Source organism: Microbacterium sp. CGR1, from assembly GCF_001266755.1.
Taxonomy (GTDB): Bacteria; Actinomycetota; Actinomycetes; order Actinomycetales; family Microbacteriaceae; genus Microbacterium.
Genome location: NZ_CP012299.1, coordinates 1,300,704 through 1,751,878, shown reverse-complemented (window position 1 = coordinate 1,751,878; position 451,175 = coordinate 1,300,704). Strand labels below are relative to the sequence as shown.

Below are 451,175 nucleotides of genomic sequence, written 5' to 3'. Positions count from 1 at the left end.
GCGAACCGTGTGATCCTCGCCCGTGGCGCGGAATCGAACTTCCAGCTCGTTCGCGGATACCGGCACACCACCTGCATCTCGGTGAACGAAGAGGTCGTCCACGGCATCCCGGGTGAGAGGGTCCTTCAGGCAGGGGACATCGTCTCGATCGACTGCGGCGCGCAGTACCAGGGCTGGAACGGCGACAGCGCCATCACCGTCGTCGTCCCTGATGAGACGCGCCGCGAGCTGGTCGCCCGGCGCGAGGAGCTCTCGCGGGTCACGGAGGGCTCGATGTGGTCGGGGATCGCCGCCATGGCGTCCGCGTCGCACCTCGGTGACATCGGAGCCGCGATCCAGGGTTACATCGAGGCGCAGGGCCCGTCAGCCGTCTCCGGCGAGACGTACGGCATCCTGCGCGAGTACGTCGGCCACGGCATCGGACGCAAGATGCACGAGGCGCCCAGCGTCTTCAACTACCGCACGCCCGACCCGGGCGCCGAGGTCAAGCCCGGTCTCGTGCTGGCGATCGAGCCCATGGTCACTGCCGGCAGCGACGAGACCTTCGTCGAGGACGACGACTGGACCGTCTCGACGGTCGACGGCACCGACGGCTCGCACTGGGAGCACAGCGTCGCACTGCACGCGGACGGGATCTGGGTGCTGACCGCGGCAGACGGGGGAGCGGCCGGTCTCGCCCCGTTCGGCGTGACGCCGACCCCGATCGCCTGAAGCCGGCGCTGTCGGTCACGACGCGATCGGCGATCCAGCGCTCGATCACAACGTGCGCATAGGTTTCTCCGGGCACAATGGGTGTATGGGTGCGCGTGCGCCCGAGGACTTCAAGCCGGGTCCGCCATCGGCGGACCGCGACAGAAACGGAAAGCAATGGCAGCCGCGAAGAGCAACACCAACTGGTTCGTGATCGGCGTCTCGGCGGCAGTGGTGGTCGTGCTGGCCGTTCTGGCCTTCGTCGTCGTGTTCCTGAACAACCAGGCGACCTCCCCGGGCACGGCCCCGCAGAGCTCGATCGTGAACGAGGAGACCGGCGCCATCTCGTTCGGGTCGGGCGAGGACGAGATCGACACCTACGTCGACTTCATGTGCCCCGTCTGCGGGCAGTTCGAGGACGTCTACGGCGAGCAGCTGCAGGCGGCAGCCGCCGACGACAAGATCACGCTGAACATCCACCCGGTGTCGATCCTCAACCGCTACTCGACGACGGGGGAGTACTCCTCGTTGTCGGCCGGCTCGATGTACTGCGTCGCCGCCGAGGCTCCCGACTCGACTCTCGACTACTTCAACCTGCTCTTCGCGAACCAGCCCGAGGAGAACTCGGCCGGTCTCAGCGTCGAGGAGCTGAGCGCGCTCGCCGAGCAGGCCGGGGCGGGCGCCGCGGCTGACTGCATCGCCGACGGCACCTACAACAAGTTCGCCGACTCGCAGACGAAGGCGCACGAGATCACCGGGACCCCGACCGTCGAGGTCAACGGGAACCGCATCGAGAACAGCGAGATCGAGGCGGAGTTCGCCAAGATCCTCGGCTGATCCCGTCTGGTCCGATCAACGGGAGTTCCGGCATTCTGCTCAGGTTGCCGGAACTCCCGTTGTCGGATAACATAGATCCTTGGTGCCTTGCGCCTTGATTCGGCGTGTCTGAATCGGCAGAGGTATCGCAATCCAATCACCCACCGCAGATCGACCGGTCTGCAGAAGCGTCAGCGAGGCTATGGCTAAGAAAGACGGTGTCATCGAGATCGAGGGCGTGATCTCCGAGGCTCTGCCCAACGCGATGTTCCGCGTTGAGCTCTCCAACGGACACAAGGTCCTTGCAACGATCTCAGGCAAGATGCGGCAGAACTACATCCGCATCATCCCCGAAGACCGTGTGGTCGTGGAGCTCAGCCCCTACGACCTGACCCGCGGACGAATCGTCTACCGCTACCGCTGATCGGTCGAGAAGTAACACCCCAGGCACTCAGCCTGCCCGGTGAAGACAGCGAATAGGACACATCATGAAGGTCAACCCCAGCGTCAAGCCCATGTGCGATCACTGCAAGGTGATCCGCCGTCACGGCCGCGTCATGGTCATCTGCAAGAGCAACCCGCGCCACAAGCAGCGCCAGGGCTGAGCGCCCGTCGGCGATGCCGACGGACTCTTCGGATCTGACTCACAACTCAATACACACAACGGCAGGATCAGATCCCACGCGAGTGGGGGACACCTCGGGGCGGAGGCCCGAGCACCGATCCTGCTCCACACCTCCACAACACTCAGGAGAACCGCATGGCACGTCTTGCCGGCGTTGACATCCCGCGCGATAAGCGCGTGGTGATCGCCCTTACCTACATCTACGGCGTCGGCCGTACCCGCTCGGTCGAGATCCTCAAGGCTACGGAGATCGACGAGAGCATCCGCGTGAAGGACCTCAGCGATGACCAGCTGATCGCCCTCCGCGACTACATCGAAGGCAACTACAAGGTGGAGGGTGACCTGCGCCGCGAGGTCGCCGCAGACATCCGCCGCAAGGTCGAGATCGGCTCCTACGAGGGCATCCGCCACCGTCGTGGCCTCCCGGTCCGTGGTCAGCGCACCAAGACCAACGCCCGTACCCGCAAGGGCCCGAAGCGCACCGTCGCAGGCAAGAAGAAGGCCCGCTAAGCGCGGCCCCAGGGACTAGGAGAACACTTTCATGGCTGCACCCAAGGCCGCCGCGCGCAAGCCGCGCCGCAAGGAAAAGAAGAACATCGCGCTGGGCCACGCCCACATCAAGTCGACGTTCAACAACACGATCGTCTCGATCACCGACCCGTCCGGCGCTGTCATCAGCTGGGCATCGTCGGGTGGCGTGGGCTTCAAGGGCTCGCGCAAGTCGACGCCCTACGCCGCTGGAATGGCTGCCGAGTCGGCCGCCCGCCAGGCGCAGGAGCACGGCGTCAAGAAGGTCGACGTCTTCGTCAAGGGACCGGGCTCGGGTCGCGAGACCGCGATCCGCTCGCTGACGGCCGCCGGCCTCGAGGTCGGCTCGATCCAGGACGTCACGCCGCAGGCGCACAACGGCTGCCGCCCGCCGAAGCGCCGCCGCGTCTGATCCGGCTTGTTGAGCCGCTCGGTCCTTCGGGTCCGAGCGGCTCGACGCCCGCCAGCGCGGGCATCGACTCCCAAAACTCAAGACCTCACCCCACCACATGTCATATAGCGGGCATGTGATCGAAAGGAACACAGAGTGCTTATTGCACAGCGTCCCACACTGACCGAGGAAAAGATCGTCGAGAACCGTAGCCGGTTCATCATCGAGCCTCTGGAGCCCGGCTTCGGATACACGATCGGCAACGCGCTTCGTCGCAGCCTGCTGTCGTCGATCCCCGGCGCCGCGGTCACCAGCGTTCGCATCGACGGCGTGCTGCACGAGTTCAGCACCATCCCCGGCGTGAAGGAGGATGTCACCGAGATCATCCTCAACATCAAGCAGCTCGTGGTCTCGTCGGAGCGCGACGAGCCCATCACCGCTTACCTGCGCAAGACCGGTTCGGGCGAAGTGACCGCCGCTGACATCTCGGCTCCGGCCGGTGTCGAGGTCCAGAACCCCGAGCTCGTCATCGCGACGCTCAACGAGACGGCGAAGTTCGAGCTCGAGCTCACGATCGAGCGTGGCCGCGGCTACGTCTCGGCGACGCAGAACCGCAACGAGTATGCCGAGGCCGGTCAGATCCCGATCGACTCGATCTACTCGCCGGTGCTCAAGGTCAGCTACCGCGTCGACGCCACCCGTGCGGGTGAGCGCACCGACTTCGACAAGCTCGTCCTCGACGTCGAGACCAAGTCCGCCATCAGCCCCCGCGACGCCGTCGCCTCGGCTGCGAAGACGCTCACCGAGCTGTTCGGTCTCGCCCGCGAGCTGAACGTCGAGGCTGAGGGCATCGAGATCGGCCCGGCACCGGTGGAGGCAGTGAACTCCAGCGAGCTGTCGATGCCGATCGAGGACCTCGACCTCTCCGTCCGCTCGTACAACTGCCTGAAGCGTGAGGGCATCAACACTGTTTCCGAGCTCGTCGCCCTGTCGGAGACACAGCTCATGAACATCCGCAATTTCGGCCAGAAGTCGGTCGACGAGGTGCGCGACAAGCTCATCTCGCTCGGTCTGTCGCTCAAGGATTCGGTGCCCGGTTTCGACGGCGCCCACTTCTACGGCGGCAGCGAAGACGAGTCCTTCTGATACCCGACCTTTCTGACCAGGAGTTAGACGATTATGCCCAAGCCCACTAAGGGTCCCCGCCTCGGAGGCGGCCCCGCACACGAGCGCCTGCTGCTTGCCAACCTCGCGGCGGCTCTGTACACCCACAAGTCGATCAAGACGACCGAGACCAAGGCCAAGCGCCTGCGTCCGCTCGCCGAGCGCCTGATCACCTTCGCCAAGCGCGGAGACCTGCACGCTCGTCGTCGCGTTCTCTCGGTCATCGGCGACAAGAGCGTCGTTCACACGCTCTTCGCCGAGATCGCCCCGCTGGTCGCAGACCGTGAGGGTGGCTACACCCGCATCACGAAGGTCGGCAACCGCAAGGGTGACAACGCCCCCATGGCAGTGATCGAGCTCGTTCTCGAGCCCGTCACCCCCAAGGCGAAGTCCACCAAGAAGGCTGCCAAGGCTGAGAAGCCGGCCGAGGTCGTCGAGGAGGCTCCCGCTGAGGAGGCTCCCGTCGAGGAGGCTCCGGCAGACGAGACCGTCGAGGCCGGCGCCGAGTCGCAGGCCGAGGGCGAAGCAGCCGAGGCTGCCGCCGAGGACGCTGTCGAGAAGAAGTCCGAGTAAGCACCTCGCTCACTCGAAGAAGCCCGCCGCCCCGTGAGGGACGGCGGGCTTCTTCGTGTATCCGGCGCCTGGACTCAGCGTGCGCGCAGATCCTTGCGCAGGATCTTGCCGGATGCCGACTTGGGAATGGCGTCGATGAACTCGACCTGCCTCACCTTCTCATGAGGCGCGACATGGGCGGCGACGTGCGCCATCACCGCATCCGCGTCGAGGTCTGCTCCCTGCTGCGCGACCACGAACGCCTTGGGTACCTCCTGTCCATCCGCGTCGGGCACGCCGATCACGGCCGCATCGGCGATGGCCGGATGCTCGAGCAGGACCGCCTCGAGCACGGCCGGCGCGACCTGGTAGCCCTTGTACTTGATGAGCTCCTTGAGACGGTCGACGATCCGGAAGATGCCGTCGTGCGTCACCGTCGCCACGTCGCCGGTGTGAAGCCAGCCGTCGCTGTCGAGCATCTCGGCCGTCGCATCCGGCCGGTTGAGGTATCCGGCCATCACCTGGGGACCGCGGATCAGGAGCTCGCCCGGTTCGCTGGCGCCCTCGGCCGGTGCAGTGACATCGGAGCCGTCCTCCGCGACGAGACGCGCCTCCGTGTTCGCGAGCAGCATCCCCACGGACGAGCGGTCGATGTCCGGGCGGTCGTACGGGATCGCGTGCGTGACCGGGCTCGTCTCCGTCATTCCGTAGCCCTGACAGACCGTGCACCCCAGGCGATCGGCCACTGCGGATGCGAGAGCGCCGTCGAGCGGAGCAGCCCCCGAGAAGATGACCTTGATCGCGGAGGTGTCGTACTGATCGATGAGCGGATGCTTCGCGAGCGCGACGGCGATCGGCGGCGCGATGAAGACCCAGCTCGTCCGGTGCTCCTGCACGACCCGGAGGAACTCCGTCAGGTCGAACTTCGGCATCGTGACCAGAGCCGCGCGCTGGCGCAGCGCGAAGTTCAGCAGCACCGTCATCCCGTAGATGTGGAAGAACGGCAGGACGGCGAGTACTCGGTCGTCGTCACGGAGAGAGATCGTCGAGCGGCACTGGCTGACGTTCGCGATCAGGTTGCGGTGGGTCAGCATGACGCCCTTGGGCCGGCCGGTCGTGCCCGAGGAGTAGGGGAGTACGGCGAGATGCGTCGCCGGGTCGAAGCTCACTTCGGGAGCGGGGCGACCCTCGCCGAGCAGGGCAGGCAGCGACGGATGCCCCTCGGCGCCGTCGAGGACGATCACGTGGTCGTCGGCGAGTCCGACGGCGTCCGCGGCGGCCTTCGCGCCCGGCAGCAGCGGCGAGACGGTGATCAGCCACGTCGCCTCGGCGTCGGTCAGCTGGTTCGCGATCTCCTCGGCCGTGTACAGGGAGTTGATCGTGGTCGCCGTCGCTCCTGCCCGCAGGATGCCGTGGAAGACCGTCGCGAAGGCCGGGATGTTGGGACAGAGGACCCCGACCTTCGTCCCGACGTCCACCCCTCGCGCTGCGAGCGCGCCCGCGAAGAGGTCGATCTGGGCGATCAGCTGACGGTAGGTCGTGGTGGCGCCGCTGACTCCGTCGACGAGGGCGACTGCGTCGAGACGGTCTTCCTCGACGTCTCCGAAGAGGAACTGGTGGATCGAGACCGCGGGGATCTCGACATCGGGATAGGAACTGCGCACCATGAGATCTCCTTCGATCCGGGTCATCGACGACGCCGTCTGATGCGATCCAGTGTCGCACAGGAGGAGACCCGGTCCCAGGGGTATGGAGGACACATGACCGAGGTGCCGACGCCGCGGAGAGTAGGCTGATCCGGTGAGCGATGCAGAGACCCTGAGCAGAGGGCCTCGCGCCTATACGGCATTCATCGGAATCGGCCTGATCGCAGGCCTCCTCTCCGGCCTCTTCGGCGTCGGCGGCGGCACGGTGATCGTTCCGCTGCTCGTGCTCTTCCTGCATTTCAATCAGCGTCTCGGCGCCGGCACGTCGCTCGCAGCGATCGTCCCGACGGCGACGGTGGGCGTGATCTCCTACGCGATCAACGGATCGGTGGCGTGGATCCCCGCTCTGATCCTGGCGGCAGGCGCCGTGGTGGGTGCGCAGATCGGCACGCGGCTGCTGCCGAAGATCTCGCAGACGGTGCTGCGCTGGTTCTTCGTCGGCTTCCTGGTGATCGTGATCGTGAGCCTGTTCCTGGTCGTCCCTTCGCGCGACGCCGAGTTCGAGCTGGAGCTGCTCAACGGGCTCGCGCTGCTCGCGGTCGGAGTCGGCACCGGAGTCCTCGCCGGTCTGATCGGTGTAGGCGGGGGCGTGATCGTGGTGCCCGTGCTGATGCTCGCATTCGGCACGAGCGACCTCGTGGCCAAGGGCACGTCGCTGCTCATGATGATCCCGACCGCGATCTCGGGCACCATCGGCAACCTGCGCAATCACAACGTCGATCTCGTCGCCGCGGCGATCGTCGGGGTCTCCGCCTGCACGACCACCGCGCTCGGAGCCTGGCTGGCCACTCTGATCGACCCCACGGTGGGCAACATGCTGTTCGCGGCATACCTCGTGGTGATCGCGGTGCAGATGGCGATGAAGGCGATCAAGGGGCGCAAGAAGAAGGACTGAACGCCCTTAGTTCCGGCTTACGGGCACCGTGTCCCATGACCAAGAAAGTAGGATCGAAGGGTGGCAGTCAACCAAGATCTGGTCGGCCGGGAGTTCCCGCCGACGTCCCCCTACCTCGTCGGCCGTGAGAAGGTGCGTGAGTTCGCGCGTGCCGTCTTCGCCGATGCACCGCAGCACACCGACGGCGGGGCGGCTCGCGCAGCCGGTTTCGCCGACGTCGTCGCGCCCCCGACGTTCGCGATGGTCATCCAGGACCACACTCTCCAGCAGCTCCTCGCCGAACCGGACTCCGGCATCGTCCTGGCGCGCACGATCCACGCCGAGCAGAAGTTCGCGTACTCGCGGCCCATCGTCGCGGGTGACGAGCTCACAGGTCGACTGCGCGTGACCGGCATCCGCATGATGGGCGGCAACGCCATGATCACCAGCGCGGCCGAGATCACGGATGCCGACGGCGAGCACGTCGTCACCGCCACCAGCGTGCTGCTGGTCGGCGCGGAAGAAGGAGCCGAGTGATGCCGTTCGCTGTCGGAGACGTCGTCGCGGAGCGCACCGTCCATCTCACCCGCGAATCGCTCGTGCGGTACGCAGGAGCATCGGGTGACTTCAATCCGATCCACTACCGGGACGACATCGCCGCCGAGGTGGGTCTGCCGGGAGTGCTCGCGCACGGCATGCTCACGATGGGCATCGCGTCGTCGGTGGTCGTCGTGGCTCTCGAACCGGGAACGCGGATCCTCGACTACGGCGTGCGCTTCACCAAGCCGGTCGTGGTGCACCCGACCGAGGGAGCGGACCTCCACGTCATCGCGACCGTCGGTGCCGTCGACGACGAGTCGACTCGGATCGATCTCAAGGTCACGTTCGCTGAGACGACGGTCCTCGTCAAGGCGCAGCTGCGCGTCGCCTCCTGATGGGTGGCGCTGTGCACGAGGTCGAGCCGCTGAGGCTCGCGACTCTCACGACCCTGCGCACGGGAGGCGCCCCGGAGCGCATGCTCGAGGCATCGACCACGGCGGAGCTGATCGACGCGCTCACCGATGTCTGGTCACGCGGCGACGAGTGGTTCGTGCTGGGCGGAGGATCCAACCTGTTCATCGGCGACGAGTCGTTCGAGGGGACGGTCATCCGCGTCCTCACCCGCGGCATCGAGGAGCTGCCCTCGCCGCACGCGGGACGCATCAGGCTGCGTGTGCAGGCGGGGCATGGCTGGGACGATCTCGTCGCCTATGCGGTCGAGCACGGTTACGCCGGTCTCGAGGCGATGAGCGGCATCCCGGGCACCGTCGGCGCCTCGCCCGTGCAGAACATCGGGGCGTACGGGCAGGAGATCCAGGAGACCCTGGTCGAGGTCGAGCTGATCGACGAGGCCACCGGCGAGGTGTCGGTGGTGCCGGCATCCGAACTGGGGCTCGGTTTCCGCACTTCCGTGCTCAAGCATCACTACGGCAGCGTGCCGCAGCGCCGTGCCGTCATCCTGTCGGTCACGGTCGACCTTCTCGTCGCTGACGAGCGGGTGGTGCGCGGCGAGCAGCTCAGGAGGGCGCTGGGTCTGGACTCCGACGCCCCGGTGCCGCTGACCTGGGTGCGCGAGCGGATCCTCGCCACCCGCGCCTCGAAGGGGATGCTGCTCGACGAGAACGATCCGGACACCCATGGCGTCGGCTCGTTCTTCCAGAACGCGATCGTGCCGGAGGTCGTGGCCCGTGCTCTGCCGCCCGAGTGCCCGCGGTGGCCGGTGACCCCGGATCTGGATACCGTCACGGTGATCCCGCTCGCCTCGTACGACGGGTATGTCCCTCCCGCCAAGCCGGAGGCCCCCGACGTCAAGGTGAGCGCAGCGTGGCTGATCGAGCAGGCCGGAATCCGCAAGGGGTTCAAGCTGCCGCGCTCGCGCGCCTCGGTCTCGACGAAGCACGCGCTCGCCCTCACCAACCGGGGCGGGGCGACAGCGGCCGAGGTCTCGGAGCTCGCACGATTCATCCAGAGCCGCGTCCATTCGGAGTTCGGTCTCGTGCTGCAGCCGGAGCCCGTGCTGCTCGGCGTCGAGCTCTGAGTCGCGACGCAGCGAGCCCGAGCCCGCGCCCGCCTGACAACGTCGCCCGTTCGCCGTACACTCGCGGCATGAGCGGACTGATCCCGTACCTGCTGTTTCCCGGAAACGCGGCCGAAGCGCTGGAGCACTACCGTGACGTCTTCGGAGGAGAGCTTCAGCTCGTCGACTATGCCAGTGCGGGTCGTGCAGACGGTCCGGCCGATGCGGTCGCCCACGGGCAGCTCTCAGGACCGGTCGAACTGGCGGGAGCGGATGCCGGTGCGGACGACGATGCCGTGCAGATGAGCGGGATGTTCCTCTCTCTGCTCGGCACCGCCGACGCGTCGACGCTGACGAGCTGGTTCGACCGGCTGTCAGAGCATGGCCGAGTGACCGACGCCCTGCAGAAGCGCGCGTGGGGCGACTACGACGGCACCGTCACCGACCGCTACGGCATCCGCTGGCTGATCGGCTTCCACGACGAGGACTGATCTCGTCGCAGACCGGCCTCAGGCGAACAGACGCTGCAGTCGCTGCACACCCTCGAGGAGCTGGTCGTCGCCGAGCGCGTACGACATGCGGATGTACCCGGAGGGACCGAATGCCTCGCCCGGGACGACGGCCACCTCGGCCTGCTCGAGGATGAGGTCGGCGAGCTCGAGCGAGGTCGTCGGCGTCTTGCCGCCCCACGTTCGTCCGAGCAGACCCTGCACGTCGGGGTAGACGTAGAAGGCGCCCAGCGGGTTCGGCACCACGAGTCCGTCGATCTTCGACAGTTCGGACACGATGAGGCGGCGGCGGCGGTCGAACGCCTCGCGGAACTGCTCGGCTTCGGTCTGGGGCCCGTTGAGGGCAGCGATCGCCGCCTTCTGCGCGACGTTGTTGACGTTGCTCGACAGGTGGGACTGCAGGTTCGCGGCGACCTTGATGGCATCCGCCGGTCCGACCATCCAGCCCACGCGCCAGCCGGTCATGGCGTAGGTCTTCGCGACGCCGTTGACGAGGATCGTCTGCCCCGCCACCGCGGGCACGGCCTCGACGATGGAGGTCGCCTTGACGCCTTCATAGGTGAGGTTCTGGTAGATCTCGTCGGAGATGACCCAGATGCCGTGCTCGAGTGCCCACTCGCCGATCGCCGCCGTCTCCTCGGCCGTGTACACCGATCCGGTGGGGTTGGAGGGCGACACGAACACGAGTGCGGTCGTACGCTCGGTGCGTGCGGCCTCGAGCTGGTCGACGGTGACCTTGTAGTCCTGATCGGCGCCCGCGAAGACCTCGACCGGCGTGCCGTCCGCAAGACGGATCGCCTCGGGGTAGGTCGTCCAGTACGGCGCCGGCAGAAGCACTTCGTCGCCCGGGTTCACCACGGCCTGGAACGCCTGGTAGACCGACTGCTTGCCGCCGTTGGTCACGATGACCTGGCTCGGCGAGACCTCGAGACCGGAGTCACGCAGCGTCTTCGCGGCGATCGCCTCGCGCAGCGCGGGCAGGCCCGGAGCTGGGGTGTACCGGTAGCTGGCGGGATCGGCGAGCGCCTCGGCGGCCGCGTCGACGATGAACTGCGGGGTCGCGAAATCGGGCTCGCCGGCGGCGTACGAGATGATCGGCTTGCCTTCGGCCTTGAGCGCCTTGGCCTTGGCGTCGACCTTGAGGGTCGCGGATTCGGCGATGGCGGAGAGCTTGCGGGAGAGAGGAGCGCGTTCGGTCACGACTACGAGCGTACCCGGGTCGACCCCGCCGATGACGGGTGAATGGTCGTCAAGAATCACGGTTCTTTCGTGCTGATGCTCCCCGCTCAGGCGGTGTGCATGCCGTGCGCGCGCGCGACGGCATCCAGGGTGATGCGGCCGCCCTGGACGTTGAGGCCCTGGGCCAGTGCGGCGTCGTCGGCTGCTGCACGCTCCCACCCCTTGCCGGCGATCGCCGAGACATAGGGGAGCGTGGCGTTGGTCAGTGCGCGCGTGGCCGTCTCGGGCACCGCGCCCGGCATGTTCGCGACGCAGTAGTAGATGGAGTCGTGCACTGCGAACGTCGGGTCGTCATGCGTCGTGGGGCGCGAGCCTTCGAAGCATCCGCCCTGGTCGATGGCGATGTCGACCAGCACGGATCCGGGCTTCATGGTCGCGACCATGTCGTCGGTCACGAGCTTCGGCGCCGCAGCCCCGGGGATGAGCACGGATCCGATGACCAGGTCGGCCGTCGCGAGCTCTTCGGCGATGTCGTACCGGCTCGACGCGCGAGTCTGCAGAGCACCGCCGTAGCGGTGCTCGAGCTCGCGGAGTCGCGGCAGCGAGATGTCGATGACGGTCACCTGTGATCCGAGCCCGAGCGCGTTCGCGGCCGCGTGCTCACCGGCGACACCGCCGCCGATCACGACGGTCTTGGCGCGCGGGGCGCCCGCGATGCCTCCCATGAGCACGCCCCGTCCTCCTGCGGATCGCATGAGGGAGTATGACCCCATCGTCACGGACAGGCGTCCCGCGATCTCGCTCATCGGCACGAGCAGAGGGAGGCTGCGGTCGGGCAGCTGCACCGTCTCGTAGGCGACGGCGGTGGTGCCCGCGTCGACGAGCGCCGTGGTCAGCGCCCGGTCGGCGGCGAGATGCAGGTAGGTGAAGAGGGTGAGATCCGAGCGCAGGAACCCGTACTCCTGGGCGATCGGCTCCTTGACCTTGATGAGCAGCTCCGCCTCGCCCCAGGTCTCCTCGGCGGTGTCGACGATCTCGGCACCGGCTATCCGGTAGGCCTCATCGGAGATGCCTGAACCGACGCCCGCTCCGGACTGCACGAGCACGCGGTGGCCCTCGTGCACCAGACGGTCTGCGCCTGCGGGGGTGAGCGCGGTGCGGTTCTCGTTGTTCTTGACCTCGGTCGGCACGCCGATCTTCATCGATCCTCCAAGTGACGGTTGCGTGAGTGCATTTCAGAATCGCAGAAACTTCGATCGTTCGACAGAATGCCTGAAGAAGATTCGCGCTTGGGGTGATTCCTGCATAATCGTTCGCATGGAGACGTCACCCGAAACCCCTCAGCCGAACACCCTTCGGGCACCGGCTCTCGACGCGATCGATGCGAGGATCGTACAGCTGCTGAGCGCGGACGGTCGGATGACGAACGCCGAGCTCGCGGGTCACCTCGGAGTCGCGCCGTCGACCGCGCACGCGCGTCTGCGCGCACTCGTCGAACGCGGAGTCATCAGCGGCTTCCATGCCAGCGTCGACGAGCGGAAGCTGGGCGCCGGCCTGCAGGCCATCATCGGAGTGAGCCTTCGACCGAGCGCTCGGCGCGAGAGCATCGTCGAGTTCGCCGACCGTGTGCGCGCTCTGCCTCAGGTGATCCAGGTCTTCTTCCTCGGCGGGGATGACGACTTCCTCCTGCACATCGCGGTGGCCGACTCATCGGAGATGCGCGAGTTCGTGCTCGAGCATCTCTCAGCCCAGAGCAGCGTCGCCTCGACCAGGACCAGCATCGTGTTCGACTACCACCGCAACTCGGTGGCTGCGTCGTTCCGCTGACCCGCAAGACGGCTGGCGGCGCGCCGCTGTCGTGGGCGCACGCAACGTATATTGCATGGCTCCTGGCGCGAACCTAGGGTGAGGGCGGGGACGGAGCAGCCGATGCGCACGCGGCGGGCTTCCGCTGGGGGTTGCGATGGGGCGAATGATCGACGACGCGGAGTTGGCCGGCTGGCTCGCCCGGCTCTCGGGCGGACTGTGGTCGTCATCGATCGGAGGCGCCGAGGCGTTCGCGTTTCCCACGTGGTTCTCCGAGCAGATCATTCGCCTCGACGGTCGAATCGGCATGCTGCAGCTGTCGAACTTCGGCGCGATGAAGGCCGACGATCCGGATGCGTTCGAGGCGGCGCTGCTTCGCAGGTCCATCGGCTCGACCATGCTCTACAGCACCCTCGAGACGGCGCACACCGTGAGCTACGAGCGAGCGATCGCCGAGGGCGAGGACATCATCATCGTCGGGATGGTGCAGCAGGGCGGGCAGCGCCTGAACACCGCGGCGGGGGTACAGGCCATGGGCGTCGGCCGCGTCGGCTTCATGTCGAGCCTGGGCCCATCGGCCGTCGAGCAGTTCGGGGTCACCAACTCGACCGGGGTCGTCGTTCCCGTGGCGGCCCTCCCCGGCTATCGGCACGTCCTCGCTCGAGGGGCCGACATGTTCCCGGACACCCCACTCACCCGGGCAGCGGGAGCCTCACTCGCGCGGATGCTGTTCGAGTGGGCGCAGGATCCGGATCAGGGTCAGGGGGCGCTCGCCGGCACCGAGGCGGCGCTGATCGCGCTCGTGCGAGGGCTCTTCCGACAGTTCCCCGGCGACGGCGAGACCAGCCGGACGAGTGAGTTCCGCGCGGAGGCGGGGCGCATCATCGAGCGGCGGCATCGTGATCCGGCATTCGGCATCGCAGAGCTCGCCGCCGACCTGCACGTCAGCCGTCGCCAGCTGTTCCGCCTGTATGAAGGTGCCGACGAGAGCCCCGCGAACCGCTTGCTGCGTCGGCGTCTCGTGACGGCGCGCGAAGAGCTGCTGTCGACACCCCCGCAGGACCTTGCGGCGGTCGCAGCCCGCTCCGGTTTCGCCGACGCGTCCGCGCTTCGGGCCCAGTTCTCCCGGCACGTGGGGCACAGTCCCAGTGCCTTCCGCCTCGCGGCCCGCACGCAGCCGCCGCGTCTCGCCGAGGCGATGCTGCTCAGCGACGAGCAGTCCGCCCCCACCGCCTGACCGAGGCCGGCCCATCGGGCCGACCCGGTCGGGGCTGTCCGTCGCGGACCGACGCGCGCGCCCGCGCGAGCCTGCCGTGTGCTGTCCGGCTGCTTCGCCGACCCCGACAGAGAGTGACACATGATCGCGAATCTGGTGCCAACGCGGGTTCTGCGTGCCGGGCCGAGCGCACCGGGTGACGCAACGTCCTGCGGCGCTTCCGGATCGTCGGAGCCGCTCCTAACCTGAACCTGCCCGTGTCCCCAGGCGGGCCATGACGGCAGATCGCGACGGAGCTCCGCTCCTGGCGCATCGGCCGTCACGGCTTCCGGACGCGGCGGGATCGCCCGTCCGGAAGTTCGGGGGACAGGCGCGAAAGCGTCGGGCATGACGGACCACCTGCGCGAGGGCGCGGGTGGACGTGCGGGTGCTTCGGTCAGGGGAGACCGGGGCACCCGCGAATCCCCCTCGGCGTCACGCGCCGAACGAGGAAGGCAGCGCGCAGTAGTCGGCGAAGCGCCGCGTCGGAGCCGCCGGGTCCGTGACGTCGACGATCGCGCCGGCGATCGAGTGCGGGGACTCATCATCGGCGAGCTGCCACACGATGAAGTTCCAGATGCCCCTCGCCGTCGGGCTGAGCAGCGCTGCCGGGCCCGAGACGATCAGGACCGTCGCCGGATCGGAGCCGGTGCGGAACGGAGCGATCACGTCGCCGCGCAACGCCGCTTCATCGGCATCCGCGCTGTGCGCACGCTCGACGTGCTGCCCGGCGGCGATCAGCGCCGTCGCGAGGTCGTCCGCCGCTCGACGCGAGCGCTCGGCATCCGCTCCGGCGACCGCGATCAGTCGGCGCCCTCGCGGGTAGAGGTGAAGGAACTCGGACGAGATGTCAGACCACACGTCGCTCATGTTCTCAGGCTACGCCCGCCGGCGACGGCGGGCTCCGGCGGTCCTCCGCATCACGCACGAGGAGCCCCTCGGCTGCCGATGGCGGCATCCGAGGGGCTCCTCGTCAGAGTCTCAGGCCTCCTCGACGAGGAACCTGCTGTAGGCGCCGAGCGTGAGGAACGCCGGGAACTCCTCGTGCAGGGCGACGTCGCGGAACACCGAGGCGGCATCGTCGAACCTGTCGCCGTCGTGCCGGTCGACCTCGCCGAGGATCTCCGCGATCAGGCTCTCGACGTAGTCGGCGGTGATCGCGGTGCCGTCCTCGGTGGAGCGGTCCTGGTGGATCCACTGCCACACCTGCGAACGGCTGATCTCCGCCGTCGCGGCATCCTCCATCAGGTTGTCGATCGACACGGCGCCGAGCCCTCGCAGCCATGCCTCGAGGTAGCGGATCGCCACCGACACGTTGTCGCGCACGCCCTGCGCGGTGATCGGCCGCCCGATGTGCAGGTCGAGCAGCTGCGACGCGGTCACCATGACCTCGGGGCGCTGGCGGCCGACCTGGTTCGGGTGGTCGCCGAGCACGGCGTCGAACTCCGCCAGCGCTGTGGGGATCAGATCGGGGTGCGCGACCCACGTGCCGTCGAAGCCGTCGCCGGCCTCGCGCTTCTTGTCGGCGGAGACCTTCTCGATCGCCCGCTCGGTCACCTCGGGGTCGCGGCGGTTCGGGATGAAGGCGCTCATGCCGCCGATCGCGTAGGCGCCCCGCTTGTGGCAGGTCTGCACGAGCAGCTCGGTGTACGCCCGCATGAACGGCACCGTCATCGTGACCTCACTGCGGTCGGGGAGCACGAAACGCGCGCCGCGGCCGCGGTAGTTCTTGATGATCGAGAAGATGTAGTCCCAGCGCCCGGCATTGAGACCCGCGCAGTGGTCGCGCAGCTCGTAGAGGATCTCGTCCATCTCGAAGGCCGCGGGCAGGGTCTCGATCAGCACGGTCGCGCGGACGGTGCCGTGCGGGATGCCGATGTACTCCTCGCTGAAGGAGAACACGTCGTCCCACAGCTTCGCCTCTTCGCTCGACTCGATCTTCGCGATGTAGAAGTAGGGGCCCCGACCGTTCGCGATGAGCTCCTGCGCGTTGTGGAAGAAGTACAGGCCGAAGTCGACGAGCGAGCCGGATGCCGCCGTGCGGCGCCCCGCGCGGTCGGTGAACTGCAGGTGCTTCTCCGGCAGGTGCCAGCCACGCGGACGCATCACGATCGTCGGTGTGCGCTCGGCGGTGACGTGGTACTCCTTGCCTTCGGGGGAGCGGAAGGACAGCTCGCCGCGGATCGCGTCGCGCAGCGACAGCTGCCCCTCGACGACGTTCTTCCAGGTCGGACTCGTGGCATCCTCCTGGTCGGCGAGCCACACGCGAGCACCCGAGTTCAGTGCGTTGATCGTCATCTTCGGGTCGGTCGGACCCGTGATCTCGACGCGGCGGTCCTCGAGACCCGGCCCCGCGCCTGCGACCCGCCAGTCGGCATCCGCGCGGATGTGCGCGGTGTCGTCGCGGAAGCGCGGGTCGTGGCCGTTGCCGATCTCGAACCGACGGCGCATCCGGTCGGCGAGCCGATCGTGGCGGCGCGAGGCGAACCGGTGGTGCAGCTCGGTGAGGAACGCGATCGCCTCGGGGGTGAGGATCTCGTCGTAGCGGTCGCGGAGCGGACCGGTGACCGCGATCGCCGGACCCTGCTGCGTGGTCTGGATCGGAGCCGTGGTCGGGCTGGTGGTCGGGGGAGCGGTGGGAGTGGTCATGATCGTGTGTCCTTCACAAGTGGCTCAGTGGAACTGCGCGGCTTCGGTGGAGCCGGCGAGGGCGAGGGTCGCGCTGTCGGGGTTGAGCGCGGTAGAGATGACGTCGAAGTAGCCGGTGCCCGCCTCGCGCTGGTGCTTGGTGGCGGTGTAGCCGTTCGCCTCCGCGGCGAACTCGGCCTCCTGCAGCTCGACGTACGCGCTCATGGCGCGATCGGCGTAGCCGCGGGCGAGGTCGAACATCGAGTGGTTCAGGGCGTGGAAGCCGGCGAGCGTGATGAACTGGAACTTGTAGCCCAGGTCAGCCAGCTCCTGCTGGAACGTCGCGATCTCGGCGTCCGACAGGTGGCGCTTCCAGTTGAAGCTCGGTGAGCAGTTGTAGGCGAGCAGCTTGCCCGGGAACTCGGCATGGATCGCGGCGGCGAACTCACGTGCCAGCTCGATGTCGGGTTCTCCCGTCTCGACCCACAGCAGATCGGCGTAGGGCGCGAATGCGAGGCCTCGGCTGATGACCGACTCGATGCCGGGGCGGATGCGGTAGAAACCCTCGGTCGTGCGCTCGCCGGTGGTGAACTGCTGGTCGCGCTCGTCGACATCGCTGGTGAGCAGGTCGGCCGCGAGAGCATCCGTCCTGGCGATGATCACCGTCGGGACTCCGGCCACGTCGGCGGCGAGACGCGCGGCGTTCAGGGTGCGGATGTGCTGCTGCGTCGGCACGAGCACCTTTCCGCCGAGGTGGCCGCACTTCTTCTCGCTCGCGAGCTGGTCCTCCCAGTGGATGGCTGCGGCACCGGCCTGGATCAGCGACTGCGCGAGCTCGTAGGCGTTGAGCGGTCCTCCGAAGCCCGCCTCGGCGTCGGCGACGATCGGCGCGAGCCAGTCCTGCGTGACGTCGCCCTCGGCGTGCTCGAGCTGGTCCTGACGGATCAGCGCGTTGTTGATGCGACGCACGACCGCCGGCACCGAGTTGGCGGGGTACAGCGACTGGTCGGGGTAGGTCTGACCGGCGAGGTTGCCGTCGGCCGCGACCTGCCAGCCCGAGAGGTAGATGGCCTTGAGGCCCGCCCGCACCTGCTGCACCGCCTGCCCGCCTGTGTAGGCGCCCAGTGCCCGGACGTAGTCCTCGGTGTGCAGCAGGTTCCACAGGTTCTCGGCTCCGCGGTGCGCGAGCGTCGCGTCCTCGCGGACCGAGCCGCGGACGCGGATGACGTCCTCTGCCGTGTACGTGCGCTCGACGCCGTCCCAGCGGGGATCCGTCTCCCAGATCTCCCGGAGCTCGGCGGCCGTCTGAACCTGGTCCCCGGCGCGCAGCCCTGCGGGGCGAGGGGTGTGGTTCTGGGCGGTGTTCGTCATGGTGTCTCCTCCGTTGGATGCCCGGACCGTGAAGCCGGGTGGCGTGTTTCCACTGTGTGTGAAGTTCGCACCCTTCGATGGCCGATCGGGGAGTGAAGATCAGCCGGAATTCTGTTTCTGTGACAGAATCGGCCGCATGAGCACTCCAGCGGTCGAAGAAGACGCCGACGCCCTCACGATCGGACGCCGCATCCGTCAGCTGCGCACGGCGCGCGGGATGACCCTCGACGACCTCGCGGCGGCGGTCGATCGAGCGCCCAGCCAGATGTCGATGATCGAGACGGGCAAGCGCGAGCCCAAGCTCACGCAGCTGCAGTCGATCGCGCGCGCTCTCGGCGTCACGATCGACGCGCTGCTCGAGGGCGAGCCGCTCGATGAACGCAGTGCGATCGAGATCGCCCTCGAACGGGCCATGAAGGGGCAGACGTTCCAGGCTCTCGGCATCGAGCCCTTCCGGATCGCGAAGAGCATGCCGACGGACGCGCTCAAGGCCCTGCTCGCACTGCACGGCGAGATCGACCGGCTCAAGGATGAGCGCGCGGCCACTCCCGAGGAGGCCAGGCGCGCGAACGTCGAGCTCCGCCACCTCATGCGGCGGCAGGACAACCACTTCGCCGATCTCGAGACGAAGGCGGCGGAGATCCTCGCGGCGGTCGGGCACCCCGGGGGACCCCTCACCCAGCGGACGGCCTCCGAGATCGCCGCCTACCTCGGATTCACCCTGCACTACGCCCCGGACCTGCCGCAGACCACCCGCAGCGTCGCCGACCTCGCGAACGGACGTCTGTACCTCTCGAGCAGCGTCCCGGCCAAGGGGGATGCCCGGACCGCGGTGCTGCAAGCGCTGTCCAGCCGCATCCTCGGTCACTCCGAGCCGCGCAGCTATGCCGAGTTCCTGCGCCAGCGCGTCGAGACGAACTACCTCACCGGGGCGCTGCTGGTGCCGGAGGCCCACGTCGTGCCGGCGCTGAAGGATGCGAAGACGCGCAGGGCGATCTCGATCGAGGATCTGCGCGACGCGTACTCGGTGTCGTACGAGACCGCCGCGCACCGATTCACGAACCTCGCGACGCGCCACCTCGACATCCCCGTGCACTTCCTCAAGGTGCACGAGTCGGGCACGATCACGAAGGCGTACGAGAACGATGACGTGAACTTCCCGACCGATCGCCTCGGATCGATCGAGGGGCAGATGTGCTGCCGCCGATGGACCAGCCGCGTGGTGTTCGACGAGGACGACCGCTTCAACCCGTACTACCAGTACACGGACACGGGCAACGGCACCTACTGGTGCACGGCCCGCGTCGAGGCGTCGAGTGAGGGACTGCACTCGGTCAGCGTCGGCGTGCGATTCGACGACACGAAGTGGTTCGTCGGGCGCGACACCCCGCATCGCGGAGTCTCGAAGCACTCGGTCGAGGTGTGCTGCCGGCGGGCGCCCGCCGACCTCGAAGGGCGGTGGCGTGAGAACTCCTGGCCGAACGTCAGGACCCCGCGCACTCTGCTCGCCACACTGCCGACCGGGGCCTTCCCGGGCGTCGACACGACGGATGTGTACGAATTCCTCGAGGCGCACGCGCCGCGCTGAGCGCCCGCACGCGCCGTCGATTCCGGTCGCCTTCCTGTCACGAGGAGGGGGTTGAGCGAACAACGAACACGTGTTAGGTTTTCGCAGGTCGGAGCGCCGCGCTCGGCGGCGCCGTTCTCGATGAGGAGACACGATGAAGCGATGGATGAGCACGCTGGCGACGATCGGACTCGTGACTGCGGGCCTGACGGTCGCCGGGCCCGCGACGGCCGGCGGTGGACGCCCCGGCACCGGTGACCTGAACCGCTGGGCGGTGGACACCTGGCACTCCCTCGACGCGATGACCGATGAGGAGACCGGCCTTCCCGCCGACAACGTGAGCGGCGACCTCGAGACGCCGAGCGCCTACACCTCGCCGACGAACATCGGCGGATACCTGTGGTCGACGGTCACGGCTCGCGACCTCGGAGTCATCAGCGACGAGGAGGCGCGCGATCGCATGTCGACGACGCTGGAGACGCTCGGAACCCTCGAGCGCAACGACGCCAGCGGCATGTTCTACAACTGGTACTCGCCGACGACCGGCGAGAAGCTCACGACATGGCCCGACTCGGGAGACCCGGTGCACCCGTTCCTCAGCACGGTCGACAACGGGTGGCTCGCCGCCGCACTGCGCATCGTCCGCGAAGCGGAGCCCGACCTCGCGCAGCAGGCGGACGCGCTGTACGACTCCATGGACTTCGCGGCGTTCTTCGACCCCGAAGGCGCGGCAGGACTCCCTGCAGGCACGAACCGCGGGGGCTTCTGGGATGCGGCTTCGCCGGAGTGCAGCGTCGAGGCGCCGATGTACAACGGCTCGGGGGACACCGCGTTCTACACGTGCCACCACTACGACACGACCGTGAGCGAGAGCCGCATCGCGACCTACCTCGGCATCGCGAACGGTCAGATCCCGGCCACGGCCCTGTACGGCACGCATCGCACGATGCCTCCCGGGTGCGACTGGGCGTGGCAGGAGCAGCTCCCTCAGGGCGAGTACCGCACCTATGACGGCGTCGAGGTGTGGGAGGGCGCCTACGCATATGACGGGATGTCGTTCGTGCCGAGCTGGGGCGGCAGCATGTTCGAGTCGCTGATGCCCGACCTGCTCGTGCCGGAGACCACGTGGGGTCCGCGTTCGTGGAAGCTCAACCACCCGATCACCGTCGCCGTGCAGAAGCAGCACGGGCTGGACGAGGCCGGATACGGCTATTGGGGCTTCTCGCCCGCGAGCGACCCGTTCGGCGGGTACGCGGAGTACGGGGTCGACGTAGCCGGGATGCGGGCAGACGGGTACACCTCGGACGCGGAGAAGACCGACGTCGACATCGACAGGCCCGGATGCACCACGGGGACCGATCCCGCTCCGGAGTTCGGTGACGGGGTCGTGACGCCGCACGCCGCGTTCCTGGCGCTTCCGTACGATCGCACGGGCGCGCTCGACAACCTGCGCGGCATCGAGACGGACCTCGGCGCCTACGGCCCCGGCGGGTTCTTCGACGCGGTGGCGGTGAAGAGCGGCACGATCGCCGAGCGCTACCTGTCGCTCGACCAGTCGATGATCATGGCCGCGATCGGCAACGAGCTCACGAAAGATACACTCAAGGACTACTTCGTGGATCGCGACATGGAGCAGCGCCTGCGGCCCGCCATGCGGCAGCAGGTGTTCGGCTCGTCGTGGGGAACGGGGAACGGCCACCACGGCTGAGGTCCGCGCGTTCGCGCCGAGAGACAGGACGGGCGCATGAGCACGGATGAGCAGCCGATGGCGGCGCGACGGCCTCGCGGTCCCTACGCCACCGGCCAGGCGCGCAGGCAGGCGATCGTCGACGAAGCGCTCGCGGTGTTCTCCCGCACGGGATTCCACGGTGGATCCCTACGGGAGATCGCGAAGCGCGTCGGCGTGACGCCGACCGGCCTGCTGCACCATTTCGCGGGCAAGGAGGAGCTCTTCGCCGAGGTGCTCCACCAGCGTGACGAGAAGGTGCGAGAGGCGGCGGGCGACCCTGCCGAGCACACCCTGATCGAACAGGCCACGCGCGTCGTCGCGCACAACCAGACCTCGCGGGGTCTCACCGCGCTCTACGCGATCGTCTCGGCGGAGGCCACAGACCCCGACCACCCGTCGCACGCCGACTTCGCCGCCCGATACCGCGAGCGCGCCGTGGCCGCAGAAGAGATCCTGCGGCGAGGTCAGGCCGACGGAGAGGTGCGCGAGGACATCGACCCCGCTCGGGCGGCCCGGCTGATCAGCGCGGTCATGGACGGCATCCAGCTCCAGTGGCTCCTCGACGATTCCGTCGACATGGTCCCGCTCTTCGAGGAATTCGTCGGACGCTACCTTCACCCCGCCGAACGACGGCCCGACTGAAGGGCGCGCGGATGGCGGAGGCCCGGCATCCGCCACCCCGCCGGGCGGTGATCGCCGGCCGTTCGGTCGAGGACCCCGGTTCAGTCCCGTGCGGTCTGCAGCAGCGTCCACAGCTCGGCGCGGGCGGGGAACGTCGACAGGTCGCTTCCCAGGAGCGCTCCGGCCTGGGCGATCCGCGACCGCAGCGTGTGGCGGTGCACACCGAGTGCCGCCGCGGCAGGATCCGCCTTCGCATCGTGCTCGAGCCAGGTGCGCAGCGACCGTTCGAGGTCGCCGCCGGATCGCGCGTCGTGGTCGCGGATCGGCGCGAGTCGCGATTCGGCGACCAGTCGGGCCTCATCCGTGGCCAGTGCGCTGAGGATGCTGGATCCGGCGGCATCGGCGAAGTGGAACACCCCGGCGCCGGACTGCTGACGGAGCGCCGCGAGCGCCTGTGCGTGGGCTCGGGAGAACGCGTCGTACGACTCGGAACCGGACGCGCCGATGCGGATGCCGAACCGGGTGGCGACCTCGTCGAGCAGTGCGTCATCGGCCATGGACAGGCAGAGCACCACGCCCTCGGATGATTCGGCGAGGAAGCTGGCGGTGCCGTGCTCGGCCCTGCGCCGATCCCACCAGTCGGCGAACGGTCCGGTCGGAGCATCCGCGGCGATCGCGACCACCACGGGTGCAGAGGGCATCGAGCCGAGGACCTTCCGCGCGAGGGACGGATCGTCGTCGAGCAGCGAGCTCAGCAGCTGCGAGTTCAGCCGACGCTTGCTGCGGGCGAGCTGGTCGCTCTGCTCGAGCGCGAGTCCGGCCATCGCGATCACCGACGTCACGACCGTGCGCGCCTCGGCGTCGAGCGCATCGACAGCCAACGCGATCACCCCGCGCAGGTGTCCGCCGCGCCCCACCGTGAAGAGCGTGAACGTCTGATCGTCGATCGTGAGCGACTGCCCGGCCTCGAGCCCACGGGTGAGGATCTCGGTGACCCGTTCGCCGAGCTCGGTGAGTCGTCCTGCAGTGACGGCCGATCGGGGGTGCGACAGCTGCAGGGCGCCGGACGCGTCGTACATTCCGGCCCAGACATCCAGACGGCGGCCGAGCTCTGCGACGGTCGCGTCGAGTCCGCGGGGGCGCAGCGCGGCCAGTGCGAGTGCGCGCTGGGTGTCGAGCGCCCACGACCTGCGGGCGTAGGCCTGCGCCGCGATCGCTTCGGAGTGTGCGCGGGCGACGGCGATGAAGGGCGTGCGATAGGGGACTTCGAAGAGGGGGATCCCGCGGCGTGCGCACTCGAGGATCAGCTCGTCGGGGATCGCGGCACGGTGCACGTCCGTGCCGAATCCGAGGCCGAGCACCCCGCGATCCGCCAGCCGCCCGACGTAGACGTCGAAATCGGTGCCGACGTCGAACTGGGTGCCCGTCGTCAGCAGTGCGAGGTCCTCGGCGAGGAACGGCGTCGGGTCGGCGAGGTCGGAGCTGTGCACCCACCGCAGGGGGCGATCGAGGGCGCCGTCCGGAAGGCCGTCCGCGTCCGAGATCAGCACGAGCCCGAGATCGCGGCGCCGGAAGAGAGCGCGCAGCGCGGGCTGTTCGGCGTCGTCCATGCGCTGCGGTCCTCTCGGCATCCGGATCAGCGCTTATACGGTCGGGCGATGATCTCTCCCAGATTGTACAGCCGGGCGAATGCGCCGACGTCGGATGCGGTCGTACGCTCACGGACATGGCTCTCCTCGACACCGCAGCTGTTGCAGTCCCGCTCGGCGGACCCGACCTCCCCCAGGAGCGTCGTCTCGTCACCGACCTTCCCGGCCCCCGCTCGGCCGAGATCCTCGCCCGCAAGGCCGATGCCGTCGCCGCCGGCGTCGGGCACACGGTTCCCGTCGCGGCCGTCGCCGCCGGCGGGGGAGTGGTCGTGGATGCCGACGGCAACTCGCTGATCGACCTCGGCTCCGGCATCGCTGTGACGACCGTCGGCAACGCGCACCCCAAGATCGCCGCAGCCGTGGCCGCGCAGGCCGCGCAGTTCACGCACACCTGCTTCATGATCTCGCCGTACGAGTCGTACATCGGTGTCGCCGAAGCGCTCAACCGCCTCACTCCCGGCGACTTCGCCAAGAAGAGCGCCCTGTTCAACTCCGGCGCCGAGGCCGTCGAGAACGCGATCAAGATCGCCCGTAAGCACACCGGTCGCCAGGCCGTCGTCGCCTTCGACCACGGCTACCACGGCCGCACCAACCTCACCATGGCGCTGACCGCGAAGTCGATGCCGTACAAGAGCGGCTTCGGCCCGTTCGCCCCTGAGGTGTACCGTGCGCCGATGTCGTACCCGTTCCGCGACGGTCTCGACGGCGCAGAGGCCGCCGCCCGCGTGATCCTGCAGCTCGAGAAGCAGATCGGCGCCGACAACCTCGCCGCCGTCATCATCGAGCCGATCCAGGGAGAGGGCGGCTTCATCGTCCCGGCGGAGGGCTTCCTCCCGGCGATCGCCTCGTGGTCCCGCGCGAACGGCGTCGTGTTCATCGCCGACGAGGTGCAGACCGGCTTCGCCCGCACCGGCCACATGTTCGCGAGCGAGATCTTCGGCATCGAGCCCGACCTCATCACGACCGCCAAGGGCATCGCGGGCGGTCTGCCCCTCGCCGCCGTCACGGGGCGCTCCGAGATCATGGACGCCTCGCACGCAGGCGGCCTCGGCGGCACCTACGGCGGAAACCCGATCGCCTGCGCTGCGGCGCTCGCCGCGATCGATGTGTTCGAGAACGACGGCGTGATCGAGCGCGCTCGCGAGATCGGCGAGATCCTGACGGCACGCCTCGGAGCCATGCAGGAGAAGGACACCCGCATCGGAGACATCCGCGGCCACGGCGCCATGATCGCCGCCGAGTTCGTCGACCCCGAGACCAACGCGCCCGACGCCGCCCTCACCTCCGCGGTCGCCAAGGCCTGCGTCGCGCAGGGCGTCATCGTCCTGACGTGCGGCACCTACGGCAACGTCATCCGGTTCCTCCCGCCGCTCTCGATCGGCGACGACCTCCTGAACGAGGGCCTCGACGTCGTCGCGGCCGCGCTCGCCGCCACCGCGGGCTGACAGACCAGCAGCCGCGGTTCGTCCGCGACTGCCACCACACGTCCGGCCGCGACGAGGATCGGGGGATTTCGAGTCGCGGCCGGCACAACCTTTCCAATGAAGGAGAAGCAGATGGCTGAGATCACTCGCGACGTGCTGATCGTCGGAGCCGGAGCCGCAGGGCTCACGGCGGCGAACGACCTGCGCAAGGCCGGCCTGTCGGTCGCCGTACTCGAGGCGCGTGACCGCGTCGGCGGACGACTGTGGACCGACGTCATCGACGGCGCCATGCTCGAGATCGGCGGCCAGTGGGTCTCGCCCGACCAGGACGCCCTGAAGGACACCATCGAGGAGCTGGGGCTCGAGACCTACAGCCGCTACCGCGAGGGCGACAGCGTCTACGTCGGTCCGGACGGGCAGACGCATCGCTTCACCGGCGAGATGTTCCCGGTGTCCGCTGAGACCGAGGCCGTCATCGCCGAGATCACCGAGCGCCTCGACGCCATGGTCGCCGAGATCGACCCCGACCGTCCGTGGGAGCACCCGCTCGCGAAGGAATGGGACTCGATCACCTGGGACGCCTGGCTGCGTGTGCAGACCGACGATGACGAGGCCGTGCGCAATCTCGCCTTCGCCACCGGCTCCGCGATGCTCACCAAGCCGACGCACTCTTTCTCGCTGCTGCAGTCGCTGCTCATGGCGGCATCCGCCGGGTCGTACTCCAACCTCGTCGACGCCGACTTCATCCTCGACAAGCGGGTGGTGGGCGGTCTGCAGAAGGTGCCGCTGCTGCTCGCCGAGCGCCTGGGCGACGACGTCATCCTCAACCAGCCGGTGCGCTCGCTCGAATGGGGCGTCGACGGTGTGACCGCCACGACCGACGACACCACCGTGCGCGCCCGCTTCGCGATCCTCGCGCATGCTCCCGTGCTCTACAGCCGTATCGCCTTCGTCCCGCCGCTTCCCCGGCGCCAGCACCAGATGCACCAGCACATCTCGATGGGCTTCGTCATCAAGGTGCACGCCGTCTACGACCGCCCGTTCTGGCGCGAGCAGGGCCTCAGCGGCACCGCGTTCAGCCCGTACGAGCTCGCGCACGAGGCGTACGACAACACGAACCACGGCGACGAGCGCGGCACCCTGGTCGGCTTCGTCAGCGACCAGAACGCCGACGACCTGTTCACGCTGTCGGCCGAGGAGCGCAAGGAGCGCATCCTCGAGTCCCTCTCGCACTACTACGGCGACGAGGCGAAGAACCCGGTCGTCTACTACGAGAGCGACTGGGGCACGGAGGAGTGGACCCGCGGAGCGTACGCGGCGAGCTTCGACATGGGCGGACTCCACCGCTACGGCGCCGACCTCCGCTCGGCCGTCGGCCCCATCCACTTCGCGTGCAGCGACATGGCGGGCGCCGGATATCAGCACGTCGACGGCGCGATCCGCATGGGGCACCTCGTCGCCTCGAACATCGTCGAAGCGACGCGCGCCGCCGGCGACACCGCCGAGGTCGGCTGATGACCGGCGCGGTCGTCGTCGGGTACACCGCGACGGATGCGGGAGCGGATGCCGCAGCGCTCGGCGCGCGGCTCGCCCGCAGCCTCGGCGCGGTGCTGCACCTCGTGATCGTGCTGCCGTCGGAGGGCACCCGCAGCGCGGCCGTTCCCCCCGAGCGGGCGTATGAGGACCACATCCGCCGCCAGGCGAAGGAATGGCTCGAGGACGCGGTCGTCCGACTGCCGCAGGAACTCACCCGCACGGGCCACGTGCGGTTCGGCGAGTCCTTCGCCGAAGGGCTGATCGCCGCCGGCGAGGAGTTCGGCGCCAGGCTGATCGTCATCGGCACGGCCGGCGGCAGCATCTTCGGCCGCCACCGCCTCGGCAGCGTCGCGTCGGAGCTGCTGCACTCGTCGACCATCCCCGTCGCGCTCGCCCCCGCCGGCACCGCGGACCAGGACGATCACGTGCTTCCTCGCGTGACGGCCGCGGTCGGCAACCGGGCGGGTGCCGACAACCTCCTCGACGAGGCCGCCGCGATCGCGACCGAGTCCCGTGTCGGCCTGCGCCTCGTCTCGCTCGTGCCCTTCGACGTGCCGCCCGGTCTCGACACCGGCGCGATCCGCGTGGTCGGCGACGCACACGCGAACGACGTGCTCGAGGTCGCCAAGAGCCTGCTGCCCGACGAGCTGAAGGCCGAGGTCGAAGAGGCCCCCGGCGACACCGTCGAAGATGCCGTCGCGAACCTCTCGTGGCTCCCCGGCGAGGTCGTCCTCGTCGGCTCCAGCCGCCTGGCGCAGCCGCGCCGCCTGTTCCTGGGCTCGACCGCAGCGAAGATGCTGCACGAACTGCCCGTTCCCATGATCGTCGTCCCGCGCACCCGCGCCGAAGCAGGAGTCCGCTGATGAGCAGCACGAACCGGGCGACGGAGCCCGCATCCGGTGTGACGACCGGCATCTCGCAGAAGGGGCTGAGCGCGGGTGCCGTCGGAGTGCTCGGAGCCGTCGTCATCGGCGTCTCGACCATCGCGCCGGCCTACACGCTCACCGCATCGCTCGGCCCGACGGTCGCCGTCGTCGGCACCCAGGTGCCCGCGATCATGCTCGTCGGCTTCATCCCGATGCTCCTGACCGCCTTCGGCTACCGCGAGCTCAACCGCATGATGCCGGACTCCGGCACCTCGTTCACGTGGGGAGTGCGGGCGTTCGGGCCGTGGATCGGCTGGATGACGGGCTGGGGCCTGATCGCCGCCACCGTCATCGTGCTGTCGAACCTCGCCGGCATCGCGGTCGAGTTCCTCTTCCTGCTGATCGCCCAGCTCAGCGGCAACCCCGAGATCGCCGACCTGGCGTTCAACCCGATCATCAACGTCGTCGTGTGCCTGCTCTTCATGCTCGGCGCGACGCTCGTGTCGTACCGCGACATGCAGACGACGCAGAAGTTCCAGTACATCCTCGTCGGCTTCCAGGTGCTCGTGCTCGTGGTCTTCGCCACGGTCGCGATCGTCAAGGCCGTCTCCGGAGACGCTCCCGAGCCGACCCCTTTCTCGTGGTCGTGGTTCAACCCGTTCGAGGTTCCGTCCTTCAGCGCCTTCGCCGCAGGGCTCTCGTTGTCGATCTTCATCTTCTGGGGCTGGGACGTCGTCCTCACCATGAACGAGGAGACGAAGGACCCGGCCAAGACGCCGGGGCGCGCCGCGATGGTCACGGTCGTCGTCGTCGTCGCCCTGTACCTGCTGCTGGCCATCGGCCTCATCATGTTCGCCGGCGTCGGCACGGGCGACTACGGGCTCGCGAACGAGGACATCTCGGCGAACGTGTTCTTCGCGCTCTCGGATCCGATCCTCGGACCGCTGGCGTTCCTGGTCTCGCTCGCGGTGCTGTCGAGCTCGGCGGCCTCGCTGCAGTCGACCGCAGTCGGACCCGCTCGCACGCTGCTGGCGATGGGGCACTACGGCGCCCTGCCCAAGAAGTTCGCACGGGTCAGCCCGCGGTTCTTCACCCCGGGCTACTCGACGATCGTGTCGGCCGTCGTCGCGTCCGTCTTCTACGCCGTGATGCGCCTCGTCAGCGAGAACGTCCTCACCGACACCATCCTGTCGCTCGGCATGATGATCTGCTTCTACTACGGCCTCACCGCGTTCGCGTGCGTCTGGTACTTCCGCAAGCAGTGGTTCGACTCCGCCAGGAGCTTCTTCTTCACGTTCCTGTTCCCGCTCGTCGGCGGTGCGATCCTCGCCGTCCTGTTCGTCACGACGCTCATCGACTCGATGGACCCCGCGTACGGCAGCGGATCGAACATCGGGGGCCTCGGACTCGTGTTCGTCCTCGGCGTCGGCATCATCGTGGTCGGCATCGTCATCATGATCTGGCAGTCCATCAAGCGCCCGGCGTTCTTCCGCGGCGAGACCCTCAGCATGGATGCTCCCGCGAGCAACCGCCGGCGCTGACGGAATCCCGCGGCACCGGCATCCCATCCTCCCCACAGAAAGAGATTCCATGAGCACTCAGACTGAGCAGGCGCTGCTCGACAGCATCCCCACCGGCCTCTTCATCGGGGGAGAGTGGATCGACGGCGAGACCGGGGGCACGTTCGACGTGAAGGACCCCGCGACCGGTGCGGTCATCCGCACGATCGCCGACGCGACCCCGGGTGACGGCATCCGCGCGCTGGATGCGGCAGTCGCCGCGCAGGACGCATGGGCCGCGACCGCACCTCGCACCCGCAGCGACATCCTGCGCCGGGCATTCGACCTCGTGCAGGAGCACAAGGAGGATCTCGCACTGCTGATGACCCTCGAGATGGGCAAGCCGCTCGCCGAGGCGCGCGGCGAGGTCGGCTACGGCGGCGAGTTCCTCCGCTGGTTCAGCGAGGAGGCCGTGCGCATCAGCGGTCGCTACGGCATCAACCCGGAGGGCACCGGCCACATGGTCGTCTCGCAGCGGCCCGTCGGCCCCTCGTTCTTCGTGACGCCGTGGAACTTCCCGTTCGCGATGGCCACCCGCAAGATCGCGCCGGCGCTCGCCGCCGGCTGCACCGTGGTGATCAAGCCCCCGGCACTCACGCCGCTGACGACGATGTTCTTCACGTCGCTGCTCGAGAAGGCCGGCCTCCCCGCCGGTGTCGTGAACGTGGTGCAGACGTCCAAGTCGTCGGCGCTCTCGGCCCCGATCATCGCCGACCCGCGCCTGCGCAAGCTGTCGTTCACCGGTTCGACGGAGGTGGGCCGCAAGCTCATCGCCCAGGCCGCGGAGGGCGTGCTGCGCGTGTCGATGGAGCTCGGCGGCAACGCGCCGTTCGTCGTCTTCGATGACGCCGACCTCGACAAGGCCGTCGACGGCGCACTGGCCGCGAAGTTCCGCAACATCGGCCAGGCGTGCACCGCTGCCAACCGCTTCATCGTGCACAAGGACGTCGCCGAGGAGTTCGGCCGCAAGGTCACCGAGCGCGTCAACGCGATGAAGATCGGCCGCGGCACCGAAGAGGGCGTGGCCATCGGCCCGCTGATCGACGAGGATGCCGTCGCGAAGGCCGGCGAGCTCGTCGACGACGCCGTCGAGCGCGGCGCGACCCTGCTCGCGGGTGGCAAGGCCGTCGAGGGCACGGGCACCTTCTACGAGCCGACAGTGCTCACCGACGTGGTGGCGGGCTCGGCGATCCTCCGCGAGGAGATCTTCGGCCCGGTGCTCGCGATCGCGACCTTCGAGGACGAGGACGAGGCCGTCCGTCTCGCCAACGACACCGAGTACGGACTGGTCTCGTACGTGTTCACCGAGAACCTGCAGCGCGGGCAGCGGATGATCGACAGGCTCGAGACCGGCATGATGGGTCTCAACGTGGGCGTGGTGTCGAACGCCGCCGCCCCCTTCGGCGGCGTCAAGCAGTCCGGCGTCGGCCGCGAGGGCGGTCTCGAGGGCATCCACGAGTACCTGTCCACCAAGTACACGCTGATCCCGGTCTCCTGACCGGTCGGCCAGAGGAGGAGAGAACATGACCGATTACGCCGTCATCAACCCCGCCACCGGAGAGACGCTGGCGTCCTTCGACACGTTCACGGATGCGCAGATCGAGGCGGCTGTCGCGGCCGCCGACGAGGCGCACCGCGAATGGTCCCGGTCCTCGACCGTGGCTGAGCGCGCAGCGCTCCTCCGTCGCGCCGCCGAGCTGCACCGCGAGCGCCGCGAGGAGCTCGCCGACGTCTTCGTGCGCGAGATGGGCAAGCCCCGCGAGGCCGCCCTCGGGGAGGTCGACTTCGCCGCCGACATCGCCGAGTACTACGCCGACCAGGCCGAGGCCATCATGGCCGACCAGCCGATCGCGATCCTCGGCGAGGGCTCGGCGATCGTGCGCCGGTCGTCGCTCGGACCGCTCGTCGGCATCATGCCGTGGAACTTCCCGGCCTATCAGATCGTCCGCTTCGCTGCGCCGAACCTGATCGTCGGCAACACGATCCTGCTGAAGCCTGCTCCGCAGTGCCCGGAGTCGTCGACCGCGATCGAGGCGATCTACCACGACGCCGGATTCCCGACGGGCGCGTACCAGAACGTCCTCGCGACCAACGAGCAGATCGCCGACATGATCGCCGACCCGCGCGTGCAGGGCGTCTCGCTCACCGGCTCGGAGCGCGCAGGCGCAGCGGTCGCCGAGATCGCCGGACGCAACCTCAAGAAGGTCGCGCTCGAGCTCGGCGGGTCCGACCCGTTCATCGTGCTCTCGACCGACGACCTCGACGCCACCGTGCAGGCGGGCGTCGACGCGCGTCTCGACAACAACGGCCAGGCGTGCAACGGCGCGAAGCGTTTCATCATCGTCGACGACCTGTACGACTCGTTCGTCGAGAAGTTCACGGCCGCGATGGCATCGGTGCAGGCGACCGACCCGACGCTCGACGACACCGTGCTCGGCCCGGTCTCGTCGGAGACGGCGGCGGAGAACCTGCAGAAGCAGATCGACCAGGCCGTCGAGCAGGGAGCGACGCTGCTGACCGGCGGCACCCGCAACGGGGCGTTCTTCGCCCCGACCGTGCTCGCCGACGTGACGCCCGACATGAACGTCTACCGCGAGGAGCTCTTCGGCCCCGCGGCGGTCGTCTACCGGGTCGCCGATGAGGATGCCGCTGTCGCCCTCGCGAACGACACGACCTTCGGGCTCGGCTCGTACGTCTTCACGACCGATGCCGAGCAGGCCGAGCGTGTCGCCGACAACATCGAGGCGGGCATGGTCTACGTCAACCTGGTGCTGGCCGACAGCCCCGAGCTGCCGTTCGGCGGCATCAAGCGCAGCGGCACGTCGCGTGAGCTGGGTCACCTCGCCGCCGACGAGTTCGTCAACAAGAAGCTGATCCGCATCGGCTGAGCGACTCTCCCTGATGGGGGCGGATGCCACGGCATCCGCCCCCATCATCGTCTCCGCAGTGCGGCATCCGGAGAGCGGATGTTCGACGGATGCCGGATCCCTCCGCGGCACCCGGGCGTAGGTTGGAAGCATGGCAACCGTCGCAGCGAACATCGTCAAGACCCTCCGCGCCAACGGGATCGACCGTGTCTACGGCCTCCCGGGCGACTCCCTCAACGGGTTCACCGACGCCCTCCGGAAGGACGGCGGCATCCGCTGGGTGCACGTGCGGCATGAGGAGTCCGCGGCATTCGCGGCGGCGGCCGATGCCTCGCTCACGGGTGAGCTCGCGGTGGTCGCCGGTTCGTGCGGTCCGGGCAACCTGCACCTGATCAACGGACTCTTCGACGCGAACCGCTCGCGGGTGCCGGTGCTGGCGATCGCCGCGCACATCCCCACCACCGAGATCGGCACGGGGTACTTCCAGGAGACCCACCCGCAGGAGCTCTTCCGCGAGTGCAGCGTCTACGTCGAGTACGTCGCCGACCCCAAGCAGATGCCGCGCCTGCTGGAGATCGCGATGCGCGCCGCCATCGAGCAGCGCGGGGTCGCGGTGCTCGTGATCCCGGGCGACGTCGCGCTCTCGGAGATCGCCGACGACCGAGCCGTGGTCATCGAACGCTCCCACCCCGTGATCGTGCCGAGCGGAGACGAGCTCGCGCGCGCCGCGACGCTGCTCAACGCCTCGAAGAAGACAACGATCCTCGCAGGCGCGGGTGTCGAGGGGGCTCACGACGAGGTCATCGCACTCGCCGACCGACTCGGTGCGCCGATCGTGCACGCGCTCCGGGGCAAGGAGTTCATCGAGTACGACAACCCGTTCGACGTCGGTATGACGGGGCTGCTCGGCTTCGCCTCCGGCTACCGGGCGATGGAAGCCGCCGACACGCTGCTGGTGCTGGGCAGCGACTTCCCCTACGAGCAGTTCTATCCCGAGCACGCCACGACGATCCAGGTCGACATCCGCGGCTCGCAGCTCGGCAGACGGCATCCGCTCGATCTGGGCCTGGTCGGCGACGTCGGCGCGACCGTCACGGCGCTGCTGCCGCGACTCGCCGAGACGAACGACCGCGGTCACCTCGACGACTCCACCGCGCACTATCGCAAGACCAGGGCCAAGCTCGACGACCTCGCGACGCCGACCAAGGCAGGCCGCCCCATCCATCCGCAGTACCTCGCCCGGCTGCTCGATGAGCAGGCCGCGGATGACGCGATCTTCACCGCCGACGTCGGCTCGCCCACCGTGTGGGCCGCCCGCTATCTGTCGATGACCGAGAACCGACGCCTGATCGGCTCGTTCACACACGGGTCGATGGCGAATGCGCTGCTGCACGGCATCGGCGCGCAGGTCTCGCATCCGGATCGTCAGGTCGTCGCGCTCGCCGGCGACGGAGGGCTCGCGATGATGCTGGGCGAACTGCTCACGCTCACGCAGAACAAGCTGCCCGTGAAGACCGTCGTCGTGAACAACTCGTCGCTGAACTTCGTCGAGCTCGAGATGAAGGCCGCGGGCTTCGTCAACTACGGCACCGCGCTCGACAACCCGAGCTTCGCGGCCATCGCCGAGGCCATGGGGATCTTCGCCCGTCGGGTCGAGAACAGCGAGGACCTGCCGGATGCCGTCCGCGAGGTGCTCGCGCATGACGGCCCTGCGCTGCTCGACGTCGTGACCGAGCGCCAGGAGCTGTCGATGCCCCCGGCGATCGAGGCCGAGCAGGTCAAGGGCTTCGCTCTGTACGCGATCCGCACGGTGATGTCGGGCAAGGGAGACGAGCTGCTCGACCTCGCGCGGGCCAACTGGCGTCAGTTCCTCTGAGTCAGCTGTCGAGGAGGGCCCGCACCTCGGTCGCCTCGCCGTGGCGTCCGAGCGCCTCGAGCACGTTGCCGAGTTCGAGCGCCGAGACCTGCTGCAGCGGCGGGTAGCCGGCGGAGTGCTCGAGGGCACTGCGGTAGATCGGCACGGAGTCCGCGGCCCGGTCGTCGCCGACCAGCAGACGGGCGGCGAACAGCTCGGAGCCGCCGGCCGAGCCCGCATCCCCGATCGCCGCGAATCCGTCGGCCGCGGTGAGCGCAGCGGCGACGGCCTCGTCGGTGCGGCCGAACTGGGCGAGCGCCCGGCCCCGCGAGTCGGTGACGTCGGCGAGCAGCCACGCCGCCTCGTGCTCGTGAGCGAGCGCGGCGACCTCGTCGAAGAGGGCGAAGGCGCGGTCGTCCTGCGTGGCCGCATAAGCCTGTCCGAGGTTGTGCAGCACGTCAGCGAGGGCGCCGACCGCCTCGGGGGCCCGGCGCACGATCTCGGATGCCGATTCGAGTGTCGCGATCGCCTCCGCGTGCTCGTCGAACCGGGCGAGGATCTTGGCGCGCTCGGTCAGCGCCATTGCCTGGTCGGCATGCTCCTCCGCCTCGCCGAACAACTCGCCCGCATACCCGAATGCGCCGACAGCCTGTCCGAACTCGCCGGCCGATCCGAGGGCGCGCGCGAGAAGAGACGCCGTCATCGCTCGGGAGGCCGCGGGCACCTCGGCCTGCTCTTCGCGCTCGAGCACCTGTCCGAACAGCTCGGCCGCCACCTCGGCGTCCCCGGCCGCGAGCATCGCGCGCGCGAGCCGGAAGTCCGCGCCCGCCTGGTCGCCGCCCTCCTGCGCGACGAGCCGCGAGGTGACCCGGTAGCGGGTGACGGCCTTCTCCGGGTCGCCCGCGTCCTCCCAGAGCGCCCCCGCGAGCAGGTGCGCGGCGGCCAGGGCCGTGGTCGCACCGAGCCCGGCGAGAAGACGGGTCGCCTCGTCGGCATCCGCAGCGCCCTCCGCGAACGACTCGCTTCCGCCGCGCACCTTCGCGCGCGTCTGCAGCGCCTGCGCGCGATGACCGATGCTGAGATCGTCCTGGGCCAAGAAGCGATCGAGCAGAGCGGATGCCGCTTCGATGTCGCCCTTCTGCAGCACGGCCGAGATGGCGACGAGCGTCGTCGTGTTCGAGAGGCGCGCGTCCTCGGCCTCGGCGAAGGCGCGAGCCGCGATCTCCGCCATGTCGAGGGCGGCGCCGGGTTCATCCGCGTGCAGGTGCAGCGACGCGCGGCTGATCGCCAGGTCTCCGCGCGACCATGCGGGCAGAGCGTCCGTGTTCGCGAGCTCGTCCTCGAGCGCCGCCGCAGCCTCGGGGGTGTTCAGGCCGAAGGTCGCGAGACCGAGGCGCAGTTCGAGATCGGCCTGTGCGTCGAGGCCTGCGGCGCGCAGGGCATCGATCCGCGCCGGCAGCAGGTCGGCAGCCTCTTCTGCTCGGTCGAGGGCGATCAGGATGCCGAGGCGCATCGACAGGAGCTCGGCGAGCTTCGAGGGGTCCTCGACGCTCAGCGCGTGCGGCAGGGCCCGCAACGTCTCGTGCTCCGCGCCGAACTGGGCGAGGTTCACGACCCGTTCGAACCACGCGTCGGGATCGTCGGGTGTCGCCGCGTCCGGAGCCGTGACGAAGGCATCCGACCGGACGGGTACGTCGTAGTGCTCGTCGGCGAGAGCGCGCAGGCGGGTGAGGCTGCGGGCGTGGCCCTCGGTGCCGTCCCGCAGATCGAAGTCCGAGCCGATGCGCTCGGCGGCAGCCCACGCGGTGGCGGCGAGTTCGGCGGCACCCCATGCTCCGTCGTGCTCGCCGAAGAACTCCTCGAGCGCGGGGGAGTCGGCACCGCGCACCGTGGCATCGCCGTGACCCGCCGCAGTCACACGATCGAGGGCGAAAGCGAACGCCGCCAGCGCGGCGAAGTGGGCATCGACGTTGAGTCCGTCGTGAGCGAGCCAGCCGATGTGACGCTCGACCTGCGCGAGCGCGCGTGCCTCGTTGCCGGTGAGGGCGGCGAACACGATGTTGTGGGCGACGATCCGCAGGTTGTCCGGGTTGTCCTTCGCGAGCCGGTAGCTGCGCAGGTGCGCGCTCCTCGCCTCGTCGAAGCGCCCGGCACGAAGGTAGGGCACGAGCACGCGCGACAGTGCGTGCTCGGGCTCCTCGCCGCACGAGAAGCCGCCTTCGAGCATCTCCTCGACGAGTCGGATGGCCTCGGCATCTCGATCGGTCTCGGTGAAGAAGCCGGCGAACTGGCTGCGTCCGCAGGCGTCACAGTGGCTGTGGTCGTCTCGGGGCGTGGCCTCCAGCTGCGCGCGCAGCGCCTCGGCGTCGTCGAGTCGACCGGCGTCCCAGGCGTCCTCGAATCGGGCCGTGAGCACTCCGCTCATGCCGAGTCCGGCCTTGCGATAGTGCGTCTCCATGTCGTCGAGGACCGCGGTGATCTGCTCGGTCGAGAACGCGGGCGACGAACGCAGAGAAGACGCCATCCATTTGAACTGCCACATCAGATCGGCGCCGCCGTAGTCGAGGTCGGCGGGGAAGCGCTGCGGGTCGGAGTCGTGTCGGGCGAGGCACCACGCGAACGAGTTCAGCATCACATCGGTCGCGCCGTTCATGTTCGCGGAGGCGGTCTGCCTCATCCGCGCCTCGTACTCGAGCCGCTCGTCGCCGAGCTCGACGGCGAGCGAGACGGCATCCGCCACCAGCGCCTGCTCCGCCGGACCCCAGGGCGTGCGGTCGATCTCTTCGATGAGCTGAGAGAAGCGCTTCTTCGGACTGGTCATGGGGGATCCTTCGAACGGAGCGAGCGGTCGGAGCGAGCGGTCGGAGCGAGATCAGGGGGCGTCGTCGAAGGGGATCGAATCCGCTTCGATGCCGGCGGACAGCGAGACGAGGTCCGAGAGCGCGGTCGACATGAGTGCGCGATCGGCGTCGGAGAGCGGATGGTGTCCCGCCAGCAGCGCCTGGATGTAGAGCAGCTGCACGGTGCGGGCGAACACCGCGTCGTCCTGCACGCGGACGAGCGCGCGCACGACGCGGTTCGACCAGTTCAGGCACAGGCGCGCGCTGAGATCGTCGTCGCGGGAGGCCGAGAGGGTCGAGTCGATGCGGTCGAGCACCCCGCCCCACAGCGATCCGGTGATGCCCTTCGTGCGGCCACGGTCGATCCTGCGCAGCACCTCGGGGTCGGCGACGTACAGCGCTGCGAGTTCGGGCTGGTCGATCGACCGCACGGTGACGGAGCAGCCGGATGCGGTCAGCACGCCGCCGGCGCGGGCCTCGAGGGCCAGCGCGGCGTCGCGGTCGTCCAGCGGCGGAGGGTCGAGACGATCGAGCTCCCCGGCCACGTCGACGAGTTCGATCGTCACGTGCGGGTAGAGCTCCGGCAGCATCCGCACGAGGTCCGCGTCGTACAGGTAGCCGCCGTTGACCAGCACCTCGGACCCGGGGGAGATCCCTGCGACCTGGCGGAACTCGTCGACCGACTGCGCGAATCGCACGTGCGGGTATCGTTCGACGAGGTCGCCGATGCGCATCGTTCCGTGGGTGGTCTCGAGGGTCAGCCAGCGCGTGATGAACTGCGCGAGCTCGTCGTCGTGCCGCACCAGCGATTTCAGACCGACCTCGTGGATCGCCACGAACTGGGCGAGTCTGTGCGGTTCGCGCAGGCCCAGCTCGAGCACCCAGCGGCGGATGCCGGCACCGAGCTGCTCGCGCACACGCTCGAGGGCCGCGTCGTCGACGAGCGATTCGCGGCTCGCCGTCGGAGCGAGGCCGGTCGAATCGACCACGGCGCGCACGAAGAACGCCCATTCGGGCAGCACGTCGTCGACCCGCTCGCCCAGGAGCATCCTGCCGAGATACATGCGCGTCGCCTGGCGGGCGCCCGGCGGGGGAGCGTAGGGCAGGACGTAGGCGAGTCCCCGTGTGCCGGTGGCCGGCTCGCTGAGCTCGATCACGTCGAGCGGGCTCGCACCGAGCAGGTCGCGCCCGTACTGCACGGCGCCGTCGATGTCGTCGGCGGGGTCGAGGAACGGCGTGCGCCGGGTGATGTCGACGTCGCCGCTCGCAGAGTCGAGGATCACCCGCACGGGGAGGAACTCGGCGAAGGTGGTGGCCAGCTCTCGCACGGCCGCGGGGCGCAGCAGCTCGTCGGCGTCGAAACGAGGGCGGAGATGCACACTCGTGCCGATCAGCAGATCGTCGTCGATCTCCACGACGCGGAAGGTCCCGTCCGCGCTGCCCGTCCACTCGACGGCCGGGCCGCCCCGGACGCTGCGCGAGCGGATGACGATCGAATCGGCGACCATGAAGCAGCTCAGCAGGCCGATGCCGAACTGACCGAGGTAGTCGCTGCGCGGGAGGTCGAAGATGTCGCGCTTCGAGCTGCGGCCGACCGTGGCGAGCAGGTCGCCCACCTCGGCTGCGGTCAGGCCGATCCCGTCGTCACGCAGGACGAACTCGCCCGTGGTGTCCGTCAGCGCGGTGATGCGGATGCTCCCGCCCTGCCCGTCGACCTCGCGCCGTGCGGTGATCGCATCGCGGGCGTTCTGCAGCAGTTCGCGCAGATACACGCGAGGACTCGAGTAGATGTGGCGGCTCAGGAGGTCGACGACACCGCGCAGGTCCACCTGGAACTGCTGCACGTCAGCGCTCACTGCGCCCCCTCCCGTTTCGTCCGCCCGCCGAGCCTAACAACAACGACGAGAGCGGGCCCGGTTCGGCGCTGACCGACGGATGCCGTATGCTTGACGAGCAGTTGTTGTCTGCATTCTTTCGCCGTGCCCCGGTCCTTGCGGTCGGGTAACGATGGCAGGATGGAGATGACACCCCGAGACCTCCCGGTCTCTAGGGCGGTAGCTCAATTGGCAGAGCAGCGGTCTCCAAAACCGCAGGTTGCAGGTTCGATTCCTGTCCGCCCTGCGCGTCAGCACACGCTGACACACGAAAGGTACATTCAGGATGGATCAGGACGAACCGCGCGGCGAGGTCGTCGCGGCCGGCGCCACCCGCGAGAAGAAGCGTGGCATCGTGGGCTTCTTCGGGGGCATCGCTCTATTCTTCCGTCAGGTCATCGCCGAGCTGCGCAAGGTCGTCACGCCGACCCGCAAGGAACTGGTCAAGTTCACCGCAGTGGTGCTCGTCTTCGTTCTCATCGTCATGGGCATCGTCTACGGACTCGACACCCTGTTCGCCTGGGTCACGCACATCGTCTTCGGGGTCCCGGGCGCCTGACGCCCTCGCGGCCCTGGCCGCAGTGATTGGAAAGAAACAACGTGTCTGAACGATATTCCGACGACGCCGACTGGGCGACTGCTGCTGAGCAGTCCAGCGAAGAGGACGAGGCCCAGGAGGGCAACGTGCTCGCTGCGGAAGAGCAGTCGGTCACCTCGGCCGAACATGTCGCCCTCCACATCGAGGACGTCGACGGAGACGCCGACGCCGATGTGCAGGACGACGACAACGACATCGAAATCGACGACCCGGAGGCGGACGCGATCGTGAACGACGCTCTCAACCTGGACGAAGCGGCCGAGTCTGAGGCTGCCGCTGAGGTCCTGAACGATTCTGTGGCGGAAGAGACCGCCGAGCTCGAGGCCGCTGAGGCCGACGAGGTCACCCCTTACGACGGACCCGACATCAACGGCGACGATGACGCCGCGACGGAGTCCGACGACGACGAGGCCGAAGAGGGCGACGACGCCGAGGAAGACCCGTATGAGGCGTTCCGCCTCGACCTGCGGATGCTTCCGGGCAAGTGGTACGTCATCCACTCCTACGCCGGATTCGAGCGCAAGGTCAAGGCCAACATCGAGCAGCGCAAGTCGACGCTCGAGGTCGAGGACGAGATCTATCAGATCGAGGTCCCGATGGAAGACGTGGTCGAGATCAAGAACGGCCAGCGCAAGATGGTCACCCGCGTGCGCATCCCCGGCTACGTTCTCGTGCGCATGGAGCTCACCGAGGACACCTGGTCGGTCGTGCGTCACACGCCGGGCGTCACCGGCTTCGTGGGCAACGCCCACAACCCGACGCCGCTGCGCTTCGAAGAGGCCTTCAACATGCTGAAGTCGCTCGTCGAGGTCAAGGACGTCCCGACCGCCAAGAACATCGCGTCGAAGGGCGGCCTCGCCGTCGCTCGTCCGCTTCCGGCCGAGGTCGACTTCGAGGTCGGCGAGACCATCACGATCAAGGAGGGCTCGTTCGCGGGTCTTCCCGGTTCGATCAGCGAGATCAAGCCCGAGAGCGGCAAGCTCACGGTGCTCGTGTCGCTCTTCGAGCGCGAGACCCCGGTCGAGCTGTCGTTCGACCAGGTCACGAAGATGGTCTGACCTACGCTTCTCCGAGAACGGCCGTCCCATTCGGGGCGGCCGTTCTCGCGTTCCCGGGCCCGCTCCGCATCAGGTAGACTTGTCTGGTTTGTGTGCCGCTTCGGCGTGCGCGCAGACGACCGCAGCCCGGAGATGCCGGGTTCGCGGGAGAGCGGATGCAACCGGCATCCGTTCGATGAAAGGAAGAGGATATGGCACCGAAGAAGAAGGTGACCGGCCTGATCAAGCTTCAGATCAACGCCGGTGCAGCCAACCCGGCGCCGCCGATCGGCCCCGCGCTCGGTCAGCATGGCGTCAACATCATGGAGTTCTGCAAGGCGTACAACGCCGCGACCGAGTCGCAGCGCGGCAACGTCATCCCCGTCGAGATCACCGTCTACGAGGACCGCAGCTTCACGTTCATCCTGAAGACCCCGCCGGCCGCGGAGCTCATCAAGAAGGCCGCCGGCGTGCCCAAGGGCTCGTCGACGCCGCACACGGTCAAGGTGGCGAAGATCACCAAGGACCAGGTCCGTCAGATCGCCGAGACCAAGCAGGCCGACCTGAACGCGAACGACATCGAGGCTGCCTCGAAGATCATCGCCGGCACCGCCCGTTCCATGGGCATCACGGTCGAGGGCTGAGGAGAATAATCATGGCTACGAAGTCCAAGGCTTACAAGGCTGCCGCCGAGAAGATCGAGGCAGACCGTTTCTACACTCCCACCGAGGCAGTCGCCCTCGCCAAGGAGACCGGCTCGTCGAAGTTCGACTCGACCGTCGAGGTCGCGCTGAAGCTCGCCGTCGACCCCCGCAAGGCAGACCAGATGGTGCGCGGCACCGTCATCCTGCCCCACGGCACCGGTAAGACCGCCCGCGTCATCGTCTTCGCCACCGGCCCCGCGGCCGAGGCAGCGATCGCCGCAGGTGCAGATGAGGTCGGCGGCGCCGAGCTCATCGAGAAGGTCGCCGCAGGCTGGACCGCGTTCGACGCGGCCGTCTCGACCCCGGAGCTCATGGGCCAGGTCGGTCGTCTCGGAAAGGTCCTGGGTCCGCGTGGACTCATGCCGAACCCGAAGACCGGCACCGTGACCCCCAACACGGCCAAGGCCGTCGAGGAGATCAAGGGCGGAAAGATCGAGTTCCGCGTCGACAAGCACGCCAACGTGCACTTCGTCGTGGGCAAGTCGTCGTTCTCGGCCGAGCAGCTCGACGAGAACATCGGCGCAGCGCTCGAGGAGATCGTCCGCCTCAAGCCGTCGAGCTCCAAGGGCCGTTACATCCAGAAGGGCGCCGTGTCGACCACGTTCGGCCCCGGCATCCCGCTGGACGTCAACGCCATCTGAGTGTGATTCCGGAAAGGCCCCCGCATTCTGCGGGGGCCTTTCTGCGTGCAGTACGACATCGGACGTCATCGGATGTTGGGATGCCGGTCCGATGCCGCGTACTGTGAATGAGTTCCGCGTCACAGCACTCGCGCCTCACCGCACCCCAGGAGGGTCACATGTCCCGTCGCATCATCGCCGTCACCGCACTGGTCGTCGCCGCAGCAGCACTCACCGCGTGCAGCGGAAGCACCACGCCTGCCGACAGCAGCTCGAGTGAGAGCGGATCCGGCCTCGGCCTCGTCACGGACGGCACGCTGACGGTCGCCACCGAGGGCACGTACCGTCCGTTCAGCTTCCACGATGACGGCGGAACCGGCGACCTGACCGGATTCGACGTCGAGATCATCCAGGCGGTCGCCGACAAGCTCGACCTCGAGGTCGAGTTCCAGGAGACCCAGTGGGATGCGATCTTCGCCGGTCTCGACGCGGGCCGTTTCGACGTGATCGCCAACCAGGTGAGCATCAACGAGGAGCGCCAGGAGAAGTACCTGTTCAGCACCCCGTACACCGTCTCGCCGGGAGTCATCGTCGTCGCCGAGGACGACGACTCGATCTCGTCGTTCGACGACCTCGAGGGCAAGACGACGGCGCAGTCTCTCACCAGCAACTGGTACGAGCTGGCCACCGAGTCCGGTGCCACCGTCGAAGGCGTCGAGGGGTGGGCGCAGGCCGTCGAGCTGCTGCGTCAGGGCCGCGTCGATGCGACCGTCAACGACAAGCTGACCTTCCTCGACTATGAGACCACCAACAGCCCGTCCGGCCTGAAGATCGCCGCCGAGACCGACGAGGCCGGTGAGCAGGCATTCGTCTTCACCAAGGACAAGACGGACCTCGTCGAGGCGATCGACGGCGCTCTGGAAGAGCTGCGTGCCGACGGCACCCTGGCCGAGATCAGCGACAAGTACTTCGGCGAAGACGTGACCCAGTAGCCCATGGAGAATCCCTGGCAGCTGTTCTTCGACTCGCTCGGACCGATCGCCCTCGCGGGGGTGACGGTGACGGTTCCGCTCGCGCTGATCTCTTTCGCGCTGGGTCTCGTGCTCGCCATCGGCGCAGCGCTGATGCGGATCTCGGTTAATCCCGTGCTGTCGGGCATCGCCAGATTCTACATCTCGGTCATCCGCGGCACGCCGATGATCGTGCAGCTGTTCGTGATCTTCTACGGGCTCGGATCGATCGGACTCAAGCTGGATCCCTGGACCAGCGCGATCATCGCACTGTCGCTGAACGTCGGCGGGTACGGAGCCGAAGTGGTGCGCGCCGCCATCCTCTCCGTCCCGAAGGGGCAGTGGGAGGCGGCGTACACGGTCGGCATGAATCGCACGCGCACACTCACGCGGGTGATCCTTCCCCAGGCAGCGCGGGTCTCGGTGCCTCCGCTGTCCAACACGTTCATCTCGCTGGTGAAGGACACGTCGCTGGCCTCGCTGATCCTCGTGACCGAGCTCTTCAAGGTGGCGCAGCAGATCGCGGCGGCGACCCTGGAGTTCATGGTCGTCTACCTGGCTGCCGCGCTCGTGTACTGGGTGATCTGCCTGGTGCTGTCGTTCGGCCAGAGCGCACTCGAGAGGAGACTCGATCGCAATGTCGCTCACTGATCCGGCGCACTCGCCCAGGTCCACAGCCGACGCCCTGCTCACCGCCCGCGGCCTTCACAAGCGCTTCGACGACAACGAGGTGCTCCGCGGCATCGACCTCACGCTGCACCGCGGAGAGGTCGTCGTGCTCATCGGTCCGAGCGGATCGGGCAAGACGACGGTGCTGCGTGCGCTCAACGGGCTCGAGACGCCGGATGCCGGGACCATCGTCGTGGCCGGGGGCCCCGACATCGACTTCGCCCCGTCGGATCCGGTGTCGAAGCGCACACGTGCGCAGAAGCGTCTCGCGCTGCGTGATCGGTCGGCGATGGTCTTCCAGCATCACAACCTCTTCCCGCACTTCTCGGTGCTCGAGAACGTGATCGAGGGACCATGGCGGGTGCAGGGCAGACCCAAGGCCGAGGTGGTCGCCGAGGCCCGCGTCCTGCTCGCCCGCGTGGGGCTCGCCGACAAGGCCGATGCTCGACCTCACGAGCTCTCCGGCGGTCAGCAGCAGCGGGTCGGCATCGTCCGCGCTCTCGCGCTGCGTCCCGACCTCCTGCTGTTCGACGAGCCGACGAGCGCACTCGACCCCGAGCTCGTGGGGGAGGTCCTGCTCGTGATCAAGGAGCTCGCCGACGAGGGGTGGAGCATGGTCGTGGTGACGCATGAGCTGAGCTTCGCGCGCGAGGCGGCGGATCATGTGCTCTTCATGGACGCGGGTGTGGTCGTCGAGCAGGGCGCGCCGGCCGATATCTTCGGCGCGCCGCAGCATGAGCGCACCCAGAGGTTCCTCACTCGCATCCTTCGGCCCCTCGACGGCGACTGACGGGCGTCCGCTCACGTCTGCGACGCAGGGTCAGCCGCCGAGCACCGGCAGCACCAGGCTGACAGCCAGGGTGATCATGACGACGGCGATCAGCGCGTCGAGGATGCGCCACGCTCGTTCCGTGCGCAACCAGCGGCCGAGATAGCGGGCGCCGAACCCCAGCGCGGTGAACCACAGGATGCTGGCGGCGATCGCTCCGGCGGCGAACAGCCAGCGCTCGTCGCCGTGCGTCGCGGCGATCGACCCGAGCATCAGGACGGTGTCGAGGTAGACGTGCGGGTTCAACCAGGTCAGGGCGAGAGCCGTCGCGATCACGGGAGCGAGCGCGGTGCGGGTCGCCGTCGTGGTTCCGCCGCCCGACCCGGGCGCCGAGCCCTCCGCACCGGTCCGGTCGGCTCGCAGCTCTTCGCCGCCACTCCAGGCGCGGCGGGCGGCGAGGATGCCGTAGGCCAGGAGGAACAGGGCCCCCGCCCAGCGCGCGACGACCACGAGCCACGGGGCTGCGGAGATGACGAAGCCGAGTCCCGCGACGCCGGCGGCGATGAGCAGGGCGTCGGACACGGCGCAGATGATGACGACGGGCAGGACGTGCTCTCTGCGGATGCCCTGACGGAGGACGAACACGTTCTGCGCGCCGATGGCGACGATCAGGGAGAGCCCGAGTCCGAGACCCGAGAAGACGGAGAGCATGAGTCCACGGTACGGATGCCGCAGACATGAGCACCAGCGATGATTCCTTGTGCACCATTAGCATGGCTAATGTGAAGATCGATCCGGAGCTTGCCGCCACTGTCGCCGCCGTGGCCGACGAGGGAACCCTCGACGCGGCGTCGCGGGTGCTGCGTGTGACTCCTTCCGCCGTGAGCCAGCGGCTCAAGACGCTCGAGGAGCAGCTCGGACGGGTCCTCGTCGTGCGCACCAAGCCTGCCCGTCTCACCGAGGCGGGCGAGGCTGTCGTGCGGCTCGCACGACAGCTGGCACTCCTCGAGCACGATGCCCTCGCAGAACTCGGCCTCGAGGGCGACGAGGCGCCCCGCACCCGCATACCGCTCGCCGTGAACGCGGACTCGATGGCGACGTGGTTCCTGCCTCCGCTCGCACGGCTCTCGGCAGCCCACGACCTCGACTTCGACCTGCACCGCGACGACCAGAACTTCACGGCTCGGCTGCTCGAGTCCGGCACGGTGATGGCGGCGGTCACGAGTGAGGCGGCGCCGGTCGCCGGGTGCTCCGTCGCACCGCTCGGCGTGCTGGAGTATCACGCGATGGCAGAACCGGCGTTCGCTGATCGCTGGTTCTCGTCCGGTGTCACCAGAGAGGCGTTGAGCGCGGCGCCCTTCGTCGACTTCGGCAGACGAGACACGCTTCAGCACGAATGGCTCGAGCGGATGGGGGTCGCGCACCACGGGGCCCCTCGGCACTACGTGCCCGCGTCGCACGACTACGCGCTCGCCGTGCGGCTCGGCCTCGGATGGGGGATGCTGCCGCTCCTGCAGAAGGAGCGCGAGCTCGTGCCGCTCGGCGGGCCGCCGCTGCGAGTCAGGCTGTACTGGCAGCAGTGGAACCTGCGCTCCGCGCTGCTCGACACCATCGCGGCCGAAGTCTCCGTCGAGGCGCAGCGTGTTCTCGCGAGCTGAGCTGCAGCTCTGGACGAACTGCAACCATCCGATCGGTCGCAGAAACCGATAGACGTTTCTGCGCAATTCGTGAGCCGGAATGCGCAATCGTGACACCGAAGGCCTTGAACAGGCGCAGGAAGTGGACAAAGCTGTCGGGAACGACACGAGTACCGGATGCGGGCCGCGAAGGGCGACCATCCCCAGCCATCTGCGTCTCGTGAGATTCCTGAGGGGGAATGTCATGGCTGAGAAGGACACGCAACGCAAGGTTCTGGCAGTGCTCGCCGGTGGGCTGGTGCTCGGCGTCGGAATCGGGGTGACGCTCGCGGCATGGAACGACTCCGAGTTCGCGACCGGCACCTTCACCGCAGGCTCGTTCAATCTGGAGGGATCCACGACGAGCGCGACCGACGGGTACGACGATCACAACGTCGATCTGGGGGACACTGCAGCGGCGCTCGTCTTCCAGCTGCCCGCCGTGGCGTCGTCGATGTCTCCGGGCGACGTCGTCTACGCACCGTTCTGGGTGCGTCTCGACAGCACGACCACCAACGGCGCCACGCTGGTGCCGTCGGGGATCACCGCGGGCACGGGGGGCAACGAGGCCAACCTGTCGTACACCGTGACGGCCATCGACGCGGGCGACGTGTGCGACGCCACGGCGGCAGGAACCGTCGTCGCGACGGGCACCACATTGAGCGCTCAGACCGGAGCCACGTCGGTTCCTCTCGCTGAGGGCGCACCGGCAGGGACGGCGGGAACGCCTGTGCAGCTGTGCTTCGCGGTGACCGCGGGCGCCGGTCTCACGCAGGGCGCCGCCGCGACCGCGACCTGGGAGTTCACGGCCACCTCGACTGCGGACTGATCATGGCCGACACCCGCAGACGCATGCGGGAGGGGAAGCGACTGCTCTCCCGTCGGATACGCGCTGTGCTCGCGGGCGGGCTGGTGTTCGGCGTCGGCGCGACGATGACCCTGGCCGCCTGGAACGATTCCGAATACGGCAATGCGACCTTCACCGCCGGGCGGTTCGACATCGTCGGGGCGACCGACGGTGCCACGTTCTCGAGCCACCCGGTGGGCACGCCGGCGGCGCTGTCGTTCAGCGCACCGTTCTCGGCCATGGCTCCCGGCAACACCACGTACGCGCTGTTCAGCGTGCGGACCGCGAATCCGTCAGTGGCCGGCACGCTGCAGCTCAGCGTGACGTCGACGGCGGGAACAGGGCTCGGCACCTACCTGCGATACGGGGTGAGGGCCATCGCGGGGACGGCCTGCAACAGCACGACCTACACGACCGGGACGGCTGTCGTTGCCGACAACTCGCTGCTGTCGGTCGGCGGCATCGGCACCCAGGCGGTCGCGGCCAACGGCGGAACGACCGTGAACTACTGCTTCGCAGTGACGTTGCCGGCAGCGACCGACAACGGCGCGCAAGGGCTGACGGCGATCCAGACATGGCAGATCGCCGGAGTGTCGAGCTGACCTGCGGGCAGAGCATCGGATGACGTGAGGAGGAGACATGAGTGCACCGACGAGGCGCAGCCTGCGTGAACAGGCGACGGTCGATGATGCGTCCGCGTCGCCGGCACCCGCCGCGGCGTCCTCGCGAGGCACTCTCGGGAGGGCGCTCGCCGATGTCCTCCTCTGGCTCGCCGCCGCCGCAGGGGTCATCTGCATCGTGCTCGTGATCGTCGCCTTCACGGCGAACATCACCCTCATCATGTTCCGCACGGGATCGATGGCGCCGACGATTCCCGCCGGTTCCGTGGCGGTGGTCCAGAGCGTCCCGGCATCCGAGGTGCAGGTCGGCGACGTCGTCACCGTCGATCGAGCAGGCGATCTGCCGGTCACGCACCGCATCACCTCGATCGCTCCCGGTGCGAGTGCGGACGAACGGGTGATCACGATGCGCGGAGACGCGAACGCGGCCGACGATCCGTATCCGTACACCGTGCAGACCGTTCGGATCGTGCTGTTCTCGATCCCCGGCATCGCGACCGTGATCGTCGCGATGGGCGATCCGTACGTGCTGGGCGGACTCACGATCGGCGCGACGGTCCTCGTCGTCTGGGCGTTCTGGCCGCGCTCCCGGAAGGAGAGTCGCGAGCAGGTCGATCCGGCGGGAGTCGACCGATGAACCGGCGGGTGGCGTGCGTCGCGGGTGCCTGTGCGGTCGTCTGCGCAGCGCTCGTCGCGGTGAGTCCCGCGTGGGCGGCACCCTCGACCGAGGTCGTGCAGGGGCAGGTGCTGCGGCTGGTCTCCGTCGCCGACTGGGATGCCGCGTCGAGCCTCCTGCCTGGCCAGCCCGTGCAGTGGGATGTGACGGTGAGCGCGGAGGCACCGGACCCCGGGACCGTGGCGGTCGGAGTCAGTGCGAGCGGCGGTGCGGCGCTGGTGATGGACGTGCTCCGCTGTGCGCAGGAGTGGGATGAGAGCGGATGCCGGGGAGGCGCGACCACACTCGAGTCCGGCTGGTCGATACCTCGTGACGGCCTCGAGGTACCGCTCGTCGAGATGGCCGACACAGAGGTGGCCCACCTCAGGCTCGTCATCGCGTTGGACGGCGCGGACGACGGCAGCACCCAGGTGCGCGTGCATGCACGCGGCGCCGGAGAGTCCGCGACGGTCGGACCGGACGGCGGGCTGGCGACGACGGGCGGTGCGCCCTTCGCTCCCTGGGCGATCGGCGGGGCGCTGGCCCTGGTGGCCGGTGGTGCCGCGCTGAGTGCGACCCGGCGCCGCCGCAGCACCGGAGCTCACCGAGGCGAGTCGTGATCGTGCGGCGGCAGCGCGTCCTGGCCGGAGTCGCCGGTGCGGCGCTGCTCTGCGGAGTGGCCCTCGCGCCGCCGGCGCAGATCACCGACGCGGCATTCACCGACCCGGAGTACGGTCGAGCCACGATCACGGCGTTCCGCGTTCCCCCCGCCACGATCATCGCCTGCACGGTGGCGAACAACGGTCTGGGCGTCTTCCAGAACGTCCGGCTCGTGTGGACGTCGGTGTATCCCGCCAGCGGGGTCAGGCTCACACTCACCCAGGGAGCGACGACAGCAGTGGTCCCGGCGGCGAACATCACCACGACAGGTCCTGCCGGCGGCCTCTACACCCACACCGCCGTCCTCACTCAGAGTCTGCTCGCCAGCCTCATCTCCAACCTTCTCGGCAGCACCACGACATTGACGGTGACCAACCTCCTGGCCGGTACGTCCTGGGTGTCGGCCGGGACCTCGCGCCAGCTGCCGATCGCGCTGCTCGGGCTCAACGCGTCCTGCACGTGAGTTCGTGCGGTGCGGACCGGCTCAGTCGGCGAGTGCGAGAGCGCGGAACGCATCGCGCTCTCGCAGGTGCTCGCGCCGACTGGCGGCGGCGGCCGCCGCGGCATCCGCGATGCGGGTCGGCACCTGCTGACCGGTGGTGCGCCGGTAGAGCTCGTCGATGAGATCTGTGGCGAGGCCGACGAGCTTAGCGATCTCGCGGTCGTCGCGGTCGATCCAGACGCAGCGGGGTTCGTCATGGATGGGGGAGAAGTCGACGTGCTCCTCCCAGACGAAGAGCGTGCGCTCGGCGCCCAGCACGTGCTGCTGCCACCACACCTGGCGCAGGTAGGTGCGGGGGATGCCGCGGAACGCCTTGTTCGTGGTCTTGATCTCCGCGAGCTTCACGCGACCGTCGGCGTCGACGGCGATACCGTCGGGAGTCGCGAGATGGCGGTGCTCGACCTCGGCGCGGAACAGGGCGGAGGAGGGGAGGATGCCGTGGGTCGCCGCCACCCAGGCGGCGATCTCGGGCTCGCGGCGGCGTCCGTGATCGGTGTAGGCGTTGCCTCCGAACCGGGGCCCGCCGCCGAGCTTGGAGTCGGCGGCGCGGGCGATGGACCGCTCGCTCGTGAGTCCGGCGACATCCGTGGCGGTGATCCCACGGGACCGTGCCCGCATCCAGGCGACGCGGTCGCGGGAATCCGCGACGATGCGAGCTTGGAGTTCGGGGGTCACCTATCGAGGGTAACCCCGGTCGCCGACTCTCCCTCCCGCACACGCCGCCCCGGGCGTTCCCTCGGGCGTTCGACCCCGGCAGAGACTCAGCTGCGCGTCGGCCACGCCTCCGGGCCGGCGGATCCGGCGACGTAGTCGTCGAGCGGCACATCGCCCCGCTGCCACGCCTCGAGGATGGGGGCGACGATCCGCCACGACTGCTCGGCGGCGTCTCCCCGCACGGCGAGCATCGGATCCCCGTCGAGGACGCCGGACAGCACCTCGGCGTACGCCTTGAGCGCGCCCTCGCCGAGCTCCGCGGACAGGATCGCGCGTTCCAGCTCGAGCGGGTCCTCCGATGCGTTCAGGTTCAGCTCGAGCGACATCCGGTCGGGACCGAGCGAGAAGCGCAGCACCGCTCCGTCGGACGTGCCGGTGAGCCCGCGGGGCAGATGGCGGACAGGACGGAAGCGCACGACGATCTCTCTGGCGGGCGTTCCGAGGGCCTTGCCGGAGCGGAGCCGGAACGGGATTCCCGCCCAGCGCGCGTTGCGGACCTCGAAGGTCGCCTCGGCGAGCGTCTCGGTCTCCCGACCCGGGTCGACGCCGGGTTCGTCGACGTACGAGGGCTTCGCGGTGCCGTCGATCTCTCCCGCGGTGTAGCGGGCGCGGCGAGACGACCCGGCGGCGTCGTCGCCCCACACGGCGGTCGCGCGGAGCACCGCGCCGGTCGCGGCGCGGAAGTCGACCTCATCGAGGGTGGCGGGCTCTTCCATCGCGAGCACCGCGAGCACCTGGAGCAGATGACTCTGGATCATGTCGACCAGTGCGCCGGCCTTGTCGTAGTAACCCGCACGCCCCTCGAGCGCCAGCGCTTCGTCGTAGACGATGTCGATGGACTCGATGCTCTCCGCAGACCAGAGCGGTTCGAGGATGCGGTTCGCGAACCGTGCGCCGAGGAGATTCAGCGTGGTCGAGCGACCCAGGAAGTGGTCGACGCGGAACACCTGGGTCTCGGGCACGAGGGCGGTGAGGATGCGATTCAGCTCGCGGGCGCTCGACTCGTCGGTGCCGAACGGCTTCTCCATCACGAGCATGGCGCCCGCGGGCAGCATGTCGGGCGTGAGTGCGGCGATGCACGCCGCCGCCACGGCCGGAGGCACTGCGAAGTAGAGGGCCACGCGGCCGGTGAGTCCGCCGAGCAGCGCACGCAGATCGTCGGCGCGCGTGATGTCGGTGCGCGCGTAGGTGACGTCGACACGGGCTGCCGCGTCCTCGGCGTCCATCGAGGCGAAGGCCGTGTCGACGACGGCCCGCAGCTCGGCATCCGTCCACTCCTCGCGATCGGCGCCGACGATCCGCACCGAACGCGCGGGTTCTCTCTTCAGCAGCTGGCCCAGAGCGGGCAGGAGGAGCCGAGAGGTGAGGTCGCCACCTGCACCGAGGATCACCAGCGTCGTCGCATCGGTCATGTTCTCACCGTAATCGCTCCGACCCTCGGGTGAACATGCCAGACTCGGTCGATGCCTGCTCCGATCGAGGACTACGCCCTGCTCAGTGACTGCCGCACCGGCGCGCTCGTCTCGCGAGAAGGCAGCATCGACTGGCTGTGCCTTCCGCGTTTCGATTCGTCCTCGGTGTTCGGCGCTCTCCTGGGCGACCCCGGTCACGGTCGCTGGACGCTGCGCCCGAGCGATGCCGGGGCGGCATCGACGCGGTACTACCTCTCGGACGCCTTCATCCTGGTCACCCGGTGGGAGACGGCGGAGGGCGTCGCGGAGGTGCACGAGTTCATGCCGATCCAGCCGACGCGCACCGAGGTCATCCGCAGGGTCGTTGGCGTCTCGGGCAGCGTCGAGTTCGACACCGAGCTGCGCCTGCACTTCGACTATTCCCGTCGGCTGCCGTGGGTGCGGCAGGTCGGCACTCCGGATCACCCGGCGCTGCATGCGACGGCCGGGCCCGAGTCGGTGATCGTGCGCGGTGTGCGATTCCACGCCGAGGACCATCGGCACCGGGCGACGGTGACGGTCGGCCCCGACGAGATCCGGGACCTCACGCTCAGCTGGTTCCTCTCATATGAGCACGCGCCGAAGCCGCTCGACGTCGAAGAGGCGATCGCCGGGACGCGGGCATGGTGGCAGGGATGGGCGAGCGGGATCCGCCACGACGGCCCGCATCGCGACGCCGTCGTCCGCTCTCTGCTGGTGCTGCGTGCGCTCACCAACAAGGACACCGGAGGCATCGTCGCCGCGGCCACGACCTCGCTGCCCGAGGACTTCGGCGGCTCGCGCAACTGGGACTACCGCTTCGTCTGGCTGCGGGATGCCGCGCTGACGCTCGAGGCGCTGATCGCTCATGGCTTCCTCGCCGAAGCGCATCAGTGGCGTCGCTGGCTGCTCCGGGCCGTCGCGGGGGAACCTCGGGAGGTGCAGATCATGTACGGGATCGCCGGGGAGCGCGATCTCCTCGAGCGCGAGCTGACCAGTCTCCCCGGTTATGACGGTTCAGCGCCGGTGCGCATCGGCAACGGGGCCGTCGACCAATACCAGGGTGATGTGATCGGCGAGGTCCTGGTCGCTCTCGAGGCGGCCAGGATCGCGGGTCTGGAAGAGGGGGACTTCTCCTGGCCCTTGCAGCGCGCGCTCGTCGAGCAGGTGATCACGTCGATCGATCGCCCCGACAACGGCATCTGGGAGATCCGGGGCGAGCCGCAGTGGTTCACGCACTCGCGGGTCATGATGTGGGCCGCGCTCGACCGGGGAGTCCGTGCCGTGCGGGAGCATGGTCTCGCCGGCGATGCCGAGCGGTGGGAGGGCGTGCGCGATCGCCTGCGTCGCGAGATCGACGACCGCGGTGTCGATGCGGAGGGCGGCCATTTCGTCCAGCACTACGGATCCGGCGACGTGGATGCCTCGCTGCTGCTGCTGCCGCAGGTCGGGTACTGCGCCGCCGACGATCCGCGCATGCTGCGCACCGTCGCCGAGATCGAGAGTCGCCTGCTCGTGAACGGATTCGTGCGGCGCTACCGCACCGAGTCCGGCGTCGACGGACTCGGTGGAGGGGAGCATCCCTTCATCGCCTGCAGCTTCTGGCTCGTCGAGCAGTATGCGGCGAGCGGGCGCACGGGCGACGCGCAGACCCTCATGGCCGGAGTGATGGCGATGGCGAACGATCTCGGCCTGCTCTCGGAGGAGTACGACGTCGGACGCCAACGGCAGGCCGGCAACACTCCGCAGGCGCTCTCGCACCTGAGTCTCATCCGGGCCGCCGACGCACTCGCCGGGCACCGGGGACGCGCGGCGCACCGGGACTGACGTCCGATTTGAGGGTCGGCGGTCGATGAGGTAGCCTGGGAACAACCGAAGACCGCTGGTCATCGTCGTGCGTGAGAACGCGAGGCGATCGAAGCTCTGCTCAGCAGGGGCCCGCGCAGGACACGAACTTTCAGAGCTCCGTGCGCTTGCGCCGGAGCTTTTCTGTTGCATGCGGTCAGGGGTCGGCGCCTCACCTCCGTGAGGCGCCTCGTACACACCAAGGAGTGACCATGGCGCAGAAGGACGCATCGGTTGCCGAGCTCACGAAGTCATTCGAGAACTCGACTGCCGTTCTGCTGACCGAGTACCGCGGTCTGACGGTTGCCCAGCTCAAGGAGCTGCGCAACAGCATCCGTCAGGACGCTGAGTACGCCGTGGTGAAGAACACGCTGACCAAGATCGCCGCCAACAAGGCTGGCATCACCGCGCTGGACGACGACCTCAAGGGTCCGTCGGCTGTCGCGTTCGTGCATGGCGACTTCGTCGCCACTGCCAAGGCTCTTCGTGACTTCGCCAAGGCCAACCCGCTTCTCGTGATCAAGTCCGGCATCTTCGAGGGCAACGCCCTCTCTGCCGACGAGGTCAACAAGTACGCCGCGCTCGAGAGCCGTGAGGTTCTGCTGGCGAAGGCTGCGGGCATGATGAAGGCGACGATGGGCAAGGCTGCTGCCACCATCGATGCTCTTCGCGAAAAGCTGGAGACCGCTGAGGCCGCGTGAGCGACCCACGATCTCGTTCAACAAACCCACCTATCTAGGAGATACATCATGGCTAAGCTCACCACTGAGGAGCTGCTCGAGCAGTTCGCAGGCCTGACCCTCGTCGAGCTCAACGACTTCGTCAAGGCGTTCGAGGAGAAGTTCGAGGTCACCGCTGCTGCCCCCGTCGCCGTTGCAGGCGCAGGCGGCGGCGCTGCTGAAGAGGTTGAGGAGAAGGACTCCTTCGACGTCATCCTCGAGGCTGCCGGCGACAAGAAGATCCAGGTCATCAAGACCGTCCGCGAGCTCACCTCGCTCGGTCTCGGCGAGGCCAAGGCCGTCGTCGACGGTGCTCCCAAGGCCGTGCTCGAGGGCGCGAACAAGGAAGCAGCCGAGAAGGCCAAGGCTGCCCTCGAAGAGGCAGGCGCCACGGTTACCCTCAAGTAATCCGTTCCAGGTCGCGGCGTGATGCCTCGCCCTGGAAGCGTCTGAACGCTTCACGAAAGCCCCGGGTCCGCCCGGGGCTTTCGTGCGTCCGGGGCGCAGATCCGCAGAGGAGCGGTCAGCGTCGTCCGGCGGTGGAGCTCCGGACGACCAGCGAGGATGTCGTCACGGTGCGCTCGCGCGGAGAATCCGGGTGGTCGATCTGCTGCCGCAGCAGGCGCACTGCCTCGTGGCCCTGTTCGCGCGGTGACTGCCTGATGGTCGTGAGCGCGAACATCTCGGCGTGCTGGTGGTCGTCGACTCCGACGATGCTGAGCTCGGTCGGCACGGCGATGCCGAGGCGACGTGCCGCGATCATCGCGCCGATCGCCGCCTCGTCGCAGACGCCGACGATCGCGGTGGGGCGTCCTCTGCGGTCACCGAGGAGCTCGACGGCTGCGGCGTAGCCGCCGGGCATGGTCGGGCGGCTGTCCGCGATCCTCGCGACCGCCTCGAGTCCCGCCGCGGCGAGAGCCTCGAGATATCCCTCCACGCGCTGGGCGTCGCCGAAGCTGAGATGGTCCGGATCCGTGGATCCGCCGACGAACGCGATATCGGTATGGCCGAGTTCGATCAGGTGCTCGGTGGCGATCCGGGCGGCGGCGATGTCGTCGATAGACACGGCGCTGGATCCCTCACTGTACGGACCGACGCTGACGAGCGGTCGCTCGGAGCGGTGCAGACGTTCGAGCTCCTGTGCGCTGGGCTGGATGCCGACGGCGATGATCCCGTCGAACCGTCGCCCGGGCAGCACGACGTCGAACAGGCGCTCGCGGGTCTCGCTGCCTTCGCGGATGCCGTAGAGCGCGAGCTCGTAGTCGAGGGCGAACAGCGACTCCTGGATGCCGGCGAGCAGCTCCGAGAAGAACCAGCGGTCGACTGGCGGCATGATGACTCCGACGGTCTGCGTGCGACCCGTGGCGAGACTCGTCGCGGAGGAGTGTGCGACATAGGCGAGTTCTCCGGCAGCATCGGCGACCCGCTTGCGGGTGTCTTCCGAGACGTAACCGCGTCCGCTGAGTGCTCGGCTCGCCGTCGCCTTCGACACGCCAGCGCGCGCCGCGACGTCGGCGATCGTGCTCATCCGGTCCTCCTCGACCATGACTGCGACGCGAGCCCCCACCCCTGCGCCGATGACAGCGTAACGGGTCGCAGCGACGAAAAGGAACCGGTTCCACAGGAATTGTGAGGGAGCGCTCCCATGGTTCGTGCCAGGGCGCTGCGAATGGTTGTCAGTCTGTGATCCTGGCTTATTGTGCCGCGGCGTCGGACCCCGATAGGTTGTCCTGGAATCGGTTCCCGATTCTGTGCCGAGGGGCGGCGCGGAATGTCGTGGGAGCCGGGAAACTCGAAGAGGAGAATTCACATGGGTCTGTCACAGCGTTCCCGGCGTTACGCGCCAATCGCACTGCTGGGAGTCGCGGGCATCGCGCTCGCCGGTTGTGGTGCTCCTGGCGGCACGGACGGCGGGGGAGAAGGCGGCGGCGGAGACAACACCGTCACGATCTACGGCACGATCGTCGAAGGAGAGGCAGAACTTCTCGCAGAGTCCTGGGCGGACTTCGAGAAGGAGAACGACATCACGATCAAGTACGAGGGCAGCCAGGACTTCGAGACTCAGCTCGGCACCCGTGCACAGGGCGGCAACCCGCCCGACATCGCGATCTTCCCGCAGCCGGGTCTGTTCGCGGACTATGCGGCTCGCGACTTCCTGAAGCCGGCCCCTGACGCCGTCGAGGCGAACGCCAAGGAGTACTGGACGCAGGGATGGGTCGACTTCGGCACCTACGAGGACGAGTTCTACGGCGCGCCGCTCATGGCGAGCGTCAAGGGTTGGGTCTGGTACTCGCCGACGAAGTTCGCCGAGTGGGGAGTCCAGGAGCCCACGAGCTGGGACGAGCTGCTCACACTGACCCAGACCATCCAGGAGAAGAGCGGCAAGGCACCCTGGTGCGCCGGCTTCGAGTCGGGTGTGGCGACCGGCTGGCCCGGCACCGACTGGATCGAGGACCTCGTGCTCCGCAACGCGGGCGCCGACGTCTACGACCAGTGGGTCAAGAACGAGATCCCCTTCACCGACCCGCAGATCAAGGAGGCGTTCGACGCCACCGGTGAGATCCTGCTCAACCCGGCCTACGTCAACGGCGGCTTCGGCGACGTGCGTTCGGTCAACTCCACGGCATTCGGCGACGTGGCCCCTGCGGTCGCGAGCGGCGAGTGCGCACTGACGCACCAGGCGTCGTTCCTGTCGGGCTTCTTCCCCGAGGGCACGAACATCGCCGAGGACGGCGACGTGTGGGCGTTCCTGCTTCCGAGCCAGAGCGAGGACGAGACGTTCATCACCGGTGGTGGCGAGATCGTCGGCGCGTTCAGCGACGACGAGGCGACGCAGAAGGTGCTCGAGTACCTCTCGAGCCCCGAGTGGGCCGACAGCCGTCTGGCGCTCGGTGGCGTGACGTCTGCGAACAAGGGCGTCGACATCGAGGCCGTCGAGAACCCGATCCTGCAGGAGTCGATCAAGCTGCTCCAGGACGACTCGGTCACGTTCCGCTTCGACGGATCCGACCAGATGCCCGGCGCCGTCGGCTCGGGAACCTTCTGGAAGGGCATGGTCGCCTGGATCAACGGCACCTCGACCGACGAGGTCCTGACCCAGATCGAGACCGGCTGGCCCTCCAGCTGATCGGATGAGGTGGGCCGCCCCGTCGGGCGGCCCACCTTCTCCCTCTCGGTCCGCGCATCGCCGCGCGGACCGCTGATCAGCTCCGTCTCATGAAGGGGAATCCATGAACGCGACTGTGTTCTTCCAATGGATCGGGTCTCTGCCCCCGATCGCCCAGGCTCTCGCCGTCGTCATCGCGTTCGCGGTGGTCGTCGTCGTCATCCTGCTTCTCGTCGACATCGCGCCCCGCAAGGGCGCGCTCTACACCGGCATCCGCCTGGCGATGTGCCTGCTCATCCCGTTCGCGGTGATGTGGTTCTTCAACTCCTATTACTGGGCGATGGGAGTAGCGGTCGCCGTCGGCGCCCTGTTCTTCTTCCTCGACTACCGTTCCCGCGACGGAGCCGGGTACCTGATCCAGCTCGTGGCATTCATGGCCCCGGCCATGCTGCTGCTGCTCGCGGGCCTGATCCTGCCGTCCATCCAGACGGTATACGCGTCGTTCTGGAACTCCACCGGCAGCGACTTCGTCGGCTTCTCGAACTACCTCTGGATCTTCACGCAGTCCGACGGCGTCACCTCGGTCGTGAACACGATCGTCTGGGTGCTCCTGGTCCCGACGCTCTCGACCATCGTCGGTCTGGCCTACGCGGTGTTCATCGACAAGACCCGCGGCGAGAAGATCTACAAGCTCCTCGTCTTCATGCCGATGGCGATCTCGTTCGTCGGCGCGAGCATCATCTGGCGCTTCGTCTACGCCTACCGCGGTCCGGAGTTCGAGCAGATCGGTCTGCTCAACCAGATCCTGGTCTGGTTCGGCGGAGAACCGCAGCAGTTCCTGCTCAACGGACCGTGGAACAACCTCGCCCTCATCGTCGTGCTGATCTGGGTGCAGACCGGTTTCGCGATGGTCGTCCTGTCGGCGTCGATCAAGGGAGTTCCCACAGAGCTCCTCGAAGCGGCCGAGCTCGACGGTGCGAACGCGTGGGAGCGATTCCGTTCGGTGACGATCCCGTCGATCCGCCCCGCGCTGATCGTCGTCCTCACCACCATCTCGATCGCCTCGCTGAAGGTCTTCGACATCGTCCGCACGATGACCGGTGGCAACTACGGCACCTCGGTGCTCGCGAACGAGATGTACACGCAGTTCTCCAAGTTCGAGGCGGGACGCAGCGCTGCGCTCTCCGTCATCCTGTTCATCCTGGTGCTCCCGATCGTGATCTACAACGCGCGCCAGATCAAGAAGCAGCGGGAGATCCGATGACCGACACCGTGAACTCAGACACCGGACAGAGCACGAGGGCGATCACCACCGCCGGACGCTTCGAAGCCTCGGCCGGCCGCGCGCGCAAGCGCCTGAGCCGTCCGTGGGCCACTGTCGCGTCGATCGTGATCGCCGTGGTGTGGACGATTCCGACGCTCGGCCTGTTCATCTCGTCGTTCCGTGAGAGGGACGCGATCGAGACGAGCGGCTGGTGGACGGTCTTCACCAACCCGCAGCTGACGCTCGACAACTATGTAGCCGTGCTGCAGTCCGGAACGACGCAGCTGACGATCCTGGAGTCGTTCTTCAACTCCATCGTGATCACGATCCCCGCCACGCTCATCCCGCTGATGATCGCGGCGATGGCGGCCTACGCGTTCTCCTGGATCGACTTCAAGGGACGCAACGCGCTGTTCATCTTCGTGTTCGCGCTGCAGATCGTGCCGATCCAGATGGCTCTCGTGCCGCTGCTGTCGTCGTTCTCGCGGGGCATCAACCTGTTCGGCGTCCAGGTGACGCAGGGACTGGACGCCTCGGGCGGCTACGCACAGGTGTGGATCGCGCACACGATGTTCGCGCTGCCGCTGGCGATCTACCTGCTGCACAACTTCATGTCGGAGATCCCGGGGGAGATCATCGAGGCGGCTCGCGTCGACGGCGCCTCCCGCGGACAGATCTTCTTCCGGATCGTGCTTCCGCTGACGATGCCGGCGATCGCGTCGGTGGCGATCTTCCAGTTCCTGTGGGTGTGGAACGACCTGCTCGTCGCCCTCGTGTTCGCCGACGGCGCCGCCTCGCCGATCACGAAGGTGCTCGCCGAGATCACCGGTCGCGGCGAGGGATGGTACCTGCTCACCGCAGGAGCCTTCGTGTCGATCATCGTCCCGCTGATCGTCTTCTTCTCGCTCCAGCGGTACTTCGTGCGAGGACTCCTGGCGGGGTCCACCAAGGGCTGATCGGCTCTCGGAGACAGGTCGAGCACACGATGCCGCGATCGGGCGCAACACAGCCCCGGTCGCGGCATCGTCGCACGTACGCTGTGAACATGAAGTACGCAGACTCCATCGTCGACCTCGTCGGCGACACGCCCCTCGTGAAGCTCCAGCACGTCACCGAGGGCGTGGAGTGCACGGTTCTCGTGAAGCTCGAGTACCTCAACCCCGGCGGCTCCGCGAAGGACCGCATCGCCTCGCGCATCATCGACGCGGCCGAGGCCTCGGGCGACCTGCGGCCGGGCGGCACGATCGTCGAGCCGACGAGCGGCAACACCGGCGTCGGACTCGCGCTGGTCGCCCAGCAGCGCGGGTACAAGTGCGTCTTCGTGCTGCCGGACAAGGTCGGCGAGGACAAGATCGACGTGCTGCGCGCCTATGGTGCCGAGGTGGTCGTCACGCCGACCTCGGTGGCGGCCGACAGCCCCGAGTCGTACTACAGCGTGAGCGACCGGCTCGCCCGCGAGATCCCCGGGGCGTTCAAGCCCAACCAGTACGAGAACCCCAACGGGCCGCGCAGCCACTACGAGACCACCGGCCCCGAGATCTGGCGAGACACCGACGGCCGCGTCACGCACTTCGTCGCCGGGGTCGGCACCGGGGGCACGATCACCGGAACCGGCCGGTATCTGCGGGAGGTGTCGGACGATCGGGTCCGCATCGTCGGAATCGACCCCGAGGGCAGCGTCTACAGCGGCGGCACCGGGCGCCCGTACCTGGTCGAGGGCGTCGGCGAGGACATCTGGCCCGGCGCCTACGACCCGAGCGTGCCGCACGAGATCGTCGCCGTCGACGACGCCGAGTCGTTCGCGATGACCCGGCGGCTCGCGCGAGAAGAGGGCATCCTCGTCGGAGGCTCCAGCGGCATGGCCGTGGTCGGCGCGCTGCGGGTGGCGCGTGACCTGCCGGCGGACGCCGTGATGGTGGTGCTGCTTCCGGATGGTGGGCGCGGGTATCTCGGCAAGATCTTCAACGACGGCTGGATGCGCTCGTACGGGTTCAGCGAGGTGGAGGAGGGCGAGACCGTCGGCGACGTGCTCGCCGCGCGCACGGACCGCCTGGGGGAGGGCATCCCCGATCTGGTGCACGCGCATCCGACCGACACCGTGCTCGAGGCCATCGGCATGATGACCGAGTACGACGTCTCTCAGCTGGTGGTGCTGAGCGCCGAGCCGCCGGTCATGATGGGCGAGGTGGTCGGCACGGTCGACGAGAAGGGGCTGCTGGACCTGCTGTTCCGAGGCGATGCGAAGCCCGCGGACGCCGTGGGCGATCATGTGGGGGACAGGCTGCCCCTCATCGGCATCCACGCGCCGATCGCGCAGGCACGTGCGGCGCTCGCCGACGTCGACGCGCTGCTCGTCACCCTCGACGGCAAGCCGCACACGGTGCTCACGCGACAGGACCTGCTGTCGTACATCTCCCGCTGATCCCGCACGGACGCCGGACGTAACAGGAGCGGATGCGGTCGCCGGAGCGGACGTAGGCTGAGGGACATGTCCGAGCATGCCTTCGCCACCAGAGCCATCCACGCAGGTCAGGCGCCTGACCCGACCACCGGGTCGATCATCCCGCCGATCTATCAGGCCTCGACCCATGTGCAGGACGGCATCGGCGGGTTCCGAGACGGGTACGAGTACAACCGAGCCGGCAACCCGACACGGTCATCGCTCGAGACGCAGCTCGCCGCACTCGAAGGCGGCGCGAACGCGCTGTCGTTCGCGTCGGGGCTCGCTGCGGAGGATGCGCTGCTGCGCGGCATCCTCCGACCCGGCGATCACATCGTGCTCGGAAACGACGTCTACGGCGGCACCTACCGCCTGCTCACCAAGGTGCTCGCGCCCTGGGGCATCGAGACCACGACGGTCGAGCTGTCGGACGTCGACGAGCTGCGCGCGGCGATCCGGCCCGAGACGAAGATCGTCTGGGTCGAGACGCCCAGCAACCCGCTGCTGAAGATCGTCGACATCGAGCTCATCGCCGAGATCGCCCACGCGGCCGGGGCGATCGCCGTCGTCGACAACACCTTCGCCTCACCGGCACTGCAGCAGCCGCTCTCGCTCGGCGCCGATCTCGTCGTGCACTCCACCACGAAGTACCTGGGCGGGCACTCCGACGTGCTGGGCGGTGCTGTCGTGTTCCGCGACGACCGTTTCTTCGAGCAGGTCAAGTTCCAGCAGTTCGCGGTGGGTGCGGTCTCCGCGCCTCTCGACGCCTGGCTCACGACTCGCGGCATCAAGACGCTCGCGGTGCGGGTGCGCCAGCACTCCGAGAACGCGCAGGCCATCGCCGAATGGGCAGCCGGCCGCCCGGAGTTCGCGACCGTGTACTACCCGGGGCTCGCCTCTCACCCGGGGCACGACGTCGCCACGCGGCAGATGAGCGGGTTCGGCGGGATGCTGTCACTCGGTCTCTCCGCCGGTGCCGATGCAGCCAAGTCGTTCGCGGAATCGACCGAGCTGTTCCAGCTCGCGGAGTCCCTCGGCGGTGTCGAGTCGCTGATCGGATACCCGCCGGACATGACCCACGCCTCGGTGCGGGGCACCGCGCTCGCCGTGCCCGAGAACGTCGTTCGGCTGTCCGTCGGCATCGAGGGCGTCGACGACCTGATCGCCGACCTCGAGCAGGGGCTCGCTCGCCTGGGCTGACCCCTCAGCGTCGATGGCGCACGCAGGTGGGCGCGAGCGGGCTGTAGCATGGAGACTTCGCCCGGATCGAATCGATTCGACTTCCGTCGCGGATTCGGCCGCTCTCGCGACGTGATCCCTCGCGACTCACCTGATCCCCTCCAACTCCGGAAGGACCGTCGTGCCCGACGCTCCACGCACTGACTCCATCCCGACCGCCCCCGCTCCCGAGCGGACCGCCACGGGCAGCATCCGCATCCCGTCGTCGACGGGCGCGATCCGCACGCTCGGCTCGAACCCGGCCACCGCGCCGATCATGCTGCACCCCGGCGACTCGATCTCGAACGGCCGCCGAGCCCTGTACATCGTGCTGCTCGGCGCGCTCACCGCGCTCGGCCCGTTCACGATCGACCTGTATCTGCCTGCCTTCCCGGTGCTGGAGCAGGACTTCGAGACCACGGCGGCAGCGATCCAGCTGACCCTGACGGGCACGATGATCGGCTTCGCGCTCGGCCAGCTCGTCGTGGGGCCGCTCAGTGACAAAGTGGGCCGCCGAATCCCGCTGATCGTCGTGACAGCGCTGCACGTGCTCGCCAGTGCGGCGGCGGCGTACGCGCCCACCCTTCCGCTGCTCAGCGGCGCGCGAGTCTTGATGGGCGTGGGAGCGGCCGCGGGCGGCGTCGTCGCCATGGCCATCGTCCGCGATCTGTTCGGCGGCCGCAGGCTCGTGGTGATGCTGTCGCGGCTCGCCCTCGTGTCGGGCGTCGCCCCGGTGATCGCCCCGCTGATCGGCTCATGGCTGCTCACGCTGATGCCGTGGCGCGGCATCTTCGTCGTGCTGGCCCTGTACGGCGTCGTCATGCTCGTGTCGGCCATCGTCTTCATCCCCGAGACGCTGCCGATCGCACGCCGCCAGGAGAAGGGCGGCGCGACAGTGATGCAGCGCTACCGCTCGGTGTTCTCCGATCGCGTCTTCATCGGCGTGCTGATCATCGGGGGCATGACCTTCTCGGGTCTGTTCTCGTACCTGTCTGCCTCGCCGTTCCTGTTCCAGCAGACGCACGGGCTCGACGCGCAGCAGTACGGTCTCCTGTTCGCGGTCAACTCGCTCGGTGTCGTCGCCGGCGTGCAGACGGCCTCGCGACTCGCCGCGCGCTTCGGACCGCAGTGGGTCATGGCCTACTCGACGGCGGTCCTGCTTCTCGCGGGCATCGCCATCATCGTGACCGATCAGCTCGGCCTCGGGCTGTGGGGCACGGTCATCCCGCTGTTCGTCTTCATGACGGCCTGTGGCTTCACCTTCCCGAACGTGCAGGTGCTCGCTCTCGACAGGCACGGCAAGGCCGCGGGCACCGCGGCGTCCGTGATCGGAGCCACGAACTTCGGCGTCGCAGGGCTGATCTCGCCGGTCGTCGGCTGGGTCTCTCAGGGTGCGGGGATCACCGCCACGACCATGGCCTCCGTGATGGTCGGATGCGCGGCCATCGGGGTCCTGTCACTGTGGCTGATCGTGCGTCCACGGACTGTCGGCATGCTGGCTCCCTGACTTTCAGCTTCCGACCGGCAGAATGGTTCGATGAGATCACGAACGCTGCTGTGGTGGGGAATAGGGATGCTCGTCGCGGCGACGCTCCTCGGAGCGGCGATCGTGTTCGGGTACACCGAGCCTCCCGGCTTCGACACCTGGTGGAACGAGACGATCAGCACGTACCGCACCGACGCGATGCTGTCGTTCGCGTTGGTGCTGAACAGCATCGGCGGCGGGTGGATAGCGATCCTGCTCGTTCCGCTGCTGCTGATCACCGCTCTTCTCGTGGCTCGGCGATGGCAGGCCGCCGTGTTCGCCGCTGTGGCGTTCCTCGCGAGCGCCGGCGCCGTGCAGCTGCTGAAGCACCTGTTCGGACGAGCGCGCCCGGAGGACATGATCGTCGTGAGCGACTACGGATCGTTCCCCTCGGGGCACGCCGCCAACGCGGCGACGATCGCGATGGTCCTGTGGCTGGTCTTCCCTCGCGTGTGGACCGCGATCCTCGGCATCCTCTGGGTGGTCGCGATGGCGCTCTCGCGTACTCTCCTGTCGGTGCACTGGGCCACCGACACGCTGGGCGGTGCGCTGGTCGGCGCCGGCGTCGTTCTCGTGCTGGGGGCCTGGCTGCTGCCGTGGGTGCAGTCGACGTCGCAGCGGGACGACCCCGCAGTCGCGCCGGTAGGCTGACACCGTCCACATCGCATCGAGGAGCAGCATTGTCGCGCATCCGTCCGTATCGTCCGTCCGACCGCGCCGCCCTCTACGACGTCTGCGTCAGGACTGCGGATGCCGGAGCCGACGCGACCGGGATCTTCTCGGACGACTCGCTCTGGGGTGACCTCTTCGCCGTGCCGTACGTCGAACGCCACCCCGACCTCGCCTGGGTCGTCGAGACCGACGACGAGCGCGTGATCGGCTACATCGTGGCGACGGACGACACGGATGCGTTCGCGACCTGGTTCCGCGACGAGTGGTGGCCTAGGCGACAGGAGCGGTACCCGAGGGTCGACGAGCCGAGCACCCGTGAGGATCGCATGATCGAATACGGCTATGCGCAGGCCCCGGGCCGGGACGCGAACGCGGAGGAGTACCCCGCGCACCTGCACATCGACCTCCTGCCCGAGACCCAGGGTCAGGGACTCGGGCGCCAGCTGATCGAGACGCTCTTCAGCGAACTGCGCCGTCGCGGAGTGCGGGGGCTGCATCTGGGCATGGACCCGAACAACACGGGCGCCGCCGCCTTCTACAAGCGGCTGGGCATGACACCGCTCCCTGCGGAGCCGGGCGGACAGAGCTTCGGCGTGACGTTCGACTGAGCTCTCGGCCGGGCGGCGGGACTCCGGTGCTCGCTCCTCCCCGAATCCCACGGTGCTCGATAAAAAGCATGAAGGGCCCCCGCTGGCGCGGAGACCCTTCATGCTTTTTGGCGGTGACGGCGGGATTCGAACCCGCGGTTGCTTGCACAACACACGCTTTCCAAGCGTGCTCCTTCGGCCGCTCGGACACGTCACCAAGGAACGACCTGAACAGTCTATCCGATCGGGTGGGCAGCCCATGACCAGCTCGTGTGAGGAGCCTCATCCGGCGGGATGCTGCTCCACCGGTATGCGATCTGTCCGAGCCTTGCGCCCGCAAAGCGATGCTCTCTAGCCTCGAACGTAGGCACTATGCAGTCATATAAGAGCGCACGGCCAGGGTGTGTGAGCCCGGCCGCGCAGCCGACACCGATCGGCGAACTCGTCTCGGAAGGACGTTCATGGCGACAGACCCTTTGCCCACCGTGGCCAGCACTCCTGTGCGCACCGCGTTGCGCCTGGCACACTCCCGCGCTCTCGCAGACCTCGGCCTCGATGCGATCGGCCGTTCACGCTTCGGATGGCGCGACCGGTCGATCGGCTCAGCCGTCGAACGGGCCGGCTCCTCATACTGGTTGCGAGTCGTCTGGGCTCGAAGCGAGTGGGCGAGGAGCTCGTGGCGGGTCGGCAACCAGGACGCGATGACCATCACCGGGGTCGAGAAGCCCCGACTGATCGACGCGCGGGCGTGGGAGGAAGGACCGCTGGTGTATCGGGCCGACCTCATGAGCCTGCTTCCCGGTCGGGTGTGCGCTCCGACATCCGTGCTCGAGCGGACGCCCGGGCTGGACGAGACGTGGTGGACCGCGCTCGAACGCAACCTCGACGCCGTCGCGGCGACGCCGACGGAGCGCACCGTGCTCGATTCCGAGATCATGCGCCGCAGGATCGGCGTGTTCTTCGGCATCGACCTCGACGTCGACCAGGACGACTGGGTGGCGAGTCACGGCGACCTGCACTGGAACAACCTTCACCGGGAGCCGTTCGCGATCGCCGACTGGGAGTCCTGGGGTCTGGCGCCGCGCGGCTACGACCCGGCGTTCCTGCTCGGACACTCCCTGGCCGTTCCGCACGTGGCAGATCAGATCGCGCGGCGATTCCGTCGGGACCTCGAGACCGAGAGCGGCATCGTCTCTCAGCTGTACGTGATGACGAAGCTGCTCACACGTGCGGACGCCGGAGAGCACGTCGGACTCGTGCCCGCGGTGCATCGTCACGTCGGGCGGCTTCTCGGCACTCGGGTGCCGCTGCGGCGTCGGGCTCCCGCTCGTGCGACGTAGGATCTCTGGGTGGCAACCCCCAAGATCGTCCTCTTCTACGTCTTCACCCCGCTCGCCGATCCGGATGCGATCCGGGTGTGGCAGCGCGACCTCGGCGAAGCGCTCGGGCTGCGCGGACGGCTCCTCATCTCGAAGGACGGAGTCAACGGCACGTTGGGCGGTGACCTTCTGGCGTTGAAGAAATGGGCGCGGTCATTCCGGTCTTATGCGCCCTTCAAGAACGCCGACATCAAGTGGAGCGAAGGCACCGGCGTCGACGCGGATGGTCGTAGCGTCGACTTTCCGAAGCTCAGCGTCAAGGTGCGCGACGAGATCGTGTCATTCGGAGCACCGGGCGAACTGCGGGTCGATGAGAACGGCGTCATCGGCGGCGGCACTCGGCTCACACCGGAAGAGCTGCACGACCTGATGGGGGAGCGAGGCGACGAGGTCGTGTTCTTCGACGGACGCAACGCGCTCGAAGCGCAGATCGGCCGCTTCCGGGGAGCGGTCGTGCCCGACACCGAGACGACTCGCGACTTCGTGCAGCTGCTCGACTCGGGTGCCTACGACGACCTCAAAGGCAAGCCGGTCGTCACCTACTGCACGGGCGGCATCCGCTGTGAGGTGCTCTCGAGCCTGATGACAGCCCGCGGGTTCGGCGAGGTGTACCAACTCGAGGGCGGCATCGTCCGCTATGGCGAGCAGTACGGTGACGACGGCCTCTGGGAGGGGTCGCTCTACGTGTTCGACAAGCGCGGCTCCGTCGACTTCTCCGATCACGCGGCCGTCATCGGCGAGTGCGTCGGCTGCGGTGTTCCCACCAAGCGCACCGCGAACTGCCCGGACCCCGCCTGCCGCACCCAGCTCGTCGTCTGCGAATCCTGCGACTCGGTGCGCTGCGAGCTGCACGCCGCCTGATCCCCTGGCCAGCACCTTCGGCAGTCGCGGTACTACTCAGACGAGCAGCGGCACGTCGGTGCGGCGGCTGACGAAGAGCGATCGCGGCAGCAGGAACGCGTGGACCCTCGTCCAGCGATCGACGCTGCGGCGCAGTTGAGCCGTCACATCGATCAGAGCGGCGTCGAGATCTCGAGCCGCGCTCGCCGAGGGGCGCGCATAGCTCGCCTGCTCGACTGCGGCGACGAGCACTCTGACGGCGTCGGCATTCACGCCGCTGTCTCTCACGAGGTCATCGCCGCGCATACGAGGGGTCTCGGCGTCCGACAGGGGTACGCGCAGATCCTGCATCGTCGCCCGCAGCTCGGCCCACGCGGCTCCGGCATCACCGTCCCGCGCGCGCCCGCGTCGCGCGAACCGCAGCGCGAGACGAGCGAATGCGGGAATCAGCAGCACCACCAGCACCCCGAGCGTCGTCAGTACGACGGGAGTGGGGTCGAGCTGACGACGCTCCCCGGTCGCGCCGGCGTTGTCGCCGGCATCTTCACGCTCGAGCTCCGGTCCCGAGGTCTGCTCGGTGCTGGGAGCCGCCGTCGGAGCGGGCGTCGCGGCGCCGCCCGTGCCCCCGCCCGTCGTCGCCGCGGCGCTGAAGGCCGTCGGAACCCCGAGAGACGCCGTCGGTTCGAACGGGACCCAGCCGACGCCGGGGAAGAGGACCTCGGGCCATGAGTGCAGCTGGTCGCTCGAGACCGAGTACACCGCCTCATCGCCGCGCGTCGTCTCGGTCAGCGCCCCGGGAAGGTAACCGACGACGATGCGCACCTCCATGTCGAGGCTCTCCGCCATGAGTGCGAACGCCCCGGCGAAGTGGATGCAGTATCCCGACCGCACCTCGAGGAACTCGGCGACCGCATCGGCTCCGGTGCCGTCGAAGCCCTCGTCGACCGGGGTCTCGAGAGAGTAGGCGAACTGGCTCCGGAACCACGACTGGAGCGCGACCAAGCGGTCGTAGTCGTTCGTGGCGTCCGCCGTGACCTCGGCCGCCGTCTCGCCGATCACGTCCGGCAGGTCGACCGGCTCGGCATCGGGGTCGACGATCGGCGAAGCGGCGGGAAGCGCGCGGATCTGCTCGAGAGTCGGTGAGACCTCGAGCGACCGCACCGTGTAGTCGTTGCCGACGGCATCCCCGTTGCGAGACGCGAGAGTGCGGTTCTCGGGGCTCACCCGCCAGGCGGCGGAAAGTCCCTGCACGCCGGTCGCGGGGTACGGCACGGGGAGCCATGAACTCGACATCCGGATCACGCGGATGGAGGTGTTCTGGTCGGTCGTCTCGATGTCGTCCGCCCACTCGTCGGGGCCGAATCCCTCGCTCTGCGCCTGCAGGTCACCGCGATCGGGCTCCCACACGCGCCCGTCGAACGACGACAGCGTCGTGAGTCGCAGGTAGGGCGCGGTGTCCGCCGTCGTCGCCAACGTGAGCACCTCGACAGGGTTCGGCTGTCGCAGGTCATCGCCGAGGCGCAGCGACGCATCGACGGTGACCCCCGTACCTGTACCCGTGAGAGTGGCCGAGACCGGCAGCACCGGTGCGACGATCACCGTCGCCGCGAGCGCAGCGACGCCGACGCCGGCGGCGACCGCCAGGGATGTCCGCCGCGGCGAATCGGGATTCTGCGCCGCCGTGTACCGCAGCAGCACGAGGATCAGGATGCCGAGCAGCACGAACCAGACGACGTTCACACCCCCGAGAGTGGCGATCATCGGCAGGGATCCGACGACGGCGGTGAGGAGGCTGGCGAGGATCGCGCCGCGCTGGGCGACGAGCTGGTCGAGCAGGATGGCGACGACACCGAACCCCAAGCCCATCACCGCCCGGAGCCCCGGTGATGCGGCCAGCGGGGCCGAACCGAACGCGATCTCCTCCCAGGCAGCGGCTGCGAGAGCCTGGAAGGTGTAGAACGTCGCTTCGGTGGGCACGACGCCGAACACCGCGGTGTCGCCCGCGACGAGCAGGATGACGGTGCCCATCACCACCAGGATCTGGACGGCGATCGTGACGAGGTCGCGTGCCCAGGCCGGACGGCCGCGCATCAGCGTGCGACACGTCATGCCCGTGAGCGCCGTGACGACGATCACGGCGAGGACCGCGAACGACCAGCTGCCGGGTTCGATGACCGAGGTGAACGGCCACATCGCGACGAGCCCCGCCGCCGCAGCCAGCACCGACGGCAGGACGGTGCCGACGGGCAGCTCGTGCTCGCGGTGCCACGACAGGCGGGATCCGCGTTCGGCCTGTCGTTCAGCTCGGGACATCGGTCGCTCCCCGGTGGTCCGCGGTGCCGCCGATGCGGTCGGGCAGCACGTCCTCCCACGCCTCTGCGATGTCGTCGCCGAGTCTCGCGAAGCGCCAGCCGTTCCGCTCGGCCGCCGCGACGACGCCGGTGCCCGGTGCGGTCGCGAACAGCATCGGCGCTGCCGCTCCGGACGGGCGCAGCAGGGCGGCATCCTCGTCGTCGATCTCGCCTGTGATGTAGACGAGCGGACCCGGAGGTGTGCCACCGACCAGAGTCGGGAGGTCGCGGGGCTCGCCGCGCGGGCCGACCAGCGCGAGGGCGACGAGAAGGCCGTCCCGATCGTCTTCGTGGCCGCGCAGCGTGCCCAGCAGAGTCCCGCCGCTGTCGATCACATCGACGCCGTATCCCTCCTGCACGAGGTGCACGGCGACGGAGGCGCACATCGACACCGCGGTCTCGAAAGCGGGGTCCTCGGCATCACCCGGGCGCGCCCAGCGTGCGGCGCTGCGGTCGAGGATCACGAGAGCGTCGGGGCTGGACTCCTCCTCTTCCTGCCGCACCATCAGCTGTCCGCGATGCGCGGTCGCCCGCCAATGGATGCGGCGCATCGAGTCGCCCGGGATGTAGCGGCGCGGCGAGAGATTGTCGCTGCCCTGCCCGAGCCGGCTCGAGGACGTGTGCGCGGTCCCGCCGGCGGCCCCGACCTTGACGGTCAGCGGCGCGAGCGTGAACACCTCAGGGACGACGGTGACCGTGCGCGTCTCGCCGAACGCCTGCTCGCGCTGCGCGAGACCGAACGGGTCGACGGTGCGCACCACCAGTGGGCCGATCGGCCACACGCCGCGACGGACGCCGGTGATCAGATAGGTCAGCTGGCCGGTCTCGGACGGGTACTCGCCCGCCGAGTCGCCGCTCACCGCGGGCGGTAGCACGTCGCGCCAGAGGCCGCGGGGCACGCGCAGGGCCCGCAGGGTGAAGCGCAGGGTCACTCGCGAGGTCTCCGACACGGTCAGCAGGTCGGTCGAGGCCTGCCGCGTGACGGTGCCCGTGCGCCGCGGCAGTCGCACGACGAGAACCGAGAAGACGGTGAGCACGAGAAGGAGGATGCCGATGTAGAGGAGGATCGGCGCGCCCAGCATGTTCGCCGCGATCAGGCAGCCGAGACCGGAGAGGAGCGCACCCGTTCCCCGCAGGGTGAGGGTTCGACGGCGAGGCATGGCGAGCGGCGGGTCAGGAGCGCGCGGTCACGGGCACCCGCACGCGCTCGACGATCTGCCGCAGGGCCGCCTCGACCGGCTGGGCTCCGGCGCGGTGCGCGCCGCGGGCGGGAAGGAGTCGGTGGGCGAAGACCGGGACGATCAGCGCGGTCACGTCGTCCGGGATCACGAAGTCGCGTCCGTCGAGTGCCGCCCACACCTTCGCGGCGCGGATCAGCTGAAGAGTCGCCCTCGGGCTCGCACCCAGGTGCAGGTTCGGGTCGGCTCGGGTGGCGTGCGCCAGAGCGACCGTGTACTCCTCGAGCGCCGGCGCGACATGCACGGAGCGCGCCCAGGCGATCAGTCCCGAGATCGACGCCGCATCGGCGACCGCTCGCACCGCGGCGAGCGGGTTCACGGTGTCTCGCTGTCGCAGCATGAGCGCCTCGGCCGCCGCATCCGGGTAGCCCATCGAGATGCGCATCATGAACCGGTCGCGCTGTGCTTCGGGCAGAGCATAGGTCCCCTCCATCTCGAGCGGATTCTGGGTCGCGACGACCAGGAACGGATCGGGCAGCATGTGGGTCGACCCGTCGACCGTCACCTGCCCCTCCTCCATGGCCTCGAGCAGCGCCGACTGCGTCTTGGGCGACGAGCGGTTGATCTCGTCGGCGATCACGATGTGCGCGAACACGGCGCCGCGTTTGAACTCGAACTCGCGATCGACGGGGTTGTAGACGCTCACGCCCGTCACATCGCCGGGGAGGAGGTCGGGAGTGAACTGGATGCGGCGGACGGTCGCATCCACGCTCGCGGCCAGCGCGCGTGCCAGCATCGTCTTGCCGACGCCTGGCACGTCCTCGATCAGCAGGTGTCCCTCGGCGAGCAGGCACACGAGCGCGCTCCGCACGGCATCCGGCTTGCCGTCGATCACCCGTCCGACGGACTCGACGATGGCAGACGTCTGCGCGGCGAACTGCTCGGCGTCGACGACGGCCGGGATCAGGGGCGGGTTCTCTGGCATGCGTTCCCTCTCGCGTGGGCGCTGCGGTGCGCGTGAACCGATCGTAACCCGGCTGCCTACGGTTGGGGTGAGAACCGGCGTCGGGCATCAGCCCCAGACACGAGCCCGGGGTTCTGCGGGGTCCACCCGGCGGTCGGCGCTGCGCGCGACACGCAGCAGGGCGAGTCCCTGCACCCCGCTCAGCTCGTGCAGTGAGCACGTGCCGATCAGGGCCCGCCAATGGTCGCAGAAGCGCTCGGCGTCTCCGCGCCGCCGGGCGATCAGGCGAGGCACAGCGAGAAGCGTGCGTCCGGGGGAGAGGCGGTCGGCGAGGCGTTCGAGCACCCGGACCCGCGGCAGCCCGGCCGCGTCGATGCGCAGCAGGAACCGGGGTGTGCGCACCGGTGCGAAGAGCTCCTCGACGGCATCGGCGATCACGCGTGCGTCCGAGACGGAGCCGCCGAGCTCGATGCGGATGCGGGTGGGGTCGGCGTCGTCCGGACGCGCAGTGATCGCTGACTCGTCGATCCGCCCGACGCGTCCTGCCTCCTCCAGCGTGCGGGCGACGGCGACCGCCGCGGCTCGGTAGATCTCGGCCGGCCGCGAGCGATCGCGCAGAGAGCGGACGAGCATGCGCACAGCGGATGCGGTCGCAGCGACAGCGCCCCCGATCAGCGCGAGCGCGACCCCGAAGGCAGGGGCGAAGGAGACCCCGAAGAGCGCGAGCACGGTGACGAGCACGCCTGTCGTCGCGGCGCCGGCGAGGAAGCCGCCGACCGCTCCCGCCCTCGCCGTCTGCGCGGCGCGAAGCAGTGGGGCGCGGGTCGTCCGACGGATCGACACCGTCTCCCGTTCGTGGGCACGGTACGGCTCGCCGATCCGCCACTCCTCCCTCGTCCGACTCCGAGAGGGCCACTGCGCGCGCACGAGGGCGCCGAGATCCGCGATCGTCGTCGACGGGTCCTTGTCGAGCACACGAGTCCACGCCTCGACGGCGGGTGGGGTGAGTGCATGACCCAGTCCGCTGACGATCCGGCCGTCGCCCTCGGCGCTCAGCCCCCACAGATGCGAATGCCGACGACGGAGTCGCAGGGACTCGGACGCATCGTCGAGGTCGACGTGCGACGGGATCAGGCAGACGACCGACCAGTTGTGCGCGACCTTCTCGGGCCATGCCGGATCGAGCCTCAGGGTGCGCCCCCGCAGCTGCTGGGTGCCGGATGAGGTGGCCACGGTCGTGAGATCGACGAGGGTGTTCACCGACGGGCAGTCCCAGCCTTCGCCGAGCAGCCCCCGGGTGCCGACGAGCAGGCGCACATCGCCTCGGCGGATCAGCTCGGACACGGCCGCGACGACTCGTCCGCTTCCGGCGGCGCGCACCTGCAGGTCGCGCACGGGACCGATGCCCTCCGCGATGCCGACCGGCTCGCCGAGCAGTTCGCCGAGCGCGACCGCGGTGTCGGCGGCGTCGTCGGCGCGGACACGCAGGTGCTGCGAGGTCAGCAGCACGGGGCGCAGTCGGGAGGTGACAGCGTCGACGGCGAGGAGGCCGAACGTGCGGAGCGCCCCGGCGGGTGCGTCACCGGCCAGACCGCGGCTGTTGCCGTGCTCGACGAAATCGGTCACGACGACCGCGCGGATCCGATCGCCGTCGGCGCCGGCGAGTTCTCGCTGGAGGATCTCGACGGCCGCGTGGTCCTTGGCGGCGGAGAACGCCAGAGTGGTCTCGATCGGGTTGCGGCCGCGTCGGATACCCCGGTCGGTCAGCGCGTACCCGAAGTCCGCGAGCGAGCGCCGCACGTACTCCCACTGGCGCACGGCAGAGGGATCCGAGAGCAGCCGTGCCTGGGCGAACCGTGACAGGACCGTCAGCAGGTCGTCGGTCGTGCATCGGTCGAGCAGGGCCGGCGGGATGGAGGCGATGAGCGGATGCTGCGGAGAGACCTCGCGCAGCACGAGAGTGCATGATCGGGTGAGGGCGAAGTCCGTCGCGAAGGCCCGGTCGAGGCGGGCGAGCGGAGTCTCGGCGAGAGAGGCGTCCTGCGAGTCTGCGGGTTGGAGGTGATGCTCGAGGTACGACAGCGCGTCGGGGGTCGACAGCACCTGCGTGATCAGGTCGTGCAGCAGCGATTCGTGCCGTCGGATGAACGCGGCCTCTTCGGGCAGGGGCTCGGTGAACATCACGTGATCGCGATACGGAGCCAGGTGGCCCTCCTTGACCACCGCCGGTGTCGGCACCTCGTAGTCGACCTCGCCGAGCAGGTGGCTGTAGTTCTCGTACTCGGTCTCGTCGTCGGGCGACGGCAGGGTCGCGGTGAGGCCGATCAGCGTCGGCTCCGCGCCGCTCTCTCGGATGCGGGCGACCAGATAGGCCACCACGATCGCCCAGTGGTCGAGCAGATGATGGCACTCGTCGAGCACGACCGTGCGCACCCCCGCCTCGACGAGTCGGTCGATGAGCGCGACGGCGTTCGGGTGCAGCACGCGAGCGAGCTCCGAAGGGCGCTGGCGGGTGAAACGCGAACGCAGTCGGCGCGCACGACTGCGGATACCGGAGCGGTGGCGGGCGGGGTTGTCGACCGCCAGCTCGGCGAGCCACGTCGCGGCATCCGCCTCGCTGCGGCCGCTCGCGACGAGTTCCTCCGTCCAGATCGCCCTGGCGAGGTCGTCGAAGGGTGAGCCGTCTCCCGTCACGCTGAGCAGCTGATAGGTGAGCACCGTCAGGTCGCCGAGACGCTCGGGATCATCCGAGACGGCCGCCGCGTCCGGCGCCAGCTCCGACGCGGTGCGCACCCACTGATGGCGGATGGTCACCGTCGGCGACAGCACGAGAGTGCGGTGACCTTCCCGTGCGGCGAGCAGCAGGCCCAGCAGCGTCTTCCCGGAGCCTGGCGGGGCGACGATGTGCAGCGGGGCTGCGCCTCCCGGAGGGATCCGGTCGAGGACCTCGGCCTGGTAGGTGCGCAGCGTTCCCGGAAAATGCCACGTCGACAGGGGAGGGGCGGCGACGGGATCCATGACCTGCCCAGTCTGTCAAAGAGCAGGGGCAGACATCGGCTAGACTTGTCGACGGCTCTCCGCGTGGCGGCATCCAGGCCAATTCCCCCAGGGCGGAAACGCAGCAAGGGTAACCGGGCTCTGCTGGGTGCGCGGAGGGTCACTTTCTTTTTGTCAGGGTCCTCCGGGGCAGTCCTGACAGGATCGTGACGTGACAAGGCCCGATGTGACCCGCACCGCCGACTCCCCGCGCTCCAGCGCTCTCGGCCGTTTCGCGGCGCCTCTGCTGCTCGTCGCCCTGATGTGGCTCGTGCAGCTCGTCGACGCGATCCTCCCCGGGTCCTTCACGGGCTTCGGTCTTCGGTCCTGGGACCTCTCGGGTCTCGGGGGCATCGTGGTCGGGCCTCTCCTGCACGCGGATTGGGCGCACCTGATCGGCAACACCGTGCCGCTTCTCGTGCTCGGCAGCCTCGTCGCTGTCGAAGGCGCCCGCAGGTTCTGGACCGTCACCGCATTCGCCGCCGTGGTCGGCGGCCTCGGCACCTGGCTCGTGAACGCGCCAGGAGCATTGACCGTCGGGGCATCAGGACTCGTCTTCGGATACTTCGGATACACCGTGATGCGGGTCTTCGCGCCGGGACGAGTCGCTCATCGCGTGCTCTATGCGATCGTCGCGCTCATCGTGATCGGACTCTACGGCGGCTCGATGCTCGCCGGCGTCGTCGGCGTTCGCGAGGGCATCTCGTGGCAGGCGCATCTGTTCGGTGCGATCGGGGGCGGCCTCGCCGCGTTCGTCGGCAGAGGCGGACGCGAGACCCGCAGCGTATGAGCTCTCGGGGCGTGATCACGAGGAAGACGCCGTCGACGAGGAAGACGGCGGCTCGCAGGAAGGCAGGCGCCCGCAAGGCGACGGACGGCAAGACGGCGAGTCGGCAGCGCGCACGCACGCACCGCGCGTCGCCGCGACGTCGAGCGCAGCGGCGGATGCGGCGGGCGAAGGTGCTGCGACGCGTCGCACTCTCTGCGGCGGCGGTGATCGTGGTCGCGCTCGCCGCGGTGCTGATCCCGCTGGGACTCGCCCACGAGAAGCCGCTGGCGATCTGCATCTCCGATCCGACCACGTTCCCGGAGGCGGGTGTCGCGGGCTGGCAGGGGGAGCAGCTCGAGAACGCCGCGACCATCATGCAGACGGCGACCGCGCACGGCTTCGGTCGAGACGGGCAGATCCTGGGCGTCATGACGGCGATGGGCGAGAGCAGCCTGAACAACATCGACTACGGCGACTGGGAGACGAGCGGGTTCACGAACCCCGACGGCAGCCGGACGACGAGCATCGGACTCTTCCAACAGCAGCACTGGTGGGGTTCGGCCGAGCAGCGCATGGACCCGGCGACCGCCGCGACGCTGTTCTACGAGCGCCTCGCGAGAGTCCCCGACTGGCAGTCGATGGATCCGTCGCTCGCGATCCACCGGGTGCAGATCAACCTCGACCCCACCTATTACACGCGCTACGCCTCGGACGCCGCAGCCGTGGTCGATGCGCTCTCGACGCCCTGCTGAGCTGTTTCGCACGGCTGTCAACCCAGCGAGATCATGAGGTCGTGCACCTAGGGTGGGACTGTGGCGCAGAGCATCTACATCACCTCGGCCGAAGGCCATACCGGTAAGTCGACCATCGCCCTCGGCGTGCTCGACGCGCTCATGCGCGTCACCCCGCGGGTCGGCGTCTTCCGCCCGATCGCCCGGTCGGTGACCGAGCGCGACGACGTGCTCGAGCTGCTGCTCGCACACGACGGGGTGCACCTCGACTACGAGGACTGCATCGGCGTGACCTACGACGATGTGCGAGACGACCCCGACCGGGCGCTGTCGACCATCGTCGCCCGGTTCAAGGCGGTCGAAGCCCAGTGCGACGCGGTCGTCATCATCGGCAGCGACTACACCGATGTCGCCAGCCCCGCAGAGCTGGGGTACAACGCCCGGATCGCCGCGAACCTGGCGGCGCCCGTGCTGCTCGTGCTCAGCGGTCGCGATCAGCAGCGGCAGGCCGAGCAGCTGGGCACGACCACCGCCCGCACTCCCGCGGCGGTCGGACAGATCGGGGCGCTCGCGCTCGCCGAACTCGAGGTCGAGCGTGCGGAGCTGTTCGCGATCATCGTGAACCGGGCCGACCCCGATCGGCTCGACGACATCGAACAGGCCGTCGCGGCGGTGCGCCCGCAGAAGACAACGCCGGTGTGGGCGATCCCCGAGGACCGCACCCTGGTGGCACCGTCGATCGACGGCATCCTCGCCGCGGTCGACGGCCGGCTCATCAAGGGTGACCGCGACCGTCTCGCACGCGAGGCGCTGACGATCGTCGTCGCGGGCATGTCGATGGTGAACGTGCTTCCCCGGCTCACGGAGGAGTCGGTCGTGGTGATCCCCGCCGACCGCACCGAGGTGCTGCTCGCGACGCTGCTCGCGGATGCGTCCGGCACGTTCCCCCGAGTCGCCGGCATCATCCTGAACGGCCCCTTCCCGCTTCCCGAGCCGATCGTCCAGCTGCTCGACGGCTTCACCTCGACCGTGCCGATCATCGCGACCGACCTCGGCACCTACGACACCGCGGTGCGCGTGATGGGGGCCCGTGGCCGCATCTCGCCCGAGTCGCGGGGCCGCTACGACCGGGCGCTGGGGCTCTTCCAGACCCACGTCGACATCGCCGAGCTCACCACTCAGCTGGGTCTCGCGGAGTCGCGCGTCGTCACTCCGCTGATGTTCGAGTACGGCCTCATCGAGCGAGCACGCTCCGACCGTCGACGCATCGTGCTGCCGGAGGGCGATGACGACCGCATCCTCCGAGCGGCGGCGACCCTGTTGGCCCGGGAGGTCGCGGATCTCACGATCCTCGGCGACGAGTCGGCGGTCAGGGCTCGGGCGGTCGAGCTGGGCGTCGACATCTCGGCGGCCCAGGTGATCAGCCCGAACGATCCCGAGATGGTCGAGCGCTTCGCGGCCGAGTACGCGCGGCTGCGGGCGCACAAGGGCATCACGCTGGCCCAGGCCGCCGACACGGTCACCGACGTGTCGTACTTCGGCACGATGATGGTCCACCTGGGCCTCGCGGACGGCATGGTCTCGGGTGCCGCGCACACGACGGCGCACACGATCCGCCCGTCGTTCGAGATCATCAAGACCAAGCCGGGCGTCACCGTCGTGTCGAGCGTCTTCCTCATGGCGCTCGCCGACCGGGTGCTCGTCTACGGCGACTGCGCGGTGATCCCGGATCCGACGAGCGAGCAGCTGGCCGACATCGCGATCTCGTCGGCAGCGACCGCACAGCAGTTCGGCATCGAGCCGCGCATCGCGATGCTGTCGTACTCGACGGGGGAGTCCGGCTCGGGTGCCGACGTCGACAAGGTCAGAGCCGCGACCGCACTCGTGCACGAGCGTGCACCCGAGCTGCTCGTCGAAGGCCCGATCCAGTACGACGCCGCGGCCGACGCGGCGGTGGCGAAGGCGAAGCTCCCCGACTCGGCGGTGGCAGGGCGGGCGACCGTCTTCGTCTTCCCCGACCTGAACACCGGCAACAACACGTACAAGGCGGTGCAGCGATCGGCGGGTGCCGTCGCGATCGGCCCCGTGCTGCAGGGTCTCAACAAGCCGATCAACGACCTCTCGCGCGGTGCCCTGGTCGACGACATCGTCAACACCGTCGCGATCACGGCGATCCAGGCGCAGTCCGAAGGAGAGACCGCATGAGTGCGATCCTCGTCATCAACAGCGGTTCCTCGTCGCTCAAGTACAGCCTGATCGACATCGAGAACGAGAACGAGCTCGCGACGGGACTCATCGACCGGATCGGACAGGACCTCAGCGCCGTCCGCCACACGGTGCGTCCGGAGGCCGGAGGGGATGCCGTCGTCACGATGCTCGACGCCTCGTACGACTCCGAGCAGCCCGTAGCCGATCACGATGCCGCGTTCACGGTGATGCTCGACCAGTTCGCCGAGCACGGTCCGCTGCTCGACGAGCATCCCCCCGTTGCAGTCGGACACCGGGTGGTGCACGGCGGGGCACGGTTCTACGCACCGACCCTCGTCACGCCGAACGTCGAGGAGCAGATCGAGGAGCTCTCGGTGCTCGCCCCCCTGCACAACCCCGCGAACCTCGCCGGGATCGTCGCGGCGAGGGCGGTGTTCTCCGGCGTCCCGCACGTCGCCGTGTTCGACACGGCGTTCCATCAGACACTGCCTCCGGCCGCCTACACCTATGCGATCGACGCAGAGCTGGCCGCGGAGCACCGGGTGCGCCGATACGGATTCCACGGCACCAGCCACCAGTTCGTGAGCGAGTCGGCCGCCGCGTTCCTCGGGCGCGACCTGGGCACACTCCGCCAGCTCGTCTTCCATCTCGGCAACGGCGCCTCGGTGACCGCGATCGAGGGCGGCCGATCGGTGGAGACCTCGATGGGGCTCACTCCGCTCGAGGGGCTCGTCATGGGGACCCGGTCCGGCGATCTCGATCCTGCGGCGCTCGTGCACCTCTCGCGTCGAGCCGGGTACTCGATCGACGATCTCGACGCGCTCCTCAACACGCGCAGTGGGCTCAAAGGCCTCGCAGGGCGCAGCGACATGCGCGACATCCTCGCGGGCAGGGAAGCGGGAGATGCGGCGGCGACGCTCGCGTTCGACGTCTACATCCACCGGCTCAGGGCGTATGCGGGGTCGTACATCGCGCAGCTCGGCGGAGTCGACGTGATCTCCTTCACCGCGGGGGTCGGTGAGAACGCCGCGGCCGTGCGCGCGGAGGCGATGGCGACGCTCGGATTCGCCGGCGTGGAGATCGATCCCGGGCGCAATGCCGCCCGCCAGCGCGGAGTCCGACGGATCTCGACGGACGCGTCCAGAGTCGCTGTGCTCGTGGTGCCCACGAACGAAGAGCTCGAGATCGCCCGGCAGACGTTCCGCCTGCTCTGACCGATACGCCCTCGGGGGTTACCGCCCGGTGCCGAGCCGCACTACGCTTGCACAGTGGCACGGAGAGGTGCCGGAACCCTCGTCCTTCTCCTGGAGGCTGCTGTGCCCGAAGCCCTGCCCGATCCGCTCCGCGCCGAAGGCGTCCTGTTCGATCTCGACGGCGTGCTGACGCCGACCGCCGAAGTGCACATGCGTGCGTGGAAGGTCGTCTTCGACGACGTGTTCGAGCGCTGGGGTATCACGCCTCCGTATTCGGATGCCGACTACTTCGACTACGTCGACGGCAAGAAGCGCTATGACGGCGTGGCCAGTCTGCTGCGCAGCCGCAACGTCGAGATCCCCTGGGGCGCGGTCGACGACCCGCCCGAGGCCGAGACGATCTGCGGCATCGGCAACCGCAAGAACGCCGCGTTCGCAGAGTCCCTGCGCGGCGAGGGCATCGCCCCGTTCCCCGGATCGCTCGCACTCGTCGAGAAGCTCTCCGCCGCCGGCATCCCGCTCGGTGTCGTCTCGAGCTCCAAGAACGCCGAAGAGGTGCTGGCTGCCGCCGGCATCCGCTCGTTCTTCCGCATCGTGGTCGACGGTGTCGTCGCAGAGCGCGAGAACCTCGCCTCCAAGCCCGCCGCCGACATGTTCAGCGCCGGCGCCGTGGCGCTGGGCGTCGACCCGGCCCGCAGCATCGCCGTCGAGGACGCGACCTCGGGCGCGGCCTCTGCCGCCGCAGCCGGATTCGCGACCGTCGTCGGCGTCGACCGCGGCACCGGGGCCGACGCGCTGCGCGCCGCCGGCGCGACGGTCGTCGTCGACGATCTCGACGTGTTCCTCGGCCCCGCGGCCGACGAGTCCGCGCCGTCCGACTCCGCCGCTCAGGCACCCCGCTCCGACAACGAGGAGACCGCATGATCGACCGCGACCGCTTCCCCGTAGACCCCTGGCGCCTCATCGAGACGCGTTACTCCGAAGACGGGGTCGCCGAGACCCTGTTCGCCGTCGGCAACGGCTACCTCGGACTCCGGGGCAACCACATCGAGGGGCGCGGCGCCCACGAGCACGGCACCTTCATCAACGGACTGCACGAGACGTGGCCGATCCGGCACGCCGAGCAGGCCTACGGCTTCGCCGAGGTGGGGCAGACGATCGTCAACGCCCCCGACGCCAAGGTCATGCGCGTCTATGTCGATGACGAGCCGATCTCGTTCGACGAGGCGGACGTGCGCGAGTACCGCCGCACGCTCGACATGCGCACCGGCGTGCTCGAGCGCACCGTGGTGTGGGAGACCCCGTCGGGCAAGCGCGTGCGGATGCGCGACGAGCGCATCGTCAGCTTCGAGGAGCGCCACCTCGCCGTGCTGCGACTCGAGGTCGTCGTCGAGAACGCCGACGCCCCGGTCACCGTCAGCTGCCAGATGATCAACCGCCAGGACGGTGCCGGCGTGTACGCCGGCACCCCGAACCAGGCCAAGGGCGGATTCGATCCGCGCAAGGCCGAGAAGATCGCCGAGCGTGTGCTCGAGCCCGGCGAGTACTGGCAGGACGGACTGCGCTCCGCGCTGTCCTACAGCGTCGCGGCATCAGGCATGACGGTCGCAGTGGTCGCCGACCACATCATCGAGACCGAGAACGACTACACCTCGCGCACTCTCATCGAGGCGGACATCTCGAAGAACGTGTTCCGGGTGCAGGCGAAGGCCGGCGTGCCCATCACGGTCACCAAGCTCGTCAGCTACCACACCTCCCGCGGTGTGCCGGCCCGTGAGCTCGTCGACCGCTGCCGTCGATCCCTCGACCGCGTCGCGGTCGAGGGCGTCCAGGCGCAGTTCGATCGACAGGCCGAGTGGCTCGCTGCCTTCTGGGCTCGCAGCGACGTGCAGATCGGCGGACAGGACGACATCCAGCAGGCGACCCGCTGGTGCCTCCTGCAGCTCGCACAGGCCTCGGCCCGCGCCGACGGAACCGGCGTGCCCGCGAAGGGCGTCTCGGGGTCGGGATACAGCGGACACTACTTCTGGGACACCGAGATCTACGTGCTCCCGTTCCTCACCTACACGTCGCCGCAGTGGGCGCGCAACGCGCTCCGGGCGCGAGTGCTCATGCTTCCGGCGGCTCGCCGACGGGCCGCGCAGCTCAACGAGGCGGGCGCGCTGTTCCCGTGGCGCACGATCAACGGCGAAGAGGCCTCCGCCTATTACGCGGCCGGCACGGCGCAGTACCACATCAACGCCGACGTCAGCTTCGCGCTCGGCAAGTACGTGCGCGCGACGGGCGACGACGACTTCCTGCGGCGTGAGGGCATCGACATCGCGATCGAGACGGCGCGACTGTGGGCGACACTCGGGTTCTGGCGCACCTCGCGCCTCGTCGCCGACACGAAGGACGACGACGGCATCGAGACCTTCCACATCCACGGTGTGACAGGTCCTGACGAGTACACCACCGTCGTCAACGACAACCTCTACACGAACGTCATGGCGCGCTACAACCTGCGCTACGCGGCGAAGGTCGTTCGTGAGGCGCAGGAGGCCAACGGCGAGGAGTTCGCCGGGGTCGTCGAGCGCACCGGACTCGCCGAGGGAGAGGCGGAAGGCTGGGAGCGCGCCGCCGACGCGATGTTCATCCCGTTCAGCGAACGGCTCGGCATCCACCCGCAGGACTCGCTGTTCCTCGAGCGCGAGGTCTGGGATCTGGCGCACACGCCGAAGGAGCAGCGACCGCTGCTGCTGCACTTCCACCCGCTCGTCATCTACCGGTTCCAGGTGCTCAAGCAGGCGGATGTCGTGCTCGCGCTGTTCCTGCAGGGCAACCACTTCACGCCCGAGGAGAAGAAGGCCGACTTCGACTACTACGACCCGCTGACCACGGGCGATTCGACGCTGTCGGCCGTCGTGCAGTCGATCCTCGCCGCCGAGGTGGGCTACCAGGATCTCGCTCTGCAGTACTTCCGGCAGTCACTGTTCGTCGACCTGCACGACCTGCACCACAACGCGGCGGACGGTGTGCACGTCGCGTCGGCCGGAGGCGTGTGGACCGCTCTCGTCTGCGGTTTCGGCGGTATGCGCGACTATGCCGGCGAGCTCAGCTTCGACCCGCGGCTGCCCGCCGACTGGCCGTCGCTGTCGTACCCGCTGCAGTGGCAGGGGGCCTCTCTGCAGGTCACGCTCACGACGGGTGAGCTGCGCGTGCGAGTGCTCTCCGGAGACCCGGTGCCGTTCACGGTGCGCGATGTGGCATACATCGCCACGACCGAGCAGGAGGTCGTCGTCCCACTCGCGGATCAGGGACCGCTCATCCCCGGTCGCCCGTCGCTGCGGCAGTTCGCCGACGCGCTGCGCGAGGACGGCACGCGGCTGTCCGCATCCGTCCCGGTGATCACGACCGCCATCCCCATCATCGAGCCGATCGACTGAGGTGCTGACCACCGCAGCGCTGTTCGGACTCGCGCCCGCGCTGCTGCTGCTCGTGCTCGCGGTGGTCGAGCGGGCGCGCTCGGTGCAGCGCGTCGCGTCCCCCGGTGCGCGGTTCAGCCCGGCCGAGGGTGCGACCGTGCTGCACGACGCGCTGCTGCTGAACGCGGATCGGAAGGCCGTAGCCGCCGCACTGATCGATCTGGCCGTGCAGCGCAAGGTGCGGCTGCTGGTCGACGCCGACGCGGCGACGACCGGCAGGTCGCACCGGCGTGCACCCGTCGGCATGGAGGTCGTCGACGGTGCGACGTTCACGTCCGAGGAGCTCAGCGTGCTCGAGGCGCTGTTCGGGCCGGATCACACCCCGGGGCGGGTGCGACGGTTCAGTGCGGATGCCCGGGCTCTGCACCGCCGGGTGCGCGGTGTCCTCGACGAGGCGGAGAAGCGGCTCGCGGCCGCGGGGCTCATCGACCGGAGTCGACGCGGGTGGGCCACGTTCCTGATCCGCGTCGCCGCGGTGCTGGTGGGCGGCATCTGCCTTCTGCTGCTCATCGCCGCCTGGTCGGTGAGCGAGCCGGGTGCGGCTCTCTACGCCGTGCTGGTCGTCGGCCTGGTCGCGGCGGTCGCGGCGATCGTGGTCGCTCCGCGGGCGTGGCGCCGGTTCCGCCCTGCGGCGCAGCCGCTGCGCGCGCACCTCGCCGGTATGCGCGAGTACATCGCCCTCGCCGAGGCGGAGCCGCTACGGTTCTCGCAGTCGACAGACGGGGCGGATCTGCGGGCGGACGTCTCGTCGGCGGCGTCGGCGGAACGTCTGCAGAGGTTCCTGCTGAACGAGCGACTGCTGCCCTATGCGGTGCTCTTCGGTCTGGAGCGGTCATGGACGGCTGTGCTGCAGACCGAGTCGCAGGCCCTGCGGGTCGCCGAGGGGATCGAGGGCGCGATGGAGGTCGCGGGAGCCGTGGTCGAGGTGATCGAAGCGGTGGGTGGCGTCGTGCATCTGGTGAGCGCGGTCGGCGAGCTGGTCGACGCGACGGGCGGGGTCGTCGAGGTGGTCGGCGGCGTCTTCGAGGCCGCGTCGTCGTGAGCCTTCGCCGAACCTCGGCCGTCTCAGCGGCGCGTCGGGGATCCCGCGGGCGATCGTCGGCGCTCGTCTGCCTGAACGTCCGTGGCACGCCGTAGGCTGTTCTGGTGACCACAGCCCTCTACCGCCGCTACCGCCCCGAGTCGTTCGGCGAGATGATCGGGCAGTCCCAGGTGACCGAACCGCTGATGACTGCGCTCCGCGGCGACCGTGTCGGCCACGCCTACCTCTTCTCCGGACCCCGTGGATGCGGAAAGACGACGTCTGCGCGCATCCTCGCCCGCTGCCTGAACTGCGCGGAGGGCCCGACCGACGTGCCCTGCGGAAAGTGCCCGAGCTGCGTCGAGCTGTCGCGGGCGGGCGGTGGCTCGCTCGACGTCGTCGAGATCGACGCGGCCAGCCACAACGGCGTCGACGACGCACGCGATCTGCGCGAGCGGGCGACGTTCGCCCCCAGCCGCGATCGCTACAAGATCTTCATCCTCGACGAGGCGCACATGGTGACGCCGCAGGGGTTCAATGCGCTCCTCAAGCTCGTCGAAGAGCCGCCCGAGCACGTCAAGTTCATCTTCGCGACGACCGAGCCCGAGAAGGTGCTCGGCACGATCCGCTCGCGCACGCATCACTACCCGTTCCGACTGGTGCCCCCGGCCGCGATGCTCGAGTACGTCGAGAAGCTGTGCGGCGAAGAGGGCGTGGTCGCCGAGCGCGGTGTCCTTCCTCTGGTGGTCCGCGCGGGGGGAGGCTCGCCGCGAGACACCCTGTCTCTTCTCGACCAGCTGATCGCCGGTTCCGACTCGCCCGCAGGTTCCGAGACCGTGACCGTCGCCTACGAGCGCGCCGTGGCGCTCCTCGGCTACACGCACGCCGCGCTGCTCGACGAGATCGTCGATGCGCTCGCCGGCGCCGACGCCGCAGCGGCGTTCCCGGCGATCGACCGTGTGGTGCAGACCGGCCAGGACCCGCGTCGCTTCGTCGACGATCTGCTCGAGCGTCTGCGCGACCTCATCGTGATCGCGGCTGTGGGCGCGGGAGCGTCGTCGGTGCTCCGTGGAATCGCCGACGACGAGCTCGCGCGCATGCGCACGCAGGCCGATTCCTTCGGGTCGGCACGACTCTCGCGCACGGCCGACATCGTCAGCGCCGCCCTCGACGACATGTCGGGCGCCACCTCGCCCCGACTGCACCTCGAGCTGATGGTCGCTCGCGTGCTCGCTGCGGGAGCGGATGCCGTCGCCGCCGTCCCGTCCGCACCGGCCGCTGCCACCTCCGCCCCGCCGCGGGCGTCCGCGCCTGCGCAGGCTGCTCCCGCCGCTCCCGTTGCTTCGTCGGCTGCTCCCGCAGCTGCTGCTCCCGCCGCTCCCGCCGCTGCTCCTCAGGCTGCGGCCGATCGACCGGCGACCACGACCGAGCCGGCCGGCGGGGAGACCGGGGAGTCCGACACGGCCGAAGCGACCCCTGCCGATGCGACGTCGAGCGCTGCACCGGCTGTCGACGCCGCACCGGCCGCCGATGTCGCAGCGCCCTCCGGGCCAGTCGCCTTCGAGCAGATCACCGCCGCCTGGCCGGCCGTCCTCAAGCGGCTCGAGAGCGTCAGCCGCACGTCGTGGCTGCTGGCCACCGCCGTCCAGCCGCTCGCATACGTCACGGAGACCGAGGTGCTGACTCTGGGCTTCACCAGCCAGCACGATGTCGCCAAGTTCAAGGGCACGACGCCGGGTTCGGGTCCCTCCGACCATCTGCGCGGCGCCATCGAGCAGGAGCTCGGCGTGCGCGTCAAGTACCTCCCTGCTCCGATGCCAGCGGGGGGAGCGCCTCGCCAGCCCGCGACGCCTTCATCGGGACGCCCGACCGACGACGCGCCCGCATCGGAGCCTGCGTCAGCGGAGTCACCGCGAGCTCAGTCACCGCGATCGCAGACCCCGCACGCCGAGAAGCCGCGTGGTGAGTCGCCGAAGACGGAGACCGTGGCCGCTCGGTCGTCGGCTCCTCAGACAGGGAGTTCCTCGGCCCCCGTCACCGAGTGGGCGGTGGCGTCGATCCCGGCATCCGAGCTCGCTGAGCCCGCTCCGGTGACCGCTCCGCCGGCGGCGTCTGTGCCTGCTGCCACCTCTGCCGCAGCGGCGCCTCAGACGGCGGCGCCTCCGAGCCGCGCGACGAGTGACGTCTCACCGGAGATCCGAGACGACGCACCTCCGCCCATCGACGATGAGCCGCCGTACTTCGACGACGAGCCGCCCTACGACCCGTCGTACGAGCCGGCGCCGATGTCGCAGGCGGCGCCGCCCGTCGGAGGCTCGCCGTCGACCGCTCCCTCCGCGCGGTCGACGACCGCACAGGCATCCCCTGCGCGCAGAGTGGCTTCGGCCGCCGCAGCCCCGGCGATCACCGAGCGCGCCCCCGCCGGGGGAGTCCAGCGCTACGGCGAGGCCGTGATCCGCCAGGTGCTCGGCGCGACGTTCGTTCGCGAAGAGCCCTACGAGCCCCCGACGAGGTTCTCCTGATGTATGACGGCATCGTCCAGGAGCTGATCGACGAGTTCGGTCGACTCCCCGGAATCGGCCCCAAGTCCGCGCAGCGCATCGCTTTCCACATCCTGCAGACGCCGACATTCGACGTCGCGCGTCTCTCCGAGCTGCTCGTGGAAGTGCGGCTGCGGGTGCGCTTCTGCGAGATCTGCGGCAACGTGGCAGAGCAGGAACGCTGTGCGATCTGCCGCGACCCCCGACGCAATCCGGCCGTCATCTGCGTGGTCGAAGACGCGAAGGACGTCGCCGCGATCGAACGTACCCGCGAGTTCCGTGGCCTGTACCACGTGCTCGGGGGCGCGATCAGCCCGATCGCCGGCATCGGCCCCGACGACCTGCGCATCGCCCAGCTGATGTCGCGTCTCGGCGACGCCACGGTGCAGGAGGTCATCCTCGCGACGAACCCCAACCTCGAGGGCGAGGCGACTGCGAGCTACCTCAGCCGCCTGCTCACCACGATGCAGATCACCGTGTCCCGCCTCGCCTCCGGCCTTCCGGTCGGTGGCGACCTCGAATACGCCGACGAGGTCACCCTCGGGCGCGCATTCGAGGGTCGGCGCGTGCTGTGAACGCACAGGGCGGCTTCTCGCGACGCGGGTGGCTGCTCTTCGGGGCCATGGCGCTGCTGTGGGGCGTGCCGTACCTGTTCATCAGCATCGCGGTCGAGTCCCTGTCGCCCCCCGCGATCGTCGCCGGGCGCACCCTCATCGCGGCGCTGCTCCTCCTCCCGTTCGCGCTTCGCGGCGGTGCGCTGAGAGCGGCGTGGAAGCACTGGCCTTGGGTGCTCGCGTTCGGCCTCGTCGAGATGGCGGGTCCGTTCGTGCTGCTCGGCCACGCCGAGATGACCCTGCCCTCGGGCATGACGGGTCTGCTCGTCGCGACCGTGCCGCTGTTCGCGGCGCTCATCGCACTGGGCGGGGGAGACCGGGGAGTCCTGCGCCCGGCGCGGGGGATCGGTCTTCTCGTGGGATTCATCGGCGTCGCGATCGTCGTCGCCGGGCCCGGACTGTTCGGTGGTGAGGTCAGTCTGATCGCGGCCGGCGAGGTGCTGCTGGTCGCCATCCTCTATGCCATCGCCCCCTTCATCGTCGCTCGACAGCTGAACGACGTCCCCTCGCTCGGCACCATCACGCTGTCGCTGCTCATGATCGGCGTGATCTACCTGCCCATCGGGCTGCTCACGCAGCACCAGATGCCGACGCTTCCCTCGATCTTCGCGCTCCTCGCGCTGGCCGTCATCTGCACCGCCGTCGCCTTCCTGGCATTCTTCGCTCTCATCCGCGAGGTCGGCCCCGTCCGCGCGCCGTTGTTCACCTACGTGAACCCGGTCGTGGCGATCATCCTCGGTGCGATCGTGCTCGCCGAGCCGCTGACGCCGGGCCTGCTCATCGGATTCCCGCTGATCATCGCGGGCTGCTGGTTCGCGGCCACCGGCGGGCGCCTCCGTCCCCAGGCCGCTGCCCGAGCCGACCTGCCTGCAGTGCCCCTGCCGCCCGCGCCCTGACCCACCCGGGCGCGACCGTCACATGCGAAGAAGCGCATATGCGCCAAACGTAGAATGGGGGTGGGCGGATCCGCCCGACATCCCAGGGAGTGAACGTGGCCCTCATCGTGCAGAAGTACGGCGGCTCCTCAGTCGCCGACGCAGAGAGCATCAAGCGCGTCGCCAAGCGCATCGTCGACACGCGTCGCGCCGGCCACGACGTCGTCGTCGCCGTGAGCGCGATGGGCGACACGACCGACGAGCTGCTCGACCTCGCCAACGAGGTCGCGCCGATTCCCGCTCCGCGTGAGCTCGACATGCTGCTCTCGAGCGGTGAGCGCATCTCGATGGCGCTCCTGGCCATGGCCATCCACTCGATGGGCTTCGAGGCGCGGTCGTTCACCGGCAGCCAGGCGGGCATGATCACCGACTCGCAGCATGGCGCCGCCCGCATCGTGGATGTCACCCCCATCCGTCTGCGCGAAGCGCTCGACGAGGGGGCCATCGTCATCGTCGCCGGCTTCCAGGGCTTCAACCGCGACACCCGCGACATCACCACGCTCGGACGCGGAGGCTCGGACACGACGGCCGTCGCTCTCGCCGCGGCCCTCGACGCCGACGTCTGCGAGATCTACAGCGACGTCGACGGCATCTTCACGGCCGACCCCCGCGTCATCCCGAAGGCGCAGAAGCTCGACCACATCGGCAGTGAGGAGATGCTCGAGCTCGCCGCCAACGGCGCGAAGGTGCTCTACATCCGCGCTGTCGAGTACGCACGCCGTCACGGCGTCCTGATCCACGCCCGTTCGACGTTCTCGTCGTCCGAGGGCACATACGTTCTGGGCGAGGGTATGAAGAACCCTCGCGAAGCCGAGGGAGCAGCAGCCATGGAAGAACCGATCGTCGCCGGTGTCGCCACCGATTTCGGCCAGGCCAAGATCACCGTCGCCGGCGTTCCGGACGTGCCGGGCAAGGCGGCGGAGATCTTCAAGATCGTCGCGAAGTCCGGCGCCAACGTCGACATGATCGTGCAGAACGTGTCGGCCACGGGTCGCACCGACATCTCGTTCACGGTTCCCAAGGCCGATTCCTCGGCTGCGCTCAAGGCGCTCGCGGGGGAGCAGACCGAAGTGGGCTTCCAGAACCTGGTGCACGACGATCAGATCGGCAAGCTGTCGGTCGTCGGAGCGGGTATGCGGACGCACTCGGGCGTCTCCGCGACGCTGTTCGAGGCGCTGTCGGCCGGTGGCATCAACATCGAGATGATCTCGACGTCCGAGATCCGCATCTCGGTCGTGCTCCGCGACACCGACCTGGCCGAGGCCGCCCGCACCGTGCACACCGCGTACGGACTCGACGGCGACGCCGAGGCCACGGTCCACGCCGGCACCGGTCGCTGACCCTCGCCGATCGCGCACGATCTGCGGATGACCGCACGATCTGCGGAAGTGTCAGCTGATCCCGTCCGCGAATCGTGACTCTATCCGCAAAACTGACTCGGGATGCTGACCCGGCCCGCACCCCGCCCGACGGTCGGTCCTCGATCACCGGACGGCACGGTAGACTCACCGAAACCCTGACATCGGCGCCAGGCGCGGCATCCGCATCCCGACGTCGCGCCTGAAGCCTCGCATGCAGCACTGCACGACGCCAAGGAACATCATGACCCGCATCTCCGACTCAGGACTCTCCGTCGCCATCGTCGGCGCCACCGGCCAGGTGGGCACCGTGATGCGCGAGATTCTCGCCGAACGGTCCTTCCCGATTCGCGAGCTGCGTCTGTTCTCGTCGTCGCGCTCTGCAGGCACCGCCATCGAGTTCGGCGGCGCGACCGTCATCGTCGAGGATGTCGAGACGGCGGATGCCGCGGGCATCGACATCGCCCTCTTCTCGGCCGGCGCGACCGCCAGCCGCGCATACGCTCCCCGCTTCGCCGAGGCCGGAGCCGTCGTCGTCGACAACTCCAGCGCCTGGCGCAACGATCCCGAGGTTCCGCTGGTCGTCAGCGAGGTCAACCCGCACGCGATCGACGACCGCCCTCGCGGCATCATCGCCAACCCGAACTGCACGACCATGGCCGCCATGCCGGTTCTGAAGGCGCTGCACGCCGAAGCGGGTCTCGAGCGCCTGATCGTCTCGACCTACCAGGCCGTCTCCGGTTCGGGTCTCGCCGGTGCGCAGGAGCTCCTCGGGCAGGTCGAGGGCGTCCTCGCCCAGGGCGACACGCTGCGCCTCGTGCACGACGGCTCGTCGATCGACTTCCCTGAGCCCGAGAAGTACGTCGCTCCGATCGCGTTCGACGTCATCCCGTTCGCGGGCAACCTGGTCGACGACGGTCAGAACGAGACGGACGAGGAGAAGAAGCTCCGCAACGAGAGCCGCAAGATCCTCGAGCTGCCCGACCTCCGTGTCGCCGGCACGTGCGTGCGGGTTCCCGTCTTCACGGGCCACTCGCTCTCGATCAACGTCGAGTTCGCCCGCGACATCACGCCGCAGCGCGCCGCCGAGGTGCTCGCCGCAGCCCCCGGTGTCGTCCTCGACGAGGTGCCCACGCCGCTCCAGGCCGCGGGCAAGGACCCGAGCTTCGTCGGACGAATCCGCGCCGACCAGTCCGCTCCCGAGAACAAGGGCCTCGTGCTGTTCATCAGCAACGACAACCTGCGCAAGGGCGCGGCGCTGAACGCGGTGCAGATCGCCGAGATCCTCGCCGAGCGCCTGGTCGCCATAGCCTGACCGCATCGCGGTCATGCGGATCCGGTCTCGCCGGACGGCCCCGCGTGGTCTGTCGTGCCGTGACCGCGAACTAGACTGTCGTGGTGACCGAAACCGTCGATGTCGTCTTGATCGGTGGTGGCATCATGAGCGCCACCCTGGGTACCCTTCTGCACGAGCTGCAGCCGGATTGGAAGATCGTCGCGTTCGAGCGACTCTCCGATGTGGCTCAGGAATCGTCGAACCCGTGGAACAACGCGGGCACCGGCCACGCGGCGCTCTGCGAGCTGAACTACATGCCGCAGCAGAAGGGCGCTCCGCTCGACCCCGCCAAGGCCGTCTCGATCAACGAGCAGTTCCAGCAGAGTCGTCAGTTCTGGTCGTCTCTGGTCGATCGCGGCGTGCTCGATGCGCCGTCGACCTTCATCAACGCGACGCCGCACATGACGTTCGTGCGCGGTGAGAAGGACGTCAAGTACCTCAAGGACCGCTACGAGGTCCTGAAGAAGCAGCCGCTGTTCGAGGGCATCGAGTACAGCGAGGATTCCCGCGTCATCAACAAGTGGGCGCCGCTGCTCATGCAGCAGCGCCGTAAGGGCGAGCCGTTCGCGGCCACCCGCGTGCCCGCCGGAACCGACGTCGACTTCGGTGCGCTGACGCACCAGCTCTTCGACCACCTCACCGAGTCGGGCGTCGCGCTGCGCACCAACCACGAGGTCAAGAGCCTGAAGAAGCAGAAGGACGGCACCTGGCTCATCAACTACCGCACGACGATCGGTCGCACGCCGAACCAGATCAAGGCGCGTTTCGTGTTCGTCGGCGCCGGCGGCTGGGCGCTCAAGCTGCTGCAGCGCTCGGGCATCCCCGAGATCAAGGGCTACGGTGTCTTCCCGATCGGCGGGCAGTTCCTCAAGACCTCGAACCCGAAGATCGTCGCGCAGCACAAGGCGAAGGTGTACTCGCAGGCCTCGGTGGGCGCCCCGCCCATGTCGGTCCCGCACCTCGACACGCGCGTGGTCGACGGCGAGGCCTCCCTGATGTTCGGCCCGTTCGCGACCTTCAGCCCGAAGTTCCTCAAGAACGGCTCGATGCTCGACATCGTGTCGCAGGTGCGCACGCACAATCTGTGGCCGATGCTGCGCGTCGCGTTCGCGAATCCCGACCTCATCACCTACCTGGTGGGGGAGCTGCTGAAGAACCACGCCAAGAAGGTCGACAGCCTGCGCACGTTCATGCCGACGGCGAAGGACGAGGACTGGACGCTCATCGACGCGGGGCAGCGCGCCCAGGTCATGAAGAAGGACCCCAAGAAGGGCGGCATCCTGCAGTTCGGCACCGAAGTGGTGTCCGCGGCCGACGGTTCGATCGCCGGTCTGCTCGGCGCCTCGCCCGGCGCCTCCACCGCCGTGCCGATCATGCTCGATCTGCTGAAGAAGTGCTTCCCCGACGAGTACCCCGGCTGGGAGTCGGAACTGCGCGAGCTCATCCCGACATTCGGCGAGCAGCTGAACAAGGACCCCGAGCTGGCGGCGAAGTCCACCGCGGCGACGGCGGCCACGCTCGGCATCAACGAGTAGCGCGCCGGTGGCGAAGCTCTACTTCCGCTACGGGGCGATGAACTCGGGCAAGTCCACCTCGCTGCTCCAGGCCGCGTACAACTACGAGGAGCGCGGCCAGCACGTGCTGCTCGCGAAGCCGGCGATCGACACCAAGGGTGCATCCGAGATCGCGAGTCGACTCGGTGTCACGCGGCACGTCGACTATCTCATCGCTCCCGATGCCGACGTCCGCGAGCTCTTCGACGAGCACCGGGATCGCGTGCGCCGTGCGGTCGCCGATGAACCGGTCCGCGGGGGGTCGATCGATGTCGCCTGCCTCCTGATCGACGAGGCGCAGTTCCTCACGGCAGCGCAGGTCGACGACCTCTTCCGCATCGCGATCGAAGACGGCATCCCGGTGATCGCCTACGGCATCCGCAATGACTTCCTCACCCACGCCTTCCCGGGGTCGGCTCGTCTGCTCGCGATCGCGCACTCCCTCGAGGAGCTGAAGACCATCTGCCGCTGCGGGCGCAAGGCCGTCTTCAACGGTCGTGTGATCGGCGGTCGGTTCGTCTTCGACGGCGACCAGGTCGCCATCGACGAGGGCGCTGACGGATCGCTGGCGCCGGAGATCACGACCTACGAGTCACTGTGCGGCGCGTGCTACCTCGAAGAGTCGGGTGGGCGGCTGGGCTGAACGCCCTCACGTCATCCTCCGCCCTCGGGCGGTGTGTCGGCGTACCCCGATTGCGTGGTCTGACCACACACGCTACTGTGGTCAGACCACAGGTGCGTCGAGGATCGATGCCGCCGACGCACACGATGAGGAGAGCGGATGCCGGAGCAGCCAGCGCGCGCCTGGAGGCTCGTGCTCGAACATGTCGAGCGCGACCTGATCGACGGGCGTCTCGGCCCCGGTGATCGTCTCGCCTCGGAGCGCGAGCTCGCCGCGGACCTGGGTGTCGGGCGCTCGAGCGTCCGAGAGGCGCTGCGCGTGCTCGAGGTCATGGGGCTGATCCGCACCTCGACCGGCTCGGGGCCGCAGTCGGGCGCGATCGTGATCGCGACCCCGTCCGGTGGCATGTCGACGCTTCTGCGCCTCCAGGTCGCCGCACAGGGCTTTCCGCTCGCGGACGTGGTGCAGACCCGACTGCTGCTCGAAGACGCGGTCGTCGCCGCTCTCGCGAGCCAGCACGCGCCCGATCTCACCGCGGCGCACAGCGTGCTCGATGCGATGGACGTCGGCGCCCTGACGCCTGACGAGTTCCTCGCCCTCGATGCCCAGCTCCACCTCGCCCTCGCGGAATCGAGTGGCAACACCGTCGTCGCCGCGATCATGGCGGGCCTGCGCACCTCCATCGAGTCGTACGTGCAGCAGGGCGCCTCATCCATCGCCGACTGGGATGCCATGGCAGACCTGCTGCGCGCCGAGCACCGAGCCATCATCGAGGCCATCGCCGCGGGTGACGCGGCGACCGCCCAGACCCTCGTCCGAGCGCACATCACCGGCTACTACACCGCGGCGGGGCTCACCCGCAGCGTCCGACCCACCGACTGAGAGGACAGCCATGGTCCAGCGCCAGGTTCCCAACCCCGCAGAGCTTCTCGACCTGATGAAGTTCAAGAAGCCCGAGTTCAACGGCAAGAAGCGCCGTCTCGACTCGGCGCTCACGATCGACGACCTGCGCACGATCGCCAAGAGGCGTACGCCGAAGGCCGCGTTCGACTACACCGATGGCGCCGCCGAGGGCGAGCTGTCGCTCACGCGGGCACGCCAGGCATTCCAGGATGTGGAGTTCCACCCCGGGATCCTCCGGCCGGCTCCGGATGTCGACACCGCGGTCGAGATCCTCGGCGGCCCGTCGGCGCTCCCGTTCGGCATCGCGCCGACCGGCTTCACGCGTCTCATGCAGACAGAGGGCGAGGTCGCCGGCGCGGGAGCGGCGGCGGCGGCCGGCATCCCGTTCACTCTCTCGACCCTGGGCACGACGTCGATCGAGGGCGTGAAGGCCGCCAACCCGCACGGCCGCAACTGGTTCCAGCTCTATGTCATGCGCGACCGCGAGATCTCCTACGAACTCACTCGGCGTGCTGCCGCTGCGGGCTTCGACACGCTGCAGTTCACGGTGGACACCCCGGTCGCCGGAGCGCGGCTGCGTGACAAGCGCAACGGCTTCAGCATCCCGCCGCAGCTCACGCTCGGCACCATCATCAATGCCATCCCGCGTCCGTGGTGGTGGTACGACTTCCTGACGACCCCGAAGCTGGAGTTCGCGTCGCTGAGCACCACCGGTGGCACCGTCGGCGAGCTGCTCGACGCGGCGATGGACCCCACGATCAGCTACGACGACCTTGCGGTGATCCGTGACATCTGGCCGGGCAAGATCGTGATCAAGGGCGTGCAGAACGTCGAGGATTCGGTGCGCCTGCGTGACGCCGGCGTCGACGGCATCGTGCTCTCCAACCACGGCGGGCGGCAGCTCGACCGCGCACCCATTCCGTTCCACCTTCTGCCGGAGGTCCGGACCGCCGTGGGTGACGACTTCACGGTCATGGTCGACACGGGGATCATGAACGGCGCGGACATCGTCGCGGCGGTCGCGCTCGGAGCGGACTTCACCCTCATCGGCCGCGCCTACCTCTACGGCCTCATGGCGGGCGGCCGTGCGGGCGTCGACCGCACGATCGAGATCCTGCGGACGGAGATCGAACGCACCATGCGTCTTCTGGGCGTCGCCTCACTCGCGGAGCTCGAGCCGTCGCACGTCACTCAGCTCACGCGCCTCGTGCCGGTCGCACGGGCCGCGTCGGAGGCCGTCGTGCGCTGACCTCGTCCCCGGATTCGAGGGAGGGGTGGGCGGTCAGAGGGTCGCGAGAAGCTCGTCGAGCTTGTCTGCGGTGTCCTCCCACCCCTCGACCGCGACCGAGGGCACTCCGATCGCAAGGACGGGGTAGTCGTTGCCGCCTTCATCGAGTCGGTCACCGTAGAACAGCATCGAAGTGAGGGGGATGCTGGTGTGCTCGGCGAGCTGCTTCATGCCGAAGGCCTTGTCGATGCCGGCCAGAGTGATGTCGATGGAGGTCGAACCGCCGGATCGCACTTCGAGCTCGGGGAGTCTCGCCGCCACGGCGTCCCGAAGAGCTTCTCGTTTCGTACCGGACGGGTCCCACTCATGCTTGGCATCGCGGGGAGCCTTCTGCCCGAGCGCAGAGAAGGTGATCTGGGATCCGCGGTCCTCGAGGATCTCACCCCAGGGCTGAGACTCCCACAGCCCCAGACGCTCCGCCTCCTCGCGCAGGGCGGCGAGAGCGCCGGCCTTCTGGTCCGCGGTGAGGTCGTGGGCGTAGAGCGGCGAGAAATCCGTGCCGTCGTGGCGCAGGTACCGTGTGCCGCAGGTGGGGAGCAGGTGCAGTCGCGCCGCGGCCGCCTCGTCGATGGTTCCGAGCCGCGCGATCACCTGAGCGCGGAACTGCGCCTCGTTGCCGCCCGAGATGATCGCGACCTCGACCCGCTGCAGCAGCGCGAGCAGCAACGAGGCGATGCGAGCATCGATGGGCTCTTTCGACGGGGCGAGGGTGTCGTCGAGATCGAAGGCGACGAGTGCAGGCGAGGTCATGATGCTTCCAGAGTAGACGGGCGGTGCTGAGAGACACGCGGAGCGAAGAGGAGGGTGCACAGGATCGCGAGCGCGACGCCGATCAGCGCGCCGCCGGAGTTCGCGATCACATCGGACACGGTGGCCGTGCGATTCGGCAGGGCGAGGCGCTGGGCGGCCTCGATGGAGAGGGACACTGCCGGGCCCAGGGCGAGCGCCAGCGGCCAGAGGCGGCGGGGGATGAGGATGAAAGCCAGGATGCCGATGGGCACGAAGACCAGAACGTTGGCGATGACCTCGAGGCTGGTGAAATCAAGAGACTCCCACCCCAGTCGGTGCGAAACGGACAGCACGAGATCGAGCAGGTTCGGCATGGACTGCTCGATGCGCGTCGGCGTGAGCGTCAGCAGCGCGATGCCGCCGAAGAACGGCAGGGCGAGAGCGAGGGCGATGCCTCGGGTCAGTCGTCGAGGCGGGGGGAGCAAGCGACTCATGCGGTGCCTTTCTCCTCGTTCCGGATACAGAGAAGGCCGCCCGTGAGGACGGCCTTCCGGTGTTACTTGTCGGGGTGACAGGATTTGAACCTGCGACCTCTTCGTCCCGAACGAAGCGCGCTACCAAGCTGCGCCACACCCCGTTTTGCAACCCTCCGAGTCTACAGCGAAATGCTCCCAGCGCCGAATCGAGGCATCAACCGCGCGCCGTCAGGGTCAGCAGCGTCGCCTCGGGGCGGCACGCGAAGCGTATCGGCGCGTAGATCGAGTGTCCGCAGCCCGCGCTGACATTGAGGGGCACGGCGCGATCGCCCTGAGTCCACGTGCTGAGACCCTTCGCCTGCTTCAGCGGGATGTCGCAGTTCGCTACGAGAGCACCGAAACCGGGCAGGCACACCTGACCGCCGTGCGTGTGGCCTCCGAGGATGGCGTCGGCGCCCATCTCCACGAACCCGTTCAGGACGCGCTGATAGGGCGCGTGCGTGACGCCGAGAACGGATGTGCCGGCAGTCCGCGGGCCGAGAGCATCGATGGCGTCCGGCAGGTCCTCGAGCCGGTCCCAGTCGCAGTGCGCATCACTCACGCCGAACAGGTCCAGGGGACTGCCGGCCACCGTGAGTCGCGCTGCGGCGTTGTTCAGGCTCGTCCATCCGAGCTCGTCGGTGAAGTACGCGTCCATCGCATCGGTGTCGAGGAAGTTCAGCTCTCGCGGGCGCTGCGACGGGCCGGCGAAGTAGCGGATCGGGTTCCGCGGCGAGGGGCCGATGACGTCGTTGGAACCGTGCACGAAGACACCGGGGATTCCGGCGAACGGCTCGAAGGCACGTCTGATCCCGGCGAGACCGTCGCGGTGTCCGAGATTGTCGCCGGTGTTGACGATGAGATCGGGCTTCAGCTGCGCGAGTGACGCGAGCCAGTCCTGCTTGCGGTGCTGCCACGGAGCCATGTGCGCGTCCGAGATGTGCAGCACGCGCAACGGTGCGGAACCCGGGGCGAGAGCGGATGCGGTCGCCTCACGCACCGTGAAGAGGTAGCGCTCGATGCCGATGCCCCAGACGGCGGCTGCGGCACCAGCGGCCCCCACCGCGCCGAGCGCGATGAGGGCCGGGTGCGCCGCGTGGCGAGACGTCACTTGCAGCGGACCTTGATGGACGTGCTCTTCGTCGTCGGTGTGTTCGCGGCCGGGTCGGTGGACGTGACCGCGGCGTTCTGACCGTTGCATGACCCGTCGAAGTCGATCGACGAGAACCCTGCCCCGAACAGCGCGCTCTGCGCTTCGGCCTTCGATTGTCCGGTGATGTCGGGCACCGTCGCGCCCTGGCCGTTGCTCGGCGAGATCGTGATCGTCGCACCGCTCGGGGCCTGTCCGGACGGGTCCTGCGCCATGACGACATCGCCGGCGGGACCGTCCACGGCGGGTCCGACGGCTGCGGTGAAGCCCGCAGCCTCGATGAGAGAGGTCGCTTCGCCGACGGACTTGCCCACCACGTCGGGAACGTTCGTCAGAACCTGACGAACCAGCTTGTCGTCGGGGCGAGGGAAGTCCTCCGCGGGGTACACGGCATCCGCGGCACCCTGGATCGCCTTGGCGAGGCCGTAGCGGATGTCGCCGAGTCGCGTCCCGTTGCCGTTGCGGAAGTCGTTCAGCGGCACGCGGCCGTCGACGTTTCCGACCCACACCGCTGTCGTGACCTTGGTGCTCGACTCGACGAGCATGGTGTGCTCCTTCTCGGCGGTACCGGTCTTGCCGATCAGCTGGGTTCCGTCGTACGGGTTGGCCCTCGTTCCGGTGCCGTTGCCCTCCATGACGCCTCGCAGTGCGTACGCGGCGGTCGCGGCGACCTCAGGGGTGAGCTGCTGAGAGCACTTCTGCGCGGGAGGAGTGATCTCCGCGCCGTCCTCGCCGACGACCCGGTCGATCACGCGAGGCTCGCAGTAGACGCCGTTGTTGGCGACGGTGGCGTAGGCGCCGGCCATCTGCAGAGGAGCCACGCTCTTCGAGCCCAGAACCGTCGGGAACGGATCGTTCGGAGCGGTGTTGGCGTTCGTTCCGCCGACCGTGATGTCGTCGCCGTTGCCGTAGTGGACGCCGAGTCGCTTCGCCACCTCGTTGATGTCGCAGAGATCGAGCTGCTGCGCCATCGCGAGGAAACCGGTGTTCAGGGACTGCGCGGTGAACTGTCGCACGCTGCCCACCGAGCCGCCGGAGTTGCCGAAGTTGTTGATCTTGGAGCTGTTCGTCACCTTGTCCCCGCACCTGGTGAAGGGGCTGAAGGTCTTGAGGCGACCGTCGAGGACCTGGTTCACGGAGTGGCCGGACTCCAGCCAGCTCAGAAGCGTGAACAGCTTGTAGGTCGATCCCGTCTCGAACCCGTAGGTCGAGCCGCCATGCGCCTTGTCGGCCGCGAAGACCTGAGAGGTCTCGCCGGCAGCCAGGTTGGCCTCGGTCGTCTCGTTGAAGACGGTGTTCTGTGCCATGGCGAGTACCCGACCCGTGGACGCCTCGATCGACACTCCGGTGCCACCGACGAGGATCCCGGGCATCGCCTGCGGGACCTGCGCCCTGACCGCGTCGATCGCGGGCTGCTGGACCCGCAGATCGAGGGAGGTGTAGATCTCCATTCCGCCGCGGCGGAGGTTCGAGCGACGCTCCTCTTCCGTGGCGCCGAACGCCTCGTCGTTCTCGATGACGGCCTTCACGTACTGGCAGAAGTACGCGTTGTCGCCCGCGGCCGCACAGCCCTGCTGGGGCTCGCTCAGCAGGGGAGTGACCGGCGAGGCGACGGCCTCGTCGTGCGCGGCCTGCGTGATCTTCGCGTCCGCGAGCATCCGATTGAGGACGTAGTCTCTGCGATCCTTCGTGTCCTTGTAGCCGTCGGCGTCCCCGTTGTGCGCCACGCCGGCGTCATCCGTCCAGATTCCCTCGGGGCGGTCGATGCGGAATCGGTTGGGCTCCTGCACCATGCCGGCGATCGTCGCCGCCTGCGCGAGACTGAGATTCGCCGCGCTGGTGGAGAAGTACCGGTTCGCTGCGGCCTCGATGCCGTAGATGGTGCCGCCGAAGTTGGCGATGTTGAGGTAGCCGAGGAGGATCTCGTTCTTCGAGTAGTCCTTCTCGATCTTCAGCGCATAACGCATCTCCTGCAGCTTGCGCTCGACGCCCTTGCCGCCGTCCGCGACCGCCGCATCGAGGAAGCACTGCTCGATCTGCTTGGAGTAGTCCTCGGCCGCGGGGTCGACGTCCTGCTCGCACTCCTGCACCTGGACGTTCTTCACGTACTGCTGCGTGATCGTGGAGGCTCCTCGATCGGTCGTGCCTGCGACGTTGCCGACCGCGGCCTTCAGCGTCGCGCCGAGGTTGATGCCGCCGTGGGTGTAGAAGTTCTTGTCCTCGCTCGACAGGATCGCGTCGTACATCACCGGCGCGACCTGGTCGTACGCCACGGGGATGCGCTTCTGCTCGTAGAACGACGCCAGGGCGACGGGGTTGCCGTCGAGACCGGTCGCATAGATGGTCGACTGCTGCATCGGCGCGCCGACCTGAAGGTTCTCCGGCAGGTCTTCGAAGATGGTGAGGGCCTGCGACCCGGCGATACCGGTCATGGCGAGGACCGGGGTGACGCTGGCCGCGACGAGGAGGCCGGCGACGGCGCTCAGCCCGACGAGTCCGAGGACTCCGCCGAGCGCACCTTTCACCGTGCGATTCTTTTGAGGCATACGCTTGATCGTAGGGGAGTTCCCTGAATACCGCCTTTGACGCAGCCGCCAGCGCGGATGCCGCCAGACAGGAGTGCCATGACCACCTGGGAGTACCTGACCACCCCGTTGCTGATCCACAACACCGCAGCGATCCTCAACAACTGGGGCAAGCAGGGCTGGGAGCTCGTGCAGGTCATCCAGGGCCCCGAGGGTGGGCTCGTCGCCTACTTCAAGCGCCCGGTGACGGCGGATGCCTCGGGCAACGCCGGTCTCGCTGCCGCAGCCGAGGCGTCCCGCCAGTTCGAAGGGGGAGCGGCATGAGCGTCTCTGCGCGCCTGACCGAGCTGGGCATCGAGCTCCCCGTCGTCGCGGCGCCGGTCGCAGCCTACGTCCCGGCGGTCGTGCACGACGGACTCGTCTACACCTCCGGCCAGCTGCCTTTCGTCGAGGGAGCGCTTCCCGCGACGGGCAAGGTCGGGGCAGAGGTCACCGCCGAGGAGGCCAACGCCTACGCGCGCACCTGCGCCCTGAACGCTCTCGCTGCGGCTGCGGCTGCGGCCGGGGGCGTGGACAGGATCGCCGGCGTGCTGCGGCTCGGCGGCTTCGTGGCATCCACCCCCGATTTCACCGGCCAGCCCGGCGTGATCAACGGGGCGAGCCTGGTGCTCGGCGAGATCTTCGGCGACGCCGGGCAGCATGTCCGCGCGGCCGTCGGTGTGCCGGTGCTCCCGCTCGACAGCCCGGTCGAAGTCGAGGCCACGTTCATCCTGGCCTGAGGTCGCCACCCCTCACCACGCGCACACGGCAACGCCCCCTTCCGGATCGGTTCGGAAGGGGGCGTTTGCTGCAGCCGCGCTATTTGACCTGCGCCGAGATGATGCTCATCACCGCGGTGTCGGCCAACGTGGTGGTGTCTCCGACCTCGCGCCCCTCAGCCACATCGCGCAGCAGACGCCGCATGATCTTGCCCGAGCGCGTCTTCGGAAGCTCGCCCACGATGTACACGTCGCGGGGCCGTGCGATCGCGCCGATCTGCTCACCCACCCAGAGGCGCAGCTGCTGCGCGAGTCCGGCGGGGTCGTGCGCCGAGAGGTAGCTCTCCTTGATGATCACGAATGCGACGACGGCCTGACCGGTCGTCTCATCTGCCGCGCCGACGACCGCGGCCTCGGCCGTCGCCTCGTGTGCGACGAGCGACGACTCGATCTCGGCCGTCGAGAGGCGGTGTCCGGAGACGTTCATGACGTCGTCTACTCGGCCGAGCAACCAGAGGTCGCCGTCCTGGTCGAGGCGCGCACCGTCACCGGCGAAGTAGTAGCCCTGCTTCTCGAACTTTTCCCAGTACGTCTCCGTGAACCGCTCGGGGTCGCCCCAGATCCCGCGGAGCATGCTCGGCCACGGTTCGGTGACGACGAGGAGGCCGCCGTTGCCGTTGCCCACCTCGGCGCCCGACTCGTCGACGACGTCGATCGAGATTCCGGGCAGCGGCACCTGGGCGGATCCCGGCTTGGTGGCGGTGACACCGGGCAGTGCAGAGACCATGATCGCGCCTGTCTCGGTCTGCCACCAGGTGTCGACGATGGGCGTCTTGCCCGCGCCGATCACGTCGCGGTACCAGATCCACGCCTCGGGGTTGATGGGCTCGCCCACCGAGCCGAGCAGGCGCAGCGACGACAGATCGAACTTCGCGGGCACGCTGCGGCCGATCTTCATGAACGAGCGGATTGCGGTGGGCGCCGTGTAGAAGATCGAGACCTTGTACTTCTCGATGATCTCCCACCAGCGCCCGGAGTGCGGCGCGTCAGGCGTGCCCTCATAGATGACCTGGGTCGCGCCGTTCGCCAGCGGACCGTAGGTGACATAGCTGTGTCCGGTGATCCACCCGATGTCGGCGGTGCACCAGTACACGTCGGTCTCGGGATGCAGGTCGAACACGTACTTGTGCGAGTAGGCGGCCTGAGTGAGGTACCCGCCGGAGGTGTGCAGGATTCCCTTGGGCTTTCCCGTAGTCCCGGAGGTGTAGAGGATGAACAGCGGGTTCTCGGCGGGGAAGGCCACGGCAGTGTGCTCGGGGGAGGCCGCGGGGACGACCTCGTGCCACCAGAGGTCGCGACCGTCCTCCCAGTCGACCTCGTTCTCGCCGCGCTTGACGACGAGCACGTGCTCGACCGTCTGCTGCTCGCCGTCGCCGCGGTCGGCGAGCGCCTGGTCGACGGCCGGCTTGAGCGCGGATACGCGGCCCTTGCGGTAGCCGCCGTCGGCGGTGATGACGAGCTTCGCCCCTGCGTCATCGATGCGCGAGCGGAGGCTGTCGGCGCTGAACCCGCCGAACACGACGGAGTGGATGGCGCCGACGCGGGCGACGGCGAGCATCGATGCGACCGCTTCGGGGATCATCGGCAGGTAGATCGCGACGCGGTCGCCATGGCCGATGCCGAGCCCCTCCAGCACGTTCGCGACGCGCTTGACCTCCTCGGTCAGCTCGGCGTAGGTGATCGACCGGGAGTCGCCCGGTTCGCCCTCCCAGTGGAGAGCGACACGGTCGCCGTTGCCCGCCTCGACGTGGCGGTCGAGGCAGTTGTACGCGACGTTGAGCTCGCCGTCGTCGAACCACTTCGCGAACGGCGGGGTCGACCAGTCGAGCACGCGCGTGAACGGCTTGTGCCACTCCAGCAGTTCGCGTGACTGGTCGGCCCAGAAGGCTTCGCGGTCGGTCGACGCATTCTCATACAGCCGGGGAGACGAGACCGACTGGGCGACGAACTCCTCGGACGGCGGGAACTGGCGGGTCTCATCGAGAAGGTGATCGATCTGGCTGCTCATCGGCAGGCGCTCCTTTGCGGCGTGGCAGGTCGTGCGGGCATGAACGCATCTCTGACGCGATCAGGTCAGGGCGAATCTAGTCCCGGGCACGGACATCGCATTACTGCCGAAAGTCGGTAGTCCGACGGGTTTTGTCAGGACGGTCGCCTTGCGTACACTCGACGACAGCCGAATTCTCATTCTGGCCTTGGCGTGCCCGATTCCCCCATGAGGGACGCCGTGGGCGGCATCTCATTCCCCCCGTGAGGTGCCGCCCATCTCTATGCCGGGAGCGCTCCCATCTTGTGGCTCGCGATCTGACGCCGTCCACACCCGCTCTGCACGGATGCCATCGTCCAGACGTTGCTCACAGTGGTCGTCGCGGGAGCGCCGCGGCGACCCCGCGGATCCGCCGTGAGCCCTAGCTTCGGGGCATGCCTGATCCCTTCGTCATTCAGCCGCGCGGCTCGGCGGCGCTCGTCGACGGAACCGTCCGGGGTGCTCCTTCGCCGCTGCAGGTCGATCCCGCCTTCGGCCTCCTCGCCGAGCACTGCGCAGACGAGGAGGTCACCGACATCTTCGTCAACGGCGCATCCGGGCTGTTCATCGACCGAGGGCATGGTGCGGAACCCGTGCTCGGGTGGAGCGCGTCCGAGCGGGAGGTCCGCGACCTCGCGGTCGGGCTCGTCGGACTCGGCGGTCGACATCTCGACGACCAGGCTCCGTGCGTCGATGTCAGGCTCGACTCCGGCATCCGCGTTCATGCCGTGCTCGCGCCGATCTCGACGTCGGGGACGGCGCTCTCGATCCGTGTGCCCAGAGTGCGCGCTGCCGATCTCGACGCGCTGGCGGCGCTCGGCTCCTTCGACGCGGCCCAGCACAGCTGGCTTCTCGAGCTCGTCGCCGAGCGCGCCAACATCCTCATCACCGGCGGGACGGGAACGGGCAAGACCACGCTGCTGTCGGCATTGCTGTCAGCCGTCCCGGCCTCTGAGCGCATCGTCACGATCGAGGACGTCGCCGAACTGCGCCCGCAGCATCCCCACCACGTCGCTCTGGAGGCACGGCAGTCGAATCTCGAGGGAGCCGGCGGCATCAGCCTCGCCCGGTTGGTCCGCGAGTCGCTGCGCATGCGCCCCGACCGTCTCGTGGTCGGAGAATGCCGCGGCGAGGAGGTGAGAGAACTCCTGACTGCTCTGAACACCGGACACGACGGGGGAGCGGGAACTCTCCACGCGAGCGGTCTCAGCGACGTGCCGGCCCGGCTCGAAGCGCTCGGCGCCCTCGCGGCGATGGATGCCACGGCGCTCGCGCGCCAGGCTGTGAGCGCCTTCACGATCGTCCTTCATCTCGACAGGGCGCCTGGCGGGCGGAGACGCATCGCGCACGCCGGCGAGCTCGCGGTGAGCGGGGATCGGCTGAGCATCGAGGAGGTGCGGCCGTGGTGAGGGGATGGCGTCGTCCGGTCGTCGAGACCGGGGGCGACGCCGCGACATCGGTGCAGACGCTCGCGGTGCTTCTCCAAGCCGGCGCGGTGCCGATGGTCGCATGGCGCCATCTTGCCTCGATCGGCGACCGTCACGCTGCGTCCGTGATCGCCCGTGCGGATGGCGGCGTCCCGCTCATCGCGGCCATCGAAGCGGAGGGTGGCGCGTGGCGTGACCTCGCGGCCGCCTGGGAGATCGCGACGACCGTCGGCGCACCGCTCGCCGAGGTGCTGAGGATGCTCGCTGAGACGCTGCGCGACGCGTCATCCGCCGCGGACGACGTGCGCATCGCGCTCGCCGAGCCCGCGGGAACCGCCAAGCTCCTGCTCTGGATGCCGTTCGCCGGCCTCTTCCTCGGCTTCGCCCTCGGCTTCGACACGGTCGGCGTCATCGTCGGGACGCCCGCCGGCGCCGGGTGCGTGGTCGCCGGGCTCCTGCTCGTCGCCGCGGCGCGCGCATGGACCGGGCGACTCCTCACGCGGGCGCGTCCCGAACCGGGAACACCGGGCATGCGAGCCGAGCTCATGGCGGTCGCCCTCTCAGGAGGCGCGTCGATCCCACGAGCCCTGCGCCTCGTCGCCGAGAGCCCGGCATCGTCTCCCGGTGACGACGCTCGCATCGGCGCGGTGCTCGAGCTGTCGCATGCTGCCGGGGTCCCGGCGGGTGAACTGCTTCGGGCTTCCGCCGGCCAGGAGAGACACGCGTCACGGGTGGACGGACGCCTTCGCGCGGCCAAGCTCTCGACGACGCTGCTCATCCCGCTCGGAGTCTGCACTCTCCCGGCCTTCCTGCTGCTCGGCGTCGCACCGCTTCTGCTGAGCGTGCTCGCCTCCACTCCACTGCCGCTGTGACGGCCGAGTTCCACCGGATGCACCGCGTATCCGTCCCATAGAAAGAAGGAACACATGAACACCATCCCCTCGCTCACCCGGCGCAGCGCGGCAACCCTCTTCGGCGACGACAGTGGCGCGGCCACCGCCGAGTACGCCATCACCACGATGGCGGCCGTCGCCTTCGCCGGCCTCCTGGTCGTGATCATGAGGTCAGACGAGGTGCGTGGCATCCTCACGGACCTGGTGCGTCGGGCACTGACGGTGTCGTGATGACTTCCGTCCATGCCGGCGAGCGCGGCTCCGTGACTGCGGAGCTCGCGCTCGCGGTTCCCGCCGTCGTGCTCGTCCTCCTACTCGGAGCCGGCGCTCTGGGCGCAGCCTCCCGTCAGGTGGCACTGCAGGATGCGACCGCTGACGCGGCCCGGCTCCTCGGCAGAGGAGAAGACGAGGGGGCCGCCGCACATGCGGTGTCGGCTGCAGTGCCCGGTGCGTCGATGTCGAGCAGCACGTCGGGCGATCTCGTGTGCGTGTCCGCAGAGACCGACTTCACCGTCGGCGGCTTCGTGAGGGTGGGCGTGCGCGCGTCGAGTTGCGCGCTCGCCGGAGGACTCTGATGTTCTCGACGGTGGAGGTGGAGCACTGATGGCGGGGTCGGTGCTCGCGGCCGGCGTGCTGGTGGTCGGCGCAACTCTGTCATTCGGACTCGCCGCCGTCGGCGGCGCGGCAGTCACTGCGCAGCGCACAGCGGGAGCTGCCGACGCCGCGGCCCTGGCAGCGGCCGACGCTGCCAGCGGCGCAGTCGTCGTCACGGTCGACCCGTGCACCCTCGCCGCGCGGGTCGCCGCGGCCTCCGGTGCAGCACTCACCGAATGCGCCGTCGACGGCTTCGTGGCGACCGTGCAGGTCAAGGCGAAGTACGCTGGACTCGCTGCCGTCTCCCGAGCCCGTGCTGGGCCGCCCGAGGGGATCTGACTGCGGCGCGAGGCACTTTCCGGCGAAAATGCAGGCGACCTCTGTGACCAACCCATCACGGCGGTGTGTATGGTGTGCTTCGAAGAAAGGATGCTCCCTTGGCTGAAGGCAAGAAGCTCGTCATCGTCGAGTCTCCGACGAAGATGCGGTCGATCCAGGGGTACCTCGGCGATGGCTACGAGGTGCTCAGCTCGGTCGGCCATATTCGCGACCTCGCAGACAAGAAGGACATCCCCGCCGCGGACAAGCAGGCGTACGGAAAGTACTCGATCGACGTCGACAACGACTTCGACCCCTATTACGTGGTCTCCGATCGCAAGACGAAGACCGTCGCCGAACTCAAGCGGGCGCTCAAGACTGCCGACGAGCTTCTGCTCGCCACTGATGAGGACCGCGAGGGCGAGGCCATCGCGTGGCACCTGCTCGAGACGCTGAAGCCCAAGGTCCCCGTCAAGCGGATGGTGTTCCACGAGATCACCAAGGACGCGATCCAAGCGGCCATCGGCAACACGCGTGAGCTCGACACCGACCTGGTCGACGCGCAGGAGACCCGCCGTATCCTCGACCGACTGTACGGGTGGGATGTCTCGCCCGTGCTCTGGTACAAGGTCAAGACCGGTCTGTCTGCCGGCCGAGTGCAGTCCGCCGCCACCCGCATGATCGTCGAGCGTGAGCGCGAGCGCATGGCGTTCGTGTCCGCCGAGTACTGGGACGTCGAGGCGCTCGCGTCCTCGTCGTCCGGATTCAAGGTCCGTCTGGTCCGCGTGGACGGCGGTCAGCTCGCCCGAGGCACCGACTTCGACGACGACGGCAAGCTCAAGAAGGCCGTCATCATCCTCGACGAGGCGAAGGCGGCGGCCCTCGCGCTGGCGATCGACGCCGCAGGCACGGGCACGGTCACCAAGGTCGAGGCGAAGCCCGGCACCCGCAGCCCATACGCGCCGTTCACCACCTCCACCATGCAGCAGGAGGCCGGACGAAAGCTCTCCATGAGTGCCAAGCAGGCGATGAGCGTCGCCCAGCGGCTCTACGAAAAGGGCTACATCACCTATATGCGAACCGACTCGGTGGCGCTGAGCACCCAGGCGGTGCAGGCCGCTCGCAGCCAGGCCGTCGCGTTGTACGGCGACAGCGCCGTGCCGCTCAAGCCGCGCGTCTACAAGTCGAAGAGCAAGAACGCCCAGGAGGCGCACGAGGCCATCCGCCCGTCGGGTGAGAACTTCCGCACCCCGAAGTCGGTCGCCGCCGAACTCGACCGCGAGGAGCACCGCCTCTACGACCTCATCTGGAAGCGCACCGTCGCCAGCCAGATGGCCGACGCGAAGTACGAGACCACGACCGTCACGATCGCGGTCGACGCCGACGGGCAGAAGGCCGAGTTCACCGCATCGGGCACGGTCTACACCTTCAAGGGCTTCCTCGAGGCATACGAAGAGGGACGCGACGAGAAGCGCAACGACAAGGACGCCGACGAGAATCAGTCGCTCCCTGCGGTCGCCGTGGGCGATGACCTCCGGATGTCCGATGCCGAGGCGAAGGGGCACCGCACGACCCCGAAGCCGCGCTTCACCGAGGCATCGCTCGTCAAGGCGCTCGAGGAGCACGGCATCGGCCGCCCTTCGACGTTCGCGAGCATCATCGGCACCGTGATCGATCGCGGCTACGCCACCAAGCGCGGCCAGGCTCTCGTGCCGACGTGGCTCGCCTTCAGTGTCGTGCGCCTGCTCGAGGAGCACTTCGCCGACCTGATCGACTACGACTTCACCGCAGCTCTCGAAGACGACCTCGACGCGATCGCCCGTGGCGAGCAGAAGCGCGTCGAATGGTTGCGTTCCTTCTACTACGGCTCGGATTCGCACGTCGGACTGCGCCAGACCGTCGACAACCTCGGCGAGATCGACGCACGTGCGCTCAACTCCACGCCGATCACCGAGACCGCCACCCTGCGATTCGGCAAGTACGGACCCTACCTCGAGGTCGCGAACCCCGACGCTCCGGACGAGAAGCCGCGCATCGTCAACGTTCCCGAAGACCTCGCTCCTGACGAGCTGACCGAGGCCAAGGCGCAGGAGCTCATCGATGCGCCGGTCGCCGGCGACCGCGTGCTCGGCACGAACCCGGACAACGGCAAGATCGTCGTCGTCAAGGACGGCCGATTCGGGCCCTACGTTCAGGAGAACGACCCCGTCTCTGAAGATGCGGCGGTCGACGAGGCCACCGGCGAGGTCGTCGAGGCGCCCAAGCCCAAGCGTGGGGCGAAGAAGGATGCCGCGCCGAAGCCGCGCACCGCTTCGCTGTTCCGTTCGATGTCGGTCGACACGATCGATCTCGACACGGCGCTGCAGCTTCTCAGCCTGCCGCGCGTCGTGGGAGCCGACCCGGAGAGCGGCGAGGAGATCACCGCGCAGAACGGCCGGTTCGGGCCCTACCTGAAGAAGGGCACCGACTCGCGCTCGCTCGAGAGCGAATCGCAGATCTTCGATGTGACCCTCGAGAAGGCCCTCGAGATCTATTCGCAGCCGAAGTACGGTGCCGGATCGCGCCGAGCATCCAGCGCGCTCGCCGAGTTCGAGGCAGATCCCGTGAGCGGCAAGCCGATCCGCATCCGCGACGGACGCTTCGGCGCCTACGTCACCGATGGCGAGACCAACGTCACGATTCCCCGGGGCCAGAAGGTCGAGGACATCACCTTCGAGACCGCGGTGCAGATGCTGGCAGACAAGCGAGCCAAGGGGCCGGCGCCCAAACGCGGTGCGGCCAAGAAGCCCGCGGCGAAGAAGCCCGCCGCGAAGAAGCCCGCCGCGAAGAAGCCCGCGGCGAAGAAGCCCGCCGCGAAGAAGCCCGCGGCGAAGAAGCCCGCGGCGAAGAAGGCTCCGGCGAAGAAGGCGACCGCGACCGATGCGGAGAAGGCGGCCGCGCGGTCCGCAGCCGCCAAGAAGGCCGCTGCCACCCGTGCCGCGAATGCCGCGAAGAAGGCCGGTTCGTGACGGCTGACTCCGGAGTCTGGATCACGCTCGAAGGCGGAGACGGATCGGGGAAGACCACGCAGTCGAACCTGCTCGGGCAGTGGCTGACGGATGCGGGGCGGACGGTCGTGCGCACCCGCGAGCCGGGTGGGTCGGAGGTCGGCCAGCTGATCCGCGACATCGTGCTCCACCATCGCGGCGACATCGCCCCGCGGGCAGAGGCTCTGCTCTACGCGGCCGATCGCGCGCACCACGTCGCGACCGTCGTTCGACCGGCGCTCGCCCGCGGCGAGGTCGTGCTGCAGGACCGCTACCTCGACTCGTCCGTCGCCTATCAGGGCGCGGGGCGCGTGTTGGACGGCGACGAGATCCGCGACCTGTCGCTCTGGGCAGCCGAGGGAGCGCTTCCCGATCTCACCGTGCTGCTCGACCTCGATCCCGAGTCGGCGCGCGTGCGACTCGACTCCGCCGACAAGCCGTTCGACCGGCTCGAAGCCGAGAAGACAGAGTTCCATGCCCGCGTCCGCGACGCGTACCTCGGCCTGGCCCAGGCCGAGCCGGAGCGATTCCTGGTTCTCGATGCCGCCGCGACTCCGGAGAACATCGCCGAGCAGATCCGCGATCGGGTCTCGACGCTCATCGGCTGATCCGCCCGGCGGTGCGCCCGACCACGTCATGGCCAGGGCATCACCCGGTCGGTGCCGCGTACATCGTCCGGCGGTGCCACGTACGTCGGTGCTCCCGATTAGGCTGAGGGCATGCCCCAGACTGTCGCCGCCCCTTTCCCGTGGGCCGACGTGTGGGGGCAGGATGCCGCGGTCGACACCCTGCGCAATGCCGCATCCGATCCGTCCGCGCTCTCGCACGCCTGGCTGATCACGGGTCCTCCCGGGTCGGGACGATCCACCCTCGCGCATGCCTTCGCCGCGGCGCTCGTCGCGGATCACCCGGACGACGAGGCGGCCATGCGTCAGGTCCTCGCGGGAACGCATCCCGATGTGACGGCCCTGCGCACCGACAAGGTCATCATCACGATCGCGGAGGCCCGTGCGCTCGTCGAGCGCTCGTACTTCGCGCCCTCTGCGGGCCGCTACCGCGTGATCGTGGTCGAAGATGCCGACCGCATGGTCGAGCGAACCTCCAACGTGCTCCTGAAGGCGCTCGAGGAGCCGCCTGAGCAGACCGTCTGGATCCTCTGCGCGCCGAGCGAAGCCGACCTGCTGCCGACGATCCGCTCCCGCGTCCGCTCGCTGCGACTGCGTGAGCCCGATGTCGCAGACGTGGCACGTCTGATCACCCTCCGCACGGGGGTCGACGAAGCCATCGCCGAGCAGGCCGCCCGCCACGCACAGCGTCACATCGGCATGGCCCAGCGTCTGGCCACCGACGAATCCGCCCGTCGCCGCCGCGACGAGACCCTGAGGTCGGTGCTGGGAGTTCGCGGTGTCAACGACGCCGTCGAGGTCGCCGGGCGCATCATCCAGGCGGCCACGGACGACGCCAAGGCGCTCACTGCCGAGCGCGATGCGGCCGAGCGCGCCTCCCTGCTCCGCACCGTCGGGATCGCCGAGGGGCAGGCTGTCCCGCCCGCCCTGCGAGCGCAGATCTCAGCCCTGGAAGACGATCAGAAGAAACGCGCGACCCGAAGTCTGCGCGACGGGATCGACAGGGTGCTCACCGATCTCCAGTCGCTGTTCCGTGACGTCGTGATGCTGCAGTTCGGCAGGGACGACGAGCTGATCAACCGTGAGCTTCGTGAGGATCTGGCTGCTCTCGCGGCGGCCTGGCCCGAGACCCGTACTCTTGTCGTACTCGACCACCTTGCCGACACACGCCAGTCGCTGGAGCGCAATGTCGCACCGCTGCTCGCCCTGGAGAGCTTGCTCGTGACTGTCACGAGCGGGAGGACACCGTGAACAATCGACCGACTTCCCGCATCCGACGTGCCGTCGCTGTGATCGCGGGCCTCGCCGCGGCATCGGTCGCACTCTCCGGGTGTCTGTATTCGATGATCCCCGAGCAGGCCGAGCCGAAGCCGTCGACCACCAACGCTCCTGACACGGAGGGCGTCGCCGACGACCTGCTGCCGTTCTACGGGCAGACGCTCACCTGGAGCGAATGCGGCACGGGCTTCGACTGCACCGACGTGACCGCGCCGCTCGACTGGGAGAACCCGGGGGAGGGAGAGATCACCCTCTCCGTCGTGCGCCACCAGGCGACGGGAACGGCTCAGGGCTCGCTGCTGACCAACCCGGGCGGTCCCGGCGCCAGTGGAGTCGAACTCATCCGCGACAGCCTCGACTTCGCCGTCGGAGCCGCCCTCATCGAGAACTACGACGTGATCGGCTTCGATCCCCGCGGCGTCGGCGAATCGACGGCCGTGACGTGCTTCGATGCTGCGGGCATGGACGACTACCTCTACTCGATCCCCGCGGGCAAGCGCGGGAGCGCCGAGTGGGAGGCGGAGCTCCTCGATGCGCACAAGGAGTTCGCCGACGCGTGCGAGGCGAACAGCGGTGGCATCCTGCCGTACGTGACGACGATCAACGCGGCGCGTGACATGGATCTGATCCGTGCGGTGCTGGGCGACAAGCAGCTCAACTACCTGGGCTACTCGTACGGCACCTTCCTCGGCGCGACGTACGCCGACCTCTACCCCGACAAGGCGGGGCGCCTCGTGCTCGACGGCGCGATCGACCCTGCCGTCTCGGGCCTCGATGTCGGCGCGACCCAGGCGCTCGGATTCGAGTCGGCCCTTCGCGCCTACATGCAGGACTGCCTCGACTCGGGGGAGTGCCCGTTCACCGGCACGGTCGACGAGGCGATGGCCGACCTCGGTGCGCTGCTGGCGAGTGTCGACGCCGCTCCGCTCGAGAACGGCGACGGACGCATGCTCGGCGCGGACTCGCTGATGACCGGCATCATCGCGGCACTGTACTCGGCTGACAGCTGGCAGTACCTCACCCAGGCCCTCGACGAGGCGCTGCAGGGCGACCCGACGACGGCGTTCTTCCTGGCCGACTTCTACAACGGTCGCGAGAACGGCACGTATCTCGACAACTCGAGCGAGGCGTTCCGCGCGTACAACTGCATGGACTACCCGGTCGAGGACGATCCTGCCGCCGAGGCGGCGACCGAGAAGAAGATCGCGGACGGAGCTCCGACCATCGCTCCGTATTGGAACGGACCCGACTCCTGCTCGGTGTGGCCTTATCCGCCGACCGGCACCCGGGGCGAGATCAACGCCGAGGGCGCGGGCCCCATCCTCGTGGTCGGCACGACCAATGACCCGGCGACCCCGTACGAGTGGTCCGAGTCGCTCGCACAGCAGCTCGAAGAGGGCGTGCTGATCACCCGCGTGGGCGAAGGGCACACCGGATACAACAAGGGCAACAGCTGCGTCGACAGCACTGTGGAGGCCTTCCTGCTCGACGATGTGGTGCCCGAGAGCGACGTCCGCTGCGAGTGATGTCGGCTCGATTCGCGGTGCGGCTCCGGAACGGGTAACATCGATGATCGCGCCGCTTTAGCTCAGTCGGCAGAGCATTTCACTCGTAATGAAAAGGTCGTCAGTTCGATTCTGACAAGCGGCTCCAGCAGGCCCCGTGATGTGAACAACATCCCGGGGCCTTTTGGTTTCCCGGGGGTTGGGCGTGCGCGCGCGGGCGGCGTACCCTCGGATCATGAGCAGAGCGCTTCTGATCGTCGATGTCCAGAACGACTTCACCGAGGGCGGGGCGCTGGCCGTGGCCGGCGGCGACGACGTGGCATCCGCGGTATCGGACTTCCTCGCCCTGCATGCATCGGAGTACGACGTCATCGTCGCCTCACGCGATTGGCACGACGCCGAGGGCGACAACGGCGGCCACTTCGGGGAGGTTCCGGATTTCGTCGACATCTGGCCCGTGCACTGCGTCGCGGGCACGCCGGGTGCGGATTACGATCCCCTGCTGGTGACGGATGCCGTCACGCACCACGTGCACAAAGGGCAGGGTCGCCGGGCATACTCGATGTTCGAGGGCGCGACCGAGTCGGGGGAGACGGTCGGAGCGATCCTCACCGCCGCCGGGGTCATCACGGCCGACGTCGTCGGCATCGCCACAGACCACTGCGTGCGCGCCTCCGCTCTCGATGCGATCGCACACGGAGTCCGCGTCCGGATCCTCACCGACCTGATCGCGGGTGTCGCGCCGGAGCCGAGCACGGCAGCCCTCGCAGAGCTCACACACGCAGGCGCCGAGCTCATCGCGAGCGACGCTGCGTGACCCGCAGTGTCCTGCTCCTGCGAGCCGTCAACGTCTCGGGCCGCAACAGGGTGCCGATGGCGCGGCTGCGCGAACTGATCGCGCCCGAGCTGGGCGAGGTCTCGACCTACATCGCGAGCGGCAACATCATCTGCGAGCAGCCGAGTGACCCGCGATCGGTCTGCGCCGACGTGCGCGCGATGATCGCGACCGAGTTCGGCGTCGATACGCCCGTCGTCCATCGCACGCACGACCAGCTCGTGCGGTCGCACGCGAAGCAGCCGTTCCCCGGGGCATCCGAGAATCTGCTGCACGCCATGTTCCTCGAGGGCCCCGCGTCGGCAGGTGCGGTCGACGCGCTGCGGGAGCGGCTCGTGCCGGGGGAGCGGATAGCGCTCGTCGACGACGATCTGTGGATCGACTACGCCGAGGGGGGCGTGCACACCACCAAGCTCACCAAGGCGGTGCTCGATAGGCTGCTCGGCGTCGCCGGGACGGCACGCAATGCGCGCACCGTGCGCAAGCTCATCGAGCTGACGGAATGACCCCCGCGGAGACGGTGGTGCTGTCCCTGCCCTTCACGGGGCGATGGCTGGTGCAGAACAGCCCGGCGTCCCGCGTTCCGAGCCACGGCACGACGCTGTTCGGCAGCTCGTATGCGATCGACTTCGTCCCGGTGGGCGTGGACGGGCGCAGCGCGCCGCGCACGGTCCGGAGCCTGCTCGGCACCGAGAGCCCGGAGGGTTTCGTCGGTTTCGGGCGCTCGATCCTCTCGCCGGTGTCGGGCGAGGTCGTCCGCGTCCATGACGGCGAGGTCGACCACGTCGCGCGTCGTTCGATGGGGGCCCTTCTCGGATACGCCCTCACGCAGCCCTCGCGTGTGCGTCGGGGCGCGGGGGCTGTCGCCGGCAATCACGTCGCCATCAGATGCGACAGGGGACTGGTACTGCTGGCGCACCTGCGTGCGGGCAGCGTGACCGTGCGGGTCGGCGATCTCGTCGTTCCGGGTGATCGGATCGGCGACTGCGGAAACTCCGGCAACAGCACCGAGCCCCACCTGCATCTGCAGGTGTCGGACATGCTGGAGCGGGATGCGCGTGGCATCCCGATGGCCTTCCAGCGGTCAGGGCAGCAGCCGTGGATGCCACGCAACGGAGACATCGTCACGGCCTGATGTCTCGTCTCGGCGGGTCCGGGCGAACTCGGCGCTGAGGGCCGTCGCCGGCCGCTGCGGGTGCGTCTCGAGATCGACGCGATGCGTGCCGCACTCAGCGCAGCGGACGTACACGACGACGCCCTCGCTGGTCGGATGCCGGGAGTCCGCGGTCCAGGCGTGCTCGTGGATTCTCGCTGTCTGGTGAGGGATCGGCAGAGTGTGCAGGGAGGTCATGACTCCAGCGTGATGTAATGGCCTTATGCATCTCAACCCTTACGGAGAATACGCGGTGCTTCTCGCGGCATCCCTCGCCGACGACTTCCCCGCCGACCGTCCGGGCATCGAGGAGCGCACACTCGAGATGGGGATGACGATGACGTTCCCACCCGCGGCGGACGACCGCGCACGCGTGAGGGAAGTGGTCGACGACTGGTTGACGATCGTCGACGCACGGGACCCGGAGGCCCGCGCGGAGATCCTCAACGCGCAGATGGCCAGGGCGGCGGCCTACCCTCGCCTCACGAACCACGACGGCGAAGGCTGGCACCTGCACTACCGCGACGATGTCCAGTCTCTGCCCTACGTCCTCCGTGCGATCTTCGCCGTCGGAACCTCGCTGCACCTGGTCACCCGCGGCATGGATCGCCTCGGGCGCTGCGAGGCCTCGCCCTGCACGAACGTGGTCGTCGATGTGACGCGCAACGGCCGCCAGCGGTTCTGTTCGGTGCGCTGTGCGAACAGAGCGGCGGTCCGGCGTCACCGGGCGCGCGCGGGCGCCTGACACCGGACCGCCCGGTGCTCAGATCACGCGGTCTGCTCGGCGTGCTTGCCTTCAGCGACCTCTTCGATCAGCTTCGCGTTGAACGCGGGAAGGTCGTCGGGCGTGCGGCTCGAGACGAGCCCCGCATCGACCACGACCTCCTCGTCGACCCAGGTGGCTCCGGCATTGCGGAGGTCGGTCGCGAGGCTCGGGTAGCTGGTCAGCGTCCGTCCGTCGACCACGCCGGCCTCGATCAGGATCCAGGCGCCGTGGCAGATGACGGCGACGGGCTTGTGCTGCTCGAAGAACGAGCGCGCGAGGTCGATGGATGCCTTGTCGAGCCGCAGGTGGTCGGCGTTCACGACACCGCCCGGAAGCACGAGAGCGTCGAACTCGTCGGCCGTGGCCTTCTCGGAGGTGAGGTCGACGTGCTGCACGTGACCGTTCTTGCCGGTGATCTGCTGTCCGTCCGGTGCGATGAGCGTGGCGCTCGCGCCCTCGCCCTGCACCGCTTCCCACGGACTGGTCAGCTCGCTGTCCTCGAATCCGTCTGTCGCGAGGAATGCCACTCGGCTGTCGGTGAGAGTCGCCATGATGCGTCCTTTCGTGGGGTGGATGTCCCGGATGGGGACGCCACGACTCTCTCGCAGGACGCGGATGCGGTGAAGGGGGTGGCCGGATCCGGCCGACGGTGATAACGGTGGGCCCCGTGGGGCTCGAACCCACGACCCGCGGATTAAAAGTCCGATGCTCTGCCAACTGAGCTAGAGGCCCGCCCCTCCAGTCTAGGGCGCAAAGAAGGAGCCGCTGACGACGATGTCGTCAGCGGCTCCTTGCACCATCCCACCGACCTCCCCCGAGAGGTGAGATGGCTTACCGAGTGTCCGCCTCGGCGTTCCCGGGCCTTACTCGGCCGGGGGCATCAGAACCGTGTCCACGAGGTACACGGTGGCGTTCGCGGTCTGGACTCCACCGCAGATGACGGTCGCGTCGTTGACCATCAGGTCGTCGCCGCTGCCGGTGACCTCGACGTCTGCACCCTGCACGGTGGCGTGCGTTCCGACGATCTCATCGGGGGTCAGCTGTCCGGGGATCACGTGGTAGGTCAGAATCGAGCTCAGCGTGGCGCTGTCCGTCTTGAGAGCCTCGATGGTGGCCGGGTCGATCTTCGCGAAGGCGTCATCGACCGGAGCGAAGACGGTGAACTCGTCGCCGTTGAGCGTGTCGACGAGGTTGACGTCGGGGTTCAGCTGTCCGCTGACTGCCGCCACCAGCGTGGTGAGCAGCGGGTTGTTCGATGCCGCGGTGGCGACCGGGTCGAGAGCCATGCCCTCGACGGAACCTGCACCGTCCGGCACAGCCTCTGCGTATGCGGCGCAGCCGGGGCCGACCAGGTTGGCGGCCGGGTCCATCGTCTCGGTCTCGGGAGCCATCGTCTCGGACGACTCGGGGGCCGTCGACTCTGCCGGCTCTTCGGTGGTGCCGCCCATGGAACATGCGGAGAGCAGGAATGCGCTCGCAAGGCCGAGGGTGATGGCTGCGGTGACCTTCTTCTTGGTGCTGAACATCTCAAGCTCCTTCAGAACACTGCCACGGCCTCTCCGTGGCGTTGACAGTCGTTCGGAGCCCCGTCGGGATCGGATGGGAGAAATCGCAAAGTTTTTTTCGAGTCGTCGAATGCAATCCGTTCCGGGGGTCGGCCGCGAACATCATTCGACGAACCGCACTTAAGAGGACTCATTTCCGTCACTTTCGGGTGGCGGCTGCACGGGAAAGCGGGGTGAATGCGGCATGCTGTTAGAGATGGTCATCGACGGAATGGACGTACCGGAAGACGGTACGGCTCGGGATGCTGTCGCTGACCTGCTTCTGCGCATCGGCGACGGTGACCAGCGTGCGTTCGCGGAGCTCTACGACAGTCTGTCGTCTCGCGTCTTCGGCCTCATCCTCAGGGTTCTCGTCAATCGCTCGCAGAGCGAAGAGGTGCTTCAGGAAGTCTTCTTGGAGATCTGGCAATCCGCTACGAAGTTCGCTCCGAACAAGGGACAGGGAAGAACCTGGGTGATGACGATCGCGCACCGTCGTGCGGTCGACCGGGTTCGGGCGTCCCAGTCCAGTGCGGACCGAGACGTGCGAGCCGGGTTCAGGGATATCGGAGTCGCGCACGACAGTGTCGCGGAGACGGTGGAGCTGGGCATCGAGGGCGAGAAGGTCGTTCACGCACTCTCGGGCCTTCCTGAGGCTCAGCGCGAAGCTCTCGTCCTGGCCTACTACGGCGGTTACAGTCAAAACGAAGTGGCAGTGCTCGTCGGGGCACCGCTGGGGACGATCAAGACACGGATGCGAGATGGGCTCTCGCGTCTGAGGACAGCTATGGGGGTGACGGCATGAACGAGCAGGAATTCGCAGAACTCGCGGCAGGAGCGGCACTCGACGCGCTGTCGCCCGATGACCAGCAGCGCTATCACGCCGCTCTCGCAGCGCATCCCGAGTGGCAGAGCATCGTCGATGCGGATGCCGACAGCGCAGGATTCCTCGCCGACGGCGCAGCTCCGGTGGTTCCGTCGCCCGACATCCGCGCGACGCTGCTCGCACGGATCGCGGAGACACCGCAGAACGGCGACATCATGTTCGCCGATTCGACCCCTGACGCCCTGGCGGACGAGACGTCGGATGCCGCGCCTGCGGAGGACTCCGCTCCGACCGCTCTCGGTGGGGAAGCCGCGCCGAAGGCTCCGGCACACCGCCTCCGCTTCCTCTTCGCGCTCGCCGCGTGCCTCGCACTGCTCGTCGGTGTGGGAGCGGGCGCTGTCGCCATCAACACGTACATCAACCGGCCGGCCAGCGTCGTCGCACTCGAGGACATCCAGTCGGCCGATGACGCTCAGCAGGCCAGTGTCTCTCTCGAGAGCGGTGGCACGGCGACCGCGCACTGGTCGGCGTCTCTCGGCAAGTCCGTGCTCGTGACCGACGGCATCCCGTCGCTCGCCGAGGGGGAGACCTACGAGCTCTGGTACGTCCGAGGCGACACCCCGGTGCCGGCAGGCGTGTTCGCGGTCGAAGACGGCGAAGCGACGGCAGTGCTCGCCGGAGAGATGCAGGCGGGCGACGTGATCGCGGTCACGGTGGAGCAGGACGGCGGTTCGCCCTCCGGTCTGCCGACGACCGACCCCGTCGTCGTGATTCCGACAGCCTGACCTCCCGGATCGCGCGTACCCTGGACTGATGCCTGAGCAGTTCTCCCGTCCGGTGCGCCGGCCCACCAGCGCCTTCGACAACATCGTCGGCAGTCACGATCCCGCCGAGGAGACGCGCATCGCGCACGCGACGGCATCCGCTCTGCTGACCCGTGTCCGTGCCGACGAGAGCGGTGTGAGCGCTGACAGACTCGTCGCCTTCACCGATGAGCACGGCATCGACGAGATCGCCGAGCTCTGGTCGAAGGCACCGTCCCGCACCCTGCCGGGCGCCCTCTGGCGGCTCTACATCCTGCAGCTGGCGATCCACGGCGACCCGCAGACCGCTGCCCTGCTCTACGAGCGCGGCAGGGTGGAACTGGCGTCGGTGGATGCCGTGATCGCCGGGGCGCCGGTGCCGGCGAACCCCGATGAGCTCGTCGCGCTGATCGACACGATCCTCCGTGGCGCGTTCCGGGGGGACTTCGCGGTCGCCCTCGACCGGGCGGCCGCGTTCTGCCGGGTCCAGGCCTCGGGAGCGACGCACACGGCGGACGACTACGAGCCGACCGAGCCGTCGCGCGCCAGCGAGCTCACCACCCGCGCCCTGCGGCTGAGCAGCTATGCGCAGGACCTGTCGGCCTCCGCTGTGCTGTGGCGGTCCGGAGCCCTGGCCTGAGCGGAGGCGTCCGGGTGAGTGCGCGCCCTCGCGGACTCGCGACGGGCACAACCCCGGCCCGGGCATGAAAAGACCGGGCCGCAAAAACGCCTCTCGGCGGAAGGCCGCTCGCAGCGGCAAAAATTGGAGCCCGGGGTTATGCGGCCCGGCCACTCCATTGTAACAAGATCATGCTGCAGCTATTCCCGGGGCCCTAGGCTCGGATCATGACACGGCGCTTTGCTCTGATGATCGATCCTGCGGCGGCTGACGTCGACCGTTCCGACTTCGCAGAGACTTTCACTCTCGTCGATGCGGCCGCTCCGGCGCTCAGCGTGGGGGAGCTGAGCACGCAGCGCGGCGACGGAGTGTTCGAGTCGATCGGCGTGATCGACGGTCATGCGCAGGAGGTCGTGCCGCATCTCGAGAGGTTGGCTCACTCGGCGCAGCTGTGCGATCTGCCGCTTCCCAACCAGGCGCAGTGGCACCAGGCGATCGAGCGGGCCGCCGCACACTGCGAGCGGGGCGAGTACGTCATCAAGCTCATCCTCAGCCGAGGCGTCGAGCACGGCCCCACGCCGACGGCCTGGGTCACCGCGGCGCCGGCATCCGACTTCTCGACTGTGCGGGAGCAGGGAATCCGCGTCGTCACCCTCGACCGCGGATACGACCTCGACGTGGCCGAGAAAGCACCGTGGCTGCTGCTGGGCGCCAAGACGCTCTCCTACGCCGTGAACATGGCGGCGCTTCGCGAGGCGCATCGACGAGGCGCCGACGACGCCATCTTCCTGTCGCGTGACGGCTTCGTGCTCGAGGCGCCGACCGCGTCGCTGATCCTGCGTGTCGGGGATCGCTTCGTGACACCGGCCCCGAACGGCGGCATCCTGCACGGCACGACGCAGCTGAGCGTCTACGACTACCTTGCCGGGAAGGGGCTCGTCGCAGAATACAGCCGAGTGCCGGCATCCGACCTTCCCCGGGCTGACGCCGCATGGCTGGTCTCGAGCGTTCGCCTCGCCGCCCCGATCACCGCCGTCGACGGAGTCGACATCGCGGTCGATCACGCCCTGACGGCCGAGCTGAACGACTACCTCCTCTCGCCCCGCGACTGAGGCGCCGTGCGCCTGGCCCGACCGCCCGCTACGGGCACAACTTCGGAGCTCTCGACCGACCCGCCGCGCGCAATCACCCGGATCGGCGCGTCGTCGACCGGCATCCGAAGTTGTGCCGTAAATGGGGCGCTGATCCGAGAATGATCAGGGCCTGAGCGCCATCATTCCGACAATCGCTCGCTCGACGAGATCCCAGTCATGTATGACCATCGCATAGTCGAACCGAAGTGTGGCGTGCCCCCACGCGGCGGCCGTGGCGTCCCGGGTGAGATCGCGGTGTCGATGCGACTGTCCCTCATGATTCGCCTTGCCATCCGTCTCGATGAGAAGCCAATCATCGATCATGAGATCGACGATGCCGCTCGCGACGAACCGCACTTGGCAGCGGACGAACCATCCGTACTTGCGGAGTCGCAGCCGAACGAGTGACTCCAGGCCGCTGTCGGCATCCGCGCGGGAGAAGTCGATCAGGTCTCGTCCAAAGGTATCGACGTGCAGCCGCAGCCATCGCAGCCCATCGCCGTCGATCAGGCCGAGGCGGCGCGCGGACTCGAGCGCGACGAAGAACGCCTCGCCGCCGCGGCAGTGGAGCATCTGCAGCAGTATCCGAGGTGCCGAAGGGAGCCCGAACGTTCGCGAGGAAGCGCCTGAATCCCAATGACGGATGCAGGTGCACTCACGGCTGACGCCTGGGTGATGGTGTCTGTCTGCGCGAAGCCAGACGTGCAGAGCTGGATCCTCGAGAACCCAGATGCCGAGGTGCCGTGCTGCGCTGGCGCATCCCAGAGAGCCTCCATGCTCAGCAGCCTCGACGGCGCTCGCGCAGGCCGTGTCGGCAGCGTAGACCCCCCGTCGGATTCGACGGAGCTGCCCGCGCCGCACGCGAGCGTCGAGAGCCCGGCGTGAGCTTCTCGCCCGAAGGTCGCGCCAGGTCCAGATCTCGATCGATGATGAGCTGCACATCAGAGGAGCATCCGCGATCCCGATGCTCGTTCTCGACCATGATGCCGGCATCTGTGGACGCAATTCGTCCTGGCTCGTCTCTGCAGGATGAGTGCCGCGGTCTGGCCCCGGGCACCGATTCGGACTAAAACGACGAAACGCCGTGGGACCAGAGGGTCGCACGGCGTTTCGGACCAGCAGCTCCGAAGCTGTGCCCGCGAAGAACGGGCGCCCGGTCGAAGCTGAGGCGGATGCTTATCCGAAGCGACCCGAGACGTAGTCCTCGGTGGCCTGGACAGACGGAGTGGTGAACATCGTGCGGGTGTCGTCGTACTCGATGAGCTTGCCCGGCTTGCCGGTGCCCGCGATGTTGAAGAACGCCGTCTTGTCGGACACGCGGCTCGCCTGCTGCATGTTGTGCGTCACGATGACGACCGTGTACTGGGTCTTGATCTCGGCGATGAGCTCCTCGATCGCGAAGGTCGAGATCGGGTCGAGCGCCGAGCAGGGCTCGTCCATGAGGATCACGTCGGGGGAGACGGCGATGGCACGCGCGATGCAGAGACGCTGCTGCTGACCGCCGGACAGGCCGGAGCCCGGGCGGTCGAGGCGGTCCTTGACCTCGTTCCAGAGGTTCGCCCCACGCAGCGACTTCTCGACCAGGGCATCCTGGTCGCTCTTGGCCATGCGCGTGTTGTTGAGCTTGACGCCCGCGAGCACATTCTCCTTGATCGACATGGTCGGGAACGGGTTCGGGCGCTGGAAGACCATGCCGACCTGGCGGCGCACGAGCACGGGGTCGACCCCGGTGCCGTAGAGGTTCTTGCCGTCGATCAGCACCTCGCCCTCGACGCGCGCGCCGGGGATGACCTCATGCATGCGGTTCAAGGTGCGCAGGAACGTGGACTTGCCGCAGCCCGACGGGCCGATGAAGGCCGTGACGGTGTTGGGCTTGATGTCGATGCTGACGCCTTCGACCGCGAGGAAGTCGCTGTAGTAGACGTTGAGGTCGTTGACTTCGATGCTCTTGGACACGTGAAATCCTTCTTCTTCTTCAGTCGGGTATGACGGCTCAGCGGCCGTTGATCTTGGGGGCGAACACCTTGGCGATGACGCGAGCTAGGAGGTTCAGCACCATCACGATGACGATCAGGGTGAGGGCGGCTGCCCAGGCCCGCTCGAGGTAGGCATCGACGGGGATGCCGGGGTATTTGGCCTGCATGTACGAGAACACCGGCAGTGTGGCCATCTGGCCGCTGAACATGTTCAGGTTCATGCCCTGCACGATTCCGACGGTGAGCAGCAGCGGGGCGGTCTCGCCGATCACTCGCGAGATGGCCAGCATGATGCTCGTCAGGATTCCGGCGATCGCGGTGGGCAGCACGACCTTGAGGATGGTGAGCCACTTCGGCACGCCGAGTGCGTAGGCCGCCTCGCGGAGCTCGTTCGGCACGATGCGCAGCAGCTCTTCCGAGCCGCGCACGACGACCGGGATCATCAGCACCGAGAGCGCGAGCGAACCCATGATGCCCATTCGCGTGCCCGGTCCGACGATGATCGAGAAGACCGAGTAGATGAAGAGACCGGCGACGATCGACGGGATGCCGGTCATGACGTCGACGAGGAAGGTGATGCCGCGCGCGAGCTTGCGGCCTTCGCCGTACTCGACGAGGTAGATCGAGGTCATCAGGCCGATCGGCACCGAGATGATCGTCGCGCCGAGGGTGATGAGCAGCGTGCCCCAGATGGCGTGCACCGCGCCGCCGCCCTCGCCGACGATATTGCGCATCGAGAAGCTGAAGAACTCTCCGTCGAACCGCATGAGGCCGTTGACGACCACGGTGTAGAGCAGCGAGATCAGGGGAAGGAGCGCGACCACGAAGGCGCCGGAGACCAGCGCCGTCATGAGACGGTCGATCGCGTGGCGACGGCTCTCGACCACGGTGGAGATCACCATGATGAGCACCATGTAGAACAGCAGGCCGACGACGAGCGTCAGCGCGATGTTGAAGTCGGCGGGGTCGTTGCCCACGTTCATGAAGGCGAAGATCGTCGCCGACACGACGAATGCGACCAGCAGCAGTGCCCAGGGGGCCCACTTCGGCAGGTGGCCGGCCGAGGTGATGTGCGTCGGGGCGACGACGGACGCGGGCGACGGTGAGGGCGTGAGAGTGGCGGTCATGTCAGTTGGCTCCCGAGAACTCGGCGCGGCGCGAGACGATCCAGCGGGCCACGAAGTTGACCGCGAAGGTGACGATGAAGAGGATCAGACCCGCGGCGATCAGCGTGTTGACGCCTTCGTCGTGGGCCTCGGGGAACCGCAGCGCGATGATCGCAGGGATCGTCGTGGGGTTCTCCGGGTTGATCAGGTTGAAGGTGACGATGCCGAGCGGCGAGAGCACGAGGGTCACTGCCATCGTCTCGCCGAGTGCGCGACCGAGACCGAGCATCGCGCCCGACACCATTCCGCTGCGTGCGAAGGGGAGCACGGCCATCCGGACCATCTCCCAGCGCGTGGCTCCCAGCGCGAGGGCCGCCTCTTCGTGAAGCTTCGGCGTCTGCAGGAAGACCTCGCGGCAGATCGCGGTCATGATCGGCAGGATCATCACCGCGAGCACCAGGGAGGCGGTGAGGATCGTCTTGCCGGTTCCGGAGGGCGTTCCGCTGAAGAGCGGGATGAAGCCGAGGTTCGTGTTCAGCCACTTGTAGAAGGGCACGAGCATCGGCGCGAAGGTGAGCGCTCCCCAGAGACCGAAGACGACCGAGGGCACGGCGGCCAGCAGGTCGATGATGTAGCCGAGGACGCCGGCGAGGCGGCGAGGGGCGTAGTGCGAGATGAAGAGCGCGATGCCGATGGCGATCGGGGCGGCGATGACGAGGGCGATGAAGCTCGACCACAGCGTTCCGAAGACGAACGGCCACACCCACGACAGGAACGACTGCCCTTCGAGGATGTGGTTGTTGGAGGTGTCGGACGACAGTGCGGGGATCGCCTGCACGATGAGGAAGACGGCCACCGCGGCGAGGGTGACGAGGATGATGATTCCCGCCGCCAGCGCGGTGCCCGAGAAGACGAGGTCGCCGCGGCGGCGGGGAGCGGTGCGCGTCCCGGTGGAACGGGTGGTATCGGGACCCGTTGAGGTTGTGGTCATCGGAGCGACTCCAGGCTCTGAGGGACGTTCGGGGTTTTCATGCGGGTGCCCCCGCGGTGTCGGTCGAGTCCTACGACCGACACCACGGGGGCGTCGGGACCGGGGCTCAGCGGTGTGCTGAGCCGTCGATCACTCCGTGACGATCGCGTCGATCGCCGTGTTGATCTGCTCGCGCAGGCTGTCCGAGATCGGGGCGCTGCCCGCGGCCTCTGCTGCAGCGTCCTGGCCCTCGGCCGATGCGACGTACTGGAAGTACGCCTTCACGAGACCGGCGGTCTCGGCGTCGTCGTACTCGACGCAGCCGATGAGGTACGAGACGAGTGCGATCGGGTACGAGCCGGCGGGCGCTGCGGCCGGGTCGACGGCGTACGCGAGGTCGTGGTCGGAGCGACCCTCCTCGAGCGGGGATGCCTCGACGAGCGCTGCGGCTGCCTCGGCGGAGTACGCGACGTACTCGCCCTCGACCTCGACGGCGACCTGGCCCAGGTCAGCGGTGCGCGATGCGTCGGCGAAGCCGATGTAGCCGACACCGTTGGTGATCGCGTCGACGACGCCCGAGGTGCCGTCGCCGGCCTCACCGGTCGACAGCGGCCACTCGTCGCTGGCCTCGTAGGTCCACACGTCGGGGGCGACGGCGCTGAGGTACTTGGTGAAGGTCTCCTGCGTGCCCGACGCGTCTGCGCGGTGCACGGGGACGATCGCCTGGTCGGGAAGCTCCACGCCCTCGTTCTGCGAGGCGATGGCGGCGTCGTTCCAGTTGGTGATGGCGCCGGAGAAGATCTTCGCGATGGTCTGGCCGTCGAGGTTCAGCTCGTCGATGCCCTCGAGGTTGAACGCGACGGCGACGGGCGAGATGTAGACGGGGATCTCGACGATGTCGTCGGAGGTGCAGGAGCCGAAGCCGCCTGCGGCGAGCTCGTCGGCGTCGAACGCGCGGTCGGAGCCGATGAAGTTCGAGGAGCCGGCGATGAAGTTCTCGCGGCCGGTGCCCGAACCGGTGGCGGTGTAGTTCACCGTCGTGTCGGGGTTGGCGGTCTGGAATGCGGCGACCCAGGACTGCTGCGCGGCCTCCTGCGAGGAGGCGCCGGTGGCCTCGATCGTGCCGGAGAGCGTGGACTCGCTCGGGGCGTCGGTGGAGCCGCCGGTTCCGCCTTCGTTCGCGGCACAGCCGGCGAGTGCGAGAGCGGCAACGGCGCCGACGGCGCCGATACGTGCGATTCGGGAGATCTTCACTGTGGATCCTTCGATCTTTGATGGGTGGGGCCCGGTGCAGGGCACACAGTGACGCTATGTGCGGCGGTTAACGAGACTCTCCCGCGCAGGTGAACGGGAGGTGAACGGCACGCGTCTCTCTGGGGCATGTGAAAGGCCGCACCCGGAACCGGGTGCGGCCTTCCCACGGCTCGCAGCGCGAGCCGGTCGGTGTCACGCCTTGGGGATGTGCGTCTCGATAGCGATGATCCCCGACCCCGGATTCGACGCCGAGAGGTGGACGACCGAGAAGGCGGCCGGTTCGAGGTCGGCTGCGCTGCTCACGTACGAGCCGCGGACGGTGCCGGTCGCCAGCGCGATCTCCGTCAGGATTCCGGGGAGGACCGGGCCATGGCTGCACAGCACCGCGGGCTTGCCGGAGCGCACGCGCCGGCCGACCACGGAACGCAGATCGTCGTCGCCGTCCTCCCACGCATCCTGACTGATCTTCGGGGTGGTGACGGTCTTGCGGTCGAGGGCTTTCGCGAGGGGCGCCACGGTCTGCATGCAGCGCACGGCATCGCTCGTGATGATCTTGCGCACGCCGAAGGCCCGCAGCGGACCGACGATCGACTTCGCCTGCTGCTCGCCGCGGTCTGTCAGAGGCCGTGCGGCATCCGCCCCGTCCCAGTCCGAGCGCGAGAGCGCCTTCGCATGACGCAGAGCGATGATCGGGAAGGTGCGCAGCACGCCGTCGTCGACGAGCTGCGTGAAGAAGTCGAGGATCTCGATGTCGACGGGGTAGCTCAGCCGGGCGCGGGCCTTCTTGACGCTCACCCATTCGAGCGCGGCGATCTCGCGGTTCGGCACGAAGGTCGAGGCGCGGATCGCGTCGGCCGTCGCCTCGGCCGCCCAGTAGTGCACGACCTTCTGCTTGCTCGACGGCAGGTGGTACCGACTGACGCCGACGGGCACGCCGAGGGAGACGCGGATGCCGGTCTCCTCATGCACCTCGCGCACCGCGGTCTCGGCGAGCATCTCGCCGGGATCCACCTTGCCCTTGGGGAGCGTGACGTCGCGGTACTTCGTGCGATGGATCAGGAGGATGCGCAGCTTGCCGTCGATGAGCCTCCACACGACCGCGCCGGCCGCATACACGGCCTTGTCCGTCCATTTCGACCGTGCGGTCTGGGTGCTCGTGTGCGCGCTCATCGAACCGCCCGTGCTCGACGACGCCGCTGGATCAACCCCATGGTCTTGTCCTGCAGGTCGACGAGGGGCTTGCCTGCGGCATCCTCGGCGTGGCGGGTCCAGACGCCGTCGGCTCCGAGGTGCCACGACGTGGTTCCCGGGTCCATGGCGAGATCGAAGAAATCGAGCAGATCCTTCATGTGGACGGGGTCGGTGACGCGCACCAGCGCCTCGACGCGGCGGTCGAGGTTGCGATGCATCATGTCGGCGCTGCCGATGTAGACCTGGGCGTCGCCGTCGTTGTGGAATGCGAAGATGCGCGAGTGCTCGAGGTACCGGCCGAGGATGCTGCGGACGGTGATGTTGTCGCTGATGCCCTCGAGGTCGGTGCGCAGGCTGCAGATCCCACGGACCCACACGTCGACCTTCACGCCGGCGGCGCTGGCGCGGTACAGAGCGTCGATGACCTCTTCGTCGACCATCGAGTTCACCTTGATGCGGATGCCGGCGGGCTTGCCGTCCTCGGCATTGCGGCGCTCGTGGTCGATCTGGCGCACCAGTCCCTTGCGCAGGTGAAGCGGCGCCACGAGGAGACGCTTGAACTTCTTCTCGATGGCGTAGCCGCTGAGCTCGTTGAACAGACGCGTGAGGTCCTTGCCCACCTGGGCGTCGGTGGTGAACAGCCCGAAGTCCTCGTAGATGCGGCTGGTCTTCGGGTTGTAGTTGCCCGTGCCGATGTGCGAGTAGTGGCGCAGCACGCCGTCCTCCTCGCGGATGACGAGGGCGAGCTTGCAGTGGGTCTTGAGTCCGACGAGGCCGTAGACGACGTGGACTCCCGCCTTCTCGAGCTTGCGCGCCCAGACGATGTTGTTGGCCTCGTCGAAGCGGGCCTTGACCTCGACCAGCGCCAGCACCTGCTTGCCGGACTCGGCGGCGTTGATCAGCGCCTCGACGATCGGGCTGTCACCCGAGGTGCGATAGAGCGTCTGCTTGATGGCCAGCACGTGCGGGTCGCGCGCCGCCTGCTCGAGGAACGCCACGACGCTGGTGGTGAACGACTCGTACGGGTGGTGCACGAGCACGTCCGACTTGCGGATCGCCTTGAAGATGTCGGCCCGCGTATTGCTCCCGGTGGGCTGGAAGGCGACAGCGGTGGTGGGCAGATGCGGCGGGTAGCGGAGATCGGGTCGGTCGATGCGCGACAGGTCGAAAAGGCCGCGCAGATCGAGCGGCCCGGGCAGCCGGTAGATCTCCTGGTCGGTGATCTCGAGCTCGCGCACGAGGAGGTCCATCGTGACCTCGTCCATGTCGTCCGTGATCTCGAGGCGGATGGGCGGGCCGAAGCGGCGCCGCAGCAGCTCGGCCTCGAGCGCCTGGATGAGGTTCTCGCTCTCGTCCTCCTCGATCTCCACGTCCTCGTTGCGGGTCAGGCGGAAGGCGTGGTGATCGAGGACCTCCATACCGGGGAAGAGGTCGCCGAGGTGGTTGGCGATCAGTTCCTCGAGCGTCAGGAAGCGCTTGATCTCGCCGGTTCCGGGCACCTCGACGAAGCGGGGAAGCATGGGCGGCACCTTGAGGCGGGCGAACTCCTGGCGGCCGGTGCGGGCGTTGCGGATGCGGATGGCGAGGTTGAGCGACAGTCCCGAGATGTACGGGAAGGGGTGCGCGGGGTCGACCGCGAGCGGCATGAGGACGGGGAAGACCTGCGCTCCGAAGTACTCGGAGAGCTTGGACCGCTCGTCGTCGCTGAGCTCGGACCATTCGGTGATCTCGATGCCGGATTCGGCGAGAGCCGGACGCACCAGCGACTTCCACGCGTCGGCGTGGCGCAGCTGCAGCGCGTGCGCCTCGCGAGCGATGTCGGCGAGGGCGTCGGCGGGGGAGCGGCCGATGTTGGTGGGCACGGCCAGGCCGGTCACGATGCGACGCTTGAGCCCGGCGACGCGGACCATGAAGAACTCATCGAGGTTGCTCGCGAAGATGGCGAGGAAGTTCGCGCGCTCGAGTTCGGGGAGCGAGGGATCCTCCGCCAGCTCGAGCACGCGCTGGTTGAACGCGAGCCAGCTCAGCTCACGATCGAGGTAGCGGTGGTCGGGGAGGAGCGCGTCCGGGGACTCGATGGCATCGAAGTCGTCATCTTCAGCGTCACCGAGACCTGCGTCGGCGAGTGCGGGATCGATCATGGGGTACATCTAAGCACCGTGAGGTGTCGCGCGCGTGAACTGACCTCTCGTGCGTCAGCGCGCAGCGGCGACCGGCTCCTCGTCGTAGACGTTGAATCGGTAGCCGACGTTGCGCACCGTTCCGATGATCTGCTCCTGGTCGCCCAGCTTCGCCCGCAGTCGACGGACGTGCACGTCGACCGTTCTGGTGCCGCCGAAGTAGTCGTATCCCCACACCTCGCTGAGCAGCTGCTCGCGGGTGAACACGCGAGAGGGGTGCGTGGCGAGGAAGTGCAGCAGCTGGAACTCCTTGTAGGTGAGGTCCAACGGGCGTCCGCGGAGCTTCGCCGAATAGGACTGCTCGTCGATCGTGACGCCAGACGCCTGTACGCGGGTCGGTTCGGCGACCTCGTCACGGCGTGCGAGTGCGAGCCTGACCCGCGCGTCGGTCTCGGCCGGCCCCGCAGTCGACAGCAGCACGTCGTCGATGCCCCACTCGCCCGAGAGGGCGCTCATGCCGCCCTCGGTGACGACGAGCAGCAGCGGGGCGTCCTGCCCTGTGGCCCGCAGCAGGCGGCAGAGGGACTTCGCCCCGACGAGATCGAGACGGCCGTCGACGATCACGATGTCGTACTCGGGGGCGCTCACGAGTTGGGCGGGCTCGGCCGGGATCTGACGCACTCGATGGCTGAGGAGCTCGAGTGCGGGCAGGACCTGCTCCGAGACCGGAGCATTGGTCAACACCAGGACCTGGGCCACACGCACTCCTTCCGGACGGCGGGGTACGCCGTGCCGCAATGATACCGGGCGCTGATGGGTGACAATGGAGTCATGACGGATCCAGCGCTCGCACCGCGTAATGCTTTCGTCGGCGTGCTCATCGTCTGGGCCGTCGCCTTGGTGGCCGCTGTCGGCGTGGGCATCTTCGTCGCCGAGGAGTGGCGGGTGCCGTGGCTGCTCGTCGCGTTCGGCGCGATCGTGCTCCTCTCCTTCGCCGTGCAGCTGCAGTACGGGCGCACACAGGGCTTCATCTTCCGTGTGGGTGCCAGCACGATCGGTGCGCTGCTGCTGATGGGCGTGATCTCCGTCGGCTTCGGCCTGGCCGCACTCCTCACCTGATCCGCAGACGAGACACCGGGTCTACCGCAGGGTAAAGTGGTGGCCATGGACCTCATGGCGCTCGAACTCTTCTTCATCGGCCTCCTGGGCCTGGCGAGCCTCGCGATCGCCTTCGTCTCGGTCGTCGTGCTGAGAAACCTCTTCCGCGGCCAGCGCTGAGCATCGTGCTCGAGCTCCCCACCGATCTCCCCGCCGACCTCGCGCCGCTCTCGTGGCTCATCGGCGTCTGGGAGGGAACCGGCGTCATCGACTATCCGGTCGGCGACGAGCGTCTACAGGGTGAGTTCACGCATCGCGTGAGCTTCAGCCACGACGGCGGCCCGTTCCTCAACTACTCGGCCACTGCGACGTTCACCGGCGACGACCAGGCGGTCTCCCTCCCGCTCGTCGCCGAGACCGGTTTCTGGAGACTCAGCCGTCCGGCCACCGCCGCCGATCCCGGCCCCGGGCTGCTGCCGCCGCTGACCGAGCCGGTCACGCGCGGCGTCGACGACGTCGAGCAACTGCGTGCGGCATCGGGCGGATTCCCGATCGAGGTCTCTCTCGCACACGCCGACGGGACGCTCGAGCTCTACCTCGGCGAGATCAACGGTCCGCGCATCGACATCGCCTCCGACGCGATCGTCCGCGGTGCGGGTGCCAAGGAGTACGGCGCCGCGACGCGCATGTACGGACTCGTCGACAACCACCTGCTCTGGGCCTGGGACATCGCGGCTCTCGGCACTCCTATGCGGGCGCACGCGTCGGCACGATTGGCCAAGGTCTGACATGACCGGTTTCTCCGGCATCCCCGGCGCGGTGACCGGCGACGGCGGGATCGCCCACTTCGGCGACGCGTTCCGTGAGCAGCGTCGCCTCGCCTCAGGCGGGGCGATCGTGCCGCTCGACGACCGGACGGTCATCGAGGTCGCGGGACCGGAACGACTCGGATGGTTGGATTCCATCACCTCGCAGTCCGTCGGTCGGCTCGCGCCCGGCGAGAGCACCGAGATGCTCGTGCTCGATCCTCAGGGGCGCGTCGAGCACGCCGCCGGCGTCCTCGACGACGGGGCATCGACCTGGCTCATCGCGGATGCCGGCGACGCCGAGGCGTTGGCGACCTGGCTGACGCGGATGAAGTTCCGCACACAGGCCACCGTCGCGGTGCGTCCCGATCTCGCGCTGCTCGGCTTCGTCGACGGAGGCGGGGCGGCTGAGCGTGCGACTGCTGCGGCATCCGCTCCTGCAGGCGCACCGCTGATCTGGACCGATCCGTGGCAGCGCGTGAGCGCGGGCGGTCACCAGTACGCCGAGGTCCTCGATCACCCGGGTGCAGACCTCGCCTGGAAAGTGGCCATCGCGACCGCCGAGGCAGCAGGTGCGCTGGCAGCGACGCTCTCACCGGAAGAGGTCGCCGGACTCCTCGCCGCCGAGGCACTGCGCATCGCCGCCTGGCGACCGCGGTGGTCGGCCGAGGTCGACGAGCGCTCGCTGCCGCACGAGTCCGACTGGATCCGCACCGCCGTGCACCTCAACAAGGGCTGCTACCGCGGACAGGAGACCGTCGCGAAGGTCCACAACCTGGGTCACCCGCCGCGCAGGCTCGCGGCACTGCACCTCGACGGCAGCGAGGCCGTGCTGCCAGCGGTCGGCGATGCGGTGCTCGCGGGCGACGACGAGGTCGGTCACATCACGTCGGTCGCCCGGCACCATGAAGACGGACCGATCGCGCTCGCGATCCTGTCGCGTCGCACGCCGGTCGGCGATCTCGTCGTCCGCGCCGAGGGGGCCGACATCGCCGCGACGCAGCAGGTGATCGTGCCGGCGGATGCCGGTGCCACGGCCGAGATCCCTCGTATCACCCGACTGTCCCGACGCCCGAGCGCACCGGATCCGCGCCAGGCGGGCTGACTCGCGGGGCGAGAAGCGCCCTTCAGGGGAGCGGCGCGACCGCATCCCAGGGGAGCGTGAGCTCACCGAGTCGCCACCGGCTCTTGACGCCGAGCACGGGCCAGCCCTGATCGCGCAGAGCGGCGACCGCGCCCAGGAATCTCTGCGTCGCTCCGAAGGTCGACAACGGCGCCGCACGGCTCCACTCGCGATCGAGGTCGACGAGCAGGGCGTGCACGCGCTCGCCGGGCACGTTGCGGTGGATCAGCGCTTTCGGCAGCCGCTCCGCGACGATGCTCGGACGCTCGAGATCCGCGAGACGCAGGGAGATCGTGAACCGGAGCGGCGATCCGGTCGGGTCGACGTCGACCCAGCTCGACACCCGACCGATCTCGTCGCAGGTGCCCTCGACGAGCAGGCCCTCGGGAGCGAGGCGCCCGGCCATCGTGCTCCAGGCCGCGGCGACATCGGACTCGTCGTACTGGCGGAGCACGTTCATCGCGCGGATCACCGCGGGGCGCCGCCCGGCAGGCAGAGGCACCTCGAATCCACCGCGAGCGAAGGAGACGCGCAGATCGGGCGAGAAGGCGGTGTTCCCTGCCTGCACCTCGACCAGCTGCTGAGTCGCGGTCGCGACTCTGACCGGATCGATCTCGAGGCCGCGCACCTCGGCATCCGCTCGCACGCGCTGCAGTCGGGTGGCGAGCTCGAAGGCGGTCACCCCGCTGGCGCCGTAGCCGAGGTCGATGACGAGCGGATCCGCGGCGCGGCGGAACGCGGGGCTCACCGCGATCCAGCGATCGTTGCGGCGCAGCCTGTTCGTCCCGGTGGTGCCGCGGGTCGGCCGACCGAGGGGAGATGACGCCATGCGTCAATCCTCGCAGGGCATGGGCGTGGACGCGTCCGGCTGCGCCGATAAACTGGGGCCATGACTTCGAAGCGCACCCTGATCCTGCTCCGTCACGGCCGGAGCGAGTGGAACGAACTGAACCTCTTCACCGGATGGGTGGACGTCCGCCTGAACGAGCAGGGCCGGAACGAGGCCCGCCGAGGCGGCGAGCTCCTGGCCGAGGCGGGCATCCTGCCCGACGTGCTGCACACCTCGCTGCTCAGCCGTGCGATTCAGACCGCGAACATCGCGCTCGACGCGGCCGACCGCCTGTGGATCCCGGTCACGCGCTCGTGGCGCCTCAACGAGCGTCACTACGGCGCTCTGCAGGGCAAGGACAAGGCGCAGACGCTCGAGGAGTTCGGTCCGGAGCAGTTCCAGCTGTGGCGCCGTTCGTTCGACGTGCCGCCGCCCGTGCTCGACGACGACAGCGAGTTCAGCCAGGTGAATGACGTGCGCTACGCCGGCATCGACGGTGAGGTACCGCGGACGGAGTCGCTGAAGCTCGTCATCGATCGCCTGCTGCCGTACTGGGACGACGCGATCGTCCCCGACCTCGAAGCAGGCAAGACGGTCCTCGTCACCGCGCACGGCAACTCGCTGCGCGGCCTCGTGAAGCACCTCGAGGGCATCAGCGACGATGACATCGCCGAGCTGAACATCCCCACCGGCATCCCGCTCGTGTACGAGCTCGATGAGAACAACGTCCCCACCGGTCCCGGCCGCTACCTCGACCCCGAGGCTGCCGCCGCCGGTGCTGCCGCCGTGGCAGCGCAGGGCAAGAAGTAACACCGCAGACGAAGGGGGCGGATGCTGACAGCATCCGCCCCCTTCGTCGTGTCATCGGCGCTCAGGCGTGGCCGAGCTCCTGCTGCTGCTCGACCGCGAGGGCGATGTCCTCCTCCTCGATGCGCCAGTCGCCGGTCGCCAGGTAGATGACCTTCTTGGCGACCGCGACCGCGTGGTCTGCGAAGCGCTCGTGGTAGCGGCTGGCGAGCGTCGCGTCGACCGTCGCCGTGGCCTCGCCCTTCCAGTTGTCGCTGAGCACCTTCTCGAAGACGCTGGCGTGCAGCTCGTCGATGTCGTCGTCGGTGTTGCGGATGGTGTCGGCCAGCTTCAGGTCCTGGGTTCGCAGCAGCTCGGAGAGCGTGCGCGAGATCTCGACGTCCAGCTCGCCCATCTTCGTGAAGGTGCCCTTGAGGCCCTTCGGGATCGCGCGCTCGGGGAAGCGCAGGCGCGCGAGCTGGGCGATGTGCTCGGACATGTCGCCCATGCGCTCGAGCGAGGCGCTCACGCGCAGCGCGGTGACGACGACGCGCAGGTCTCGCGCGACCGGCTGCTGGCGGGCGAGGATCTCGATGGCCTGCTCGTCGAGCGCCACGGCCAGCGCATCGATCTTGGCGTCATCGGCGATGACCTCTTCGGCCAGCTCGACATCGCTCGTGGCGAAGGAGCGGGTGGCCTTGTCGATGGAGACCGTGACGAGGTCGGCGATCTCCACGAGCTGGGACTGCAGGTCCTCGAGGGACTGATGGAAGACTTCGCGCATGTCGGCGCAACCTTTCGTTCGGGTCTCGGCTGTGGTGTCAACGCGAGACGGCCGGGCCGCTCGCACGAGAGGAGAGCACAGCGCTCCCGCACAGGCCCGAAAGCGATTGTCTGCTCCGAAGGTTAACGAACGGTGCCCAGCACGTGAATAGTACTTCTCGCCGTGGCTCAGGGGCGGGCGAACCCGCCGATCCGCGGGTGAACGCACTCTACGCTGGGGTTATGACCTTGCCGCAGATCGCGCTGCTCGCGTTGGCCGTCGGCCTCGTGATCGGCGTTGGCCTCTCCCTTCTCGTGGCCTGGGCATACCGTGCGCGGGCGCGCGTGGCCGATGAGACCTCGCTCGTGGTCCCGGACGGTGTGACCGCCGTGCTCGGCAGCATGGACGATGCAGCATGCGTGGTCGACTCCTCCGGACTCGTGCTCGCCGTCTCGAAGGCGGCGACCAGGTTCGGCATCGAGGTGGGCGCACCCCTGGAGAACCCCGAGCTGCGTCAGCTCGTGCGTGGCGGACGCATCGAGGGCAGTTCGGCGACCGAGTCGCTGCGCATCACGCGCGGCGGGCTCAGCCTCGATCCACGGCTCGTGTCGGCTCGGGCGAGCGCCATCAGTCCGCGCATGACGCTGCTGATCATCCGCGACGTCACGGAGCAGGAGCGCCTCGACCAGATGCGCCGAGACTTCGTGGCGAACACCAGTCACGAGCTCAAGACCCCTGTGGGAGCCGTCACTCTGCTCGCCGAGGCCATCGAATCGGCGGCCGACGACCCTGCTCAGGTGCGTCACTTCGCGACCCGGATCTCGGCCGAAGCCGCACGTCTCGGTCAGCTGACCGGTCGGATCATGAGTCTCTCGAGACTGCAGACCGACGATGCGCTGTCCGATGTGCGGCCCGTCTCGATCGACGAAGTTCTCGCCACCGCGCTCGAGGCGCATGTCGTGCAGGCCGACTCTGCCGGGGTCGAACTCGCCCGCGGCGGCGATCGCGGAGTCTGGGTGCGCGGCGACTCGCAGATCCTCATCGAGGCCTTCGGCAACCTCATCGCGAACGCGATCGTCTACTCCCCGAAGGGGTCGCGCGTCGGCATCGGTGTGAAGGCCGATGAAGGGGTGGTCGAAGTGGCGGTCTCGGACCAGGGCATCGGGATCGCGGAGGCGGATCGGGAGCGGATCTTCGAGCGCTTCTACCGGGCGGACGAGGCGCGGTCCCGCCGCACCGGCGGAACGGGGCTCGGACTCTCGATCGTCAAGCATGCGACACAGCGCCACGGCGGCGAAGTACGCCTCTGGTCGCGACCCGGACGAGGCTCGACCTTCACCATCAGGCTTCCGAGGATCGACGCTCCCCCGAGCATCGACAAGGACCAGAAGAACAAGAAGAAGCGCGAGCGCAAAGCGGCCAAGGCCGCTGCTCGCGTCCGAAACGGAGAGAACGCATGACCCGCATCCTTCTCGTCGAAGACGAGCCCGACCTCGCCGACCCGCTCGCCTACCTGCTGCGCCGAGAGGGGTACGAGGTCGAGATCGCCGAGGACGGTCCAGGGGCGCTGGCCGCCTTCCGCGAGCGTGGCGCCGACGTCGTGCTCCTCGACCTGATGCTGCCTGGCATGCCGGGCACCGAGGTGTGCCGGCAGATCCGCTCGACCTCGGCTGTGCCGATCATCATGGTCACGGCCAAGGACTCGGAGGTGGACATCGTCGTCGGACTCGAGCTCGGCGCCGACGACTACGTCACAAAGCCGTACTCGTCCCGCGAGCTGCTCGCCCGGATGCGCGCGGTCCTTCGTCGCGTGGTGCAGGCCGACAGCGAGCTCGACGAGCGCGTGCTCGACGGGGGACGCGTCTCGCTCGACATCGATCGCCACACCGTCTCGGTCGCCGGACAGCAGATCAACATGCCTCTGAAGGAATTCGAGCTCCTCGAGGTGCTGATGCGCAATTCAGGTCGAGTGCTCACGCGCGGTCAGCTGATCGACCGCGTGTGGGGGAGCGACTACTTCGGAGACACGAAGACGCTCGACGTGCACATCAAGCGGATCCGCTCCCGCATCGAAGAGAACCCGGGGGAGCCCGTCATGCTCGTCACGGTTCGCGGTCTCGGGTACCGCTTCGAGGGCTGACACAGTCGTCGGACGGCACGCCCGTCCCCATGACGGAGAAGAGGCCGGCACCCCGCAGGGTGTCGGCCTCTTCGTCAGCGTATGCGCCGGCTCACTCCGCCGGAGCGGGGGCAGCCGTGTCCGTGGGGGCCGGCTCGGGCGTCGGTGTCGACTTCTGCTCCGTGGGCACGAGGTCGGCGTAGTACGGCAGAGTGCCGTCGAGAACGGGAACCTGAGTCTTCGTGCCGGCACCGTCGCCCGACTGGAAGTGGATCTCGATGGTCGCGCCGGGCATGGTGTCGAGTCCGTCGATGCGCAGCGGTTCCTCGTCGGCACCGAAGCTGACGGTCTTGCCCGCGGGTACGGAGACGGTGAACGGCTCATCGGAGCCCGACACGGTCATCGTGAGCGTCGCCTTGTCGGCGGTCGGGTTGACCACGGCGCCGATGAAGTTGCCGACCGATCCGTCTTCGTTCGCGACGATGAAGGCATTGCGCACGTCGATGGGACCGTCGGAGTCCGAGACGTTGACGCCGTCGGAGGCGGAGTATTCGATCGTCGTCGCCTGCGGCGAGATGAACGTGCAGCCCGTCGCGCCCAGAAGAACGAGGGCGCTGATGGCGGCAGACGCAACAAGGCGCGATTTCACGGGTCCTCCTGAGGTACGACGGGATATCCGCGTCCCATTCTATGCGCATGCGGGGCACCGCCCGAGGACGCGGCGGCGCGAACCTTAGCGCATGTCCCCTGTGGTATCCTTGAGGTTGCCGAAAGGACAAGTTTTTATGCTTTTTGAGGTTGGCGAAACTGTCGTCTATCCGCACCATGGCGCTGCGACCATCATCGAGGTCAAGGAGCGCATCATCAAGGGTGAGGCGAAGAAATACCTGAAGCTCAACGTGACCCAGGGGGACCTCATCATCGAGGTGCCTGCGGAGAACGTCGATCTGGTCGGGGTCCGCGATGTCATCGGCCGGGAGGGGCTCGACAACGTGTTCGAGGTGCTCCGCGCTCCGTTCACCGAAGAGCCCACGAACTGGTCTCGTCGTTACAAGGCGAACCTCGAGAAGCTCGCCTCCGGCGACGTGATCAAGGTGAGCGAGGTCGTCCGTGACCTGTGGCGTCGGGATCAGGACCGCGGTCTGTCGGCCGGTGAGAAGCGGATGCTGGCGAAGGCTCGTCAGATCCTCATCTCGGAGCTGGCTCTGGCGGAGAAGACCGACGAGGACAAGGCGAGCGCACTGCTCGACGAGGTCCTCGCTTCCTGAGCGGATCGAGACAAGGCGGGTGCTTCGGCATCCGCCTTTTTTCGTGCGCGCCGGTAACGTGAACCTGGTGAGCATGCTTCCCGTCCCTGACACCGCGATCATCGTCGTCGCCGCCGGCTCCGGCACGCGACTGGATGCCGGAGCGCCCAAGGCGTTCGTCGGCATCGACAGCCATTCGATCCTCCGCCACGCGCTCGACGGCGTCTTCGCGGCGGCGCCCGCGCAGGTCATCGTGGTCGCCCCCGCAGGGTTCGAGGGCGACGCGGAGACCGAGGTGCGTGCTGCGGCCGGCGATCGCGTCGACCTCGGCAGGGTCGTGACGGGCGGAGAGACCAGGCAGCAGTCGGTCGCCGCCGGTCTGAAGGCCCTGTGGGGAGACATCACGCGAGTTCTCGTGCATGACGCGGCGCGCGCGCTGACCCCGCCGGAGGTGATCGACGCCGTGGCCCGGGCGATCGACGGCGAGGCAGGGGTCATCCCGGCGCTCCCCGTCGTCGACACGCTCAAGCGGGTCGACGGAGACGAGGTCATCGCGCCGGTGGACCGCTCCGAGCTCGCGGCAGCGCAGACGCCGCAGGGGTTTCCGCGAGCCCTCCTCGAGGCCGCCTACGATGCTGCGAGCGGCTCGGACGTCGAGTACACCGATGATGCGGCGCTGTTCGCCGCCGCCGGACATCTCGTGCGTCAGATCCCGGGTTCGCCCAGCGGATTCAAGATCACCACGCCCGCCGACCTCGAGCGCGCCCGCCAGCTGCTGGCGGCTGTCGCCGTTCCGGCACCCGAGCTCGCCCCGACGTGGACGGGACCCCGGGTCGGCCTCGGCACCGACGTGCATGCATTCGGCGGAGACGGGAACCTGTGGCTCGCCGGCCTGCAGTGGCCGGGGGAGCCGGCGCTCTCCGGGCACTCCGACGGCGACGCCGTCGCTCACGCGATCGTGGACGCGCTGCTCGGCGCAGCAGGGCTCGGAGACATCGGCGAGCACTTCGGCACCGCACACCCCGAGTACGCCGGCGCACACGCGGACGTCTTCCTCGCCCGCACCCGGGAGATCCTCACCGAGGCCGGTTTCGCGATCGGCAACGTCTCGGCGCAGTTCCAGGGCAATCGACCGCGCTTCAGCACGCGACGCGCGGAGGCGGAGCAGGTCCTGTCCACCGCGCTCGGCGGCGCGCCGGTATCCGTCACGGCGACCACGACCGACGGACTCGGGTTTCCCGGGCGAGGTGAGGGGATCGCGGTGACGGCAGTCGCGATGGTGCACGCGGTCTGACAGGCGTCACGGAGCGCGCGGGAATGTCTCAGCATCCGCGCTCGTTGTCGGAGAACGTCGTGCGATCGTCGCACGATCCGGAGGAGGCAGCATGAGGATCCTGGTCATCGGAGCCAGTGGACAGGTCGGCCGCACGGCTGTCGACGCGTTGGCCGGACACGAGGTCATCTCGGCGTCGCGCAGCAGCGAGCCGTCCGTCGATGTCACCGACTCGGCGTCGGTGGAGCACCTCTTCGCCTCGGTCGGACAGATCGACGCCGTGATCGTCGCCGTGGGAGAGGTGCCTTTTCGCTCGCTCGACGAGCTGAGCCGGAGCGACTACGAAGCGGCTTTCCGCGGCAAGGTGCTGTCGCAGCTCGACGTCGTGCGCATCGGCGCGTCGTATGTGCGCGACGGCGGCTCGATCACGCTGACCTCCGGCATCCTCTCGCGCGAGCCGATCGCCACCGGCGCCGCGGCGTCGCTCGCGAACGGAGCCATCGAGTCTTTCGTCGTCGCCGCGGCGACCGAGCTGCCCCGCGGCATCCGCATCAACGCCGTGAGCCCGTCGGTGCTCGCGGATGCGCCGTCGTATCATTCGTCGTTCCCCGGCTTCGTGCCCGTGTCGTCGCACCGCGTGGGGCAGGCCTTCGCGAAGAGCGTGCTCGGCGTGCAGACCGGGCAGGTCTACCCGGTCGACTGAGCGGCGGCAGGGCCGGGGTCACACCCAGTCTTCGGATTGCGCCGCCCGGTAAGCTTGTGCGGTGACTCTCCGCCTCTACGACACCCGCGCACAGCAGCTGCGCGACTTCGTGCCTCTCGATCCCGAGAACATCACGATGTACGTCTGTGGAGCCACCGTGCAGTCCGGCCCTCACATCGGTCACGTCCGAGCGGCGCTGAGCTTCGACCTCCTGCGGCGCTGGCTGACTCACCGCTACGGCCGCGTCACGTTCGTGCGCAACGTCACCGACATCGACGACAAGGTGCTCGTCAACGCGACAGACGTCGAGCCGTGGTGGGCGCTCGCATACCGCATGGAGCAGGAGTTCACCGCAGCGTATGCCGGCATCGGCATCCTGTCCCCGACTTATGAGCCGCGCGCGACGGCGTCCGTCCCGCAGATGCAGGAGCTGATCGCGATCCTCATCGAGCGCGGCCACGCCTACCCTGCACCGGACGGTTCCGGAGACGTCTACTTCGACGTCCGCTCGTGGACGGAGTACGGGTCGCTGACGAACCAGTCGGTCGACGCGATGGAGGCGGCGGAGGATGCCGACCCTCGCGGCAAGCGCAACCCGCAGGACTTCGCGCTGTGGAAGGGGGCCAAGCCCGACGAGCAGGCGGATGCCGTGTGGCAGTCGCCCTGGGGCGCAGGTCGCCCCGGCTGGCACATCGAATGCTCGGCGATGTCCAAGCGCTACCTCGGATCAGAGTTCGACATCCACGGCGGAGGCCTCGACCTGCGCTTCCCCCATCATGAGAACGAGCTCGCCCAGTCGACCGCGGCCGGAGACGGCTTCGCACGCTACTGGGTGCACAACGGCCTCGTGACGGTCGGCGGACAGAAGATGTCGAAGTCTCTGGGCAACTTCACCCTGGCGAGCGACGTGCTCTCGGAGCGGGATCCGCAGGTGGTGCGCTACGCACTCGCCGCCGCGCACTATCGCTCGAGCCTCGACCTCTCGGAGTCGTCGTGGACCGAGGCAGAGGCGGCACTCGGCCGCATCCGCACGTTCGTCGAGCGCGCTGAACGCATGCTTCCGAAGACCTTCGGCTGGGGGGAGCGCACGCCGCTGCCCGAGGCCTTCGCCACCGCGATGGATGACGACCTCGGCATCCCACAGGCGCTCGGAGTCCTGCACGACACCGTGCGCGCGGGCAATGCGGCGCTCGACGCCGGTGATGCCGACGGCGCCGGGACGGCGAGGAGCGAGGTGCTCGCGATGCTCGACGTCCTCGGATTCGAGCGCGTGGGTGTCGCGTCGACGGGCGATGCGCAGGCCTCTGCTCTCGACGCGCTCGTGCAGACGATGATCACCCAGCGCGCGCAGGCGCGCGCTGACAAGGACTGGGCGGCGGCCGATCGCATCCGTGATGCGATCGCCGCGGCAGGAATCACGCTGGAGGACTCTCCGGCCGGAACTCATTGGAGTATCGATGGCTAAGCCACAGCGCCCCGGCGCAAGCAACGGCAAGAAGAAGGGCCCCACCAAGGGCACCGGCGGACTCGGACGCAAGTCCCTCGAGGGCCGCGGACCGACCCCGAAGGCGGAGGACCGCGCCTGGCACCCGGCCGGCAAGCGCAAGGCCGCGGCCGAGCGCTATGCGGCATCGGGCGGAAAGGGCAAGCCGGGGCAGCGTCAGACGTCCGGCGGCAACCCGAACCGCTCGGCCCGCGCGAAGGACAACACCACTGAGGTCGAGGTCGTCACCGGCCGCAACTCGGTGCTCGAGGCTCTTCGGGCGAAGATCCCCGCGTCGGCGTTCTACATCGCGCAGCGCGTCGAGATGGACGACCGCGTCAAGGAGATGCTGTCGATCGCCACCCACCGCGGAATCCCGGTGCTCGAGGTCACGCGTCAGGAGCTCGACCGCATGGCCGGCTTCGACGGAGTCCACCAGGGCGTCGCCGTCAAGGTGCCGCCATACGAGTACGCGCACCCGCAGGACCTCCTCGAGGCCGTCATCGACAAGGGCGAGGTCCCGCTGTTCGTCGCCCTCGACGGCATCACCGACCCCCGCAACCTCGGCGCGATCATCCGCTCGACCGGTGCGTTCGGCGGACACGGCATCATCCTGCCGCAGCGTCGTTCGGCCGGTGTGAACTCGGCAGCCTGGAAGACGAGTGCCGGTGCTGCGGCACGCGTGCCGGTCGCGCTGGCGACCAACCTCACCACGCAGCTCAAGGAGTTCAAGAAGCAGGGCGTGTTCGTGCTCGGCCTCGACGGCGACGGCGACGTGCTGCTGCCCGAGCTCCAGCTGGCCGACCGCCCCGTCGTGATCGTGACCGGTTCAGAGGGCAAGGGCCTCTCGCGTCTGGTCGCCGAGACCTGCGATCAGATCGTGTCGATCCCGATCTCGGCCGTGACCGAATCGCTCAACGCCGGCATCGCGACCTCGGTCGCGCTCTACCAGGTGTCGTCCATCCGCAACGCGAAGAAGTAGGGGAGAAGTCATGGCTCGGATCGTCGTGCTCGGAGGAACCGGCTACGCCGGACGCCACATCGTGTCCGAGGCGGTGAGCCGCGGCCATGACGTGATCGCGATCTCACGCAGCACGCCGACCGATGCTGTCGACGGCGCCTCGTACGTGCAGGGCTCGGCGCTGGACGCCTCGTCGCTCGCGAACGCCTTCGACGGAGCGGATGCCGTCGTCTCGGCCCTCTCGCCGCGTGGCGACATGGCGGACCGCGTGCTCGAGGCGCTGACGAACGTCATCGCGGAGCTCGCCGATACGAGCACCCGTCTCGGCGTGGTCGGCGGCGCCGGTGGAAGCCTGGTCGCCCCGGAGGGCCCGCGCCTCTTCGACCTCGACTTCCCTGAGGAGTACAAGCACGAGGCACAGGTCGGCATCGACTCGCTCGCACTGCTCCAGAGCACGGACCGGTCGCTGGACTGGTTCTTCATCCACCCGGCCGAGGTCTTCGGACCCTGGGCCGAAGGTGAGCGCACCGGTCACTATCGCGATGGTGGAGATGTGCTCGTGCGTGACGCCGAGGGCAAGTCCTTCATCTCAGGGGCGGACTTCGCGGTCGCGGTGGTCGACGAGATCGAGCGCCCGGCGCACCGTCGCGGACGCTTCACGGTCGGGTACTGACCTCAGACGAGGTCGCGCCAGTCGACCTCGTCGTCGTCATCGGCGACGGAGTGCGTGCCTGTGATGACGGGCAGGCTCATCGTCTCGGTGGGCGGGCCCATGATGGTCGCCTCGTCGCGGCGGTGGCGCAGCACCTCGTTGATGTAGCTCGTGAGGACCTCGGCGAGCGGGACTGAGCGTCCCTGCGCCTGAGAGAGATACCACCGGTGCTCGAGCACCTGGTGGAACACCTCTGCGGGTTCGAGCTTGGCGCGCAGCTCCCAGGGGATCGCACGCACCACGGGCTCGAACACGCGGGTCAGCCATTCGTGCGCGTACATCTCCTCGTCGACCCACTGCTTGGTCGAACGGGCACGGAACTCGTCGAGATCGTTGAGCAGGCGGCGGGCCTGGTTCTCCTCGACGTCCAGGCCCGTGAGGCGGATCAGGCGGCGCTGGTGGTGTCCGGCATCCACCACCTTCGGCTGGATCTCGACGACCGTGCCGTCGGAGGTCGTCGACATCGACATCTCGTCGATGTCGAATCCGAGGGCGTTGAGGCGTTCGACGCGCTCCGTGATGCGCCAGGTCTCCGCCGCGGCGAAGGACTCCTGCACCGTCAGCTCCGCCCACAGCGAGTGGTAAGACGAGACGATGCCGTCGGCGATCGCGACCGCGTCGACGCCGTGCTCGAGCCGTCCGCCGGCCGCGAGGTCCATGATCTCCCCGGCGATGTTGGTGCGGGCGAGGTCGAGGTCGTAGAGGCGCTGCCCGTCGGTGAGCCCCTCCTCGTGCAGTTCACCGGTCTCGGCGTCGACGAGGTAGGCCGCGAAAGCGCCGGCGTCCCGGCGGAAGAGCGTGTTCGAGAGCGAGACGTCGCCCCAGTAGAAGCCGACGTTGTGCAAGCGCACCAGGAGCACCGCGAGGGCGTCGACCAGACGATTCGCCGTGTCGGGGCGCAGCACCCGGGTGAAGAGGGCGCGATACGGCATGGAGAAGCGCAGGTGCGAGGTGACGAGCGCGGCGGGGAGCGGCTCGCCGGCGGCATCCGATCGCCCCGCGATCACGGCGACGCGGTCGACGCAGGGCACATCGAGCCTGGCCAGGTTGCCGAGCATCTCGTACTCGCGCCTCGCCATCTCATCGGTCGTCTCTTTGACCGCGACGACCTTGCCCGAGAGGTCGGCGAAGCGCACCAGATGCCGTGACAGCCCCTTGGGAAGCGACACGATCTGCTCGGACGGCCACTTGCCGAGGGGGGTCGACCAGGGGAGGGCGAGCAGGGCCGGGTCGATCGAGCTCGCCGTGATCCGCAGCGCATCCTGCATGTCTCTCCAGTGGGTCGGGGCGGAAAAGAAAGAAGCGGCGCGGGCGACCGAAGTCAGCCCGCGCCGCGTCAGTGGGTCCGATCAGGCGGAGACGATCGGCTTGTCGTTCAGACGAACGCCCGACTCGATGTCGAACGCGTGCACGTGGCCCGCGTTCGCCGCGAGGGTGACGGTCTCACCGGCGTTGGGGTGGCTGCGACCGTCGACACGTGCGACCAGGTCGGCGCGCTTGCCGTTGATCTCGGTGTGACCGTAGAGGTAGCCGTCAGCGCCGAGCTCCTCGACGAGGTCGACGACGACCGAGAGGCCCTTGCCGTCGGCGGGGCCGACGGTGATGTCCTCGGGGCGGACGCCGACGGTGACCTGCGAGCCGTTGGCGCGGCCCACGGTGTCGCGGTCGAGCGGGACGACCTCGGTGCCGAAGCGCACGCCGCCGTCTGCCAGGTCTGCGCTGAACAGGTTCATCGCGGGCGAGCCGATGAAGCCGGCGACGAAGACGTTCTCGGGCTTCTCGTACAGGTCACGCGGCGAACCGACCTGCTGGAGGAGTCCGTCCTTCAGCACGGCGATGCGGTCGCCCATGGTCAGAGCCTCGGTCTGGTCGTGCGTGACGTAGACCGTCGTGACGCCGAGGCGGCGCTGCAGCGACGCGATCTGCGTGCGCGTCTGGACGCGGAGCTTGGCGTCGAGGTTCGACAGCGGCTCGTCCATGAGGAAGACCTGGGGCTGACGGACGATCGCGCGACCCATCGCGACACGCTGACGCTGACCACCCGAGAGGGCCTTCGGCTTGCGGGTCAGGTACTCCTCGAGGTCGAGCAGCTTCGCGGCCTCGAGCACGCGGCTGGCGCGCTCTTCCTTGCCGACGCCGGCGATCTTGAGCGCGAAGCCCATGTTCTCGGCGACCGTCATGTGCGGGTACAGCGCGTAGTTCTGGAACACCATCGCGATGTCGCGGTCCTTCGGCGGCACGTCGGTGACGTCGCGGTCACCGATGAGGATGCGGCCGGCGTTGACCTCTTCGAGGCCGGCGAGCATACGCAGCGAGGTGGACTTTCCGCAGCCGGAGGGGCCGACGAGAACGAGGAACTCGCCGTCAGCGACCTCGAGGTTGAGCTTGTCGACAGCCGGGCGGGTTCCGCCGGGGTAGAGGCGGGTGGCCTCGTCGAAAGTCACAGATGCCATTGTGTTTCTCCTTCACCGGCAGGTACGTGCCGGACGATCCGTAGTGATAGAGCGGCGGAGCGATCCGCCGTGACCCCTCATCGGGTCGGGATCAGTATGGCAGATGCCCGTGCATCTGGGTATTTCTCAGCCTGGCTGGTTAACATCGATCTCGGCCGCTTAACGCGGCGTTCGCCGCCCGAGTGGCGTCCGGGGCCACCCTGCCCCCCTGAGACTGTCTAGAGGAACGATGTCGAGCGACGAGACGCCGAACGTCCCCAGCCCTCGCAATTCGCGTGAGGTCGTGCGGGAGAAGGCACAGAAGGTGCATGCCCAGCAGTCGAGGGCGCGCGTGATGCGACGAATCATCCTCGGGGCGATCGCCGTCGTCGCCGTCGGCGCCATCGGCACCGCGATCACGCTCGCCGTCTCTGCACAGGTCTCGAAGCCGCAGCTCACCCCGGGCGGGATGAACGACGACGGCATCCTCGTCTCCGACATCAGCGCGTCCGCGATGTCCGACGAGACGGTCGCGCCTCCGAGCCCGGAGGAGACCGAGGCGGGTGGCGAGACGACGCCGACCCCGGAGCCCACCACGTCGAGCACGGTCGACATCCACATCTACGTCGACTACCTGTCGCCGGATGCCGGTGAATTCGAGCGCGCCAACGCGCGCCAGCTCGTCAACTGGATCTCGGAGGGTGCGGCGACGGTCACCTACCACCCGGTCGCGCTGCTCACCGCGAGCTCGAACGGCACCAAGTACTCCCTGCGTTCGGCGGCGGCCGCGGCCTGTGTCGCGACGCACTCGCCGGCACAGTTCTACGCGTTCAACCACGACCTGCTCGATGACCAGCCCGAGGTGAACACCGACGGCTTCTCCGATTCTCAGCTGGCCGACATCGCCGGCGCGGTCGGCTCGGACAACGTCAAGAGCGTCCGGTCGTGCATCGAGGATCAGGACTACGTCACCTGGGCGAAGGAAGCCACGTCCCGTGCGCTGGAGGGCCCGCTCGTCGGTTCGGACGACCTCGTGCTCACTGCCGCGCCCATGATCGTCGTGAACGGCGAGGCCTACGTCGGCGCCCTCGACGACCCGAGCGAGTTCTCCCAGTTCGTGCTCACGGTCGCAAGTGACGCGTACTACGCCACCGAGACTCCCACTCCCGCGCCGACCGAGACCACGGAGCCCGCACCCTCGGAGACCCCGGCGCCGTAGTTCGTCGGTGCCCGCCGCCCATCGCTAAGCTGGGGGGTGTCCGCCGACTTGGCGCAATTGGTAGCGCACCGTACTTGTAATACGGGGGTTGCAGGTTCAAGTCCTGTAGTCGGCACAAGAAATCCCAGTTCATAGCGAAGAAAACCGCCCCGCTTCCGTTTCGGAATCGAGGCGGTTCGTTGTTTACTCATGGTTTTCAGACGAACAGTTTCGACAGAACAAGTCCGGCAGCCGGGCTACGGTGCACCTCGTCGGCGTAGTGCTTTAGCGTCGTGCGCTCGGACTCGTGGCCGAGCTGATCCTTCGCCGCTTCGACGCCGAGCTCATCGCGCAGCACGGTCGCGACGGTCTTGCGGAAGCTCTTCGGCGTCGTGCCCTTCCAGTCCGTGTCGCGCAGCGCGTCGCGCCAGGAGGTCCGATAGTTGTTCGGGTGACGGAACGTCCCCACGCTGGACGCGAAGACGAACTCCGAGTAGGACGCCACGCGCCGACGCATCAGCATGTCGACGAGATGATCGGGAAGCTCGAGCTCGCGATAACCCGCGTCCGTCTTCGTGAACCCCTGGACGAAGAACTTCCCGTCGCGGTCCTGCGCGATCGTGCGCCGGATCGTGGCGAGCTTCGCGTCGAGGTCGAGCTGGTCCCACTGCAGCGCGAGCAGCTCACCGGTGCGGACGCCGGTGCCGATGATCATGTCCGTGGTGTCGAGCAACTCGCTCGCGCGCGGCCGCCGACGTCGCCGATCATCGGCGGGCCTCGGCTCGGTTCCGGCGTCCCACTCCTCCTCGGCCACATGGTCGGCGACGACTGGCCCACTCAACCCCTCAACCCCAAGACCTAGGAGGTCACCATGAGCACGCCCACACAGACGCCGAACGTCGTCGTCCAGAACCCCACCGTCCGCAAGGCCGCTGGCATCGTCCTCGGCGCCGCTGGCATCATCCTCGGCACGGCAGTTGTCGTCGACGGCGCGACGGCCGCGTTCGACATCACCGAGATCACGACCCCGATCACCGCCGGCTACCTCTACCTGTCGAGCCTGTTCGGCCTCGCGGTGACCGTGCCGAACGTGCCGACTCCGCGCGCGCTTCTGCGCCGCGATCTTCGCTGAGCCCTGCACGGACACAGAAGACCCCCACCTAGCCTTCGGGCCGGGTGGGGGTCTTTCGTCGTTGTGGTGCGTTAGATCGCGGCGACTCTGTTGAGGAATCTCTCGACCGTCTGCCCCACGACTACGTCAGGCTTCAACTGATCGACTAGATCCCAGTCGAAGTCGGGCCCCCAGTGGAAGTGGAATTCGCTGAAGAGGTGCTTTCCCCACCAGGAGAGGTATCCGGCGAAGTCACCGGTTCCGAAGAAGGAGTTGCCGAAGATGAGCACCTTGAGCGGGCTCGGCGCGGTGCTGTTGGTCCACCTGAAACGCCGGCCCCTCATTCCGCCATCGGCAGGGAAGTGGTTCTCGATCATCGTGATGCCGTCCGCGTAGGCGGCAAGTTCATCGTCGCTCGGTTCGACGATCCGTGAGTAGAGAGGCAACTTGAAACGGCCGGTGAGGTCACCGACTGCATACCGGAACTGGTACATGCGAACGGCGTCGACGATGGGCACGAGCTGGGGGTCGATTTGCGCGGCGAGGGCGGAGAACATTCGCTGAGCGCCGACGGCTGAGAAGTGCGTGTCCGCCATCAGGAATGGATCGTCGACGTCGCTCCACTGCTCGAAGGGGGAGAGGCCGCTGACGTAGAAGTCGGCGTCGCGCAGCCTGCTCTCGATCTCTTGGAGCACGGGGCTCGGACCCTCAATGTCGACAGGGGCATCGTCGCGCAGGACGGTCAGCTTCTCCGGGATGATGGTCTGCACGAAGCGCGTCCCACGTGCCTCGCAGCCTTCTCCTCGCTGGGCGAGCACATCCATCCACCGGTCAACTCGCGACATGAGTGCATCGTCGACAGGCTCGGCGTACAGCGACAGCAGGGAGTTGTTGCCCTCGGTGAGGAAGAGATGCCCGCGCAGACCGATGACCGCTGACCCATCCATCGACGGCAACCCGGCCGGCATGAGCATGGGGGACAGGTTGCCCGCCTCGACCTGGTGCTTCACCGCGTTCCGCTCTTCCGAAGACCAGAGGGTCGTCGACGACGACGACTCACCATTCAGTTCTTCGACGGCGGTCTTCTTCAGAGTGGCTAGACCGTCGGCTCCGAGGCTCAGAGCTGCTTCTCGACCATCACTCAGAGCCTTGACCTGGAACCGTCCGGATACGACATCGAGAGCGGTGAAGGCTCGGGAGCACTCGAGGGAGAACCAAGCATCTTGGGTCGTGATCTTCTGCAGGTCGTTACGAGTTGCGCTCGGTCTCGTTTCCCCGACGATCTCGCCGTCGAAGGTCGCGACCACGCGCACATCCCGGTTGTCTTCCGCCTCTTCGTCGTACACCCAGCCCCTGATGGTCTGCTTGCCGAAGTCGAAGCGTTCCGCGTATCCCCTCATTAGGCCAACTGTAGCGAACGGGTCACCTGCCGCGTTCTGGCCACGACGCACCTGCGTGCGCGGTCGGCGTCCGGTGGTCGGGCTGCGCGCGGCGGTTCGCGCCGATCGCGATCCACGGCTCGAGTCCGGGCAGCTCGCGCAGTGCGGTGCACAGGGTGATGATGTGGGCCTCTTCGAAGAACCCGACCCAGAGGCCGACGGACTCGGTGAGGATATCGAGCCGGTCGCCGGCAGTCGCGTAGAGCTCGGCGATCACAGGGCCCGGGTCGCTGGTGTACCTGTTGGGTGAGCAGATGGCGTCGAGTTCGATGCTGAGCATCACGTCGGGGGAGAGCCTTCGAGGCATGGCCGGGTGTCCTTCCTCCGGCCGAGATGATGAGTCTACGTCGCCGTGCCGACGTCGGTGGTTGGAGGGATGATCGGAACCGTGACGCCTGCTGACATCCTCGCTTTCGAAGCCGCCAACCCGCACCACACGCCGACCCGAGCCGAGCGCATCCGCCGCGAGCTCGGCATCACCCCGATCAGATACTTCGTGCTGCTCAAGCGTGCCGCCAGCTCGGCTGAGGGGATCGCCGCGGACGCGATCACCGCCCGGCGCGTCCGTGATCAGATGGCGGCTCGCGCTGCGGAGCGGGCGCGTAGGACCGCAGCGTGAAGCCTCGCTTCCGCTCGCCGTATCCATGGTTTAGTCGTGGTTTTCAAGGCGTACCAACCTGTACATGGTTGTACCGACCGCATGGATTCGCGGGGAGAGTCCAGGAAAGTACAAGCATGGACAGCGCATCCTTCAAACGGGGGTTGCAGGTTCGAGTCCTGTAGTCGGCACCGTCCAGCGGATCGCATCCGCGCCTCCCTCGACGACACAGATCGTCACACGGGAAATAGTGCGAGCAGAGCACACGTTCTCCCCGGTATGACTCGTATCGGAAACAGTGACCTAGACGTCTTCCCGCTCTCGCTCGGAGGCAACGTGTTCGGCTGGACGGCCGACCGTGATGCCTCCTTCGCCGTGCTCGACGCCTTCGTGGCGGGTGGTGGCGATTTCATCGACACCGCAGACGGGTACAGCTCGTGGGTGCCGGGCAACTCGGGCGGCGAGAGCGAGACGATCATCGGTGAGTGGCTCGCGTCACGCAAGCCCGAAGGCGTCATCGTGGCGACCAAGGTGAGCCAGCACCCGGAGTTCTCCGGGCTGTCGGCGTCGAACGTGCGCAGGGCCGCCGAGGCATCGCTCGCCCGACTGGGCGTCGACGCCATCGATCTCTACTACGCGCACTTCGACGATGAGACCGTGCCGCTGGAGGAGACGGTCACCGCATTCGGCGAGCTCGTCTCAGACGGCCTCGTACGCAACGTCGCGGTGTCGAACTACACGGCGCAGCGCATCCGTGAGTGGGTGGAGATCGCCCGTCGCACGGGATCGGCGTCGCCCGTCGCCGTGCAGCCCCACTACAACCTCGTTCACCGCAACGACGTCGAGGAGACGATCATCCCGGTGGCGCAGGAGTTCGGTCTGAGCCTGGTGCCCTACTACTCGCTCGCGAGCGGATTCCTCACCGGCAAGTACCGTTCGAAGGCCGTCGAGGGTCAGACCTCGCCGCGCGCCTCCGGTGCGGCCAAATACGCGACGGAGGCGGGGCTGCGCATCATCGACGCTCTCGAGGAGATCGGCGACGCCCACGGCGCCTCGATCGCGGCGACCTCGTTGGCGTGGCTGCGTGCTCAGCCGACGGTCGCCGCCCCGATCGCGAGTGCTCGGACGGTCGAGCAGGTTCCTGACCTTCTCGCCGGAGCGCGATTGGAACTGCGCGAGGACGAGATCGAGACGCTGAACCGCGTCTCCGAGTGGACACCGGCGAAGGCCTGAGGCTGTCGGCCTGTCCTCCGCCCTTGCTAAGAGCCCGAGGACAGGCCGCCGTCGACCAGACCCATCCTGTGAGCCAGGATGACCAGGTGGATGCGGTCGCGGGATCCCAGCTTCGACAGGATCCTGCCGACATGCGTCTTCACGGTGGATTCGCTGACGAACAGCGCCTGAGCGATCTCCGCGTTCGTGAGGCCGCGCGCGATCTCGACGAAGACGTCGCGCTCGCGGTCGGTGAGGTCTGCCGTCAGGTCCTCGGTCACAGTGGCGGACGCTGCAGGTGTCGCGCCGAGCGTCGGGGTCACATGCTCCAGCAGCATCCGCGTGACCCGCGGTGAGAGGGCCGCGTCACCGCGGTGGATGGCTCGGATCGCCGAGATCATCTCGTGCCTCTGCGCGTCCTTCAGGAGGAATCCGCTCGCGCCGGCGCGGATCGCGCCGAAGGCGTACTCGTCGAGATCGAACGTCGTGAGCACCAGAACACGGGTGTCGGGATTCTCGCGGACGATGGCCGCGGTCGCCGCGATCCCGTCGAGCCCCGGCATCCGGATGTCCATCAGCACGAGGTCGGGACGGAGTCCGGACGCCTGGACGATCGCGTCATGCCCGTCCGCGGCCTCGCCGACCACGACCATGTCGGCCTCGGCGTCGAGCACCATCCGGAAGCCGACGCGGATGAGAGCCTGATCGTCGACGAGGAGAAGCCTGATCGGCTCGGTCATGGTGCATCCTTCGGTTCGAGGTCAGCAGGATCGGCGGGCGACACAGGCAGCTCGGCGCGCAGCATCCACCGACCGCGTTCGACGGGTTCAGAGGTGATCGTGCCGCCCGAGTGCGCGGCACGTTCCACGAGCCCGCGCAGGCCGAACCCGGTCGTGCCGACAGGGCCGGAGACGCCGTCGTTGACGATCTCGACGATCACCGAATCCGAGGCGTAGATCAGTCTGACCCCGATCGACGTCGCCATCGGCGCGTGCCTCATGGCGTTCGTGACGCCTTCCTGCACGATGCGGCCGAGCGCATGCGACAGAGCGGTGGAGATCGAGGCGGTGCCTGTGACGGAGAGCGTCACCGGAAAACCGGCGCGCTGCGCCACTGCGACCGTCTCCTGCGGTGGCGTCGGCTCGAGAGGTGCCAGGGGGAGTGGCGAATCATCGGCGCGGAGGACTCCGAGCATCGCGCGCATCTCGGTGAGCGCGCTGCGAGCCGTCTCGGCGGCGGAGGACGCCGCCGTTCGCGCCTGCACGGGATCCGGTGTCGCGGCTGCGCCTTCGGACAGGGCGACGATCACCGTGAGCGAGTGCGAGACGATGTCGTGCATCTCGCGGGCGATGCGGGCGCGTTCGCCTGCTGCGGCCAGCTGGGCCTGCTGATCGCGTTCCACGAGCAGCTGGCGGGAGCGGTCGATCACCGCAGCCAGGTAGCGTTTGCGTCCTCCGACATTCACACCGATCAAGGTGCCGATGAGTCCGAGGACCAGCGACATCACGACGGCGTTCGCGGCGATCTGCAGAGTGATGACGCCGGTGAGGGTGAGCGCACCGGCGAGCGCTGCGAGCGATGCGATCGCGATGCCGAAGCCGGTCCACGCCGCCCGCGACGAGCGGTACACGGCGAGCGAGTAGCAGCTGACCAGCAGGACAGGAGCGCCGATCGGCTGAAGCGCGAAGAGGAACAGGGCTTCGAGTGCGAAAGATGCCACGAACGGCACCAGCGGGTGCCTGCGCCGCCAGAGCAGAGTCGCGCACGTGCCGAGCACCGCGGCGGGGACCAGGATCGCCACGCCGATGGCGAGGGGCATCGGAAGATCGCGGGTGATCGCACCAGCGGGAACGAGCGAGAGGAGCAGGCACAGGATCGTGATGACGACGTCGGCGACCACCGGATGCCGCGCCCAGAAACGGCGCAGGACGCCGGGGGGACGCGGCAGCCGCAGCCCCTCGTCCTCGCGGACTGAGGTGCTGCGGCTGATCGGGGTGGTCACCGGCCGACTCTACGCGGATCGGTCATCGGTCGGCTCTCGGTCACGCGTCGCGGGTGCGGAGCACGCCCCACGCGGCGAGCATGCCCGCAGCCACCCAGCCGGCCAGCGTGAGATACGCGACCGGGCCCTCGAGGGCGGCTCCCTCGGGAAGGATCGCACTCTGAGCGGCGGCGACCGGCAGGTAGTTCGCGGTCTCGAGGAGCCACGTCCACGCGTCGCCGGCGATCGTGAAGAAGCTCGCGACGATCGGCAGGACGAACAGCAGGCCGACGGTCGCGGCGATGGCCCCGGCGCCCGAGCGCAGGATGAAGCCGAATGCGACGCCGATGAGAGCGAAGACGGACATGGCAAGCGACGACACGACGATCGGAAGGAGCGATGCCGCCGGATCGGACCAGTCGATGCTCTGATCGCGCGACGCGACGACCGCGGAGACGGCGACAGCTGCGGCTGAGAAGATCACCAGAGACGACACGAACAGGAAGACCGCGATCACGACGGCCTTGGCGGCGAGCACGGAGCCGCGCTTCGGGTTGGCTGCCAGCGTCGAGCGGATCATTCCGGTCGAGTACTCACCCGTCACGGAGATCGCACCGAGGATGCCCGCGAGCAGCATCGTGAACTGGATCGGCATGACCACGGCCTGGATGGGGTCGAAGCCCGGCAGGTCGATCGCCTGAGCGATGAGCACCGCGATGCCGACGGTGAGCACTGCGGCGATGCCGATGGACCACCAGGTGGAGCGAAGGGTGGAGAGCTTGATCCACTCGCCGCGGATCGCGCGCACGAACGTGAGGCGGTGTCCGGTGTCGACGTGCTGGCGCGTGCGGGCAGGAGCCTGGACGGTCATGAGATCTCCTTCGTGCGGTACTCGACCGAGTCGCCGGTGAGCGCCAGATAGGCGTCTTCGAGCGACCCGGTGGTCGGGGTGAGCTCGTGCAGGGGGATGCCGTGGCGAGCGGCGAGGTCGCCGATGCGGGAGGCCGGCAGGCCGACGATGTCGAGAAGATCGGGAGCCGAGCTCACGATCTCGACCGACGGGCCGCCGACCGCTGTGGCCAGATCCGCAGCGCGGGGCGTGCGGACGCGCACGGTGTTCGTCGTCCAGGCGCGGACGAGCTCTTCGAGCGGAGCGTCGGCGAGCACTCTGCCTCGGCCCATCACGATCACGTGATCGGCGGTCTGCGCCATCTCGCTCATCAGGTGGCTGGACAGCAGGACCGTGCGTCCCTCGGAGGCCGCGTGGCGCACGAACTGGCGCACCCATCGCACCCCCTCGGGGTCGAGGCCGTTGACAGGCTCATCGAGGATCAGCGTGTGCGGATCCCCGAGCAGGGCCGAGGCGATTCCGAGCCGCTGCCCCATGCCGAGTGAGAACTTCCCGGCGCGCTTGCGGGCGACGGGCGCGATGCCCGCCAGGTCGATGACCTCGTCGACGCGCGACGCGGGGATGCCGTGGGTCGCCGCCATCGCACGCAGATGATTGCGAGCGGTGCGGCCGGTGTGCACCGCCTTCGCGTCGAGAAGCACCCCCACCTCGGTGAGCGGGGCGCGAAGCTTCCGGTACTCCCGGCCGGCGACGGTCGCGATGCCGGACGTCGGCCGGTCGAGGCCGACGATCATGCGCATCGTGGTGGATTTTCCCGCGCCGTTCGGACCGAGGAACCCGGTGACCGTGCCCGGCTTGACCGTGAACGACACGTCCTGGACGGCTGTCTTGTCTCCGAATCTCTTCGTGAGGCCTTCTGCTGTGATCATGTCTACGACGCTATCGACGGCGCCGCAGCCCGCGCGTCCTCCCTGGGTACCGTTCCCCGGAGGCAGCGGGTCATCCTCACGGTGGATGGCCGGTGCGGAATCGTCAGGACGAGGGGCGCCCGAACAGGTCGGGATCCACGGGCCGCTGGGCGCGTGGGAGCTTCTCGACCACCAGACGGTACGACTCCGTGACCAGCTCGGACACGATTTCCTCGTCGAGTGACGGCCCCGGCATCAGGGTGATCCAGTGCTTCTTGTTCATGTGGTACCCCGGGACGATGTCGGCGAAGGTCTCGCGCAATGCGACCGAGTCGTCGGGATGCGACTTGAGCGTGACCCTCCCGGTCTGGTCGAGAGGGATCAGCAGGAACACGCGTCCGCGCACCTTGTACACGTCCCACTCGGGACCGAACGGGTTCTCCCGCGCCGCGCCCGGCAGCTCCTCTGCACGCTCCGCCGCGGTGGCGACGAGATCCGTCGAATCCATGAGCTCAGAACAGCCGATCCGCGCCCTTGTCGCTCGCGCGCGGCGCGGCGTGCACGCGCTCGTCGAGCGTCGCAGCGGCGAGCAGCGCCTCGTCGATGATGTCCTTCGTGGGCTCGGCGGTGAGCCACTCCTCACTCAGGGACGCGGGGATCAGCAGCGGCATCCGGTCGTGCACGTCCGCGAGGTGCGGAGGAGCCGGGCGCATCACGATCGAGTAGCAGATGAAGGACTCGCCGTCGGCGGTGCGACCTCTCTGGGTGACCGCCGCCATCCCGAAGAGGGCCCCCTCGTCGACGAGGAACTCGTGCCACACGCGCTCGGGCTTCTTCATCTCGTACCAGCTGGTCGCAGGGACGAGCGCGCGACTCTTCAATCCGCCGGGGCGCTCCTGCAGCCGCTCGGAGCGGGTGTTGATCGACGGGAACTTCGACGGCTCCCCGTTGATGAGGAATCCCCACCACGCCGGCTCGAGCGTCGGAGCGGTGTCGGGCTGGACCACGATCGGATTGAGATTGCGGAGGTTCTTGCCGGTGGGGCGAACGGTCTCGCGGGCATTCTGCTCAGCCCACTCCCGGAGCCCGTCGAGCACGGCCTCGTCGGCCGCTGCGAGTAGTTCGGTGTCGGTGAACCGGGGGTCAAGTCCGTAGCTCGCGCACATGCCGTCAGGGTACGCCCGGCCACGGACATCGTGCACGCTGCGGGAGGAGGATCCTCGCTCGGCTAGGGTCGACGGGTGACCCAGGTTCGTCGTCTCTCCCCGCCCCTCGCGCTCGGCGGAGCGGTCGCGATCGGCGTCATGACGGCTGTCCAGGCGCGGATCAACGGGGTGCTGGGCGTCGAGATCGACAACGGCATCGCGGCCGGTCTCATCTCGTTCTCCGTGGGACTCGCAGCCCTGGCGATCGTGATCGTCTGCCTTCCCTCGGCTCGTCGAGGCGTCGGACGACTGCGCAGCGGCATCCGCGATCGGACCATCCCGTTCTGGATGCTGCTCGGCGGCGCCTGCGGCGCACTCACCGTATCGACCCAGGGGATCACCGCCGGCGTGCTCGGCGTCTCGCTGTTCACGGTCGGCGTGGTGGCGGGACAGACGCTGCACGGCCTCGTCCTCGACAGGATCGGGTTCGGCCCGGCGGGAGTCGTCGCGATCACGCCGGGACGCGTGCTGGGCGGCGCGTTCGCGCTCGCCGCAGTGGGCATCTCCCTGAGCGGGGACGTGCTGGCCACCGCCCCGCTCTGGATGCTGCTGCTGCCGTTCGCCGCGGGTGTCGGCATCGCCTGGCAGGCGGCGACCAACGGTAGGCTGGCTCAGCGCGTGAGGTCGCCCCTCGCGGCCACCTTCATGAGCTTCATCGCCGGCACCGTCGCGCTGCTGGCCGCAGCGGGCATCAGCATCGCCGTGCGAGGAGCGCCCGATGCGCTGCCGACCGAGCCGTGGCTGTACCTCGGAGGATTCCTCGGCGCGGCGTACATCCTGCTCGGCGCCTTCATCGTCGCGCATACCGGCGTGCTGCTGATGGGCCTCGGCTCGGTGCTCGGTCAGCTCGCCACGTCGGTGATCATCGACCTCATCTGGCCCGCGGCCGCGGGGCCGGCGCTCTGGCAGATCGTCGGCATGGTGATCGTCGCCGTGGCATCCGTGGTCGTCGCACTCCCGCGGCGTCGACGCAGCTGAGCGCCCTACTTCTTCTTCGGCTGCGGCATCCGCGTCACGAGTGCCCGGGCGTCGACCGGCTTGCGGCGGCCCGGCTTCTTGCCCTGCGGCTTGCCGCCGACATACAGCCAGCCGAGCAGCTCTTCGTTCTTGCCGATGCCGTGAGCCTTCGCGATGGCCTTCGAGCGCGTGTACCGTCCGGTGCGCCACAGCACGCCCCAGCCGGCCTCGTCGAGCAGCAGGCTGAGCATGTGGGCGACGCCTGACGCGACCGCCTCCTGCTCCCACCGGGGAACCTTGTCGCTCTTGCGATAGCTGGCGACCACGGCGATCAGCAGCGGAGCGCGAAGAGGCTTGGTCGACGGGGACTTGTCACCCTCCGCCTTCGCGATCGCCGCGCCGAGCACCTCGCGGTCGGACCCGCGCAGCTCGATGAGACGCCACGGGCGCAGCGACGAATGATCGGCCACACGACCCGCTGCGGCGACGAGCGTCAGCAGCTCATCGCGCGACGGCGCGTCGTCGGTCACCTTCGACCAGGACTGCCGTGCGCGGACCGCCTCGAGGGCGTTCACGACTCTTCGGGTGTGAAGTTCAGGGCGATCGAGTTCATGCAGTAGCGGTCGCCGGTGGGCGTGCCGAATCCGTCGGGGAAGACGTGACCCAGGTGAGAGCCGCAGCTCGCGCAGCGCACCTCGGTGCGCACCATGCCGAGCGTCGTGTCCTCGATGAGCTGCACCGCGTCAGGGCGGATCGACTCGTAGAAGCTTGGCCAGCCGCATCCGGAGTCGAACTTCGTGCCGCTCTTGAACAGCTCGGCACCGCAGGCGCCGCAGGTGTAGAGGCCCGCTCGGCCCTCGTCGAGAAGCTCGCCCGTCCAGGCGCGCTCGGTGGCGGCTTCGCGCAGCACGGCGTACTGCTCGTCGCCGAGCTCCTCGCGCCACTCTTCTTCGGTCTTGTCCACGCTGTACGACATCGGTCCTCCTGGGGGTCTGATCCATTCTCTCGCGTTCAGAGGCGCTCGGCGCCACGAGACAATGGATCCATGACGGATGCCGTGCAGCAGCGCTACGCGCGTTTCGCCGAGCAGGAGGCGCCGGGGCGCAGCGACCTGTATGTCGAGTGGGCCGACGGTGTCGCCGCCGACTCCGAGGTCCAGGGCGTGCTCGCGCGGATTCCGGAGAACAGACGGCAGCCCCCGCTCGTGTTCGCGGTGACACGGATGCTGGGCGCCGGCCTCGTCGGCTACGGCGCCTGGCGGTCATTCGTGATCGCGCGCGCCGATGAGATCGTGGCCGAGTGCAGCGGCCGGCGCCTGCAGACGAACGAACCTCTGCGTCTCGCGCCGCTTCTGCCCGCGCTGTCGGAGATCGACGGCCCGATCGCGCTGCTCGAGGTCGGAGCCTCCGCAGGACTGTGCCTCTATCCGGACAGGTACTCGTATCGCTTCGTGGGCGCGGACGGGCGGCTGCGCGCGTCGCTCGACCCCGCGGACGGCCCCTCCACCGTGATCCTCGAAAGCCGTGTCGACGGAGCCCTCCCGCCGATGCGGATGCCCGATGTGGTGTGGCGAGCCGGCATCGACCTCGCGCCGCTCGACGCGCGAGACGAGCGTGACCGGCGCTGGCTGCTGGGTCTGGTGTGGCCGGGGGAGGAGGGGCGCGAGCAACGGGTGTCGGCGGCGCTCGACATCGCGGCATCCGCCCCTCCCCACCTCGTCGCAGGCGACGCGCTCGAGCAGATCGACGAGCTCGCCGCCGAGGCGCCCCGCGACGCCGCCCTCGTCGTCACGACTCCCGGCGTGCTGGTGCACATTCCCCGGGAGGCCCGTGAAGCCCTCGTCGACCGCATCCGGGGACTCGGCGCGCGCTGGCTGACCATCGACCCTCCCGCACTCCTCGACGCCTGGGATCCGCCCGTCGTCGCCGCGGAGTGGCCCGGTTTCGTCGTGGCGCTCGACGGGCAGGTGCGCGCAGCCGCCGACCCACTCGGGCGATGGTGGGAGTGGCGTGCCGGAATCGGCGGGGCGGCGACCTAATCTGATCTCATGCTGGGAGAGCTGAGCGAGCGCGATCGTGCGATCCTCGCGCTGGAGACCGCGTGGCCGCGGCACGGCGGCGCGAAGGAGGAGACCATCCGCGCCCAGCTGGGTATGAGCGCCGCGCGCTACTACCAGCTCCTCGGGCGTCTGATCGAGTCGGAGGCCGCCCTCGAGTACGACCCGATGCTGGTGCGTCGGCTGCGGCGCATCCGCGACTCGAGATCATTCCAGAGAGCCGCTCGCACGCCCGGTTTCGTCGGCTGACTCGCGCGTCCGCCACGCGCCGACGGCGCTCGATGCGGATACAGAGGTCGGTGCCGTTAGCATCGAGGGGTGTCAAAGCCCAGCCGAGATCGATTCGACGACGTCCCCCGATCATCCGGACGCGTCGGAGCGCATCGCGCCGAAGCCCCGGGGATGAACGGCTGGGTCGTGCTCCTCTGGTCTTTCGTGGCCGCTCTGGTTCTCATCATCGGCGGCATCTTCGGCTCGCTGGTGGTGATGGGGCGCATCAGCCTCTTCCCGGAGGCCGTCCCCACGGCCAGTCCTGCACCCGTCGAGACCGGAGTCGTCGACGTCACCTACTCGGTGATGATCCTCAACGCATCCCCGGACGAGGGGCTCGACGAGCAGATGCGCGACGTCCTGATCAACAACGGCTGGGCAGCGGACGTCGTGTTCGCGACCGACAGTGCGAGCCAGGACTTCTCGACGACGACGGTCTACTACGTCGCCGACGAGGACGAGCTCGCGGCCATCGGCCTCGCGAACCTCATCGGCGGAGCGCAGGTGGAGCAGAGCGATTTCTACACCGATCTGAACGACACCGGCGCGAAGCAGCTCACGGTGGTCATCGGACTCGATCGCGCGACCACCGCTCCCGAGACTCCCGCAGACACCCCTGCCCCGTAGAGCGCCGCGCGGTCCCTCCCCGCAGCTTGCACTCGATGGGGTCGAGTGCCAGAATGGCGTTAGCACTCTCTCACTCTGAGTGCTAAACCCAACGTCTACGTCCAGGAGGGACGACAAAACTCATGGCAAAGATCATCGCTTTCGATGAGGAGGCCCGCCGCGGCCTCGAGCGCGGCCTCAACATTCTCGCCGACGCCGTCAAGGTGACGCTCGGCCCGCGCGGTCGCAACGTCGTGCTGGAGAAGAAGTGGGGCGCCCCCACGATCACGAACGACGGCGTCTCCATCGCCAAGGAGATCGAGCTCGACGACCCGTACGAGAAGATCGGTGCGGAGCTCGTCAAGGAGGTCGCCAAGAAGACCGACGACGTCGCCGGTGACGGAACCACCACCGCCACGGTGCTCGCCCAGGCTCTGGTCCGCGAGGGTCTGCGCAACGTCGCAGCCGGCGCAGACCCGATCTCGCTGAAGCGCGGCATCGAGAAGGCCGTCGCGGCCATCACCGAGGAGCTCCTCGCCAGCGCGAAGGAGATCGACTCCAAGGAGCAGATCGCTGCGACCGCTTCGATCTCGGCTGCTGACCCCGCCATCGGCGAGCTCATCGCCGAGGCGATCGACAAGGTCGGCAAGGAGGGCGTCGTCACCGTCGAGGAGTCGCAGACCTTCGGCACCGAGCTCGAGCTCACCGAGGGCATGCGGTTCGACAAGGGCTACCTGAACCCGTACTTCGTGACGGACCCGGAGCGCCAGGAGGCTGTCTTCGAAGACGCCTACATCCTCATCGCGAACCAGAAGATCTCGAACATCAAGGACCTTCTGCCCATCGTCGACAAGGTGATCCAGGACGGCAAGGAGCTCGTCATCATCGCCGAGGACGTCGAGGGCGAGGCTCTCGCGACTCTCGTGCTCAACAAGCTCAAGGGCATCTTCAAGTCGGTCGCCGTCAAGGCACCCGGCTTCGGCGACCGCCGCAAGGCGCAGCTGCAGGACATCGCGATCCTCACCGGTGGTCAGGTCATCACCGAAGAGGTCGGCCTGAAGCTCGAGAACGCCACGCTCGACCTCCTGGGTCGCGCTCGCAAGGTCATCGTCACCAAGGATGAGACCACGATCGTCGAGGGTGCCGGAGAGGCAGACCAGATCGAGGGTCGCGTCACGCAGATCCGTCGCGAGATCGAGAACACCGACAGCGACTACGACCGCGAGAAGCTGCAGGAGCGCCTCGCCAAGCTTGCAGGTGGCGTCGCCGTCATCAAGGCGGGCGCGGCAACCGAGGTCGAGCTCAAGGAGCGCAAGCACCGCATCGAGGACGCCGTCCGCAACGCGAAGGCAGCCGTCGAGGAGGGCATCGTCCCCGGTGGTGGCGTCGCGCTGATCCAGTCCGGCACCAAGGCTCTCGACGCTCTCTCGCTCTCGGGCGACGAGGCGACCGGTGCGAACATCGTTCGCGTCGCGATCGAGGCTCCGCTGAAGCAGATCGCCCTGAACGCCGGCCTCGAGCCGGGTGTGGTCGCGAACAAGGTCTCCGAGCTTCCCTCGGGTCAGGGCCTCAACGCGGCTACCGGTGAGTACGTCGACATGTTCGCAGCGGGCATCATCGACCCGGCGAAGGTGACCCGCTCGGCGCTGCAGAACGCAGCATCGATCGCGGCTCTCTTCCTCACCACCGAGGTCGTCGTGGCTGACAAGCCCGAGAAGGCTCCGGCCCCGATGGGTGACCCGTCTGGTGGCATGGACTTCTGATCCATCACTGCTGAACAGAAACGCCCCGACCTCGGTCGGGGCGTTTCTGCGTTCGCGGGCGGTCGAACCCGTGAGTCAGCGGAACAGGCTCGCCGAGTACTGATCGGCATCCGCGTACTGCGTCGCCGCACTGCCCAGCGAGCGCCCGATGGACTCGAGCACCTGCTCGACGTGCAGCTGGGCTCCTCGCCACTCTTCAGCGCATGACTGGAACGCGGCTGAGGCGGTGCCGACCCACGATGCCTGCAGCTGCGTCAGCTGGGACATGAGCGTCGCAGACTCGGTCTGCAGACGCTCCATCGTGGCCAGTGCGGCTCCTTGGGCGGCACCTACTGCTTCGGTGTCGACGGTGATGACGGACATGGGAACTCCTCTCGTTCGGTTCTCCGACGGTAGGGGAGGGGCGACTGCCGGATGCCGATGCGGCGCGATCGCCCGCAGCCGCTGTGGAGAACCTGTGCGGAGGATTCTCCGTGCAGCAGGAGCCGTCAGATGTCGAGCGGCTCGATCGGCTGGGTGTCCTCGAGAAGATGCGCAGGTGTCGCGCGTGAAGGTGCGAGGGGGAGGGTGACGGTGAACGTCGCTCCGCCGCCGGGCGTCTCCGACACCGCGACGCTTCCGTGCAGCGCCTTCACGATGGACGAGACGATCGCGAGACCCAGGCCAGACCCTCCCGTCTCGCGAGCGCGCGAGGTGTCGGCGCGCCAGAAGCGCTCGAAGATCTGCTCGCGGATCTGCGGCGGGATCCCCTCACCGTGATCGACGATCGCGATGCTCCCCGTGCCTCGCACACGATCTGCGTCGACCACGATCTCGATCGGACTCTCCTCCGCCGAGAAGCGTCGCGCATTGCCCAGCAGGTTCGTGACGACCTGGCGGACCTTGTTCTCCTCGCCGAGCACGATCGGCGGCGTGCGCACGGGGATGTCCGCCGCTTCGGTGAAGTCGATCGCCGGCACGGCTGCACCGGAGTTCCGGGGGCGACGGCGCAGGCGCGCGAGCGTTCCGCGTGAGAGCCCACGGGGTGCTGGCGTCTCCGGAGCGGAGGGAACGACGGGTGTGGAGCGCGTGGTGACATCGATCAGCGGAGCCTCGACGGTGCGATCGACCACGGTCACGGTGCGCGCCGGAGCCGCCGCGCGCAGGTCGAGAGCGGCGTCCCGCGCGATCGGTCGAAGATCGAGGGCTTCGATCTCGGGCTCCCGCTCCTCGTCGAGGCGCGCAAGAGCGAGGAGGTCCTCGACCAGGACGCCCATGCGGATCGCCTCCTTCTCGATCCGCTCCATCGCGCGTGCGGTGTCTTCCTCGCCCTTGATCGCGCCCATGCGGTAGAGCTCGGCGTATCCACGCACGCTCACCAGGGGAGTGCGCAGCTCGTGGCTGGCATCTCCGATGAAGCGCCGCATGTGCTGCACGGTGCGATCTCGCTGCGCGAGCGACGCGTCGACGCGGTCGAGCATCGTGTTGATCGCGCTGTTCAGGCGGCCGACCTCGGTCGTGGGCTCGAGATCGGTGAGACGCTGGGTGAAATCGCCGGCGGCGATCGACATGGCGGTCGACTCGACCTGCCCGAGCCGACGGAATGTCAGCGTCACCAGACCGCGGGTCAGCAGAGCGGCCAGGAAGATCGTGACGAACGCGACCGTGATGTAGATGCCGAAGTACTGGCTGATGATGCGATCCGCGTACTCGAGCGGCATCGCGACGATCTGGATACGCAGCGATCCGTCGCCCTCTCCGGGCACCCGCGCGACAGCGGCGCGGAAGCTCGACCCTTCGGTCCCCTCCATCGTGAACGGCGTGTCCTCGTTCGCCTGCACGTCGAGAGGCGAATAGGTCGCGGGGAAGAGCGGCTGTCCGTTGGCGGAGTTCCCGGTGGTCGTCTGCAGCACGCCCTCGGCGTCGTAGATCGCGACGAAGAAGTCTCGCGGCGAGTCGGTGGGGGTGTAGACGGTCTCGCCGTCCTCGACCGTCACCTCGAAGTAGCGGCTCGCGAGATCCGCCGACACCAGGGCCGGAAGCTGCGCATCGATGTTGCTGATGAGCGAGTTGCGCAGGATCGGCACGGTGCCGATGCCCGCGGCGAGAAGACCCAGTGCGAGCACTGCGACCGTGACACCCGTCACCTTGGCGCGCAGGCTGATCGACCGCCACCACCGGGTGATCGCGTCAGGCTTGTGCGCCATGCGGACCTCCCTGGAGACGGATGCTGTGCGGCGTCAGCGTGCGGCGGTGTGCCGGACTACTTGCCGACCTTGAGCATGTATCCGAAGCCGCGCTTCGTCTGGATCACCGACTCCTCGGTGTGCGGGTCGATCTTGCGGCGGAGGTACGAGATGTAGCTCTCGACGATGCCGGCATCGCCGTTGAAGTCGTACTCCCACACGTGGTCGAGGATCTGGGCCTTCGACAGCACGCGATTCGGGTTCAGCATCAGATAGCGCAGCAGCTTGAACTCGGTCGGGCTCAGCTCGATCGACTCCTTGCCCACCTGCACGTCGTGGGTGTCCTGATCCATCGACAGCTCGCCGGCCCGGATGATCGACTCCTCGTCGGCCTGCATCGTGCGGCGCAGGATGGCCTGAGCGCGGGCGACGATCTCGTCGAGGCTGAACGGCTTGGTGACGTAGTCGTCGCCGCCGGCGTTGAGCCCCTCGATCTTGTCGTCCGTGCCGTCCTTCGCCGTGAGGAACAGGATCGGCGCAGTGAACCCGGCGCCGCGAAGACGCTTGGTCACGCTGAAGCCGTTCATGTCCGGAAGCATCACGTCGAGGATGATGAGGTCCGGCTCCTCCTCGAGCACCGCCGAGATCGTGGCGGCGCCGTTGGCGACGGTCTTCACCTGGAACCCGGCGAAGCTGAGACCCGTCGAGAGCAGGTCGCGGATGTTGGGTTCGTCGTCGACGACCAGGATGCGCGCATCAGTCATGTCCCCATTATGGTGACTTCGGCCATGCGGATGCTGACTATCCTCCGGAGCGGCGCTTTCGCCCTCCGCGTAGCGGCGCTGTTCCGAGGGAGTGGAGACGGTCAGGCCGCGATCGCGTCGGCGTCCATGATCGTGTAGCTGTATCCCTGTTCGGCGAGGAACCGCTGGCGATTCTGGGCGTAGTCCTGGTCGATCGTGTCGCGTGCGACGAGCGTGTAGAAGCTCGCCGTGCGGCCCGACTGCTTGGGGCGCAGGAGCCTGCCGAGGCGCTGAGCCTCCTCCTGGCGGGAGCCGAACGAACCCGACACCTGAATGGCGACGGACGCCTCGGGGAGGTCGATCGAGAAGTTCGCGACCTTCGACACCACGAGCAGCGAGATCTCGCCCTCGCGGAACGCGCGGTAGAGCTCCTCACGCTCGTCGATGGGCGTCGCGCCGGTGATCTGCGGCGCGTTCAACGACTGCGACAGGGAGTCCAGCTGGTCGAGGTACTGACCGATCACGAGGATCCGCTCGTCCTTGTGCTTCGCGATGAGCTCGCGCACGGCGTCGATCTTCGCCGGGGCGGAGGCGGCGAGGCGGTAGCGCTCGTCGTCGGTCGCGGCGGCGTATTCGAGCCGGTCGTCCGGCGGGAGGTCGACCCGAACTTCGTAGCAGACGGCGGGGGAGATGAAGCCCTGCGCCTCGATCTGCTTCCACGGGGCGTCGAACCGCTTGGGCCCGATCAGGCTGAACACGTCTCCCTCGCGTCCGTCCTCGCGGACCAGCGTGGCGGTGAGGCCGATCCGGCGACGCGCCTGGAGGTCGGCGGTCAGCTTGAACACCGGTGCGGGGAGCAGGTGAACCTCGTCGTAGACGATGAGGCCCCAGTCGAGAGCATCCAGCAGGGCGAGGTGGGCGTACTCGCCCTTCCTCTTGGCCGTGAGGATCTGGTAGGTCGCGATCGTCACCGGCTTGACCTCTTTGGCCTGCCCCGAGTACTCGCCGATCTCCTCGGGCGTGAGGCTCGTGCGCTTGAGCAGTTCGTCGCGCCACTGCCGAGCCGAGACCGTGTTGGTGACGAGGATGAGGGTCGTGGTCTTCGTCGCGGCCATCGCGCCGGCGCCGACGATCGTCTTGCCGGCGCCGCAGGGGAGGACGACGACGCCCGAGCCGTCCTTCGAGAAGGCGTCGATGGCATCCTGCTGGTAGGGGCGGATCGCCCATCCGTCCTCTGCCAGTTCGATCTCGTGCGGGGTGCCGGGGGTATAACCGGCGAGGTCTTCTGCAGGCCAGCCGATCTTCAGGAGCTCCTGCTTGATCTGACCGCGCGCCCAGGCATCGACGATGAACGTGTCGGGAGCCGGGTGGCCGATCAGCAGCGGCTGGATGCGCTTGTTGTTCGCCACCTGTGCGAGCACGGCGGGGTCGGTCGAACGCAGGATCAGGGTGCCCTCGTCGTCGCGTTCGATGACGAGGCGCCCATAGCGGTTCACGGTCTCGCGCAGGTCGACGGCCACCGACGGGGGCACGGGGAACCGGGACCAGCGGTCCAGCGTGTCGAGCATGTCCTCGGCGGTGTGCCCGGCGGCGCGGGCGTTCCACAGGCCGAGCCGCGTGATCCGGTAGGTGTGGATGTGCTCCGGCGCGCGTTCGAGCTCCGCGAAGATCGCCAGCTCGTGGCGGGCGCTCTCGGCATCGGCGTGGGCGACTTCGAGCAGCACGGTGCGATCGCTCTGGACGATCAGGGGGCCATCAGACATAGCTGTCCAGTTTACTGTGCGATCACGGTGGCGGCGCGGATGCTCGACACCGGAAGCGTGCGCTCGACGTCTGCCGCCCGGTCGCGCCCGCGCAGCCGGCCTCCGCCCAGCCCGGTCGCCTCGAGGATCAGCTCCCTGGTCGATCCGTCCGGCATGCCCACGCTGACCCGCAGCACGGCCTTCGCGCGCACGGCGGCCTCGAGCTCGCGGTCGAGCCAGGCCGCGTCGGCGTCGGGACCCTGGTGCGAGCGCAGCGCGGCGATGAGGCCCGAGTAGTCCGGCGTCGGGTCGGGCGTCGCCTCGGAGACCGGGTTCCGTTCGCCGGCCACCGCGTGTCCGTCTTCGTCGACGAGCGTCGCCGGGTAGCGGGCATCCGTGAGCGCCCAGTACACGGTGTCGCGCCCGACGCGGGTCGTGAGCGAGGCGACGTGCTTCGTGAGGGCGAGCGGCCGCAGCCCCTGGTCGACGGACATGGCCTCGATCAGATGCTGGTCGCTGCTCTCGATGCGCGTTCGCCCGGTCTCGGCGTCTGTCGACACCCGCACCAGGCCGTGCCGTTGGGCGGTCTGGGTGACGAGATACCGGAGCGGCTGGGGGATGCCGGTGAGCGAGAGCGACTCGAGGAACTCGAGGATCGACTGCTCCGTCTCGCCGGCGACGAGTGCGTGCGCGATCGATTCGGGAGTGAACCGATAGGTGGAGGCCTGAGCGGCGGACTCGCGCGCGGCGATCGTGCGCAGCCGCACGTCCAGACCGGGGGCCAGCGGGCCGGGGGAGATCGCGCTCAGATCGTTCTGGAGGAAGATGCGATCGACCTCGCTCGGGAGGAGTGCCGTGAGGGGAGTGGCGTCGACGCTCGCGCCGCGCCGGATCGCCGCCGCCCATGAGGGCTCACGGCCCTCGTCGGCGATGAGCCCGAGCAGACGGGCGCGCTCCAGCAGAGCCGTGCTCTGCTCTGCCCAGGCAGGGTCCCAGGGGTGAGCGTCGGCCCAGTCGCTCGGGGGGATCCACCCGCCATCCGCGGTGCGCAGACCGCGGGGGAGAGCGTCGCGGAAGCCTTCGACCAGGGTGCTCCACCGATCGGCCACGGACGATCGCAGCCATTCCTCGGTCTGTGGCGTCGTGCGCAGTCTGCGGGCGTCCGGTGCGACGAGGCGCGAGTCGACGGCGATGGCGATCAGCGCGTCGATCGATTCGGCCACGACGCCCGACTCGCCGAGCTGTCGCTTCTCACCGGCGCTGACGTTGCCGCCGGCCAGCAGGGTGAAGGGCTTCTCGCGGGCGAGCAGGAGCAGATCGGCCAGGGTCGAGACGGTGGTGAAGGCGCGCTCGGCAGCGTGGGCCGTCTCGGTGTCGGTCGTGGGCTCCGGCACGGTGTCGCTGGGCGCACTCGGCTCCGCACGATCTGCGACGGCGGTGACCACCGGCGGGAAGGGCGCCCCGTCCGGGCGCAGCAGCGCGAGGCTTTCGAGGGTCTCGCGCTGCGCGGAATGTTCCGACGCGGGACTCGCTGCGAACGCGAGAAGGGCTGCGGCCTCGTCGCGCGTCAGGGTGGGGAGGACCCGAGCGAGCGACGCGGGATCGAGAAGCGCTTCGGCGGCGTCGAAGAAGTCCTGCCAGTTGACGTCCGGGCGCACGCGCCGTGCCGTGAAGAGGGTGCTGAGCTGCTCGTCGCTCGCCGCGGACAGCCATTCGGCCAGCGGTCGGGCGTGCGTGCTCATGCCGGATACCTCAGGGCCGCGATGCCGCGCGCCCCTTGCGGATGAAGCTCATGGCGAGGAGCACGATGATCATGACGAAGGCGGCGGGGAGCCCCCAGTAGGGGATCGCGGCGATGAACGGCCATGCGCCTGAACCGAAGTCCTCCTGCTGCATGCCGACCGCTGTGCCGATGATGATCGCGAAGAAGCAGATGATGGACGCCGCAGCGAGTCCGAGTGCCGTGAACGCCAGAATGCGATCGATGCGGCGAACGGGAACCTCAGGTTCGGGACTCTTGGTGCTCATCCGTCTCAGCCTAGTCGTTGCGGGGTGGCACGGTTCCGCATCGTGACCTACGGATTCCGTGCCCGGCGACCGGTAGGCTGGGGGTGGCCGCACACGTGCGTCCCATCCAGCTCCACACCGACTCAGCGAGGTTTCTTCCATGCCCACCGGCAAGGTCAGGTTCTACGACGAAGACAAGGGTTTCGGCTTCATCGCCGCCGATGACGGCCAGGACGTCTTCCTGCACGCCTCCGCTCTGCCGGCCGGCGCCGCTGTGAAGGCGGGTGCACGCGTGGAGTTCGGTGTCGCCGACGGCAAGCGCGGCCTGCAGGCGCTGTCCGTCCGGGTGCTCGAAGCGCCGCCGAGCCTCGCGAAGGCGAAGCGCAAACCCGCGGACGACATGGCGATCATCGTCGAGGATCTCGTGAAGCTCCTCGACGGAATGGGCGGCGACCTGCGTCGCGGCCGCTACCCCTCGTCTGCACAAGGCCGCAAGATCGCGGCAGTTCTGCGCAAGGTAGCCGATGACCTCGAAGCCTGAGGCGGACCAGCGTCTGATCGACGCTCACGATCTCGCGCTCGCCGCCCTGCACGAGATCACTCCGGCGTCGACCGTCGGACCCGCAGCCGACTATCTCCCCGAGGAGGACGGCTCGGTCTCGCTGCGCTTCGAGAACCGGCTCCCCGGATACCCCGGCTGGTTCTGGACCGTCACGGTCGCTCGCGTCGATGACGAGGAGCCGACGGTGCTCGAACTCGAGCTGCTGCCGGGCGACGGCGCCCTGCTCGCACCCGAATGGGTGCCGTGGGCTGAACGCCTCGCCGAGTACCGCGCCCACCAGGTGGAGCTCGCGGAGCAGGCGGCCGCGGCCGCCGCGGACGACGAGGATGCCGCATCGGTCGAGGACGACGACTCCGATGACGATCTCGACGGCGATGACCTCGACGACGATGACGACGATGAACTCGACGACGACGACGACGACGACGACGACGACGACGACGACGACGATGACGACGACGATGACGACATCGATGAGGACGAACTGGCCGCGGAGCCGCGAGAGCTGCACGCCGGTGACCTCGACGGAGTCGACATCGACGAGCTCGACGACTCCGCCGCCGCGGACGACGACGACGAGGATGACGACGACGAGGACGAGTCGGATGACGACGAGGACGACGTCTCCGACGAGGATGACGACTCCGACGACGAGGATGACGACTCCGACGACTCCGACGACTCCGACGACTCCGACGACGACGAGGACTCCGACGACGAGGAATGATCGTCCACGGGACGAATGAGAAAAGGGGCCGCGTTCGCACGCGGCCCCTTTCGTCTTCGTCGGTGGGTGTCAGGCGCCCTGCTGCCCGAGGACGTAGTCGAGAGAGCGGGTGAGCTGTCGGATGTCGTCCGGTTCGATCGAGACGAAGGTCGCGACGCGCAGCTGGTTGCGACCGAGCTTGCGGTACGGCTCGGTGTCGACGATGCCGTTGGCGCGCAGGGTCTTGGCGACCGCCGCCGCATCGACGCTGTCGTCGAAGTCGATGGTCACGACGACCGGTGACCGGTGCGCCGCGTCCGTGACGAACGGGGTCGCCACCTCGGAAGCCGCAGCCCAGTCGTAGAGGATGCCGGACGACTCCGCCGTGCGGGCGCCGGCCCAGGCGAGGCCGCCGTTCGACAGGATCCAGCTGAGCTGGCTGTCGAGCAGGTGCAGCGTCGTCAGCGCGGGAGTGTTCAGCGTCTGGTTGAGTCGCGAGTTGTCGACGGCGTTCTTCAAGCTGAGGAACTCCGGGATGTACCGACCCGAAGCGGCGATGCGCTCGATGCGGTCGACGGCGGCGGGCGACACCGCGGCGAACCACAGGCCCCCGTCGGAGCCGAGGTTCTTCTGCGGTGCGAAGTAGTAGACGTCCGCCTGAGAGGCGTCGAAGTCGATGCCACCGGCCGCGCTGGTCGCGTCGATGACGGTCAGAGCGCCGTCGGCGACCACGCGCTCGATGGGTGCCGAGACGCCGGTCGACGTCTCGTTGTGCGGCCAGGCGTAGACGTCGATGCCGTCGACGACCTCTGCAGCGGTGCGCGAGCCCGGCTCGGACTTGCGCACATCCGGCGCCTCGAGCCACGGTGCGGCAGCAGCGGCGGCGAACTTGCCGCCGAACTCCCCGAACACCAGATTCTGGCTGCGGCGCTCGATCAGGCCGAAGGCGGCGGCGTCCCAGAACGCCGTCGAGCCGCCGTTGCCGACGATGATCTCGTATCCCTCGGGAAGGCGGAAGAGCGCTGCGAGCTGCTCGCGGACACTGCCCACCAGGTTCTTGACGGGTGCCTGTCGGTGCGAGGTGCCGAGCAACGTCGGACCTGCGGCGAGCAGCGCATCGAGCTGCTCGGTGCGCACCTTCGAGGGACCGCAGCCGAAGCGGCCGTCAGCGGGCAGGAGGTCACGGGGAATCTCGATCGCCATGCGTTGATTCTACGGCGTGGGCCCCCGGTGCCTTCACCGCATGACGCCCTGATGTCCGCGCGGGAATGTAGGCTTGCCTAAGAAGACCCGGAGGGCCACATGACGGACTTGATCGACACCACGGAGATGTACCTCCGCACCATCCTCGAACTCGAGGAGGAGAACATCGTGCCGCTGCGTGCGCGTATCTCCGAGCGGCTCGGCCACTCGGGTCCGACGGTCTCGCAGACGGTCGGGCGCATGGAGCGCGACGGCCTCGTCGTCGTCTCCGAAGACCGCACCCTCGAACTCACCGACGCCGGCCGCCGCAAGGCGGTCAACGTCATGCGCAAGCACCGCCTCGCCGAGCGCCTCCTCTCCGACGTGATCGGCCTCGACTGGGCGTTCGTCCACGAAGAGGCGTGCCGCTGGGAGCACGTGATGAGCGAGCAGGTCGAGCGTCGTCTCGTCGAGCTGCTCGGCCACCCCACGGAGTCCCCGTACGGCAACCCGATCCCGGGCCTCGACCAGCTCGGCGACGCGCCTGCGCGCACGTTCGACGAGGGCGTCATCGGGCTCGTGCAGAAGCTGAACGCCGCCGGCGCTCCGATCGATGGCACCGTCCGCCGTCTCGCCGAGCCCGCTCAGGTCGACCCGGAGCTGCTCGAGCAGCTGCGAGACGCAGGCGTGGTTCCCGGTGCGAAGGGCGACTATCGCTTCAACGAGGGCTACGTGCTCATCCAGATGGAGGGCAAGGAAGACGGTCTGGAGCTCCCCGTCGAACTCGCCTCGCACATCTTCCTGGTCGGCGAGCCCGCCTGAACTTCGAGGCTGAAGGGCCCGACATCCGCGTGATTCCGCCTCTCCGAGGATTGCCAGGTTCGCAGGGTGACAGGATCGTTATCTTCCGGTAACCTCGGACGAGTCGTCGAAGAAGCCCGCTGACGACACCCGAGAGGATTCGCCTTCCAGGCTCGTCGACCTCCCGGTCAGACCGCACAACGTACCCGAGCTACATACGTGCCACGAGAGCAGAGTGCCGACGAGCCAGCGCTTCCCGAGCGTGCAGGCGCAGGAGGACTAAGTTTTGGCCAAAGACATCGAATCGCCCGAGAAGACAACTGAAGATCGAGCAGTCGCCCGCAGCTCTCGCAGCCGCGTCGACGCTCGCAAGGTCGTCAAGCCCTTGCGTTCGATCGCCATCTTCGGGGCCGTCGGTGCTCTCGTCGCTGCTGTCGCTCTTCCCGCCTACGCCGCATCGAAGCCGGCAGAGACCGCGGCGACCGTCCAGCAGCTCGCTGCTGTCGACGCCCAGTCTCTGGTCGTCGCGTCCGACGCGACCGCCGCTCCGTTGAGTCGCGGTACCTTCAGCGCCACGACTCCGGACGAGATCGAGAAGAAGAAGGCCGAAGAGGCCGCAAAGGCCCGCGCGGCCGCCGCTGCAGCCTCCGTCGCCTCTGCGTCGAACACCAGCTTCGACATCGGTCGCTACGCGCTGGTGTCGCCCGGTTCCGGCGAGGTCCGGTACCCGCTTCCCCAGGGTTCCTACAACGTCAGCCGCACCGTCGGCGGCGCCCACCAGGGTGCCGACATGCTCGCCCCGGCCGGCACCCCGATCTACGCTGCGGCTGCGGGCGTCGTCCGTGCCTCTGCCGAGAGCATCGGCGGATACGGCGTCGCCGTCATGCTCGACAGCGTCGTGGGCGGTCAGCGCGTGCAGACGACCTACGGTCACATGATCTACGGTTCGCGTCAGGTCCAGGCGGGGCAGACCGTCGCCGCCGGACAGCTCATCGGCTTCGTCGGCAGCACCGGACGCTCGACAGCCAACCACCTGCACTTCGAGGTCTGGGTCAACGGCGGCCTCATGGAGCCGATCGCCTGGCTCGGCGCCAACGCGGGCTGATCGCTCGCACCTTCATCTTTCCCTCGCGGACACGCCTTCGTGCGTTCACCCGCAGTTTGACCCTCCTGTGCTGCTGATGGGTTAGCCTGAACCCGTTGTCGCATAGTCGGGAGAAGCTGATGGAGCGAATACCGAACATCCGAACCATGGATGCCCTCGGTCGTCACGTCCTTCTGCATCGTCCGCAGGGACGCCACGGTCTTGCCGTGCGCATGAGGCGCTGTCTGTAGACAGCGCCTTTTTTCATCCCCGCGAACGCTTCCGTCCTGTGCGGCTTCGTGTGAGTCGAGAGTGCCGGGAAGCCGTCCCGGCGGATCGAGAGGATGACGATGCGCACACTTGTACTGAACGCAGGATACGAACCGCTCGCGATCGTGTCGTTCAAGAGAGCCCTGGTCCTGGTCATGAACGACAAGGCGACGGTCATCGAACGTGTCGAGGACGACCCCGTCTGGGGCAGTCACGGCGTTTACGACCGTCCTGCCGTCATCGTCCTCTCGCGGTATGTGCGCATTCCGATCAGCAGACGCGTCCCGGTCACACGGCGGGGGGTCCTCCGCCGTGACAACCACCGCTGCGGCTACTGCGGCAAGGCCGCCTCGACCATCGACCACGTGATGCCGCGTTCGCGCGGAGGGGCTGATTCGTGGGAGAACCTCGTCGCGTGCTGCCTGCGCTGCAACAACACCAAGAGCGACCGCACGCCGCAGGAGATGCGCTGGGAACTGAGGTTCGCGCCTCGTCCTCCGCACGGGACGGCGTGGACGGTCCGCGGCACGGAGCGGAGCGACCCGCGATGGGAGCCGTACCTGGCCCTCGCCGCGTGAACGGAAGGCGGGGGCGGGGCTTCCTCTAGAATGGAATCCTCGCCCCCGTAGCTCAGCAGGATAGAGCAGCCCTCTCCTAAAGGGCAGGTCGCTGGTTCGAATCCAGTCGAGGGCACATCTCAGTCACGGCCGTTGCGCCACAGCTTCGACGGCCACCAGATCACTCGACCCAGGTCGTAGGCGAGTGCCGGCACGAGCAGCGAGCGCACCACGAAGGTGTCGAGCAGCACTCCGAACGCGACGATGAACGCGAGCTGCGCGAGGAACAGGATCGGGATCACCGACAGGGCGGCGAAGGTCGCTGCGAGCACGAGACCCGCAGACGTGATCACGCCGCCGGTGATCGAGAGTCCGCGAAGCACGCCTTCGCGTGTGCCGTGCTCGAGCGACTCCTCGCGCACCCTCGTCATCAGGAAGATGTTGTAGTCGATGCCGAGTGCCACGAGGAACACGAATCCGTAGAGCGGAACCGCAGGATCGGCACCGGGGAAGTCGAACACTCCGTTGAAGACCAGTGCCGAGACGCCCATCGCCGTGCCGAACGACAGCACCGTGGTGATGATGAGCAGCACCGGCGCGAGGATCGACCGCAGCAGCAGCATCAGGATCAGCATGATCACGACCAGGACGACCGGGATGATCAGGTTGCGGTCATGGATCGAGGCGTCGTTCGTGTCGATCGCGGTCGCCGTCACTCCGCCGACCAGAGCATCGAGCTCGTCCAGCTGGGTGCGCAGGTCCCGCACCGTCGCGGCAGCCGCGTCAGAGTCGGCCGCGTCGGTCAGAGTGCCCTGAAGAAGAACGTCTCCGTCGACGACGGTGGGCTCGGGCACCGGGGTCCCGGGAGGGCCGACGGCGACCAGGCCGTCTTCCGTGACCGGCGCCGAACCGCTCGGCGAGTCAGCGGCCGTGACAGAGACCCCGTCGATTCCATCGTCGGCCAGCAGCACGTCGGCGGCATCCTGCAGCTCGTCCTCCGCGACGACCACGTACACGGGACTGCCGGAGCCGCCGGGGAAGTGCTCGCCCAGAGCCACCTGACCGTCGCGCGCCTCGGACGCGCCGAGCACGAGATCGGACTGGGGCACGCCGACGGCGTTCAGCTGCAAGACGCCCGAAGCGCCGGCGAGCAGCACCAGGGTCGTCACGATCCAGATGACGCGAGGGCGGCGGGTGATGAGGTTCGCGAGCCGTGCCCACAGGCCCGTCTTGCGCATGCCGTGCTCGTCAGCGACGACCTCGGGCTCGAACTTCGGGCGACGGGGCCAGAACACCGCGCGGCCGAACAACAGCAGGAGAGCCGGCAGCAGTGTGAGCGCGGCGAGCATCGCGAACACGATGCCGATGGCGGCCACCGGACCGAGGGTGCTGTTCGACTTGAGGTCGCTGAGCAGCAGACAGAGCAGTCCGGCGATGACAGTCCCGCCGGAGGCCACGATCGGCTCGAAGGAGCCCTTCCAGGCCGCCAGCACGGCGGCCCCCTTGTCTCGGGTGACGCGCAGCTCTTCGCGGAACCGCGCCACGAAGAGCAGCGCGTAGTCGGTGGCCGCTCCGATGACCAGGATGAAGAGGATGCCCTGGGTCTGGCCGCTGAGCAGCAGCACCTCGAACTTCGCCAGCCACCAGACCACGAGGAGCGCGACGCAGAGTGCGAAGAGGCTCGTCGAGAGCACGACGATCGGCAGCAGGAACGAGCGGTAGACCAGCACGAGGATGACGAGCACCGCGAGCAGGGCCACGCCCAGGAGGAGGCCGTCGATGCCGGCGAACCCGGCGACGAGGTCGGCGCTGAATCCTGCGGGACCCGTGATGTAGACGGTGACGCCGTCAGGCGCGGCATCCCGCAGCTGAGTGCCGAGTGCATCGATCGCGTCGGCGAGTTCCGCGTCGCCCTCGATCGGGATGAACGCCTGGACGGCCTTGCCGTCGTCCGACGTCAGAGCGGGAGAGACGTCTTCGCTCACGCCCTCGACGGAGGGCGCGTCGGCCACCGCATCCGAGATGGTCTGGAGGTCTGACTCCGACAGCTCGTCGTCGGCGACGAACACCGCGATCGCCGGAATGGCATCGCTGTCGTTGAACTCGCCGAGGAGCTTCTGCACCTGCGTCGCATCGGCCGACTCAGGCAGGTAGCTCGTCTGATCGTTCGATGAGACCTCGTCGACCTTGCCGAACAGCGGGCCGCCGAGCCCTGCGCCCACCAGCCAGATGAGGATGAGGGCGACGGGGATGAAGACGCGCGCCCAGGAGTGCCGACGCGTGCGCTCTCGGGTCGGCGGGGTGGGCGCGTGCTCAGGGGTGGACATCAGATTCCTCTCGGAAGGTGCAGGGGATCGGGGTGCGTCAGGAGACCCAGGCGAGGATGAGGATCATCGTCGCGAGGAACCCGGCGAAGTAGTTGAGGAAGATGAAGCGCCGCCACGCGCGGTTGGTCCCCGCCGATGTGTCGTCGGTGACGTTCCACCAGGGTGCGGCGTTGACGATGTACGGCAGCGCGAGGGCGGCGCCCAAGGGCGCCGGCCAGGACGTGAACAGCATGGCGATGCCGGCGAGTGCCCACAGTGCGATCGACAGCCGAACGGTCGCCCGTGCTCCGATCACGGTCGCGATCGAGCCGATGCCCCCTTCGCGGTCGGGTGCGATGTCTTGCACCGCTCCGAAGGCGTGCGCGGCCATGCCCCACAGGAAGAACGCGAGCAGCACGATGACCGCTGTCGAGGTGAGGGCGCCCTCGGCAAGGGTCAGCCCCACGATCGCCGGAGTGACGAAGTGCAGGCTCGAGGTCGTCGAATCCAGGAACGGCCGCTCTTTGAACCGGAGCCCGGGTGCGGAGTAGGCGATCACCGCGAACACGCTGATCGCGAGCCAGAGCCAGGATGCGGGATTCCCGACCGCCACCAGGTAGACCAGGAACGGGACGTTCGTCACGACCGACGCCCACAGGGTCGCGCGGTGTATGCGGGGGGCGAGAAGCGCGCCCTCGATCCCGCCCTTGCGCGGGTTGGCGAGGTCGGACGCGTAATCGAACACGTCGTTGATGCCGTACATGGCCAGGTTGTACGGCACGAGGAAGTAGAGGGTGCCGATGATCAGCGTCAGGTCGATCTCGCGCGTGCTGAGGAGGTAGGCGGCCGCGAAGGGGAATGCCGTGTTGATCCAGCTGATGGGGCGGGAGGAGAGGACGATCTGCCGGGCGTCGCGACCGGTGGATCCGCGGGTCGAGGAGCTCACGAGGGATCCTCCTCGGCGCCTCGGAGGCCGGCGCGCGCGCGTCGACGTGCGCGCAGCGCTGCCCACAGGGTCGGCAGCAGCACGGCCCCTGCGAGCGGATAGGCGAAGTCCTCGAGCGGTGCGAGACCGATGTGCACCCCGAGGAGGTGATCGGGGGAGTAATGGAACAGTCCGGTGGCGATCATGACGGTGTCGAAGACGGCGGTGAGGAGGAAGAGCACGACGACGGTCGCGGCGATCGCGCCGAGATGGGCTCTGTTCCGACCAGCGACCACGGAGAGAACGGCGGCCGCCACGACGGCGACGCCGACGAACCATGCCGAGAGCTCGATGTAGGTCACGAGGCGACCTCCACCGGGCGTCGGCGCAGTCGGGTGAGGATCCGCACAGCCCCGGTGTAGACGACCATGGTGCAGACGACGAGGAAGAGCAGGAAGACAGGCTCTTCGATGGGGAGCTCGGGGGCGAGGACGATCCCCGTCGCGACGGCGGCCTCGCCCCGGAAGAAGATCCCTCCGACGATGCCGGCGACGTCCCACGCGAGGAAGAAGGCGAGTCCGATCGCCGTGACGATCGCCGCGGTCACCGCGTCGCTCCAGAAGAAGAGTCGGAACCGCCGGTCGAGCAGCAGCATGCAGCCGAGCGTGATGAGCAGGAGCGCGAGATACAGGAAGCCCATCAGGATTCCCCGCGGGTGGACCCTGCCGGGGTCGCGACATCGAGAGGGCCGCTGGAATGGTCGCCGCGGATGCGCTTGAGAACGATCTCCGCGCTGATGAGGCACATCGGCACCCCCACGCCCGGCGCGGTCGTGGCACCCGCGTAGTACAGGCCCGACACCTGGCGCGACTCGTTCTGAGCACGGAACATCGCGCTCTGGGACAGGATGTGCGCCGGCCCCAGCATCCCGCCGCGCCACGAGTTGTAGTCCTCGAGGAAGTCCGCGGGGCCCTTGGTCTCGCGTACCACGATGCGCTCACGCAGGTCGTGGATGCCGGCCCAGCTCGCGATCTGGTCGATCGCCGCATCCGCGGCCTGCTCGATCGCCGCGGAGCCTGCACCGTCGGAGCCGCCCGCTCCCAACGCCGTGTCGGCGGGGATCGGCACGAGCACGAAGAGGTTCTCGTGGCCCTCGGGGGCCACGGTGCGGTCGGTCGCGCTCGGGCGGCAGACATAGATCGATGCGGGTGAGGGGATCTCGGGGTCGTCGCCGAAGATCGCGTCGAAGTTCGCATCCCAGTCCTCCGTGAAGAACAGGGAATGATGCGGCAGCTCGGGCACGGAACCACGGATGCCGAGCATCACCAGCACGGCGCCGGGACCGCTCGTGCGCTGCTGCCACCAGGAATCGGGGTAGGTGCGCAGGTGCGGCGGCAGCAGCGCCGTCTCGGTGTGGTGGAGATCGGCGCCGGACACCACGATGTCCGCCTCGGCCCGGTGCGCGATTCCGTCGGCGTCGCGCCACTCGATGCCCGTGACGGTCGGAGCGCCCGACCGGACGCCGGTGCTGATCGCCGTGACATCGGCATCCAGCACGATCTCGGCTCCGGCCGCCTCCGCGAGCTCCGCGATGCGCTCGACGACACGCCAGAATCCGCCCTGGGGGTAGCTGACGCCCTCATCGAGGTCGAGAGCGCTCATGAGGTGGTACATCGCCGGTGCGGTGCGGGGGTCCGTGCCGAGGAACACGGCGGGGTACCCGAGCAGCTGCCGGATGACCGGGTCACGGAAACGCCGCGCGGCGAATGACTGCAGACGTGTGCCCAGCAGGCTGAAGAGGCGGGGGAGTGCGCGCAGCACCTCCGGTGTCATCAGCGTGCGCAGCCTCGTGAACGGGTTGTAGAGGAAATAGCGCTCGGCCATCACGCGGGCGTCGTGCGCCGAGTCGAGGTAGGCATCCAGGGCCTGTGCGGCGCCGGGCTCGCGTGACTCGAAGAGGCGCGCGACCGCGTCACGACCGGTGGGAACCGTGACGGACGGCGCCGTGCGCCCGTCCGTGAGGGGCGCACGGAATACGCGATACCCGGGATCGAGGAGGGTCAGATCGAGCTGCTCCTGGGTCGAGGTGCCCATCATCTCGAAGAAGTGATCGAACACCTCGGGCATGAGGTACCACGAGGGCCCGGAGTCGAAGCGGAAGCCGTCGCGTTCGATGGTGCCTGCACGACCCCCGACCCGGCCGTTCTTCTCGTAGACGGTCACATCGTGGCCGTCACGGGCGAGCAGCCCGGCGACGGCGAGACCGGCGACGCCTGCGCCGATGACCGCTACCCGGCTCATCGGCTCCGCTCCATCGCGGTCACGAGCACTGAGCGCGCGGCCAGCATCGCCTTCACCGGATCGGGTACGCGCACCCGCTGCTCGTAGAGACTCGCGGCCGGAGTCTTCGCGACCCGGCGCGTGAGAGCGGCGAACAGCGCGAGTGCGCTGCGGACCGCGGCGCGAGAGTCCTTGGGCAGCAGCGGGATTGAGCGCGCCGCATCATCGAGCTGCGCCGTGATCGTGCGCACCCACTCGTCCCGATCGCCGTCGGTAAGGCGGCCGCCGTCGCCGAGGTAACCGCGCTGCAGTCGATCCGTGTCATCCGCGAGGTCGCGCAGGAAGTTCGCGTTCTGAAATGCCGCACCGAGCTGCCGTGCTCCGTGCGTCAGGGTCTCGAGCTCTCTGTCGGTGCGCCGCTCGTCCCGCAGGAAGACGCGCAGGCACATCAAGCCGACCACCTCGGCAGAGCCGTAGACGTAGCGCTCATGAGCCGCCGCGTCGTAGGACGTGAAGTGCGACTCCGCGGCGATGTCGGCGGCCATCGAGTCGAAGAACGGCTGCGTGAGATCTTCGCCGATCCCGCACTCCCTCGCCGTTCGCGCGAAGGCGTGCAGGACGAGGTCCGTGCTGTACCCGACGCTCATCGCCCGGTGCGTCTCCGAGACGTACGACGCGAGCGCTCCGCTCTGCGCCGACTCGTCGAGCCCCGCCTGGGCGGCGACTCCGTCGACGATCTCGTCTGCGATGCGCACCATCGCGTAGATGTTGCGCACGTGCTGACGGTGTCTCTCGCCGAGCAGGCGCGTCGCGAGTCCGAAGGATGTCGAATATGTGCGGATGACCTCGGTGGATGCGGTGTCGGCGGCGCGGTTGAACCGCCCCAGACTCGCACCCGATGCGTCGTGAGGGTTCGGGGTCATGCGTGACGCCCTTCGAGGCGGGAGGTGGAGACGAGGATCGACCGTGCGGCATCCGAGCTGATCTCGCCGGCGAGCTCCGCCTCGGACAGCAGGGCGTAGACCGCGTCGAGCTGATCGCCGATGAGGCCGATCACGAATCGCTCCGCTCCGCACTCGCGCAGCAGATCGCGCATCGAGGTGGCGTCCTCCAGGCTGAGATCCGCCGAACCGAATCGCGGTTCGATGTCGTGCCAGGCGCTCGTCGACCGTGCGAAGGCGATGATGGCCGTCTCCTTGCCCTCTCTCAGGTCGGAGAAGGGGTCCTTGCCGTGCGTCCGGTGGTCGCCGAAGACGCAGAGCAGGTCGTCCTGAAGCTGGTAGGCGAGACCCAGGTGGCGGCCGACGGCCTGCAGCGTCTCCTCGGCCGAGGTGGAGGAGTCGGCGAGGAGCGCCGCGGCGCGCAGCGGGAGCGAGAACGAATAGGTGGCCGTCTTGTAGACGCTCATCGACAGGACGGTGTCGACGTCGGAGGCGATGATCCCGTGGCTCAATGCGACGTCGGTGTGCTCGCCGGCCACCGTCTCGAGGATCGTCTGCTCGACCAGGTCGAGGAGGCGTCCTCGTGTGTGCGCCGGCACATCCGCCCGGGCGAAGCCCATGATCGCGGCCGAGAGCATCAGATCGCCCATCAGGATCGCGCTGGACCTGGCCCAGTGCAGCGCGTCCTGCTCGGAGGCGCCCGGTGTGCCGGCGGCGAGCTGCCCGATCAGGTTGGGTCGCTTGCGGCGGGTCAGGTCTCCGTCGATGACGTCGTCGTGAAGGAGGAAGGCATAGTGAAGGAGCTCGATATGGGTCGCTATGTCGACGGCCCCGATCATCGCGTCCTCGCCTGCGGTCGGGACGAGCGCGCGGTGGATGTCAAGCAGCAGCCGCGGGCGCACGAGCTTGCCGCCGAGAGCGTGGTCGGCGGTCGCGCGCCAGAGGGCGGCGAACTCGGCTCCGTACACCTCGGCGTTCTCGCAGTGAATGGCGAAGCGCTGTCGGAGCACCTCTTCGACACGGGTGCTCATGTCCTCTCGCGGCGCGGTCTGCGTCACGGTCGCGGTCATGATCACACCACCCCGAGGTCGCGCAGCCGGGGCAGCTGCTCCACGAGCCAGGGGCTGTACGCGAAGGGGGCGCCGATGACGGCGTCGGCGAACTCGGCCGGATCGACCCAGGCCCACTCGGCGACCTCGTCGGGATCGGGGGAGAGGGGGCCGTCTGCGGTGGCGACGTGCACGGGGCAGATCTCGTTCTCGACGATCCCGCTCGCGTCGACCGCGCGATAGCGGTAGTCAGGCAGCACCAGGGAGATGTCGGTGAGACGGAGTCCGAGCTCGTCCTGCGCGCGTCGATGCACTGCCTGTGTCATGTCCTCACCCGGGCGGGGGTGACCGCAGAAGCTGTTGGTCCAGACGCCTGGCCAGGTGCGCTTCGTCAGCGCTCGCCGCGTGACGAGAAGACGCCCCTGCCGGTCGAAGACATGGCAGGAGAAGGCCAGGTGAAGAGGAGTATCGGTGGTGTGTACCGCGTCTTTCGCGAACACGCCTATCGCGACTCCGTCTGCAGAGAGGAGGGTGACCTCATCCAACGGGGAACCTCCTCGATTTTCGCTAGCTTAGCTAATAATCAACATAACACGAAACAATCGTGTGTAGCATGATGGCATGCACGACGGACCCGACGCCACCCCCCGCGGAAGCGGTGCGTCCGATGTGCTGTCTCGCAAGGACCCGATCTCTCCGGACGGCCTCGCGCACGCGGCGATCTACGACGTCGAGTCGGCGGATCCGCGGAGCACTCTGATCGATCGATCAGGTGTCGACCCCGAGGACCTGCGCCAGATCGCGCTCGTCATGGGCGCCCTCGGTGAGCTCCGCGACGCGGAGCAGAAGCTGTCACTCGCCTCACGGCGCTACATGCGCCTGAACGACACGGATATGCGCGCACTGCATTACCTGATCGTGTGCGCGAACCGCGGGGCCACGGCCACTCCCGGGGGGATCGCGACACACCTCGGCATATCGACCGCGTCGACGACGAAGCTGCTCGACCGCCTCGAGAAGGGCGGCCATATCCGGCGGGCGCCGCATCCGACCGACCGGCGCGCTCTCGCGATCACCATCACGCCGGAGACGCGGCAGGCGGCCATGGAGACGGTGGGTCGTCAGCAGGCCAAGCGCTTCTACTCGGCGGCGCGACTCACTCCGGACGAGCGTGACGTCGTCATCCGGTTCCTGTCCGACATGGCCCAGGAGATCACGCTCCGGGATGAGCCGTGGGCTCAACCCGGAGTCGCTACCTCAGACTGAGTCAGTGCGCGGCGTTGTACGCCTCGACGACCGGGGCGGGAATGCGGCCCCGCTCTGAGAGCGTGTAACCGTTGTCGTTCGCCCAGGCGCGGATCGCCGCGACCTCGGGATTGCGACCCGCGCGCTTCCGGGGTGCTGCTGACCGCGACGAGGCCGCCGAGCCGGCCCGTCGTCCAGCCGAGATATACGGTTCCAATGCCGCGCGCAGTTCTTCTGCGTGCGCGGAATTCAGATCGATCTCGTAAGAAGTGCCATTCAGCGAGAAATGGACCGTTTCGCCTTCGCCCACTTCCAGGATGCTTCCGTCGATGTCGTCAACCAGCTGGTGCACAATTCTTCTTGCCATGGTAATACAGTACTGCCGAATATCCGAGCCCGCAGTGCTATTCGTGACCAGGGTCGATCAATTTCAGGCCGACGATGCACCCGACGAGGCCGAGGAGCAGCAGAATCCGCGGCCAGGAGATGTCGCTGTCGCCGGTGATCATCGCCCACACCACTGTCAGAGTCGCGCCGATGCCGACCCACACCGCATAGGCGGTGCCGGTGGCGATATCACGCATGGCGAATGCAAGCCCGAGCATCGAGAGGATCAGACCGCCCGCGAATATGATGCTCGGCCACAGCTTGGTGAATCCCTCGGATTTGCCGAGCGCAGTCGCCCATACAGCTTCGAGGACTCCGGAGACGATAAGCACGATCCACGACATGACGGTCCTTTCGGACCAGTCTTTTCGCTCACCGGGTACTGGTCTGCCTCGTCCGGGGCCGGGGTTCACCGACCAGTATCCACGATAGCCGTGAGCGCTGGGCAGGGCCTGTGCAGCGCTGTGCCGCGGAGCGCCGCGTGACTCAGGGGAGCAGTCCGGCCCGCCGCGCCTTGGCCACGGCGGCATGGCGGGTCGAGGCGTCGAGCTTGGACATCGCCGTGCCGAGATACGCCTTGACGGTGCCCTCGCGAAGGCCGAGCTGCCCGCCGATCTCCGCATTCGTCGCGCCGAGGGCGGCGCAGGCGAGCACATCGGTCTCGCGGCGGGAGAGATGAACGGTCGGGATCGGCCCGGTGCCGGTGGAGACCGCGTCGTCCGCGAGCATCACGAGGCGCTGCTCCACCTGTGCGATGCGCGCCCGAAGATCCGCATCATCGACGGATGCCGCGATGCTGCGAAGCTCGGCGAAGCTCTCCCGCAGCTCTTCGCGATGGCGCGGGGGGACGGATGCGGACGACGGCGTGACCGAGCGAAGGCGACGTTCCACCTCGTCGCGAACTCGGAGCTCCTCTGCGACGGACTGTGCGACCTGCATCGCCGGCGCCGTGGTCACGCCGCCGACGGGTGTCCGGTCCCAGGCCCCCGCGTACAGGACTCCTCGGGGACGGCCGCTCACGACGATCGGCAGGGCCAGTAGAGTCCTGAGGCCCTCGCCGAGCACGAACACGTCGTAGTCGTGCGTGATCTGCTGCGATGACCCGTAGTCGCTCGTCATGCGAGGGCGCAGCTCCATCATCGCCCGTCCGCCGAGACCGCGTTCGGGTCTGACGCGCAACCCGTCGAGGCTGTGCGTGCGGTTTCCGACGATGCTGGTGACGCTGACCACGCCCTCGTCGATCAGGCCGCCGAAGGCGACCGGGAACCGGGTGCGCTGCGCGAGCTCGCGCACTGCTCTGGCGACGAGCTCGGTCTCTGATTCCATCTCGGTCGATGTGCTCACGACTACCTACTTTCGGGGGTGACGGCGCTGTGTCCCCGTTTCGTAGCGTCGACCCTATCATTCGCCTGGCAATGCGGGGCGAGCCGCAGAACATGAGGCAAGGAGGCCCCATGACCGACCATCCGACGGCAGATTCGCCGGGAGCGATCGACTACATCGCTGTCGAGGAATCACCACGATTCCGCGAACTGAAGAAGACGCAGCGCTCATTCATCTTCCCGCTCGCGGCATTCTTCCTCATCTGGTATTTCGTCTACGTCCTGCTCGCCGCCTTCGCGACCGAATTCATGTCGCAGAGAGTGTGGGGAGATATCACCGTCGGGCTGCTCATGGGGTTGGGACAATTCGTCACCACCTTCGCGATCACGATGGGGTACGTCGCATTCGCGAACCGGAGACTCGATCCGATAGCGACCGAGATCCGCGAAGAGCTCGAGAAGGCGCAGGCTGACGCATGAACCGCATTCACGCCGCCGCGGGGGAGATCGCGGTGGAGAGCAATCCTGTTCTCAACATCTCGATCTTCGTCGCCTTCGTGGCGGTGACACTGTTCATCGTCATCCGTGCGAGCCGGAACAACAAGACGGCGGCGGACTACTACGCCGCGGGCCGCTCGTTCACGGGGCCGCAGAACGGTTTCGCGATCGCCGGCGACTATCTGTCTGCGGCATCCTTCCTCGGAATCTGCGGTGCGATCGCGATCAACGGCTACGACGGCTTCCTGTATTCGATCGGATTCCTCGTCGCCTGGCTCGTCGCACTGCTTCTCGTCGCCGAGCTGATGCGCAACACCGGCAAGTTCACGATGGCCGACGTCCTGTCGTTCCGACTGAAGCAGCGGCCAGTGCGCATGGCGGCAGCGATCACCACGCTCGCAGTGTGCTTCTTCTACCTGCTCGCCCAGATGGCGGGAGCCGGCGGGCTGGTCTCCCTGCTGCTCGGAATCGACGGCCGACTCGGTCAGTCGATCGTGATCGCCGTCGTCGGCGTGCTGATGATCGTCTACGTCCTCATCGGCGGCATGAAGGGCACGACCTGGGTGCAGATCGTCAAGGCGTTCCTGCTCATCGGCGGTGCGATCGCGATGACGATCTGGGTGCTGGCGATCAACGGATTCAGCCTCAACACGCTGCTCGCGGCGGCTGTGGCGAATTCCGACAAGGGCGACGCGATCCTCGCGCCGGGACTGCAGTACGGAGCTAACCCCTGGGACTTCGTCTCTCTCGGCATGGCTCTCGTGCTCGGAACGGCGGGGCTCCCGCACGTGCTGATGCGCTTCTACACGGTCCCCACCGCCAAGGAGGCTCGTCGTTCGGTGGTGTGGGCGATCTGGCTGATCGGTGGCTTCTACCTGCTGACGCTGGTGCTCGGCTACGGAGCAGGCGCGCTCGTCGGCGCGGACGTGATCGCGGCGGCACCCGGCGGTCCGAACTCGGCGGCGCCGCTGCTCGCCCTGTATCTCGGCGGGCCGGTCCTCCTCGGGTTCATCTCGGCCGTCGCCTTCGCGACCATCCTCGCGGTGGTGGCCGGACTCACGATCACGGCAGCAGCCTCCTTCGCGCACGACATCTATGCGAACGTGATCCAGAAGGGGAAGAAGGACTCGGCCGGAAACCCCGTCGAGCCGGATCCCAACGGCGAGGTGCGCGTCGCACGCCGAACGGTGGTCGTGATCGGCATCCTCGCGATCGTCGGTGGCATCGGTGCGCAGGGGCAGAACATCGCCTTCCTGGTGGCGCTCGCGTTCGCGGTCGCCGCCTCGGCGAATCTGCCGACGATCCTCTACTCGCTGTTCTGGCGACGGTTCAACACCCGCGGTGCGGTCTGGAGCATGTACGGCGGCCTCGCCGCGGCGATCATCCTGATCATCCTGTCGCCGGTGTTCTCCGGGTCGCCGACCTCGATGATCCCCGGGATCGACATCGTGCTGTGGCCGATGAACAATCCGGGAATCGTGTCGATCCCGCTCGGCTTCTTCCTCGGCTGGCTCGGGACGGTCACGAGCCGGACCAAGGAGTCGCCGCTCCTGGCGGCCGAGATGGAAGTGCGCTCGCTCACCGGTTTCGGGGCCGAGAAGGCCGTCGACCACTGAGCGGCCGATGACGCGAACGGGGACCCCGACGGCCTACTCGTCGGGGTCCCCGTGTGCGGTCAGCCGTGCGACTCGAGGTCGAGAAGGAACCTCTTGCGCTCGGGATGCGCGCCGTACTGACCCGTCGTGCCATCCGACCGCACCACGCGGTGGACGGGGACGACGATGGAGAAGGGACTGAGACGGCAGGCGGTGCCGACGGCCCGCGCGGCACCGGGGCGCCCGGCCAGCACCGCGACCTCCCCGTAGCTGATCGTCTCTCCCCATTCGATGGTGGTGATGGTCTGCAGCGCCGTGCGCGCGAACCCGTCGATGAGGCGCCAGTCGAGCGCCAGGTGATCGTGGAATCGCACCGGCGATCCCCCGAAGTACGCGTCGAGGAGTTCGGTGACCTCGTCTGCCGCACCGGGGTCGGGTTCCGGGACGGCCCGGAGCTGGCTCGCGACGTTCTCGAGGAGCCAGGGAACCGATGGATCATTCGACTCCGAGAGGTCGAATCGGACGAGCCCCTCGTCGGAGAACACCGCGAGGGCGTCGCCGAACGGAGTCGGTGCGAAGTCATAGCGGAAGGTCATGCCTCCATACTGACCGGAGCGGGGGTACGGGGGCCTCCCCACGAGCGCGACCGGGGGAGACCGCACCGACTCGTCGCTCGGGTGCAGAAGCAGTCCGCAGGGTCGTCGCTCCGCCCTCGAGCGGGCGGAAATACGGTGAAACCCGCCCGGGATACCGCCTGTGGGGCGAGGCGCGCTTAGTGTGTGAGGTGTGTGGCGACGTGAAGGCAAGGCTGCGGATGACGCAGGTACCGATGCCGCAGTGACCCTCGGCGAACCGCACGAGCCGGTCTCCGGTATCGGCATCGCGCATGCGGCAGAGGCCGAGCGCACTCGGCTGCGTGCGGAAGCTGCTGACCTCGGCGGCTCATCGCCGCTCGTGAACTTCCGCGACACGGTCGAATCCAGCATCGACATCTCGAAGGCCCACCCCGGCAGCCTTCCCCAGTTCATCACCGGCAAATCGACCCTGCTGTCGAACCTCTATCGCGACGAGGTCGGTCTGCGCACTGCGAGGCTCGCCGCCGAACGGATCACCGCGAAGAACACCGAGCTGCGCACCGTTCGCGGCATCGAGGCGGTGCACCTCGCAGTCGGCGTCGCCGGCTGGCGCATCGGCGGGGCGGACTTCTCGGCGCCCGTGCTGCTTCGCCCCCTCGCCATCCGTCGGCACCACTCCGACTTCGAACTCAAGCTGCAGGGCGCGTTCGAGGTCAACCCCGAGCTTGTGCGCATCGCGCGTGAGCACTTCGGCATCACGATCGACGCCGCGGCTCTCGCCTCCCTCGCCTACGACGGCGGGATCTTCAAGCCGCAGCCCGTGATCGACAGCCTTCGGGCCACGACGCGGTCGATCGACACCTTCACGGTGCTGCCGCGGCTCGTGGTCTCGACCTTCGCCGATGTCGGCGGTGCCATGTCCCGCGACGGCGGGAGTCTCGACCACGTCGTGCTCAACGCTCTGGCAGGTCACGTCGGCGACCGCGAGCAGGTCTCGGCCCGCCGACCCGCGCCGCACCACACCGGACCGGACGACCGGGCGCCGGCATCCGACAATCTGCTGCTCGATGCGGATGCCGAGCAGGAGGCGCTCCTCGCCCGGATCGCGGCCGGACATTCGCTGACCGTCGCGACGCTCCCCGGCACAGGCGGCACACAGACCGTGATCAACGCGCTCGGCGAACTCGTGCGGGCCGGCAAGAGGGTGCTCGTCGTCTCGGCGCGACGGTCGACCCTCGACGGCGTGCGGCACCGTCTTGCGGGCATCGGCCTCGACAGCCTGGCGGTGTCTCCCGCGAACGTGCGTCGGGACCTCGTCCGCGCGATCGGCCGGAACGAGAAGGCGACGGCTCCGAAGGTCAGCGACGTCGATGACGCTCTCGTGCGTCTCCGCACGGTGCTCAGGGATTATCGCAGCGCTCTCACCGCTCCGGTCGCGGGGACGAACTCGTCGGTGCTCGACGCCACCAGGCATCTCACGAGGCTCGCCTCCCTGCCCACCCCGCCGTCGACCACGGCGCGACTCAGCGCCGAGACCCTCCGCCGTCTCGCTGACGATCGCTCGTCGGCGGCAGCGGCGCTCGCGCAGGCCGCGCGCCTCGGCGAGTTCCGCTTCGGACCCGACGACTCGCCCTGGTACGGAGTCACGTTCTCGAGCACCGAGGCTGCGAAGTCGGCGCACCAGCTGGCAGCGCGTCTGCACTCCGACAGCGTGCCGGCCCTCCTCGAGCGCGGGTATGCCCTCATCGCCCAGACGCATATGCGCCCGTTCTCGACGATCGACGAGCTCGGTGAGTACCTGCGGCTGCTGCAGGGCATCCGCGACTCTCTCGACCGGTTCAGCCCCACCGTCTTCGAGCGTCCGCTGGGCGAGCTCATCCAGGCTCACGGATCGCGCCGCGACGCGCCCGCGATGTCCGGGGCGAACCGGCGTCGGCTGCGTCGCCTCGCCAAGGAGTACGTGCGCCCGGGCGTCCATGTCACCGAGATGCACGAGTCGCTGCTGCGCATCCAGGCGCAGCGCACCCAGTGGCAGCGGTTCGTGGAAGCCGGGGTTGCGCCCGAGGTTCCACTCGGGCTCGCCGACGTCCACTCCTCGTGGCAGCGCGTCACGGCTGAGCTCGCCGAGCTCGATGTCGCGCTCGGCCGCAGGGAACCGCTGTCGACGCTCCCCGTCGCCCGCCTCGTGCGCACTCTCGCCGGTCTCGCGGCGAAGTCCGACGTCTTCGACAACCTCGTGGAGCGCGCGCAGCTGCGCGATAGGCTGGCCGACCTCGGTCTCGAGCCGCTGCTCGCGGAGCTGTCCGTTCGCCACGTCGCCGAGTCGCGTGTGGGTGACGAGCTGGAGTTCGCCTGGTGGCAGACACTGCTGGAACGGGCTCTGCAGGAGGATCGAGCGCTGCTCGGTGCGAACACGGCGGTGGTCGACCGGCTCGAGCGGGACTTCCGTCTCGTCGACGAGGCGCACGCCGCGATGGCCGGTCCGTTGCTCGCCTGGCAGCTCGCGAACCAGTGGAAGATCGCCATCGTCGATGAACCGCAGGAGTCGCAGAACCTCAGGCGCGCACTGAAGCAGCCGGCGACGACGACAGCCGAGATCGTGAGCTCCGCGCCCACCCTCGTCGGCGTGCTCGCGCCGGTCTGGATCTCGTCTCCCTACCTCGTGCCGCAGATCCCCGACTCCGTCGAGTTCGACACGGTGCTCCTCGTCGATGCGGCCGCGATCAACCTCGCCGAAGCGGCCCCGGCGATCCGCCGTGCCCGTCAGGTCGTCGCTTTCGGCGATCCGGTCACTCAGCTTCCGACAGCGTTCCACGTCGCCGTGGACCCCGGCCCCGAATGGGAGCACGAGGTGCCCTTCGACTCCGTGTCGGTGTTCGAGCGCCTGTCCGAACTGCTTCCCGTGATGACCCTCACGCGCAGCTACCGCGCGGGCGGCGAGGACCTCGCAGAGCTCATCAACGACGCGTTCTACGGCGGCGAGATCGTCTCGCTGCCCTGGGCGGGCTCGTACCTGGGTCGCGGCAGCCTCACCGTCGACTACGTCGAAGGCGGCACCGGCGCACCCGACCCCGTGTCGGGTGCGGTGGAGAGCCCCGAGGCAGAGGTCGCACGCGTCGTCACGCTGGTCGTGGAGCACGCCGTGCATCGCCCGGACGAGTCGCTCATGGTGGTCACCGCGAGCAGGCGTCATGCCGAGCGCGTGCGGGCCGCCGTCACCTCGGCATTCGCCGGGCGCTCCGACGTCGCCGACTTCGTCGGTCGCGACACGGCCGAGCCCTTCGCGGTGCTCACCCTCGAGGAGTCCGTGGCCGAGAGCCGCGACCGGGTGATCTTCTCACTCGGCTACGGCCTGACCAAGCACGGACGAGTGCTCAGCGACTTCGGCGACCTGTCCACGCCGGATGGGGAGCGGCTGCTGACGGTCGGGATGACCCGCGCCCGCCGGTCCATGGTGATCGTCTCGTCGATCCGCCCCTCGTCGTTCGATGACGGCCGCCTCGAGTTCGGCGCCGCCACCCTGATGTCGATCCTCGGCGGCCTCGCCACCCGGGGACGCGACGCACGCCTGGAGGATCTCGCCGACCCGCTGACGCTCGCCCTCGCACGAGAGCTGCGCCGTCTCGGCGCAGCGGTCGACGTCGACTACCGCGGTCTGCTGCCGCTCGTCGCACAGCACAACGGCAAGGCCGTCGTCATCGAGTCCGACCCGGAGTCTCGGGGCGAGTCACTGCGCGAGGCCCTGCGGCTGCGCCCGAACGTGCTTCGCCGCCTCGGGTGGCATTACGTGCGCGTGCACGCCTTCGACCTCTACAGCGACCCCGTCACGGCGGCCACGCGCATCGCGGGAGTCTTGGGAATCTCGGCATCCGCGGCCCGAGCCGACAACGACACGCAGCCGATCGATCTCACCGACCCGCAGAATGACTGATCAGCCGGACTCCGGTGCCCCGCGGCAGAAGGTCGTGCGGGTCGCCGGATCGCGGCGTGCCCGGCTGACTCCCGTGCCGGGCACCGACACGGACCCGGATCGGGTCGTCCGGGAACCTCAGCGGACGACGGGCCCGAAGGGGCCCAACGACGACCGCCTGATGCAGGACGTGCCCCCGCACTACTGAGCACCGGCGGCTCAGGCGTGTTCGGGAGACGACGAAGCGCACGGCCCGAATCGGACCGTGCGCTTCGCGGTGCGGACTGCGAGTCAGCTGCGCGGCTTGTTCCCGGCGAGCAGGTCGCGGATCTCGACGAGCAGCTCGGCCTCGGTGGCGGCCGCCGGCTCTTCCTCCGGCTGCTCGGCCGCGGTGCCCTTGCGCGCCTCGACGTGGGCCTTGAACGTGTTCATCGGCAGCACGAACACGAAGTACACCACCAGAGCGACCGAGAGGAAGCTGATGATCGCCGAGATGAGATCGCCGATGGGGAACGTGACGGTATCTCCGTAGATGCTCTGCACCTGCGGTCCGAAGTTGCCCGTCGCATCCGCCTTGAAGAACAGCGAGACGAGCGGGGTGATGATGCTGTTCACCACGGCGGTGACGATCGCCGTGAACGCGGTGCCGATGACGACCGCGACCGCGAGGTCGATCACGTTGCCGCGGAGGATGAAGTCCTTGAAACCTTTGAGCATGGATGCCTCCGGGGAGTTGATGGGGTCAGGAAGAAGATGTGCTGGTCGACGCGGGGGCCGGGGTCGTGGTCTTGGCCGGCTCTGCCTTCGATGATGCCGGGGCGGATGCGGAAGAGCCGGAGCCCGCTCGCGAGTCGGTGCGATAGAAGCCGGATCCGTTGAACGTCACGCCGATGGATCCGTACTGCTTGCGCAGCTCGCCGCCGCATTCGGGGCAGACGGTGAGGGCGTCGTCGGAGAAACTCTGCACGGCGTCGAAGGCGTGACCGCACGAACGGCAGGCATAGGCATAGGTGGGCATTGCGATCCTCGCGGGTCAGCGTCGCGTGGGCGACAGGTGGAGGGTCTGCGTGGGAGTCACGACGCCGGTGACCGGCTGGTCGTGAACCTCCCTCGGCAGGAAGTCGAGTACCTCGGAATCATAGATGACTGCGTAGACCGGAGGGCACTTCTCCATCGAACCGATGGTCTTGTCGAAGTACCCGCGCCCCCAGCCCATGCGCATCCCGGTGCGGTCGACGGCCGCGGCGGGGATCACCATCAGGTCGACATCGTTGACGGCGATCGGACCGAGCACCTCGCCGGTCGGCTCGGGAAGCCCGAAGAGGCCTTCCGCGACGTCGTCGTCATCGGTCGCCACGGCCCAGTCGAGAAGGCCGTCGGCCCGTGTCACAGGAAGCAGGACCCGGATGCCGCGGCGCACCGCGCCGGTGACGAACTCCCGGGTGCCCGGCTCGGTCGTGGTCGAGAGGAAGCATGAGATCGACCGGGCGCCGAGCGCGTCGACCAGCTCGTCGAGGCGCTGCGTGATGGCGGATGCCGCGGCCTCCCGCTGCGAGTCGCTCAGCAGCTGGCGGCGTTCGCGGAGCTCGGCGCGAAGCGCGCGCTTCTCATGCTCTACGTCGTGGGACATGGCTCCGAGTCTACGGCGGCATCCCCACTAGGCTGGGTGGATGGGTATACGGAAGATGAAGGCTGTCATTCCTGCTGCCGGTCTGGGAACGCGTTTCCTGCCGGCGACGAAGGCGATGCCGAAGGAGATGCTGCCGGTCGTCGACAAGCCGGCGATCCAGTACGTCGTCGAAGAGGCCGCCAGCGCCGGGATCGATGACATCCTCGTCATCATCGGCCGCAACAAGAACGCGATCTCCAACCACTTCGACTCGGTCCCCGAGCTCGAGGTCAAGCTGATGGAGAAGGGCGACACGGGGCGTCTCGAGCGCGTCATCCATTCGAGCGACCTCGCCGACATCCACTTCGTCCGTCAGGGTGAGCCCAAGGGACTCGGTCACGCGGTGCTGCGTGCCCGCACGCACGTCGGCGACAGCTCCTTCGCCGTGCTCCTCGGCGACGACCTCATCGACGAGCGCGACCAGCTGCTCACCGAGATGATCGCCGAGCACGAGCGCAGCGGCGCCGCGGTGATCGCCCTCATGGAGGTCGACCCCGCGAGCATCCACATGTACGGCGCCGCCGCCGTCGAGGACATCGAGGGATCGGATGCCGTGCGCGTCACCGACCTCGTCGAGAAGCCCGCACCCGAGGACGCGCCGTCGAACCTGGCGATCATCGGCCGTTACGTCCTGCCCGCCTCGATCTTCGAGGTGCTCGAGCGCACCGAACCCGGCAAGGGCGGCGAGATCCAGCTGACCGACGCGCTGCAGGAGCTGGCCACCAGCGCCGACGGCCCCGGTGTGGTGGGCGTCATCTTCCGTGGACGCCGGTACGACACCGGCGACCGCGTCGACTACATCAAGGCGATCGTCCAGCTCGCCTCCGACCGCGACGACCTCGGCCCCGAGCTGCGGCCGTGGCTCAAGGAGTTCGCGGAACGCCTCTAGGCGTCGACGCGGCGTCGGGAGCGCGCGGATGGATCAGGCGACGGGGATGCGGCATGGTCCCATCGAGCTGCGCCTCGTGCGCTCTCGGGACGCGAGGGCTCTTCAGCACGAGCTGTTGAGCAATCGCTCCTGGCTGCAGCCGTGGGAGGCCACCGTCCCGTACGGCTCGGTCTCGTTCGACATGCGACTCAGCATCCGACGTCTGCTGCAGCAGTACCGCGACGGCGCGGGCTATCCGTTCGTCATGGAGTACGAGGGCGAGATCGCCGGGCAGCTCAACGTGTGGGGAGTCGCCAGGGGGTCGTTGTGCTCGGCGACCATCGGGTACTGGGTGAGCGAGCGCTTCGCCGGCAAAGGCATCACGCCCACAGCCGTCGCGCTCGCGACCGATGCCTGCTTCACGGAGTATGCGCTGCATCGCATGGAGATCTGCATCCGGCCCGAGAACGTCGCGAGCCTGAGGGTCGTGCAGAAGCTCGGCTTCCGCTACGAGGGGCTGCGTCGCCGTTACATCCACATCGACGGCGACTGGCGGGATCACTACGCGTTCGCCCTCACTCGCGAGGATGTGCCGCAGGGCGTGCTGGCCCGGTGGCTGAACGGCGAGGTGCCTCCGGACGCCGCGACGATCCCGCCGTCGGACCGTTTCGCGCTCTGACACGCCGCTGACTTCAGAACTCCTCGCGACACACGCTCCGACTGAGCGTCGTGACCAGCGATGTTCCCGTACCGTTGTCGACATGGACGGGCCGGTGCTGAGCGGGGGAGTGATAGTCCTCGTCGCTGTGCTCCTGTGGATGCTCTACCTGCTGCCCTCCTGGCGTGGGCGCTTCCAGTACGACGCCGCGGAGCGCAACGCCGTCAGACTGAACCAGGCCCTTCGGGTGCTGGCCGAGACCAGCGAGACCCCCGGCGAGGTCCGTCTCGAACTCAACGCGCGGACTGCCCTCGCGCAGCAGAAGCTCGCGAAGCGCCTGCAGTCCGAGAAGGAAGCCGCGGAGCTCATGAAGCTCCGCGAAGAGCTGGCTGCAACGAGGGCTGATCCCGTCATGCGACAGGCCCGCGCGCGTCGCCGTGTGCGCATCGTCGCCACCTCGACCCTGCTTCTCGGTCTCGTCGTCACCGGGCTCGGCGTGTGGCAGCTTATCGCGCTTCAGGCGCAGCTGCTGCTCTGGGTCGGCGGGTCGATCATCGTCGTCGCCGGCTTCGCCCTGCAGCGCATGTCGGCTGTCGCCGCCCGCGCCGCCCGGCGTTCGGTGCGCGTCGTCGAGCAGCCCGTGCAGAGGGCAGAGCCCGAACTGCACGATCAGGGCCCGGCGACATGGACCCCGCGTCCGCTGCCCGAGCCGCTGGTGTCGGTCGCAGGCTCGCGCGCGCAGGTGGCGAGAGCGGAGCTGGATGCGCAGGAGAAGCGCCGCGCTGCGGCTCGTCTCGCCGAGCTTCGTGAGCGAGCGGAGCGCATGGCGCCCGCCGCACCCGTGCAGATTCCGGCGGCCGCGCAGGCCGCCGCGTCTCCGTTCGCGAAGATGGGATACGTCGACGACGCGGAGATCGAGGCGCATGTGCGCGACCTCCTCGCGAAGCGTGCAGCGGGCTGATCCTCGCGGCACGAGAGGGTCTTCGAGCGTGATAGCGTAGAAGACGTCAGGGCCTATGGCGCAGTTGGTAGCGCGCCTCGTTCGCATCGAGGAGGTCAGGGGTTCGAATCCCCTTAGGTCCACCGACGAGAAAGACCCCCGAGCATCGCTCGGGGGTCTTTTCTTCTGTCTACTGTGCGCGTGCGCGGAGACGGCGACCGATCGCGTGGTCGCAGAGGGCGGCGGCACCCGCGCCCACCGCGTAGGCGACGAGGTCGCGCGCATCGAATCCGACGCCCAGGACGAGCCGCACCGGCCAGAAGGCCTCGGACCAGATCGCCGGCAGACCGGTGAGCTGGAAGCACTCGATCAGCATGCACAGCGCCGCGGCGCTCGCACCCACGATCCAGGCCGGGGCTCGCGGGAGCACGATCGCGATGACGACGTAGATCATCACCGCGTAGAGGGCGTCGCCGAGTGCGTCCGCGATCGGACCACGACCGACGACGTGTGTGACGAGACCAGCCGCGACCACCAGGACGGCGATGACGACCAGTGCCCGGCGACGCGCACTGACGTGCGCGTCGCCGCGTGTGACCGACTGCATCCGTCGCTCCCGCTGTCTCGCCTACTTACGGTTCGCGCGGTAGTAGGAGAGCAGCGCCTTCGTTGAGGCGTCCTGCGCGTCGATGGCCGCCTCGTCCCCGCCGATGGCCGGAGCGATCTGCATCGCGAGCTGCTTGCCCAGCTCGACGCCCCACTGGTCGAACGAGTTGATGCCCCAGATCGTGCCCTGCGTGAACGTGATGTGCTCGTACAGGGCGATCAGCTGACCGAGCACCTGTGGTGTCAGCGCGGGTGCGAAGATCGAGGTCGTCGGGCGGTTGCCGGCGAACGTGCGTGCCGCGACGAGCGCTCCGGTGGTTCCCTCGGCCTCGACCTCTGCGGCGGTCTTGCCGAAGGCCAGAGCCTTCGTCTGCGCGAGGAAGTTCGCCAGGAACAGCTCGTGCACGTCCTGCCCGCCGTCGGTCAGAGGGTAGGCCGGGTTCACGAAAGCGATGAAGTCGGCCGGAATCAGCCGGGTGCCCTGATGGATGAGCTGGTAGAACGCGTGCTGGCCGTTGGTCCCGGGCTCTCCCCAGAACACCTCGCCGGTGTCGGTGGTGACCGGGGTGCCGTCCCAGCGGACCGACTTGCCGTTGGACTCCATCGTCAGCTGCTGCAGGTAGGCCGGGAACCGGCTCAGCTGCTGCGCGTAGGGCAGCACCGCATGCGACTGCGCGCCGTGGAAGTTGACGTACCAGACGTTGAGCAGACCCATCAGCACCGGGACGTTGCGCTCGAGAGGCGTGGTGCGCACGTGCTCGTCGACCGCATGGAAGCCGGTCAGCAGATCGTGGAAGGTATCGGGTCCGAGCGCGATCGCGAGCGACAGGCCGATCGCGGAGTCGACCGAGTAGCGGCCGCCGACCCAGTCCCAGAATCCGAAGGCGTTCGCCGGATCGATCCCGAAGGCCGCGACCTTGTCGAGCGCGGTCGACACCGCCACGAAGTGGTGCGCGACGGCGTCGGTGCGGGCGTCCTCGTCGTCGGAGATGGCTCCCGAGGCCTGGAGTCCGGTCCACAGCCAATCGCGCGCCAGGCGGGCGTTGGTGAGCGTCTCGAGGGTGGTGAAGGTCTTGGACGCGACGATGAAGAGGGTCGTCTCGGGGTCGAGGTCCGCGGTCTTCTGCGCGAGGTCGGTGGGATCGATGTTCGACACGAACCGCGCCTCGATCCCGGCATCCGCATAGGGCTTGAGCGCCTCGTAGACCATGACGGGCCCGAGGTCGGAGCCGCCGATGCCGATGTTGACGACGTGAGTGACGCGCTTTCCGGTGATGCCGAGCCACTCTCCGGAGCGAACTCTGGTGGCGAAAGTGCTGAGTGCGTCGAGCACGGCCTGCACGTCGGCATCCACGTCCTGTCCGTCGACGACGAGCGCGGGGGAGGAGTCGGCCGGTCGACGCAGTGCCGTGTGCAGCACGGCGCGGTCCTCGGACGTGTTGAGGTGGCTTCCCTGGAGCATCGCGGCGTATCGCTCGGCGACTCCCGTCTGCTCGGCGAGGCGCAGAAGCGCTGCGAGAACGTCGTCGGTGACGAGGTTCTTCGACAGGTCGACGTGGAGGTCTGTGAGCGGGAACGAGAATCGCTCCGCACGGTCGGCATCGGCGGCGAACCAGCCTCGCAGATCGGCGGTGATCGACTCGCGCAGCGCGGCGAGTTCGGACCAGGCGGGAGTGAGTGTCGGATCAACAGGAGCGGTCATGGATCCACGGTACTGCCGCACGCGACGTCGTGACCCCGTGATGACGTCCGGCCTCGCTCTAGGATGGGGGCGATGACCGACACGGCGCCCACGACGACCTCGGAGCGGAGGCTGCGACGCGAGATCTGCCGCCGGCTCGTGCGGGCTCCGCTCGCGTGGGGAGTGCTCCTGCTGGTGGCCGCGACGGTGTGGACGATCGCGGGCGACGACCTGAGCTTCTTCCCGTTCCTGCTCATGCTGCTCGGCGGCTGGAGCATCGCCTTCTCCTTCGTCAACGCGACGATGGACATGCGCCCGGTGCGCGCCGGCGTCGCCGTGCACCTGGGTGTCGCCGTGGTGCTGACGGCTGTGATGATCGTCGTGATCGACGCCGGGAGCGAGCTGCTCGCCGGCCTGCCCGAACCCGTGCGGGCGGTCATCGTCGTGCTGCAGATCGCCGCCGGTCCCGCCGCGGGATGGATCTGGCTGGGCCTTCTGTCGCGTGTCACAGACCGCATCGGACAGCGTGATGCCCTCAGGCGCCCGTCTCCTGTCGCACCCGAATGGGAGCGTGACGAGAACGGCGACGGATCCCACGTCCAGTTCTCTGCCCTCGACCTGCGCATGCGGGCGCTGACGGTCGCCATCGTGGCGGTGGTCCTCGTCGTCGGCACCGCGGGCACCGTGCTGCTCATCGCATTCGACGACGCGGTGATGCACATGGGCGCCCGCCTCGCGATCATCCTCACGGGCGCGGTCGTCGGACTGCCGGTCTATCTGATGCTCCGCGCCGTGCTGAGGCGACGGACGCTGTCCTGCAGCGTCGCGTTCGGCGATGACGATCTGCGCATCCGCGCCGGAAACGCGACCCACCGCATCCCCTTCCGGCAGCTGCAGCATCTCGTCTGGCGGACGCGATCGGACTACGCCCGCATCGAGGTGCGCGGCGCGGGCGTCGACCTCTCGCTGATCGCCGGGCTCGCGAAGCCGCCGTCGGGCCGCACGGCCGAACTGCCCGCGCTTCCGCGTCGGGTCTTCCGACGACTCGAGCTCGCAGGGCTCGACGTGGAGCGTTCGCGCCGTGATGAGGTTGTGACGTTCTCGCCGCGCCAGAGCGCGCACGCGAGTACACGATGACACGCGCGTCGGGGTACGGTTTCCTTCATGGGAAGACTGCGATATGACGGCACTTCGGAGCCGATCCTCATCGACGACGAGACGCTCGCTCATCTGAAGGTCATCGTCGGCACGAAGCTCCGTCGCCAGGAGAGCTTCATGATGACCTGGCATCCTCGCGAAGGCGGCGACCCCGGCCGTCTCACCGTCTGGATGCACCCGGCGATCCCGCTGCAGTTCCTCTTCACCTCTCCGGACCCGCACAACATCGAGAAGGCGCGCATCGAAGAGATGATGCGCGCTCTCAACGCGACGGGCGAGCTCGTGATCGACGACTACGTGCAGCCGAAGGCTGACAGCGGGAGCGCGCCGAAGTCCTGAACTACTCCGCGGGGTATCCGTCTGCCTGGAGACTGCGGGCCAGGTGCACGGCATTGCGCACTGCCGTCGCCGTGGCCTGCGCGACCTTCTCAGGGGTCGTGGAGAGCTCCTTGTAGTCGACGGTCTGCATCGCCTCGCCGTTCCAGTAGATCGACGACTGGGCGGGCAGCGAGTACCCGACGTCGTTCAGCGCCTGGAACAGGATCGCGGCGATGTGGTGTGCTCCATCCTCGTTGCCGACGATTCCGGCGATCGCGACCTTGTCGAAGAGGATCGGTCGGCCCGCATCGTCGGTCTCGCTCAGTTCGGCGTCGAGGCGTTCCAGCACCCGCTGCGCGACACTCGAGTGCTGGCCCATCCAGGTGGGGGTCAGGAACACGAGGATGTCGGCCGCCAGCACCTGCTCGCGCAGAGTCGGCCATTCATCGCCTTCGCCCATGTCGGTCTCGACGCCGGGGCTGATCGAGTGATCGACGGCGCGCACCAGCTGGCCGGCGACTCCGTGCTCCGCGAGAGCTTGCAGGATCTGGGACCCCAGGAGGTCGCTGCTCGATTCCGCGGGAGACGGCTTGAGGGTGCAGGAGATGGCGAGGGCAGTCAGTCGTGTGCTCATCCCTGCACGCAATCACCCCCGCGGGCGATCGCCCAGGGGGTTTCGTCGCTGCCGCGTGTGCGCTAGGCGGTATCCTGGATGACGGCCGCTACGACAGGAGATCCCGTGATCCTCAGCTTCATCTTCTTCATGATCCTCTTCCTCGGAGGCATCTGGCTCATGGGGCTCGCGCAGTCGCTCGAGGACTTCCAGGCGATCGTCTTCATCGCCGGCCTGCTCATCGTGAGTCTGTCGCTCGCGTTCGTGATGCGCGCCAGCGGCTCGGCCACCCGTCGCAAGGACAACTGGTCGGGCAACGCCACCGAGTAGTCAGGCGCGTCTGGCCAGCCTCGCCTCGAGGTTGGCCTTCACCGCGGGCCACTCGGGCTCGATGATCGAGAACTCGACGCTGTCGCGCAGCGCGCCGTTGCGGTATCGGCTCATCGCGCGCATGACACCGTCCTGCTTCGCTCCCAGACGTTCGATCGCCGCCCGCGACTGGAAGTTGACCCACTGCGTCGTCAAGCCCACACGGAACACGCCGAGGTCCTCGAACGCGTGCCGGAGCAGCAGCAGCTTCGACTCGGCGTTGGTGCCGGTGCCGTGGGCCGACGGGCGATTCCAGGTGTAGCCGATGTGCAGCCGGGGGACGTCGGCCTCCAGGTCGTAATAGGACGTGAGGCCGAGGATCCGTCCTTCGGCGTCGAACGCGGTGAACGGGATCATCCCACCGGTCTCGATCAGGCCGATCCGACGGTCGATCTCGGCGGCGAGCCCGTCGGGGGAGGGCACCGAGGTGTACCACGCCTGCTTCCACAGCTCACCCTCGAGCAGCGCATCGAGGAGGCCGTCGTGATGAGACGTCTCCAGAGGTCGGAGTTCGACGAGGCGGCCGGTGAGGGTGATCGGGGCCGGGGCGGTGCGGAAGGTCATGCAGCCATTCAATCAGCGCCGCGCCCGGCGCCATGTCACACGATCGGGGCGCGATGCTCCCATTGGCCCCGCCCCATCCTCGCGCCGACGTACGTGGTGTCCCCGACGCGACGCAGCAGCCGTCGATATGCGGTCACGAGCTCGACGGTCACTCCCAGCTCGAAGGCGAGGCTGGCGGGGTGGGTGCCTCGCGCTCTCTCGGCCTCGGCGTACGCGTCGGCGTCGATCAGCAGTCGGGCCGCCCACTCGTCTGCTCGGCGCTCCTGTCGCGCGCGGATCGACGAATCCGCTGTGGGGGTGTGACCGAGCATCGCGTGCCCGAGCTCGTGCGCGATCACGCTGGATGTGGCCCTCGCGCTGAGACCGGGGGTGACCCGGATGGTCGCGGTGTGCGGTTCGTAGCCGCCGGGGCGCCGACCTCGACGTTCGATGAGGTGCAGCCCGTTCTCTTCGAGCAGGCGAAGGAGGGCCTCCATGATCCTCCTCGCCGGGTGGTCGTCAGTCGTAGAGATCGTCGGTGTCGTCAGCGTGCGCGAGAGGAGACTCGAACGCGACTTCGGATTCATCCTGGCGTCGACCACGGACATCGGTGCGGGGGTGCAGGGCGGTGATCGTGGCGCCGCCGCGGAAGCCCTCGGAACGGAGCCGCTCTTCGGCACGCGTGATCACCACGTGCGGTGCGATGTCGAGGGCCGCGCTGACCGCGTACAGGATGGGAACCGGGATCGAGCGCTTGCCCGTGACGTAGTTGTCGAGAGCGCTCCTCGCGATGCCGACCTCGCGCGCCATCGCGGCGATGCTGCTTCCGGCGGCGGCGATCTCGGCGCGGAGCTGGCGGCCTACCGCCGCATTGAACTGCTCGCCCGGTGTCTTCACGTGAGTCACGATAGCACCGGCATGAAGCCAGGATGCCGTCATACTGGTGCGCTGAACGCTTGTCGCACCCCGTATGCGGCGATACTGTCTATGAATGACGACAGATGTGCGACGTGCGGTGGCGAATGCGATCGAAGAAGAACTGCGTCGCGGGGGCCGGGACACACCCTGGCTCTCCGATCGAGCGGGAATCGCCCGCGCAGCGCTCCGCAGGAAGCTCGCGGGTGAGGCCGACTTCACCGTTGCCGATCTGGCCGACATCGCGCAGGCGCTCGACATATCGGTCGCGCGGCTCACGCCCTGACCGCACTAGCGTGGGGGTATGAAGACCATCCCCTTCGGATCCGCCACAGCCCCCGCCGTCGTCGCAGGAATGATGCGCATCGATGACAAGGATGATGCGCAGATCCGTGAACTGTACGACACCGCCCGCAGTGCCGGCATCGACTTCTTCGATCATGCCGACATCTACGGCGGCAGCATGCACTTCTGCGAAAGCCGCTTCGCCGATGCGCTGGACCTCACGGCCGCCGAGCGCGACGAGATCGTGCTGCAGACCAAGTGCGGCATCCACCCCGCCGAGGGCACGTTCGACTTCTCATACGAGCACATCGTCCGCCAGGTCGAGGGGTCGCTCGCGGCGCTTCGCACAGACCACATCGACGTTCTCCTGCTGCACCGCCCCGACGCGCTGGTCGAGCCCGAGGAGGTCGCCAGGGCGTTCGACGAGCTCGAGGCCGCGGGCAAGGTCCGCTCGTTCGGCGTCTCGAACCACACGCCGCGGCAGATCGACCTCCTGCGCACCGCGGTCACTCAGCCCCTGGTCGCCAATCAGCTGCAGCTGTCGATCACGCACGCGCCGATCCTCGCGCAGCCGGTCGCCGCGAACATGGCAGGCGAGGACCAGAGCATCGTCCGCGACGGCGGAGGCATCGTCGAGTACTGCCGCATCAACGGCATCACGATCCAGGCATGGTCGCCCTTCCAGGGCGGCTTCTTCACGGGGGTGTTCCTCGGCAACCCCGAGTATGCCGAGCTCAACGCCGTGATCGATCGGCTGGCTGCGTCGTACGCGGTCGCACCGATCGCGATCGCGACGGCGTGGATCACGCGTCACCCCGCGAAGACGCAGGTCGTGCTCGGAACCACGACCCCGCAGCGGGTGCAGGATGCCGCTGCCGGCGCCGACATCGAGCTCACGCGCGCCGAGTGGTACGAGCTCTTCCGCGCGGCGGGTCACCTGCTCCCGTAGCAGGCGCGCGAGACGCGGGCGTCGTCTACCCTGAACACATGCCGTTCCTGTTCTCGCTCCTCGTCATCGCGCTGATGATCGGCGCGCTGGTCGACATCATCCGCCGAGACGACGCGCAGGTGAGATTCCTGCCGAAGATGGCGTGGATCATCATCGTGATCCTCCTGCCGCTGATCGGCGGTCTGCTGTGGTTCGCGATCGGCAGGGAGTACTCGGAGGCGGGTCTGCGGCTGCCCCGGATGCGGCCGGCTGCGCGCCCCGCGACCCGCCGACCGGAGCCACGCCAGGCCCCGCCGGTCGACGCTCGCAGCACGGAGCAGCAGATCGCGGATCTCGATCGTGAGATCGAGGAGTGGCGGCTGCGTCAGGAGATCGAGAAGCGCCGGCGAGACGAGGGCGACGCGTCGTCGAGCGGGGCCGCGGACACGTCGAGCTAGCCGACGCGCTCGAGATCGAAGGACTCCCGCAGGGCGTCTTCGAGGTGGGGATACGCGAACTCGAACCCGGCGAGCGTCAGCTTCTCGGGGATGACCCACCGGCTCTTGAGGATCAGCTCGGTCTCGGTGCGGATGCCGATGGCGCCGAGCTCGAGCATCCACCGAGGCATCGGCGGACCGACGCGCACCTCCAGCAACCGCCGCACGGTGGCCATGAAGTCGGCGTTGTCGGTCGGATTCGGAGATGCGGCGTTCACGGGCCCGTCGAGGGTCGGCGTGACCTCGAGGAAATCGATGATGCGGGCGACGTCCTCGACGTGCACCCAGCTGAACCGCTGTCGTCCGCGGCGTGCGCCGGGGCGGTGGCCCGTGCCCGCGGCGCGGCGTGCGCGGCTGATCGGCCAGCGCCCGTCGTGCTGCGCCCCTCCGAGGCCGAGTCGTGCCAGGTTCTTCAGCGGGCCGAGCACGCCGCCGTGGCCGAGCACGATCGCACTGCGCAGGGCCACCCGCCGCGTCCGGGGGAGGTCGTCCGCGAACAGCGCGCGCTCCCACGCCTTGGCCACCTCGACGGAGAACCCCGTGCCGATCTCGCCCGACGACTCGGTCATCGGACGCTCTTCGGCATGACGGTAGATGGTCGCCGTCGAGGAGTTGACCCACAGTGGGGGAGGATTCGCGGCCTTCGCGATGGCGGAGCTCAGCGACGAGGTCGTGTCGAGCCGCGAGCGGAAGATCGCGGCGCGGTTCTCGGGCGTATAGCGGCAGTTCACGCTCTTGCCCGCCAGGCCGATCACGAGCGACGCACCGTCGACGGCCCGATCGATCGCCGCCTGGTCTCCCCAGGAGATGTCGGCGCCGGATCGCGAGACGGTGATCACCTCCCGCCCCGCTGACCGCAGACGGGGGATCAGGTACTGCCCCATGAAGCCGGTCGATCCGCCGATCACGACGGGTCCTGCGGAGCGGGGCATCGGATCCGTCACGGGGTCTCGCTCTCGATCGCGTACTCGAAGAATCCCGTGTACTCGTAGACGCGGCCGAGCAGCGGGGCGTCGATGGTCATGTTCACGTGGTGCCGCTCGCGCTGTTCGTCCCAGCGCTCGACGAGACCGATGCGCGGACTCAGGAAGCGCGGAGCGGTGATGCGCAGCCGCCCGAACCGCATCCCGACCCGGCGGATGGTCAGCACGACGGCACCGTCACGCACGTCGATGTCGAAGGTCGTGACGACCGTGCGACGGGGGCCGATCTCGTTGCGGAGGATGCGGTTCGCGCCGAGGGAGACGACGTCGGGCATGACCCAGGTGCGTCCTGGGAGATCGAAGTGCCTGACTGCCAGCGCCTCGCCCGCGACCGTGCGGTTCTCGATGCGGAACGGGACGTCGTGTTCCCATCCGGCGAACGCGACTCCGAGGGATTCCGCGATGCGGAACACCGGCCACAACCAGCGATGGCGCGAGCCCGCGCTCGTGAACACGCCCGTGCCGACTCCGACATGCCCGTCGGGGATGGTGCGAAAGTACCAGGCGGTCTTCGGGTGGAGTTCCGAGATGCGCTCGCCGAGCGCGCGCTCGTAGGGCGACCGTCGATCAGTGCCGGGTGCTGTCACACCCTCACCCTAGCGAGAGGTCGGACGCAGCAGTCGATCGAGCAGGGCGAGTGCCTCATGCTGCGGCGCGGTGTCGTCGAGGAGCCACTGCGTCTGCAGGCCGTCGGAGGCGGCCACGACCAGGGCGGCGACGGCCTCGGCATCCACGTCCTCGCGTATGAGACCCGTGTCCTGCTGTTCTCGCACGAGCGCGGCCATGTCCGTGCGCAACCGCGCGAAGCGCGTCGTCGCGAACTTGCGGGCAGCCGGGTGCCCTTCTTCGAGTGCGGTCGCGACGAGCATGGAGTAGAGCTGGACGAGCCCGGGGACCTCGCGGTTGGTGCGCGCGGACTCGATCATCCGCTCGACCGGGGTCGCCTCGGCCGGGAGGGCGTCGGGCTGCTGGCGACCGGGCGCCGTGCTCTCCTGGTAGACCGCGACGAGCAGCTCCTCCAGCGACCCGAAGTAGTGGGTGAGGGCCGCGTGAGTGACGCCGACGGCACTGGCGATGGAGCGGAGGCTCGTGCGGTCGGCTCCGCGTGCGGCGAAGACCTCGATGGCGCGATCGAGGATCTCCTGGCGACGGGCGATGCCCTTCGCGTAGGCACCGCGCTGCCGCGGGCGATCCTGATCCTGACTCATGAGGCGAGTCTACAGATTGAAAACTTCCGCGCGGAGGTATTTGGTGATAGCGTGCTCGGACAGACGGGTGAAGGCAGCCCGCACGTCACCGACGACCGAAGGAGACCCCGTGGCGATTCAGACTTCCATCCAGCTGTTCACGATCAAGGATCAGCTCGAGACCGACCTCGAAGGCTCGCTGAAAGAGGTGGCCGCCAGAGGCTTCACGGCCGTCGAGCCCTACGACTTCGTGCGCCGGGCTCAGCCGCTCGCCGACGCCCTGTCTGCGGCGGGCCTGACCGCTCCCTCCGGCCACGCATTCCTCGCCTCCGAGTCGTTCGTCAACCCGGACGGCAGTGGAACCACTCTTCCGGTGCCGTCGTCCGCCGAGGTGTTCGCCGCGGCGAAGGTGCTCGGCATGGGCACCGTCATCGACCCTTATACGGAGCCCGCGCGCTGGGAGTCGATCGAGCAGATCGAGGAGACCGCGCGCCTGCTCAACGAGGCGGCCGCCGTCGGCGCGACCGTCGACGTGCGCGTCGGCTACCACAACCACGCCCATGAGCTCGAGGCCGTCTTCGACGGCGTCACCGGGCTCGAGGTGCTCGCCGGCCTGCTCGACGAGCGTGTCGTGCTCGAGGTCGACCTCTACTGGGTCGCACGCGGCGGGGTCGACCCGGTCGCCCTGCTGCAGCGCCTCGGGGACCGCGTGATCGCGGTGCACGCCAAGGACGGCACGCTCGATCCCGCGCTCCTGAGCGCCTACCCGCCCGCCGATCAGGTGGCAGCCGGCGAGGGCACCGTGCCGCTCCTCGAGGCCATCGCGGCCGCCCCCGCTCTCGAGCTCGCGATCGTCGAGTTCGACCACTTCGACGGCGACCTCTGGGATGCGGTCGAGCGCAGCCGCGTCTACCTCGACGAGAAGGTCGCCGGCTGATGGCGATCGGGAACGGACCCGTCGGCGTCGGGATCATCGGCGCGGGCAACATCAGTGACCAGTATCTGTCGAACCTCACGACCTTCCCCGACGTGCGCGTGATCGCCGTCGGCGATCTGCTCGAGGACCGCGCGAAGGCGCAGGCCGAGAAGTACGGCGTTCCTCGCGCGGGCGGTGTCGAGCTCGTGCTGAACGACCCCGAGATCGACATCGTCGTGAACCTGACTATCCCCGCCGTGCACGTCGAGGTGTCGGAGGCGATCCTCGCCGCCGGCAAGCACGTGTGGACGGAGAAGCCGATCGGCGTCAGCCGCGACGAGTCGCAGCGCCTGCTGCAGAGGGCGGAGGCCGCCGGTCTCCGTGTCGGCGTCGCCCCCGACACCGTGCTCGGACCCGGCGTGCAGACCGCGAAGCGCGCGATCGCCCGCGGCGACATCGGTCGTCCCCTCTTCGCCCAGACCACGTTCCAGTGGCAGGGGCCGGAGATCTTCCATCCGAACCCCGCGTTCCTGTATGCCAAGGGTGCGGGTCCGCTGCTCGACATGGGGCCGTACTACGTCTCGGCGCTCGTGCACGTGTTCGGTCCGGTGGCGGCCGTCGCAGCCCTCGGACTCCAGGGTGCTCCGACGCGCACGGTGCAGGTGGGAGAGCTCGCCGGACAGGAGTTCCCGGTCGAGATCCCGTCGACGCTGAGCGTGCTGATGGACTTCGAGCAGGGCGGACAGGCGCAGAGCCTCTACAGCACCGACTCACCTCTGCTGCGCCAGGGCATCGTCGAGATCACGGGCACCGAGGGCACGATCGTGATCCCCGACCCCAACACGTTCGGCGGACCGATCACGATCACGCGACCGCTGTCCCGCGTGTTCGTGCCGCCGGAGCCGACCGTGCAGGACGTCGTCGACGTCGAGCAGGAGGGCGTGCTCTCGGGACGCGGCGTCGGTCTGCTGGACATGGCGCGGTCGATCGCCGCCGGCCGGACGCATGTCGCCACGGGGGAATTCGGCTATCACGTGCTCGACACGCTGCTGTCGATCGAAGAGGCCGCCGAGTCGCGCAGCTTCGTGCAGGTCGAGAGCACGATCGACGAGGTGGGCTCGCTGGATGCCGACTTCGATCCGTTCGAGGCGACTCTCTGAGGTCAGCCGGTGTGGCGGCGGCGGTGCGGTCAGCGCGCCTTCGTCGCCACATAGCGGTCGACGTTCGCGGGTGAGAGCACCTCGCGGGCGACCATGATCGCGGCGCCCAGCACGGCGGCCCGGTCACCCGCCTGCGACTGCACGATGGCGAGGTGCTGGGTCGCCAGGGGGATGGATCGTCGATAGACGACCTCGCGCACCCCGGCGAGAAGGTGCTCGCCGGCGCGGGCGATGCTGCCGCCCAGCACGATGATCGACGGGTTGAGCAGATTGACGACGGTCGCGAGCACCTCGCCGACATCTCGGCCGGCCTGACGGGTCGCCTCGATCGCAGCGGCATTGCCCGAGCGGACGAGGTCGACCACATCTGCGGGACTGTGCGCCGCAAGCCCGGCCTCCCGCAGAGCTGCCGCCAGCGCCGACCCGCTCGCGAGCGCTTCGAGGTCGCGCTCGTCGCCGGGCTCCCTCGTCGAGCCTGCGCCGCTCGGCACCTGGACGTGCCCCAGATCGCCGGCCGATCCCTGCGCGCCGCGCTGCAGCTGTCCGCCGGCGATGATGCCGGACCCGATGCCGGTCGAGACCTTGACGAACACGAGGTCGTCGACGTGCGGCCACGTGGTGGCCTGCTCGCCGAGCGCGAGGATGTTCACGTCGTTGTCGACGAGCACCGGCACGTCGAACGTGCGCTGCACATAGGCGGGGATGTCGAAGCGGTCCCAGCCGGGCATGATCGGCGGGTTGGTCGGTCGCCCGGTCGAATGCTCGACGGGACCGGGCACGCCGATGCCTACCCCGAGCAGCGGGATGCCGGCAGCGCGAGAGGCCTCGAGGAGAGCGCCCGCATCGTCGAGGATCAGATCGAGGAGGCTCTCGGGCCCGTCGCCGATGTCGATCGTGCGGGTGCGCGAGCCGAGGATCACGCCGGCGAGATCGGCGACGGCACTGGTGGCGTGAGTGGCACCGAGGTCGACGGCGAGCACGACTCCGGCACGGGAGTTGAAGGCGAGTCGCGCAGGCGGTCGGCCGCCCGTCGAGACAGCCTCGCCTGCCGGTCGCAGGAGGTCGGCGGCGAGCAGGGCATCGACCCGCAGCGCGACGGTCGACCGCGCGAGACCCGTGATGGTCGCGAGCTCGGCTTTGGTGCGGGCGGTGCCGTCGCGAAGGATCTGGAAGATCTCGCCCGCCCCGGGATTCGCCGCCGCGGCGGTGCGGAGTGCGTCGACCATTGCGTCAGTAAACCACAGACTTGCGCCACCGCTCGGTCGACTTCCGATTCGTTACGAAGAACTTTTGACGAATACCTAGCAAAAGTCGAGGAGCCGTGTCAGACTCACCGCCATGACAACGGATGTCACAGACACCGGTCTCGGGACGATCCGAGTCGGCATCCTCGGCGGGGGATTCATGGCTCGCGTGCATCGCACCGCGGCCAGGGACGCGGGAGGCGAGTTCCGCGCCGTCGCCACCGGCTCCCTCGCGGGCGGGCGTCAGGCCGCGGACGAACTCGGCGCCGTGCGTGCTGAGGCCGATGCCGCCGCTCTCCTCGCGGCCGATGACATCGACGTCGTCCACATCTGCACCCCCAACGCCACGCACGCCGGACTTGCGCTGCGCGCGCTCGAAGCCGGCAAGCATGTCATCTGCGAGAAGCCCCTCGCCACGAACGCTGCGGACGCCCGTGAACTCGCACGGGTCGCCGGATCTCTCGGCCGCGTCACCGCGGTTCCCTTCGTCTACCGCTACCACCCGATGGTGCGGGAGGCGCGGGCCCGCGTCGCCCTGGGCGGCATCGGGGAGCTCCTCACCCTCGACTGCTCGTACCTGCAGGACTGGATGCTCCTCTCCACCGACGATGACTGGCGGGTGCGGTCGGCATCCGGCGGGGCATCACGGGCGTTCGCCGACATCGGCTCGCACCTCTGCGACCTCATCGAGTTCGTGACGGGCCAGAGGATCCGGTCGCTCAGTGCCCGCACCCGCCGGGTGTTCGCCGAGCGAGCCGGACGGGCGGTCGACACGGAGGACATCGTCGCGATCCTCGTCGAGACCGAGTCCGGTGCCCTGGGCACCCTGCTCGTCTCGCAGATGGCCGCCGGACGCAAGAACGCCCTGACTCTCGAACTCCACGGGACCAGGCAGACCCTGCGCTTCGAGCAGGAGCGCCCGGAGGAGCTGTGGATCGGCATGAGAGAGGAGTCCCGGCTGCTGCTGCGCGACCCCTCCACCGCATCGCCCGACTCGGCTCGTCTGCAGCGGGTGCCCTCGGGGCATGCCATGGGCTATCAGGACGCGTTCAACGGCTTCATCGCCGACGTGTATGCGGCGATCGGCGGCGCGACCCCCGACGGGCTGCCCACGTTCGAGGACGGTGTCCGCTCGGCGGTGCTCACCGAGGCGGTCCTCGCCTCGGCGGCCGCGGACGGACGATGGACGGAGGTGGCGGCATGACCGCGACGATCACACAGCCGGTGCTCGAGGTCTCGGGCATCCGCAAGTCGTTCTTCGGAGTGGAGGTGCTGAAGGGCATCGACTTCGATGTGCGTCCGGGGGAGGTGCACGGACTCGTCGGCGAGAACGGCGCGGGCAAGTCCACGCTCATGAAGATCATCGCCGGGGTGCAGCCCGCCGACGACGGCGTGGTGCGCTACCGCGGTGCGGAGGTGCGGCACGCACACCCGCGGCAGGCGATGGATGACGGCATCGTGACCGTCTTCCAGGAGTTCACGCTGCTGCCCGAGCGCACGGTCGCGCAGAACGTGTATCTCGGACGTGAGCCCCGACGCGGCGGCTTCGTCGATCAGAAGGCGATGATCCGTCGCACCGGCGAGCTCCTCGCCGACCTCGGCGTCTCGTTCATCGACCCGCAGGCCCGGGTCGGTTCACTGACCGTCGCCGAGCAGCAGATCGTCGAGATCGTCAAGGCGCTGTCGTTCGAGGCGCAGGTCATCTCGATGGACGAGCCCACCGCCGCGCTGAGCGACCGCGAGGTCGAACTGCTGTACGCGATCATCCGCCGGCTCACGTCTCGCGGGGTGGCGGTGATCTACGTCTCGCACCGGCTCAAGGAGATCTTCGACCTGTGCGACCGCATCACGATCCTCAAAGACGGCGCGCTGGTCTCGACCGATGAGACGAGCGCCCTGACGACCGACGAACTCGTGCGCCGAATGGTCGGCCGATCCATCCAGTCGTACTACCCGGATGCCGTGGCCGGCACCGTCGTCGGCGAGCCGCGGCTCGAGCTCGACGGCTGCGGCAACGCCTTCGTCGACGGCGTCTCGCTCACCCTCCGCGCCGGGGAGATCGTCGGGATCGCCGGGCTCCAGGGGTCCGGACGCACCGAACTGGTCGAGGGGATCTTCGGCATCGACCCGTTCGTGCGGGGCTCGATGCGGGTCGACGGCTCATCCACGCGCATCACGAGCGCCAGGGCGGCGGTGCGCGCGGGACTCGCCCTCGTCTCGGAGGATCGCAAGGCCCAGGGACTGGCGCTCGGGCAGTCGGTGCTCGACAACACCCTGCTCGTGATCCGCAGCGTCTTCACCGCTCGCACCGCCTCGTCCCGTCGAGAGGTGCCGGGGGTGCTCAGCTCGCTGGAGATCAGCTCCCGCGGTCTCGACCAGGAGGTGCGCTTCCTCTCGGGCGGCAACCAGCAGAAGGTCGTGCTCGCCAAGTGGCTGCTCACACAGCCGCAGATCGTGCTCTTCGACGAGCCGACCCGCGGCATCGATGTCGGTGCGAAGTACGCGGTGTACCAGCTCATGCGCGACCTCGCGGCACAGGGCAAGGCGGTACTGATGGTGTCGAGCGAGCTGCCGGAGGTGATCGGCATGAGCGATCGGATCCTCGTGATGCACGACGGCGAGCTGGTCGCCGAGCTGCCGGCGGGTTCCGCGGAGCACGAGATCCTCGGCGCAGCCACGGGCGCGACGGTCGACGGGGGTGCACGATGAAGAGAGTGCGGATCGACTCGACCGTCATCGTGCTCGGGATCCTCATCCTGACGCTCATCGTCGGCGCCATCCTCGTCGGCACCGTCGGTCGCAACTTCTTCAGCCCCGGCAACATCCGCGACATCCTCACCGGCATGAGCGTCCTCGGGCTCGTCGCGATCGGGCAGACCCTCGTGGTGCTGGGCGCGTCGCTCGACCTGTCGGTGACCTATGTCGTGAGTCTGTCGAGCCTCCTGGCGGCGACGATCATGAACGGCAACCCCGGGAACATCCCGGCCGCGGTCTCGATCACTCTGCTCGTCTGCGCCGGGATCGGTCTGGTCAACGGACTCATCGTCACCGTGCTGAAGGTCAACGGGTTCATCGCGACGCTCGGCGTGGGGCTGATCCTGCAGGGGATCCTGAACACCAACTTCGAGGGCTCGGCGGGCAGCGTGCCGTGGGAGTTCCAGCTCATCGGCGCCACCGGCGTCGGGCCCGTGCCGGTGGCGCCGATCATCATGATCGCGCTCGCCGTCGTCGTCTGGCTGCTGCTGAACCGCACGCGCACCGGCGCCCACCTGTATGCGGTCGGCGGCGACCCCGAGATCGCGCGCCTGTCGGGGGTGCGCACCCGCCCGCCGCTGATCGCCGCGCACGTGCTGTGCTCCGTCTTCGCGGGCCTCGCCGGCCTGCTGCTCGCCAGCCGTCTCGGCGTCGGCAGTCCCACGGTCGGCCAGCAGGGCGGCTACGCGCTGCTGTCGATCGCAGCCGTCGTGCTCGGAGGCACCCTGCTGCTCGGCGGACGCGGTTCGATCTGGGGTGCGATCGGCGGTGTCGCGATCCTCGCGGTCGTCGACAACGTGATGAGCGTCATGCAGGTCAACCCGTTCCTGAAGGACGTCGTCCGCGGCGTGGTGATCGTCGCCGCGGTGGCCGTCTACAGTCGTCGGTCGATCGTCAGTCGCCGTCCGCGTTTCGGCGCCGGCGGCACGAGAACCGGGGGAGACGACGCCGCCAAGGCGGCCGAGTCCGAGATGGCGGCCGCAGCATCCGAACTCGCCGATACGAGCACCGTCCCGGAAGGAGGCCGGTCGTGAACACTCTGCGCACACTCGTGAGCCCTCGGGGCGCGGTGTTCCTGCTGCTGGTGATCCTGCTCGTCGCCGTCATGATCCTCAACCCGAGCTTCGCGGAGCCGGGGCAGTTCATGAGGTTCATCCAGCGCGTCGCACCGATCGCCATCGTCGCGATCGGCCAGTACTTCGTCATCATCGCGGGCGAGTTCGACCTGTCGCAGGGCTCGCTGATCACCGCGCAGGTGATCGTCGCCGGCAACCTCGTCGGGCAGGACGACTCCCGCACCGTGCCCGTGCTGCTGCTCATGATCGTCTTCGGGGTGGTCGTCGGACTCGTGAACGGTGTCATCACCACGCTGCTCAAGGTGCCCTCCTTCATCGTCACGCTGGGCATGATGCTCGCCCTTCTCGGCGGCGTCATGTGGTGGACCGGGGGAGCGGCCACGGGCAACCCGGCTGACAGCTTCCGCGAGATCGGTCGTGGCGGCATCCGTGACGTGCCGGTGCTCGAGTTCATCCCCTGGGCGGTGTTCATCCTGATCGGGTGGCTCGCGCTGGGCATCTGGATCACCAAGCGCCCGCTCGGCAAGCTCCTCATCGCGGTCGGCGACAACTCGACCGCGGTCGACTTCGCCGGCGCGCGCAGCGCCTGGGTGACGACACGGGCGTTCGTGATCTCGTCGCTCTCGGCCACGCTCTCCGCCGTGCTGCTCGTCGGGTACGCCGGGGTGCATCCCTCGGTCGGCCGCGGCTACGAGTTCGTCGCCATCACCGCCGTCGTCCTCGGCGGGGTCGTGCTCGGCGGAGGCCGGGGATGGATCGTCGCGGCGGCGGCGGGAGCCTTCGCGCTCGAGGCCCTCTTCATGCTGCTGAACATCGCGGGGGTCCCTTCGACGCTGCGAGACGCCGTGCAGGGCGTGATCATCATCGCCGCAGTGGCGTACTCCGCGGTCGCCTTCCGGGCACGGCGCCGGCGAGGCCCGCAGCCGTCTCCGGACGTTCCGCGCACAGAGACCTCAGAACCCGTAACAACCAGCACCATCCACACAGAAACCAGAGGAGATTAGCAATGCGACGATCGATGAAGATCGCCACCGCAGGGGTGGCTCTCTTCGGCCTCATCGCGCTCGCCGGGTGTACGACAGACCCGTCCGTGGCGCCGGCGGAGTCGGAGAACCCGGAGGAATCGGCCGAGACCACCGAATGGTTCGACCAGGAGCTGTTCGACAAGCAGATGGAGGAGCGGGGTGTCGAGCCCCAGGGGCCGGCGACCGAGCCGTATCTCCAGCACATCAACGCCGAGATGGTCGACACGTCGGAGTTCGCCAGCGAGGGGCCCAAGAAGGCCTGCTTCGCGAACGCCTCGATCTCGAACCCGTGGCGGCAGACGGGCTGGATCACGATGAACGAGCAGCTCAAGTCGCTGCAGGAGGCCGGTGCGATCAGCGAGATGGAGACCCGCGACGCGCAGGACTCGGATGACACGCAGATCGCCGACATCGACTACTTCATCTCCGAGGGCGGCTGCGACGTCTTCCTCATCTCGCCCAACAGCACCGCGGCGATGACGCCGGCCGTCGAGCGCGCATGCGAGACCGGCAAGCCGGTGATCGTGTTCGACCGCGGCGTCGACACCGACTGCCCGGTCACGTTCATCCACCCGATCGGCGGATTCGCGTGGGGCATCGACACGGCCGAGTTCCTCATCGACAACCTCGAAGAAGGCGACAAGGTCGTGGCGCTGCGCATCCTCCCCGGAGTCGACGTGCTCGAGCACCGGTGGGCCGCTGCGGAGAAGCTCTTCGACGAGGCGGGGATCGAGGCCGTGGACTACTTCACGGGCGCCGACCCCGCGGAGATCAAGAGCATCATCAGCGACGAGCTCGCCAAGGGCGACGTGCAGGGAATCTGGATGGATGCCGGTGACGGCGCTGTCGCCGCGATCGAAGCCTTCGAAGATGCCGGCGCCGACTACCCGGTGATGACCGGCGAGGACGAGATGAGCTTCCTCCGCAAGTGGAAGGACACGGGTCTCACGGGCCTCGCCCCGGTGTACTCGAACTTCCAGTGGCGCACGCCGCTGCTCGCCGCGCAGATGATCTTCGCCGGCGAAGAGGTTCCGAAGGAGTGGGTGCTCCCGCAGAAGCCGATCACCGAAGCAGAGCTCGACGACTACCTCGCCGCCAATGAGGGAATGCCGGACGGGCACTACGCGAAGTTCGGCGGGGAGAACCTTCCCGGTTACCCGACCGTCTGGCAGGAACGCCAGATCCCGTAACCCCCGGTGATGCTCCCACCCTTCCCCTCTGCGCCTCGCGGATGGGAGGGTGGGAGCACTCGCGTCATCCCCGAAGGAGCAGGATGCCTCGCACGATCGCCGTCAACACGTGGGTGTGGACGTCTCCACTGACCGACGCGACTCTCGAGCCGCTCGCGCCGAAGGCGGCGGGGATGGGGTATCAGGCGCTCGAGCTTCCGCTCGAGAGCGTCGGGGACTGGGATCCGGCACGAGCCCGCGACGTGCTCGACGACCTCGGCCTCGCCGCGATCGTCGTCGGGGCCATGGGCCCGCGGCGCTCGCTGCTCGCGCAGGCCGGTGATGTCGGGGCCACGCAGGACTACCTGCGCTCGTGCATCGCGGCGGCCGCGACGCTCGGCTCCGCGGTGGTCGCCGGTCCCTTCTACGCACCCACCGGGGCGACCTGGCGGATGTCCGTCGAGGACCGTTCGCGAGTGGTGCGCGAGTTGCGCACGAACCTCGAGCCGGTCGCGGCCGAGGCCGCCTCCGCCGGAATCACCCTGGCCGTCGAACCGCTCAACCGCTACGAGACGAGCGTGCTCAACACGGTCGAGCAGAGCCTCGACGCGCTCGCGCCGCTGCTCGGCGCAGGCATCGGGCTCGCGCTCGACACCTACCACCTGAACATCGAGGAGAAGAAGCCCGCGGAGGCCATCCGCGCGGCGGGCTCGGCGATCGCGCACGTGCAGGTGTGCGGCAGCGATCGGGGCGCCGTGGGCGACGACCACACGGACTGGCCGGAGATCCTCCGGGCCCTCGACGATGCGGACTATCGAGGGCCGCTCGGGCTGGAGAGCTTCACGGGCGAGAACGCGACGATAGCCGTCGCCGCATCCGTCTGGCGACCACTCGCGGCGAGCCAGGACGAGCTCGCCGCCCGCAGCATCCAGGCACTGAGAGCGCTCGGCACCTGACCCGTCACGCGATACGAAGGAGTGTCCATGACCACGCACCCGGTCACCCTGTTCACCGGCCAGTGGGCCGATCTGCCGTTCGAGGAGGTCGCCCGGCTGGCGGCCGAGTGGGGATACGACGGCCTCGAGGTCGCAGCATCCGGGGACCATCTCGACCTGCGGCGAGCCGACGAGGACGACGCCTACGTCGCCTCGCGCCGCGAGATCCTCGACCGGCACGGTCTGCAGATCTTCGCGATCTCGAACCATCTCGCGGGCCAGGCGGTGTGCGACGCCCCCATCGACTTCCGTCACCAGGCGATCCTGCGCGACTACGTGTGGGGCGACGGCGACTCCGAGGGCGTGCACGCCCGTGCGGCGGACGACATGAAGCGGGCGGCGCGGGTCGCGCGCAAGCTCGACGTCGACACCGTCGTCGGGTTCACCGGCTCATCGATCTGGCCCTATGTGGCAATGTTCCCGCCAGTACCGGCATCCGTCATCGAAGGCGGGTTCGAGGACTTCGCCGCGCGCTGGAACCCGATCCTCGACGTGTTCGACGGCGAGGGCGTGCGGTTCGCGCACGAAGTGCACCCCGGTGAGATCGCCTACGACTACTGGTCGTCCGTGCGGGCGCTGGAGGCGATCGAGCACCGTGGGGCGTTCGGATTCAACTGGGACCCGTCGCACATGATGTGGCAGAACATCGATCCCGTCGGGTTCATCGTCGACTTCGCCGACCGGATCTACCACGTGGACTGCAAGGACACCCGGATGCGACCGCACAACGGGCGTGCGGGCGTGCTCGGATCGCATCTGCCGTGGGGCGACCCGCGACGCGGGTGGGACTTCGTCTCGACCGGCCACGGCGACGTGCCCTGGGAGGACGCGTTCCGCGCGCTCGAGGCGATCGGATACGACGGCCCCATCTCGATCGAATGGGAGGACGCGGGAATGGACCGCCTGCACGGCGCGCCGGAGGCCCTCGCCTACGTGCGGTCGCTGCTCTGGCCTGCGCCCACCGCCGCGTTCGACGCCGCCTTCAGCAGCCAGCAGACCGGAGATCCCGCATGACCATCCAGCACACCGTCGTCTTCCGCCTCGTGCACGAGGCGGGCAGCCCCGAGGAGCGCGAGTTCCTCGCGACGGGCAGAGCGGTGCTCACGTCGATCCCCGGTGTCGAGGACTTCACGATCCGTCGCCAGGTGAGCCCGAAGAGCGACCTCGAGCATCAGTTCTCGATGGTGTTCCGCGACCGCGATGCGTACCGCTCCTACGACGCGCACCCCGCGCACACCGCGTTCGTCTCGGAACGCTGGGTGCCCGAGGTCGCGGCGTTCCAGGAGTATGACTTCGAGGAGTGACGACGTGGCCGGCGGCGCGGATCAGACCGAGTCGCGCAGCTTCACCAGGCGCTCGTGGCCGGTCTCCTCGAGCTCCGCGATGCTCTCGCGCGACTTGAGGAAGTCCGAGAACGAGCGGTAGCCGAGGGCCTTCTCGCTGAACGACGGGTCCATGCGACGCATGTGCGTCTTCACCGCCGAGCTGTGCAGCCACTCGTCGGCATCGGCCTTGTCGTGCCCGAGGCGCAGCGCGCGATGCAGCAGCTCCGTCGCCTCGCCCTGCTCGGTGCCCTCGCCGTGCTCGTCGAGCTTCGCGGACGACGACGGTGCCGCAGCGGTCGCCGCCGCTGCGGCGGCCTTCGCCTTGGCGGCCTTCGTCGGCGGTCGCGATTTGGCCTTCGCGGCGGGCTCGGCGGCCGGCTCGGCCACAGGCTCGACGGCGACCTCGGGAACGGTGACGACGGGCGCGGGCGCGGTCTTGCTCGGGCGCACGACGCCGGGAAGCGAGTCGTACGCCTCGAACTCGTCGCACGCGGCGGCGAGGGACTTCGCGGTGGATCCCGCGACGCCGACGCCGATGACGTAGCGACCCAGACGCTTGCAGCGCTGTGCGAGCGGGACGTAGTCGCTGTCTCCGGCGACGATCACGACGTGCGTGAGGTCGGGCAGACGGAACATGTCCTCGACCGCGTCGACGGCGAGGCGGATGTCCGCGCCGTTCTTCGCGTAGGCGGCGGCCGGGAACAGCTGCACGAGGTCGACGGCGCGGGCCACGAGCTGCGACCTGTAGACCGCGTTCACGGGCGACGACCAGTCGGCGTACGCCCGGGTGAGCACGAGCGTGCCGAAGGAGGCCGCGTAGTCGATGATCGCGCCGACCTCGATCATGGCGCGGGACAGCCGCTCCGTGACCTCCGGATCGGTCGGGTTCTCGGTGATCCGCTGGCGGTCCTTGCCATAGGCGTTCCGTCCGTGCACACGGTCGTACCAGGAGATGACGATGTTGTCGAAGTCCAGGTAGACGGCGACGCGGGCGTCGGTGGCCTCAGCCATGGTTCACTCCTTCGCGCGGGTAGCGCACGCCGATCTGCGCGCGGATCTCGTCGAGGGTGCCCATGATCGCGACGCTCTCGGCGATCGGCAGGATGTCGCCCTCGAGCACGCCGTCGCCCACGAGGCGCTCGGCCGCGAGGGCCTGGTACTGCATGCCGCGACCGTCGACCTCGGACACGTACTCCTCGACGACCGTGCCGTCCGGCTGCACGACGCGGAACGTGGTGGGGGTGTACCAGACGCGGTCGAGGTCGATGCGCGCCGTCGTGCCGATGATGCTCGCCGCGTTGGGGCCCGCGGCACGCGACGACGAGAGCGTCGTCGAGATCGCTCCGCCGTCGTGGGTCATGACGGTGGCGACCTCGGCATCCGCTCCGGTCTCGATCAGGCGCCCGACGGCGTGGATGCCGGTCGGGGCGCCGAGGATGTCCCACACGAAGGAGATCGGGTAGATCCCGAGGTCGAGGAGGGCACCGCCGCCGAGCTCGAGGGCGTTGAGACGGTGCTCGGGGTCGGAGGGGAGCAGCTGGGTGTGGTCGGCGCTCACGGCGCGGATCTCACCGAGGGTCCCGGCGGCGATGATCTCGCGGATGCGGGCCATGTGCGGCAGGTAGCGCGTCCACATCGCCTCCATCGCGAGCAGGCCCCGATCGGCGGCCAGACGCTGCAGGTCCTCCGCCTCCGAGCGGTTGAGGGTGAACGCCTTCTCGACCAGCACGTGCTTGCCGGCTTCGAGCGCGAGGCGGGCGTTCTCGTGATGCATCGGGTGCGGGGTCGAGACGTAGATGATGTCGACCTCGGGGTCGGCGACGAGCGCCTCGTACGAGGGATGCGCGCGCGGGATGTCGAAGCGGGCGGCGAAGGCGTCGGCCGATTCCTGCGAGCGCGAGCCGACCGCCACGAGATCGAGCCCTGCGGTGCGCAGATCGGATGCGAACGCGCCGGCGATGCCGCCGGTCGCGAGGATTCCCCAACGAAGACCAGTCATCATCTCAGCGTAGGGGGTGGAGGCTGAGCACGGGGTGTTCAGACCAGGGCATCCGGGGGCGGCCGGAACGGATGCCGTTCAGACGAGCGCGAGCGCGCGGTCGAGGTCGGTGATCAGATCGCTCGGATCCTCGAGCCCGGCCGACAGGCGGATCGTGGCGAACTCGATCATGCGGTCACCACTGCGGTGCTCAGAGCGCGGGGGAGGAGGTCGAGGTCATGGTCCCATCCTCCGATCGGGCTCCGACACTCGGGGAGGATGTGTCGCCGTGTTGCGATCCGTTTCGCTGCGCTTCCCCGCCGATTGGCCCGCTGCCGAGCCCGCTCATACTTTCGGGTGCATGACCGAACCCCTCATCATCGGCGCCATGGTGCGCACTCTCGGCGCGTATCCCTCCGGCTGGCGTCAGCCGGGCGCGCATCGCGACCCCTCGGCCGATGCCGAGATCCTCCGTCGCATCGCGCGAGAGGGAGAGGACGCGGGGCTCGACTACCTGTTCTTCGGCGATTGGCTGGCCACCGGGCCGGACCTCGAATTCCGCGACCCGTACCTGCTCGCGCGGATCGACCCGGTGAGCGCCGTGCTGTACCTCGCCGGGGTCACCTCTCGAATCGGCCTCATCGCGACGGTGAACACGACCTACGCCGATCCGTATGCGACGGCGCGCTCGCTCGCATCCCTCGACCTGCTGACAGGCGGTCGCGCCGGCGTCAACCTCGTCACCGGAGCCGAGCCACGAGCCGCGGGCAACCACGGTCGCGATGCGCACGCCGACAACGAGAGCCGATACGACCGCGCCGAGGAGTTCGTCGTCGCCCTGCGCCGTCTGTGGGACTCGTGGAGCGAGGACGCCTGGATCGCGGATGCCGCACGCGGCGTGCTCATCGACCCGGACGGGCTCCGGGGTGCGGACCTCCGGGGCGAGCACGTGCGCGTCTCGGGGCCGCTGAACGTGGCCCGCCCCCCGCAGGGGCGGATCCCTCTCGTGCACGCCGGCACCTCGCCGCGGTCGCGCGCGCTCGCCGCGACCGAGGCCGATCTCGCGCTCATCGCCGCCCCGAACATCGCCGATGCGATCGCCACACGGCGGCAGCTGCGCGAGATCGCGCTCCGATCAGGCCGCTCGCCCGAGGGGCTGGCGGTGATCGCGCCCGTGCTTCCTGTGGTCGCACCGACGGATGCCGACGCTCACCGCATCGTCGAACGGCTGCTCGCGCTCGTCCCGCTCGACGAGGGGCATCAGTCGTCCCGCACGGCATTCCCCGCGAACAGATCGGTCGCCGCGCTGGCCGGCGCCCTGGGCGTCGGCGCCGACGACCCGCTGCGTTCCGCCGGCTTCGACGAGGTCGTGACCCGCGATCAGGCCGGGCGCCTCGGGGAGGCAGGGCAGGCGCTGATCGAGCGCCTGCGACTCATCGCCGGACTCCGCGTCGGGGATGACGGCGAGACGGCGCTGACCTGGCGCCACCTCGTCGCGGCCCATGCCGTGCCTGCCGCATTCGTGGTCGGCGACGCCGCAACGATCGCGGACCACTTCGAGACCTGGCGCGACCAGGGTGCAGCCGACGGGTTCAACGTGCTCTCCGCGTTCCAGCCCGCACAGTTCGAGGCCTTCACCCGCCTCGCCGCGCCCGAACTGCGTCGACGGGGCCTGCTCGGTCGCAGCGACGGAGCGCCCACCCCGCTGCGGGACCGTCTCGGCGTCGGCGTCGGCGTCGGCGGCGGCGTCGAGGTCGGCAGCGAGCAGCGTGCCGCATCATCGCTTCTCGTCCGCTGAACCGCGTCATCCATTACGTCGGATTGCGTCTGGTGACCCGTCATGACGCCTCGTGACAGGCCGGGTCCGCACATGACGACCCCATTCGCGTCACGACCGTGAGAGTCCCTAGCGTGACGTTCACCCGCACACCGAACCACAGCATCCCGTCCAGGAGGACCCGCATGAACCGCCGTCTCATCCGCGCAGCCGCCGTCGCGCTTCCGCTCGTCCTCGCGGCGGGACTCGCCGCCTGCGCGTCCTCGCCGGCCCCGAGCGGCGCCTCCGCCGACGCGGGCGACCCCGTCACCGGGGGAACGCTGACCTATCTGGAGCACCAGACCTTCACGAACCTCTACCCGCCGCAGGCCGGGTTCTACCCGAACGGAGGCGTGGTCAACAACATCGCCGCGCGCCTGACGTGGCAGAACCCCGACTCGCTCGAGATCGAGCCGTGGATCGCCTCGGCCTGGACCGTGAACGACGACGCCACCGAGTACACGTTCGACCTGCGACCCGACGTCACCTTCTCGGACGGGACGCCGCTGGACGCCGCGGCCGTGGCGAAGAACTTCGACACGTACGGCCTCGGCGACCCCGAGCGCGGCCTCACGGTCTCCGAGGCGATCAACAACTACGCCTCGAGCGAGGTCGTCGACGACGACACGGTCACCTTCCGCTTCTCGGCCCCGGCCCCCGGGTTCCTGCAGGCGACGTCGACCATCAACTCCGGCCTGCTCTCGCCCGAGACGCTCGACGGCACCATCGAGGACTTCGGGGCGGGCAACGCCGAGGAGATCATCGGCGCCGGGCCCTTCACCCTCACCGACGAGAAGCTGGGCACAGAGTTCACCCTCACCGCCCGCGAGGACTACGCGTGGGCGCCGGAGAGCGCCGAGAACCAGGGCCGTCCGTACGTCGACGCCGTGCACGTGCTCGTCACCCCCGAGGACTCCGTGCGCATCGGATCGCTGCTCGCGGGTCAGGCCGACTACGTCCGCTACGTGCAGGCCTTCGACGAGGACCGGGTCGAAAGCTCGGGCTTCACGCTGTACGCACCGCAGACGCGTGGCGTCAACAACTCCATCTCGCTGCGTCCCGAGAACCCGCTGCTGAGCGACATCAGGGTGCGTCAGGCGCTCGTCGCCGCGGTCGACGCCCAGGAGGTCGTCGACACCCTGTTCACCGAGAACTACCCCGTCGCGACCTCGGTGCTGTCGCAGGAGGCGCTCGGATACAAGGACGAGTCTGAGCACTACGCATACGACCCCGACAAGGCCGAGAAGCTGCTCGAAGAGGCGGGCTGGACGGCCGGGGCCGACGGCATCCGCGAGAAGGACGGCGAGCGCCTCGCGATCACCGTGTACGAGGCCGCACCGCAGCCGCTGTCGAAGCAGACGCTCGAGCTCGTCGCCCAGCAGCTCGCGAAGGTCGGCGTGGAGCTCACGGTCAAGCCGGCGGATGCCGGGTCGTATGCCGAGGACACCCGTGACCCGCTCAAGACGGGCTTCTACCACTCGATGGTCGGCCGCGCCGACTTCGACGTGATCAAGAGCCAGTACTACACGAAGAACCGTGACGCGCTGATCTCGAACGACGCCGAGCTCGACGCCCTGCTCGAGGCGGTCGCCTCGGAGCCGGACACCGAGAAGCGAGCGGCGGCCTCGCAGGCCGTGCAGGACTACATCGCCGAGCAGGCCTACGTCATCCCGCTGTTCGAGGAGCCGCAGGTCTACGGCGCCGCCACCTACGTGCACGGCGTGGACTTCGAGTCGGTCGGTCGCCCCACCTTCTCGGGCGTCTGGCTCGCCGAGCACTGAGCATGACTGAGACGGTGCACCGATGAGCTTCGTCCTCCGACGAGCCGGGCAGGCCGCGATCGTTCTGATCGCGGCCTTCACGGCCACCTTCTTCCTCCTGCAGCTGCTGCCGGGGGATGCGATCCTGATCAAGTTCTCCGACCCCAGCCTCGGGCTGTCGCCGGAGCAGCTCGACGGCATCCGCGCCACCTACGGCACCGATCTGCCGTGGTGGCAGCAGTACGTGCACGCAGGTCTCGGATTCGCGGCCGGTGACTTCGGCTACTCGACGCAGTTCGGCACCCCGGTGCTGGAGATGCTCGCCGAGGCACTGCCGTCGACCGTGCTGCTCGCGTCGCTGGGGCTCGTGGTCGCGCTGCTGATCGCCGTGCTCGTCGCAGGGCTCTCGTCTCTCGCGCCGTTCGCGTGGCTGCGCGACGGCATCCGTCAGGTGCCGGGGCTGTTCGTCGCGGTGCCGGTGTTCTGGCTCGGCATCCTGCTGATCCAGGTCTTCTCGTTCGGTCTCGGGTGGGTGCCGATCGTCGGCGCCGACCCTGTCGCCGGGCTCGTCCTCCCCGTGCTGACCCTCGCCGTGCCGATCTCCGCTCCGCTCGCCCAGGTGCTGGTGCGCGCCATCGATCAGGTGCAGGCGCAGCCGTTCATCACCGTCGTCCGGGCCAAGGGCGCGCCGCCGTCGTGGGTGCTCACCCGGTCGGTCGCGCGCAACGCGGCCCTGCCGACGCTCACGATCGCCGGGGTGCTGTTCGGCGAGCTCGTGGGAGGGGCCGTGGTCACCGAGACCGTGTTCGGTCGCACCGGCATCGGCCGCCTCACCGAGCAGGCCGTGTCGAACCAGGACATCCCGGTGCTGCAGGGCGTCGTGCTGCTGTCGGCCCTCGGGTTCGTGCTCATCAGCTTCGCCGTCGACCTCGTCACCCCGCTGATCGATCCGCGCCAGCGCGCCCTCTCGAAGTCAGGAGCATCGGCATGACCGTCGCCGCCGTGGCCGCATCCGTCGACACCCCGCCCGAGACACCGCAGCAGGATGCCGCAACGCTCACCCGATCGCCTCGACGCGCGCGCGGACTGCTCGCTCTGCCGTGGGGGCTCTACCTCGCGATCGCCGTCGTCTCGCTCGCCGTGCTCTGGGCGCTGATCCCCGGGGTCTTCGCACCCGGCGACCCCCTCACCGGCACTCCCGCCGACAAGCTGCTGCCACCGAGCGCGGCGCACCTCTTCGGCACCGACACGCTCGGTCGCGACCTGTTCGGCCGCGTCGTCCACGGCGCCGTGCACTCGCTTTCGGGCGCGCTCATCGCCGTCACCGTGGGCCTCGCGCTCGGGACGATCCTCGGTGCGATCGCCGGCGCGATCGGCGGCGTCGTCGACGACATCCTGATGCGCGTCGTCGACGTGCTGCTCGCCATCCCCGGCCTGCTGCTGTCGCTGTCGGTGATCATCCTCCTCGGCTTCGGCACGGTGAACGCCGCCATCGCCGTGGGCCTCGGCAGCGTCGCCGCCTTCGCCCGCCTGATGCGGTCGGAGGTCGCCAGAGTGCGTCGCAGCGAATACGTCGAGGCGGCGTACGGCAGCGGGGGCACCTTCTTCACGGTGCTCCGTCGCCATGTGCTGCCGAACTCGCTCACCCCGATCGTCGCGCTCGCCGCCCTGCAGTTCGGCACCGCGATCCTCGCGATCTCGACCCTCGGATTCCTCGGTTACGGTGCTCCGCCACCCACCCCCGAATGGGGGCTGCTGATCGCCGAGGGACGCAACTACATCGCGACCGCCTGGTGGCTCACGGCACTGCCAGGACTCATCGTGGTCGTCGTCGTGCTCAGCGCCAACCGCATCTCGCACCGCATCGGAAGGAACTCGCGATGAGCGTGCTCACCGTCGACGGCCTCGCCGTCTCGTACGCCACCAGAGCCGGTCGCCGGGAGGTGGTGCACGGGGTCTCCTTCGAGATCGCCGAGGGAGAGGCACTCGCGCTCGTGGGCGAATCGGGATCGGGCAAGTCCACCACCGCGCACGCCCTGCTCGGCCTGCTGCCCGAGGGCGGCAGGGTCGACGGCGGCACGGTGCGCCTCGGCGAGCTCGACATCTCGGGCTGGACGGATCGCGCGCTGCGCGGCATCCGGGGTCCGGAGATCGGACTCGTGCCGCAGGACCCGGTGACCTCGCTCGATCCCGTGCGCCCGATCGGCGCCCAGGTCGAAGAGGTGCTGAAGCTGCACGGCCACCGCGATCGTCGCTCACGGCGCGCGCGCGCGATCGAGCTCCTCGACCGGGTCGGCATCGATGACCCGGACCTCCGAGCGCGGCAGTACCCGCACGAGCTCTCGGGCGGTATGCGCCAGCGTGTGCTGATCGCCTCGGCGATCGCGCTGCGGCCACGGCTGCTGATCGCCGACGAGCCCACAAGTGCTTTGGACGCGACCGTCCAGCGCAAGGTGCTCGATCTGCTCGACGAGCTGCGTCGAGAGGAAGGCACGAGCATCCTGCTGGTCACCCACGACCTCGGCGTCGCGGCCGACCGCGCCCAACGGCTCGTCGTGCTGAAGGACGGCCGCATCGTCGAGCAGGGAGCGAGCGCCCAGGTGCTTGCGGCACCCTCGGACGGATACACGAAGCAGCTCCTCGCCGACGCCCCGGCGTTCACGACGGGGTTCCGCCGCCCCGAGGCGCCGCCCTTCCTGCGGGATGCCGCGGCGGTCGCGGCCGAGAACCCGTTCGCGATCACCGCGAGCGGTCTCGTCAAGGAGTTCAGGGTCGCGGGGCGTGAGCGATTCCGGGCCGTCGACGACGTGTCGTTCCGGGTGCGCCGGGGCACGACGCACGCGCTGGTCGGCGAGTCCGGATCGGGCAAGACGACCACCGCGCGCCTCATCACGCGCTTCCATGAACCGGATGCCGGGGCCATCGAGATCGACGGCGAAGACGTGACCGGTCTGTCGGGCCAGCGTTTGCGCGCGCTGCGCCGGCGCATCCAGCTCGTCTACCAGAACCCCTTCGCCTCGCTGGATCCGCGGCAGCAGGTCGTCGACATCGTCGCCGAGCCGCTGCAGAACTTCGGGGTGGGCTCCCGCTCCGACCGCAGGGATCGGGCGCTCGCCCTGATCGACAGGGTGTCGCTGCCGAGCGACCTCGCGCAGCGCACACCGCGTGAGCTCTCGGGTGGGCAGCGACAGCGGGTCGCGATCGCCAGGGCCCTCGCGATCGACCCCGAGATCGTCGTGCTCGACGAGGCGGTGTCGGCCCTCGACGTCACGGTGCAGGCGCGCATCCTCGAACTGCTCACCTCGCTGCAGGCCGAACTCGGTCTCACCTACCTCTTCATCTCGCACGACCTCGCCGTGGTGCGCAGGATCAGTCACACCGTCTCGGTGATGCGCCGCGGGCGGATCGTCGAGGAGGGCGTCACCGAGGAGCTCTTCCACGACCCCCAGCACGACTACACCCGGGAGCTGCTCGCGGCCGTCCCCGGACGAACGGAGCAGCCCGCATGACCGCACCCACGATCGCCTTCTTCACCCGGCTGCTCGACGACGCGTCGCCCGCCGAGCGCTACGCGCTGGCCACCGAGCAGATCCGGCACGCCGAACGGCACGGCGTCGGTCGCGCCTGGGTCGCACAGCACCACTTCCGCGCCGCGGAGGGCGGCCTGCCCTCGCCACTCGTCTATCTCGCCAACGTGGCCGCGCAGACCTCGCGCATCCGTCTCGGCACTGGGGTCGTCACGCTGCCGCTCGAAGATGCGGTGCGTGTCGCGGAAGACGCGGTGGTCGCCGACCTGCTCTCGGGCGGACGCGTCGACCTGGGGCTCGGCAGCGGCGGAACCCCCTCGTCCTTCGTGCCGTTCGGTGAGGACGTGCGCGACAAGGCGCCCACCTACGACCGCAAGCTGCGACTGCTGCTCGACGCACTCGCGGGGCGGGACATCGGCGCCGACAACACCCTCTATCCGGATGCCGGCACTCTCGGCGACCGCATCTGGCAGGCGACCTTCTCGGCCCCCGGAGGCCATCGCGCCGGCATCCACGGGCATGGCCTCCTGCTCTCGCGCACCCAGCCGCGGTCGACGGACGCGCTGCACGCCCCGCTCTCGGCGCTGCAGGATCCGATCATCGACGCGTACCTCGAGGCTCTCCCCGACGGCGTCGCCCCGCGTGTCACCGCCTCGCGCACCGTATTCGTCGCGGATGACCGCGCGGAGGCCCTGCGCTTCGCTGAGGTCGGGCTGCGTCGTGCCGCCGAGGGGTTCCGCCGACAGGGCCAGACGATCCCCGGCGACACCCTCGATGAGCTGATCGTGGCCCTCGACACCCACCTCGGCACCCCGGAGGAGGTCGCCGACTCCCTCGCCGCAGACGCCACGCTCGACAGGGCGACCGAGGTCGCGTTCCAGGTGCACTCGGTCGACGCCCCGCACGAGCACGTGCTGCGCTCGATCGAGCTCTTCGCCGAGCAGGTCGCCCCCGCTCTCGGCTACACCCTCACCGACACCATCAAGGAGAAGGCATGACCACCGACATCGTCGATCAGATCGTAGGGGTGACGCCCGAGCTCGATGCGCTGCGGCGCCGCCGCCCCGTCACCAGGGAGCAGCTGCAGGCGAGCTTCGACGCGCTCTTCGCGCCGGTGTCGACGGAGGAGGTGTCGCAGGCCGAGCGCGAGCTGATCGCCGCGTTCGCCACGCGCCTCGCCGGCGACGCGGATGCGACGGCCGAGTTCTACGCAGACCGGGCCCTGGCTGTGGACCCGCAGCGCGCCACCGTCGTGATCGCCGAGGCCACGAACGCTGCGGTGACCGGGCCCTTCGGCTCGTACACCGAAGCGGGACTGCAGGGCGAGAACACCGAGGGCGAGCGCTACGCGCCGTCGCCCGAGATCGCAGAGGCGCTCGGCGGGCGGGTCGCCGCCGCCCTCGCGCACACGCACCTGCTCGTGTTCCGGCCGCGCGAATCCGCGGCCGTCGACATCCAGCGGCTGGTGGATGCGGGATGGTCGGCCGACGGCATCGTCACCCTCTCGCAGCTCGTCTCGTTCCTCGCGTTCCAGCAGCGCGTCATCACGGGCCTGAGGGTTCTCTCCGCCGCCGGCATCGCCGCGGCATCCGACTCCGAGGAGGAGGCAGCATGACCGAGCTTCTGCGCGATGACGCACCGCACCCCGAGACGTTCACGCGAGCCGAGGTGGGGTGGACCCCGCATCTGCCGCCGCTCGCGGAGGAGGAGGTCACCGAGCGCCACTACGACGGTCTGGTCGACGCCTCTCGGGCGAAGAACGACTACTTCCGGCTGCTGGCGCGCGACCCCGAGGTGCTCAAGGCGCGCACGCTCGTCGACAAGGACATCTTCTACAACGCCAAGGAGGGTCTTCCCCGGGCCGAGCGCGAGCTCTCGGCGACCGCGGCTTCGCGTCGCAACGGCTGCGTGTTCTGCGCCTCGGTGCACTCGCGCTTCGCGGCGCACCACAGCAAGCGGGTCGACGACGTCGATCTCCTGCTGGATCAGGGAGTCGACGCCGACCTCGGGGAGCGGTGGAACGCGGTCGTCGCGGCCTCCGTCGCCCTGACCGACACGCCCAGCACCTTCGGCGCCGACGGGATCGCCCGGCTGCGGGCGGCGGGACTCGATGACCTCGAGATCGCCGACGTGATCCACGGTGCCGCGTTCTTCAATTGGGCGAACCGTCTGATGCTGTCGATCGGGAGGCCGGTCGCGCCCGCCTGATCGGTCGAGAGATCAGCACCGGCCCACCTCTGACGTGTCACCGTCGGGGGTGGGCTGGTGTCCTTTTGCGAGAGTATCGGCATACTTCTTGCTGTCTCCATATGACGACGTATCGCTTGCTAACGTCGACGCATGGCAGTCGCGGGCGGAGCATTCTACGAAGTCGATACCGACGTGCTGCGTGCTATGGCGTCGAAGGCGCGTCGCATCGTCGGCGAGCTGGGCTCGTCCGATGCCGCGAAGCCTGCTGACGCCGGACACGAGTGGGTCGTCGCAGCCGCGACGCGTTTCAGCAGCGCATGGTCCGACGGGCTCTGTGTCCGTGTGACCGACACCGAAGACTTCGCAGACAGGTTGACCACGACCGCTCGGATCTTCGACGAAGGCACCGATGCGGCGAAGGTCGAAGTCGACGCGATGATCTGGGACGACTGATGGAGCTGGGGCAGACCCAGTCGGCGGCGGACCTCGTGCCGGGCTCGGTGTCCGAGGTCAGGGCGACCGCGGAAGCGTGGAAGGCTCGTGGCGCTGAAGCCACCCGTGCACGCGATGACCTCGCCACGCTGGATGACGACGGCACGTGGAGAGGCGCTGCCTACGACGCCTATCTCGACCGGTTCGAGCGGCAGCTGCTGCACTGGAAGCATGCGGGCGAATCGCTCCGCGCGGGTGCGAGCGCACTGTTCACGTGGGCCGACGCGTTGCAGTGGGCGCAGGACGAAGCCGACCGTGCGATCACTCTCTGGAACGAGGCAGAGCAACAGGCTGCTGCGGCGCTGGCCGCCCACCGTGCACACGTGCGGGAGTTGCGCGTCGGGCAAGGGCTCCGGCACCCCGAGGGCGACGTGCCCTTCGTCGATCCGTCAGGTCCTGCGCACAATGAAGCGCGGGAGGTCCTGTTCAACGCCCGGGCGACTCTCGAGGTCTATGCGCGCGACTGCGCGATCCGGTTGGACGATGCCGCGGATGCGGCGCGGATGCCGCTGACCGACGCGGAGGCCGCGACACGAACACAGCACGCGACGACCGAGGTGATCGTCAACCTCGCTGTCGTCCAGCCGTTCCGAGCCACGATGGACATGCTCGCGATCTCGGCGCAGACGCTCTGGGAGCACCCCGACATCATCCTCGAACTCCTGGGCGGCGCTGCCACCTTCCTCGGCGGCGCGGCGCTGGCAGCCGGAGGCGGGGCCATTACCGTCACCGGAGCCGGTGCGCTGGCAGGTTCGCCCGCACTGGTCGTCGCCGGAGTCGGAGTGGCCGGTGCAGGCGCGACGATGATGGGCGACGCCGCCGGCCGATGGCTCACCGAGAGCTACGGCGTCAGCGACCGCGTTCACGGCCTCAACCGCGGAGATCGGCGCGATTACGAGGGAAAGTTCGCTGCCGGTGAGAATCCCCCGCCTTGGGTCGACAAAGAGAAGATCGGGCTCGAGCAATATGAGAGGCGGGAGCAGTCTGATGTGATCCGTTCGAAGGTGAAAGTCGACTATGAGGGTTCGCCGCAGAATGGACGGTCGTACGACGGCCTGGTGAAGAATGATGATGGCCCCAACACGTATACGGGCATTGAAGTGAAATCCGGGAACGCCATCGACGGCTACAACAGACCGGGCAGCACCCAACGACAGTTCGATGAAGCCGTCGACGGAGGGACACCGGCCCGCGGAAAGCTGGACGGGGAAGAGATCCTTGTCACACGAGTGGAAATAGAGATTGTGCCGTGACCAATCGCAGAACTCACGCCCAACAGTTCACCAGTGGCCAGATGGGGTGGATCACGGAGAATCGACGCCCCGCGTCCGAACACCTGCGACTTATGCTCCGCCTCCTGGGTACCGAGAACGAGCACACGTACGTCATCTGGCGAGGCGCGGACTCACGCAGCATCGTTGGGTTTCGTGAGCGGGCGACGGACTCTTTCATGCAGGCCGCAGGCTCCGCGGACGCTATGACCGTCGAGGTGCGGCTTCCCGGCCCCGACGGTGAGTCGCACCTGTACACGGTCGGACGGCCCGAGCCCGCAGACGGCAGGACCACCCTCATCCCCATCAGCGACGACCGAGCGGTGCGCGTGTTCTCGAACGAGATCTTCACCGCCGACGAAGCCGCGGTGATCTTCTACACGTATTACCTCACCGATGCCGTCTCGCAGCCGTACGTGCTTCGCGAGCTGGATCTCTCGAACGAACTCTCGGAGGAACGATGAAGGTCGCTGTTCGTCACGACGCCGTGGCACAGACGGTCGCCGAGCTCGCGCTCACCGTGAAAGCCATCGAGCACGAACTCGACGCCCTCGATTCCGAGGCGACGCTACTGAAATCGACCTGGGACGGGGAAGCGCAACGGGCCTATGACCGTGCCCAGCGGGAGTGGTCGAACGCGCTCGAGAGCATGAGAGCGTTGCTGGCCGAGGCCACGCGCCGACTGATCGCCGCGAACTCCCTCTCCATGGCGACGGCGTCCACGGCTGCCCGGGTCTGGTCCTGAGCGGCCTACGGGATCAGCACGATCTTGCCCGAGGCGGCTCCGGACTCCATGAGCTCATGAGCGTGTGCCGCCTCGCTCAGCGGCAGTTCGGGGCCGAGCTCGATCGTGAAGTCGCCCGCCGCCAGCAGGTCGACGGTCGCGCCGAGGGCCTCCGCGCGCCACACGAGCTCCTGCTCAGTGAGCGGCACCGGTGAACCGCCCGAGAACGCCCGGATGCCGAACGACGCGGCATCGGGGCCGCGGACGATCGTCGCGATGCGGTCGCGGTCGGCGACGAGCTCGAGCGACACCTCGATGGCCTCATCGGTCCCCGCGCAGTCGAGCGCGACCGTCACCCCGACCGGTGCGGCCTCGCGTACGCGCTCCAGCAGCCCGTCTCCGTATGCGACCGGGATCGCACCGAGGTCACGCAGCTGATCGTGTCGGGCCGGGCTGGCGGTCGCGATGACGGTGGCGCCCCAGGCGACGGCGAACTGCACGGCTGCCTGGCCGACCGAGCCCGAACCGCCGTGCACGAGCAGCACGTCACCGTCCGTGACTCCGAGCGAGCGGAGCGCCTGATAGGCGGTGCCGGCGGGGATGCCGATGCCGGCACCCTCCGCTGCGGTGACGGAATCGGGCAGCGCGACGAGCTTGTCGACCGGTACGGCGAGCATGCTCGAGTAGGTGCCGACGGTGTCGCGGATCGCGACGCGGTCGCCCACCGCGAATCCGTCGACGTCGTCGCCGAGCGATTCGATGACCCCGGCACCGTCGAACCCGACGGCACGCGGCTCGGTGATCGGCGGCGAGGGGCGCTTCGCACTGCGCAGCTTGGCGTCGATCGGGTTGGCACCCGCCGCCTCGATGCGCACCACGGCCTCGCCGCTGAGCGCGATCGGATCGGGGATCTCGATCAGGTGCAGCACATCAGGAGAACCGAACTCTGTGTAGACGATCGCGCGAGCCATGGATTCAGGCTACCCCCGAGACGACAGCACCTTCATGATCCGCTGCGGAGAGACGGGCTGCGCGGTGCCGAGACGCTGCGCGAACACGCTCACCCGGTACTCCTCGAGCAGCCAGCGGGTCTCGACCAGGGCCGGCGGTGCGTCGGCGGGCAGCGGGATCGCGCCCCCGGCATCCTCGAAGGCCTTCGCCATGCGCTCGAACTCGCTCATGCGCGTGCGGTCCTTGCCGGGCTCGTTCGCGAGCGTCTTCAGCCGCTCGAGCATCCCGTCGAGGTATCGCGGGAAGTGCGTGAGGCGCTCGACGCCTGCCGCCGAGACGAACCCGGGGTGCAGGAGTCCCGAGAGCTGCGTGCGGATGTCGTTCAGCGGCCCGAGCAGTGCGAGGGAGTTCTGCGAACGGATGCCGCGCTCGACATCGCGGGTCTTCGTGAGGATGCGAGCGACGAGCGACACGCAGGCGAAGAGGTCGTCGACGAGCGACGCCGACACCGCGTCGCGCACGCGCACGAACTCGGCATCGGTGCGCACGAGGCCGCCCGGCGCCAGCCGATCGATCGTGCTCTGGACGACCGCGGCCCGGCAGTCCTCGATGAGTGCGGCGGCCGACTGGTAGGGCGACGCGGCGAGTGCGAGCTTCTCCTGGCTGGTGAGGTGCTGCTGCACGTACGACGAGGGCGAGGGCACACCGAGCAGCACGAGGCGCAGCACGCCCGCCCGCGTGGCGGTGGCGGCGGCATCCGCCGTGGACTCGACGCGCACCGAGACGGTCTTCCCCTGGTCGACGATCGCCGGGTACCCGCGGACGACGCCGCCGGCCACGCGGGTGTCGAGCACCTCGGGAAGGTCGCCGAACGTCCAGGCGGTGAGGCCGTCCTTCTCGATCGAGGTGGCGACGGCAGCGGGCTGCGGTCCCTTCGAGGGGCCGGGGCGGCGGGGCGGGGTCGCGATCGACCGGGCCACGCTGCTGCGCGCACGGTCGGCGAGCTCGGCCTGCAGCGCACTGAGGTCGCGGTTCGATCCCGCGACGCGCCCGCGCTCGTCGACGGCGCGGAAGTTCATCCGCAGGTGCGCGGGCACGCGATCGTCTTCGAAGTCGGCAGCCGAGACGAGCTGATTCGCGAGCGGCTGGATGAGGCGTGCCAGCGCCTCTTTGAGCGTGCGATGAGGAAGGCCGCCGTGCGACTCCGGGCCGTCTCCGGCGAGCTCGGCACCGAACTTGTCGGCCCAATCGGCCGCAGGCACCACGTGCCGTCGGATCGCCTTGGGCAGTGCGCGGAGCAGGCCGGTGACGAGTTCGGCGCGCAGCCCCGGCACCTGCCAGTCGAAGCCCCTGTCCTCGATCTGTGCGAGCAGAGGCAACGGGATCACGACGCTCACGCCGTCGTCGGCCGCCCCCGGCTCGAAACGGTACGCGAGCCCGAGCACCTGGTCGCCCTGCGTCCACCGGGTGGGGAACTCGCTCTGATCGGCCCTGTCCTCGTCGTCGAGCAGGTCGGCCTCGCGCATCACGAGCAGCTTCGGGGTCGCGGCCAGCGCGTCGCGCCACCATTTCTCGAACGAGCGCACGTCGAAGACGTCGGTCGGGATCCGCTCGTCGTAGAAGCGGAACACCGCTTCGTCGCCGGCCAGGATGTCGCGACGCCTCTCACGTTCCTCGAGCTTCTCGAGGCGCTTGCGCAGTTCGGCGTTGCTGCGCCAGAAAGCGCTGACCCGCTTGTCGATGCGCGTCGGATCCCATTCGCCCTCGACGAGGGCGTGTCGCACGAACATCTCACGCGACGCCGCCCGGTCGATGCGGGCGAACTGCACACGGCGACGGGGGATGATCTCGACCCCGAACAGCGTCACCTTCTCGTACGCGACCGCCGCGCCGGCATCCTTCAACCAGTGCGGCTCGGTGACCTGGCGCTTCGCGAGATCGCCCGCGAGCGCCTCCGCCCAGGCGGGGTCGATGGCGGCGACCGTGCGGGCGTAGGTGCGTGAGGTCTCGACGATCTCGGCGGCCATGACCGCCTGCGGGGCCTTCTTGCGCAGGGCGGATCCGGGGAAGATCGAGAAGCGGATGCCGCGGGCGCCACGGTATTCCGCCATCCTCTTCTTCTTCGGATCGAGGCCCTTGCCGGTGTTGCGCTCGTCGAGGATGCCGATCTGCGACAGGAGTCCGGCGAGCAGAGCCCGATGGATCGCATCCGGATCCGCGGTCCCGCCGCGCGAGGAGTCCTTCTCCCTCACGAGCGACCGCAGCTGACGGTGCACGTCGAACCATTCACGCACCCGGACGTAGTTGAGATGCTCCGAACGGCACAGGCGACGGAAGGCGCTCGAACCGAGCTCGCGCTGCTGCTCCCGGAGGTGGTTCCACAGGTTCAGGATCGACAGGAAGTCGCTCGTCGGGTCGGTGAAGCGCGCATGCATGCGGTCGGCTTCGTCGCGCACGCTCTGCGGCGCCTCCTGCGACGGCCGCTCGCGCACGTCCTGGATCGACATTCCGGCGACGATCGCGAGCACGTCGCGGGTGACGTCGCCGCCGCCGGGGCGTCCGGCCTCGATCAGCATGCGGGCGAAGCGGGGGTCGATCGGGATTCGGGAGATGTCTCGACCGATGCGGGTGAGTCGAGGTGCGTCTCCGCTGCCGGTGACGGCGCCCAGCTCGGTGAGCAGGTCGACGGCGGCCTTGACTCCCCGGGAGTCGGGCGGGGTGAGGAACGGGAAGGCGGTGATGTCGCCGAAGCCGAGCGACAGCATCTGCAGGATCACCGAGGCGAGCGAGGTGCGCAGGATCTCGGGTTCGGTGAACTCCGCGCGCTTGTCGAAGTCCTCCTCGCTGTACAGGCGGATCGCGATGCCGTCGCTCGTGCGCCCGGCGCGGCCCGAACGCTGGTTCGCGGAGGCCTGCGAGATCGCCTCGATCGGCAGCCGCTGCACCTTCGAGCGGTTGCTGTATCGCGAGATGCGCGCGGTGCCGGTGTCGATCACGTAGCGGATGCCGGGAACGGTGAGGCTGGTCTCGGCGACGTTCGTGGCGAGCACGACCCGGCGCCGCACACCGGCGACGCGGCTCTTCTCGAACACCCGGTGCTGCTCCGCCGCCGACAGCCGGCCGTACAGCGGCAGCACCTCGGTGGGGGAGCGATCCTTCGCGTACGCGCCGCGCACGGCATCCGCGGCATCCCTGATCTCGGCTTCGCCCGGCAGGAACACCAGCACGTCGCCCGGCTCCTCGCGGTCGAGTTCACGGAGGGCCGCGACGATGGCGGTCACCTCGTCGGACTCCTCGGTCTCCTCCGTCTGCTCGCGGTAGCGGATCTCGACGGGGAAGGTACGGCCGGACACCTCGATCACCGGCGCGGGCACACCTTCGCGCGTCGCGAAGTGTCGGGCGAAGCTCTCGGGATCGATCGTCGCCGACGTGATGATCACCTTGAGGTCAGGTCGTTCGGGAAGGATCCGCACGAGGTAGCCCAGCAGGAAGTCGACGTTGAGCGAGCGCTCGTGCGCCTCGTCGATGATGATCGTGTCGTAGCGGCGCAGCAGCCGGTCGCGGTGGATCTCATTGAGCAGGATGCCGTCGGTCATCAGCGCGATGCGCGTGTCGTCGGACACCTTGTCGGTGAAGCGCACCTTGTATCCGACGAGGCCGCCGAGCTCGACCTGCAGCTCCTCGGCGACGCGCTCGGCGATCGTGCGGGCGGCGAGTCGTCGGGGCTGCGTGTGCGCGATGCGCTCGCGCCCGAGATCGAGGCAGATCTTCGGCAGCTGCGTCGTCTTCCCCGAGCCCGTCGCTCCCGCCACGATGACGACCTGGTTGTCGCGGATGGCGTCGGCGATCTCCTCCCGCGCAGCGCTGACCGGCAGCTCGGGAGGATAGAAGATCACAGGGGAAGGCATAGAACTCCCATCGTACGATTCATCCGTGAGCACTGTGTCGAAGCCTCCTCCCGCATCGCGGTGGTTCCACGAGTTCGGACGGGCTCCGCGCATCCTCGGACTCGACGTCGCCCGAGGGCTGGCGATCCTCGGCATGGCCGGAGCGCACATCGGCGAGACCGAGGCGTTCGATCCGTTCGACCTGTCGACCTGGACCGACCTGGTGCACGGGCGATCGTCGATCCTGTTCGCCGTGCTCGCCGGCGTCTCGATCGCCCTGATGACCGGCCGCAGCGTGCTGCCCGATCCCGAGCGGATGCCGAGCCTCCGCCTGCAGCTGATCGGTCGCGGAGCGGTCATCTTCCTGATCGGTCTGGCGCTGGAGATGCTGAACACGCCGATCGCGGTGATCCTCACGCTCTACGGACTGCTCTACGTCGCCGTCATCCCGTTCCTCCGGTGGCAGCCGTGGAAGCTGCTGATCGCCGCCGGCATCCTGGCACTCGCGGCACCGGCGCTGCTCGCGTTGCTCGCCGCACTCACCCTGAACCCCACCGGCGCGGGCGTCAGCCTCGTCCTCTACGGCTCGTATCCGATCACCGCGTGGCTCGCGTTCGTCTTCGCCGGTATGGCGCTCGGGCGCCTGCGTGTCGAGAAGGTCGAGACCGCGGCGATCACGCTGGGCGCCGGCGTCGGACTCATGGTCGTCGGCTACGGACTGGGCCTCGTCGGAGGAGTCACCCGCCTCGGCTCCGGCTCCGGCTCGGCGATCTTCGGCGGCGAGCCCGCCGCGGGGTGGAGCACCTACTCCGAGGCGCTGGCCGCAGCGGATCCGGGAGGGGCCGTCGTCCGAGCGATCTTCGCCGTCGAACCGCACTCCGGCGGAACGGCCGAGATCCTCGGCTCGGGCGGGTTCGCACTGTCGGTCATCGCGCTGTGCGTGCTGCTCAGCGGGCCGTTGCGTGCGGTGCTCCTTCCGCTCGGGGCGTTGGGGTCGATGCCCCTGTCGGCCTACAGCGTGCATGTCGTCTCGGTCGCGCTCGTGGCAGGACCCGGAGGCTTCTTCTCGAGCAATGCCTTCTGGTTGGCGACGGCCGTCGCGCTGCTTCTCGCGACCACGCTGTGGTCGATCCTGTTCGGGAGGGGCCCGCTCGAGAGGCTGGTCGGCTGGGTCGCCTCGAGGATGGCGGCGGTTCCTCCTGGTCGACCTGTCATCACAGGTCGTAGGGTGGATTCATGACGATTCCTGCACTCGAACTGAACGACGGCCATTCCATCCCGCAGCTCGGCTACGGGGTGTTCAAGGTTCCGGCCGACGAGACCGAGCGAGCCGTGAGCGAGGCGCTCGAGATCGGCTACCGCCACATCGACACGGCCGCCATCTACGGCAACGAAGAGGGCGTCGGGGCGGCGATCGCCTCTTCCGGCATCCCGCGCGACGAGCTGTTCATCACGACCAAGCTCTGGAACGACCGCCACCACGACGACGAGCCGCGTGCGGCGATCGGCGAGAGCCTCGAGAAGCTCGGGCTGGATGTCGTCGACCTCTACCTCGTGCACTGGCCCACTCCGGCGAAGGACGACTACGTGCACGCCTTCGCTCGGCTCATCGAGCTGCGCGAGGCAGGACTGACACGCAGCATCGGCGTCTCGAACTTCCTCGTTCCGCACCTCGAGCGCGTGGTGGCCGAGACCGGCGTGACGCCGGCGGTCAACCAGATCGAGCTGCACCCGGCCTACCAGCAGCGCGACGTCGTCGACTGGGCGACCGAGCACGGCATCCGCATCGAGTCGTGGGGCCCGCTCGGCCAGGGCAAGTACGACCTGTTCGGCACGCCGGCGGTGGCCGAGGCGGCGGCGGCGCACGGCGTCACCCCCGCGCAGGCGGTGCTGCGCTGGCACCTGCAGCGCGGATTCATCGTCTTCCCGAAGTCGGTGCGCGCCGAGCGCCTGCGCGAGAACCTCGACGTGTTCGGGTTCGAGCTCACGGACGCCGAGGTCGCGGCGATCGACGCCCTCGACCCGCTCGACGGCTCTGGTCGGGTCGGATCGCACCCCGACGACGTGAACTGACACGCTCCGTGTCGACAGATGACGCCCCGTGTCGCTTCCCGCGACATGGGGCGTCGTCGTGAGTAGCGTCGTCCGCATGACAGCTCCCTACCGCGTCGTCGCCGTCTCCGGATCTCTGCACGAGCCCAGCAAGACCACGGCGCTCATCCGTGCGATCGCCGGGGCGATCGCCGAGCGCGCCGAGGTCGAGATCGAGGTCATCGAGCTCACCGACATCGGCCCGTCGCTCGCAGGAGCGCTGCGTCGCGACCAGCTTCCGGCGCGCGTCGAGGAGAAGCTGGTGGCGATCGAGGCGGCAGACCTGCTGATCGTGGGCAGCCCCGTCTACCGCGCATCCTTCACCGGCCTCTTCAAGCACCTGTTCGACTTCGTGGGTCAGTACGAGCTCGTCGGCAAGCCGGTGCTGCTCGCGGCGACCGGCGGCGGGGAACGCCACGCGCTCATCATCGAGCACCAGCTGCGGCCGCTGTTCGCGTTCTTCCAGGCGCTGACGCTGCCCCTGGGTGTCTACGCCAGCGACACCGACTTCGACGGCTACGTGATCGCCTCCGACGTGCTCCACGCGCGCATCGCCCTCGCGGCCGAGCGTGCGCTGCCGCTCGTCGGCTATGCGGCATCCCGGCCGGCGGAGCTGCTCGTCTCCTGACCGTCTCGTCAGGCGCCGATCGGCGTAGCGTGGACGTATGACGAACCGGCTCGCCGACACGCTCAGCCCGTACCTCCGCGCCCACGCCGACAATCCTGTCGACTGGTATGCCTGGGGCTCGGAGGCCTTCGCCGAGGCGCAGCGCCGCGATGTGCCGCTGCTGATCTCGATCGGGTATTCGACCTGCCACTGGTGTCATGTGATGGCCAGGGAGTCGTTCGCCGACCCCGACACGGCTGCACTGATCAATCGCGACTTCGTCGCGGTGAAGGTCGACCGCGAGGAGCATCCCGACGTCGACGGCGCCTACATGGCAGCTGCCTCGGCGTTCACGCAGAATCTCGGTTGGCCCCTCACCGTCTTCACGACGCCGCGGGGCCGCACGTTCTACGCCGGAACCTACTGGCCGCCCGAGGCACGACAGCCGATGCCCGCGTTCCGTGACGTGCTCGCCGCGGTGCAGGAGGCGTGGACCCAGCGCCGTGCCCAGGCAGAGGAGTCTGCGGATGCCGTCACGGACGCCCTCGCCCGCGCAGGCGCCTCGACCCCCTCCGATCTTCCGGACGCCGATGCTCTCGCCGGCGCGGCGCGGACGATCGCGGCTCGGGAGGATCGCCGCTTCGGCGGTTACGGCGATGCGCCGAAGTTCCCGGTCGCGACGACCCTGAGGATGCTGCAGACACCGCTCGTGCGCAGAGAGGCCCCGGATGCCGCCGAGTCGGCCGACCGGGCGCTCGCCGCGATGGCCGCCTCCGATCTGCGCGATGCCGATGGGGGGTTCTTCCGCTACGCGACCCGACGCGACTGGAGCGTGCCGCACTACGAGCGGATGCTGACCGACAACGCGCAGCTGCTCGACGTGGCGCTCGACGCGGGTGACGACGCGACCGCACGCGGCATCGCCGACTTCCTCCTGGGCACGCTGCGCAGGGCGGGCGGCGGGTTCGGCGCGGCTCAGGACTCGGAGTCGTGGATCGACGGCGAACGCAGCGAGGGCGGCTACTACCTGCGACCGCCCTCCGAGAGGACCGGTCTCGAGCTCCCTGCCGTCGACGGCAAGGTCATCACGGGATGGAACGGTCTGGCCATCACCGGTCTCGCCCGCGCGGGAGCTTCTCTGGCGGAAGGGTCCTGGGTGCGGGCCGCGGCCGAGGCTGCCGAGTACGTGCTGCGAGTCAACAGGGATGCGACCGGGGCTCTCGTGCGGGCGTCGCTCGACGGGGTCGCCTCGGGTGCGGTCGCCACCGCGGCCGATGTCGCTCTCCTGGCCGACGGGCTGTTCGCGCTCGCCGCGGTCACGGGCGAGGCGGCGTGGGCGGTGGAGGCACGCACACTGCTCGACGCGGCGATCGAGGGCTTCGAGGGCGACCCGCTGCTCGCCGAGCACGGCATCGCCGCAGCGCCCGATCAGACCGACGGCGATCTGCCGTCGGATGCGGCGGCCGTGGCTGCGGCATCCCTCACCGCCTGGCGTCTCGGCGCGGGGGATCGGTATCGCGAGGCAGCCGCGGAACGCGTGCGCGAGCATGCCGCGCCCGCCATTGCACAGCCGTTCGCGCACGGCAGCCTGCTGCGCGTGGCAGCGGGTCTCGTCGATGCGCCGAGGCAGCTCGTCGTCGTCACCGAGACGCCCGAGGGCGCACTCGCCTCGGCAGCCCGCAGGGCCGACGCGGACGTCGTCGCGATCGTCACCCCGGAGCAGGCCCAGGCATTCGCGGATGCCGGCTTCGAGCTGTTCGACGGCAAGGGCGACGCGATGGAGCAGGCGTTCGACTGCCGCTCGTTCGTGTGCCGGCTCCCGGTGCGCGACCCCGCAGACCTCCCGCTCGCGCGGTGAGCTCAGGCTGCGATCCTGGACGGCGGGCGGAGCCGCGTAGGCTGAGCAGTCTGCTCATCGCACGCAGGAGGCACGCGCATGACCGAGGTTCCCACCACGACGACCACGACCAAAGGTCTGCACCCCGGGCTGACCCGTCGGCAGATCTCGATGATGGGACTCGGCGGGGCGATCGGCGCCGGACTGTTCGTCGGGTCGGGACAGGCGATCAGCATCGCCGGTCCTGCCGTGCTCATCTCGTACCTCGTGGCCGGCGGCATCGTCGTGCTGATCATGGCGATGCTCGCCGAGATGGTCGCCGCCCGCCCGAGCTCAGGAGCCTTCAGCTCATACGCGCAGAAGGCGATGGGCCGCAGCGCCGGCAGCGCGGTCGGGTGGCTCTACTGGATCCAGCTCGTCGTCGTGATCGCCGCCGAGGCCACCGGCGCCGCCGGGATCATCGCGGCCTGGATCCCCGGCATCCCGGCCTGGGTATGGGTGCTCGTCTTCGTCGTCGCCCTGACCGCGGTCAACCTCTTCGGGGTGCGCAACTACGGCACGTTCGAGTTCTGGTTCGCGGCGATCAAGGTCGCGGCGATCATCGTGTTCCTCGTGGTCGGCGTGTGCGCGATCCTGGGCTTCATCCCCGGCGTGCCCGCGACCGGCATCGGCAATCTCGTCGACAACGGCGGCTTCGCTCCGAACGGCCTCACGGGCATCGCGGCGGCGCTCCTCATCGTGGTCTTCGCGTTCGGCGGCACCGAGGTCGTCGCGATCGCGGCGGCAGAGTCCGACGACCCCGCACGCAACATCCGCCGGATCGTGCGCGAGGTCCTCGTCCGCATCCTGATCTTCTACGTCGGCTCGATCTTCGTGATCGTGTCGGTGCTCCCGTGGAACGATCCCGCCGTCAAGGACGGTCCCTTCTCCGCAGTGCTCGACACACTGCAGCTGCCGGGCGTCGGCCTCGTGATGGACCTCATCGTCGTGATCGCGCTGCTGTCGGCGATGAACGCGAACATCTACGGCGCGTCGCGGATGGCGTACTCGCTCGGTGAGCGCGGGCTCGCACCGCTCGCGGCGACGCGAACGACGTCGACGGGCGTGCCGGTCGTGGCCGTGCTCGCCTCCGTCGCGTTCGGCTTCATCACGGTCGGGCTGAACTGGGCGTTCCCCGATGTGGTGCTGCCGGCGCTGCTCAACGTGGTCGGATCGACGCTGCTCATCATCTGGACGGCGACGGCGGTCTCGCAGATCATCCTCCGCCGCCGTGCCGATCGTGAGGGTGCGGCGATGCCGATGCGCATGTGGGGCTTCCCCTGGCTGTCGTGGCTGTGCCTGGCGCTGCTCGCCGGAGTGATCGCGCTCACCATGATCGACGAGGCTGCGCGTGTGCAGCTGCTGCTCACGATCGGCCTCACTGCGGTGCTGCTGGTCGTCGCCCGCCTGACACGCGGTGTCTCTCGCCCGGGGGTGGCCGGCGAGCGCGACGGAGTGGTCGAGGGCTGACCGCGCGCACGTGCTGCCGCTGGTCGGGTCAGATCCAGCCGGGCAGCCAGTTGTGCAGGAGCCAGAACTGGTAGGGCACGCTCATGCCGGTCCACACCGGGTAGAAGAACGCGGAGACCAGCACCACGACGGCGAGGAAGACGATCACGGTGCGCTCGCCCGACTGCCGGCGGTGCAGCGGATCCTCCCGGCGTCCCGCGATCTGACGGAGAACGACCGCGAGTGCGAGCACGAGGAACGGCGCCATCGCGACCGTGTAGAACTGGAAGATCGTCCGCTCAGGGAACAGCAGCCAGGGCACGTACGTCGCCGCGAGCCCGACCAGGGGGAACGTGAGGGCTGGACCGACGGGGCGACGTTCGGCCCACCCGCGCACGATGCGGTAGAGCAGGTAGAGAGCCGCGGCGACACCGGCGTACCAGATCAGCGGGTTGGGGATCGTCGAGATCACCGCGATGCAGTGATCGACGCCGCAGGGCCCGGGGTCGCTGCCCACCCAGACGGCTGTGGGGCGCAGCAGCAGAGGCCACTCCCACGCGGGGCTCGCGTACGGGTGGCCCTTGCTGAGACCGACGTGGAAGTTCAGGATCGCCTCGTGGTAGTTCCACAGCGCGATCAGCGGATTCGGATCGCTCTGCCGGGCATAGCCGCCGGCGGTGACGAGCCACCCCGTCCAGCTGGCGAGGTAGGTGGCGAGCGCCGGCAGCACGAGCAGCACGAAGGAGACCGGTCCCTGACGGAAGGCGGCTGCGGTGGGCCAGAGCACGACGCCCGCGCGGCGTCGTGCCAGGGCATCCGTCACCACGACGTACAGGCCGAAGGCCGCGAGCGCATAGAGCCCCGACCACTTCACGGCGCAGGCGGCGCCGAGCGCGACACCTGCGGCGATCAGCCACGGACGCCGCCAGAGCACGGGACCCCACATCGGCGCGGGGGAGTCGGGGTCGGTATCGGGGTCTGCGCGTTCCAGCACGGGGATCACCCGGTCGCGGTCGATCAGGATGAAGAGCGCGCCGAGCATGAGGAAGAACGTCAGAGGGCCGTCGAGCAGGGCCGTGCGACTCATCACGATGCTGAGGCCGTCGATCGCCAGCAGGGTGCCGGCGACCGTCGCCACCACGATCGAGCCGGTCAGGCGGCGGGCGACCAGATAGACGAGCAGCACGGTGGCGGCGCCCAGCAGTGCCGTCGCGATGCGCCAGCCCACCGTGTTGTCGGGTCCTCCGATGGCCATCCCCAGGGCGATCAGCCATTTGCCCAGGGGTGGATGCACGACGAACGACCCGGCATCCGACAGCGGCAGCTGCTGCAGTGTGATGAACGCCTCGTTCGCGTCCTTGCCCCAGGTGCCTTCGTATCCGAGAGTCCACAGCGACCAGGCGTCCTTGACGTAGTAGGTCTCGTCGAAGGCGAGCTGGTGCGGATGGCCGAGGTTGACCAGGCGCAGCACGGCGGCCAGGGCCGTCACCACGAGCGGCGCGAACCAGCGCACCATGCGCCCCCAGTCGGGGTCCTGCAGCACGCGGTCGCGCAGTCGCTCGTAGCGCGTCAGTCGCTGCTCGGGCGGAGGCAGCAGAGGCAGGGGCGCGGTCACCGCACCAGCCTAGACACTCCGCCGCTGGGCGCCGCCTAAGCTGGGCGGGTGATCATCCTCGCCGCAACACCGATCGGAAACCTCGGGGATGTCTCGCGTCGCCTCGTCGAGGTGCTGGAGAACGCCGAGGTCGTCGTCGCGGAGGACACGCGCACCACGCAGCGGCTCATGCAGGCTCTGCAGATCTCGAACCGCCCCCGGCTGATCGCACTCCATGATCACAACGAGAAGCAGAGAGCGGCGGAGCTCGCCGCACTCGCGGTCGAGACGGATGTCGTCGTCGTGAGCGACGCGGGGATGCCGGCCATCAGCGACCCCGGGTACGGGCTCGTCGCCGAGGCGGTCGCTCAGGGAGTGACGGTGACGGCGATCCCGGGGCCGAGCGCCGTGCTGATGGCGCTCTCCATCTCGGGACTGCCGACCGACCGCTTCACGTTCGAGGGGTTCCTGCCGCGCAAGCCCGGGGATCGGCGCTCGACGCTGCGGGCGCTCGCCGCAGAGACACGCACCATGGTCTTCTTCGAGTCTCCCGCCCGCCTGGCGTCGTCGCTCGCCGATATGGGCGCAGCCTTCGGCGACGACCGCCGCATCGCCGTCTGCCGCGAGCTGACCAAGTTCTACGAAGAGGTGCGCCGCGGCACCTCCGCCGAGCTCGTCGAGTGGGCGACGGCGGGCGTCAAGGGCGAGATCGTCGTGGTGGTCGAGGGTGCAGCGCCTCGTGAGGCGTCGGCGGAAGACGCTCTCGCGCAGGTGCAGCGACTCGTGGCATCCGGCGTGCGTCTCAAGGAGGCCTGCGCCGAGGTCGCCGCGGCGACGGGCCTGTCGTCGCGCGACCTGTATCAGGCAGCGCTCGCCGCGCGCAGCTGATGGAAGGCACCTCGGACGCGGGCGTCGCCGCTGCCTACGACGAGCGGGCCGCGGAGTACGTGGAGCTCGCCGGTGCGATCGAGCAGATGGATGCCCGGGATGCTGCGGTCATCGAGGCCTGGCGTGACACGGCCCCCGGCCTGCTGCTGGATGCCGGCTGCGGGCCCGGGCACTGGACCCAGCTCCTGAGTCTCGGCGAACGCGTGGCGCAGGGGATCGACCTGTCGGAGGAGTTCATCGCGACGGCGAGGAAACGGCATCCGGGCATCTCCTTCGACGTCGGCTCGTTCCGCGACCTGCCGTTCGCGGCGGGGTCGGTCGGAGGCATCCTCGCCTGGTACTCACTGATCCACACCTCGCCGGCTGACATCCCCGGGATCCTCGAAGAGTTCGCCCGCGTGCTGGCTCCCGGAGGCAGCATCCTGATCGGCTTCTTCGACGGCGAGCCGCGCGAGCCGTTCGCGCATGCCGTCGCGCCGGCGTACTTCTGGTCTGCCGAGGCGCTCGCCGGGCTTCTCGCCGACGCGTGCTTCGAGGTCGTGACGAGTGACACCCGGGGCCGCGAACCCGGCGAGATCAGCGCCCGCCCTCACGGCTCACTCGAAGCACGCAGGCGGTGACTCGCTCGCCGGGTAGCCTGGTGCACACGCAAGCGGAGGAGGACCGAGCGTGAGCAAGAGGGCGACCGTCTACGACGTCGCAGACCGCGCCGGAGTGTCGATCGCGACGGTCTCCCGCGTGCTGCGGCAGCCGGATGCCGTGCGCCCCGCCACGCGCGAGCGCGTGCTCGACTCCGTCTCGGCGCTCGGCTACGTGCCCAGCGGCAGCGCGCGCGGTCTGGCCGAGCGCCGCACCGGCGTGCTCGGGCTGTACTTCCCCGGTTTCGATGCCTCGGAGGACGCGCCCGTCCTCGACGTGCTGGCCGATGACCAGGGCGAGGCGCCGCCGTTCACGGTCGAGCAGGCGTCCGCCGACGCGGGCGCACCGCATCCGACCATGCTGTTCCTCGACGAGGTGCTGCGGGGAGCGGAGCTCGAAGCCTGGAAGCAGGGTTTCGTGCTCATGATCGGCGTCGGCCGTGACGATCCGACGCGCGAGACCGTGCGGGACATCGCCGGACGCGTCGACGGGCTGATGGTGCTGGCGCAGAGCGTGCCCGACGACGTGCTCGCCCGGCTCGCTCAGCGGATCCCCGTGGTGGTGCTCTCGGGGCCGGCGCGCGGCGACAGCTACGACCACGTGACCGTCAGCAACGCCGAGGCGATGTCGGAGCTGACCAGACTGGTGCTCGCGCAGGCCGACCAGGGGGCGCTCGCTTTTCTCGCCGGCCCCGAGGACTCGCCCGACGGCGCCCAGCGCTGGGAGGGTTTCGCCGCGGCGGTCGCCGAGGCGGGCATCGCGACGGATGCCGTGACGGTGCTGCGCGGCGACTTCACCCGCGCATCCGGGCGGCGGGCGGCTGAGCAGCTGATCGCCGACGGCGTCCCCGCCGCACTCATCGCCGCGAACGACCAGATGGCCCTCGGGGCGATCGACGCGTTCCGCTCGGCCGGTATCCGCGTGCCCCACGATGTCCGGGTCACGGGCTTCGACGGCATCGAGGCGGCGGCGCTGTCGCGTCCCGCCCTCACCACCGTCCGCCAGCCGATGATCGATCTCGGGCGGGCCGCCGTGCAGCTGCTCTCGCGACGTCTCGAGAACCCGGACGGCGAGCCGATGACGGTGCGCCTGCCCGTGCAGATCCTCGTCCGCGAGAGCTCCCAGCGCCCCGACTGAACGGCTGGCGGCGTTCAGGTGCGGTCGTGCAGGGTGATGCGGTAGCCATCGGGGTCGGCGAAAGTGAACGTGCGACCGAACGGGCCGTCGATCGGCTCGGACACGATCGCGCGGCCGTCGGCGAGGAGGGCGTCATGGATCGCCTGGACATCCGTGGCGTGCAGCCAGACCGCCGTGCCGATCCCGGGCTGGTCGACGGAGTCGAGGTCGGTTCCCGGGGCGAGGTCGCGCAGCGCGAAGGCGATCGGCGTCGTCTCGAAGACCACGGCGTGAGGCGGACCCGCCGGCGATCTGACGAGTCCGAGATAGCGCTCGTAGAACGCCTGTGAGGCGTCGAGGTCGCGCACCTGCAGGGAGATGAAGTCGGGTCCGGTGACGGGCATGATCGCGCTCTTTCCTTGTCGTGTCAGTTATCTGACATGTCTGAATCTATGTCAGAATACTGACATGAGTCAAGACCGAGCCGGCATCGACCTCGACACCTCGCTGGGCTACCTGCTGAAGGAGGCGTCGAGCGCTCTCCGCATCGCGATGGAGGAAGTGCTGAAGCCCCTCGGCATGACGATCACCCACTACTCGTGTCTCGAACTCCTCGCTCAGCGACCTGGGCTCTCGAACTCGGAACTCGCCCGAGGTGCGTTCGTCACGCGTCAGTCGATGAACGTGCTCCTCCAGTCTCTCGAGCGTGACGGATTCGTCTCGCGGGCCGACGAGGCTCCGGTCGGCAAGGTGCTGCCGACCAGCCTGACGCCGAAGGGGCGGAAGAGCCTCGCCGCGGCGACGGCCGCCGTCCGCTCGGTCGAGGTCAGGATGCTGACCGGGATGACCCCGGCAGAGCAGTCCGCCGCGCTCCGCGCTCTGCGCAGCATGATCGACTCGCTGCGCCGCGCCCCCCACTGAGACGGGATTTGACACCGCTCCCACGCCGGTCGTCGCAGGGGAGTGGGGGCTCTCGGTGTCATGCGAGGGGGTTGCAGCCGCCAAATGTATGCGCTTACAATTGCTGATGCGGCTTCGGCCGCGGGGTGCCCCGACCCGTGGGACCCCCTTCATGACACAGACGACATGAGGTGGCAGTGTGGCGAAGACGCACATGCTCCGGCGCTGGCGGAGAGCCGCGATCGTGGGACTGGCGGCAGCGGCCGTCGTGCTCAGCGGTTGCAGCATCCAGATCAGTTCGCAGCCCGATCCATCGATCGGCGACGACACGATGCTCATCAACGCGGACAAGGGGAACCCGTTCTTCACGCGGAACTTCAACCCGTATCTCACCAACACGCGCACCGCGTCGCGGTGGATCTATGAGCCCCTGATCCTGGTGAACCCGCTCGACGGAACCGAGAACCCGTGGCTCGCGAGCGAATGGTCGCAGCCCGATGCCCGGACGGTCGTGATGACGATCCGCGATGACGTCGAGTGGAGCGACGGCGAGAAGCTGACACCCGACGACGTGGCGTTCACGTTCCAGCTGCTGAAGGACAACCCCTCCCTCGACATCAAGGGCGCCTGGCAGCACCTCGAGACCGTCGAGGTCGACGGCGACGACGTCATCATGCACCTGCAGACCGATGACGCGCCCTCGCTGCCGATCCTCGGCCAGACCATGATCGTGCCGGAGCACCTCTGGTCGGACGTGAAGGACCCGGGCACGTACCGCAATGAGAACCCGGTCGGCACCGGCCCGTTCGTGCTGGGCAACTACAACGACCAGCAGTACTCGATGGACAAGAACCCCGACTACTGGCAGGCCGACAAGATCGAGATCGAGCACATCATCCTGCCGTCGACGAACTCGCAGCTCGACACCGTCACCCGCGGCTACGACTGGGCGTACTCGTTCATCTCCGACGTCGAGGGCACGTGGGGTGCGGCCAGTGAGAACAACGACTGGTGGTTCCCGCCGGGAGGCGTGATCGCGCTGATGCCCAACCTCGAGGTCGCGCCGTTCGACGACGTGAACGTGCGCCGCGGCATCGCCCTCTCGCTCGACCGCGAGGAGATCGCCGAGACCGCCTCCGAGGGCTACATGGAGCCCGCAGGGCAGACCGGCCTCGTGCTCCCGAACCAGGAGGAGTTCCTCGACCCCGGCATCCCCGATCAGGGCATGATCACGCAGGACAGGGATGCCGCACTCGCGGCCTTCGCCGAGGCGGGGTACACCCTCGACGGCGACCGGCTGGTGAGTGCAGACGGCGAGCAGCTCGAGTTCGCGCTCACGACGGCCAACGGATTCTCCGACTGGACCCGCGCGGCGCAGACCGTGCAGAGCCAGCTTGCCGACGTCGGCGTCAAGGTGACGCTCAAGCTCCCGCAGCCGGCCGGATACCAGAGCGCCATCAGCAACGGCGACTTCGAGATGGCGATCGGCGGCATGGGCAACGGCGACGTCTACCAGGCATACAACAACCTGCTCTCGAGCGAGTTCTACGTGCCGTCCGGCGAGACGACCGCGAACAACTTCGAGCGGTACCGGTCGGATGAGGCCGACGCGCTGCTCGCCGAGTATCGCGAGACGGTCGACCCCGCCCGCCAGACCGAGATCGTGCAGGAGCTGCAGGCCATCGTCTACGAGGAGATGCCGGTCATCGGCCTCTACTACGGCGGCATCTGGGGCCTGTTCAACGACTCCAAGTTCACCGGCTGGCCCTCAGAGGATGACCCATACATGATCCCGCAGAACTACGACTCGGCACCGCTGGGCATCTTCACCCGGCTCGAGCGCGTGAAGGAGGACGACCGATGAAGTACGTCCTCCAGAAGATCGGGCTGTTCGTCCTCACGCTGTGGGCGGCCATCACCCTGAACTTCTTCCTTCCGCGGCTGATGCCCGGCTCGCCTGCCGACGCCGCCATCGCCAAGCTCTCGCAGAACGGCCCGGTGTCCGATGCGACGCGCGCCGCGATCGAGGCGCAGCTCGGTGTGCCGACCGGCTCGATCTGGGATCAGTACGTCGCCTACCTCGGTCAGGTCGCACGACTCGACTTCGGTGTCTCGTACACGTTCTACCCTCAGACCGTGTCGAGCATGGTCTCGACCGCGCTGCCGTACACGATCGGCCTCGTCGGCATCGTCACGATCCTCGCGTTCGTGATCGGCACCCTGATCGGCACCGCCGCCGCCTGGCGCCGCGGCACGTGGCTGGACTCGCTGCCGACGCTGACCGGCTCCTTCCTCAGCACCTTCCCCTACTTCTGGACAGCGCTGCTGCTGCTGTTCTTCTTCGGGTACGTGCTGCACTGGTTCCCCACCACCGGCGCGTATTCGGCGACGACCACGCCGGGCTTCACCTGGGACTTCTTCATCGATCTCGTGCAGCATGCGATCCTCCCGGCGGTCACGATCCTGTTGACCTCTCTCGGCGGATGGATCATCGGCATGCGCAACGCGATGATCAACACCCTGGGTGACGACTACGTGACGTTCGCCGAGGCGAACGGCCTGCACGGTCGCACCATCGCCCTCCGCTATGCCGCACGAAACGCGATCCTGCCGAACCTCACCGGCTTCGGGCTCACGCTCGGCGGCGTGGTCGGCGGATCGATCCTCGTGGAGCAGGTGTTCGGCTATCCCGGCATCGGATACCTGCTCTTCAACGCCGTGATCGGGCAGGACTACCCGCTCATGCAGGCGCTCTTCCTGATGATCACCGTCAGCGTGCTCGTCGCCAACTTCCTCGTCGACATCCTGTACGGCGTGCTGGATCCAAGGACCCGCCGATGACCTCCACCATGAATGTCAAGGTTCCCTCCGACCGGATCGCGGCTCCCAGCCCGTGGCGCTCGTTCGCCCGGATGGTGGGCACCCTCTGGTCCAACGGCAAGGCCCGTCTGGGCCTCATCATCCTCGGTCTGTTCGTGCTGGTGGCGGTGTTCGCTCCGCTGCTCGCCCCGTACGGACCGAAGGAGAACACCTTCGAGCGCAACGCCGACGCGTCGGCCGCGCACTGGCTCGGCACCACCGCCGCCGGCGAAGACGTCCTGAGTCAGCTGATCTACGGCTCGCAGATCAGCCTCCTGGTCGGCATGGCCGCCGGCATCCTCTCGACGATCGTCGCAGTGCTGATCGGGCTCAGCTGGGGCTACATGCGCGGATTCCTGGGCGAGGTGGTCGGCTTCATCGTCAACCTCTTCCTGGTGATCCCCGGTCTGCCGCTGATGATCGTGATCGCCGCGTACCTGCAGAACGGCGGCATCCTGATGATCATCGCGGTGATCGTCGTCACCGGCTGGGCCTGGGGTGCGCGCGTGCTGCGCAGCCAGACGCAGTCGCTGCGAGGCAACGACTTCGTCACCTCGGCGCAGTTCTCGGGTGACAGCAGGGCGCGCATCGTGTTCCGCGAGATCCTGCCGAACATGACCTCGATCATCGCGGGCACGCTCTTCGGAGCGGCGACCGCGGCGATCCTCGCAGAGGCGGGCCTCGAGTTCCTCGGGCTCGGCGACTCGAGCATCGTCAGCTGGGGCACCATGCTCTACTGGGCGCAGAACTCCAACTCGCTGCTCACCGGGCAGTGGCTGCTGTTGTTCGCCCCTGGTCTCTGCATCGCCCTGCTCGCCCTGAGCCTGACACTGATCAACTTCGGCGTGGATGGGATCTCCAATCCGCGCCTGCGAGAGGGGAAGGGCCGATGAGCGCCATGGAAGCGAACATCCCCACGGATGACGTGCTGCTCGATGTCCAGGGCCTGTCGGTCGAGTACGCCTCGCCCGGCACCACGCCGGTCACCGCCGTCGAGGACGTCTCGTTCACGCTGCGTCGCGGCGAGTTCGTCGGTCTCGTCGGCGAGTCCGGCTCGGGCAAGTCGACGCTCGGCTTCGCGCTGACACGGCTCCAGAAGCCGCCGGCTCGCATCAGCGGCGGGCGCATCCTGTTCGACGGGCGCGACATCCGCGAGCTCGACGCCGAGGAGCTGCGCCGTCAGCGCCAGGGCGGGTTCGCGATGGTGCTGCAGTCGGGCATGAACGCGCTGAACCCGGTGCGCACGATCGGCAACCACTTCCGCGACATCTTCGCCGCGCACGGACACGTGGCCCGCGGCGATCGGGATGCGAGGGCGCGCGAGCTGATCGGCAAGGTCGGTCTCGACCCCGCAGTGCTGGCCAGATACCCGAGCGAGCTCTCGGGCGGCATGCGGCAGCGCACCTCGATCGCGCTGGCACTGTCGCTCGAGCCGCAGCTGATGGTGTTCGACGAGCCGACCACGGCGCTCGACGTGCTCGTGCAGCACGCCGTCATGGACACCATCAAGGACCTCCAGCGCACCGAGCACTTCACCGCGATCCTCATCAGCCACGACCTGGGCATCGTGCTCGAGGCGACCGATCGGGTGATGGTCATGCATGAGGGTCGGATCGTCGAAGACGCGCCGAGCCTCGACATCCTGCAGCGTCCTCAGGACGAGTACACGCGGATGCTGCTGAGCCACTACGCCGATCCTCGGGCCGAGTCGATCTCGATCCCCGGGTTCGTCGACCTCGGCACGCGCCGTCGCGAGGGGCGCTCACGCACCGACCTGACCGAGACCCTGCCCACCGTGTCGCAGCGCGACACGCGCCGGGCGGACGCCGCGATCGTGGTCGAGGGCGTGTCGAAGCGGTATCCGGCTCCGCGTCGGGGCGAGCAGCCCGTCACCGCGGTCGACGATGTGTCGTTCCGACTCGAACCCGGCGAGGCCCTGGCACTCGTCGGCGCCTCCGGTTCGGGCAAGTCGACGATCGCGAAGCTGATCACCGGTGTCGAGAAGCCGACCGAGGGCACGGTGCGCTTCGGCGATGTCGACGTCGCGGCCCTGCGCCGTGCGGGCCTGCGCGACCTGCGCAAGGACGTGCAGATGGTGTTCCAGGATCCGTATGCCGCGCTCAACCCGCTGCACACGGTGGAGTACGCGCTGAGCCGACCGATCCGCAACTACACGCCGTTGCGCGGTGACGAGGCGAGAGCCCGCGTGCTCGAGCTCCTCGAGACCGTGGGCCTGACACCTGTCGAGCAGTTCGCGGCCAAGCTGCCGCATCAGCTGTCAGGCGGTCAGCGTCAGCGCGTGGTCATCGCCCGGGCGCTCGCGAGCGATCCGCAGGTGCTGATCGCCGACGAGCCGGTGTCGATGCTCGACGTGTCGCTGCGTGCCGGAGTGCTCGCGCTGCTCGAAGACCTGCGCGAGAGGTGGGGCATCAGCATGCTCTACATCACGCACGACCTGCTCAGCGCGCGGCTCGTCACCGAGAACATCCTCGTGCTCAACGGCGGTCGCGTCGTCGAGCGCGGTGAGACCTCTCAGGTCCTCCAGCATCCGGAGGACCCGTACACGGTGCAGCTGCTCGACGCCGTGCCCAACCCATCCCGAATCTCGAAATAGAGAGGAGCACTCGTGCTCACATTCCCTGACGGCTTTCTCTGGGGCGCTGCGACCGCAGCCCATCAGGTGGAGGGGAACAACACGACCAGCAACTGGTGGGCCATGGAGCATGCTCCGGGCTCGACGATGGTGGAGCCCTCGGGCGATGCCGCCGACCACTTCCACCGGTACCCGGAGGACATGCGGCTGCTGGCGGATGCCGGTCTGAACTCGTACCGCTTCTCGATGGAGTGGGCGCGCATCGAGCCCGAGCGCGGCTTCGTGTCGCGGGCGATGCTGGATCACTACCGCCGCATGATCGACACGGCCAGGGAGAACGGTCTGGACCCGACGGTGACGCTGATGCACTTCACGGTGCCGCAGTGGTTCCAGAAGGACGGCTTCTGGCGTGCGGACGACGCGGTCGACCTGTTCTCCCGCTACGTCGAGACCGTGCTGCCGATCCTCGAGGGCGTGACCTACGTCTGCACGATCAACGAGCCGAACATCGCGGCGATGCTCGCCGGGGGAGAGGATGCCTCGAACCTCGTCGCCTTCGGACTGCCGAACCCCGACCTCGCCGTCGCGGACACGCTGCTCGACGCGCACCACCGGGCCTCCGAGATCCTGCATTCCGTCTCGGGCGTGCAGGCTGGATGGACGATCGCGACGCAGGCCTTCCACTCCACCGGCGAGCCGGGGGCGGACGAGATGCTGGCCGAGTACGGCGACCCCCGCGACCACTGGTACCTCGATCAGTCGGCCGGTGACGACTTCGTCGGCGTGCAGGCCTACACCCGCACCTTCATCGGCCCCGAGGGTCCGCGTCCGGTCGCCGACGACGTCGAGACCACGCTCACCGGCTGGGAGTTCTTCCCCGAGGCGCTCGAGATGGGCGTGCGCAGCGCGTGGGAGCGCAGCGGCGGCGTGCCGGTGCTCGTCACGGAGAACGGCATCGCGACCGGCGACGACACGCGGCGCATCGCCTATACCCAGGGTGCTCTCGAGGGACTCCACCGTGCCATCTCCGACGGCATCGAGGTCAAGGCTTACCAGCACTGGAGCGCACTCGACAACTACGAGTGGGCGAGCGGATTCCGCCCGACCTTCGGCCTGATCGGCTTCGATCACGAGACGTTCGAGCGTTCGCCTAAGCCCTCGCTCGCCTGGCTCGGAGAGGTCGCACGCCGCAACGGGCTCTGAGCCGCACGACCCCGGGGCCCAGCCCCGGGGTTACGCTCTGATCATGACCCACGCAGTCCGCGCGAAGCGCGGAGACAGGCTTCGATCGGCGGCCGCCGGCTTGAGCGCGGCCGTCGTCGCGGTCGGCCTGGCAGAGCTGGTCGCAGCGATCGTCGAGCCGAGCGCGAGCCCCTTCGCCGTGATCGGCAGCGGTCTCATCGATCTCGCCCCCAGCTGGGCGAAGGATGCGGCGATCGCACTGTTCGGCACCGGCGACAAGGTGGCGCTGATCACCGGGATAGCGGTGGTGCTCGTCGGGGTCGCCGCGCTCGCCGGCATCCTGGAATCCCGCCGCGCGGGCGTGGGATCCGCGATCCTCGCCGCTCTCGGCGTGCTGGCGCTGGTGGCCGCGATGATCCGTCCGGGCGCGGGCCCCTTCGCCTGGCTCCCCGGTCTCGTCGCCGGCGCGACCGCGGTCGTCGCGCTGCGGCTGCTCATGCGCAAGGTGCATCCGATCCCCTATCTCCGCGCCGAGCATGAGGAACGCCGCCAGTTCCTGCTGTGGACCGCCGGCGTCGCCGCGACCGGCGTCGTGGCGCTCGTCATCGGCAGCGCAGCCCGCGGCGCGACCAGGTCGATCGAGGCGATCCGCTCGACGTTGCGGCTGCCGAAGGCTGCCGCCCCCGCGCCGATGGTGCCGGCCGGTGCAGAGCTCGACATCCCCGGCCTGGCTCCTGTCGTGACCTCCAACGCCGAGTTCTACCGCATCGACACCGCACTGATCGTGCCGCGCATCGACCCGGCCGACTGGTCGCTGCGCATCCACGGGATGGTCGATCGCGAGATCGTGATCACGTGGGACGAACTGGTCGCGCTGCCGATGCAGGAGTCGCACGTCACCCTCGCCTGCGTGTCGAACCAGGTCGGCGGGGACCTGATCGGCAACGCCCTCTGGCTCGGGCATCCGGTGCGCGATCTGCTCGCGAGAGCGGGAGTCGATCCCGACGCCGACATGGTGCTGTCGACCTCATCCGACGGGTTCACGGCCTCGACGCCGATCGAGGCGCTCACCGACGAGCGCGATGCCCTGCTCGCGGTCGGCATGAACGGCGATGCGCTGCCTCTCGAACACGGCTTCCCGGTGCGCATGGTGGTGCCGGGCCTCTACGGCTATGTGTCGGCGACCAAATGGGTGACGGACCTCGAGGTCACCCGGTTCGACCGCACGACCGCCTACTGGACCGACCGCGGATGGTCGGAGCGCGGACCGGTGAAGCTGCAGTCGCGCATCGACGTGCCCCGGCGGGGGACCAGGATCGAGGCCGGCGACGCCGTCATCGCGGGCATGGCGTGGCAGCAGCACGTGGGCGTCGAGGGTGTGGAGGTGCGGATCGACGACGGTGAGTGGCGTCGCGCCGAGCTCGGCGCCGCGATCTCCGACGACACCTGGGTGCAGTGGCGTCTCGACTGGGCGGCCGAGAGTGGAGCGCACACGATCGAGTGTCGCGCGATCAGCGCCGACGGGGAGACGCAGACCTCGGATCCGGCCGATGTCGTGCCCGACGGCGCCCAGGGGTGGCACCGCATCGAGGTGTCTGTCGCCTGAGCGTAACGACCCCCTGCATCCCACCTAGAATTGTCCCCATGCCCGCAGGCGAATCGTTCTACATCACCACGCCCATCTACTACCCCTCCGATGTGCCCCACATCGGTCACGGGTACACCTCGGTGGCGGTCGACGCGCTCGCGCGCTGGCACCGGCAGGGCGGCGATGACACCTGGATGCTGACGGGCACCGACGAGCACGGCCAGAAAATGCTCCGTGCCGCGGCCGCGAACAACGTCACTCCGCAGGAGTGGGTCGACAAGCTCGTCACCGAGGCGTGGTTCCCCCTGCTCGAGACGCTCGACGTCGCGAACGACGACTTCATCCGCACGACGCAGGAGCGCCACGAGACCAACGTGCAGACGTTCTTCCAGCGTCTCTACGACCGTGGCTACATCTATGCGGGCGAGTACGAGGCGCTGTACTGCGTGGGCTGTGAGGAGTTCAAGCCCGAGTCCGAGATCGTCGACGGCACCGGTCCGTTCGAGGGCCTCAAGGTCTGCGCCATCCACTCGAAGCCGCTCGAGCTGCTGCAGGAGAAGAACTACTTCTTCAAGCTGAGCGAGTTCCAGGACCGTCTGCTCGAGCTCTACAAGACCCAGCCCGACTTCGTGCGCCCCGATTCGGCGCGCAACGAGGTCGTCTCCTTCGTCAGTCAGGGTCTCAAGGACCTCTCGATCTCGCGCTCGACGTTCGACTGGGGCATCCCGCTGCCGTGGGACGAGTCGCACGTCATCTACGTGTGGGTCGATGCGCTGCTCAACTACGCCACCGCCGTCGGCTACGGCTCCGATCAGGAGACCTTCGACCGCCGCTGGCCCGCCTATCACGTGGTCGGAAAAGACATCCTGCGCTTCCACGCGGTGATCTGGCCGGCTCTGCTGATGGCCGCGGGGCTCGATGTGCCCAAGGGCGTGTTCGCGCACGGCTGGCTGCTCGTCGGCGGCGAGAAGATGTCGAAGTCGAAGCTCACCGGCATCGCGCCGACCGAGATCACCGACGTCTTCGGATCCGACGCCTACCGCTACTACTTCCTCTCGGCGATCGCGTTCGGCCAGGACGGCTCGTTCTCGTGGGAGGACCTCTCGGCCCGCTACCAGGCGGAGCTCGCCAACGGCTTCGGCAACCTCGCCTCGCGCACCACGGCGATGATCGAGAAGTACTTCGAGGGCATCGTGCCGCCGCCCGCCGACTACACCGAGAAGGATCTCGAGATCCAGAGGATCGTCGCGGATGCCGCCTCGAACGCGGATGCCGCGATCGAGCAGTTCCGCATCGACGAGGCCATCTCGTCGATCTGGACGATCGTCGACGCTCTCAACGGCTACATCACGGAGAACGAGCCGTGGGCACTGGCACGCGACGAGTCTCAGCGCGGCCGTCTCGGCACCGTTCTCTACACGTGCGCCGAGGGACTTCGCGCGCTCGCCGTGCTGCTCTCGCCCGTGATGCCGCAGTCGACGGAGAAGCTCTGGGTCGCCCTTGGCGCCGCAGAGAGCCTCGGACGTCTGCAGGACCAGCCGATCCGCGAGGCCGGAGCCTGGGGCGTGCTGCGTCCCGGCACCAGCGTCAACGGTCTCACCCCGCTGTTCCCGCGCGTGGAGTCCACCGCCTGAGCATGACGTACGTGCAGCAGCGAGACGGCGACGGACGCAAGGATCTCCGGTACCCCGCGGCTCCGGAGCCCCTTGCCGTGCCCGTCTACGACAATCACGCGCATCTCGAGATCCTCGACGGCGATGAGCCGCTCTCGTTGACCGAGCAGCTCGATCGTGCGGCGGCCGTGGGTATCGCCGGGGTGGTGCAGGCATCGGGTGACATCGAGTCGTCCCGGTGGGCGGTCGAGGCCGCCGAGTCGGACCCGCGCGTGCTCGCGGCTGTCGCGATCCACCCGAATGATGCGCCCGCCTACGCCGAGGAGGGTCGTCTCGATGAGGCCATCGCGGTGATCGACGAGCTCGCGGCGCACCCGCGAACGCGGGCGATCGGCGAGACGGGTCTCGACTTCTTCCGCACCGAGCCCGAGCGCCGAGCGCCGCAGTTCGAGTCGTTCGAGGCGCACATCGCGCTGGCGAAGAATCACGGCATCGCGATGCAGATCCACGACCGTGACGCGCATGACGCGGTGCTCGAGACGCTGAGTCGCGTCGGGGCGCCCGAGCGGACGGTCTTCCACTGCTTCTCCGGCGACGATGCGATGGCAAGGATCTGCGCGGATGCGGGTTACCACCTGTCCTTCGCCGGCAACGTCACGTTCAAGAACGCGCAGAACCTGCGCGACGCGCTGAAGGTGACGCCCCTGGACCGCATCCTCGTCGAGACCGATGCGCCGTTCCTCACCCCGACGCCGCTGCGCGGTCGTCCGAACGCCCCCTATCTCGTGCCGATCACGGTGCGGTTCATGGCGGCGGAGCTCGGCATCGAGGTCGACGAGCTGTCGACCCGACTCGCCGCGAACACCCTGCGGGTCTACGGCTCGTTCACCGACTGATCCGCCGGTGCGGCACTGACGATCTGCGAGATCGGCTTCCAGACCAGGACAAGGGTCAGCGCGGCGCCCACGAAGGCGAACCACCACGGAGCCGTGAGACCCCAGACCTGGGCGATCACCCCGCCGAGGGCCTGGCCGATGACCATTCCGCCGAACACGCCGACCATGTTGACCGAGGCCACGCGGCCCTGCAGCTCGGCGGGGACCAGACGCTGGCGGACGGTCGTCGAGATCGTGCCCCACACGAACGCGTAGGCGCCGAACGCGAACATGATCACGAGCGCCACCCAGCCCGCGGTGGTGAGTGCGAACGCGAGGTGCATCAGCACCTCGAGCGAGAGGACGACGCGCATCAGCGTCGCGAACGACACGTGGCGTTCGAGCCAGCCGAAGCAGAGGGTGGCGAGGATTCCTCCGGCCGCCGAGGCGGTCGTCAGGGCGCCGTAGCCGACCGCGCCCATGTTCAGATACTCCGTGGCATAGAGCACGAGCACGCCCCACGGGGCCGCCCAGGTGACGTTGAAGACGAGGATGATCAGCACCAGCATCCGCACCGGCGGGTTCTGCCACAGCCAGCGGAGTCCTTCGCCGATGTCGGTGTGCACGTGCGACTTCACGCCGTCTCCCGTTGACCGGGGCGGCACGGGGGTGCGGGCCATGCGCGAGATCAGCACGACCGCGAGGAGGACGCAGAGGATCTCGAGCAGGAACGGCCACGCCGCGCCGGCGGCGAAGAGGAACGCGCCGAGCGGCGGCCCGGCGAACTGGTTCGCGACCAGATACCCGGCCTGCAGCCGCGCGTTGCCGATGCCGAGGTCGGCCGGCTTCACGAGCATCGGCAGCAGCGTGCTGCCGGCGGTGTCGACGAAGACCTCCGCCGTGCCGTAGAGGAAGGCCACGGCGAGCACGATCCAGATGTTCGCGGTTCCGGTGAGCAGGAACGCGCAGAGCCCCGCGAGCACCACGGCCCGTGCCGCGTTGGCGAACATCACGAGGCGCCGACGGTCGAACCGGTCGGCGATGGCTCCGGCGTGCAGCCCGAACAGCAGCCACGGGAGGAACTGCAGGATCGCCCCGGACGCGACGAGGATGGGCGACGACGTCATCGACGCGATGAGCAGGGGAGCGGCCGCGAGGGCGACGCCGTCTCCGACGTTGCTCGTCCACGATGATGCGAGCAGCCAGCGGAAATCCCTGCCCATGCGCCGTGGTGCGATCAGTTCACCGAGGGAGGGCATCACAGCAGACTACTGGGCGGCTCGGACACCGGCGGGGGTGGGGGACAATGGAGCAATGACAGTCACCCTGCTCGGCGCCACCGAGATCCGCCGCCTCGCCGCTGAGCTCGACGTCACCCCGACCAAGAAGCTCGGACAGAACTTCGTCGTCGACGCGAACACCGTGCGCAAGATCGTGCACGCCGCCCGCGTCCAGCCGGGGGAGCGGGTCGTCGAGGTGGGCCCGGGGCTCGGCTCCCTCACCCTCGCGATCCTCGAGGCCGGCGCATCCGTCACCGCTGTCGAGATCGATCACCGGCTCGCCGCCCGGCTCGCCCAGACCGCCGAGGAGCACGGCGTTCCCGCCGACATGCTCACGGTCGTCGATGCCGACGCGCTGCGCATCACGGAGCTGCCGGGCGAGCCGACCGTGCTCGTCGCGAACCTGCCCTACAACGTCTCGGTCCCCGTGCTGCTGCACTTCCTCGAGAACTTCTCCTACCTGAAGCGCGGCGTCGTGATGGTGCAGGCCGAGGTCGCCGAGCGTCTCGCCGCGAAGCCCGGGTCGAAGATCTACGGTTCGCCGAGCGTCAAGGCCGCCTGGTACGGCGAATGGAAGCTCTCGGGCACGGTCTCCCGTCAGGTCTTCTGGCCGGTCCCGAACGTCGACAGCCTGCTCGTCGGGTTCGACCGCTGGGAGGGCGAGCGCGGCCCCGAGGACGAGCGCCGTCGCACGTTCCAGATCGTGGATGCCGCCTTCAACCAGCGACGCAAGATGCTGCGTCAGGCGCTGTCCGGACTCTTCGGCAGCTCCGCCGCGGCATCCGAAGTGCTGATCGCGGCCGGAGTCGCCCCCACCGCTCGCGGGGAGGATCTCACGGTCGAGGACTACCATCGTGTCGCTCAGCATGTCGCGCAGATCGAAGACGCCGCCGTCACCGGCTAATCTGGCACGGTGACCGAGTCCCCCCGCTTCCGTCCGAACGTCCCTGAGCTCCACCGGCCGTACGCCGCCGATGAGAGCCGCTACCAGCAGTTCGAGTACCGCCAGGTCGGCACCTCGGGGCTGTTCCTGCCGCCCATCTCGCTGGGCCTGTGGTGGAACTTCGGCGACAACATCCCGCTCGACAACCAGCGCGCGCTGCTGCGTCACGCCTTCGACCGCGGCATCACGCACTTCGATCTCGCGAACAACTACGGCCCGCCCTACGGCTCGGCCGAGAAGAACTTCGGTCGCATCTTCGCCGAGGACTTCCGCCCCTACCGCGACGAGTTGATCATCTCGTCGAAGGCGGGCTGGGACATGTGGCCGGGTCCGTACGGAGACTTCGGCAGCCGCAAGTACATCCTCGCGAGCGCCGAGCAGTCGCTGACCCGCATGGGCCTCGACCACGTCGACATCTTCTACTCGCACCGCGCCGATCCCGTGACGCCGGTCGCCGAGACCATCGGGGCGCTCGACACGCTCGTGCGCCAGGGCAAGGCGCTCTACGTCGGCATCTCGTCGTACAGCGCCGAGCGCACGGCCGAGGCCGTCGCCGTCGCCACCGACCTCGGCACCCCGCTCGTCATCCACCAGCCCGCCTACTCGATCCTCAACCGCTGGGTCGAAGACGGCCTCACCGACACCCTCGAGCAGTCCGGCGTCGGTGCGATCGCGTTCACACCTCTCGCGCAGGGGCTCCTCACCGACAAGTACCTCGGCGACGGCACGGCCGCCCGTGCGCAGAAGCGCGGTTCGCTGCCGGATGCGCCGCTGTCGGATGCCGCCGTTCAGACCCTCCGCTCGCTCAACGTCATCGCCGAGCAGCGCGGGCAGTCCCTGGCGCAGATGGCGATCCAATGGACGCTGCGCAACCCGGTCGTCGCCTCCGCACTGGTCGGGGCATCGCGTCCCGAGCAGCTCGACGAGAACATCGCCGCCGTCAACGGTCCGGCATTCACCGACGACGAGCTCGGCCGCATCGACGAGGCGGCCGGTGCCATCGACGTCGACCTGTGGGCGACGTCGACGGAGCTGTGACGGGAACACCGACATGAGCTTCGCCGCCCCCGTCGACTCCGTGCACGTGCGCGCGCCCGGCAAGATCAACGTCTATCTCGGTGTGGGCGGCCGCCACGACGACGGGTATCACGCGCTGGCTACGGTGTTCCAGGCGGTCTCGCTCTATGAGGACGTGATCGCCCGGCACGCCGACGACTTCTCGATCACCGTCTCGGGCGTCGACGACCCCGACACCGTGCCGCTGGACGATCGCAACCTCGCGATGCGCGCCGCCAAGCTGCTCGCGACCGCGGCCGAGTACGACGGCGGGGTGGCGCTGGAGATCCGCAAGAGCGTGCCTGTCGCCGGAGGCATGGGCGGCGGGTCGGCGGATGCCGCGGCCGCTCTCGTCGCGTGCGACGCACTGTGGGGCACCGGGTTCTCGACCGCCCGCCTGCATGAGCTGGCCGCCCGCCTCGGCGCGGACGTCCCGTTCGCGTTGCACGGCGGCACCGCCGTCGGAACCGGCCGAGGAGATCAGCTGAATCCCGCGCTGGCGAGGGGGCGGTTCGACTGGGTGCTCGTCCCGAGCGATGACGGGCTGTCCACGCCCGTCGTGTATGCGCGACTCGATGCGCTGCGAGACGCTGAGGGCTCTCTCGCCGACGATCCGCCGCTGTCGCTCGAGGTGCCGGCTCCCGTGCTGCAGGCGCTGCGTTCCGGCGATCCCGAGCTGCTGTCCGAGAGCATCTACAACGACCTGCAGGAGGCCGCCCTGTACGAGCGGCCCGAGCTGGAGACCACGATCCTGCGCGGCATCCACGCCGGCGCTCTGCAGGGCATCGTGTCGGGTTCGGGACCCACCGTCGCTCTCCTCTGCGCGAGCCCCGAGGGTGCGCAGGAGGTCCAGTCGCTGCTGCGTGAGCACGGACTCGAGTCGCTGCACGTGCACGGGCCGGTGCCCGGCGCGCGCATCCTCGCCTGACCCGGCCCGCCCGCATCCTCGCCTCGGCGAGGTGCGCTCCGCGCGCCTGGCATACATAATGAAGAGACGATGTGACCGTGCACATACAAGGAGGTCTGTGATGTCGACTGCCTCCGAGCGTGCCCGGATGCCGAGCATCCGCGACGTCGCGAGACTCGCGGGGGTGTCGCACCAGACCGTGTCGCGGGTGCTGAACGACCACCCCAGCATCCGTCCCGAGACGAAGGCGAAAGTCCTCGACGCCATCGCCGTGCTGGACTACCGCCCCAACCTCGCGGCGCGGGCGCTCGTGACGAGCAAGTCCAACATGCTCGGCATCCTCTCGGCCACGGTGGGGGAGTTCGGACCGACGTCGTCGATCGTCGGCATCGAGGACGCCGCTCGCGAGGAGGGGTACTCGGTCTCGACCCTGAACCTCTCGGCCACGACGCCCGAGGCGATCGGCAACGCCCTGCGGCAGCTGGCACGCGAGCAGGTCGACGGCATCGTGGTGCTCGCCCCGCAGGTCCGGGCGTTCCATGTGCTGAAGGGCATGGCGGTCGAGATGCCGTTCGTCTCGCTGCAGACGGCCTCCGGCTCCGACGGGGTGACCCTGTCGGCCGACCAGGTCGCGGGCGCGCGCACCGCCACCGAGCATCTGATCGGGCTCGGACACAGCGACATCATCCACATCGCCGGGCCGCAGGACTGGATCGAGGCCGAGTCGCGCATGCGCGGATACCTCGATGCTCTGCGGGAGGCCGATCTGCCCACCTTCCCGCCGATCCGCGGAGACTGGACGGCCGACTTCGGCTATTTCGCGGGGCAGGAGCTCGCCCGACGGCGTGACTTCACGGCCGTGTTCGTCGCGAACGACCAGATGGCGATCGGGCTGCTGCACGGGTTCAGGGATGCCGGCATCCGCGTGCCCGAGGACGTGAGCGTCGTCGGGTTCGACGACATCCCGGTCGCGGCGCATGTCGCACCGACGCTGAGCACGGTGCATCAGGACTTCCCCGAGCTGGGTCGCCGCGCCGTGCGCATCCTGCTCGCGCAGATCCGTGGTGAGCAGGTGCCGCAGTTCGGGCCCCTGCAGACGACCCTTCGAACGCGGGAATCGTCCGCGCCTCGATAAGGCCACATTTTCGCGAGTGGTCTTGACACCGTCTCAGCGAGCGTAGACTATGTAATCCAATGTGAACGGTCACATCGAAGGTGACCGCCCGTCGCGAGGAAGATCTTGTGAGCACCACAGCAACGTTGCCGGTCGTGTCAGGCCCCATCCTGGAGATGCGCAGCATCACCAAGGAGTTCCCGGGTGTCAAGGCGCTGTCCGACGTGTCCATCACCGTCCGGGCCGGAGAGATCCATGCGATCTGCGGCGAGAACGGCGCCGGGAAGTCGACCCTGATGAAGGTCCTCTCCGGCGTGTACCCCTACGGCACGTACGAGGGGGAGATCCTGCTCTACGGCGAGGAGCAGCGCTACCGCGACATCGCGGCGAGCGAGCAGGCCGGGATCGCGATCATCCACCAGGAGCTCGCGCTGATCCCTGAGCTCTCGATCACCGAGAACATCTTCCTCGGCAACGAGATCCGCCACTTCGGCGCGATCGACTGGCGCGCCCAGCGTCAGCGCACGGTCGAGCTGCTGGCCCGCGTCGGCCTGCGCGAAGACCCCGACGTCGCCATCAAGACGCTCGGTGTCGGAAAGCAGCAGCTGATCGAGATCGCGAAGGCCCTCAACAAGGACGTCAAGCTCCTCATCCTCGACGAGCCCACCGCGGCACTGAACGAGAACGACTCGCAGCACCTCCTCGACCTGATCCTGGGTCTGAAGGCCAAGGGCATCGCGTCGATCATGATCAGCCACAAGCTCAACGAGATCGAGCAGATCGCCGACGAGATCACGATCATCCGCGACGGTCGCACGGTCGAGACGCTCGACATCTCGCGCGGCGAGATCAACGAGGACCGCATCATCCGCGGCATGGTCGGCCGCTCGCTCGAGAGCCGCTACCCCGACCGCACCCCCGAGATCGGCGACGTGTTCTTCGAGGTCAAGGACTGGTGGGTGCAGCACCCGACCGTGTCTGAGCGGATGGTCGTCAAGGGGTCGAACCTCAACGTGCGTCGTGGCGAGGTCGTCGGCATCGCCGGTCTGATGGGCGCGGGCCGCACCGAGTTCATGATGAGCATCTTCGGTCGCTCCTACGGCACGTTCCTCGGCGGACAGATCGTCAAGGACGGCCAGGAGATCACCATCCCCGACGTCTCCTCGGCGATCAAGCACGGACTCGCGTACGTCAGCGAGGACCGCAAGGTGCTGGGGCTCAACCTGCTCGACACCATCAAGCGGTCTGTCGTGGCGGCGAAGCTGTCGAAGATCTCGAAGCGCGGCGTCGTCGACGAGCGCGAGGAGTACTCGGTCGCCGAGCGCTACCGCAAGGCCCTGCGCATCAAGACGCCCAGCGTCGAAGAGGGCGTCGGCAAGCTCTCGGGAGGAAACCAGCAGAAGGTCGTGCTGGCCCGGTGGATGTTCACCGACCCCGACCTGCTGATCCTCGATGAGCCCACGCGCGGCATCGACGTCGGCGCGAAGTACGAGATCTACGCGATCATCAACGAGCTCGCCTCCCAGGGCAAGGGCGTCATCGTCATCTCCAGCGAGCTGCCCGAGCTGCTCGGCATCTCCGACCGCATCTACACAGTCTTCGAAGGTCGGGTCACCGACTGCATCCCGGCCGACCAGGCGACACCCGAGGCTCTCATGCGCAGCATGACCTCCGCGACTCAGAAAGCATCCGCATGACCACCGACCTCACGACAACGAAGCGCGGCTTCCACTTCGGCGACATCCGCAAGATGTTCGGAAGCAACGGCACCTCGTCACTGCGCCAGTTCGGCATCCTGGGCAGCCTCATCGTCATCATCGTCCTCTTCGAGGTGCTGACGCTGCTGCGCAACGGACCGAACGGCGCGACGCTGACGTCGGGCAACCTGATCAACGTCATCAACCAGTACTCGTTCATCCTGATCCTCGCGATCGGCATGGTGATGGTCATCATCATGGGACACATCGACCTGTCGGTCGGTTCCGTGGCGGCCTTCACCGGCATCATCGTCGCGAAGTCGATGGCCGACTGGAACCTCCCTTGGCCGCTGGCGATCCTGCTCGGCCTCGGCGTCGGTGCCCTGGTGGGCGCCTGGCAGGGGTTCTGGGTCGCCTACGTCGGGGTGCCCGCGTTCATCGTGACGCTCGCCGGCATGCTCTTCTTCCGTGGCGCGCAGCAGTGGATCGGTGACGCTCAGACGATCCCGGTGCCCAAGGGCTTCCAGGTGATCGGCACCGGCTACCTTCCTGAGGTCGGGCTCCCGCTGGACTTCAACGTGCCGACCATGATCCTCGCGCTGGTCGCGGTGGCGTGGCTGGTGTTCTGGGAGATCCGCACCCGTCGCCAGCAGCACAAGATGGGCTCCGACAGTGCGCCCCTCTGGGTCAGCGTCGTCAAGGTCGTGCTGCTCTCGGTCGTCGTGCTCGCCGCTGCGTGGATGTTCGCGACGGGTCGCCCGGGCACGAGCTTCCCGGTTCCGGGTCTGATCCTGCTCGCCCTCGTGATCATCTACTCGTTCATCACGCGGAACACCGTCTTCGGTCGCCACATCTACGCCGTGGGTGGCAACCGCCAGGCCGCACGCCTCTCCGGCGTGAAGGACCGCTGGGTCGACTTCTTCGTCATGATGAACATGTCGATGATGGCCGCACTCGCCGGCATGATCTTCGTCGCCCGTTCGCAGGCATCCGGACCGAACGACGGCACCGGCTGGGAGCTCGACGCGATCGCGTCGGTGTTCATCGGTGGTGCTGCGGTCGCCGGTGGTATCGGTACCGTGATCGGCTCGATCATCGGTGGTCTGGTCATGGCGTTCCTCAACAACGGTCTCGCTCTGCTCGGCCAGGGTGCCGACGTCGTCTCGATGATCAAGGGCCTCGTGCTCCTGCTCGCGGTCGGCATCGACGTCTGGAACAAGCAGCAGGGCCGTCCGTCGCTCATCGGTCTCCTGACCCGCCGGTCGGGCCGCAGGAGCGACCCGGAGGCCACCGCGACCTTCGAACCCAACAGGACTTACCAAGCCCCTCCCGTCGATAAGACGAGGGCCGAGTAAGCGGACTCTCCGCGCAGTGCTCGCACGCAGAATCCGTCACATCACACAGAAAGAGATCACATGAAGAAGATCATCGTCACAGCGACAGCGCTCGTCGCGACGGCTGCCTTCGCACTCACGGGCTGCTCCGGTGAGCGCGGCGGCGGAACCGACACGGGATCCGGCGAAGAGGCCGAAGCAGGCTTCGCCGCCGACTCCTCGATCGGTGTCGCGCTTCCCGACAAGACCAGTGAGAACTGGGTCCTCGCGGGTCAGCTCTTCACGGACGGCCTGGAAGAGGCCGGCTTCAAGGCAGACGTGCAGTACGCTCCGGCGAGCAACACGGTCGCCGAGCAGCAGAACCAGATCCAGGCCATGGTCACCAACGGCGCCAAGGTCATCATCATCGGCGCGAAGGATGGCAAGCAGCTCGCCACCCAGGTGCAGGCGGCCAAGGATGCCGGCGCGTACGTGATCGCGTACGACCGTCTCATCGAGAACACCGAGGCAGTCGACTACTACGTCGCGTTCGACAACTTCAAGGTCGGCCAGCTGCAGGGCCAGGCTCTGCTCGACGGTCTCGCCGAGCGTGCGGGCCACGAGGCTCCGTACAACATCGAGCTCTTCTCGGGCTCGCCGGATGACGCCAACTCGAAGGTCTTCTTCGACGGCGCCATGGACGTGCTCCAGCCGGAGATCGACAACGGCAACCTGGTGGTCGTGTCGAAGCAGACCGAGATCGCGCAGACCGCGACCGAGGGATGGCTTCCGGAGAACGCGCAGAACCGTATGGACACGCTGCTCACCTCGTCGTACAGCGGTGACACCGTGGTCGACGGCGTGCTGTCGCCGAACGACACCCTTGCTCGCGCCATCATCACCTCGGTGCAGCAGGCCGGCAAGCCGGTTCCGGTCGTCACGGGTCAGGACTCCGAGGTCGAGTCGGTGAAGTCGATCATGGAGGGCATCCAGTACTCCACGATCAACAAGGACACCGCGCTGCTCGTCGAGCAGTCGATCAAGATGGTCGGCCAGCTGCAGAAGGGCGAGACCGTCGATGTCAACGACGAGGAGTCGTACGACAACGGCGCCAAGGTCGTTCCGGCGTACCTGCTCGACCCGATCATCGTCACCAAGGAGAACGCTGCTGAGGCGTACGCCAACGTGCCGAGCCTCCTCGAGATCGTGAAGTCGTACCAGTAAGCGACATCGCACTCACCGCAGACGAGCCGTCCGGACCTTCGGGTCCGGGCGGCTCTTCGCCATGTCGGGTCGACTTTTCACACCGCGCGCGGGCGAGCCGCTGGCGGGAAGCGGACGTCCTGTCGGAAGACGTCCGCACACGGCGCTAGCCCCAGACGGGGTCGTCGGGATCGGGAGAGTCTGTGCCGTCGGCATCTGTCATGATGCGCGCTTCAGCGATCCACGACGTCAGAGGGCCATCGCGGAGGAGATGAGGCCGCGGTGTGTCGAGCAAAACGGAGGCGGCGACCTTGTCCAGCGGCTCATCGCTCGCGAAAATGACGACGTTGCCGAGTGGCCCTTCCGCATCTTCCGGCTCTGCGTCGAGCACGACAGCGACGTGATCGAACACGGTGCTCAGGGTCGCGGCCTGTCGTCGTGAGTATTCGAACGGATGCCCGTCGAGCAGGTTCACGGCGACCACGCCCGCTGCTGCGGAGCGCGCGGCGACCCGACGATAGAACTCCTGGCTGGCCACACGATGCCGGATGACGGCGGCATCCCAGAGATCGACGACGGTGAAGCACGCCTCCACCCAATCGGTGTCGATTGCGGTGCGATAACTCGCGGCGTCGTCAAGTCCGGGGGACGGAGATGACTGCACCGGCGATGTCTTCTCATTCGGAAAAGCGGCGTCCGCGACCGTTCGAGCGTCACCGAGGATGACTCGTATGTCAGACCCGGGAGGCAACGGCAGCGCGTCGATGACGGCGGCGTAGAGCGCGGGTTCGAACTCCACCACCAGCTGAGGTGATCCGGCGCGCGTCGCCTGGACGTAGCGTGCCAGCGTGAGTGCTCCGGCCCCCAGATGCACGGTGAACAGCGGCGCGTCAGGCTCGGCGACGGCATCCATTGCGCGGGCGATGTGTTGGGTGTAGCTGTACTCGAGGGCGGTGGGTTCGGTCATCGAGACGACGGACTGCGCAATTCCATCCACGCTGAGCTCGAAGCGACCGGGGCGCCTTCTCGACTGCACCAGCTTTGCCGTGCGATTGGCTAGTGAGAGCGAGAACACCCGGCGACTCCATGGCACCTGTCTAGTTTAAGCCGGAGGGGATCGGTCGGAGGCTGCCTCTGGAGGAGCAGAGCGCCGTAGGCGAAGTCGCTCTCGGAAGGCCGAGCCTCCTTGAGATCGTCGGGTCGTACGAGAAAGCGATCAGCCATCGGGCAGAAGAGGGCCGCTCGGACCTTCGGGGCCGGCGGCTCTTTCTTGTTGTCGTGCTGCTGTGGTGCGTTCTTCAGCAGCCGACGCCGGCCGGGTTCTCGTGGCAGGTGTGGGCGACGAGCGCGGTGCGGGCCTCGAGGATGCGGATCTCCTGTGCGGCGCCGCTGGTCGTGAGCTGCCCGGGAATGTCGATCCATCCGCCGCCGAGGTCCACCTGCGCGGTGAATCGGATGTCCACGCGGGCCGGGTACACGCCGGGTTCGCGGTAGACGTGGCTGGTCGGGGTCGGCGTGAACTGCGCCTGACCGAGCGCCTCCCACGTCTGACCCGGCGTGGTCACGGTCGCCGAGCTCCCGTCGCCGTAGGTGTAGATGTAGCTGGCCGGCGCGAAGCGCACACGCAGCGGGGCGCCGAACAGCTCGCCGTCTTGGATCTGCGTGGATGCTGCGGCCGTGAAGTTCGTCGGCATCCCGGCGATCCCGACGTTGCCGGGTTCGGCGGTCGCACGGATTGATGCCGGTGCGAATCGCGCCAGGTCAGAGATGGTGATCGTCGGCGCGCCCGGCGTCGACGGAGCGGAAGCCGGGGGAGCGGGCCGGTTCGGGCGCGGCGCACAGCGCGTGGTGCCCGAGTCGTCCATGCATGCCGCGAGGTCGATCGCCTCCTGGCTCGGTCCCGACGGTGTGCTCGGACCCTTGCCGTCGCCCGGACCGCCATCACTCCAATTCGAGTCGGTGCCGGGATCAGTGCTCGGCTGCTGCTGGGTGCCGGAGATGGTGAGGGAGGAACCATCCGTGCCGTACAGATAGTCGCCCGCGCTGTCGCTTCCGTCAGCCGTAGCCATCATCGACCAGAGCGCGCCCACGACTGCAGCAACAGCTATCAGTCGATGCATTGTTCGTCTCCCACGCGACGTGAGGAGTCCATGGTGAGCGGCCGGTCATCCCCCGCCACGAACTCAACGGATAGGGCGTACATGTCCGGCCGCCCGGGTGCGACGAGTGAATTGCCGTTGGCATCCATCACATTTACCGCGCTCACATCCAGACATATCGCGGCGATGACAAGGTCATAGGGCGGCGAGCTCGACTCGCCTTCGAAGCTCGCCACCCTTGCGTCGCCGCTGATGATGTGGCCTTCCGCGTGCATCACCGAGAAGTTCTCTCGATCCGCAGCCTCAAGACCCCCGCTCGCTAGCAGAAACAGCGGTTCGAACGTCTCGGGGAGCGCCGGATCGAGTTCGTTCAACGCCTCGTTGTACGCCCGGTACACCTTCTCCGCTGCAGCGAACGCCTCCTCCTCGTTGGCGAAGGCCGCGGTGGGCGTAGGGGCGGGCTCGGGTTCAGTGGTGCATCCCGCGAGAGCGCCAACCCCCAACGCCACTACGGCGACAGCAACTATGCGCGCGCCCAACCGTGGAACTGCCGCACCACCGCCTCTGCCGTGACGAATCGCAAGAACGGACAAGGGGCGCAATGGAGGAGGAGTCACCGCGCCACCGTAGTGAAATCGGCCAGGCTCGCGTCGCGTTTCTCCACAGGTCCGCGCCAGCGCGAACGTCTCCGCTCAGAACGGCGCACGCACGGCATCCGATTCGGTGAAGATCACCGTGTTCGGTGCAGGGGGAGTGTCGATGTACGTCCGCCCGATGGGACTCGTCCACTCCATGACCCCGCCGGGCTTCTGCTCGACGTGCCATGGCGTGTGATGTTTCAGAACGTGATGTCGGCGACAGAACGATGCCAGGTTCGATTCGCAGGTCGCGCCACCCGTCGAGGCAGCATGGTTGTGGTCGAGGTCGCATTTCCGCGCCGCCACTCCGCACGCCGGGAATCGACATCGTTGATCTCTTGCCCGCAGGTGCCTGCGCAGGTGGCGGCTCGGTCGGTATCGGTCGACGGCGAGGACGCGACCGGTGATCGGATGCGTCAGCACCCGTTCCCATCCCTTCGTCTGCCCGGCCAATCGGCGCGCAGTAACGACGTCGATCGGAATCACGCCGTCGAGCTCGGCGGGCGGCGCCGCCTCGGCATCCGGAGCACCCGACCCCTCGTGCGCATCGTCGTCCATCAGGGTCGTCACCGGAACGGTGATCTCAATGCGCGCACTGATGGCCGCCAGCAGTCCGTCTTCGCTGTCGTGCCCGGTCGGCTGGCCGCTGAGCACGAGGTCGGCGAGCAGGTCGGCGCGGATCTCGTCGACCGTCCGATCATCCGCCTCGAACTCATCGCCGTCGCGAGCCGCCCGCCGCTTCGCGCGAAGGTTCTCGACGCGCAGTGCGTGCGCCATCTGCGAGAGACGGTCGAACATGCCGTGGACGAGCGCGGCAGGCGCGTGCGTGTGCAGCGCCGCCATCCCGTCTTCGCCATCCGTCACCCAGACTCGCCGCTGACACCTGGCGCGACGATGCCGCTCCGAAACCGTCGTCGGAGCGAAGCGCTCGGCCACACGGCGCGCCAGCGCGCGCAGTCGGTTCGGCGATTCCACCTCCGCCAGCGGAAGGATCACCGCGGAATATGCCTCGCGGTGATCGGGCGACTCGAGGCCCGAACCTGCGTCGACAATGACACGGGAGTGCGCGGCGCTGATCCGCCCCGCTCCCTGTGCGGCCCAGACGGCGGGGAACCGATCGACCAGCAGCTCCACCGCCGCCATCCGCCGCTCGATGGTGCGATCGCTGACATGCTGCACGGCTCCGATCTCGGCCGCGATGGTCCTGATCGAGTGGTCTCCCCGGTCCGGGTGATCACCCTGCTTCGCGATGTCGACCGCGAGCCGACCGGCGATCGCCAGCAGCCCGTCGCGCGCGGCGCTCATGCTGCTCACTGTCGCCTCTGCGACTTGCAACGCGGCGACGAGATCGGCGAGATTCGCGATCTGCGTGTCCGTCGCGTCGAGCAGTGCTGTCATCTCTCCGAGTAGATCACGGACCACCGACATTCGAACGAAGCTTCGAGACATTCCCGAACCGACATGATCCCGGAAGAGTGATGACTCATGCGACACTGACCTCATGCTCCTTCACGCCGTCGACGTCGGCGACGGCCCTCGTGCGGTGGTTCTGCTCCACGGGATGATGGGTTCGGCCGACAGCTGGTGGCGTGTGATGCCGGTGCTCGCTGCACAGGGCTTCCGTGTGCTGGCGATTGATCTCCCCGGTCACGGTCTGTCCCCGCGGGACCCGCGTCTGACGATCGAGCGGGCCGCATCGTCGGTGGTCGAGACCGTCCGAAGTCTCGCCCCGGGGCGGCCGCTCGCGGCCGTCGGACACTCCTTCGGTGCGAGCGTGCTCGCACAGGCGGCCCCGCTTCTCCGACCTGAACCGGGCATCTATGTCGATGCCGCACTCGTCCTCCCCGGCGGCAGCGACCGCGACGATCTCATCGAGCGGTACGCCCGCGATCGCGAAGCGCGACAGTCGCCGGAGAACCTCCGTGCCTCGCGTCCGTTCTACTCGGAGAAGGATGCCGAGATCGAGGCACTCGCCGCCCGCCGCTTCGACCCGACGACGATGGCATCCGTCTCCTGCGGCCGCGATCACATGTGGCTTCCCGACCCGGGGTCGATCATCGTCCGCGCCGACCCGAGCGACTGGGTGACCGCCGCCGACGTCGCCCGGTTCGAGGCGAACGGCATCGACGTGCGCAGCATCCCCGGAGCCGCGCACACTGTCTGGTACAGCCACTTCGAGGAGTTCACGGCGTCGCTCCCGGAGCTGTTCGGCCGGCGCGCTCGTGCGCAGGGTGCCGGATGACGAGGCAGCCGTGACAGGAGGCTGACCGGGTCACCCAGACCGCGCGACTACCCTGGGGAGTGACATGGCACATCTTCTCGGGGCAGAAGCCCTTCATCTCGAATATCCGACGAGGGTCGTCTTCGACTCCGTGACCCTCGGCATCGGAGAAGGTGACCGCATCGGCATCGTCGGCCGCAACGGCGACGGCAAGTCGAGCCTCCTCGGAATGCTCGCCGGCATCAAGGAGCCGAACTCGGGCCGCGTCACGGTGCGAGGCGGCACGACCATCGGCGTCCTCGACCAGGCCGACACCCTCAGCGACGACCTGACCATCAGCGCGGCGGTCGTCGGTGACACTCCGGAGTACGAGTGGGCCGGCGACCCGCGCATCCGCGACGTGATCGAGGGACTGCTGAAGGACCTGCCCTGGGATGCGGAGATCGGCTCCCTCAGCGGAGGCCAGCGCCGACGCGTGTCACTCGCCAAGCTGCTGACGGGGGACTGGGACGTCATCGCCCTCGACGAGCCCACCAACCACCTCGACGTCGAGGCCATCACCTGGCTCGCCGGACACCTCAAGAAGCGGTGGAGCCCGAACTCCGGAGCGCTCATGGTCGTGACTCACGACCGGTGGTTCCTCGACGAGATCTGCACCGAGACCTGGGAGGTGCACGACCGCATCGTCGAGCCATTCGAGGGCGGCTATGCGGCGTACATCCTGCAGCGCGTCGAGCGCGACCGCATGGCGGCGGCGACCGAGGCCAAGCGTCAGAACCTCGCCAAGAAGGAGCTCGCGTGGCTCCGTCGAGGGGCGCCCGCGCGAACCGCGAAGCCGAAGTTCCGCATCGATGCGGCCAACGAGCTCATCGCCGACGTGCCGGAGATCCGCGACAAGGTCTCCCTGCAGTCGCTCGCCGTCTCTCGTCTCGGCAAGGACGTCGTCGACCTGCTCGACGTCGGAGTGACCTATCCGACCGCCGACGGCGGCACCCGCGAAGTCCTCCGCGACGTCGAGTGGCGCATCGCCCCGGGGGAGCGCACGGGCATCCTCGGTGTGAACGGCGCTGGCAAATCGACGCTGCTCGGCCTGATCTCGGGCACCGTCGAGCCCACCGTCGGCCGTGTGAAGCGCGGCACGACCGTGAAGGTGAAGACTCTCACGCAGCGCCTCGACGAGCTCGAGGACGTCCGACGCGAGCCGGTGCGTGTCGTGATCTCGCGACTGCGCACCTCGTACACGATGGGATCCGGCTCGAAGGCGCAGGAGCTCACGCCGGGCCAGCTCCTCGAGCGGCTCGGCTTCGATTCGGCGCAGCTCTCCACCCCCGTGAAGGATCTCTCCGGAGGTCAGCAGCGCCGCCTGCAGCTGCTTCTCGTGCTCCTCGACCAGCCCAACGTGCTGATCCTCGACGAGCCCACCAACGACCTGGACACCGACATGCTCGCGGCCATCGAGGATCTGCTCGATTCGTGGTCGGGGACCCTGCTGGTGGTCAGCCACGACCGGTACTTCCTCGAGCGCGTCACCGATCAGCAGTTCGCGATCCTCGACGGCCACCTGCGGCACCTGCCCGGCGGCGTCGACGAGTACCTGCGCCTGCGCCAGTTGCAGACCTCGGCACCGGGCAGGTCGCAGACGGCCGTCAACACTGAGAAGAAAGCCCCCAGCCTCGACGGTGCCGCACTGCGCGCCGCCCAGAAAGAGGTCTCGTCGCTCGAGCGCCGCATCCAGAAGGTCACGCAGCAGGTCGACAAGGCGAAGACCGCTCTGGCGGATCACGACCAGTCGGACTTCGCCGGCCTCGGCGACAAGATGAAGGCGATCAGCGACCAGCAGGCCGAGATCGAGGAACTCGAACTCCGCTGGTTCGAGCTGACCGAAGAGCTCGACTGACGAGAGGTCTGGCCCTTCCGCCCTCGCGGGAATACGGTGGCAGTCGAATGCGCTGTGCTCTGGGCGGGGTTCGATGCCAGCCGGGATCGCACAGCTTGATCCTGCGGTACCCGGGAGGTTCAGATGGAAGGACTCGAGGTCACCGTCCTGATCGGACTCACGATCCTCGTGGGCACGTTGATCGCGCCGCGCGTTCGACTCGCGCTGCCGCTCGTCCTCGTGATCTTCGGACTCCTGCTCGGCTTCGTCCCGCAGCTCCGCGAGATCCAGCTGCCCCCTGAGACGGTCCTGCTGCTGTTCCTCCCGGTGATGCTGTTCTGGGAGAGCCTCACGACCTCGCTGCGATCGATCCGCCGTGACTTCCGCTACATCCTCCCGATGAGCACGGTGCTCGTCGTGGCATCCGCATTCGCCGTCGCGGGCATCGGTCTGCTGTTCGGGATGCCGTGGGAGACCGCGCTGATCCTCGGCGCCGCAGTGGCCCCTCCGGATGCGACGGCCGTGGCAGCCCTCGGCAGGCTGCTGCCCCGGCGCATGTTCATGAAGCTCAAGGCCGAGAGCCTCACGAACGACGGAACCGCGCTCGTGCTCTACGCGATCGCCGTCTCGTTGGCTCTCGGCGGCAACATCACGCCCCTGTCGGTGACGATGTCGGTGCTCACCTCCTATGTCGGAGGAGTAGCGGCCGGTGTCGTGATCGCAGGCCTCGGGTACCTGCTGCTGCGTCGCACCTCTTCGACGATCGTCATCAACGTCGCGTTGCTGCTCATCCCGTTCAGCGCGTTCCTCCTCGCGGAGATCGTGCACGCCTCCGGCGTGCTGGCCGTCGTCGTGGCCGGTCTCATCGTCGCCTATGTCTCGCCCCGGGTGACGACAGCCTCGTCGCGGCGGCAGGCCGACGCCGCATGGCCGTTCGGTGTCTTCCTGCTCAACGGAGCGCTGTTCGTGCTGATCGGGCTCGAGGTGCAATTCGTCGCACATGAGATCTCCGCGGCAGCGATCGGCCGGCTCGTGCTCATCACCCTCGCGGTGTGGGGGACGCTGCTCGTCGTCAGATATCTCTTCCAGCTGCTGAACGCGCCCTTCCAGCGACGCAATCCGGCACTTCCGTCCCGTGGTGCCAAGGCGCGATCGATGGCGGTGTCGACGGTCGCAGGCATGCGGGGTGCCGTGTCGCTCGCGATCGCGCTGTCGGTTCCGGCCGCCAGCGCGACCGAGGGCGAGATCGCCGGACGCGACGAGATCGTCTTCGTCACGGCGGGAGTGATCCTGCTCAGCCTGCTCGTACAGGGGCCGCTGCTGCCGGCGATCGTTCGCTGGGCGCGTTTCCCGGTCGATCACATGGAGGCCGAGGAGTACGAGCTCGCCGAGCGGACGATCTCGGGCGCGGCACTGGCCGCCCTGGACGACCTCGCCGTCGAGCACGGCGTCGGTCAGGAGATCCGAGACAAGGTGCGTGCCGAGGGCTACCAGATGCTCGAGTTCTCGAACGCGCGTGCGCTGGCGCGCGAACAGGCGATCGTCGATGCCGAGGCCCAGGCGCTCGACGTCATGCTCGACGAGCCCGATCCGCTGGGCGGCGGCCAGCAGATGAGCGGGGGAGCGGATGCCGGTGCCGCGGAGGCGTCGGTCGCGCTGCGACTGCCGGACGCGACTCGTGTCGGCGACGACGGTGAGCTCGCGGACGGCGAGGTCAGGACTCTGCAGATGATCGCCACCTCGGCCGACGTCGACGTCATGCAGCGGTCGCCGCTGCTGCGTCACGAGGAGCACACGCGCCTCAAGCTCGCGCTCATCGACCGCAAACGCGAGGTGCTGCTCGGGCTGCGCAGAGACGGGACGATCGACGACCTCGTGGTCCGTCGGATCTCGGCACGACTCGACCTCGAACAGGTCCGGCTGCAGGGCATCGAGGACTACGACTGAGAGCTGTGACGCTCTGTGACACTCGATTGTCGCGCAGCGCGTCGCCCTGCCTAACGTATTCGAGTCCCCCAAGAGAGGAACCCGAACACTCATGTCCATCACAGCATCCCGTCGGACCACATCCGTCATCGCCGCGCTCGCCGCGGTCCCGCTCTTCGTCGCACTCGCAGGCTGCGCGACCGCATCGTCCGACGCCGGTTCCGGCGGCTCCGAGGACGAGACCGTCAAGATCGGTGTCGTCGGCAAGGGAGACGCACAGTGGGCTCCTTTCGTCGAGGCAGCCGCTGACGAGGGCATCACGGTCGAGCTCGTCGACTTCGGCTCGTACGAGCAGCCGAACCCCGCTCTGACCGAGGGTGAGATCGACCTCAACCAGTTCCAGCACATCGTGTACCTCGCCGAGTACAACACGGCATCCGGCTCCGACCTGACGCCGGTCGGCTCGACGGCGATCTACCCGCTGGGCCTGTACTCGCAGAAGTACGACGATGTCGACGACATCCCCGAGGGGGAGACCGTCGCGGTTCCCGACGACGCATCGAACCAGGCTCGCGCGCTGCTCGTGCTGCAGTCGGCCGGACTCATCGAGCTCAAGAGCGGCGGCACGATCTTCTCCGACCTCTCCGACATCGACACGGGCAAGTCCAAGGTCGAGGTCACCGCGCTCGAGGCCGCGCTGATCCCGACGTCGCTGCCCGACGTCGCGGCGGCGATCATCAACAACGACTTCGTCGAGGATGCGGGTCTGACCTTCGAGGATGCGATCGCTCAGGACGACCCTGAAGACCCGAACGCGCTTCCGTACGTGAACATCTTCGCGGCCCGCGCCGAGGACGCCGACAACGAGACGTACCTGAAGCTCGTCGAGATCTTCCAGACCAATGAGGACGTCCAGGCCGGCCTGCTCGAGTCGTCGGGTGACACCGCCGTGCCGCTGCAGACCCCGGTCGAGGATCTCGTCGCCTCGCTCGAGAAGGTCCAGAAGGACACCGAGGCCAACAAGTAGGACGACCGGGGTGGGTGACACCCCCGTCCGATGAGGGAGAATCGGGTGGCGCTTCGTGCGTCACCCGATTCTTCGTTCCCGAAGCAGACAGACCGGAGCACCGCATGCCGATCGTCACCCTGACGAATGTCTCGAAGACCTACCCCTCCCGCACGCGCGACGAGTCCGAGGTCGTGGCCGTGGACGACGTGACCCTGTCGATCGAGAAGGGCGACGTCTTCGGGATCATCGGATACTCGGGCGCCGGCAAGTCCACGCTCGTACGACTGATCAACGCGCTCGAGCCGGCGACGAGCGGGACCATCACCGTCGACGACGTCGACATCACAGCTCTCAAGGAGAGCGAGCTGCGCAAGGTCCGCGGCGGCATCGGGATGATATTCCAGCAGTTCAACCTGTTCTCCTCGCGCAGCGTCAAGGCGAACATCGCCTACCCGCTCAAGCTGGCCGGATGGTCGAAGCCGGACATCGAGAAGCGGGTCGCCGAGCTGCTGAGCTTCGTGGGCCTGGCCGACAAGGCGAAGGCGTACCCCGAACAGCTCTCCGGTGGCCAGAAGCAGCGCGTCGGCATCGCCCGCGCCCTCGCCACCGGCCCGGCCATCCTCCTCGCCGACGAGGCCACCAGCGCACTCGACCCGCAGACCACGCATGAGGTGCTCGACCTGCTCAAGCGGGTCAACCAGGAGCAGGGCGTCACGATCGTCGTCATCACCCACGAGATGGACGTCATCCAGACGATCGCCACCAAGGTCGCGGTCATGGAGAACGGACGGGTGATCGAGCAGGGCGATGTCTTCGACGTGTTCTCCGCCCCGCAGAATCCGGCCTCGCAGCGCTTCGTCGGAACGGTCGTGAAGGGCATCCCGTCGCCGTCTGAGCTCGGCGTGCTGCGGGAGCGCCACCGGGGCCGCCTCGTCACGTTCTCGTTCCGCGACGGCGACTCGTCGCAGGCTCAGGTCTTCCTCGACCTCGCCGGGGCCGGACTCGACTTCGAGCTCGTGTACGGCGGGATCAACGACATCCGGGGGCGCGCCTTCGGCCACCTCACACTCGCGATCCGGGGTGAGAGCGCCGTGATCGACCGCACGCTCGAGCAGATCGGCCAGCGCGTCGAAGTCACCGAGATCGCAGAAGAGGAGGCACGCTGATGGATCGTCTGAACGAACTGTGGCCCGACCTCTGGAAGGCCGCCCTCGAGACCCTGTACATGACGTCGTTCGCACTCGTGCTGGGCGGCATTCTCGGTCTCGCGATCGGCGTCATCCTGTATGTCACTCGTCCGGGCGGGCTCGCCGAGAACCGGGCCGTGTCGGTCATCGCGAACCTCGGGGTGAACTTCTTCCGCCCGATCCCGTTCGTGCTCTTCGTCGCCGTGGCGCAGCCGTTCGCCCGCGCGGTGGTCGGCACCGGCATCGGCACCACGGCCGGCGCGTTCATGATCGGTCTGGCCGCGGCGTTCGCCATCGGCCGCATCGTCGAGCAGCACCTCGTGTCGGTGTCGCCCGGCGTGATCGAAGCCGCGCGCGCCATGGGCGCAGGTCCCGCGCGCATCCTGTTCACGGTCGCGATCCCCGAGTCGCTCGGACCGCTGATCCTCGGCTACACGTTCATCGTGGTGGCACTGATCGACATGACCGCGATGGCAGGCCTCATCGGCGGCGGCGGCCTCGGCGCGTTCGCCCAGATCTACGGCTTCCGGCAGTTCGAGCCGGTCGTCATGTGGACGGCGATCGTCCTCATCGTCGTCTTCGTCCACCTCGTGCAGATGCTCGGCACGTGGCTCGCGCGCAGGATCATGCGGCGCTGACGGGAGCCTCCTGCAGCGTGCGCGTCGTGGTGAAGACCCGCGGCGCGCCGCTCAGCGGATCGACGAAGTGCAGCTCGCGCGCGAGCAGCTGCATCGGCTTCTCGAAGTCGTCGGGCTTCTCGCCACGCAACTCGGGGTAGAACGGATCGTTCAGGATGCCGAGCCCCAGCGCGGCGAGATGCACGCGGAGCTGATGCATCTTGCCGCTGTGCGGGTGCAGGAGCGTGTGCACGACGCGATCGTCGGCATCGATCACATCGATCTGCGTCTCGGCGTTCGGCTCCCGCTCGTCGTCGACCTGGACCTTCAGCTCATTGCGGAGCTTCACGATGTGGTTGCGGTAGACGAGGGGGAATCGTGAGGCATCCCAGTCGGCCGGACGAGCCGACACGGCCTCGTACACCTTCTGCACCTGCCGCGTCTCGAAGAGCAGCTGATACGGCCCTCTCGTGGCCGGTCGCGCCGAGAACATCAGCACTCCTGCCGTGGCCCTGTCCAAGCGGTGGATGGGGGCGAGCTCGTCGTTGTCGAGAAGGTTGCGCAGTCGGATCAGCGCCGAGTTCTGCAGGAACTTCCCGCCGGGGATGGTGGGCAGGAAATGCGGCTTGTCGATGACCACCAGATCGTCGTCCTGATGGAGGACCTCGATCTCCACGGGGAGACGGGTCTCGACGGGCGGGTCGCGGTAGTACCAGATGAACTCCTCGACCCCCAAGGGCGTGTCCCGTGCGAGAGGGGTGCCGTCGCGGGCGACGATCTCACCGCGATCGAAGCGGCTGAGCAGCCCCTCGGGATCGAGGTGGAAGAAGCGCTCGATCATGTACGCGCCGACGGTCGGCCATTCGCCGCTCATCGGCACGTGCAGACGCGTCGCGCCGACGCCGTCGCGCACCGGAAGAGGGGAGAGCATGCCCATCCGTCAGCCCCTCACGCGTCGAAGCTCAGGCTCAGCTTGCGCAGCAACGCAGCGAGCCGATCGCGGTCACCGCGGGACAGCGCCTGCAGCAGGTCGTCCTCGACGTCGACGAGGCGCGTGATCGCGGCATCCACCCGGATGCGTCCGTCGTCCGTGAGCGTCACGAGCACGCTGCGGCCGTCGGCCGGGTCGCCCTCCCGTCGCACGAAACGTCGGCCGACCAGACGGTCGATGCGATTGGTCATGGTGCCGCTCGACACCAGCGTCTGCTGCAGCAGCTGCTTGGGGGAGAGCTGGAAGGGCGCGCCCGCGCGGCGCAGAGCCGACAGCACGTCCCATTCCCAGGCCTCCAGGTCGCTGCGTCGGAACACATCTCTGCGAGCCCGGTCGAGCAGCCTGGTCAGGCGATCCATCCGCGACAGCACCTCGAGAGGCGAGAAGTCGAGGTCGGGGCGCTGGGTGTTCCAGGCGCCGACGATCCGATCAACCTCATCCGCCTCAGTCATCCGTCCATTATCGCCGGTAGCACGCAGGTGGACGTGGCAGACTTGATCCGCGGCGCCCTCGGGGGCCGCGGTCCGCCGTGGTGTAATGGCAGCACGACAGCCTTTGGAGCTGTTAGGTCTAGGTTCGAGTCCTGGCGGCGGAGCATGACTGGGAACAATCTCGCGATCATCGTCCTCGCCGCAGGCCAGGGCACCCGCATGCGCTCGCGTCTTCCGAAGGTGCTGCATCCGATCGGCGGGCGTCCGCTCGTCGGCCACGTGCTGACCACCGCGACGCGACTCGGCGCCGATCACATCGAGGTCGTCGTGCGGCATGAACGCGACCAGGTCGTCGCCGCACTCGAGAAGGACTACCCGACCGCGGTCTTCATCGATCAGGACGACGTCCCCGGCACCGGACGCGCAGTTCAGGTGGCTGTCGACGCGCTCCCTGCCGACTTCGACGGCGACGTGCTCGTGCTCTCGGGCGACTGCCCTCTCGCGGATGCGGACACGCTGGGCTCATTCCTCGACGCGCACCGCGCCGCGGAGGCGGAGGCGACCCTCATGACCGCCGTGGTCGAGGACCCGACCGGCTACGGCCGCGTCATCCGCGACGCCGACGGCGGCGTCGATCGCGTCGTCGAGCAGAAGGATGCGACGACCGAAGAAGCTGCCGTCAGCGAGATCAACGCGGGCATGTACGTGTTCCGCGTCTCGACGCTCCGCAAGTACCTGCCGTCGGTGGGCGTCGACAACGCGCAGGGCGAGATGTATCTGACCGACGTGCCGGGGCTCCTCCGCCGCGATGGCAGCCGTGTGGCGGCATCCGTCGTCTCCGACGTCACCGTCACCTACGGCGTCAACGACCGCGCTCAGCTCGCGGAGGTCGGTCGTCTGCTCAACCGCCGCATCGTGCGGCGCTGGCAGCTCGAGGGCGTCACCGTGATCGATCCTGCGACGACGTGGATCGACGACGACGCGACCCTCGCGCCCGACGTCACGATCCTCCCGAACACGCACATCCTGCGGGCGACGACGATCGCCGAGGGCGCCATCATCGGACCGGACACCACCCTCGTCGACTGCGAGGTGGGAGAGGACGCGATCGTCCGCCGCACCGATGCGACGCTCGCGGTGATCGGTGCCGAGGCCACGGTCGGACCGTTCTCGTTCCTGCGGCCGGGCACCGTCCTGGGGGCCAGAGGCAAGATCGGCGCCTACGTCGAGACCAAGAACGCCGAGATCGGCGAAGGCAGCAAGGTGCCGCACCTGTCATACGTCGGAGACGCGACCATCGGGCGAGGCGTCAACCTCGGTGCGAGCACGATCACCGCGAACTACGACGACGTGAACAAGCACCGCACTGTGGTCGAGGACGAGGTGCACACCGGCTCGCACACGACCCTCGTCGCGCCCGTTAGGCTGGGAGCCGGCGCCAAGACAGGTGCTGGCGCTGTCGTCCGCAAGGACGTCCCCGCCGGCTCCCTTGCCATGAGCGTCGCCCCTCAGCGCAACATCGAGGGTTGGGTCGAGAAGAACAGGGCAGGCACGGGCGCGGCAGACGCCGCAGCCCGAACCCGAGTGGCGGAGTAGGCAGAACGATGGCGCGCAAGAAGAAGACGGTCGATCTGGACAGGGACAACGGCATCGCTCCGGGTCTCGTTGCCAAGACCAAGAAGCGACTCGTGGTCGCAGGTGGTCGATCGCACCCCGAGCTCACCGCGGCGGTGGCCGCGTCGCTCGGAACAGAGGTCGTGCCGACCGAGCACCGCACCTTCGCATCCGGTGAGATCTACGCGCGGTTCGAGGTGTCGATCCGAGGCTGCGACCTCTTCCTGATCCAGACCTTCGGTGAGCCGGTCAACGAGTGGCTCATGGAGACCCTCATCATGATCGACGCCGCGAAGCGCGCGTCCGCCAAGCGCATCACCGTCGTCGCCCCGTACTATCCGTATTCGCGTCAGGACAAGAAGGGCCGCGGCCGTGAGCCGATCAGCGCCCGCCTCGTCGCCGACCTGCTGAAGACCGCCGGCGCAGACCGCGTGATGAGCGTCGACCTGCACGCCGCACAGATCCAGGGCTTCTTCGACGGTCCCGTCGACCACCTGTTCGCCAAGCCCGTGCTGCTCGAGTACTTCCAGCGCACGCTGAGCCCCGCCGACCGAGAGATCCTCACGGTCGTCTCGCCCGACATGGGTCGTGTCCGCGTGGCCGACACATGGTCCGACAGCCTCGGCGCCCCGCTGGCGATCATCCACAAGCGACGCGACCCGAAGGTCGCGAACCAAGTCTCGGTGCACGAGATCGTCGGAGCGGTCGAGGGTCGCACCTGCCTGCTCGTCGACGACATGATCGACACCGGTGGAACCATCGTGAAGGCCGCGCAGGCGCTCAAGGCCAACGGCGCGCATCGCGTGATCGTCGCCGCGACGCACGCGATCTTCAGCGATCCGGCCTCGGAGCGTCTGCAGGACGCCTCGATCGACGAGGTCGTGATCACCGACACGATCCCGCTCACCGAGTCGCGTCGCTGGGACAAGCTGACGGTCCTCCCGATCGCCCCGATGCTCGCGCGTGCGATCCACGAGGTCTTCGAAGACGGATCCGTCACGAGCATGTTCGGCGGAGACGCGTAAGCGACTCATATATCGGGCACAGCCTGCACATAGACAGGCTCCCTACGGTCGAATCAACACATCGATCAAGGCCGGGAGGACCATCATGATCCGCACGACTGTACCGACTTCTGTTCGCAAGAGCGCCGCCCTGGTCGGCGTCGCCGGGCTCCTCGTGCTCGCCGGTTGCTCCGGCACCGCGGATGCCGAAGACCAGTCCACCGACGCCGGAACCGACACGAGCACCGAGTCGACGGATTCGGGCGCATCGACGAGCGGCGACTACACCGACGGCACGTACACGGCCGACGGTTCGTACCAGACCCCCGAGACGGTCGAGAAGATCAGCGTGACCCTCACCGTCGCCGACGGCCTGGTCACCGAGGTCGAGGTGACCGGTGACCCGCAGGCACGCGAGAGCGAGCAGTACCAGGGGCAGTTCATCGACGGGATCTCGGATGAGGTCGTGGGCAAGTCGCTCGACGAGATCGAGGTCAGTCGAGTGGCCGGATCGTCGCTCACCAGCGGCGGGTTCAACGAGGCCGTCGAGTCGATCAAGGAGCAGGCGGCCGCCTGAGGCGCCTGACCACGTATGGCGATCTGGCGTTTCGACGCGATCGGCACGGCCTGGGAGATCGAGACGTCGCACGAGCTCGACGAGCATGACCGTGAGCGAGTCGGGGCCGAGATCGACCGGTTCGACCGAGAGTGGTCGCGGTTCCGTGACGACTCCTCGGTCACCCGGGTCGGCCGTGACGGCGGCTCGATCTCCTCGCCTGATGCGGGAACCATGCTCGATGCCTTCCGCGAGCTGTCCCGCGCGACCCACGGGGCGGTCAACCCGCTCGTCGCCGACAGCCTGTCGGCCCTGGGCTACGACTCGTCGTACTCGCTCGTCGCGCACGATCCCGTCGCTGCGCCCGGCGACTGGACGTCCCTGCTGGACTGGACGCCGGGGGAGGCCACGGCATCCGTTCCCGCCCTCCTCGATGTCGGCGCCCTCGGCAAGGGACGCCTCGTCGACGTCGTCGCCGCGGTGCTGTCCGACGTTCCCGGGAGTCTCGTGGTCGATGCCGGCGGTGACATGAGAGTTCGCGGCGAAGTCGTTCGGGTGGGCCTCGAGCATCCATACGATCCGACGAAGGCGATCGGAGTGATCGAACTGCAGAATGCCGCGCTGTGCGCCTCGGCGGTCAATCGCCGTGCGTGGGGCGACGGACTGCATCACGTCCTCGACGCTCGCACCGGCGTGCCCGTGCGGACATGGGCGGCCACGTGGGCGATCGCCCCCGACGCGATGCGAGCGGACGCGGTCGCGACAGCGCTGTTCTTCGAGGGCGGGCCAGAGATCGCCGCATCGTGGGGCGTGGAGTGGGTGCGGATGACGACCGACGGGCGGGTGGAACGCTCGACCGGCTGCCCCGCTCAGCTGTTCACCACCCGCCGTTGAATCAACGAAGTAGGGAAGAGTAGACCTGTGATCACCTCCATCACCGCACTGCGGCAGCGGGTCCTTGCGTTGCTCGGCGGCATCTCGATGTATCGCCTGGTGCTGTTCGCGCTGCTGACGCTGGCGCTCATCGCTGTGGTGCTCTCAGCTCTCGGCGTGATCGTCTCACCCACGCCGGTCGAGATCCTCGCATCCTTCGTCGTCCTGGCCATGGTCATCTCGCTGGTGGACGCAGCGGCCCAGAGAATCCTGCGCCTTCCGTGGCGTATCGAGTCGTCGCTGGTCACCGCGCTGATCCTGCTCTTCGTGCTCCGCCCCGGCATCGAGCCGAATGCCCTGCTCGGCCTCGCCATCGCCGGGGCTGTCGCGAGCCTCTCCAAGTACCTGATCGCGTGGCGAGGTCGGCACATCCTCAACCCGGCGGCGTTCGGCGCTGCCGTCGTGTCGATCCTCGGGTCGTTCGGAGCGTTCGAATGGCTCGGGACCTCGTCGTCCTGGTGGGTGGGCACCCCGTCACTCTTCATCCCCGTCCTGATCCTCGGGCTCGCCGTGCTGTGGCGCACCGAGAAGGTGCGGATCGTCGTCGTGTTCCTCGTCGTCGCCATCGCCGTCTCGGTCCTTCGTCAGGCCGTGCAGGCGCAGGAGTTCGCGATCGACTTCGACGCCGGCTCCGCCCTCTCGTTCGCGATCCTGCAGTCTCCGTTCCTGTTCCTCGGTGCGTTCATGCTGTCGGAGCCGTTGACTCTGCCGCCGCGCCGGTGGCAGCAGTTCTCGGTGGCAGTTCTCGTCGGCGTGCTCGCCGGCTGGCCGATCGCGATCGGCGGCCTCTTCACGCTCGGGCAGGAGCGTGCTCTGCTCATCGGAAACCTCCTGGCCTTCGCCTTCGCGCTGCGCGGATCCGTGCGTCTCGTGCTCGAGAAGCGGCAGTTCATCACGCCGACGGCTCAGGAGCTGACGTTCCACGCGAAGGGCACGCTGAAGTTCCTGCCGGGGCAGTACCTCGAGCTGGACGTGCCGCACTCCCGCCCGGATGCGCGCGGAACCCGTCGCGAGTTCAGCATCGTCTCGGCGCCCGCCGACCTCCCGACGCTGCGCATCGCCTACAAGGACGGCAATCAGAAGCATCCCTCGAGCTACAAGCGCGCGCTGGCGGCCGCCGAGCCGGGTGCTGCGCTCGCGGTGACCGGCACATGGGGCGACTTCCTGCTTCCACGCGCCGAGACCCCGGTGCTGATGGTGGCCGCGGGCATCGGCGTCACGCCGTTCGTGTCGCAGCTGCGACAGCTGATGATGACCGAGCAGCAGCGTGACGTGGTTCTCGTCTACGTGGCATCCGACAGCTCGGAGCTCGCGTTCCGCGATGAGCTGGCCGCGACCGGTGCGCGCGTGATCGTGTTCACCCGGGACGAGCCTGTCGACCTGCCCTCGCGCTGGACCTGGGCCCAGGGTGTGCGCCTCGACGCGGCGGCTCTCGAGCACTACGTCCCGGACATCGGCGAGAGGCATTCCTACATCTCCGGCCCGCCGCGGCTGATCGCCGACCTCGCTCCCGCCCTGCAGAAGGCGCGGTCGCTCACGACAGACGCCTTCGCCGGGTACTGAGTCCGGTCTGTTCGGTGTCGCCCGGCGCCACGTGCAGGACGCCAGCACGTTCTGCGGGCCGGTTGTCCTGATTCCGTCCTGCATTCGTGCCTCGGTCCTGCAAGCAAGCGGTACAGGCTGTGCGTCGCCGAAGCGCGCCGTAGATCGCGGGGGTGGGTCGTCCTGTGCCGCCTGCAGGACCCAGGCACGTTCTGCGGGGTGGTTTTCCTGATTCCATCCTGCATTCGTGCCTTGGTCCTGCAACCGGTACGTCAGATGCGTGCGCGAAGGCGATCGACGGCCGCAAGGATGGCGGCTTCCACGACCGGCCAGTCGTGGACGATCATCGCGTAGTCGAAGCGCAACGTCTCATATCCCTGCCTGGATGCCTCCGCATCGCGCAGCAGATCTCGATGGCGGTGCGATGCGCTGTCGTGATTCTCCGCCCCGTCGGCTTCGAGGATGAGCAGCTCATGGAGCACGAAGTCCACGCGCCCGACCGAAGCAATGTCGACCTGACATTCGAGATGGATCCCGAGCAGGTGAAGCCGAAGACGAAGCAGCGACTCGAGGCCGCTGTCGGCATCCGTCCGAGCCAGATCGACCAGCCACCGAGCCTTCGCCGGGAGGCGGGATCGGATGCGGGCGCGCCCTGCCGCTCCGATCTTGCGCAGCTGCAGGGCCGACTCGATCGAGACGAAGAACGACTCATCGCCCTTGCAGAGATAGACGTGCACAAGGGCGTCCTCGAGGGGAGCGAGGCCGAGAACCGTCCGTCCGCCGAAGTAATGGCCGGTGCAGGTGCATGCGATGTGGTGGTTTCGGCCGTGAGTGCCGAGCCAGACATGCGGATTCGTATCGTCCTCGAGCGTCCAGATGCCGTGCAGCCGCAGTACACGAGAACAGGTCAGTGCGCCTCCGTGCGCGGCAGAGGTGAGAACGTCGGCGGGAGCGGATGGCGTCGCGAACACGCCGTTGCGGACGCGAGTGATCGTGCCGTCGCGAACGGCTGATGAGAGCATCCGTCTGCTCAGCCCGAACTGGCGAAGAGTCGTACCCCTGGCCAGATCACCCAGGTGAGAGAGGACGTGTGCGGCGGTCGGCATCTGATCGATCCTGCCCGTTCTGAGGCGGGGGACGGATCGGAATCGAGGGTCGTGGAAGGTATCGGCTGATAGCCCGACCTGTGCAGAAGAGAAATCGTGGGTCCGTGCCGTCGTCTGCTTCACCGTCTGCAGGATGAGAGCACGGTTGCAGGACCGAGGCCGCCCCCGTTCGTCCCGCGAACGTGCCGCGGCCCCGCAACCGGCCCTGGGGGAGGGCCGGCGCAAAGAGGGGCGTGTTCCGTCTGCAGGATGAGAGCACGGTTGCAGGACCGAAGTCGTCGGTTCGCCTTGCAGAAGTGCCTCGGTCCCGCAGACGGCTCTGCGGGACCGAGGGGAGACGAAGACGCGGTCAGTCCGAGGCGGACGCCGGATTGATCGGGAGCCGCACGCTGAAGGTCGTGTCTCCGGGCTCGCTGTCGACCGTGAGGTGACCGCCGTGTCCTTCGACGATCGCCTTCGCGATGGCCAGTCCGAGCCCCGTGCCGCCGGTCTGGCGGGCGCGGGAGCTGTCACCGCGGGCGAAGCGTGCGAAGAGCTCCTCTCGCACCCCGGGGTCGATGCCCGGGCCGTTGTCGTGCACGCGCAGCACGGCCTCGTCGCCTTCGCGGGCCACGCTGAGGGTGATCGACGTACCGGCAGGCGTGTGCGTCCGCGCATTCGCGAGCAGGTTCGCGACGACCTGGTGCATGCGGCCCGCATCGCCGACGATGACGATGGGCTCGTCCGGCGCCTCGATGTTCCAGTGGTGGTCGGCTGCGGTCGGGCGCGCGTCGGAGAGCCCCTCCAGCGCGAGCTGCGTCAGATCGACGGTGCCGTAGACGAGTTCCCGTCCCTCGTCGAGACGGGCGAGCAGCAGCAGATCCTCCACCAGGCGCGTCATGCGCAGGGACTGGGCCTGGATGCGCTCGAGCGACGTCGTGGTGCTCTCGACGGCCGCCTCTCCGCCCTGCTGCTTCAGCGCACGCAGAGAGAGCTCGGAGTAGCCGCGGATCGACGACAGAGGTGTGCGCAGCTCGTGGCTCGCGTCGGCGACGAACCGACGCATCCGCTCTTCATTCTTCTGACGGGAGGCGAGAGAGGCGTTGACATGGTCGAGCAGCTTGTTGAGGGAGGAGCCGACGAGACCCGTCTCCGTCCGCGGATCGGCCTCCGCGGCAGGCACCCGCTCGGTGATCTGCACCTCTCCGCGGTCGAGGGGCTGGTTCGCCACCCGCGTCGCCGTCGCGGCGACCGCACGCAGCGGTCTCAGCCCGACGCGAATCGTGATCGCCGTCGTGAGCGCGAGGAGGATCAGACCGCCGATCGTCGCGAGGGCGATCACGGTGAGCAGTGTGGCCAGCTGATTCTGGATCTCGGTCCGGGGGAGACCGGTGACGACATTCACACCGTTGGGCGCCTGCTTCGCGAAGACCATGTAGGAACCGAAGTCGTCCAGGGCGACGGTGGCGCTGGGCTGGCCGGCAAGTGCCGCGTCGATCCGTTCGAGGTCCGCGCTGGTCAACTTCTGCGGGACGCCGCCCCACTCGTCTTTGGTGTCGGGGAAGAGCACGCCGCTGGTGCCGCCCTCCGTGCTGGACACCGCCAGCAGGAGTCCCGGAACCCGCGCATCGTTGATCTCGAGGATGTTGTCCATGTTCGCGAACTGGGCCGGTACCCGGCTGACCCACTGCGTCACCTGATTCGAGTAGCTGTGCAGGCGATCCTCGAGCTGCCGTTCGAGCGTGCTGCCGAGCAGCGCACTGGTGATCACGGCGACGATCACGAGGATGAGCGAGACGAAGCCGATCACGGCTGTCATCAGCCGTGTCTGCAGACTCATCGGCCGTCTGGCCATCCCCGTGCTGCTCACTGAGGCGCCTTGATCATGTAGCCGACACCGCGCACGGTGTGCAGCAGCGGGGTGCGTCCGGCGTCGATCTTCTTGCGGAGGTACGAGATGTACAGCTCGACGACCGAGGACTTGCCGCCGAAGTCGTAGCTCCACACGCGATCGAGGATCTGCGCCTTCGACAGCACTCTGCGTTCGTTGCGCATGAGGTAGCGGAGCAGCTCGAACTCGGTCGCGGTCAGCTCGATCTCGGTGCCATCGCGCATGACCTCGTGGCTGTCCTCATTGAGGGTGAGGTCGGCGACGCGGAGGATCGACTGACCGTCGTCGGCGGTCGCATGTCCCGTGCGACGGATGATCGCGCGCAGACGTGCGATGACCTCTTCGAGGCTGAACGGCTTGGTGACATAGTCGTCGCCGCCGGCGGTGAGGCCGGCGACGCGGTCGCCCACGGCATCCTTCGCGGTCAGGAACAGCACGGGCACGAGGCTGCCCGACTCGCGGAGGCGCCGCAGCACGGCCATGCCGTCGAGGTCGGGCATCATGATGTCGAGCACGAGAGCGTCGGGTTCGAACTCGCGCGCGACCTGCAGAGCTTCGAGGCCGGACGACGCCGTGCGCACCTCCCAGCCCTCCATCCGCAGAGCCATCGCGAGGAGGTCGGTGAGCATCTGCTCGTCGTCGACGGCGAGGATGCGCAGGGCGGAGCCGTCGGGGCGGCGCAGTTCGGGAAGATCGGTGCTCATGAGTACATTCTGCGGAATCACCTATGGGTTTTCTATGGAGTTCGCTATGCGTCGCCTGTGAGAAAGCACCCATAGCCTTCTCATCATCGGTCCCTCGATCTCGCAAAAGTCCGGTCTTTAGCGTCGACATCGGCCCCGCGAACGGCGCGGCAGAAGGAGACACATGTACGGGACATATCTACGGCGCGAGTTGGCGGGCCGCAAGAAGCAGACGGTGATCGTCGCGATCGGACTCGCGATCGCGATCGCCCTGGTGATCATCGTGAACGCCCTCACGGCAGGAGTTCGGGATGCGCAGGCGCAGGCGCTGGAATCGGTGTACGGCGTGGGCACCGACCTCACGGTCACCGGTGCCGCGGCGGAACCGGGGGAGGGCGGCGGGCAGCGCTTCGACTTCGGCTCGGAGGACGGCGCGACCGAGGGCGACACGACCACACTGAGCCAGTCGACTCTCATGACGGACTTCATGCGCGGCACGCTCGACGCGTCCGTGCTCGACACGGTGAACTCGACGGATGGCGTGACGGCGGCATCCGCTGCTCTCAGCCTCACGAACTCGACGTTCTCGGGCGAGCTGCCCAGCGGCGGGTTCGGTGAGCAGGACGCCACGACAGAGGGCACTGCGCCGGCCGAGGGTCAGGCGCCGCCGCAAGGTGGAGCGGGTGGCACGGGTGGCGGCTCGTTCGGCGTCGATTCGTTCACCGTGCTCGGCATCGACCCGGCCGTGACGTCAGTGGGTCCGCTCGCCTCGGTCGAGGTCGGCGATGGCCGGGCTCTCGACACGGAAGACGCCGGGGCACTCGTCGCGCTCGTCGACGCGACGTACGCGACCACGAACGAGATCGCCGTCGGCGACACGATCGACGTCGCAGGCTCCGATGTGGAGATCGTGGGGATCGTGGCTTCCGCCGCGGACTCCGCCGACACCGCTGCCGACGTCTATCTGCCCCTCGACACGGCGCAGGATCTCTCCGGCGCCGGAGACGTCGTCTCCACGGTGTACGTGCAGGCCGAGTCCGCATCGTCGATCGACGCGGTGCAGGCGGCCCTCGCAGAAGAGCTGCCCGACGCGACGATCACCTCGCAGTCCGAGCTCGCCGCCACCGTCTCCGGTTCGCTGTCCAGTGCCACGTCGCTGATCACGAACCTCGGCACCTGGCTGTCGATCATCGTGCTCGCCGTGGCCGTGCTGCTCTCGGTGCTGCTGACGCTGTCCGGCGTCTCGCGCCGCACCCGCGAGTTCGGCACGCTCAAGGCGATCGGCTGGTCGAACGGTCGCGTCGTGCGCCAGGTCGCGGGCGAGTCGATGGTCCAGGGACTGATCGGTGGCGTCGTGGGGCTCGCACTCGGCATCGCCGGCATCGTTGTGATCGATCTCGTGAAGCCGACCGTCGCGGCTGCTGCCGCGAGCACTGCGGAAGGTGGCCCCGGCGGGATGGGCGGCGGGCCCACCGGAGGTGGCGACATGTTCCAGACGCAACAGGCGGCCGACATCGTGCTGCAGGCACCGTTCACACCGTGGGTGCTGGTCGCCGCGGTCGGCCTCGCCGTGCTCGGCGGTCTCGTGGCAGGAGCATTCGGAGGCTGGCGCGCGGCGCGCCTCAGCCCGGCAGAGGCACTGCGCTCCGTCGCCTGACGGACGCTCGATCACCCATCGCACGACAAGGAGATACGACATGACCGTCGCAGACATCGCCCCTTCCGCGAGCGGCACGGATGCCGCGGCGCCGCTGTACCGCGCGCAGGGTGTCACTCGCACGTACACGCAGAAGGGACGCACGGTGAAGGCGCTCACGGGGGTCGACCTCACGATCCTTCCCGGTGAGTTCGTCACCATCCAGGGGCCGACAGGAGGGGGCAAGTCGACTCTCCTGCAGATGCTGGGCGCGCTCGACAAGCCCTCCTCCGGCTCGTTGAAGCTCGGTGACATCGAGCTGGCGTCGGCATCCGCGAGGGAGCTCAGCCGCATCCGTGCCCAAGAGATCGGCTTCGTGTTCCAAGGGTTCAATCTCATCCCCACGCTGACGGCGGCCGAGAACGTGGACATGGCCCTCGAGCCCACCGACCTGAGCCGGACCGAACGGACGGGTCGCGTCGCCGAGGCTCTCGCTCACGTCGGGCTCGCCGACCGCGGCGACCACCTGCCCACCGAGCTGTCGGGCGGTCAGCAGCAGCGTGTGGCGATCGCGCGGGCGATCGTGAAGCGACCCCGCGTGCTGCTCGCGGACGAGCCCACAGGCAACCTCGACGAGAGCATGCGCGATGAGATCCTCACGCTGCTCCAGGGGCTGTGCGCGGAAGGGATCACCATGATCGTCGTCACTCACGACTCGGCGGTGGCGCGCCGGGCCACCAGACGCCTTCGGCTGGCGAAGGGCACGGTGCAGGACATCACCCGGTGAGACATGACGAAGGCCCCGGCGGAATCGCCGGGGCCTTCGTCATGTCTGCGACGCGCTCAGTGCGTGTCTTCGGCTTCGATCTCGGTGCGGTCGCCCGACCACTGCGTGTGGAAGGTGCCCGGCTTGTCGATGCGCTTGTAGGTGTGCGCCCCGAAGAAGTCGCGCTGGCCCTGCACGAGGGCTGCGGGGAGGCGGTCGGCGCGGATGCCGTCGTAGTACGACAGCGACGACGAGAACGCCGGAGCCGGGATGCCGGCCTGTGCCGCCGCGACCACGACGCGACGCCACGGCGCCTGAGCGCGCGTGATCGCCTCGGTGAAGTACGGAGCCGTCAGCAGCACGGGAAGACCGGGCTCTGCCGCGTATGCGTCGGCGATGCGGTTGAGGAACTGCGCACGGATGATGCAGCCGCCGCGCCAGATCTTGCTGATGGCGCCCAGGTCGATGTTCCAGCCGTATTCGGCAGCGCCCGCGCGGATCTCGTCGAAGCCCTGCGAGTACGCGACGATCTTCGATGCGTAGAGCGCGAGACGGACGTCCTCGATGAAAGCGGCCTCGTCAGCGACGACGAACTCCTCGTCCGGGCCCGGGAGGGCTCCGGCGACCTCGCGCTGCTCGGGGTGCGACGACAGCGAGCGGGCGAACGTGGCCTCGGCGATGCCGGAGACGGGAACGCCGAGCGACAGCGCGGTCTGGACGGTCCACGCTCCGGTGCCCTTGGCTCCGGCCTGGTCGAGGATGACGTCGACGAGCGGCTTGCCGGTCTCGGCATCGACCTGGCGCAGCACCTCTGCGGTGATCTCGATCAGGTACGACTCGAGCTCGCCCTTGTTCCATTCGGCGAAGATCTCGGCGATCTCGGCGGGCGACTTGCCCGTGCCGCGGCGGATGAGGTCATAGGCCTCGGCGATGAGCTGCATGTCGGCGTACTCGATGCCGTTGTGCACCATCTTGACGAAGTGTCCGGCACCGTCGTGTCCGACGTGCGTGACGCACGGCTCGCCCTCGGCGATCGCGGCGATCGACTTGAGGATCGGGCCGAGGGTGATCCACGACTCGTCCGAGCCGCCGGGCATGATCGACGGGCCCGTGAGTGCGCCCTCCTCGCCGCCCGAGATCCCGGCGCCGACGAAGTTGATTCCGGTCTCACGGACCGCCTTCTCGCGGCGGATCGTGTCGGGGAAGTACGCGTTGCCGCCGTCGACGATGATGTCGCCCGGCTCGAAGACCTCGACCAGCGAGTCGATCACGGCGTCCGTCGGGCCGCCGGCCTTGACCATGATGATCGCGGTGCGCGGCTTCTGCAGCGAGTCGGCGAACTCCTGGTAGGTCTGGGCGGGGATGAAGCCGGCCTCAGGGTGATCGGAGACGAGCGTCGCGGTCTTCTCGTAGCTGCGGTTGAAGATCGCCACCGTGTTGCCCTCGCGGCTGGCGAGGTTGCGGGCGAGGTTCGAACCCATGACGGCGAGTCCGACGACTCCGATGTTCGCTGATGCTTCGGGCACAGATGGCTCCTAGATCGAGAAGAAGGGGATGCTCCCAGATTATCGCGGCGTCCGGGGTGGTGCTCCCGTGTGACGGGTGGTGACGGACGCGAGGAGGTCAGTCCTTGCGGTATCCCGAGCGCCCCAGGGAGAACAGGGCCGCGAAGGTGAAGCCTGCGGCGCACACGGTCATCGCGCCGATGAGCCAGGCGATCGCGTGGGAGAAGAAGACGCCGTCGAGCATGAGAGAACTCCGTGTTCTGCAGAGAGGGGATCGGTGTTCTCAGCCTACCGGCTCATCCGGTACCATGAGAGGAGTACCTCGGCGAGGGATGCTTCTGCGCGTGCGCTGGCATCCGTTATCGACGCGGCGAAGCAAGCCGGTGGCTTTCCTCACGTGTCTGCGTTCGAGAACAATTCCAAGACCACCGCGTAGCTGTCGCTGCGTGCCCCGAAGGAGAACCCCATGTCTGAAGACACCAAGGTCAAGGCCGAGCTCCGCGAGAGCTTCGGCAAGGGCTTCGCCCGTCGTCTGCGCGCCGCAGGCAAGATCCCCGCCGTGATCTACGGCCACGGCACCGACCCGGTGCACGTCGCACTGCCCGGCCACCAGGTCTCGCTGATCATCCGCCGTGCGAACGCTCTGCTCGAGCTCGACATCGACGGCAAGGACCAGCTCGCCCTCGTCAAGGACGTCCAGCGCGACCCGGTGCACCAGATCATCGAGCACATCGACCTGCTCGTCGTCCGCAAGGGCGAGAAGGTCACGATCGACGTTCCCGTCGTCGTCACCGGAGAGTCGGCTCCCGGAACGATCGTCAACCAGGACGCGAACACGCTGTCGATCGAGGCCGAGGCCACGCATCTTCCGCAGAACGTCGAGGTCTCGGTCGAGGGTCTCGAGGACGGCACGCACATCACCGCCGCCGAGGTCAAGCTCCCCAAGGGCTCGACGCTGCTGACCGACCCCGAGGTTCTCGTCGTCGCGATCTCGATCCCGGCCGAGGAGTCGCTCGAAGAGGACGAGGCCGGCGCCGACGAGGCTGCCGCCGAGGAGGCTCCCGCCGCGGAGTGATCTCCGCAGGCGCAGCGCACAGCTGACTGCAACACAGAGGGGGCGCGAGCATATCGCGCCCCCTCTGTCGTATTCTGACCCGGGCACCGCGAAGGGCCCGCATTCCGAGAGGACGACCACATGGCATCCACCTGGCTCGTGGTGGGACTCGGCAACCCCGGCCCCCGATACGCGGATACGCGTCACAACATCGGCCAGATGGTCGTCGATGAGCTCGCATCACGCCGCGGCGAGAACTTTCGGGAGCACAAGGGCGGCGCGCGCGTCGTCGAGACCTGGCTGCGCCCGGGCGGCGACAAGCTCGTGCTCGCCAAGCCGAACACGTTCATGAACGTGTCCGGGACGCCGGTCGCCGCCCTGGCGCGGTTCTACTCGGTGCCGCCGGAGCAGATCATCGTCGTCCACGATGAGCTCGACATCCCGTTCGACACCGTCAAGCTCAAGATCGGCGGAGGCCACGGCGGGCACAACGGCGTCCGAGACATCGCCCGTGCCATCACCACTCCGGATTTCCCGCGGGTGCGGGTCGGCATCGGTCGACCGATGGGGCGCCAGGACCCCGCGGACTGGGTGCTCTCGCCGTTCGGCAAGGACGAGCGTGCGAACCTGCCCATACTCGTGTCCGACGCGGCGGACGCGGTCGAGCTGCTCGTCGAGGACGGACTGCTCGCCGCTCAGCAGAAGCACCACGCTCCACGGTGAGACACGGGGCGGTGCACCCGTCGCGTGCCCCGCGGCTACGGCAGGAAGCCGGTCGCCGTTCCCGTCGACAGTGTCACCAGCAGCACGACCCAGAAGATGATCGGGCCGAGCACGGCGACCACGAGGGCGGCGATGCCCGCACCGCGCGCCTGCTTCTTGCGAATGGCGATGATGCCGATGACGATGGCGGCGATGCCGAGGATGGTCCCCGTCCAGAACGAGATCTCCGCCCACAGGACTTGGTCCCTCGCGGGAGAGAGGATCGACAGGAAGTCCGGTGCCGTCGTGTCGAGACCGCCCGGAAGACGACGTCCGATCTCGAAGCCCATGATGCCGGCGACGATCGGTGTGACCACGGCTGCCACGATCGCCAGGACCAGAGCCAGGATGCCGAGCAGCCCTGACTTCTTCTCCGCGATCACCGGTGCCTGGTATGCGCCCGCGGGCGCTGCGTAGCCTCCGACCGGAACCTGGTAGGCGCCGGGAGGAGCCGCCTGCGGTGCGGGAGCGCCTTGGTACGAGGGTGGAGCACCCTGATAGGCCGGGGGAGCGCTCTGGTATGCGGGCGGCGCCGGGGGAGTCGACGAGTACGCAGCGGGCGCTGGCGGCACGGGCGGAGCGAAGTGCTGCTGCTCGTCGGCCGATCGGGGCGCGGGAGGCACAGGGGGGACGGCACCGGACGGGGGCTGCTGCGGATCAGTCACGCCCCCATCCTATGGCTGGCCAGGTCAGACGCGACGAAGCAGTCCGACCCGGTCGTAGACCGCTCCGAGAGTGGCGTCGGCGACCGCATCCGCACGTGCGGCGTTCTGCGCGAGGATCCGATCGAGTTCAGCAGGGTCGTCGAGCAGCTCGAGCGCGCGGGCACGCACCGGCTCGAACTCGTTCACGACGACCTCGGCGAGTCCCTTCTTGAAGTCCCCGTAACCGCGGCCCGCGTACTCATCCTCGATCGCCGGAACCTGACGTCCCGACAGCGCGGCGTAGATGGTCAGCAGGTTGGACACGCCGGGCTTGGTGTCGCGGTCGAAGCGCACCGATCCTTCGTTGTCCGTGACGGCCCGCATGATCTTCTTCGCCGACTTCGCCGGGTCGTCGAGCATCCAGAGGACTCCCGCATCGCTCTCGGCGGACTTCGACATCTTCGACGTCGGGTTCTGCAGGTCGTAGATGCGCGCCGTGTCCTTCTGGATCACGGGGCGGGGCACGACGAACGTGTCCCCGAAACGGGAATTGAAGCGCTCGGCGAGGTCGCGGGTCAGCTCGACGTGCTGCTTCTGGTCGTCGCCGACCGGCACGACATCGGTCTGATACAGCAGGATGTCAGCTGCCATCAGCACCGGGTAGGTGAAGAGACCGACGCTGGTGGCATCCGCTCCGTAGCGCGCTGACTTGTCCTTGAACTGCGTCATGCGACCGGCTTCTCCGAAACCGGTGATCGTCGACAGGATCCAGGCCAGCTCGGCGTGCGCGCGGACGTGAGACTGCACGTAGAGCGTCGAGAGGGAGGGCTCGATGCCGGCGGCGATGTACTGAGCAGCGGTGCGGCGGGTCTTCTCGCGCAGCTCGGCGGGATCCTGTGCGACGGTGAGCGCATGCAGATCGACGACGGAGAAGTATGCGTCGTACGAGCTCTGCAGATCCCGCCACTGCAGGAGCGCTCCGATGTAATTGCCGATCTGAAGCGAGTCGGCGGAGGGCTGCATTCCTGAGTAAAGGCGAGGTTTCGTCACGACATCAATCCTAGGCGGCGCCGGTCGTGCCGGACCGCGCGAACCGGGTCCGTCCGAACCCGGGCGCCGCCTGCTGTTCAGTAGGTGTAATCGACGACCACCGGAGCATGGTCGCTCCAGCGCTCGTCATAGGCGGCCGCGCGGGCGACGTGATAGGCAGTGACCCGTTCGGCGAGAGCCGGAGTGGCGAGGTGGTAGTCGATGCGCCACCCGGAATCGTTGTCGAACGCCTGCCCGCGCATCGACCACCAGGTGTACGGCCCCTCGACCTCGCCGTGGAACACCCGGCCCACGTCGACCCAGCCGAGACCGGTGCCGGTCGAGCCGTCGACGCCCTCGACGGTCTCACCCGCCGCTCCGAGGAATCTGTCGAAGTACGCCCGCTCACGGGGCAGGAATCCCGCCTTCTTGCGGTTGCCGCGCCAGTTCTTGATGTCGAGTTCGCGGTGGCCCACGTTCAGGTCCCCGGTGACGAGCGCGAGTGCCCCGTCGTCCGCGCCGAGCTCGGCCAGCCGGGCACCGAACGCGTCGAGGAACTTCCACTTCTCCTCCTGCTTCGGAGTGTCGGCCTCGCCGCTGTGCACGTAAGCGCTCACGACCGTGAGAGGGCGGTCGCCGATCAGGAAGTCCGCTTCGATCCAGCGACCCTTCGAGTCGAAGTCGGCATCGCCGAAGTCGGTGCGCGAGGCGAGAGCCGGCAGCCGGCTGGCGATGGCCACGCCGGCGCGACCCTTGGCGGTCGCCTCGTCGTGCACGAACGTCCATCCGGGCAAGGCCGCTTCGAGATGCTCGTCCTGGCCGCGGACCTCCTGCAGAGTGAGGACGTCGACGTCTGCCGCGTCGAGCCACGCGCTCATGCCATTGCGAGCCGCCGCTCGGATCCCGTTGACATTGACCGTGGCGATTCGCAGATGAGGCATGGTTCCAGCCTAACGAGCGCCACCGACATCGCGTGTCCGCTGCAGCTCGGCCAGCAGCCGCTGCGCGAGTGGCGACGCGGTGTCGACGGGCGGGGGCGCGGACGCCTCCAGCTCCGCCAGTTCCCGCTCCGCCGCATGCACGGCTCGACGCGCGCCCCATACGCCGTACCAGGGTGCGGTGTCGCGTGCCGCGTGCGCGTCGCGGACGCGGATGCGGGCGGCCATGAGCAGGGTCTCATGCTCGACGATCCGACGCTCGGCCTCGGACTGAGCCAGCAGCGGCAGATCTCGATCCTGTGCGGCGACGGCGATCCATGACGATGCCACGAGCATCACCACCCCGTTCACCCGGAACCACAGCAGCAGGCCGATGAAGATCGCGAACGTCGCCAGAAGCGGGTTGGAGGGCGTGTAGCTGAGGAGGAATCCTGCACCGTACTGCAGCACCGTCATCGCGGCGCCGCCGAGGATCGCGCCGGGCCAGATCGTGCGCCAGTGGAGCGTCGTCCCCGTGAGGAAGCGCACCATCGCGGCCAGAGCGGCGGACATCAGGACGAATGACACGATGACCGTGCCGATGCGGATGCTGAGGTTCAGCCCGTCGGATCCCGAGTCCCAGCCGAGGAGGCTCAGGAGCCAGCTCAGCATCGCCGCGCTGGCGGAGCTGAGGATCGACCCCACGATGAGCGAGACCCCGAAGATCAGCGCGGCGAGAAGGTCCCGGGCCTTGAGGATCACGTAGCTGCGAGTGTCTGGGGGGAGGCCGAAGATGTCCCTCGTGGCGCGACGCGAGAAGGTCACCCATCCGATCGCGGTCCAGATCACCGTGCCGAGGGCGATGAGACCTGTCACTCCCAGCAGGCTGGCCGTGCTCGCAGCGATCTCCTTCACCTGATCCGGGGTGAACACCCCGCCCTGATCGAGGATCAGATTGGGAACGTAGCTGTTGATGATGACGATCAGACCGTCGACCGCCTCCGTGCTGCCACCGAGCCAGATGCCGATGATGGCGAAGGCGAGGTACACAGCCGCGAAGATCGCGAAGAGGGCCTGATAGCTCACCCCGGCAGCGAGAAGGAATCCGTTGTGCTGCAGGAAATGACGCCAGACACGCACGGGGAACAGGCCCAGAGTGCGCTGGGTCAGAGCGGTCGCCCTCTCCACAGCCGCGTCCAGGCGACCGGGCTCGGGGGCGGCGTGGTGTTCGGACACGTCCTCACCCTATCCAAGCGACGAGAATGGGCGGGCACCCATCAGGGTGCCCGCCCGTTCTCAGGTCGGCGACGGTGTCAGGGACGACCGCGCAGGACTGCCTGCTTGACCTCGGCGATGGCCTTCGTGACCTCGATGCCGCGGGGGCACGCCTCGGAGCAGTTGAAGGTCGTGCGGCAGCGCCAGACGCCCTCCTTGTCGTTGAGGATGTCGAGACGGACCGCAGCGTTGTCGTCGCGGGAGTCGAAGATGAACCGATGCGCATTCACGATCGCCGCCGGTCCGAAGTACTGTCCGTCGGTCCAGAAGACCGGGCACGACGAGGTGCATGCGGCGCACAGGATGCACTTGGTGGTGTCATCGAAGATCTCGCGATCGGCGATGCTCTGGACGCGCTCCTTGCCCTTCTCTGGCACCGAGTTCGCGACGAGGAACGGCTGCACCTCGCGGTACGACGCGAAGAAAGGCTCCATGTCGACGACGAGGTCCTTCTCGAGAGGCAGACCCTTGATCGCCTCGACGTAGATCGGCTTCGAGATGTCGAGATCCTTGATCAGCGTCTTGCAGGCGAGGCGGTTACGGCCGTTGATGCGCATGGCGTCGGAGCCGCAGATGCCGTGGGCGCACGAGCGCCGGAACGTCAGCGACCCGTCGACCTCCCACTTGATCTTGTGCAGTGCGTCGAGGACGCGGTCCGTGGAGTAGAGCTCCACGTCGTAGTCGACCCAGTGCGGCTCGGAGTCGATCTCCGGATCGAACCGGCGGATGTTGAACGTGACGATGAAGGACTGGATGCCCGTCTCCTCCGTCGTGTCCGCGGGAGCTTCGGCGATGGCGTTCGACATGCTCAGTACTTCCTCTCCATCGGCGGGTAGTTCAACTCGCCCTGCTCGTTCTTCGTGAAGACGACCGGCTTCCAGTCGAGCTTGATGTGATCGCTCGGAGTGGAGGAGTGCGGGTCACCCGTCAGGTAGGCCATCGTGTGCTGCATGTACTTCTCGTCGTCACGCGTGGGGAAGTCGTCGCGCATGTGGCCGCCACGGCTCTCCTCACGGTTCTGAGCCGCGTAGACGACGACCTCCGCGATGTCGAGGAGGAAGCCGAGCTCGACAGCCTCGAGCAGGTCGGTGTTGAACCGCTTGCCCTTGTCGTCGACGTGCACGTTCTTGTAGCGATCGCGCAGCTCGGCGATCACGCCGAGGACGTGCTCGAGCGAGTCGTGCGTGCGGAACACCTGCGCGCCCTTGTCCATCTCGTCCTGGAGCGCCTTGCGCAGGACGGCGATGCGCTCGGTTCCCTGGTTGTTGCGCAGGCCCTCGAGCATGTCGGAGACGAATGCCGCGGGGTTCTCGGGCAGCGGCACGAACTCGGCGGTCTTGACGTACTCCACCGCGTTGCGTCCTGCGCGCTTGCCGAACACGTTGATGTCGAGCAGCGAGTTGGTTCCGAGCCGGTTGGCGCCGTGCACCGAGACGCACGCGCATTCGCCGGCCGCGTAGAGGCCGGGCACGACGGTGGTGTTGTCGGCGAGCACCTCGGCGGCGTTGTTGGTGGGGATGCCGCCCATCGCGTAGTGCGCGGTCGGCATGACCGGAACCGGCTCCACGACCGGGTCGACGCCGAGGTACGTGCGTGCGAACTCGGTGATGTCGGGCAGTTTGGTCTCGAGGACCTCTGCGCCGAGGTGGGTGCAGTCGAGCAGCACGTAGTCCTTGTGCGGGCCGGCACCGCGGCCCTCCGCGACCTCCTGGACCATGCAGCGCGCGACGATGTCACGAGGCGCGAGGTCCTTGATGGTCGGAGCGTAGCGCTCCATGAAGCGCTCGCCCGATGCGTTGCGCAGGATCGCGCCCTCGCCTCGCGCTCCCTCGGTGAGGAGGATGCCGAGGCCGGCGAGACCTGTCGGGTGGAACTGGAAGAACTCGAGGTCCTCGAGGGGGAGGCCCTTGCGCCAGACGATGCCGACTCCGTCACCCGTCAGGGTGTGGGCGTTGGAGGTCGTCTTGAAGATCTTGCCGAAGCCGCCGGTCGCGAAGATCACGGCCTTGGCCTGGAACACGTGCAGCTCGCCCGTCGAGAGGTCGTAGGCGACGACGCCTGAGACCTGGGTCTTGCCGTCGGCATCCTTCACCGTGAGCAGATCGAGCACGTAGAACTCGTTGAAGAAGTTGATGCCGAGCTTGACGCAGTTCTGGAAGAGCGTCTGCAGGATCATGTGGCCGGTGCGGTCAGCGGCGTAGCACGCCCGGCGCACCGGGGTCTTGCCGTGCTCGGCGGTGTGGCCGCCGAATCGACGCTGATCGATCTTGCCCTCGGGCGTGCGGTTGAAGGGGAGACCCATGTTCTCGAGGTCGATGACCGCGTCGATCGCCTCCTTGGCGAGGATCTCCGCCGCATCCTGGTCGACGAGGTAGTCGCCGCCCTTGACCGTGTCGAAGGTGTGCCACTCCCAGCTGTCCTCCTCGACGTTGGCCAGCGCCGCCGCCATGCCGCCCTGCGCCGCACCCGTGTGCGAGCGAGTGGGGTAGAGCTTGGAGATGACCGCGGTCTTCGCGCCGGAGCCGGCCTCGATGGCCGCTCGCATGCCGGCGCCGCCGGCGCCCACGATGACGATGTCGAACTGGTGGTAATGCACGCCGTCGCGCACGACGGAATCCTGGGTCTCGGTAGTCACTTCTCGTATGCCTTCTCTTCTACTTGCCCAGCGTCTGGCACTGTTCCCACAGTGTGCTCGACTCGGTCACGCCGAGGCACGGGTCGAAGGTGAAGACGACCAGGGTGCCGAGGATGATGAGCAGCGCCGCGGCCAGGCCGAGGGCCCAGGTCAGCGCCTTGCGAGCGGTGTTGTTCGTCACGTAGTCGTTGACGATCGTGCGCATGCCGTTGGCGCCGTGGATCAGTGCCAGCCACAGCATCAGGACGTCCCACCACTGCCAGAACGGCGTGGCGAACTTGCCCGCGATGAACGCGAAGTCGAGGGCATGGATGCCCTCGCCGACCATCAGGTTGATGAAGAGGTGGCCGAAGATCAGCACGACGAGCACGACGCCCGAGGCGCGCATGAACACCCAGCCCCACTTCTCGAGGTTGAAGCCGCGCTGACGGCGGATGGGCGCGGCGACGGTCTGAGCGGCCATCAGTGTCCTCCTCCGAAGCCGGCGAACGCGAGCATCAGGTGACGCGGCACGAAGCCGGCCATGATGATGCCCCAGACGAGGAGCACGCCCCAGAACAGCTGACGCTGGTACTTCGCGCCCTTCGACCAGAAGTCGACGGCGATGATGCGGAGGCCGTTCATCGCGTGGAACACGATGCCTGCGACCAGCACGACCTCGCCGAGGGCCATGATCGGGTTCTTGTAGGTTCCGATGACCGCGTTGTAGGCCTCGGGCGACACCCTGATGAGTGCAGTGTCGAGCACATGCACCAACAGGAAGAAGAAGATGGCGACTCCGGTGATGCGGTGAAGCACCCACGACCACATGCCCTCGCGACCCCGGTAGAGGGTGCCGCGCGGCGTCTTGGAAGTGGTTTCCGAAATCGACGGTGTCAAGCGAGCGCTTGTGGACACGGTCGTCCTCCCTGGATCGATGTGACTCGGTCGCGTGCGATGCGTCTTCCAAGCGTGAGCCTGCTGTCGTCAGGCACGGCCGATCGGACACCATCCTATTCCCGTGTGACGGGTGCGGGCGACGAAGGCGAGCCTAAGTGTCTCGATGTCGAGAGGTTTCGTCGGGATACCCTGACTCTGTGAGCGAACCTATCGAGGACTTCTACGCCGTCATTCCCGCCGGCGGCATCGGCAGCAGGCTGTGGCCTCTGTCCCGCGCGGACGCGCCGAAATTCCTGCACGACCTGACCGGCTCGGGGCACTCGCTGCTCCGGGACACCTGGGACCGGCTCGAGCCACTGGCCGGCGCCGATCGCATCGCCGTCGTCACCGGCCGGGCTCACCGGGCGGCGGTAGAGGCCGAACTGCCCGGAATACCGGATCTGAACGTCTTCCTCGAGTCCGAGCCGCGGGAGTCCGCCGCTGCGATCGGCCTCGCCGCGGCGATCCTGCACCGCCGTGATCCCGACGTCATCATCGGATCCTTCAGCGCCGACCATGTGATCCGCGGCACGCGGGTGTTCGAGTTCGCCGTGCGCGACGCCGTGGAGGTCGCGCGCGAGGGGTACATCTGCACGATCGGCATCTCGCCGACCGAGCCGGCCGTCGGCTTCGGCTACATCAAGAAGGGGCCGGAGCTGGTCGTCGACGGCGCGCGCGAGGCAGCCCTCGTCGAGAGCTTCGTGGAGAAGCCCGACCTCGCCACGGCTCAGGCGTACATCGCGGATCGCGGCTACCTCTGGAACGCGGGCATGTTCATCGCGAAGGCGAGCGTCCTCCTCGACGAACTCGCGGCCAACGAGCCGGAACTCCACGCCGGCCTGATCGAACTCGCCGAAGCCTGGGATGATCGCGATCGTCGGGGGTCTGCGGTCGATCGCATCTGGCCGGGACTGAAGAAGATCGCGATCGACTATGCGGTGGCCGAGCCGGCGGCACGTCGCGGACGCCTCGCGGTCGTGCCAGGACACTTCGACTGGGACGACGTCGGGGACTTCGCCTCCCTCACCAAGCTCATCACGAACGGGCGCAAGAACGATCTGGCCGTGCTCGGCCCGAACGCCAGGGTGCTCTCCGACGCGGCCAGCGGCATCCTGGTCAGTCAGACATCGAGGGTGATCAGCCTCGTGGGCGTGCAGGACATCGTCGTGGTCGACACACCGGACGCTCTGCTCGTGACGACGGTGCAGCACGCGCAGCGCGTGAAGGGCGTGGTGGAGTCCCTGAAGCTGACCGGACGGGGCGACGTGCTCTGATGAGCAGGGGTCGCCGCTCATCGGCTGTCTTGGTTTCAGGTTTGTAACCATTCGTCAGCGCCTCGCCCTCGCACGTGCACAAAAGTCGAAACACTAGGTAACTTTGAGCGATCCGCGAGGGCCGCGGCACCGTTCAGGAGGCATGAGTTGACCATCTCCACCACCAAGAAGCTGCTCGGCGCAACCATCGCCGCTGGCGTCGTCTTCGCACTCGCCGGCTGCGGCCAGGCTCCGACCGAATCGGGCGGCACCGGCGGCGGCGAGGCTGAGTCCGACTTCCTTCCCTGCCTCGTCTCGGACGCGGGCGGCTGGAACGACAAGTCGTTCAACCAGTCCGCCAAGGAGGGCATGGACCGTGCCGCTGACGAGCTCGGCGTCAAGCCGCTCGAGTTCGAGTCGGCCAACGACAACGACTACGCGCCCAACCTCGAGACCGCCGTCTCGGAAGGCTGCTCGCTCATCGTCGCCGTCGGCTTCAAGCTGTCGGCCGCGACCGTCGAGTCGGCGCTGGCGAACCCCGAGATCAACTACGCGATCATCGACGACTACGCGGACAACGACTTCGACGGCACCACCGATGCCCCGAACATCAAGCCCCTCGTCTTCGACACCGCTCAGGCCGCCTACCTCGGCGGATACGCCGCTGCCGGCTGGTCGGCTGAGTCCGGCGTGAACAAGGTCGGCACCTTCGGCGGAATGCAGATCCCGTCGGTCGCCGTGTTCATGGACGGCTTCCAGCTCGGTGTCGAGAAGTACAACGAGGACAAGTCGGGCGCCGTCGAGGTCTTCGGCTGGGACACCGCCACGCAGAAGGGCTCGTTCACCGGTGGCTTCGACGCCAACGACACGGCCAAGCAGACCGCTCAGGGCGTGCTCGACCAGGGCGTCGACGTCATCCTTCCCGTCGGCGGACCGATCTACCAGAGCGCTGCGGCCGCTATCGCGGACAGCGGCAAGGACACGCTCCTCGTCGGTGTCGACAGCGACCTCGCCGTCGCCGATGAGAGCGTGGCGGACGTCACCCTCTTCTCGATCATGAAGGCCATCGACGTCGCGGTCGAGGATGCGACGATCGCCGCGTCCGAGGGCGACTTCGACCCGGCTCCCTACGTCGGCACGCTTGAGAACGAGGGTGTGAAGCTCTCGGGCTTCGGTTCCTTCGAGGGTGACCTGCCCGACGGACTGCTCGACGAGATCTCGGCTCTGCAGGAGCAGATCATCGCCGGCGACATCACGGTGGAGTCCCCGAACTCCCCGTAATTCATCGAGTTCCAGCGCGGGGCGAGTGGTGCACGTGGCCACTCGCCCCGCGCCGTGGACGGACCATGACGACTGTTCACGGTGCATCCGGGTGATCCCCGTGCGATGCGCCGGAGATTCTTCGGACTCCTCTGGATGACACTTCTGGATAAGGTGCAGATATGAAGCTCGAACTTCGCGGTATCACCAAGCGGTTCGGAACCCTGGTGGCCAACGACCACATCGACCTGGTGGTCGAACCGGGTCAGATCCATGCGCTGCTCGGTGAGAACGGCGCAGGCAAGTCCACGCTGATGAACGTGCTCTACGGCCTCTATCAGGCCGACGAGGGCGAGATCCTCCTGGACGACGTCGTCCAGCGGTTCCGAGGCCCCGGCGACGCCATGAACGCCGGCATCGGAATGGTGCACCAGCACTTCATGCTCGTCCCCGTCTTCACGGTCGCCGAGAACGTGATGCTCGGCCACGAGCAGACCAAGGGACTCGGCACCCTCGACATCACGAAGGCGCGTGAGCACGTCCGCGCCGTCGCCGCCCGCTTCGGCTTCGACATCGACCCCGACGCGATCGTGGGCGATCTGCCCGTCGGCGTGCAGCAGCGGGTCGAGATCATCAAGGCGCTCTCGCGCGACGCGAAGGTCCTGGTCTTCGACGAGCCCACCGCCGTGCTCACGCCGCAGGAGACCGACGAGTTGATGGGCATCATGCGTCAGCTCCGCGACGAGGGCACGGCCATCGTCTTCATCACCCACAAGCTCCGCGAGGTGCGCGAGGTCGCCGACACCATCACGATCGTCCGCCTGGGCAAGATCGTCGGCGAGGCGTCGCCGTCCGCGACCAACGCGGAGCTCGCCTCCCTCATGGTCGGACGCGCCGTCGAGCTGACGGTGCACAAGGATCCGCCGCGGCTCGGCGAAGGCGGCCTCGAGGTCTCGGGGCTCCGGGTGCTCACCGCCGCGGGAGCGATCGTCGTCGACGGCGTCGACTTCTCCGTGCGACCCGGCGAGGTGCTCGCCGTCGCCGGCGTGCAGGGCAACGGTCAGACCGAGCTGGTCGAGGCCATCGTCGGCCTCGCGGCGAGGGTCGAGGGATCGATCACCCTCGGCGGCGCGGAACTGGTCGGCAAGAGCGTGCGGGGCATCCTCGACGCCGGTGTCGGCTTCGTTCCGGAGGACCGCACGGAGGACGGGCTCGTGGCCGGGTTCTCGGTGGCGGAGAACCTGATCCTCGACCGCACGGGCGACGCCGACTTCAGCCGTGGTGGAACCATCCGCCGTGCCGCGCTCGACGACTTCGCCCGCGCGCGGATCAGCGAGTACGACATCCGGACCCAGGGACCGCACACGCCGGCCGGCACGCTCTCGGGCGGAAACCAGCAGAAGGTCGTGATCGCCCGCGAGATGAGTCGCGAGCTGAAGCTGCTCGTGGCTGCGCAGCCGACCCGCGGAGTCGATGTCGGCTCCATCGAGTTCATCCACAAGCGGATCATCGAGACCAGGGATGCGGGAATCCCCGTGGTCGTCGTCTCGACCGAGCTCGATGAGGTCGCGGCTCTCGCCGACCGCATCGCGGTCATGTACAGAGGCACCATCGTCGGGATCGTTCCCGGCGACACCCCGCGCGAGACGCTGGGACTGATGATGGCGGGCGCCGCCGAGGGAGAGGTGGCCGCATGAGCGGTATCACGCCACAGGGGAGTGGACCGGCGGGCGACGTGTCCGGCGACCAGCTCTCGCTGAACACGACCACGACGCAGCGCGACACGGGTGACGTCCCGCCGCCGCCGCGCGGCAACGTGATCCTCAAGGAGATGCTCCGCGGCAGCGCCGTCACGACGATCCTCGCGATCTTCCTCGCGCTGGTGGTCGGCGGCATCCTCATCGCCTTCACCAACGAAGACGTGATCGAGGCCTCCGGGTACTTCTTCTCGCGTCCGACCGACACGATCGCCGCCGCATGGAACGCCGTCTACAACGGCTATGAGGCGCTGTTCCGCGGAGCGATCTTCAACGCACGAGGTGCGGACTTCGCCGCTCAGATCCGTCCGCTGACCAACACTCTCGGATTCGCCGCGCCGCTGATCGCCGCCGGTCTCGGTGTCGCCCTCGCGTTCCGCGTCGGTCTGTTCAATATCGGTGCCCGCGGCCAGATGCTGATCGGCGTCGCCGCGGCAGGACTCCTCACGTTCCAGCTCGACCTGCCGTTCTGGCTGCACATCCCCGTGACGCTGATCGCCGGCATCGCCGGTGGTGCGCTGTGGGGGGCGATCGCCGGTCTGCTGAAGGCACGCACGGGCGCCCACGAGGTCATCCTCACGATCATGCTCAACTATGTGGCGTACTACCTGCTGCTGTGGATGATCCGCACCCCCGGACTGCTCCAGAAGCCCGGAACGAACCAGGCGCTCGGCTATGCCACTCCTGAGAGCGCGCAGTTCCCCTCGCTCCTCGGCCCGCAGTTCCCTCTGCTCGACCTCGGATTCGTGATCGTCATCATCGCGACCCTGTTCGTCTGGTGGCTGATCGAGCGCTCCTCCCTCGGCATGCGGATGCGCGCCGTGGGCGAGAACCCGCACGCCGCGCGTGCGGCAGGCATCAGCGTCCAGCGCGTCTACGTCTACGCCATGCTCCTCGCCGGTGGTCTCGCCGGTCTCGCGGGCATGAACCAGGTGCAGGGCGCCGTCACGACCGGCATCACCGAGACGATCGACGCCGGCATCGGCTTCGACGCCATCACGGTCGCACTGCTCGGCCGCAGTCGCGCCTGGGGCACGTTCGCGGCCGGCATCCTGTTCGGCGCACTGAAGGCAGGCTCGTTCTCGATGCAGGCTCAGGACATCCCGGTCGACATCGTGCTCGTCGTGCAGTCGCTCGTCGTGCTGTTCATCGCCGCGCCCCCGCTGCTGCGCACGGTGTTCTTCCTTCCCAAGACCGACGCGGAGAAGGCGGCCAAGGCGAGAGCCAAAGCCGCGAAGAAGGCGGTGACCGCATGACCTCCCTCGTCCAGAGCGAAGCCGCCGACGGAACCGTGCAGCTCGCCACCGTGCGCGAGCGGCACCTGAAGGCGCCGATCGTCCTCGCCGCAGCCACGGTGCTGCTGGCGCTCCTCTTCCTGCTCGTGCCTCGCAGCGGCACCAGCAGCTTCCGGCTGAACGACCCGTCGTCGCCGTTCGCACTGCCCGATATCGCTCTGCCGACCGGGCCGACCAGCTGGGTCGTGATCGTGATCCTCGCGCTGCTGTCGGTGCTCGCGTTCCTTCGGGCGTGGTCGTATCGCAAGCCGTCGATCTGGCTGGTGATCGCGTTCAGCGTGCTCGCCGTCTTCGGGTTCCTCGTCTGGGCGGGCGCGGGTGGACTCGTGCCCGTCAGCAGCCTGCTCTTCGGAGCCGTCTCGCTCTCCGTCCCGCTCGTGTTCGGCGCGCTCGGCGGCGTCATCGGCGAGCGCGCGGGCGTGGTCAACGTCGCGATCGAGGGTCAGCTCCTGCTCGGAGCGTTCGCGGCTGCTCTGCTCTCGAGCGTCACGGGCAGCCCGTTCATCGGACTCCTCGGAGCGATGCTGGGCGGCGTGCTCGTCGCCGCGGTGTTGGCCGCATTCGCGATCAAGTACCTCGTCGAGCAGGTCATCGTCGGAGTCGTGCTCAACGTGCTCGTCAGCGGCCTCACCGGATTCCTCTACGGCGCACTGCTCGCGCCGAACGAGGCCGCCCTCAACACGCCGGTGCGCTTCAGCCGCATCGAGATCCCGCTGCTGAGCGACATCCCGATCATCGGCCCGGTGCTCTTCAACCAGACCTTCATCGTGTACCTGATGTTCATCACCGTCGCGATCGTCGCCTGGGGGCTCTACCGCACCAAGTGGGGACTCCGCGTCCGTGCGGTCGGCGAGCACCCGCAGGCCGCGGACACGGTCGGCATCAAGGTCAATGCGACCCGGTTCTGGAATGTGCTGCTCGCGGGCGCGATCGCCGGAATCGGTGGAGCGTACTTCACGCTGGTCTCGGTGCCGCAGTTCGGCAAGGACATGACCGCCGGCCTCGGCTTCATCGCCCTCGCCGCGGTGATCTTCGGCCGGTGGGATCCGATCCGCGCGACGCTCGCGGCGCTGCTGTTCGGCTTCGCCACGAACCTGCAGAACCTGCTGTCGATCCTCAAGACCCCCATCCCCGGCGAGTTCATGCTGATGCTCCCGTATGTCGTGACGCTGCTCGCGGTCGCCGGCTTCGCCGGTCAGATCCGCGGTCCGGCAGCCAGCGGCAAGCCGTACATCAAGTCCTAGGAGAGACATGACAGACATCGACTGGGACGAGCTCCGTCAGGTCGCGACCGACGCCATGACCAAGGCCTATGCGCCGTACTCCCGCTACCGGGTCGGAGCCGCCGCGCTCGTCGGAGACGGCCGCATCGTGGCCGGCTGCAACGTCGAGAACGCCTCGTACGGGGTGACGCTGTGCGCCGAGTGCGCGCTGGTGGGCGACCTGCACATGTCGGGCGGCGGCCAGCTCGTCGCCTTCGTGTGCGTCAACAACGACGGGCAGACCATCATGCCGTGCGGCCGTTGCCGTCAGCTGCTCTACGAACACGCGATGCCCGGAATGCTGCTGGAGACCGTCTCCGGCATCCGGACCATCGACGAAGTACTGCCGGACGCCTTCGGCCCCCGAGACCTGGAGGACGCCCGATGAGCGTTGAGCCCTTCGACGCCGTCGATGTGATCCGTGCCAAGCGCGACGGCGGTGCGGTGCCCGAAAAGGCGCTGCGCTGGATGGTCGACGCCTACACCCGCGGCTACGTCTCGGACGCGCAGATGGCGTCGTTCGCGATGGCGATCTTCCAACGCGGCATGGAGCGCGACGAGATCCGCGTGCTGACCGACGCGATGATCGCGTCGGGGGAGCGGATGAGCTTCGCGACCCTCGGCAAGAAGACGGTCGACAAGCACTCCACGGGCGGCGTCGGCGACAAGATCACTCTTCCGCTCGCTCCGCTCGTCGCGGTCTTCGGGGTGGCGGTCCCGCAGCTCTCCGGTCGCGGTCTCGGCCACACCGGCGGAACGCTCGACAAGCTCGAGTCGATCCCCGGCTGGCGCGCCGCGCTCAGCAACGAGGAGATGTTCGCCCAGATGCAGGGCGATGTGGGCGCCGTGATCTGCGCGGCAGGCTCAGGCCTGGCGCCCGCCGACAAGAAGCTCTACGCGCTGCGCGACGTCACCGGCACCGTCGAGGCGATCCCGCTGATCGCCTCGAGCATCATGTCGAAGAAGATCGCCGAGGGCACCGACGCTCTCGTGCTCGACGTGAAGTTCGGCTCCGGTGCGTTCATGCAGGACATCGACCGGGCACGCGAGCTCGCGCGCACCATGGTCGCACTCGGCACCGATTCCGGCGTCGCCACCACCGCCCTCCTCACGGACATGAACGTGCCGCTCGGTCGCGCGATCGGCAACGCGAACGAGGTTCGCGAGTCCGTCGAGGTGCTCGCCGGAGGAGGACCCGCCGACGTCCGCGAACTGACGATCGCCCTGGCGCGCGAGATGCTCTCGCTCGCAGGACAGCCGGATGCCGACGTGGAGGCCGCTCTCGACGACGGACGCGCGATGGACGGGTGGAAGGCCATGATCCGCGCTCAGGACGGCGACCCCGACGCACCGCTGCCCACGGCCCGCGAGACCCATGTGGTCACGGCTCCCCGCGACGGCGTGGTGTCGCAGATGGACGCGCTGCCGTTCGGCATCGCGGCGTGGCGTCTCGGTGCGGGGCGCGCGCGGGCTGAGGACCCGGTGATCTTCGAGGCCGGGATCGACCTGCACGCCAAGCCCGGTGATCGAGTAGCGGCCGGACAGCCCTTGTTCACGCTCTCGGCAGCCGACGAGGCTCGGTTCCCCCGCGCTCTCGAGGCGCTCGAGGGGTCCTGGGCGATCGGCGACGAGGCTCCGGCCGCAGGGCCGATCGTGCGGGAGCGCATCACGGCCTGATCCGCCGACCGCTAGCCTGAACAGAGCGAATCCGCGACCGAGAGGAATCCCCATGTCGATCGACGCGAACGGCGATGTCACCATCCAGGGGGCATCCCTGCGCAGCCTTCCCAAGGTGTCGCTGCACGACCATCTCGACGGCGCGGTGCGACCCTCGACGATCATCGAGCTGGCGGATGCTATCGGGCTCGAGGTTCCCGAATCGAAGCCGGCCGCTCTCGGCAGGTGGATCGCGAAGCAGGGCGACTCGGGGTCGCTGGTGGAGTACCTCAAGACCTTCGATCTGACCACGGCTGTGATGCAGACGCAGGAGGGCCTGACCCGTGTCGCTCGCGAGTTCGTGCAGGATCTCGCGCACGACGGCGTGATCTACGGCGAGGTGCGCTGGGCGCCCGAGCAGCATCTCACGCGTGGGCTCACCCTCGAGCAGACCGTCGAGGCTGTGCAGCAGGGGATCGAGGAGGGTGAGGACGCCGCGGATCGCGAGGGCCACAGCATCCGCGTCGGTCAGCTGATCACCGCCATGCGCCACACAGACCGCTCGCGCGAGATCGCCGAGCTCGCCGTCGGCTTCCGCGGACGAGGGGTCGTCGGCTTCGACATCGCCGGTCCCGAGGACGGATTCCCGGCGTCGAACCATCGCGCCGCCTTCGACTACCTCGCGGAGAACTTCTTCCCCGTGACCGTCCACGCGGGGGAGGCTGCCGGGCCGGACTCGATCCGCTCGGCGCTCATCGACGGGCGAGCGCTGCGACTCGGCCACGGCGTGCGCATCGCCGAGGACCTGCAGGTCATCACGCAGGAGGGCGACGAGGTGCAGGTCCAGTTCGGCGACCTCGCCCGCTGGGTGCGAGACCGAGAGATCCCGCTCGAGCTGTCCCCGTCCTCGAACCTGCAGACCGGCGCGATCGCGTCGTGGGGCAACACGCTCGCCGACCATCCCTTCGACCTGCTCTACCAGCTCGGCTTCGCCGTGACGGTCAACGTCGACAACCGCACCATGAGCGCGACCTCGCTCACCCGGGAGCTGTCGCTCCTGGTCGAGGCGTTCGAGTACGATCTCGACGATCTCGAGACCTTCCAGTTCAACGCGGCGGCCGGAGCCTTTCTGCCCGTCGAGGAGCGCGAGGAGCTTGTCGAGATGATCGCCGACGGATTCGACATCTAGATCATGGCTTCCGGGGGGAAGCGACGCCGTATCGGCGTCGCAGTGATCGTCAGCGCCGTCGTCATCGTCGTCGGCGGTGCAATCGCGGCCTTCTCATGGTCGACCCGAGTGCCCGAGGTGCTCGTGCCGCGAGCGGGCGGCGACGCCATCGAGCGTCCGCTGACACCCGCGCAGCAGCTCGTCGCGGATGCCGGCGACCCGCTCGCGTGCGCGGTGAGCTTCATCGGCGACGGTGCGCCGCAGGAACCGATGCTGCAGCGGCAGGATGCACTGTACGTGGCGCTTCCGATACCGGCGCAGGACGGTCGGGTGTTCGCCGGCTGGTACTCGACCGCAGCGGATGCCGCCGGGGGCACGGTCGCCGCGCGGATCAACGGAGCCGACCCCGTCGTGTGCGTCGATCAGCAGATCGAGCTCTTCGCGGCGTGGACGACGCCCGAGGCGAATGCCGCGGCGGACGTGCAGGTCCCGATCCTGATGTACCACCAGTTCACCTCGAACCCCGAGGGCGAGACCGGCTGGCTCCGCGGCAACTACGCGTACATCGGGGACTTCGAGGCGCAGATGAACCACATCGCGACGACGGGCTTCTACCTGCCGACCTGGGATGAGCTCAGCGCGTTCATCGACGGTCGACTGTCGCTGCCTGCTCGTTCGGTGATCATCACCGACGACGACGCCGACCAGAGTTGGTTCGACCTCGCGGTTCCGGTGATCGATGCGCACAGGCTGCTGTCGACCTCGTTCATGATCACCGCCGACCGCCAGGACCCCGCGCCGTCGATGTACGTCCTTCGCAGATCTCACACGCACGACATGCATCAGGCCGGCGACAACGGCAAGGGCCGGATGGTGAACTGGACGGCGGACGAGATCGCCGCCGATCTGAACGCATCCGCCGACGTGCTCGGGGTGCGCGAGGTGATCGCGTATCCGTTCGGTCACTTCGACGACACGTCGAAGCAGGGCGTCGCTCAGGCCGGGTTCGAGATGGCGCGGACCATCGAGCCCGGGTATGTCGAGATCGGCACGGACAAGCTCGCCCTGCCCGTCGTGCGGATCGACTACGGCATGGGGTTGGACTCGCTCATCCAGCGGATCGGCTGAACCGGGGTCTCGGACGGCAGGATGTACTCATGACCGCCACCGTCTTCATAGCCGGACCGGCATCGTGGAACTCGATCGTCGTGCTCGATCGATTGCCTGAGCCGGTGCCGCACATGCAGTTCGCCGAGGAGACCTGGGAGACCGTCGGCGGCACGAGCGCGGGGAAGGCCCTCACGCTCGCCTCGCTCGGGCGCTCCGCTCTGCTGTACGCCCTCACCGCGGCGGATGAACCGGGACACCGCGTGCGCGACGCGCTCGCACATGCCGGTGTGCGTGCGCGGTGGGGAACGGGCGACGCCACCGAGCGCCATCTGAACCTCATGACCCGCGAGGGCAAGCGAGTCTCGCTGTATCTCGCGTCCCCCTCGGCGACGGACGGGAGAGATGACTCAGCTCTGCACACCGCGATGAGCGGCGCTGAGGTGATCGTGCTCGACCTCGCGGCCGAGCCGCTGCGACTCCTCCCCGCGGCCGTCGCGACCGGGCGCCCGATCTGGGTCGACGTGCACGACTACGACGGCGAATCCGAGTTCCACCGGCCCTTCCTCGCTGCAGCGCAGGCCGTGTTCTGCAACGCCGACCGTCTGGCCGATCCGGTGCGCTTCCTCCGGTCATGCGTCGCTGGCGGCGCCTCGCTCGCCGTGTGCACCCTGGGCGCCGACGGGGCAGTCGCGATCGACGCAGACGGCACCGAACACCGTGTCGCAGCCGTGCCGGTCGATGTCGTCGACACCAATGGCGCGGGCGACGCGTTCCTGGCCGGCGTCCTCGATGCCCGGCTCTCGGGGGCCTGCGTTCCGGACGCCCTCGCTGCGGGCTCACGCGCGGCGGCATCCGTGCTGGGCACACGGCACCTGCATCCGCTGCTCGACCCCGTCATCGGCTGAGCGGAGCAGTCGACGCTGCTCAGCGCGCGGCGACGTCCGCCATGAAGGCATCGAGGATCTCAGAGACCTGTGCGTGCATCTCGTCGCTCGAGATCGTCGGCTCGCCGTCACCGGCCTGGGGCCCGTAGTCGCCGAACGACGCGTGCGACGCTCCCTCGATCTCGACCATCTCGGCGTCGGCCGGCAGGAGGTCACGAGCATCGGCGATCTTCTCGGGCGTCGACAGTCCGTCCTCGCTGCCCGAGATGCTGAGAACGGCGAGATCGGTGTCCGACACGTCCGTCGCACAGTAGGAGCCGAACAGCACGAGTGCCTCGGCATCCGCGGCGAGCTGGCACGCGCGCACGCCGCCCAGCGAGTGTCCGCCGACCGCCCAGTCATCGATGTCGGGGGCCGCAGAGGTGAAGGAGTCGAGACCGCGCAGATCGAAGAACGCGAGGTTCAGCCACGGGCGGGTGATCACCACCGTGACGCCCTCTTCGGCGAGGCTCTGCAGGATCGGTGCGTACGCCCACGGATCGACCTTCGCACCGGGCACGAACACCAGGCCGAGGTCTGATTCGCCGTCGGCCGGGGTGAGCACGATCCCCTGCTCTGTATCCTCGACATGGATGGCGGAGTTGTCCTCGACGCTGGCGAGCGGGTCCTTCTCGGCCGACATGACGCCGATCTGGCTCCAGGCGAGTATTCCGACGATGCCGATCACGAGGACGCCGACGACTCCCCAGAGGATCACTTTCAGGACACGACGACCACGCTTCTTCTGCACTCGCCCCACGTTACGGGGTGCGGATGTGAGCGAGCTCGGGGTGCGGCCGCTCGAGCGCCGACCGCTCGCGTCGCACCGCACCCCGATATGCGTCCTTGTTCACGTAGTAGGCCATGCGGTCGAGGCGCAGGTATCGGTAGCCGCCGGTCAGATCGGGCCACGGCTCGGAGGTCACCCGATCGCGGAATCGCACCGCCCGAGGCGGATCGTTCTCCGCCGCGTCCAGGTATGCGGCCAGCAGCTCCGCCTGCTCGTACCGCCCCTGCCAGCCGATGCCGGACGCCTCGATCATGCCCATCACGAAGAGACCGTTGAACGATGCGGGGAAGACGTGGAGGAACAGCCGTGGTGCCGCGCCGCTCCAATGCAGGTGCTGTGGGTCGACGAACGGGTAGTCGAGCCGGTATCCGGTCGCGAGCAGGAGCAGATCGTAGTCGTCGGACGTCCCGTCCCGGAAGCGCACGGTCGTGCCGTCGAGGCGCTCCACATCGGGGCGGATACGCAGGTCCCCCTGCCCGAGGTGATTGAGGATCATCGTGTTGACGATCGGATGAGCCTCGTAGATGCGGTAGTCGGGCTTCGGGAAACCGAAGCGCGCAGGGTCGCCGGTGAACGCCCGGAGCACCCGGCTGTCGACCGCCTGCTTGACGCGCGCGGGCAGGGGACGGCGCTGATTCAGGGTGTCGCTCGGCCTGCCGAACAGATAGCGCGGGACGAAGTAATAGCCGCGGCGGACGCTCATGTCGACCGAGGAGGCGTGGTGCACGGCATCCACCGCGATGTCGCACCCCGAGTTCCCCGCCCCGATCAGCAACACACGCCGGCCGGTGAGCTGTGCGGCCGACCTGTACTCGCTCGTGTGCATGATCTCGCCGCTGAATTCTCCGGCGAAGGTCGGCACGTTCGGTTCGGCGAGCGTGCCGTTCGCGAGCACGACGCCGGCGTACCACCGGGTCTCTTCGCCGTCGGGCCCCGAGCTCGTGAGATCCCAGCCGTCGTCCCGCGGCTCGAGCCGCGTGACGGTCGTCTCGAACCGGAAGAGCCCGGTGAGACCGAAGTGCTCGGCATAGTCCTCGAAGTACTGTCGCAGCGTCCGATGGCCGGGGTAGTCGACGGTCGAACGCATGGGGTACTCGGCGAACTCGGTCGTCGTGCGCGACGAGATCAGATGCGCGGACTCGTACATCGTGCTGCGGGGGTTGTCGATGTCCCACAGGCCGCCCACGCCGGTCGAGGCCTCGTATCCGTCGATCCCGACACCGCGCTTCGTCAGCGCCCGAGCAGCGGCGAGGCCCGACGGACCTGCACCGATGACGGCGTATCTGTTCATGCTGCTCCCGCACCTCGCTGTGCTCGCCACTGCGCCCTCCGCCGATCGTATCGGCAGAGGGCGCAGAACACGGCGTGCGACGTCGTCAGGAGGCGTTCAGTGCTGTCTGACGGGAGACGACTGCGTCGCGGACCGCCGGGAACAGCGGATGCTCGGGGTCGAGCCCCGTTGCGGACGAGGTGAACGCCAGCGCATCCTCCGTGTGCAGGAGCTGCTGCAGCTCGACCGCCTGCTCGTCATCGGGATCCTCGAACTCGAGGGCTGCGGTGACCGCGCCGACCAGCGCGATCGTGGAGAGCCCTCTCTCGGCAGCCATCGCCGCCGGTCCGATGAAGCGCTCGTGTCGGGAGATCTTGCGCAACGGCTGACGGCCGACCCGCTGCACGGTGTCGACGAGCGCCGGATTGCGGAACCGCTCGAGGATCGTCGCTCGGTACGCGGCCAGTTCGGCCGGGTCGAGCCCGTGTTCGGCGACCAGCACCGCGGAGGTCTCCTCGAGAGCGGCCGAGACGCGTGCGGCGATGTCGGGGTCGGCCAGGGCGTCGGAGATGCGCTCGATGCCGGCCCGTGCGCCGAAGTACGCCGTGGCGGCGTGGCCGGTGTTCACCGTGAAGAGCTTGCGCTCGATGTACGGGGCGAGATCGTCGACGAAATGAGCGCCGGGAATGTTCGGCAGCGCGCCGCCGAAGGCCTGGGATTCGATCGCCCACTCGAAGTACGGCTCGACCGTGACGTCGACGCCGCCGTCTGCGGGCTGACCGGGGACGATGCGGTCGACGGCGGTGTTCGCGAACACCGCACGCGACAGCAGCTCCTCGGCGTCCGCGCCCGCCGCCTTCTCGATCTCCGCCCGGAGGGTGTCCGTCGCCCCGATCGCGTTCTCGCAGGCCATGACCTGCAGGGGAGCGGCTCCGGCAGGGCGCAGGGCGAGGCCCGCGACGATCGTGGGGGCGACGAAGCGCAGCACGGTCGGTCCGACCGCCGTCGTGACCACATCGGCGGTCGCGACCTCGTCGGCCACGGCATCCGGATCGGTCCTGCTGTTGACCGCCCGGAAGCCGGTCACCACGTGGTCGGTGCCGCCGGGTCCGGCCTCGCGCACCGTGTACGAATCGACGGCGTTGATGGCGTCGACGAGAGCGTCGGCGACATCGGAGAACACGACCTCGTATCCGCCCTCGTGCAGGAGCAGCCCCACGAATCCGCGGCCGATGTTGCCCGCGCCGAAGTGCACGGCCTTCATCAGTCGTTCACCGCCGAGAGCAGGGCGTACAGCTCGTCGGGCGTCTGCGCCGCGTTGAGCTTCGCGACGTCGTCCTCATCGGAGAACAGGATCGCGATCTGCGAGAGGATCTCGAGGTGCTCGTCGCCACGGCCGGCGATGCCGACGACGAACGTCGCGGCCTCCCCGTCCCAGTCGACTCCGCCGTCGTAGCGGACGACAGACAGCGCGGATCCGAGGATCGCATCCTTGGCGTCGTTCGTGCCGTGCGGAATCGCCAGACCGTTGCCCATGTAGGTCGAGACCGTCTGCTCGCGCTGACGCATCGCGTCGACATAGGCGGGGGTGACGGCGCCTGCCGCGACGAGGATGTCGGTCGCCTCCTGGAGGGCTTTCTCCTGCGTGCTGCTTCCGGAGTGGATGCGGACCTGATCGAGGGTGAGAACGCTCATGGTGATTCCTTCTTTCTGAGTATGTGGAGGCGGGGCGGATGCCGCAGCACCCGCCCCGCCTGGTCTGTCACGCGTCGGTGTCGCGCTGTTCGCGCACCATCTCGACGACCTCTTCGTACTTCGGAGAGTTCATGAAGTTGTCGACGGACACGTGCACCGAGTTCGGCGACTGCGCCTTCGCCCGGTCGGTCAGCTGCTGCTGGGTGATGACCAGGTCGGCGCTGCCGTCGAGGTTCGCGATGGCCTGGTTCGTGACGGTGACGCCCTCGACCCCTGCCTTCTTGAACTTGTTGCGCAGCACGCTCGCGCCCATGGCCGATGAGCCCATTCCGGCGTCGCAGGCGAACACGATGTTCTCGATGCGACGATCCGTGGCGACGCCCGTGCCAGCCGCAGCGGCTGCTCCCGCAGCTCCCGTACCCGACGAGGCGCGAAGGGCGTCCATCGCGGCGGAGGACTTGCCCTTGTTCGCCTCGGTCTGTGCGATCGCGTCGCCGAAGCTGTCGCCCTCGGCCTCGAGGTCGCGCTTGCGGGAGGCCCGCAGGATGACGCCGGTGATGAGGAACGTGACGACCGCGGCGATGATCACCGAGAGGTAGACCACGAGCAGGTTCGGGACGCCGGGGCCGACGGCGGCCGCGGTCACGGCGATGATGCTGCCGGGGGCTGCCGGGAACGCCAGGCCGCCTCCGAGCACCATGTTGGTCGTGACACCGGCCGCGCCACCCGCGATCAGGGCGAGGATGGTGGTCGGCTTGCTCAGCGCGTACGGGAAGTAGATCTCGTGGATGCCGCCGAAGAACTGGATGATCGCTGCTCCGGGCGCAGACGCCTTGGCCGCACCGACGCCGAAGAACGAGAACGCGAGCAGCAGACCGAGGCCCGGACCGGGGTTCGCCTCGATCAGGAAGAGGATCGACTTGCCGGTCTCGGCCGCCTGCTCGATGCCGAGCGGAGTGAACACGCCGTGGTTGATGGCGTTGTTCAGGAACAGCACCTTCGCGGGCTCCACGATGATCGACACGAGGGGCAGCAGGTTCAGCGCGACCAGCCAGTCGACGGCACCGCCGAGAACCGCGCTGATGCCGAGCATCACGGGACCGAAGGCGAAGAATCCCACGATCGCGAGGATCATGCCCAGGATGCCGGCCGAGAAGTTGTTCACCAGCATCTCGAAGCCGGGGCGGATCTTGCCGTCCCACATCCGGTCCATCTGCTTGGTGATCCAGGCCGCGAGCGGCCCCATGATCATCGCGCCGAGGAACATCGGGATGTTGGTGCCGACGATGACACCCATCGTCGCGATCGTCGCGACGACTCCACCGCGCTCGCCGTAGACCATGCGGCCCGCGGTGTTGGCGATGAGGAGCGGCAGCAGGTACGTGACCATCGGTCCGACGAGGCCCACGTACGCGAAGATGTTGCCGTCGGCGCCTTCGGCCACCGCGGTCATGGCGCCCTGCCAGCCGACCACTGCGGAATCGCCGCCGCCGCCGATGGTCTCGGCGACACCGGCCCAGTGCCAGCCGAACGGGCTCTCGGACCCGAAGAATCCGGCCGGGATGAAGAGCATCGTGATGAATCCCCACGCGATGAACGCGGCGATGTTGGGCATGATCATGCCCGAGAGGAACGTGCCGAAGCGCTGCACGCCCGTTCGGAGGCCGCCTGCCTTCGTGGCGGCGGGTGACGTCGTCGTCATGATGTCGTCTCTTTCTGGTGAGGGGGGAGGGGTGCCGCGGCGTCAGCCACGGCGAGGCGAGCACCGGCGGCGTCGTCCGCCGCCAGTGCGAGTTCGGCGAAGTTGCGGGCTTCGTCGAGAGTGTGCTGCGACAGGGTGTGACGCACGTCCGCCAGGGCGGACGGCGCCATGGAGAGGCTCGTTGCGCCGAGCCCGACGAGCACGACGGCGAGCATCGGATCGGCGGCGGCCTCACCGCAGATCCCGACCGGCTTGCCGAGCCGGGCACCTGCCGTGCCGACCTCACGGATGAGACGGAGCACGGCGGGGTGCCACGGATCCTGGAACGCCGCGACGGAGCCGAGCAGACGGTCGGCGGCCATCGTGTACTGCGTGAGGTCGTTCGTGCCGATCGAGGCGAAGTCGGCGTGCGCGAGGATCCGGTCGGCGAGCAGCGCGCTGGACGGAATCTCGACCATGACACCGGCGGTCTTCAGGCCGTACTCCCGGGCGAGCGAGGTGAAGTACTGCGTCTCCTCGACGGTCGCCACCATCGGCGCCATGACCCAGAGGTCCGCCTCGGTCGCGGCATCCGCTTCGGCGAGGGCCGTCAGCTGCTCGCGCAGGATGTCCTCGCTCGCCCGCAGAGCACGCAGCCCCCGCAGGCCCAGGGCCGGGTTCTCCTCGTGCGCGTCGTTGAGGAACGCCAGCGGCTTGTCGGCGCCGGCATCCAGCATCCTCACGACGACCTTCTTGCCGGGGAAGGCCGCGAGCAGCTCCCGATAGGACTCTCGCTGCTGCTGCACCGTCGGCGCCTGCGCCGACGAGAGGAACAGGAACTCGGTGCGGAACAGCCCGACGCCCTCGGCCCCGCGTTCGACGGCATCGGATGCGTCTGCAGGCTTCCCCAGGTTCGCCAGCAGCGGGATCGGCGTGCCGTCGGCGAGGGCGCCGGGAGTGAGTGGTGCGGCATCCGCCGAGCGGCGGGCGGCGGCGCGCTGCTCGGCGCGCGCCTTCTCGTCGTCGGTCGGATCGACGGTGACGATTCCGGCTGCGGCGTCGACGATGACCGGGCTGCCGGTCGCGAGCTCCGAGGCTGATGCCGCTCCGACGATCGCGACGATGCCCTTCTCGCGGGCGAGGATCGCGGTGTGGGAGGTGGGTCCGCCGTCGAAGGTGACGAGGGCGAGCACCTGATCGAGGTTCAGCAGCGCGGTGTCGGCCGGGGCGAGGTCGCGAGCGACGAGGACGAACGGATGCCCGGGGTCGGGGACCCCTGGCGCATCCACGCCGCGAAGGCGGGCGAGCACCCGCTGCGCGATGTCGTCGAGATCGGCGGCGCGCTCGCCGAGGTAGCCCCCGACCGCCTCGAGCGTCGCCCGGAAACCGGCGAACGCGTCATGCACGGCCCATTCGGCCGTCGCGCCGTCGTCGATGCGTGCGTCGACCTCGTCCTGCAGCGTCGGGTCCTCGGCGATCATCGCCTGCGCCTCGAGCACCTCCTGGGCCGAGCCGCCGGCGGCCTCGCCGCGGGCCGTCAGCTCCTGTGCGACGGCCGTCACGGCCTCGCGGACACGTGTGCGCTCCGTGTCGGCTCCCTGACCGCTGGCGGTGTTCTCCGGGGCGGGCAGCGCCTCGGTCATCCGGACGACGACGCCCTGGGCGACTCCGAGACCGATGCCGACTCCACGCAGTTCGCTCATACTCCGGCGTCCTGATCATGGTCGGTCGTGAGCAGCTCGGTGAGCGTGTCGAGCACGCCTTCCGCGCTGTCGCCGTCGGCCGTCAGCGTGACGTAGTCGCCGTGCTCGATCGCCAGTGCGATCACGCCGAGGATGCTGGCCGCGTTGACCGCCTTCCCCGAGTCCTTCGCGATGGTCACGGGAATCCCCGAGTCCTTCGCCGCCTGTGCGAACAGCTTCGCCGGACGGGCGTGGAGTCCATGGGATGAGCCGATACGGACGGTGCGAGAGACGGTCATGATGTTCCTTTCGGGGTGTTCCTGGCGCTGGAGACGATCGACTGTGCGAGTGCCAGCGTGCGGGTGCCGTCCCGATCGGCGAAGACGTCGTCGGGGAGCACGGCCACCTGAGCGGGCGCCGCCTGGCGGATCGCCTCGAGGCGATCGGCGAGATGAGGGCCGATGAGGATGAGGTCGTGGTCGCTGCCGGCGACGGACTGCTCCATGCCGGCTGCGGCGTCCCAGTCGAGGCCGGCTTCGGAAGCCGCCCGGCGGAGTCGTTGCGCGACGAACGTGCTCGACGCGCCAGCGCCGCACACCACGAGGATCTTCATCGATGCTCACCTTTCCTGAGAACAGTCTGGGAACAAGGGGGGTGTGCTCGCCAACAGGTTCCTTTCCGCCCCTGCGGAACCTCGGTTTCGGAGCACCGCTCCCCGCTTGCTGACATCATGGAAGTCACGTCAGGACAGTGCGGTCGGCACGGAGGAGGGAGCATCATGTCGCGACAGCGTCAGGATCAGCTCCTGTCGTCCCTGCTCCGTCAGGGCGAGTGGGTGACGGCCGCCAGTCTCGCCGATCAGCTCGGGGTCACCCCGCGCAGCATCCGCTCGTACGTCGCCGCGCTGAACGCGAGAACCGGTGGAGCGGATGCCGTCGAGTCGGGCCCGGCGGGATACCGCGCCGGGTCGGGGGCTCGCGACGCACTGCGCACGCGTCAGAGCGGCGACTCCGCCCCGCGTGACCGACTGCACGGTCTCGTCCGCACCCTGCTCGATGTGCCGGAAGGTGTCGACGTCTTCGCCACGGCCAGTGCGCTCCATGTGAGCGAAGCAACTCTCGAGGCGGACCTCGCCCGCGTCCGCATACTGCTCGACGGCACCGATCTCGCACTCGAGAGAGACCGCGAGATCGTGCGACTGCGAGGCAACGAGGCGGCACAGCGTCGTCTGCTGTCGCGACTCGCACATGACGAGATGGATGCCGCGTCGTTCCACCCCGAGACGTTCCGCCGAGCGCTCGCCGGAGGAGTCATCGCCGCCGACGCCGTCGGGCCTTTCAAGTCCGAGCTCGTGCGCGAACTCGGAGAACAGGGCTACTACGTCAACGAGCTCGCGATCTCCGATGTCCTTCTGCACATCGCGATCGCCGCCGAGAGGGTTGCGGCCGGCCACGCGCTCGAAGCCGGTCCTGCCGGTGCGCGGGAGGAGATCCCGCGGGTCGGGGCTGTGATCGCCCGGCTCGCCCAGCAGCACTTCTCGGTCGCGCTGGGCGACGGGGACAGCGGGCATCTCGCGTCCCTCGTCCTCACGCGCATCGTGGCTCCGGGGGAGGACGCTGCGGGCGATGTCGCCCGCAGCGGCGTGGACCCGGGTGTCGAGGCGGCCGTGCGTGCGGAGATCGCGAGGGCGGCGGAGGATTTCCAAGTCGACCTGGTCGACGAGACCTTCGTGCTGCGCCTCGCCCTGCACGTGCAGAACCTGATGCGTCGCGCCGAGGAGAGCGCGCTGACCCGCAATCCGCTCACCCGCTCGCTCAAGACCTCGTATCCGATGATCTTCGAGGTCGCGGTCTCGATCGCCAGCGGACTGCACGATCGCCTCGGCACGCCGATCCACGACGACGAGATCGCCTACATCGCGATGCACGTCGGCGGACGACTCGAGCGCAGCCGCAAGGCCGAGTCGATCCTCACCGCGACCATCGTGTGCCCCGGGTATTACGAGCTGCACGAGCTGCTCCGATCGAGCGTCGACCGCTCGCTCGGGTCCGCGATCGAGGTGACCAGCGTCATCACCAAGGTCGACCCGGACTGGGCGTCGTTTGACACCGACCTGGTGCTCAGCACGATCGAGCCGGGCGCTGCCGGCGATCGCTTCGTCCGCATCCAGCCGTTCCTCACGGATGCCGATGTCGACCGGATCCAGCAGGCCGCGGCACGCGTCCGGCGGGGCCGACGCCTCACCAGGCTCCGTGGCGAGCTCGCACGATACTTCGATGCCGACGCCTTCGTCTATCCGCTGCCCGATGCGGGGGAGGAGGCGATCATCCGGCGACTGGGCGGTCTCCTCGTGGATGCGGGGCTGATCGGCGACGACTACGTCGAGAACACCATCCTCCGCGAACGGATGTCGTCGACGGCGTTCACAGACGCGCTCGCGGTGCCGCACGCGCTCCAGATGACCGCCACGCGCACCGCGATCGCGATCGGCGTGACGGACGGGTCGGCAGCGTGGGGTGAGGGCCGCGTGCAGGTGGTCGCTCTCGCCGCCTTCAGCGAGAGCGACCGCGCCGCGTTCCAGACGGTGTTCGAGCAGCTCGTCGAGGTGTTCAGCGAACGGGAGAGCGTGCAGCGAATCCTCCGCCGGGGCACCACCTTCGAGGCGTTCCTCGACGAGCTCGTCGCCGTCATCGACGGGTGACGGCCGGGTCAGCCCTGAGGGTCGAGGACGCCGGCGAGGGTGTCGAGCACGGCGTCGGCGCCGGCCGAGTCCGCCGTCTCGAGCACCACGGCATCGCCGGGCGCGAGTGCGAGGTCCATCAGCGCGAGAACGCTGCTGAGGTCCACGACCGCGCCCGACGACGTCCGCAGGGTCACCGCGTGCGAATGCGCCTGCACGAGCCGCACGAGCTCGGCGACGGGGCGCGCGTGCACCCCGTTGTGCGCGCTGATCACGACATGTCTTCTCGGCATGCGGCCTACGAGCGTTCTTCCAGGAGCAGGCGCACCGCGGCCTCGAGCTCGGCGACGGTCGCGGTGGCGCGCTCTGCGGAGTCCGCGGCCGCGTCGATGTAGACCTTGAGCTTCGGCTCGGTGCCGCTCGGACGGACGATGATGCGCGAGCCGTCCGTGAGCCGATACCGCAGCACGTCGCCCGAGGGCTGCCCTGCGTCGGCGTGCAGCAGATCCTCCGCGGAGGCGATCGCGTGGCTGCCGAAGTGCGTCGGCGGCAGCGTGCGCAGCGAGAGCATCACGGTGCCGATGACCGAGAGGTCCTGCACGCGGACCGACACCTGACCGCTGGCGAAGTGACCGTACGTGTCACCGAGCTCGGACAACAGGTCGGCGAGAGAGCGTCCGCGCTCGTGCGCCTCGGCGGCGAGACCGAGGATCGCCACGGTCGCCGAGATGCCGTCCTTGTCGCGCACGGTCTCGGGATTCACGAGGTAGCCCAGTGCCTCCTCGAAGCCGAAGACGATGCCGGGGGCGCGGGAGATCCATTTGAAGCCCGTGAGCGTCTCGTGGAAGTCAAGCCCGTGATGGGCGGCGACCGCGCCGAGGCCGGGCGATGAGACCAGGGAGCACGCGAGCGATGCACCCGGCGTGCCCTCGGCGGCCCTGGCGGCGCGAGCGCCCAGGAGGAGCCCGACCTCGTTGCCGGTGAGTCGCCGCCATCCGCCCTCCGACGACGCGTCCGGGATCGCCACGGCGAGTCGGTCGGCATCCGGATCATTGGCGATGATGAAGTCCGCCTGCACGCGGCGAGCCCGGGCGAAGGATAGGTCCATCGCCCCCGGCTCCTCCGGGTTGGGGAACGAGACGGTGCGGAACGTCGCGTCGGGTTCGAGCTGCTCTCCGACGACCATCGGCTGAGGGTATCCGGCGGCCGCGACGATCTTCGACAGCGTCTCCCAGCCGACCCCGTGCATAGCGGTGTAGACCCAGCGCAGATCGGACGCGCCGGCTGGTGCGGGAGCGACCGCCGCTGTCGCGGCGACGTACGCGTCGACCACGGCTTCGCCGGCCGTCTCATAGTCGGTGGAGCGAGGCAACGACGTGACGTCGTCCGCATCGGCGACCCGCTGGATGTGCGCGGCGATCTCGGCATCGGCGGGTGCGACGATCTGCGAGCCCTGATCGGCGCCGCCCAGATAGACCTTGTATCCGTTGTCGTTCGGCGGGTTGTGCGACGCGGTCACCATGACACCGGCATCCGCGCCCAGGTGACGCACCGCGAACGCGAGCACGGGCGTGGGCAGCAGTCTCGGCAGCAGGATCGCGCGCAGCCCTGCTCCGGCGAACAGCTCGGCGGAGTCGGTCGCGAACACGCGGGAGTTGCGGCGTCCGTCATAGCCGATCACCACGGTCGGCGTGCGGCCGTGCGACTTCTCGCGCAGGTACGAGGCGAACCCGGCGGCCGCCTGCGCGACGAGCACGCGGTTCATGCGGTTGCTGCCGGCCCCCAGGGCTCCGCGGAGACCGGCGGTGCCGAATGCGAGTCGGGTGCTGAAGCGATCATCGAGGTCGGCGGCGGCCGACTCGTCGCCATCGGCTGCCCGCGTGATGACCACGGCCAGCTCGTCGCGGGTCTCGTGATCGGGGTCCTGTCTCATCCACGCGCGCGCCTGCGCGAGACGCTCGTCGTTCACAGCGCCTCGACCACTCGGGCCAGCAGCGCCGAGATGACCGGTTCGGCCTCTCGACCGGCCTCGATGACCTCAGCGTGGCTGAGCGGCGTCTTCTGGATGCCGGCGGCGAGGTTGGTGATGAGCGAGAACCCGAGGATCTCCATACCGGCCTCGCGAGCGGCGATCGCCTCGAGCGCTGTCGACATTCCCACGATGTGTCCGCCGATGTGCTTGGCCATCTGCACCTCGGCCGGCGTCTCGTAGTGCGGGCCGCGGAACTGCGTGTACACGCCCTCGTCGAGAGTGGGGTCGACGCTCCGGGCGATGTCGCGCAGACGTGTCGAATAGAGGTCGGTCAGGTCGATGAACGTCGCGCCCTCGAGAGGGGAGTCGGCCGTGAGGTTGATGTGGTCGCTGATCAGTACGGGCTGGCCGGGGGTCCAGGTCTCGCGCACTCCGCCGGCGCCGTTCGTCAGCACCATGATCTTGGCGCCCGTGGCCGCGGCGGTGCGCACCGAGTGCACGACACGGCGCACGCCGTGGCCCTCGTAGTAGTGGGTGCGGGCACCGATGACGAGGACGTTCTTGCCATCGGGAGTGCGGATGCTGCGCAGGGTGCCCACGTGGCCCTCGAGAGCGGGCTTCGAGAAGCCGGTGACCTCGGTGGCGGGGATGGTCGCCGTGGTCTCGCCGATGATGTCGGCGGCCTTGCCCCACCCGCTGCCGAGGGTCAGGGCGATGTCGTGCTTCTCGACTCCGGTCAGGCGCGCGATGTCGGCGGCTGCGTCGGCTGCGACCTCGAACGGGTTCGCATTCGGGTCGTCGAGGGGGTTGCTGTGTGTTTCAGACATGGATCCACTCTAGGAAGGTGCAGGCTCCGGGGCCAGGATTGCGGAAGAATGGAGATCATGTCTTCCACCCCTTTTGAGCGCACACAGCGCGTCGCCGTCCTCGGCGGCGGTCCCGGCGGTTATGAGGCGGCCCTCGCGGCCGCTCAGCTCGGAGCCGAGGTGACCCTGGTCGAGCGTGTGGGCGTGGGCGGAGCGGCAGTGCTCACCGATGTCGTCCCCTCGAAGAGCCTGATCGCCACGGCGGATGCCGCGGTCGCGATCTCGGAGGCCTCCGACCTCGGAGTGCAGTTCTACGCCAAGGGCGAGCACGGCAAGCCGCTCAAGCCCGAGATCGCCATCAACCTCGCCGCGGTGAACAAACGTCTGATCGCGCTCGCGGGCCAGCAGTCCGAGGACATGCGCACGACGCTGCTCGAGGCCGGCGTGCGCATCCTGTCCGGCCACGGCCGCCTGGAGGGACCGACGGCGATCGTGGTCTCGACCGGGCAGAAGGGCACCGACTTCGACCGCGTCGAGGCCGACACGATCATCGTGGCGGTGGGCGCGTCGCCGCGCGAGCTGGATTCGGCCAAGCCCGACGGCAAGCGGATCCTCACGTGGACGCAGCTCTACGACATGAAGGCGCTTCCCGAGCACCTGATCGTGGTCGGCTCCGGTGTGACGGGCGCCGAGTTCGCGTCCGCCTACATGAACCTCGGCGCCAAGGTCACGCTGATCTCCAGCCGCGAGCAGGTGCTGCCGGGTGAGGACCAGGATGCCGCGCACGTGCTCGAGAAGGTCTTCAAGCGCGGGGGGATGACGGTGCTCTCCAAGGCCCGCGCCGAGAAGGTCGAGGTCACCGAGGACGGCGTGCGTGCGACGCTCTCCGACGGCCGCACGGTCGAGGGGAGTCACTGCCTCATGGCGGTCGGCTCGATCCCGAACACCGCCGGCATCGGTCTCGAAGACGCGGGAGTCGAGCTCGACGAGACCGGGCACGTGCGGGTCAACCGCGTCGCGCGCACCTCTGTGCCCAACGTCTACGCCGTCGGCGACTGCACGAACTTCTTCCCGCTCGCCTCCGTCGCGTCGATGCAGGGCCGCACGGCCGTGTTCCACGCGCTGGGCGACATCGTGATCCCTCTGGAGCTGATCAAGATCACCTCCAACATCTTCACGGCGCCCGAGATCGCCACGGTCGGCTATTCCGAGAAGGACGTCGAAGACGGCGTCGCGGACGGCCTCGTCTACAAGCTGCCCCTCGCCGCGAACCCTCGGGCCAAGATGATGGGCATCAAGGACGGTTTCGTGAAGCTGATCGCACGCAAGGGATCCGGCACCGTGATCGGCGGCGTGATCGTCGCGCCCAAGGCCTCCGAGCTGATCTACCCGATCGCGGTCGCCGTGGAGCGTCGTCTGACGGTCGACCAGGTCTCTCGCGTCTTCGCGGCATACCCGTCGCTGTCGAGCAGCATCACCGACGCGAGCCGGGCGATGCACCTCGTCAACGCGAACATCTCCTAGATCCGCCGCGGATCAGACGAGAAAGGCGCCCCGCAGCAGCGGGGCGCCTTTCTCGTGTGCGAGGGCGGTCAGCTGATCGTGAGCAGCTGGTGTCCGGCCGAGACCGTCGCACCGGCGACGGCGCCGATGTTGCCGATCGTGCCGTCCTTGTGAGCCTGCAGCGGCTGCTCCATCTTCATCGCCTCGAGGACGACGACCAGATCGCCCTTGACGACCTGCTGCCCCTCTTCGACGGCGACCTTGACGACGGTGGCCTGCATCGGCGACTTGACGGCGTCTCCCGATGCGCCGGCGCTGACCGAGGTCGCGTGGCTGCGGCGGGACGGCGGAACCGCGGCCGGTCGTCCTGCCGTGCCGGCCGCCACCGCGACGCGATCGGGAAGGCTGACCTCGAGGCGCTTGCCGCCGACCTCGACCACGACGGTGTGCCGGTTCTCGCCGGCGGAGGGCGACTCGAGCTCGCCGTCCCAGGCGGGGATGTCGTTCTCGAACTCGGTCTCGATCCAGCGGGTGAAGATGCCGAACTCGCCGTTCTCCGCGGTGAACGCGGGGTCGTTCACGACCTTGCGGTGGAACGGGAGCACGGTGGGCAGACCTGCGACCTCGAACTCCTCGAGGGCGCGGCGCGAGCGCTCCAGGGCCTCGGCGCGGTCCTTGCCGGTGGCGATGATCTTCGCGAGAAGCGAGTCGAAGGCGCCCGATACCGAGTCGCCCGCGGTGACGCCGGAGTCGAGGCGGATGCCGGGTCCGCCGAAGGTCTTGAAGACGTGGATCGGACCCGGCTGCGGGAGGAACCCTCGACCGGGGTCCTCGCCGTTGATGCGGAACTCGATCGAGTGTCCGGTCGGCTTCGGGTCGTCGTAGTCGATCGTGCCGCCGGCGGCGATGCGGAACTGCTCGCGCACCAGGTCGATGCCGGTGACCTCCTCGGAGACGGGGTGCTCGACCTGCAGACGGGTGTTGACCTCGAGGAACGAGACGGTGCCGTCGGCGCCGATCAGGAACTCGCAGGTGCCTGCGCCCACGTAGCCGACCTCCTTGAGGATGGCCTTCGACGCGGAATAGAGCAGGTCGTTCTGCTCGTCCGTGAGGAACGGCGCGGGTGCCTCCTCGACGAGCTTCTGGTGGCGGCGCTGCAGCGAGCAGTCGCGCGTCGAGATGACGACGACGTTGCCCTCGGCATCCGCCAGGCACTGGGTCTCGACGTGCCGCGGCTTGTCGAGGTACTTCTCGACGAAGCACTCGCCGCGTCCGAAGGCGGTGACCGCCTCGCGGGTGGCGGATTCGAAGAGCTCCGCGACCTCGTCGAGCTCGCGGGCGACCTTCAGGCCGCGACCTCCGCCGCCGTACGCGGCTTTGATCGCGATCGGCAGACCGAACTCCTTCGCGAAGGCGACGACCTCGTCGGCTCCGGAGACGGGCCCCGGCGTTCCGGGAGCGAGCGGTGCGCCGACCTTCTCGGCGACGTGGCGGGCGGTGACCTTGTCGCCGAGCGCCTCGATGGCGTCGGGGGAAGGCCCGATCCAGGTCATTCCCGCACCGATGACGGCGCGGGCGAATTCGGCGTTCTCGGCGAGGAAGCCGTACCCGGGGTGCACGGCGTCGGCGCCGGCGCGGCGGGCGACCGAGAGGATCTTCTCGATCTGCAGGTAGGTCTCGGCGCTCGTGGCGCCGCCGAGGGCATAGGCCTCGTCGGCGAGGCGGGTGTGCAGAGCGTCGCGGTCCTGGTCGGCGTACACGGCGACGGAGGCGATCCCCGAGTCGCGAGCGGCACGGATGATGCGGACGGCGATCTCGCCGCGGTTGGCGATGAGCACCTTGGCGATATCAGGCATGCTTGCCAGCCTAGCGAGAAGGCTCCCGTTCGCTTTGACGACTCTCCACAAGAAAGAGGCGGAAACGTCGACGAGACTCTACGACCAGAGGTCGGTCCACGTGACGCCGAGATCGGCGGCGAGGCGGCGCACGGTCGACAGCGACATCCCGACCACCGTCGACGGGTCGCCGTCGACGCGGGTGATGAAGGCGCCGCCCAGACTGTCGACCGTGAACGCACCGGCGACGAGCAGGGGCTCACCCGAGGCGACGTAGGCGGCGATCTCGGCATCCGTGACGTCATCGGCGAAGGTCACCGAAGCCTCGGCCGTGGCGGTGGCCTCGACCGGGTCGGTGCCCGGCGAGACACGGAAGACCGAGTGCCCCGAGTGCAGGATGCCGGTGGCCCCGCGCATCTCCTGCCAGCGTCTGGTCGCCTCCTCGGGCGTGTAGGGCTTGCCGTACACGCGCCCGCCTAGTTCGAACATCGAGTCTCCGCCGATCACGATGCCGTCGAACTCGCCGTCCGCAGAGAGGCGCTGCGCGACGTCCGCCGCCTTCGCCCGGGCGAGCAGGAGCACGAGGTCCGCCGGTGTCAGCTCCGCGCCCCGTTCGGCCGCGGCAGCGGCGGCGACCGCATCCTCATCCACTCCCGGCGACTGGGTCAGAGGCTCGATACCCGCCTGACGCAGCAGCATGAGGCGGGCGGGAGAGGTGGAGGCCAGGCAGACGCGCATGTTCACCACCGTATCCTCGAAGGATGACTTCCTCCCCAGTCCTGCTCGATCTGGACATCACCGGCATCGCGCACGGCGGCACGTTCATCGCCCGACACGAAGGCCGGGTCGTCTTCGTCTCCGACGCCATCCCCGGTGAGCGGGTCCGCGCGCGGCTCACCGAGGACTCCACGGGTGAGTCCAAGAGCTTCTGGCGTGCCGAGACGGTCGAGGTTCTGGACGCCTCGCCGCATCGTCGCCCGCACATCTGGGCGGAGGCCGACGTCTCCCGCGCGCCCGAGGACCGGCCGGGGGGCGCCGACCTGGGGCACATCGATCTCGCGCATCAGCGCGTGCTCAAGCGTCAGGTGCTCACCGAGGCGCTCGATCGTTTCGCCGGACCCGGTCTCGAGGCTCCCGAGATCGAGGCCGTGGACTCGACCGACGGAACCGGCTGGCGCTCCCGGGTGACCCTGCACGTCGACGACCAGGGGCGCGTCGGACCCTACGCCGCTCGCAGCCACCGGGTGATCCCGGTCAGCTCCCACCCGCTCGCGCGTCCGGCGGTCGCACAGGCGGCCCTCCGTCTCGCGGGTGGCGAGGCGGGCAGCGTCGACCTGGTCGAACCGGGCGACGGCCAGGTGCGGGTCATCCGACGAGATCGCCTCGACGAGCGACCGGCCAGGGGGCAGCACCGCCGCCCGGCGCCCGAAGTCGTCTACGAGCAGGTGGGCGATCGCCGGTTCCAGGTCGACGCCGGTGGATTCTGGCAGGTGCACCCGCGAGCCGCCTCGGTGCTCGACGGCGCCGTCTACGGCATCCTCGACGGGTACGTCGATCCGGAGGCGACGCACTTCGACCTCTACGGAGGAGTCGGGCTCTTCGCCGCATCGCTCGCAGACCTCGGTGGCACCGACATCGTCACCGTCGAGTCCAGCAGGCGGGCGACGACTCACGCGCAGCAGAACCTCGCGCCCCTCGCCGTGAATGCCATCACAGCACGGGTCGACCGCTATCTCGCCGGTCTCCCCTCCGACACGCGAGCAGGAGCGGTCGTACTCGATCCGCCGCGTGCCGGTGCCGGACGCGCGGTGGTCGATGCACTGAACTCTCTGGCCCCCGAGGCGATCGCCTACGTCGCCTGCGACCCTGTGGCGTTGGCGCGGGACCTCGGAACCTTCCGCGAACACGGGTGGAACGTGGGGACGCTGCGCGGCTTCGACCTGTTCCCGCACTCGCATCACTTCGAGGTCGTCGCGCTGCTCACCCGGTGATCGTGATCTGCGGGGGCTGAGTACTCAGTAGGCTGGGCGGATGAGCAGGGTCGCACTCATCGACGATCACGAATCCGTCCGCCTCGGTCTCGAGGCGGCGTGCGCTCGTGACGGAGAGCAGACCGTCGTCTTCTCCGGGAGCACGGTCGTGTCCTATCTCGAGTGGAGGTCGACGACGTCGTCGCAGCCTGCCGACGTGGTGGTGCTCGACCTCACCCTGGGAGACGGCACCACGGTGACCGAGAACGTCCGGTCTCTCGTCGCCGACGGCGCGAGCGTCGTGATCCACAGCGTCGCCGATCGACCGGCGGCTGTGCGCGAGGCGCTCGCTGCCGGTGCAGCCGGCGTCGTGAGCAAATCCTCTGCGCTGGACGACGTGCTCGACGCCATCCGCACTGTCGCGCAGGGCGAAGCCCTCAACAACGTCGAGTGGGCGAGCGCTGTCGACGGGGATCGCGACTTCGCGGACGCCCAGCTGTCGACACGCGAGCGGGAGGTGCTCCGGCTGTATGCGACCGGCCTGCCGCTGAAGGCCGTGGCCGAGCGCCTCGGCGTCGCGTACTCGACCGCCAAGGAGAACATCACCCGGATCCGGGTCAAGTACGTGGAGGTCGGGCGACCGGCCCCGACGAAGGTCGACCTTCTGCGGCGAGCGATGGAGGATGGGATCGTCGCCGCAGACGGGGCGCCGAGTGGCCGCTGACCCGCTCAGCATCCGGGAGGCATGGAGCAAGATCCCTTCGCCCGGCAGCGTGGAGACCGAGTTCGAGCGCTTCACCGGCAAACGCATGGAGCGCATCCTCGCCACGGTCGTCGCGATCGGATCGGGTGTTCTCGGCGCACAGGCACTGATCGCGGGGGTCACGACGACGGGATCGGATGCCGCGCGCATCACGATGCTGCTCGTGGTCTTCGTGCCGCTGATCGTCATGCTCGTCGCGTGCGTCATCGGACGTGGCGTCAGGACCGCGTCCGGCGCGTTCGCCATCGTGTACACACTCGCGCTCGCCGCCTGGCCGAGTCTGGTCGACCCTGTGGGCAGAGCCGCCGACCAGCCGTGGATCTTCTTCCTCGTCAACGTGGGCGTCGTGGCTGCGATGCTCGCCTTCCCTCTGTGGCTGCAGTTCGTCTGGGCGGTGTGCCTGCCGTTCGTCTACGGCTATGTCCGCCTCGTCGAAGGCGATTTCTCGCGAGACTTCTGGGTGACGACGGCGTTCGACGTGTCGTTCACCCTGATCCTCGGATGCGTCATCATCGCGTTGGGATGGATGTTCCGCTCGGTCGCCGCGGGTGTCGATGAGGCCCGGACCCGAGCCGTCGCGTCGTACGCGGGCGCAGCGGCAGCCGCCGCAGCCGAGGAGGAGCGTGCGGCGATGTCGGCGCTCATGCACGACAGCGTCCTCGCAGCGCTGATCGCCGCGGAACGGGCCGAAGGCGATCGGGCACAGGACCTCGCCGTGGGGATGGCCCGGGAGGCTCTCACCCGCCTGGCGAACACCGAGGCCGCGGTGGCCCAGGAGGGCAGCGACGAACCGGTGGGCGCCGCTCAGATCGTCGTCGAGCTCCGTCGTGCCCTGTCCGAGCTCGGGGCGGATGCGATCGTCGAGGAACGGGGAGGGATCGGCCTGATCCCCGGGCGCGCCGCGAGAGCACTCGTGCTCGCCGCCAGACAGGCGCTCGGCAACGCGGTCACCCATGCGGGTGGGCGCGGGCTGCACATCCTCGTCGAGGGCCGCGGTGACGAGGGGATCACGGTGACGATCACGGACACCGGCCCAGGATTCGATATCGGGGCGATCGGCGCCGACCGCCTCGGGATCAGAGCGTCGATCTTCGCACGGATGGCCGGGGTGGCGGGCACCGCCGAGATCGATTCGAGAGAGTGCGGCACCACCGTGACGCTGGGCTGGGAGCGGCCATGAATCGCACGGTGCGCAGTGTCGCGACGTCACTCGCGGTGGGCTTCGCGATGTACTTCGCCGCGAGAGGGGTGTGGTGGATCGAGCAGCCCTCCGCGCCGCTGCTGATGGTCGCGGCGATCGCGCTGTACCTCGTCGTCGTCAACGTCGCGATCCTCTGGGACTCGGCGATCTCGGTGCGGATGCCGCTCTGGGCGGCGCTGCTGACACTGGTCTCGAGCGTCCTCATTCCGATTCTCGTGACGCTGTCACTCGATCCGCTGACACGCACGGCGCCGTTCGCCACCTGGTACATCGGTGCGCTCGGTCTGATGGGCGTGGTGTGCATCGTCCGGCGCCGCTTCGTGATCGGCTGGCTGGTGGTGCTCGTCCTCGTCGCCACATCGTCGGTGTATCTGGGTGTCTTCGTGGCGCTGTCCCTCGGCCTGGTGGGCTCGCTCGTGTGGGTCGCGATCGCTCACCTCCTGGTGATCTTCTGGGACAGAGCCGTCCGCGACACCGAGCGCCTCGCCGGCATCCAGCAGGCGGTGTCCGCCTGGCACGCGACCCAGCAGGTGCGCCAGAAGGAACGTCGTCTGCGCACGCAGTTCGCGCTGGCGGTCGCGGGGCCGGTGCTCAGTCGCACCGTCGCATCGCGTGGCGCGCTGAGCGAGGAGGAGCGTCTGCAGGCGCGTCTGGCGGAAGGTCGCCTGCGCGACGAGCTCCGGGGAGCCGATCTGCTCAACGATGCGGTGCGGGATGCGATCGAGGACGCGCGTCGCCGCGGTGCCGTCGTCACCGTCTTCGACGAGGGCGGCTTGGACGACGTCGATGAGGGACGACGCGCGATGATCCGCGACGAGCTCGCCCGGGTGCTGCGCGATGCGGATGCGGAGCGGTGGATCATCCGAGCGGCCAGGGATGCTCACACGGCCGTGACGGTGGTCGGCCGGGCTGGCGCCGGCGGGCAGAGCGACGACGATGCCGTCGACGTGTGGCACGAGATCCCGAGAGACGCTCCACGCCAGTGAAGTCCCTGTCCTCGGCTCTGGCCGGGGGAGGGGGTCAGAGTCGAGGTCAGACAGAGTGGGCGAGGGGCGGCGAATCCGCCAGCCCCTCGCCATGCGGACCAGTTACCCGAAAACCGTCCGCTGGTGGCCGGTCTGCGTCTATCTACCCTGGGACAGAGAGACCAGCCGAACGCGAAGCGTCTTACTCAGTCTCATGGTTAGTCAAGTCGTTGTCTGTAGGTATTTTGGGGGACACGGAATCGACGCCGGTGCGAGATGATGAGGCATGGGAATGCGTCGCGGAACCAATCTCCCCCGCATGGGTGACTTCAACCAGTCCGTCATCCTCGAGGCCATCCGCCGGTCCGGAGAGGGACTCAGCCGGATCGAGCTCGTCGATGCGACCGGCCTCTCGGCGCAGACGATCACGAACATCACCCGTCGCCTTCTCGACGAGGGGCTGATCACCGAAGCAGGGCGGACCATCAACGGGCCCGGCAAGCCGCGAGTCACGCTGCGCCTGGTCGCGGAGAGTCGTTTCTCGGTGGGGGTGCATCTCGACCCGTCGGTGATCACCTTCGTGCTGCTGAACATGTCCGGTGCGGTGATCGCACGACGAGTCGTGCGCACGCACGACCGGGATCCGCACCGCATCGTCGAGACGATGGCGCAGACGATCGATGGCCTCGTCGACGAGGCCGGCATCGATCGCGCACTCGTCGCCGGGGTCGGCGTCGCTGCCCCCGGGCCGCTCGACGCGGCGAAGGGCACGGTGGTGGACCCCCCGAAGCTCGACGGATGGCATCGGGTGCCGCTGCGTTCCGTTCTCGCAGAAGCGACGGGCTTCGAAGTCACGCTGGAGAAGGACACCACTGCCGCCGCAGTGGGGGAGCTGTGGACCGGCTCCGCGACAGCCGAGGACTCGTTCCTGTTCGTCTACCTCGGCACGGGGCTCGGGGCCGCCGCAGCGCGTGAGGGGGTTGTGGTCACAGGCAGCACCCACAACTTCGGCGAGATCGGCCACATCATGGTCGACCCAGACGGGCCGCCCTGCGCGTGCGGCTCGCGAGGATGCGTCGAAGTGGTATGCACCCCGCAGGCGATCGTCGAGCAGGCGGAGGCGGCCGGGGTGTTCCGCGATGAGCCGGACGACGGAGGTGCGCGCGGAGTGGAGGAGCGGTTCGCCCGTCTGTGCGAGCTCGCTTCCGCGGGCGAGATCCGCGCACTGGGCGTTCTGCGTCGCTCTGCCGAACATCTCGCAGTGCTGATCTCGGTGCTCACGAACATCCTCGATGTCGATCGTGTGGTGCTCGGCGGGCCGTTCTGCGCCCCTCTGTCCGAGGTCTATCTGCGCGAGATCCCAGAGCAGCTGAACCGTCGCAGTGCGACGAGGTCGGTTCGGGCCTTGCGCGTCGACAGCGCGGTGGTGGGAGAGGATGTCGGTGCCGTGGGGGCCGCCTGCGTCGTGCTCGACGCGGTGCTCACGCCTCGAGCATCCGACCTCTACCTCGAGGATTGAACGGAGCCATCAATTCGCATACCGGTATATCGGTTGGAGCGCCCTCAGTGATTACTCCAGTCGATGTATTATCGAAGAGATGCGCCGTCTGGGGTTTACAGGTGCCAGGGGCGACGGCCCCGCATCAATCGGAGGGTCGTCTGCGTGGCCCGGTAGCTGGGGGGCTCCGGGTCTCGCAGACTCTCCGATGCGAGGGCGTCAGCGTGCGAAGCGGCCCCACGGGATGTCTCGTCGCAGTGCGCGTCGCAGCGGTCGCTGGGTGCGGGCCCACGCCGATACGCGAGGCTCCTCGGCCACGGCATCCGCCGCCTCCTGCGAGTAGGCGTCGCTCACCACGGCGATGAGAGCGGCGAGCTCCTCCTCGGTCGCAACGCCCCGGGTGATCTCCATCGTCGGGAGCTGGCGCTCGTCCGACGTCGCGGGCTCGGTCACAGCGGGATGTTCCCGTGCTTCTTGGGGGGCAGCTCGGCGCGCTTCCCGCGGAGGGCTCGGAGCGCCTTGGCGATCGAGACTCGGGTGTTCGCCGGTTCGATGATGCCGTCGATCTCGCCGCGTTCGGCGGCGAGGAACGGCGAGGTCACGCTGTAGGTGTACTCGTTCGCGAGCCGCGTGCGCACGGCGGCGACGTCCTCGCCGGCCTCTTCGGCACGCTTGATCTCGCCGCGGTAGAGGATGTTGACCGCACCCTGGCCGCCCATCACGGCGATCTCCGCCGTCGGCCAGGCGAGGTTGACATCGGCGCCCAGCTGCTTCGATCCCATCACGATGTAGGCGCCGCCGTAGGCCTTGCGCAGGATGACCGTGACCAGCGGCACGGTCGCTTCCGCGTAGGCGTAGATGAGCTTGGCGCCGCGGCGGATCACGCCGGTCCACTCCTGATCGGTACCGGGGAGATACCCGGGCACGTCGACGAGCGTGACGATAGGGATCGAGAACGCGTCGCAGAACCGCACGAATCGGCTGGCCTTCTCACCCGCCTCGATGTTGAGCGTTCCGGCCATCTGGGACGGCTGGTTGGCGATGATCCCGACCGAGCGCCCTTCGACCCGGCCGAAGCCGATCACGATGTTCGGCGCGAAAAGCGGCTGGACCTCGATGAAGTCTCCCGCGTCGACGACGTGCTCGATGACCGTGTGGATGTCGTACGGCTGATTGGGGGAGTCGGGGATGATCGTGTTCAGAGAGCGATCGGCATCCGTGGTCTCCCACTCGAAGCCGCTCTCGTACGCGGGGATCTCCGCCATGTTGTTGTCGGGGAGGAAGCCGAGGAGCGTGCGGGCGTAGTCGATCGCGTCGTCCTCGTCCTCGGCGAGGTAGTGCGCGACACCCGAGCGAGTGTTGTGCGTGAGGGCTCCTCCGAGCTCCTCCATGCCGACGTCCTCGCCGGTGACCGTCTTGATGACGTCCGGACCGGTCACGAACATCTGGCTGGTCTTGTCGACCATGATCACGAAGTCCGTCAGAGCGGGGCCGTAGACGGCTCCACCGGCGGCCGGGCCCATGATGATCGAGATCTGCGGGATGACCCCCGACGACCGTGTGTTCAGGCGGAAGATCTCGCCGTACTTGCTGAGGGCGAGCACGCCCTCCTGGATCCGGGCTCCGCCGGAGTCGAGGATGCCGATGATCGGCATACCGCCCGACAGCGCGAACTCCATGATCTTGATGATCTTGTCGCCGGAGACCTCGCCGAGAGATCCGCCGAACGTGGTGAAGTCCTGCGAGTACACCGCGACCGTGCGGCCGTGGATCGTGCCCACACCCGTCACGACGGAATCGCCGTAGGGCCGGTTGCGATCCATGCCGAACGCGGTGGTGCGATGGCGCACGTACTCGTCGAACTCGACGAAGCTTCCGGGGTCGACGAGCAGTTCGATGCGCTCGCGGGCGGTCATCTTGCCCTTGGCGTGCTGCTTCTCCTGCGCGACCTTCTCGGCGTCGACAACGGCTTCGTTGTAGCGAGCGCGGAGGTCTGCGATTCTGCCGGCGGTGGTCGAGAGTTCGGGCTTGTCCGTCACGGATTCCACCCTATCGTCGCGGTGGCCCCGTCCGTTGGATGCTCGCTACAACGGGTCGTCAGATCCTTTGGCGGCTCTCGTGAACCCCACGTGTCCCGAGGGCGGCCGTCACTCGCGGTGTTCGGCACCGAGCGTGCCCGGCAGGTCGTGGGTGCCGGCCTGCTCGATCTCGCCGACGTCCTTGTTGCGGCCACGTCCGACCGACGCGATCTTCCGTCCCGCCCAGCCGACGCCGCGGACCGCCGATCCGGCCGCTCCGGCCACGGCGCCCCCGACGAACTGGGCACCGTGCAGCATCCGCAGCTCCATCTTCTCTGCGCCGGCGACGGGCTCCAGCTCGAGCGGCATGTCCAGAGGTGCCGCTCCGAATGCGTGGTGCGACGTCGTCAGCACGCGGCGTCCGAGAATGTGGTTGCCCGCGCCTCCGACGGCCGCGCCGACGCCGAACGGCAGTGCCTTCCCGATGAACGAGGCGCCGCCCTTCGCCGCGAACTGCTTCACGAACATGCTCTTCAGTCGATCCACGAGGGGGCCGACGGCAGCGCGCGGCAACGACTTCGTCACCATCTCGCCCCAGTACGACGACCTCGAGCCGCCGCGGCCGGTGGCCTCGCCTGCCAGCTGTCCGACGAGGGCCACGCCCTCCTTGCCGAGCATGAGGGTCATCACCAGCGCGCGGGCCCGGTCGGGGTTCGACACCGCGATGCCATGGACCTCTGCGACGGACTGCGCGAAGAGCGCCGTCGATTCGACGAAGCCCACCGTCTCGACTCCGGAGAGGGCGAGCGTGATGCCGGTGCCGATCCCCGGCACGACGGCGGTCGCTCCGACCGCCGCGCCGCCCGTGGTCACGGCCGCGAGGTAGCGCCGCTCGAGGATGCGGATGATCTGCTCGGGCGAAGCGTGCGGGTTGCGCAGGCGGATGCTGCGGATGTGCGCCAGCACGAGCGGGCGCTGGATCGCGAGAACGCGGTCCAGCCCGCGGACCATCAGCGGATGCTCGGCCGAGCCGGCGGGCGGCACCCCCCTGTCCCACGCGGCGTCGTCGGGGAGGGAGTGGATCTTGTGCACCTTGGGGGCCATGGATCGATCCTAGGAAGCCAGGCCGCGAAAAAGCCGAAAGCCCGGCTCCCTTGACGGGGCCGGGCTTTCGTGGAAGGCGATCAGACGAACAGGTTCGCCCGCTCGAGGTCCTCGGCGAAGTCGACCTCGACCGCGTAGAGATCGGAGACGTCCATCGGCTCGAGGAGCAGGCCGTCTTCGGCGATCGCGAGCTCGAGGCCGCGCTCGAAGTAGTCCTGGTCTTCGACGCGCTGCAACTGGCGCATGAACGCCTTCTTGTCTGCGGAGGAGATGTAGTTGATGCCCACAGCCTCACCGAGACCGCCCTTGACGGTCTTCGACAGCTCGTTGATGAAGCCCTCGGCCGTGACCGTGTACTTCACCTCCTCGTCGCTGACCTTGGAGGTGTTCACCGTGACGAAGGACTGGTCGCGCTCGATGTAGGCCGCAGCGCGGCCCAGGATCATCGGGTCGAACACCACGTCGCCGTTCATCCAGAGCACGCCCGACTTGCCGGTGGCGCCGAGAGCGCGCAACAGGCTCTTCGACGTGTTGGTCTCGTCGTAGCGCTCGTTGTGCACGTAATTGACGTTCGGGAACGCCTCGATGATGGTCTCTGCGCGGTACCCGACGACGGCGGTGATGCGGGCGTCCGATCCGAAGGCGGCGCGGATGTTGTCGTGCTGCTGGCGCATGATCGTGCGGCCGTCGCTCAACTCCGTGAGCGGCTTCGGCAGCGCGCGGCCGAGGCGTGAGCCCATGCCTGCTGCGAGGATGACGGTCTGAAGAGTCACGAGTGCTCCTAAATGAAGTATGTGTTCATGGTCGGTTCACCGACCGGACACTTCGTCGTGCCGAGAGCCATGCTAGCGATCCCGCCTGAGAACCCGCGGGGGTTGACATCGCTGTGGCCAATTCGTGATCCAGTACACACCCAACACTCAGATTCGTCCAGATCCGGAGTGAAATGTCCAACGGGCTCACCAGGTCGGCGAAATGTTGCGGTGACCCGAAGAAATCCTGCCCCCGTTGATACCGTAGGACGGTGACTGCTTCTTCCCCCGACGATCCCGCTGCTCAGGCGGTCGACGCCACGCCCGCCGCCCCGAAGAAGACTTCCGCTCGCACGACGCCTGCCAAGAAGACGGGTGGAGCGCGCGTTCCCTCCAAAGCTGCGGCGGACAAGGCCGCGGTCACCGTCGAGGTGGTCGCCGAACCGGCGCTGAAGATCGACCGGAGCACCGAGAGCGGCGCTCCGCGATCGGCGGCATCGAAGAAGACCGCCGCCGCTCGCACGACTGCCGCCAAGAACGCGACCCGCGACACGACCGCCCGCGCGGCTGGGGCGAAGACGTCATCGGCGCGATCCGCTGCGGCCAAGACCACCGCTGCGAGGACCACAGCCGCGAAGACGGCCGCGGCGAAGACCGCTGCTGCGAAGACCTCAGCCGCGCAGGGATCCACTCCGGCCGCCAGGGCGGCCGCGGCGAAGACGGTCGCCGCCAAGGCTGCGGTGGAGAAGAGCGCGTCGGCGAAGTCCGCAGCACGCACTTCCGCGGCGAAGACCACGGCGGCCAAGGCCGCGGCCGCGAAGGCCGCTGCGGCGAAGACAGCTGCCGCGAAGGCTGCTGCGGCCAAGGCCAAGGCCGAGGCAGACGCTCAGGTCGAGAGCGAAGCGGCGATCGAGATCGAGATGCCGGCTCCCGCCCACGTTCAGGGAGACGAGCCTGAGGCAGCCGAGAGGGCGAAGACAGATCTGCCCGCTCCGGCGGAGGAGACCCCTATGAACGACGCCGCACCGGTCGACGGCGCGACGGCGGTCGACGACGCCACGCCGGTCGACGACGCGACGCCGGTCGACGGCGCGACGGCGGACGTCGCCGACGCCACCGAGTCTGCAGAAACGGCATCCGCCGACGAGAGCACGACATCCGAGATCTCCGAGCCGGTGTCCGATGCGGCCGCGACCGAGGAGGCTGTCACCGGAGTCGAGGCAGCGTCCGGTGCGGAGGCCATCCGCATCCGAGGCCTCGTCAAGAACTTCGGGGATCACACTGCGGTCAACGGCATCGACCTGACGGTGCCTGCAGGTTCGTTCTACGGCATCGTCGGTCCCAACGGCGCCGGCAAGACGACGACCCTGTCGATCGTCGCCGGGCTGCTGCGGGCCGATGCAGGCGACATCGTGATCTGCGGCATCGATCAGTCGGCGAAGCCTCTTGCCGCGAAACGCATGATGGGTGTGCTGCCCGACCGGCTCCGCACGTTCGATCGACTCACCGGGCGGCAGCTGCTCTACTACTACGGGCTCCTGCGGGGGCTCGCCTCGGCGGTCATCGAGAAGCGCGTCGCCGATCTCGCGCGCGCATTCGATCTCGGAGAGGCGCTCAATCGCGTCGTCTCCGACTATTCGGCCGGTATGACCAAGAAGATCATGCTCGCGGGAGCCATGATCCACTCGCCGAGGGTCCTGGTGCTCGATGAGCCGTTCGAGGCCGTCGATCCGGTGTCCTCCGCGGTCATCCTCGACATTCTGCGCGCCTATGTCGCGCACGGCGGAACGGTGGTGCTCTCGAGCCACGGGATGGATCTCGTCGAGCGGGTCTGCTCGCGCGTCGCGATCATCGTCGGGGGAGAAGTGCTCGCCGAGGGCACCATCGACGAGGTCCGCGCAGGCCAGACGCTCGAAGCGCGGTTCGTCGAGCTGTCCGGTGGCATCGGCGAGGTGGAGGGGCTCGAGTGGCTGCACACGTTCTCCGACTGAGAGCCGCGCTCCTGATCGGATCGCTCCGCGGCGAACGTCGGGTACGGACGCTCATCATGCTCGCCGTCGTGGCGATTCTCACGGGTGTGGTCTGCGCGGCGATCCTCAGCCTCGACGACGCACCCGTCGCTGTCGCGCGCACGGTCATCGTCCTCGGCAGCGCGGCACTGCTCCTGGGATTCCTGGTGGGTCCCATCCTCGTGGGTGCCGTGGATCAGCTGGATCCCCGCAGATTCGCCGTGTTCGGGGTCGACGAGCGGCAGATGCCATGGATCCTCGCGCTCGCCTCACTGGTCAGCGTTCCCAGCCTGGCTCTCATCGCTGTGAACATCAGCGTGTGCATCGTGGCGATCAGGCTCGGAGCGCCGTGGTTCATCGCGGTGCTGATGAGCGTCGTCTGCCTGTTCTCGACGGTGCTTGCGGCGCGTATCGGCATGGCGGTGAACGCGCTGCTGCTGCCGGAGCGTCGATCGCGCGAGCTCACCGCCCTCTTCGCGCTGGCCGTGATCGTGATCGCATTCCCGGTGGCCGTCTTCCTCGCCTCGCTCAAGTGGGATGGACAGGTCCCCGCCGCAGTGGGGGCGCTGACGGCGACGATCGGGTTCACCCCTTTCGCCGCATCGTCGAGGTTCCTGTTCTCGTTCGCGACGGATGACGATGCCGGCAACTGGATCAGCGGGATCGTGGCCCTCCTCACCGCGGTGGTGCTCTGGGCGGTGTGGTCGTGGCTGGTTCGCAGACTGCTCACCACGACCGAGCGTCCGGTGGCCTCTCGCGAGCGCTCCGGTCTCGGCTGGTTCGGACTGCTTCCCTCGAACGCCTTCGGTGCGATCGCGTCTCGCAGCCTCGTCTACTGGCTGCGTGACCGCCGCTACATCATGAATCTCATCGTGGTCCCGATCGCCGGCGTGCTGTCCGTCCTGCCGCTCCTCGTCGCGGGCGTGCCGCTCGAGATCGCCGCTCTCGTGCCCGTTCCGGTGATGGCCCTGTTCTTCGGCTGGCTGCCGCACAACGATGTCGCCTACGACTCCACCGCACTGTGGACGCACGTGGCGAGCGGCGTGCGCGGCATCCCCGATCGTCTGGGCCGACTCGTCCCGGTGATGCTCGTGGCCGTTCCCGTGCTCGCGATCGCTGTGCCTCTCACGATGCTCTGGATCGATGACTGGCGTCTCCTTCTGCCCCTCACCGGCCTCGGGGCCAGCCTGCTGCTGTCGGCGCTCGGCTTCTCGAGCATCGTCTCTGTCATCGCGCCGTACGCCGTGTCGCGTCCCGGAGACAGCCCGTTCCAGCAGCCTCAGCGGCCGACGTCGCGTGGCGCGTACGGTCCTGCTGCGGCGTTCCTCGGAGCGATCCTCGTGAGCGTGCCGACCATCTGGCTGCTCGTGCTCACGATGCTCGAGGGATCGCAGTTCGCCCCCGCGACGTTCTGGGCCGGACTCGCGACAGGGGTGGCGCTCTTCGCGATCGGTGTCGGCGTCGGCGGGCGGATCTTCGAGCATGAGGGCGAGCGACTGATGGAGTTCGTCGAGACCGCGTGACGACCGCCCAACCGGGTGCGTCCGAGGCTAGACTCTCGGCATGAGTACTCCGCTGGACAGCCCCGATCAGGGCGGCGTGGCAACGCTTGATCGCGAACTGGAAGAACTCCTCCGCGAGGAGAATGTCGAGCCGGGCGACCACGAGCGCTTCTCCCATTACGTCAAGAAGGACAAGATCCTCGAATCGGCGATCACCGGTAAGCCGGTGCGTGCGCTGTGCGGCAAGAAGTGGACGCCGGGCCGTGATCCGGAGAAGTTCCCGATCTGCCCCACGTGCAAGGAGATCTACGAATCGATGGTCGGCTGAACTGAACCGCCTCGGCCGCGTCAGCTCGCGTCGACGTAGACGGTGGGGATCGCCGGGTCGGACTTGCTCAGGGCGAGCGCTCTGACCGGAAGCTCCTCCCGCACCCGCAGATGGTGCGCTCGGGCAGAGGCCGTTCCCTCGGGTCCTTCGAACGAGTCGTCGATCTCGCCGTTCTCGACGAAGGTCGTCTGCAGCGCCCGCCCGTCCGAATGCTCGGCCGGGGTGTCGAGTTCCTCGAATTCGTCGGAGACGACGACGGTCTCTGCCTCCGCCACCCCGTCGACGAGGGTGCGGAACGCTGCTTTGCGCCCGCCGTGAGATGCCTTGTCGGTCGACGCCTTCGCGACGCCGATCCATGCGCCGTCCGAGTCCTGCCGCGCCACGAGCTTGTAGACCATGCTCGCGGTGGGGTATCCGGATCCCGTGACCACCGACGTGCCCACGCCGTAAGCGTCGACGGGCGACGCGGCCAGCGCGGCGATCGCATACTCGTCGAGATCGCTCGTGACCGTGATGCGTGTTCCGGTCGCACCGAGCTCGTCGAGCTGCGCCCGCACCTCGGCGGCGACGATCGGCAGGTCACCCGAGTCGATCCGCACGCCGCCGAGTCCCGTACCTGCGACGCGGATGGCCGTCTCGACCCCGGCGCGGATGTCGTAGGTGTCGACGAGCAGGGTGGTGTCGGTTCCCAGAGAGTCGATCTGCGAGCGGAACGCCTCCTCTTCGGTCTCGTGCAGCAGGGTCCAGGAGTGCGCGGCCGTGCCCATGGTGGGGATACCCCAGCGTCGTCCGGCCTCGAGATTGCTCGTGGCCCGGAAACCGGCGATGTAGGCCGCTCGCGCGGCTGCGACGGCGGACTGCTCTGCGGCACGCCGAGAGCCCATCTCGGCCAGCGGACGCTCGCCCGCCGCGATGCTCATGCGGGAGGCGGCGGTGGCGACGGCGGAGTCGTGGTTGAGCACGCTGAGAGCCAGGGTCTCGAGCACGACAGCGTCGGCGAAGCTGCCCTCGACCGTGAGGATGGGGGAGCCGGGGAAGTACAGCTCGCCCTCGCGGTAGCCACGGATGGAGCCGGTGAAGCGGTAGTTCTCGAGGTACGTCAGGGACTCGGCATCCACCACCTGGTTGTCACGCAGGAATCGCAGTTCGTCATCCTCGAAGCGGAACTGTCGCAGCAGCGTGAGGAGCCGACCGGTACCGGCGACGACTCCGAAACGTCGTCCTCCCGACAACCTGCGTGAGAACAGTTCGAACACGCTCGGCCGTGATGCGGTGCCGTCGCGCAGTGCGGCGGCGAGCATGGTCAGTTCGTAACGATCGGTCAGAAGCGCCGTGGACGTCGTCATCCGCTCAGCTTAGTGAGGGGAGCCGTCCGGGTCGCTGAGCGTGACGCGCGCCGCACGCGGGTAGGCTGGGTAGTCATGAACGACGCCCCGATCGGAATCTTCGACTCCGGTGTCGGCGGACTCACGGTGGCCCGGGCCATCCGAGCCCAGCTGCCCCGGGAATCGTTCGTCTACATCGGCGACACGGCTCACTCGCCCTATGGCCCCAAGCCGATCGCGGACGTGCGGCGCTACAGCCTCGAAGTACTCGATTCCCTGGTCGACCAGGGCGTCAAGATGCTCGTGATCGCCTGCAACACGGCATCGGCGGCCATGCTGCGCGACGCCAGAGAGCGCTACGACATTCCGGTCGTCGAGGTGATCGGCCCGGCAGTGCGACGAGCCGTGTCGACGACTCGCAACGGCCGCGTCGGGGTCATCGGCACCGTGGGGACGATCGGCTCCCGCGCCTACCAGGACATGCTCGAGGTGAACGAACGGCTCGAGGTCTTCACCGCGGCGTGCCCGCGCTTCGTCGAGTTCGTCGAGGGGGGCATCACCGGCACGCCTGAAGTGCTCGCCACCGCCGAGGAGTACCTCGCGCCGCTCCGCGAGGCGGATGTCGACACACTCGTTCTCGGCTGCACCCATTACCCCTTCCTGCGTGGCGCGATCAGCTACGTGATGGGGGAGGGGGTGACCCTCGTCTCGAGTGATGACGAGACCGCCGGGGATGTCTATCGCCAGCTCGTGCGAGGCGATCTTCTCGCGTCTCCCGACGCCACGGCCACGTACGTCTACGAGGCGACGGGGGACTCGACGACCGAGTTCACCGCCCTCGCCAACCGCCTGATGGGCCGGGAGGTGCGCGACGTGCAGCTCGTGCAGACCGGTGTCATCACGCTTCCGGAGCCTGTCCCCGGACAGTAGCCCGACCGCAGCATCCGCTTCATCCGCCTCCACCGAAGGAATCCCATGACCAGCATCGTCCGCGCCGACGGCCGTTCCACCGACCAGCTCCGCGAGATCACGATCGAGCGCGGGTGGAGCAGCCACGCCGAGGGCTCGGCTCTGATCAGCTTCGGCGGAACCAAGGTGCTGTGCACGGCATCATTCACGAATGGCGTTCCTCGCTGGCTGACCGGCAAGGGCAAGGGGTGGGTGACGGCGGAGTACTCGATGCTGCCCCGTGCGACCAACAGCCGCAACGACCGGGAGAGCGTCAAGGGGCGCATCGGCGGGCGCACGCACGAGATCTCGCGGCTGATCGGCCGTGCTCTGCGCGCAGTGGTCGACACCAAGGCGCTGGGTGAGAACACGATCGTGATCGACTGCGACGTGCTGCAGGCCGACGGAGGCACCCGCACCGCCGCGATCACCGGAGCGTACGTCGCCCTCGCAGATGCGATCGAGTGGGGACGCGAGAAGAAGTTCATCGGCAAGAACGCGACGCCGTTGCTCGACTCCGTGGCTGCGATCTCGGTCGGGATCATCGACGGCGAGCCCATGCTGGATCTGGCATATGTCGAGGACGTCCGCGCCGAGACCGACATGAACATCGTGGTCACGGGCCGCGGGCTCTTCGTCGAGGTGCAGGGCACGGCTGAAGGAGCGCCGTTCGACAAGCGCGAGCTCGACGCCCTGCTCGACCTGGGCGTCGCGGGCTGCGCCGACCTGAAGGATCACCAGCTGAAGGCGCTCGCGGGCTGATGAAGGTCGTCCTCGCCACGCACAATCCGCACAAGGTCGCGGAGTTCCAACAGATCGTGGCATCCGCTCGCCCTGATCTCGAGATCATCGCGTATGACGGACCGGAGCCCGTCGAGGACGGCGTCACGTTCGCGGAGAACGCGCTGATCAAGGCTCGCGCCGCGTCGGCGCACACGGGACTCGCGGCGCTCGCCGACGACTCCGGCATCTGCGTCGACGTGCTGGGCGGGTCGCCCGGTGTCTTCTCGGCCTATTGGGCGGGGCAGAAGAAGGATGCCGCGGCGAACCTCGAGCTGCTGCTCGACCAGCTGCGCGACATCGCGGATCCTCACCGCGCTGCTCACTTCAACTCGACGATCGCGCTCGTGACTCCGGACGGAGCCGAGCACGTGGTCGTCGGGAACTGGCCGGGACGTCTCGCGCGCGAAGCATCCGGAGGCGGCGGATTCGGTTACGACCCCATCTTCGTCCCGGACGGACAGCCCGAGGGGGCGGAGCGCACGGTCGGCGATTTCACTGCCGGCGAGAAGCAGGCGCAGTCGCACCGTGCGCGCGCGTTCGCGGAACTGCTGCCGTTGCTCGCCGCTCTCTGAGTCGGCGGCATTCACTACGGTTGACGTACTTCATGCGTAGTGGTTACTCTGATGACATGCGAGAACTCACCTACTACGTCGGCGTCACGCTCGACGGATTCATCGCCGGCCCGGACGGCGAGGTCGATTTCTTCCCCGTGACCGCTGCGTTCGCCGACGCTCTCGGCACGGAACTCCCCGACATCCAGCCTGCGCATGTGCGCGCGGCGCGGGGCGGCGCAAGCGCAGCGGTCACCCGCTTCGACACCGTCGTGATGGGGCGTCGGACCTACGAACCCGCACTGCAGGTCGCCATCACAGACCCGTACTCGCAGTTGCGGACCGTCGTGTTCAGTCGCTCGCTGGACGATCCGGGCGAAGCCAACGTCGAGATCGTGCGCACCGACCCTGTCGCGCGGGTCCGCGCGCTCAAGGCGGAACCCGGCCTCGGCATCTACCTCGCGGGTGGGGCCGGGCTCGCCGGGGTGCTCCTCGACGAGATCGATCGCCTCATCGTCAAGAAGTACCCGACGATCGCGGGGTCCGGCATCCCGATGGCGAGCCACCCCTTCGCCCCGACCCAGTTCCGTCTCGACGATGTGCGCTCGTTCGACAACGGGTGCGTCGTGCTCGAGTACTCTCGCCAGCGCTGACGGCCCTGCGGCTACTGAGAATCATCACCATTCCCGACTGGGCTGAGACCCGCCGGCGGGTGTGCGAGCCGGTCTAGCCTGGAGACATGCACGATCATGCGCCCGCCGCGGGCGGCATCCGCTCCGCGAACCATCGCCGTCTTCTGGCGATCTCGCTGACACTGACCGCGACGATCATGGTCGTGCAGATCGTGGGCGCACTGCTGACCGGTTCTCTCGCGCTGCTGGCGGATGCGGCTCACATGTTCACAGACGCCTCGGCTCTGGTGATCGCGCTCATCGCGGCGGCCGTCGCCGCCCGACCTGCCGACGACCGCCGCACGTTCGGATACCAGCGCGCCGAGGTGTTCGGGGCGCTCATCAACGCGATCATCCTGATCCTCCTCGCCGGGTGGGTGGGGGTGGAGGCCATCGGTCGTCTGATCAACCCGGGGGAGACCGAGGTGGTCGGCGGGCTGATGCTCATCGTCGCCGTCGTGGGTCTTGTCGCGAACGCCATCTCGATGTGGCTGCTGAGCCGCGCGCAGCGCACCAGCATGAACGTCCGCGGCGCCTACCTCGAGGTGATGGGCGACCTGATCGGGTCGGCGATGGTGATCATCGCAGCGATCGTGATCGTCACGACCGGATGGATGCCCGCCGACGCGCTCGCGTCGATCATGATCGCCGTGCTCATCATCCCGCGAGCCATCGCGCTGCTCCGCGAGGTGTTCTCGGTGCTCTCCGAATCAGCGCCCCAGGGCACTGCGGTCAGCGAGATCCGACAGCACCTCCTCGACTACGACGGAGTCGTCGGCGTGCATGACGTGCACGTCTGGCAGCTCACTCGCGGTGCTCCGGTGTTCAGTGCGCACGTCAGCGTCGACCCGGCTCTCCTCGCCGATGGACGTTCGGCGAAGCTGCTGAGCGACCTCCAGTCGTGTCTGTCGCACCACTTCGACGTCGCTCACTCGACCTTCCAGATCGAGCCCGCGGAGCAGTCCGACTGCCAACCGCACCACGCCTGACGGTCAGGACTCGACGATCACCTCGTCGGGAGTCTTATCCGGCCGGAGTCCCCGCCAACGGGAGTGACGCAGAACGCCGTCCGGGGTCCAGTTCGCGAACTCGACCTCGCCGACGAGCTCAGGTCGGACCCAGAGCGCATCCGACGCATCGAGCGCGGGCACGTCCTCGAGGGGCGCGGAGTCGGTGCGCAGGGGAGCGAGCCGGCTCAGCAGGTCGCGCAGCATCCGGTCGGTGAATCCCGTGCCGACGCGACCGACATAGCGCAGCCGTCCGGACTCGGGGACCGCGAGCAGCAGGGAGCCGAACGTGCCCTCCCGGTCGCCCTTGCCGGGGCGGATACCGACGATCACGACCTCCTGCATGCGGGTGTGCTTGATCTTCAGCCAGGCCGGTGAGCGCTGGCCCGGACGGTACCGCGAGGACGGATCCTTGACGACGACGCCCTCGAGGCCGAACTCATCGCTCGCCGCGAGAGCGGCGTCGAGATCGTCGAACACGGGTGGGACCTGCACCGGCGCATCGAGGTCGGCGACGACCTCCTCGAGGAGGGTCCGTCGCTCCGACAGCGCCATGGAGCTGAGGTCGTGACCGTTCAGGCGGAGCAGATCGAAAGCCATGTAGACGATGGGCGTGCGCACGACCTCGCGTTCGATCTCGCGGGGCCGAGTCAGGTGCATGCGGTTCTGCAGCATCGAGAAGCTCGGCCTGCCCTGCGCATCGAAGGCGACGATCTCGCCATCGATGATCGCATCGGACACGGGCAGGAACGGCGCGCCGTCGGCAGTCAGCTCGGGGTAGCGGGCCGTGATGTCGGTGCCGCTGCGGGCATGCAGCAGCATCCGTCCGTCCGCCCAGGTTCCGATGGCCCTGATGCCGTCCCACTTCACCTCCACCCACGACGGAGAGCTCAGAGTGCGGGCGATCGCCGGCGTGCCGTTCTCGGCCAGCATGGGGGAGATGGAGGGGGGAGACGACGAGGCCAGCGGTGCCGCACCGGTCGTCCGCGGGCGGTGGCGGCTCGCATGCGAGTTCGCGCCGTGTGCGTCGACGCGGGGGCCCGGCGCAGAGGTGGTGTCCGGGGGGCCCTCCTGGGCGGCGAGAAGCGGAGCGATGGGGTCCTGCCCGGAACCCGCACGCTCGAGCACCGTCGCGAAGTCGAGCTGCGCGAGGTCGGGGTCGTCGAGTTCGTCCCAGGTGCGCGGAGCCGCCACCCAGGGGTGCGCGCGACCACGCATCGAGTACGGCGAGATCGTCGTCTTCTTGCCGTTGTTCTGGCTCCAGTCGAGAAAGACCTTGCCGCCGCGCGCGGCCTTGGCCATCGTGCTCGTGGCGAGATCCGGATGCCCGGTCTCGATCAGACGGGCGATCTCCTTCGCGACCGCGGATATCTCTGCGCTCGTCTGCTGCCCGGGGAGGGCGGCGTAGAGGTGGATCCCTTTGCTTCCGCTGGTCACGGGCACCGGATCGAGTCCGATGTCGCTGAGCAGGCTGCGTGCGATCCGTGCGACCTCGGCGCACTGGGCGAGCCCGACCCCCGGGCCCGGGTCGAGATCCAGGACGAGCCGATCCGGCTTTCCCGGCATGCCGTCGGAGGCGAAGCGCCACTGCGGCACGTGCAGCTCGATCGCGGCGACCTGCGCGAGCCAGACCAGCGTGGGAACGTCCTGGACGAGGGGATACTCCTTGGGGCCGTCCGAGTGCCGGATCGGCTGTCGGGGGATCCATTCCGGAGCTCCCGGCTCGAGCTGCTTCGTGAAGAACGCGTCGGCGGGAGCATCCGCGGTCCCCACCCCTTCCACCCAGCGCTTGCGGGTCACGGGGCGGCCCGCGAGCAGAGGGAGGAGGTGCGGCGCGATCGCCGTGTAGTAGGCGATGATCTCGCCCTTCGTGGTGCCGGTCTCGGGGTAGACGACCTTGTCGAGGTTGGTGATGCGCAGCCGGCGGCCATCGATCTGCACGTTCTGCGCCTCTGCGACCATGACGCCAGCGTAGTCAAGGTACTGGCCGTGAGCCGCGCGGCTGGTGTTCACTGGGGTCATGAGAACGATCTGGAAAGGTGCGCTCACCTTCGGCCTCGTGAACGTGCCCGTCAAGGTGTATTCCGCCACCGAGGACCATGATGTGCCGCTGCACCAGGTGCACGAGAAGGACGGCGGCCGGATCCGGTACCAGCGCACCTGTGAGGTGTGCGGCGAGACCGTCGCCTACGCCGACATCGATCGCGCCTACGTCGAGGAAGGGCAGACGGTCGTGCTCACGAAGGACGATCTGGCGGCGCTGCCGGCGGAGAAGAGCCGCGAGATCGACGTCGTCGAGTTCGTGCCCTCCGACCAGGTCGATCTGCTGACCCTCGACAAGCCGTACTACCTCGAACCGGACTCGAAGTCGCCGAAGGCGTACGTGCTGCTGCGCAAGACGCTCGAACAGACCGACCGCACGGCGATCGTGCGCTTCACGCTGCGACAGAAGACCCGACTGGCTGCCCTCCGTGTGCGTGGAAAGGTGCTCGTGCTGCAGACGCTGCTGTGGGCCGACGAGGTGCGTGAGGCGGCGTTCCCGGTGCTCGACGAGGATGTGAGGATCTCGAAGAAGGAGCTCGAGCTCTCGGCATCCCTCGTAGACAGCTATTCGGCTGACTTCGATCCTGAGTCGTTCGTCGACGAGTACCAGAAGGAGTTGCGCACTCTGATCGATGCGAAGATCGAGGCGGGCGACACGTTCGATGTCTCGGACACCTTCGGCGAGGCCGAGGGCGATGCCAAGAGCGGTGAGGTCATCGACCTGATGGAGGCGCTGCGCGCCAGTGTGGCTCGCACCAAGGCCGCTCGGTCGGAGTCGACCGGCGACAAGGCGAGCACGAAGAAGAGCCCGAGCAAGAAGAAGGCGGGCTGAGACAGCCCGCCTTCTTCTGCACCGAGATCAGTGCTTGCCGTCTCCGTCGAAGTCCGGAGCACGGTCGAAGACCTCGGGGTCGAGGGCGAGTCCTTCGGCCTCGGTGGCGTCTGTCTCACCCTCGCCGGCCGCGGCTTCCTTCTTCGCCTTGTGACGCTCGGACAGGTAGTGCCAGAGCGTGATGAGTGCCGTGCCGCCGACGGCAGCGAGCAGGATCAGGTCGATGTAGCTCTCGACGAAGTGCGCGACCGGCGGGATGAAGCCGATGGCGTACCCGAACATCGTCAGACCGAAGCCCCAGAGGATCGCACCGATGAGGTTGTACAGCGTGTAGCGGCGCCACGGCATGTGGCCCACGCCGGCGGCGACCGGGGCGAAGGTGCGAACGATCGGCACGAAGCGGGCGAGGATGACGGTGATGCCGCCGAAACGCTCGAAGAAGGCGTTCGTCCGCTCGACGTTCTTCTTGCTGAACAGGCCCGATTCCTTGCGTTCGAAGACTGCGGGTCCGCCCTTGTGGCCGATGAGGTAGCCGACCTCACCGCCGACGAACGCCGAGAGCCCGATGAGCAGCGCGACGATCCACACGTTGATGCCGAACACCCCGTGCTCCGAACCCGCGATCGGGTGCGACAGGAGTCCTGAGATCACGAGCAGCGTGTCGCCAGGAAGCAGGAACCCGACCAGAAGGCCCGTCTCCGCGAAGACGATGAAGCACACCACGAGAAGCGCCCAGGGGCCGGCCGAGCCGATGATCGTGGCGGGGTCGAGCCAGGGGATGAGAGCGGCGTGATGCATGGATTTCCCGTCGTCGTGCGCTGTGCGGCGGTCAAGTCGTCGGTCGCAGGGGGTGCGACAGATCGGTGCGGAAGGTGGGACTTGAACCCACACGCCCTAGGGCACAGGAACCTAAATCCTGCGTGTCTGCCAATTTCACCACTCCCGCGCGCTGGGATAAGTCTACTGATCGGGGGATCGTGCGTTGCTGGGGATCCGCCCGCAGGAGCACCGCCGCCGCTGTGGATAACTCCGGCGCGTGTCACCCGATCCTTGCGAGGATGCTCGGGTGATCCAGCCCTCCGTCCTCGTCGCCGAGCGCGTTCGTCAGCGGCTACGCGCCGAAGGAACGGATCCGACGTTCGACTCCTCGGCAGCGCGCTCGGTCACGCTCGCCGAGGTGCGCAAGTTCAACGATCTGGCGCTGGCGCGAGGCGCGGCGGTGATCGACGACGAAGCAGCATGCGTGCGTGACGTGCTCGCGGCGGTCAGCGGCTTCGGGCCGTTGCAGTCGCTCCTCGACGACCCTGAGATCGAGGAGATCTGGCTCAACGGCCCCGAGAGCATCCACGTCGCACGCGGAGGGGTCGCCGAGCGGATCGAGATGCGTCTCACGGAAACGTCGTTGCGCGATCTCATCGAGCGGATGCTGCAGTCGACGGGGCGCCGTGTCGACATCAGTCAGCCGTTCGTGGATGCGTCTCTTCCCGACGGGTCGAGACTGCATGTCGCGATCGCGGATGTCGTCCGCGGATCGTGGTCCGTCAACATCCGCAAGTTCCTGCCCCGGTATCGAAGCCTCGAGGCGCTCGTCGACCACGGGGCGCTGACTCCGGACCTGGCCGCGATGCTTCGTGACGCGATGCGCGCGGGCAGGAGCGTCGTCGTGTCCGGTGCCACCCACGCAGGCAAGACCACCTTCCTCGGTGCGCTGCTCGACTCGTGCGCCGACCGTCAGCGGATCATCACCGTCGAGGAGACCTTCGAGCTCGCGGTGCAGGGACCGGATGTCGTGTCCTTGCAGGGGCGTCAGGCGAGTCTGGAGGGAACGGGGGAGATCACGCTGCGCAGGCTCGTGAAGGAGGCGCTGAGGATGCGACCCGATCGCCTCGTCGTCGGCGAAGTCAGAGATGCGGAGGCGCTCGACCTGGTCCTCGCACTCAACACAGGCGTGCCGGGTGCCGCGACCGTGCACGCGAACTCCGCGGCCGAGGCGCTCGACAAGCTCACGCTTCTGCCGCTCCTCGCGGGACGGAACATCGATCGATCGTTCATCGTGCCGGCCCTCGCCGGCGCGGTCGATCTCGTGGTGCACTGCGTGCGTGACGACACCGGAGTGCGACGGGTGCACGAGGTCATCGCGCCGACGGGCGCGGTGGTCGACGGCCGGATCATCACGCGAACCGTGTACATCCGCGGCGACGAGGCGTCCACTGAACAGACGGCGTGGCGTCGCGGAGGCACTCTGTGACGGTCCTGCTCGGTGCGATGCTCGCCGCAGGTCTGCTGCTGTGCGCATCGCCGTGGCTCTGGCCTCCGCCTCAAGATGGAGGAAGGGTCCGGCACCGCGGCCGTCTGACTCGCCTTCTCGAAGAGGGCGGCATGGCGTCTGTCAGCCCGCGCACGCTCCTGCTGGTGATGCTGACGGTCGCGCTCGCCGCCGCTTCCTCTGTCTGGCTCTTCACAGCCATCCCGGTCCTCGCGGGCTTGGCAGGCGCGACCGCGGCCGTCGTGCCGATCGTCTTCGTGCGTTCCCGACGCCTCCGGCTGCGCAGACTTCGTCGCCAGCTCTGGCCCGACGTCTGTGACCTGCTGATCGCATCCATCCGTGTCGGATTGTCACTGCCGGACGCCGTCGCGAGTCTCGCTGAGTCATCGCCGACGATGATGCGGCCGGCCTTCGCCGTGTTCGCCAGAGACCTGCGCGCCACCGGCCGCTTCGAGACGAGCCTCGACCGGCTGAAGGCGGCGTTGGCTGATCCCATCGCCGATCGGATCATCGAGACGCTCCGTATGGCGCGACAGGTCGGCGGCACCGAGCTCACAGGCGTCCTCCGCGCGCTGTCGTCGTCGGTGCGCGCAGACGCCGTGCTGCGCGGCGAGGTCGAAGCCAGACAGTCATGGATCCGAGGCGCTGCCGTGCTCGGTGCCGTCGCGCCCTGGGTGATCCTCGGCCTGCTGGTGCTGCGCCCTGAGGGCGCGGCCGCCTACGGCACCGGTGAAGGGATGCTGGTGATCTGCGGGGGAGCTGCCGTGTCGGTGATCGCCTATCGCTTGATGATCCGTATCGGTCGGCTCGCCGAGCCGGGGCGGTGGTTCGGGTGAACCCGATGTCCGCGATCGCCGTCGCCGTGCTCGGCGGCGGAACACTCGGCATGGGGTTGCTCTGCATACTCGCGTCGCTTCCACGGTGGTCGGCAGCGCCGCTGGCTCTGCGCATCGCGCCCTATGTGCGCGATGCGGTCGCCGATGAAGACCTGCCCGGGAACGCGCTCCCGCGAGTCGGCGTGCTCTCCGCGGGTGACCGCGCATTCTGGCTTCGGTCACGTGTGCTCTTCGAACGCCTTGTAGGCGGCGGCGATGCTCTGCATCGGAGGATCGAGCAGGCGGGGATTCCTCTGGAGCAGGGGGCCTTCCGCGGGCGTCAGCTCGGCTGGGTGCTCGCCGGCATCGTCATCGGCTCGATCGCTGCGATCGTGTTCGCGATCACGGGCCGGATGAGCCCGCCGATCGCCCTGCTGCCCGGGATCCTCGGAGCCGCAGCCGGGTTCGCATACGACGTGCGGCTCACGGCTCGCGTCGCTTCGCGTCGCGCCCGGTTGACCGACGAGCTGCCGACCACTCTCGAGTTCCTCGCGCTGTGCCTGTCGGCGGGTGAAGGCTTCCTGGACTCGCTGCGTCGGGTGGCCGCGGTCGGCTCCGGCGAACTGACCGGTGAGTTCCGCCGCGTGGTGCTCGCTGTCGGCACGGGGTCGCCGCTCGCCGACGCGCTCACGGAGATGGCCGCGCGACTGCAGCTTCCGGGGCTCTCCCGTGCGATCGATCAGGTGACCGCCGCGCTCGAGCATGGCGCGCCGCTCTCGGCCGTCCTGCATGCGCAGGCGGGGGACGCTCGCGAGGACGCCAAGCGGGTCCTCATCGAACAGGCCGGTCGGAAGGAGATCCTGATGCTCCTCCCGCTCGTCTTCCTGATCCTCCCGCTGTCCGTGCTCTTCGCCATCTACCCCGGTCTCTTCATCCTGCGACTCGGCATCGGCTGAGCGACCACGAAAGGACGACATGAACACCTCTCGACCACTGGGCACCACCAGGGTTGCCTCGCTCACCCCCGATCTCATGGACGATCTCGTCGGCGACGAATCGGGGGACGTACCCGGATGGGTGCTCGTCACACTGATGACCGCCGGTCTGGTGGTGCTCATCTGGGCGGTCGCCGGCCCGGCGCTCAGCGCACTGTTCGAGCAGGCCATCCAACGCGTCTCCGGTCTCTGACAGGTCTCCCTGATGACTGTCGATCTACCGCGGCGCCTTCTCGGCGATGAACGCGGATCGAGTCCCGTGGAGTTCGTGCTCGTGGGAACGCTCCTCACCCTTCTCACTCTCGCTGTCATGCAGCTCGCGCTCGCCGTCTACGTGCGCAATGTCGTGCACGACGCGGCGGTCGAAGGGGCCTACTACGCGGCCCTGGCAGACACGCCCATGGAACAGGGCGTGGAGCGCGCCCGCGCGGCGATCACCCTCGCGGTCGGGGCCGAGTACGCCCACGATGTGACGGCCGTTCGATCGACGGCACTGGATCGCGCGACGATCGAGGTGCGCGTCCGAACGACGCTCCCCGTGATCGGGCTGCTCGGGGTGCCCTTCGCGTTGGAGGTGCAGGCGCATGCGCCGCAAGAGTCCTTCGATGATCGATGACGAGGGTTCGGCGGCACTCGAATTCATCACGGTGGGCGTCATCCTGCTTGTGCCGTTGGTCTACCTGATCATCGCGCTGGGCGCGATTCAGGAGCAGACACTGGGAGTCGGGGCGGCCGCGCGCCACGTCGCGCGCACGATCGTGCTCGCACCGGATGCCGCCACTGCAGCAGTGCGGAGTGAGCTCGTGCTCGCCGACGTCACCGATCAGTACGGCATCGACGAGGAATCGACCGAGGTGTCTGTGGCGTGCGTGCCCGTCGGGACGGAGTGTCCGTCGGCAGGCGCCGTCGTGACCGTCACGGTCACGACGTCGGTGTCCCTGCCACTGATGCCGGCGGTCTTCGGATCGGACTCGGCGGCCGCGATCCGAGTCGAGGGGTCGGCGGTCCAGAAGGTCTCTCGCCTGTGGGGCACGGGATGAGAGGGGCGAGTGACGACGGAAGCGTGCTGCTGCTGACGCTCGGCTATGCCCTGCTGGCGCTCGCACTCATCTTCGTGAGCGTCTGCGCGACCGACCTCTACATCTCGCAGAAGCGGCTGGATGCGATCGCTGACGCCGCAGCGCTCGCCGGAGCGGACGGCTTCACCCTGGCTGTGGACGGAACGACGGCACGGGCGGACCTCACCGATCAGGGGGTCAGAGAGCAGGTCGACGCACTGCTCGCCGCGCTGCCGTCACCCGTGGACCTCGATTCAGCGTCGAGCCCCGACGGGCACTCAGCACGCGTGACCGTCTCGACCCTGTGGCATCCGCCGCTCGTGTCACTGTTCGTGACGGACGGGGTGCGCCTCGAGGCGACGGGGACGAGTCGCACCGCTCTGGGGTGATCGTTCGCTCGGGTCGACCTGCACGAGGGCGACCTCCGCCGGATGCGACGTCAGCTCACCAGACGATCGCGCAGTCGTCGCACCCGCCCGGCGAAGCCCTGCGGCACCTGCGACGGCAGCGCGTCGATCGCCCACCAGCGCACGTCCTCCGACTCGTCGCTCACGATCAGGTCGGCATCGTCGCTGATGACGACGCCGATCCCGATGTCGAGATGGGATGCGCACCGACCGAACGCCGAGGACAGCGCGTGATGATCGAGGTCGTACACGAGCGGTTCCGCGCTGGCGGAGACGTCCACACCGGTCTCCTCCCGCAGCTCGCGCAGAGCGGCATCCGCCACAGAGGTGTCGTCGGGTTCGAGATGTCCGCCTGGCTGCACCCAGAACTGCCCCTTGGCGTGGAAGACGAGCAGCGTGCGAGTGAGTGAGCGGTCGAACACGAGCGCCGAAGCGGTCGCGTGATCGGGACCGTCGTCGCGGGAGACCGGCCCATGATCGTCGGCGAAGAACGTCGCGAAGTCGGCCGCGACATCGCGATCGTGATCCGTCGACGACGGAGCCGCGACGACCAGGCGGCGCACGTCTGCGCGGAGGGCAGCGGTCATGACTCCTCCTGTGTGCTGCGCGGAACGAAACGCGGGATCCAGCGGATGAATCCACCCGCGCCGATCAGGCCGATCGCACCCATCGCCGCTGCGGCGATCGGCAGTGACGCGATCGCGACGATCGCCGACACCAGCAGCGGAGCGGCCGCTCCGCCGGCATCCGTCAGCGTGCGCCACGAGCCGAGGAACGCGGCGGGCTCCTCCTTCGGCGCGACGTCGGCGCCGAGTGTGAGCAGAATGCCGCTCGAGAGCCCGTTGCCCACCCCGAGCACGGCGGCGAACATGCCGAACCACAGGACCGCGGCTTCCAGGTCGTGCGTGAAGGAGAGGGCCAGGAACCCCGCGCCCATCAGCACCATCGCCGGCATAGCCGCCCACAGACGCCCGAACCTGTCCATCACCTGGCCGCTGGCGTAGAACAGGGCGAAGTCGATCGCTCCCGAGATTCCGACGACGAGGGCGATGGTCGAGGCGTCGAGTCCGAGTGAGAGTCCCCACAGGGGAAGCACGACCTGACGTGCCGATCGCACCGCGGACAGCGACGCGGCGGCGAGTCCCAGTCGTCCGAGCACGCTGCGCTGTTGCCACATCGTGCGGAAGATGCCCGCATGCGCGGTCGTCGGAATCGAGCCCGTGACCGGTTCGCCGGAATCATCCGCGAGTGCGGCGGTGCGCACAGGGGTCGTCGGGGCGATCGTCTTCGCGGGATCGGGGCCCAGCAGCACGAGCAGCACCATCACGACGAGACAGCCCAGGAAGAACCAGATCGCGGCTGATTCCGAACCGAACAGCTGCAGGAGCCCAGCGGCGACGAACGGCCCGATGAAGATTCCGAGGCGGAAGCTGCCACCGAGCAGCGAGAGCGCGCGAGCACGGAACGCGAGGGGAACCCTCGTCGTCATGAACGCATGACGCGCCAGGCCGAAGGCAGCCGCGCAGAACCCCAGGAGGAACACGGAGGCGGCCAGCACGCCCAGCGAGGGGGCGAACACCATTCCGACGCCGGCGACGATCGCTATCGCACCCGCGATCACCATCGTGAAGCGCTCGCCGATGCGCGCGACGGCCCAGCCCGCAGGAAGGTTGCCGCACAGCTGACCCACGACCAGGGCGGACGCCACCAGGGCGGCGAAGGCGACGTCGGCGCCCATCCGCGCAGCGATCACCGGGATCAGAGGGATCACCGCGCCTTCACCGAGCGAGAACAGCACGGTCGGGAGGTACACCATCGGTCCGAATCGCCTGAGGACCGTGGATGCGCTGCTCACCCAATTCACGCTACTCCCGTTCGAACGCCGTCCCCGCCCGCAGGGGCGGCACGTTAGGCTGGACGCGACATGCTCGAACTCGATCTCTCCGCCGACATCCAGGCCCTGCGACTCACCTACGGTGACATCCGCGAGGTCATCGATGTCGAGACCCTCCGCTCCGACATCGCGCGCCTCAGCGAGGAAGCCGGCGTGCCGGACCTCTGGGACGACCCCGAACGCGCCCAGAAGGTGACCAGTGCTCTGAGCCACCGCCAGTCGGCGCTCGCCAGAGTCGAGGGCATCGGTCGTCGACTCGACGATCTTGAGGTTCTCGTCGACCTGGCGAACGAGATGGGCGATGAGGACTCCGCCGTCGAAGCGCGCGCCGAGCTCAACGCGCTCACCGAGATCATCAATCAGCTCGAGGTGCAGACGCTGATGGACGGCGAGTACGACGAGCGCTCCGCCATCATCACCATCCGCTCGGGTGCAGGCGGCGACGACGCCACCGACTTCGCCGAGATGCTCATGCGCATGTACCTGCGCTGGGCCGAGCGCCACAAGTATCCCGTCAAGGTTCTCGACACCTCGTACGCCGAGGGTGCCGGCATCAAGTCGGCGACGTTCGAGATCGACGCTCCTTACGCATTCGGAACGGTGTCGGTCGAGGCAGGGACGCACCGCCTCGCCCGCATCAGTCCGTTCGGCTCGGCGGACAAGCGGCAGACGTCGTTCGCCGCCGTCGAGGTCATCCCTCTCATGGAGGAGGCGACCGAGGTCGACATCCCCGAGAACGACATCCGAGTCGACGTCTTCCGCTCGTCGGGTCCCGGCGGGCAGTCCGTCAACACCACCGACTCCGCCGTGCGCCTGACTCACCTTCCGACCGGCATCGTCGTCTCGATGCAGAACGAGAAGTCGCAGATCCAGAACCGTGCTGCCGCGATGCGCGTGCTTCAGACCCGACTCCTGCTGCTGCAGAAGGAGGAGGAAGCCGCGAAGAAGAAGGAGCTCGCCGGAAACATCACGGCGAGCTGGGGCGACCAGATGCGCTCGTACTTCCTCTACGGTCAGCAGCTCGTGAAGGACCTCCGCACCGGACACGAGTCGGGCAACCCGGCCGCCGTGTTCGACGGCGATCTCGACGGGTTCATCTCGGCCGGCATCCGCTGGCGCAAGCGCAAAGACGAGGACTGAGCGACGCTCGTCTCAGCGGTCGGCGCCTTCGAGGGTGCCCGTGATCTCGTCGTAGCTGATCACGATGCACTGGACTGCGCGGTCGTTCATCCGCTTCCATGACGACTCAGTCGGTACGAACCAGTAGTTGTCGAGCTCCGAATCGGCGTAGGGGATGCCGACGAACTCCCCGAAAGCGGCGTCGCACCTCTCGGCCGCGATGGTCTGCAGTTCGTCGTCCCCGGGGAATTCGCCCTGTGGCACATCGAAGATGAAATAGACCTCGTCGGTGTGCGGCGCGTCACACGGAACGATCGGAAGCTCGTACACCTCTTCCTCCCATTCGATGAGCGGAATGCAGTGACCGACCTCGAGTTCGTTGACCGTCACGGTCTCGGTTCCCGCGCTGCCGGGAGAGCCTTCGGCGGTGTCGTCGGGTTCTGTGCTCTGGGTCGCCTGAGGGGTCGAGGTGGACGTCGGCACGATCGACGACAGCCCCGAGGAGCCCAGGGTCAGCAGCATCATGGCGATCGCGACGACACCACCCAGCACGGCCACCGCGATGCCCACCGCTCCCGGCCACTTCGCACCCCGGAGGAACAGGGAGATCAGCGAGAGCACGAATCCGATCCCGAGCAGAACCCCACCAGCCATCGAGATCGGCGGGATGCACGAGAGGACCACTCCGAGCGCGGCCATGCCGAGACCGATGATGCCGAGCACAGAGACCTTCGTGTTCGCCTTCGGAGGCACAGGGCCGTACGACCCGAACCCTGCCGTCGCATCGGGGGAGGCGACGACGCCTGCCGAGGTCGCGGGCATCGACGCGCGCCCGTACTGCGGCACCTCTGCGGAGGCCCCGGGGGAGCGATTCGACGACTGCCAGGCATAGGGCGGTTCGAAGATCGGGTCCGCCGATGCGGCGACCGTGGGCTCCTCCGTGGCATGCTGGCCGTGCTCCTGTGGCGTGTTCGCCACGGACGACGTCTCGGTGGTCACGGTGTGCTCAGTCCAGACTGCGCCGTCCCACCAGCGCTGCCGGCCCGCTCCGTCGTCGTACCACCCTGCCGGGACCGTCATGATCGCCGTTCCGCTCGGGTCTCAGCCGGCCGACGGAGCGACGTCGATGCGCGCGATGTCGCGTCCGGCCTCGTCAGTGACGACGAAGACGTAGGACTCGCTCTGGGCGATGTCGAAGGTGATCGGGCCGCTGACCGTCTGCCCCGGGTCGAGGAGCTCGTTCGGTGCGCCCGTCACGAAGAAGTCGACCTGACCCTCGACTCCCTCTGCCGTCTCCAGAGAGGTGAACAGCGGGTTCGCGGCCGTCGTGCCCTCGACACCGGTCCACGTCGTCTCGAGGGTCACGTAACCGCCGTTGGTCGAGGGGACGCTCGAGCCGTCGCTGGTCGCCCAGCGCGCCTCGGTGACAGTGATCTCGCCGCTCCCGCCCAGGAAGGTGAGTGCGACGGTGTCGCCGATCGTGCCCTCTTCGACCTGCGCGGACCCCGTGCCGTCGTCGGTCGTGCCGTCGTCGGTTCCGGTGTCGGAATCGCTCGACGGCGGCGCGGACGGCAGATCGCGCACGGCCTCGGACACCGTCGCGAAGACGATGACGAAGAACATGACGACCGCGATGATCGCGCCGATGATCGAGAGGATGAGTCCGGAGATACCGGGCCACTTCCTGCCCTTGAGGAAGAGCGAGATGAGCGAGACGATGAAGCCCACGCCGAGCAGGAGCCATCCGAGCCAGAAGATCACCGGGATGCACGACAGGATCGTTCCGAGCGCCGCGAGTCCGAGCCCGACGAGCCCGAGGACCGACGGGCGGGCCGGAGCCACCGGGGTCGTGGCGCCGTATGCGGGCGGGTATCCGGCGGGCGCACCGTACTGCTGTCCGGCGGGAGCGTACGCGGCGGCGCCGGGGTACGAGGGTGAGGGTGCCGCCGAACCCGGGTATGCGGGCGCGGCGGGGTACTCCTGGGGATACGAGGGGGCTACGGTGCCCGGGTAGGAGGGTGCACCACCTTCGGAGGGACCCGCGGTGTTCGCATACGGGGGCACGATGTCGTCGGTCGGCGTCGGGGACTCCGGAGAGGTGGAACCCTGCTCATGCGTGGTGCCGGCCTCGTCGACAGGGGCATCGGTCACGGGCGCGCCGTATGCGGGCGCGGCGCCCGCGTCCTGGTGGGCGGACGGCTCGGCCGGAGTCTCCGCGTCGGCGCGGGAGTCGGAGGGTGCGGGCGTGTTCCACGACTGGCTCTCGACCGCGGCGACCGACTCGATCGCAGCGGCCGTCTCCGCGGCTGCTGCCGAATCGGGAATCGCGTCGGACGAGGAGTGGCCCGATACGTCAGCCGACTCGGAACCCCGGTCCGTGGTCGCTTCGCCGGTCAGACCGCCGGCCGACTCGCCTGCTGCAGACGGGGCGGATTCCACGATGGGGGCGAAGTGCTCGGTCCACTGGGTGCCGTCCCACCACCGCTGACGCCCGGATCCGTCGTCATACCAGCCTGCAGGCGTCGTCATGGTTCCCCCTCGGAGTATCGTCCATGCTGACGGCACGGATCGGCACCTCCATGTATAGCAGTGGAGTGCGACACGCAGGGGGGTCGAGCGGGGTGTCGCTCGCAGGCAGACGAGGGTGCGCGCTTAGGCTCGAACCGCCATGATTCGGTTCGAGAACGTCACGAAACGCTATCGCGGGACCTCGCGGCCCGCTCTGTCCGATGTCGACTTCGAAGTGCAGCGCGGGGAGTTCGTCTTCCTCGTCGGCGCGTCGGGGTCGGGCAAGTCGTCCTGTCTGCGACTCATCCTCCGCGAGGACGTGCCGACGACGGGTCGAGTCGCCGTGCTCGGCCGCGATCTGCGTTCGCTTGCGAACCGGAAGGTGCCGTACTTCCGCCGCCACATCGGATCCGTGTTCCAGGACTTCCGACTGCTGCCGTCGAAGACCGTCTACCAGAACGTCGCCTTCACTCTGCAGGTGACGGGCTCGTCGCGCGGCTTCATCCAACAGGCCGTGCCCGAGGCGCTCGCGCTGGTCGGACTCGACGGGAAGCAGAAGCGGATGCCGCACGAGCTCTCCGGCGGCGAGCAGCAGCGCGTCGCGATCGCACGGGCGCTCGTGAATCGCCCCCAGGTCCTGCTCGCGGACGAGCCGACCGGAAACCTCGACCCGGCGACGTCGGTCGACATCATGCAGCTCCTCGCCAGGATCAATGCCGGAGGCACCACCGTGCTGATGGCGACACACGAGGCGGGCTTCGTCGACCAGATGCAGCGTCGGGTCATCGAACTTCGCGATGGCGAGATGGTGCGAGACGAGGTGCACGGCGGCTACGGAGACACGTCGAACATCCCGCGTCTGGTTCCCGAGGAGGTGCGCGGTGCCGCCGCGGCCGCTGCACTCACTGCTGTGCAGGAGGTGCAGCGCCAGACCGCCGACCTCTCGCTGGTCCGCGCCGCGCTCGCTGAGGAGCTCAGCGCGCAGCGCAAGGCGGAATCGGCGTCCGCAGACGCCGTCCCGACCGCATCCGAGACTCCCGAGGCTCAGGCGGCGCCGATCGAGCCGCCGGTGATAGACGAGCAGCCGGCGGTCGCCCTCGCGGCGCGGACGCATCCCATCGTGCTGCCGCAGGTCGACGTCGCCGAGCTCGGGGTGGCCGATCGACTCGGTCTGTCCGACGACGGCACGGAAGAAGTGGGGCCGACGTCGTGAGAATCGGACTCATCCTCGCGGAGGCCCTCGGAGGGCTTCGTCGCAACATCTCGATGGTCATCTCCGTCGTGCTCGTGACATTCGTCTCGCTGACCTTCGTCGGCGCCGCGATCCTGATGCAGGCGCAGATCGGCACGATGCGCGGCTATTGGACCGAGCGGGCGCAGGTCGCCGTCTACATGTGCTCCGACATCTCGGAGCAGGACACCTGCGTCGACGGCGGCACCTCGGAGGAGCAGGTCGACGCCGTGCGAGCACAGCTCGACGGCGAGGCGCTCGCTCCTCTCATCAGCGAGGTCAGCTTCGATTCCAAGGAAGACACCTACGCCAAGCTCGTCGATCAGCTCGGCGAGGACCAGGCGAGCGTGATCTCGCCCGAGCAGGCGTTCGAGGTCTTCTTCGTCACCATGAAGGATCCCGGCCAGTCGCAGGTCATCTCCGAGGCGTTCAACGGTGTCGCGGGGGTGGAGCAGGTCCAGGATCAGCTCCAGTACCTCGAACCCCTGTTCTCCGCCTTGACGGTCGCGACCTACATCGCGGTCGGTATCGCAGCGCTCATGCTGATCGCCGCCATCCTCTTGATCGGCACGACCATCAGGCTCTCCGCGTACGCCAGACGCAAGGAGATCGGGATCATGCGCCTGGTGGGGGCGTCCAACCGCTTCATCCAGACGCCGTTCGTCCTGGAGGGCGTCTTCGCTGCCTTCCTCGGCTCGGCCCTCGCAAGCGCGGCCGTCGTCGCCGGCGTCCACTTCGGCGTCGACGGCTACCTCCGAGGACGCGTGCCGTTCATCACGACCTGGGTGTCGATGCAGGACGCTGCCGTCGTCGTCCCGGTGCTGATCGGCATCGGCGTCGTGCTCGCCGCGCTGTCGGCGGGTTTCGCGATCCGTCGCTGGCTTCGCACCTGACCCGCGCGCCGGTATAGACTGACAGGCTGTCGTGCGCCCGTGACGGGCACCGGAACCATTGCGCGACGCGGATCAGGAGAGAATCATGCCCAGGGAACGCGGGGAGAAGGTCGTCGCGACCAATCGTCGCGCACGTCACGACTACAACATCGAGAAGTCGTACGAGGCGGGGATGGTGCTCACCGGCACCGAGGTGAAGTCACTGCGCCAGGGGCGCGCGAACCTGAGCGACGGATATGCGTTCGTCAAGGGGAACGAGGTCTTTCTCGACTCGGTGCACATCCCGGAGTACTCGCAGGGCCACTGGACCAACCATTCGGCGAAGCGCGTCCGCAAGCTGCTGCTGCACCGTGAGGAGATCGCGAAGCTGCAGCACGCGGTCTCCGCCGGCGGCTACACGCTGATCCCGCTGAAGCTGTACTTCTCCGACGGTCGCGCCAAGGTCGAGATCGCTCTCGCCAAGGGAAAGCGCGAGTTCGACAAGCGCCAGACCCTCCGCGAGCGTCAGGACACCCGCGAAGCCGAGCGCGCGATGCGCCTGCGCAACCGCGTGGGGGAGTGATCAGCGCGCGGGCGTGAATCCGAACACGCGTCCGAGGAAAGCGAGCTCCCTCTCGAGGGCGTCGATGATCGTCTCGCTCGACCGGAAGCCATGGCCCTCACCCGGGTACAGCACGTACTCGTGCTCCACACCACTCGTCGCCAGCGCATCGCGGATCGCCTCGGACTGTGCGGGTGGCACGACACGGTCGTCCGCACCCTGCATCAGCAGCACCGGCACGTCGATCCGGTCGGCGTGTGTCAGGGGCGAACGCGCGACGTAGAGTGCCTCCGCCTCGGGCAGCGGACCCACCAGCCCCTCGATGTAGTGCGCCTCGAAGTCGTGGGAGTGCGCGCTCAGCATCTGCAGGTCGACCACTCCGTATCGGCTGATCCCCGCGGCGAACGTCCCTCCCCGCACCAGCGACGAGAGCACTGTCCAACCGCCCGCCGAGCCGCCTCTGATCGCGATGCGGGCGGGATCCGCGAGCCCAGCATCGGCGAGGCCGCGGGCCGCTGCGATCACGTCGTCGACGTCGACCACGCCCCATCCGCCGTCCAGCCGTTCGCGGTACGCACGGCCGTAGCCCGTCGATCCGCCGTAATTGACGTCGAGCACGCCGATGCCGCGGCTCGTCCAGAACGCGACGGCGGCGGACGCCGCGCCGGTCACATGCGCGGTCGGGCCGCCGTGGACGAGCACGATGTAGGGCGGGAGCTCGTCATCCGCGGCCGGAGCGTGGGCCGAGGGATTCGTCGGCGGGTACGCGAAGGCATGGACGGGCCCGTGCGAGCCGTCGACCAGGACCTCGGATGCGGGCGGCATCCACGCAGGATCGGTCGGCGCAGCTCCCGCGACGGCCTCGACGCGACCCGTGTCGACGTCGACGCACCAGACCCCGGGTTCTGTCGTCGAGCTGTTTCCGGAGAGCAGCACGCGGGAGCCCGCGACATCGTCGACACTCACGTGGCCGTCTGCGGGGAGGGGAATGCGGTGGGCGCTGCCGTCGGGGTCGATGACGACGACCCGGTCGCGACCGTTCGTGCGCACAGCCACGACGCGACCGTCGGCGAGCGGGCGGTACCAGCGATTGCCGAGCACCCAGAGGCCGTATCCCGTGTCGGCGTCGTCGTCGATGATCTGCTCCGCCGTGCCGACCGCCTGGGCTCCGCTGACACGCTGTCGGTGCAGAGCCCAGCGGCCCGAGGGATCGTCGGAGTACACGATCTCGTCGTCAGCCGTCCACTCGGGCTGCAGCGCGGCGCGAGTGGACAGCTCTGTGCGCGCGGTGCCGTCCGAGATCACCAACGACGCTCGCTGCCACGGCATCCGATCGCCGGACCACTCGACCCACGCTGCACGAGAACCGTCGGGAGACAGTGCCGGATGAGCGTAGAACGACTCGCCTTCGACGAGGGTCTTCAACAGCGCAGGCCGGTCGGATGCCGACCCGTCGGTCGGGATCTCGACGATGGCGCGTCGGTGAGGGGAGACCGACAGATCCTCCCGCACGGCGAACAGGCGGCCGCTCTGCAGACGCAGACCGCCGTGCGCCGGGCCCGGGGGTGTCAAAGGAACGGGGACACCGCCGCGGGGCATGCGGTGCACGCGCTGATCCTTGGCATCGACGAAGTACAGCGTGCCGTCGGCATCCGCGGTCCACGCCCCGCCGCCGTACTCGTGGACGCGAGACCGAGCACTCCATGGCGCGGGAAGGATCTCGGCACCCGTCGAACTTCGCACGGTCAGGCGACCGCCCTCGGCAGGGATCGACTCACCCCACCAGATCTCGTCAGCCACGAAGGCGCTGCCATCGATCCGCGGAGACGACGCGGCGATCCGGTCGGGGGTGAACGGAGAGGTCCAGGTACCGAACGGCGACGACATGGTTCGAGCCTATGGTGCGTCGACGCCCGCCGACACCGGCAGGGTGGGAGGGGAGTCAGACCGCGCGCAGCACGGCGACGATCTTGCCGAGGATGACGGACTCGTCGCCGAGGATCGGCTCGAATGCGGAGTTGCGAGGCAGCAGCCAGGTGTGGCCGTCGCGTCGACGGAGAACCTTCACCGTCGCCTCGCCGTCGAGCATGGCGGCGACGATCTCGCCGTTCTCGGCGCTGCTCTGCGACCGCACCACGACCCAGTCGCCGTCGCAGATCGCCGCATCGATCATCGATTCGCCGGACACCTTGAGCATGAACAGGTCGCCCTTGCCGACGAGCTGCCGGGGGAGCGGGAAGATCTCCTCGACCTGCTGGTCGGCGGTGATCGGGACACCTGCGGCGATGCGGCCGACGAGCGGCACGAGCGCCGCATCGCCCACGGGGGTCGCCACATCGGCGGGATTCTCTCCGCTGGTGCCGGGGAGGTCGATGAGCACTTCCATGGCACGGGTCTTGCCGGGGTCGCGTCGCAGATATCCGCTCAGCTCGAGCTGGCCGAGCTGGTGGGTCACGCTGGACAGCGACTTGAGGCCCACGGCGTCGCCGATCTCTCTCATGCTCGGCGGGTACCCGTGACGGCTGATCGACGCCTGGATGACCTCGAGGATCGCCATCTGCTTGGGACTCAGGCTCTTGCGGCGACGGGTGCGCGGGACGTCGGCGTCGGGGGCGGAGATGTCGCTCATGGTGCTCCTCAGGTGTGCGATTCCGGCGTCTCAGTTCGAATGTCGGAGGCCCGTGGTGGGGTGTTGACATCGAAACCGTATCCGAGAATCGCGCCGAAGTGGAAGATCTGTTCGAGCGTGTCGGCCGATTCCCGGACTTCTGTTTCGAAGAACGCTTGACAGATGTTCGAATTCGAAGATAACTTCGGAACGTAGGTTCGCATTCACGGCTCCCGGCCGAGGCGCGAATGCGAACGCTACGCCAACTTCACCGCCCACGCGGTAGATGCAGAGGAGCACGACATGAGCACCATCACCTTCAGCAGTGCAGCAGTCCTTCCGGCTCGTCCGGCGACGCGGCTCAAGCTGACGGCGCGCGGTCGACGTGTCGTTCTCGCTGTCGCGGCCGTGCCGCTCGCAGCCGGGATCGCATTCGCCGCACTCAGCGGCGGCAGTGCGATGGCCTCAGGCGAGCAGACTGCCACGGCATCGTTCGCGACGGTGACGGTGATGCCCGGCGACACGCTGTGGTCGATCGCTGAGAGCGTGGCCCCCGGCGCGGATCCGCGCGACGTGATCGGCGACATCACGCGTCTGAACCTGCTGCGCGGCGGCGAGCTGCAGATCGGCCAGGAGCTGGCGATTCCGGCGCAGTATTCGGAATGAACCCGTGAGGGCCGTTCGATCGAGCGGTGCGGCGCGGATGCGCGTTCACACTCCGTCACCACGGGCGTCTGTGTAGTGAAGGCGGCCTACCATGGGAAGGGTGACTGCATCACTCGCCGACCTCCCTCTTCGCGACGACCTCCGAGGGCTCACGCCCTATGGAGCGCCGCAAGCGCCTCTTCCGATCGCACTCAACGTCAACGAGAACACGCATCCGGTTCCCGACGCGGTCGCCAGTGACATCCTGGACGACATCGCGGTCGCGCTCCGCGATGTCAACCGCTACCCGGATCGCGAGTTCACCACGCTCCGGGAAGGGTTCGCGGAGTATCTCGGTCATGGTCTCGAACCGGCTCAGATCTGGGCGGGCAACGGGTCGAACGAAGTCCTTCAGCACATTCTGCAGGCGTTCGGAGGGCCGGGCCGCACGGCGTTCAGCTTCGCCCCGACCTACTCGATGTATCCGCTGATCTCGAAGGGCACCGGAGCGCGTTGGGTCGCCGGCACCAGGCAGCCCGATTACACGATCACCCCCGAAGAGGCGGCAGCGCAGGTGCGAGATGTCGATCCTGACGTCATCCTGCTGTGCTCGCCGAACAATCCGACAGGCACGCCGCTGGGCCTCGACGTCGTCGAAGCCGTGTACGAGGCGTCGAACGGAATCGTCGTCGTCGACGAGGCGTACCAGGAGTTCGCGCCGCACGACGCGGCATCGGCTCTGACCCTTCTCGAGGGACGACCGCGGCTCGCCGTCTCCCGCACGATGAGCAAGGCCTTCGCCTTCGCGGGTGCCCGCGTGGGGTACCTCGCCGCGGATCCTGCCTTCATCGACGCTCTGCGGCTCGTGCGCCTGCCGTACCACCTCAGCGCTCTCACGCAGGCCGCAGCCGTCGCCGCTCTGCGCAACTCCGACGTGATGCTCGGCATGGTCGAGGAGATCGTCGAGCAGCGGGATCGCATCTCCGCGACGCTCGAGGCGCTGGGGTACACCCCGCATGAGTCCTGGTCGAACTTCGTCCTGTTCGGGGGTGTCGCAGAGCCCCAGAAGGTCTGGCAGCAGCTCTACGAGCAGGGTGTTCTCATCCGCGACGTCGGGATCCCCGGGCACCTCCGCGTCACCGCGGGCACCGAGGCGGAGACCACGGCATTCCTCGATGCCCTCGCCTCGATAGGATCGGCTTCATGAGCAGCCCCGCCCAGACCCCGCGCACCGCCACGCGTGTGCGCAGCACGTCGGAGTCCACCGTCGAGCTCGAGCTGAACCTCGACGGCACCGGTGCGAGCCGTATCGACACGTCGGTGCCGTTCTTCGATCACATGCTGACGGCTTTCGCGAAGCACTCGCTCACGGACCTCACGGTTCGCGCCTCGGGGGACACGCAGATCGACGCACACCACACCGTGGAGGACATCTCGATCGTTCTCGGTCAGGCCATCCGTGAAGCGCTGGGCGACAAGTCCGGCATCTCGCGATACGGCGACGCTCTCGTGCCGCTCGACGAGGCGCTCGCTCAGGCTGTCGTGGACATCTCGGGGCGTCCCTATCTCGTTCACACGGGGGAGCCTGCCGGTTTCGAGCACCACCTCATCGGCGGCCACTTCACCGGTTCGCTCGTGCGCCACACGTTCGAGGCCATCACCTTCAACGCGGGACTCACGGTGCACGTGCGCGTTCTCGGGGGCCGCGACCCCCACCACATCGCCGAAGCCGAGTACAAGGCATTCGCTCGGGCGTTCCGCCAGGCCAAGGCCCTCGACCCTCTGGTCGACGGCATCCCGTCGACGAAGGGCGCGCTGTGAGCAGGGCTCCCCGGGTCGCCGTCTTCGATTACGAATCCGGCAACGTCCACTCGGCTGTCAAGGCGCTCATCGCCGCCGGTGCTGATGCGGTGCTGACGCGCGACCGCAAGGAAGCGCTCGAGGCAGACGGTCTCGTGGTGCCGGGGGTCGGCGCGTTCCAGGCCGTGCGCGATGCGCTCTACGCGCACGGCGGCGACGAGATCATCGATCGCCGGCTCGCAGGCGGGCGCCCGGTGCTCGGCATCTGCGTCGGCATGCAGGTTCTGTTCGCGCACGGTGTCGAGCGCGGGCACGATTCCGAGGGTCTCGGCGAATGGCCGGGAGCGGTCACGGAGCTCAACGCGCCGGTGCTGCCGCATATGGGGTGGAATACGGTCGAGCCGGGCGCCGAATCGGTGCTGTTCAAGGGCATCGAGAACGAACGCTTCTACTTCGTGCACTCCTATGCCGCGCAGTCGTGGGAGCTCGATGTCATCCCGCCGTTCCCTCAGCCGGTGCTCACGTGGTCGACCTACGGCGATCCGTTCCTCGCCGCGGTCGAGAACGGGCCGCTCTCCGCGACGCAGTTCCATCCTGAGAAGTCCGGCGAGGCCGGAATCCAGCTGCTCCGCAACTGGGTCGACAGCCTTCGGTCCTGACGCGTCGGCAGCCCGCTGAGCCGCCGTCGATCCGAACCTCGGACGACCGATCCGTCGGGTCCACTGCCGAACGGCTCAGAAGCCTCGGGCGACAGCGGCCGCGGCAGAGAGCCACGACCGCTGCGTCGGCGCCGCAAGTGCACGAAGACGGAGGTGACCGTCGACCATCTCCCGATCGAAGGGGATGCCGACGACTTCGCGCGCGAGCGGCTGATATCCGGCGATGACGTCTGCGACTTCGGCGGGGGATGCCTTCGGGTCCGCCTGGCTCACGACGACCACTGACTCGCGAGCCAACCGTGCGGATCGCTCGTCGCGGTCTTCGAGTGCCTCGAGCAGCAGCGCCCCGGCCTCGGCATGGTCGTCACGTGTCGTCGTCGCCACGACGATCTGGTCGGCGAGGTCGATCATCCGCAGCCACATCGGATCGGACTCGTCGTTGCCGGAGTCGATGATGATCAGACGGTAGAACTTGGCCGCGATCGCGTGGATGGAGTCGACGTCACTGGGCCGGAGCCGATTCTCGTGGGCCAGTCGGACGGGCTTCGACCGCAGGACGTCGTACTTCTCCTGCGGCTGGTGATGCACGAAGTGCGCGAGGTCGGCTGACTGTCCCTGGGCTCCCAGCAGGCGCTGGGTCTGCGGAAGCAGTTCGAGCAGTGTGCGATCGTGCGCCCCCGTCTCGGTGCGCCAGCCGAGGGTGCCGCGGGTCTGGTTGTTGTCCCACGCGAGAACCCCGGCGCCGCCGTACTGCGCGAAGACCGCCGACAGCAGCACGGTGGCCGGTGTCTTTCCCGCCCCGCCCTTCCCGTTGACGACAGCGACGGTGCGGGGGCCCGGCCAGTGGCGGCTCACCGCGTGCTCGTCGTCGCGGACTGCGCGTTCGCGAGCGCTCGGGCCGAGGGTGAACCCGACGCGGTTGAGCAGCCCGCGTCCGCCCTGACGCGCTGGCTCCTCGCGGCGCTCCTCCTGAAGGAACGAGCGACGCCCCACGCCCTGCTCGCGCTGCTGACGACGCGAGGATGCCGAGGACGCCGACTCTGCAGCGGCGGCGTTGGGCGCGGACGGGGCCGAGGCGGGCACCGGCAGCGGCGGAGCGGGCGGTACGTCGGAAGACTGGGGGCGCGGCGCCGTGGCCGCCGGAACGGCGGGCCGCACGGTGCTGTCCTGAGTCGAAGAGCTCTGCTGTTCCGACCACGCGGTCGAAAGCGATCCGGTCGCAGCGGGCGCTCCGGAAGGTGCTGGCGTCGTCGGTACCGCAGGGGCTGCGGGCGATGCGGCTGAGGGCGTGGGCGGTATTGCAGGGGCGGCGGGTGGCGCAGCGGGGACCGAAGGCGGTGCGGAGATCGGCACAGCGGGCGTGGCCGGCCGCGCATCATCGGAAGGAGGAGCTGCGGCGGAGGCTGCTGCCCATGCCGCTGCGGCTCGCGTTCCCGGCGCAGGGGCGGCCTGGGGTGCCGGTCGGGGGTGCGGGGCTGTGGGCTCCGCGTCGGGTCCAGCCGGCATCTGAGCGCGCTCATCCGGAGTCTCGGGAGGCAGCGCATTCCCGCGTCGCAGGGGTCCGCCTCCTCGCGCATCCGCATCGCGCACCATGGAACATCTCCTCACACACCGAAACAGGGGCGTCATCGAGGCTACCGCGTGGCACGGGAGGTTCTCTGCTGTCATCGTTTTGGAGCGGGCCGATACGCGGGCTAGTGTCGATTCTCGTGCCGACGAATCGGTCTCTCCATCTCACCTGAGGACGTCATGAACGACTTCGCGCAGTCTCCCGCTCTCACTCTTCTTCCCGCCGTCGATGTCGCCGGGGGCAAGGCCGTCCGCCTCACTCAGGGTGAGGCCGGCACCGAGACCAGCTACGGCGACCCGCTCGACGCCGCGGGGGAGTGGGTCGCACAGGGGGCGAAGTGGATCCATCTCGTCGACCTCGATGCCGCTTTCGGACGCGGCAGCAACGCACCGATCCTCCGCAAGGTCATCAAGCAGTTCAAGAACGTCAACGTCGAGCTGTCCGGCGGCATCCGTGACGACGCGACGCTCGAGGCGGCTCTCGAGAGCGGTGCGACCCGCATCAACCTCGGCACGGCCGCGCTGGAGAACCCCGAGTGGGCCGCCGACGTGATCAGCCGTTACGGCGAAGCGATCGCTGTCGGGCTCGACGTCCGGGGCACGACGCTGGCCGCTCGCGGGTGGACGAAGGAGGGCGGCGACCTCTGGGAGGTGCTCGAGCGCCTCGAGGATGCCGGCTGCAGCCGTTACGTCGTGACCGACGTCACCAAGGACGGAACCCTCAAGGGACCGAACCTCGAGCTGCTGCGCGAGGTCACAGCCCGCACCCCGAAGCCCGTCGTGGCATCCGGAGGCATCTCGAACCTCGATGACATCGTGGCGCTCCGCGAACTGGTGCCGCTGGGCGTCGAAGGCGCCATCGTCGGCAAGGCACTCTACGCCGGCGCGTTCACGCTGGCTGAGGCGCTGGATGTCGCAGGGGACTGACGACGCCGGGGACCACGGTCCCCACGACCGTCATGGGTCGCACGAGCACCCGTCCAGCGATCGGGGCGACTCGGCCGGTGTGCCCTGGGAAGGCCGCAGCTTCCAGTCGAACCCTCATGCCGCCGACGACGGATCGGCCGACCCGGTTCTGCTCGACGCGCTGCTGCGTTTTCGGGCGGGCGACGGTGCTCAGACCGAGGTCGTCGACGCGTTCCGTTCGGCGCGGGTCCTGATCCCGCTCATCGCCGAGAAGGGCGAGGAGGGCGTGGCGCCGAGCGGTCTCGCTGTCGACAAGACTCAGGAGCTCTCGATCGTGACGGTCGCGGCTCCCGACGGTCGTCGCGTGCAGCCGGTGTTCTCGTCGGTCGAGGCGATGCAGCGCTGGGACGCGACGGCCCGTCCGATCCCGGTGGAAGCCGTGCGCGCCGCTCTCGCAGCGTCGGCGGAGGAGACGGATCTGATCGTTCTCGACCCGACGTCCGACACCGAGTTCGTCCTCCGTCGTCCCGCGGTGTGGGCGGTCGCGCAGGGTCATCGGTGGGAGCCGAGCTTCCTCTCGCCCGAGGTCTTCACTGCTCTGCAGGAGAGTGTCGCGCATGAACTCGCCGTGATCGACGTCGCCGTCGCGGCCGGAGACCCGGACGCCCGTCTACGCGGACCGGAACTGATCGTCATCCTCGAGCTGGTCGACGGGCTCGAGCGCGAGGTGCTCGATGCCGTGCTCGCGCGCCTGGCGCAGCGGTGGGCGGCGGATGATCGCATCGCGGTGCTCGCCGACTCTCTCACCGTGAAGCTGCGTCGCTCGGCCTGACCGGCTCGGTGCTGCCACCGACCGGTCAGCCGCAGCGGCCGGCAGTCCCTAGTTGACCGGGCCTGTCCACTTCTCGCCCGGACCCTTGCCGATCGGGTCGGGAATGGTCGACGCCTCGCGGAACGCGAGCTGCAGCGAGCGCAGCCCGTCTCGGAGGGACCGCGCGTGCATGTCGCTGATCTCCGGTGCGCCGGCGGTGATCAGCCCGGCGAGGGCGTTGATGAGCTTGCGCGCCTCATCGAGGTCGAGCTGCTCCGCCGCGTGCGGGTCGTCGGCGAGGCCGAGCTTGACCGCCGCGGCACTCATGAGGTGGACGGCTGCGGTCGTGATGACCTCGACCGCCGGCACATCGGCGATGTCCCGCGTGGCGGAGGACGCCGCCTCCTCCTGCCGTGCCCAGCGCTCTTCGCGCTCGCGTGCAGCCTCATCCGATGCCTGGTTCGTCACTTCGCCTTGCCTTCTGTTAGACTTTGTCGGGCTCCGGAGCGTCATGCTCCGGTACGAAAGAGGATTCACTTCCCACCCGCGCTTGCCGTTCCAGGCTACCGGGTCTTGCACTCCACCGGATCGCGTCGTCAGACGGGGTCCGGCAGGCAGGGTGCGGAGCCGGCGTCTGAATGCCGGTGGGTGGGACGATTCTGATTTCGCCCGGGGTGCTGACAGCATCCTGGTGGCCGAATCCCATCGTCTAAGGAGCTACGCATCAGCGATCCCCGCACCAATGAGCGCATCCGCGTCCCCGAGGTCCGCCTCGTCGGTCCCGCGGGTGAGCAGATCGGCGTCGTCCGCATCGAGGCGGCGCTGCGCCTTGCGCAGGAAGCAGATCTCGACCTCGTCGAGGTCGCGCCCAACTCGAAGCCGCCCGTGGTCAAGATCATGGACTACGGCAAGTTCAAGTACGAAGCCGCCCAGAAGGAGAAGGAAGCTCGCCGCAACCAGGCGAACACCATCCTCAAAGAGGTCCGCTTCCGACTGAAGATCGAGGCGCACGACTACACGACGAAGCTCAAGCGCGCCGAGGGCTTCCTCAAGGCCGGCGACAAGGTGAAGGCCATGATCCTGTTCCGTGGTCGCGAGCAGTCGCGTCCCGAGCAGGGCGTCCGCCTCCTCCGCAAGTTCGCCGAGGATGTCGCCGAACTCGGAACCGTCGAGTCCAACCCGACCATCGACGGCCGCAACATGGTCATGATCGTGGCTCCGCTCAAGAGCAAGTCCGAGGCGAAGCAGGAGCAGAATGCGGTTCGCGACGCCCAGCGCGCAGCGAACAAGCAGGCCGCCCGCGAAGCCAAGACCGACGCCGACGAGCCGGCCGAGGCCGCAGCGGAGTAACTCCCGCCCCCAGACTCCCGCACCGCGGGTTGACACCGTCGCCTGAGAAGGCGCCATACGAAGGAAGAGAAGATGCCGAAGCAGAAGACCCACTCGGGTGCTAAGAAGCGCTTCAAGATCACCGGCAGCGGCAAGCTGAAGAAGCAGCAGGCCGGAATGCGCCACAACCTCGAGCACAAGTCGAGCCGTCGCACCCGCCGCCTCAACCAGGACCAGGTGCTGTCGAAGGCTGACACCAAGGTCGCGAAGAAGCTTCTCGGTCGCTGACGCGCCCGAACGCACGATAGGAACACAGGAAAATGGCAAGAGTCAAGCGGGCGGTAAACGCCCACAAGAAGCGTCGGGTCATCCTCGAGCGCGCCTCCGGCTACCGCGGTCAGCGTTCGCGCCTCTACCGCAAGGCCAAAGAGCAGGTCATCCACTCGCTGGTCTACTCGTACCGTGACCGTCGCAAGCGCAAGGGCGACTTCCGTCGTCTCTGGATCCAGCGCATCAACGCCGCTGCACGCCAGAACGGCATCACGTACAACCGCTTCATCCAGGGCCTCGGTCTCGCGGGCGTCACCGTCGACCGTCGCATGCTCGCCGACCTCGCGGTCAACGATGCAGCGACCTTCACGACGCTGGTCGAGACGGCGAAGAAGGCTCTGCCTTCCGACGTCAACGCTCCGAAGTCGGCTGCGTAAGCAGCTCTTCACCACAGAGGACGCTCTCCTTCGGGAGGGCGTCCTCTGTCGTTCGCCCGGCGTTTGCGCAGGAACGGTCCTGCCGTTCTCTAGACTGTGAACGTGCTGGAGAACCCCCGTTCGCCCCGAGTCCGTGCCGTCGCCAAGCTGACCAAGCGCAGCGCGCGCGCAGAGACAGGGCTCTACCTCCTCGAAGGTCCCCAGGCGGTTCGCGAGGCGCTGACCTACAGTCCTCAGGCGATCGTGGAGCTGTTCGCGACCCCGACCGGCTGGGAGAAGCATCCGGACATCCGCGCGAAGGCATCGGACGCCGGCATCGAGGTGGAGTACGTCACGGAGTACGTGCTGAACGCGATGGCCGACACGGTCACTCCGCAGGGGCTGGTGGCCGTCGTCCGGCAGGCGCCCACGTCGGTGCGAGACATCTTCGCGGCATCCCCCCGTCTGGTGGCGATCTGCGAGGAGATCAGGGACCCGGGAAACCTCGGCACGATCATCAGGGCCGCCGATGCGGCGGGAGCCGACGCCGTCGTGCTGACGGGCCGCACGGTCGACCCCTACAACCCGAAGGTCGTGCGCGCCACCACAGGTTCGCTGTTCCATCTGCCCGTGTCCGTAGGCGCAGAGCTCTCGGATGTGGTCGAGAAGGCTCACGCCGCTGGACTCCGGATTCTGGCCGCGGACGTCAAGGGCGAGGATCTCCTTCATGCCCGGGCGGACGGAGTGCTCGCCGAGCCCACGGCGTGGCTGTTCGGCAATGAGGCGCGCGGTCTCGAGGACGAGGCGCTCGCGCAGGCCGACCAGGTGCTGAAGCTGCCGATCTTCGGCCGCGCCGAATCCTTGAACCTCGCCACGGCAGCGAGCGTCTGCCTGTACGAGAGCGCGTTCGCGCAGCGGGCGGCATCCTCGGCCTGATCTCCGGCGGACGAGCGGCCGCCCGTCCTGCTGGTAGGTTTGTCCCTGCTCGAGCGGAGAAGGGGACCCAGGGTCGATGCAGATTCTGATCGTGGAGGACGACGAGCGTGTCGCCGCTGCACTCGAGGCCTTCCTCGCGCGATCCGGGTACGCCACCGTGCGAGCCGCGGACGGAGCCTCCGCGCTGCAGGAATTGGGTGCGGACACCGAGGTGGTGCTCCTCGACCTCGGTCTGCCCGACGTCGACGGCATCGATCTCTGCCGTCGGATCCGCGCACGCTCCGAGGTGCCGATCGTGATCGTCACCGCACGCAACCAGGTCACGGAGCGCATCAGAGGGTTGCGTGCCGGCGCTGACGATTTCGTCGTCAAGCCCTACGACGTCCACGAGCTCCTCGCCCGGATCGAGGCGGTCACACGACGCTCTCGACCCGTGCGGCCGGAATCCGAGGCGCGCGTACGTCTGCAGGATGGCGAGATCGAGATCGACCTCGTCGCCAGGCAGGTGATCATCGGACGCGCTCCCATCGAACTCACTCGCAAGGAATTCGACATCGTGGCGGTGCTCGCCCGGTACCCCGGCGTCGCCGTGCCGAAGGAGAGACTCATCCGCGAGGTCTGGAACACCGACTGGCGCGGCTTCGGGCACTCGCTCGAGGTGCACGTCGGCGCGATCCGCAAGAAGGCGGGTCAGCGGCATCTGATCGAGACCGTGCGCGGTGTCGGCTATCGGTTGGCCGGGTAGCGTTCGATGCGCAGACGTCTCGTCGTCGTCTTCCTGGTGCCGCTCGTCGCCATCCTGCTGTCGTTGGGCGGCGCCACGGCGTGGAGCGCGACCCGCAGCATCCAGCAGGCCTTCTACACCGAGCAGCTCGGCGACCTCGGGTATTTCGTAACCAGCGCGCGGCAGGCGCTGCGGTCGGGCAGCGCGACGGTGATCGATGCGGAGGTCGCCCGCTTCCACGAGGTGTACGGGATCGATGTGATCGTCTTCGATCTTTCCGGTGGGGTGTGGTCAGCGCGCGACGGCGGCGGCGAAGTCCTGTCAGAGGACGATGCCGCACGGGTCGGCCTCGCGCTCTCGGGGCGCCGCGCCGAGGCGCCCGAGCCGGTGTTCCCCTGGATCGCGGCAGAGTCCTCGCTCGTCGAGCCGGTCTTCGACGACGGCGACGTGATCGGCGCCGTGATGCTCTCCGCGGACGTCGAGGCGCCACGGACCCAGATCCTGCAGCAGATTCTTGTGCTGACGGTCGTGTCGATCGTCTCGATCGGACTCGGCGTGCTCCTCGTCTTCCAACTCGCCCGGTGGGTGCTCTCTCCGGTCCGACGTCTCGATGAGGCGATGATCGCGATCGAACGCGGCGAGATGGATGCGAGGGTCGCGGAGGACACGGGGCCTCCTGAGCTACGCCGGATGACGCGCGTGTTCAACGGCATGGCGGATGAGATCGAGCGCGTCATGACGCGTCAGCAGGAGTTCGCCCTGAACGCCTCGCACGAGCTCCGCAATCCCCTCAACGCGCTGCTGCTGCGTGTCGAGCACCTCTCGACCGGTCTCGGAGCCGACTGGAAGGACGACGTCGAGGAGACGAGGGAGGAAGGGCGCCGGATGGCTCGCATCCTCGAGACGCTCCTCGGACTCGCGCGCGGCGGGCGCGCCGACACGATGATCTCAGCCGTCGATCTGACCACGCTCGCCGCCCGCCGCGCAGACGCCTGGAGCGAGGTCGCGTCACAGCGACGCGTCCGGATGCTCTCGACAGGAGTGGGCCCGGTGATGAGCATCACCGACCGCACGATCGTCGAGAGCGCGCTCGACGCCGTCATCGACAATGCGGTGAAGTTCTCGCCCGCCGAGTCGGCCGTCGAGGTCGACGCGCACCGCAGCGGTGGACTCTGCGTGCTGACAGTCCGCGACCACGGCCCCGGCCTGACGCGAGAGCAGGCCGCGAACGCCGCCGACCGATTCTGGCGCAGCGACGACAGCGGCGGGGTTCCGGGGTCAGGGCTCGGCCTCGCGATAGCGACCGACCTCTTGGAGTCGATCGGCGGCGAGCTGCGGGTCGATACGCCGGACGACGGCGGGCTGCTGGTGTCGCTGATGCTGCCGGACGGAGCTGAGGGATGAGCGGGCGGGCTAGCCGCCGCGCATGGTGGCGCAGAGGGGTGGCGACGGCACTCGTGCTGCTGCTCGCCGCCACGAGCAGCGCGTGCAGCGCTCGATCGACGGAGTGGAACGACTCTGCCTACGAGATCGCCGGCGGGGGAGCCAACGGGGTCTATTACGCCTACGGCGACGAACTCGCTCGGGAGCTGTCGGAGTCCTTGGGCATCCGCGTGTCGGCAGCCGAGACCGCCGGGTCCGTCGACAACCTCCTGCGGGTGAGCTCGGGGGAGGCCCTCCTCGGCTTCGCGCAAGGGGATGCCGCGGCCGACGCCGTCGCCGGAGTGGGAGCGTTCGACGAGCCCATGCCGGTGCAGGCTGTCGCTCGCCTGTACGACGAGTACCTCCACGTGGTCGTACGCGCGGATTCGGACATCGCCGCCCTCAGCGACCTTGCGGGCAGGACGGTGTCGCTCGGGGCCGAGAATTCCGGCGTCAATGTGATCGCGGCGCGAGCACTCGACGCCGCCGACGTCGACGTCGCGACGATCACGGATCCCCGGCTCGATCTCGGTGAGTCGATCAGCGCGCTCGAGAGATCCGAGATCGACGGATTCTTCTGGGTCGGCGGCATCCCGACACCGGGCATCGCGGAGCTCGCGACGACGACGCCCGTGCGGCTGGTGCCGATCGAGCAGACATGGGTCACGACGATCAACGCTCGATACTCCGATGCGTATCGGCCGTCCGACTTCCCCGTCGGGCTCTATGGACTCGACGAGTCCGCGCCCACGATGGCGGTGCCGAACTATCTGGTCACCTCGTCCGACACTCCGGACGGCGTCGTACGGGACGTCCTCACGAGCCTCTTCACGGTCCGCACCGATATCGCGCAGCGGGTTCCGGTCGCGTCCCTGCTCGACCGCAGGCAGGCGATCTTCACGGGGCCGGTCGACCTGCATCCGGGGGCCGTCGAGTACTACCGGGACCAGCGGGACTGAGGCCTCAAGAAATCCTCAAGAAGTCTCATACCGGCATGTCACTCTGCCAATGTGGGGGTCGATCGCGCTCGATTCAACGGAGAATTCAGATGCCACAGAGCCCACGCCCCTCATTGAGGCGCGGACTCGGCCATTCTCCGGAGTCGTCCTGCGATCGGATCCGGTCGGAGGCTTGCTGCCACGTTCTACTCGGGGGAGGAACGGAGCAGCAGGGACGCCCCCACGGTCCGCGGGGGCGGACCGTGGGGCACTCCGGTTCTCGGGCGGGATCGGCCCCATCGCGTGGTTACGAACGTGTAAATGTCGACGCATCACTGTGGAGCCACGTGAGCGACCTGGCTAGTTTGGAGAAATGATGACCACCGGTAAGCCCCTCGTCGTTGTCGACAATGTCCAGAAGCACTACGGCGACTTCCAGGCGCTCACGGATATCGACCTCACGGTGAACGCCGGCGAGGTCGTCGTGGTGATCGGTCCCTCAGGCTCGGGCAAGTCGACACTGTGTCGCACGATCAACCGCCTCGAGACGATCACGAGCGGCACGATCAGCATCGACGGCAAGGCGCTCCCCGCTGAGGGAAAGGGCCTCGCGCATCTGCGCGCAGACGTCGGCATGGTGTTCCAGTCGTTCAACCTCTTCGCGCACCTCACGATCCTCGAGAACGTGACGCTCGGCCCGATCAAGGTCCGCGGCATGAAGAAGGCCGATGCCGACAAAGAGGCGATGATGCTTCTCGAGCGCGTCGGCGTCGCCCAGCAGGCCTCGAAGCTTCCCGCACAGCTCTCCGGCGGACAGCAGCAGCGCGTCGCGATCGCCCGCGCTCTCGCCATGCAGCCCAAGGTCATGCTCTTCGACGAGCCGACCAGCGCGCTCGACCCCGAGATGATCAACGAGGTCCTCGACGTCATGGTGGAGCTCGCCCGTGACGGCATGACGATGATCGTCGTGACCCACGAGATGGGCTTCGCTCGCAAGGCCGCCAACCGGGTCGTGTTCATGGCCGACGGCAAGATCGTCGAGGAGGCGACGCCTGAGGAGTTCTTCACGAACCCGAAGAGCGACCGCGCCAAGGACTTCCTCTCCAAGCTCCTCACGCACTGACGAGCCTCACAGACCTTTGCACACACAGCACACGAAGGAGACGCACATGCGACGCACACGGACACTGGCAGGAATCGGGATCGCGACGGTTGCACTGTTCGCGCTGACGGCCTGCAACAGCGGCAGCCCGTCCAGCCCCGGCGCCGGAACCGGCGGCGAAGAGAGCGAGGACTCCACCTGGTTCGAGGTCGCTGACGACGTCCAGCTCGAGGGCAGCCCGACGTTCGACGCCATCCAGGAGCGCGACAAGGTGATCGTCGGCGTCAAGGAGGACCAGCCCGGGCTCGGCTACCTCGACGTCACGACCGGAGAGCGCACCGGCTTCGACGTCGACATCGCACGGTGGATCGCCGCATCCCTGGGCTACGACGAGGACAAGATCGAGTTCAAGCCGATCGCTTCGGCGAACCGCGAGCAGGCGATCACCAACGGTGACATCGACTACTACGTCGGCACCTACTCGATCAACGACAAGCGCAAGGAGCTCATCGACTTCGCGGGTCCCTACTTCATCACCGGTCAGGGACTCCTGGTCGCCGCCGACGCGGACGACGCCGAGGCTCTCGAGGACTTCAACGGCAAGACCGTCTGCTCCGCGACCGGCTCGACGCCGATCCAGAACATCAAGGCGAACTTCCCCGAGATCAAGACGCAGGAGTACGACCTGTACTCCGCCTGCGTCCAGGACCTCATCGACGGCAAGGTCGACGCCGTGACCACCGACCAGGCGATCCTGATCGGCTACGCGGCCCAGTACCCGGATGACGTCAAGGTGACCGGCGGCCTCTTCACCGAGGAGCGCTACGGTGTCGGCCTCACGAAGGGCGACGACGCGCTGCGCACGCACATCAACGAGCTCTTCACCGACGGTGGCGACATCTGGCAGGCGATCTTCGACGCGAACCTCGGTTCCAGCGGCATCGAGGTCGAACAGCCCGAGGTCGACGCGTACTGATCGACATGGGCGGCCCCCTCAGGGGGGCCGCCCATTCACTCTGAAGAAGGGAGGGTGGCGTGGACGTCATCTTCGGCAACCTCGACCTGTGGGGACAGGCGATCAGCAACACGCTGATCGTGTTCTTCGCGGGCGGGATCATCGCACTGATCCTGGGTCTGATCGTCGGGGCCATGCGTGTCTCCCCGGTGCCCATCGCCCGCGGCGTCGGCACGGTGTACGTGAACACCGTGCGCAACACCCCGCTCACCCTCGTGTTCTTCTTCTTCATCTTCGGGTACCCGCAACTCGGGTTGCCCGAACTGTCGAACCTCGTGCTCGGCATCCTCGCCATCGGCATCTACACGGCGACCTATGTGGCCGAGGTCCTGAGGGCGGGTATCAACACGGTGCCCGTCGGTCAGGCCGAGGCCGCGCGGGCCATCGGACTTCCCTTCGGACAGGTGATGGGTCTCGTGATCCTGCCGCAGGCGTTCCGCTCGGTCGTCCCGCCGATGATGAGCGTCTTCATCGCGCTCCTGAAGAACACGACCGTCGCAGCCGGGTTCTCGGTCGCCGAGCTCGCGGCTCTCCGGTCGACCATCAACGATTCGGCCGACCGTCCGGGCAACCCGATGGAGGTCCTCCTCTGGGTCGCCGTCGTGTTCGTCGCCCTGGTGCTGCTGTTGAGCTGGCTGCAGCGATATCTCGAGAACCGTTGGAGGATCGCGCGATGAGCTCTGTACTGTACGACGTCCCCGGACCCCGGGCGATCGCCCGCAACCGGATCATCGCGGTCGCCACCGTCGTCCTCGTCCTGGCCGCCATCGGCTTCATCGTGCTCCGCATGGTGGAGACAGGCCAGTTCTCGGCGGAGAAGTGGTACGTGTTCACGTTCTCCAACGTGTGGATGGGTATCTTCAAGGCCCTGGGCAACACGCTCGCAGCCTTCGCGCTCGCCGCCGTCCTCAGCGTCGTCCTCGGCTTCGTGCTGGCCATCGGGCGGCTCTCCGAGCACGCGTGGGTGCGGATCCCCGTGACAGCCGTCACCGAGCTCTTCCGTGCCGTTCCGGTGCTGGTGTTCATGATGCTGCTCTACTACGGGCTCCCCGTGGTCGGAATCAAGATGGATCCCTACTGGGCCGTCGTGATCGCACTGATGGCCTACAACGGCTCCGTGCTCGCCGAGGTTCTGAGGGCCGGCATCGAGTCCCTGCCTCGGGGGCAGAAAGAGGCGGGCTACGCGATCGGACTCCGCAAGAGCGGCGTGATGCGTCTCATCCTCCTGCCGCAGGCGATCCGGGCGATGCTCCCGGTGATCGTCGCGCAGCTGGTCGTCACGATGAAGGACACCGCTCTGGGCTTCATCATCACCTACCCCGAGCTGCTGTACTACGCGAAGCAGCTGACGTCGCAGCAGGGTCGCCCGATCCTGCAGTCGGCCTTCGTCATCGGCGGCATCTACATCGTCATGTGCCTCATCCTGTCGGGCATCGCGAAGTGGGTCGAGATCCAGACCCGTCGCTCGCCGAAGGTGAAGGCGATCCACGCGGCAGAGGATCCCCGCCAGCACGGCGACGGCACCGACACCGAGCTCATCACCCTGCAGCGCGGGGGCAGCGGCTTCGGCGGCACCGGTGGTGTAGGCGGGCTGGACAGCTCCGATCCGAAGTGATGTCCACCGGCGCGGGGCGACCGCCTCGCGCCGGTAGACTCCTGTCTCGTGTCTGAGTCTCCCGAAATCACCCCGGAAGCGGTCGAAGCCGCCGTGGCGGCCGCGCTCGAAGCGATCGCCGCAGCCGCCGATACGACCGAACTGAAAGCCGCTCGCGCCGCGCACGTCGCCGACGGATCGCCGCTCGCCGTCCTGAACGCCTCGATGCGACAGGTCGCCCCCGAGAACAAGGCCGCTTTCGGCAAGCTCGTCGGCCAGGGCCGCGGTCAGGTCACCAAGGCCCTCGCCGCCAAGGAGGAGGAGCTCGCCGCCGCGGAGGTCGCTGAGCGCCTCGAGGCCGAGCGGCTGGACATCACGGCGATCCCCTCGCGCACACGCGTCGGCGCCCGGCATCCGCTGACCCTGCTGAGCGAGCAGATCTCGGACATCTTCGTGGGCATGGGCTGGGAGATCGCGGAAGGACCCGAGCTCGAGCACGAGTGGTTCAACTTCGACGCTCTGAACTTCGACGTCGACCACCCCGCCCGTCAGGAACAGGACACCTTCTACGTCGACCCGCCGTCGCGCCACCTCGTCATGCGCACGCACACGAGCCCCGTGCAGGTGCGCTCGATGCTCGACCGCGAGGTGCCGATCTACGTGCTCTGCCCCGGCCGCGTGTACCGCACCGACGAGTTCGACGCGACGCACCTCCCCGTCTTCACCCAGTTCGAAGGACTCGTCGTCGACAAGGGCATCTCGATGGCGCATCTCAAGGGAACGCTCGACCACGTCGCGCGTCAGCTCTTCGGCCCCGAGGCCAAGACGCGCTTCCGCACGAACTTCTTCCCCTTCACCGAGCCGTCGGCCGAGCTCGACCTCTGGCACCCCACCTTCAAGGGCGGCGCCCGTTGGATCGAGTGGGGCGGCTGCGGGATGATCAACCCGAACGTGCTCCGCGCGGCGGGGATCGATCCCGACGTCTACAGCGGCTTCGCGTTCGGAATGGGCGTCGAGCGAGGACTCATGTTCCGCAGCGATGTGCAGGACATGCGGGACATGGCAGAGGGCGATGTCCGTTTCAGCGAGCAGTACGGGATGGTGGTGTGATGCGCGTCCCGCTTTCGTGGCTGCGTGAGTACGTCGATCTGGCAGCGGATACGACACCGGAGGATGTCCTCGCAGCGCTCGTGACAGTCGGATTCGAGGAGGAGGACGTCCACCGCTTCGAGATCTCGGGTCCCGTCGTCGTCGGACAGGTCGTCTCGCTCGAGGCGGAGCCGCAGTCCAACGGCAAGACGATCAACTGGTGCCAGGTCGATGTCGGTGAGGCGAACGGCGGAATCCGTGGAATCGTCTGCGGCGCGCACAACTTCGTCGCGGGTGACAAGGTCGTCGTGACGCTTCCCGGTGCAGTGCTGCCGGGGCCGTTCCCGATCGCCGCCCGCAAGACCTACGGGCACGTGTCCGACGGCATGATCGCCTCTGCGCGTGAGCTGGGGCTCGGCGACGAACACAACGGCATCCTCGTCCTCGCGGACCTCGGTATCGATGCACCCGTCGGCACAGACGCCATCAGCCTGCTCGGACTCGACGATGTCGCGGTCGAGATCAACGTCACGCCCGACCGCGGGTACGCGTTCTCGCTGCGCGGTGTCGCCCGCGAGTACTCCCACGCGACCGGAGCACCGTTCCGCGACCCGGCCGAGCGCGACTTCACCGAGCTCCAGCCGGGCGCCGGTCACACGGCGATCGTCGACGATGCAGCCCCCGTACGCGGCCGCGTCGGCGCGAGAGAGTTCGTCACCCGCGTCGTCCGCGACGTCGACCCGTCGCGCCCCACTCCGCCGTGGATGATCGCGCGGCTGTCGCTCGCCGGCATGCGCTCGCTCGGCATCCTGATCGACATCACCAACTACGTGATGCTCGAATTGGGGCAGCCGCTGCACGGATACGACCTCGACAGGCTCTCCGGCGGCATCACCGTGCGTCGTGCGACGGCCGGTGAGACGATGACGACCCTCGACGGCCAGGAGCGGAAGCTCCACGCCGAGGACCTCCTCATCACCGACGAGTCGGGTCCCATCGGTCTCGCCGGCGTCATGGGCGGCGGCACGACCGAGATGAGCGACACGACGCACAACGTGCTGATCGAGGCCGCGACCTTCGACCCTGTGACGATCGCCCGCACCGCACGCCGTCACAAGCTGCCCAGCGAGGCATCCAAGCGGTTCGAGCGCGGTGTCGACCCGCTCGTGCCGTTCGTGGCAGCCCGCCGTGCAGCCGACCTGATGGTCGAGTTCGCCGGCGGCACGCTCACCGACGAGGGCGGCGCTCTGTTCGCCGAGGTCTTCGTCGCAGACATCGACCTCCCGCGCGGATTCGTGCAGGGGCTCATCGGCGTCGACTACTCCGACGACGAGATCGCCGGCGCGCTCACGACCATCGGCGCAGAGGTCTCCGGGTCGGATGCCGGGTGGACCGTGATCCCGCCGACCTGGCGTCCCGACCTCACCGACAAGTGGTCTCTCGCCGAAGAGGTCGCTCGCATCCACGGTCTCGACCGCATCCCGTCCGTGCTGCCGACGCCGCCGTCCGGCCGCGGTCTCACCTCACACCAGCAGGGTCGTCGCCGCGTCGCCGACGCGCTGGCGGCTGCCGGTCTCGTCGAGACGCCCTCGTTCCCCTTCACGACGGAGGCGGAGAACGACCTGCACGGCTCGGCGTCGGGAGAGCATCTGCCCAGCATCCGGCTCGCGAACCCGCTCGACGGCTCCGCTCCGTTCCTGCGTCGATCGCTGATCCCCGGGCTTCTGCAGACCGCGCACCGCAACATCTCGCGCGGCCTCACGGACCTCGCGCTGTTCGAGACCGGAGTCGTGTTCCTGCCCGAGCCGGGTGTCGAGTACGGCACGGACGAGGTGCCGCCGCTCGGCGAGCGTCCGTCGGACGACACGCTCGCCGAACTGAACGCGTCGATCCCACCGCAGCACCGTCATGTCGCGGCGCTGTTCACGGGCAACGTCGTGACCAAGCAGCCGGGACGCGCCGCGGAGCCCTACGGGCTCTCCGAGGCGCTCGACGCCGCCAGAGTCATCGCGGCTGCAGCCGGAGTCGACCTCGATGTGGTGCAGGGGCAGCGCGCGGCGCTGCACCCCGGACGCACCGGCGTGCTCTCCGTCGGCGACGTCGAGATCGGCTACGTCGGCGAACTCCACCCCGAGGTCGCCGCCGGAGCAGACCTTCCCGGTCGTGCCACCGTGCTCGAGCTCGACCTCGACGAGGTCATCGCGCTCGGCGGGAACCGTGCGGTCGCCGCCTCGCTGTCGACGTTCCCCGCTGCGACACAGGACGTGTCGCTGGTGGTCGGCGCTGATGTGCCGGCGGGCGACGTGCGCGCTGCGCTCACCGAGGGTGCCGGTGCGCTTCTCGAGTCGGTCCGTCTCGTCGACGACTACCGGGGGGACGGCGTCACGGATGGTCAGAAGAGTCTCACCTTCGCGCTGCGCTTCCGTGCGGACGACCGCACGCTCACCGCAGCCGAGGCGACAGAGGCGAAGCTCGCGGGTGTCGCTGTCGCAGCTGAGCGCTTCGACGCGACCCTGCGCGACTGAAGCTCCGCCTGAACCGACCCGCACGCGGACCGCACTCGAATGGTGCGGTCCGCGTGCGCGTGTGCTCTCGGGATGCTGCCGACGCCGCCGAGCCGACCTGAGCGCGGTGGACCTGCGAGGTACCGTGTCGGGATGAGCATCCTGCCCCACAGCACTCCCGCGGCGGTTCCCGATGGTGTCCGACCGATGGGTGAAGCGCCGTTCCTCGAACCCGGCGACCAGATCTCCTGGCACTACCGCAAGCCCGGCTGGCAGCCCGGCGATGCGTCGACCATCACGCCCATGCGGGTGGTCCGCGACGATGAACGCGGTCTGGTGGCATGGCTCTCTCCGGGCACGCTCCAGGAGGGGCAGGGCACTCCGGCGGGCGAGCGCATCCGGACCGTTCCGCTCGAGCGTCGGTGGCTCGATCCGCGTACCCGGATCGTGGAGGAGTGGTGGGGCAACGGCATCCTCCGCATCGCTCCGGCCGGTGCGGCGTGGTCGGTGTGGCTGTTCTGGAGCGATGTGAGCGGTCCCGAGTGGGAGTTCGCCGGGTGGTACGTGAATCTCGAGAACGCGCATCTGCGCACCGACCGCGACACGTATTCATCGGATCACATCCTCGACGTGGAGATCCAGGCGGACGGTCAGGTGCACCTCAAGGACGAGGACGAGGTGATCGCGGCCGTCGAGCAGGGACGTCTCACCTCTGAGCAGGCCGCGCAGATCGAACGACACGCGGACGCGGCGATCGAGTCCTTCCATCACGGTGACTGGCCGTTCGACGCCGAATGGCGCGACTGGCGCCCGGATCCCTCGTGGACGGTCCCGGAACTGTCCGGCCTGTCGGATCTTCGCACGAGCTGACCGGCATCCGCCCTGAGCGGAAGACCCTTCCCCTCGCGCGGCGAAGATGGTGGCATGGGGTCATGACGGATGTTCTGATCCTCGGCGGCACCGGCTGGCTGTCCGGCCGCATCGCCAGACGGCTGCTCCTGAGCGGGGCGACGGTGATGTGCCTGGCGCGCGGAGGACGACCGTCTCCGGAGGGCGCGAGCCTGGTGCTGGCCGATCGTGACGCCAGGGACGCCTACGATGCGGTGTCCGGTCGGGAGTGGGATCACGTGATCGACGTCTCGTCGAACGCGGCCCACGTCTCCGCTGCGGTCGCGGCACTCGGTGAACGAGCGGGCCGCTGGACGTACGTCTCGTCGATGTCGGCATACTCCGACGAGGAGACGGTCGGTGCAGACGAGTCGGCGACGCTGCATCCGCCGGCTGAGAGGGGAGACGACGAGTACGGCCGGCAGAAGGTGGCCGCCGAGGACGCCGTGCGTGCACTCGGCGACCGCACCCTGATCGTGCGCCCGGGATTGATCGTCGGGGCGGACGACCCGAGTGATCGTTTCGGGTACTGGGCTACCGCTTTTCTGCGTGCCGAGGACGGCCCCGTGCTGCTTCCGCGTGTCGAGGAGCGAGACGTGCAGGTGATCGACGTCGACGACCTGTCAGAGTTCGTCGCCACCACGAGGGCCACCGGTGTGATCAACACGATCGGCGATCGGCATCGGCTGAGCGAGGTCCTCGACGCCGTGCGCAGACGTGCGGGGCACCGGGGAGACACGGTCGCGGCATCTGACGCCTGGCTCGTCGAGCACGGTGTGGCGTATTGGGCGGGGGAGCGGTCGCTGCCGCTGTGGCTGCCGAGCGAGATGACCGGATTCATGACCAGGTCGAACGCCCGCTACCGCGCGGCAGGAGGTCGGCTTCGTCCGCTCGACGAGACGATCGCCGCCGTGGTCGATGACGAGCAGGCGCGCGGCGTCGATCGGGACCGGCGGGCAGGGCTCACTCGCGCCGACGAAATCGCGCTGTTGCAGCTGATCGACTGATCGGGGCCTCGCTAGACTGCGATCAGTGACACGGGGTGCCGCATCCGCGGCTGAGAACAGACCCGTCGAACCTGATCTAGTTCGTACTAGCGAAGGGATGTCGCGTTGAGCGATCGTCTGCGTCCTGATTCCGAATCGACCTTGGCCACCTCGGCGGCTGAGCTCCTGACAGGGCTGCGCGACAGCCCACCCTTGACCCATTGCATCACCAACAGCGTCGTCACGGGCTTCACCGCGAACGTGCTGCTCGCCCTCGGCGCGGCGCCGGCGATGGTCGACATCGTCGGTGAGGCGGGGATGTTCGCCGGGGTGGCCTCCGGGGTGCTGATCAACCTCGGTACGCCGACTCCGGAGCAGCGTGCGGCGAGCCGTGAAGCCGCCGCAGGAGCCCTCGCCGCAGGTACTCCGTGGGTGCTGGATCCCGTCGCGATCGGCGCGCTGCCGGTGCGCACGGCACTCGCGCACGAGCTGGCCGACGCACGCCCTACGGCGATCAGGGGGAACGCCTCGGAGATCCTGGCCCTCGCGGCGCTCAGCGCTGGGGGGCGCGGCGTCGATGCGACGGACACGACCGATGCCGCGGCCGAAGCGGCACTCGCACTCGCTTCGCGGCACGGCGCGGTGGTCGCGGTGTCGGGACCGGTCGACCTGGTGACGGATGGAGCACGATTGCTCCGCATCGCGAACGGTCATGAACTGCTCACCCGTGTCACCGGCGGCGGATGCGCGCTGGGCGCCGTCATGGCGGCGTTCCTCGGTGCGGCGCGCTCGACCGCTGCGGATCCGCTCACCGCCGTCTCGGCGGCGAGCCTCGTGTACACGATCGCCGCCGAGCGCGCCGCGGCGCGGGCCCCGGGCCCCGGCAGCTTCGCCGTCGCACTGCTCGACGCGCTCGCCGCCGTGCAGCCGGAGGACCTCGCCGTCGCCGCGCGTGTGCAGGAGCACGCGCTGTGATCGCGGACCTCTCCCTCTACCTCGTCACGGATCCCACCCTCTGCGGCGCGCGGGGCGTCGCGGAGACGGTGCGACTCGCCGTCGGAGGGGGCGTGCGCATCGTCCAGCTGCGCGACAAGGGCGCGACGGATGCCGAGACCGCCGATCAGTTGATCGAGCTCTCTCGGGTGATCGACGGCCGTGCACTGCTCGTGGTGAACGACCGCGTCGAGGCGGCGCTGATCGCTCGCGCCAGGGGAGCGCGGGTCGACGGCGTGCACCTCGGCCAGGGCGACGTATCGGTGCTGCGGGCACGCGAGCGGCTGGGACCCGAGGCGATCATCGGGTTGACGGCGAACACGTCGGAGCATCTCGACGCCGTGGCCGCGCTGCCGGCGGGAACGGTCGACTATCTCGGCGTCGGCGTGATCCGTCCCACCGCCACCAAGCCGGATCACCCGCCGGCCCTGGGAATCGACGGCTTCGGTGCGCTCGCCGCGAGGACCGCACTGCCATGCGTCGCCATCGGCGGCGTGGGAATCGACGACATCGAGCGCCTTCGGGATGCGGGTGCGGCGGGGCTCGCCGTCGTCTCCGCCATCTGCGCCGCCGTCGATCCGACGAGGACGGCCCGGGCATTCCTCAGCCGATGGAGGGCTTCGGGCACACCTCGCGTGCTCAGCATCGCGGGGAGCGACCCGTCGGGCGGGGCGGGGATCCAGGCCGATCTCAAGTCGATCGCCGCGAACGGGGGCTATGGCATGGCGGCTGTCACGGCGCTCACGGCGCAGAACACCAGGGGAGTCCGAGCGGTGCACGTGCCTCCTGCCGAGTTCCTCCGGCAGCAGCTCGATGCCATCTCGGACGACATCGTCATCGACGCGGTGAAGATCGGGATGCTGGCGAACACGGAGGTGATCGCCACCGTCGCCGCCTGGCTCGACGCCGTCCGTCCGCCGATCGTCGTGCTCGACCCGGTCATGGTCGCGACCAGCGGTGATCGCCTGCTCGATGAGGATGCCGAGCGCGCACTCCGCGGGCTCCTCGAGCGCGCTCATGTCGTGACGCCCAACCTCGCCGAGCTCGCCGCGCTCTCCGATCGTCCGATCACGGGGTGGGACGACGCGCTCGAGGCCGGGGCCGAGCTCTCCGCCCGCATCGGCGGGGCGGTGCTCGTCAAGGGAGGGCACCTCGACGGCGACGACGTTCCGGACGCGTTGATCGATGTCGCCGGAGGCGTCAGACACGGCTATCCCGGGTCGCGCATCATGACACACAACACGCACGGCACCGGATGCTCCCTGTCGTCGGCCCTCGCCACCCGCCTCGCCGGAGGGGAGTCCCCTGTCGACGCGGTGAAATCGGCGAGGACCTGGCTGCGGGAATCCCTGAGGCAGAGCGATGCGCTCGACATCGGGAGCGGTCACGGACCGGTGAACCACTTCGGCGGCCTCTGGCGACGAGGGGGACTCGAGGCCGCACCCGAGCGTGCCGACCTCCGCGATCGGTGGTGGGACCGGATCGCGCACGTGCGGGCCGACATCGACGAGCTGTCCTTCATCCGCGCTCTGGCCGACGGGACTCTCGACCGCGAACGGTTCCTCTTCTACCTCCGGCAGGATGCGCTGTATCTCCCGGAGTACGCCCGAGTGCTCGCAGCGGCCGCGCGGATCGCGCCCACACCGCACGAGCAGGCGTTCTGGGCTCAGTCAGCGCAGGGGGCGATCACCGGAGAGCTCGAGCTCCATGCATCGTGGCTGGCGCCGGGCGCGGGAGTGGAAGCGGCGACCTTCGCCGTCGATCCGGCGCCTGCGACCGTCGCGTACCTCGACCACCTGCGCTCCGTGGCCTTCGGCGGCGACTACGCCGAGCTCATCGCGGCCGTGCTGCCATGCTTCTGGCTGTACACCGATCTCGGAACCCGCCTGCACGCGGGGGAGTTCGACGCGTACGCCCGAGACCCGCAGCATCCCTACGCGTCGTGGCTCGCGACGTATGCCGATCCCGCGTTCGAGAAGGCGACGGAGCAGGCGATCGACCATGTGATGCATGCGGCGACGGAGTCGGATGCCGCGGGGCGGCGACGGATGCTCCGCGCCTTCGAGGTCTCCAGCGCGCACGAACTCGCCTTCTTCGCGGCGCCGGCACTCCGCGCGTCCGGCGGATGACGGACCCGATTTGCGCATGCCGCGACGAGCGCGCTATCGTCGCGGCATGCCTTCGGCCGCCACCGCTCCTCTGACGCTCGTTCCGAGCGTCATCGCCGTGCGCCGACGCCGCAGCGGCCGCCGACTCTAGGCGACCCTGCGCTTCTGCCTGCGTACGCACGGCGGTCGAGTGCCGGTGTCGCCGCCCCGGTTCCCGACACTGCACCCCGCGTTCGCCGAGGGGTCCGACCGTTAAGGTAGAAGAATGACGTACTCCGTCGCCGTCTCCGGCGCATCCGGCTACGCGGGCGGCGAGATCCTGCGCCTCCTCGCGTCTCATCCCGACATCGAGATCCGCACGGTGACGGCGCACTCGAACGCCGGTCAACCGCTCGTGCAGCATCAGCCGCACCTGCGGTCGCTCGCACACCTCACCCTGCAGGACACCACGCCCGAGACGCTCGCCGGGCACGACATCGTGTTCCTCGCTCTGCCGCACGGGCAGTCCGGGCAGTACACCGACGCGCTCGGCGACACCCCGCTCGTGATCGACGCGGGAGCGGACCACCGACTGACGTCGCAGGATTCCTGGGACGCGTTCTACGGCGGCGACTTCCACGAACCGTGGGCCTACGGCGTTCCCGAGCTGCTCGTCGGCGGTGTCAAGCAGCGCGAGACGCTGCGCGAGGCGAAGCGCATCGCCGCTCCCGGCTGCAACGCCTCGACCGTGAGCCTGAGCCTGGCCCCCGGGGTCGCCGCAGGGGTGATCGACGCGGGGGACATCGTCTCGGTGCTCGCCGTCGGCCCGTCCGGAGCGGGGAAGAGCCTCAAGACCAACCTGCTCGCCGGCGAGATCCTCGGCACCGCCAATCCCTACGCGGTCGGGGGCACGCACCGGCACATCCCGGAGATCCGCCAGGCGCTCGCCGCGGCATCCGGTTCCCCAGCCGACGGCATCCGCATCTCGTTCACGCCTGTGCTGGTTCCGATGTCGCGGGGCATCCTCGCCACCTCGACCGCGCCGATCGTCGGCGATGTCAGCGATGCGGAGATCCGCGCCGCCTGGGAGGACGCCTACGGCGACGAGACCTTCGTGCAGTTGCTGCCCGCCGGTCAGTTCCCGCGCACGGCCGATGTCCTCGGTGCGAACACCGCCCTGATCGGTCTCGCGATCGATCGCGCGGCGAACCGCATGACGGTGGTCACCGCGGTCGACAACCTCGTCAAGGGCACCGCCGGCGCTGCCGTCCAATCCATGAACCTCGCGCTGGGGCTGCCCGAGTCCCGCGCCCTCTCAGTGAACGGAGTCGCGCCGTGAGCGTCACCGCCCCCGCAGGATTCGAAGCGGCCGGAGTCGCCGCAGGTCTCAAATCGAACGGAAAGCCCGATGTCGCCGTCGTGGTCAATCGCGGCCCGCGCAAGGTCGGTGCGGCCGTGTTCACCAGCAACCGCGCCAAGGCGAACCCCATCATCTGGTCGCAGCAGGCCGTCGCCGATCGCGTGGTCGAGGCCGTCGTGCTGAACTCCGGAGGCGCGAACTGCTTCACCGGCAGCTTCGGCTTCCAAACGACGCACCAGACCGCAGAGAAGGCGGCCGAGCTGCTCGGCGTCGGCGCCGGCGACGTGCTCGTGTGCTCGACCGGCCTCATCGGAGTCGGAGACGAAATCTTCCGCGCGAAGGTCCTCTCGGGCACCGAACAGGCGATCGCCGAGCTGTCGACAGACGGCGGCGATGTCGCGGCCGAGGCCATCATGACCACCGACAGCGTGTCGAAGACCGCCGTGGTCAGCCGAGACGGCTGGACCATCGGCGGCATGGCCAAGGGAGCGGGCATGCTCGCTCCCGGGCTCGCCACGATGCTCGTCGTCATCACGACGGATGCCGTGCTCGAGCCTCTCGAGGCGGATGCCGCGCTGCGATTCGCCACCGGCACGACGTTCGACCGCCTCGATTCGGACGGATGCATGTCGACCAACGATCAGGTCACACTGCTCGCGAACGGCGCTTCCGAGGTGGTGCCCGACCTCAAGGACTTCTCCGCCGCGCTGGCAGAGCTGTGCCAGCAGCTCGCGGTCAAGCTGCAGGGCGACGCCGAGGGGGCCAGCCACGACATCACCATCGAGGTGCAGCACGCCGCGACCGAGGCGGAGGCGGTCGAGGTCGGCCGCTCCGTCGCGCGCAACAATCTCTTCAAGGCCGCCATCTTCGGCAACGACCCCAACTGGGGACGGGTGCTCGCAGCGATCGGCACCACGAACGCCCAGTTCGACCCGTACGACGTCGACGTCTGGATGAACGGCGTCCGGGTGTGCAGCGAGGGTGGCCCCGACCGTCCGCGCGAGGAGGTCGACCTCACTCCGCGTGCCACGCATCTCGTGATCGATCTCAAGGTCGGCGATGCCACCGCGACGATCCTCACGAACGACCTCACCCACGATTACGTGCACGAGAACAGCGCCTACGCCTCATGACCGACATTCAGGACACCACCCCGGACGTCGCCGCCGTGAAGGCCGCGACACTCATCGAGTCGCTCCCGTGGCTGAAGAAGTTCCGCGACCAGATCGTCGTCGTCAAGTACGGCGGCAATGCGATGGTCTCCGACGAGCTGCAGGAGGCGTTCGCACAGGACATCGCGTACCTGCGCTACGTCGGCGTGCTGCCGGTCGTCGTGCACGGCGGCGGACCGCAGATCTCCGACATGCTCCAGCGACTCGAGATCCCGAGCGAGTTCAAGGGCGGCTACCGGGTCACCAACACCGAGGCGATCAGCGTCGTGCGCATGGTCCTCACCGGCCAGGTGAACCCGCAGCTCGTCTCGAAGATCAACTCGCACGGTCCGATCGCCACCGGGCTGAGCGGGGAGGACGCCGGCCTCTTCGGCGGTCGTCGTCGCGGTGTCGTGATCGACGGCGAGGAGATCGACCTCGGACGCGTCGGCGACGTCGTGGAGGTCGACCCGACGCCCGTGCTCGATCACCTCGCGGCGGGACGCGTGCCCGTCGTCTCGAGCATCGCGCCCGACCTCGATCACCCCGGCCAGTCGCTCAACGTGAACGCGGATGCCGCGGCGGCAGCCCTCGCCGTGGCGCTCAACGCTCGCAAGCTCGTCATCCTCACCGACGTGCCGGGACTCTATGCCGACTGGCCCAACCGCGACTCGCTCGTGTCGCACCTCACCTCGGAGGCTCTCATCGAGATGCTGCCGACACTCGAATCCGGCATGATCCCGAAGATGAAGGCCTGCCTGGATGCGATCGAAGGCGGCGTGGATGCCGCCGCGATCATCGACGGACGCGTGCCGCACTCGGTGCTCGTCGAACTCTTCACCAGCAAGGGAATCGGAACTGAAGTGGTCTTGGGAAGCGCAGGGATGAACGCATGAGCAACTGGCAGGATGACGCAGCGAGCGATCTGGTCCTCAACGCGGGCCCGCGCCTGGCGATGCTCACACGAGGCGAGGGGTCCTACCTCTGGGACTCCGAGGGCAAGCGCCACCTCGACTTCCTCGCCGGCATCGCGGTGACCTCGCTCGGTCACGCGCACCCGGTGTTCGTCGAGGCCGTGTCGAGACAGGCCGCGACTCTCGCGCACGTGTCGAACTACTTCGCGACGCCCTGGCAGCTCGCGCTCGCCGCACGGCTGAAGCGCCTCGCGGGCGCCGGGATCGACGGCCGCGTGTTCTTCTCGAACTCCGGCGCCGAGGCGAACGAAGCGGCGTTCAAGCTCGCCCGCCTCCACGGGGGAACGGACAAGCCACGCATCCTCGCACTCGAGAACGGATTCCACGGGCGCACCATGGGGTCACTCGCGCTGACGGCCAAGGCCGCGATGCGCGCGCCGTTCGAGCCGATGCCCGGGGGAGTGGAGCACATCCCGGCGACCGTCGAGGCTCTGGAAGCCGCGATCGACGACCGGGTCGCCGCCGTCATCGTGGAGCCGATCCAGGGCGAGGCCGGCGTGGTCGAGCTTCCGGACGGCTATCTGCAGGCCGCCCGTTCGCTCACGCTGAAGCACGGGGCGCTGCTGATCGTCGACGAGATCCAGACGGGTGCCGGACGCACGGGGGCCTGGTTCGGCTTCAGCCACGAGGGCATCACTCCTGACGCGATCACGCTCGCGAAGGGCATCGGCGGAGGCTTCCCGATCGGCGCTCTCGTCACCTACGGTGCGGCGAGCTCGCTCTTCACGCCGGGTTCGCACGGATCGACGTTCGGCGGCAACCCGCTGGCCACCGCCGTCGCCGACGCCGTGCTCACCGAGATCGAGAACGCCGGACTCGTCGAGAACGCTGCGCGTCGAGGCGAGGAGATCCGACAGATCATCGCGGACATCGACTCGCCCCTCGTCACCGGAGTGCGTGGCCGAGGGCTCCTCATCGGAGTGGCACTCGGCGCCCCCGTCGCGAACGACGTGGTCGCCGCCGCTCAGGAGCGCGGCCTCATCGTGAACGCAGCCAACCCCGAGACGGTGCGCATCGCCCCGGCTCTCACGATCGGAGACGCTGAACTCGCCGAGTTCCGCAAGCTCTTCGCCGATTCGCTCGCTGACGTACAGACATCCCTCGCCGAATCCGGAAAGGCCCTCGCATGACCCGCCACCTGCTGCGTGACGACGATCTGACCCCCGCCGAGCAGGCGGAGATCCTCGATCTCGCCATCGAGCTGAAGAAGGACCGCTGGGCGAACAAGGCTCTCGCCGGTCCCCAGACGGTCGCGGTGATCTTCGACAAGTCGTCCACCCGCACGCGCGTCTCCTTCGCGGTGGGCATCGCCGACCTCGGCGGCACGCCGCTGATCATCTCGACCGCGAGCAGCCAGCTCGGCGGCAAGGAGACGCCGTCCGACACCGCGCGGGTTCTCGAGCGCCAGGTCGCGGCGATCGTCTGGCGCACCTATGCGCAGGCGGGGCTCGAGGAGATGGCCGCCGGCACCACGGTGCCAGTCGTCAACGCCCTCTCGGACGACTTCCACCCGTGCCAGCTGCTCGCCGACCTGCTCACGATCCGAGAGCACAAGGGCGAGCTGAAGGGGCTGACCCTGACGTTCTTCGGCGACGGGCAGAGCAACATGGCGCACTCCTACGCACTGGCCGGTGTCACTGCCGGCATGCATGTGCGCATCGCGTCACCTGCGGAGTACGCCCCGCGCGCCGACGTCGTCGAGGCGGCGGACCGCCGGGCTGCGGAGACCGGCGGCTCGATCACGCTGTTCACGGATGCGGTCGAGGCTGCGGCCGGCGCCGACGTCGTGGTCACCGACACCTGGGTGTCGATGGGCAAGGAGGAGGAGAAGCTCGCGCGCATCCGCGATCTCGGCGGCTACAAGGTGACCCCCGAGACGATGGAGATCGCCGATTCCGAGGCCATCTTCATCCACTGCCTTCCCGCCGACCGCGGCTACGAGGTGGACTCCGAGGTCATCGACGGCCCGCAGAGCGTCGTCTGGGATGAGGCCGAGAACCGTCTCCACGCGCAGAAGGCCCTGCTCGTCTGGCTGCTCGGCAAGAAGGTCGCGTGATGGTCGACTCGAAGAACGAAGGCACGAACGAAGGCGCACTGTGGGGCGCCCGCTTCGCGAGCGGGCCGTCGCCCGAGCTCGTCGAGCTCAGCAGATCGACGCATTTCGACTGGATCCTCGCTCCGTACGACATCGCGGGCTCGCATGCGCACGCGACGGCGCTCGCGGCTGCCGGCTACCTCGAACCTGCTGAGGCGGCCAGGATGCATGAGGGGCTCGATGCCGTGGCGCGCAAGGTCGCCGACGGCACGCTGCAGCCCGTCCCCTCCGATGAGGACGTGCACGGTGCGCTCGAGCAGGCGCTGATCGCCGAGCTCGGTCCCGAACTGGGCGGACGCCTGCGCGCCGGACGCAGCCGCAACGATCAGATCGCCACTCTCGTGCGCATGTACCTGATCGATCACGTTCGAGTGATCGCGCGCGACATCCTCCGTGTCATCGACGCGCTCGTCGCGCAGGCCGAGGCCCACCCCGACGCGATCCTCCCCGGCCGCACGCATCTGCAGCACGCGCAGCCGGTGCTCCTCGCGCACCACCTCCAGGCCCATGGCTGGCCGCTCGTGCGCGAGCTCGAGCGTCTCGTCGACTGGCGTCGTCGCGCAGGCGTCTCGCCGTATGGCGGAGGAGCGCTCGCGGGCTCGACCCTCGGACTCGATCCTGCGCTGGTCGCATCGGAACTCGGACTCGATCGACCGGCGGAGAACTCGCTCGACGGCACCGCGGCACGCGACGTCGTCGCCGAGTTCGCCTTCATCGCGGCGATGACGGGTGTCGACATCTCGCGTCTGAGCGAGGAGATCATCCTCTGGAACACACGTGAGTTCGGCTTCGTCACGCTGCACGACGGGTACTCGACGGGGTCGAGCATCATGCCGCAGAAGAAGAACCCCGACATCGCGGAGCTCGCTCGCGGAAAGTCGGGGCGCCTGATCGGCAATCTGTCGGGGCTCATGGCGACGCTCAAGGGCCTCCCGTTGGCCTATAACCGCGACCTGCAGGAGGACAAGGAGCCGGTCTTCGATTCGGTCCAGACCCTCGAGGTCGTGCTTCCCGCGTTCGCCGGCATGATCGCGACGCTGCGCTTCGACACCGAGCGGATGGCGGCCCTCGCCCCCCAGGGATTCTCGCTCGCGACCGATGTCGCCGAGTGGCTCGTGAAGCGCCGGGTGCCGTTCCGCGACGCGCACGAGATCTCCGGCGCGCTCGTGCGGGCCTGCGAAGAACAGGGGATCGGTCTCGAGGACGCTTCCGACGAGCTGCTGCTCTCGGTCTCTCCGCATCTGGTCCCCGAGGTACGTGAGGTTCTCACGATCGAGGGTTCCGTGGCATCGCGCACCGGAGCAGGGGGAACGGCTCCCGTCCGAGTCGCCGAGCAGCGTGCCGAGCTCGTCGCCAGAGCGCAGGCCGCGGCGCACGCCCTGGGCCTGTAGTCGGTTGTGCACCGCCGGTCGACGCGATGTGCGGCGACCGGCGGGGCTCCTCAGTGCAGCGCGACGTCGGCGGTCGACCTCGTCCACCGGGTGAAGCGCACGACGAGTCCCGCGCGCGTCGGACCGGCGAGGAACGGGCCGGCGGATGCAGCGGCGTCGCCGGTGAACGGAGCGACGCGAACCAGTCGCCAGTCCTCGTCGTCCGCGCGTGCGCGCACGATCACCGCGTCCGGCCACCGGCTCACGCGGACGGTGATCTCTCGGCCGTGCCAGTCGTCGACGTATCCGACGGACCAGTCGGAGCGGATGTCGGTGACGACGGCGCCGAGTCCGAGGTGCTCGTCGGCGTACTCGATGCCCGCTTTGATCCAGTGCTCGTCGTCGATGCGCACGAAGACTCCTGCCTGGTCGAACTGGCCGTCCCATGGCGCGCGGAATGAGACGTCCATCGCCTCGCCCACGGCCAGGGGAGCCAGCAGCGCGTGCTCGGTGTCGTGGACGAATCCGTACGCCGTGTGTCGCCAGGCGTCGCTGCCTTCCGCGGCGGTCACGTCCAGGTGCTCGACCCCGTCGGCGGAGATCGTGGTGAGTGCGGCGGGTGAGTGGGTCCAGGAACCTTCGTCCCACCGGATGATGTCTGATTCAGGCATGTTCCGAGCATATAACCTAATAGGGCATAAATAACAGTTATTCGTGATACGGTTATCACATGGTCATCGCCGTACTCGCCGACATCGTGGGATCGCGCAAGCTCGACGATCGCACGGCGGCGCAGCGCGTGCTCGATGACACGATCGCTCGGGTGGAGGCCGACCTGCCTCTGGCACATCACCCGCTCACCCCCACGGTGGGGGATGAGCAGCAGGGTGTCTATCTTCGGCTCGAAGACGCTCTGGTGTCGCTTCTCATGATCCAGCTCGCTCTTCCCGACGGCATCGCCTTCCGTTTCGGCATCGGGATCGGCGAGGTGCGCACCGTCGACTCCGTCCACGGCGAGCTCGCCGACGGGCCGGGATGGTATGCGGCGCGCGCGGCGATCGAGACCGTCCACGCGAGAGAGGCACGCACCGTGCCGCGCACCCGGATCTGGATTGTCGGAGCCCCGGGGCAGGATGAGGTCATGGAGAGCGTGATCGCAGCATCGAACGCCTACCTCCTCGTCCGTGACGAGCTGGTCGGCGCCATGAACGAGCGCGAGCGCCGCCTCACCTACGGACGGATGGTCGGCAGATCGCAGCACGACCTCGCCGCCGAAGAGGGCATCTCGCAGCCCAGCGTCTCGAAGTCGTTGCGCAACGCCGGCAGCGCCGCACTCATCGAAGGTGCGGTCGCGCTGAGGGGAGCGAGCGCATGATCGTCGCCGGATTCATCCTGCTCGCGGTCGGATCCGCCGATCTCGTCCGCCAGTTCGCTCCGCATCGATGGGTCGGGTACCTGACGGTGGCCGTGATGTTCCTGCTGCTCGGCAGCGTGAGCGACGCGCTGCTGCCCATGCTCGCAGGGCTCGTGGTCGGAGCGCTCTGGGTCTGGTGCATGCCGTCGGAGCGCCGCGCACCGCTCGGGTTCTGGCCCGCGGTGCTGCTCGGTCTCGTGAGCATCGGATCGGTCGTATGGCTGGGGGCGCGCACTGATGCCGGCCTGATCGGCACCGTGTGGAACCTCCGTTCACCGTTCGGCGACGTCCCGTTCGATCTTGCGATCCTGACGCTCGGCACCGGGGTCTTCCTCCTCGAGTCGGCGAACCTCGTGGTGCGCGCGGCGCTCGACGGTGAGCACACCTGGCGACCGGCTGAACTGCGTCGATCGGCGATGCGCGACGAGGTCGACGCGGAACCTGCGGCGCCCGAGGCCACCACGCCCGGCGACGCGATCGGCGGCAGGGAGTCGACCGACGCCACGATGGCGGACAGGCCGGGCCGACCGGATGAAGCCACGGCTCTGCGCGACCCGCGCGCGGGATTCAAGGGCGGTCGACTGATCGGCCCGCTCGAGCGCGTCCTGGTGATGCTGCTCACCCTGGCTGCGGCGTATCCGATCCTCGCCGCGATGCTGGCGGCGAAGGGGATCGTGCGCTTCCCTGAGATCTCCCGCGACGGTGAGACAGGTGCCAGGGCCGAGTACTTCCTCGTCGGCAGTCTCGTCAGCTGGGTCATCGGGTTGGGCGCGGCGTTCCTCGTGTGGTGGGCAGCACACACCTGATCCACGGCGGCCCGGCGATTCACCGACCCTCACCGCTGATAGCCTGGGGCGCGTGTCGAATTCCGCTCTGACGACCGCCCCGCCGGCGATCGACCCCACGTTCGAGAACGTGTGGGACGAACTGCTGTGGCGCGGCCTCGTCCACGTGTCCACTGACCAGGAGGCGCTGCGCGCCCTTCTCGCCGGGGACCCGATCACGTATTACTGCGGCTTCGATCCGACTGCTCCCAGCCTGCATCTGGGCAACCTGGTGCAGCTGCTGACGTTGCGTCGCATCCAGCTCGCCGGCCACAAGCCGCTCGGTCTCGTCGGCGGCTCCACCGGTCTGATCGGCGACCCGCGCCCCACGGCCGAGCGCACGCTCAACACTCGCGAGACCGTCGAGGAGTGGGTGGGACGCCTGCGGACGCAGGTCGAGCGCTACCTGAGCTTCGAGGGCGAGAACGCCGCCCGCATCGTCAACAATCTCGATTGGACGGCGCCGCTGTCGGCGATCGACTTCCTGCGGGAGATCGGCAAGCACTACCGCGTCGGGACCATGCTCAAGAAGGATGCGGTCGCCGCGCGACTGAACTCCGACGAGGGCATCAGCTACACGGAGTTCAGCTACCAGATCCTGCAGGGGATGGACTTCCTCGAGCTCTACCGTCAGTACGACTGCGTCCTGCAGACCGGCGGCTCCGACCAATGGGGGAACCTGACCAGCGGCACCGACCTCATCCGTCGTGCCGAGGGTGCGTCGGCGCACGCGATCGGCACACCGCTGATCACGAACAGCGACGGGACCAAGTTCGGCAAGAGCGAGGGGAACGCCATCTGGCTCGACCCCGAGATGTGCAGTCCGTACCGGATGTACCAGTTCTGGCTGAGCACCGCGGATGCCGACGTGATCGGCAGGCTGAAGGTCTTCACCTTCCTCACCCGCGCCGAGATCCAGGAGTACGAGGCGCTGGTCGAGTCCGAGCCCTTCCGTCGCGCCGCGCAGAAGCGTCTCGCGCTCGAGGTCGTCGCCACCGTGCACGGCATCGATGCGGCCGCTGCGGTGATCGCGGCATCCGAGGCTCTGTTCGGACAGGGCGACCTGACTGCTCTCGACGCATCGACGTTGCGCACGGCGCTCGAAGAGCTGCCGAACGCGACGGTCGATTCCGGGTCATCGGTGGTCGATGCGCTCGTCGCCACGGGATTGGTATCCAGCTCGTCCGAAGCGCGACGTGCGATCAGCCAGGGGGGAGTGTCGCTCGACGGATCGCGTGTGGAAGACGATGCAGCCACCGTCAAGGGGTCTCTGCCCGGTGGGGTGTCCGTGCTCCGCCGCGGCAAGAAGACCCTCGCAGGTGTCTTCCTGGCGTGAACATCCGACCCTGATCGCCTGGCGGCGGTCGTCTGAGAGTCCTCGGACGGCCGCCGTCACGCTTCCACCGTTCACACTCGACAGGAGCCTGCCGATGCCGTTCACGCCGAGTCATGCTGTGGTCGCCCTCCCGTTCATCCGCACGCCGCTCGTGCCCGCCGCGATCGCGATCGGCGCCATGACGCCCGACCTTCCGCTGTTCATCCGCGGGGTCGGCCTCCCGTACTCGTTCACCCACTCATTCGGCAACGTCGTGTGGACCGCGCTGGTCGCTTTCGGGCTGTTCCTGCTGTGGCGCGTCGTGCTGCGCCCGGCCGTCGGTGAGCTCTCTCCGCTCTGGCTGGCTCGGCGGGTCCCTGCCGACTGGTCGCAGTCCGGCGTCGAAGCGGCCCGAGCCGCCGTCGGCGTCGGTGCTCGAGATCGGCTGTACCCGGCGATGCTCGCGGCATCGCTGGTGCTGGGAGTGCTGTCGCACATCGTCTGGGATCTCTTCACGCACGAGGGGCGTTGGGGCGTCGATGTTCTTCCCGCGCTCGACGATGTGTGGGGGCCGTTCACCGGATACAAGTGGCTGCAGTACGGCTCGAGCGTGATCGGCCTGCTCGTGATCGGTATCTGGGGGATTCTCCGGGTGAACCGCGCTGTTCCCCGCGAACGAGTGGATCGCGTGCTGCCGTCGGGCGTCCGAATCGGCTGGTGGCTGTCACTTCCCGTGGTGCTGATCACGGCGTGGGCCCTCGGCTACGCCGGCTATGGGCCGTTCACCGAGGAGTTCACCTACCAGCATCTGGCCTACCGGATGCTGCCGCCGGCGTGCGCCCTGTGGGGTGTGCTCACTCTCGTGCTCTGTCTGTCGCTGCCGGTGTTCCGACGCATTCACCAGCGCGGCTGATCGGATCCCCAGCGATGGGGGGCGGCGAGCTCGAGGCCGGGAAGCGCCGATCGCGCCGTGGTGATCGTCTGCCCTGCGACGTCGAACGTCGCGGTGTGGGCGGCGAGGTCCAGTACCCGTTCCCGCTCCGACGCCGATACCGATCGCGATCCCGAGGACCGTGGCATTCCGAGAAGCTCGGCGGCCACTCGACGCAGCGAAGTGCGCACCACCCAGCCACCACCTTCTCGACGGCGCCGCTCGAGCAGCGAGATGATCGAGGCTGCGAGCAGGTACCCGGCACTGTGATCGAGGGCCTGCGCGGGGAGGACCCCCGGGCGGTCGCCGTCCGGCGTCTCGATCATGGCGATCCCGGACTCCGCTTGCACCAGACTGTCGAACCCTGCGCGAGAGGGGTGGTCGTCGCCCCACGCACTGAGCTCCGCGATCACCAGACTCGGGTGCCGCTCGATCAGGGCGGATGCGGAGAGGCCGAGTCGCGCGAGGGCTGCCGGTCGGTACCCGAGGACGACGACGTCAGCCTCGGCGAGCAGCTGGTCGAAACGCTCGGTTCCGGCGTCGAGCAGCGTCGATCGCTTCCCGTGACCGGTGTCGAAGTGCTGCCACTCGGGCTCGGGCAGCTGCGGGGGATCGACGCGCAGCACGTCTGCTCCCAGCAGTGCGAGCGTGCGGGTGCAGACGGGACCGGCGATCACCCGGGTGAGATCGAGCACGCGGATGCCGGTGAGCGGTGCACGACGATCGTCGCCGTCTCGCCGGCGCGGCTCCTCGCCGCTCGGGGAGGGCATCCGATCGACCTGGAGCAGGGGAGCGGCCCGCAGCTGAGCGTCGTGGATGGGGTCCTCCGGCAGCACGGGCACGGCGAGTCCGCCCGCATCGACGATCCGATCGACAGCGTCGGCGGCCGACTGAGTCAGGATGGCCGCTCGGACGTCTTCGCCCGCTGCGTCGATTCCGAGCCCGAGACCGGTCAGAAGGCGCATCGCGTGGTGGGGGTAGTTGCCATGGGTGCGGATCCACCCGTCGGACGCCAGGAAGAATCCCGAGTACGGGGACCAGACATCGGGGGCGCGTCCGTCGACGGTGAGCACCCGATCGCTCCGGTACGCGACGGCGATGCGATCGGGGTCGGGGAGGGAGTCGACGCCGGCCGCCAGACACACGGCCCGAACGCTCGCCCAGGCCAGATCCGCCGTCGCGAGGCGCGACTCGAGAGGCACGGCGTGAACGAAGGGGGCGCCGGAATCGACCTCCACCGGCGCGAGCCCGAGGGCGGACCACACGCGGTCCAACAGAGCAGCGGAGGGGGCGCGATTCGGCAGCTGGGTCACGCTGCGATCGTACTCGTGGCGGCGATCTCGGCGGAATACCGGCGCTGGACTGGGAAAAGTGTTGCCACCTGGTGCGGCGACACGCCCGGGGGTGGTGGCCCGATTTGCCAGAACCCCAGAACCCACGTAACTTATTACTTGTTCGCCCCACAGGGAAGCGGAGAGGCCGAGAGCTTCACCCCCCTCAAGCGGAGAACCACCTCCCGATCCACTCACTTGTGAGAACAGACGCCTGCGTCTAGGATGGGAGATCCACCCCATCTGCGGCTGTCAAGAGCTGCGCAGCGGATCCAAGATCCGCGCGGCGCGCTGATTTGACAAGCGGGACGGGATGGCTAAGATAGAGAAGTTGCCCTTCGGGCCTGGTTGTGATGACTGGGTCGTGGGAGCATCCGATCCTTGAGAACTCAACAGCGTGCACTTGTCAAATGCCAAATAACCTCGATTCAGCTTCGGCTGGATGAGATTCCTTTGGATCAAAGACCAACCTCCTTGTGGGGTTGGCAACGGATAAAGTCAGCAATGATTTGTCTCTTTGGTCAGCATCAAACTCGCTGCGTCACCGTTTTCCCGGTGTCGTATGCATTTCTTTTTTACGGAGAGTTTGATCCTGGCTCAGGATGAACGCTGGCGGCGTGCTTAACACATGCAAGTCGAACGGTGAACACGGAGCTTGCTCTGTGGGATCAGTGGCGAACGGGTGAGTAACACGTGAGCAACCTGCCCCTGACTCTGGGATAAGCGCTGGAAACGGCGTCTAATACTGGATACGAGTAGCGACCGCATGGTCAGTTACTGGAAAGATTTATTGGTTGGGGATGGGCTCGCGGCCTATCAGCTTGTTGGTGAGGTAATGGCTCACCAAGGCGTCGACGGGTAGCCGGCCTGAGAGGGTGACCGGCCACACTGGGACTGAGACACGGCCCAGACTCCTACGGGAGGCAGCAGTGGGGAATATTGCACAATGGGCGCAAGCCTGATGCAGCAACGCCGCGTGAGGGATGACGGCCTTCGGGTTGTAAACCTCTTTTAGCAGGGAAGAAGCGAAAGTGACGGTACCTGCAGAAAAAGCGCCGGCTAACTACGTGCCAGCAGCCGCGGTAATACGTAGGGCGCAAGCGTTATCCGGAATTATTGGGCGTAAAGAGCTCGTAGGCGGTTTGTCGCGTCTGCTGTGAAATCCGGAGGCTCAACCTCCGGCCTGCAGTGGGTACGGGCAGACTAGAGTGCGGTAGGGGAGATTGGAATTCCTGGTGTAGCGGTGGAATGCGCAGATATCAGGAGGAACACCGATGGCGAAGGCAGATCTCTGGGCCGTAACTGACGCTGAGGAGCGAAAGGGTGGGGAGCAAACAGGCTTAGATACCCTGGTAGTCCACCCCGTAAACGTTGGGAACTAGTTGTGGGGTCCATTCCACGGATTCCGTGACGCAGCTAACGCATTAAGTTCCCCGCCTGGGGAGTACGGCCGCAAGGCTAAAACTCAAAGGAATTGACGGGGACCCGCACAAGCGGCGGAGCATGCGGATTAATTCGATGCAACGCGAAGAACCTTACCAAGGCTTGACATATACGAGAACGGGCCAGAAATGGTCAACTCTTTGGACACTCGTAAACAGGTGGTGCATGGTTGTCGTCAGCTCGTGTCGTGAGATGTTGGGTTAAGTCCCGCAACGAGCGCAACCCTCGTTCTATGTTGCCAGCACGTAATGGTGGGAACTCATGGGATACTGCCGGGGTCAACTCGGAGGAAGGTGGGGATGACGTCAAATCATCATGCCCCTTATGTCTTGGGCTTCACGCATGCTACAATGGCCGGTACAAAGGGCTGCAATACCGCGAGGTGGAGCGAATCCCAAAAAGCCGGTCCCAGTTCGGATTGAGGTCTGCAACTCGACCTCATGAAGTCGGAGTCGCTAGTAATCGCAGATCAGCAACGCTGCGGTGAATACGTTCCCGGGTCTTGTACACACCGCCCGTCAAGTCATGAAAGTCGGTAACACCTGAAGCCGGTGGCCTAACCCTTGTGGAGGGAGCCGTCGAAGGTGGGATCGGTAATTAGGACTAAGTCGTAACAAGGTAGCCGTACCGGAAGGTGCGGCTGGATCACCTCCTTTCTAAGGAGCATCTGACTCTTCGGAGTCCAGAACCCAGATCGAAGACGTTCGTTCTTCGCTGGGAGCTCATGGGTGGAACATTTGACATGACATCAGCGCAGCTGAGTCTCGTGAGTACGCTGACCTTCGGGTTGGTTGGAAAGTGGGGCTTCGTGAGCGGGGTGTCTGCACGCTGTTGGGTCCTGAGGGACCGGATGCGATCTTCGGATCGTTTCTGTACCTCTGGGCCTCTTGTTGTTTCCCCTGTGGGGGTGGCGAGAAGGGGTACCGCCCGTACTTTGAGAACTACACAGTGGACGCGAGCATCTTGCAGCCGGCTTCGGTCGGTTGCACAAGATGATCTTAAAGATCATTAGTCAATTTCATGCCAGGCCTTCGGGTCTGGTGTCGATTCTGATTCAAACTCATGTGATTTCAAGTCTTTAAGAGCAAACGGTGGATGCCTTGGCATCTGGAGCCGAAGAAGGACGTAGCAATCTGCGATAAGCCTCGGGGAACTGATAAGCAAGTTTTGATCCGAGGGTGTCCGAATGGGGAAACCCCGCTGGGCGGCGTGCCGACCTAGTGACTCCCGCCTGAATATATAGGGCGGGTAGAGGGAACGTGGGGAAGTGAAACATCTCAGTACCCACAGGAAGAGAAAGCAACCGCGATTCCGTTAGTAGTGGCGAGCGAAACCGGAACAGGCTAAACCTAGCGTGTGTGATAGCCGGCAGGCGTTGCACGTTGGGGGTTGTGGGACTTTTCAGTCATCTCTGCCGAGATGGCGGCGTTACACGATGGTATAGACGAACGGTCTTGAAAGGCCGGTCATAGAGGGTGCCAACCCCGTAGTCGAAATGCCAACCGTGGCGCGAAGAGTATCCCAAGTAGCACGGGGCCCGTGAAATCCCGTGTGAATCTGTCAGGACCACCTGATAAGCCTAAATACTCCCAGATGACCGATAGCGGACAAGTACCGTGAGGGAAAGGTGAAAAGTACCCCGGGAGGGGAGTGAAATAGTACCTGAAACCGTTTGCTTACAAACCGTTGGAGCAGCCTTAGTAGCTGTGACAGCGTGCCTTTTGAAGAATGAGCCTGCGAGTTAGCGATATGTGGCGAGGTTAACCCGTTGAGGGGTAGCCGTAGCGAAAGCGAGTCTGAATAGGGCGATTCAGTCGCATGTCCTAGACCCGAAGCGAAGTGATCTATCCATGGCCAGGTTGAAGCGACGGTAAGACGTCGTGGAGGACCGAACCCACTTAGGTTGAAAACTGAGGGGATGAGCTGTGGATAGGGGTGAAAGGCCAATCAAACTTCGTGATAGCTGGTTCTCTCCGAAATGCATTTAGGTGCAGCGTTGCGTGTTTCTTGCCGGAGGTAGAGCTACTGGATGGCCGATGGGCCCTACAAGGTTACTGACGTCAGCCAAACTCCGAATGCCGGTAAGTGAGAGCGCAGCAGTGAGACTGTGGGGGATAAGCTTCATAGTCGAGAGGGAAACAACCCAGACCACCAACTAAGGTCCCAAAGCGCGTGCTAAGTGGGAAAGGATGTGGAGTTGCCTTGACAACCAGGAGGTTGGCTTAGAAGCAGCCACCCTTGAAAGAGTGCGTAATAGCTCACTGGTCAAGTGATTCCGCGCCGACAATGTAACGGGGCTCAAGCACGCCACCGAAGTTGTGGCATTGACATTATTGGTAGGCCTTCGTGGTCCAGCCGTGTTGATGGGTAGGAGAGCGTCGTGTGGCCAGCGAAGCGGCGGTGTAAACCAGCCGTGGAGGCTACACGAGTGAGAATGCAGGCATGAGTAGCGAAAGACGTGTGAGAAACACGTCCTCCGAAAGACCAAGGGTTCCAGGGTCAAGCTAATCTTCCCTGGGTAAGTCGGGACCTAAGGCGAGGCCGACAGGCGTAGTCGATGGACAACGGGTTGATATTCCCGTACCGGCGAAGAACCGCCCAAGCTAATCCAGTAGTGCTAAGTGTCTGAATCCCAGTGACTGATCCCTTCGGGGTGACGCGTTGGGCCTAGCGCACGACCCCATTCTGGTGCGGTTAGCGTATTAACAGGTGTGACGCAGGAAGGTAGTCCAAGCCAGGCGATGGTTGTCCTGGTGCAAGTGCGTAGGCCGAGAGATAGGCAAATCCGTCTCTCACATAGGCTGAGACACGATGCGGATAAAAAGTGGATGATCCTATGCTGCCAAGAAAAGCATCGACGCGAGGTTCTAGCCGCCCGTACCCCAAACCGACTCAGGTGGTCAGGTAGAGAATACCAAGGAGATCGAGAGAATCGTGGTTAAGGAACTCGGCAAAATGCCCCCGTAACTTCGGGAGAAGGGGGGCCTTCGACGTATTAGGACTTGCTCCGAAAGCGTTTGGAGGCCGCAGAGACTAGTGGGTAGCGACTGTTTACTAAAAACACAGGTCCGTGCCAAGTCGCAAGACGATGTATACGGACTGACGCCTGCCCGGTGCTGGAAGGTTAAGAGGACCGGTTAGCCGCAAGGCGAAGCTGAGAATTTAAGCCCCAGTAAACGGCGGTGGTAACTATAACCATCCTAAGGTAGCGAAATTCCTTGTCGGGTAAGTTCCGACCTGCACGAATGGCGTAACGACTTCCCAACTGTCTCAACCGCGAACTCGGCGAAATTGCATTACGAGTAAAGATGCTCGTTACGCGCAGCAGGACGGAAAGACCCCGTGACCTTTACTACAGCTTGGTATTGGTGTTCGGTGTGGCTTGTGTAGGATAGGTGGGAGACTGTGAAGCATGGACGCCAGTTCATGTGGAGTCATTGTTGAAATACCACTCTGGTCACTCTGGATATCTAACTTCGAACCGTAATCCGGTTCAGGGACAGTGCCTGGTGGGTAGTTTAACTGGGGCGGTTGCCTCCCAAAAAGTAACGGAGGCGCCCAAAGGTTCCCTCAACCTGGTTGGCAATCAGGTGTCGAGTGTAAGTGCACAAGGGAGCTTGACTGTGAGACTGACAGGTCGAGCAGGGACGAAAGTCGGGACTAGTGATCCGGCAGTGGCTTGTGGAAGCGCTGTCGCTCAACGGATAAAAGGTACCTCGGGGATAACAGGCTGATCTTGCCCAAGAGTCCATATCGACGGCATGGTTTGGCACCTCGATGTCGGCTCGTCGCATCCTGGGGCTGGAGTAGGTCCCAAGGGTTGGGCTGTTCGCCCATTAAAGCGGTACGCGAGCTGGGTTTAGAACGTCGTGAGACAGTTCGGTCCCTATCCGCTGCGCGCGTAGGAAATTTGAGAGGATCTGACCCTAGTACGAGAGGACCGGGTTGGACGAACCTCTGGTGTGTCAGTTGTTCCGCCAGGAGCACCGCTGATTAGCTACGTTCGGGATGGATAACCGCTGAAAGCATCTAAGCGGGAAGCCGGCCTCAAGATGAGATTTCCATACCTTCGGGTGAGAGGCTCCCAGCCAGACTACTGGGTTGATAGGCCAGATGTGGAAGTGCAGTAATGCATGCAGCTGACTGGTACTAATAAGCCGATGACTTGATAACACACCGTTTGTTGGTGCTACGCGTCCACTGAGTGGTTCTCGATGTACGGTCGAGAACCCTAGAGACAACAATGATTTGTCTATAGGTTTGATTGAAACATCAATAGTGTTTCGGCGGCCATAGCGTGAGGGAAACGCCCGGTTTACATTCCGAACCCGGAAGCTAAGCCTCACAGCGCCGATGGTACTGCAGGGGGGACCCTGTGGGAGAGTAGGACACCGCCGGACTTCTTTTAAGCAAATGGCCACCCATCGTTGGGTGGCCATTTTGCGTTAACAACATCTAGAACAGGGAGCATCATGCCGGAAGAGGAAGAGCGCCGTCCGCGTCGCAACGACGACCAGGGATCGCGCAGTAGCCGACCTTCCGGAGGACGCTCGGAACAGAATCGCAGCAGCGGTCCGCGTCGCGACGACGCACCCCGCCGCGAGGGCGGTTACAGTCGTGACGGAGGAGCCCCCCGTTCTGGTGGGTACAACCGCGACAACCGCGATGGTGGCGCTCCTCGTTCCGGCGGCTACAGCCGCGATGGTGGTGCCCCCCGTTCTGGTGGGTACAACGGCGATAACCGTGATGGTGGTGCTCCCCGTTCGGGCGGCTATAACCGTGATGGTGGCGCTCCCCGTTCGGGCGGCTATAGCCGTGATGGTGGCGCTCCCCGTTCGGGCGGCTATAGCCGTGATGGTGGCGCTCCCCGTTCGGGCGGCTATAACCGTGATGGTGGCGCTCCCCGTTCGGGCGGCTATGACCGCGATGGTGGTGCCCCGCGCACTGGTGGGTACAACCGTGATAACCGTGACGGTGGTGCTCCTCGCACTGGTGGGTACAACCGTGACAGCCGTGATGGTGGCGCTCCGCGTTCGGGCGGTTACAACCGTGACAGCCGTGATGGTGGCGCTCCGCGTTCGGGCGGTTACAACCGTGACAGCCGTGACGGTGGCGCACCCCGTTCGGGCGGCTACAACCGTGAAGGTGGCGCTCCCCGTACCGGTGGGTACAACCGTGACAACCGCGATGGTGGGGCTCCCCGTTCGGGTGGGTACAACCGCGACAACCGTGATGGTGGCGCTCCTCGCACTGGTGGGTACAACCGTGATAACCGTGATGGTGGTGCTCCTCGCACTGGTGGGTACAACCGTGACAGCCGTGATGGTGGCGCTCCGCGTTCGGGCGGTTACAACCGTGACAGCCGTGATGGTGGCGCTCCGCGTTCGGGCGGTTACAACCGTGACAGCCGTGATGGTGGCGCTCCGCGTTCGGACGGTTACAACCGTGACAGCCGTGACGGTGGCGCACCTCGTACCGGTGGCTACAACCGTGAAGGTGGCGCACCTCGTACCGGTGGCTACAACCGTGACGGTGGTGCTCCCCGTACCGGTGGGTACAACCGCGACAACCGTGATGGTGGCGCTCCGCGTTCGGGCGGTTACAACCGTGACAGCCGTGACGGTGGCGCACCTCGTACCGGTGGCTACAACCGTGAAGGTGGCGCTCCCCGTACCGGTGGGTACAACCGTGACAACCGCGACGGTGGTGCTCCTCGCTCGGGCGGCTACAACCGCGACAACCGCGATGGCGGGCCCCGCACGGGTGGCTACAACCGCGATGACCGCGCGCCGCGGCAGGACCGCGACTCGTCGCGCTCGTACCCGCAGCGTGGGGGAGTGGACCGTGAGCGTCCGGTGCAGGCATCGGGCGATCGTCCTCGCTTCAACGACCCGCACATCCCCGATGACGTCACGGCCCGTGACCTACACACGTCGGCGCGCAATGAGCTGAAGACCCTGAGCAAGGAGAACGCCGACCTCGTCGCTCGTCACCTCGCGATGGCGTCGCGTCTCATCGACGAGGATCCCGCTCTCGCTCATGAGCACGCTCTCGCAGCATCCCGCCGTGCCGGCCGCATCGCGATCGTCCGCGAGACCCTCGGGATCACCGCCTATGCGACCGAGGACTTCGCTCTTGCGCTGCGTGAGCTGCGCACGTACCGCCGCATCTCCGGCAAGGACGATCAGATCGCCCTGATGGTCGACAGCGAGCGGGGCATCGGCCGCCCCGACCGTGCGCTCGAGACCGGTCGCGCTGTCGACCGGACCGCTCTGACCACGCCCGTCCGTGTCTCGCTGGCGATCGCCATGTCGGGTGCACGTCTGGATCAGGGCGACCTCGAACTCGCGCTCGGCGAACTCGAGATCCCTGAGCTCGACCCCGACCGCGCATTCGAGTGGAGCCCCGCACTCTTCGCTGCGCGCGCCGCCGTGCTCGAGGACCTGGGGCGCACCGACGAGGCAGAGTTCTGGGCGCATCGCGCCGAGGTCGCTGCGGAAGCGCTGGGCGTCGACGAAGCCGGTGATGAGGAGATCATCATCGAAGACGGTCTCATCGAAGGTGACTTCGATGACGACCATGCTGAAGACGGCCGGTCCGATTCTGAGTCCGACGATTCTGGGTCTGACGATTCTGGGTCTGACGATTCTGAGTCCGACGATTCTGAGTCCGACGATTCTGAGTCTGACGATTCTGAGTCCGACGATTCTGGCTCTGACGATTCTGAGTCCGACCTGGAGCCCGCCGAGTCCGACGAGACCATCGCGGCTGCAGGTGCTGAAGAGGCGGACACCGAGTCCGATATCGAGTCGGAACCGTCGATCGACGACGAGGTGCGTGAGCTTCTCGGCGAGGGCGAGGACGAGGACGAGGACGGCGACCTCGCCGACACCGACGCGAAGCACACAGCATCCGAGCCCTCTGAGGAGGCGTAGTGGGGCTGTTCTCCAAGAAGCCCGCGCTGCGCACGCCGCTCGACGGCGTCGACGCCGTGCTCGCTGACCTGGATGGCGTCGTCTATGCGGGCCCTGGCGCGCTGCCCTACGCGGTGGAGAGCCTCAACGCGGCCGGTGAGACCGCGAGACTCGGTTACATCACGAACAACGCGTCGCGCACCGACGCGTCGGTCGCCGAGCACCTCAGCAGCCTGGGTCTCGACGTCGCCCCGGCTGATGTCATCACCAGCCCGCAGGCCGCCATGCGGCTGCTCGCCGGGATCGTGCCCCCTCCGGCGACGTTGCTGATCGTCGGGGGAGCCGGGCTCGTGGACGAGGCCGAGAAGGCCGGTTACACGGTGACTCGCAGTGCTGAGGATGCTCCGGATGCGGTCGTGCAGGGCTTCGCCCCTGAGGTCGCCTGGACGGACCTCGCAGAAGCGGCATTCGCCCTGAAGCTCCCCGAAGATGAGGGCGGCATCCCGTGGATCGCCACCAACACCGACTGGACGATCCCGCGCGAACGCGGCGTCGCCCCGGGCAACGGGACGCTCGTGTCCGCCGTGCACACGGCGATCGGTCGGCTCGCGACAGTGGCAGGCAAACCGGAGACTCCGATCTTCGAGGAGGCCACGTCGCGCTTCGGCGCGACGAAGCCGCTGTTCATCGGCGACCGTCTCGACACCGACATTCTCGGGGCGGTGAGGGCGGGTATCGACTCCGCGCTGGTGCTCACGGGCATCGACCGGCCGAAACATGTGCTCGCGGCACCGGAAGGATCCCGTCCGACGTACATCCTGAGCGATCTGCGGGAACTGCACCAGCCGTACCCGGAGGTCACGTCCAAGGACGGCGTCTATTCGGTCAACGGCGCGTCTGTGCGCGTCACCGGTGCGGATGTCGAGATCATCGCCGAGGGCGAAGCGCAGATCGATCTGCTGCGCGCCGGGGCAGCCGCGATCTGGGCTTCCGGGACACCGGTGTTCGTGCTTCGCGTCCCTGAGCGCCTCTACGACGACCCCTTCCATCGGCCCTGACGGGCAACCGGGCCCTCGCCGTGGCTCCGACGACGTGTCGGCCCTGCCGCGTACAGTAGAAGCGTGAGCGAAGAGACGACGAACGCACCGACCGATGGTCTGTGGAGTCGCCTGCGCCTGATCGAGGGGCAGCCTCTCGCTGCCAGAGCAGACGCGTACTCCGGGCTGCATGACGAGCTGTCCCGCCGCCTCGACAGCGGCGCGAGACTCGATCAGCGCGATGCGCCGGGCGCCCGATGACGCGACTCGACGCTGCCCTCGCCGCGCGAGGACTCGCCCGCTCACGCACCCACGCCGCAACCCTGATCGCCGACGGTCTGGTGAGCGTCGACGGCCGACCGGTCGTGAAGGCGTCGACGCCTGTCAGCGATGAGGCCGAGATCTCCGTCGCGGGTGCCGACCACTATGTCGGTCGCGGCGCGCACAAGCTGGTCGCCGCGCTCGACGGCTTCGGCATCTCTGCCGAAGGGCGCCTGGCGCTCGACATGGGCGCCTCCACCGGTGGCTTCACCCAGGTGCTGCGTGAGCGCGGAGCGCGCCGTGTGCTGGCCGTCGACGTCGGACACGATCAGATGGCCGCTGCCGTGGCATCCGATCCCGGTGTGGTGCGCGTCGAGGGGTACAACGTCCGATACATGACCCCAGAGAACCTGAGGGACGTGACCGGGGAGGACGCAGCCCCCGACCTCATCGTGGGCGACCTCTCGTTCATCTCGCTCGAGCATGTCCTGCCGGCCGTCGCGAGCGTGGCAGCGGCGGGATCCGACATCGTGCTGCTGGTCAAACCCCAGTTCGAGGTCGGTCGAACGGCCGTGCGCGGGGGACTGGTGACAGATCCCGCCACGCGCGCCGACGCCGTCGCGCGGACGGCGTGGAGCGCTTGGGACGCGGGGCTCGGCATGCTCGGCATCCTGTCCTCCCCGATTCTCGGGACCCACGGGAACACGGAATACCTTCTGCACCTCGCACCGGGCCGCGGCAGTGATCCGTCAGAATGGTCGGACCGCATCAACGAACTGACAGGGAGACGATGAACGAGCGCAACATCCTGGTCGTCGCCCATGCCGGCAGGGAAGACACGGTCGAAGCGGCCCTCCGCGTGGTCGATGCGCTGCGTGGCGCGGGGGCGCGCCCCGTGCTCGCCGCCGACGACAGCCTCGACCTGCGTGCCGTCGATGCCCGCTTCGCGGATGTCGACGTGCTCGGCGAGACGGTGCAGCAGGAGCAGCTCGAGCTCGCGATCGTCCTGGGCGGCGACGGCACGATCCTGCGAGCCGCCGAGCTGGTGCGCGGCTGCGCGGCTCCCGTGCTCGGGATCAACATGGGCCACGTCGGATTCCTCGCGGAGATCGATCGTGACGACATGGATGCCGCCATGCGCCGCGTCATCGACCGCGACTACGAGGTCGAAGAGCGTCTCGCGCTGTCGGTCCGGGTCAAGGACGTCGACGGCGAGGTGGTCTACGAGACGTTCGCCCTCAACGAGGCGACGGTCGAGAAGGCGAGTCGGGAGCGCATGATCGAGGTCGTGCTCGAGATCGACGGACGCCCCCTCTCGAGCTTCGGATGCGACGGAATGGTCGTGTCCACTCCGACCGGGTCCACGGCCTACAACTTCTCCGCGGGCGGTCCGGTCATCTGGCCGAGCGTCGAAGCCATCGCGGTGGTGCCGCTCTCGGCGCACGCCCTCTTCGCCAAGCCGCTGGTGGTCAGCCCCGATGCCGCCGTGGCCATCGAGATGCTCGAAGGCACGTCCGGCGCTGGCATCCTCTGGTGCGACGGGCGACGGTCCCACGACCTGCCGCCGGGGGCCCGAGTCGTCGTGCGGCGATCATCGCGCCCCGTGCGCCTCGCGCGTCTGCACCCGACCGCGTTCACCGATCGTCTGGTGCGCAAGTTCCAGTTGCCGGTCGCGGGATGGCGCGGGCAGGGGGCAGCCTCATGATCGAGGAGATGCGGATGCAGGGACTCGGCGTGATCGCCGACGCCGTGCTGCCTCTCGGGCCCGGATTCACCGCGATCACAGGTGAGACCGGTGCCGGCAAGACGATGGTCGTGACCGGCCTCGGCCTGCTGCTCGGTCAGCGCGCCGATTCCGGAGCGGTGCGTGCCGGTGCCACCCAGGCCTCGGTCGCGGGCGTGTGGATCGTCCCCGAGACCGGCGACGTCGCGGACATCGTGGCAGACGCCGGGGGCGAGCTGGAACCCGCCGGTTCCGGTGCCGCAGAGCTGTACGTCTCACGCACGCTGAGCGCCGAGGGACGCAGCCGTGCGAGCGTCGGAGGACGCGCGGCGCCGGCGGGTGTGCTGTCGGCCCTGGCCGAGGAGCTGGTCGTCGTGCACGGTCAGTCCGAGCAGCTCAGGCTGCGCTCTGCCGCTGCGCAGCGCGATGCGCTCGATCGCTTCGGAGGAGCGCCGATCGCCCGGGCGCTCGACGCCTACGCATCGTCGTTCACCCGGTGGCGCGAGCTGGATTCCGAGATCGCGGACATCACCGAGAACCGTGATCGCCGAGCCGACGAGGCCTCCCGGCTTCGGGAGGCACTTGCTCTCATCGAGGCTGCCGCCCCGGAACCGGGCGAGGACGTCGAGCTGTCGGCACGGGCCGAGCGCCTGGCGAACGCCGAGGAGCTGCGCCTCGCGGCCTCGCTCGCCCACGGCGCGCTCTCGAACGAAGAGGGCGAGCCCGACGCATCCGCGTTGATCGCCGAGGCGCGTCGCGCGCTCGAACGGGTCTCCGACGCCGCGCTCACCGAGATATCCGCAGGCCTCGCCGACATCGGCTACCGGATCGCCGACATCGCCGGACAGCTCTCCGCCTACCTCGCCGATCTCGACGAATCGGGACCGCACGAGCTCGCGGCTGTCGAAGAACGGCGCGCGGCACTGAGCACGCTCATCCGTGCGCACGGTTCGCTGGACGAGGCACTCGAGCTGTGGCAGACCGGATCGACCCGGCTCGCCGAACTCGAAGACGACGGCGAGCGGCTCGCACGCCTCGAGGCCGAACGGGACGCCGCTCGTACAGAACTGGATTCCCGGGCCGAGGCACTGACCGCGGAGCGCACCGCAGCCGCAGCACGACTGGGCGTCGCCGTGAGCGATGAGCTGCACGAGCTCGCCATGCCGGACGCGACTCTCGAGGTCGCGGTCACGCCCGGGGCGGAGAGCGCTCACGGCCGCGACGACGTCGCCATCCTGCTCGCGCCCCACCCCGGTGCCGAACCCCGCTCCGTCTCGAAGGGGGCATCCGGCGGTGAGCTGTCGCGCGTGATGCTCGCCATCGAGGTCGTGATCGCCGGCACCGACCCCGTGCCGACCTTCGTCTTCGACGAGGTCGATGCCGGGATCGGCGGTGCGGCGGCGATCGAGGTCGGCCGACGACTCGCCCGACTCGCAGAGAAGTCGCAGGTGATCGCCGTGACCCATCTGGCTCAGGTCGCCGCGTTCGCCAACAACCACCTCTCCGTCGTGAAATCCCACGACGGAGCAGTCACCGCATCGAGTGTCCGCCGTCTCGAAGGCCAGGAGCGCGAGGCCGAGATGGCCCGACTGCTGTCCGGATTGACCGATTCGGATGCCGCGATCACCCACGCCCGAGAACTTCTCAGCCTCGGCGCCCTCACCTCCTGATAGGATCGAAGCCCGTGATGAACTCTTCTTCTGCGGGGCCCAAGAACGACACGACCAAGCACATCTTTGTGACGGGTGGTGTCGTTTCGTCTTTGGGTAAGGGGCTCACTGCCGCAAGCCTCGGCAACCTCCTCACCGCGCGCGGACTCCGCGTCGTGATGCAGAAGCTCGACCCGTATCTCAACGTCGATCCGGGCACGATGAACCCGTTCCAGCACGGTGAGGTCTTCGTCACGGATGACGGTGCCGAGACCGACCTCGACATCGGCCACTACGAGCGCTTCCTCGACATCAACCTGTCGCAGGCGGCGAACGTCACGACCGGTCAGATCTACTCGCAGGTCATCGCCCGCGAGCGTCGCGGCGAGTACCTCGGCGACACCGTGCAGGTCATCCCGCACATCACCGATGAGATCAAGCGCCGCATGCGTCTGCAGGCGACCGAGGATCCTCGCCCCGACGTGATCATCACCGAGGTCGGCGGAACGGTCGGCGACATCGAGTCGCAGCCGTTCCTCGAGGCCGCTCGTCAGCTGCGTCACGAGCTCGGACGCGACAGCGTGTTCTTCGTGCACGTCTCGCTGGTTCCGTTCATGGGCGCATCCGGTGAGCAGAAGACGAAGCCGACTCAGCACTCGGTGGCGGCCCTCCGTCAGGTCGGCATCCAGCCCGATGCCCTCGTGCTCCGCAGCGACCGGCCTGTGAGCGAGAGCAACCGCAACAAGATCGCACTCATGTGCGACGTCGACGCCGAGGGCGTCATCAACACGGTCGACCTGCCGAGCATCTACGACATCCCCTCGACGCTCAACGACCAGGGGCTCGATTCGTACATCGTGCGCCGTCTCGGACTCGACCAGAAGGCTGCCGACGAGGTGGACTGGTCGCGCTGGAGCAAGGTCCTCCACGCCGTGCACAACCCGAAGCATGAGGTCACCATCGGCCTGGTCGGCAAGTACATCGACCTGCCGGACGCCTACCTCTCGGTGACCGAAGCGCTGAAGGCCGGCGGTTTCGCACAGGAGACCAAGGTCAACATCCGCTGGATCCCGTCGGACCGTTGCGAGACCCCCGAGGGCGCGCGCGAGCAGCTCGCCGCGCTCGACGGCATCTGCGTTCCCGGTGGCTTCGGCATCCGTGGGATCGAGGGCAAGCTCGGTGCGCTGAAGTTCGCGCGCGAGCAGGGAATTCCGACCCTCGGCCTCTGCCTCGGCCTCCAGTGCATGGTCATCGAATACGCCCGTGATGTCGCCGGCATCGAGGGCGCGTCGTCGAGCGAGTTCGACCCCGAGACGACCGAGCCGGTCATCGCCACGATGGCGGAGCAGATCGAGATCCTCGACGGTGGAGACCTGGGCGGCACGATGCGGCTCGGCCTCTACAAGGCTGCGCTGGCGGAGGGCTCCCTGGCGAGCGAGCTGTACGGCGGCCCCGAGGCGTCGGAGCGTCACCGCCACCGCTACGAGGTCAACAACGCCTACCGTGCGCGTCTCTCCGAGGCCGGTCTGGTCTTCTCGGGTCTCAACCCCGAGCTCGACCTGGTCGAGTACGTCGAGCTCCCGCGGGACGTCCACCCGTACTACATCGCCACCCAGGCGCACCCGGAGCTCCGCTCGCGCCCGACCGACCCGCACCCGCTGTTCCGTGGCCTGGTCGGGGCTGCGATCGAGCGTCACCGCTCGAGCGAGCTCTTCGACGTCGAGGCCGATGCCGAGTTCGGCGAAGCAGTCGCCTGAGCGTGGCGAAGCCCATGTCTGAGTTCGATGAGCTGAGAGACGAGCCCTTCCAGCCGGAGGTTCTGCAGAGTGACCTCGTCTACGAGGGTGCCGTCTGGAATGTGCGCGACGACCGTGTGCGTTACGGCGACGGGGAGATCCGCCGTCAGTATGTCGCGCACACCGGCGCCGTAGCGATCCTCGCGCTCGATGACCAGGGTCGCGTACTGCTGATCCAGCAGTACCGGCACCCGATCCGTCACCGCGACTGGGAGCTGCCGGCAGGTCTGCTCGACATGCCGGGGGAGGAGCCCCTCGCGGCAGCTCAGCGCGAGCTGGCGGAGGAGGCCGATCTCGTCGCCGCGCACTGGGAGCCGCTCGTATCGTCGTGGACGACCCCGGGTGGCAACGACGAGGTCATCCACGTCTTCCTCGCGAGTGGTGTGTCGACGGCGAACGAAGCGCACGCGCGCGTGGACGAAGAGGCTGACATCCGCGTGGAGTGGGTGCCGCTCGATGCCGCGGTCGCCGCGGTGCTCGATGGGCGGATGCGCAACGGCATCCTCAGCATCGGCGTCCTCGCGGCCGCGCAGAGGCTGCGCGACCGGAGCTGAGCATGCAGCTCGACCGAGCGTTGGACACGTATCTGCGCCACGTCACGATCGAGCGCGGCCTCAGCGAGCACACCATCTCGGCGTATCGACGCGACCTCGACACGTATCTGGAGTGGCTCGTGTCCGAGGGGGTGACGGACACCGCTGAGATCAGCCCGGCGGTCGTCGGACGCTTCATCGCCGATCGCTCCGGGGCCGATCCGGCTCCCGCGGCGACGAGCCTCGCCCGCCTGCAGTCGTCGGTGCGCGGATGGCACCGGTTCCTGGCGCGTGAAGGGATCGAACCGGATGACCCGAGCGGCCGTCTCCGTCCGCCCAAGGCCCCGCGGCGTCTGCCGAAGGCGCTGACGATCGACCAGGTCGAGAGCCTCCTCGGTGCCCCCAGCGCGGAGGATCCGCTGGGCATCCGTGACCGGGCCCTGCTCGAGCTGCTCTACGCGACCGGCGCTCGTGTGTCGGAGGCCGTCGGGCTCGACGTCGACGACCTCGCTCATGGCGATGTCCTGCGCCTCCGCGGCAAGGGGTCGAAGGAACGTATCGTGCCGATCGGCTCGTTCGCCCGCGCAGCGGTGGACGCGTACCTCACCCGGGTCCGTCCCGGGCTCGCAGTGAAGGGTCGGGCGTCGGCGCGGTTGTTCCTCGGCGCGCGCGGTGCGCCCCTGTCACGCCAGAGCGCCTGGCTGGTCATCCGCGCGGCCGCGGAGAACGCGCACATCACCGCCGAGGTCTCACCGCACACGCTGCGGCACTCGTTCGCCACGCACTTGCTGCAGGGCGGCGCAGACGTGCGCGTCGTGCAGGAGCTGCTCGGACACGCCTCGGTCGCGACGACCCAGATCTACACGCACGTGTCTGTCGACACGCTGCGCGACATCTACGCGACGTCGCACCCTCGCGCCCGGTGAGCCGAGCTGCGGCCAAAACGCGGGATCGCCGCGGCCGAGGCGTGGAACCCTCCGGGCGATCGGTAGACTCGATCAAGCACGAAACGAGCAGGAGAATCGGTGGCTGAGAACGCGGCGAAGTCCAGGGCGAAGACGTCGAAGACCGACGACACCCCCATGGGACCCACCGGGCGTCCCTATCACGGCTTCGCGACCCCTGCTCCTCTCGCCTCGCATGGTCCCGCCCGCATCATCGCCCTCTGCAATCAGAAGGGCGGCGTCGGCAAGACGACGACCTCGATCAACCTCGCCGCGGCCCTCGCCGAATATGGCCGGAAGGTCCTCGCGGTCGACTTCGACCCGCAGGGCGCACTGTCGGCTGGTCTCGGGATTCAGACGCACGATGTGCCGACGATCTACGATCTGCTGCTCGACACCAAGCGCGACGCACATGATGCGATCGTGCACTCGGGTGTCGAAGGCCTCGACGTCATGCCGGCGAACATCGACCTGTCGGCCGCTGAGGTGCACCTCGTGAACGAGGTCGCCCGCGAGACGATCCTCGCCCGTGTCCTCCGCCAGGTCGCGGGGGAGTACGACGTCATCCTCATCGACTGCCAGCCCTCGCTCGGTCTGCTGACGGTCAACGCGCTGACCGCCGCTCACGGCGTCATCATCCCGCTCGAGTGCGAGTTCTTCGCGCTTCGCGGTGTGGCGCTGCTGATCGAGACGATCGACAAGGTGCGCGACCGGCTGAACCCGTCGATCACCATGGACGGCCTCCTCGCCACCATGTACGACCCGCGCACCCTGCACTCGCGTGAGGTTCTCGAGCGTGTGGTCGAGGCGTTCGGGGACGACGTCCTGGAGACCGTGATCGGTCGAACCGTCAAGTTCCCCGATGCATCGGTGTCCGGTGTGCCGATCACCGAGTTCGCTCCGGAGCACGCTGCCGCGCAGGCGTACCTGCGACTGGCGCGGGAGCTGGTCGCCCGTGGCGCTGTCGCCTGAGCTCGAGCCGCCAGACACCCCGGCTCAGTCCGTCTCGCCTCAGTCCGTCTCGCCTCAGTCCGTCTCGCCCGTTCAGTCCGTCGCGGACATCGGCTCAGACATCGCTGACACCGCACTGCTGGCGGATCCCGGGTTCCGCGTCTCCCTGTCGAACTTCGACGGCCCGTTCGACCTTCTGCTGAACCTCATCTCGAAGCACGAGATGGACATCACCGAGGTGTCGCTGAGCGCCGTCACCAACGAGTTCATCGCTTACCTCAAGGAGCTCGACGACGACGAGGAGCTCGATCAGGCGTCCGAGTTCCTGGTGGTCGCAGCGACGCTGCTCGACATGAAGGTGGCGGGACTGCTGCCTCAGGGCGAGCTGGTGGATGCCGAAGCCGTCGCTCTTCTCGAAGCACGTGACCTCCTCTTCGCGCGACTCCTGCAGTACCGCGCCTTCAAAGAGGTCTCGGCGTGGTTCGCCCGATGCCTGCAGCGCGAGGACCGTCGGCACGTGCGTGCTGTCCGGCTGGACGAGAAGCACAGGCGAAAGACCCCCGAGCTCGTGTGGTCGCTCAGCGCGGATGACTTCGCCGCGCTCGCGCTTCTCGCGTTCGCGCCGAAGGAGATCCCGCATGTCGGCCTCGATCACCTGCACGCTCCGCTCGTCAGCATCCGCGAACAGGCCGCGATCGTGGTCACTCTGCTGCGCGCGGCGGAGTCCGTGAGCTTCCGCGAGCTGGTCGCGGGTGTGAGCGAGCCCGGGATCGTGGTCGCGCGGTTCATCTCTGTGCTGGAGCTCTACCGGCACGCCGCACTCTCCTTCGAACAACTGGAACCGCTCGGCGAGCTCACGCTGCGCTGGGCTGCCGACTCCTGGTCGGACGAGACACTGGCATCCCTGGGAGCCGACTATGACCGATGACACCGTTGACGCAGTGACAGGAGCCGTGACCGAGCCGGCCGTGCGTGACACGCCCCTCTCCGAGCGCATAGAGGCGATCCTGCTGATCATCGACGAGCCGATCGGACTCGTCGCTCTCGCCGCTGCCGTCGGATCACCGGTCGCTGCCGTCCGACAGACGATCGAGACGCTGGTCGACGATTACGACGGCAAGGGTCACGGACCGCGACGGGGTTTCGAGCTGCGTGAGGTCGGCGGGGGCTGGCGCCTGTACGTCCGGGAGGATCACGACGACGTCGTCGCGGAGTTCGTCGGGGGACAAGCGCCGGCACGACTCTCGCAGGCGGCGCTCGAGACGCTCGCGGTGATCGCCTACAAGCAACCCGTCACGCGCAGCCAGGTGGCGTCGATCCGGGCGGTGAACGTCGACTCCGTCGTGCGGACACTCCTCGCACGAGGTCTCATCACCGAGCTGTTCGCGGACTCCGAGACCGGCGCCATCAACTACGGCACGACCGACGCTCTGCTGCAGCACCTGGGCATCAACTCGCTCGACGAGCTGCCCCCCATCTCTCCTCTGCTCGACGACGGCGCGGACGGCTTCGACGAAGGGACCATCCGATGATCTCGGTCGTCCTGACGGCATCGACCGGCCGCGACGGCACGACGCGCAGAATCAGTTTCAACGAAGGGACCATCCGATGAGCGGCTTCGAGACACCAGAGGGCATCCGCCTTCAGAAGGTGCTGTCGGCGGCAGGCGTGGCCTCGCGACGCGTGATCGAGCAGTACATCGTCGAAGGGCGCATCCGTGTCAACGGCGTGACCGTCACCGAGCTCGGCCGTCGCGTCGACCCGGAGACCGATCTCATCGATGTGGACGGCACCGCTGTTCAGCTCGACGTGTCGAAGCGCTATGTGATGCTGAACAAGCCCACCGGGGTCGTCAGCAGCATGCGAGACGAGAACGATCGCCCCGATCTGCGCCGGTTCACCGAGGACTACGAGGAGCGGCTGTACAACGTCGGGCGGCTCGACGCGGAGACCAGCGGGCTGCTCGTGCTGACCAACGACGGAGACCTCGCTCACGTGCTCGCTCACCCGTCGTTCGGGGTGACCAAGGTCTACATCGCCAAGGTCGAAGGCGAAGTGACCGCGCAGACGATCTCGAAGCTCACCCGGGGCATCGAGCTCGACGACGGTCCGATCGCGGCAGACAAGGCGAGGCTGCTCGACACCTCTCGCGGGTCGAGTCTCGTCGAGCTGACGCTGCACTCCGGGCGCAATCGCATCGTCCGACGGATGCTGGCAGCGGTCGGCCACCCGGTGACCGAACTCGTGCGCCGCCAGTTCGGCCCGCTGCACCTGGGAACCCTCCCGGTTGGGAAGACGCGCGAACTGACTAAAATCGAACTCGGCGCACTCTTGACTCTGTCGCGCCGTGATTCCGGTGTCGCCGAGGCGCCAGGCAAGCAACAGGAGAACGAGTGACCGATACGACGAGTGCGCCCACGGGGGCTCGGAGTTCTGTCGCGCCACGAATCGCGGCCAGACTCTCGGGAACCGTTCGCGTCGTCGGCGCCGGGCTGCTCGGCGCGAGCATCGGACATGCCCTTCGTGCGAAGGGTGTCGACGTGGTGCTCGCCGACACCTCGCCCGCCCAGCTGCGTCTCGCGATCGACTACGGGGCGGGCCGCTCGGCCGCCGAGGACGATTCGCCGGTGCTGATCGTGGTCGCCGTGCCGCCGGATGTCACCGCGGATGTCATCGAGTCGGAGCTGAGTCGTTTCCCTCACGCTGTCGTCACCGACGTGGCGAGCGTCAAGCTCGAGCCCCTGCACAGCCTGCAGCACCGTGGCGTCGACCTCACCCGCTACATCGGCTCGCACCCCCTCGCCGGACGCGAGCGCGGCGGAGCGATCTCTGCGCGCGCCGACCTCTTCGTGGGCCGCCCCTGGGTGGTGTGCCGGGATGCCGACACGACCGCCACCGATCTCGCGCTCGTCGAAGCGCTCGCCCTCGATGTCGGAGCGATGCCGCTCGAGATGACTCCCGAGGAGCACGACCGCTCGGTCGCTCTCACCTCCCACGTTCCTCAGGTCGTCGCGAGCCTGCTCGCCGGCCGTCTCGCCACCGCCGACGAGGGTGCGCTGCGCCTCTCCGGCCAGGGCGTCCGCGACACGACGCGTATCGCGGCATCCGCACCCGAACTCTGGGTGCAGATCCTCGGAGCGAACGCCGGGCCCGTGGTCGAGATCCTCGACGCTCTGGCATCCGATCTCCGCGAGGTGTCGGACGCTCTTCGCGCGCCCGAGGCCCCCGGGGCTCGGCGTGTGGTCGCCGAGACGATCCGGCAGGGCAACGACGGCGTCGAACGTCTTCCCGGAAAGCATGGGCAGAACCAGCGATTCGAGTCCCTGGTCGTGATGGTCGACGACACCGCCGGCCAGCTCGGTCGACTGTTCGGCGAACTCGGAGAGCTCGGCGTCAACGTCGAGGACCTCCGTCTCGAGCACTCGCCGGGCGCGCAGTTCGGCCTGGCCGAGATCAGCGTCGACCCTGCTGCGCTGCACGGGGCGATCACCGGACTTCAGGAACGCGGCTGGCGGATTGCAGGTACCACCAATGACTGATTTCATCGCGATCGACGGGCCCGCCGGCTCCGGCAAGTCCAGCGTGTCCAAGGCGGTCGCTCGGGCTCTGGGCTTCGGCTACCTCGACACCGGCTCCGCGTACCGCGCTCTCGCCTGGCATGTGCTGGATCGAGGCGCCGACACGGCGGATGCCGCGGCGGTGCTCGACGCCGTCTCCGACTTCCCTGTGCGCGTCGGCCTCGACCCCGACGATCGCACCGTGCTCGTCGGAGAGGTCGACGTCACGGACGCGATCCGCGAACCATCGGTCTCGAGCGCGGTGAGCGGCGTCGCCCGTGTGCCCGAGGTGCGGAACCGGGTCAATCGTCTCTTCCGCACCCTCGTCGCCGAGGCGCCGTACCCGGCGGTCGTCGTCGAAGGGCGGGACATCACCACCGTGGTGGCTCCCGACGCCCCGGTGCGCATCCTCCTCACGGCTGCGCCCGAGGTGCGCGCCGCACGACGTGCCGGCGAGCTCGCCGGCGAGAACGCCGAGGCCGTCGCGGCCGCACTGCACAAGCGCGACGCATCAGACAGCGCCGTCGTCGACTTCCTGAACGCCGCAGACGGCGTCGAGGTCGTCGATTCGACGGAGCTCGATTTCACACAGACCATCGACGCCGTCCTCGCGGTGATCGAACGAATCCGAGGAGTACACCATGGCTGACGACGAATACGAAGGCGGCCCCGACCAGCTCGCCGAGAAGATGGAGTCGCTCGACGAGCAGCTCGCGGAGGCGCGCGCCGAGACCCTGCGCGCCGGCCTCGCCGACTACGACCTGGACGATGAAGATGCCGCCCTTCTCGCCGGCATCACGATGGGTGAGGACGGGATCCAGTTCTTCCCGGCCCTGCCGGTCGTCGCGATCGTCGGTCGACCGAACGTCGGCAAGTCGGCTCTCGTCAACCGCATCCTCGGCCGTCGTGAGGCAGTCGTCGAGGACACCCCCGGCGTGACCCGCGACCGCGTGACGTACAAGGCCGAGTGGGCCGACCGTCGCTTCTCGCTCGTCGACACGGGCGGCTGGGAGCCCGACGCCCGCGGCATCGACCGCTCGGTCGCCGCGCAGGCGGAGGTCGCGATCGACCTCGCCGACATCGTGCTGTTCGTCGTCGACGCCATGGTCGGCGCCACGTCGACCGATGAGCACGTCGTGAAGCTGCTGCGCAAGAGCGGCAAGCCGGTCTTCCTCGTCGCCAACAAGATCGACGACGCTCGTCAGGAGCCTGAGGCTGCGGCTCTCTGGAACCTCGGCCTCGGCGAGCCCTACCCGGTGTCGGCGATCCACGGTCGTGGCGTCGCCGATCTGCTCGACCAGCTGCTGAAGAAGCTGCCGGATGTCTCCGCGGTCGCGAAGGCCGAGATCGGCGGGCCGCGGCGCGTCGCGATCCTCGGTCGCCCGAACGTCGGCAAGTCCTCGCTGCTCAACAAGGCGGCCGGCGAAGAGCGCGTGGTCGTGAACGACCTCGCGGGAACCACCCGTGACCCGGTCGATGAGATCGTCGAGCTCGGTGGCAAGCTCTGGCGCCTCGTCGACACCGCCGGCATCCGCCGCCGGGTGCACATGGCGCAGGGTGCTGACTTCTACGCGTCGCTGCGCACGTCCGCTGCTCTCGAGAAGGCGGAGGTCGCGGTCGTCGTCCTCGATGTGTCCGAGACGATCAGCGAGCAGGACGTCCGCATCATCGATCTCGTGCTCGAGTCGGGCCGCTCTCTCGTGCTGGCATTCAACAAGTGGGATCGTCTGAACGATGACGACCTCGAGAACGCCGATCGACGTCGGTACCTCGAGCGTGAGATCGAGCAGGACCTGGCGCACGTCGCCTGGGCGCCCCGAGTGAACATCTCGGCCAAGACCGGTCGTCACCTCGACAAGCTGGTGCCGGCGCTCGAGACGGCGTTGGAGAACTGGGACCGTCGCATCCCGACGGGCAAGTTCAACGCCTTCCTCGCAGAGCTCGTCGCCGAGCACCCGCACCCGCTGCGTGGCGGAAAGCAGCCGCGCATCCTGTTCGGCACGCAGGCATCGACGCGTCCGCCGACGTTCGTGCTGTTCACGACGGGATTCCTCGACCCGGGCTACCGCCGCTTCATTCAGCGTCGTCTGCGCGAGCTCTACGAATTCGACGGAACTCCGATCGTCATCAACATGAGGGTCCGCGAGAAGCGCCAGCGCTGATCGCACCCGATTCGACAGCTGTGCCCGCGCGATTCCGCGCGGGCACAGCTGTTCCCGCGTATGACCCCGGCGGATGCCGACAGCCGGATGCTGTGACAGGCTGAAGGGGTGACTGTCGTACCTCCCGCCGCAGGTGAACCCCGCCGCCCAGATGGGCCGCGAAACCCGGGCGACGCCTGGGTGATCGCCCCCTCGGGGGAGAAGTACTGGGGGCGCTTCGGCGCGGCTGGACTGCTCGCCGTCGATCCGGAACGCGGGATCCTTCTTCAGCACCGGGTGTCCTGGTCGCACTTCGGTGGGACGTGGGGGTTGCCTGGCGGCGCCATGCACCAGGGCGAGAGCGCGATCGTGGGCGCAGTGCGCGAGGCGCAGGAAGAGGCCGGGGTTCCGGATGCGGCCGTGCGACCCCGGTTCACCAGCGTGCTCGATCTGGACGTGTGGTCGTACACGACCGTCATCGCCGATGTGGTGCGTCCGTTCGACCCCGTGATCAGTGACCCCGAGAGCGTGGCTCTCGAGTGGGTGCCCGTCGATGAGGTGGACGCACGGCCGTTGCACCCCGGTTTCGGTAGCGCCTGGCCCGCTCTGCGCACCCTGCTCGATGTGCGCCTGTCGCTCGTCGTCGACGCCGCCAACGTGGTCGGCTCTGTGCCGAACGGATGGTGGAGAGATCGTGCCGGTGCGACGGCTCGTCTTGCCTCGCGCCTCGACGGACTCGCTGTGCCCGCGGCCGACCTCGGGGTCGGGGGAGCGACCTGGTTCCCGGAGATCGCTCTCGTCGTCGAGGGACAGGCGCGCGGGATCGTGACTCCGTCGTCGGACGCCGATGCGGAGGTGCCCGAGCTGCTTCCCGCAGGTGGCGTCTCGATCGTCCGCGCCGACGGGGGCGGAGACGATGCGATTGTGGCTGAGGTGGAGCGTCGGACGCATGCTGGGCAGCATGTCGTGGTCGTCTCGAGCGACCGCGAACTGCAGAACCGCGTCGACGCAGCGGGCGCGGCGCAAGTGCGCTCGGCGGGCTGGCTGTTGAGCGTGCTCCCGCAATAGTCGGGGCCGCTTTCGTCTCAGTGCGTGCTCCGCTTTCGTCTCAGCGCGCGCTCCGCTTCGTCTTGGCTGTGCTGCCTCGCCCGACGGCGGCTGCGCTCAGCGTGAGGGGTGTTGCGCTCAGCGTGACGCGTGCTGCGCTCAGCGTGAGGATGCTGCGCTCAGCGTGAGGATGCTGCGCTCAGCGTGACGTGTGATGCGCTCAGACGAACATCACTCTTCGTCGCGGTGGGTCGACATACTCGCGGCCGAGCGGACTCGTCCACGTGAGCGACCCGTCAGAAGTCTGGCGCGCCGTCCACCGATGCCGCTCATGGATGTCCGGATGCTTGAGCGAGTGGTGCGTCGTGCAGAAGTGGCTGAGATTGTCGACGCGCGTGCGTCCACCACGGGCGTGGTCGTGGTTGTGGTCGATCTCGCAACGATGCACCGGCATCCTGCATCCGGGAAACCTGCAGTGCTGATCGCGCGCTCTGAGGAACCGCCGCATCTGCTCTGTCGGGGAGTAGGAGTCGGTCTCCGTGACCAGTCCCTGCGCGTCGAGGAACAGACGTGCCCACCCAGTGCGATGTCCTGCGAGTCCCCGCGCGACGTCGGGATCGAGCGGCCCGTGTCCGTCGAGTTCAGCGGGACGATCGTCCTCCCCGGCGAGAGTGCTTGCAGCGACGGTGACCTGGATGCGGGCGGAGATGTTCTCCAGCCCTGTGTCTGTCGCGTCGCTCGGATCGGCAGTGAGGAGCAGGTCAGCCAGCACATCGGCGCGCATCTGGTCGAATGTGCGAGCGTCGCCGGAGAGGTGCTCGATGTCGGGGCTCGAGGGGTCGGCCATCGGGTCGATCAGTCCGGCAAGCGGGTCGGTGACGAACGTGCCGTCGGCGGCGATCACCGCTGTGTCGAAGTAGGACTCGTATCGGGGATCATCGGGCGAGAGGTCGTCGAGGTAGAGCGAGCCCTTCGGTTCGTCCAGCGGCTCGAGGATGGGCGCCCGCTCGTTGCGGGTGCGAGTGATGTGCCGGGCCATCTGTGTGAGTCGATCGGAGATCGCCACTGCGACCCACTCGGGCAGGATCGCCGTGAGGGCCGCAAGCCCGTCGCCGACGGACTTGACGGTGACACACCGTTCCGCGGCCGCTCGGCGATGCTGCTCGACGACGGTCTCGCCGACGAGAGCTGCCGCCACCTGACGTGCATGGGTCTTCGTTCTCGGTGCCGTGTCGTTCTCAGCGACCACCAGAACGGCAGCCTCGTAGACGCTCATCGTCTCGGCGTCCACCCGCCCATCGCGGATGGCGTCGTCGACGATCTCGCTCGCTCGCACGATCTCACGGACATGATGCACGCCGATCGACCCGACAGAGAAGGCGGTCTGCACGGCCGGGAGCGTGCGCGTCAGAGTGCGTGCATCGGTGAAGGCGTACTCGACCGAACCTTTCGGGATGTGACCGGCCGCGGAGTACTCTGCGACCATCGAGCGGTAGATCGCATCGCGATGGTGCGGGCTCTCCGAGACGTCGCTGTCGTGCATGCCGATCCGCTCGACCAGCAGCGCGTAGGACTCCCCTCGAGCGCAGCGATCTGGCGGCGCGTGGCGACCCATTCGTCGAGCAGGCGGCAGCGCTTCTCGAGATCGAGGTCGAAGTCGGTACGCCGGGTCATAGGTCCACATTAGAACCTATGTTCGACCGCATCCAGGCTCAACCCTGGAATATGCCGTCATCCTCGTATCCTCGCCCGCGCAGCTTGTCGATGTCGCGACGCTCGCGTTTCGTGGGTCGCCCAGCCCCCCGATCACGCAGTCCGAGAGCCGCCTGCGGTTCGCGCTCCGGTGTGCGATCCTCATACGCCAGCGCAGCGAGAGGGGCGCCGACGCGCTTGACGAGCAGCTGACGCACGATGAGAATCCGATCGAATCCGGCGATCCGGATGCGCAGTTCGTCGCCGACGCGGATGTGCTGAGCAGCCTTCACTTTGTCGCCGTTCACGCGCACATGCCCCGCACGGCATGCAGTGGTGGCGGCCGAGCGCGTCTTGTAGACGCGGATCGCCCAGAGCCAGCTGTCGACCCGTGCTGCATCCGCCATCAGATGTCTCGCTTTCTCAGTGCGATCAGGGTGCCGGCGATGATCAGACCCTGCCCGAGCGTGTAGGTGGCCATGATGGCGGGGCTGCTCCAGTCCGGCAGGGAACCGGGCAGGAAGAGCCGAAGAGCCAAGAGAGTGTCACTGGCGAGAAAGAAGGCGCCGCCGATCGACACGAGCGCAGAGCATCGAGCGGCGGTGGCCGCTGTGCTCGCGAGGACGAGACCGTAGACAGCCACCGCGATCAGCAGCCCACCGGCGTGCGGACCGATGAACACCAGCATCACCACCCACCACGCGGCGTAGACGAGCGCCCACCACGGCATCCGCCGCGCGGCGAGATGGCGCATGAAGAGCGCGATGTATGCCAGATGCGCGATGCCGAAGAACAGGAGCATCAGAGGCACTTCTGGCGCCGCCGGGAAGAACACCCCTGCGCTGTCGCCGAGCCACGAGAACAGGAGTGCCGCGATGGTCAACGCCAGCGCCGAGCGCTCCGCGGCGCGACCCACCGACACGCACACGGGCACGGCGAGCAAGGGCATGAGCAGGAGCTTCGTCGGGCCGGCTGCGGGGCTGCCGACGCTCAGCAGCGCCACGTGCGTCGCCGATGCCGCCGCATAGGGCAGAAAGGCCCAGAGAAGCGGGTCGGATGGACGGCGTCGCTGCATCTCACCATCGTAGGGCGGGATCGAACGCGGTCAGCCTCGCTCAGGATTCGACCGTGACCTGGGTGATCTGACCGTCGGCACCGAGGTGCACGGCGGGCCAGTAGCCCTCGGGGAAGTGCTGGCCGCAGGTGTCGATGAAATGGAGCACGACCGTGCCATCGGACGAAGCTTCGAGCGTCTCGAGGGTGAGGTCGGTCGCCGCGTCGTCGAGCTCGTGCTGCTCCGGGGCCGCATTGCTGAAGGCGGCGACGACCGCATCCGTCGCCAGTCGTCGCAGGACGCCGAGGGCGGCTATGGTCTGATGCACATGGGGGAGCAGTGCGGCAGCCTCATCGGCATCGGTGCCCTCGATCATGAGATCGAGAGGGGCGCCGGCGACGACCGTGCCGCCTGCATACCAGTCATGGGTCAGTACCGTTCCGTCGGACAGCTCGGTCGTGGCGCGCGTGAGGGTGCCCAGTTCGGGATCTTCGATGGTCGGGTTCTCGTCGCTCATGTCACCACGCTAGCGCTCGCTCACGGCCCGAGAGTCGAGCCGCGGGACTCGAGGTGCTCGCGCAGGATGCGAATGGCCTTGGGCCCGACTCCGTGGATGGCGAGCAGCGCCGTCTCGGACGCGCCGTCGAACTGGTCGAGACGGGTGAACCCGTGGAGCGCGAGCCCTCGTCGTGCGACCTTGCCCATGGACGCCGGTAGGTCCGTCTCTTCGTTCATGACGACAGATCCAGTGCGACCAGGGTTCGGCCGGGCTTCATCTCCGCGCGTTCTTCGAATCCCGCCGCCAGGAACGTGGCGAGCGTGCCGTGGAACAGATCGTTGGTGCGCTTCTTCTCGCCACGGGTGTCGACGGGGTACCCCTCGACCAGTCCGGCGCCGGAGCGTCGAGCGAGATCGACGGCGGCGCGCAGCAGCTCGAGGGTGATGCCCAAGCCGCGGTGTTCGCGACGGACCACGAAACATGTCACGGCCCATACGGACTCGTCATCGAAGGGTTCGGTTGATGCCGCCGCGATCATGCGCGTGCGCGGCACCCGCTGCTGCAGGGTTCGCGGACCGATCCTGATCCACCCCGCGGCCTCGCCGTCGATGTATGCGATCAGACCAGGTGGAGGGCCCGCCTGGATCTCATCGTGCAACATCTCTGTGCGTTGCGGCGTGGTGGTCTCATTCCACTCCTTGTTGCTCAGCATCGGCCAGATGCACTGGCAGCTGGCACCGTCGCCGCCGCCCGTCAGTGCATGCTGAACGTCATCCCATCGGGCGCTGGTCGCCACCTCGGTCGTGATCGTCACCATGGATGCGACCGTACGCCGGGGCTCCGACACCTCGCAACGCCCGGCGCTCACCCGGTTCGCGGAGTTCCGTCGAGTGGGGCTAAGATAGGGGAGTTGCCTGCGCGAGAGTGTAGAACAACGGGCTGTGGCGCAGCTTGGTAGCGCACTTGACTGGGGGTCAAGGGGTCGCAGGTTCAAATCCTGTCAGCCCGACCACAAAGCCCCGGAGAGCCGCAGAAATACGCGGAACTCCGGGGCTTTTTCATGCCCGGAATCCGCGGCGTCAAGACTCCACGCACGAGGAGGCGGCCACAGGCATTGGGGCGGGCAGTGCGGTGCCCCGACCGGTTCTGGGGTACCTATCGGGACACCTAGCCGGCTTCGCTGGGGAACTCCACCGGCTCGGGGCCGCGTCTGTGTGGCCACGGCCAACGTAACCCCAATGCAGCGCTGTATCTAGGGGTTGCGGATGCGCCTCAGTCCGATCGTGTGAACGGCGATCGGCGGATCTCCGTTCATGCTCAGCGGCATCGAGATCCCGAGGCCCAGCCGCGTTTCGTGCAGAAGAGCGTACGCCCGCGCGCCGTCGTCCACCACGCCATGTGACGTGGCTCCTATCGGGCGTATCCTTCGCTCGAGAGCCTGCCCCCGACCACGGTCTGGGGACCCCGGCGGGGCCGCTCCGGTCGAGGGACTCTTCCTTCACATGATCACTCGTGATCCGGAGAGAGAGTCCCTCCGCTGTGCGATCCGTCGTCCTTCCGTCCGATTCCTCCTCACGTCAACCCCCTCCTCGTGTGCGTGGTCGACCGCATACCGTCGCCTCAACCGACAGAGGAGATGCAATGAGCGATCTGCAGAACACGCACGGAACTCCCGGTGGCGACGAAGAGGCGGACACCGCCTCGGGCGGTGCGCCCGACGAGTCGTCGTCGAAGAGCACCGACGAGATCATCGAGGACGAGACCACCGACGAAGACGGTGCGCCCCTCGAGAACCCGTCCGGCGGCTGACCCCGACGACGTCCACACGGAGAAGACCCCCACCGGCGCTGAGTCCTGTGGGGGTCTTCGTCGTCGGCGGGTCGCTGCACCTAGGCCGTGCGCACCGTCAGCATGCGCCACCCCTCGGGCACCTTCGCCTCGAGCGACGCCATGTCGTCGGCCTCGATCTCGCGCACGCCGTCGACACGGGTGAACGTGCCCGTCGCCTCCATCTTCGCTTCGCCCTTCAGCATCCGCACGGGCGCCGACGTCAGATAGAAGCCCGGCTTGCGGTGCTGTTCGAGCTCGACGAGCACCTCGGCCAGCGTCGTGCCGATGACGTCTGCAGTGCTGGTCTCGATGGGACGAATCAGAGCGATGAGCATCAGGCCAGCCTATGGCGCGGCCCTTGGGATTCGACGTACCGCTCCGCGCAGCGCATCAACTGACCGTCGTCGCGAGCGGAGGAAGGTGCGGGATCATGACCGGCGGCGTCGATCGGCTCGGCGGGTTGTGGAACCGCTGCAGGTCGCTGAGCACCTCTTCCGCCGACATGTACGAGCTCGCCAGGGGAAGGTTGCGCAGCCAGAGCACATCGACCTCGACGGCGTCGACCTGATAGATGCAGGCGACAGTCTGGCGCGCATCGTGCGCCTCGTATCTGTGGTCGACGATCAGCCACTCGGTCTCCGTGACCCTTCGGAGCTCGAACCTCGGATCGGGCATCGCGGACATCTCAACACTCCAATCAGTCGTTGTCACCATCGGCTGACAGAGGGAGCGCTCCGCGCCCGGGCGGGAAGACACCACCGCCGGGTCGACGGGCGCCCTCTGCCCGCCAGAGTTCACCAGAATTATAAGAACTAACCGGTATATCGCTCAAGTGAGCCGCGAGGGGATGCGGCGGACAGCGCCCCTCAGCCTTCGTACGCGGTCTGCCCGGCGATCACGGTCCGCAGGACTCGCGCTGTGAGCAGCGACGCGTTGCCCTCCGAGAACGGATCGACGTCGAGCACAGCGAAGTCTGCGACCTGGCCCACCGCGATCCGGCCCCGCCAGTCTCCATCGCCGATCGAGAGCGCCGCGTCACGAGTCGCATGCACGACCGCGCGTTCGAGGGGAAGAGCGAACTGCGGATGCACCGCCGGCACATCCGGGTCGAGAGCGGACGCCCGCGTTGTGGCGACGTACATGTTCGCGAGCGCCGCGTGCGGTGCGGTGGGGGCGTCGGTCGAGAAGGCGAGCAGTGCACCGGCATCCTCATACTCGGGCCACGCGAAGGCGCGATCCGCACGATCGTCGCCCAGCTGTGCTGCCCAGTTGGCGAAGATGGCGGGGTCGGCGTGAACCGGCTGCATGGAGGCCGTCACGCCGAGCCGTGCCATGCGCTCGGCCGTGCCGGGTGCCGCGTACTCGAGATGCTCGATCCGGTGGCGACGGGGGCGATCGCCATTGACGGTGATGGCGTGCTCGATGGCATCCAGCGCGAGAGTGCTCGCCTCGTCGCCGATGGCATGCAGCGCGACCTGCAGTCCGGCGGCATCCGCGGCCGCCACCACGGGGAGCAGCCGATCAGCGGGCCAGATCGGCGCGGCGTGGGAGCCATCCGCATATGGTGCGCGCATCGCCGCCGTGCACGCGTCGATCGTGCCGTCGAGCACGAGCTTGATCCCGATCACGCGAACGGTGCCGGAGTCGGCGACGGCACGCTCGGCCGCCTCGGCGACCTGAGCCAGGTTCTGGGCATCGTCACCCGTGTTGGCGACGAACCAGTGGGCGGCGATCCGCAACGGCAGCGCGCCACGTCGTTCCGCGCGCTCGAGCGCTTCGAGCGCGAGCGCGTCGAACGCCATGTCGACGGCGCCGGTCACACCGGCCGCGAGGTACGCCTCGACGACGCGCTGCACCGCCGCATCCCGCTGCTCGTCGGTGGTGGTGGCATCGCGGTGCGCCCACGCGAACTGCTGCGCGGCCGTCTCGTAGAGCATCCCGGTCGGCTCGCCGTCGGCATCCCTCTCGATCCGACCGCCGATCGGGTCAGGGGTGTCGCGGGTGATGCCGAGCTCGCCGAGCGCCGCGGAGTTCACCCAGCACGAGTGGTAGTCGTTCGCATCGAGGTAGACGGGGACGTCAGCGACGACGGCGTCGATCATCGCCGCCGTCGGCGCGCCGCCGGGGATCGCATCGAAGAGCCATCCGCGTCCTCGGACGACGCCGGGAGAGGTTTCGCGTGCCGCTGTCACTCTGCGCTGGATCTCGTCGAGCGACCCGGCATCGGTGAGACCGATCTGACCGAGCGCCTCGCCCATCATGAGCAGGTGCGTGTGAGCGTCGATGAAGCCGGGAAGGACGACTCGTCCCTCGAGATCGACCACCGAGTCCGAGGGCGGGGCGTCGGATTCGGTCCCCACGAAGACGAACTCCGCGCCGTCGACGACGACCGCGTCGGCCCAGGCGGTGTCGTCGGCCGTGAAGAACCGGGCGTTGCGATACAGGGTGCGGGTCATCGGAGCGTCTCCTCATGGGCGGCGGCACGCTCGAGGCGCGTCGAGAGCAGGGCGATCGCGCTCGCGGGCACGGCGAGAACGAAGCTGGCGATACCCAGTGCGACGGCGAATCCCTCGAAGCCGAGCACGCCGACCAATGCCGCGCCGATCACCGGTGTGAGTGCCGAGCCGACGAGGTAGACGGCCAGGAGGGGGCCCGACCAGCGGCCGTCGGCATCGAGGGCGGCTGAGGTCGAGACGAAGTACATGAAGGCGATCGCGTAGACGGTGTTCCACGCGATGAACACGATGATGAACGCGGTCGGATCTGAGGTGAACCCCTCGACGATCTTCAGGACGCCTCCGGCCACCAGCAGCACGGCGAGCGGCAGTGCTCTTCCGAGCCGAGATCCGACGACCATGAGCAGCACCGATCCGATCAAGCCGCCCGCCGTCGCGCCGCTGAGCGCGAGGCCCAGGCCTTCGGGGGTCAGCCCGGTCTGCTCGGCACCCATGATGCCTGCCATGGCCCAGAGCGAGTCCTCGCTCGCCGCCCACAGCGCGAACACGACGAGAAGGCCGAATCCGGCGATTGTGACGGTCCGCGAGCGCGCGGGTGACAGCCGCACCGTGCCGGTCGGCGGCACGTCGATCGGCATCGCCTCGGCGACGGCGGCGCCGGCCTGCGGGTCGAGCACGGGCGCCGCGGGCAACCAGGCCGAGACGAGCAGGCCCACGATGCTGAAGAGTGCCAGCGCCCCGAAGACATCGATCGGGGCGAGCCCGATGAGGGGGATCACGGCCAGCACGATCGTGATCACGCCGCGATTCGCGAGACCGTTGAATCCGGCGACCCTGTCGGGGTTGCGGAACGCGGCGAGAGCGGCGCCCGAGGCGGCGACGGCGCCACCGGCTCCCGCGCCGCCGACGAGCAGCCCCGGAAGGATGAGAGCGGGGACCGCAGCGGCGGTGGCGAAGCCGACCGCGGCGATGGCGAGTCCGGTTCTGGCTACGACCCGCCGGTGACTCCCGGCGCAGAGCGGGGCGATGGCCAGCCCGGTGACAGCCGTGAGCAGAAGAGTCGCGGTGACGAGCCAGCTGGCCGCGAGCACGTCCATGCTGAGACCCGTCTGAGCGGCGGTGATCATGTAGGGCGACAGGTTCACGCCCAGGTAGCCGGCGATTCCGATCGCGAACGTGGCGGTGGCGGTGGGCAACCGGAGCGGAACCCGGGTGCTGAGGTCGATGGCGGTCATGGTTCTCCCACTGAGAGGGCACGGCGGTGTGCGCGAGGTGATGACGACGCGCATCGGGTGGGGCGCGGATCTCATAAACGAATGGTGTTCGTCAACGAATGGTGTTCACTATTATGCACAGGAGGGATGTCGGAGGGAAGAGATTTCTTCGTCGCCCGTCACAGAGAGCGAGAATGCGATGCCCAGGCCGTCGAGCCCCCTGCTGTCGCCCGACATCATCGGCGCGGCAGGCCTCGAGCTGTCGAGGGCCGGAGAGCCGTTCGGGGTGAACGCGATCGCGCGCAGGCTCGGTGTCCGGCCCTCTTCGCTGTACAACCATGTCGACGGCATGGACGGCATCATCGAGCTGATGCGCGGCCGTCTGGTCGAGGACTACCGGGTGAGGCCCGAGGAGAAGCAGTGGGACAACTTCCTGGTCGATCTGCTCAGACAGCAGCGCCAGATGTATGCCGATCACCCGCAGCTCGTACCGCTGCTGATCGGCAAGACGATCACTCATCCGGCGGTCATCGCCGCCTACGACGACCTGGCGACCGCTCTCGTCGACGGCGGTTTCCCCGAGGACGAGGTGCTCACGGTGATCGCGATCATCGACGCATTCGCGATCGGCTTCGGCCTCGATCTGGCATCGCCGGACGAGGTCTGGGAGCCCGGGGAGGGGACGCGGACGCTCGGGCGCGTGATGGAGGGCGCGGAGCGCGGGACAGCCCGCGCGGATCGGACCTTCGAACTCGGCGTCGGGTTGCTGGTCGATTCGCTCCGTGCTCGGCTCAGCCGATGACCCGGGAACCGGTGGAGCGGCGGTGACTGGTCAGGATCCGGTGCGTGCGGTGACGAGCGCCTGGAGCGCTGCCGCATCGTGCGGTGCGTGCCCGCGCGCGTCGTTGTCGAAGTAGACGTACACGTCGCGCGGTCGGCCGTCGCCGGCGCCCGTGCCGTCCGACCAGGCGCAGAGCAGGTCGGCCCATTCATCGAGCTCGGCGGCGGTGTAGGCGCTGTGATAGAGCATCTGTGCGCCATGAAGCCGGACATAGACGACCTCGCTCGTCAGGGCGTCGAAACGTGGCCATCTGCCGGCGGTGTCGGCGATGACGAGCGAAGCGCCGTGGTGACTGAGGATGCGCAGTGCCTCAGGATCGTCGAATGTCTGCGACCTCGGCTCGATCGCGTAACGGATCGGCTGGTCGCTCTCGAGCTCCGTCCAGGCTCGTCCGTCGAGACGCGAGTCGTGCGTCATCGCCAGCTTCTGAGCATCGCCCGTCGTGCGGGGGAGTGAATCGAGGAATCGTTCCAGGACCTCGGCATCGAACTTCTCACGCTCCGGCAGCTGCCAGAGGATCGGTCCGAGTTGGGTTCCGAGGGCGAGGATGCCGGAGGCGAAGAAGTTGGCGAGTGCCTGTTCCGTGTCGCGGAGCCGCAGCATGTGCGTCACATAGCGGGATCCCTTGATGGCGAAGCTGAAGTCGTCAGGCACCTCGCTGCGCCAGCGACGGTAGCTATCCGGGCGTTGCAGCGAGTAGAACGATCCGTTGAGCTCGACGGTAGGGAAGTGCTGTCCGATGTGCTCGAGCTCCCGGCGTTGAGGCAGACCCCGGGGATAGAAGTCACCGCGCCAGCTGGCGTACCGCCAGCCCGACACGCCTATCCTCACCTGCGCAGCGCGTGCGGCGGTCATCGACTGATCCTCCTCCGCTGCCGCCGTGATTCGGGCGGCGTGAGGCGACGATAGGTGCGATGCCGCAGATGGGGAGCGGGGTTGACGCCCGTGGGCCACGTTGGTAGCGGCGTGCTCTCTCGCTCGGCTGTACGTGAAGACGAGGATCGCGCGTGGTGCGAGGACTGGTTGCCCTCTCGAGTCGTCCAACCCCATTTGGATCACTCGAGAGGGCTCACCGTCCTTCCCGGACGGTAGGGGAGGCGGCGAAGATTTTCGCTGCTCTCTCGACTGATATCCCCAGATGTTCAGCCGGTAGCCCCCGCTACTCCTTGCAGAATATCGCTTAATAGCTCTGTCCGCCATTTGGGGGACAAAGAAATCTACGAATGTTTCTTCCAAGACTGGGGCTTGCCGCGAGAACGTGCACTCATAGAGTGGGTTCATGGACAGAAAGCTCGTGCTGAACGCGCACCTCGCCATCGCCCACGGGCACCGCGTCGAGGTGACGGAGCGCATCGACGAGCTGACCGGAGAGTCGCTGATCCTGTCGGTCAGAGACCTCGACACGGGCATCCGGTATCGCCGCGTCGAAGAGCCGCGGGGTGAGTTCCTCCGGTGGCTCGGCCGTGTCGTCGACTGCACCGTGACCATCGGCGGCCACTCCTCGCAGACGACTCTCACCGTCGACGCCGACAGAGACGGATCAGGGGCGACGAGCGCCAGGGCTGCTCTGAACGGGGCGGATGCGGCGGTCGACGCCGCGAAGGCTGAAGCCGATCGCTGGGGCGGCGGAGACCGCGTCCCCGAGCCCGAGCCCGAACGCTTCTGGTGAGCCGCTCACCGGAAGTCCCTCGAACGATGCGTCACCCCCGTTCGGAGATCTTCGAACGCGTCGGCGAGGACGTTCACGACGCCCTCCGCTGAACGCTCGAGGATGCCGCGGATGATCAGCGCAGGAGAATCGCGCGCCACCCGGTGGTAACGACCCCATACCCCAGTCGAGCAGATGACGTTGACGAGACCGGTCTCATCCTCGAGATTGAGGAAGGTGACACCGGCTGCGGTCGCCGGACGTTGGCGGTGGGTCACAAGACCGGCGACCTCGATGCGTCGCCCCGTCTCGTGGCTCTGCAGATCGGCTGAGGTGAGCACGCCCCGTTCGCGCAGGAGCCCGCGGAAATGCGCCATCGGATGGTCGTCGGTCGAGACGCCGGTCGCCCAGAGATCTGCGGAGAGCCGCTCATAGCTGGACTGATCGCTGAACAGCGGCGGTTGCACGGCGATCGTCGTGCCGGGAAGGAACCGGGATCGGTCTTCAGCGGCTGCCCCGGACAGCCAGATCGCCTCTCTGCGCTGGAGGCCGAGGCACTCGAACGCGCCGGCGGTCGCCAGGGACTCCAGCTGCGCAGCGGTGGCATCCGTGCGCCTCACCAGATCGTTCAGATCGCGGAAAGGTCCGGCTGCCTCGCGCTCGGCGACGATCTTCTCCGCCAGTTGAGTGCCGATGCCGCGCACACCGCTGAGACCCATGCGCACCGCATAGGCGCCATCTCGACGGTGTGCCGCCGACTCGTCCGGAGAGGAGCGATCGAAGCGCGGCACCCGGGGCTGCAGAGGGTCGCTGCAGGTGTCCCGCCCCGTCGGCATCCGCAGCGGTGAGCCCTCGAGGGGTTCGAGAGTCTCGGTGGCCCCCGAGGCGTGCAGATCGGGTCGACGCACCTCGACCCCGTGTCGTCGTGCATCCGCGGTGAGTGTCGACGCGGAGTAGAAGCCCATCGGCTGCGACCGGAGGAGCCCAGCGAGGAACGCCGCGGGATAGTGCAGCTTGAGCCAGGAGCTCGCATAGACCAGGAGCGCGAAGGACAACGAGTGGGACTCTGCGAATCCGAAGTTCGCGAAGGCCTGGATCTGCGCGTAGATGCGATCCGACTGCTCGGCGGAGAGTCCGCGTCTGGTCATCCCCGCGTAGAGCTTGTCTCGCACCTTGTCGATCTTCTCGAGCCCGCGCTTGGACCCCATCGCGCGTCTGAGCAGATCGGCCTCGTCGGCGGTGCAGTCGCCGATGGCCGTCGCCATCTGGATCAGTTGCTCCTGGAAGATCGGGATGCCCAGTGTCCGCTCGAGGATCGGCTTGAGGTCATCGTGCGGATACGGGATCTCGAGCACCACGGGCTCTTCGCCACGGGCGGCTCTGGCGAGATTCTCCTCGTCGAGCGCATCCTTCGCCATCTTGCGGCGGACGAAGGGATGCACGGCCCCGCCCTGGATGGGCCCGGGGCGGATCAGCGCGATCTGGATGGCGAGGTCGTAGAAGGCCCGAGGCTGCAGGCGGGGGAGAAGGCCGATCTGCGCACGGGATTCGACCTGGAACACCCCGATCGAGTCGGCGCGGCAGAGCATGTCGTAGACGGCCGGCTCTTCTTTCGGAAGGGTCTCGAGCGTCCACCGCTCACCCGTGGCGTCGTGGATCAGGTCGAAGCAGTGCTGGAGCGCAGCCAGCATCCCGAGCCCGAGGAGATCGAACTTCACCAGCCCCATCCAGGCCGCGTCGTCCTTGTCCCACTGGATCACCGTGCGGTTCTCCATGCGTGCATGCTCGACGGGAACGACCTCGCCGACAGGACGCGCGGTGAGCACCATGCCGCCGGAGTGGATGCCGAGATGCCGGGGAGCCTTCAGCAGTTCGCCCGCGTAGTCGAGCACGTTCGCCGGGATGTCGTGCTCGTCGGCCACCTCGAGTCCGGCGCTCCACCCATCGACCTGCCTGGACCAGGCATCCTGCTGTCCCGGAGAGTAGCCGAGAGCTCTCGCCATGTCGCGCACCGCGTTCTTCGGACGGTACTGGATGACGTTCGCCACCTGTGCCGCACGTTCGCGTCCGTACTCGCGGTACACCCACTGGATGATCTCCTCACGGCGATCGGAGTCGAAATCGACATCGATGTCCGGTTCTTCCTGTCGGGTCGTCGCGAGGAAGCGCTCGAAGGGCAGACGGTAGAGGATCGGGTCGACGGCGGTGATGCCGAGCAGATAGCAGACGGCGCTCGCCGCGGCCGAGCCGCGCCCCTGGCACAGGATGCCGCGACGGCGCGCCTCGGCGACGATGCCGTGGACGATGAGGAAGTAGCCGGGGAAGTCCTTCTCCTCGATCACATCGAGCTCGCGTCCGATCCTGCGACGGCCGTCGGCATCCAGGCGCGGATACTTCGTCGGCACGGCCTCCCACACCAGGTGGCGCAGCCAGCTCATCGGCGTGTGTCCGTCAGGGACCTCCTGCTTCGGGAGGGCAGGTCGTGCACGGCGGAGGGAGAAGGCCGACGCTGCGGCGAGTTCGAGGCCGTAGGAGATCGCGCCGGGGTGGCGCCGGAAGCGCGCTGCCATCTCCGCGCCGCTGCGCAGATGTGCTCCTCCGTGAGTCGGAAGCCACCCGTCGAGCTCGTCCATGCTGCGCACGGCGCGCACGGCGGCGACCGCTTCGGCCAGTGATGCACGCTCGGGCGCCGCGTAGTGCACGTTGTTCGTCGCCACCACCGGCAGTCGCATCCGTCTGGCGAGATCGGCGAGAGCGTCGTTGCGTCGTGTGTCCAGCGGGTCGCCGTGGTCAAAGAGCTCGACGGCGACGTGATCCTGGCCGAACAGATCCACCAGTCGGCGCAGCGGCGTCTGAGCATCTCCCGCCTCTAGGCCACGGCGGACCCCGCCCTTCCGGCATCCGGTGAGGATCGTCCAGTGCCCGTCTGAGGCGGCTGCCAGCTCCTCGAGGTCGTAGACGGGGCGGCCCTTCTCGCCACCGCGCAGGTGGGCGGCCGTCATCGCGCCGGAGAGACGGTGGTAGCCCTCCAGCCCGTCGGCGAGCACCAGCAGATGGTCGCCGACGGGATCGGGGGCGCCCCGCTGCGGTGCGTCGAGGCCGAGCGAGAGCTCTGCGCCGAACACGGTCTGGACGCTCACATCCATCAGCTCTGCGACCTCGGCGAAGCGGGCAGCACCGTAGAAGCCGTCGTGGTCGGTGAGCGCCAGTGCAGTGAGTCCGAGACGCTCGGCCTCGGCGAGCAGGTCCTCCGGTGAGGAGGCGCCGTCGAGGAAGGAATAGGACGAATGCGCATGCAGCTCGGCGTACGGGACGGCGTCCTCTGGCCTGCTGACGGACGTCGGTGGGTTCCGTGTGCGCTTGGTGCTGACGGGGCCGGGGTCGGGTCGGCTGCCGGGTGGGATGCCTCCGGTCGGGTAGGGCGATTCCTCGCCGCTGAGAGTGCGCTCCAGCTCGTTCCAGGACAGGGGAGGGTTGTGCCAGCCCATCAGCGGTACCTCCCCTCAGCCCACCACCGGCCTCCGGTGCAGAAGACGAGCCAGGCCCGATCATGATCGTCGACGATCTGCAGGCGGTGCCCTCTCTTGCCGCCGGAGTCCTCCCATCGGCGTTCATGGATCGGCCACGGACCGGCCCACGCCTGAACGTCGTCGCCGTCGATGCGAGCGGGCGCCGCCGAGAGTGCACCCCGTTCGTCGACGAGGACTGTCTCGCCGTCAGGGGAGAGCACTCCGATGGGGCGAGGAGGGCGGAACACCTCGGCGGGGAGAGGGTCGGGAAGGCTCCCCGGCCAGGGCTGCGCTGGGTCTCTGGGGGCGACGGAGCGTTCGCCCCACGGAGTGAGCACCTGTCGATCGACGAGCCAGCGCCCGCCGGAGAGGGCAGCGGTGACGACGCCCTCGTGGCCGAGCATCGTCTGCACGCGCGAGATGGCGTGATGCAGGCGTTCATCAGTGCCGGACCCGAAGAGGCCGGGCTGGTGATGGGCGGCATCGTCGACCGCCACGGGGACGATCCGCACCAGACAGATTCCGCCGAAGGCACGAGCCTCATCGACCGGCTCCTTCGCGGATTCGGCTCCCAGTGCTTCGAGCTGCCAGCGCACCCGGTCGACGAGATCAGCGGCATCGAAGCAGGTGGGATGCAGCCAGGGGCGCGAGAACACCTTGCCGTCGTCGTCGGTGAGGTCGATGCGGACCTCGGTGCACACCACCGAGGCCTCACCGAGGGCGAGCATGACCGCATCGGCCGTCTGCCGCACGGCGAAGGCCACCTGATCGGCTCCGGCGAGTGGCGAGTCGAACTCGATGGAGCGAACGAGCTCGGGTTCAGGAGGTCGTGCCACCACCGCGCGGGAATCGGCGCCGGCGGCGAGGGCGTGCAGACGCGCGCCGCGCTCGTCGAAGCGATCGCGCACCTCGATCTCGTCGAGGGCCGCGAAGTCGCCGAGCGTGCGCACACCGAGCCGGACGAGCAGACCGGTGAGCTGCTCGTCTCTCAGAACGTTCACCGGGAGTGGGGCGAGGAAGTCCTTCGCGAGGCCTGCAGGTACGACGGTGCACGGTGCGCTCCCTCGCGCGGCGAGCTCGGCGGTGAAGGGGCCGTCGGCGATGCCCACGCGCACCTCGGGGAACCCGGCGTCGGTGAGGATGTCGATCAGGGCACGCCCCGCCTCGGCCTCGCCGTCGTGATAGCGCGCGATGCCCCGTGCCCGCACCGCCGCCAGCCCTGGACGCAGCAGTGCCGCACCGGGCGCGTGCTTCTCGATGAGCTGCAGCACGGGGAGGAACGCTCTCTCGTCGCGGGCGGGGTCGTGGGGCATCACGCGCAGTGACGAGATATGGCCCTGAGCGACGCGGCGACGTTGGCCGGCGCGCACGCCGTGCTCCCTCGCCGATGCGGTGCACGCCACGACGCTGTTCGCATGCACCAGAGCGGTCGGCGGATGAGGCGGTGGGCCGCCGAGAGCTGCTCTCAGCGGCCAATCGGGAAGCCACAGGACGAGGACACGGAGTGGAGCGGCGGTCATCCGGCCACCGCCAGACGCGGGTACTCGAGCGGAGCGGCCTCGCCGCCGCGCAGGCCGGTCAGCCCTGTGATCTCGGCCATGGTCTCGGTGGCGACGTGCTCCGCCGGTAGCTCTTCCACTGCGCCGTGGGAGCCGGGAAGACGCACGCGCACGCTCGACGTCAGCGGACTGTGCCTCGTCCGCGCCGATACCGTCGCCGTGGCGCCTTCGATGAGCCCCCACCCCTCGCCGATGCCGAGCCAGTGCTGGTCGTGCAGCCGGATGGACCCCTCGCTCTGCGGCCAGGCGCCGGACTCCGCGGACTCGGTGACGAGCAGGGTGCTCCCGCGGTCGCGCAGTCGTGCGCTCAGTCGGGACACATCCGCATCGCGGGCCCTGCCTCCGGGCTGCACGGCGATCAGCGGAACCACCTCGGCGAGCGCAGAGGCCACGGCGAGCCAGCGGTCTCCTGGTTCGGGGACGAGGATCAGGCGAGGAAGCGCGATTCCGAACGCCGCTGCGGCTTCGACACCCAGTGTGGGCATGCCCACGACCGCGCACCAGTGGCCCTTGCCCGAGGCCGCGGCGAGCAGTGCGAGGACGAGACTGGGGGAGGGAGAGACGGTGTACGTCGCCCCCGTCTGCAGCCCCTCTTCGGGGAGCAGCGAGGAGAAGGCCGGATCGAGAGGGAGAAGCGGGTGCTCGCTGCGTCTGCGCTGCATGCGGCTGATCTCCCGGCGCAGCCGAAGAACCTCTCCGGCGCGGGAGTCGCCAGCCGGAGAGAGCGCGGTCACCGCATCGAGCCCGATCCCCATGAATCCATCCTCGAAGATATGTACTAATAAAGCAACTGGAGTAGATGACGATAGTTCGAACCTCCGACATCGCGGCGTGACGTTATCCACACGCGGTCATCGCCGCCGTCCGAGTTCTCCTAACCTGCGGGCATGGATCTCCGTACTGTGGCCGTCGTGACCGTTCATCTGGCCCTGTTCGCGATCGCCTGCCGACTCGTCGCCGTCGACATCCGCACGCATCGGCTGCCGAACCGGATCGTGCTCCCCACACTCGCGGCGCTCATCGTCCTCGGAGTCGTCGACGCCATCACGGTCGGCCAGAGCGCCCCGTTTATCAGGGCCGTATCCGGGTTGCTGATCCTCGGCGGCTTCTACGCGACGCTCCGTCTGCTCAGCCGGGACGGCATGGGCGGAGGCGATGTCAAGCTCGCCGCCGTCATCGGTCTGGTCCTCGGATGGCACAGCTGGCAGGCGCTCGCCGTGGGAGCAGCATCTGCCTTCGTGCTCGGCGCCGTGTTCTCCCTCTCGCTGATGATGCTCCGCAGGGCGGACGGCTCCACGCGGATCGCCTTCGGGCCGTGGATGATCATCGGCGCGCTCCTCGGCATCCTGATGGAGTGAGGCGCCGTGCAGGGTGCCGTCGGCGATAGGGTGAGGACATGGCACTCGCACGACTTCACGGCGGCCCGCTCGACGGGCAGATCATTCCTCTCGGCGACGCGGACGACAAGCTGATCGTCCCCTACAGCGAGACCCAGGTGGTGTACAACCGGAGCGGTGACGCGCAGAACACCGGCGACACCGACGGTCCCACCGAGATCGACTACTGGTACGACGAATCCCTCGAGGACATCAGCCCGTCGGATGACTGAGCACCCCAGCGATTCGCCGTCGGGCTCCGAGCCCTCCAGGGCCGTCGAGGTCGAGCGCAAGTACGACGTCGATGACTCCACGCCCCTTCCGGTGTGGGTGGGGATCCCCGGAGTGGATGCCGTGTCGTCCGGAGAGGTGCGCGAGCTCGACGCTCGCTACTTCGACACCGTCGATGCACGGCTCTCCCGTGCAGGGGTAGCCCTTCGTCGCCGCACCGGCGGCCCCGATGCCGGATGGCACATCAAGGGACCGCGAGAAGGTGACGGTCGCCTCGAGATCGGCTGGCCCCTGGGCGAAGACGACAGCATCCCGGATGCCGTGACCGAGACCATCTCGCGATGGGCGACGGCGCCGCTCACACCCCTCGCGCGGATCGAGAACACCCGCACGGCGTACCTGCTCACCGGGACGGCCGGAGTCGTCGCCGAGTTCGTCGATGACCGCGTTCGCGCGACCGATCTCCGACACGACGTGCAGCGGGAATGGCGGGAGTGGGAGTTCGAGCTCGGCCCCGCCGCGCCTGCCGATGCGGCGGGGCGAGCAGCCCTCTTCGACGCCGTGGAGCGGGTCGTCTCCGATGCCGGGGGTCGCGACGCGTCATCCGGCTCGAAGCTCGCGCGTGCTCTGGGTTTCTGACGCCCGATGCAAGCCCCTTCCGTGCTGGCGCGCGGTCATGCTTGAGTGACAGACATGACCCGCGCTGCCGTGCTCCGCTCATTGCGGACGATCGTTCCCGACACCGTCATCGAGCAGCACGAGGTGCGCGACATCTTCGCCTCGCAGCCCGATGTCGGACGCCTCGCCCAGCGGATCATCGGGGCGTCGTTCAACGGCTCGGGCATCGACACCCGCCACACCGTCATCCGAGAGCTCTCGCCCGCGGCCGGCACGGACGACAAGATGTTCTTCGACCGTGAGACGGGCCGCCTGCAGTCGCCGGGCACCGCAGCCCGCAACGACCTCTATACGCGCGAGGCGTCGCGTCTCTTCGTGGAGGTGGCGCGCAGCGCCTTGGATGCAGACCCCGACATCGTCGCCGCAGACGTCACGCACGTCATCACCGCATCCTGCACGGGCTTCCACGCGCCGGGCCCCGAGTACGAGATCGTGCGCGGGCTGGGGCTGTCCGACAGCGTGCAGCGCTATCACCTCGGATTCATGGGCTGCTACGCCTCGCTGCCGGCGCTCCGTGCGGCGAGCCAGTTCTGCGCAGCCGACCCCACGGCCGTGGTGCTCGTGGTCAGCGTCGAGCTGTGCACCGTGCACCTTCGCTCGTCGGAGGACCCGGATCTCATCGTCGCCAACTCGCTCTTCGCCGACGGGGCGGCTGCCGGCATCGTCACCGCACGCGACCTCGCCACTCCTGTTCCTGCGGTGCGTCTCGACGGCTTCCACACGGCGATAGCCGCGGAGGGCGAGAAGGACATGGCCTGGACCATCGGCGACCACGGCTTCGAGATGATCCTGTCGACGAAGGTGCCGCAGATCATCGGGGAGACCATCATCGGTGCGATCCGTCCGCTGTACGCGCGCGAGGGCGAGCTCGCAGCCGCGTTCGACGAGGGGCGTGTGGGGGAGCGGGTGGAGCACTGGGCCATCCACCCCGGTGGACGCAGCATCCTCGACCGCGTGCAGGAGCGACTGAATCTCAGCGACGATCAGCTCTTCCCGGCCCGGGAGACGCTGCGCGAGAACGGCAACATGTCGAGCGCCACTGTGCTCTTCGTCATCAAGCGGATCCTCGACGACGGCGCGGGGGACGGGTCGCGCGTCGCCGCGATGGCCTTCGGCCCTGGGCTGACCGCCGAGAGCGCACTGATGACGGTCACCACCGGCATCTCGTGAGACACGACCTCTCGACACGCGCCACCGAGGCGCGCGAGCTCATGGACGACCCGCATGCGGACATCGGGATGCTGGAGCGCACCTACCGGCGCTTCCGTCTCGTGAACGCGCTCGTCTCCCGACCCCGACTGCTCTATCGCCAGGACATCCTGCCGCGCGCCCGCCGCGGCCCGATCCGCATCCTCGACATCGGCGCGGGTGGCGGAGACGTATGCCGGATGATCGCGGCGCTAGCGCGGCGAGCGGGTCTCGAGGTGGAGATCACGGCGCTGGACGCCGACGAGCGGGCGATCCGCTGGGCGGCGGAGCACGATGGAGGAGCCGGCATCGCATATCGCTGCGCCTTCTCGTCGGACCTCGTGGCGGAGGGCGAGCAGTTCGACGTGGTCTTCTCGAATCACGTGCTGCACCACCTCACCGGGGCGGAGCTCGACGGCCTGCTGCGGGACTCCGAGGCGCTCGTCGGCAGCGGCGGTGTCGTGGTGCACCGCGACATCGCCCGCACTCGACTCGCCTACGTGCTGTACGACGTCGCGACGTGGATCCTCGCGGGCACGCTGTTCCGGGGCTCGTTCATCCGAGAGGACGGCCTCATCAGCATCCGTCGCTCGTACACGAGGGGAGAACTCGCCGCGCTCGTGCCGTCCGGGTGGACCGTGCACTTCGGACTCCCCTCCCGGCTGGAGCTGCGCAGGCGAGCCGACGCGGTCTCATGACGCACGAAGGCCCGGCCACGCGTGAGCGTGCCGGGCCTTCGAGTCGATCGCGGTGATCAGAAGTTGATCATGTGACCTGCGAGGCCGTGGAAGCCCTCCTGCAGCGCCTCCGAGAGCGTCGGGTGCGTGTGCACGTTGCGAGCCAGCTCGAGGGCCGTGAGGTCCCACTTCTGGGCCAGCGTCAGCTCGGGCAGGAGTTCCGACACGTCGGGGCCGATCATGTGGGCGCCGATGAGCTCGAGGTGCTCGGCGTCGGCGATCAGCTTGACAAATCCGACGGGCTCGCCGAGTCCGTGCGCCTTGCCGTTGGCCATGAACGGGAACGTCGCGACCTTGATCTCGCGTCCCTCGTCCTTCGCCTGCTGCTCGGTGAGGCCGAACGAGGCGACCTGCGGCGAGCAGAACGTCGCGCGCGGCATCATGCGGTAGTCACCCAGCGTCTGGGTCTCCGCGCCGCCGATGGTCTCTGCGGCCACGACGCCCTGCGCCTCGGCCACATGGGCGAGCTGCAGCTTGGCGGTGACATCGCCGATCGCGTAGATGCCCTCGACGTTCGTGCGCATGTGGTCGTCGATGTCGATCGCGCCGCGCTCGGTGAGCTTCACGCCGGTGGCCTCGAGACCGAAGCCCTCGATGTTGGGGGCGAAGCCGACCGACATGAGCACCTTGTCGGCCTCGATCGAACTCTGCTGACCGTCCTTGCCGGTGTAGGAGACGGTGACGGACGAGCCGTTGTCCACGACGGACTCGACCTTGGTGGAGGTCAGGATGTCGACGCCGTAGTTCTTGTACTGCTTGGCGATCTCCTTCGACACGTCGGCATCCTCGTTGGGGAGGGCACGGTCGAGGAACTCGATGATGGTGACCTTGACGCCGTAGTTCGTCATCACGTACGCGAACTCCATGCCGATGGCGCCGGCGCCCACGATGACGATGGACTTCGGCAGCTCGCGCGAGAGGATCTGCTCTTCGTACGTCACGACGTTGTCGCTGAGCTGGACGCCCGGAAGAAGTCGGACCTTCGAGCCCGTCGCGATGATCGCGTTGTCGAAGGTGACCTCTTCGGTCGAGCCGTCGGACTTCGCGACCGAGATCGCCTTCGGGCCCGTGAAGGTGCCGCGACCGTCGTACTCGGTCACCTTGTTCTTCTTCATCAGGAAGTGGATGCCCTTGACGCGACCGTCGGCGACGACGCGGCTGCGGTCGAACGCCTTGCCGTAGTCGATCGTGAACTCACCCGAGATGCCGAAGAAGTCGGCCTTGTGGTTGAGCGTGTGCGCGAGCTCCGCGTTCTTCAGAAGAGCCTTGGAGGGGATGCAGCCCACGTTGAGGCACACACCGCCCCAGTACTTCTCTTCGATGATGGCGGTGGACAGACCGAGCTGCGCGCTGCGAACCGCAGCGACGTATCCGCCAGGACCTGCACCGAGGATGACGACATCGTAATGTGGCATGCCTTAAGCCTATCGCCCCGAGGGGAGGTCGGAATCGGCGGATGCCGGGTCGCGACGACCGCGGACGACGAGCCAGACGACGATGCCGACGATCACGAGGACGCCGACGATCGAGAGCACCCAGATCATCGTCATCGGCGCCGCTGAGTCGTCGCTCTCGGGGGCCGGGGTGGCGTCCGTCCCGGGGCCCGCGGTCGCAGCCGGCTCGGGTGCTGCGGTGGCACTGGCAGTGGGCTCGGAGCTGGGCTCCGAGGTGGGCGCGGCCTCCGTGCTGTTCGTGACCGTGAAGTCGAACTCTCCCGAGGTCGGATGGCCGTCGCTCGACACGACCTTCCAGATCACGTGATAGCCGCCGGCTGGGGCCTCGGCGGCGAGCGGCTGAGTGACGATCGCCCCCTCGACCGTGGCGGCTCCGTCGGTGACCGAGTTGCCGGACGGATCCGTCACGACAACCTCGGTCGCGCCGGTTTCATCGATGAGCTTCGCGCTGAAGGTGAGCGTCAATTCGGTGGGAAGCGTGTC

At 68.2% G+C, this 451,175-nt stretch carries 435 protein-coding genes, 11 tRNA genes, 3 rRNA genes, 1 other RNA gene and 2 riboswitches (2 of these 452 cut by a window edge); of the genes, 294 read left to right on the top strand and 156 right to left on the bottom strand.

The window, feature by feature from the left end; translation table 11 throughout:
- The 8 genes from map to rplQ form a co-directional block, all read left to right on the top strand.
- Window positions 1–711: the 3' portion of a type I methionyl aminopeptidase gene (gene map, locus AKG07_RS08470; protein WP_053097472.1), read on the top strand. 138 nt of this gene lie to the left of the window's left edge; 711 of the gene's 849 nt are visible here — the last part of the coding sequence; its start codon lies off the left edge, out of view; the stop codon is at window positions 709–711.
- Between the two features lie 156 nt (window positions 712–867).
- A complete protein-coding gene (locus AKG07_RS08465; protein WP_053097471.1) occupies window positions 868–1,527 on the top strand; it encodes a DsbA family protein in 660 nt (219 codons plus the stop codon).
- A 181-nt stretch (window positions 1,528–1,708) separates the two neighbouring features.
- Window positions 1,709–1,930, top strand: coding sequence for a translation initiation factor IF-1 (gene infA / locus AKG07_RS08460; RefSeq protein WP_017201569.1), 222 nt, complete (start codon window positions 1,709–1,711; stop codon window positions 1,928–1,930).
- Window positions 1,931–1,994: 64 nt separating this feature from the next.
- Window positions 1,995–2,111: a 50S ribosomal protein L36 gene (rpmJ, locus tag AKG07_RS08455; RefSeq protein ID WP_033106073.1), complete on the top strand. Its 117-nt coding sequence runs from the start codon at window positions 1,995–1,997 to the stop codon at window positions 2,109–2,111.
- 155 nt (window positions 2,112–2,266) lie between these two features.
- Entirely contained in the window at window positions 2,267–2,641 is a 375-nt protein-coding gene (rpsM, locus tag AKG07_RS08450) for a 30S ribosomal protein S13 (RefSeq protein WP_047524098.1), read from the top strand.
- A gap of 31 nt (window positions 2,642–2,672) precedes the next feature.
- Window positions 2,673–3,071, top strand: a complete 399-nt coding sequence (gene rpsK, locus AKG07_RS08445) for a 30S ribosomal protein S11 (RefSeq protein ID WP_045253826.1) — start codon at window positions 2,673–2,675, stop codon at window positions 3,069–3,071.
- A 135-nt stretch (window positions 3,072–3,206) separates the two neighbouring features.
- Complete coding sequence (locus AKG07_RS08440; RefSeq protein WP_042538798.1) at window positions 3,207–4,196, top strand: DNA-directed RNA polymerase subunit alpha; 990 nt, start codon at window positions 3,207–3,209, stop codon at window positions 4,194–4,196.
- A gap of 33 nt (window positions 4,197–4,229) precedes the next feature.
- Entirely contained in the window at window positions 4,230–4,787 is a 558-nt protein-coding gene (gene rplQ, locus AKG07_RS08435; protein ID WP_053097470.1) for a 50S ribosomal protein L17, read from the top strand.
- Between the two features lie 74 nt (window positions 4,788–4,861).
- Here the strand turns inward: rplQ and AKG07_RS08430 are convergent, their stop codons facing one another.
- Complete coding sequence (locus AKG07_RS08430; protein ID WP_053097469.1) at window positions 4,862–6,433, bottom strand: AMP-binding protein; 1,572 nt, start codon at window positions 6,431–6,433, stop codon at window positions 4,862–4,864.
- 133 nt (window positions 6,434–6,566) lie between these two features.
- On the opposite strand from AKG07_RS08430, the gene AKG07_RS08425 reads away from it, so the two are divergent.
- The 5 genes from AKG07_RS08425 to AKG07_RS08405 all read left to right on the top strand — a co-directional run bounded on the left by AKG07_RS08425 (window position 6,567) and on the right by AKG07_RS08405 (window position 9,893).
- The gene (locus tag AKG07_RS08425; RefSeq protein ID WP_053097468.1) at window positions 6,567–7,367 is read left to right on the top strand and encodes a sulfite exporter TauE/SafE family protein; all 801 of its coding nucleotides are present in this window, start codon (window positions 6,567–6,569) and stop codon (window positions 7,365–7,367) included.
- 60 nt (window positions 7,368–7,427) lie between these two features.
- On the top strand, window positions 7,428–7,883 hold the full coding sequence (locus AKG07_RS08420; protein ID WP_053097467.1) for an FAS1-like dehydratase domain-containing protein: 456 nt from the start codon (window positions 7,428–7,430) through the stop codon (window positions 7,881–7,883).
- The gene (locus AKG07_RS08415) at window positions 7,883–8,281 is read left to right on the top strand and encodes a MaoC/PaaZ C-terminal domain-containing protein (protein ID WP_053097466.1); all 399 of its coding nucleotides are present in this window, start codon (window positions 7,883–7,885) and stop codon (window positions 8,279–8,281) included. The genes AKG07_RS08420 and AKG07_RS08415 overlap by 1 nt, the downstream gene beginning before the upstream one ends.
- Window positions 8,281–9,423 carry a UDP-N-acetylmuramate dehydrogenase gene (locus tag AKG07_RS08410; protein ID WP_222839411.1) on the top strand — a complete coding sequence of 381 codons (1,143 nt, stop codon included), beginning with the start codon at window positions 8,281–8,283 and terminating at the stop codon, window positions 9,421–9,423. Before AKG07_RS08415 ends, AKG07_RS08410 begins: the two co-directional genes overlap by 1 nt.
- A gap of 68 nt (window positions 9,424–9,491) precedes the next feature.
- A complete protein-coding gene (locus tag AKG07_RS08405) occupies window positions 9,492–9,893 on the top strand; it encodes a VOC family protein (RefSeq protein WP_053097464.1) in 402 nt (133 codons plus the stop codon).
- A gap of 18 nt (window positions 9,894–9,911) precedes the next feature.
- Here AKG07_RS08405 and AKG07_RS08400 read toward each other — a convergent pair whose 3' ends face one another.
- Both AKG07_RS08400 and ald read right to left on the bottom strand, forming a co-directional pair.
- Window positions 9,912–11,111, bottom strand: coding sequence for a pyridoxal phosphate-dependent aminotransferase (locus tag AKG07_RS08400; RefSeq protein ID WP_053099212.1), 1,200 nt, complete (start codon window positions 11,109–11,111; stop codon window positions 9,912–9,914).
- Window positions 11,112–11,197: 86 nt separating this feature from the next.
- Entirely contained in the window at window positions 11,198–12,292 is a 1,095-nt protein-coding gene (gene ald / locus AKG07_RS08395) for an alanine dehydrogenase (RefSeq protein WP_053097463.1), read from the bottom strand.
- Window positions 12,293–12,407: 115 nt separating this feature from the next.
- Between ald and AKG07_RS08390 the strand changes: the two genes are divergently transcribed.
- A complete protein-coding gene (locus AKG07_RS08390; protein WP_053097462.1) occupies window positions 12,408–12,917 on the top strand; it encodes an Lrp/AsnC family transcriptional regulator in 510 nt (169 codons plus the stop codon).
- 145 nt (window positions 12,918–13,062) lie between these two features.
- Window positions 13,063–14,133: an AraC family transcriptional regulator gene (locus AKG07_RS08385; protein ID WP_053097461.1), complete on the top strand. Its 1,071-nt coding sequence runs from the start codon at window positions 13,063–13,065 to the stop codon at window positions 14,131–14,133.
- Between the two features lie 453 nt (window positions 14,134–14,586).
- On the opposite strand, the gene AKG07_RS08380 is transcribed toward AKG07_RS08385, so the two are convergent.
- The 3 genes from AKG07_RS08380 to aceA form a co-directional block, all read right to left on the bottom strand.
- The gene (locus AKG07_RS08380; protein WP_053097460.1) at window positions 14,587–15,021 is read right to left on the bottom strand and encodes a hypothetical protein; all 435 of its coding nucleotides are present in this window, start codon (window positions 15,019–15,021) and stop codon (window positions 14,587–14,589) included.
- Window positions 15,022–15,132: 111 nt separating this feature from the next.
- Window positions 15,133–16,800 carry a malate synthase A gene (gene aceB / locus AKG07_RS08375; protein ID WP_233277347.1) on the bottom strand — a complete coding sequence of 556 codons (1,668 nt, stop codon included), beginning with the start codon at window positions 16,798–16,800 and terminating at the stop codon, window positions 15,133–15,135.
- 24 nt (window positions 16,801–16,824) lie between these two features.
- Window positions 16,825–18,150 (bottom strand): isocitrate lyase, encoded by a 1,326-nt coding sequence (gene aceA / locus AKG07_RS08370; protein WP_053097459.1) that lies wholly within the window; start codon window positions 18,148–18,150, stop codon window positions 16,825–16,827.
- A gap of 136 nt (window positions 18,151–18,286) precedes the next feature.
- On the opposite strand from aceA, the gene AKG07_RS08365 reads away from it, so the two are divergent.
- The 3 genes from AKG07_RS08365 (at window position 18,287) to AKG07_RS08355 (ending at window position 22,088) form a co-directional block, all read left to right on the top strand.
- A complete protein-coding gene (locus AKG07_RS08365; RefSeq protein ID WP_053097458.1) occupies window positions 18,287–19,738 on the top strand; it encodes a helix-turn-helix domain-containing protein in 1,452 nt (483 codons plus the stop codon).
- A gap of 133 nt (window positions 19,739–19,871) precedes the next feature.
- Window positions 19,872–21,425: a glucoamylase family protein gene (locus AKG07_RS08360; RefSeq protein ID WP_053097457.1), complete on the top strand. Its 1,554-nt coding sequence runs from the start codon at window positions 19,872–19,874 to the stop codon at window positions 21,423–21,425.
- Window positions 21,426–21,461: 36 nt separating this feature from the next.
- Window positions 21,462–22,088: a TetR/AcrR family transcriptional regulator gene (locus tag AKG07_RS08355; protein ID WP_053097456.1), complete on the top strand. Its 627-nt coding sequence runs from the start codon at window positions 21,462–21,464 to the stop codon at window positions 22,086–22,088.
- 80 nt (window positions 22,089–22,168) lie between these two features.
- Here the strand turns inward: AKG07_RS08355 and AKG07_RS08350 are convergent, their stop codons facing one another.
- Complete coding sequence (locus tag AKG07_RS08350; RefSeq protein WP_053097455.1) at window positions 22,169–23,677, bottom strand: PucR family transcriptional regulator; 1,509 nt, start codon at window positions 23,675–23,677, stop codon at window positions 22,169–22,171.
- Between the two features lie 116 nt (window positions 23,678–23,793).
- Between AKG07_RS08350 and gabT the strand changes: the two genes are divergently transcribed.
- The 7 genes from gabT to poxB all read left to right on the top strand — a co-directional run bounded on the left by gabT (window position 23,794) and on the right by poxB (window position 33,844).
- Window positions 23,794–25,161, top strand: a complete 1,368-nt coding sequence (gene gabT, locus AKG07_RS08345; RefSeq protein WP_053097454.1) for a 4-aminobutyrate--2-oxoglutarate transaminase — start codon at window positions 23,794–23,796, stop codon at window positions 25,159–25,161.
- Between the two features lie 111 nt (window positions 25,162–25,272).
- Window positions 25,273–26,655, top strand: coding sequence for a flavin monoamine oxidase family protein (locus AKG07_RS08340; protein WP_053097453.1), 1,383 nt, complete (start codon window positions 25,273–25,275; stop codon window positions 26,653–26,655).
- Window positions 26,655–27,539, top strand: coding sequence for a universal stress protein (locus AKG07_RS08335; RefSeq protein ID WP_053097452.1), 885 nt, complete (start codon window positions 26,655–26,657; stop codon window positions 27,537–27,539). Before AKG07_RS08340 ends, AKG07_RS08335 begins: the two co-directional genes overlap by 1 nt.
- Window positions 27,539–29,083: an APC family permease gene (locus AKG07_RS08330; protein ID WP_053097451.1), complete on the top strand. Its 1,545-nt coding sequence runs from the start codon at window positions 27,539–27,541 to the stop codon at window positions 29,081–29,083. The genes AKG07_RS08335 and AKG07_RS08330 overlap by 1 nt, the downstream gene beginning before the upstream one ends.
- 49 nt (window positions 29,084–29,132) lie before the next feature.
- Window positions 29,133–30,599, top strand: a complete 1,467-nt coding sequence (locus tag AKG07_RS08325) for an NAD-dependent succinate-semialdehyde dehydrogenase (RefSeq protein ID WP_053097450.1) — start codon at window positions 29,133–29,135, stop codon at window positions 30,597–30,599.
- A gap of 25 nt (window positions 30,600–30,624) precedes the next feature.
- Window positions 30,625–31,989, top strand: a complete 1,365-nt coding sequence (locus tag AKG07_RS08320; protein WP_053097449.1) for an NAD-dependent succinate-semialdehyde dehydrogenase — start codon at window positions 30,625–30,627, stop codon at window positions 31,987–31,989.
- A gap of 130 nt (window positions 31,990–32,119) precedes the next feature.
- Entirely contained in the window at window positions 32,120–33,844 is a 1,725-nt protein-coding gene (gene poxB / locus AKG07_RS08315; RefSeq protein WP_053097448.1) for a ubiquinone-dependent pyruvate dehydrogenase, read from the top strand.
- 1 nt (window position 33,845) lies between these two features.
- Here the strand turns inward: poxB and AKG07_RS08310 are convergent, their stop codons facing one another.
- Window positions 33,846–36,644: a hypothetical protein gene (locus tag AKG07_RS08310; protein ID WP_053097447.1), complete on the bottom strand. Its 2,799-nt coding sequence runs from the start codon at window positions 36,642–36,644 to the stop codon at window positions 33,846–33,848.
- Window positions 36,645–36,695: 51 nt separating this feature from the next.
- A complete protein-coding gene (locus AKG07_RS08305; RefSeq protein WP_053097446.1) occupies window positions 36,696–38,519 on the bottom strand; it encodes an HSP90 family protein in 1,824 nt (607 codons plus the stop codon).
- 192 nt (window positions 38,520–38,711) lie between these two features.
- Here AKG07_RS08305 and AKG07_RS08300 point away from each other — a divergent pair.
- From AKG07_RS08300 to AKG07_RS08265, 8 genes are all read left to right on the top strand, one after another.
- Window positions 38,712–38,784, top strand: a tRNA-Trp gene (locus AKG07_RS08300).
- Window positions 38,785–38,823: 39 nt separating this feature from the next.
- Window positions 38,824–39,096 carry a preprotein translocase subunit SecE gene (gene secE / locus AKG07_RS08295; RefSeq protein ID WP_053097445.1) on the top strand — a complete coding sequence of 91 codons (273 nt, stop codon included), beginning with the start codon at window positions 38,824–38,826 and terminating at the stop codon, window positions 39,094–39,096.
- A 41-nt stretch (window positions 39,097–39,137) separates the two neighbouring features.
- The gene (nusG, locus tag AKG07_RS08290; protein ID WP_053097444.1) at window positions 39,138–40,193 is read left to right on the top strand and encodes a transcription termination/antitermination protein NusG; all 1,056 of its coding nucleotides are present in this window, start codon (window positions 39,138–39,140) and stop codon (window positions 40,191–40,193) included.
- A 191-nt stretch (window positions 40,194–40,384) separates the two neighbouring features.
- Window positions 40,385–40,816: a 50S ribosomal protein L11 gene (gene rplK / locus AKG07_RS08285; protein WP_053097443.1), complete on the top strand. Its 432-nt coding sequence runs from the start codon at window positions 40,385–40,387 to the stop codon at window positions 40,814–40,816.
- 11 nt (window positions 40,817–40,827) lie between these two features.
- On the top strand, window positions 40,828–41,517 hold the full coding sequence (gene rplA, locus AKG07_RS08280; RefSeq protein ID WP_053097442.1) for a 50S ribosomal protein L1: 690 nt from the start codon (window positions 40,828–40,830) through the stop codon (window positions 41,515–41,517).
- 158 nt (window positions 41,518–41,675) lie between these two features.
- Window positions 41,676–42,488, top strand: a complete 813-nt coding sequence (locus AKG07_RS08275; protein ID WP_053097441.1) for an amino acid ABC transporter substrate-binding protein — start codon at window positions 41,676–41,678, stop codon at window positions 42,486–42,488.
- Between the two features lie 3 nt (window positions 42,489–42,491).
- Complete coding sequence (locus AKG07_RS08270; RefSeq protein WP_053097440.1) at window positions 42,492–43,157, top strand: amino acid ABC transporter permease; 666 nt, start codon at window positions 42,492–42,494, stop codon at window positions 43,155–43,157.
- The gene (locus tag AKG07_RS08265; RefSeq protein WP_053097439.1) at window positions 43,144–43,965 is read left to right on the top strand and encodes an amino acid ABC transporter ATP-binding protein; all 822 of its coding nucleotides are present in this window, start codon (window positions 43,144–43,146) and stop codon (window positions 43,963–43,965) included. Before AKG07_RS08270 ends, AKG07_RS08265 begins: the two co-directional genes overlap by 14 nt.
- 30 nt (window positions 43,966–43,995) lie before the next feature.
- On the opposite strand, the gene lysE is transcribed toward AKG07_RS08265, so the two are convergent.
- Complete coding sequence (gene lysE / locus AKG07_RS08260) at window positions 43,996–44,655, bottom strand: L-lysine exporter (protein ID WP_053097438.1); 660 nt, start codon at window positions 44,653–44,655, stop codon at window positions 43,996–43,998.
- A 71-nt stretch (window positions 44,656–44,726) separates the two neighbouring features.
- Between lysE and AKG07_RS08255 the strand changes: the two genes are divergently transcribed.
- The 6 genes from AKG07_RS08255 to AKG07_RS08230 all read left to right on the top strand — a co-directional run bounded on the left by AKG07_RS08255 (window position 44,727) and on the right by AKG07_RS08230 (window position 48,865).
- Window positions 44,727–45,602, top strand: a complete 876-nt coding sequence (locus tag AKG07_RS08255; RefSeq protein ID WP_171821931.1) for a LysR family transcriptional regulator ArgP — start codon at window positions 44,727–44,729, stop codon at window positions 45,600–45,602.
- Window positions 45,603–45,825: 223 nt separating this feature from the next.
- Entirely contained in the window at window positions 45,826–46,449 is a 624-nt protein-coding gene (locus AKG07_RS08250) for a SipW-dependent-type signal peptide-containing protein (protein WP_053097436.1), read from the top strand.
- A 2-nt stretch (window positions 46,450–46,451) separates the two neighbouring features.
- Complete coding sequence (locus AKG07_RS08245) at window positions 46,452–47,069, top strand: SipW-dependent-type signal peptide-containing protein (RefSeq protein WP_053097435.1); 618 nt, start codon at window positions 46,452–46,454, stop codon at window positions 47,067–47,069.
- A 37-nt stretch (window positions 47,070–47,106) separates the two neighbouring features.
- On the top strand, window positions 47,107–47,724 hold the full coding sequence (locus tag AKG07_RS08240) for a signal peptidase I (RefSeq protein WP_053097434.1): 618 nt from the start codon (window positions 47,107–47,109) through the stop codon (window positions 47,722–47,724).
- On the top strand, window positions 47,721–48,362 hold the full coding sequence (locus AKG07_RS08235) for a hypothetical protein (RefSeq protein ID WP_053097433.1): 642 nt from the start codon (window positions 47,721–47,723) through the stop codon (window positions 48,360–48,362). Before AKG07_RS08240 ends, AKG07_RS08235 begins: the two co-directional genes overlap by 4 nt.
- On the top strand, window positions 48,359–48,865 hold the full coding sequence (locus AKG07_RS08230; protein WP_053097432.1) for a hypothetical protein: 507 nt from the start codon (window positions 48,359–48,361) through the stop codon (window positions 48,863–48,865). Before AKG07_RS08235 ends, AKG07_RS08230 begins: the two co-directional genes overlap by 4 nt.
- A 21-nt stretch (window positions 48,866–48,886) precedes the next feature.
- Here the strand turns inward: AKG07_RS08230 and AKG07_RS08225 are convergent, their stop codons facing one another.
- Window positions 48,887–49,579: a YqaJ viral recombinase family protein gene (locus tag AKG07_RS08225; protein ID WP_053097431.1), complete on the bottom strand. Its 693-nt coding sequence runs from the start codon at window positions 49,577–49,579 to the stop codon at window positions 48,887–48,889.
- Window positions 49,580–49,665: 86 nt separating this feature from the next.
- The gene (locus tag AKG07_RS08220; RefSeq protein WP_053097430.1) at window positions 49,666–51,030 is read right to left on the bottom strand and encodes a glucose-6-phosphate dehydrogenase; all 1,365 of its coding nucleotides are present in this window, start codon (window positions 51,028–51,030) and stop codon (window positions 49,666–49,668) included.
- Window positions 51,031–51,081: 51 nt separating this feature from the next.
- Between AKG07_RS08220 and AKG07_RS08215 the strand changes: the two genes are divergently transcribed.
- The 3 genes from AKG07_RS08215 to rplL all read left to right on the top strand — a co-directional run bounded on the left by AKG07_RS08215 (window position 51,082) and on the right by rplL (window position 54,020).
- Window positions 51,082–52,875 carry a glycoside hydrolase family 15 protein gene (locus AKG07_RS08215; RefSeq protein ID WP_053097429.1) on the top strand — a complete coding sequence of 598 codons (1,794 nt, stop codon included), beginning with the start codon at window positions 51,082–51,084 and terminating at the stop codon, window positions 52,873–52,875.
- Between the two features lie 230 nt (window positions 52,876–53,105).
- Window positions 53,106–53,594, top strand: a complete 489-nt coding sequence (gene rplJ / locus AKG07_RS08210) for a 50S ribosomal protein L10 (RefSeq protein WP_053097428.1) — start codon at window positions 53,106–53,108, stop codon at window positions 53,592–53,594.
- 48 nt (window positions 53,595–53,642) lie between these two features.
- Entirely contained in the window at window positions 53,643–54,020 is a 378-nt protein-coding gene (gene rplL / locus AKG07_RS08205) for a 50S ribosomal protein L7/L12 (protein WP_042539579.1), read from the top strand.
- 115 nt (window positions 54,021–54,135) lie between these two features.
- On the opposite strand, the gene AKG07_RS08200 is transcribed toward rplL, so the two are convergent.
- Window positions 54,136–55,140 (bottom strand): LacI family DNA-binding transcriptional regulator, encoded by a 1,005-nt coding sequence (locus AKG07_RS08200; protein ID WP_053097427.1) that lies wholly within the window; start codon window positions 55,138–55,140, stop codon window positions 54,136–54,138.
- A gap of 282 nt (window positions 55,141–55,422) precedes the next feature.
- On the opposite strand from AKG07_RS08200, the gene AKG07_RS08195 reads away from it, so the two are divergent.
- From AKG07_RS08195 to AKG07_RS08160, 8 genes are all read left to right on the top strand, one after another.
- Window positions 55,423–56,739 (top strand): ABC transporter substrate-binding protein, encoded by a 1,317-nt coding sequence (locus AKG07_RS08195; RefSeq protein ID WP_053097426.1) that lies wholly within the window; start codon window positions 55,423–55,425, stop codon window positions 56,737–56,739.
- 103 nt (window positions 56,740–56,842) lie between these two features.
- Complete coding sequence (locus AKG07_RS08190) at window positions 56,843–57,982, top strand: carbohydrate ABC transporter permease (RefSeq protein WP_053097425.1); 1,140 nt, start codon at window positions 56,843–56,845, stop codon at window positions 57,980–57,982.
- The gene (locus AKG07_RS08185; RefSeq protein ID WP_053097424.1) at window positions 57,979–58,938 is read left to right on the top strand and encodes a carbohydrate ABC transporter permease; all 960 of its coding nucleotides are present in this window, start codon (window positions 57,979–57,981) and stop codon (window positions 58,936–58,938) included. The genes AKG07_RS08190 and AKG07_RS08185 overlap by 4 nt, the downstream gene beginning before the upstream one ends.
- Before the next feature lie 89 nt (window positions 58,939–59,027).
- Entirely contained in the window at window positions 59,028–60,404 is a 1,377-nt protein-coding gene (locus tag AKG07_RS08180) for a cystathionine beta-synthase (RefSeq protein WP_053097422.1), read from the top strand.
- 66 nt (window positions 60,405–60,470) lie between these two features.
- Complete coding sequence (locus AKG07_RS08175; protein WP_053097421.1) at window positions 60,471–61,622, top strand: cystathionine gamma-synthase; 1,152 nt, start codon at window positions 60,471–60,473, stop codon at window positions 61,620–61,622.
- 160 nt (window positions 61,623–61,782) lie between these two features.
- The gene (locus AKG07_RS08170) at window positions 61,783–63,147 is read left to right on the top strand and encodes a multidrug effflux MFS transporter (RefSeq protein WP_394194683.1); all 1,365 of its coding nucleotides are present in this window, start codon (window positions 61,783–61,785) and stop codon (window positions 63,145–63,147) included.
- 30 nt (window positions 63,148–63,177) lie between these two features.
- Window positions 63,178–63,816, top strand: coding sequence for a phosphatase PAP2 family protein (locus tag AKG07_RS08165; RefSeq protein WP_072591647.1), 639 nt, complete (start codon window positions 63,178–63,180; stop codon window positions 63,814–63,816).
- A gap of 29 nt (window positions 63,817–63,845) precedes the next feature.
- Window positions 63,846–64,445, top strand: a complete 600-nt coding sequence (locus AKG07_RS08160; RefSeq protein ID WP_053097419.1) for a GNAT family N-acetyltransferase — start codon at window positions 63,846–63,848, stop codon at window positions 64,443–64,445.
- A 108-nt stretch (window positions 64,446–64,553) separates the two neighbouring features.
- On the opposite strand, the gene AKG07_RS08155 is transcribed toward AKG07_RS08160, so the two are convergent.
- Window positions 64,554–64,641 (bottom strand) — tRNA-Ser (locus AKG07_RS08155).
- 244 nt (window positions 64,642–64,885) lie between these two features.
- On the opposite strand from AKG07_RS08155, the gene AKG07_RS08150 reads away from it, so the two are divergent.
- The gene (locus AKG07_RS08150; protein ID WP_150115096.1) at window positions 64,886–65,764 is read left to right on the top strand and encodes an aminoglycoside phosphotransferase; all 879 of its coding nucleotides are present in this window, start codon (window positions 64,886–64,888) and stop codon (window positions 65,762–65,764) included.
- A 9-nt stretch (window positions 65,765–65,773) separates the two neighbouring features.
- Window positions 65,774–66,664, top strand: coding sequence for an oxygen-dependent tRNA uridine(34) hydroxylase TrhO (gene trhO / locus AKG07_RS08145; RefSeq protein ID WP_053097415.1), 891 nt, complete (start codon window positions 65,774–65,776; stop codon window positions 66,662–66,664).
- Window positions 66,665–66,700: 36 nt separating this feature from the next.
- Here the strand turns inward: trhO and AKG07_RS08140 are convergent, their stop codons facing one another.
- From AKG07_RS08140 to AKG07_RS08125, 4 genes are all read right to left on the bottom strand, one after another.
- Window positions 66,701–68,956: a transglutaminase family protein gene (locus AKG07_RS08140; protein ID WP_053097414.1), complete on the bottom strand. Its 2,256-nt coding sequence runs from the start codon at window positions 68,954–68,956 to the stop codon at window positions 66,701–66,703.
- Window positions 68,943–70,154, bottom strand: a complete 1,212-nt coding sequence (locus tag AKG07_RS08135) for a DUF58 domain-containing protein (RefSeq protein ID WP_053097411.1) — start codon at window positions 70,152–70,154, stop codon at window positions 68,943–68,945. The genes AKG07_RS08140 and AKG07_RS08135 overlap by 14 nt, the downstream gene beginning before the upstream one ends.
- A gap of 13 nt (window positions 70,155–70,167) precedes the next feature.
- Window positions 70,168–71,157 (bottom strand): AAA family ATPase, encoded by a 990-nt coding sequence (locus tag AKG07_RS08130; protein WP_053097409.1) that lies wholly within the window; start codon window positions 71,155–71,157, stop codon window positions 70,168–70,170.
- An 87-nt stretch (window positions 71,158–71,244) separates the two neighbouring features.
- Window positions 71,245–74,154, bottom strand: coding sequence for a DEAD/DEAH box helicase family protein (locus tag AKG07_RS08125; RefSeq protein WP_053097408.1), 2,910 nt, complete (start codon window positions 74,152–74,154; stop codon window positions 71,245–71,247).
- 50 nt (window positions 74,155–74,204) lie between these two features.
- Between AKG07_RS08125 and ffs the strand changes: the two genes are divergently transcribed.
- The 17 genes from ffs to AKG07_RS08045 all read left to right on the top strand — a co-directional run bounded on the left by ffs (window position 74,205) and on the right by AKG07_RS08045 (window position 94,668).
- Window positions 74,205–74,301: signal recognition particle sRNA small type (gene ffs, locus AKG07_RS17450), an RNA gene on the top strand.
- A gap of 43 nt (window positions 74,302–74,344) precedes the next feature.
- Complete coding sequence (locus tag AKG07_RS08120) at window positions 74,345–74,962, top strand: rhomboid family intramembrane serine protease (RefSeq protein WP_232224462.1); 618 nt, start codon at window positions 74,345–74,347, stop codon at window positions 74,960–74,962.
- Window positions 74,959–75,693, top strand: coding sequence for a hypothetical protein (locus AKG07_RS08115; RefSeq protein ID WP_053097404.1), 735 nt, complete (start codon window positions 74,959–74,961; stop codon window positions 75,691–75,693). Before AKG07_RS08120 ends, AKG07_RS08115 begins: the two co-directional genes overlap by 4 nt.
- Before the next feature lie 60 nt (window positions 75,694–75,753).
- A complete protein-coding gene (gene pta, locus AKG07_RS08110) occupies window positions 75,754–77,877 on the top strand; it encodes a phosphate acetyltransferase (protein ID WP_053097402.1) in 2,124 nt (707 codons plus the stop codon).
- A complete protein-coding gene (locus AKG07_RS08105) occupies window positions 77,874–79,094 on the top strand; it encodes an acetate/propionate family kinase (RefSeq protein ID WP_053097400.1) in 1,221 nt (406 codons plus the stop codon). The genes pta and AKG07_RS08105 overlap by 4 nt, the downstream gene beginning before the upstream one ends.
- 54 nt (window positions 79,095–79,148) lie before the next feature.
- Window positions 79,149–79,997: an HAD-IA family hydrolase gene (locus AKG07_RS08100; protein WP_445928301.1), complete on the top strand. Its 849-nt coding sequence runs from the start codon at window positions 79,149–79,151 to the stop codon at window positions 79,995–79,997.
- Window positions 79,994–82,498 (top strand): glycoside hydrolase family 65 protein, encoded by a 2,505-nt coding sequence (locus tag AKG07_RS08095; protein WP_053097396.1) that lies wholly within the window; start codon window positions 79,994–79,996, stop codon window positions 82,496–82,498. The genes AKG07_RS08100 and AKG07_RS08095 overlap by 4 nt, the downstream gene beginning before the upstream one ends.
- Before the next feature lies 1 nt (window position 82,499).
- Complete coding sequence (locus AKG07_RS08090) at window positions 82,500–83,579, top strand: DUF2207 family protein (RefSeq protein WP_053097394.1); 1,080 nt, start codon at window positions 82,500–82,502, stop codon at window positions 83,577–83,579.
- Window positions 83,580–83,683: 104 nt separating this feature from the next.
- Entirely contained in the window at window positions 83,684–86,080 is a 2,397-nt protein-coding gene (locus AKG07_RS08085; protein WP_053097393.1) for a DNA polymerase III subunit gamma and tau, read from the top strand.
- Complete coding sequence (gene recR / locus AKG07_RS08080) at window positions 86,080–86,673, top strand: recombination mediator RecR (RefSeq protein ID WP_053097391.1); 594 nt, start codon at window positions 86,080–86,082, stop codon at window positions 86,671–86,673. The genes AKG07_RS08085 and recR overlap by 1 nt, the downstream gene beginning before the upstream one ends.
- On the top strand, window positions 86,670–87,608 hold the full coding sequence (locus AKG07_RS08075) for a DMT family transporter (protein ID WP_072591634.1): 939 nt from the start codon (window positions 86,670–86,672) through the stop codon (window positions 87,606–87,608). Before recR ends, AKG07_RS08075 begins: the two co-directional genes overlap by 4 nt.
- A gap of 95 nt (window positions 87,609–87,703) precedes the next feature.
- Window positions 87,704–88,987: an aspartate kinase gene (locus tag AKG07_RS08070; RefSeq protein WP_053099207.1), complete on the top strand. Its 1,284-nt coding sequence runs from the start codon at window positions 87,704–87,706 to the stop codon at window positions 88,985–88,987.
- Window positions 88,988–89,249: 262 nt separating this feature from the next.
- The gene (locus AKG07_RS08065) at window positions 89,250–90,320 is read left to right on the top strand and encodes an aspartate-semialdehyde dehydrogenase (RefSeq protein ID WP_053097389.1); all 1,071 of its coding nucleotides are present in this window, start codon (window positions 89,250–89,252) and stop codon (window positions 90,318–90,320) included.
- An 83-nt stretch (window positions 90,321–90,403) separates the two neighbouring features.
- Window positions 90,404–91,876: a malate:quinone oxidoreductase gene (locus tag AKG07_RS08060; RefSeq protein WP_053099206.1), complete on the top strand. Its 1,473-nt coding sequence runs from the start codon at window positions 90,404–90,406 to the stop codon at window positions 91,874–91,876.
- 7 nt (window positions 91,877–91,883) lie between these two features.
- On the top strand, window positions 91,884–92,537 hold the full coding sequence (locus AKG07_RS08055) for a thymidine kinase (protein ID WP_053097387.1): 654 nt from the start codon (window positions 91,884–91,886) through the stop codon (window positions 92,535–92,537).
- A gap of 138 nt (window positions 92,538–92,675) precedes the next feature.
- Window positions 92,676–93,398, top strand: coding sequence for a FadR/GntR family transcriptional regulator (locus AKG07_RS08050; protein WP_053097385.1), 723 nt, complete (start codon window positions 92,676–92,678; stop codon window positions 93,396–93,398).
- Between the two features lie 10 nt (window positions 93,399–93,408).
- Entirely contained in the window at window positions 93,409–94,668 is a 1,260-nt protein-coding gene (locus AKG07_RS08045; RefSeq protein ID WP_053097383.1) for an alpha-hydroxy acid oxidase, read from the top strand.
- A 33-nt stretch (window positions 94,669–94,701) separates the two neighbouring features.
- Here the strand turns inward: AKG07_RS08045 and AKG07_RS08040 are convergent, their stop codons facing one another.
- The 5 genes from AKG07_RS08040 to AKG07_RS08020 form a co-directional block, all read right to left on the bottom strand.
- Complete coding sequence (locus tag AKG07_RS08040) at window positions 94,702–95,457, bottom strand: HAD-IIB family hydrolase (protein ID WP_053097381.1); 756 nt, start codon at window positions 95,455–95,457, stop codon at window positions 94,702–94,704.
- Window positions 95,454–95,930, bottom strand: a complete 477-nt coding sequence (locus tag AKG07_RS08035; RefSeq protein WP_053097379.1) for a VanZ family protein — start codon at window positions 95,928–95,930, stop codon at window positions 95,454–95,456. Before AKG07_RS08035 ends, AKG07_RS08040 begins: the two co-directional genes overlap by 4 nt.
- Window positions 95,931–95,999: 69 nt before the next feature.
- A tRNA-Pro gene (locus tag AKG07_RS08030) sits at window positions 96,000–96,073 on the bottom strand.
- 53 nt (window positions 96,074–96,126) lie between these two features.
- On the bottom strand, window positions 96,127–97,062 hold the full coding sequence (locus AKG07_RS08025; protein WP_053097377.1) for a metallophosphoesterase: 936 nt from the start codon (window positions 97,060–97,062) through the stop codon (window positions 96,127–96,129).
- Window positions 97,059–99,647 carry a transglycosylase domain-containing protein gene (locus tag AKG07_RS08020; protein WP_053097375.1) on the bottom strand — a complete coding sequence of 863 codons (2,589 nt, stop codon included), beginning with the start codon at window positions 99,645–99,647 and terminating at the stop codon, window positions 97,059–97,061. The genes AKG07_RS08025 and AKG07_RS08020 overlap by 4 nt, the downstream gene beginning before the upstream one ends.
- 78 nt (window positions 99,648–99,725) lie before the next feature.
- Here AKG07_RS08020 and AKG07_RS08015 point away from each other — a divergent pair, with 78 nt between their 5' ends.
- Window positions 99,726–99,950: a DUF4177 domain-containing protein gene (locus AKG07_RS08015; RefSeq protein ID WP_053097373.1), complete on the top strand. Its 225-nt coding sequence runs from the start codon at window positions 99,726–99,728 to the stop codon at window positions 99,948–99,950.
- Window positions 99,947–100,405, top strand: coding sequence for a RidA family protein (locus AKG07_RS08010; protein WP_053097371.1), 459 nt, complete (start codon window positions 99,947–99,949; stop codon window positions 100,403–100,405). Before AKG07_RS08015 ends, AKG07_RS08010 begins: the two co-directional genes overlap by 4 nt.
- A gap of 79 nt (window positions 100,406–100,484) precedes the next feature.
- Here the strand turns inward: AKG07_RS08010 and acs are convergent, their stop codons facing one another.
- Complete coding sequence (gene acs / locus AKG07_RS08005) at window positions 100,485–102,452, bottom strand: acetate--CoA ligase (protein WP_053097369.1); 1,968 nt, start codon at window positions 102,450–102,452, stop codon at window positions 100,485–100,487.
- A gap of 413 nt (window positions 102,453–102,865) precedes the next feature.
- Here acs and AKG07_RS08000 point away from each other — a divergent pair, with 413 nt between their 5' ends.
- From AKG07_RS08000 to AKG07_RS07930, 14 genes are all read left to right on the top strand, one after another.
- Window positions 102,866–103,879, top strand: coding sequence for a TadA family conjugal transfer-associated ATPase (locus tag AKG07_RS08000; RefSeq protein ID WP_053097367.1), 1,014 nt, complete (start codon window positions 102,866–102,868; stop codon window positions 103,877–103,879).
- Window positions 103,873–104,769 carry a type II secretion system F family protein gene (locus AKG07_RS07995; protein ID WP_082297863.1) on the top strand — a complete coding sequence of 299 codons (897 nt, stop codon included), beginning with the start codon at window positions 103,873–103,875 and terminating at the stop codon, window positions 104,767–104,769. The genes AKG07_RS08000 and AKG07_RS07995 overlap by 7 nt, the downstream gene beginning before the upstream one ends.
- A gap of 54 nt (window positions 104,770–104,823) precedes the next feature.
- Window positions 104,824–105,021, top strand: coding sequence for a DUF4244 domain-containing protein (locus AKG07_RS07990; protein WP_053097366.1), 198 nt, complete (start codon window positions 104,824–104,826; stop codon window positions 105,019–105,021).
- A complete protein-coding gene (locus tag AKG07_RS07985; protein ID WP_053097363.1) occupies window positions 105,021–105,365 on the top strand; it encodes a TadE family type IV pilus minor pilin in 345 nt (114 codons plus the stop codon). Before AKG07_RS07990 ends, AKG07_RS07985 begins: the two co-directional genes overlap by 1 nt.
- Window positions 105,366–105,393: 28 nt before the next feature.
- Window positions 105,394–105,723: a hypothetical protein gene (locus AKG07_RS07980; RefSeq protein WP_053097361.1), complete on the top strand. Its 330-nt coding sequence runs from the start codon at window positions 105,394–105,396 to the stop codon at window positions 105,721–105,723.
- 98 nt (window positions 105,724–105,821) lie between these two features.
- Window positions 105,822–108,710, top strand: coding sequence for a type I DNA topoisomerase (gene topA, locus AKG07_RS07975; RefSeq protein WP_053097359.1), 2,889 nt, complete (start codon window positions 105,822–105,824; stop codon window positions 108,708–108,710).
- Window positions 108,707–109,336, top strand: coding sequence for a dTMP kinase (gene tmk / locus AKG07_RS07970; RefSeq protein ID WP_053097358.1), 630 nt, complete (start codon window positions 108,707–108,709; stop codon window positions 109,334–109,336). The genes topA and tmk overlap by 4 nt, the downstream gene beginning before the upstream one ends.
- Window positions 109,337–109,447: 111 nt before the next feature.
- Window positions 109,448–110,605, top strand: a complete 1,158-nt coding sequence (locus tag AKG07_RS07965) for a DNA polymerase III subunit delta' (RefSeq protein ID WP_053097355.1) — start codon at window positions 109,448–109,450, stop codon at window positions 110,603–110,605.
- A complete protein-coding gene (locus tag AKG07_RS07960; RefSeq protein ID WP_053097353.1) occupies window positions 110,602–112,158 on the top strand; it encodes an alpha/beta hydrolase in 1,557 nt (518 codons plus the stop codon). The genes AKG07_RS07965 and AKG07_RS07960 overlap by 4 nt, the downstream gene beginning before the upstream one ends.
- A 51-nt stretch (window positions 112,159–112,209) precedes the next feature.
- Window positions 112,210–112,285: transfer RNA gene (locus tag AKG07_RS07955), tRNA-Thr, on the top strand.
- A gap of 87 nt (window positions 112,286–112,372) precedes the next feature.
- A complete protein-coding gene (locus AKG07_RS07950) occupies window positions 112,373–112,954 on the top strand; it encodes an isochorismatase family protein (protein ID WP_053097351.1) in 582 nt (193 codons plus the stop codon).
- Window positions 112,951–113,478, top strand: a complete 528-nt coding sequence (locus tag AKG07_RS07945) for a DUF1697 domain-containing protein (RefSeq protein ID WP_053097349.1) — start codon at window positions 112,951–112,953, stop codon at window positions 113,476–113,478. Before AKG07_RS07950 ends, AKG07_RS07945 begins: the two co-directional genes overlap by 4 nt.
- Window positions 113,475–114,107 (top strand): M23 family metallopeptidase, encoded by a 633-nt coding sequence (locus AKG07_RS07940; protein ID WP_053097346.1) that lies wholly within the window; start codon window positions 113,475–113,477, stop codon window positions 114,105–114,107. Before AKG07_RS07945 ends, AKG07_RS07940 begins: the two co-directional genes overlap by 4 nt.
- A gap of 241 nt (window positions 114,108–114,348) precedes the next feature.
- On the top strand, window positions 114,349–114,870 hold the full coding sequence (locus tag AKG07_RS07930) for a CGNR zinc finger domain-containing protein (RefSeq protein WP_053097342.1): 522 nt from the start codon (window positions 114,349–114,351) through the stop codon (window positions 114,868–114,870).
- 23 nt (window positions 114,871–114,893) lie between these two features.
- On the opposite strand, the gene AKG07_RS07925 is transcribed toward AKG07_RS07930, so the two are convergent.
- From AKG07_RS07925 to AKG07_RS07915, 3 genes are all read right to left on the bottom strand, one after another.
- Window positions 114,894–115,442: a type 1 glutamine amidotransferase domain-containing protein gene (locus AKG07_RS07925; protein WP_053097341.1), complete on the bottom strand. Its 549-nt coding sequence runs from the start codon at window positions 115,440–115,442 to the stop codon at window positions 114,894–114,896.
- A gap of 108 nt (window positions 115,443–115,550) precedes the next feature.
- Window positions 115,551–115,623 (bottom strand) — tRNA-Lys (locus tag AKG07_RS07920).
- A 131-nt stretch (window positions 115,624–115,754) separates the two neighbouring features.
- Complete coding sequence (locus AKG07_RS07915; RefSeq protein ID WP_053097339.1) at window positions 115,755–116,417, bottom strand: fasciclin domain-containing protein; 663 nt, start codon at window positions 116,415–116,417, stop codon at window positions 115,755–115,757.
- Between the two features lie 223 nt (window positions 116,418–116,640).
- On the opposite strand from AKG07_RS07915, the gene sigK reads away from it, so the two are divergent.
- From sigK to AKG07_RS07895, 4 genes are all read left to right on the top strand, one after another.
- Window positions 116,641–117,240, top strand: a complete 600-nt coding sequence (sigK, locus tag AKG07_RS07910; RefSeq protein ID WP_171821930.1) for an ECF RNA polymerase sigma factor SigK — start codon at window positions 116,641–116,643, stop codon at window positions 117,238–117,240.
- Window positions 117,237–118,046: an anti-sigma factor gene (locus AKG07_RS07905; RefSeq protein ID WP_053097337.1), complete on the top strand. Its 810-nt coding sequence runs from the start codon at window positions 117,237–117,239 to the stop codon at window positions 118,044–118,046. Before sigK ends, AKG07_RS07905 begins: the two co-directional genes overlap by 4 nt.
- Before the next feature lie 28 nt (window positions 118,047–118,074).
- Entirely contained in the window at window positions 118,075–118,704 is a 630-nt protein-coding gene (locus tag AKG07_RS07900) for a hypothetical protein (RefSeq protein WP_053097335.1), read from the top strand.
- Between the two features lie 206 nt (window positions 118,705–118,910).
- Window positions 118,911–119,795, top strand: coding sequence for an aminotransferase class IV (locus AKG07_RS07895; RefSeq protein WP_053097333.1), 885 nt, complete (start codon window positions 118,911–118,913; stop codon window positions 119,793–119,795).
- 144 nt (window positions 119,796–119,939) lie between these two features.
- On the opposite strand, the gene AKG07_RS18050 is transcribed toward AKG07_RS07895, so the two are convergent.
- The 8 genes from AKG07_RS18050 to AKG07_RS07855 all read right to left on the bottom strand — a co-directional run bounded on the left by AKG07_RS18050 (window position 119,940) and on the right by AKG07_RS07855 (window position 129,192).
- Window positions 119,940–120,389 carry a DUF559 domain-containing protein gene (locus tag AKG07_RS18050; protein ID WP_230100380.1) on the bottom strand — a complete coding sequence of 150 codons (450 nt, stop codon included), beginning with the start codon at window positions 120,387–120,389 and terminating at the stop codon, window positions 119,940–119,942.
- 603 nt (window positions 120,390–120,992) lie between these two features.
- Complete coding sequence (gene pstB, locus AKG07_RS07885; protein WP_045254296.1) at window positions 120,993–121,772, bottom strand: phosphate ABC transporter ATP-binding protein PstB; 780 nt, start codon at window positions 121,770–121,772, stop codon at window positions 120,993–120,995.
- A 37-nt stretch (window positions 121,773–121,809) separates the two neighbouring features.
- Window positions 121,810–122,919 carry a phosphate ABC transporter permease PstA gene (pstA, locus tag AKG07_RS07880; protein WP_053097332.1) on the bottom strand — a complete coding sequence of 370 codons (1,110 nt, stop codon included), beginning with the start codon at window positions 122,917–122,919 and terminating at the stop codon, window positions 121,810–121,812.
- A 1-nt stretch (window position 122,920) separates the two neighbouring features.
- Entirely contained in the window at window positions 122,921–123,889 is a 969-nt protein-coding gene (pstC, locus tag AKG07_RS07875) for a phosphate ABC transporter permease subunit PstC (RefSeq protein ID WP_053097329.1), read from the bottom strand.
- Between the two features lie 129 nt (window positions 123,890–124,018).
- The gene (pstS, locus tag AKG07_RS07870; protein ID WP_053097327.1) at window positions 124,019–125,122 is read right to left on the bottom strand and encodes a phosphate ABC transporter substrate-binding protein PstS; all 1,104 of its coding nucleotides are present in this window, start codon (window positions 125,120–125,122) and stop codon (window positions 124,019–124,021) included.
- 192 nt (window positions 125,123–125,314) lie between these two features.
- Entirely contained in the window at window positions 125,315–126,292 is a 978-nt protein-coding gene (locus AKG07_RS07865; RefSeq protein WP_053097325.1) for an NUDIX hydrolase, read from the bottom strand.
- Entirely contained in the window at window positions 126,289–128,454 is a 2,166-nt protein-coding gene (locus AKG07_RS07860) for an RNA degradosome polyphosphate kinase (RefSeq protein ID WP_053097323.1), read from the bottom strand. The genes AKG07_RS07865 and AKG07_RS07860 overlap by 4 nt, the downstream gene beginning before the upstream one ends.
- Window positions 128,455–128,508: 54 nt before the next feature.
- Complete coding sequence (locus AKG07_RS07855) at window positions 128,509–129,192, bottom strand: winged helix-turn-helix transcriptional regulator (protein WP_053097321.1); 684 nt, start codon at window positions 129,190–129,192, stop codon at window positions 128,509–128,511.
- A 72-nt stretch (window positions 129,193–129,264) separates the two neighbouring features.
- Between AKG07_RS07855 and AKG07_RS07850 the strand changes: the two genes are divergently transcribed.
- The 3 genes from AKG07_RS07850 to ygfZ all read left to right on the top strand — a co-directional run bounded on the left by AKG07_RS07850 (window position 129,265) and on the right by ygfZ (window position 131,442).
- Window positions 129,265–129,552 (top strand): hypothetical protein, encoded by a 288-nt coding sequence (locus AKG07_RS07850; RefSeq protein WP_053099202.1) that lies wholly within the window; start codon window positions 129,265–129,267, stop codon window positions 129,550–129,552.
- Between the two features lie 164 nt (window positions 129,553–129,716).
- Window positions 129,717–130,319 (top strand): FABP family protein, encoded by a 603-nt coding sequence (locus tag AKG07_RS07845; RefSeq protein WP_053097319.1) that lies wholly within the window; start codon window positions 129,717–129,719, stop codon window positions 130,317–130,319.
- Window position 130,320: 1 nt separating this feature from the next.
- Window positions 130,321–131,442: a CAF17-like 4Fe-4S cluster assembly/insertion protein YgfZ gene (ygfZ, locus tag AKG07_RS07840; protein ID WP_053097317.1), complete on the top strand. Its 1,122-nt coding sequence runs from the start codon at window positions 130,321–130,323 to the stop codon at window positions 131,440–131,442.
- A gap of 22 nt (window positions 131,443–131,464) precedes the next feature.
- Here the strand turns inward: ygfZ and AKG07_RS07835 are convergent, their stop codons facing one another.
- Window positions 131,465–132,289 carry a class I SAM-dependent methyltransferase gene (locus AKG07_RS07835; protein ID WP_053097315.1) on the bottom strand — a complete coding sequence of 275 codons (825 nt, stop codon included), beginning with the start codon at window positions 132,287–132,289 and terminating at the stop codon, window positions 131,465–131,467.
- Window positions 132,290–132,349: 60 nt separating this feature from the next.
- On the opposite strand from AKG07_RS07835, the gene AKG07_RS07830 reads away from it, so the two are divergent.
- Window positions 132,350–133,099, top strand: a complete 750-nt coding sequence (locus AKG07_RS07830; RefSeq protein WP_053097313.1) for a phosphoglyceromutase — start codon at window positions 132,350–132,352, stop codon at window positions 133,097–133,099.
- Between the two features lie 61 nt (window positions 133,100–133,160).
- On the opposite strand, the gene phoU is transcribed toward AKG07_RS07830, so the two are convergent.
- Window positions 133,161–133,859 carry a phosphate signaling complex protein PhoU gene (gene phoU / locus AKG07_RS07825; RefSeq protein WP_053097311.1) on the bottom strand — a complete coding sequence of 233 codons (699 nt, stop codon included), beginning with the start codon at window positions 133,857–133,859 and terminating at the stop codon, window positions 133,161–133,163.
- 221 nt (window positions 133,860–134,080) lie between these two features.
- On the opposite strand from phoU, the gene AKG07_RS07820 reads away from it, so the two are divergent.
- Complete coding sequence (locus AKG07_RS07820; protein WP_053097309.1) at window positions 134,081–135,298, top strand: sensor histidine kinase; 1,218 nt, start codon at window positions 134,081–134,083, stop codon at window positions 135,296–135,298.
- On the top strand, window positions 135,295–135,978 hold the full coding sequence (locus AKG07_RS07815) for a response regulator transcription factor (RefSeq protein ID WP_053097307.1): 684 nt from the start codon (window positions 135,295–135,297) through the stop codon (window positions 135,976–135,978). The genes AKG07_RS07820 and AKG07_RS07815 overlap by 4 nt, the downstream gene beginning before the upstream one ends.
- A 91-nt stretch (window positions 135,979–136,069) precedes the next feature.
- Here the strand turns inward: AKG07_RS07815 and AKG07_RS07810 are convergent, their stop codons facing one another.
- Window positions 136,070–136,606, bottom strand: coding sequence for a hypothetical protein (locus AKG07_RS07810; RefSeq protein ID WP_053097306.1), 537 nt, complete (start codon window positions 136,604–136,606; stop codon window positions 136,070–136,072).
- Window positions 136,607–136,742: 136 nt separating this feature from the next.
- Here AKG07_RS07810 and AKG07_RS07805 point away from each other — a divergent pair, with 136 nt between their 5' ends.
- The 6 genes from AKG07_RS07805 to AKG07_RS07780 all read left to right on the top strand — a co-directional run bounded on the left by AKG07_RS07805 (window position 136,743) and on the right by AKG07_RS07780 (window position 142,297).
- Complete coding sequence (locus AKG07_RS07805; protein WP_053097304.1) at window positions 136,743–137,225, top strand: CarD family transcriptional regulator; 483 nt, start codon at window positions 136,743–136,745, stop codon at window positions 137,223–137,225.
- Between the two features lie 73 nt (window positions 137,226–137,298).
- Window positions 137,299–138,498, top strand: coding sequence for a 2-C-methyl-D-erythritol 4-phosphate cytidylyltransferase (gene ispD, locus AKG07_RS07800; protein ID WP_445928303.1), 1,200 nt, complete (start codon window positions 137,299–137,301; stop codon window positions 138,496–138,498).
- A 91-nt stretch (window positions 138,499–138,589) separates the two neighbouring features.
- Entirely contained in the window at window positions 138,590–139,180 is a 591-nt protein-coding gene (locus AKG07_RS07795) for a short chain dehydrogenase (protein WP_053097302.1), read from the top strand.
- A gap of 61 nt (window positions 139,181–139,241) precedes the next feature.
- The gene (cysS, locus tag AKG07_RS07790; protein WP_053097300.1) at window positions 139,242–140,645 is read left to right on the top strand and encodes a cysteine--tRNA ligase; all 1,404 of its coding nucleotides are present in this window, start codon (window positions 139,242–139,244) and stop codon (window positions 140,643–140,645) included.
- Window positions 140,638–141,645, top strand: coding sequence for a 23S rRNA (guanosine(2251)-2'-O)-methyltransferase RlmB (gene rlmB / locus AKG07_RS07785; RefSeq protein WP_053097298.1), 1,008 nt, complete (start codon window positions 140,638–140,640; stop codon window positions 141,643–141,645). Before cysS ends, rlmB begins: the two co-directional genes overlap by 8 nt.
- A 10-nt stretch (window positions 141,646–141,655) precedes the next feature.
- Complete coding sequence (locus AKG07_RS07780; RefSeq protein ID WP_053097296.1) at window positions 141,656–142,297, top strand: NAD(P)-dependent oxidoreductase; 642 nt, start codon at window positions 141,656–141,658, stop codon at window positions 142,295–142,297.
- Between the two features lie 2 nt (window positions 142,298–142,299).
- Here AKG07_RS07780 and AKG07_RS07775 read toward each other — a convergent pair whose 3' ends face one another.
- Both AKG07_RS07775 and AKG07_RS07770 read right to left on the bottom strand, forming a co-directional pair.
- The gene (locus AKG07_RS07775; RefSeq protein ID WP_053097294.1) at window positions 142,300–143,604 is read right to left on the bottom strand and encodes a DUF4032 domain-containing protein; all 1,305 of its coding nucleotides are present in this window, start codon (window positions 143,602–143,604) and stop codon (window positions 142,300–142,302) included.
- A gap of 81 nt (window positions 143,605–143,685) precedes the next feature.
- Entirely contained in the window at window positions 143,686–144,789 is a 1,104-nt protein-coding gene (locus tag AKG07_RS07770) for an ABC transporter ATP-binding protein (RefSeq protein ID WP_053097292.1), read from the bottom strand.
- A 229-nt stretch (window positions 144,790–145,018) separates the two neighbouring features.
- Here AKG07_RS07770 and AKG07_RS07765 point away from each other — a divergent pair, with 229 nt between their 5' ends.
- Both AKG07_RS07765 and AKG07_RS07760 read left to right on the top strand, forming a co-directional pair.
- A complete protein-coding gene (locus AKG07_RS07765) occupies window positions 145,019–145,987 on the top strand; it encodes a DsbA family protein (protein WP_053097290.1) in 969 nt (322 codons plus the stop codon).
- 42 nt (window positions 145,988–146,029) lie between these two features.
- Window positions 146,030–146,102 (top strand) — tRNA-Thr (locus AKG07_RS07760).
- Window positions 146,103–146,183: 81 nt separating this feature from the next.
- On the opposite strand, the gene AKG07_RS07755 is transcribed toward AKG07_RS07760, so the two are convergent.
- Window positions 146,184–146,807 (bottom strand): site-specific integrase, encoded by a 624-nt coding sequence (locus AKG07_RS07755; RefSeq protein ID WP_150115094.1) that lies wholly within the window; start codon window positions 146,805–146,807, stop codon window positions 146,184–146,186.
- 30 nt (window positions 146,808–146,837) lie between these two features.
- Between AKG07_RS07755 and AKG07_RS07750 the strand changes: the two genes are divergently transcribed.
- The gene (locus AKG07_RS07750; protein ID WP_053097287.1) at window positions 146,838–147,098 is read left to right on the top strand and encodes a hypothetical protein; all 261 of its coding nucleotides are present in this window, start codon (window positions 146,838–146,840) and stop codon (window positions 147,096–147,098) included.
- Between the two features lie 71 nt (window positions 147,099–147,169).
- Here AKG07_RS07750 and AKG07_RS07745 read toward each other — a convergent pair whose 3' ends face one another.
- Entirely contained in the window at window positions 147,170–148,477 is a 1,308-nt protein-coding gene (locus AKG07_RS07745) for a hypothetical protein (protein ID WP_053097285.1), read from the bottom strand.
- Between the two features lie 22 nt (window positions 148,478–148,499).
- Window positions 148,500–148,823, bottom strand: a complete 324-nt coding sequence (locus AKG07_RS07740; RefSeq protein ID WP_053097283.1) for a hypothetical protein — start codon at window positions 148,821–148,823, stop codon at window positions 148,500–148,502.
- A gap of 69 nt (window positions 148,824–148,892) precedes the next feature.
- Between AKG07_RS07740 and AKG07_RS07735 the strand changes: the two genes are divergently transcribed.
- Complete coding sequence (locus AKG07_RS07735; RefSeq protein ID WP_053097281.1) at window positions 148,893–149,135, top strand: DUF3263 domain-containing protein; 243 nt, start codon at window positions 148,893–148,895, stop codon at window positions 149,133–149,135.
- A 258-nt stretch (window positions 149,136–149,393) separates the two neighbouring features.
- On the top strand, window positions 149,394–150,347 hold the full coding sequence (locus AKG07_RS07730) for an aldo/keto reductase (RefSeq protein ID WP_053097279.1): 954 nt from the start codon (window positions 149,394–149,396) through the stop codon (window positions 150,345–150,347).
- A gap of 26 nt (window positions 150,348–150,373) precedes the next feature.
- Here the strand turns inward: AKG07_RS07730 and AKG07_RS07725 are convergent, their stop codons facing one another.
- The 6 genes from AKG07_RS07725 to AKG07_RS07700 form a co-directional block, all read right to left on the bottom strand.
- Window positions 150,374–151,066 (bottom strand): response regulator, encoded by a 693-nt coding sequence (locus tag AKG07_RS07725; RefSeq protein WP_053097277.1) that lies wholly within the window; start codon window positions 151,064–151,066, stop codon window positions 150,374–150,376.
- The gene (locus AKG07_RS07720) at window positions 151,063–152,328 is read right to left on the bottom strand and encodes a sensor histidine kinase (RefSeq protein ID WP_053097275.1); all 1,266 of its coding nucleotides are present in this window, start codon (window positions 152,326–152,328) and stop codon (window positions 151,063–151,065) included. Before AKG07_RS07720 ends, AKG07_RS07725 begins: the two co-directional genes overlap by 4 nt.
- A gap of 40 nt (window positions 152,329–152,368) precedes the next feature.
- A complete protein-coding gene (locus tag AKG07_RS07715; RefSeq protein ID WP_053097273.1) occupies window positions 152,369–153,178 on the bottom strand; it encodes an ABC transporter permease in 810 nt (269 codons plus the stop codon).
- Window positions 153,175–154,086, bottom strand: coding sequence for an ABC transporter ATP-binding protein (locus tag AKG07_RS07710; protein WP_053097271.1), 912 nt, complete (start codon window positions 154,084–154,086; stop codon window positions 153,175–153,177). Before AKG07_RS07710 ends, AKG07_RS07715 begins: the two co-directional genes overlap by 4 nt.
- Window positions 154,087–154,189: 103 nt before the next feature.
- Entirely contained in the window at window positions 154,190–154,573 is a 384-nt protein-coding gene (locus AKG07_RS07705) for an MmcQ/YjbR family DNA-binding protein (RefSeq protein ID WP_053097269.1), read from the bottom strand.
- A 4-nt stretch (window positions 154,574–154,577) separates the two neighbouring features.
- Complete coding sequence (locus AKG07_RS07700) at window positions 154,578–155,231, bottom strand: SOS response-associated peptidase family protein (RefSeq protein ID WP_053097267.1); 654 nt, start codon at window positions 155,229–155,231, stop codon at window positions 154,578–154,580.
- Between the two features lie 75 nt (window positions 155,232–155,306).
- On the opposite strand from AKG07_RS07700, the gene AKG07_RS07695 reads away from it, so the two are divergent.
- A complete protein-coding gene (locus tag AKG07_RS07695; RefSeq protein WP_053097265.1) occupies window positions 155,307–156,248 on the top strand; it encodes a DMT family transporter in 942 nt (313 codons plus the stop codon).
- 5 nt (window positions 156,249–156,253) lie between these two features.
- Here the strand turns inward: AKG07_RS07695 and AKG07_RS07690 are convergent, their stop codons facing one another.
- Entirely contained in the window at window positions 156,254–156,802 is a 549-nt protein-coding gene (locus AKG07_RS07690) for a nitroreductase family protein (RefSeq protein ID WP_053097263.1), read from the bottom strand.
- Window positions 156,799–157,203 (bottom strand): peptide-methionine (R)-S-oxide reductase MsrB, encoded by a 405-nt coding sequence (msrB, locus tag AKG07_RS07685; RefSeq protein ID WP_053097261.1) that lies wholly within the window; start codon window positions 157,201–157,203, stop codon window positions 156,799–156,801. The genes AKG07_RS07690 and msrB overlap by 4 nt, the downstream gene beginning before the upstream one ends.
- 69 nt (window positions 157,204–157,272) lie before the next feature.
- On the opposite strand from msrB, the gene AKG07_RS07680 reads away from it, so the two are divergent.
- From AKG07_RS07680 to groL, 4 genes are all read left to right on the top strand, one after another.
- On the top strand, window positions 157,273–158,265 hold the full coding sequence (locus AKG07_RS07680) for a DUF2332 domain-containing protein (RefSeq protein ID WP_053097259.1): 993 nt from the start codon (window positions 157,273–157,275) through the stop codon (window positions 158,263–158,265).
- Window positions 158,266–158,274: 9 nt separating this feature from the next.
- Complete coding sequence (locus AKG07_RS07675; RefSeq protein ID WP_053097256.1) at window positions 158,275–158,532, top strand: DUF3263 domain-containing protein; 258 nt, start codon at window positions 158,275–158,277, stop codon at window positions 158,530–158,532.
- A gap of 69 nt (window positions 158,533–158,601) precedes the next feature.
- Entirely contained in the window at window positions 158,602–159,180 is a 579-nt protein-coding gene (locus AKG07_RS07670; protein WP_230100374.1) for a LytR C-terminal domain-containing protein, read from the top strand.
- A 122-nt stretch (window positions 159,181–159,302) separates the two neighbouring features.
- A complete protein-coding gene (gene groL / locus AKG07_RS07665; protein ID WP_053097253.1) occupies window positions 159,303–160,922 on the top strand; it encodes a chaperonin GroEL in 1,620 nt (539 codons plus the stop codon).
- A gap of 75 nt (window positions 160,923–160,997) precedes the next feature.
- On the opposite strand, the gene AKG07_RS07660 is transcribed toward groL, so the two are convergent.
- The 6 genes from AKG07_RS07660 to AKG07_RS07635 all read right to left on the bottom strand — a co-directional run bounded on the left by AKG07_RS07660 (window position 160,998) and on the right by AKG07_RS07635 (window position 167,600).
- Window positions 160,998–161,285 carry a WXG100 family type VII secretion target gene (locus AKG07_RS07660; RefSeq protein WP_053097251.1) on the bottom strand — a complete coding sequence of 96 codons (288 nt, stop codon included), beginning with the start codon at window positions 161,283–161,285 and terminating at the stop codon, window positions 160,998–161,000.
- A gap of 125 nt (window positions 161,286–161,410) precedes the next feature.
- Entirely contained in the window at window positions 161,411–163,108 is a 1,698-nt protein-coding gene (locus tag AKG07_RS07655; RefSeq protein ID WP_072591604.1) for a sensor histidine kinase, read from the bottom strand.
- A gap of 56 nt (window positions 163,109–163,164) precedes the next feature.
- Window positions 163,165–163,851 (bottom strand): response regulator transcription factor, encoded by a 687-nt coding sequence (locus AKG07_RS07650; protein ID WP_053097249.1) that lies wholly within the window; start codon window positions 163,849–163,851, stop codon window positions 163,165–163,167.
- Window positions 163,852–163,952: 101 nt separating this feature from the next.
- On the bottom strand, window positions 163,953–165,593 hold the full coding sequence (locus AKG07_RS07645) for a DNA repair helicase XPB (protein ID WP_053097247.1): 1,641 nt from the start codon (window positions 165,591–165,593) through the stop codon (window positions 163,953–163,955).
- 11 nt (window positions 165,594–165,604) lie between these two features.
- Window positions 165,605–167,314, bottom strand: coding sequence for a helicase-associated domain-containing protein (locus AKG07_RS07640; protein ID WP_053097246.1), 1,710 nt, complete (start codon window positions 167,312–167,314; stop codon window positions 165,605–165,607).
- A 10-nt stretch (window positions 167,315–167,324) separates the two neighbouring features.
- Window positions 167,325–167,600: a hypothetical protein gene (locus tag AKG07_RS07635; RefSeq protein WP_053097244.1), complete on the bottom strand. Its 276-nt coding sequence runs from the start codon at window positions 167,598–167,600 to the stop codon at window positions 167,325–167,327.
- A 139-nt stretch (window positions 167,601–167,739) separates the two neighbouring features.
- Here AKG07_RS07635 and AKG07_RS07630 point away from each other — a divergent pair, with 139 nt between their 5' ends.
- Window positions 167,740–168,120 carry a cold-shock protein gene (locus AKG07_RS07630; RefSeq protein ID WP_053097241.1) on the top strand — a complete coding sequence of 127 codons (381 nt, stop codon included), beginning with the start codon at window positions 167,740–167,742 and terminating at the stop codon, window positions 168,118–168,120.
- Window positions 168,104–168,868, top strand: a complete 765-nt coding sequence (locus AKG07_RS07625) for a DUF3027 domain-containing protein (protein WP_082297862.1) — start codon at window positions 168,104–168,106, stop codon at window positions 168,866–168,868. The genes AKG07_RS07630 and AKG07_RS07625 overlap by 17 nt, the downstream gene beginning before the upstream one ends.
- Before the next feature lie 69 nt (window positions 168,869–168,937).
- Here AKG07_RS07625 and serC read toward each other — a convergent pair whose 3' ends face one another.
- A complete protein-coding gene (gene serC, locus AKG07_RS07620; RefSeq protein ID WP_053097239.1) occupies window positions 168,938–170,050 on the bottom strand; it encodes a phosphoserine transaminase in 1,113 nt (370 codons plus the stop codon).
- A gap of 99 nt (window positions 170,051–170,149) precedes the next feature.
- Here serC and AKG07_RS07615 point away from each other — a divergent pair, with 99 nt between their 5' ends.
- The 4 genes from AKG07_RS07615 (at window position 170,150) to AKG07_RS07600 (ending at window position 172,877) form a co-directional block, all read left to right on the top strand.
- Window positions 170,150–170,851, top strand: coding sequence for a metal-dependent transcriptional regulator (locus AKG07_RS07615; protein ID WP_053097237.1), 702 nt, complete (start codon window positions 170,150–170,152; stop codon window positions 170,849–170,851).
- A gap of 265 nt (window positions 170,852–171,116) precedes the next feature.
- Window positions 171,117–171,935 (top strand): M23 family metallopeptidase, encoded by an 819-nt coding sequence (locus AKG07_RS07610; protein WP_082297861.1) that lies wholly within the window; start codon window positions 171,117–171,119, stop codon window positions 171,933–171,935.
- Between the two features lie 329 nt (window positions 171,936–172,264).
- The gene (locus AKG07_RS07605) at window positions 172,265–172,762 is read left to right on the top strand and encodes an HNH endonuclease (RefSeq protein WP_053099198.1); all 498 of its coding nucleotides are present in this window, start codon (window positions 172,265–172,267) and stop codon (window positions 172,760–172,762) included.
- 41 nt (window positions 172,763–172,803) lie between these two features.
- A tRNA-Arg gene (locus AKG07_RS07600) sits at window positions 172,804–172,877 on the top strand.
- 4 nt (window positions 172,878–172,881) lie between these two features.
- On the opposite strand, the gene AKG07_RS07595 is transcribed toward AKG07_RS07600, so the two are convergent.
- The 8 genes from AKG07_RS07595 to idi are packed head-to-tail and all read right to left on the bottom strand — an operon-like array spanning window position 172,882 to window position 180,787.
- On the bottom strand, window positions 172,882–175,068 hold the full coding sequence (locus AKG07_RS07595) for an MMPL family transporter (RefSeq protein ID WP_053097235.1): 2,187 nt from the start codon (window positions 175,066–175,068) through the stop codon (window positions 172,882–172,884).
- A 37-nt stretch (window positions 175,069–175,105) separates the two neighbouring features.
- Window positions 175,106–175,993, bottom strand: coding sequence for a prenyltransferase (locus AKG07_RS07590; RefSeq protein WP_053097233.1), 888 nt, complete (start codon window positions 175,991–175,993; stop codon window positions 175,106–175,108).
- A complete protein-coding gene (locus AKG07_RS07585) occupies window positions 175,990–176,334 on the bottom strand; it encodes a lycopene cyclase domain-containing protein (protein WP_053097231.1) in 345 nt (114 codons plus the stop codon). The genes AKG07_RS07590 and AKG07_RS07585 overlap by 4 nt, the downstream gene beginning before the upstream one ends.
- A complete protein-coding gene (locus AKG07_RS07580) occupies window positions 176,331–176,672 on the bottom strand; it encodes a lycopene cyclase domain-containing protein (protein WP_053097229.1) in 342 nt (113 codons plus the stop codon). Before AKG07_RS07580 ends, AKG07_RS07585 begins: the two co-directional genes overlap by 4 nt.
- The gene (crtI, locus tag AKG07_RS07575; RefSeq protein WP_053097227.1) at window positions 176,672–178,273 is read right to left on the bottom strand and encodes a phytoene desaturase family protein; all 1,602 of its coding nucleotides are present in this window, start codon (window positions 178,271–178,273) and stop codon (window positions 176,672–176,674) included. Before crtI ends, AKG07_RS07580 begins: the two co-directional genes overlap by 1 nt.
- Window positions 178,270–179,175 (bottom strand): phytoene/squalene synthase family protein, encoded by a 906-nt coding sequence (locus tag AKG07_RS07570; RefSeq protein WP_053097225.1) that lies wholly within the window; start codon window positions 179,173–179,175, stop codon window positions 178,270–178,272. The genes crtI and AKG07_RS07570 overlap by 4 nt, the downstream gene beginning before the upstream one ends.
- Window positions 179,172–180,263, bottom strand: a complete 1,092-nt coding sequence (locus tag AKG07_RS07565; RefSeq protein WP_082298034.1) for a polyprenyl synthetase family protein — start codon at window positions 180,261–180,263, stop codon at window positions 179,172–179,174. The genes AKG07_RS07570 and AKG07_RS07565 overlap by 4 nt, the downstream gene beginning before the upstream one ends.
- A 2-nt stretch (window positions 180,264–180,265) precedes the next feature.
- Window positions 180,266–180,787, bottom strand: a complete 522-nt coding sequence (idi, locus tag AKG07_RS07560) for an isopentenyl-diphosphate Delta-isomerase (protein ID WP_053097223.1) — start codon at window positions 180,785–180,787, stop codon at window positions 180,266–180,268.
- 76 nt (window positions 180,788–180,863) lie between these two features.
- Between idi and AKG07_RS07555 the strand changes: the two genes are divergently transcribed.
- The gene (locus AKG07_RS07555; protein WP_082297860.1) at window positions 180,864–181,508 is read left to right on the top strand and encodes a MarR family winged helix-turn-helix transcriptional regulator; all 645 of its coding nucleotides are present in this window, start codon (window positions 180,864–180,866) and stop codon (window positions 181,506–181,508) included.
- Window position 181,509: 1 nt separating this feature from the next.
- Here the strand turns inward: AKG07_RS07555 and AKG07_RS07550 are convergent, their stop codons facing one another.
- From AKG07_RS07550 to AKG07_RS07540, 3 genes are all read right to left on the bottom strand, one after another.
- Window positions 181,510–181,854: a histone-like nucleoid-structuring protein Lsr2 gene (locus tag AKG07_RS07550; protein ID WP_053097221.1), complete on the bottom strand. Its 345-nt coding sequence runs from the start codon at window positions 181,852–181,854 to the stop codon at window positions 181,510–181,512.
- A 37-nt stretch (window positions 181,855–181,891) separates the two neighbouring features.
- The gene (locus AKG07_RS07545) at window positions 181,892–182,218 is read right to left on the bottom strand and encodes a DMT family transporter (protein ID WP_053097219.1); all 327 of its coding nucleotides are present in this window, start codon (window positions 182,216–182,218) and stop codon (window positions 181,892–181,894) included.
- Between the two features lie 10 nt (window positions 182,219–182,228).
- A riboswitch (guanidine-III (ykkC-III) riboswitch) is annotated at window positions 182,229–182,296 on the bottom strand.
- Window positions 182,297–182,360: 64 nt separating this feature from the next.
- Window positions 182,361–183,218, bottom strand: a complete 858-nt coding sequence (locus AKG07_RS07540; RefSeq protein ID WP_053097217.1) for a LuxR C-terminal-related transcriptional regulator — start codon at window positions 183,216–183,218, stop codon at window positions 182,361–182,363.
- Between the two features lie 110 nt (window positions 183,219–183,328).
- On the opposite strand from AKG07_RS07540, the gene AKG07_RS07535 reads away from it, so the two are divergent.
- Both AKG07_RS07535 and AKG07_RS07530 read left to right on the top strand, forming a co-directional pair.
- Complete coding sequence (locus AKG07_RS07535; RefSeq protein WP_053097216.1) at window positions 183,329–183,676, top strand: DUF485 domain-containing protein; 348 nt, start codon at window positions 183,329–183,331, stop codon at window positions 183,674–183,676.
- Window positions 183,673–185,310, top strand: coding sequence for a solute symporter family protein (locus tag AKG07_RS07530; protein ID WP_053097215.1), 1,638 nt, complete (start codon window positions 183,673–183,675; stop codon window positions 185,308–185,310). The genes AKG07_RS07535 and AKG07_RS07530 overlap by 4 nt, the downstream gene beginning before the upstream one ends.
- Before the next feature lie 59 nt (window positions 185,311–185,369).
- Here the strand turns inward: AKG07_RS07530 and AKG07_RS07525 are convergent, their stop codons facing one another.
- Window positions 185,370–185,885: a methylated-DNA--[protein]-cysteine S-methyltransferase gene (locus AKG07_RS07525; protein ID WP_053097213.1), complete on the bottom strand. Its 516-nt coding sequence runs from the start codon at window positions 185,883–185,885 to the stop codon at window positions 185,370–185,372.
- 190 nt (window positions 185,886–186,075) lie between these two features.
- Here AKG07_RS07525 and AKG07_RS07520 point away from each other — a divergent pair, with 190 nt between their 5' ends.
- On the top strand, window positions 186,076–189,795 hold the full coding sequence (locus AKG07_RS07520) for an ATP-binding protein (RefSeq protein WP_053097211.1): 3,720 nt from the start codon (window positions 186,076–186,078) through the stop codon (window positions 189,793–189,795).
- Window positions 189,788–189,982, top strand: coding sequence for a hypothetical protein (locus AKG07_RS07515; protein ID WP_053097209.1), 195 nt, complete (start codon window positions 189,788–189,790; stop codon window positions 189,980–189,982). Before AKG07_RS07520 ends, AKG07_RS07515 begins: the two co-directional genes overlap by 8 nt.
- An 83-nt stretch (window positions 189,983–190,065) precedes the next feature.
- Here AKG07_RS07515 and mscL read toward each other — a convergent pair whose 3' ends face one another.
- Genes mscL through AKG07_RS07500 form a run of 3 tightly spaced genes read right to left on the bottom strand, consistent with a single transcriptional unit; the run spans window position 190,066 to window position 191,404 of the window.
- The gene (mscL, locus tag AKG07_RS07510) at window positions 190,066–190,491 is read right to left on the bottom strand and encodes a large conductance mechanosensitive channel protein MscL (protein WP_053097207.1); all 426 of its coding nucleotides are present in this window, start codon (window positions 190,489–190,491) and stop codon (window positions 190,066–190,068) included.
- Window positions 190,492–190,516: 25 nt separating this feature from the next.
- The gene (locus AKG07_RS07505; RefSeq protein ID WP_053097205.1) at window positions 190,517–190,792 is read right to left on the bottom strand and encodes an FmdB family zinc ribbon protein; all 276 of its coding nucleotides are present in this window, start codon (window positions 190,790–190,792) and stop codon (window positions 190,517–190,519) included.
- A 15-nt stretch (window positions 190,793–190,807) separates the two neighbouring features.
- On the bottom strand, window positions 190,808–191,404 hold the full coding sequence (locus tag AKG07_RS07500) for a 5-formyltetrahydrofolate cyclo-ligase (RefSeq protein WP_053097203.1): 597 nt from the start codon (window positions 191,402–191,404) through the stop codon (window positions 190,808–190,810).
- A gap of 40 nt (window positions 191,405–191,444) precedes the next feature.
- Here AKG07_RS07500 and galU point away from each other — a divergent pair, with 40 nt between their 5' ends.
- From galU to AKG07_RS07480, 4 genes are all read left to right on the top strand, one after another.
- Complete coding sequence (galU, locus tag AKG07_RS07495; RefSeq protein ID WP_053097201.1) at window positions 191,445–192,332, top strand: UTP--glucose-1-phosphate uridylyltransferase GalU; 888 nt, start codon at window positions 191,445–191,447, stop codon at window positions 192,330–192,332.
- 46 nt (window positions 192,333–192,378) lie between these two features.
- Window positions 192,379–192,990: a GNAT family N-acetyltransferase gene (locus AKG07_RS07490; RefSeq protein WP_053099195.1), complete on the top strand. Its 612-nt coding sequence runs from the start codon at window positions 192,379–192,381 to the stop codon at window positions 192,988–192,990.
- Window positions 192,991–193,072: 82 nt separating this feature from the next.
- Window positions 193,073–193,930, top strand: coding sequence for a hypothetical protein (locus AKG07_RS07485; RefSeq protein ID WP_053097199.1), 858 nt, complete (start codon window positions 193,073–193,075; stop codon window positions 193,928–193,930).
- Between the two features lie 49 nt (window positions 193,931–193,979).
- A tRNA-Ala gene (locus AKG07_RS07480) sits at window positions 193,980–194,052 on the top strand.
- Between the two features lie 47 nt (window positions 194,053–194,099).
- Here the strand turns inward: AKG07_RS07480 and AKG07_RS07475 are convergent.
- Together AKG07_RS07475 and pgi are read right to left on the bottom strand one after the other, a co-directional pair.
- On the bottom strand, window positions 194,100–194,516 hold the full coding sequence (locus AKG07_RS07475; RefSeq protein ID WP_053097197.1) for a ribosomal maturation YjgA family protein: 417 nt from the start codon (window positions 194,514–194,516) through the stop codon (window positions 194,100–194,102).
- A gap of 21 nt (window positions 194,517–194,537) precedes the next feature.
- Window positions 194,538–196,217, bottom strand: coding sequence for a glucose-6-phosphate isomerase (gene pgi, locus AKG07_RS07470; RefSeq protein WP_053097196.1), 1,680 nt, complete (start codon window positions 196,215–196,217; stop codon window positions 194,538–194,540).
- A 72-nt stretch (window positions 196,218–196,289) separates the two neighbouring features.
- Here pgi and AKG07_RS07465 point away from each other — a divergent pair, with 72 nt between their 5' ends.
- Both AKG07_RS07465 and AKG07_RS07460 read left to right on the top strand, forming a co-directional pair.
- Complete coding sequence (locus AKG07_RS07465) at window positions 196,290–197,333, top strand: hypothetical protein (protein ID WP_053097195.1); 1,044 nt, start codon at window positions 196,290–196,292, stop codon at window positions 197,331–197,333.
- Between the two features lie 27 nt (window positions 197,334–197,360).
- Entirely contained in the window at window positions 197,361–197,693 is a 333-nt protein-coding gene (locus AKG07_RS07460; RefSeq protein WP_053097194.1) for a DUF7882 family protein, read from the top strand.
- 1 nt (window position 197,694) lies between these two features.
- Here AKG07_RS07460 and AKG07_RS07455 read toward each other — a convergent pair whose 3' ends face one another.
- Window positions 197,695–198,306 (bottom strand): flavodoxin family protein, encoded by a 612-nt coding sequence (locus AKG07_RS07455; RefSeq protein ID WP_053097192.1) that lies wholly within the window; start codon window positions 198,304–198,306, stop codon window positions 197,695–197,697.
- Between the two features lie 105 nt (window positions 198,307–198,411).
- Between AKG07_RS07455 and AKG07_RS07450 the strand changes: the two genes are divergently transcribed.
- Entirely contained in the window at window positions 198,412–198,615 is a 204-nt protein-coding gene (locus tag AKG07_RS07450) for a hypothetical protein (RefSeq protein ID WP_053097189.1), read from the top strand.
- On the opposite strand, the gene AKG07_RS07445 is transcribed toward AKG07_RS07450, so the two are convergent.
- From AKG07_RS07445 to AKG07_RS07435, 3 genes are read right to left on the bottom strand one after another with little or no spacing between them, the layout of a single operon-like run.
- Entirely contained in the window at window positions 198,616–199,218 is a 603-nt protein-coding gene (locus AKG07_RS07445) for a GNAT family N-acetyltransferase (protein ID WP_053097187.1), read from the bottom strand. It abuts the gene before it with no gap.
- A gap of 35 nt (window positions 199,219–199,253) precedes the next feature.
- Complete coding sequence (locus tag AKG07_RS07440) at window positions 199,254–199,694, bottom strand: ImmA/IrrE family metallo-endopeptidase (RefSeq protein ID WP_082297859.1); 441 nt, start codon at window positions 199,692–199,694, stop codon at window positions 199,254–199,256.
- A 22-nt stretch (window positions 199,695–199,716) separates the two neighbouring features.
- On the bottom strand, window positions 199,717–200,094 hold the full coding sequence (locus AKG07_RS07435) for a helix-turn-helix domain-containing protein (protein WP_232224461.1): 378 nt from the start codon (window positions 200,092–200,094) through the stop codon (window positions 199,717–199,719).
- Between the two features lie 94 nt (window positions 200,095–200,188).
- On the opposite strand from AKG07_RS07435, the gene AKG07_RS07430 reads away from it, so the two are divergent.
- The 3 genes from AKG07_RS07430 to AKG07_RS07420 are packed head-to-tail and all read left to right on the top strand — an operon-like array spanning window position 200,189 to window position 201,783.
- Window positions 200,189–200,398, top strand: coding sequence for a helix-turn-helix domain-containing protein (locus tag AKG07_RS07430; protein WP_053097185.1), 210 nt, complete (start codon window positions 200,189–200,191; stop codon window positions 200,396–200,398).
- Between the two features lie 18 nt (window positions 200,399–200,416).
- Complete coding sequence (locus AKG07_RS07425; RefSeq protein WP_053097183.1) at window positions 200,417–201,346, top strand: aldo/keto reductase; 930 nt, start codon at window positions 200,417–200,419, stop codon at window positions 201,344–201,346.
- Between the two features lie 38 nt (window positions 201,347–201,384).
- Window positions 201,385–201,783, top strand: coding sequence for a PLDc N-terminal domain-containing protein (locus AKG07_RS07420; RefSeq protein ID WP_053097181.1), 399 nt, complete (start codon window positions 201,385–201,387; stop codon window positions 201,781–201,783).
- Here AKG07_RS07420 and AKG07_RS07415 read toward each other — a convergent pair.
- The 3 genes from AKG07_RS07415 to AKG07_RS07405 are packed head-to-tail and all read right to left on the bottom strand — an operon-like array spanning window position 201,780 to window position 204,013.
- Complete coding sequence (locus AKG07_RS07415; protein ID WP_053099193.1) at window positions 201,780–202,754, bottom strand: epimerase; 975 nt, start codon at window positions 202,752–202,754, stop codon at window positions 201,780–201,782. The genes AKG07_RS07420 and AKG07_RS07415 overlap by 4 nt on opposite strands.
- Window positions 202,755–202,762: 8 nt before the next feature.
- Window positions 202,763–203,392, bottom strand: coding sequence for a DUF4166 domain-containing protein (locus AKG07_RS07410; RefSeq protein ID WP_053097179.1), 630 nt, complete (start codon window positions 203,390–203,392; stop codon window positions 202,763–202,765).
- 9 nt (window positions 203,393–203,401) lie between these two features.
- Window positions 203,402–204,013 carry a TetR/AcrR family transcriptional regulator gene (locus AKG07_RS07405; RefSeq protein ID WP_053097177.1) on the bottom strand — a complete coding sequence of 204 codons (612 nt, stop codon included), beginning with the start codon at window positions 204,011–204,013 and terminating at the stop codon, window positions 203,402–203,404.
- A 109-nt stretch (window positions 204,014–204,122) separates the two neighbouring features.
- On the opposite strand from AKG07_RS07405, the gene AKG07_RS07400 reads away from it, so the two are divergent.
- Both AKG07_RS07400 and AKG07_RS07395 read left to right on the top strand, forming a co-directional pair.
- The gene (locus tag AKG07_RS07400) at window positions 204,123–204,929 is read left to right on the top strand and encodes a sugar phosphate isomerase/epimerase family protein (protein ID WP_053097176.1); all 807 of its coding nucleotides are present in this window, start codon (window positions 204,123–204,125) and stop codon (window positions 204,927–204,929) included.
- Window positions 204,929–206,068 (top strand): Gfo/Idh/MocA family protein, encoded by a 1,140-nt coding sequence (locus AKG07_RS07395; protein WP_053097175.1) that lies wholly within the window; start codon window positions 204,929–204,931, stop codon window positions 206,066–206,068. The genes AKG07_RS07400 and AKG07_RS07395 overlap by 1 nt, the downstream gene beginning before the upstream one ends.
- Window positions 206,069–206,097: 29 nt before the next feature.
- On the opposite strand, the gene AKG07_RS07390 is transcribed toward AKG07_RS07395, so the two are convergent.
- Window positions 206,098–207,294: an ROK family transcriptional regulator gene (locus AKG07_RS07390; RefSeq protein WP_053097174.1), complete on the bottom strand. Its 1,197-nt coding sequence runs from the start codon at window positions 207,292–207,294 to the stop codon at window positions 206,098–206,100.
- Window positions 207,295–207,406: 112 nt separating this feature from the next.
- Here AKG07_RS07390 and AKG07_RS07385 point away from each other — a divergent pair, with 112 nt between their 5' ends.
- The 8 genes from AKG07_RS07385 to AKG07_RS07350 all read left to right on the top strand — a co-directional run bounded on the left by AKG07_RS07385 (window position 207,407) and on the right by AKG07_RS07350 (window position 215,635).
- The gene (locus tag AKG07_RS07385) at window positions 207,407–208,516 is read left to right on the top strand and encodes a Gfo/Idh/MocA family protein (protein WP_053097173.1); all 1,110 of its coding nucleotides are present in this window, start codon (window positions 207,407–207,409) and stop codon (window positions 208,514–208,516) included.
- On the top strand, window positions 208,513–210,021 hold the full coding sequence (locus AKG07_RS07380; RefSeq protein WP_053099192.1) for a sugar ABC transporter ATP-binding protein: 1,509 nt from the start codon (window positions 208,513–208,515) through the stop codon (window positions 210,019–210,021). Before AKG07_RS07385 ends, AKG07_RS07380 begins: the two co-directional genes overlap by 4 nt.
- On the top strand, window positions 210,018–211,100 hold the full coding sequence (locus tag AKG07_RS07375) for an ABC transporter permease (protein WP_082297858.1): 1,083 nt from the start codon (window positions 210,018–210,020) through the stop codon (window positions 211,098–211,100). Before AKG07_RS07380 ends, AKG07_RS07375 begins: the two co-directional genes overlap by 4 nt.
- Window positions 211,097–212,146, top strand: a complete 1,050-nt coding sequence (locus tag AKG07_RS07370; RefSeq protein ID WP_053097169.1) for an ABC transporter permease — start codon at window positions 211,097–211,099, stop codon at window positions 212,144–212,146. Before AKG07_RS07375 ends, AKG07_RS07370 begins: the two co-directional genes overlap by 4 nt.
- A 2-nt stretch (window positions 212,147–212,148) precedes the next feature.
- Window positions 212,149–213,357 carry a substrate-binding domain-containing protein gene (locus tag AKG07_RS07365; protein WP_053097165.1) on the top strand — a complete coding sequence of 403 codons (1,209 nt, stop codon included), beginning with the start codon at window positions 212,149–212,151 and terminating at the stop codon, window positions 213,355–213,357.
- Between the two features lie 83 nt (window positions 213,358–213,440).
- Window positions 213,441–214,292 carry a sugar phosphate isomerase/epimerase family protein gene (locus AKG07_RS07360; RefSeq protein ID WP_053097163.1) on the top strand — a complete coding sequence of 284 codons (852 nt, stop codon included), beginning with the start codon at window positions 213,441–213,443 and terminating at the stop codon, window positions 214,290–214,292.
- Between the two features lie 27 nt (window positions 214,293–214,319).
- Window positions 214,320–215,345: a sugar phosphate isomerase/epimerase family protein gene (locus AKG07_RS07355; RefSeq protein ID WP_053097160.1), complete on the top strand. Its 1,026-nt coding sequence runs from the start codon at window positions 214,320–214,322 to the stop codon at window positions 215,343–215,345.
- Window positions 215,342–215,635, top strand: coding sequence for a Dabb family protein (locus AKG07_RS07350; protein ID WP_053097158.1), 294 nt, complete (start codon window positions 215,342–215,344; stop codon window positions 215,633–215,635). Before AKG07_RS07355 ends, AKG07_RS07350 begins: the two co-directional genes overlap by 4 nt.
- Before the next feature lie 21 nt (window positions 215,636–215,656).
- Here the strand turns inward: AKG07_RS07350 and AKG07_RS07345 are convergent, their stop codons facing one another.
- Window positions 215,657–216,667 (bottom strand): NYN domain-containing protein, encoded by a 1,011-nt coding sequence (locus AKG07_RS07345; protein ID WP_053097157.1) that lies wholly within the window; start codon window positions 216,665–216,667, stop codon window positions 215,657–215,659.
- Window positions 216,660–217,655, bottom strand: coding sequence for a Gfo/Idh/MocA family protein (locus AKG07_RS07340; RefSeq protein ID WP_053097156.1), 996 nt, complete (start codon window positions 217,653–217,655; stop codon window positions 216,660–216,662). The genes AKG07_RS07345 and AKG07_RS07340 overlap by 8 nt, the downstream gene beginning before the upstream one ends.
- A 340-nt stretch (window positions 217,656–217,995) precedes the next feature.
- Between AKG07_RS07340 and AKG07_RS07335 the strand changes: the two genes are divergently transcribed.
- The 12 genes from AKG07_RS07335 (at window position 217,996) to AKG07_RS07280 (ending at window position 229,435) form a co-directional block, all read left to right on the top strand.
- Window positions 217,996–219,432 (top strand): NtaA/DmoA family FMN-dependent monooxygenase, encoded by a 1,437-nt coding sequence (locus AKG07_RS07335; protein ID WP_082297857.1) that lies wholly within the window; start codon window positions 217,996–217,998, stop codon window positions 219,430–219,432.
- 164 nt (window positions 219,433–219,596) lie between these two features.
- The gene (locus AKG07_RS07330) at window positions 219,597–221,231 is read left to right on the top strand and encodes a TIGR04028 family ABC transporter substrate-binding protein (protein WP_053097155.1); all 1,635 of its coding nucleotides are present in this window, start codon (window positions 219,597–219,599) and stop codon (window positions 221,229–221,231) included.
- A 22-nt stretch (window positions 221,232–221,253) separates the two neighbouring features.
- Window positions 221,254–222,201 (top strand): ABC transporter permease, encoded by a 948-nt coding sequence (locus AKG07_RS07325; RefSeq protein WP_053097150.1) that lies wholly within the window; start codon window positions 221,254–221,256, stop codon window positions 222,199–222,201.
- Window positions 222,198–223,094 carry an ABC transporter permease gene (locus tag AKG07_RS07320; protein WP_053097148.1) on the top strand — a complete coding sequence of 299 codons (897 nt, stop codon included), beginning with the start codon at window positions 222,198–222,200 and terminating at the stop codon, window positions 223,092–223,094. Before AKG07_RS07325 ends, AKG07_RS07320 begins: the two co-directional genes overlap by 4 nt.
- Window positions 223,091–224,719 (top strand): dipeptide ABC transporter ATP-binding protein, encoded by a 1,629-nt coding sequence (locus AKG07_RS07315; RefSeq protein ID WP_053097146.1) that lies wholly within the window; start codon window positions 223,091–223,093, stop codon window positions 224,717–224,719. Before AKG07_RS07320 ends, AKG07_RS07315 begins: the two co-directional genes overlap by 4 nt.
- Window positions 224,716–225,735: a putative FMN-dependent luciferase-like monooxygenase gene (locus AKG07_RS07310; RefSeq protein ID WP_053097145.1), complete on the top strand. Its 1,020-nt coding sequence runs from the start codon at window positions 224,716–224,718 to the stop codon at window positions 225,733–225,735. Before AKG07_RS07315 ends, AKG07_RS07310 begins: the two co-directional genes overlap by 4 nt.
- Window positions 225,732–226,352, top strand: coding sequence for a CMD domain protein (locus tag AKG07_RS07305; protein ID WP_053097143.1), 621 nt, complete (start codon window positions 225,732–225,734; stop codon window positions 226,350–226,352). Before AKG07_RS07310 ends, AKG07_RS07305 begins: the two co-directional genes overlap by 4 nt.
- On the top strand, window positions 226,349–226,945 hold the full coding sequence (locus AKG07_RS07300) for an alkylhydroperoxidase domain protein (RefSeq protein WP_053097140.1): 597 nt from the start codon (window positions 226,349–226,351) through the stop codon (window positions 226,943–226,945). The genes AKG07_RS07305 and AKG07_RS07300 overlap by 4 nt, the downstream gene beginning before the upstream one ends.
- Window positions 226,946–227,077: 132 nt before the next feature.
- Window positions 227,078–227,380, top strand: coding sequence for a hypothetical protein (locus AKG07_RS07295; RefSeq protein WP_053097138.1), 303 nt, complete (start codon window positions 227,078–227,080; stop codon window positions 227,378–227,380).
- Window positions 227,380–228,672: a putative T7SS-secreted protein gene (locus AKG07_RS07290; RefSeq protein WP_053097136.1), complete on the top strand. Its 1,293-nt coding sequence runs from the start codon at window positions 227,380–227,382 to the stop codon at window positions 228,670–228,672. Before AKG07_RS07295 ends, AKG07_RS07290 begins: the two co-directional genes overlap by 1 nt.
- 224 nt (window positions 228,673–228,896) lie before the next feature.
- Entirely contained in the window at window positions 228,897–229,154 is a 258-nt protein-coding gene (locus AKG07_RS07285) for a hypothetical protein (protein ID WP_150115090.1), read from the top strand.
- Complete coding sequence (locus AKG07_RS07280) at window positions 229,151–229,435, top strand: WXG100 family type VII secretion target (protein ID WP_053097133.1); 285 nt, start codon at window positions 229,151–229,153, stop codon at window positions 229,433–229,435. Before AKG07_RS07285 ends, AKG07_RS07280 begins: the two co-directional genes overlap by 4 nt.
- Window positions 229,436–229,440: 5 nt before the next feature.
- On the opposite strand, the gene AKG07_RS07275 is transcribed toward AKG07_RS07280, so the two are convergent.
- Both AKG07_RS07275 and hrpA read right to left on the bottom strand, forming a co-directional pair.
- The gene (locus AKG07_RS07275) at window positions 229,441–230,385 is read right to left on the bottom strand and encodes a quinone oxidoreductase family protein (protein ID WP_053097132.1); all 945 of its coding nucleotides are present in this window, start codon (window positions 230,383–230,385) and stop codon (window positions 229,441–229,443) included.
- Window positions 230,386–230,394: 9 nt separating this feature from the next.
- The gene (gene hrpA, locus AKG07_RS07270; RefSeq protein ID WP_053097130.1) at window positions 230,395–234,273 is read right to left on the bottom strand and encodes an ATP-dependent RNA helicase HrpA; all 3,879 of its coding nucleotides are present in this window, start codon (window positions 234,271–234,273) and stop codon (window positions 230,395–230,397) included.
- A 25-nt stretch (window positions 234,274–234,298) separates the two neighbouring features.
- Between hrpA and AKG07_RS07265 the strand changes: the two genes are divergently transcribed.
- The 5 genes from AKG07_RS07265 (at window position 234,299) to AKG07_RS07245 (ending at window position 240,296) form a co-directional block, all read left to right on the top strand.
- Window positions 234,299–235,492, top strand: a complete 1,194-nt coding sequence (locus AKG07_RS07265; protein WP_233277346.1) for a heparan-alpha-glucosaminide N-acetyltransferase domain-containing protein — start codon at window positions 234,299–234,301, stop codon at window positions 235,490–235,492.
- Window positions 235,489–236,325, top strand: a complete 837-nt coding sequence (locus AKG07_RS07260; RefSeq protein ID WP_053097128.1) for an aldo/keto reductase — start codon at window positions 235,489–235,491, stop codon at window positions 236,323–236,325. The genes AKG07_RS07265 and AKG07_RS07260 overlap by 4 nt, the downstream gene beginning before the upstream one ends.
- A gap of 76 nt (window positions 236,326–236,401) precedes the next feature.
- Window positions 236,402–236,971, top strand: coding sequence for an FMN reductase (gene msuE, locus AKG07_RS07255; RefSeq protein ID WP_053099190.1), 570 nt, complete (start codon window positions 236,402–236,404; stop codon window positions 236,969–236,971).
- Window positions 236,972–237,008: 37 nt separating this feature from the next.
- Window positions 237,009–238,808 carry a thioredoxin domain-containing protein gene (locus AKG07_RS07250; RefSeq protein WP_053097126.1) on the top strand — a complete coding sequence of 600 codons (1,800 nt, stop codon included), beginning with the start codon at window positions 237,009–237,011 and terminating at the stop codon, window positions 238,806–238,808.
- Between the two features lie 78 nt (window positions 238,809–238,886).
- Window positions 238,887–240,296, top strand: coding sequence for an amino acid permease (locus tag AKG07_RS07245; protein ID WP_053097123.1), 1,410 nt, complete (start codon window positions 238,887–238,889; stop codon window positions 240,294–240,296).
- A 28-nt stretch (window positions 240,297–240,324) separates the two neighbouring features.
- On the opposite strand, the gene AKG07_RS07240 is transcribed toward AKG07_RS07245, so the two are convergent.
- Complete coding sequence (locus tag AKG07_RS07240; protein WP_053097122.1) at window positions 240,325–241,890, bottom strand: dolichyl-phosphate-mannose--protein mannosyltransferase; 1,566 nt, start codon at window positions 241,888–241,890, stop codon at window positions 240,325–240,327.
- A gap of 48 nt (window positions 241,891–241,938) precedes the next feature.
- Here AKG07_RS07240 and rsmI point away from each other — a divergent pair, with 48 nt between their 5' ends.
- The 3 genes from rsmI to AKG07_RS07225 are packed head-to-tail and all read left to right on the top strand — an operon-like array spanning window position 241,939 to window position 244,533.
- Window positions 241,939–242,757: a 16S rRNA (cytidine(1402)-2'-O)-methyltransferase gene (rsmI, locus tag AKG07_RS07235; protein WP_053097120.1), complete on the top strand. Its 819-nt coding sequence runs from the start codon at window positions 241,939–241,941 to the stop codon at window positions 242,755–242,757.
- Window positions 242,757–243,377: a class I SAM-dependent methyltransferase gene (locus tag AKG07_RS07230; RefSeq protein ID WP_053097118.1), complete on the top strand. Its 621-nt coding sequence runs from the start codon at window positions 242,757–242,759 to the stop codon at window positions 243,375–243,377. Before rsmI ends, AKG07_RS07230 begins: the two co-directional genes overlap by 1 nt.
- A gap of 49 nt (window positions 243,378–243,426) precedes the next feature.
- The gene (locus AKG07_RS07225) at window positions 243,427–244,533 is read left to right on the top strand and encodes a LacI family DNA-binding transcriptional regulator (protein ID WP_053097116.1); all 1,107 of its coding nucleotides are present in this window, start codon (window positions 243,427–243,429) and stop codon (window positions 244,531–244,533) included.
- A 14-nt stretch (window positions 244,534–244,547) separates the two neighbouring features.
- Here the strand turns inward: AKG07_RS07225 and AKG07_RS07220 are convergent, their stop codons facing one another.
- The gene (locus tag AKG07_RS07220) at window positions 244,548–244,916 is read right to left on the bottom strand and encodes a VOC family protein (RefSeq protein ID WP_053097114.1); all 369 of its coding nucleotides are present in this window, start codon (window positions 244,914–244,916) and stop codon (window positions 244,548–244,550) included.
- A 64-nt stretch (window positions 244,917–244,980) separates the two neighbouring features.
- On the opposite strand from AKG07_RS07220, the gene AKG07_RS07215 reads away from it, so the two are divergent.
- From AKG07_RS07215 to AKG07_RS07175, 9 genes are all read left to right on the top strand, one after another.
- Entirely contained in the window at window positions 244,981–245,433 is a 453-nt protein-coding gene (locus AKG07_RS07215; protein ID WP_053097109.1) for a MarR family winged helix-turn-helix transcriptional regulator, read from the top strand.
- Window positions 245,434–245,611: 178 nt separating this feature from the next.
- Window positions 245,612–247,276, top strand: a complete 1,665-nt coding sequence (locus AKG07_RS07210; protein ID WP_232224459.1) for an ABC transporter substrate-binding protein — start codon at window positions 245,612–245,614, stop codon at window positions 247,274–247,276.
- A complete protein-coding gene (locus AKG07_RS07205) occupies window positions 247,273–248,253 on the top strand; it encodes an ABC transporter permease (RefSeq protein WP_053097107.1) in 981 nt (326 codons plus the stop codon). Before AKG07_RS07210 ends, AKG07_RS07205 begins: the two co-directional genes overlap by 4 nt.
- Window positions 248,250–249,164: an ABC transporter permease gene (locus AKG07_RS07200; RefSeq protein WP_053097105.1), complete on the top strand. Its 915-nt coding sequence runs from the start codon at window positions 248,250–248,252 to the stop codon at window positions 249,162–249,164. The genes AKG07_RS07205 and AKG07_RS07200 overlap by 4 nt, the downstream gene beginning before the upstream one ends.
- On the top strand, window positions 249,161–250,885 hold the full coding sequence (locus AKG07_RS07195) for an ABC transporter ATP-binding protein (protein ID WP_053097103.1): 1,725 nt from the start codon (window positions 249,161–249,163) through the stop codon (window positions 250,883–250,885). Before AKG07_RS07200 ends, AKG07_RS07195 begins: the two co-directional genes overlap by 4 nt.
- A gap of 12 nt (window positions 250,886–250,897) precedes the next feature.
- Window positions 250,898–252,067, top strand: coding sequence for a glycoside hydrolase family 1 protein (locus AKG07_RS07190; protein WP_053097102.1), 1,170 nt, complete (start codon window positions 250,898–250,900; stop codon window positions 252,065–252,067).
- Window positions 252,068–252,110: 43 nt separating this feature from the next.
- Window positions 252,111–253,652, top strand: coding sequence for a molybdopterin-dependent oxidoreductase (locus AKG07_RS07185; protein ID WP_053097094.1), 1,542 nt, complete (start codon window positions 252,111–252,113; stop codon window positions 253,650–253,652).
- A 38-nt stretch (window positions 253,653–253,690) separates the two neighbouring features.
- Window positions 253,691–255,268 (top strand): methionine--tRNA ligase, encoded by a 1,578-nt coding sequence (gene metG, locus AKG07_RS07180; protein ID WP_053097093.1) that lies wholly within the window; start codon window positions 253,691–253,693, stop codon window positions 255,266–255,268.
- A gap of 2 nt (window positions 255,269–255,270) precedes the next feature.
- Entirely contained in the window at window positions 255,271–256,143 is an 873-nt protein-coding gene (locus tag AKG07_RS07175) for a TatD family hydrolase (RefSeq protein ID WP_053097092.1), read from the top strand.
- On the opposite strand, the gene AKG07_RS07170 is transcribed toward AKG07_RS07175, so the two are convergent.
- Entirely contained in the window at window positions 256,122–257,381 is a 1,260-nt protein-coding gene (locus tag AKG07_RS07170; RefSeq protein ID WP_053097091.1) for an MFS transporter, read from the bottom strand. The genes AKG07_RS07175 and AKG07_RS07170 overlap by 22 nt on opposite strands.
- A 55-nt stretch (window positions 257,382–257,436) precedes the next feature.
- Between AKG07_RS07170 and rsmA the strand changes: the two genes are divergently transcribed.
- The 7 genes from rsmA (at window position 257,437) to AKG07_RS07135 (ending at window position 265,656) form a co-directional block, all read left to right on the top strand.
- Window positions 257,437–258,306 carry a 16S rRNA (adenine(1518)-N(6)/adenine(1519)-N(6))-dimethyltransferase RsmA gene (rsmA, locus tag AKG07_RS07165; protein ID WP_053097090.1) on the top strand — a complete coding sequence of 290 codons (870 nt, stop codon included), beginning with the start codon at window positions 257,437–257,439 and terminating at the stop codon, window positions 258,304–258,306.
- A 9-nt stretch (window positions 258,307–258,315) separates the two neighbouring features.
- Window positions 258,316–259,383, top strand: a complete 1,068-nt coding sequence (gene mgrA / locus AKG07_RS07160; RefSeq protein ID WP_053097088.1) for an L-glyceraldehyde 3-phosphate reductase — start codon at window positions 258,316–258,318, stop codon at window positions 259,381–259,383.
- 13 nt (window positions 259,384–259,396) lie between these two features.
- Window positions 259,397–260,329: a 4-(cytidine 5'-diphospho)-2-C-methyl-D-erythritol kinase gene (locus AKG07_RS07155; RefSeq protein WP_053097087.1), complete on the top strand. Its 933-nt coding sequence runs from the start codon at window positions 259,397–259,399 to the stop codon at window positions 260,327–260,329.
- Window positions 260,330–260,429: 100 nt separating this feature from the next.
- A complete protein-coding gene (locus AKG07_RS07150) occupies window positions 260,430–261,443 on the top strand; it encodes a LacI family DNA-binding transcriptional regulator (RefSeq protein ID WP_053097086.1) in 1,014 nt (337 codons plus the stop codon).
- Between the two features lie 155 nt (window positions 261,444–261,598).
- Window positions 261,599–263,119 carry a multiple monosaccharide ABC transporter ATP-binding protein gene (gene mmsA / locus AKG07_RS07145; RefSeq protein WP_222839478.1) on the top strand — a complete coding sequence of 507 codons (1,521 nt, stop codon included), beginning with the start codon at window positions 261,599–261,601 and terminating at the stop codon, window positions 263,117–263,119.
- Complete coding sequence (gene mmsB / locus AKG07_RS07140; protein ID WP_053097084.1) at window positions 263,116–264,474, top strand: multiple monosaccharide ABC transporter permease; 1,359 nt, start codon at window positions 263,116–263,118, stop codon at window positions 264,472–264,474. The genes mmsA and mmsB overlap by 4 nt, the downstream gene beginning before the upstream one ends.
- A 60-nt stretch (window positions 264,475–264,534) precedes the next feature.
- Window positions 264,535–265,656, top strand: coding sequence for a substrate-binding domain-containing protein (locus AKG07_RS07135; RefSeq protein WP_053097082.1), 1,122 nt, complete (start codon window positions 264,535–264,537; stop codon window positions 265,654–265,656).
- A gap of 145 nt (window positions 265,657–265,801) precedes the next feature.
- On the opposite strand, the gene AKG07_RS07130 is transcribed toward AKG07_RS07135, so the two are convergent.
- The 4 genes from AKG07_RS07130 to AKG07_RS07115 form a co-directional block, all read right to left on the bottom strand.
- On the bottom strand, window positions 265,802–266,602 hold the full coding sequence (locus AKG07_RS07130; RefSeq protein ID WP_053097080.1) for a hypothetical protein: 801 nt from the start codon (window positions 266,600–266,602) through the stop codon (window positions 265,802–265,804).
- A gap of 331 nt (window positions 266,603–266,933) precedes the next feature.
- Window positions 266,934–267,755 carry a PKD domain-containing protein gene (locus tag AKG07_RS07125; RefSeq protein WP_233277345.1) on the bottom strand — a complete coding sequence of 274 codons (822 nt, stop codon included), beginning with the start codon at window positions 267,753–267,755 and terminating at the stop codon, window positions 266,934–266,936.
- Window positions 267,743–268,327 carry a hypothetical protein gene (locus tag AKG07_RS07120; protein ID WP_150115089.1) on the bottom strand — a complete coding sequence of 195 codons (585 nt, stop codon included), beginning with the start codon at window positions 268,325–268,327 and terminating at the stop codon, window positions 267,743–267,745. Before AKG07_RS07120 ends, AKG07_RS07125 begins: the two co-directional genes overlap by 13 nt.
- Window positions 268,328–268,426: 99 nt before the next feature.
- Window positions 268,427–269,770, bottom strand: a complete 1,344-nt coding sequence (locus tag AKG07_RS07115) for an HNH endonuclease signature motif containing protein (RefSeq protein WP_082298032.1) — start codon at window positions 269,768–269,770, stop codon at window positions 268,427–268,429.
- A gap of 103 nt (window positions 269,771–269,873) precedes the next feature.
- On the opposite strand from AKG07_RS07115, the gene AKG07_RS07110 reads away from it, so the two are divergent.
- From AKG07_RS07110 to AKG07_RS07085, 6 genes are all read left to right on the top strand, one after another.
- Window positions 269,874–270,614, top strand: a complete 741-nt coding sequence (locus tag AKG07_RS07110; protein WP_053097073.1) for an alpha/beta fold hydrolase — start codon at window positions 269,874–269,876, stop codon at window positions 270,612–270,614.
- 64 nt (window positions 270,615–270,678) lie between these two features.
- Window positions 270,679–272,490, top strand: coding sequence for an ABC-F family ATP-binding cassette domain-containing protein (locus tag AKG07_RS07105; RefSeq protein WP_053097071.1), 1,812 nt, complete (start codon window positions 270,679–270,681; stop codon window positions 272,488–272,490).
- A gap of 123 nt (window positions 272,491–272,613) precedes the next feature.
- Window positions 272,614–274,416: a Na+/H+ antiporter gene (locus tag AKG07_RS07100; RefSeq protein WP_053097069.1), complete on the top strand. Its 1,803-nt coding sequence runs from the start codon at window positions 272,614–272,616 to the stop codon at window positions 274,414–274,416.
- A 91-nt stretch (window positions 274,417–274,507) separates the two neighbouring features.
- Window positions 274,508–275,422 carry a MetQ/NlpA family ABC transporter substrate-binding protein gene (locus AKG07_RS07095; protein ID WP_053097067.1) on the top strand — a complete coding sequence of 305 codons (915 nt, stop codon included), beginning with the start codon at window positions 274,508–274,510 and terminating at the stop codon, window positions 275,420–275,422.
- A 104-nt stretch (window positions 275,423–275,526) separates the two neighbouring features.
- A complete protein-coding gene (locus AKG07_RS07090) occupies window positions 275,527–276,570 on the top strand; it encodes a methionine ABC transporter ATP-binding protein (protein ID WP_053097066.1) in 1,044 nt (347 codons plus the stop codon).
- Entirely contained in the window at window positions 276,570–277,229 is a 660-nt protein-coding gene (locus tag AKG07_RS07085; protein ID WP_053097064.1) for a methionine ABC transporter permease, read from the top strand. The genes AKG07_RS07090 and AKG07_RS07085 overlap by 1 nt, the downstream gene beginning before the upstream one ends.
- Here AKG07_RS07085 and AKG07_RS07080 read toward each other — a convergent pair.
- On the bottom strand, window positions 277,216–278,139 hold the full coding sequence (locus AKG07_RS07080; protein WP_198032322.1) for a pseudouridine synthase: 924 nt from the start codon (window positions 278,137–278,139) through the stop codon (window positions 277,216–277,218). The two genes, AKG07_RS07085 and AKG07_RS07080, sit on opposite strands and share 14 nt — an antisense overlap.
- 17 nt (window positions 278,140–278,156) lie before the next feature.
- Window positions 278,157–278,651, bottom strand: a complete 495-nt coding sequence (locus AKG07_RS07075) for a MarR family winged helix-turn-helix transcriptional regulator (protein WP_053097060.1) — start codon at window positions 278,649–278,651, stop codon at window positions 278,157–278,159.
- Window positions 278,652–278,722: 71 nt separating this feature from the next.
- Between AKG07_RS07075 and AKG07_RS07070 the strand changes: the two genes are divergently transcribed.
- From AKG07_RS07070 to AKG07_RS07045, 6 genes are all read left to right on the top strand, one after another.
- Window positions 278,723–278,794, top strand: a tRNA-Gln gene (locus AKG07_RS07070).
- Between the two features lies 1 nt (window position 278,795).
- Complete coding sequence (gene glmU, locus AKG07_RS07065) at window positions 278,796–280,226, top strand: bifunctional UDP-N-acetylglucosamine diphosphorylase/glucosamine-1-phosphate N-acetyltransferase GlmU (protein WP_053097058.1); 1,431 nt, start codon at window positions 278,796–278,798, stop codon at window positions 280,224–280,226.
- An 8-nt stretch (window positions 280,227–280,234) separates the two neighbouring features.
- On the top strand, window positions 280,235–281,269 hold the full coding sequence (locus tag AKG07_RS07060; RefSeq protein ID WP_053097056.1) for a ribose-phosphate diphosphokinase: 1,035 nt from the start codon (window positions 280,235–280,237) through the stop codon (window positions 281,267–281,269).
- Window positions 281,270–281,354: 85 nt separating this feature from the next.
- Complete coding sequence (locus tag AKG07_RS07055; RefSeq protein ID WP_053097053.1) at window positions 281,355–281,825, top strand: FMN-binding protein; 471 nt, start codon at window positions 281,355–281,357, stop codon at window positions 281,823–281,825.
- Window positions 281,826–281,840: 15 nt separating this feature from the next.
- Window positions 281,841–282,698, top strand: coding sequence for an FAD:protein FMN transferase (locus AKG07_RS07050; protein ID WP_053097052.1), 858 nt, complete (start codon window positions 281,841–281,843; stop codon window positions 282,696–282,698).
- 27 nt (window positions 282,699–282,725) lie between these two features.
- Window positions 282,726–284,300, top strand: coding sequence for an FAD-dependent oxidoreductase (locus AKG07_RS07045; protein ID WP_053097050.1), 1,575 nt, complete (start codon window positions 282,726–282,728; stop codon window positions 284,298–284,300).
- Between the two features lie 251 nt (window positions 284,301–284,551).
- On the opposite strand, the gene AKG07_RS07040 is transcribed toward AKG07_RS07045, so the two are convergent.
- The 3 genes from AKG07_RS07040 to AKG07_RS07030 form a co-directional block, all read right to left on the bottom strand.
- Window positions 284,552–285,385 (bottom strand): type IV toxin-antitoxin system AbiEi family antitoxin domain-containing protein, encoded by an 834-nt coding sequence (locus AKG07_RS07040; RefSeq protein ID WP_082297856.1) that lies wholly within the window; start codon window positions 285,383–285,385, stop codon window positions 284,552–284,554.
- Window positions 285,386–285,734: 349 nt separating this feature from the next.
- On the bottom strand, window positions 285,735–287,204 hold the full coding sequence (locus AKG07_RS07035; protein WP_053097046.1) for a sensor histidine kinase: 1,470 nt from the start codon (window positions 287,202–287,204) through the stop codon (window positions 285,735–285,737).
- 26 nt (window positions 287,205–287,230) lie between these two features.
- Window positions 287,231–287,959 carry a response regulator transcription factor gene (locus tag AKG07_RS07030; protein WP_053097044.1) on the bottom strand — a complete coding sequence of 243 codons (729 nt, stop codon included), beginning with the start codon at window positions 287,957–287,959 and terminating at the stop codon, window positions 287,231–287,233.
- 163 nt (window positions 287,960–288,122) lie between these two features.
- On the opposite strand from AKG07_RS07030, the gene AKG07_RS07025 reads away from it, so the two are divergent.
- Both AKG07_RS07025 and AKG07_RS07020 read left to right on the top strand, forming a co-directional pair.
- Window positions 288,123–289,595 (top strand): ABC transporter permease, encoded by a 1,473-nt coding sequence (locus AKG07_RS07025; protein ID WP_053097043.1) that lies wholly within the window; start codon window positions 288,123–288,125, stop codon window positions 289,593–289,595.
- A gap of 40 nt (window positions 289,596–289,635) precedes the next feature.
- Complete coding sequence (locus tag AKG07_RS07020; RefSeq protein ID WP_082297855.1) at window positions 289,636–290,361, top strand: ABC transporter ATP-binding protein; 726 nt, start codon at window positions 289,636–289,638, stop codon at window positions 290,359–290,361.
- Window positions 290,362–290,417: 56 nt separating this feature from the next.
- Here AKG07_RS07020 and gndA read toward each other — a convergent pair whose 3' ends face one another.
- Window positions 290,418–291,866 (bottom strand): NADP-dependent phosphogluconate dehydrogenase, encoded by a 1,449-nt coding sequence (gene gndA, locus AKG07_RS07015; protein ID WP_053097041.1) that lies wholly within the window; start codon window positions 291,864–291,866, stop codon window positions 290,418–290,420.
- A gap of 97 nt (window positions 291,867–291,963) precedes the next feature.
- Entirely contained in the window at window positions 291,964–292,089 is a 126-nt protein-coding gene (locus tag AKG07_RS18175; RefSeq protein ID WP_256381367.1) for a hypothetical protein, read from the bottom strand.
- A 222-nt stretch (window positions 292,090–292,311) separates the two neighbouring features.
- On the opposite strand from AKG07_RS18175, the gene AKG07_RS07010 reads away from it, so the two are divergent.
- A complete protein-coding gene (locus AKG07_RS07010; protein WP_053097039.1) occupies window positions 292,312–292,920 on the top strand; it encodes a 50S ribosomal protein L25/general stress protein Ctc in 609 nt (202 codons plus the stop codon).
- A 120-nt stretch (window positions 292,921–293,040) separates the two neighbouring features.
- On the top strand, window positions 293,041–293,622 hold the full coding sequence (gene pth, locus AKG07_RS07005; protein ID WP_053097037.1) for an aminoacyl-tRNA hydrolase: 582 nt from the start codon (window positions 293,041–293,043) through the stop codon (window positions 293,620–293,622).
- A 35-nt stretch (window positions 293,623–293,657) separates the two neighbouring features.
- On the opposite strand, the gene AKG07_RS18045 is transcribed toward pth, so the two are convergent.
- The 8 genes from AKG07_RS18045 to sdhC all read right to left on the bottom strand — a co-directional run bounded on the left by AKG07_RS18045 (window position 293,658) and on the right by sdhC (window position 301,058).
- A complete protein-coding gene (locus tag AKG07_RS18045; RefSeq protein ID WP_222839457.1) occupies window positions 293,658–294,326 on the bottom strand; it encodes a hypothetical protein in 669 nt (222 codons plus the stop codon).
- Between the two features lie 24 nt (window positions 294,327–294,350).
- On the bottom strand, window positions 294,351–295,355 hold the full coding sequence (gene trpS, locus AKG07_RS06995) for a tryptophan--tRNA ligase (protein WP_072591541.1): 1,005 nt from the start codon (window positions 295,353–295,355) through the stop codon (window positions 294,351–294,353).
- Window positions 295,356–295,432: 77 nt separating this feature from the next.
- Window positions 295,433–296,275: an exodeoxyribonuclease III gene (locus AKG07_RS06990; protein ID WP_053097033.1), complete on the bottom strand. Its 843-nt coding sequence runs from the start codon at window positions 296,273–296,275 to the stop codon at window positions 295,433–295,435.
- Window positions 296,276–296,284: 9 nt separating this feature from the next.
- A complete protein-coding gene (locus AKG07_RS06985) occupies window positions 296,285–297,487 on the bottom strand; it encodes a YihY/virulence factor BrkB family protein (RefSeq protein WP_053097031.1) in 1,203 nt (400 codons plus the stop codon).
- 77 nt (window positions 297,488–297,564) lie between these two features.
- Window positions 297,565–298,332, bottom strand: coding sequence for a succinate dehydrogenase iron-sulfur subunit (locus tag AKG07_RS06980; protein ID WP_053097029.1), 768 nt, complete (start codon window positions 298,330–298,332; stop codon window positions 297,565–297,567).
- Window positions 298,333–298,334: 2 nt separating this feature from the next.
- A complete protein-coding gene (gene sdhA, locus AKG07_RS06975; RefSeq protein WP_053097027.1) occupies window positions 298,335–300,161 on the bottom strand; it encodes a succinate dehydrogenase flavoprotein subunit in 1,827 nt (608 codons plus the stop codon).
- Between the two features lie 19 nt (window positions 300,162–300,180).
- Window positions 300,181–300,624, bottom strand: a complete 444-nt coding sequence (locus AKG07_RS06970) for a succinate dehydrogenase hydrophobic membrane anchor subunit (RefSeq protein WP_053097025.1) — start codon at window positions 300,622–300,624, stop codon at window positions 300,181–300,183.
- Window positions 300,624–301,058: a succinate dehydrogenase, cytochrome b556 subunit gene (gene sdhC, locus AKG07_RS06965; protein ID WP_072591539.1), complete on the bottom strand. Its 435-nt coding sequence runs from the start codon at window positions 301,056–301,058 to the stop codon at window positions 300,624–300,626. Before sdhC ends, AKG07_RS06970 begins: the two co-directional genes overlap by 1 nt.
- A gap of 179 nt (window positions 301,059–301,237) precedes the next feature.
- Between sdhC and AKG07_RS06960 the strand changes: the two genes are divergently transcribed.
- The 10 genes from AKG07_RS06960 (at window position 301,238) to AKG07_RS06915 (ending at window position 312,745) form a co-directional block, all read left to right on the top strand.
- Window positions 301,238–302,353: a mannose-1-phosphate guanylyltransferase gene (locus tag AKG07_RS06960; RefSeq protein ID WP_053097023.1), complete on the top strand. Its 1,116-nt coding sequence runs from the start codon at window positions 301,238–301,240 to the stop codon at window positions 302,351–302,353.
- Window positions 302,354–302,500: 147 nt separating this feature from the next.
- Entirely contained in the window at window positions 302,501–303,613 is a 1,113-nt protein-coding gene (locus tag AKG07_RS06955; RefSeq protein WP_053097021.1) for a BMP family lipoprotein, read from the top strand.
- A 161-nt stretch (window positions 303,614–303,774) separates the two neighbouring features.
- Entirely contained in the window at window positions 303,775–305,289 is a 1,515-nt protein-coding gene (locus AKG07_RS06950) for an ABC transporter ATP-binding protein (protein WP_053097019.1), read from the top strand.
- Window positions 305,286–306,605 (top strand): ABC transporter permease, encoded by a 1,320-nt coding sequence (locus AKG07_RS06945; protein ID WP_053097017.1) that lies wholly within the window; start codon window positions 305,286–305,288, stop codon window positions 306,603–306,605. Before AKG07_RS06950 ends, AKG07_RS06945 begins: the two co-directional genes overlap by 4 nt.
- Window positions 306,602–307,888: an ABC transporter permease gene (locus AKG07_RS06940; RefSeq protein ID WP_053097015.1), complete on the top strand. Its 1,287-nt coding sequence runs from the start codon at window positions 306,602–306,604 to the stop codon at window positions 307,886–307,888. Before AKG07_RS06945 ends, AKG07_RS06940 begins: the two co-directional genes overlap by 4 nt.
- A 7-nt stretch (window positions 307,889–307,895) precedes the next feature.
- Window positions 307,896–308,294: a cytidine deaminase gene (locus AKG07_RS06935; RefSeq protein ID WP_042536471.1), complete on the top strand. Its 399-nt coding sequence runs from the start codon at window positions 307,896–307,898 to the stop codon at window positions 308,292–308,294.
- The gene (locus tag AKG07_RS06930; protein WP_053097013.1) at window positions 308,291–309,583 is read left to right on the top strand and encodes a thymidine phosphorylase; all 1,293 of its coding nucleotides are present in this window, start codon (window positions 308,291–308,293) and stop codon (window positions 309,581–309,583) included. The genes AKG07_RS06935 and AKG07_RS06930 overlap by 4 nt, the downstream gene beginning before the upstream one ends.
- Before the next feature lie 52 nt (window positions 309,584–309,635).
- Entirely contained in the window at window positions 309,636–310,751 is a 1,116-nt protein-coding gene (locus AKG07_RS06925; protein WP_053097011.1) for an adenosine deaminase, read from the top strand.
- Between the two features lie 3 nt (window positions 310,752–310,754).
- Complete coding sequence (locus tag AKG07_RS06920) at window positions 310,755–311,858, top strand: polysaccharide deacetylase family protein (protein WP_053097009.1); 1,104 nt, start codon at window positions 310,755–310,757, stop codon at window positions 311,856–311,858.
- Between the two features lie 29 nt (window positions 311,859–311,887).
- Entirely contained in the window at window positions 311,888–312,745 is an 858-nt protein-coding gene (locus AKG07_RS06915) for a carbohydrate kinase family protein (RefSeq protein ID WP_053097007.1), read from the top strand.
- A gap of 19 nt (window positions 312,746–312,764) precedes the next feature.
- Here AKG07_RS06915 and AKG07_RS06910 read toward each other — a convergent pair whose 3' ends face one another.
- From AKG07_RS06910 to AKG07_RS06875, 8 genes are all read right to left on the bottom strand, one after another.
- A complete protein-coding gene (locus tag AKG07_RS06910; protein ID WP_082297854.1) occupies window positions 312,765–313,514 on the bottom strand; it encodes an alpha/beta hydrolase in 750 nt (249 codons plus the stop codon).
- Window positions 313,515–313,524: 10 nt separating this feature from the next.
- The gene (locus tag AKG07_RS06905) at window positions 313,525–314,844 is read right to left on the bottom strand and encodes a flavin-containing monooxygenase (protein WP_053097003.1); all 1,320 of its coding nucleotides are present in this window, start codon (window positions 314,842–314,844) and stop codon (window positions 313,525–313,527) included.
- An 85-nt stretch (window positions 314,845–314,929) separates the two neighbouring features.
- A complete protein-coding gene (locus tag AKG07_RS06900; protein ID WP_053097001.1) occupies window positions 314,930–316,087 on the bottom strand; it encodes a mannitol-1-phosphate 5-dehydrogenase in 1,158 nt (385 codons plus the stop codon).
- The gene (locus AKG07_RS06895; RefSeq protein ID WP_053096999.1) at window positions 316,087–316,518 is read right to left on the bottom strand and encodes a PTS sugar transporter subunit IIA; all 432 of its coding nucleotides are present in this window, start codon (window positions 316,516–316,518) and stop codon (window positions 316,087–316,089) included. The genes AKG07_RS06900 and AKG07_RS06895 overlap by 1 nt, the downstream gene beginning before the upstream one ends.
- 67 nt (window positions 316,519–316,585) lie before the next feature.
- Window positions 316,586–318,220 (bottom strand): PTS mannitol transporter subunit IICB, encoded by a 1,635-nt coding sequence (locus AKG07_RS06890; protein WP_053096997.1) that lies wholly within the window; start codon window positions 318,218–318,220, stop codon window positions 316,586–316,588.
- Window positions 318,217–319,902 carry a phosphoenolpyruvate--protein phosphotransferase gene (gene ptsP, locus AKG07_RS06885; RefSeq protein ID WP_082297853.1) on the bottom strand — a complete coding sequence of 562 codons (1,686 nt, stop codon included), beginning with the start codon at window positions 319,900–319,902 and terminating at the stop codon, window positions 318,217–318,219. The genes AKG07_RS06890 and ptsP overlap by 4 nt, the downstream gene beginning before the upstream one ends.
- Window positions 319,899–320,180 carry an HPr family phosphocarrier protein gene (locus AKG07_RS06880; protein ID WP_053096995.1) on the bottom strand — a complete coding sequence of 94 codons (282 nt, stop codon included), beginning with the start codon at window positions 320,178–320,180 and terminating at the stop codon, window positions 319,899–319,901. Before AKG07_RS06880 ends, ptsP begins: the two co-directional genes overlap by 4 nt.
- On the bottom strand, window positions 320,177–320,494 hold the full coding sequence (locus AKG07_RS06875) for a PTS sugar transporter subunit IIB (RefSeq protein WP_053096993.1): 318 nt from the start codon (window positions 320,492–320,494) through the stop codon (window positions 320,177–320,179). Before AKG07_RS06875 ends, AKG07_RS06880 begins: the two co-directional genes overlap by 4 nt.
- A gap of 165 nt (window positions 320,495–320,659) precedes the next feature.
- On the opposite strand from AKG07_RS06875, the gene AKG07_RS06870 reads away from it, so the two are divergent.
- Window positions 320,660–322,582, top strand: a complete 1,923-nt coding sequence (locus tag AKG07_RS06870) for a BglG family transcription antiterminator (RefSeq protein ID WP_053096991.1) — start codon at window positions 320,660–320,662, stop codon at window positions 322,580–322,582.
- Between the two features lie 8 nt (window positions 322,583–322,590).
- Here AKG07_RS06870 and AKG07_RS06865 read toward each other — a convergent pair whose 3' ends face one another.
- Genes AKG07_RS06865 through AKG07_RS06855 form a run of 3 tightly spaced genes read right to left on the bottom strand, consistent with a single transcriptional unit; the run spans window position 322,591 to window position 325,360 of the window.
- Entirely contained in the window at window positions 322,591–322,854 is a 264-nt protein-coding gene (locus tag AKG07_RS06865) for an HPr family phosphocarrier protein (protein WP_082297852.1), read from the bottom strand.
- A 5-nt stretch (window positions 322,855–322,859) separates the two neighbouring features.
- Complete coding sequence (locus AKG07_RS06860; protein ID WP_053096986.1) at window positions 322,860–324,530, bottom strand: phospho-sugar mutase; 1,671 nt, start codon at window positions 324,528–324,530, stop codon at window positions 322,860–322,862.
- On the bottom strand, window positions 324,527–325,360 hold the full coding sequence (locus tag AKG07_RS06855) for a purine-nucleoside phosphorylase (RefSeq protein WP_053096984.1): 834 nt from the start codon (window positions 325,358–325,360) through the stop codon (window positions 324,527–324,529). The genes AKG07_RS06860 and AKG07_RS06855 overlap by 4 nt, the downstream gene beginning before the upstream one ends.
- 48 nt (window positions 325,361–325,408) lie before the next feature.
- Between AKG07_RS06855 and AKG07_RS06850 the strand changes: the two genes are divergently transcribed.
- Complete coding sequence (locus AKG07_RS06850; RefSeq protein WP_171821928.1) at window positions 325,409–326,863, top strand: NAD(P)H-quinone dehydrogenase; 1,455 nt, start codon at window positions 325,409–325,411, stop codon at window positions 326,861–326,863.
- A gap of 68 nt (window positions 326,864–326,931) precedes the next feature.
- On the opposite strand, the gene AKG07_RS06845 is transcribed toward AKG07_RS06850, so the two are convergent.
- Both AKG07_RS06845 and AKG07_RS06840 read right to left on the bottom strand, forming a co-directional pair.
- Window positions 326,932–328,698: an acetyl/propionyl/methylcrotonyl-CoA carboxylase subunit alpha gene (locus tag AKG07_RS06845; protein WP_053096982.1), complete on the bottom strand. Its 1,767-nt coding sequence runs from the start codon at window positions 328,696–328,698 to the stop codon at window positions 326,932–326,934.
- 78 nt (window positions 328,699–328,776) lie between these two features.
- Window positions 328,777–329,415, bottom strand: a complete 639-nt coding sequence (locus AKG07_RS06840; RefSeq protein ID WP_053099183.1) for a Maf family protein — start codon at window positions 329,413–329,415, stop codon at window positions 328,777–328,779.
- A 23-nt stretch (window positions 329,416–329,438) separates the two neighbouring features.
- On the opposite strand from AKG07_RS06840, the gene AKG07_RS06835 reads away from it, so the two are divergent.
- From AKG07_RS06835 to AKG07_RS06815, 5 genes are all read left to right on the top strand, one after another.
- Window positions 329,439–330,668 carry a class I SAM-dependent RNA methyltransferase gene (locus tag AKG07_RS06835; protein WP_053096980.1) on the top strand — a complete coding sequence of 410 codons (1,230 nt, stop codon included), beginning with the start codon at window positions 329,439–329,441 and terminating at the stop codon, window positions 330,666–330,668.
- 40 nt (window positions 330,669–330,708) lie between these two features.
- The gene (locus AKG07_RS06830) at window positions 330,709–331,371 is read left to right on the top strand and encodes a response regulator transcription factor (RefSeq protein WP_053096978.1); all 663 of its coding nucleotides are present in this window, start codon (window positions 330,709–330,711) and stop codon (window positions 331,369–331,371) included.
- Window positions 331,361–332,590 carry an ATP-binding protein gene (locus AKG07_RS06825; protein ID WP_053099182.1) on the top strand — a complete coding sequence of 410 codons (1,230 nt, stop codon included), beginning with the start codon at window positions 331,361–331,363 and terminating at the stop codon, window positions 332,588–332,590. The genes AKG07_RS06830 and AKG07_RS06825 overlap by 11 nt, the downstream gene beginning before the upstream one ends.
- The gene (locus AKG07_RS06820; protein ID WP_053096976.1) at window positions 332,587–333,597 is read left to right on the top strand and encodes a hypothetical protein; all 1,011 of its coding nucleotides are present in this window, start codon (window positions 332,587–332,589) and stop codon (window positions 333,595–333,597) included. The genes AKG07_RS06825 and AKG07_RS06820 overlap by 4 nt, the downstream gene beginning before the upstream one ends.
- A gap of 298 nt (window positions 333,598–333,895) precedes the next feature.
- Window positions 333,896–335,095: an ROK family transcriptional regulator gene (locus tag AKG07_RS06815; protein ID WP_053096975.1), complete on the top strand. Its 1,200-nt coding sequence runs from the start codon at window positions 333,896–333,898 to the stop codon at window positions 335,093–335,095.
- A 198-nt stretch (window positions 335,096–335,293) separates the two neighbouring features.
- Here AKG07_RS06815 and AKG07_RS06810 read toward each other — a convergent pair whose 3' ends face one another.
- The 4 genes from AKG07_RS06810 to AKG07_RS06795 all read right to left on the bottom strand — a co-directional run bounded on the left by AKG07_RS06810 (window position 335,294) and on the right by AKG07_RS06795 (window position 338,969).
- A complete protein-coding gene (locus AKG07_RS06810; protein WP_308418038.1) occupies window positions 335,294–335,527 on the bottom strand; it encodes an acyl-CoA carboxylase subunit epsilon in 234 nt (77 codons plus the stop codon).
- Window positions 335,524–337,113: an acyl-CoA carboxylase subunit beta gene (locus AKG07_RS06805; RefSeq protein ID WP_372984169.1), complete on the bottom strand. Its 1,590-nt coding sequence runs from the start codon at window positions 337,111–337,113 to the stop codon at window positions 335,524–335,526. The genes AKG07_RS06810 and AKG07_RS06805 overlap by 4 nt, the downstream gene beginning before the upstream one ends.
- A 108-nt stretch (window positions 337,114–337,221) precedes the next feature.
- Window positions 337,222–338,196: a hypothetical protein gene (locus AKG07_RS06800; protein ID WP_053096971.1), complete on the bottom strand. Its 975-nt coding sequence runs from the start codon at window positions 338,194–338,196 to the stop codon at window positions 337,222–337,224.
- Window positions 338,197–338,276: 80 nt separating this feature from the next.
- A complete protein-coding gene (locus AKG07_RS06795) occupies window positions 338,277–338,969 on the bottom strand; it encodes a phosphocholine cytidylyltransferase family protein (RefSeq protein WP_053096968.1) in 693 nt (230 codons plus the stop codon).
- Between the two features lie 251 nt (window positions 338,970–339,220).
- Between AKG07_RS06795 and AKG07_RS18040 the strand changes: the two genes are divergently transcribed.
- From AKG07_RS18040 to AKG07_RS06780, 3 genes are read left to right on the top strand one after another with little or no spacing between them, the layout of a single operon-like run.
- On the top strand, window positions 339,221–340,939 hold the full coding sequence (locus AKG07_RS18040) for an ABC transporter ATP-binding protein (protein ID WP_233277344.1): 1,719 nt from the start codon (window positions 339,221–339,223) through the stop codon (window positions 340,937–340,939).
- Window positions 340,915–342,480: a hypothetical protein gene (locus tag AKG07_RS06785; protein WP_053096967.1), complete on the top strand. Its 1,566-nt coding sequence runs from the start codon at window positions 340,915–340,917 to the stop codon at window positions 342,478–342,480. Before AKG07_RS18040 ends, AKG07_RS06785 begins: the two co-directional genes overlap by 25 nt.
- Window positions 342,481–342,520: 40 nt before the next feature.
- Window positions 342,521–342,787: a DUF3039 domain-containing protein gene (locus AKG07_RS06780; protein ID WP_053096965.1), complete on the top strand. Its 267-nt coding sequence runs from the start codon at window positions 342,521–342,523 to the stop codon at window positions 342,785–342,787.
- Window positions 342,788–342,807: 20 nt separating this feature from the next.
- On the opposite strand, the gene AKG07_RS06775 is transcribed toward AKG07_RS06780, so the two are convergent.
- A complete protein-coding gene (locus tag AKG07_RS06775; protein ID WP_053096963.1) occupies window positions 342,808–344,133 on the bottom strand; it encodes a nicotinate phosphoribosyltransferase in 1,326 nt (441 codons plus the stop codon).
- A 75-nt stretch (window positions 344,134–344,208) separates the two neighbouring features.
- On the opposite strand from AKG07_RS06775, the gene murI reads away from it, so the two are divergent.
- From murI to AKG07_RS06750, 5 genes are all read left to right on the top strand, one after another.
- Window positions 344,209–345,042 (top strand): glutamate racemase, encoded by an 834-nt coding sequence (murI, locus tag AKG07_RS06770; RefSeq protein WP_053096961.1) that lies wholly within the window; start codon window positions 344,209–344,211, stop codon window positions 345,040–345,042.
- A gap of 45 nt (window positions 345,043–345,087) precedes the next feature.
- Window positions 345,088–345,822 carry a ribonuclease PH gene (gene rph, locus AKG07_RS06765; protein WP_042536503.1) on the top strand — a complete coding sequence of 245 codons (735 nt, stop codon included), beginning with the start codon at window positions 345,088–345,090 and terminating at the stop codon, window positions 345,820–345,822.
- Complete coding sequence (gene rdgB, locus AKG07_RS06760) at window positions 345,822–346,415, top strand: RdgB/HAM1 family non-canonical purine NTP pyrophosphatase (RefSeq protein ID WP_053096959.1); 594 nt, start codon at window positions 345,822–345,824, stop codon at window positions 346,413–346,415. Before rph ends, rdgB begins: the two co-directional genes overlap by 1 nt.
- A 56-nt stretch (window positions 346,416–346,471) precedes the next feature.
- Window positions 346,472–347,047 (top strand): dihydrofolate reductase family protein, encoded by a 576-nt coding sequence (locus AKG07_RS06755; RefSeq protein WP_053096958.1) that lies wholly within the window; start codon window positions 346,472–346,474, stop codon window positions 347,045–347,047.
- A gap of 86 nt (window positions 347,048–347,133) precedes the next feature.
- Window positions 347,134–348,054 (top strand): cation diffusion facilitator family transporter, encoded by a 921-nt coding sequence (locus AKG07_RS06750; protein ID WP_053096956.1) that lies wholly within the window; start codon window positions 347,134–347,136, stop codon window positions 348,052–348,054.
- Between the two features lie 3 nt (window positions 348,055–348,057).
- Here AKG07_RS06750 and ligD read toward each other — a convergent pair whose 3' ends face one another.
- Complete coding sequence (gene ligD / locus AKG07_RS06745) at window positions 348,058–350,034, bottom strand: non-homologous end-joining DNA ligase (protein ID WP_053099179.1); 1,977 nt, start codon at window positions 350,032–350,034, stop codon at window positions 348,058–348,060.
- 58 nt (window positions 350,035–350,092) lie between these two features.
- Between ligD and ku the strand changes: the two genes are divergently transcribed.
- Entirely contained in the window at window positions 350,093–350,947 is an 855-nt protein-coding gene (gene ku, locus AKG07_RS06740; protein WP_053096954.1) for a non-homologous end joining protein Ku, read from the top strand.
- Between the two features lie 27 nt (window positions 350,948–350,974).
- Here the strand turns inward: ku and AKG07_RS06735 are convergent, their stop codons facing one another.
- Complete coding sequence (locus AKG07_RS06735) at window positions 350,975–351,745, bottom strand: DedA family protein (RefSeq protein ID WP_053096952.1); 771 nt, start codon at window positions 351,743–351,745, stop codon at window positions 350,975–350,977.
- A 66-nt stretch (window positions 351,746–351,811) separates the two neighbouring features.
- Window positions 351,812–351,893 (bottom strand) — tRNA-Leu (locus AKG07_RS06730).
- 120 nt (window positions 351,894–352,013) lie between these two features.
- Here AKG07_RS06730 and AKG07_RS06725 point away from each other — a divergent pair.
- Genes AKG07_RS06725 through AKG07_RS06695 form a run of 7 tightly spaced genes read left to right on the top strand, consistent with a single transcriptional unit; the run spans window position 352,014 to window position 356,470 of the window.
- Complete coding sequence (locus tag AKG07_RS06725; protein ID WP_053096950.1) at window positions 352,014–353,195, top strand: CpaF family protein; 1,182 nt, start codon at window positions 352,014–352,016, stop codon at window positions 353,193–353,195.
- Entirely contained in the window at window positions 353,192–354,049 is an 858-nt protein-coding gene (locus AKG07_RS06720; protein ID WP_053096949.1) for a type II secretion system F family protein, read from the top strand. Before AKG07_RS06725 ends, AKG07_RS06720 begins: the two co-directional genes overlap by 4 nt.
- 5 nt (window positions 354,050–354,054) lie before the next feature.
- Window positions 354,055–354,984 (top strand): type II secretion system F family protein, encoded by a 930-nt coding sequence (locus AKG07_RS06715; RefSeq protein WP_233277343.1) that lies wholly within the window; start codon window positions 354,055–354,057, stop codon window positions 354,982–354,984.
- A gap of 19 nt (window positions 354,985–355,003) precedes the next feature.
- Window positions 355,004–355,216, top strand: coding sequence for a hypothetical protein (locus AKG07_RS06710; protein ID WP_053096947.1), 213 nt, complete (start codon window positions 355,004–355,006; stop codon window positions 355,214–355,216).
- A gap of 12 nt (window positions 355,217–355,228) precedes the next feature.
- Window positions 355,229–355,639: a TadE/TadG family type IV pilus assembly protein gene (locus AKG07_RS06705; RefSeq protein ID WP_053096945.1), complete on the top strand. Its 411-nt coding sequence runs from the start codon at window positions 355,229–355,231 to the stop codon at window positions 355,637–355,639.
- Window positions 355,629–356,063, top strand: coding sequence for a TadE family protein (locus AKG07_RS06700; protein WP_233277342.1), 435 nt, complete (start codon window positions 355,629–355,631; stop codon window positions 356,061–356,063). The genes AKG07_RS06705 and AKG07_RS06700 overlap by 11 nt, the downstream gene beginning before the upstream one ends.
- The gene (locus AKG07_RS06695; RefSeq protein WP_053099177.1) at window positions 356,060–356,470 is read left to right on the top strand and encodes a hypothetical protein; all 411 of its coding nucleotides are present in this window, start codon (window positions 356,060–356,062) and stop codon (window positions 356,468–356,470) included. The genes AKG07_RS06700 and AKG07_RS06695 overlap by 4 nt, the downstream gene beginning before the upstream one ends.
- Before the next feature lie 50 nt (window positions 356,471–356,520).
- Here AKG07_RS06695 and AKG07_RS06690 read toward each other — a convergent pair whose 3' ends face one another.
- Both AKG07_RS06690 and AKG07_RS06685 read right to left on the bottom strand, forming a co-directional pair.
- Entirely contained in the window at window positions 356,521–357,075 is a 555-nt protein-coding gene (locus AKG07_RS06690) for an NUDIX hydrolase (RefSeq protein ID WP_053096941.1), read from the bottom strand.
- Window positions 357,072–358,304, bottom strand: coding sequence for an MFS transporter (locus tag AKG07_RS06685; RefSeq protein ID WP_053096939.1), 1,233 nt, complete (start codon window positions 358,302–358,304; stop codon window positions 357,072–357,074). Before AKG07_RS06685 ends, AKG07_RS06690 begins: the two co-directional genes overlap by 4 nt.
- A gap of 108 nt (window positions 358,305–358,412) precedes the next feature.
- Here AKG07_RS06685 and prfB point away from each other — a divergent pair, with 108 nt between their 5' ends.
- Window positions 358,413–359,522, top strand: a complete 1,110-nt coding sequence (prfB, locus tag AKG07_RS06680) for a peptide chain release factor 2 (protein ID WP_053096937.1) — start codon at window positions 358,413–358,415, stop codon at window positions 359,520–359,522.
- 12 nt (window positions 359,523–359,534) lie between these two features.
- Here the strand turns inward: prfB and AKG07_RS06675 are convergent, their stop codons facing one another.
- Both AKG07_RS06675 and AKG07_RS18035 read right to left on the bottom strand, forming a co-directional pair.
- The gene (locus AKG07_RS06675; protein WP_053096935.1) at window positions 359,535–360,581 is read right to left on the bottom strand and encodes a DUF2510 domain-containing protein; all 1,047 of its coding nucleotides are present in this window, start codon (window positions 360,579–360,581) and stop codon (window positions 359,535–359,537) included.
- A 21-nt stretch (window positions 360,582–360,602) separates the two neighbouring features.
- Window positions 360,603–362,030 carry a DUF2510 domain-containing protein gene (locus AKG07_RS18035; RefSeq protein WP_053096933.1) on the bottom strand — a complete coding sequence of 476 codons (1,428 nt, stop codon included), beginning with the start codon at window positions 362,028–362,030 and terminating at the stop codon, window positions 360,603–360,605.
- A gap of 139 nt (window positions 362,031–362,169) precedes the next feature.
- Here AKG07_RS18035 and ftsE point away from each other — a divergent pair, with 139 nt between their 5' ends.
- From ftsE to smpB, 3 genes are all read left to right on the top strand, one after another.
- On the top strand, window positions 362,170–363,222 hold the full coding sequence (gene ftsE / locus AKG07_RS06665) for a cell division ATP-binding protein FtsE (protein ID WP_053096931.1): 1,053 nt from the start codon (window positions 362,170–362,172) through the stop codon (window positions 363,220–363,222).
- Window positions 363,219–364,133 carry a permease-like cell division protein FtsX gene (ftsX, locus tag AKG07_RS06660; protein ID WP_053096929.1) on the top strand — a complete coding sequence of 305 codons (915 nt, stop codon included), beginning with the start codon at window positions 363,219–363,221 and terminating at the stop codon, window positions 364,131–364,133. The genes ftsE and ftsX overlap by 4 nt, the downstream gene beginning before the upstream one ends.
- A gap of 85 nt (window positions 364,134–364,218) precedes the next feature.
- The gene (gene smpB / locus AKG07_RS06655; RefSeq protein ID WP_053096927.1) at window positions 364,219–364,695 is read left to right on the top strand and encodes an SsrA-binding protein SmpB; all 477 of its coding nucleotides are present in this window, start codon (window positions 364,219–364,221) and stop codon (window positions 364,693–364,695) included.
- On the opposite strand, the gene AKG07_RS06650 is transcribed toward smpB, so the two are convergent.
- Window positions 364,696–366,561: a prolyl oligopeptidase family serine peptidase gene (locus AKG07_RS06650; RefSeq protein ID WP_053096925.1), complete on the bottom strand. Its 1,866-nt coding sequence runs from the start codon at window positions 366,559–366,561 to the stop codon at window positions 364,696–364,698. It lies immediately after the preceding gene.
- 55 nt (window positions 366,562–366,616) lie between these two features.
- Window positions 366,617–367,303 carry a transcriptional repressor LexA gene (gene lexA / locus AKG07_RS06645; RefSeq protein WP_053096923.1) on the bottom strand — a complete coding sequence of 229 codons (687 nt, stop codon included), beginning with the start codon at window positions 367,301–367,303 and terminating at the stop codon, window positions 366,617–366,619.
- 282 nt (window positions 367,304–367,585) lie between these two features.
- Between lexA and AKG07_RS06640 the strand changes: the two genes are divergently transcribed.
- The 4 genes from AKG07_RS06640 (at window position 367,586) to hisH (ending at window position 370,386) form a co-directional block, all read left to right on the top strand.
- A complete protein-coding gene (locus AKG07_RS06640) occupies window positions 367,586–367,948 on the top strand; it encodes a LysM peptidoglycan-binding domain-containing protein (protein ID WP_053096921.1) in 363 nt (120 codons plus the stop codon).
- Between the two features lie 91 nt (window positions 367,949–368,039).
- Complete coding sequence (locus AKG07_RS06635) at window positions 368,040–369,134, top strand: histidinol-phosphate transaminase (protein WP_171821927.1); 1,095 nt, start codon at window positions 368,040–368,042, stop codon at window positions 369,132–369,134.
- Window positions 369,131–369,748 carry an imidazoleglycerol-phosphate dehydratase HisB gene (gene hisB, locus AKG07_RS06630; protein ID WP_053096918.1) on the top strand — a complete coding sequence of 206 codons (618 nt, stop codon included), beginning with the start codon at window positions 369,131–369,133 and terminating at the stop codon, window positions 369,746–369,748. Before AKG07_RS06635 ends, hisB begins: the two co-directional genes overlap by 4 nt.
- Window positions 369,745–370,386, top strand: a complete 642-nt coding sequence (gene hisH, locus AKG07_RS06625) for an imidazole glycerol phosphate synthase subunit HisH (RefSeq protein WP_053096916.1) — start codon at window positions 369,745–369,747, stop codon at window positions 370,384–370,386. The genes hisB and hisH overlap by 4 nt, the downstream gene beginning before the upstream one ends.
- 75 nt (window positions 370,387–370,461) lie before the next feature.
- Here hisH and AKG07_RS06620 read toward each other — a convergent pair whose 3' ends face one another.
- Window positions 370,462–371,544 carry a MinD/ParA family ATP-binding protein gene (locus AKG07_RS06620; protein ID WP_201778473.1) on the bottom strand — a complete coding sequence of 361 codons (1,083 nt, stop codon included), beginning with the start codon at window positions 371,542–371,544 and terminating at the stop codon, window positions 370,462–370,464.
- A 591-nt stretch (window positions 371,545–372,135) separates the two neighbouring features.
- On the opposite strand from AKG07_RS06620, the gene priA reads away from it, so the two are divergent.
- Both priA and AKG07_RS06610 read left to right on the top strand, forming a co-directional pair.
- Window positions 372,136–372,882 carry a bifunctional 1-(5-phosphoribosyl)-5-((5-phosphoribosylamino)methylideneamino)imidazole-4-carboxamide isomerase/phosphoribosylanthranilate isomerase PriA gene (gene priA, locus AKG07_RS06615; protein ID WP_053096912.1) on the top strand — a complete coding sequence of 249 codons (747 nt, stop codon included), beginning with the start codon at window positions 372,136–372,138 and terminating at the stop codon, window positions 372,880–372,882.
- Window positions 372,866–373,693: an SseB family protein gene (locus AKG07_RS06610; RefSeq protein WP_053096910.1), complete on the top strand. Its 828-nt coding sequence runs from the start codon at window positions 372,866–372,868 to the stop codon at window positions 373,691–373,693. The genes priA and AKG07_RS06610 overlap by 17 nt, the downstream gene beginning before the upstream one ends.
- Before the next feature lie 48 nt (window positions 373,694–373,741).
- Here AKG07_RS06610 and AKG07_RS06605 read toward each other — a convergent pair whose 3' ends face one another.
- Window positions 373,742–374,140 (bottom strand): DUF1844 domain-containing protein, encoded by a 399-nt coding sequence (locus tag AKG07_RS06605; protein ID WP_053096908.1) that lies wholly within the window; start codon window positions 374,138–374,140, stop codon window positions 373,742–373,744.
- A gap of 231 nt (window positions 374,141–374,371) precedes the next feature.
- Here AKG07_RS06605 and infC point away from each other — a divergent pair, with 231 nt between their 5' ends.
- The 23 genes from infC (at window position 374,372) to argH (ending at window position 398,936) form a co-directional block, all read left to right on the top strand.
- The gene (infC, locus tag AKG07_RS06600) at window positions 374,372–375,022 is read left to right on the top strand and encodes a translation initiation factor IF-3 (protein WP_072591506.1); all 651 of its coding nucleotides are present in this window, start codon (window positions 374,372–374,374) and stop codon (window positions 375,020–375,022) included.
- 72 nt (window positions 375,023–375,094) lie between these two features.
- Entirely contained in the window at window positions 375,095–375,289 is a 195-nt protein-coding gene (gene rpmI / locus AKG07_RS06595; RefSeq protein WP_017828564.1) for a 50S ribosomal protein L35, read from the top strand.
- A gap of 32 nt (window positions 375,290–375,321) precedes the next feature.
- Window positions 375,322–375,708, top strand: a complete 387-nt coding sequence (gene rplT, locus AKG07_RS06590; RefSeq protein WP_045252681.1) for a 50S ribosomal protein L20 — start codon at window positions 375,322–375,324, stop codon at window positions 375,706–375,708.
- Between the two features lie 102 nt (window positions 375,709–375,810).
- Window positions 375,811–376,623, top strand: coding sequence for a TrmH family RNA methyltransferase (locus tag AKG07_RS06585; RefSeq protein ID WP_053099176.1), 813 nt, complete (start codon window positions 375,811–375,813; stop codon window positions 376,621–376,623).
- 76 nt (window positions 376,624–376,699) lie between these two features.
- Window positions 376,700–377,368, top strand: coding sequence for a response regulator transcription factor (locus tag AKG07_RS06580; RefSeq protein WP_053096904.1), 669 nt, complete (start codon window positions 376,700–376,702; stop codon window positions 377,366–377,368).
- 6 nt (window positions 377,369–377,374) lie between these two features.
- Window positions 377,375–378,751, top strand: a complete 1,377-nt coding sequence (locus tag AKG07_RS06575; RefSeq protein ID WP_053096902.1) for a sensor histidine kinase — start codon at window positions 377,375–377,377, stop codon at window positions 378,749–378,751.
- Window positions 378,748–379,728: a TAXI family TRAP transporter solute-binding subunit gene (locus AKG07_RS06570; protein ID WP_053096900.1), complete on the top strand. Its 981-nt coding sequence runs from the start codon at window positions 378,748–378,750 to the stop codon at window positions 379,726–379,728. The genes AKG07_RS06575 and AKG07_RS06570 overlap by 4 nt, the downstream gene beginning before the upstream one ends.
- A 352-nt stretch (window positions 379,729–380,080) precedes the next feature.
- Entirely contained in the window at window positions 380,081–380,830 is a 750-nt protein-coding gene (locus AKG07_RS06565) for an amino acid ABC transporter ATP-binding protein (protein ID WP_372984152.1), read from the top strand.
- Window positions 380,831–380,876: 46 nt separating this feature from the next.
- Window positions 380,877–381,785 carry a glutamate ABC transporter substrate-binding protein gene (locus AKG07_RS06560; protein ID WP_053096898.1) on the top strand — a complete coding sequence of 303 codons (909 nt, stop codon included), beginning with the start codon at window positions 380,877–380,879 and terminating at the stop codon, window positions 381,783–381,785.
- Between the two features lie 59 nt (window positions 381,786–381,844).
- The gene (locus tag AKG07_RS06555; protein WP_053096897.1) at window positions 381,845–382,501 is read left to right on the top strand and encodes an amino acid ABC transporter permease; all 657 of its coding nucleotides are present in this window, start codon (window positions 381,845–381,847) and stop codon (window positions 382,499–382,501) included.
- On the top strand, window positions 382,498–383,439 hold the full coding sequence (locus AKG07_RS06550; protein ID WP_053096895.1) for an amino acid ABC transporter permease: 942 nt from the start codon (window positions 382,498–382,500) through the stop codon (window positions 383,437–383,439). The genes AKG07_RS06555 and AKG07_RS06550 overlap by 4 nt, the downstream gene beginning before the upstream one ends.
- Before the next feature lie 48 nt (window positions 383,440–383,487).
- Window positions 383,488–384,528 carry a phenylalanine--tRNA ligase subunit alpha gene (gene pheS / locus AKG07_RS06545; protein WP_053096893.1) on the top strand — a complete coding sequence of 347 codons (1,041 nt, stop codon included), beginning with the start codon at window positions 383,488–383,490 and terminating at the stop codon, window positions 384,526–384,528.
- Entirely contained in the window at window positions 384,528–387,032 is a 2,505-nt protein-coding gene (pheT, locus tag AKG07_RS06540) for a phenylalanine--tRNA ligase subunit beta (protein WP_053096891.1), read from the top strand. Before pheS ends, pheT begins: the two co-directional genes overlap by 1 nt.
- Window positions 387,033–387,164: 132 nt before the next feature.
- Window positions 387,165–387,881: a DUF402 domain-containing protein gene (locus AKG07_RS06535; protein ID WP_171821926.1), complete on the top strand. Its 717-nt coding sequence runs from the start codon at window positions 387,165–387,167 to the stop codon at window positions 387,879–387,881.
- A gap of 62 nt (window positions 387,882–387,943) precedes the next feature.
- On the top strand, window positions 387,944–388,906 hold the full coding sequence (locus tag AKG07_RS06530) for an NAD-dependent epimerase/dehydratase family protein (RefSeq protein ID WP_053096887.1): 963 nt from the start codon (window positions 387,944–387,946) through the stop codon (window positions 388,904–388,906).
- A 21-nt stretch (window positions 388,907–388,927) separates the two neighbouring features.
- Window positions 388,928–389,021, top strand: a riboswitch (TPP riboswitch).
- On the top strand, window positions 389,012–389,860 hold the full coding sequence (gene thiM, locus AKG07_RS17635; RefSeq protein WP_053096885.1) for a hydroxyethylthiazole kinase: 849 nt from the start codon (window positions 389,012–389,014) through the stop codon (window positions 389,858–389,860). Its footprint overlaps the riboswitch before it by 10 nt.
- Window positions 389,857–392,007, top strand: coding sequence for a bifunctional hydroxymethylpyrimidine kinase/phosphomethylpyrimidine kinase (gene thiD, locus AKG07_RS06520; RefSeq protein ID WP_053096882.1), 2,151 nt, complete (start codon window positions 389,857–389,859; stop codon window positions 392,005–392,007). The genes thiM and thiD overlap by 4 nt, the downstream gene beginning before the upstream one ends.
- 244 nt (window positions 392,008–392,251) lie before the next feature.
- Window positions 392,252–393,304: an N-acetyl-gamma-glutamyl-phosphate reductase gene (gene argC / locus AKG07_RS06515; protein WP_053096880.1), complete on the top strand. Its 1,053-nt coding sequence runs from the start codon at window positions 392,252–392,254 to the stop codon at window positions 393,302–393,304.
- The gene (argJ, locus tag AKG07_RS06510; RefSeq protein WP_053096878.1) at window positions 393,301–394,458 is read left to right on the top strand and encodes a bifunctional glutamate N-acetyltransferase/amino-acid acetyltransferase ArgJ; all 1,158 of its coding nucleotides are present in this window, start codon (window positions 393,301–393,303) and stop codon (window positions 394,456–394,458) included. Before argC ends, argJ begins: the two co-directional genes overlap by 4 nt.
- Entirely contained in the window at window positions 394,455–395,372 is a 918-nt protein-coding gene (argB, locus tag AKG07_RS06505) for an acetylglutamate kinase (protein WP_053096875.1), read from the top strand. Before argJ ends, argB begins: the two co-directional genes overlap by 4 nt.
- Window positions 395,369–396,580, top strand: a complete 1,212-nt coding sequence (locus AKG07_RS06500; RefSeq protein ID WP_053096873.1) for an acetylornithine transaminase — start codon at window positions 395,369–395,371, stop codon at window positions 396,578–396,580. Before argB ends, AKG07_RS06500 begins: the two co-directional genes overlap by 4 nt.
- Complete coding sequence (gene argF / locus AKG07_RS06495) at window positions 396,577–397,506, top strand: ornithine carbamoyltransferase (protein ID WP_053096871.1); 930 nt, start codon at window positions 396,577–396,579, stop codon at window positions 397,504–397,506. The genes AKG07_RS06500 and argF overlap by 4 nt, the downstream gene beginning before the upstream one ends.
- Window positions 397,506–398,936 carry an argininosuccinate lyase gene (gene argH, locus AKG07_RS06490; protein WP_053096870.1) on the top strand — a complete coding sequence of 477 codons (1,431 nt, stop codon included), beginning with the start codon at window positions 397,506–397,508 and terminating at the stop codon, window positions 398,934–398,936. Before argF ends, argH begins: the two co-directional genes overlap by 1 nt.
- A 50-nt stretch (window positions 398,937–398,986) precedes the next feature.
- On the opposite strand, the gene AKG07_RS06485 is transcribed toward argH, so the two are convergent.
- Window positions 398,987–399,586, bottom strand: a complete 600-nt coding sequence (locus AKG07_RS06485; RefSeq protein ID WP_053096868.1) for a DUF1349 domain-containing protein — start codon at window positions 399,584–399,586, stop codon at window positions 398,987–398,989.
- 59 nt (window positions 399,587–399,645) lie between these two features.
- Between AKG07_RS06485 and AKG07_RS06480 the strand changes: the two genes are divergently transcribed.
- From AKG07_RS06480 to AKG07_RS06465, 4 genes are all read left to right on the top strand, one after another.
- Window positions 399,646–400,290, top strand: coding sequence for a SatD family protein (locus AKG07_RS06480; protein WP_053096866.1), 645 nt, complete (start codon window positions 399,646–399,648; stop codon window positions 400,288–400,290).
- Entirely contained in the window at window positions 400,287–401,135 is an 849-nt protein-coding gene (locus AKG07_RS06475) for a hypothetical protein (RefSeq protein WP_053096864.1), read from the top strand. Before AKG07_RS06480 ends, AKG07_RS06475 begins: the two co-directional genes overlap by 4 nt.
- A gap of 52 nt (window positions 401,136–401,187) precedes the next feature.
- A complete protein-coding gene (gene tyrS, locus AKG07_RS06470) occupies window positions 401,188–402,489 on the top strand; it encodes a tyrosine--tRNA ligase (protein ID WP_082297847.1) in 1,302 nt (433 codons plus the stop codon).
- Window positions 402,490–402,583: 94 nt separating this feature from the next.
- The gene (locus AKG07_RS06465) at window positions 402,584–403,381 is read left to right on the top strand and encodes a DUF4184 family protein (protein ID WP_053096862.1); all 798 of its coding nucleotides are present in this window, start codon (window positions 402,584–402,586) and stop codon (window positions 403,379–403,381) included.
- Here the strand turns inward: AKG07_RS06465 and AKG07_RS06460 are convergent.
- Complete coding sequence (locus AKG07_RS06460) at window positions 403,366–404,712, bottom strand: CoA transferase (protein ID WP_233277341.1); 1,347 nt, start codon at window positions 404,710–404,712, stop codon at window positions 403,366–403,368. The genes AKG07_RS06465 and AKG07_RS06460 overlap by 16 nt on opposite strands.
- 592 nt (window positions 404,713–405,304) lie before the next feature.
- Here AKG07_RS06460 and AKG07_RS06455 point away from each other — a divergent pair.
- From AKG07_RS06455 to AKG07_RS06360, 21 genes are all read left to right on the top strand, one after another.
- Window positions 405,305–406,829, top strand: a 16S ribosomal RNA gene (locus tag AKG07_RS06455).
- 412 nt (window positions 406,830–407,241) lie between these two features.
- Window positions 407,242–410,346, top strand: a 23S ribosomal RNA gene (locus tag AKG07_RS06450).
- 109 nt (window positions 410,347–410,455) lie between these two features.
- Window positions 410,456–410,573 (top strand): 5S ribosomal RNA (rrf, locus tag AKG07_RS06445).
- The 16S, 23S and 5S rRNA genes sit together here, the layout of an rRNA operon.
- A gap of 217 nt (window positions 410,574–410,790) precedes the next feature.
- Complete coding sequence (locus AKG07_RS06440) at window positions 410,791–412,125, top strand: hypothetical protein (RefSeq protein WP_053096860.1); 1,335 nt, start codon at window positions 410,791–410,793, stop codon at window positions 412,123–412,125.
- Complete coding sequence (locus AKG07_RS06435) at window positions 412,011–413,108, top strand: hypothetical protein (protein WP_233277340.1); 1,098 nt, start codon at window positions 412,011–412,013, stop codon at window positions 413,106–413,108. Before AKG07_RS06440 ends, AKG07_RS06435 begins: the two co-directional genes overlap by 115 nt.
- Window positions 413,108–414,145, top strand: coding sequence for an HAD-IIA family hydrolase (locus AKG07_RS06430; RefSeq protein ID WP_053096858.1), 1,038 nt, complete (start codon window positions 413,108–413,110; stop codon window positions 414,143–414,145). Before AKG07_RS06435 ends, AKG07_RS06430 begins: the two co-directional genes overlap by 1 nt.
- Before the next feature lie 63 nt (window positions 414,146–414,208).
- On the top strand, window positions 414,209–414,385 hold the full coding sequence (locus AKG07_RS17820; protein WP_171821925.1) for a hypothetical protein: 177 nt from the start codon (window positions 414,209–414,211) through the stop codon (window positions 414,383–414,385).
- Entirely contained in the window at window positions 414,382–415,179 is a 798-nt protein-coding gene (locus AKG07_RS06425) for a TlyA family RNA methyltransferase (RefSeq protein ID WP_053096856.1), read from the top strand. The genes AKG07_RS17820 and AKG07_RS06425 overlap by 4 nt, the downstream gene beginning before the upstream one ends.
- The gene (locus AKG07_RS06420) at window positions 415,176–416,090 is read left to right on the top strand and encodes an NAD kinase (RefSeq protein WP_053096854.1); all 915 of its coding nucleotides are present in this window, start codon (window positions 415,176–415,178) and stop codon (window positions 416,088–416,090) included. Before AKG07_RS06425 ends, AKG07_RS06420 begins: the two co-directional genes overlap by 4 nt.
- On the top strand, window positions 416,087–417,778 hold the full coding sequence (recN, locus tag AKG07_RS06415) for a DNA repair protein RecN (RefSeq protein WP_053099171.1): 1,692 nt from the start codon (window positions 416,087–416,089) through the stop codon (window positions 417,776–417,778). Before AKG07_RS06420 ends, recN begins: the two co-directional genes overlap by 4 nt.
- Before the next feature lie 17 nt (window positions 417,779–417,795).
- Complete coding sequence (locus AKG07_RS06410) at window positions 417,796–419,514, top strand: CTP synthase (protein ID WP_053096852.1); 1,719 nt, start codon at window positions 417,796–417,798, stop codon at window positions 419,512–419,514.
- Window positions 419,515–419,528: 14 nt separating this feature from the next.
- Complete coding sequence (locus AKG07_RS06405) at window positions 419,529–420,107, top strand: NUDIX domain-containing protein (protein ID WP_053099170.1); 579 nt, start codon at window positions 419,529–419,531, stop codon at window positions 420,105–420,107.
- Window positions 420,108–420,109: 2 nt separating this feature from the next.
- Window positions 420,110–421,012 (top strand): site-specific tyrosine recombinase XerD, encoded by a 903-nt coding sequence (gene xerD, locus AKG07_RS06400; RefSeq protein ID WP_053096850.1) that lies wholly within the window; start codon window positions 420,110–420,112, stop codon window positions 421,010–421,012.
- 156 nt (window positions 421,013–421,168) lie between these two features.
- Complete coding sequence (locus tag AKG07_RS06395; protein ID WP_053099169.1) at window positions 421,169–422,002, top strand: ParA family protein; 834 nt, start codon at window positions 421,169–421,171, stop codon at window positions 422,000–422,002.
- 88 nt (window positions 422,003–422,090) lie between these two features.
- Window positions 422,091–422,909: a segregation and condensation protein A gene (locus AKG07_RS06390; protein ID WP_053099168.1), complete on the top strand. Its 819-nt coding sequence runs from the start codon at window positions 422,091–422,093 to the stop codon at window positions 422,907–422,909.
- On the top strand, window positions 422,899–423,513 hold the full coding sequence (scpB, locus tag AKG07_RS06385) for an SMC-Scp complex subunit ScpB (RefSeq protein WP_053096848.1): 615 nt from the start codon (window positions 422,899–422,901) through the stop codon (window positions 423,511–423,513). The genes AKG07_RS06390 and scpB overlap by 11 nt, the downstream gene beginning before the upstream one ends.
- Window positions 423,514–423,589: 76 nt before the next feature.
- Window positions 423,590–424,378 carry a pseudouridine synthase gene (locus AKG07_RS06380; protein ID WP_053096846.1) on the top strand — a complete coding sequence of 263 codons (789 nt, stop codon included), beginning with the start codon at window positions 423,590–423,592 and terminating at the stop codon, window positions 424,376–424,378.
- Entirely contained in the window at window positions 424,375–425,520 is a 1,146-nt protein-coding gene (locus tag AKG07_RS06375) for a prephenate dehydrogenase (protein WP_082297845.1), read from the top strand. The genes AKG07_RS06380 and AKG07_RS06375 overlap by 4 nt, the downstream gene beginning before the upstream one ends.
- The gene (gene cmk, locus AKG07_RS06370) at window positions 425,513–426,187 is read left to right on the top strand and encodes a (d)CMP kinase (RefSeq protein ID WP_053096844.1); all 675 of its coding nucleotides are present in this window, start codon (window positions 425,513–425,515) and stop codon (window positions 426,185–426,187) included. The genes AKG07_RS06375 and cmk overlap by 8 nt, the downstream gene beginning before the upstream one ends.
- Complete coding sequence (gene der, locus AKG07_RS06365; RefSeq protein ID WP_053096842.1) at window positions 426,180–427,700, top strand: ribosome biogenesis GTPase Der; 1,521 nt, start codon at window positions 426,180–426,182, stop codon at window positions 427,698–427,700. The genes cmk and der overlap by 8 nt, the downstream gene beginning before the upstream one ends.
- Window positions 427,701–427,808: 108 nt before the next feature.
- Window positions 427,809–428,747, top strand: coding sequence for an NUDIX domain-containing protein (locus AKG07_RS06360; RefSeq protein ID WP_053096840.1), 939 nt, complete (start codon window positions 427,809–427,811; stop codon window positions 428,745–428,747).
- Window positions 428,748–428,946: 199 nt separating this feature from the next.
- On the opposite strand, the gene AKG07_RS06355 is transcribed toward AKG07_RS06360, so the two are convergent.
- From AKG07_RS06355 to AKG07_RS06330, 6 genes are all read right to left on the bottom strand, one after another.
- A complete protein-coding gene (locus AKG07_RS06355; RefSeq protein WP_233277339.1) occupies window positions 428,947–430,269 on the bottom strand; it encodes an HNH endonuclease signature motif containing protein in 1,323 nt (440 codons plus the stop codon).
- Between the two features lie 169 nt (window positions 430,270–430,438).
- Window positions 430,439–430,825, bottom strand: coding sequence for an RNA-binding S4 domain-containing protein (locus tag AKG07_RS06350; RefSeq protein ID WP_053096838.1), 387 nt, complete (start codon window positions 430,823–430,825; stop codon window positions 430,439–430,441).
- Window positions 430,825–431,493, bottom strand: a complete 669-nt coding sequence (locus tag AKG07_RS06345; protein WP_053096836.1) for a lysoplasmalogenase family protein — start codon at window positions 431,491–431,493, stop codon at window positions 430,825–430,827. Before AKG07_RS06345 ends, AKG07_RS06350 begins: the two co-directional genes overlap by 1 nt.
- A gap of 40 nt (window positions 431,494–431,533) precedes the next feature.
- A complete protein-coding gene (locus AKG07_RS06340) occupies window positions 431,534–431,989 on the bottom strand; it encodes a hypothetical protein (RefSeq protein ID WP_053096834.1) in 456 nt (151 codons plus the stop codon).
- Window positions 431,990–432,009: 20 nt separating this feature from the next.
- Window positions 432,010–432,207 (bottom strand): hypothetical protein, encoded by a 198-nt coding sequence (locus AKG07_RS06335; RefSeq protein WP_053096832.1) that lies wholly within the window; start codon window positions 432,205–432,207, stop codon window positions 432,010–432,012.
- On the bottom strand, window positions 432,204–432,788 hold the full coding sequence (locus AKG07_RS06330; protein WP_053096830.1) for a GNAT family N-acetyltransferase: 585 nt from the start codon (window positions 432,786–432,788) through the stop codon (window positions 432,204–432,206). Before AKG07_RS06330 ends, AKG07_RS06335 begins: the two co-directional genes overlap by 4 nt.
- 118 nt (window positions 432,789–432,906) lie before the next feature.
- On the opposite strand from AKG07_RS06330, the gene AKG07_RS06325 reads away from it, so the two are divergent.
- A tRNA-Pro gene (locus AKG07_RS06325) sits at window positions 432,907–432,983 on the top strand.
- A 629-nt stretch (window positions 432,984–433,612) separates the two neighbouring features.
- A complete protein-coding gene (locus AKG07_RS17815; protein ID WP_171821924.1) occupies window positions 433,613–433,780 on the top strand; it encodes a hypothetical protein in 168 nt (55 codons plus the stop codon).
- Between the two features lie 80 nt (window positions 433,781–433,860).
- Here the strand turns inward: AKG07_RS17815 and AKG07_RS06320 are convergent, their stop codons facing one another.
- From AKG07_RS06320 to AKG07_RS06305, 4 genes are all read right to left on the bottom strand, one after another.
- Window positions 433,861–434,136 (bottom strand): hypothetical protein, encoded by a 276-nt coding sequence (locus tag AKG07_RS06320; protein WP_053096828.1) that lies wholly within the window; start codon window positions 434,134–434,136, stop codon window positions 433,861–433,863.
- Between the two features lie 55 nt (window positions 434,137–434,191).
- The gene (locus AKG07_RS06315) at window positions 434,192–434,476 is read right to left on the bottom strand and encodes a hypothetical protein (RefSeq protein ID WP_233277338.1); all 285 of its coding nucleotides are present in this window, start codon (window positions 434,474–434,476) and stop codon (window positions 434,192–434,194) included.
- 191 nt (window positions 434,477–434,667) lie between these two features.
- On the bottom strand, window positions 434,668–436,257 hold the full coding sequence (locus tag AKG07_RS06310; RefSeq protein WP_053096825.1) for an amidohydrolase: 1,590 nt from the start codon (window positions 436,255–436,257) through the stop codon (window positions 434,668–434,670).
- Window positions 436,254–437,492 (bottom strand): hypothetical protein, encoded by a 1,239-nt coding sequence (locus AKG07_RS06305; protein WP_053096823.1) that lies wholly within the window; start codon window positions 437,490–437,492, stop codon window positions 436,254–436,256. The genes AKG07_RS06310 and AKG07_RS06305 overlap by 4 nt, the downstream gene beginning before the upstream one ends.
- 178 nt (window positions 437,493–437,670) lie before the next feature.
- On the opposite strand from AKG07_RS06305, the gene AKG07_RS06300 reads away from it, so the two are divergent.
- Window positions 437,671–438,273 (top strand): TetR/AcrR family transcriptional regulator, encoded by a 603-nt coding sequence (locus tag AKG07_RS06300; protein WP_053096821.1) that lies wholly within the window; start codon window positions 437,671–437,673, stop codon window positions 438,271–438,273.
- A 30-nt stretch (window positions 438,274–438,303) separates the two neighbouring features.
- Here the strand turns inward: AKG07_RS06300 and AKG07_RS06295 are convergent, their stop codons facing one another.
- A complete protein-coding gene (locus tag AKG07_RS06295) occupies window positions 438,304–439,167 on the bottom strand; it encodes a DUF72 domain-containing protein (RefSeq protein WP_053096820.1) in 864 nt (287 codons plus the stop codon).
- A 424-nt stretch (window positions 439,168–439,591) separates the two neighbouring features.
- Between AKG07_RS06295 and AKG07_RS06290 the strand changes: the two genes are divergently transcribed.
- Window positions 439,592–439,981: a hypothetical protein gene (locus tag AKG07_RS06290; RefSeq protein WP_053096818.1), complete on the top strand. Its 390-nt coding sequence runs from the start codon at window positions 439,592–439,594 to the stop codon at window positions 439,979–439,981.
- Between the two features lie 5 nt (window positions 439,982–439,986).
- Here AKG07_RS06290 and AKG07_RS06285 read toward each other — a convergent pair whose 3' ends face one another.
- Genes AKG07_RS06285 through AKG07_RS06275 form a run of 3 tightly spaced genes read right to left on the bottom strand, consistent with a single transcriptional unit; the run spans window position 439,987 to window position 445,783 of the window.
- Window positions 439,987–443,448, bottom strand: coding sequence for an error-prone DNA polymerase (locus AKG07_RS06285; protein ID WP_053096815.1), 3,462 nt, complete (start codon window positions 443,446–443,448; stop codon window positions 439,987–439,989).
- Window positions 443,448–444,989 (bottom strand): DNA polymerase Y family protein, encoded by a 1,542-nt coding sequence (locus AKG07_RS06280; RefSeq protein ID WP_053096813.1) that lies wholly within the window; start codon window positions 444,987–444,989, stop codon window positions 443,448–443,450. The genes AKG07_RS06285 and AKG07_RS06280 overlap by 1 nt, the downstream gene beginning before the upstream one ends.
- Window positions 444,986–445,783 carry a hypothetical protein gene (locus AKG07_RS06275; RefSeq protein WP_053096811.1) on the bottom strand — a complete coding sequence of 266 codons (798 nt, stop codon included), beginning with the start codon at window positions 445,781–445,783 and terminating at the stop codon, window positions 444,986–444,988. Before AKG07_RS06275 ends, AKG07_RS06280 begins: the two co-directional genes overlap by 4 nt.
- A gap of 132 nt (window positions 445,784–445,915) precedes the next feature.
- Between AKG07_RS06275 and AKG07_RS06270 the strand changes: the two genes are divergently transcribed.
- Genes AKG07_RS06270 through AKG07_RS06250 form a run of 5 tightly spaced genes read left to right on the top strand, consistent with a single transcriptional unit; the run spans window position 445,916 to window position 449,199 of the window.
- Complete coding sequence (locus AKG07_RS06270; protein ID WP_053096809.1) at window positions 445,916–446,386, top strand: prepilin peptidase; 471 nt, start codon at window positions 445,916–445,918, stop codon at window positions 446,384–446,386.
- 38 nt (window positions 446,387–446,424) lie between these two features.
- Window positions 446,425–446,637, top strand: a complete 213-nt coding sequence (locus AKG07_RS06265; RefSeq protein WP_053096807.1) for a hypothetical protein — start codon at window positions 446,425–446,427, stop codon at window positions 446,635–446,637.
- Entirely contained in the window at window positions 446,630–447,274 is a 645-nt protein-coding gene (locus AKG07_RS06260; RefSeq protein WP_053096805.1) for a CYTH domain-containing protein, read from the top strand. Before AKG07_RS06265 ends, AKG07_RS06260 begins: the two co-directional genes overlap by 8 nt.
- Before the next feature lie 54 nt (window positions 447,275–447,328).
- Entirely contained in the window at window positions 447,329–448,483 is a 1,155-nt protein-coding gene (locus AKG07_RS06255; RefSeq protein ID WP_230100706.1) for a type III polyketide synthase, read from the top strand.
- Complete coding sequence (locus AKG07_RS06250; protein WP_053096803.1) at window positions 448,480–449,199, top strand: methyltransferase domain-containing protein; 720 nt, start codon at window positions 448,480–448,482, stop codon at window positions 449,197–449,199. Before AKG07_RS06255 ends, AKG07_RS06250 begins: the two co-directional genes overlap by 4 nt.
- 56 nt (window positions 449,200–449,255) lie before the next feature.
- Here AKG07_RS06250 and lpdA read toward each other — a convergent pair whose 3' ends face one another.
- Entirely contained in the window at window positions 449,256–450,653 is a 1,398-nt protein-coding gene (gene lpdA / locus AKG07_RS06245; protein ID WP_053096802.1) for a dihydrolipoyl dehydrogenase, read from the bottom strand.
- Between the two features lie 9 nt (window positions 450,654–450,662).
- Window positions 450,663–451,175, bottom strand: the 3' portion of a protein-coding gene (locus AKG07_RS06240) for a copper resistance CopC family protein (RefSeq protein ID WP_053096800.1). The gene runs 147 nt beyond the window's last position; 513 of the gene's 660 nt are visible here — the last part of the coding sequence; the start codon falls outside the window, past its right edge; the stop codon is at window positions 450,663–450,665.

Excerpts from the sequence above, each read along its gene's own strand:
- AKG07_RS06755 (WP_053096958.1), top strand. The coding sequence starts at position 346,472 with ATGCGAGAACTCACCTACTACGTCGGCGTCACGCTCGACGGATTCATC.
- argC (WP_053096880.1), top strand. The coding sequence starts at position 392,252 with ATGACGTACTCCGTCGCCGTCTCCGGCGCATCCGGCTACGCGGGCGGC.
- AKG07_RS07965 (WP_053097355.1), top strand. The coding sequence starts at position 109,448 with ATGCCCCAGACTGTCGCCGCCCCTTTCCCGTGGGCCGACGTGTGGGGG.
- AKG07_RS06485 (WP_053096868.1), bottom strand. The coding sequence starts at position 399,586 with ATGCCTGAATCAGACATCATCCGGTGGGACGAAGGTTCCTGGACCCAC.
- AKG07_RS07775 (WP_053097294.1), bottom strand. The coding sequence starts at position 143,604 with ATGCAGGATGCGCTGCGGATCACGGCGAGCTCGATCGACCCGGCCCTG.
- AKG07_RS06920 (WP_053097009.1), top strand. The coding sequence starts at position 310,755 with ATGGCTTCCGGGGGGAAGCGACGCCGTATCGGCGTCGCAGTGATCGTC.
- AKG07_RS06930 (WP_053097013.1), top strand. The coding sequence starts at position 308,291 with ATGAGCGTTGAGCCCTTCGACGCCGTCGATGTGATCCGTGCCAAGCGC.
- AKG07_RS06780 (WP_053096965.1), top strand. The coding sequence starts at position 342,521 with ATGAGTACTCCGCTGGACAGCCCCGATCAGGGCGGCGTGGCAACGCTT.
- AKG07_RS06255 (WP_230100706.1), top strand. The coding sequence starts at position 447,329 with ATGACCCGCGCTGCCGTGCTCCGCTCATTGCGGACGATCGTTCCCGAC.
- AKG07_RS06265 (WP_053096807.1), top strand. The coding sequence starts at position 446,425 with ATGGCACTCGCACGACTTCACGGCGGCCCGCTCGACGGGCAGATCATT.
- AKG07_RS07675 (WP_053097256.1), top strand. The coding sequence starts at position 158,275 with ATGCTGGGAGAGCTGAGCGAGCGCGATCGTGCGATCCTCGCGCTGGAG.
- AKG07_RS06900 (WP_053097001.1), bottom strand. The coding sequence starts at position 316,087 with ATGAAGGCCGTGCACTTCGGCGCGGGCAACATCGGCCGCGGATTCGTG.
- AKG07_RS07725 (WP_053097277.1), bottom strand. The coding sequence starts at position 151,066 with ATGACCGAGCCGATCAGGCTTCTCCTCGTCGACGATCAGGCTCTCATC.
- AKG07_RS07405 (WP_053097177.1), bottom strand. The coding sequence starts at position 204,013 with ATGAGTCAGGATCAGGATCGCCCGCGGCAGCGCGGTGCCTACGCGAAG.
- prfB (WP_053096937.1), top strand. The coding sequence starts at position 358,413 with ATGCTCGAACTCGATCTCTCCGCCGACATCCAGGCCCTGCGACTCACC.
- poxB (WP_053097448.1), top strand. The coding sequence starts at position 32,120 with ATGGCAACCGTCGCAGCGAACATCGTCAAGACCCTCCGCGCCAACGGG.
- AKG07_RS07905 (WP_053097337.1), top strand. The coding sequence starts at position 117,237 with ATGAACGAGCAGGAATTCGCAGAACTCGCGGCAGGAGCGGCACTCGAC.
- sigK (WP_171821930.1), top strand. The coding sequence starts at position 116,641 with ATGCTGTTAGAGATGGTCATCGACGGAATGGACGTACCGGAAGACGGT.
- AKG07_RS07055 (WP_053097053.1), top strand. The coding sequence starts at position 281,355 with ATGATCCGCACGACTGTACCGACTTCTGTTCGCAAGAGCGCCGCCCTG.
- rsmA (WP_053097090.1), top strand. The coding sequence starts at position 257,437 with ATGACAGTCACCCTGCTCGGCGCCACCGAGATCCGCCGCCTCGCCGCT.
- pstA (WP_053097332.1), bottom strand. The coding sequence starts at position 122,919 with ATGACCGCCACTCTCACGCCCTCACCGTCGCCCGCGTCCGTCGTCGCC.
- AKG07_RS07430 (WP_053097185.1), top strand. The coding sequence starts at position 200,189 with ATGACGACAGATGTGCGACGTGCGGTGGCGAATGCGATCGAAGAAGAA.
- AKG07_RS07020 (WP_082297855.1), top strand. The coding sequence starts at position 289,636 with ATGACCGTCGCAGACATCGCCCCTTCCGCGAGCGGCACGGATGCCGCG.
- AKG07_RS06575 (WP_053096902.1), top strand. The coding sequence starts at position 377,375 with ATGCGCAGACGTCTCGTCGTCGTCTTCCTGGTGCCGCTCGTCGCCATC.
- ptsP (WP_082297853.1), bottom strand. The coding sequence starts at position 319,902 with ATGAGCGAACTGCGTGGAGTCGGCATCGGTCTCGGAGTCGCCCAGGGC.
- AKG07_RS06285 (WP_053096815.1), bottom strand. The coding sequence starts at position 443,448 with ATGGGCTGGCACAACCCTCCCCTGTCCTGGAACGAGCTGGAGCGCACT.
- metG (WP_053097093.1), top strand. The coding sequence starts at position 253,691 with ATGCCCGCAGGCGAATCGTTCTACATCACCACGCCCATCTACTACCCC.
- rplA (WP_053097442.1), top strand. The coding sequence starts at position 40,828 with ATGGCTACGAAGTCCAAGGCTTACAAGGCTGCCGCCGAGAAGATCGAG.
- AKG07_RS07545 (WP_053097219.1), bottom strand. The coding sequence starts at position 182,218 with ATGTCGTGGATCGTGCTTATCGTCTCCGGAGTCCTCGAAGCTGTATGG.
- lpdA (WP_053096802.1), bottom strand. The coding sequence starts at position 450,653 with ATGCCACATTACGATGTCGTCATCCTCGGTGCAGGTCCTGGCGGATAC.
- AKG07_RS06320 (WP_053096828.1), bottom strand. The coding sequence starts at position 434,136 with ATGCTCATCGCTCTGATTCGTCCCATCGAGACCAGCACTGCAGACGTC.
- AKG07_RS07245 (WP_053097123.1), top strand. The coding sequence starts at position 238,887 with ATGACCGAGGTTCCCACCACGACGACCACGACCAAAGGTCTGCACCCC.
- AKG07_RS07900 (WP_053097335.1), top strand. The coding sequence starts at position 118,075 with ATGCCTGAGCAGTTCTCCCGTCCGGTGCGCCGGCCCACCAGCGCCTTC.
- ispD (WP_445928303.1), top strand. The coding sequence starts at position 137,299 with ATGCTTCCCGTCCCTGACACCGCGATCATCGTCGTCGCCGCCGGCTCC.
- AKG07_RS06950 (WP_053097019.1), top strand. The coding sequence starts at position 303,775 with ATGAAGCTCGAACTTCGCGGTATCACCAAGCGGTTCGGAACCCTGGTG.
- AKG07_RS08035 (WP_053097379.1), bottom strand. The coding sequence starts at position 95,930 with ATGAGTCGCTTGCTCCCCCCGCCTCGACGACTGACCCGAGGCATCGCC.
- murI (WP_053096961.1), top strand. The coding sequence starts at position 344,209 with ATGAACGACGCCCCGATCGGAATCTTCGACTCCGGTGTCGGCGGACTC.
- pheT (WP_053096891.1), top strand. The coding sequence starts at position 384,528 with ATGCGCGTCCCGCTTTCGTGGCTGCGTGAGTACGTCGATCTGGCAGCG.
- AKG07_RS08190 (WP_053097425.1), top strand. The coding sequence starts at position 56,843 with ATGAACGCGACTGTGTTCTTCCAATGGATCGGGTCTCTGCCCCCGATC.
- AKG07_RS07110 (WP_053097073.1), top strand. The coding sequence starts at position 269,874 with ATGCTCCTTCACGCCGTCGACGTCGGCGACGGCCCTCGTGCGGTGGTT.
- crtI (WP_053097227.1), bottom strand. The coding sequence starts at position 178,273 with ATGAGCCGGGTAGCGGTCATCGGCGCAGGCGTCGCCGGTCTCGCCGTC.
- msuE (WP_053099190.1), top strand. The coding sequence starts at position 236,402 with ATGACAGCTCCCTACCGCGTCGTCGCCGTCTCCGGATCTCTGCACGAG.
- AKG07_RS07550 (WP_053097221.1), bottom strand. The coding sequence starts at position 181,854 with ATGGCAAGAAGAATTGTGCACCAGCTGGTTGACGACATCGACGGAAGC.
- AKG07_RS07950 (WP_053097351.1), top strand. The coding sequence starts at position 112,373 with ATGAGCAGAGCGCTTCTGATCGTCGATGTCCAGAACGACTTCACCGAG.
- recN (WP_053099171.1), top strand. The coding sequence starts at position 416,087 with ATGATCGAGGAGATGCGGATGCAGGGACTCGGCGTGATCGCCGACGCC.
- AKG07_RS07525 (WP_053097213.1), bottom strand. The coding sequence starts at position 185,885 with ATGACCTTCCGCTATGACTTCGCACCGACTCCGTTCGGCGACGCCCTC.
- AKG07_RS08270 (WP_053097440.1), top strand. The coding sequence starts at position 42,492 with ATGGAGAATCCCTGGCAGCTGTTCTTCGACTCGCTCGGACCGATCGCC.
- AKG07_RS06570 (WP_053096900.1), top strand. The coding sequence starts at position 378,748 with ATGAGCGGGCGGGCTAGCCGCCGCGCATGGTGGCGCAGAGGGGTGGCG.
- AKG07_RS07765 (WP_053097290.1), top strand. The coding sequence starts at position 145,019 with ATGTCGAGCGACGAGACGCCGAACGTCCCCAGCCCTCGCAATTCGCGT.
- recR (WP_053097391.1), top strand. The coding sequence starts at position 86,080 with ATGTATGACGGCATCGTCCAGGAGCTGATCGACGAGTTCGGTCGACTC.
- AKG07_RS06800 (WP_053096971.1), bottom strand. The coding sequence starts at position 338,196 with ATGGCCCCCAAGGTGCACAAGATCCACTCCCTCCCCGACGACGCCGCG.
- AKG07_RS06685 (WP_053096939.1), bottom strand. The coding sequence starts at position 358,304 with ATGGTGTACCTCCCGACCGTGCTGTTCTCGCTCGGTGAAGGCGCGGTG.
- AKG07_RS06640 (WP_053096921.1), top strand. The coding sequence starts at position 367,586 with ATGAGCACCATCACCTTCAGCAGTGCAGCAGTCCTTCCGGCTCGTCCG.
- AKG07_RS07460 (WP_053097194.1), top strand. The coding sequence starts at position 197,361 with ATGGGAAGACTGCGATATGACGGCACTTCGGAGCCGATCCTCATCGAC.
- AKG07_RS06980 (WP_053097029.1), bottom strand. The coding sequence starts at position 298,332 with ATGTCGAACGCCATCGCCGAAGCTCCCGCGGACACGACGGAGGAGACG.
- AKG07_RS07485 (WP_053097199.1), top strand. The coding sequence starts at position 193,073 with ATGGACGGGCCGGTGCTGAGCGGGGGAGTGATAGTCCTCGTCGCTGTG.
- AKG07_RS07100 (WP_053097069.1), top strand. The coding sequence starts at position 272,614 with ATGGAAGGACTCGAGGTCACCGTCCTGATCGGACTCACGATCCTCGTG.
- AKG07_RS06550 (WP_053096895.1), top strand. The coding sequence starts at position 382,498 with ATGAGCTCTGTACTGTACGACGTCCCCGGACCCCGGGCGATCGCCCGC.
- rplJ (WP_053097428.1), top strand. The coding sequence starts at position 53,106 with ATGGCGCAGAAGGACGCATCGGTTGCCGAGCTCACGAAGTCATTCGAG.
- AKG07_RS07555 (WP_082297860.1), top strand. The coding sequence starts at position 180,864 with ATGCACGACGGACCCGACGCCACCCCCCGCGGAAGCGGTGCGTCCGAT.
- AKG07_RS08250 (WP_053097436.1), top strand. The coding sequence starts at position 45,826 with ATGGCTGAGAAGGACACGCAACGCAAGGTTCTGGCAGTGCTCGCCGGT.
- AKG07_RS06675 (WP_053096935.1), bottom strand. The coding sequence starts at position 360,581 with ATGACGGTCCCGGCAGGGTGGTACGACGACGGAGCGGGCCGGCAGCGC.
- AKG07_RS08095 (WP_053097396.1), top strand. The coding sequence starts at position 79,994 with ATGATCGACCGCGACCGCTTCCCCGTAGACCCCTGGCGCCTCATCGAG.
- rplQ (WP_053097470.1), top strand. The coding sequence starts at position 4,230 with ATGCCCAAGCCCACTAAGGGTCCCCGCCTCGGAGGCGGCCCCGCACAC.
- AKG07_RS06750 (WP_053096956.1), top strand. The coding sequence starts at position 347,134 with ATGCACGATCATGCGCCCGCCGCGGGCGGCATCCGCTCCGCGAACCAT.
- AKG07_RS07360 (WP_053097163.1), top strand. The coding sequence starts at position 213,441 with ATGCCTCGCACGATCGCCGTCAACACGTGGGTGTGGACGTCTCCACTG.
- AKG07_RS08325 (WP_053097450.1), top strand. The coding sequence starts at position 29,133 with ATGAGCACTCAGACTGAGCAGGCGCTGCTCGACAGCATCCCCACCGGC.
- AKG07_RS08115 (WP_053097404.1), top strand. The coding sequence starts at position 74,959 with ATGAGCTCTCGGGGCGTGATCACGAGGAAGACGCCGTCGACGAGGAAG.
- phoU (WP_053097311.1), bottom strand. The coding sequence starts at position 133,859 with ATGCGCGAAGTCTTCCATCAGTCCCTCGAGGACCTGCAGTCCCAGCTC.
- AKG07_RS08265 (WP_053097439.1), top strand. The coding sequence starts at position 43,144 with ATGTCGCTCACTGATCCGGCGCACTCGCCCAGGTCCACAGCCGACGCC.
- hrpA (WP_053097130.1), bottom strand. The coding sequence starts at position 234,273 with ATGCCTTCCCCTGTGATCTTCTATCCTCCCGAGCTGCCGGTCAGCGCT.
- AKG07_RS08140 (WP_053097414.1), bottom strand. The coding sequence starts at position 68,956 with ATGTCCCGAGCTGAACGACAGGCCGAACGCGGATCCCGCCTGTCGTGG.
- AKG07_RS06310 (WP_053096825.1), bottom strand. The coding sequence starts at position 436,257 with ATGACCCGCACCCTGTATCGCAACGCCCGGTTCTTCACGGCCGACGAC.
- AKG07_RS07010 (WP_053097039.1), top strand. The coding sequence starts at position 292,312 with ATGTCTGAAGACACCAAGGTCAAGGCCGAGCTCCGCGAGAGCTTCGGC.
- AKG07_RS07280 (WP_053097133.1), top strand. The coding sequence starts at position 229,151 with ATGAAGGTCGCTGTTCGTCACGACGCCGTGGCACAGACGGTCGCCGAG.
- AKG07_RS18035 (WP_053096933.1), bottom strand. The coding sequence starts at position 362,030 with ATGACGACGCCTGCAGGCTGGTATGACGACGGATCCGGGCGTCAGCGG.
- AKG07_RS08215 (WP_053097429.1), top strand. The coding sequence starts at position 51,082 with ATGCCTGCTCCGATCGAGGACTACGCCCTGCTCAGTGACTGCCGCACC.
- AKG07_RS07615 (WP_053097237.1), top strand. The coding sequence starts at position 170,150 with ATGACGGACTTGATCGACACCACGGAGATGTACCTCCGCACCATCCTC.
- AKG07_RS08020 (WP_053097375.1), bottom strand. The coding sequence starts at position 99,647 with ATGCCTCAAAAGAATCGCACGGTGAAAGGTGCGCTCGGCGGAGTCCTC.
- AKG07_RS06580 (WP_053096904.1), top strand. The coding sequence starts at position 376,700 with ATGCAGATTCTGATCGTGGAGGACGACGAGCGTGTCGCCGCTGCACTC.
- AKG07_RS06315 (WP_233277338.1), bottom strand. The coding sequence starts at position 434,476 with ATGCCCGATCCGAGGTTCGAGCTCCGAAGGGTCACGGAGACCGAGTGG.
- AKG07_RS08465 (WP_053097471.1), top strand. The coding sequence starts at position 868 with ATGGCAGCCGCGAAGAGCAACACCAACTGGTTCGTGATCGGCGTCTCG.
- AKG07_RS06335 (WP_053096832.1), bottom strand. The coding sequence starts at position 432,207 with ATGAACGAAGAGACGGACCTACCGGCGTCCATGGGCAAGGTCGCACGA.
- AKG07_RS07515 (WP_053097209.1), top strand. The coding sequence starts at position 189,788 with ATGACTGATCAGCCGGACTCCGGTGCCCCGCGGCAGAAGGTCGTGCGG.
- AKG07_RS07805 (WP_053097304.1), top strand. The coding sequence starts at position 136,743 with ATGCTTTTTGAGGTTGGCGAAACTGTCGTCTATCCGCACCATGGCGCT.
- AKG07_RS07795 (WP_053097302.1), top strand. The coding sequence starts at position 138,590 with ATGAGGATCCTGGTCATCGGAGCCAGTGGACAGGTCGGCCGCACGGCT.
- AKG07_RS07925 (WP_053097341.1), bottom strand. The coding sequence starts at position 115,442 with ATGGCGACTCTCACCGACAGCCGAGTGGCATTCCTCGCGACAGACGGA.
- AKG07_RS06535 (WP_171821926.1), top strand. The coding sequence starts at position 387,165 with ATGAGCATCCTGCCCCACAGCACTCCCGCGGCGGTTCCCGATGGTGTC.
- AKG07_RS08130 (WP_053097409.1), bottom strand. The coding sequence starts at position 71,157 with ATGCCAGAGAACCCGCCCCTGATCCCGGCCGTCGTCGACGCCGAGCAG.
- AKG07_RS07185 (WP_053097094.1), top strand. The coding sequence starts at position 252,111 with ATGACCCACGCAGTCCGCGCGAAGCGCGGAGACAGGCTTCGATCGGCG.
- AKG07_RS07115 (WP_082298032.1), bottom strand. The coding sequence starts at position 269,770 with ATGACAGCACTGCTCGACGCGACGGACACGCAGATCGCGAATCTCGCC.
- AKG07_RS06465 (WP_053096862.1), top strand. The coding sequence starts at position 402,584 with ATGCCGTTCACGCCGAGTCATGCTGTGGTCGCCCTCCCGTTCATCCGC.
- AKG07_RS07895 (WP_053097333.1), top strand. The coding sequence starts at position 118,911 with ATGACACGGCGCTTTGCTCTGATGATCGATCCTGCGGCGGCTGACGTC.
- AKG07_RS07505 (WP_053097205.1), bottom strand. The coding sequence starts at position 190,792 with ATGCCCACCTATGCCTATGCCTGCCGTTCGTGCGGTCACGCCTTCGAC.
- AKG07_RS08415 (WP_053097466.1), top strand. The coding sequence starts at position 7,883 with ATGCCGTTCGCTGTCGGAGACGTCGTCGCGGAGCGCACCGTCCATCTC.
- rdgB (WP_053096959.1), top strand. The coding sequence starts at position 345,822 with ATGAAGGTCGTCCTCGCCACGCACAATCCGCACAAGGTCGCGGAGTTC.
- mmsA (WP_222839478.1), top strand. The coding sequence starts at position 261,599 with ATGCGCAGCATCACCAAGGAGTTCCCGGGTGTCAAGGCGCTGTCCGAC.
- AKG07_RS07275 (WP_053097132.1), bottom strand. The coding sequence starts at position 230,385 with ATGGCTCGCGCGATCGTCTACACAGAGTTCGGTTCTCCTGATGTGCTG.
- AKG07_RS08175 (WP_053097421.1), top strand. The coding sequence starts at position 60,471 with ATGTCCGAGCATGCCTTCGCCACCAGAGCCATCCACGCAGGTCAGGCG.
- AKG07_RS06260 (WP_053096805.1), top strand. The coding sequence starts at position 446,630 with ATGACTGAGCACCCCAGCGATTCGCCGTCGGGCTCCGAGCCCTCCAGG.
- AKG07_RS08355 (WP_053097456.1), top strand. The coding sequence starts at position 21,462 with ATGAGCACGGATGAGCAGCCGATGGCGGCGCGACGGCCTCGCGGTCCC.
- AKG07_RS07640 (WP_053097246.1), bottom strand. The coding sequence starts at position 167,314 with ATGAGCACGCACGCCCGACCGCTGGCCGAATGGCTGTCCGCGGCGAGC.
- AKG07_RS07390 (WP_053097174.1), bottom strand. The coding sequence starts at position 207,294 with ATGGTCGACGCACTCCGCACCGCCGCGGCGGCGAATCCCGGGGCGGGC.
- AKG07_RS06290 (WP_053096818.1), top strand. The coding sequence starts at position 439,592 with ATGGACAGAAAGCTCGTGCTGAACGCGCACCTCGCCATCGCCCACGGG.
- rpmJ (WP_033106073.1), top strand. The coding sequence starts at position 1,995 with ATGAAGGTCAACCCCAGCGTCAAGCCCATGTGCGATCACTGCAAGGTG.
- AKG07_RS07490 (WP_053099195.1), top strand. The coding sequence starts at position 192,379 with ATGCGGCATGGTCCCATCGAGCTGCGCCTCGTGCGCTCTCGGGACGCG.
- AKG07_RS06610 (WP_053096910.1), top strand. The coding sequence starts at position 372,866 with ATGTCGCAGGGGACTGACGACGCCGGGGACCACGGTCCCCACGACCGT.
- AKG07_RS06560 (WP_053096898.1), top strand. The coding sequence starts at position 380,877 with ATGCGACGCACACGGACACTGGCAGGAATCGGGATCGCGACGGTTGCA.
- scpB (WP_053096848.1), top strand. The coding sequence starts at position 422,899 with ATGACCGATGACACCGTTGACGCAGTGACAGGAGCCGTGACCGAGCCG.
- AKG07_RS08245 (WP_053097435.1), top strand. The coding sequence starts at position 46,452 with ATGGCCGACACCCGCAGACGCATGCGGGAGGGGAAGCGACTGCTCTCC.
- rplK (WP_053097443.1), top strand. The coding sequence starts at position 40,385 with ATGGCACCGAAGAAGAAGGTGACCGGCCTGATCAAGCTTCAGATCAAC.
- AKG07_RS06330 (WP_053096830.1), bottom strand. The coding sequence starts at position 432,788 with ATGGTGACGATCACGACCGAGGTGGCGACCAGCGCCCGATGGGATGAC.
- AKG07_RS06295 (WP_053096820.1), bottom strand. The coding sequence starts at position 439,167 with ATGACCGCCGCACGCGCTGCGCAGGTGAGGATAGGCGTGTCGGGCTGG.
- aceA (WP_053097459.1), bottom strand. The coding sequence starts at position 18,150 with ATGACGAACACCGCCCAGAACCACACCCCTCGCCCCGCAGGGCTGCGC.
- AKG07_RS06830 (WP_053096978.1), top strand. The coding sequence starts at position 330,709 with ATGAGCAGGGTCGCACTCATCGACGATCACGAATCCGTCCGCCTCGGT.
- AKG07_RS07780 (WP_053097296.1), top strand. The coding sequence starts at position 141,656 with ATGGCTCGGATCGTCGTGCTCGGAGGAACCGGCTACGCCGGACGCCAC.
- lysE (WP_053097438.1), bottom strand. The coding sequence starts at position 44,655 with ATGCTCTCCGTCTTCTCGGGTCTCGGACTCGGGCTCTCCCTGATCGTC.
- AKG07_RS07440 (WP_082297859.1), bottom strand. The coding sequence starts at position 199,694 with ATGGAGGCCCTCCTTCGCCTGCTCGAAGAGAACGGGCTGCACCTCATC.
- mscL (WP_053097207.1), bottom strand. The coding sequence starts at position 190,491 with ATGCTCAAAGGTTTCAAGGACTTCATCCTCCGCGGCAACGTGATCGAC.
- AKG07_RS08105 (WP_053097400.1), top strand. The coding sequence starts at position 77,874 with ATGAGTGCGATCCTCGTCATCAACAGCGGTTCCTCGTCGCTCAAGTAC.
- AKG07_RS07595 (WP_053097235.1), bottom strand. The coding sequence starts at position 175,068 with ATGTCCACCCCTGAGCACGCGCCCACCCCGCCGACCCGAGAGCGCACG.
- AKG07_RS06875 (WP_053096993.1), bottom strand. The coding sequence starts at position 320,494 with ATGAAGATCCTCGTGGTGTGCGGCGCTGGCGCGTCGAGCACGTTCGTC.
- AKG07_RS17815 (WP_171821924.1), top strand. The coding sequence starts at position 433,613 with ATGAGCGATCTGCAGAACACGCACGGAACTCCCGGTGGCGACGAAGAG.
- AKG07_RS07295 (WP_053097138.1), top strand. The coding sequence starts at position 227,078 with ATGGCAGTCGCGGGCGGAGCATTCTACGAAGTCGATACCGACGTGCTG.
- AKG07_RS06565 (WP_372984152.1), top strand. The coding sequence starts at position 380,081 with ATGATGACCACCGGTAAGCCCCTCGTCGTTGTCGACAATGTCCAGAAG.
- AKG07_RS07300 (WP_053097140.1), top strand. The coding sequence starts at position 226,349 with ATGACCGAGCTTCTGCGCGATGACGCACCGCACCCCGAGACGTTCACG.
- AKG07_RS07735 (WP_053097281.1), top strand. The coding sequence starts at position 148,893 with ATGATCGGAACCGTGACGCCTGCTGACATCCTCGCTTTCGAAGCCGCC.
- AKG07_RS06835 (WP_053096980.1), top strand. The coding sequence starts at position 329,439 with ATGACTTCCTCCCCAGTCCTGCTCGATCTGGACATCACCGGCATCGCG.
- der (WP_053096842.1), top strand. The coding sequence starts at position 426,180 with ATGGCTGACGACGAATACGAAGGCGGCCCCGACCAGCTCGCCGAGAAG.
- gabT (WP_053097454.1), top strand. The coding sequence starts at position 23,794 with ATGGCTCTCCTCGACACCGCAGCTGTTGCAGTCCCGCTCGGCGGACCC.
- AKG07_RS06350 (WP_053096838.1), bottom strand. The coding sequence starts at position 430,825 with ATGGCGGATGCAGCACGGGTCGACAGCTGGCTCTGGGCGATCCGCGTC.
- AKG07_RS06715 (WP_233277343.1), top strand. The coding sequence starts at position 354,055 with ATGTCCGCGATCGCCGTCGCCGTGCTCGGCGGCGGAACACTCGGCATG.
- AKG07_RS08430 (WP_053097469.1), bottom strand. The coding sequence starts at position 6,433 with ATGGTGCGCAGTTCCTATCCCGATGTCGAGATCCCCGCGGTCTCGATC.
- AKG07_RS06905 (WP_053097003.1), bottom strand. The coding sequence starts at position 314,844 with ATGAACAGATACGCCGTCATCGGTGCAGGTCCGTCGGGCCTCGCCGCT.
- AKG07_RS07820 (WP_053097309.1), top strand. The coding sequence starts at position 134,081 with ATGACCTTGCCGCAGATCGCGCTGCTCGCGTTGGCCGTCGGCCTCGTG.
- AKG07_RS08360 (WP_053097457.1), top strand. The coding sequence starts at position 19,872 with ATGAAGCGATGGATGAGCACGCTGGCGACGATCGGACTCGTGACTGCG.
- AKG07_RS08240 (WP_053097434.1), top strand. The coding sequence starts at position 47,107 with ATGAGTGCACCGACGAGGCGCAGCCTGCGTGAACAGGCGACGGTCGAT.
- AKG07_RS07770 (WP_053097292.1), bottom strand. The coding sequence starts at position 144,789 with ATGGCATCTGTGACTTTCGACGAGGCCACCCGCCTCTACCCCGGCGGA.
- AKG07_RS06690 (WP_053096941.1), bottom strand. The coding sequence starts at position 357,075 with ATGACCGCTGCCCTCCGCGCAGACGTGCGCCGCCTGGTCGTCGCGGCT.
- AKG07_RS06480 (WP_053096866.1), top strand. The coding sequence starts at position 399,646 with ATGGTCATCGCCGTACTCGCCGACATCGTGGGATCGCGCAAGCTCGAC.
- AKG07_RS07060 (WP_053097056.1), top strand. The coding sequence starts at position 280,235 with ATGGCGCGCAAGAAGAAGACGGTCGATCTGGACAGGGACAACGGCATC.
- AKG07_RS07830 (WP_053097313.1), top strand. The coding sequence starts at position 132,350 with ATGACTTCGAAGCGCACCCTGATCCTGCTCCGTCACGGCCGGAGCGAG.
- AKG07_RS06855 (WP_053096984.1), bottom strand. The coding sequence starts at position 325,360 with ATGTCTGAAACACACAGCAACCCCCTCGACGACCCGAATGCGAACCCG.
- AKG07_RS07035 (WP_053097046.1), bottom strand. The coding sequence starts at position 287,204 with ATGAGTCTGCAGACACGGCTGATGACAGCCGTGATCGGCTTCGTCTCG.
- AKG07_RS06870 (WP_053096991.1), top strand. The coding sequence starts at position 320,660 with ATGTCGCGACAGCGTCAGGATCAGCTCCTGTCGTCCCTGCTCCGTCAG.
- AKG07_RS06420 (WP_053096854.1), top strand. The coding sequence starts at position 415,176 with ATGAACGAGCGCAACATCCTGGTCGTCGCCCATGCCGGCAGGGAAGAC.
- AKG07_RS07335 (WP_082297857.1), top strand. The coding sequence starts at position 217,996 with ATGACCGAACCCCTCATCATCGGCGCCATGGTGCGCACTCTCGGCGCG.
- AKG07_RS07385 (WP_053097173.1), top strand. The coding sequence starts at position 207,407 with ATGACAACGGATGTCACAGACACCGGTCTCGGGACGATCCGAGTCGGC.
- AKG07_RS08320 (WP_053097449.1), top strand. The coding sequence starts at position 30,625 with ATGACCGATTACGCCGTCATCAACCCCGCCACCGGAGAGACGCTGGCG.
- AKG07_RS07075 (WP_053097060.1), bottom strand. The coding sequence starts at position 278,651 with ATGACTGAGGCGGATGAGGTTGATCGGATCGTCGGCGCCTGGAACACC.
- AKG07_RS06990 (WP_053097033.1), bottom strand. The coding sequence starts at position 296,275 with ATGCCTCATCTGCGAATCGCCACGGTCAATGTCAACGGGATCCGAGCG.
- AKG07_RS08000 (WP_053097367.1), top strand. The coding sequence starts at position 102,866 with ATGCCTGATCCCTTCGTCATTCAGCCGCGCGGCTCGGCGGCGCTCGTC.
- AKG07_RS07745 (WP_053097285.1), bottom strand. The coding sequence starts at position 148,477 with ATGAGGGGATACGCGGAACGCTTCGACTTCGGCAAGCAGACCATCAGG.
- rph (WP_042536503.1), top strand. The coding sequence starts at position 345,088 with ATGACCAGCATCGTCCGCGCCGACGGCCGTTCCACCGACCAGCTCCGC.
- AKG07_RS08185 (WP_053097424.1), top strand. The coding sequence starts at position 57,979 with ATGACCGACACCGTGAACTCAGACACCGGACAGAGCACGAGGGCGATC.
- AKG07_RS06280 (WP_053096813.1), bottom strand. The coding sequence starts at position 444,989 with ATGACCGCCGCTCCACTCCGTGTCCTCGTCCTGTGGCTTCCCGATTGG.
- AKG07_RS07630 (WP_053097241.1), top strand. The coding sequence starts at position 167,740 with ATGCCCACCGGCAAGGTCAGGTTCTACGACGAAGACAAGGGTTTCGGC.
- AKG07_RS07445 (WP_053097187.1), bottom strand. The coding sequence starts at position 199,218 with ATGACCTTCCGCACCGCCCCGGCCCCGATCACCCTCACCGGCCGCCTC.
- AKG07_RS06925 (WP_053097011.1), top strand. The coding sequence starts at position 309,636 with ATGTCGATCGACGCGAACGGCGATGTCACCATCCAGGGGGCATCCCTG.
- AKG07_RS07530 (WP_053097215.1), top strand. The coding sequence starts at position 183,673 with ATGAACCGCATTCACGCCGCCGCGGGGGAGATCGCGGTGGAGAGCAAT.
- AKG07_RS08180 (WP_053097422.1), top strand. The coding sequence starts at position 59,028 with ATGAAGTACGCAGACTCCATCGTCGACCTCGTCGGCGACACGCCCCTC.
- AKG07_RS06340 (WP_053096834.1), bottom strand. The coding sequence starts at position 431,989 with ATGAGCGACGAGAACCCGACCATCGAAGATCCCGAACTGGGCACCCTC.
- AKG07_RS07705 (WP_053097269.1), bottom strand. The coding sequence starts at position 154,573 with ATGGATTCGACGGATCTCGTCGCCACCGCGGCGGAGCGTGCAGAGGAG.
- AKG07_RS06500 (WP_053096873.1), top strand. The coding sequence starts at position 395,369 with ATGAGCAACTGGCAGGATGACGCAGCGAGCGATCTGGTCCTCAACGCG.
- AKG07_RS06650 (WP_053096925.1), bottom strand. The coding sequence starts at position 366,561 with ATGTCGTCGCCGTTCGGTACCTGGACCTCTCCGTTCACCCCCGACCGG.
- AKG07_RS06710 (WP_053096947.1), top strand. The coding sequence starts at position 355,004 with ATGAACACCTCTCGACCACTGGGCACCACCAGGGTTGCCTCGCTCACC.
- infA (WP_017201569.1), top strand. The coding sequence starts at position 1,709 with ATGGCTAAGAAAGACGGTGTCATCGAGATCGAGGGCGTGATCTCCGAG.
- AKG07_RS07980 (WP_053097361.1), top strand. The coding sequence starts at position 105,394 with ATGGCGGGGTCGGTGCTCGCGGCCGGCGTGCTGGTGGTCGGCGCAACT.
- AKG07_RS06970 (WP_053097025.1), bottom strand. The coding sequence starts at position 300,624 with ATGGCCGCTCAGACCGTCGCCGCGCCCATCCGCCGTCAGCGCGGCTTC.
- AKG07_RS06355 (WP_233277339.1), bottom strand. The coding sequence starts at position 430,269 with ATGCACGACAGCGACGTCTCGGAGAGCCCGCACCATCGCGATGCGATC.
- glmU (WP_053097058.1), top strand. The coding sequence starts at position 278,796 with ATGACTGGGAACAATCTCGCGATCATCGTCCTCGCCGCAGGCCAGGGC.
- AKG07_RS07175 (WP_053097092.1), top strand. The coding sequence starts at position 255,271 with ATGACGTACGTGCAGCAGCGAGACGGCGACGGACGCAAGGATCTCCGG.
- AKG07_RS07090 (WP_053097066.1), top strand. The coding sequence starts at position 275,527 with ATGCCGATCGTCACCCTGACGAATGTCTCGAAGACCTACCCCTCCCGC.
- AKG07_RS07985 (WP_053097363.1), top strand. The coding sequence starts at position 105,021 with ATGACTTCCGTCCATGCCGGCGAGCGCGGCTCCGTGACTGCGGAGCTC.
- AKG07_RS06895 (WP_053096999.1), bottom strand. The coding sequence starts at position 316,518 with ATGAGCGTTCTCACCCTCGATCAGGTCCGCATCCACTCCGGAAGCAGC.
- argH (WP_053096870.1), top strand. The coding sequence starts at position 397,506 with ATGGTCGACTCGAAGAACGAAGGCACGAACGAAGGCGCACTGTGGGGC.
- serC (WP_053097239.1), bottom strand. The coding sequence starts at position 170,050 with ATGGCGATCGAGATTCCCCGTGACCTCCTGCCCGCTGACGGCCGCTTC.
- AKG07_RS07395 (WP_053097175.1), top strand. The coding sequence starts at position 204,929 with ATGGCGATCGGGAACGGACCCGTCGGCGTCGGGATCATCGGCGCGGGC.
- AKG07_RS06940 (WP_053097015.1), top strand. The coding sequence starts at position 306,602 with ATGACCTCCCTCGTCCAGAGCGAAGCCGCCGACGGAACCGTGCAGCTC.
- AKG07_RS07715 (WP_053097273.1), bottom strand. The coding sequence starts at position 153,178 with ATGACCGTCCAGGCTCCTGCCCGCACGCGCCAGCACGTCGACACCGGA.
- xerD (WP_053096850.1), top strand. The coding sequence starts at position 420,110 with ATGCAGCTCGACCGAGCGTTGGACACGTATCTGCGCCACGTCACGATC.
- AKG07_RS07565 (WP_082298034.1), bottom strand. The coding sequence starts at position 180,263 with ATGACCGCGACCGTGACGCAGACCGCGCCGCGAGAGGACATGAGCACC.
- rplL (WP_042539579.1), top strand. The coding sequence starts at position 53,643 with ATGGCTAAGCTCACCACTGAGGAGCTGCTCGAGCAGTTCGCAGGCCTG.
- AKG07_RS06735 (WP_053096952.1), bottom strand. The coding sequence starts at position 351,745 with ATGCATCACGCCGCTCTCATCCCCTGGCTCGACCCCGCCACGATCATC.
- AKG07_RS07650 (WP_053097249.1), bottom strand. The coding sequence starts at position 163,851 with ATGACTGATGCGCGCATCCTGGTCGTCGACGACGAACCCAACATCCGC.
- AKG07_RS08200 (WP_053097427.1), bottom strand. The coding sequence starts at position 55,140 with ATGAGCACGATCGCCGACGTCGCGGCGCGCGCTGGCGTGTCGAAGGCG.
- AKG07_RS07475 (WP_053097197.1), bottom strand. The coding sequence starts at position 194,516 with ATGCAGTCGGTCACACGCGGCGACGCGCACGTCAGTGCGCGTCGCCGG.
- AKG07_RS06270 (WP_053096809.1), top strand. The coding sequence starts at position 445,916 with ATGGATCTCCGTACTGTGGCCGTCGTGACCGTTCATCTGGCCCTGTTC.
- AKG07_RS07535 (WP_053097216.1), top strand. The coding sequence starts at position 183,329 with ATGACCGACCATCCGACGGCAGATTCGCCGGGAGCGATCGACTACATC.
- AKG07_RS08065 (WP_053097389.1), top strand. The coding sequence starts at position 89,250 with ATGACCCGCATCTCCGACTCAGGACTCTCCGTCGCCATCGTCGGCGCC.
- priA (WP_053096912.1), top strand. The coding sequence starts at position 372,136 with ATGAACGACTTCGCGCAGTCTCCCGCTCTCACTCTTCTTCCCGCCGTC.
- AKG07_RS07155 (WP_053097087.1), top strand. The coding sequence starts at position 259,397 with ATGAGCTTCGCCGCCCCCGTCGACTCCGTGCACGTGCGCGCGCCCGGC.
- AKG07_RS07635 (WP_053097244.1), bottom strand. The coding sequence starts at position 167,600 with ATGAGCACCAAGAGTCCCGAACCTGAGGTTCCCGTTCGCCGCATCGAT.
- AKG07_RS07375 (WP_082297858.1), top strand. The coding sequence starts at position 210,018 with ATGAAGAGAGTGCGGATCGACTCGACCGTCATCGTGCTCGGGATCCTC.
- AKG07_RS06845 (WP_053096982.1), bottom strand. The coding sequence starts at position 328,698 with ATGCCTGATATCGCCAAGGTGCTCATCGCCAACCGCGGCGAGATCGCC.
- AKG07_RS07130 (WP_053097080.1), bottom strand. The coding sequence starts at position 266,602 with ATGACCGAACCCACCGCCCTCGAGTACAGCTACACCCAACACATCGCC.
- AKG07_RS07320 (WP_053097148.1), top strand. The coding sequence starts at position 222,198 with ATGACCGTCGCCGCCGTGGCCGCATCCGTCGACACCCCGCCCGAGACA.
- AKG07_RS07680 (WP_053097259.1), top strand. The coding sequence starts at position 157,273 with ATGACGGATGCCGTGCAGCAGCGCTACGCGCGTTTCGCCGAGCAGGAG.
- AKG07_RS07750 (WP_053097287.1), top strand. The coding sequence starts at position 146,838 with ATGAGCACGCCCACACAGACGCCGAACGTCGTCGTCCAGAACCCCACC.
- AKG07_RS07940 (WP_053097346.1), top strand. The coding sequence starts at position 113,475 with ATGACCCCCGCGGAGACGGTGGTGCTGTCCCTGCCCTTCACGGGGCGA.
- AKG07_RS07310 (WP_053097145.1), top strand. The coding sequence starts at position 224,716 with ATGACCGCACCCACGATCGCCTTCTTCACCCGGCTGCTCGACGACGCG.
- AKG07_RS07125 (WP_233277345.1), bottom strand. The coding sequence starts at position 267,755 with ATGCATCGACTGATAGCTGTTGCTGCAGTCGTGGGCGCGCTCTGGTCG.
- AKG07_RS08335 (WP_053097452.1), top strand. The coding sequence starts at position 26,655 with ATGACCGGCGCGGTCGTCGTCGGGTACACCGCGACGGATGCGGGAGCG.
- AKG07_RS06815 (WP_053096975.1), top strand. The coding sequence starts at position 333,896 with ATGGGTGACTTCAACCAGTCCGTCATCCTCGAGGCCATCCGCCGGTCC.
- AKG07_RS08380 (WP_053097460.1), bottom strand. The coding sequence starts at position 15,021 with ATGAGCGACGTGTGGTCTGACATCTCGTCCGAGTTCCTTCACCTCTAC.
- AKG07_RS07095 (WP_053097067.1), top strand. The coding sequence starts at position 274,508 with ATGTCCATCACAGCATCCCGTCGGACCACATCCGTCATCGCCGCGCTC.
- ald (WP_053097463.1), bottom strand. The coding sequence starts at position 12,292 with ATGAAGATCGGCGTGCCGACCGAGGTCAAGAACAACGAGAACCGCACC.
- AKG07_RS08125 (WP_053097408.1), bottom strand. The coding sequence starts at position 74,154 with ATGGATCCCGTCGCCGCCCCTCCCCTGTCGACGTGGCATTTTCCGGGA.
- AKG07_RS08275 (WP_053097441.1), top strand. The coding sequence starts at position 41,676 with ATGTCCCGTCGCATCATCGCCGTCACCGCACTGGTCGTCGCCGCAGCA.
- AKG07_RS07030 (WP_053097044.1), bottom strand. The coding sequence starts at position 287,959 with ATGAGCACCGATCTTCCCGAACTGCGCCGCCCCGACGGCTCCGCCCTG.
- AKG07_RS08330 (WP_053097451.1), top strand. The coding sequence starts at position 27,539 with ATGAGCAGCACGAACCGGGCGACGGAGCCCGCATCCGGTGTGACGACC.
- AKG07_RS06635 (WP_171821927.1), top strand. The coding sequence starts at position 368,040 with ATGGGAAGGGTGACTGCATCACTCGCCGACCTCCCTCTTCGCGACGAC.
- AKG07_RS06695 (WP_053099177.1), top strand. The coding sequence starts at position 356,060 with ATGAGAGGGGCGAGTGACGACGGAAGCGTGCTGCTGCTGACGCTCGGC.
- AKG07_RS08050 (WP_053097385.1), top strand. The coding sequence starts at position 92,676 with ATGCCGGAGCAGCCAGCGCGCGCCTGGAGGCTCGTGCTCGAACATGTC.
- rpsM (WP_047524098.1), top strand. The coding sequence starts at position 2,267 with ATGGCACGTCTTGCCGGCGTTGACATCCCGCGCGATAAGCGCGTGGTG.
- AKG07_RS08310 (WP_053097447.1), bottom strand. The coding sequence starts at position 36,644 with ATGACCAGTCCGAAGAAGCGCTTCTCTCAGCTCATCGAAGAGATCGAC.
- AKG07_RS07250 (WP_053097126.1), top strand. The coding sequence starts at position 237,009 with ATGACGAACCGGCTCGCCGACACGCTCAGCCCGTACCTCCGCGCCCAC.
- AKG07_RS08195 (WP_053097426.1), top strand. The coding sequence starts at position 55,423 with ATGGGTCTGTCACAGCGTTCCCGGCGTTACGCGCCAATCGCACTGCTG.
- AKG07_RS06530 (WP_053096887.1), top strand. The coding sequence starts at position 387,944 with ATGACGGATGTTCTGATCCTCGGCGGCACCGGCTGGCTGTCCGGCCGC.
- AKG07_RS07915 (WP_053097339.1), bottom strand. The coding sequence starts at position 116,417 with ATGTTCAGCACCAAGAAGAAGGTCACCGCAGCCATCACCCTCGGCCTT.
- pth (WP_053097037.1), top strand. The coding sequence starts at position 293,041 with ATGGCATCCACCTGGCTCGTGGTGGGACTCGGCAACCCCGGCCCCCGA.
- AKG07_RS07040 (WP_082297856.1), bottom strand. The coding sequence starts at position 285,385 with ATGCCGACCGCCGCACACGTCCTCTCTCACCTGGGTGATCTGGCCAGG.
- AKG07_RS07710 (WP_053097271.1), bottom strand. The coding sequence starts at position 154,086 with ATGATCACAGCAGAAGGCCTCACGAAGAGATTCGGAGACAAGACAGCC.
- AKG07_RS07025 (WP_053097043.1), top strand. The coding sequence starts at position 288,123 with ATGTACGGGACATATCTACGGCGCGAGTTGGCGGGCCGCAAGAAGCAG.
- AKG07_RS06705 (WP_053096945.1), top strand. The coding sequence starts at position 355,229 with ATGACTGTCGATCTACCGCGGCGCCTTCTCGGCGATGAACGCGGATCG.
- secE (WP_053097445.1), top strand. The coding sequence starts at position 38,824 with ATGGATCAGGACGAACCGCGCGGCGAGGTCGTCGCGGCCGGCGCCACC.
- AKG07_RS06915 (WP_053097007.1), top strand. The coding sequence starts at position 311,888 with ATGACCGCCACCGTCTTCATAGCCGGACCGGCATCGTGGAACTCGATC.
- AKG07_RS07135 (WP_053097082.1), top strand. The coding sequence starts at position 264,535 with ATGAAGAAGATCATCGTCACAGCGACAGCGCTCGTCGCGACGGCTGCC.
- AKG07_RS06305 (WP_053096823.1), bottom strand. The coding sequence starts at position 437,492 with ATGACCGCCATCGACCTCAGCACCCGGGTTCCGCTCCGGTTGCCCACC.
- hisB (WP_053096918.1), top strand. The coding sequence starts at position 369,131 with ATGAGCAGCCCCGCCCAGACCCCGCGCACCGCCACGCGTGTGCGCAGC.
- argB (WP_053096875.1), top strand. The coding sequence starts at position 394,455 with ATGACCGACATTCAGGACACCACCCCGGACGTCGCCGCCGTGAAGGCC.
- AKG07_RS07220 (WP_053097114.1), bottom strand. The coding sequence starts at position 244,916 with ATGCCCGTCACCGGACCCGACTTCATCTCCCTGCAGGTGCGCGACCTC.
- AKG07_RS07215 (WP_053097109.1), top strand. The coding sequence starts at position 244,981 with ATGAGTCAAGACCGAGCCGGCATCGACCTCGACACCTCGCTGGGCTAC.
- AKG07_RS07330 (WP_053097155.1), top strand. The coding sequence starts at position 219,597 with ATGAACCGCCGTCTCATCCGCGCAGCCGCCGTCGCGCTTCCGCTCGTC.
- AKG07_RS07570 (WP_053097225.1), bottom strand. The coding sequence starts at position 179,175 with ATGACCCCGAACCCTCACGACGCATCGGGTGCGAGTCTGGGGCGGTTC.
- rpmI (WP_017828564.1), top strand. The coding sequence starts at position 375,095 with ATGCCGAAGCAGAAGACCCACTCGGGTGCTAAGAAGCGCTTCAAGATC.
- AKG07_RS06850 (WP_171821928.1), top strand. The coding sequence starts at position 325,409 with ATGGAGATCATGTCTTCCACCCCTTTTGAGCGCACACAGCGCGTCGCC.
- AKG07_RS07930 (WP_053097342.1), top strand. The coding sequence starts at position 114,349 with ATGCATCTCAACCCTTACGGAGAATACGCGGTGCTTCTCGCGGCATCC.
- AKG07_RS07425 (WP_053097183.1), top strand. The coding sequence starts at position 200,417 with ATGAAGACCATCCCCTTCGGATCCGCCACAGCCCCCGCCGTCGTCGCA.
- AKG07_RS07990 (WP_053097366.1), top strand. The coding sequence starts at position 104,824 with ATGAACACCATCCCCTCGCTCACCCGGCGCAGCGCGGCAACCCTCTTC.
- AKG07_RS06945 (WP_053097017.1), top strand. The coding sequence starts at position 305,286 with ATGAGCGGTATCACGCCACAGGGGAGTGGACCGGCGGGCGACGTGTCC.
- AKG07_RS07465 (WP_053097195.1), top strand. The coding sequence starts at position 196,290 with ATGACCGACACGGCGCCCACGACGACCTCGGAGCGGAGGCTGCGACGC.
- ygfZ (WP_053097317.1), top strand. The coding sequence starts at position 130,321 with ATGACCGGTTTCTCCGGCATCCCCGGCGCGGTGACCGGCGACGGCGGG.
- AKG07_RS07315 (WP_053097146.1), top strand. The coding sequence starts at position 223,091 with ATGAGCGTGCTCACCGTCGACGGCCTCGCCGTCTCGTACGCCACCAGA.
- AKG07_RS06865 (WP_082297852.1), bottom strand. The coding sequence starts at position 322,854 with ATGCCGAGAAGACATGTCGTGATCAGCGCGCACAACGGGGTGCACGCG.
- AKG07_RS07105 (WP_053097071.1), top strand. The coding sequence starts at position 270,679 with ATGGCACATCTTCTCGGGGCAGAAGCCCTTCATCTCGAATATCCGACG.
- AKG07_RS07050 (WP_053097052.1), top strand. The coding sequence starts at position 281,841 with ATGGCGATCTGGCGTTTCGACGCGATCGGCACGGCCTGGGAGATCGAG.
- pstC (WP_053097329.1), bottom strand. The coding sequence starts at position 123,889 with ATGACCACAACCTCAACGGGTCCCGATACCACCCGTTCCACCGGGACG.
- AKG07_RS08235 (WP_053097433.1), top strand. The coding sequence starts at position 47,721 with ATGAACCGGCGGGTGGCGTGCGTCGCGGGTGCCTGTGCGGTCGTCTGC.
- AKG07_RS07415 (WP_053099193.1), bottom strand. The coding sequence starts at position 202,754 with ATGCCCCGCTCCGCAGGACCCGTCGTGATCGGCGGATCGACCGGCTTC.
- AKG07_RS08405 (WP_053097464.1), top strand. The coding sequence starts at position 9,492 with ATGAGCGGACTGATCCCGTACCTGCTGTTTCCCGGAAACGCGGCCGAA.
- AKG07_RS07835 (WP_053097315.1), bottom strand. The coding sequence starts at position 132,289 with ATGGCGTCATCTCCCCTCGGTCGGCCGACCCGCGGCACCACCGGGACG.
- AKG07_RS06775 (WP_053096963.1), bottom strand. The coding sequence starts at position 344,133 with ATGACGACGTCCACGGCGCTTCTGACCGATCGTTACGAACTGACCATG.
- lexA (WP_053096923.1), bottom strand. The coding sequence starts at position 367,303 with ATGAGCGACATCTCCGCCCCCGACGCCGACGTCCCGCGCACCCGTCGC.
- AKG07_RS07290 (WP_053097136.1), top strand. The coding sequence starts at position 227,380 with ATGGAGCTGGGGCAGACCCAGTCGGCGGCGGACCTCGTGCCGGGCTCG.
- rplT (WP_045252681.1), top strand. The coding sequence starts at position 375,322 with ATGGCAAGAGTCAAGCGGGCGGTAAACGCCCACAAGAAGCGTCGGGTC.
- smpB (WP_053096927.1), top strand. The coding sequence starts at position 364,219 with ATGCCCAGGGAACGCGGGGAGAAGGTCGTCGCGACCAATCGTCGCGCA.
- mmsB (WP_053097084.1), top strand. The coding sequence starts at position 263,116 with ATGACCACCGACCTCACGACAACGAAGCGCGGCTTCCACTTCGGCGAC.
- AKG07_RS08010 (WP_053097371.1), top strand. The coding sequence starts at position 99,947 with ATGAGCGTCTCTGCGCGCCTGACCGAGCTGGGCATCGAGCTCCCCGTC.
- AKG07_RS07580 (WP_053097229.1), bottom strand. The coding sequence starts at position 176,672 with ATGGGCTTCCTGTATCTCGCGCTCCTGCTCATCACGCTCGGCTGCATG.
- AKG07_RS07170 (WP_053097091.1), bottom strand. The coding sequence starts at position 257,381 with ATGCCCTCCCTCGGTGAACTGATCGCACCACGGCGCATGGGCAGGGAT.
- AKG07_RS08365 (WP_053097458.1), top strand. The coding sequence starts at position 18,287 with ATGAGCACTCCAGCGGTCGAAGAAGACGCCGACGCCCTCACGATCGGA.
- AKG07_RS06345 (WP_053096836.1), bottom strand. The coding sequence starts at position 431,493 with ATGCAGCGACGCCGTCCATCCGACCCGCTTCTCTGGGCCTTTCTGCCC.
- AKG07_RS06840 (WP_053099183.1), bottom strand. The coding sequence starts at position 329,415 with ATGCGCGTCTGCCTGGCCTCCACCTCTCCCGCCCGCCTCATGCTGCTG.
- AKG07_RS07380 (WP_053099192.1), top strand. The coding sequence starts at position 208,513 with ATGACCGCGACGATCACACAGCCGGTGCTCGAGGTCTCGGGCATCCGC.
- AKG07_RS07850 (WP_053099202.1), top strand. The coding sequence starts at position 129,265 with ATGACGGATCCAGCGCTCGCACCGCGTAATGCTTTCGTCGGCGTGCTC.
- ku (WP_053096954.1), top strand. The coding sequence starts at position 350,093 with ATGAGAACGATCTGGAAAGGTGCGCTCACCTTCGGCCTCGTGAACGTG.
- AKG07_RS06395 (WP_053099169.1), top strand. The coding sequence starts at position 421,169 with ATGGGACCCACCGGGCGTCCCTATCACGGCTTCGCGACCCCTGCTCCT.
- AKG07_RS07860 (WP_053097323.1), bottom strand. The coding sequence starts at position 128,454 with ATGATCGATCCCGCACTCGCCGACGCAGGTCTCGGTGACGCTGAAGAT.
- AKG07_RS06380 (WP_053096846.1), top strand. The coding sequence starts at position 423,590 with ATGAGCGGCTTCGAGACACCAGAGGGCATCCGCCTTCAGAAGGTGCTG.
- AKG07_RS06300 (WP_053096821.1), top strand. The coding sequence starts at position 437,671 with ATGCCCAGGCCGTCGAGCCCCCTGCTGTCGCCCGACATCATCGGCGCG.
- acs (WP_053097369.1), bottom strand. The coding sequence starts at position 102,452 with ATGAGCAGCCAGATCGATCACCTTCTCGATGAGACCCGCCAGTTCCCG.
- AKG07_RS07815 (WP_053097307.1), top strand. The coding sequence starts at position 135,295 with ATGACCCGCATCCTTCTCGTCGAAGACGAGCCCGACCTCGCCGACCCG.
- AKG07_RS06880 (WP_053096995.1), bottom strand. The coding sequence starts at position 320,180 with ATGACCGTCTCTCGCACCGTCCGTATCGGCTCATCCCATGGACTCCAC.
- AKG07_RS07350 (WP_053097158.1), top strand. The coding sequence starts at position 215,342 with ATGACCATCCAGCACACCGTCGTCTTCCGCCTCGTGCACGAGGCGGGC.
- AKG07_RS07345 (WP_053097157.1), bottom strand. The coding sequence starts at position 216,667 with ATGGCTGAGGCCACCGACGCCCGCGTCGCCGTCTACCTGGACTTCGAC.
- AKG07_RS08040 (WP_053097381.1), bottom strand. The coding sequence starts at position 95,457 with ATGACCTCGCCTGCACTCGTCGCCTTCGATCTCGACGACACCCTCGCC.
- AKG07_RS07700 (WP_053097267.1), bottom strand. The coding sequence starts at position 155,231 with ATGTGCGCGAGCTACGGACTTGACCCCCGGTTCACCGACACCGAACTA.
- AKG07_RS08135 (WP_053097411.1), bottom strand. The coding sequence starts at position 70,154 with ATGCCTCGCCGTCGAACCCTCACCCTGCGGGGAACGGGTGCGCTCCTC.
- ftsE (WP_053096931.1), top strand. The coding sequence starts at position 362,170 with ATGATTCGGTTCGAGAACGTCACGAAACGCTATCGCGGGACCTCGCGG.
- ligD (WP_053099179.1), bottom strand. The coding sequence starts at position 350,034 with ATGGTCGCAGAGGCGCAGAACGTGCAGATCGATGGCCGCCGGCTGCGC.
- AKG07_RS07730 (WP_053097279.1), top strand. The coding sequence starts at position 149,394 with ATGACTCGTATCGGAAACAGTGACCTAGACGTCTTCCCGCTCTCGCTC.
- AKG07_RS08390 (WP_053097462.1), top strand. The coding sequence starts at position 12,408 with ATGGAGACGTCACCCGAAACCCCTCAGCCGAACACCCTTCGGGCACCG.
- AKG07_RS08015 (WP_053097373.1), top strand. The coding sequence starts at position 99,726 with ATGACCACCTGGGAGTACCTGACCACCCCGTTGCTGATCCACAACACC.
- AKG07_RS07355 (WP_053097160.1), top strand. The coding sequence starts at position 214,320 with ATGACCACGCACCCGGTCACCCTGTTCACCGGCCAGTGGGCCGATCTG.
- AKG07_RS07085 (WP_053097064.1), top strand. The coding sequence starts at position 276,570 with ATGGATCGTCTGAACGAACTGTGGCCCGACCTCTGGAAGGCCGCCCTC.
- AKG07_RS07080 (WP_198032322.1), bottom strand. The coding sequence starts at position 278,139 with ATGCTCTCCCCTCTTCCGGTGCGCGACGGCGTCGGCGCGACGCGTCTG.
- AKG07_RS07645 (WP_053097247.1), bottom strand. The coding sequence starts at position 165,593 with ATGTCTGATGGCCCCCTGATCGTCCAGAGCGATCGCACCGTGCTGCTC.
- AKG07_RS07660 (WP_053097251.1), bottom strand. The coding sequence starts at position 161,285 with ATGTCCGTCATCACCGTCGACACCGAAGCAGTAGGTGCCGCCCAAGGA.
- msrB (WP_053097261.1), bottom strand. The coding sequence starts at position 157,203 with ATGTCGTACAGCGTGGACAAGACCGAAGAAGAGTGGCGCGAGGAGCTC.
- AKG07_RS08150 (WP_150115096.1), top strand. The coding sequence starts at position 64,886 with ATGGCGACAGACCCTTTGCCCACCGTGGCCAGCACTCCTGTGCGCACC.
- pgi (WP_053097196.1), bottom strand. The coding sequence starts at position 196,217 with ATGACCGCTCCTGTTGATCCGACACTCACTCCCGCCTGGTCCGAACTC.
- AKG07_RS07195 (WP_053097103.1), top strand. The coding sequence starts at position 249,161 with ATGAGCGCCATGGAAGCGAACATCCCCACGGATGACGTGCTGCTCGAT.
- AKG07_RS08340 (WP_053097453.1), top strand. The coding sequence starts at position 25,273 with ATGGCTGAGATCACTCGCGACGTGCTGATCGTCGGAGCCGGAGCCGCA.
- AKG07_RS07365 (WP_053097165.1), top strand. The coding sequence starts at position 212,149 with ATGCGACGATCGATGAAGATCGCCACCGCAGGGGTGGCTCTCTTCGGC.
- AKG07_RS06935 (WP_042536471.1), top strand. The coding sequence starts at position 307,896 with ATGACAGACATCGACTGGGACGAGCTCCGTCAGGTCGCGACCGACGCC.
- AKG07_RS07260 (WP_053097128.1), top strand. The coding sequence starts at position 235,489 with ATGACGATTCCTGCACTCGAACTGAACGACGGCCATTCCATCCCGCAG.
- AKG07_RS07655 (WP_072591604.1), bottom strand. The coding sequence starts at position 163,108 with ATGGCGCACAAGCCTGACGCGATCACCCGGTGGTGGCGGTCGATCAGC.
- AKG07_RS08350 (WP_053097455.1), bottom strand. The coding sequence starts at position 23,677 with ATGGACGACGCCGAACAGCCCGCGCTGCGCGCTCTCTTCCGGCGCCGC.
- AKG07_RS07455 (WP_053097192.1), bottom strand. The coding sequence starts at position 198,306 with ATGAGCACACGACTGACTGCCCTCGCCATCTCCTGCACCCTCAAGCCG.
- AKG07_RS07150 (WP_053097086.1), top strand. The coding sequence starts at position 260,430 with ATGTCGACTGCCTCCGAGCGTGCCCGGATGCCGAGCATCCGCGACGTC.
- groL (WP_053097253.1), top strand. The coding sequence starts at position 159,303 with ATGGCAAAGATCATCGCTTTCGATGAGGAGGCCCGCCGCGGCCTCGAG.
- AKG07_RS06820 (WP_053096976.1), top strand. The coding sequence starts at position 332,587 with ATGAATCGCACGGTGCGCAGTGTCGCGACGTCACTCGCGGTGGGCTTC.
- AKG07_RS07500 (WP_053097203.1), bottom strand. The coding sequence starts at position 191,404 with ATGTCCCACGACGTAGAGCATGAGAAGCGCGCGCTTCGCGCCGAGCTC.
- AKG07_RS06700 (WP_233277342.1), top strand. The coding sequence starts at position 355,629 with ATGATCGATGACGAGGGTTCGGCGGCACTCGAATTCATCACGGTGGGC.
- AKG07_RS08165 (WP_072591647.1), top strand. The coding sequence starts at position 63,178 with ATGAGATCACGAACGCTGCTGTGGTGGGGAATAGGGATGCTCGTCGCG.
- AKG07_RS06405 (WP_053099170.1), top strand. The coding sequence starts at position 419,529 with ATGTCTGAGTTCGATGAGCTGAGAGACGAGCCCTTCCAGCCGGAGGTT.
- galU (WP_053097201.1), top strand. The coding sequence starts at position 191,445 with ATGGGTATACGGAAGATGAAGGCTGTCATTCCTGCTGCCGGTCTGGGA.
- rlmB (WP_053097298.1), top strand. The coding sequence starts at position 140,638 with ATGGCTAAGCCACAGCGCCCCGGCGCAAGCAACGGCAAGAAGAAGGGC.
- AKG07_RS07625 (WP_082297862.1), top strand. The coding sequence starts at position 168,104 with ATGACCTCGAAGCCTGAGGCGGACCAGCGTCTGATCGACGCTCACGAT.
- AKG07_RS07205 (WP_053097107.1), top strand. The coding sequence starts at position 247,273 with ATGAAGTACGTCCTCCAGAAGATCGGGCTGTTCGTCCTCACGCTGTGG.
- AKG07_RS06275 (WP_053096811.1), bottom strand. The coding sequence starts at position 445,783 with ATGGGGATCGGGCTCGATGCGGTGACCGCGCTCTCTCCGGCTGGCGAC.
- AKG07_RS18050 (WP_230100380.1), bottom strand. The coding sequence starts at position 120,389 with ATGCTCCACTGCCGCGGCGGCGAGGCGTTCTTCGTCGCGCTCGAGTCC.
- cmk (WP_053096844.1), top strand. The coding sequence starts at position 425,513 with ATGACTGATTTCATCGCGATCGACGGGCCCGCCGGCTCCGGCAAGTCC.
- AKG07_RS07605 (WP_053099198.1), top strand. The coding sequence starts at position 172,265 with ATGCGCACACTTGTACTGAACGCAGGATACGAACCGCTCGCGATCGTG.
- rpsK (WP_045253826.1), top strand. The coding sequence starts at position 2,673 with ATGGCTGCACCCAAGGCCGCCGCGCGCAAGCCGCGCCGCAAGGAAAAG.
- AKG07_RS07325 (WP_053097150.1), top strand. The coding sequence starts at position 221,254 with ATGAGCTTCGTCCTCCGACGAGCCGGGCAGGCCGCGATCGTTCTGATC.
- AKG07_RS07285 (WP_150115090.1), top strand. The coding sequence starts at position 228,897 with ATGACCGTCGAGGTGCGGCTTCCCGGCCCCGACGGTGAGTCGCACCTG.
- AKG07_RS08220 (WP_053097430.1), bottom strand. The coding sequence starts at position 51,030 with ATGACCGATGCGACGACGCTGGTGATCCTCGGTGCAGGTGGCGACCTC.
- AKG07_RS08410 (WP_222839411.1), top strand. The coding sequence starts at position 8,281 with ATGGGTGGCGCTGTGCACGAGGTCGAGCCGCTGAGGCTCGCGACTCTC.
- AKG07_RS07420 (WP_053097181.1), top strand. The coding sequence starts at position 201,385 with ATGCCGTTCCTGTTCTCGCTCCTCGTCATCGCGCTGATGATCGGCGCG.
- AKG07_RS06475 (WP_053096864.1), top strand. The coding sequence starts at position 400,287 with ATGATCGTCGCCGGATTCATCCTGCTCGCGGTCGGATCCGCCGATCTC.
- aceB (WP_233277347.1), bottom strand. The coding sequence starts at position 16,800 with ATGACCACTCCCACCGCTCCCCCGACCACCAGCCCGACCACGGCTCCG.
- AKG07_RS07740 (WP_053097283.1), bottom strand. The coding sequence starts at position 148,823 with ATGCCTCGAAGGCTCTCCCCCGACGTGATGCTCAGCATCGAACTCGAC.
- AKG07_RS08385 (WP_053097461.1), top strand. The coding sequence starts at position 13,063 with ATGATCGACGACGCGGAGTTGGCCGGCTGGCTCGCCCGGCTCTCGGGC.
- AKG07_RS06410 (WP_053096852.1), top strand. The coding sequence starts at position 417,796 with ATGAACTCTTCTTCTGCGGGGCCCAAGAACGACACGACCAAGCACATC.
- AKG07_RS07865 (WP_053097325.1), bottom strand. The coding sequence starts at position 126,292 with ATGAGCGCGCACACGAGCACCCAGACCGCACGGTCGAAATGGACGGAC.
- AKG07_RS07305 (WP_053097143.1), top strand. The coding sequence starts at position 225,732 with ATGACCACCGACATCGTCGATCAGATCGTAGGGGTGACGCCCGAGCTC.
- AKG07_RS06425 (WP_053096856.1), top strand. The coding sequence starts at position 414,382 with ATGACGCGACTCGACGCTGCCCTCGCCGCGCGAGGACTCGCCCGCTCA.
- AKG07_RS07340 (WP_053097156.1), bottom strand. The coding sequence starts at position 217,655 with ATGACTGGTCTTCGTTGGGGAATCCTCGCGACCGGCGGCATCGCCGGC.
- AKG07_RS07200 (WP_053097105.1), top strand. The coding sequence starts at position 248,250 with ATGACCTCCACCATGAATGTCAAGGTTCCCTCCGACCGGATCGCGGCT.
- AKG07_RS07230 (WP_053097118.1), top strand. The coding sequence starts at position 242,757 with ATGGAAGGCACCTCGGACGCGGGCGTCGCCGCTGCCTACGACGAGCGG.
- AKG07_RS08045 (WP_053097383.1), top strand. The coding sequence starts at position 93,409 with ATGGTCCAGCGCCAGGTTCCCAACCCCGCAGAGCTTCTCGACCTGATG.
- AKG07_RS18175 (WP_256381367.1), bottom strand. The coding sequence starts at position 292,089 with ATGCTCGACGGCGTCTTCTTCTCCCACGCGATCGCCTGGCTCATCGGC.
- AKG07_RS06890 (WP_053096997.1), bottom strand. The coding sequence starts at position 318,220 with ATGACGACGACGTCACCCGCCGCCACGAAGGCAGGCGGCCTCCGAACG.
- argF (WP_053096871.1), top strand. The coding sequence starts at position 396,577 with ATGACCCGCCACCTGCTGCGTGACGACGATCTGACCCCCGCCGAGCAG.